Annotated in this window: 440 protein-coding genes, 4 tRNA genes, 6 pseudogenes and 3 riboswitches (2 of these 453 running past the window's edge); of the genes and pseudogenes, 246 read left to right on the forward strand and 204 right to left on the reverse strand. The window is 70.4% G+C overall.

Features of this window, described 5'->3' with window-relative positions; translation table 11 throughout:
- Window positions 1-15, forward strand: a pseudogene (locus ORV05_RS03005) (S8 family peptidase); its annotated part reaches 1,164 nt to the left of the window's first position; the annotation flags it as partial.
- 108 nt (window positions 16-123) lie between these two features.
- Here ORV05_RS03005 and ORV05_RS03010 read toward each other — a convergent pair.
- On the reverse strand, window positions 124-3,813 hold the full coding sequence (locus ORV05_RS03010; protein WP_268756921.1) for a multifunctional oxoglutarate decarboxylase/oxoglutarate dehydrogenase thiamine pyrophosphate-binding subunit/dihydrolipoyllysine-residue succinyltransferase subunit: 3,690 nt from the start codon (window positions 3,811-3,813) through the stop codon (window positions 124-126).
- A gap of 334 nt (window positions 3,814-4,147) precedes the next feature.
- On the opposite strand from ORV05_RS03010, the gene ORV05_RS03015 reads away from it, so the two are divergent.
- On the forward strand, window positions 4,148-5,518 hold the full coding sequence (locus ORV05_RS03015; RefSeq protein ID WP_268756922.1) for an FAD-binding oxidoreductase: 1,371 nt from the start codon (window positions 4,148-4,150) through the stop codon (window positions 5,516-5,518).
- Between the two features lie 97 nt (window positions 5,519-5,615).
- Here ORV05_RS03015 and ORV05_RS03020 read toward each other — a convergent pair whose 3' ends face one another.
- From ORV05_RS03020 to ORV05_RS03030, 3 genes are read right to left on the reverse strand one after another with little or no spacing between them, the layout of a single operon-like run.
- On the reverse strand, window positions 5,616-9,359 hold the full coding sequence (locus ORV05_RS03020) for an ABC transporter ATP-binding protein (RefSeq protein WP_268756923.1): 3,744 nt from the start codon (window positions 9,357-9,359) through the stop codon (window positions 5,616-5,618).
- Window positions 9,360-9,382: 23 nt separating this feature from the next.
- Entirely contained in the window at window positions 9,383-10,267 is an 885-nt protein-coding gene (locus ORV05_RS03025) for an ABC transporter permease subunit (RefSeq protein WP_268756924.1), read from the reverse strand.
- Window position 10,268: 1 nt separating this feature from the next.
- Window positions 10,269-11,378 (reverse strand): ABC transporter ATP-binding protein, encoded by a 1,110-nt coding sequence (locus tag ORV05_RS03030; protein ID WP_268756925.1) that lies wholly within the window; start codon window positions 11,376-11,378, stop codon window positions 10,269-10,271.
- A gap of 439 nt (window positions 11,379-11,817) precedes the next feature.
- On the opposite strand from ORV05_RS03030, the gene ORV05_RS03035 reads away from it, so the two are divergent.
- Window positions 11,818-12,780 carry a hypothetical protein gene (locus tag ORV05_RS03035; protein ID WP_268756926.1) on the forward strand — a complete coding sequence of 321 codons (963 nt, stop codon included), beginning with the start codon at window positions 11,818-11,820 and terminating at the stop codon, window positions 12,778-12,780.
- A 28-nt stretch (window positions 12,781-12,808) separates the two neighbouring features.
- Here ORV05_RS03035 and ald read toward each other — a convergent pair whose 3' ends face one another.
- Window positions 12,809-13,924, reverse strand: coding sequence for an alanine dehydrogenase (gene ald, locus ORV05_RS03040; protein WP_268756927.1), 1,116 nt, complete (start codon window positions 13,922-13,924; stop codon window positions 12,809-12,811).
- Window positions 13,925-14,078: 154 nt separating this feature from the next.
- Here ald and ORV05_RS03045 point away from each other — a divergent pair, with 154 nt between their 5' ends.
- Window positions 14,079-15,032, forward strand: a complete 954-nt coding sequence (locus tag ORV05_RS03045) for a zinc-binding dehydrogenase (protein WP_268756928.1) — start codon at window positions 14,079-14,081, stop codon at window positions 15,030-15,032.
- Window positions 15,033-15,090: 58 nt separating this feature from the next.
- Here the strand turns inward: ORV05_RS03045 and ORV05_RS03050 are convergent, their stop codons facing one another.
- The 6 genes from ORV05_RS03050 to rdmE all read right to left on the reverse strand — a co-directional run bounded on the left by ORV05_RS03050 (window position 15,091) and on the right by rdmE (window position 22,555).
- On the reverse strand, window positions 15,091-17,079 hold the full coding sequence (locus tag ORV05_RS03050; protein WP_268756929.1) for a hypothetical protein: 1,989 nt from the start codon (window positions 17,077-17,079) through the stop codon (window positions 15,091-15,093).
- The gene (locus ORV05_RS03055; protein WP_268756930.1) at window positions 17,079-17,798 is read right to left on the reverse strand and encodes a hypothetical protein; all 720 of its coding nucleotides are present in this window, start codon (window positions 17,796-17,798) and stop codon (window positions 17,079-17,081) included. Before ORV05_RS03055 ends, ORV05_RS03050 begins: the two co-directional genes overlap by 1 nt.
- Window positions 17,799-17,881: 83 nt before the next feature.
- Window positions 17,882-18,439 carry a Crp/Fnr family transcriptional regulator gene (locus tag ORV05_RS03060; RefSeq protein WP_268756931.1) on the reverse strand — a complete coding sequence of 186 codons (558 nt, stop codon included), beginning with the start codon at window positions 18,437-18,439 and terminating at the stop codon, window positions 17,882-17,884.
- A 182-nt stretch (window positions 18,440-18,621) separates the two neighbouring features.
- Entirely contained in the window at window positions 18,622-19,347 is a 726-nt protein-coding gene (locus ORV05_RS03065; RefSeq protein ID WP_268756932.1) for an MOSC domain-containing protein, read from the reverse strand.
- A 16-nt stretch (window positions 19,348-19,363) separates the two neighbouring features.
- Window positions 19,364-20,947 (reverse strand): PucR family transcriptional regulator, encoded by a 1,584-nt coding sequence (locus tag ORV05_RS03070; RefSeq protein ID WP_268756933.1) that lies wholly within the window; start codon window positions 20,945-20,947, stop codon window positions 19,364-19,366.
- 24 nt (window positions 20,948-20,971) lie between these two features.
- The gene (gene rdmE, locus ORV05_RS03075; protein WP_268756934.1) at window positions 20,972-22,555 is read right to left on the reverse strand and encodes an aklavinone 12-hydroxylase RdmE; all 1,584 of its coding nucleotides are present in this window, start codon (window positions 22,553-22,555) and stop codon (window positions 20,972-20,974) included.
- Between the two features lie 128 nt (window positions 22,556-22,683).
- Here rdmE and ORV05_RS03080 point away from each other — a divergent pair, with 128 nt between their 5' ends.
- Together ORV05_RS03080 and metX are read left to right on the forward strand one after the other, a co-directional pair.
- On the forward strand, window positions 22,684-23,988 hold the full coding sequence (locus ORV05_RS03080; RefSeq protein ID WP_268756935.1) for a bifunctional o-acetylhomoserine/o-acetylserine sulfhydrylase: 1,305 nt from the start codon (window positions 22,684-22,686) through the stop codon (window positions 23,986-23,988).
- The gene (gene metX, locus ORV05_RS03085; protein WP_268756936.1) at window positions 23,985-25,109 is read left to right on the forward strand and encodes a homoserine O-acetyltransferase MetX; all 1,125 of its coding nucleotides are present in this window, start codon (window positions 23,985-23,987) and stop codon (window positions 25,107-25,109) included. Before ORV05_RS03080 ends, metX begins: the two co-directional genes overlap by 4 nt.
- Window positions 25,110-25,247: 138 nt before the next feature.
- Here the strand turns inward: metX and ORV05_RS03090 are convergent, their stop codons facing one another.
- Both ORV05_RS03090 and ORV05_RS03095 read right to left on the reverse strand, forming a co-directional pair.
- Entirely contained in the window at window positions 25,248-25,739 is a 492-nt protein-coding gene (locus ORV05_RS03090; RefSeq protein WP_407652769.1) for a hypothetical protein, read from the reverse strand.
- Between the two features lie 80 nt (window positions 25,740-25,819).
- Window positions 25,820-26,416, reverse strand: a complete 597-nt coding sequence (locus ORV05_RS03095) for an SACE_7040 family transcriptional regulator (RefSeq protein WP_268756938.1) — start codon at window positions 26,414-26,416, stop codon at window positions 25,820-25,822.
- A 201-nt stretch (window positions 26,417-26,617) separates the two neighbouring features.
- On the opposite strand from ORV05_RS03095, the gene ORV05_RS03100 reads away from it, so the two are divergent.
- The 8 genes from ORV05_RS03100 to ORV05_RS03135 all read left to right on the forward strand — a co-directional run bounded on the left by ORV05_RS03100 (window position 26,618) and on the right by ORV05_RS03135 (window position 35,186).
- Window positions 26,618-27,418: an SGNH/GDSL hydrolase family protein gene (locus ORV05_RS03100; RefSeq protein ID WP_268756939.1), complete on the forward strand. Its 801-nt coding sequence runs from the start codon at window positions 26,618-26,620 to the stop codon at window positions 27,416-27,418.
- 113 nt (window positions 27,419-27,531) lie between these two features.
- Window positions 27,532-29,145: a carboxyl transferase domain-containing protein gene (locus ORV05_RS03105; RefSeq protein ID WP_268756940.1), complete on the forward strand. Its 1,614-nt coding sequence runs from the start codon at window positions 27,532-27,534 to the stop codon at window positions 29,143-29,145.
- A 216-nt stretch (window positions 29,146-29,361) separates the two neighbouring features.
- Window positions 29,362-31,341, forward strand: coding sequence for an acetyl/propionyl/methylcrotonyl-CoA carboxylase subunit alpha (locus tag ORV05_RS03110; RefSeq protein ID WP_268756941.1), 1,980 nt, complete (start codon window positions 29,362-29,364; stop codon window positions 31,339-31,341).
- Window positions 31,338-32,492, forward strand: coding sequence for an acyl-CoA dehydrogenase family protein (locus ORV05_RS03115; protein WP_268756942.1), 1,155 nt, complete (start codon window positions 31,338-31,340; stop codon window positions 32,490-32,492). The genes ORV05_RS03110 and ORV05_RS03115 overlap by 4 nt, the downstream gene beginning before the upstream one ends.
- A 68-nt stretch (window positions 32,493-32,560) precedes the next feature.
- Window positions 32,561-33,328 carry a type I methionyl aminopeptidase gene (gene map / locus ORV05_RS03120; RefSeq protein WP_268756943.1) on the forward strand — a complete coding sequence of 256 codons (768 nt, stop codon included), beginning with the start codon at window positions 32,561-32,563 and terminating at the stop codon, window positions 33,326-33,328.
- Window positions 33,325-33,828, forward strand: coding sequence for a GNAT family N-acetyltransferase (locus tag ORV05_RS03125; RefSeq protein WP_268756944.1), 504 nt, complete (start codon window positions 33,325-33,327; stop codon window positions 33,826-33,828). The genes map and ORV05_RS03125 overlap by 4 nt, the downstream gene beginning before the upstream one ends.
- Window positions 33,829-33,904: 76 nt before the next feature.
- Window positions 33,905-34,963, forward strand: a complete 1,059-nt coding sequence (locus tag ORV05_RS03130; protein ID WP_268759671.1) for an alpha/beta fold hydrolase — start codon at window positions 33,905-33,907, stop codon at window positions 34,961-34,963.
- A gap of 25 nt (window positions 34,964-34,988) precedes the next feature.
- On the forward strand, window positions 34,989-35,186 hold the full coding sequence (locus tag ORV05_RS03135) for a hypothetical protein (RefSeq protein ID WP_268756945.1): 198 nt from the start codon (window positions 34,989-34,991) through the stop codon (window positions 35,184-35,186).
- Between the two features lie 44 nt (window positions 35,187-35,230).
- Here the strand turns inward: ORV05_RS03135 and ORV05_RS03140 are convergent, their stop codons facing one another.
- Window positions 35,231-35,893, reverse strand: a complete 663-nt coding sequence (locus ORV05_RS03140) for a YdcF family protein (RefSeq protein WP_268759672.1) — start codon at window positions 35,891-35,893, stop codon at window positions 35,231-35,233.
- Window positions 35,894-35,997: 104 nt separating this feature from the next.
- Complete coding sequence (locus ORV05_RS03145) at window positions 35,998-36,303, reverse strand: hypothetical protein (protein ID WP_268756946.1); 306 nt, start codon at window positions 36,301-36,303, stop codon at window positions 35,998-36,000.
- A gap of 74 nt (window positions 36,304-36,377) precedes the next feature.
- On the opposite strand from ORV05_RS03145, the gene ORV05_RS03150 reads away from it, so the two are divergent.
- The 3 genes from ORV05_RS03150 to ORV05_RS03160 all read left to right on the forward strand — a co-directional run bounded on the left by ORV05_RS03150 (window position 36,378) and on the right by ORV05_RS03160 (window position 38,223).
- Complete coding sequence (locus tag ORV05_RS03150; protein ID WP_268756947.1) at window positions 36,378-37,247, forward strand: sigma-70 family RNA polymerase sigma factor; 870 nt, start codon at window positions 36,378-36,380, stop codon at window positions 37,245-37,247.
- A gap of 52 nt (window positions 37,248-37,299) precedes the next feature.
- Entirely contained in the window at window positions 37,300-37,650 is a 351-nt protein-coding gene (locus ORV05_RS03155) for a hypothetical protein (RefSeq protein WP_268756948.1), read from the forward strand.
- A gap of 300 nt (window positions 37,651-37,950) precedes the next feature.
- Window positions 37,951-38,223, forward strand: coding sequence for a hypothetical protein (locus ORV05_RS03160; protein ID WP_268756949.1), 273 nt, complete (start codon window positions 37,951-37,953; stop codon window positions 38,221-38,223).
- A gap of 217 nt (window positions 38,224-38,440) precedes the next feature.
- On the opposite strand, the gene ORV05_RS03165 is transcribed toward ORV05_RS03160, so the two are convergent.
- The 5 genes from ORV05_RS03165 to ORV05_RS03185 all read right to left on the reverse strand — a co-directional run bounded on the left by ORV05_RS03165 (window position 38,441) and on the right by ORV05_RS03185 (window position 44,111).
- A complete protein-coding gene (locus ORV05_RS03165; RefSeq protein WP_268756950.1) occupies window positions 38,441-38,977 on the reverse strand; it encodes a hypothetical protein in 537 nt (178 codons plus the stop codon).
- Between the two features lie 105 nt (window positions 38,978-39,082).
- On the reverse strand, window positions 39,083-40,291 hold the full coding sequence (locus ORV05_RS03170; RefSeq protein WP_268756951.1) for an acyl-CoA dehydrogenase family protein: 1,209 nt from the start codon (window positions 40,289-40,291) through the stop codon (window positions 39,083-39,085).
- 14 nt (window positions 40,292-40,305) lie between these two features.
- Window positions 40,306-41,601, reverse strand: coding sequence for an acyl-CoA dehydrogenase family protein (locus ORV05_RS03175; RefSeq protein WP_268759673.1), 1,296 nt, complete (start codon window positions 41,599-41,601; stop codon window positions 40,306-40,308).
- Between the two features lie 91 nt (window positions 41,602-41,692).
- Complete coding sequence (locus ORV05_RS03180) at window positions 41,693-42,901, reverse strand: low temperature requirement protein A (RefSeq protein WP_268756952.1); 1,209 nt, start codon at window positions 42,899-42,901, stop codon at window positions 41,693-41,695.
- A 22-nt stretch (window positions 42,902-42,923) separates the two neighbouring features.
- Window positions 42,924-44,111 (reverse strand): TetR/AcrR family transcriptional regulator, encoded by a 1,188-nt coding sequence (locus ORV05_RS03185; RefSeq protein ID WP_268756953.1) that lies wholly within the window; start codon window positions 44,109-44,111, stop codon window positions 42,924-42,926.
- Between the two features lie 129 nt (window positions 44,112-44,240).
- Here ORV05_RS03185 and ORV05_RS03190 point away from each other — a divergent pair, with 129 nt between their 5' ends.
- The gene (locus tag ORV05_RS03190) at window positions 44,241-45,452 is read left to right on the forward strand and encodes an acetyl-CoA C-acetyltransferase (protein WP_268756954.1); all 1,212 of its coding nucleotides are present in this window, start codon (window positions 44,241-44,243) and stop codon (window positions 45,450-45,452) included.
- 10 nt (window positions 45,453-45,462) lie between these two features.
- Window positions 45,463-47,628, forward strand: a complete 2,166-nt coding sequence (locus ORV05_RS03195; RefSeq protein ID WP_268756955.1) for a 3-hydroxyacyl-CoA dehydrogenase NAD-binding domain-containing protein — start codon at window positions 45,463-45,465, stop codon at window positions 47,626-47,628.
- Window positions 47,629-47,906: 278 nt separating this feature from the next.
- Here the strand turns inward: ORV05_RS03195 and ORV05_RS03200 are convergent, their stop codons facing one another.
- From ORV05_RS03200 to ORV05_RS03215, 4 genes are all read right to left on the reverse strand, one after another.
- On the reverse strand, window positions 47,907-49,460 hold the full coding sequence (locus ORV05_RS03200) for an acetolactate synthase large subunit (protein ID WP_268756956.1): 1,554 nt from the start codon (window positions 49,458-49,460) through the stop codon (window positions 47,907-47,909).
- A 47-nt stretch (window positions 49,461-49,507) separates the two neighbouring features.
- A complete protein-coding gene (locus ORV05_RS03205; protein ID WP_268759674.1) occupies window positions 49,508-50,881 on the reverse strand; it encodes an FAD-binding oxidoreductase in 1,374 nt (457 codons plus the stop codon).
- A 652-nt stretch (window positions 50,882-51,533) separates the two neighbouring features.
- Complete coding sequence (locus tag ORV05_RS03210; RefSeq protein WP_268756957.1) at window positions 51,534-52,034, reverse strand: DUF3830 family protein; 501 nt, start codon at window positions 52,032-52,034, stop codon at window positions 51,534-51,536.
- Window positions 52,035-52,043: 9 nt separating this feature from the next.
- On the reverse strand, window positions 52,044-53,309 hold the full coding sequence (locus tag ORV05_RS03215; RefSeq protein ID WP_268756958.1) for an aspartate aminotransferase family protein: 1,266 nt from the start codon (window positions 53,307-53,309) through the stop codon (window positions 52,044-52,046).
- A gap of 42 nt (window positions 53,310-53,351) precedes the next feature.
- On the opposite strand from ORV05_RS03215, the gene ORV05_RS03220 reads away from it, so the two are divergent.
- A complete protein-coding gene (locus tag ORV05_RS03220) occupies window positions 53,352-54,842 on the forward strand; it encodes an NAD-dependent succinate-semialdehyde dehydrogenase (protein WP_268756959.1) in 1,491 nt (496 codons plus the stop codon).
- On the forward strand, window positions 54,839-55,921 hold the full coding sequence (locus ORV05_RS03225) for a tartrate dehydrogenase (protein ID WP_407652677.1): 1,083 nt from the start codon (window positions 54,839-54,841) through the stop codon (window positions 55,919-55,921). Before ORV05_RS03220 ends, ORV05_RS03225 begins: the two co-directional genes overlap by 4 nt.
- 34 nt (window positions 55,922-55,955) lie before the next feature.
- Here ORV05_RS03225 and ORV05_RS03230 read toward each other — a convergent pair whose 3' ends face one another.
- A complete protein-coding gene (locus ORV05_RS03230; protein ID WP_268756960.1) occupies window positions 55,956-56,384 on the reverse strand; it encodes a nuclear transport factor 2 family protein in 429 nt (142 codons plus the stop codon).
- A 95-nt stretch (window positions 56,385-56,479) separates the two neighbouring features.
- On the opposite strand from ORV05_RS03230, the gene ORV05_RS03235 reads away from it, so the two are divergent.
- The gene (locus ORV05_RS03235) at window positions 56,480-57,376 is read left to right on the forward strand and encodes a LysR family transcriptional regulator (RefSeq protein WP_268756961.1); all 897 of its coding nucleotides are present in this window, start codon (window positions 56,480-56,482) and stop codon (window positions 57,374-57,376) included.
- 30 nt (window positions 57,377-57,406) lie between these two features.
- On the opposite strand, the gene ORV05_RS03240 is transcribed toward ORV05_RS03235, so the two are convergent.
- The 3 genes from ORV05_RS03240 to ORV05_RS03250 are packed head-to-tail and all read right to left on the reverse strand — an operon-like array spanning window position 57,407 to window position 59,570.
- The gene (locus tag ORV05_RS03240) at window positions 57,407-58,093 is read right to left on the reverse strand and encodes a GntR family transcriptional regulator (protein ID WP_268756962.1); all 687 of its coding nucleotides are present in this window, start codon (window positions 58,091-58,093) and stop codon (window positions 57,407-57,409) included.
- A complete protein-coding gene (locus tag ORV05_RS03245) occupies window positions 58,084-58,797 on the reverse strand; it encodes a maleate cis-trans isomerase family protein (RefSeq protein ID WP_268756963.1) in 714 nt (237 codons plus the stop codon). The genes ORV05_RS03240 and ORV05_RS03245 overlap by 10 nt, the downstream gene beginning before the upstream one ends.
- A gap of 32 nt (window positions 58,798-58,829) precedes the next feature.
- Window positions 58,830-59,570, reverse strand: a complete 741-nt coding sequence (locus ORV05_RS03250) for a maleate cis-trans isomerase family protein (RefSeq protein ID WP_144586611.1) — start codon at window positions 59,568-59,570, stop codon at window positions 58,830-58,832.
- Window positions 59,571-59,657: 87 nt separating this feature from the next.
- Here ORV05_RS03250 and ORV05_RS03255 point away from each other — a divergent pair, with 87 nt between their 5' ends.
- Together ORV05_RS03255 and ORV05_RS03260 are read left to right on the forward strand one after the other, a co-directional pair.
- Window positions 59,658-60,644 carry a D-2-hydroxyacid dehydrogenase gene (locus ORV05_RS03255; RefSeq protein ID WP_268756964.1) on the forward strand — a complete coding sequence of 329 codons (987 nt, stop codon included), beginning with the start codon at window positions 59,658-59,660 and terminating at the stop codon, window positions 60,642-60,644.
- 30 nt (window positions 60,645-60,674) lie between these two features.
- Window positions 60,675-62,075 carry an amidase gene (locus ORV05_RS03260; RefSeq protein ID WP_268756965.1) on the forward strand — a complete coding sequence of 467 codons (1,401 nt, stop codon included), beginning with the start codon at window positions 60,675-60,677 and terminating at the stop codon, window positions 62,073-62,075.
- A gap of 33 nt (window positions 62,076-62,108) precedes the next feature.
- Here ORV05_RS03260 and ORV05_RS03265 read toward each other — a convergent pair whose 3' ends face one another.
- Window positions 62,109-63,473, reverse strand: coding sequence for a WS/DGAT/MGAT family O-acyltransferase (locus ORV05_RS03265; RefSeq protein ID WP_268759676.1), 1,365 nt, complete (start codon window positions 63,471-63,473; stop codon window positions 62,109-62,111).
- Window positions 63,474-63,597: 124 nt separating this feature from the next.
- The gene (locus ORV05_RS03270; protein WP_268756966.1) at window positions 63,598-64,326 is read right to left on the reverse strand and encodes an NIPSNAP family protein; all 729 of its coding nucleotides are present in this window, start codon (window positions 64,324-64,326) and stop codon (window positions 63,598-63,600) included.
- A gap of 82 nt (window positions 64,327-64,408) precedes the next feature.
- Here ORV05_RS03270 and ORV05_RS03275 point away from each other — a divergent pair, with 82 nt between their 5' ends.
- From ORV05_RS03275 to ORV05_RS03285, 3 genes are all read left to right on the forward strand, one after another.
- A complete protein-coding gene (locus ORV05_RS03275) occupies window positions 64,409-65,380 on the forward strand; it encodes a helix-turn-helix domain-containing protein (RefSeq protein WP_268756967.1) in 972 nt (323 codons plus the stop codon).
- Between the two features lie 56 nt (window positions 65,381-65,436).
- A complete protein-coding gene (locus tag ORV05_RS03280; protein ID WP_268756968.1) occupies window positions 65,437-66,438 on the forward strand; it encodes a glutathione S-transferase family protein in 1,002 nt (333 codons plus the stop codon).
- 86 nt (window positions 66,439-66,524) lie between these two features.
- Window positions 66,525-68,162, forward strand: a complete 1,638-nt coding sequence (locus ORV05_RS03285) for a thiamine pyrophosphate-binding protein (protein ID WP_268759677.1) — start codon at window positions 66,525-66,527, stop codon at window positions 68,160-68,162.
- On the opposite strand, the gene ORV05_RS03290 is transcribed toward ORV05_RS03285, so the two are convergent.
- The 6 genes from ORV05_RS03290 to ORV05_RS03315 all read right to left on the reverse strand — a co-directional run bounded on the left by ORV05_RS03290 (window position 68,152) and on the right by ORV05_RS03315 (window position 72,691).
- The gene (locus tag ORV05_RS03290) at window positions 68,152-69,132 is read right to left on the reverse strand and encodes a zinc-binding dehydrogenase (RefSeq protein ID WP_268756969.1); all 981 of its coding nucleotides are present in this window, start codon (window positions 69,130-69,132) and stop codon (window positions 68,152-68,154) included. The genes ORV05_RS03285 and ORV05_RS03290 overlap by 11 nt on opposite strands.
- 22 nt (window positions 69,133-69,154) lie before the next feature.
- Window positions 69,155-69,598 (reverse strand): VOC family protein, encoded by a 444-nt coding sequence (locus ORV05_RS03295; protein WP_268756970.1) that lies wholly within the window; start codon window positions 69,596-69,598, stop codon window positions 69,155-69,157.
- A gap of 254 nt (window positions 69,599-69,852) precedes the next feature.
- Window positions 69,853-70,677 carry an alpha/beta fold hydrolase gene (locus ORV05_RS03300; protein WP_268756971.1) on the reverse strand — a complete coding sequence of 275 codons (825 nt, stop codon included), beginning with the start codon at window positions 70,675-70,677 and terminating at the stop codon, window positions 69,853-69,855.
- Window positions 70,678-70,726: 49 nt separating this feature from the next.
- Window positions 70,727-71,620, reverse strand: a complete 894-nt coding sequence (locus ORV05_RS03305) for a styrene monooxygenase/indole monooxygenase family protein (protein WP_268756972.1) — start codon at window positions 71,618-71,620, stop codon at window positions 70,727-70,729.
- A gap of 120 nt (window positions 71,621-71,740) precedes the next feature.
- Window positions 71,741-71,956 carry an NAD(P)-binding protein gene (locus tag ORV05_RS03310; protein ID WP_268756973.1) on the reverse strand — a complete coding sequence of 72 codons (216 nt, stop codon included), beginning with the start codon at window positions 71,954-71,956 and terminating at the stop codon, window positions 71,741-71,743.
- 216 nt (window positions 71,957-72,172) lie between these two features.
- Window positions 72,173-72,691, reverse strand: a complete 519-nt coding sequence (locus ORV05_RS03315; protein ID WP_268756974.1) for a flavin reductase family protein — start codon at window positions 72,689-72,691, stop codon at window positions 72,173-72,175.
- 119 nt (window positions 72,692-72,810) lie between these two features.
- Between ORV05_RS03315 and ORV05_RS03320 the strand changes: the two genes are divergently transcribed.
- Window positions 72,811-73,503, forward strand: a complete 693-nt coding sequence (locus ORV05_RS03320; RefSeq protein WP_268756975.1) for an IclR family transcriptional regulator — start codon at window positions 72,811-72,813, stop codon at window positions 73,501-73,503.
- A gap of 23 nt (window positions 73,504-73,526) precedes the next feature.
- Here the strand turns inward: ORV05_RS03320 and ORV05_RS03325 are convergent, their stop codons facing one another.
- On the reverse strand, window positions 73,527-74,078 hold the full coding sequence (locus ORV05_RS03325; RefSeq protein ID WP_268756976.1) for a hypothetical protein: 552 nt from the start codon (window positions 74,076-74,078) through the stop codon (window positions 73,527-73,529).
- On the reverse strand, window positions 74,059-74,841 hold the full coding sequence (locus tag ORV05_RS03330; protein WP_268759678.1) for a PaaX family transcriptional regulator: 783 nt from the start codon (window positions 74,839-74,841) through the stop codon (window positions 74,059-74,061). The genes ORV05_RS03325 and ORV05_RS03330 overlap by 20 nt, the downstream gene beginning before the upstream one ends.
- A 194-nt stretch (window positions 74,842-75,035) precedes the next feature.
- On the opposite strand from ORV05_RS03330, the gene ORV05_RS03335 reads away from it, so the two are divergent.
- The 3 genes from ORV05_RS03335 to ORV05_RS03345 all read left to right on the forward strand — a co-directional run bounded on the left by ORV05_RS03335 (window position 75,036) and on the right by ORV05_RS03345 (window position 76,891).
- A complete protein-coding gene (locus tag ORV05_RS03335) occupies window positions 75,036-75,878 on the forward strand; it encodes a DUF2127 domain-containing protein (protein WP_268756977.1) in 843 nt (280 codons plus the stop codon).
- 25 nt (window positions 75,879-75,903) lie between these two features.
- Window positions 75,904-76,086, forward strand: a complete 183-nt coding sequence (locus ORV05_RS03340) for a hypothetical protein (protein ID WP_268756979.1) — start codon at window positions 75,904-75,906, stop codon at window positions 76,084-76,086.
- 79 nt (window positions 76,087-76,165) lie between these two features.
- Window positions 76,166-76,891, forward strand: a complete 726-nt coding sequence (locus ORV05_RS03345; RefSeq protein ID WP_268756981.1) for an SDR family NAD(P)-dependent oxidoreductase — start codon at window positions 76,166-76,168, stop codon at window positions 76,889-76,891.
- Window positions 76,892-76,904: 13 nt separating this feature from the next.
- Here the strand turns inward: ORV05_RS03345 and ORV05_RS03350 are convergent, their stop codons facing one another.
- Together ORV05_RS03350 and pepE are read right to left on the reverse strand one after the other, a co-directional pair.
- Window positions 76,905-78,029, reverse strand: coding sequence for a DUF1015 family protein (locus ORV05_RS03350; protein ID WP_268756982.1), 1,125 nt, complete (start codon window positions 78,027-78,029; stop codon window positions 76,905-76,907).
- Window positions 78,030-78,062: 33 nt separating this feature from the next.
- Window positions 78,063-78,779, reverse strand: coding sequence for a dipeptidase PepE (gene pepE / locus ORV05_RS03355; RefSeq protein WP_268756983.1), 717 nt, complete (start codon window positions 78,777-78,779; stop codon window positions 78,063-78,065).
- Between the two features lie 124 nt (window positions 78,780-78,903).
- Here pepE and ORV05_RS03360 point away from each other — a divergent pair, with 124 nt between their 5' ends.
- On the forward strand, window positions 78,904-79,326 hold the full coding sequence (locus ORV05_RS03360) for a TIGR03667 family PPOX class F420-dependent oxidoreductase (RefSeq protein ID WP_268756984.1): 423 nt from the start codon (window positions 78,904-78,906) through the stop codon (window positions 79,324-79,326).
- A 78-nt stretch (window positions 79,327-79,404) separates the two neighbouring features.
- On the opposite strand, the gene ORV05_RS03365 is transcribed toward ORV05_RS03360, so the two are convergent.
- The gene (locus ORV05_RS03365) at window positions 79,405-79,695 is read right to left on the reverse strand and encodes a helix-turn-helix transcriptional regulator (protein ID WP_268756985.1); all 291 of its coding nucleotides are present in this window, start codon (window positions 79,693-79,695) and stop codon (window positions 79,405-79,407) included.
- Window positions 79,696-79,762: 67 nt separating this feature from the next.
- Between ORV05_RS03365 and ORV05_RS03370 the strand changes: the two genes are divergently transcribed.
- Window positions 79,763-80,029, forward strand: coding sequence for a GntR family transcriptional regulator (locus ORV05_RS03370; RefSeq protein WP_268756986.1), 267 nt, complete (start codon window positions 79,763-79,765; stop codon window positions 80,027-80,029).
- Here ORV05_RS03370 and ORV05_RS03375 read toward each other — a convergent pair.
- The gene (locus ORV05_RS03375) at window positions 80,026-81,066 is read right to left on the reverse strand and encodes a J domain-containing protein (RefSeq protein ID WP_268756987.1); all 1,041 of its coding nucleotides are present in this window, start codon (window positions 81,064-81,066) and stop codon (window positions 80,026-80,028) included. The two genes, ORV05_RS03370 and ORV05_RS03375, sit on opposite strands and share 4 nt — an antisense overlap.
- A 43-nt stretch (window positions 81,067-81,109) precedes the next feature.
- Between ORV05_RS03375 and ORV05_RS03380 the strand changes: the two genes are divergently transcribed.
- Window positions 81,110-81,751 carry a hypothetical protein gene (locus ORV05_RS03380; RefSeq protein ID WP_268756988.1) on the forward strand — a complete coding sequence of 214 codons (642 nt, stop codon included), beginning with the start codon at window positions 81,110-81,112 and terminating at the stop codon, window positions 81,749-81,751.
- On the opposite strand, the gene ORV05_RS03385 is transcribed toward ORV05_RS03380, so the two are convergent.
- The 3 genes from ORV05_RS03385 to ORV05_RS03395 are packed head-to-tail and all read right to left on the reverse strand — an operon-like array spanning window position 81,687 to window position 83,081.
- Window positions 81,687-82,079 (reverse strand): DUF2237 family protein, encoded by a 393-nt coding sequence (locus ORV05_RS03385; RefSeq protein WP_268756989.1) that lies wholly within the window; start codon window positions 82,077-82,079, stop codon window positions 81,687-81,689. The two genes, ORV05_RS03380 and ORV05_RS03385, sit on opposite strands and share 65 nt — an antisense overlap.
- Window positions 82,076-82,627, reverse strand: a complete 552-nt coding sequence (locus tag ORV05_RS03390) for a GNAT family N-acetyltransferase (protein ID WP_268756990.1) — start codon at window positions 82,625-82,627, stop codon at window positions 82,076-82,078. The genes ORV05_RS03385 and ORV05_RS03390 overlap by 4 nt, the downstream gene beginning before the upstream one ends.
- Window positions 82,628-82,670: 43 nt before the next feature.
- On the reverse strand, window positions 82,671-83,081 hold the full coding sequence (locus ORV05_RS03395) for a DoxX family protein (protein WP_268756991.1): 411 nt from the start codon (window positions 83,079-83,081) through the stop codon (window positions 82,671-82,673).
- 132 nt (window positions 83,082-83,213) lie between these two features.
- Here ORV05_RS03395 and ORV05_RS03400 point away from each other — a divergent pair, with 132 nt between their 5' ends.
- From ORV05_RS03400 to ORV05_RS03415, 4 genes are all read left to right on the forward strand, one after another.
- Entirely contained in the window at window positions 83,214-84,221 is a 1,008-nt protein-coding gene (locus tag ORV05_RS03400) for a sigma-70 family RNA polymerase sigma factor (protein WP_407652678.1), read from the forward strand.
- Window positions 84,218-84,823, forward strand: coding sequence for a TIGR03086 family metal-binding protein (locus ORV05_RS03405; protein WP_268756993.1), 606 nt, complete (start codon window positions 84,218-84,220; stop codon window positions 84,821-84,823). Before ORV05_RS03400 ends, ORV05_RS03405 begins: the two co-directional genes overlap by 4 nt.
- 239 nt (window positions 84,824-85,062) lie before the next feature.
- Window positions 85,063-86,808, forward strand: a complete 1,746-nt coding sequence (gene ctaD / locus ORV05_RS03410; protein ID WP_268756994.1) for an aa3-type cytochrome oxidase subunit I — start codon at window positions 85,063-85,065, stop codon at window positions 86,806-86,808.
- 102 nt (window positions 86,809-86,910) lie between these two features.
- Window positions 86,911-88,185, forward strand: coding sequence for a cytochrome P450 (locus tag ORV05_RS03415; protein WP_268759679.1), 1,275 nt, complete (start codon window positions 86,911-86,913; stop codon window positions 88,183-88,185).
- 54 nt (window positions 88,186-88,239) lie between these two features.
- Here the strand turns inward: ORV05_RS03415 and ORV05_RS03420 are convergent, their stop codons facing one another.
- From ORV05_RS03420 to ORV05_RS03445, 6 genes are all read right to left on the reverse strand, one after another.
- Window positions 88,240-88,518, reverse strand: coding sequence for a DUF3040 domain-containing protein (locus ORV05_RS03420; protein ID WP_268756995.1), 279 nt, complete (start codon window positions 88,516-88,518; stop codon window positions 88,240-88,242).
- 6 nt (window positions 88,519-88,524) lie between these two features.
- On the reverse strand, window positions 88,525-89,274 hold the full coding sequence (locus tag ORV05_RS03425; protein ID WP_268756996.1) for a sigma 54 modulation/S30EA ribosomal C-terminal domain-containing protein: 750 nt from the start codon (window positions 89,272-89,274) through the stop codon (window positions 88,525-88,527).
- A gap of 235 nt (window positions 89,275-89,509) precedes the next feature.
- Complete coding sequence (locus ORV05_RS03430) at window positions 89,510-90,718, reverse strand: ABC transporter permease (RefSeq protein WP_268756997.1); 1,209 nt, start codon at window positions 90,716-90,718, stop codon at window positions 89,510-89,512.
- A complete protein-coding gene (locus tag ORV05_RS03435) occupies window positions 90,715-91,377 on the reverse strand; it encodes an ABC transporter ATP-binding protein (RefSeq protein WP_268756998.1) in 663 nt (220 codons plus the stop codon). Before ORV05_RS03435 ends, ORV05_RS03430 begins: the two co-directional genes overlap by 4 nt.
- Entirely contained in the window at window positions 91,374-92,486 is a 1,113-nt protein-coding gene (locus ORV05_RS03440) for a peptidoglycan-binding domain-containing protein (protein ID WP_268756999.1), read from the reverse strand. Before ORV05_RS03440 ends, ORV05_RS03435 begins: the two co-directional genes overlap by 4 nt.
- Window positions 92,483-93,040, reverse strand: coding sequence for a hypothetical protein (locus tag ORV05_RS03445; RefSeq protein ID WP_268757000.1), 558 nt, complete (start codon window positions 93,038-93,040; stop codon window positions 92,483-92,485). Before ORV05_RS03445 ends, ORV05_RS03440 begins: the two co-directional genes overlap by 4 nt.
- A 127-nt stretch (window positions 93,041-93,167) precedes the next feature.
- Between ORV05_RS03445 and ORV05_RS03450 the strand changes: the two genes are divergently transcribed.
- Both ORV05_RS03450 and ORV05_RS03455 read left to right on the forward strand, forming a co-directional pair.
- On the forward strand, window positions 93,168-93,824 hold the full coding sequence (locus ORV05_RS03450; protein ID WP_268757001.1) for a response regulator transcription factor: 657 nt from the start codon (window positions 93,168-93,170) through the stop codon (window positions 93,822-93,824).
- Complete coding sequence (locus ORV05_RS03455) at window positions 93,821-95,017, forward strand: sensor histidine kinase (protein ID WP_268757002.1); 1,197 nt, start codon at window positions 93,821-93,823, stop codon at window positions 95,015-95,017. Before ORV05_RS03450 ends, ORV05_RS03455 begins: the two co-directional genes overlap by 4 nt.
- Before the next feature lie 9 nt (window positions 95,018-95,026).
- Here the strand turns inward: ORV05_RS03455 and ORV05_RS03460 are convergent, their stop codons facing one another.
- The 5 genes from ORV05_RS03460 to ORV05_RS03480 all read right to left on the reverse strand — a co-directional run bounded on the left by ORV05_RS03460 (window position 95,027) and on the right by ORV05_RS03480 (window position 99,269).
- The gene (locus ORV05_RS03460) at window positions 95,027-95,935 is read right to left on the reverse strand and encodes a prenyltransferase/squalene oxidase repeat-containing protein (RefSeq protein ID WP_268757003.1); all 909 of its coding nucleotides are present in this window, start codon (window positions 95,933-95,935) and stop codon (window positions 95,027-95,029) included.
- Window positions 95,936-96,294: 359 nt separating this feature from the next.
- Window positions 96,295-97,758: an ADP-ribosylglycohydrolase family protein gene (locus ORV05_RS03465; RefSeq protein ID WP_268757004.1), complete on the reverse strand. Its 1,464-nt coding sequence runs from the start codon at window positions 97,756-97,758 to the stop codon at window positions 96,295-96,297.
- 49 nt (window positions 97,759-97,807) lie between these two features.
- Window positions 97,808-98,236, reverse strand: a complete 429-nt coding sequence (locus ORV05_RS03470; RefSeq protein ID WP_268757005.1) for a YrhB domain-containing protein — start codon at window positions 98,234-98,236, stop codon at window positions 97,808-97,810.
- 12 nt (window positions 98,237-98,248) lie between these two features.
- Window positions 98,249-98,737 carry a hypothetical protein gene (locus tag ORV05_RS03475; protein ID WP_268757006.1) on the reverse strand — a complete coding sequence of 163 codons (489 nt, stop codon included), beginning with the start codon at window positions 98,735-98,737 and terminating at the stop codon, window positions 98,249-98,251.
- Window positions 98,738-99,195: 458 nt separating this feature from the next.
- A tRNA-Leu gene (locus ORV05_RS03480) sits at window positions 99,196-99,269 on the reverse strand.
- Between the two features lie 107 nt (window positions 99,270-99,376).
- On the opposite strand from ORV05_RS03480, the gene ORV05_RS03485 reads away from it, so the two are divergent.
- Window positions 99,377-99,598: a DUF3618 domain-containing protein gene (locus ORV05_RS03485; RefSeq protein WP_268757007.1), complete on the forward strand. Its 222-nt coding sequence runs from the start codon at window positions 99,377-99,379 to the stop codon at window positions 99,596-99,598.
- A 69-nt stretch (window positions 99,599-99,667) separates the two neighbouring features.
- Here ORV05_RS03485 and ORV05_RS03490 read toward each other — a convergent pair whose 3' ends face one another.
- On the reverse strand, window positions 99,668-100,084 hold the full coding sequence (locus tag ORV05_RS03490) for a hypothetical protein (RefSeq protein ID WP_268757008.1): 417 nt from the start codon (window positions 100,082-100,084) through the stop codon (window positions 99,668-99,670).
- Between the two features lie 239 nt (window positions 100,085-100,323).
- Window positions 100,324-100,902, reverse strand: a complete 579-nt coding sequence (locus ORV05_RS03495; protein WP_268759680.1) for a TetR/AcrR family transcriptional regulator — start codon at window positions 100,900-100,902, stop codon at window positions 100,324-100,326.
- A 130-nt stretch (window positions 100,903-101,032) separates the two neighbouring features.
- Between ORV05_RS03495 and ORV05_RS03500 the strand changes: the two genes are divergently transcribed.
- The gene (locus ORV05_RS03500; RefSeq protein WP_268757009.1) at window positions 101,033-102,514 is read left to right on the forward strand and encodes a flavin-containing monooxygenase; all 1,482 of its coding nucleotides are present in this window, start codon (window positions 101,033-101,035) and stop codon (window positions 102,512-102,514) included.
- 7 nt (window positions 102,515-102,521) lie between these two features.
- Here the strand turns inward: ORV05_RS03500 and ORV05_RS03505 are convergent, their stop codons facing one another.
- From ORV05_RS03505 to ORV05_RS03525, 5 genes are all read right to left on the reverse strand, one after another.
- Window positions 102,522-102,998: a helix-turn-helix domain-containing protein gene (locus ORV05_RS03505; RefSeq protein ID WP_268757010.1), complete on the reverse strand. Its 477-nt coding sequence runs from the start codon at window positions 102,996-102,998 to the stop codon at window positions 102,522-102,524.
- Window positions 102,999-103,187: 189 nt separating this feature from the next.
- Window positions 103,188-104,810, reverse strand: a complete 1,623-nt coding sequence (locus ORV05_RS03510; RefSeq protein WP_407652679.1) for an LCP family protein — start codon at window positions 104,808-104,810, stop codon at window positions 103,188-103,190.
- Between the two features lie 121 nt (window positions 104,811-104,931).
- Window positions 104,932-107,076 (reverse strand): DUF4383 domain-containing protein, encoded by a 2,145-nt coding sequence (locus ORV05_RS03515; protein ID WP_268757011.1) that lies wholly within the window; start codon window positions 107,074-107,076, stop codon window positions 104,932-104,934.
- A 176-nt stretch (window positions 107,077-107,252) separates the two neighbouring features.
- Complete coding sequence (locus tag ORV05_RS03520; protein ID WP_407652680.1) at window positions 107,253-108,503, reverse strand: GGDEF domain-containing protein; 1,251 nt, start codon at window positions 108,501-108,503, stop codon at window positions 107,253-107,255.
- Between the two features lie 777 nt (window positions 108,504-109,280).
- Entirely contained in the window at window positions 109,281-110,474 is a 1,194-nt protein-coding gene (locus tag ORV05_RS03525; RefSeq protein WP_268759683.1) for an MFS transporter, read from the reverse strand.
- A gap of 415 nt (window positions 110,475-110,889) precedes the next feature.
- On the opposite strand from ORV05_RS03525, the gene ORV05_RS03530 reads away from it, so the two are divergent.
- Window positions 110,890-111,795 carry an SDR family NAD(P)-dependent oxidoreductase gene (locus ORV05_RS03530; protein WP_268757012.1) on the forward strand — a complete coding sequence of 302 codons (906 nt, stop codon included), beginning with the start codon at window positions 110,890-110,892 and terminating at the stop codon, window positions 111,793-111,795.
- A gap of 72 nt (window positions 111,796-111,867) precedes the next feature.
- Here the strand turns inward: ORV05_RS03530 and ORV05_RS03535 are convergent, their stop codons facing one another.
- Entirely contained in the window at window positions 111,868-113,703 is a 1,836-nt protein-coding gene (locus tag ORV05_RS03535; protein ID WP_268757013.1) for an AMP-dependent synthetase/ligase, read from the reverse strand.
- 94 nt (window positions 113,704-113,797) lie between these two features.
- On the opposite strand from ORV05_RS03535, the gene kynU reads away from it, so the two are divergent.
- On the forward strand, window positions 113,798-114,964 hold the full coding sequence (kynU, locus tag ORV05_RS03540) for a kynureninase (protein WP_268757014.1): 1,167 nt from the start codon (window positions 113,798-113,800) through the stop codon (window positions 114,962-114,964).
- A 349-nt stretch (window positions 114,965-115,313) separates the two neighbouring features.
- Here the strand turns inward: kynU and ORV05_RS03545 are convergent, their stop codons facing one another.
- The gene (locus ORV05_RS03545; RefSeq protein WP_268759684.1) at window positions 115,314-117,860 is read right to left on the reverse strand and encodes a bifunctional FO biosynthesis protein CofGH; all 2,547 of its coding nucleotides are present in this window, start codon (window positions 117,858-117,860) and stop codon (window positions 115,314-115,316) included.
- A gap of 187 nt (window positions 117,861-118,047) precedes the next feature.
- Here ORV05_RS03545 and ORV05_RS03550 point away from each other — a divergent pair, with 187 nt between their 5' ends.
- A complete protein-coding gene (locus tag ORV05_RS03550) occupies window positions 118,048-119,664 on the forward strand; it encodes an IS1634 family transposase (protein ID WP_268757015.1) in 1,617 nt (538 codons plus the stop codon).
- 75 nt (window positions 119,665-119,739) lie between these two features.
- On the opposite strand, the gene ORV05_RS03555 is transcribed toward ORV05_RS03550, so the two are convergent.
- The 4 genes from ORV05_RS03555 to ORV05_RS03570 all read right to left on the reverse strand — a co-directional run bounded on the left by ORV05_RS03555 (window position 119,740) and on the right by ORV05_RS03570 (window position 124,241).
- Window positions 119,740-121,320 (reverse strand): RecQ family ATP-dependent DNA helicase, encoded by a 1,581-nt coding sequence (locus tag ORV05_RS03555; protein ID WP_268757016.1) that lies wholly within the window; start codon window positions 121,318-121,320, stop codon window positions 119,740-119,742.
- Between the two features lie 46 nt (window positions 121,321-121,366).
- Window positions 121,367-122,986, reverse strand: coding sequence for a glycoside hydrolase family 13 protein (locus ORV05_RS03560; protein ID WP_268757017.1), 1,620 nt, complete (start codon window positions 122,984-122,986; stop codon window positions 121,367-121,369).
- A gap of 62 nt (window positions 122,987-123,048) precedes the next feature.
- A complete protein-coding gene (locus tag ORV05_RS03565) occupies window positions 123,049-123,747 on the reverse strand; it encodes a GAF and ANTAR domain-containing protein (RefSeq protein ID WP_268757018.1) in 699 nt (232 codons plus the stop codon).
- A gap of 56 nt (window positions 123,748-123,803) precedes the next feature.
- Window positions 123,804-124,241, reverse strand: a complete 438-nt coding sequence (locus tag ORV05_RS03570) for a hypothetical protein (RefSeq protein ID WP_268757019.1) — start codon at window positions 124,239-124,241, stop codon at window positions 123,804-123,806.
- A 145-nt stretch (window positions 124,242-124,386) separates the two neighbouring features.
- Here ORV05_RS03570 and ORV05_RS03575 point away from each other — a divergent pair, with 145 nt between their 5' ends.
- The gene (locus tag ORV05_RS03575) at window positions 124,387-124,761 is read left to right on the forward strand and encodes a hypothetical protein (protein WP_268757020.1); all 375 of its coding nucleotides are present in this window, start codon (window positions 124,387-124,389) and stop codon (window positions 124,759-124,761) included.
- A gap of 168 nt (window positions 124,762-124,929) precedes the next feature.
- Here ORV05_RS03575 and ORV05_RS03580 read toward each other — a convergent pair whose 3' ends face one another.
- From ORV05_RS03580 to rfaE2, 3 genes are all read right to left on the reverse strand, one after another.
- Complete coding sequence (locus ORV05_RS03580) at window positions 124,930-125,097, reverse strand: hypothetical protein (protein WP_268757021.1); 168 nt, start codon at window positions 125,095-125,097, stop codon at window positions 124,930-124,932.
- A gap of 166 nt (window positions 125,098-125,263) precedes the next feature.
- Window positions 125,264-126,076 carry a glycosyltransferase gene (locus ORV05_RS03585; RefSeq protein ID WP_268757022.1) on the reverse strand — a complete coding sequence of 271 codons (813 nt, stop codon included), beginning with the start codon at window positions 126,074-126,076 and terminating at the stop codon, window positions 125,264-125,266.
- Window positions 126,073-127,551 (reverse strand): D-glycero-beta-D-manno-heptose 1-phosphate adenylyltransferase, encoded by a 1,479-nt coding sequence (gene rfaE2, locus ORV05_RS03590; protein WP_268757023.1) that lies wholly within the window; start codon window positions 127,549-127,551, stop codon window positions 126,073-126,075. Before rfaE2 ends, ORV05_RS03585 begins: the two co-directional genes overlap by 4 nt.
- A 113-nt stretch (window positions 127,552-127,664) precedes the next feature.
- On the opposite strand from rfaE2, the gene ORV05_RS03595 reads away from it, so the two are divergent.
- The gene (locus tag ORV05_RS03595) at window positions 127,665-128,816 is read left to right on the forward strand and encodes a glycosyltransferase family 9 protein (RefSeq protein ID WP_268757024.1); all 1,152 of its coding nucleotides are present in this window, start codon (window positions 127,665-127,667) and stop codon (window positions 128,814-128,816) included.
- On the opposite strand, the gene ORV05_RS03600 is transcribed toward ORV05_RS03595, so the two are convergent.
- Window positions 128,800-129,852: an AraC family transcriptional regulator gene (locus ORV05_RS03600; RefSeq protein ID WP_268757025.1), complete on the reverse strand. Its 1,053-nt coding sequence runs from the start codon at window positions 129,850-129,852 to the stop codon at window positions 128,800-128,802. The genes ORV05_RS03595 and ORV05_RS03600 overlap by 17 nt on opposite strands.
- A 143-nt stretch (window positions 129,853-129,995) precedes the next feature.
- Between ORV05_RS03600 and ORV05_RS03605 the strand changes: the two genes are divergently transcribed.
- Genes ORV05_RS03605 through ORV05_RS03615 form a run of 3 tightly spaced genes read left to right on the forward strand, consistent with a single transcriptional unit; the run spans window position 129,996 to window position 133,751 of the window.
- Window positions 129,996-131,420: a flavin-containing monooxygenase gene (locus tag ORV05_RS03605; protein ID WP_268759685.1), complete on the forward strand. Its 1,425-nt coding sequence runs from the start codon at window positions 129,996-129,998 to the stop codon at window positions 131,418-131,420.
- 1 nt (window position 131,421) lies between these two features.
- Window positions 131,422-133,104, forward strand: coding sequence for an FAD-dependent oxidoreductase (locus tag ORV05_RS03610; protein WP_268757026.1), 1,683 nt, complete (start codon window positions 131,422-131,424; stop codon window positions 133,102-133,104).
- Between the two features lie 20 nt (window positions 133,105-133,124).
- The gene (locus tag ORV05_RS03615) at window positions 133,125-133,751 is read left to right on the forward strand and encodes an acetoacetate decarboxylase family protein (RefSeq protein ID WP_268757027.1); all 627 of its coding nucleotides are present in this window, start codon (window positions 133,125-133,127) and stop codon (window positions 133,749-133,751) included.
- A gap of 226 nt (window positions 133,752-133,977) precedes the next feature.
- On the opposite strand, the gene ORV05_RS03620 is transcribed toward ORV05_RS03615, so the two are convergent.
- Window positions 133,978-134,412: a winged helix-turn-helix transcriptional regulator gene (locus ORV05_RS03620; RefSeq protein ID WP_268757028.1), complete on the reverse strand. Its 435-nt coding sequence runs from the start codon at window positions 134,410-134,412 to the stop codon at window positions 133,978-133,980.
- A gap of 363 nt (window positions 134,413-134,775) precedes the next feature.
- Here ORV05_RS03620 and ORV05_RS03625 point away from each other — a divergent pair, with 363 nt between their 5' ends.
- The 3 genes from ORV05_RS03625 to ORV05_RS03635 all read left to right on the forward strand — a co-directional run bounded on the left by ORV05_RS03625 (window position 134,776) and on the right by ORV05_RS03635 (window position 136,099).
- On the forward strand, window positions 134,776-135,033 hold the full coding sequence (locus ORV05_RS03625; RefSeq protein ID WP_144591612.1) for a WhiB family transcriptional regulator: 258 nt from the start codon (window positions 134,776-134,778) through the stop codon (window positions 135,031-135,033).
- A gap of 301 nt (window positions 135,034-135,334) precedes the next feature.
- Entirely contained in the window at window positions 135,335-135,697 is a 363-nt protein-coding gene (locus tag ORV05_RS03630; protein ID WP_268757029.1) for an STAS domain-containing protein, read from the forward strand.
- A gap of 36 nt (window positions 135,698-135,733) precedes the next feature.
- Entirely contained in the window at window positions 135,734-136,099 is a 366-nt protein-coding gene (locus ORV05_RS03635; protein ID WP_268757030.1) for an STAS domain-containing protein, read from the forward strand.
- 75 nt (window positions 136,100-136,174) lie between these two features.
- On the opposite strand, the gene ORV05_RS03640 is transcribed toward ORV05_RS03635, so the two are convergent.
- Window positions 136,175-137,350 carry an MFS transporter gene (locus tag ORV05_RS03640; protein WP_268757031.1) on the reverse strand — a complete coding sequence of 392 codons (1,176 nt, stop codon included), beginning with the start codon at window positions 137,348-137,350 and terminating at the stop codon, window positions 136,175-136,177.
- Between the two features lie 144 nt (window positions 137,351-137,494).
- Here ORV05_RS03640 and ORV05_RS03645 point away from each other — a divergent pair, with 144 nt between their 5' ends.
- Together ORV05_RS03645 and ORV05_RS03650 are read left to right on the forward strand one after the other, a co-directional pair.
- A complete protein-coding gene (locus tag ORV05_RS03645) occupies window positions 137,495-137,986 on the forward strand; it encodes a MarR family winged helix-turn-helix transcriptional regulator (RefSeq protein WP_268757032.1) in 492 nt (163 codons plus the stop codon).
- Window positions 137,987-138,060: 74 nt separating this feature from the next.
- Complete coding sequence (locus tag ORV05_RS03650; RefSeq protein WP_268757033.1) at window positions 138,061-138,495, forward strand: pyridoxamine 5'-phosphate oxidase family protein; 435 nt, start codon at window positions 138,061-138,063, stop codon at window positions 138,493-138,495.
- 141 nt (window positions 138,496-138,636) lie between these two features.
- Here ORV05_RS03650 and ORV05_RS03655 read toward each other — a convergent pair whose 3' ends face one another.
- Both ORV05_RS03655 and ORV05_RS03660 read right to left on the reverse strand, forming a co-directional pair.
- On the reverse strand, window positions 138,637-139,656 hold the full coding sequence (locus ORV05_RS03655; RefSeq protein ID WP_268757034.1) for an NAD(P)/FAD-dependent oxidoreductase: 1,020 nt from the start codon (window positions 139,654-139,656) through the stop codon (window positions 138,637-138,639).
- A gap of 59 nt (window positions 139,657-139,715) precedes the next feature.
- Entirely contained in the window at window positions 139,716-140,246 is a 531-nt protein-coding gene (locus ORV05_RS03660; RefSeq protein WP_268757035.1) for a lipoyl(octanoyl) transferase LipB, read from the reverse strand.
- Between the two features lie 107 nt (window positions 140,247-140,353).
- On the opposite strand from ORV05_RS03660, the gene ORV05_RS03665 reads away from it, so the two are divergent.
- Window positions 140,354-140,860 carry a SigE family RNA polymerase sigma factor gene (locus ORV05_RS03665; RefSeq protein ID WP_268757036.1) on the forward strand — a complete coding sequence of 169 codons (507 nt, stop codon included), beginning with the start codon at window positions 140,354-140,356 and terminating at the stop codon, window positions 140,858-140,860.
- A gap of 5 nt (window positions 140,861-140,865) precedes the next feature.
- The gene (locus tag ORV05_RS03670; protein WP_268757037.1) at window positions 140,866-141,705 is read left to right on the forward strand and encodes a hypothetical protein; all 840 of its coding nucleotides are present in this window, start codon (window positions 140,866-140,868) and stop codon (window positions 141,703-141,705) included.
- Here the strand turns inward: ORV05_RS03670 and ORV05_RS03675 are convergent.
- A complete protein-coding gene (locus tag ORV05_RS03675; protein WP_268757038.1) occupies window positions 141,672-142,451 on the reverse strand; it encodes a glycosyltransferase in 780 nt (259 codons plus the stop codon). The two genes, ORV05_RS03670 and ORV05_RS03675, sit on opposite strands and share 34 nt — an antisense overlap.
- 138 nt (window positions 142,452-142,589) lie before the next feature.
- On the opposite strand from ORV05_RS03675, the gene ORV05_RS03680 reads away from it, so the two are divergent.
- The 5 genes from ORV05_RS03680 to ORV05_RS03700 all read left to right on the forward strand — a co-directional run bounded on the left by ORV05_RS03680 (window position 142,590) and on the right by ORV05_RS03700 (window position 144,871).
- A complete protein-coding gene (locus tag ORV05_RS03680; protein ID WP_407652682.1) occupies window positions 142,590-142,958 on the forward strand; it encodes a nitroreductase/quinone reductase family protein in 369 nt (122 codons plus the stop codon).
- A gap of 98 nt (window positions 142,959-143,056) precedes the next feature.
- On the forward strand, window positions 143,057-143,491 hold the full coding sequence (locus ORV05_RS03685) for a hypothetical protein (protein ID WP_268757039.1): 435 nt from the start codon (window positions 143,057-143,059) through the stop codon (window positions 143,489-143,491).
- 104 nt (window positions 143,492-143,595) lie between these two features.
- On the forward strand, window positions 143,596-144,057 hold the full coding sequence (locus ORV05_RS03690) for a GNAT family N-acetyltransferase (protein ID WP_268757040.1): 462 nt from the start codon (window positions 143,596-143,598) through the stop codon (window positions 144,055-144,057).
- Between the two features lie 201 nt (window positions 144,058-144,258).
- Window positions 144,259-144,591 carry an SMI1/KNR4 family protein gene (locus ORV05_RS03695; protein WP_268757041.1) on the forward strand — a complete coding sequence of 111 codons (333 nt, stop codon included), beginning with the start codon at window positions 144,259-144,261 and terminating at the stop codon, window positions 144,589-144,591.
- Between the two features lie 97 nt (window positions 144,592-144,688).
- The gene (locus ORV05_RS03700) at window positions 144,689-144,871 is read left to right on the forward strand and encodes a site-specific integrase (protein ID WP_407652683.1); all 183 of its coding nucleotides are present in this window, start codon (window positions 144,689-144,691) and stop codon (window positions 144,869-144,871) included.
- Window positions 144,872-144,947: 76 nt separating this feature from the next.
- Here ORV05_RS03700 and ORV05_RS03705 read toward each other — a convergent pair.
- The 3 genes from ORV05_RS03705 to ORV05_RS03715 form a co-directional block, all read right to left on the reverse strand.
- Window positions 144,948-145,023, reverse strand: a tRNA-Lys gene (locus tag ORV05_RS03705).
- Window positions 145,024-145,243: 220 nt separating this feature from the next.
- A complete protein-coding gene (locus ORV05_RS03710) occupies window positions 145,244-145,795 on the reverse strand; it encodes a hypothetical protein (RefSeq protein ID WP_268757042.1) in 552 nt (183 codons plus the stop codon).
- Window positions 145,796-146,098: 303 nt separating this feature from the next.
- A complete protein-coding gene (locus ORV05_RS03715; RefSeq protein WP_268757043.1) occupies window positions 146,099-146,875 on the reverse strand; it encodes a hypothetical protein in 777 nt (258 codons plus the stop codon).
- A 79-nt stretch (window positions 146,876-146,954) separates the two neighbouring features.
- Between ORV05_RS03715 and ORV05_RS03720 the strand changes: the two genes are divergently transcribed.
- Window positions 146,955-148,142: a TerD family protein gene (locus tag ORV05_RS03720; RefSeq protein WP_268757044.1), complete on the forward strand. Its 1,188-nt coding sequence runs from the start codon at window positions 146,955-146,957 to the stop codon at window positions 148,140-148,142.
- Window positions 148,143-148,460: 318 nt separating this feature from the next.
- Here ORV05_RS03720 and ORV05_RS03725 read toward each other — a convergent pair whose 3' ends face one another.
- The 4 genes from ORV05_RS03725 to ORV05_RS03740 all read right to left on the reverse strand — a co-directional run bounded on the left by ORV05_RS03725 (window position 148,461) and on the right by ORV05_RS03740 (window position 151,000).
- On the reverse strand, window positions 148,461-148,631 hold the full coding sequence (locus tag ORV05_RS03725; RefSeq protein WP_268757045.1) for a hypothetical protein: 171 nt from the start codon (window positions 148,629-148,631) through the stop codon (window positions 148,461-148,463).
- A gap of 591 nt (window positions 148,632-149,222) precedes the next feature.
- Window positions 149,223-149,298 (reverse strand) — tRNA-His (locus ORV05_RS03730).
- A gap of 74 nt (window positions 149,299-149,372) precedes the next feature.
- Window positions 149,373-149,981 (reverse strand): oligoribonuclease, encoded by a 609-nt coding sequence (orn, locus tag ORV05_RS03735; protein WP_268757046.1) that lies wholly within the window; start codon window positions 149,979-149,981, stop codon window positions 149,373-149,375.
- A gap of 116 nt (window positions 149,982-150,097) precedes the next feature.
- On the reverse strand, window positions 150,098-151,000 hold the full coding sequence (locus ORV05_RS03740; protein WP_268757047.1) for a S1C family serine protease: 903 nt from the start codon (window positions 150,998-151,000) through the stop codon (window positions 150,098-150,100).
- 203 nt (window positions 151,001-151,203) lie between these two features.
- Here ORV05_RS03740 and ORV05_RS03745 point away from each other — a divergent pair, with 203 nt between their 5' ends.
- The 3 genes from ORV05_RS03745 to ORV05_RS03755 all read left to right on the forward strand — a co-directional run bounded on the left by ORV05_RS03745 (window position 151,204) and on the right by ORV05_RS03755 (window position 154,304).
- Complete coding sequence (locus ORV05_RS03745) at window positions 151,204-152,109, forward strand: DNA-3-methyladenine glycosylase family protein (RefSeq protein ID WP_268757048.1); 906 nt, start codon at window positions 151,204-151,206, stop codon at window positions 152,107-152,109.
- Between the two features lie 172 nt (window positions 152,110-152,281).
- Window positions 152,282-152,977, forward strand: a complete 696-nt coding sequence (locus tag ORV05_RS03750) for a M50 family metallopeptidase (protein WP_268757049.1) — start codon at window positions 152,282-152,284, stop codon at window positions 152,975-152,977.
- Between the two features lie 85 nt (window positions 152,978-153,062).
- Window positions 153,063-154,304, forward strand: coding sequence for an aldehyde dehydrogenase family protein (locus ORV05_RS03755; protein ID WP_268757050.1), 1,242 nt, complete (start codon window positions 153,063-153,065; stop codon window positions 154,302-154,304).
- A 51-nt stretch (window positions 154,305-154,355) separates the two neighbouring features.
- Here the strand turns inward: ORV05_RS03755 and ORV05_RS03760 are convergent, their stop codons facing one another.
- From ORV05_RS03760 to ccrA, 4 genes are all read right to left on the reverse strand, one after another.
- Window positions 154,356-155,309, reverse strand: a complete 954-nt coding sequence (locus ORV05_RS03760; protein ID WP_268757051.1) for an adenylate/guanylate cyclase domain-containing protein — start codon at window positions 155,307-155,309, stop codon at window positions 154,356-154,358.
- A 65-nt stretch (window positions 155,310-155,374) separates the two neighbouring features.
- Window positions 155,375-155,824, reverse strand: coding sequence for a universal stress protein (locus ORV05_RS03765; protein ID WP_268757052.1), 450 nt, complete (start codon window positions 155,822-155,824; stop codon window positions 155,375-155,377).
- A gap of 44 nt (window positions 155,825-155,868) precedes the next feature.
- Entirely contained in the window at window positions 155,869-156,978 is a 1,110-nt protein-coding gene (locus ORV05_RS03770) for a coiled-coil domain-containing protein (RefSeq protein ID WP_268757053.1), read from the reverse strand.
- 13 nt (window positions 156,979-156,991) lie between these two features.
- Window positions 156,992-158,338 (reverse strand): crotonyl-CoA carboxylase/reductase, encoded by a 1,347-nt coding sequence (ccrA, locus tag ORV05_RS03775; RefSeq protein WP_268757054.1) that lies wholly within the window; start codon window positions 158,336-158,338, stop codon window positions 156,992-156,994.
- Between the two features lie 204 nt (window positions 158,339-158,542).
- Here ccrA and ORV05_RS03780 point away from each other — a divergent pair, with 204 nt between their 5' ends.
- On the forward strand, window positions 158,543-158,923 hold the full coding sequence (locus ORV05_RS03780) for an SPW repeat domain-containing protein (RefSeq protein ID WP_268757055.1): 381 nt from the start codon (window positions 158,543-158,545) through the stop codon (window positions 158,921-158,923).
- Between the two features lie 304 nt (window positions 158,924-159,227).
- On the opposite strand, the gene mce is transcribed toward ORV05_RS03780, so the two are convergent.
- On the reverse strand, window positions 159,228-159,677 hold the full coding sequence (gene mce, locus ORV05_RS03785; protein ID WP_144592962.1) for a methylmalonyl-CoA epimerase: 450 nt from the start codon (window positions 159,675-159,677) through the stop codon (window positions 159,228-159,230).
- Between the two features lie 116 nt (window positions 159,678-159,793).
- Here mce and ORV05_RS03790 point away from each other — a divergent pair, with 116 nt between their 5' ends.
- Genes ORV05_RS03790 through ORV05_RS03800 form a run of 3 tightly spaced genes read left to right on the forward strand, consistent with a single transcriptional unit; the run spans window position 159,794 to window position 163,068 of the window.
- Entirely contained in the window at window positions 159,794-160,975 is a 1,182-nt protein-coding gene (locus tag ORV05_RS03790; RefSeq protein WP_268757056.1) for an acetyl-CoA C-acetyltransferase, read from the forward strand.
- A gap of 58 nt (window positions 160,976-161,033) precedes the next feature.
- The gene (gene meaB / locus ORV05_RS03795; protein WP_268757057.1) at window positions 161,034-162,002 is read left to right on the forward strand and encodes a methylmalonyl Co-A mutase-associated GTPase MeaB; all 969 of its coding nucleotides are present in this window, start codon (window positions 161,034-161,036) and stop codon (window positions 162,000-162,002) included.
- A gap of 4 nt (window positions 162,003-162,006) precedes the next feature.
- Complete coding sequence (locus tag ORV05_RS03800; protein WP_268757058.1) at window positions 162,007-163,068, forward strand: NAD(+)/NADH kinase; 1,062 nt, start codon at window positions 162,007-162,009, stop codon at window positions 163,066-163,068.
- A gap of 459 nt (window positions 163,069-163,527) precedes the next feature.
- On the opposite strand, the pseudogene ORV05_RS36340 reads toward ORV05_RS03800, so the two are convergent.
- Window positions 163,528-163,890: pseudogene (locus ORV05_RS36340) on the reverse strand (RNA polymerase subunit sigma-70); the annotation flags it as partial.
- Between ORV05_RS36340 and ORV05_RS03805 the strand changes: the two are divergent.
- Entirely contained in the window at window positions 163,834-164,133 is a 300-nt protein-coding gene (locus ORV05_RS03805) for a carboxymuconolactone decarboxylase family protein (protein ID WP_268759687.1), read from the forward strand. The pseudogene ORV05_RS36340 and the gene ORV05_RS03805 sit on opposite strands and share 57 nt — an antisense overlap.
- A gap of 99 nt (window positions 164,134-164,232) precedes the next feature.
- Here ORV05_RS03805 and ORV05_RS03810 read toward each other — a convergent pair whose 3' ends face one another.
- Together ORV05_RS03810 and pdxR are read right to left on the reverse strand one after the other, a co-directional pair.
- Window positions 164,233-164,931 carry an MBL fold metallo-hydrolase gene (locus ORV05_RS03810; protein WP_268757059.1) on the reverse strand — a complete coding sequence of 233 codons (699 nt, stop codon included), beginning with the start codon at window positions 164,929-164,931 and terminating at the stop codon, window positions 164,233-164,235.
- 46 nt (window positions 164,932-164,977) lie between these two features.
- Window positions 164,978-166,366 carry a MocR-like pyridoxine biosynthesis transcription factor PdxR gene (gene pdxR / locus ORV05_RS03815; RefSeq protein WP_268757060.1) on the reverse strand — a complete coding sequence of 463 codons (1,389 nt, stop codon included), beginning with the start codon at window positions 166,364-166,366 and terminating at the stop codon, window positions 164,978-164,980.
- A gap of 46 nt (window positions 166,367-166,412) precedes the next feature.
- Here pdxR and ORV05_RS03820 point away from each other — a divergent pair, with 46 nt between their 5' ends.
- Window positions 166,413-166,868: a carboxymuconolactone decarboxylase family protein gene (locus ORV05_RS03820; protein ID WP_268757061.1), complete on the forward strand. Its 456-nt coding sequence runs from the start codon at window positions 166,413-166,415 to the stop codon at window positions 166,866-166,868.
- A complete protein-coding gene (locus ORV05_RS03825; RefSeq protein WP_268757062.1) occupies window positions 166,865-167,578 on the forward strand; it encodes an isocitrate lyase/PEP mutase family protein in 714 nt (237 codons plus the stop codon). Before ORV05_RS03820 ends, ORV05_RS03825 begins: the two co-directional genes overlap by 4 nt.
- A gap of 63 nt (window positions 167,579-167,641) precedes the next feature.
- On the opposite strand, the gene ORV05_RS03830 is transcribed toward ORV05_RS03825, so the two are convergent.
- Genes ORV05_RS03830 through ORV05_RS03850 form a run of 5 tightly spaced genes read right to left on the reverse strand, consistent with a single transcriptional unit; the run spans window position 167,642 to window position 172,458 of the window.
- The gene (locus tag ORV05_RS03830; protein ID WP_268757063.1) at window positions 167,642-168,619 is read right to left on the reverse strand and encodes an ABC transporter substrate-binding protein; all 978 of its coding nucleotides are present in this window, start codon (window positions 168,617-168,619) and stop codon (window positions 167,642-167,644) included.
- Between the two features lie 28 nt (window positions 168,620-168,647).
- The gene (locus ORV05_RS03835; protein WP_268757064.1) at window positions 168,648-169,691 is read right to left on the reverse strand and encodes an ABC transporter permease; all 1,044 of its coding nucleotides are present in this window, start codon (window positions 169,689-169,691) and stop codon (window positions 168,648-168,650) included.
- A 6-nt stretch (window positions 169,692-169,697) separates the two neighbouring features.
- A complete protein-coding gene (locus ORV05_RS03840; RefSeq protein ID WP_268757065.1) occupies window positions 169,698-170,462 on the reverse strand; it encodes an ATP-binding cassette domain-containing protein in 765 nt (254 codons plus the stop codon).
- Entirely contained in the window at window positions 170,459-171,478 is a 1,020-nt protein-coding gene (locus ORV05_RS03845; RefSeq protein WP_268757066.1) for a class I mannose-6-phosphate isomerase, read from the reverse strand. Before ORV05_RS03845 ends, ORV05_RS03840 begins: the two co-directional genes overlap by 4 nt.
- Window positions 171,475-172,458 (reverse strand): LacI family DNA-binding transcriptional regulator, encoded by a 984-nt coding sequence (locus ORV05_RS03850; protein WP_268757067.1) that lies wholly within the window; start codon window positions 172,456-172,458, stop codon window positions 171,475-171,477. Before ORV05_RS03850 ends, ORV05_RS03845 begins: the two co-directional genes overlap by 4 nt.
- A 347-nt stretch (window positions 172,459-172,805) precedes the next feature.
- Here ORV05_RS03850 and ORV05_RS03855 point away from each other — a divergent pair, with 347 nt between their 5' ends.
- The 3 genes from ORV05_RS03855 (at window position 172,806) to ORV05_RS03865 (ending at window position 179,011) form a co-directional block, all read left to right on the forward strand.
- Entirely contained in the window at window positions 172,806-175,967 is a 3,162-nt protein-coding gene (locus ORV05_RS03855) for a GH92 family glycosyl hydrolase (protein WP_268757068.1), read from the forward strand.
- Between the two features lie 106 nt (window positions 175,968-176,073).
- Window positions 176,074-178,464, forward strand: a complete 2,391-nt coding sequence (locus tag ORV05_RS03860; RefSeq protein WP_268757069.1) for a GH92 family glycosyl hydrolase — start codon at window positions 176,074-176,076, stop codon at window positions 178,462-178,464.
- Window positions 178,465-178,648: 184 nt separating this feature from the next.
- Window positions 178,649-179,011, forward strand: coding sequence for a DUF3817 domain-containing protein (locus ORV05_RS03865; RefSeq protein ID WP_268757070.1), 363 nt, complete (start codon window positions 178,649-178,651; stop codon window positions 179,009-179,011).
- Window positions 179,012-179,099: 88 nt separating this feature from the next.
- On the opposite strand, the pseudogene ORV05_RS03870 reads toward ORV05_RS03865, so the two are convergent.
- Together ORV05_RS03870 and ORV05_RS03875 are read right to left on the reverse strand one after the other, a co-directional pair.
- Window positions 179,100-180,322 (reverse strand): annotated as a pseudogene (locus ORV05_RS03870) (IS110 family RNA-guided transposase).
- 287 nt (window positions 180,323-180,609) lie between these two features.
- A complete protein-coding gene (locus ORV05_RS03875) occupies window positions 180,610-181,110 on the reverse strand; it encodes a MarR family winged helix-turn-helix transcriptional regulator (protein WP_268757071.1) in 501 nt (166 codons plus the stop codon).
- Between the two features lie 83 nt (window positions 181,111-181,193).
- On the opposite strand from ORV05_RS03875, the gene ORV05_RS03880 reads away from it, so the two are divergent.
- Together ORV05_RS03880 and ORV05_RS03885 are read left to right on the forward strand one after the other, a co-directional pair.
- Entirely contained in the window at window positions 181,194-181,520 is a 327-nt protein-coding gene (locus ORV05_RS03880; protein WP_268757072.1) for a thiamine-binding protein, read from the forward strand.
- A gap of 31 nt (window positions 181,521-181,551) precedes the next feature.
- Window positions 181,552-182,523 carry a tetratricopeptide repeat protein gene (locus ORV05_RS03885; protein ID WP_268757074.1) on the forward strand — a complete coding sequence of 324 codons (972 nt, stop codon included), beginning with the start codon at window positions 181,552-181,554 and terminating at the stop codon, window positions 182,521-182,523.
- A gap of 87 nt (window positions 182,524-182,610) precedes the next feature.
- Here ORV05_RS03885 and ORV05_RS03890 read toward each other — a convergent pair whose 3' ends face one another.
- On the reverse strand, window positions 182,611-184,074 hold the full coding sequence (locus ORV05_RS03890; protein ID WP_268757075.1) for a neutral zinc metallopeptidase: 1,464 nt from the start codon (window positions 184,072-184,074) through the stop codon (window positions 182,611-182,613).
- 58 nt (window positions 184,075-184,132) lie between these two features.
- On the opposite strand from ORV05_RS03890, the gene glgP reads away from it, so the two are divergent.
- The gene (gene glgP, locus ORV05_RS03895) at window positions 184,133-186,712 is read left to right on the forward strand and encodes an alpha-glucan family phosphorylase (protein ID WP_268757076.1); all 2,580 of its coding nucleotides are present in this window, start codon (window positions 184,133-184,135) and stop codon (window positions 186,710-186,712) included.
- Window positions 186,713-186,785: 73 nt separating this feature from the next.
- Here glgP and ORV05_RS03900 read toward each other — a convergent pair whose 3' ends face one another.
- Window positions 186,786-187,178 carry a rhodanese-like domain-containing protein gene (locus ORV05_RS03900; protein ID WP_268757077.1) on the reverse strand — a complete coding sequence of 131 codons (393 nt, stop codon included), beginning with the start codon at window positions 187,176-187,178 and terminating at the stop codon, window positions 186,786-186,788.
- Window positions 187,175-187,711: a cysteine dioxygenase gene (locus ORV05_RS03905; protein WP_268757078.1), complete on the reverse strand. Its 537-nt coding sequence runs from the start codon at window positions 187,709-187,711 to the stop codon at window positions 187,175-187,177. Before ORV05_RS03905 ends, ORV05_RS03900 begins: the two co-directional genes overlap by 4 nt.
- 257 nt (window positions 187,712-187,968) lie before the next feature.
- On the opposite strand from ORV05_RS03905, the gene ORV05_RS03910 reads away from it, so the two are divergent.
- From ORV05_RS03910 to ORV05_RS03925, 4 genes are read left to right on the forward strand one after another with little or no spacing between them, the layout of a single operon-like run.
- On the forward strand, window positions 187,969-188,781 hold the full coding sequence (locus ORV05_RS03910; protein WP_268759688.1) for an ABC transporter ATP-binding protein: 813 nt from the start codon (window positions 187,969-187,971) through the stop codon (window positions 188,779-188,781).
- A gap of 44 nt (window positions 188,782-188,825) precedes the next feature.
- On the forward strand, window positions 188,826-189,605 hold the full coding sequence (locus ORV05_RS03915; protein ID WP_268757079.1) for an enoyl-CoA hydratase/isomerase family protein: 780 nt from the start codon (window positions 188,826-188,828) through the stop codon (window positions 189,603-189,605).
- Between the two features lie 2 nt (window positions 189,606-189,607).
- Window positions 189,608-190,585 carry a class I SAM-dependent methyltransferase gene (locus ORV05_RS03920; RefSeq protein ID WP_268757080.1) on the forward strand — a complete coding sequence of 326 codons (978 nt, stop codon included), beginning with the start codon at window positions 189,608-189,610 and terminating at the stop codon, window positions 190,583-190,585.
- Entirely contained in the window at window positions 190,586-191,752 is a 1,167-nt protein-coding gene (locus tag ORV05_RS03925) for a class I SAM-dependent methyltransferase (RefSeq protein WP_268757081.1), read from the forward strand.
- A 33-nt stretch (window positions 191,753-191,785) separates the two neighbouring features.
- Here ORV05_RS03925 and ORV05_RS03930 read toward each other — a convergent pair whose 3' ends face one another.
- Window positions 191,786-192,532 carry a dienelactone hydrolase family protein gene (locus ORV05_RS03930; protein ID WP_268757082.1) on the reverse strand — a complete coding sequence of 249 codons (747 nt, stop codon included), beginning with the start codon at window positions 192,530-192,532 and terminating at the stop codon, window positions 191,786-191,788.
- Between the two features lie 111 nt (window positions 192,533-192,643).
- On the opposite strand from ORV05_RS03930, the gene ORV05_RS03935 reads away from it, so the two are divergent.
- Window positions 192,644-193,522 (forward strand): LysR family transcriptional regulator, encoded by an 879-nt coding sequence (locus tag ORV05_RS03935; RefSeq protein WP_268757083.1) that lies wholly within the window; start codon window positions 192,644-192,646, stop codon window positions 193,520-193,522.
- A 19-nt stretch (window positions 193,523-193,541) separates the two neighbouring features.
- Here ORV05_RS03935 and ORV05_RS03940 read toward each other — a convergent pair whose 3' ends face one another.
- Window positions 193,542-194,990, reverse strand: coding sequence for a serine/threonine-protein kinase (locus tag ORV05_RS03940; protein WP_268757084.1), 1,449 nt, complete (start codon window positions 194,988-194,990; stop codon window positions 193,542-193,544).
- A 400-nt stretch (window positions 194,991-195,390) separates the two neighbouring features.
- Between ORV05_RS03940 and ORV05_RS03945 the strand changes: the two genes are divergently transcribed.
- Window positions 195,391-196,467: a DivIVA domain-containing protein gene (locus ORV05_RS03945; protein WP_268757085.1), complete on the forward strand. Its 1,077-nt coding sequence runs from the start codon at window positions 195,391-195,393 to the stop codon at window positions 196,465-196,467.
- An 89-nt stretch (window positions 196,468-196,556) separates the two neighbouring features.
- On the opposite strand, the gene ORV05_RS03950 is transcribed toward ORV05_RS03945, so the two are convergent.
- Window positions 196,557-197,159: a hypothetical protein gene (locus tag ORV05_RS03950; RefSeq protein ID WP_268757086.1), complete on the reverse strand. Its 603-nt coding sequence runs from the start codon at window positions 197,157-197,159 to the stop codon at window positions 196,557-196,559.
- A 110-nt stretch (window positions 197,160-197,269) separates the two neighbouring features.
- Between ORV05_RS03950 and ORV05_RS03955 the strand changes: the two genes are divergently transcribed.
- The 3 genes from ORV05_RS03955 to ORV05_RS03965 all read left to right on the forward strand — a co-directional run bounded on the left by ORV05_RS03955 (window position 197,270) and on the right by ORV05_RS03965 (window position 200,472).
- Complete coding sequence (locus ORV05_RS03955) at window positions 197,270-197,701, forward strand: Hsp20/alpha crystallin family protein (RefSeq protein ID WP_268757087.1); 432 nt, start codon at window positions 197,270-197,272, stop codon at window positions 197,699-197,701.
- Between the two features lie 111 nt (window positions 197,702-197,812).
- Window positions 197,813-199,174, forward strand: a complete 1,362-nt coding sequence (locus ORV05_RS03960; RefSeq protein ID WP_268757088.1) for an FAD-binding oxidoreductase — start codon at window positions 197,813-197,815, stop codon at window positions 199,172-199,174.
- Window positions 199,175-199,212: 38 nt separating this feature from the next.
- On the forward strand, window positions 199,213-200,472 hold the full coding sequence (locus ORV05_RS03965; RefSeq protein WP_268757089.1) for an aminotransferase family protein: 1,260 nt from the start codon (window positions 199,213-199,215) through the stop codon (window positions 200,470-200,472).
- 5 nt (window positions 200,473-200,477) lie between these two features.
- On the opposite strand, the gene ORV05_RS03970 is transcribed toward ORV05_RS03965, so the two are convergent.
- Together ORV05_RS03970 and ORV05_RS03975 are read right to left on the reverse strand one after the other, a co-directional pair.
- Window positions 200,478-201,053 (reverse strand): NADPH-dependent FMN reductase, encoded by a 576-nt coding sequence (locus ORV05_RS03970; protein ID WP_268757090.1) that lies wholly within the window; start codon window positions 201,051-201,053, stop codon window positions 200,478-200,480.
- A gap of 47 nt (window positions 201,054-201,100) precedes the next feature.
- Window positions 201,101-201,718: an NAD(P)-dependent oxidoreductase gene (locus ORV05_RS03975; protein ID WP_268757091.1), complete on the reverse strand. Its 618-nt coding sequence runs from the start codon at window positions 201,716-201,718 to the stop codon at window positions 201,101-201,103.
- A gap of 57 nt (window positions 201,719-201,775) precedes the next feature.
- On the opposite strand from ORV05_RS03975, the gene ORV05_RS03980 reads away from it, so the two are divergent.
- Together ORV05_RS03980 and ORV05_RS03985 are read left to right on the forward strand one after the other, a co-directional pair.
- Window positions 201,776-202,162: a winged helix-turn-helix transcriptional regulator gene (locus ORV05_RS03980; protein ID WP_268757092.1), complete on the forward strand. Its 387-nt coding sequence runs from the start codon at window positions 201,776-201,778 to the stop codon at window positions 202,160-202,162.
- Between the two features lie 4 nt (window positions 202,163-202,166).
- Window positions 202,167-202,934 (forward strand): SGNH/GDSL hydrolase family protein, encoded by a 768-nt coding sequence (locus tag ORV05_RS03985; RefSeq protein ID WP_268757093.1) that lies wholly within the window; start codon window positions 202,167-202,169, stop codon window positions 202,932-202,934.
- Here the strand turns inward: ORV05_RS03985 and ORV05_RS03990 are convergent.
- Entirely contained in the window at window positions 202,915-203,928 is a 1,014-nt protein-coding gene (locus tag ORV05_RS03990; protein ID WP_268757094.1) for a Glu/Leu/Phe/Val dehydrogenase dimerization domain-containing protein, read from the reverse strand. The genes ORV05_RS03985 and ORV05_RS03990 overlap by 20 nt on opposite strands.
- Window positions 203,929-204,007: 79 nt before the next feature.
- Here ORV05_RS03990 and ORV05_RS03995 point away from each other — a divergent pair, with 79 nt between their 5' ends.
- Entirely contained in the window at window positions 204,008-204,487 is a 480-nt protein-coding gene (locus tag ORV05_RS03995) for an Lrp/AsnC family transcriptional regulator (protein WP_268759689.1), read from the forward strand.
- A gap of 69 nt (window positions 204,488-204,556) precedes the next feature.
- Complete coding sequence (locus ORV05_RS04000) at window positions 204,557-205,096, forward strand: DUF3558 family protein (RefSeq protein WP_268757095.1); 540 nt, start codon at window positions 204,557-204,559, stop codon at window positions 205,094-205,096.
- Window positions 205,097-205,404: 308 nt separating this feature from the next.
- Here ORV05_RS04000 and ORV05_RS04005 read toward each other — a convergent pair whose 3' ends face one another.
- The 4 genes and pseudogenes from ORV05_RS04005 to ORV05_RS04020 all read right to left on the reverse strand — a co-directional run.
- Window positions 205,405-206,055, reverse strand: a complete 651-nt coding sequence (locus ORV05_RS04005; RefSeq protein WP_268757096.1) for an NAD(P)H-binding protein — start codon at window positions 206,053-206,055, stop codon at window positions 205,405-205,407.
- Window positions 206,056-206,280: 225 nt separating this feature from the next.
- Window positions 206,281-209,208, reverse strand: a complete 2,928-nt coding sequence (locus ORV05_RS04010) for an AfsR/SARP family transcriptional regulator (RefSeq protein WP_268757097.1) — start codon at window positions 209,206-209,208, stop codon at window positions 206,281-206,283.
- A 282-nt stretch (window positions 209,209-209,490) separates the two neighbouring features.
- Window positions 209,491-211,902, reverse strand: coding sequence for a Tex family protein (locus ORV05_RS04015; protein ID WP_268757098.1), 2,412 nt, complete (start codon window positions 211,900-211,902; stop codon window positions 209,491-209,493).
- 194 nt (window positions 211,903-212,096) lie between these two features.
- Window positions 212,097-212,213, reverse strand: a pseudogene (locus ORV05_RS04020) (UTRA domain-containing protein); the annotation flags it as partial.
- Between the two features lie 131 nt (window positions 212,214-212,344).
- On the opposite strand from ORV05_RS04020, the gene ORV05_RS04025 reads away from it, so the two are divergent.
- The 3 genes from ORV05_RS04025 (at window position 212,345) to ORV05_RS04035 (ending at window position 214,808) form a co-directional block, all read left to right on the forward strand.
- Entirely contained in the window at window positions 212,345-212,506 is a 162-nt protein-coding gene (locus ORV05_RS04025; protein ID WP_268757099.1) for a hypothetical protein, read from the forward strand.
- Between the two features lie 253 nt (window positions 212,507-212,759).
- Window positions 212,760-213,539, forward strand: coding sequence for an alpha/beta fold hydrolase (locus ORV05_RS04030; RefSeq protein ID WP_268757100.1), 780 nt, complete (start codon window positions 212,760-212,762; stop codon window positions 213,537-213,539).
- Window positions 213,540-214,808, forward strand: coding sequence for a cytochrome P450 (locus tag ORV05_RS04035; protein ID WP_268757101.1), 1,269 nt, complete (start codon window positions 213,540-213,542; stop codon window positions 214,806-214,808).
- Here ORV05_RS04035 and ORV05_RS04040 read toward each other — a convergent pair.
- Window positions 214,768-215,535, reverse strand: coding sequence for a LamB/YcsF family protein (locus ORV05_RS04040; protein ID WP_268759690.1), 768 nt, complete (start codon window positions 215,533-215,535; stop codon window positions 214,768-214,770). The two genes, ORV05_RS04035 and ORV05_RS04040, sit on opposite strands and share 41 nt — an antisense overlap.
- Window positions 215,536-215,695: 160 nt before the next feature.
- On the opposite strand from ORV05_RS04040, the gene ORV05_RS04045 reads away from it, so the two are divergent.
- The 4 genes from ORV05_RS04045 to ORV05_RS04060 all read left to right on the forward strand — a co-directional run bounded on the left by ORV05_RS04045 (window position 215,696) and on the right by ORV05_RS04060 (window position 218,760).
- Window positions 215,696-216,109 (forward strand): hypothetical protein, encoded by a 414-nt coding sequence (locus ORV05_RS04045; RefSeq protein WP_268757102.1) that lies wholly within the window; start codon window positions 215,696-215,698, stop codon window positions 216,107-216,109.
- Entirely contained in the window at window positions 216,106-216,297 is a 192-nt protein-coding gene (locus tag ORV05_RS04050; protein WP_144590962.1) for a hypothetical protein, read from the forward strand. Before ORV05_RS04045 ends, ORV05_RS04050 begins: the two co-directional genes overlap by 4 nt.
- Before the next feature lie 388 nt (window positions 216,298-216,685).
- A complete protein-coding gene (locus ORV05_RS04055) occupies window positions 216,686-217,369 on the forward strand; it encodes a response regulator transcription factor (protein ID WP_268757103.1) in 684 nt (227 codons plus the stop codon).
- Window positions 217,366-218,760: a HAMP domain-containing sensor histidine kinase gene (locus tag ORV05_RS04060; protein ID WP_268757104.1), complete on the forward strand. Its 1,395-nt coding sequence runs from the start codon at window positions 217,366-217,368 to the stop codon at window positions 218,758-218,760. Before ORV05_RS04055 ends, ORV05_RS04060 begins: the two co-directional genes overlap by 4 nt.
- Window positions 218,761-218,826: 66 nt before the next feature.
- Here the strand turns inward: ORV05_RS04060 and cobN are convergent, their stop codons facing one another.
- From cobN to ORV05_RS04080, 4 genes are all read right to left on the reverse strand, one after another.
- On the reverse strand, window positions 218,827-222,411 hold the full coding sequence (gene cobN / locus ORV05_RS04065; RefSeq protein ID WP_268757105.1) for a cobaltochelatase subunit CobN: 3,585 nt from the start codon (window positions 222,409-222,411) through the stop codon (window positions 218,827-218,829).
- Window positions 222,412-222,560: 149 nt separating this feature from the next.
- On the reverse strand, window positions 222,561-222,794 hold the full coding sequence (locus ORV05_RS04070; protein ID WP_268757106.1) for a helix-turn-helix transcriptional regulator: 234 nt from the start codon (window positions 222,792-222,794) through the stop codon (window positions 222,561-222,563).
- Complete coding sequence (locus tag ORV05_RS04075) at window positions 222,791-223,675, reverse strand: ABC transporter permease (protein ID WP_268757107.1); 885 nt, start codon at window positions 223,673-223,675, stop codon at window positions 222,791-222,793. Before ORV05_RS04075 ends, ORV05_RS04070 begins: the two co-directional genes overlap by 4 nt.
- Entirely contained in the window at window positions 223,675-224,526 is an 852-nt protein-coding gene (locus tag ORV05_RS04080) for an ABC transporter ATP-binding protein (protein WP_268759691.1), read from the reverse strand. The genes ORV05_RS04075 and ORV05_RS04080 overlap by 1 nt, the downstream gene beginning before the upstream one ends.
- A gap of 197 nt (window positions 224,527-224,723) precedes the next feature.
- Between ORV05_RS04080 and ORV05_RS04085 the strand changes: the two genes are divergently transcribed.
- From ORV05_RS04085 to ORV05_RS04095, 3 genes are read left to right on the forward strand one after another with little or no spacing between them, the layout of a single operon-like run.
- The gene (locus ORV05_RS04085; RefSeq protein ID WP_268757108.1) at window positions 224,724-225,827 is read left to right on the forward strand and encodes a precorrin-3B synthase; all 1,104 of its coding nucleotides are present in this window, start codon (window positions 224,724-224,726) and stop codon (window positions 225,825-225,827) included.
- Entirely contained in the window at window positions 225,824-226,447 is a 624-nt protein-coding gene (locus ORV05_RS04090; RefSeq protein WP_268757109.1) for a precorrin-8X methylmutase, read from the forward strand. The genes ORV05_RS04085 and ORV05_RS04090 overlap by 4 nt, the downstream gene beginning before the upstream one ends.
- On the forward strand, window positions 226,444-227,946 hold the full coding sequence (locus ORV05_RS04095; RefSeq protein ID WP_268757110.1) for a precorrin-2 C(20)-methyltransferase: 1,503 nt from the start codon (window positions 226,444-226,446) through the stop codon (window positions 227,944-227,946). Before ORV05_RS04090 ends, ORV05_RS04095 begins: the two co-directional genes overlap by 4 nt.
- Before the next feature lie 147 nt (window positions 227,947-228,093).
- Here the strand turns inward: ORV05_RS04095 and ORV05_RS04100 are convergent, their stop codons facing one another.
- The 3 genes from ORV05_RS04100 to ORV05_RS04110 all read right to left on the reverse strand — a co-directional run bounded on the left by ORV05_RS04100 (window position 228,094) and on the right by ORV05_RS04110 (window position 232,846).
- On the reverse strand, window positions 228,094-231,303 hold the full coding sequence (locus tag ORV05_RS04100; RefSeq protein WP_268757111.1) for an arabinosyltransferase domain-containing protein: 3,210 nt from the start codon (window positions 231,301-231,303) through the stop codon (window positions 228,094-228,096).
- Window positions 231,304-231,455: 152 nt separating this feature from the next.
- Entirely contained in the window at window positions 231,456-232,100 is a 645-nt protein-coding gene (gene bluB / locus ORV05_RS04105) for a 5,6-dimethylbenzimidazole synthase (RefSeq protein WP_268757112.1), read from the reverse strand.
- Window positions 232,097-232,846 (reverse strand): cobalt-precorrin-6A reductase, encoded by a 750-nt coding sequence (locus tag ORV05_RS04110; protein ID WP_268757113.1) that lies wholly within the window; start codon window positions 232,844-232,846, stop codon window positions 232,097-232,099. Before ORV05_RS04110 ends, bluB begins: the two co-directional genes overlap by 4 nt.
- Window positions 232,847-232,857: 11 nt before the next feature.
- On the opposite strand from ORV05_RS04110, the gene ORV05_RS04115 reads away from it, so the two are divergent.
- Window positions 232,858-233,904 carry a cobalt-precorrin-5B (C(1))-methyltransferase gene (locus tag ORV05_RS04115; RefSeq protein ID WP_268757115.1) on the forward strand — a complete coding sequence of 349 codons (1,047 nt, stop codon included), beginning with the start codon at window positions 232,858-232,860 and terminating at the stop codon, window positions 233,902-233,904.
- Between the two features lie 104 nt (window positions 233,905-234,008).
- Here ORV05_RS04115 and cobM read toward each other — a convergent pair whose 3' ends face one another.
- Both cobM and cbiE read right to left on the reverse strand, forming a co-directional pair.
- On the reverse strand, window positions 234,009-234,755 hold the full coding sequence (cobM, locus tag ORV05_RS04120; RefSeq protein ID WP_268759692.1) for a precorrin-4 C(11)-methyltransferase: 747 nt from the start codon (window positions 234,753-234,755) through the stop codon (window positions 234,009-234,011).
- Window positions 234,752-235,924, reverse strand: a complete 1,173-nt coding sequence (gene cbiE, locus ORV05_RS04125; protein ID WP_268757116.1) for a precorrin-6y C5,15-methyltransferase (decarboxylating) subunit CbiE — start codon at window positions 235,922-235,924, stop codon at window positions 234,752-234,754. The genes cobM and cbiE overlap by 4 nt, the downstream gene beginning before the upstream one ends.
- A gap of 42 nt (window positions 235,925-235,966) precedes the next feature.
- A riboswitch (cobalamin riboswitch) is annotated at window positions 235,967-236,034 on the forward strand.
- Between the two features lie 84 nt (window positions 236,035-236,118).
- Between cbiE and ORV05_RS04130 the strand changes: the two genes are divergently transcribed.
- Genes ORV05_RS04130 through cobC form a run of 4 tightly spaced genes read left to right on the forward strand, consistent with a single transcriptional unit; the run spans window position 236,119 to window position 241,073 of the window.
- A complete protein-coding gene (locus ORV05_RS04130; protein WP_268757117.1) occupies window positions 236,119-238,089 on the forward strand; it encodes a putative cobaltochelatase in 1,971 nt (656 codons plus the stop codon).
- Between the two features lie 17 nt (window positions 238,090-238,106).
- Window positions 238,107-238,721 carry a cob(I)yrinic acid a,c-diamide adenosyltransferase gene (gene cobO, locus ORV05_RS04135; protein ID WP_268757118.1) on the forward strand — a complete coding sequence of 205 codons (615 nt, stop codon included), beginning with the start codon at window positions 238,107-238,109 and terminating at the stop codon, window positions 238,719-238,721.
- Window positions 238,715-240,052: a cobyrinate a,c-diamide synthase gene (locus ORV05_RS04140; RefSeq protein WP_268757119.1), complete on the forward strand. Its 1,338-nt coding sequence runs from the start codon at window positions 238,715-238,717 to the stop codon at window positions 240,050-240,052. Before cobO ends, ORV05_RS04140 begins: the two co-directional genes overlap by 7 nt.
- Entirely contained in the window at window positions 240,042-241,073 is a 1,032-nt protein-coding gene (gene cobC / locus ORV05_RS04145; protein WP_268757120.1) for an Rv2231c family pyridoxal phosphate-dependent protein CobC, read from the forward strand. The genes ORV05_RS04140 and cobC overlap by 11 nt, the downstream gene beginning before the upstream one ends.
- 49 nt (window positions 241,074-241,122) lie before the next feature.
- Here the strand turns inward: cobC and ORV05_RS04150 are convergent, their stop codons facing one another.
- Genes ORV05_RS04150 through cobU form a run of 3 tightly spaced genes read right to left on the reverse strand, consistent with a single transcriptional unit; the run spans window position 241,123 to window position 243,502 of the window.
- Window positions 241,123-241,836: an adenosylcobinamide-GDP ribazoletransferase gene (locus ORV05_RS04150; RefSeq protein ID WP_268759693.1), complete on the reverse strand. Its 714-nt coding sequence runs from the start codon at window positions 241,834-241,836 to the stop codon at window positions 241,123-241,125.
- Between the two features lie 20 nt (window positions 241,837-241,856).
- A complete protein-coding gene (gene cobT / locus ORV05_RS04155; protein ID WP_407652770.1) occupies window positions 241,857-242,882 on the reverse strand; it encodes a nicotinate-nucleotide--dimethylbenzimidazole phosphoribosyltransferase in 1,026 nt (341 codons plus the stop codon).
- A complete protein-coding gene (gene cobU, locus ORV05_RS04160; RefSeq protein ID WP_268757122.1) occupies window positions 242,882-243,502 on the reverse strand; it encodes a bifunctional adenosylcobinamide kinase/adenosylcobinamide-phosphate guanylyltransferase in 621 nt (206 codons plus the stop codon). The genes cobT and cobU overlap by 1 nt, the downstream gene beginning before the upstream one ends.
- Window positions 243,503-243,556: 54 nt before the next feature.
- Here cobU and ORV05_RS04165 point away from each other — a divergent pair, with 54 nt between their 5' ends.
- Window positions 243,557-244,468, forward strand: coding sequence for a cobalamin biosynthesis protein (locus ORV05_RS04165; protein WP_407652684.1), 912 nt, complete (start codon window positions 243,557-243,559; stop codon window positions 244,466-244,468).
- On the forward strand, window positions 244,465-245,931 hold the full coding sequence (locus ORV05_RS04170; RefSeq protein ID WP_268757124.1) for a cobyric acid synthase: 1,467 nt from the start codon (window positions 244,465-244,467) through the stop codon (window positions 245,929-245,931). Before ORV05_RS04165 ends, ORV05_RS04170 begins: the two co-directional genes overlap by 4 nt.
- A gap of 165 nt (window positions 245,932-246,096) precedes the next feature.
- Here ORV05_RS04170 and ORV05_RS04175 read toward each other — a convergent pair whose 3' ends face one another.
- The 5 genes from ORV05_RS04175 to mtnA all read right to left on the reverse strand — a co-directional run bounded on the left by ORV05_RS04175 (window position 246,097) and on the right by mtnA (window position 256,886).
- Complete coding sequence (locus ORV05_RS04175; RefSeq protein WP_268757125.1) at window positions 246,097-247,548, reverse strand: glutamate synthase subunit beta; 1,452 nt, start codon at window positions 247,546-247,548, stop codon at window positions 246,097-246,099.
- Window positions 247,541-252,088 (reverse strand): glutamate synthase large subunit, encoded by a 4,548-nt coding sequence (gene gltB / locus ORV05_RS04180; RefSeq protein ID WP_268757126.1) that lies wholly within the window; start codon window positions 252,086-252,088, stop codon window positions 247,541-247,543. The genes ORV05_RS04175 and gltB overlap by 8 nt, the downstream gene beginning before the upstream one ends.
- A 720-nt stretch (window positions 252,089-252,808) precedes the next feature.
- Window positions 252,809-253,594, reverse strand: a complete 786-nt coding sequence (locus ORV05_RS04185; RefSeq protein WP_268757127.1) for a 2-keto-4-pentenoate hydratase — start codon at window positions 253,592-253,594, stop codon at window positions 252,809-252,811.
- A gap of 227 nt (window positions 253,595-253,821) precedes the next feature.
- On the reverse strand, window positions 253,822-255,756 hold the full coding sequence (locus ORV05_RS04190; protein WP_268757128.1) for a S53 family peptidase: 1,935 nt from the start codon (window positions 255,754-255,756) through the stop codon (window positions 253,822-253,824).
- A 149-nt stretch (window positions 255,757-255,905) separates the two neighbouring features.
- The gene (mtnA, locus tag ORV05_RS04195) at window positions 255,906-256,886 is read right to left on the reverse strand and encodes an S-methyl-5-thioribose-1-phosphate isomerase (protein WP_268757129.1); all 981 of its coding nucleotides are present in this window, start codon (window positions 256,884-256,886) and stop codon (window positions 255,906-255,908) included.
- Window positions 256,887-256,925: 39 nt separating this feature from the next.
- Between mtnA and ORV05_RS04200 the strand changes: the two genes are divergently transcribed.
- The 5 genes from ORV05_RS04200 to ORV05_RS04220 all read left to right on the forward strand — a co-directional run bounded on the left by ORV05_RS04200 (window position 256,926) and on the right by ORV05_RS04220 (window position 261,660).
- Window positions 256,926-257,318: a RidA family protein gene (locus ORV05_RS04200; RefSeq protein ID WP_268757130.1), complete on the forward strand. Its 393-nt coding sequence runs from the start codon at window positions 256,926-256,928 to the stop codon at window positions 257,316-257,318.
- Window positions 257,319-257,350: 32 nt separating this feature from the next.
- Window positions 257,351-258,709: a TrpB-like pyridoxal phosphate-dependent enzyme gene (locus ORV05_RS04205; protein ID WP_268757131.1), complete on the forward strand. Its 1,359-nt coding sequence runs from the start codon at window positions 257,351-257,353 to the stop codon at window positions 258,707-258,709.
- 10 nt (window positions 258,710-258,719) lie between these two features.
- Window positions 258,720-259,466, forward strand: coding sequence for a tryptophan 2,3-dioxygenase (locus tag ORV05_RS04210; RefSeq protein ID WP_268757132.1), 747 nt, complete (start codon window positions 258,720-258,722; stop codon window positions 259,464-259,466).
- A 254-nt stretch (window positions 259,467-259,720) separates the two neighbouring features.
- Window positions 259,721-260,794 (forward strand): Glu/Leu/Phe/Val dehydrogenase dimerization domain-containing protein, encoded by a 1,074-nt coding sequence (locus ORV05_RS04215; RefSeq protein WP_268757133.1) that lies wholly within the window; start codon window positions 259,721-259,723, stop codon window positions 260,792-260,794.
- On the forward strand, window positions 260,791-261,660 hold the full coding sequence (locus ORV05_RS04220) for a serine hydrolase (protein ID WP_268757134.1): 870 nt from the start codon (window positions 260,791-260,793) through the stop codon (window positions 261,658-261,660). Before ORV05_RS04215 ends, ORV05_RS04220 begins: the two co-directional genes overlap by 4 nt.
- On the opposite strand, the gene ORV05_RS04225 is transcribed toward ORV05_RS04220, so the two are convergent.
- Window positions 261,645-262,595 (reverse strand): LysR family transcriptional regulator, encoded by a 951-nt coding sequence (locus ORV05_RS04225; RefSeq protein WP_268757135.1) that lies wholly within the window; start codon window positions 262,593-262,595, stop codon window positions 261,645-261,647. The genes ORV05_RS04220 and ORV05_RS04225 overlap by 16 nt on opposite strands.
- Before the next feature lie 83 nt (window positions 262,596-262,678).
- On the opposite strand from ORV05_RS04225, the gene ORV05_RS04230 reads away from it, so the two are divergent.
- Window positions 262,679-263,647: an MBL fold metallo-hydrolase gene (locus ORV05_RS04230; protein WP_268757136.1), complete on the forward strand. Its 969-nt coding sequence runs from the start codon at window positions 262,679-262,681 to the stop codon at window positions 263,645-263,647.
- A 101-nt stretch (window positions 263,648-263,748) separates the two neighbouring features.
- Here ORV05_RS04230 and ORV05_RS04235 read toward each other — a convergent pair whose 3' ends face one another.
- Window positions 263,749-263,934, reverse strand: coding sequence for a DUF5302 domain-containing protein (locus tag ORV05_RS04235; RefSeq protein WP_268757137.1), 186 nt, complete (start codon window positions 263,932-263,934; stop codon window positions 263,749-263,751).
- A 217-nt stretch (window positions 263,935-264,151) separates the two neighbouring features.
- On the opposite strand from ORV05_RS04235, the gene ORV05_RS04240 reads away from it, so the two are divergent.
- A complete protein-coding gene (locus ORV05_RS04240) occupies window positions 264,152-264,868 on the forward strand; it encodes a TetR/AcrR family transcriptional regulator (protein ID WP_268757138.1) in 717 nt (238 codons plus the stop codon).
- On the opposite strand, the gene ORV05_RS04245 is transcribed toward ORV05_RS04240, so the two are convergent.
- A complete protein-coding gene (locus ORV05_RS04245) occupies window positions 264,855-266,639 on the reverse strand; it encodes a VanW family protein (RefSeq protein WP_268757139.1) in 1,785 nt (594 codons plus the stop codon). The two genes, ORV05_RS04240 and ORV05_RS04245, sit on opposite strands and share 14 nt — an antisense overlap.
- Before the next feature lie 101 nt (window positions 266,640-266,740).
- On the opposite strand from ORV05_RS04245, the gene ORV05_RS04250 reads away from it, so the two are divergent.
- Complete coding sequence (locus ORV05_RS04250) at window positions 266,741-267,241, forward strand: metallophosphoesterase family protein (RefSeq protein ID WP_268757140.1); 501 nt, start codon at window positions 266,741-266,743, stop codon at window positions 267,239-267,241.
- 84 nt (window positions 267,242-267,325) lie between these two features.
- Here ORV05_RS04250 and ORV05_RS04255 read toward each other — a convergent pair whose 3' ends face one another.
- Window positions 267,326-268,501 carry a saccharopine dehydrogenase family protein gene (locus tag ORV05_RS04255; protein ID WP_268757141.1) on the reverse strand — a complete coding sequence of 392 codons (1,176 nt, stop codon included), beginning with the start codon at window positions 268,499-268,501 and terminating at the stop codon, window positions 267,326-267,328.
- A 55-nt stretch (window positions 268,502-268,556) separates the two neighbouring features.
- Here ORV05_RS04255 and ORV05_RS04260 point away from each other — a divergent pair, with 55 nt between their 5' ends.
- Genes ORV05_RS04260 through ORV05_RS04275 form a run of 4 tightly spaced genes read left to right on the forward strand, consistent with a single transcriptional unit; the run spans window position 268,557 to window position 270,917 of the window.
- Window positions 268,557-269,039: a MaoC family dehydratase gene (locus ORV05_RS04260; RefSeq protein ID WP_326938115.1), complete on the forward strand. Its 483-nt coding sequence runs from the start codon at window positions 268,557-268,559 to the stop codon at window positions 269,037-269,039.
- Window positions 269,040-269,070: 31 nt separating this feature from the next.
- Window positions 269,071-269,571 carry a GNAT family N-acetyltransferase gene (locus ORV05_RS04265; RefSeq protein WP_268757142.1) on the forward strand — a complete coding sequence of 167 codons (501 nt, stop codon included), beginning with the start codon at window positions 269,071-269,073 and terminating at the stop codon, window positions 269,569-269,571.
- 57 nt (window positions 269,572-269,628) lie between these two features.
- Window positions 269,629-269,958 carry a WhiB family transcriptional regulator gene (locus tag ORV05_RS04270; RefSeq protein ID WP_144590498.1) on the forward strand — a complete coding sequence of 110 codons (330 nt, stop codon included), beginning with the start codon at window positions 269,629-269,631 and terminating at the stop codon, window positions 269,956-269,958.
- Complete coding sequence (locus ORV05_RS04275; RefSeq protein ID WP_268757143.1) at window positions 269,937-270,917, forward strand: TIGR03557 family F420-dependent LLM class oxidoreductase; 981 nt, start codon at window positions 269,937-269,939, stop codon at window positions 270,915-270,917. The genes ORV05_RS04270 and ORV05_RS04275 overlap by 22 nt, the downstream gene beginning before the upstream one ends.
- Before the next feature lie 3 nt (window positions 270,918-270,920).
- On the opposite strand, the gene shbA is transcribed toward ORV05_RS04275, so the two are convergent.
- Window positions 270,921-271,550, reverse strand: a complete 630-nt coding sequence (shbA, locus tag ORV05_RS04280; RefSeq protein WP_268759695.1) for an RNA polymerase sigma factor ShbA — start codon at window positions 271,548-271,550, stop codon at window positions 270,921-270,923.
- 332 nt (window positions 271,551-271,882) lie between these two features.
- Complete coding sequence (locus tag ORV05_RS04285; RefSeq protein WP_268757144.1) at window positions 271,883-272,338, reverse strand: GtrA domain-containing protein; 456 nt, start codon at window positions 272,336-272,338, stop codon at window positions 271,883-271,885.
- Window positions 272,339-272,632: 294 nt separating this feature from the next.
- On the opposite strand from ORV05_RS04285, the gene ORV05_RS36420 reads away from it, so the two are divergent.
- Both ORV05_RS36420 and ORV05_RS04295 read left to right on the forward strand, forming a co-directional pair.
- Window positions 272,633-272,893 carry a hypothetical protein gene (locus tag ORV05_RS36420; RefSeq protein ID WP_407652685.1) on the forward strand — a complete coding sequence of 87 codons (261 nt, stop codon included), beginning with the start codon at window positions 272,633-272,635 and terminating at the stop codon, window positions 272,891-272,893.
- Window positions 272,894-273,015: 122 nt separating this feature from the next.
- A complete protein-coding gene (locus ORV05_RS04295) occupies window positions 273,016-273,318 on the forward strand; it encodes a HesB/IscA family protein (protein ID WP_268759696.1) in 303 nt (100 codons plus the stop codon).
- Between the two features lie 114 nt (window positions 273,319-273,432).
- Here ORV05_RS04295 and ORV05_RS04300 read toward each other — a convergent pair whose 3' ends face one another.
- Entirely contained in the window at window positions 273,433-274,287 is an 855-nt protein-coding gene (locus ORV05_RS04300) for an SCO6745 family protein (RefSeq protein ID WP_268757145.1), read from the reverse strand.
- Between the two features lie 124 nt (window positions 274,288-274,411).
- Here ORV05_RS04300 and ORV05_RS04305 point away from each other — a divergent pair, with 124 nt between their 5' ends.
- Window positions 274,412-275,047, forward strand: a complete 636-nt coding sequence (locus tag ORV05_RS04305) for a GntR family transcriptional regulator (protein WP_268759697.1) — start codon at window positions 274,412-274,414, stop codon at window positions 275,045-275,047.
- 38 nt (window positions 275,048-275,085) lie between these two features.
- Here ORV05_RS04305 and ORV05_RS04310 read toward each other — a convergent pair whose 3' ends face one another.
- Together ORV05_RS04310 and ORV05_RS04315 are read right to left on the reverse strand one after the other, a co-directional pair.
- Window positions 275,086-275,778, reverse strand: coding sequence for an HAD-IA family hydrolase (locus ORV05_RS04310; protein ID WP_268757146.1), 693 nt, complete (start codon window positions 275,776-275,778; stop codon window positions 275,086-275,088).
- A 24-nt stretch (window positions 275,779-275,802) separates the two neighbouring features.
- On the reverse strand, window positions 275,803-276,759 hold the full coding sequence (locus ORV05_RS04315) for a 2-hydroxyacid dehydrogenase (protein WP_268757147.1): 957 nt from the start codon (window positions 276,757-276,759) through the stop codon (window positions 275,803-275,805).
- Between the two features lie 86 nt (window positions 276,760-276,845).
- On the opposite strand from ORV05_RS04315, the gene ORV05_RS04320 reads away from it, so the two are divergent.
- From ORV05_RS04320 to ORV05_RS04370, 11 genes are all read left to right on the forward strand, one after another.
- Window positions 276,846-277,670 (forward strand): CoA transferase subunit A, encoded by an 825-nt coding sequence (locus tag ORV05_RS04320; RefSeq protein ID WP_268757148.1) that lies wholly within the window; start codon window positions 276,846-276,848, stop codon window positions 277,668-277,670.
- A gap of 17 nt (window positions 277,671-277,687) precedes the next feature.
- The gene (locus ORV05_RS04325) at window positions 277,688-278,416 is read left to right on the forward strand and encodes a CoA-transferase subunit beta (RefSeq protein ID WP_268759698.1); all 729 of its coding nucleotides are present in this window, start codon (window positions 277,688-277,690) and stop codon (window positions 278,414-278,416) included.
- Complete coding sequence (locus ORV05_RS04330) at window positions 278,413-279,588, forward strand: thiolase family protein (RefSeq protein WP_268757149.1); 1,176 nt, start codon at window positions 278,413-278,415, stop codon at window positions 279,586-279,588. The genes ORV05_RS04325 and ORV05_RS04330 overlap by 4 nt, the downstream gene beginning before the upstream one ends.
- Window positions 279,589-279,606: 18 nt before the next feature.
- Window positions 279,607-280,350 carry a protocatechuate 3,4-dioxygenase subunit beta gene (pcaH, locus tag ORV05_RS04335; protein ID WP_268757150.1) on the forward strand — a complete coding sequence of 248 codons (744 nt, stop codon included), beginning with the start codon at window positions 279,607-279,609 and terminating at the stop codon, window positions 280,348-280,350.
- Window positions 280,351-280,417: 67 nt separating this feature from the next.
- Window positions 280,418-280,963 (forward strand): protocatechuate 3,4-dioxygenase subunit alpha, encoded by a 546-nt coding sequence (gene pcaG / locus ORV05_RS04340; RefSeq protein ID WP_268757151.1) that lies wholly within the window; start codon window positions 280,418-280,420, stop codon window positions 280,961-280,963.
- A gap of 11 nt (window positions 280,964-280,974) precedes the next feature.
- Entirely contained in the window at window positions 280,975-282,312 is a 1,338-nt protein-coding gene (locus ORV05_RS04345) for a class-II fumarase/aspartase family protein (protein WP_268757152.1), read from the forward strand.
- Between the two features lie 2 nt (window positions 282,313-282,314).
- Window positions 282,315-283,091 carry a 3-oxoadipate enol-lactonase gene (gene pcaD / locus ORV05_RS04350; RefSeq protein ID WP_268759699.1) on the forward strand — a complete coding sequence of 259 codons (777 nt, stop codon included), beginning with the start codon at window positions 282,315-282,317 and terminating at the stop codon, window positions 283,089-283,091.
- Entirely contained in the window at window positions 283,088-283,483 is a 396-nt protein-coding gene (gene pcaC / locus ORV05_RS04355) for a 4-carboxymuconolactone decarboxylase (protein ID WP_268757153.1), read from the forward strand. Before pcaD ends, pcaC begins: the two co-directional genes overlap by 4 nt.
- A 65-nt stretch (window positions 283,484-283,548) precedes the next feature.
- Window positions 283,549-284,337, forward strand: a complete 789-nt coding sequence (locus tag ORV05_RS04360) for an IclR family transcriptional regulator (RefSeq protein WP_268757154.1) — start codon at window positions 283,549-283,551, stop codon at window positions 284,335-284,337.
- Window positions 284,330-284,893, forward strand: a complete 564-nt coding sequence (locus tag ORV05_RS04365) for a nucleotidyltransferase family protein (protein ID WP_268757155.1) — start codon at window positions 284,330-284,332, stop codon at window positions 284,891-284,893. Before ORV05_RS04360 ends, ORV05_RS04365 begins: the two co-directional genes overlap by 8 nt.
- An 11-nt stretch (window positions 284,894-284,904) precedes the next feature.
- Window positions 284,905-285,774, forward strand: coding sequence for an AAA family ATPase (locus ORV05_RS04370; RefSeq protein ID WP_144592890.1), 870 nt, complete (start codon window positions 284,905-284,907; stop codon window positions 285,772-285,774).
- A gap of 64 nt (window positions 285,775-285,838) precedes the next feature.
- Here the strand turns inward: ORV05_RS04370 and ORV05_RS04375 are convergent, their stop codons facing one another.
- Genes ORV05_RS04375 through ORV05_RS04390 form a run of 4 tightly spaced genes read right to left on the reverse strand, consistent with a single transcriptional unit; the run spans window position 285,839 to window position 288,945 of the window.
- Window positions 285,839-286,585: an ESX secretion-associated protein EspG gene (locus ORV05_RS04375; protein WP_268757156.1), complete on the reverse strand. Its 747-nt coding sequence runs from the start codon at window positions 286,583-286,585 to the stop codon at window positions 285,839-285,841.
- Between the two features lie 14 nt (window positions 286,586-286,599).
- Entirely contained in the window at window positions 286,600-287,868 is a 1,269-nt protein-coding gene (locus tag ORV05_RS04380; protein ID WP_268757157.1) for a WXG100 family type VII secretion target, read from the reverse strand.
- Between the two features lies 1 nt (window position 287,869).
- Window positions 287,870-288,490 carry a DUF3558 domain-containing protein gene (locus tag ORV05_RS04385; protein WP_268757158.1) on the reverse strand — a complete coding sequence of 207 codons (621 nt, stop codon included), beginning with the start codon at window positions 288,488-288,490 and terminating at the stop codon, window positions 287,870-287,872.
- The gene (locus tag ORV05_RS04390; RefSeq protein ID WP_268757159.1) at window positions 288,487-288,945 is read right to left on the reverse strand and encodes a hypothetical protein; all 459 of its coding nucleotides are present in this window, start codon (window positions 288,943-288,945) and stop codon (window positions 288,487-288,489) included. The genes ORV05_RS04385 and ORV05_RS04390 overlap by 4 nt, the downstream gene beginning before the upstream one ends.
- Window positions 288,946-289,069: 124 nt before the next feature.
- On the opposite strand from ORV05_RS04390, the gene ORV05_RS04395 reads away from it, so the two are divergent.
- The gene (locus ORV05_RS04395; RefSeq protein WP_268757160.1) at window positions 289,070-290,179 is read left to right on the forward strand and encodes a vWA domain-containing protein; all 1,110 of its coding nucleotides are present in this window, start codon (window positions 289,070-289,072) and stop codon (window positions 290,177-290,179) included.
- Entirely contained in the window at window positions 290,172-291,284 is a 1,113-nt protein-coding gene (locus tag ORV05_RS04400; RefSeq protein ID WP_268757161.1) for an XdhC family protein, read from the forward strand. The genes ORV05_RS04395 and ORV05_RS04400 overlap by 8 nt, the downstream gene beginning before the upstream one ends.
- Here ORV05_RS04400 and ORV05_RS04405 read toward each other — a convergent pair.
- Window positions 291,217-291,711: a hypothetical protein gene (locus tag ORV05_RS04405; RefSeq protein WP_268757162.1), complete on the reverse strand. Its 495-nt coding sequence runs from the start codon at window positions 291,709-291,711 to the stop codon at window positions 291,217-291,219. The genes ORV05_RS04400 and ORV05_RS04405 overlap by 68 nt on opposite strands.
- 199 nt (window positions 291,712-291,910) lie before the next feature.
- Between ORV05_RS04405 and ORV05_RS04410 the strand changes: the two genes are divergently transcribed.
- The 5 genes from ORV05_RS04410 (at window position 291,911) to ORV05_RS04430 (ending at window position 297,667) form a co-directional block, all read left to right on the forward strand.
- Window positions 291,911-292,438: a (2Fe-2S)-binding protein gene (locus ORV05_RS04410; protein ID WP_268757163.1), complete on the forward strand. Its 528-nt coding sequence runs from the start codon at window positions 291,911-291,913 to the stop codon at window positions 292,436-292,438.
- Between the two features lies 1 nt (window position 292,439).
- The gene (locus ORV05_RS04415; protein ID WP_268757164.1) at window positions 292,440-294,875 is read left to right on the forward strand and encodes a xanthine dehydrogenase family protein molybdopterin-binding subunit; all 2,436 of its coding nucleotides are present in this window, start codon (window positions 292,440-292,442) and stop codon (window positions 294,873-294,875) included.
- Complete coding sequence (locus ORV05_RS04420) at window positions 294,872-295,726, forward strand: FAD binding domain-containing protein (protein WP_268757165.1); 855 nt, start codon at window positions 294,872-294,874, stop codon at window positions 295,724-295,726. Before ORV05_RS04415 ends, ORV05_RS04420 begins: the two co-directional genes overlap by 4 nt.
- Window positions 295,727-295,803: 77 nt before the next feature.
- Window positions 295,804-296,478, forward strand: a complete 675-nt coding sequence (locus ORV05_RS04425; protein ID WP_268757166.1) for an SRPBCC family protein — start codon at window positions 295,804-295,806, stop codon at window positions 296,476-296,478.
- Window positions 296,479-296,596: 118 nt separating this feature from the next.
- Entirely contained in the window at window positions 296,597-297,667 is a 1,071-nt protein-coding gene (locus ORV05_RS04430; protein WP_268757167.1) for an NAD(P)-binding domain-containing protein, read from the forward strand.
- A gap of 16 nt (window positions 297,668-297,683) precedes the next feature.
- Here ORV05_RS04430 and ORV05_RS04435 read toward each other — a convergent pair whose 3' ends face one another.
- From ORV05_RS04435 to ORV05_RS04455, 5 genes are all read right to left on the reverse strand, one after another.
- Window positions 297,684-299,093, reverse strand: coding sequence for an amidase (locus ORV05_RS04435; RefSeq protein WP_268757168.1), 1,410 nt, complete (start codon window positions 299,091-299,093; stop codon window positions 297,684-297,686).
- A gap of 323 nt (window positions 299,094-299,416) precedes the next feature.
- Entirely contained in the window at window positions 299,417-300,307 is an 891-nt protein-coding gene (locus ORV05_RS04440) for an NmrA family NAD(P)-binding protein (protein ID WP_268757170.1), read from the reverse strand.
- Window positions 300,308-300,390: 83 nt separating this feature from the next.
- Window positions 300,391-300,831, reverse strand: a complete 441-nt coding sequence (locus ORV05_RS04445) for a MarR family winged helix-turn-helix transcriptional regulator (RefSeq protein ID WP_268757171.1) — start codon at window positions 300,829-300,831, stop codon at window positions 300,391-300,393.
- Between the two features lie 185 nt (window positions 300,832-301,016).
- Window positions 301,017-301,406, reverse strand: a complete 390-nt coding sequence (locus ORV05_RS36345) for a hypothetical protein (RefSeq protein WP_326938116.1) — start codon at window positions 301,404-301,406, stop codon at window positions 301,017-301,019.
- A gap of 189 nt (window positions 301,407-301,595) precedes the next feature.
- Window positions 301,596-302,414 carry an amidohydrolase family protein gene (locus ORV05_RS04455; protein WP_268757172.1) on the reverse strand — a complete coding sequence of 273 codons (819 nt, stop codon included), beginning with the start codon at window positions 302,412-302,414 and terminating at the stop codon, window positions 301,596-301,598.
- Between the two features lie 152 nt (window positions 302,415-302,566).
- Here ORV05_RS04455 and ORV05_RS04460 point away from each other — a divergent pair, with 152 nt between their 5' ends.
- The 8 genes from ORV05_RS04460 to ORV05_RS04495 all read left to right on the forward strand — a co-directional run bounded on the left by ORV05_RS04460 (window position 302,567) and on the right by ORV05_RS04495 (window position 313,148).
- Entirely contained in the window at window positions 302,567-303,913 is a 1,347-nt protein-coding gene (locus tag ORV05_RS04460; RefSeq protein WP_268759700.1) for a glutamine synthetase family protein, read from the forward strand.
- On the forward strand, window positions 303,894-304,613 hold the full coding sequence (locus ORV05_RS04465; protein ID WP_268757173.1) for a gamma-glutamyl-gamma-aminobutyrate hydrolase family protein: 720 nt from the start codon (window positions 303,894-303,896) through the stop codon (window positions 304,611-304,613). The genes ORV05_RS04460 and ORV05_RS04465 overlap by 20 nt, the downstream gene beginning before the upstream one ends.
- 147 nt (window positions 304,614-304,760) lie before the next feature.
- A complete protein-coding gene (locus tag ORV05_RS04470; protein ID WP_268759701.1) occupies window positions 304,761-306,125 on the forward strand; it encodes an aldehyde dehydrogenase family protein in 1,365 nt (454 codons plus the stop codon).
- Window positions 306,126-306,130: 5 nt separating this feature from the next.
- Window positions 306,131-306,895: a 3-oxoacyl-ACP reductase gene (locus tag ORV05_RS04475; RefSeq protein ID WP_268757174.1), complete on the forward strand. Its 765-nt coding sequence runs from the start codon at window positions 306,131-306,133 to the stop codon at window positions 306,893-306,895.
- 42 nt (window positions 306,896-306,937) lie between these two features.
- A riboswitch (glycine riboswitch) is annotated at window positions 306,938-307,031 on the forward strand.
- A gap of 1 nt (window position 307,032) precedes the next feature.
- A riboswitch (glycine riboswitch) is annotated at window positions 307,033-307,124 on the forward strand.
- Between the two features lie 100 nt (window positions 307,125-307,224).
- Complete coding sequence (gene gcvP, locus ORV05_RS04480) at window positions 307,225-309,999, forward strand: aminomethyl-transferring glycine dehydrogenase (protein ID WP_268759702.1); 2,775 nt, start codon at window positions 307,225-307,227, stop codon at window positions 309,997-309,999.
- 3 nt (window positions 310,000-310,002) lie between these two features.
- Window positions 310,003-311,082, forward strand: a complete 1,080-nt coding sequence (gene gcvT, locus ORV05_RS04485; RefSeq protein WP_268757175.1) for a glycine cleavage system aminomethyltransferase GcvT — start codon at window positions 310,003-310,005, stop codon at window positions 311,080-311,082.
- A 1-nt stretch (window position 311,083) separates the two neighbouring features.
- Window positions 311,084-312,436, forward strand: coding sequence for an L-serine ammonia-lyase (locus tag ORV05_RS04490; RefSeq protein ID WP_268757176.1), 1,353 nt, complete (start codon window positions 311,084-311,086; stop codon window positions 312,434-312,436).
- Window position 312,437: 1 nt separating this feature from the next.
- Window positions 312,438-313,148: a FadR/GntR family transcriptional regulator gene (locus ORV05_RS04495; RefSeq protein WP_268757177.1), complete on the forward strand. Its 711-nt coding sequence runs from the start codon at window positions 312,438-312,440 to the stop codon at window positions 313,146-313,148.
- Window positions 313,149-313,178: 30 nt separating this feature from the next.
- Here ORV05_RS04495 and ORV05_RS04500 read toward each other — a convergent pair whose 3' ends face one another.
- Entirely contained in the window at window positions 313,179-313,391 is a 213-nt protein-coding gene (locus ORV05_RS04500) for a hypothetical protein (protein WP_268757178.1), read from the reverse strand.
- Window positions 313,392-313,521: 130 nt separating this feature from the next.
- Here ORV05_RS04500 and ORV05_RS04505 point away from each other — a divergent pair, with 130 nt between their 5' ends.
- Window positions 313,522-314,745, forward strand: coding sequence for an NAD(P)/FAD-dependent oxidoreductase (locus ORV05_RS04505; protein WP_268757179.1), 1,224 nt, complete (start codon window positions 313,522-313,524; stop codon window positions 314,743-314,745).
- A 110-nt stretch (window positions 314,746-314,855) separates the two neighbouring features.
- On the opposite strand, the gene ORV05_RS04510 is transcribed toward ORV05_RS04505, so the two are convergent.
- From ORV05_RS04510 to ORV05_RS04550, 9 genes are all read right to left on the reverse strand, one after another.
- Window positions 314,856-316,091, reverse strand: coding sequence for a Bcr/CflA family multidrug efflux MFS transporter (locus ORV05_RS04510; protein ID WP_268757180.1), 1,236 nt, complete (start codon window positions 316,089-316,091; stop codon window positions 314,856-314,858).
- 128 nt (window positions 316,092-316,219) lie between these two features.
- Complete coding sequence (locus tag ORV05_RS04515) at window positions 316,220-317,329, reverse strand: serine hydrolase domain-containing protein (RefSeq protein WP_268759703.1); 1,110 nt, start codon at window positions 317,327-317,329, stop codon at window positions 316,220-316,222.
- Complete coding sequence (locus tag ORV05_RS04520; protein WP_268757181.1) at window positions 317,244-317,867, reverse strand: hypothetical protein; 624 nt, start codon at window positions 317,865-317,867, stop codon at window positions 317,244-317,246. Before ORV05_RS04520 ends, ORV05_RS04515 begins: the two co-directional genes overlap by 86 nt.
- A 68-nt stretch (window positions 317,868-317,935) precedes the next feature.
- Window positions 317,936-318,568: a tetratricopeptide repeat protein gene (locus tag ORV05_RS04525; protein WP_268757182.1), complete on the reverse strand. Its 633-nt coding sequence runs from the start codon at window positions 318,566-318,568 to the stop codon at window positions 317,936-317,938.
- Complete coding sequence (locus ORV05_RS04530; RefSeq protein WP_268757183.1) at window positions 318,565-319,581, reverse strand: DNA polymerase III subunit beta family protein; 1,017 nt, start codon at window positions 319,579-319,581, stop codon at window positions 318,565-318,567. Before ORV05_RS04530 ends, ORV05_RS04525 begins: the two co-directional genes overlap by 4 nt.
- A gap of 54 nt (window positions 319,582-319,635) precedes the next feature.
- On the reverse strand, window positions 319,636-320,922 hold the full coding sequence (locus ORV05_RS04535) for a hypothetical protein (RefSeq protein ID WP_268757184.1): 1,287 nt from the start codon (window positions 320,920-320,922) through the stop codon (window positions 319,636-319,638).
- 159 nt (window positions 320,923-321,081) lie between these two features.
- Window positions 321,082-321,615, reverse strand: a complete 534-nt coding sequence (locus ORV05_RS04540; RefSeq protein WP_268757185.1) for a DUF3558 domain-containing protein — start codon at window positions 321,613-321,615, stop codon at window positions 321,082-321,084.
- A gap of 8 nt (window positions 321,616-321,623) precedes the next feature.
- Complete coding sequence (locus ORV05_RS04545) at window positions 321,624-322,064, reverse strand: hypothetical protein (RefSeq protein WP_268757186.1); 441 nt, start codon at window positions 322,062-322,064, stop codon at window positions 321,624-321,626.
- Between the two features lie 113 nt (window positions 322,065-322,177).
- Window positions 322,178-322,957 carry an ESX secretion-associated protein EspG gene (locus tag ORV05_RS04550; protein ID WP_268757187.1) on the reverse strand — a complete coding sequence of 260 codons (780 nt, stop codon included), beginning with the start codon at window positions 322,955-322,957 and terminating at the stop codon, window positions 322,178-322,180.
- Window positions 322,958-323,124: 167 nt separating this feature from the next.
- Between ORV05_RS04550 and ORV05_RS04555 the strand changes: the two genes are divergently transcribed.
- Window positions 323,125-324,288: a lactate 2-monooxygenase gene (locus ORV05_RS04555; protein WP_268757188.1), complete on the forward strand. Its 1,164-nt coding sequence runs from the start codon at window positions 323,125-323,127 to the stop codon at window positions 324,286-324,288.
- A gap of 13 nt (window positions 324,289-324,301) precedes the next feature.
- Here the strand turns inward: ORV05_RS04555 and ORV05_RS04560 are convergent, their stop codons facing one another.
- Together ORV05_RS04560 and ORV05_RS04565 are read right to left on the reverse strand one after the other, a co-directional pair.
- Window positions 324,302-326,638 (reverse strand): FtsX-like permease family protein, encoded by a 2,337-nt coding sequence (locus ORV05_RS04560; RefSeq protein WP_268757189.1) that lies wholly within the window; start codon window positions 326,636-326,638, stop codon window positions 324,302-324,304.
- Window positions 326,635-327,342 carry an ABC transporter ATP-binding protein gene (locus ORV05_RS04565; protein ID WP_268757190.1) on the reverse strand — a complete coding sequence of 236 codons (708 nt, stop codon included), beginning with the start codon at window positions 327,340-327,342 and terminating at the stop codon, window positions 326,635-326,637. Before ORV05_RS04565 ends, ORV05_RS04560 begins: the two co-directional genes overlap by 4 nt.
- A 136-nt stretch (window positions 327,343-327,478) precedes the next feature.
- On the opposite strand from ORV05_RS04565, the gene ORV05_RS04570 reads away from it, so the two are divergent.
- From ORV05_RS04570 to hrpA, 4 genes are all read left to right on the forward strand, one after another.
- Window positions 327,479-328,297, forward strand: a complete 819-nt coding sequence (locus ORV05_RS04570; RefSeq protein WP_268757191.1) for a sensor histidine kinase — start codon at window positions 327,479-327,481, stop codon at window positions 328,295-328,297.
- Window positions 328,298-328,359: 62 nt separating this feature from the next.
- Entirely contained in the window at window positions 328,360-328,989 is a 630-nt protein-coding gene (locus ORV05_RS04575) for a response regulator (RefSeq protein ID WP_268759704.1), read from the forward strand.
- A 93-nt stretch (window positions 328,990-329,082) separates the two neighbouring features.
- Complete coding sequence (locus ORV05_RS04580) at window positions 329,083-329,928, forward strand: SDR family oxidoreductase (protein WP_268757192.1); 846 nt, start codon at window positions 329,083-329,085, stop codon at window positions 329,926-329,928.
- Window positions 329,929-330,076: 148 nt separating this feature from the next.
- Window positions 330,077-333,970, forward strand: coding sequence for an ATP-dependent RNA helicase HrpA (gene hrpA / locus ORV05_RS04585; protein ID WP_268757193.1), 3,894 nt, complete (start codon window positions 330,077-330,079; stop codon window positions 333,968-333,970).
- Window positions 333,971-334,086: 116 nt separating this feature from the next.
- Here the strand turns inward: hrpA and ORV05_RS04590 are convergent, their stop codons facing one another.
- Window positions 334,087-335,736 carry a bifunctional 3'-5' exonuclease/DNA polymerase gene (locus ORV05_RS04590; RefSeq protein WP_268757194.1) on the reverse strand — a complete coding sequence of 550 codons (1,650 nt, stop codon included), beginning with the start codon at window positions 335,734-335,736 and terminating at the stop codon, window positions 334,087-334,089.
- 128 nt (window positions 335,737-335,864) lie between these two features.
- Between ORV05_RS04590 and ORV05_RS04595 the strand changes: the two genes are divergently transcribed.
- Together ORV05_RS04595 and ORV05_RS04600 are read left to right on the forward strand one after the other, a co-directional pair.
- The gene (locus ORV05_RS04595; protein ID WP_268757195.1) at window positions 335,865-337,475 is read left to right on the forward strand and encodes an acyl-CoA synthetase; all 1,611 of its coding nucleotides are present in this window, start codon (window positions 335,865-335,867) and stop codon (window positions 337,473-337,475) included.
- Window positions 337,476-337,537: 62 nt separating this feature from the next.
- Window positions 337,538-338,200 carry a histidine phosphatase family protein gene (locus ORV05_RS04600; RefSeq protein WP_268757196.1) on the forward strand — a complete coding sequence of 221 codons (663 nt, stop codon included), beginning with the start codon at window positions 337,538-337,540 and terminating at the stop codon, window positions 338,198-338,200.
- Window positions 338,201-338,354: 154 nt separating this feature from the next.
- Here the strand turns inward: ORV05_RS04600 and ORV05_RS04605 are convergent, their stop codons facing one another.
- Genes ORV05_RS04605 through ORV05_RS04615 form a run of 3 tightly spaced genes read right to left on the reverse strand, consistent with a single transcriptional unit; the run spans window position 338,355 to window position 347,319 of the window.
- Window positions 338,355-339,212, reverse strand: coding sequence for an alpha/beta hydrolase (locus ORV05_RS04605; protein WP_268757197.1), 858 nt, complete (start codon window positions 339,210-339,212; stop codon window positions 338,355-338,357).
- Window positions 339,209-345,598, reverse strand: a complete 6,390-nt coding sequence (locus ORV05_RS04610) for a type I polyketide synthase (protein ID WP_268757198.1) — start codon at window positions 345,596-345,598, stop codon at window positions 339,209-339,211. The genes ORV05_RS04605 and ORV05_RS04610 overlap by 4 nt, the downstream gene beginning before the upstream one ends.
- A complete protein-coding gene (locus tag ORV05_RS04615; protein WP_268757199.1) occupies window positions 345,595-347,319 on the reverse strand; it encodes a fatty acyl-AMP ligase in 1,725 nt (574 codons plus the stop codon). Before ORV05_RS04615 ends, ORV05_RS04610 begins: the two co-directional genes overlap by 4 nt.
- Before the next feature lie 401 nt (window positions 347,320-347,720).
- On the opposite strand from ORV05_RS04615, the pseudogene ORV05_RS04620 reads away from it, so the two are divergent.
- Window positions 347,721-348,650 (forward strand): annotated as a pseudogene (locus tag ORV05_RS04620) (MFS transporter); the annotation flags it as partial.
- A gap of 253 nt (window positions 348,651-348,903) precedes the next feature.
- On the opposite strand, the gene ORV05_RS04625 reads toward ORV05_RS04620, so the two are convergent.
- The 4 genes from ORV05_RS04625 to ORV05_RS04640 all read right to left on the reverse strand — a co-directional run bounded on the left by ORV05_RS04625 (window position 348,904) and on the right by ORV05_RS04640 (window position 354,070).
- Complete coding sequence (locus ORV05_RS04625; protein WP_268757200.1) at window positions 348,904-351,093, reverse strand: MMPL family transporter; 2,190 nt, start codon at window positions 351,091-351,093, stop codon at window positions 348,904-348,906.
- A 67-nt stretch (window positions 351,094-351,160) separates the two neighbouring features.
- Complete coding sequence (locus ORV05_RS04630) at window positions 351,161-351,790, reverse strand: TetR/AcrR family transcriptional regulator (RefSeq protein ID WP_268757201.1); 630 nt, start codon at window positions 351,788-351,790, stop codon at window positions 351,161-351,163.
- Between the two features lie 193 nt (window positions 351,791-351,983).
- On the reverse strand, window positions 351,984-352,550 hold the full coding sequence (locus tag ORV05_RS04635; protein WP_268757202.1) for an ArsR/SmtB family transcription factor: 567 nt from the start codon (window positions 352,548-352,550) through the stop codon (window positions 351,984-351,986).
- A 476-nt stretch (window positions 352,551-353,026) separates the two neighbouring features.
- Window positions 353,027-354,070 carry a LacI family DNA-binding transcriptional regulator gene (locus tag ORV05_RS04640; protein ID WP_268757203.1) on the reverse strand — a complete coding sequence of 348 codons (1,044 nt, stop codon included), beginning with the start codon at window positions 354,068-354,070 and terminating at the stop codon, window positions 353,027-353,029.
- Between the two features lie 381 nt (window positions 354,071-354,451).
- Between ORV05_RS04640 and ORV05_RS04645 the strand changes: the two genes are divergently transcribed.
- The 5 genes from ORV05_RS04645 (at window position 354,452) to ORV05_RS04665 (ending at window position 358,329) form a co-directional block, all read left to right on the forward strand.
- Window positions 354,452-354,856: a nitroreductase family deazaflavin-dependent oxidoreductase gene (locus tag ORV05_RS04645; protein ID WP_268757204.1), complete on the forward strand. Its 405-nt coding sequence runs from the start codon at window positions 354,452-354,454 to the stop codon at window positions 354,854-354,856.
- A gap of 87 nt (window positions 354,857-354,943) precedes the next feature.
- Window positions 354,944-356,341: a dihydrolipoyl dehydrogenase gene (gene lpdA / locus ORV05_RS04650; protein ID WP_268757205.1), complete on the forward strand. Its 1,398-nt coding sequence runs from the start codon at window positions 354,944-354,946 to the stop codon at window positions 356,339-356,341.
- Window positions 356,342-356,418: 77 nt separating this feature from the next.
- Window positions 356,419-357,150, forward strand: a complete 732-nt coding sequence (locus tag ORV05_RS04655) for an SDR family oxidoreductase (protein ID WP_268757206.1) — start codon at window positions 356,419-356,421, stop codon at window positions 357,148-357,150.
- A gap of 87 nt (window positions 357,151-357,237) precedes the next feature.
- Window positions 357,238-357,314 (forward strand) — tRNA-Arg (locus tag ORV05_RS04660).
- A gap of 85 nt (window positions 357,315-357,399) precedes the next feature.
- Window positions 357,400-358,329, forward strand: a complete 930-nt coding sequence (locus ORV05_RS04665; protein ID WP_268757207.1) for a tyrosine-type recombinase/integrase — start codon at window positions 357,400-357,402, stop codon at window positions 358,327-358,329.
- A gap of 11 nt (window positions 358,330-358,340) precedes the next feature.
- Here ORV05_RS04665 and ORV05_RS04670 read toward each other — a convergent pair whose 3' ends face one another.
- Together ORV05_RS04670 and ORV05_RS04675 are read right to left on the reverse strand one after the other, a co-directional pair.
- Window positions 358,341-358,685, reverse strand: a complete 345-nt coding sequence (locus tag ORV05_RS04670; RefSeq protein ID WP_268757208.1) for a hypothetical protein — start codon at window positions 358,683-358,685, stop codon at window positions 358,341-358,343.
- A 111-nt stretch (window positions 358,686-358,796) separates the two neighbouring features.
- On the reverse strand, window positions 358,797-359,267 hold the full coding sequence (locus ORV05_RS04675) for a hypothetical protein (RefSeq protein WP_268757209.1): 471 nt from the start codon (window positions 359,265-359,267) through the stop codon (window positions 358,797-358,799).
- 224 nt (window positions 359,268-359,491) lie between these two features.
- Between ORV05_RS04675 and ORV05_RS04680 the strand changes: the two genes are divergently transcribed.
- The 32 genes and pseudogenes from ORV05_RS04680 to ORV05_RS04830 all read left to right on the forward strand — a co-directional run bounded on the left by ORV05_RS04680 (window position 359,492) and on the right by ORV05_RS04830 (window position 380,003).
- Complete coding sequence (locus ORV05_RS04680) at window positions 359,492-359,854, forward strand: helix-turn-helix domain-containing protein (RefSeq protein WP_268757210.1); 363 nt, start codon at window positions 359,492-359,494, stop codon at window positions 359,852-359,854.
- The gene (locus tag ORV05_RS04685; protein ID WP_268757211.1) at window positions 359,851-360,123 is read left to right on the forward strand and encodes a hypothetical protein; all 273 of its coding nucleotides are present in this window, start codon (window positions 359,851-359,853) and stop codon (window positions 360,121-360,123) included. Before ORV05_RS04680 ends, ORV05_RS04685 begins: the two co-directional genes overlap by 4 nt.
- A gap of 79 nt (window positions 360,124-360,202) precedes the next feature.
- Window positions 360,203-360,532, forward strand: coding sequence for a hypothetical protein (locus ORV05_RS04690; protein WP_268757212.1), 330 nt, complete (start codon window positions 360,203-360,205; stop codon window positions 360,530-360,532).
- The gene (locus tag ORV05_RS04695) at window positions 360,532-360,825 is read left to right on the forward strand and encodes a hypothetical protein (protein ID WP_268757213.1); all 294 of its coding nucleotides are present in this window, start codon (window positions 360,532-360,534) and stop codon (window positions 360,823-360,825) included. Before ORV05_RS04690 ends, ORV05_RS04695 begins: the two co-directional genes overlap by 1 nt.
- Window positions 360,822-361,181: a hypothetical protein gene (locus tag ORV05_RS04700; RefSeq protein ID WP_268757214.1), complete on the forward strand. Its 360-nt coding sequence runs from the start codon at window positions 360,822-360,824 to the stop codon at window positions 361,179-361,181. The genes ORV05_RS04695 and ORV05_RS04700 overlap by 4 nt, the downstream gene beginning before the upstream one ends.
- Entirely contained in the window at window positions 361,178-361,525 is a 348-nt protein-coding gene (locus ORV05_RS04705) for a hypothetical protein (protein ID WP_268757215.1), read from the forward strand. The genes ORV05_RS04700 and ORV05_RS04705 overlap by 4 nt, the downstream gene beginning before the upstream one ends.
- Window positions 361,522-361,911, forward strand: coding sequence for a response regulator transcription factor (locus ORV05_RS04710; RefSeq protein ID WP_268757216.1), 390 nt, complete (start codon window positions 361,522-361,524; stop codon window positions 361,909-361,911). The genes ORV05_RS04705 and ORV05_RS04710 overlap by 4 nt, the downstream gene beginning before the upstream one ends.
- Window positions 361,908-362,123 carry a hypothetical protein gene (locus tag ORV05_RS04715; protein WP_268757217.1) on the forward strand — a complete coding sequence of 72 codons (216 nt, stop codon included), beginning with the start codon at window positions 361,908-361,910 and terminating at the stop codon, window positions 362,121-362,123. Before ORV05_RS04710 ends, ORV05_RS04715 begins: the two co-directional genes overlap by 4 nt.
- Complete coding sequence (locus ORV05_RS04720) at window positions 362,114-362,470, forward strand: hypothetical protein (RefSeq protein ID WP_268757218.1); 357 nt, start codon at window positions 362,114-362,116, stop codon at window positions 362,468-362,470. The genes ORV05_RS04715 and ORV05_RS04720 overlap by 10 nt, the downstream gene beginning before the upstream one ends.
- Window positions 362,467-362,724 (forward strand): hypothetical protein, encoded by a 258-nt coding sequence (locus ORV05_RS04725; protein ID WP_268757219.1) that lies wholly within the window; start codon window positions 362,467-362,469, stop codon window positions 362,722-362,724. Before ORV05_RS04720 ends, ORV05_RS04725 begins: the two co-directional genes overlap by 4 nt.
- Entirely contained in the window at window positions 362,724-363,047 is a 324-nt protein-coding gene (locus tag ORV05_RS04730) for a hypothetical protein (RefSeq protein WP_268757220.1), read from the forward strand. The genes ORV05_RS04725 and ORV05_RS04730 overlap by 1 nt, the downstream gene beginning before the upstream one ends.
- A pseudogene (locus ORV05_RS36425) lies at window positions 363,047-363,544 on the forward strand (DNA cytosine methyltransferase); the annotation flags it as partial. The gene ORV05_RS04730 and the pseudogene ORV05_RS36425, both read left to right, overlap by 1 nt.
- Window positions 363,545-363,572: 28 nt before the next feature.
- A complete protein-coding gene (locus ORV05_RS04735; protein WP_268757222.1) occupies window positions 363,573-363,719 on the forward strand; it encodes a hypothetical protein in 147 nt (48 codons plus the stop codon).
- Between the two features lie 95 nt (window positions 363,720-363,814).
- Window positions 363,815-364,207, forward strand: a complete 393-nt coding sequence (locus ORV05_RS04740) for a hypothetical protein (protein WP_268757223.1) — start codon at window positions 363,815-363,817, stop codon at window positions 364,205-364,207.
- Window positions 364,204-365,016, forward strand: coding sequence for a hypothetical protein (locus ORV05_RS04745; RefSeq protein ID WP_268757225.1), 813 nt, complete (start codon window positions 364,204-364,206; stop codon window positions 365,014-365,016). Before ORV05_RS04740 ends, ORV05_RS04745 begins: the two co-directional genes overlap by 4 nt.
- An 11-nt stretch (window positions 365,017-365,027) precedes the next feature.
- Window positions 365,028-366,077: a hypothetical protein gene (locus ORV05_RS04750; RefSeq protein ID WP_268757226.1), complete on the forward strand. Its 1,050-nt coding sequence runs from the start codon at window positions 365,028-365,030 to the stop codon at window positions 366,075-366,077.
- 82 nt (window positions 366,078-366,159) lie between these two features.
- A complete protein-coding gene (locus tag ORV05_RS04755) occupies window positions 366,160-367,164 on the forward strand; it encodes a phosphoadenosine phosphosulfate reductase domain-containing protein (protein WP_268757227.1) in 1,005 nt (334 codons plus the stop codon).
- Window positions 367,161-368,987, forward strand: a complete 1,827-nt coding sequence (locus ORV05_RS04760; protein WP_268757228.1) for a DEAD/DEAH box helicase — start codon at window positions 367,161-367,163, stop codon at window positions 368,985-368,987. The genes ORV05_RS04755 and ORV05_RS04760 overlap by 4 nt, the downstream gene beginning before the upstream one ends.
- A complete protein-coding gene (locus ORV05_RS04765; protein ID WP_268757229.1) occupies window positions 368,984-369,898 on the forward strand; it encodes an SPFH domain-containing protein in 915 nt (304 codons plus the stop codon). Before ORV05_RS04760 ends, ORV05_RS04765 begins: the two co-directional genes overlap by 4 nt.
- Window positions 369,899-369,900: 2 nt before the next feature.
- Complete coding sequence (locus ORV05_RS04770) at window positions 369,901-370,113, forward strand: hypothetical protein (protein ID WP_268757230.1); 213 nt, start codon at window positions 369,901-369,903, stop codon at window positions 370,111-370,113.
- A 28-nt stretch (window positions 370,114-370,141) separates the two neighbouring features.
- Window positions 370,142-370,717, forward strand: coding sequence for a hypothetical protein (locus ORV05_RS04775; protein WP_268757231.1), 576 nt, complete (start codon window positions 370,142-370,144; stop codon window positions 370,715-370,717).
- Window positions 370,707-370,910 (forward strand): hypothetical protein, encoded by a 204-nt coding sequence (locus ORV05_RS04780; protein ID WP_268757232.1) that lies wholly within the window; start codon window positions 370,707-370,709, stop codon window positions 370,908-370,910. Before ORV05_RS04775 ends, ORV05_RS04780 begins: the two co-directional genes overlap by 11 nt.
- Entirely contained in the window at window positions 370,907-371,722 is an 816-nt protein-coding gene (locus tag ORV05_RS04785; protein ID WP_268757233.1) for a deoxycytidylate deaminase, read from the forward strand. The genes ORV05_RS04780 and ORV05_RS04785 overlap by 4 nt, the downstream gene beginning before the upstream one ends.
- On the forward strand, window positions 371,719-372,210 hold the full coding sequence (locus ORV05_RS04790) for a hypothetical protein (RefSeq protein WP_268757234.1): 492 nt from the start codon (window positions 371,719-371,721) through the stop codon (window positions 372,208-372,210). The genes ORV05_RS04785 and ORV05_RS04790 overlap by 4 nt, the downstream gene beginning before the upstream one ends.
- Window positions 372,207-372,461, forward strand: coding sequence for a hypothetical protein (locus ORV05_RS04795; protein WP_268757235.1), 255 nt, complete (start codon window positions 372,207-372,209; stop codon window positions 372,459-372,461). The genes ORV05_RS04790 and ORV05_RS04795 overlap by 4 nt, the downstream gene beginning before the upstream one ends.
- Window positions 372,458-372,790 (forward strand): DUF6221 family protein, encoded by a 333-nt coding sequence (locus tag ORV05_RS04800; protein ID WP_268757236.1) that lies wholly within the window; start codon window positions 372,458-372,460, stop codon window positions 372,788-372,790. The genes ORV05_RS04795 and ORV05_RS04800 overlap by 4 nt, the downstream gene beginning before the upstream one ends.
- On the forward strand, window positions 372,787-373,269 hold the full coding sequence (locus ORV05_RS04805; RefSeq protein ID WP_268757237.1) for a 3'-5' exoribonuclease: 483 nt from the start codon (window positions 372,787-372,789) through the stop codon (window positions 373,267-373,269). Before ORV05_RS04800 ends, ORV05_RS04805 begins: the two co-directional genes overlap by 4 nt.
- Window positions 373,266-373,784 carry a hypothetical protein gene (locus ORV05_RS04810; protein WP_268757238.1) on the forward strand — a complete coding sequence of 173 codons (519 nt, stop codon included), beginning with the start codon at window positions 373,266-373,268 and terminating at the stop codon, window positions 373,782-373,784. Before ORV05_RS04805 ends, ORV05_RS04810 begins: the two co-directional genes overlap by 4 nt.
- A complete protein-coding gene (locus tag ORV05_RS04815; protein ID WP_268757239.1) occupies window positions 373,777-374,148 on the forward strand; it encodes a hypothetical protein in 372 nt (123 codons plus the stop codon). The genes ORV05_RS04810 and ORV05_RS04815 overlap by 8 nt, the downstream gene beginning before the upstream one ends.
- Entirely contained in the window at window positions 374,145-374,495 is a 351-nt protein-coding gene (locus tag ORV05_RS04820) for a hypothetical protein (RefSeq protein WP_268757240.1), read from the forward strand. Before ORV05_RS04815 ends, ORV05_RS04820 begins: the two co-directional genes overlap by 4 nt.
- 38 nt (window positions 374,496-374,533) lie before the next feature.
- Complete coding sequence (locus tag ORV05_RS04825) at window positions 374,534-379,090, forward strand: DNA polymerase (RefSeq protein ID WP_268757241.1); 4,557 nt, start codon at window positions 374,534-374,536, stop codon at window positions 379,088-379,090.
- A gap of 52 nt (window positions 379,091-379,142) precedes the next feature.
- Entirely contained in the window at window positions 379,143-380,003 is an 861-nt protein-coding gene (locus tag ORV05_RS04830) for a hypothetical protein (RefSeq protein WP_268757242.1), read from the forward strand.
- Between the two features lie 133 nt (window positions 380,004-380,136).
- Here the strand turns inward: ORV05_RS04830 and ORV05_RS04835 are convergent, their stop codons facing one another.
- From ORV05_RS04835 to ORV05_RS04890, 12 genes are all read right to left on the reverse strand, one after another.
- Complete coding sequence (locus ORV05_RS04835; protein ID WP_268757243.1) at window positions 380,137-380,367, reverse strand: hypothetical protein; 231 nt, start codon at window positions 380,365-380,367, stop codon at window positions 380,137-380,139.
- Complete coding sequence (locus tag ORV05_RS04840) at window positions 380,364-380,612, reverse strand: hypothetical protein (RefSeq protein WP_268757244.1); 249 nt, start codon at window positions 380,610-380,612, stop codon at window positions 380,364-380,366. Before ORV05_RS04840 ends, ORV05_RS04835 begins: the two co-directional genes overlap by 4 nt.
- Window positions 380,609-381,727 carry a DNA translocase FtsK gene (locus ORV05_RS04845; protein WP_268757245.1) on the reverse strand — a complete coding sequence of 373 codons (1,119 nt, stop codon included), beginning with the start codon at window positions 381,725-381,727 and terminating at the stop codon, window positions 380,609-380,611. Before ORV05_RS04845 ends, ORV05_RS04840 begins: the two co-directional genes overlap by 4 nt.
- Window positions 381,728-381,832: 105 nt before the next feature.
- Entirely contained in the window at window positions 381,833-382,294 is a 462-nt protein-coding gene (locus tag ORV05_RS04850) for a hypothetical protein (RefSeq protein WP_268757246.1), read from the reverse strand.
- A gap of 82 nt (window positions 382,295-382,376) precedes the next feature.
- Window positions 382,377-383,078: a hypothetical protein gene (locus tag ORV05_RS04855; RefSeq protein ID WP_268757247.1), complete on the reverse strand. Its 702-nt coding sequence runs from the start codon at window positions 383,076-383,078 to the stop codon at window positions 382,377-382,379.
- Between the two features lie 82 nt (window positions 383,079-383,160).
- Window positions 383,161-383,658 (reverse strand): hypothetical protein, encoded by a 498-nt coding sequence (locus tag ORV05_RS04860; RefSeq protein WP_268757249.1) that lies wholly within the window; start codon window positions 383,656-383,658, stop codon window positions 383,161-383,163.
- Window positions 383,659-383,850: 192 nt separating this feature from the next.
- A complete protein-coding gene (locus ORV05_RS04865; RefSeq protein ID WP_268757250.1) occupies window positions 383,851-384,393 on the reverse strand; it encodes an antirestriction protein ArdA in 543 nt (180 codons plus the stop codon).
- Between the two features lie 88 nt (window positions 384,394-384,481).
- Window positions 384,482-384,736: a hypothetical protein gene (locus ORV05_RS04870; RefSeq protein WP_268757251.1), complete on the reverse strand. Its 255-nt coding sequence runs from the start codon at window positions 384,734-384,736 to the stop codon at window positions 384,482-384,484.
- Window positions 384,737-384,823: 87 nt separating this feature from the next.
- Entirely contained in the window at window positions 384,824-385,084 is a 261-nt protein-coding gene (locus ORV05_RS04875) for a hypothetical protein (protein ID WP_268757252.1), read from the reverse strand.
- A gap of 85 nt (window positions 385,085-385,169) precedes the next feature.
- Window positions 385,170-385,403 carry a hypothetical protein gene (locus ORV05_RS04880; protein ID WP_268757253.1) on the reverse strand — a complete coding sequence of 78 codons (234 nt, stop codon included), beginning with the start codon at window positions 385,401-385,403 and terminating at the stop codon, window positions 385,170-385,172.
- Window positions 385,404-385,762: 359 nt separating this feature from the next.
- Window positions 385,763-386,146 carry a hypothetical protein gene (locus ORV05_RS04885; RefSeq protein WP_268757254.1) on the reverse strand — a complete coding sequence of 128 codons (384 nt, stop codon included), beginning with the start codon at window positions 386,144-386,146 and terminating at the stop codon, window positions 385,763-385,765.
- A 93-nt stretch (window positions 386,147-386,239) separates the two neighbouring features.
- Window positions 386,240-386,536, reverse strand: coding sequence for a hypothetical protein (locus tag ORV05_RS04890; protein WP_268757255.1), 297 nt, complete (start codon window positions 386,534-386,536; stop codon window positions 386,240-386,242).
- A gap of 1,673 nt (window positions 386,537-388,209) precedes the next feature.
- On the opposite strand from ORV05_RS04890, the gene ORV05_RS04895 reads away from it, so the two are divergent.
- The 20 genes from ORV05_RS04895 (at window position 388,210) to ORV05_RS04990 (ending at window position 405,083) form a co-directional block, all read left to right on the forward strand.
- On the forward strand, window positions 388,210-388,905 hold the full coding sequence (locus ORV05_RS04895) for a hypothetical protein (protein WP_268757256.1): 696 nt from the start codon (window positions 388,210-388,212) through the stop codon (window positions 388,903-388,905).
- Complete coding sequence (locus ORV05_RS04900) at window positions 388,883-390,358, forward strand: terminase large subunit domain-containing protein (RefSeq protein WP_268757257.1); 1,476 nt, start codon at window positions 388,883-388,885, stop codon at window positions 390,356-390,358. The genes ORV05_RS04895 and ORV05_RS04900 overlap by 23 nt, the downstream gene beginning before the upstream one ends.
- Complete coding sequence (locus ORV05_RS04905; RefSeq protein ID WP_268757258.1) at window positions 390,355-390,645, forward strand: hypothetical protein; 291 nt, start codon at window positions 390,355-390,357, stop codon at window positions 390,643-390,645. The genes ORV05_RS04900 and ORV05_RS04905 overlap by 4 nt, the downstream gene beginning before the upstream one ends.
- 232 nt (window positions 390,646-390,877) lie before the next feature.
- A complete protein-coding gene (locus ORV05_RS04910; protein ID WP_268757259.1) occupies window positions 390,878-391,132 on the forward strand; it encodes a hypothetical protein in 255 nt (84 codons plus the stop codon).
- Entirely contained in the window at window positions 391,122-394,694 is a 3,573-nt protein-coding gene (locus tag ORV05_RS04915) for a ParB N-terminal domain-containing protein (RefSeq protein ID WP_268757260.1), read from the forward strand. The genes ORV05_RS04910 and ORV05_RS04915 overlap by 11 nt, the downstream gene beginning before the upstream one ends.
- Before the next feature lie 3 nt (window positions 394,695-394,697).
- The gene (locus ORV05_RS04920; RefSeq protein WP_268757261.1) at window positions 394,698-394,997 is read left to right on the forward strand and encodes a hypothetical protein; all 300 of its coding nucleotides are present in this window, start codon (window positions 394,698-394,700) and stop codon (window positions 394,995-394,997) included.
- Window positions 394,994-395,209, forward strand: a complete 216-nt coding sequence (locus tag ORV05_RS04925) for a hypothetical protein (protein WP_268757262.1) — start codon at window positions 394,994-394,996, stop codon at window positions 395,207-395,209. The genes ORV05_RS04920 and ORV05_RS04925 overlap by 4 nt, the downstream gene beginning before the upstream one ends.
- On the forward strand, window positions 395,206-395,691 hold the full coding sequence (locus ORV05_RS04930; RefSeq protein WP_268757263.1) for a hypothetical protein: 486 nt from the start codon (window positions 395,206-395,208) through the stop codon (window positions 395,689-395,691). The genes ORV05_RS04925 and ORV05_RS04930 overlap by 4 nt, the downstream gene beginning before the upstream one ends.
- On the forward strand, window positions 395,688-396,341 hold the full coding sequence (locus tag ORV05_RS04935; RefSeq protein WP_268757264.1) for an HAD family hydrolase: 654 nt from the start codon (window positions 395,688-395,690) through the stop codon (window positions 396,339-396,341). The genes ORV05_RS04930 and ORV05_RS04935 overlap by 4 nt, the downstream gene beginning before the upstream one ends.
- Window positions 396,322-398,571, forward strand: a complete 2,250-nt coding sequence (locus ORV05_RS04940; RefSeq protein WP_268757265.1) for a hypothetical protein — start codon at window positions 396,322-396,324, stop codon at window positions 398,569-398,571. The genes ORV05_RS04935 and ORV05_RS04940 overlap by 20 nt, the downstream gene beginning before the upstream one ends.
- A gap of 37 nt (window positions 398,572-398,608) precedes the next feature.
- Window positions 398,609-400,486, forward strand: a complete 1,878-nt coding sequence (locus ORV05_RS04945; protein WP_268757266.1) for a hypothetical protein — start codon at window positions 398,609-398,611, stop codon at window positions 400,484-400,486.
- A 76-nt stretch (window positions 400,487-400,562) separates the two neighbouring features.
- Window positions 400,563-400,829: a hypothetical protein gene (locus tag ORV05_RS04950; protein WP_268757267.1), complete on the forward strand. Its 267-nt coding sequence runs from the start codon at window positions 400,563-400,565 to the stop codon at window positions 400,827-400,829.
- 1 nt (window position 400,830) lies between these two features.
- Entirely contained in the window at window positions 400,831-401,280 is a 450-nt protein-coding gene (locus ORV05_RS04955; RefSeq protein ID WP_268757268.1) for an Lsr2 family DNA-binding protein, read from the forward strand.
- Window positions 401,281-401,283: 3 nt separating this feature from the next.
- Entirely contained in the window at window positions 401,284-401,478 is a 195-nt protein-coding gene (locus tag ORV05_RS04960; RefSeq protein WP_268757269.1) for a hypothetical protein, read from the forward strand.
- A gap of 31 nt (window positions 401,479-401,509) precedes the next feature.
- A complete protein-coding gene (locus ORV05_RS04965) occupies window positions 401,510-402,415 on the forward strand; it encodes a hypothetical protein (RefSeq protein ID WP_268757270.1) in 906 nt (301 codons plus the stop codon).
- Window positions 402,415-402,903, forward strand: a complete 489-nt coding sequence (locus ORV05_RS04970; RefSeq protein WP_268757271.1) for a hypothetical protein — start codon at window positions 402,415-402,417, stop codon at window positions 402,901-402,903. Before ORV05_RS04965 ends, ORV05_RS04970 begins: the two co-directional genes overlap by 1 nt.
- Entirely contained in the window at window positions 402,900-403,373 is a 474-nt protein-coding gene (locus ORV05_RS04975; protein ID WP_268757273.1) for an HK97 gp10 family phage protein, read from the forward strand. Before ORV05_RS04970 ends, ORV05_RS04975 begins: the two co-directional genes overlap by 4 nt.
- Before the next feature lie 4 nt (window positions 403,374-403,377).
- The gene (locus tag ORV05_RS04980) at window positions 403,378-403,620 is read left to right on the forward strand and encodes a hypothetical protein (protein WP_268757274.1); all 243 of its coding nucleotides are present in this window, start codon (window positions 403,378-403,380) and stop codon (window positions 403,618-403,620) included.
- 7 nt (window positions 403,621-403,627) lie between these two features.
- On the forward strand, window positions 403,628-404,605 hold the full coding sequence (locus ORV05_RS04985; RefSeq protein WP_268757275.1) for a phage tail tube protein: 978 nt from the start codon (window positions 403,628-403,630) through the stop codon (window positions 404,603-404,605).
- 28 nt (window positions 404,606-404,633) lie between these two features.
- On the forward strand, window positions 404,634-405,083 hold the full coding sequence (locus tag ORV05_RS04990) for a hypothetical protein (protein ID WP_268757276.1): 450 nt from the start codon (window positions 404,634-404,636) through the stop codon (window positions 405,081-405,083).
- A gap of 86 nt (window positions 405,084-405,169) precedes the next feature.
- Here the strand turns inward: ORV05_RS04990 and ORV05_RS04995 are convergent, their stop codons facing one another.
- Entirely contained in the window at window positions 405,170-405,388 is a 219-nt protein-coding gene (locus ORV05_RS04995) for a hypothetical protein (protein WP_268757277.1), read from the reverse strand.
- 147 nt (window positions 405,389-405,535) lie between these two features.
- Between ORV05_RS04995 and ORV05_RS05000 the strand changes: the two genes are divergently transcribed.
- The 7 genes from ORV05_RS05000 to ORV05_RS05030 are packed head-to-tail and all read left to right on the forward strand — an operon-like array spanning window position 405,536 to window position 414,153.
- Window positions 405,536-408,550: a phage tail protein gene (locus ORV05_RS05000; protein ID WP_268757278.1), complete on the forward strand. Its 3,015-nt coding sequence runs from the start codon at window positions 405,536-405,538 to the stop codon at window positions 408,548-408,550.
- Between the two features lie 3 nt (window positions 408,551-408,553).
- Window positions 408,554-409,948 carry a hypothetical protein gene (locus ORV05_RS05005; protein WP_268757279.1) on the forward strand — a complete coding sequence of 465 codons (1,395 nt, stop codon included), beginning with the start codon at window positions 408,554-408,556 and terminating at the stop codon, window positions 409,946-409,948.
- Window positions 409,948-410,166 (forward strand): hypothetical protein, encoded by a 219-nt coding sequence (locus tag ORV05_RS05010; protein WP_268757280.1) that lies wholly within the window; start codon window positions 409,948-409,950, stop codon window positions 410,164-410,166. The genes ORV05_RS05005 and ORV05_RS05010 overlap by 1 nt, the downstream gene beginning before the upstream one ends.
- On the forward strand, window positions 410,157-410,678 hold the full coding sequence (locus tag ORV05_RS05015) for a hypothetical protein (protein WP_268757281.1): 522 nt from the start codon (window positions 410,157-410,159) through the stop codon (window positions 410,676-410,678). The genes ORV05_RS05010 and ORV05_RS05015 overlap by 10 nt, the downstream gene beginning before the upstream one ends.
- A gap of 7 nt (window positions 410,679-410,685) precedes the next feature.
- Complete coding sequence (locus ORV05_RS05020) at window positions 410,686-411,414, forward strand: choice-of-anchor R domain-containing protein (RefSeq protein ID WP_268757282.1); 729 nt, start codon at window positions 410,686-410,688, stop codon at window positions 411,412-411,414.
- A 7-nt stretch (window positions 411,415-411,421) separates the two neighbouring features.
- Window positions 411,422-411,889, forward strand: coding sequence for a hypothetical protein (locus ORV05_RS05025; protein WP_268757283.1), 468 nt, complete (start codon window positions 411,422-411,424; stop codon window positions 411,887-411,889).
- Window positions 411,886-414,153: a Kelch repeat-containing protein gene (locus ORV05_RS05030; protein WP_268757284.1), complete on the forward strand. Its 2,268-nt coding sequence runs from the start codon at window positions 411,886-411,888 to the stop codon at window positions 414,151-414,153. The genes ORV05_RS05025 and ORV05_RS05030 overlap by 4 nt, the downstream gene beginning before the upstream one ends.
- Here ORV05_RS05030 and ORV05_RS05035 read toward each other — a convergent pair.
- Window positions 414,131-414,532: a hypothetical protein gene (locus tag ORV05_RS05035; protein WP_268757285.1), complete on the reverse strand. Its 402-nt coding sequence runs from the start codon at window positions 414,530-414,532 to the stop codon at window positions 414,131-414,133. The genes ORV05_RS05030 and ORV05_RS05035 overlap by 23 nt on opposite strands.
- Window positions 414,533-414,616: 84 nt before the next feature.
- On the opposite strand from ORV05_RS05035, the gene ORV05_RS05040 reads away from it, so the two are divergent.
- Genes ORV05_RS05040 through ORV05_RS05060 form a run of 5 tightly spaced genes read left to right on the forward strand, consistent with a single transcriptional unit; the run spans window position 414,617 to window position 417,032 of the window.
- The gene (locus tag ORV05_RS05040) at window positions 414,617-414,934 is read left to right on the forward strand and encodes a hypothetical protein (RefSeq protein ID WP_268757286.1); all 318 of its coding nucleotides are present in this window, start codon (window positions 414,617-414,619) and stop codon (window positions 414,932-414,934) included.
- The gene (locus ORV05_RS05045; protein WP_268757287.1) at window positions 414,931-415,266 is read left to right on the forward strand and encodes a hypothetical protein; all 336 of its coding nucleotides are present in this window, start codon (window positions 414,931-414,933) and stop codon (window positions 415,264-415,266) included. The genes ORV05_RS05040 and ORV05_RS05045 overlap by 4 nt, the downstream gene beginning before the upstream one ends.
- Complete coding sequence (locus ORV05_RS05050) at window positions 415,263-415,964, forward strand: C1 family peptidase (protein ID WP_268757288.1); 702 nt, start codon at window positions 415,263-415,265, stop codon at window positions 415,962-415,964. The genes ORV05_RS05045 and ORV05_RS05050 overlap by 4 nt, the downstream gene beginning before the upstream one ends.
- 1 nt (window position 415,965) lies before the next feature.
- Entirely contained in the window at window positions 415,966-416,799 is an 834-nt protein-coding gene (locus ORV05_RS05055; RefSeq protein WP_268757289.1) for a hypothetical protein, read from the forward strand.
- Between the two features lie 2 nt (window positions 416,800-416,801).
- Window positions 416,802-417,032, forward strand: a complete 231-nt coding sequence (locus ORV05_RS05060; RefSeq protein WP_268757290.1) for a hypothetical protein — start codon at window positions 416,802-416,804, stop codon at window positions 417,030-417,032.
- 456 nt (window positions 417,033-417,488) lie between these two features.
- Here the strand turns inward: ORV05_RS05060 and ORV05_RS05065 are convergent, their stop codons facing one another.
- The 5 genes from ORV05_RS05065 to ORV05_RS05085 form a co-directional block, all read right to left on the reverse strand.
- A complete protein-coding gene (locus tag ORV05_RS05065; protein WP_268757291.1) occupies window positions 417,489-417,743 on the reverse strand; it encodes a hypothetical protein in 255 nt (84 codons plus the stop codon).
- A 12-nt stretch (window positions 417,744-417,755) separates the two neighbouring features.
- Entirely contained in the window at window positions 417,756-417,896 is a 141-nt protein-coding gene (locus ORV05_RS05070; protein WP_268757292.1) for a hypothetical protein, read from the reverse strand.
- A gap of 223 nt (window positions 417,897-418,119) precedes the next feature.
- Window positions 418,120-419,262, reverse strand: a complete 1,143-nt coding sequence (locus ORV05_RS05075; RefSeq protein WP_268757293.1) for a methyltransferase domain-containing protein — start codon at window positions 419,260-419,262, stop codon at window positions 418,120-418,122.
- A gap of 252 nt (window positions 419,263-419,514) precedes the next feature.
- Window positions 419,515-419,769: a hypothetical protein gene (locus ORV05_RS05080; protein ID WP_268757294.1), complete on the reverse strand. Its 255-nt coding sequence runs from the start codon at window positions 419,767-419,769 to the stop codon at window positions 419,515-419,517.
- Window positions 419,766-420,269 carry a hypothetical protein gene (locus ORV05_RS05085; protein WP_268757295.1) on the reverse strand — a complete coding sequence of 168 codons (504 nt, stop codon included), beginning with the start codon at window positions 420,267-420,269 and terminating at the stop codon, window positions 419,766-419,768. Before ORV05_RS05085 ends, ORV05_RS05080 begins: the two co-directional genes overlap by 4 nt.
- Window positions 420,270-420,491: 222 nt before the next feature.
- On the opposite strand from ORV05_RS05085, the gene ORV05_RS05090 reads away from it, so the two are divergent.
- The 3 genes from ORV05_RS05090 to ORV05_RS05100 are packed head-to-tail and all read left to right on the forward strand — an operon-like array spanning window position 420,492 to window position 422,070.
- Complete coding sequence (locus ORV05_RS05090; protein ID WP_268757296.1) at window positions 420,492-420,704, forward strand: hypothetical protein; 213 nt, start codon at window positions 420,492-420,494, stop codon at window positions 420,702-420,704.
- Window positions 420,704-421,228, forward strand: coding sequence for a DUF6879 family protein (locus ORV05_RS05095; RefSeq protein ID WP_268757297.1), 525 nt, complete (start codon window positions 420,704-420,706; stop codon window positions 421,226-421,228). The genes ORV05_RS05090 and ORV05_RS05095 overlap by 1 nt, the downstream gene beginning before the upstream one ends.
- Window positions 421,225-422,070 carry a helix-turn-helix domain-containing protein gene (locus tag ORV05_RS05100; RefSeq protein WP_268757298.1) on the forward strand — a complete coding sequence of 282 codons (846 nt, stop codon included), beginning with the start codon at window positions 421,225-421,227 and terminating at the stop codon, window positions 422,068-422,070. Before ORV05_RS05095 ends, ORV05_RS05100 begins: the two co-directional genes overlap by 4 nt.
- 57 nt (window positions 422,071-422,127) lie before the next feature.
- On the opposite strand, the gene ORV05_RS05105 is transcribed toward ORV05_RS05100, so the two are convergent.
- The gene (locus tag ORV05_RS05105) at window positions 422,128-422,673 is read right to left on the reverse strand and encodes an MmpS family transport accessory protein (protein ID WP_268757299.1); all 546 of its coding nucleotides are present in this window, start codon (window positions 422,671-422,673) and stop codon (window positions 422,128-422,130) included.
- Window positions 422,674-422,753: 80 nt separating this feature from the next.
- On the reverse strand, window positions 422,754-422,957 hold the full coding sequence (locus tag ORV05_RS05110; protein ID WP_268757300.1) for a hypothetical protein: 204 nt from the start codon (window positions 422,955-422,957) through the stop codon (window positions 422,754-422,756).
- A 623-nt stretch (window positions 422,958-423,580) separates the two neighbouring features.
- Between ORV05_RS05110 and ORV05_RS05115 the strand changes: the two genes are divergently transcribed.
- Window positions 423,581-424,576 carry a glycoside hydrolase family 25 protein gene (locus ORV05_RS05115; RefSeq protein ID WP_268757301.1) on the forward strand — a complete coding sequence of 332 codons (996 nt, stop codon included), beginning with the start codon at window positions 423,581-423,583 and terminating at the stop codon, window positions 424,574-424,576.
- Window positions 424,577-424,579: 3 nt separating this feature from the next.
- Here ORV05_RS05115 and ORV05_RS05120 read toward each other — a convergent pair whose 3' ends face one another.
- Complete coding sequence (locus tag ORV05_RS05120) at window positions 424,580-425,305, reverse strand: ComEA family DNA-binding protein (protein ID WP_268757302.1); 726 nt, start codon at window positions 425,303-425,305, stop codon at window positions 424,580-424,582.
- A gap of 190 nt (window positions 425,306-425,495) precedes the next feature.
- On the opposite strand from ORV05_RS05120, the gene ORV05_RS05125 reads away from it, so the two are divergent.
- The 4 genes from ORV05_RS05125 to ORV05_RS05140 all read left to right on the forward strand — a co-directional run bounded on the left by ORV05_RS05125 (window position 425,496) and on the right by ORV05_RS05140 (window position 429,950).
- Window positions 425,496-426,392, forward strand: coding sequence for an SRPBCC family protein (locus ORV05_RS05125; protein ID WP_268757303.1), 897 nt, complete (start codon window positions 425,496-425,498; stop codon window positions 426,390-426,392).
- A 16-nt stretch (window positions 426,393-426,408) separates the two neighbouring features.
- Window positions 426,409-427,584: a zinc-dependent alcohol dehydrogenase gene (locus ORV05_RS05130; RefSeq protein WP_268757304.1), complete on the forward strand. Its 1,176-nt coding sequence runs from the start codon at window positions 426,409-426,411 to the stop codon at window positions 427,582-427,584.
- A 108-nt stretch (window positions 427,585-427,692) separates the two neighbouring features.
- Window positions 427,693-428,580: an AAA family ATPase gene (locus tag ORV05_RS05135; RefSeq protein ID WP_268757305.1), complete on the forward strand. Its 888-nt coding sequence runs from the start codon at window positions 427,693-427,695 to the stop codon at window positions 428,578-428,580.
- Complete coding sequence (locus tag ORV05_RS05140; protein ID WP_268757306.1) at window positions 428,577-429,950, forward strand: vWA domain-containing protein; 1,374 nt, start codon at window positions 428,577-428,579, stop codon at window positions 429,948-429,950. Before ORV05_RS05135 ends, ORV05_RS05140 begins: the two co-directional genes overlap by 4 nt.
- Window positions 429,951-430,066: 116 nt before the next feature.
- Here the strand turns inward: ORV05_RS05140 and ORV05_RS05145 are convergent, their stop codons facing one another.
- A complete protein-coding gene (locus tag ORV05_RS05145; protein ID WP_407652771.1) occupies window positions 430,067-430,516 on the reverse strand; it encodes a methylated-DNA--[protein]-cysteine S-methyltransferase in 450 nt (149 codons plus the stop codon).
- Between the two features lie 165 nt (window positions 430,517-430,681).
- Here ORV05_RS05145 and ORV05_RS05150 point away from each other — a divergent pair, with 165 nt between their 5' ends.
- The 5 genes from ORV05_RS05150 to ORV05_RS05170 all read left to right on the forward strand — a co-directional run bounded on the left by ORV05_RS05150 (window position 430,682) and on the right by ORV05_RS05170 (window position 434,760).
- A complete protein-coding gene (locus ORV05_RS05150) occupies window positions 430,682-431,638 on the forward strand; it encodes an oxidoreductase (protein WP_326938118.1) in 957 nt (318 codons plus the stop codon).
- 40 nt (window positions 431,639-431,678) lie between these two features.
- Window positions 431,679-432,245, forward strand: coding sequence for a TetR/AcrR family transcriptional regulator (locus tag ORV05_RS05155; RefSeq protein ID WP_268757308.1), 567 nt, complete (start codon window positions 431,679-431,681; stop codon window positions 432,243-432,245).
- Between the two features lie 117 nt (window positions 432,246-432,362).
- Window positions 432,363-433,208, forward strand: coding sequence for a non-homologous end joining protein Ku (gene ku / locus ORV05_RS05160; protein ID WP_268757309.1), 846 nt, complete (start codon window positions 432,363-432,365; stop codon window positions 433,206-433,208).
- A gap of 93 nt (window positions 433,209-433,301) precedes the next feature.
- Window positions 433,302-433,502: a hypothetical protein gene (locus ORV05_RS05165; RefSeq protein ID WP_268757310.1), complete on the forward strand. Its 201-nt coding sequence runs from the start codon at window positions 433,302-433,304 to the stop codon at window positions 433,500-433,502.
- Between the two features lie 85 nt (window positions 433,503-433,587).
- On the forward strand, window positions 433,588-434,760 hold the full coding sequence (locus ORV05_RS05170; RefSeq protein WP_407652694.1) for an FAD-dependent monooxygenase: 1,173 nt from the start codon (window positions 433,588-433,590) through the stop codon (window positions 434,758-434,760).
- A gap of 198 nt (window positions 434,761-434,958) precedes the next feature.
- Here the strand turns inward: ORV05_RS05170 and ORV05_RS05175 are convergent, their stop codons facing one another.
- Entirely contained in the window at window positions 434,959-438,000 is a 3,042-nt protein-coding gene (locus ORV05_RS05175) for a BTAD domain-containing putative transcriptional regulator (RefSeq protein ID WP_268757311.1), read from the reverse strand.
- Between the two features lie 147 nt (window positions 438,001-438,147).
- On the opposite strand from ORV05_RS05175, the gene ORV05_RS05180 reads away from it, so the two are divergent.
- On the forward strand, window positions 438,148-439,899 hold the full coding sequence (locus ORV05_RS05180) for a proline--tRNA ligase (RefSeq protein WP_268757312.1): 1,752 nt from the start codon (window positions 438,148-438,150) through the stop codon (window positions 439,897-439,899).
- Window positions 439,900-440,025: 126 nt separating this feature from the next.
- On the opposite strand, the gene ORV05_RS05185 is transcribed toward ORV05_RS05180, so the two are convergent.
- The 7 genes from ORV05_RS05185 to ORV05_RS05215 form a co-directional block, all read right to left on the reverse strand.
- Window positions 440,026-440,718 carry an HAD family hydrolase gene (locus ORV05_RS05185; protein ID WP_268757313.1) on the reverse strand — a complete coding sequence of 231 codons (693 nt, stop codon included), beginning with the start codon at window positions 440,716-440,718 and terminating at the stop codon, window positions 440,026-440,028.
- 74 nt (window positions 440,719-440,792) lie between these two features.
- Window positions 440,793-441,203, reverse strand: coding sequence for a YjbQ family protein (locus ORV05_RS05190; RefSeq protein WP_268757314.1), 411 nt, complete (start codon window positions 441,201-441,203; stop codon window positions 440,793-440,795).
- Window positions 441,204-441,219: 16 nt separating this feature from the next.
- Entirely contained in the window at window positions 441,220-441,864 is a 645-nt protein-coding gene (locus ORV05_RS05195; RefSeq protein ID WP_268757315.1) for a response regulator transcription factor, read from the reverse strand.
- 1 nt (window position 441,865) lies between these two features.
- Window positions 441,866-443,125 (reverse strand): sensor histidine kinase, encoded by a 1,260-nt coding sequence (locus ORV05_RS05200; RefSeq protein WP_268757316.1) that lies wholly within the window; start codon window positions 443,123-443,125, stop codon window positions 441,866-441,868.
- A 93-nt stretch (window positions 443,126-443,218) separates the two neighbouring features.
- Window positions 443,219-444,049, reverse strand: a complete 831-nt coding sequence (locus tag ORV05_RS05205) for an IS3 family transposase (RefSeq protein WP_268756100.1) — start codon at window positions 444,047-444,049, stop codon at window positions 443,219-443,221.
- A gap of 83 nt (window positions 444,050-444,132) precedes the next feature.
- A complete protein-coding gene (locus tag ORV05_RS05210; RefSeq protein WP_268757317.1) occupies window positions 444,133-444,456 on the reverse strand; it encodes a transposase in 324 nt (107 codons plus the stop codon).
- Between the two features lie 71 nt (window positions 444,457-444,527).
- Window positions 444,528-444,722, reverse strand: a complete 195-nt coding sequence (locus tag ORV05_RS05215; protein ID WP_268757318.1) for a hypothetical protein — start codon at window positions 444,720-444,722, stop codon at window positions 444,528-444,530.
- Between the two features lie 114 nt (window positions 444,723-444,836).
- On the opposite strand from ORV05_RS05215, the gene ORV05_RS05220 reads away from it, so the two are divergent.
- The 4 genes from ORV05_RS05220 to ORV05_RS05235 all read left to right on the forward strand — a co-directional run bounded on the left by ORV05_RS05220 (window position 444,837) and on the right by ORV05_RS05235 (window position 448,355).
- Window positions 444,837-445,460, forward strand: coding sequence for a TetR family transcriptional regulator (locus ORV05_RS05220; RefSeq protein WP_268757319.1), 624 nt, complete (start codon window positions 444,837-444,839; stop codon window positions 445,458-445,460).
- Window positions 445,461-445,552: 92 nt separating this feature from the next.
- Complete coding sequence (locus ORV05_RS05225; RefSeq protein WP_268757320.1) at window positions 445,553-446,656, forward strand: Re/Si-specific NAD(P)(+) transhydrogenase subunit alpha; 1,104 nt, start codon at window positions 445,553-445,555, stop codon at window positions 446,654-446,656.
- Complete coding sequence (locus ORV05_RS05230; RefSeq protein ID WP_268757321.1) at window positions 446,656-446,976, forward strand: NAD(P) transhydrogenase subunit alpha; 321 nt, start codon at window positions 446,656-446,658, stop codon at window positions 446,974-446,976. The genes ORV05_RS05225 and ORV05_RS05230 overlap by 1 nt, the downstream gene beginning before the upstream one ends.
- The gene (locus ORV05_RS05235) at window positions 446,973-448,355 is read left to right on the forward strand and encodes an NAD(P)(+) transhydrogenase (Re/Si-specific) subunit beta (RefSeq protein WP_268757322.1); all 1,383 of its coding nucleotides are present in this window, start codon (window positions 446,973-446,975) and stop codon (window positions 448,353-448,355) included. Before ORV05_RS05230 ends, ORV05_RS05235 begins: the two co-directional genes overlap by 4 nt.
- Before the next feature lie 76 nt (window positions 448,356-448,431).
- On the opposite strand, the gene ORV05_RS36430 is transcribed toward ORV05_RS05235, so the two are convergent.
- Window positions 448,432-448,663, reverse strand: the 3' end of a protein-coding gene (locus tag ORV05_RS36430; RefSeq protein ID WP_268757323.1) for a histone-like nucleoid-structuring protein Lsr2. The gene runs 716 nt beyond the window's last position; the window shows 232 of its 948 coding nt (coding positions 717-948); its start codon lies off the right edge, out of view — the gene reads right to left on this strand; it ends in the stop codon at window positions 448,432-448,434.

Consider the following 448,663-nt stretch of genomic DNA (forward strand, 5'->3'; position numbering starts at 1 on the left):
GTCCTGCTCTACACGGTGTTCTAAGAACTGGTTCGGGCCGGATTTCCCGGCCCGCCAAAGGAAAGGTGCCCCCTCCCGGCGAACCGGGAGGGGGCACCTTTCACGGACGGGAGCCGAGCGCGATCAGCTGAACGCCTTGGCGATCAGCGCCTTCTGCTCGACGTCGTGCACCTTGGACGAACCGGCGGACGGGGCCGCCATCGGGCGGCGTGCCACCACGTCCAGACCGGACAGCAGCTCCGGGAACTTCCGCGGCAGGTGCAGGCCGAAGAACGGCCAGCCGCCCTGGTTCTCCGGCTCTTCCTGCACCCAGGCCACCTGCGGCGAAGCGGTGTAGCGCTCGAGCGCGGCCCGCAGCTTCTTCATCGGCAGCGGGTAGTACTGCTCGATCCGCACGATCGCCACGTCGTCGGCGCCCCGCTTGGCCCGCTCGGCCACCAGCTCCCAGTACAGCTTGCCGGAGGTCAGCAGCACCTTGCGGACCTTCGCCGGGTCCACCTCGACGTCGTCGATCACGGACATGAACTTCGTCTGGCCGATGAAGTCCTCGACCATGGAGGTGGCCGCCTTGTTCCGCAGCATCGACTTCGGGGTGAAGACGATCAGCGGGCGCTGGATGCCGTCCAGCGCGTGCCGGCGCAGCAGGTGGAAGTAGTTCGCCGGGGTGGAGGGCACCGCGACCGTCATCGAGCTCTCCGCGCACAGCTGCAGGAACCGCTCGATCCGGCCCGAGGTGTGGTCCGGGCCCTGACCCTCGTGACCGTGCGGCAGCAGCAGCACCAGGTCGGAGCGCTGCCCCCACTTGGCCTCACCGGAGGAGATGTACTCGTCGATGACGGTCTGCGCGCCGTTGACGAAGTCGCCGAACTGCGCCTCCCACAGGACCAGCGCGTCCGAGTTGGCCACCGAGTAGCCGTACTCGAAGCCGACCGCCGCGTACTCCGACAGCGCCGAGTCGTAGATCATCACCCGGCCCTGGTCCTCGCCGAGGTTCTGCAGCGGGGCGTACTCACGGCCGTTCTTGCGGTCGATGAGCACCGAGTGCCGCTGGGTGAAGGTGCCGCGGCGGGAGTCCTGACCGGACAGCCGGACCAGCCTGCCCTCCATCGCCAGCGAACCGAACGCGAGCAGCTCGCCGAACGCCCAGTCGATGCCGCCTTCGCGCGCCATCTTCGCGCGGCGCTCCAGCACCGGCTTGACGCGCGGGTGCGGGTTGAAGCCGTCGGGCACGTTGAGGAAGGAGTCGCCGATGTGCTCGATGGTCTCGCGCGGCACCGCGGTCGGCACCTTGGCCGGGACCTGCTGCTCCTCCTCGACGGACGGGCTCGGCGTGATCGGGTGCTTCTCCAGTTCCCGGACCTCGTTGAAGACGTGCTCCAACTGGCTGGAGAAGTCCCGCAGCGCGGCCTCGGCCTCTTCCACCGAGATGTCGCCGCGGCCGATCAGCGATTCGGTGTAGGTCTTCCGCACCGAACGCTTCGTGTCGATGATGTCGTACATCGCCGGCTGGGTCATCGACGGGTCGTCGCCCTCGTTGTGCCCGCGCCGCCGGTAGCAGATCATGTCGATCACGACGTCCTTGTTGAACGCCTGGCGGTATTCCACGGCCAGCTTGGCCACCCAGTGCGCGGCCTCCGGGTCGTCGCCGTTGACGTGGAAGATCGGCGCGCCGATCATCTTCGCCACGTCGGTGGCGTACTGCGAGGAGCGCGAGTTCTCCGGCGCGGTGGTGAAACCGACCTGGTTGTTGATGATGATGTGCACGGTGCCACCGGTGCGGTAGCCGCGCAGCAGCGCCAGGTTCAGCGTCTCCGCCACGACACCCTGGCCCGCGAAGGCCGCGTCGCCGTGCAGCAGCACCGGCAGCACCGTGAAGCCGCCGGAGTCGCCGCCCTTGTCGAGGATGTCCTGCTTGGCGCGGACGATGCCCTCCAGCACCGGGTCCACCGTCTCCAGGTGGGACGGGTTCGCGGTCAGCGACACCTTCGTCTCGCCGTCGCCGAACATCCGGAAGTACTTGCCCTCGGCGCCCAGGTGGTACTTGACGTCACCGGAGCCGTGGGCCTGGCCCGGGTCGAGGTTGCCCTCGAACTCCTGGAAGATCTGCGAGATCGGCTTGCCGACGATGTTGGCCAGCACGTTGAGCCTGCCGCGGTGCGGCATGCCGATGACGACCTCGTCGAGCTCGTGTTCGGCGGCCTTGTCCAGCACGGTGTCCAGCAGCGGGATCACCGTCTCGCCGCCCTCCAGCGAGAACCGCTTCTGGCCGACGTACTTGGTCTGCAGGAAGGTTTCGAACGCCTCGGCCGCGTTGAGCTTCGACAGGATGTACTTCTGCACGGCCTGGTCGGGCTTGGCGTGCGGCACCTCGACGCGCTCCTGGATCCACCGGCGCTCGTCCGGGTCCAGGATGTGGGTGTACTCGACGCCCACCGTGCGGCAGTAGGAGTCCCGCAGCACGCCCAGCACGTCGCGCAGCTTCATCCGCTCCTTGCCGGCGAAGCCGCCGACGGCGAACTCGCGGTCGAGGTCCCACAGGGTCAGGCCGTGGGAGAGGACGTCGAGGTCCTCGTGGCGGCGCTGGCGGTAGTTCAGCGGGTCGGTGTCGGCCATCAGGTGGCCGCGCATCCGGTAGGCGTCGATCAGCTCGAGCACCCGGGCGGTCTTGTCGATCCCGCCCTCGGGAATGTCCTCCACCCAGCGGATCGGCTCGTAGGGCAGCCGCAGGGAGGTGAAGATGTCGTCGTAGAAGCCGTCGCCGCCGAGCAGCAGCTCGTGGATGCGCTTGAGGAACTCTCCGGACTCCGCCCCCTGGATGATCCGGTGGTCATAGGTCGAGGTCAGCGTCATGATCTTGCTGACGCCCAGGTCGACCAGCGTCTTCTCACTGGTGCCCTCGAAATGCGCGGGGTACTGCATGGCACCCACACCGATGATCGCGCCCTGGCCCGCCTGCAGCCGCGGCACCGAGTGGTTGGTGCCGATGCCGCCCGGGTTGGTCAGCGAGATGGTGGTGCCGGAGAAGTCGTCCGCGGTGAGCTTGTTGTTGCGGGCCTTCTTGACGATCTCCTCGTAGGCCTGCCAGAACTGGAGGAACGACATGTTCTCCGTGTTCTTGATGGAGGCGACGACGAGGGTGCGGCTGCCGTCCTTGCCCTTCATGTCGATGGCGAGGCCGAGGTTGACGTGTTCCGGCGTGACCGCGAAGGGCTTGCCTTCGATCAGCTCGTAGTGCCGGTTCATGTTCGGGAAGTCGCGCAGCGCACGGACCATCGCGTACCCGATGAGGTGCGTGAAGGAGATCTTCCCGCCGCGGGTGCGCTTGAGGTGGTTGTTGATGACGATGCGGTTGTCGGCCATCAGCTTGGCGGGCACCGCGCGGACGCTGGTCGCGGTCGGCACGCTCAGCGAGGCGTCCATGTTCTTGGCGATCGCGGCGGCCGCGCCGCGCAGCTGCTTGGTCTCCGGCTCGCCTGCCTTGGCGGCCGCGGTGGCGGCGGGCTTGGCGCTGGCCGGCCGGGGCTTCGCGGCAGCCGGTGGAGCCGGGGTCGCGGCGGCCTGCTTGGCCGGCGGCGAGGTGGTCGCGAGGGCCTGCCCGTTGCTCGGTCGCGGGGCCGGGGCCGTGGTGGTGGCCTGGCCTGCGGTGCCTGCGCCTTCCGGCTTCGCCGCCGGAGCCTGGGTCGGCTTGAAGTCGGAGAAGAAGTCATGCCAAGCGGCATCTACTGAAGAAGGGTCGGCGAGGAACTGGTCGTACATCTCCTCGACGAGCCATTCGTTGGGGCCGAACTGTGACGCAGGGCTGCTGCTGGACACGGCAGGGACTCGCCTCTATCCATCTCGATCTTGTTGTCCGCTAGTGCGCCTCCCAGGCTAACCCCCTCGCCATTCCGGATGTGATCGAAGTGGTGCATCTGCGTTGCAACTGAGTTTGGGATTGCTCACTTGATCGGTACAGGCGGCGTGTGGGGTGCTACGCGCGCGTGAGGCGGTGCGATGTACCGCGCCGGGCGGCGACGCCGACCAGCGGCGCTTCACGCGGAGGCCGCCGGAAACGGTACATGGGTTTCGCTGGCTGAGTCACATCGGCGGCGTTCGCCGTCGGGCCCGATCCGGCGGCAGGGGTAATCTGGCCGGTCGGAGGTGGCCCATGGACCTGGTGGCCGAACTGAGAGCGGTCGTCCCCGGCGACCGGGTGGTGGACGACCCCGGCATCGTCGAAAGCTACCTGCAGGACCACGCCGAATGGGCCCCCTACGGGCGGGCCGCCGCGGTCGTCCGGCCGCGCACCACCGAAGAGGTCCAGGCCGTGGTGCGGCTCGCCGCCCGGCTCCGCGTCCCGGTCGTTCCCCGTGGGGCGGGCACCGGGCTCTCGGGCGGCGCCAACGCGATCGACGGCTGCGTCATCCTGTCCTTCGAGTCGATGAACCGGGTCCTCGAGATCAACCGGCTGGAGCGGCTCGCGGTCGTCCAGCCCGGCGTCGTCAACGACGATCTGCGCGCCGCCTGCGCGGTGCACGGCCTGTGGTACCCGCCGGACCCGGCGAGCGCACCCTGGTCGACCATCGGCGGGAACGTGGCGACCAACGCCGGCGGCGTGTGCTGCGTGAAGTACGGCGTCACCCGCGACTACGTGCTCGGGCTGGAGGTGGTCACCGGGCGCGGCGACGTGGTGCGGCTCGGCCGCCGGACCGCCAAGGGCGTCGCCGGGTACGACCTGTGCGGGCTGATGGTCGGCTCCGAGGGCACCCTGGGCGTCATCACCGAGATCACCGTGCGGCTGCGGCCTTCCCGCGCGCCGGAACGCACCGTCGCGGGCTACTTCGACTCCATCGTGGCGGCGGGCGAGGCGGTCAGCGCGGTGTCCGCCTCCGGCGTCGTCCCGTCGGCACTGGAACTGGTCGACCGGCACTGCCTCGAGGCGGTGGACGCGTGGAAGAACATGGGCCTTTCGGCCGACGCGAACGTCGTACTGCTCGGCCGCTGCGACACCCCGGGCCTCGCGGGCGAAGAGGAGGCCCAGGTCCTGCTGCGGTGCTTCGAGCAGGCCGGTGCCTCCTGGGCCGCGGTGTCCTCGGACGAGCAGGAGGCCGAGGCCCTGTTCGACGCGCGGCGCCTGGCGTATCCGGCGCTGGAGCGGCTCGGACCGGTGCTCACCGAGGACGTGTGCGTGCCGAAGGCCCAGGTGCCCGAGATGCTCGCCCGCATCGAGAAAACCGCCGTCGCGCACGACACGCTCATCGCGAATATCGCGCATGCCGGGGACGGCAACCTGCATCCGTTGCTGATCACTCCGATCGGCGACGAGGACGCGAAACGGCGTGCCCAGGCCGCCTTCGAGGACATCATCGCCGACGCCGTCGAACTCGGCGGTACCGTCACCGGCGAGCACGGGGTCGGGCTGCTCAAGCGCGGCGGGCTGCGGCGGGAGGTCAGCCCCGGCGTGCTCGACCTGCACCGGGCCGTCAAGACCGCGCTCGATCCGCTCGGCATCCTCAACCCCGGCAAGGTTTTCGACTGAGGCGGGTCCCTTCACGGCCCTTATTTGCCGCATGGTGCCGTGAAGGGTCGCCCCAGCCCCGGTCAGCGGAGCGGGTGGGCTCCCGGCGACCGGACTGTCAGTGGCCGGAGCCGGTGTACCAGAGCCGGGCGTAGTGTCCGCCGGCGGCGAGCAGTTCTTCGTGCGTGCCCTGCTCGACGACCCGGCCGCGGTCCAGCACCACGATCCGGTCGGCCTTGGCCGCGGTCGCCAGCCGGTGCGCGACCACGAACGTCGTGCGCCGACGGGCCAGGTTCTCCGTGGCCCGCAGCACGGCGGCCTCCGTCGCCGGGTCGAGTGCGGCGGTCGCCTCGTCCAGCAGCAGCACGTCCGGGTCGACCAGTTCGGCGCGCGCCAGCGCGATCAGCTGCCGCTGTCCCGCCGACAGCGAGCGCCCCCGTTCCCCGACCGGCTGCCGGAACCCGGCGGGCAGCGCGGCCACCCCGTCCAGCGCGCCCACCGCGCGCACCGCGGCCTCCACTTCCACGTCCGTCGCCGAGGGACGGCCGTAGCGCACGTTGTCCGCGACGGTGCCGGTGAACAGGTGCGCCTCCTGCGGCACGACCCCCATCCGGTGCCGCAGCGCGGGCAGGTCGTAGTCCCGCACGTCCACCCCGTCGATGCTGACCTTGCCGCCGGTCGCGTCGTAGAACCGGGCGAGGAGCTTGACCACGGTCGACTTGCCCGCGCCCGTGGCGCCCACCAGCGCCACCGTCTCACCCGGGGTCACCTTGAGGAAGACATCCGCCAGGGCAAGGGAATCCGACCCGGCGTAGGCGAACTCGACGGCGTCGAAGGTGACCTCGCCCGTCAGGTGTTCCGGCACCGGAACGGGGTTCGCGGGCGGCGGCACCGACGACGGCGTGCGCAGCAGGTCGCCGATCCGGCGCAACCCCACCTTCGCCTGCTGGTAGCCGTCGAACACCGAGGAAAGCTGCTGGATCGGCGAGAAGAACAGGTTGAGGTAGAGCAGGAAGGCCAGCAGCACACCGACCGGCAGGCTCCCCGCCGCCACGCGGTTGGCCCCCGCGACCAGCACGATCGCCTCGGCCACGCCGGAGAGCATGGTGACGAACGGGAAGTACGTGGCGACGTAGCGCTGGGCCCGCAGCCGCGAGCGCCGGTACGCGTCGCTGCGCGAGGCGAACACTTCGGCCGAGCGTTCCTCACGGCTGTACGCCTGCGCGACCCGCAGGCCGCTGACGTTTTCCTGCATGTCGGCGTTGACCACGCTGACCCGTTCCCTGGCCTCGGTGTAGGCCGCGGTGGCGAGCCTGCGGAAGACCACCGTCGCGATGATCAGGATCGGCAGCACGCTCAGCGCGTACGCGGCCAAGGAGGCGTCGGTGATCAGCAGAGCGGCGGAGATCCCGGTCAGCGTCAGCGCGCTGATCACCGCCTGGGCCAGTCCGGTCTGCAGGAACGTGGACAGGGCGTCCACGTCCGTCGTCATCCGCGTCATGATCTTGCCCGACAGTTCGCGCTCGTAGTAGTCGAGCCCGAGCCGCTGCAGGTGCGCGTAGCTGCGTACCCGCAGCGAGTACAGCACCGTTTCCCCGGCGCGCGCGGTGAGACGGGTCTGCACCGCGATCACCAGCCAGTCGAGAGTGATCACCGCGGCGCCGATGGCGGCCATGAGCCAGATCACCGACTCGACCCCGGGCCGGACCCCGTGGTCGACGCCCTGCTGGTACAGCGAGGGCAGCGCGATCGACGCCAGCGCGTCCAGCCCCACCAGCACGATCACCGCGGTGAGCAGGCCGCGCACCGGCCGGAGCAGCCGCCCGAGCCGGAAACCCGGGTCGGGCGCGGTCACGTCGGTGTCCCGCAGCGCGGGGGTGTCCGTGGCCGGGGGGAGCTTCCGCACGCCTTCGAGGAGCTCTTCGGTGGGCGGCACGTCGATCGTGCCGGGTCTGCCCATCCCGGCGCCCGCGGCGGGCGCCGGGGTGCTGCTGCGCAGCTGTGCCGAGCCGGCCAATTCGGCCGCGTCGTCCTGCTCGGCCGGTTCGGGCCACAGTTGCGGCGTGATCCCCGAGGACGGCTGAACCGCGCAGTCGCGCCGATGGACCTCTTCGACGCCCTCGCCGGGACCGGAGACCAGCTCGCGGAACAGCTCACAGCGTTCCTCCAGCTCGGCCGCCGTGCCCACGTCGACAACGCGGCCCGCGTCGAGCACGGCGATGCGGTCGGCGAGCGCGAGTGTCGAGCGGCGATGCGCGACGAGCAGGGTGGTCCGGGTCGCGGTGACGGCCCGCAAGGTCTCGTGGATCGCGGCTTCGGTGACGGTGTCCACCGCGGAGGTGGCGTCGTCGAGGATGAGGATCCGCGGATCGGTGATCAGGGCCCTGGCCAGGCCGAGCCGCTGCCGCTGCCCGCCGGACAGGGTCAGTCCCCGCTCACCGACCTCGGTGTCGTAGCCGTCCGGCAGGCGCAGGATGAAGTCGTGGGCCTCGGCCGCCTTGGCCGCGGCGACGATTTCCTCCTCGCTCGCGTCGGGCCTGCCGTAGGCGATGTTGTCCCGGATCGAGGCGGAGAACAGGAACGCCTCCTCGAACACCACCCCGATCGCCTGGCGCAGTTCGGCGAGTTTCACCCCGCGTACGTCCTGGCCGCCGACTTCGACGGACCCGTCGTGCACGTCGTAGAAGCGGGGCAGCAGCAGGGAAATCGTCGACTTTCCCGAACCCGCCGTCCCGACCAGTGCCAGCGTTTCACCCGGTTTCGCCTCCAGGGACAGGCCGTTCAGCACCGGTTCGGACCGGGTGTAGCCGAACCGCACATCGGTCAGTCGGATGCCGAGCGGCCCTTCGGGAAGCGCACTGGCGTCCGGCGCGTCCCGCACCTCGGGCTGCGCGTCGATCAGCTCGTACACGCGGTCGGCCCCCGCGCGGGTCAGCTGGGCCTGCACCACCATCGAGGAGAGCATGCGCGCCGGGCCGACCAGGCCGGACACGTAGCTGGCGAACGCCAGGAAGGTGCCAAGGCTGACCTCACCGCGCAGGGCGAGGATGCCACCGAACGCCAGCACCGCGACCTGCCCCGCCGCCGGGAGTGCCGAGGTGGTCGCGGCCGGCACGGCCGACAGCCGGGCGGCCCGCAGCCGCTCGGCGAACAGCCGCTTCGCCGCCGACTCCAGGCGCGCCACCTCGCGCGCCTCCTGACCGAAGCCCTTGACCACCCGCACCCCGGTCACGGTTTCCTCGACGTGCTGGGCGAGGTCCGCGGCCCGCTGCTGGGCCGACCAGGTGGCCGGGAACAGCCGTTTGCGGGACGCGCCCGCGACGATCGCCACCGCGGGCACCACGATCAGGGCGATCAGCGTCAGCAGCGGCGACATCCACAGCATCGCCGCGAGCGAGAACACCGCGAAGATCACCGAACCGGCCGAGACCGGCACCATCATCAGCAGCGACACGACCAGCTGCAGATCGGTGATGGCGCGGGAGACCACCTGGCCGGTACGCAGCGAGTCCTGCTTCCCACCGTCCAAACGGGACACCGCGCCGAACACGGCCCGGCGGAGGTCGTGCTGCACGTCCAGTGCGAGCCGCCCGCCGACGTAGCGGCGCACGAACGCGGTCCCGAACATCAGCACCTGGACGCCGACCAGACCACCGGCCAGCAGGCCCAGCCGGGCGGTGCTCCCGGTGACCGCGTCGTCCACGGCCGCCCGCACCAGCAGCGGGCTCCCCGCCTGGAAGCCCACGCTGATCACCGCCGCGGCCAGCGAAAGCACCACGAGAACGGGATGCCGCCATGCCGCGGCGGAGAGTCTGCGGATCCAACCGGTCGGGGCTTCGGGGGCAGGCGCGGCAGTCGTCACCCAGCCAGGCTATGCGCCTTCGGTCAGGTGATGTCGCGTCGCTGGTTGGAAGCCCAGCCGGTGAGGAAGAACAGCATGGTCCAGGCGAAGAAGATCAGCGCCGAGGCCCACCAGGAGAAGGCACCCGGCGCCCCCGCGAAGTACTGCAGGGTCCACTGGGCCTCTTCGTTGATACGGGGCAGCTTCACCCCGGCGGCCCCGAACGCCTCCGCGCCGATCGCGCCCACGATGCCGTTCATCGTGCCGTTGGGCAGCACGCCACCGAGCCAGGAGACCTTCCACACCCCGTAGCTCACCAGCACCAGGACGTTCTCGAAGACCAGGAGGTAGATCGACAGCGTGATCACGCTGCCGACCACGCTCTTCCAGACCGCGCCGACGCCGATCCCGAACAGGGTGGCCAGCACCCCGGCCAGGACCGACGCGCCGATCACGCCCAGCCACTGCCCCGAGCTCGGCTGCCGCGCCTGGTCCACGCTCAGCGCGATACCGAGGCTCGCCACGGCCGCGATGAGCAGGCCGTACAGCATCCCCCAGACGACGTAGGTGATCATCTTCGCGGTGAGCACCGAGCCGCGGTTCGGGGCGGTGAGGAAGGTCGTGGTGATCGTCTTCTTGCTGTACTCGCCCGCCAGGGCGTACACGCCGAAGATGACCGGGAAGACCAGGCCGATGTTGATGCCGTGCCCGATCGCGAGCAGGCCCATCGGGAGATGGCCGATCTCGATGCCCATGGCGTGGGCGATGTCCTGGGTCTCTTCACTGTCGAGCACGTTGCCGACCTTGTTGGCGAAGGCGCCCCAGCCCAGTGCGAACCCGAAGGCGAAGACGACCGCCGGGATCATCAGTCCCCACCAGCTCTTCGTGGTGAGCGTCTTGCGGAATTCCGCGATGATCAGCCTGCCCATGTCAGCGCTGGCCTCCCCAACCCTGCTGCGGCCCTGGCTGGCCTTGCGGCGGATAGCCGGGCGGGACCTGGTACTGCTGCGGTGTCTGAGGCGGGTAGCCGGGCGGCGGCGGCCCCCAGCCACCCTGCTGCGGCGCCTGCTGCTGCGGCGGCTGCTGCTGGTACTGCGCCTGCTGGGGCGCGCCCCCGAACTGCGGGGCGCCCGAGTACTGGCCCTGGGTGAGCTGGAAGAAGAGCCGCTCCAGATCGGCGCGCTCCTCTTCCATCCCGTAGACCGCCAGGCCCGACTTCGCGACCAGGTCACCCACCTGCTGCCGGCTCGCGCCGTAGACCGCCACCCGGCCGTCCGGAGTGGCTTCGAGCTGGGCCACGCCGGCCCCCTGCAGTGCCTTCACCAGCGCCGCCGCGTCGGCCGCCTGCACCAGCACCCGCGACTGCTGGCTGCTGCGGAGCTGTTCGAGCGAGCCGAAGTAGCGCGTCATGCCCTGGCTGATGATCACCACGTTGTCGATGGTCTGCTCGACCTCGGACAGCAGGTGGCTGGACACCAGCACTGTCCGGCCTTCACGCGCGTAGGCGCGCAGAAAGTTGCGCAGCCACAGGATGCCTTCGGGGTCCAGACCGTTCGCCGGCTCGTCGAGCACGAGGACCTGCGGGTTGCCGAGAAGTGCGGTCGCCAGCGCGAGACGCTGGCGCATACCGAGCGAGAACCCGCCCGGCTTGCGGTTCGCCGCCGAGGACAGACCGACCAGGGCGAGCACCTCGTCCGCCCGCTGATCCGGCACCCCGAGCGCCGCGGCGTACACGCGCAGGTGGTTCCGCGCGGTCCGCTTCGGGTGGAACCCTTCGTTCTCCAGCACCGTGCCCACCACGCGGGCGGGGTTGCCCAGCTGGTGATAGGGCAGGCCGTTGATCGTCGCGGTACCCGCGGTCGGGGTGACCAGGCCGAGAATCATCCGGAGCGTGGTCGTCTTGCCCGCGCCGTTCGGCCCGAGGAAGCCGGTGACCGAACCCGGTTCCACCATGAAACTCAGGTTCTGCACAGCGGGAACGGGGCCGAACGTCTTGCTGAGGTTCTGCACCACAATGCGGCCGCTGCCGTCGTTCTGCATCGGTCCCCCCTGGTTCCGGCGAATGGGTGAAGATCAGCGCAGCCGACATCCTGCCTTATCGCCTCCCAGGGGGGGACCACCGGGCCGAAGGTCACTATGGGTGACTGAATCACCAGGTTGACGCACTAACCGTGAAGAAGTATTTCGGGCAAAACACGGGCCCCGATGCAGCGAACTCCGCCGCGAGCACCTAAGCTGATACATGGCGGCCCGCTCCCAGTGACCCCCAGGCTGGTTGAGCGGGCCGCCCCTTGTTCGCCGGGGCATTGCCCGGCTTCCCGTTTTCGCTCACCCGCCCCAGCCCCTCGGCCCCCCGGGGTTGGAGCGGGGCCTGTTTGCTGCGAATGATTCGCAGCAAACAGGCCCCGCTGCACGGCATGCAGGCGGGGTCGCACCGGCGAAGGCCGGAAATGTCCGACCTGGGGAGCATGCTCGGCGGGTGCCGAGAAAAGCAGCGATCGACCTCGATCAGATCAGCCGTGTCTTCCCAGATGGCGTCGCCTCGCGCGCACGCCTGCTCGAGCTGGGCCTTTCCAGCTCAAGCATCGCTCACCGCTGCCGTCCGGGCGGTCCTTGGCAGACCGCGATCCCCGGCGTCGTCCTTCTGCACAGTGGAAGCCCCACCCGTCGGCAGCTCGGTCGTGTCGCGTTGGTCCATGCCGGGCCCCGCGCGATGTTGACCGGCATCGAAGCGGCGCGGCTGTACGGCGTCCGCCGCTTGCCCCATGGGCAACTCGTGCATGTCCTCGTGCCGCACGAGCGCAAGGTGAGCAGCCGGGTGTGGGTGACGGTAGAGCGAACGCGAAGACTGCCGAACCCCGTGAACCTTCGAGGTCTGGCGGTCGCTCCCACGGCGAGAGCGATCATCGATGCGACTCACCGCATGCAGGACCTCGACGCCATCAGGGCGATGGTCGCCGACGTCGTGCAACGGGGCCTGTGCACGCCCTCTGCCCTGGGCATAGAACTGGCCAAGGGCCCCGCCATCGGCTCTGCGCCTCCTCGTCGTGTTCTCTCCGAGATAGGGGACGGCGTGCGATCGGCGGCGGAAGCCTGGGGACGTTCCTTGGTTCGCCGGAGCCCCCTCCCCGAACCCGGGTGGAACGTGCCGGTCCGCGATCGCGCCGGCCGGCTGCTCGGTGTGGTGGACGGGTGGTGGCGGGTGGGACTGGCTTGGGAAACCGATTCGAAGGAGTTCCACCTGACACCCGATGGATATGCCCGCACCCTTGAGAAGCACGCTGCCTTGACCGCGGCCGGTGTGGTGGTGATACACACGGTCCCGTCCCGGCTCCGAACCGATCCGCACGGCGTTCTTCGCGAGCTGATGGCGGCCCATGAGGTGGCGAAGTCCTGTCCGGCTCCCCAAGTCATGGTGCCGCCATCGGCGCGTATCGCCTGAGCATCGGCGACCGGCCCGCCGGCGGCGGTCAGCCGAGGAGGGGGGTGGAGGTCGTGTGGGGGAGGTCGTGTGCGAGGGCGACGGCTTCGTTGGTCAGTGCGCCTGCGTGCGTGTTCAGGCCCTTGGCCAGCGATTCGTCCGCGCGCAGCGCCGCCTGCCAGCCGTGGTCGGCCAGCCGCACCGCATAGGGAAGCGTGACGTTGGTCAGGCCGTAGGTGGAGGTCCGGGGCACCGCGCCCGGCATGTTCGCGACGCAGTAGAACACCGACTCGTGCACGCGGTAGGTCGGGTCGTCGTGGGTGGTGGGGCGCGAGTCCGCGAAGCAGCCGCCCTGGTCGATCGCGATGTCGACGAGCACGCTGCCCGGGCGCATCCGCGCGACCAGGTCGTTCGACACCAGTTTCGGTGCCCGCGCGCCCGGCACCAGCACCGCACCCACCACCAGATCCGCCTCCAGCACCGCCTGCTCCACGGCGAAGGCGTTCGACGCGACGGTGCGGATGCGGCCGCCGAAATCGTGGTCGATCTGGCGCAACCGGTCCACATTGGTGTCCAGGATCTCCACGTCGGCCCCCAGCCCCAGCGCCACCCGCGCCGCGTTCAGCCCGGCCACGCCGCCGCCGATCACCACGACCCGCGCCGGATGCACCCCCGGGATGCCACCCGGCAGCACTCCGCGCCCGCCGCTGGGCTTCATCAGCGCGTAGGCGCCCACCTGCGGGGCGAGCCGGCCCGCCACCTCGGACATCGGCGCCAGCAGCGGCAGCGAGCCGTTCGGCAGCTGCACGGTTTCGTAGGCGATCGCCGTCGTTCCGGCGTCCAGCAGGGCCTGGGTGAGCGGGCGGTCGGCGGCCAGGTGCAGGTAGGTGAACAGCACCTGCCCCGCCCGCAGCCGCGGGTACTCCTCGGCGACCGGTTCCTTGACCTTGAGCACCAGTTCGCCCTCGGCCCAGGTGGCCTCCGCGCTGCCCAGGATCTTCGCGCCCGCGGCCACGTACTCGTCGTCGCTGATCGCCGAACCCGCGCCCGCCTCGGTTTCGACGAACACCTCGTGCCCGCGCTGGGTCAGTTCGTGCGCTCCGGCCGGGGTCAGGGCCACCCGGTACTCGTGCTTCTTGATCTCACGGGGGACGGCGATGCGCACTGCTTCCTCCTGACTCACTTCGGGCGTGACGTGACCACGGTGGAGCACCCGGATGGCGGTGTCATCGTTCGCCCGTGACAATCCTCCCGCGGTGACCTGGTTCTCGCACGACAGGTGTTGACCTCCACCAAGGTCGAAGTTGGATGCTGGCTCCATGAGAGCCGTGTGGTTGAAGGAGTTCGGTGGGCCGGAGGTGCTGCTGGCCGGGGAAGCCCCCGAACCGGTCGCCGGGCCCGGGCAGGTGCTGATCGAGACGAGGTTCGCGAACATCACCTTCGTCGAGACGCAACTGCGCGCCGGGACCGGTCCGTTTACGCTGACCCCGCCGGTGATCCCGGGCAACGGGGTCGGCGGCGTGGTGGTCGCCGCCGGAGAGGGAGCGGACGGGGACCTGGTCGGCAGGCGGGTGGTGACCAGCCTCAACGGCTCCGGCGGGTACGCCGGGCGGGTGGCGGTCTCCTCGGCCGCGCCGTTCGTCGTGCCCGACGGGGTGGCTCTCGACGACGCGGTCGCCCTGCTCGCGGACGGCCGGACGGCGAGCGCCCTGGTGCACGCCGCCGGGCTCCGCGCGGGCGATCGCGTCCTGGTGGAGGCTGCCGCGGGCGGGGTCGGCAGCCTCCTCGTGCAGCTCGCGCGCGCCGCCGGGGCGACCGTGATCGCGCTCGCGGGCGGTGCGCGGAAGGTCGCACTCGCCGCGGAACTCGGCGCCGACCACGCGATCGACTACACGGCCGAGAACTGGCCGGACCGCGTGCGGGAAGCAGCCTCAGCGGTGGACGTCGTCTTCGACGGGGTGGGCGGCGAGACGGGCGCCCGTGCGTTCGACCTGGTGGACCGGGGCGGCCGGTTCCTCAGTTTCGGCCTGGCCAGCGGTTCCTGGGCGGAGGTTTCCGAGGCCGATGCGGCCGCGCGGGAGGTGACCCTGATCCGTGGCTCGCTCGGCACCCCGGAGGAAATGCGGGGCTTCACCGCGAAAATCCTGGCCGCGGCGGCCGAGGGGAAGGTGAAACCCGTGATAGGGCAACGCTTTCCCCTCGAAGAAGCGGCGAATGCGCACCGCGCCATCGAATCCCGCGCCACCGTGGGGAAAACGCTGCTCGTCCTCTGAAATTCGCTGCCGCTGGGGCACTTCGGTATCGGAAGTGCCCCACCGCGAGGACCAGTGCTCACCGCAGGGATCGCTCCACAGCCCGGGCGGCACGGAAAATGCGGCGAATCATGGCGCGTCTGCCCGGATGCCGATGGGAGAGCAGTAGTTCGTCCGGCAGCCTTCGCCACCATCGGAGATCGGACTGGAGCAAGCTGACAACTCGAAGCAGTTCGGAGCCATTGTTGCGTAGCTTGCTTCGTTTGTCCTCGAACCTCGCCTTCAGTGACCACTCCTCGAGCCGCCGCAACATGGTGACGCCATGCTTTCGGTGCAAGGCGATGGTCCATGCCAAGTCGCGGAGCTCGTCAGGATACCGATCTCCCAGAATCTTGGTGTCGACCACCAAGATGTTCTCCTTGTCGGTCTGGATACCCAAGATCCAGAGGGCGATCTCCAGTGCGACAGCGCGCAGGCCATCGCGATCTCGCAGCGACTGAGGGTCGTTCATCCAGTGATTCACCGTGGTCAGTACCAGGTCGCGGTACTTCTCCCGGGCCAGAAGTGCCAGCATGATCGCGACCACGGCGTTGCGCGGTCCCCGCCATTCCGATCGTGCGATCCTGGTCAGCTGAGCGAGCGCCCGCTTCGTGTGCTGCTCGAACCGTGACCCGTAGTACAACGCGGCAGTGAACTTGTAGTTCGAAGAGCGGGATTCGACCCAGCGGTCGAGCGTTTCTTCGACGAGTCCGGAGTGCCTGTGCTCGTCGGCCAGTTTGACCAGCGTTTGCGCGGCGAGATACCGGTGGGACAACCGGTTGTTCGCGGCGAGCGTCTCCAGGGGGCGCAAGGGATCGTGTGCGGGGACGCCGACGATGACGGTGCACAACGCCTTGACGGCGGCTTCCGGCTCGTTCGAGTCGCACATCCACTTCAGCAGGGTCTGGTGATCCAGGTGGTACTGCTGCCAGAACCGGCGGAGTACAGCGTCCGCCCAGTCCGGTTGCTCGAACCGGACGGTCTGTTCTTGTAAGCCAGGGTGGCGGGGGTGGGTACGACGCGCGGTTGCCGCCCGGATCGTGCGCAACAGCTTGTCCTTCGGTTTGGTGAAGATACGCCGAGGCCGCAGGGTTTTGTCGGAGGGGAGTTCGGCCTTGCGAACGAGCGTATCCAGAGCGACTGCCTGGGCGGCTACCCGGTCGAAAGGCTTGTTTTCGAGAAACGCGACCGCGAGGAACATCGTGAACTCCTCGGTTGACCACCAGTCTTCGATGAGTGCGGCGACGGCCCTGTCCGCATCCTCGTCCAGCAGTCTCAGCGCGTCGGATTCCTCGATCTTCCCGGAAGCCAGTTCGATCGCCAATTCCGCCGCGCGGACCGCCTTGTGCGGGGGATCGGCGACCGACAGCTTGAGAGCCAAACCCGCGTGGAACAAGGGCAGGATGTCGCCCGCCTCGTCGTGCTTGCGATCCCGGATCACCGACTCGGCCACTTCCACCGGCGCAGGTGCTTCCAGTTTGACCGCTGTGCTCACCGCGTAACCCGGGATTTCCTCGGGGCGGTCGAAGAGAATCACCAGGGCGCACTGCTTGGTTCGGCACAGGCTGACCGCCCTGGCGAAGTCCATGTTGTCCATGGGAGTGCGGCCCGGTCCGACCCTTTGCCATATGTAGCCGACCCGGCCGTCCAGTTCCTGCTCGTCGATACTGCCAAGGCGCCGGGCGCTGTTGAGATGCACGATGCGGCTGTAGCCGAGTTCGTCGAGTAACCGCGTGGCGGCGAATCGACCTGAGCCGAGACCGTGGAGCACGACGATGGGTGCCGTTTTCAGGGCTTCCCGGGCCATCGTGAATCCTTCTGGCTCGATGAATTGCCGTCTGACCTGGGTCAGGTCTTCGTCGTTGGCTTCCCAGGCGAGCAGGTCCGGCTCATCCGACTGAATGGTCTTGTAGATATTCCATATCTTGACTTCTTCGATCGTCTCTGCCTGTGCACCGTTCATCTTACCGTTAACGGTGTTGTCGACCTGTTTCTGAGGTTGTTGCTGTTGTTGCGTATTTTCGGTCATCAATGGTCCCCCCAGACGCTGACCGCTCCGTTGATCGTGCCCGCCTGTACCCCGTTCACCGTGCCATTGACCTGGTTGTTCACCTGAGGAGCGGCCGGTTCCGATTTGTTCGGCTCCGCCGCGAGTTCGCGGAGAGACCTTGCATCGAAGCCTGGCACATGAAGCCACGCTTGTTCACGGAAGGATTTGTTCGTCACTGTGACCTCGGCGAATTCGGATTCGCGGACCGCGTGTGTGTAGTCTCCGCCGAAGACTTGCCGGAAGGCGGCCATCGAAAGGATAAGGCCACTGTTGACGTCCGGCCTCTCCGCAAGGCAGCGCGTAAGTATCGATTTGAAGGCTGGCGCGTCCAGCAAGCGACCGCGCGAGATCTTCGCCGAGTAGTAGCTCGGGACATCGCCGACCGCGCCGAGATCGACGGCGATACGGAGACGCACATCAGGTTTACGTTCCCGGTTGTGTTCGGCGGCAAGTTCGTCGAGTCGTTTGCTGAAGTCCATGAGGGTGCCGAGACGCCTGCTGGAAAGAGTGTACAGCGCTCCGTCACCTGTGGGTTCGCTTTCAATGACCTCTTCGGCATCGATGCCGGTGTCGGCGAAGGCCTGGTTCAGCATGCCGGCCAAGGCTCGCCACAATGCGCCGAGGTGATATCCAGGGTTGTCGGCTGATGCGATTACGTCAATCCCAAGCAGTGCGCGGGTTTCGGGGAGCAGTTCCATTACGCCTCCACAGCGGTGGTTCATTCTGTCGAGGGAGTCTCAGCCGCTTACCGGCGCAGTTCCACCTGATTTCCGGGAGATGTTCAGGTCGTTTTCCGCCACCCGCGATCATTCAGCAGGTCGCGGAGGAGGGTGGGGTCTGGCAGTAGGAACCAGAGGCGTCGCGTTCGGACCAGCCCCGCAGCCCGAAGCACCTTCAATGCCGCGTCGACCGATTTTGCCGAGGCGACCACGGCTTTGGCGAGGTCACCCTGAGGTATGCCGCGCACGACCACTCCGTCGGAACTCGCTTCGCCGAAAGTGTCAGCCCAAGTGAGAAGTTGGGCAGCGACCCGGGTCGTCACGTCCTGCGAAGCGATCGCCAACTGTCTGCGGTCGGCTCTGTGCAGACGGTCACGAAGGGTCGCGTTGACGAGGACAAGCACGTCGTGGTCCTGCTCCACGAGCCGTCGGAAGATGCTGGCGACCACGCGCACTCCGGTGCCGTCGCGGTGGGCGATAACGGTGGCACTGCGCGGTCGCTGGTCGAGCACGCCGAGTTCACCGATCAGCTCACCCGGACCGTACGGCCCGGCGATCACCTGGGCCCCGTTGTGCTCCGACAGGACGACCTTGACCGAGCCCGACTCGACCAGCACCACGTCCTCACTGTGGGTGCCGGCCGACATCAGTATTTCGCCCCGCCGGAATGCCGTCGGTCGCCCCGCAGCGCGGAGCCGTGCACGGGCACGATCGAGGGCGGGGTCCACCACGGAACCATGCTGTCAACTGGCCACCATCGACAGATCGGATTGATTCCGTCTTCACTCGATTGGCCTAGGCCCTACGCCGGTTCGGCGGTCGCCGGGTTGCCGGTGCCGATGGTTCCGGGCGTGGTGACGCGCATGATCAGGCCGAACTTGTTCTCGTGCTGTTCGATCAGCCAGGTCTGCAGTTTCGGCCACCGCTCGCGCCCGGCCGGATCCCAGCTGGGGACGGCGCAGCGGATGCAGGGTCCGGCGTTCTTGCCGGTGACCTCCAGCACGACCTCGCCGACGGTGATCTTCGTACCGGCACCCCAGTCCTCTTCGGCGAACGCGGGCGCGTCCAGCGTGAGGTGCAGGTTGGGACGGAACCGGTCGAGCTCGACCGGGGCGGCGAGCTCCGTTTCGAGCGCGGCGCGTGAGGCTTCGAGGGTGACCAGCACGGTGGGGCCCCGGTCCTGCTGGCCGTCCTGGGCACGCAGGGAAAGCGGCAGGTCGAGGGAGTCGGCCAGCGCGGCGGCCAGTCCCGGATCGTCCCAGGCCCATTCCTTGCCGTCCGGGCCGTGCAGTACGGGCGCCTGCGCGGGGTCGGGGCCGGGGTCGCGGTAGGTGCTCTGCCACGACAGCAGAGCCGGGTTCTGGCGGACGGTGAGGATTTTGCCCGCCCGCCGTTCCCGCCGGTCGACCAGGGCGTGCGCGCGGTCTCCGGCCATGCCTCGCTCGTCGAAGCGCGCGGCCCCGACCCGTTCGCCGCGCAGTGATTTCACCGGCCAGCGGTGCAGTCCGGCCACGTTTCCCTGAAACACCAGGCAATCCTACGGGCTACGACCAGCGGAGGGCGACGAGCTGGGTGATCAGCGCCAGTCGCACGTCCGGATCGTCGAGGTCCAGCCGGGCCAGGTCGAGCAGGCGGCGCATCCGGTACCGGAAGGTGTTGGGGTGGATCCGCAGCGCCCGCGCGGCCGCACGGGGATCGCCGGGGAAGCGCAGCCATTCGTACAGCGTCGCCACGTATTCCGTCCGGTTCTCCCGATCGTGGGCGCGCAGCCGCTCCAGCGGCCCGAGTTCGGTGACGTGGGCCGCGCCCGCGGCCGTCGCGGCCCGGTGCAGCACGAGCGCGGTCCACACTTCGTCGTAGCTGCCGACGTGCCCGGGCAGCAGTCCGGCTCGCAACAGGCCCAGCGCTTCCTCCGCCTCCTTGCGCGAGCGGGCCAGTTCGACGAGCGGGACCGCCGAACCCGCTGCGAGGTTCGGCGAACCGGCCCGGTCCGGTTCCGGCCCCTGAGCGAGCGCCGCGCGCAGTTCGGCCCACGAGCCGGGCCCGGGGCCTTCCGGCACGATCGCGTAGAGCAGGCCGCTGAGTTCGGTCACCACGGGCCGTCGCCCGATGCCCTGGGAAATGCGTTCCAGCAACGCCAGGCGCAGCCCTTCGGCGTCCGGGCCATCCCCGCCGGGCGTGCCGATCACCACCACGCGATGCGGCTCATCGGTGAGTTCGAGTTCCGCGATCGCCTTGCGGGGGCCGACCTTTCCTTCCAGCAGCGCCCGCAGGAGCTCCGCCGAGGCGCGGCGGCGCGCGTCCGCGTGTGCCCGCCTCCTGAGCAGGTGCAGCGCGACGACCGGGGCGGTGTCGGCGAAGGCGGCCGCCCGCTCGTCCGGCACCGGACCGGCGACCACCGCCCACATCGAGCCGAGCAGTTCGCCGCCCATGCGGATCGGCACGATCAGCCGGGGCAGTGTGCCGTCCCGTTGCGCGGGCACGAAAATCGTCTGACGGCCGCGGGAAAGTTCCCGGAACACCCCGCGGGAGCGGAACTTGGCGAGCACGTCGTCCGGGATGCGCCTGCCCATGATCGTGGACACCCTGGCCGGATCGGTCAGGTCCTGCCGCGACGAATAGGCCAGTACCCGCGAGTTGGTGTCCTCGATGGTCACCGGGGCGTCGACCACCGAGGCCACCGCGTCGGCCAGCCGGAACAGGTCGCCGGAGCCGCGCTCGCCCGTGTCATCCCGGTCTTCGCCGTCTTTGTCGTCCGTGCTGTCGATGGCCGCGTCGAGCACGGTGCGCAGCAGCCAGACGAGCTGGGCCCACGCGGTGGCCCCGCGGACCTCGATCAGCCCGATCCCGGCGGTCACCGCGCACCGCCGTACCGCCGGACGGGCGGTGAACGGCGGTTTCAGCAGGACGGCGGCCGCCCGCCGCTCGGCGCTGTGCCGGATCAGGGTGGCCGCCCCGTCCACGTCGGCCACGGCCACCCCCAGCACCAGATCCCCGGCGGCGACCTGGGTGCCCGCGCCCGGTTCGGCGATCACCACGTCGGCCACCGCCGGGCTGGATTCCGGGATCGACACCGCGTGCAGCAGGGTGGGGCCGACCCGGTCGACGATGCTGCGGACGGACACCATTTCCGCAGCATACGGGGTAGATGACTACCGATTCACCAGCTCGGCCAGCGCGGCGGAAAGTGTGCCCGCCGGATCCTCCACGGCGGTACGGGCGCGCCACGCCACGATGCCGTCCGGGCGGATGAGGCTCGCGCCGCCCCGGCCGAGTCCGTAGCGTGCGGCGAACAGGTTCTCCGGATCGCCGAAGTCGGTCCCACGTTCGGCGCAGACGACGGTCAGGCCGAGCCGTTCGGACACCTCGCGGGCGGCGGTGGACCAGCCGGGCCCGTCGGCCAGCAGTACCCAGCCCTGCCCGATGATGTCCACTGTGGACAGTGGCACCCCGTCCAGCGTCACCGGCACGTGCGGGGCGCGGAAACCCGGACGCCCGCTGGGCCGGTTCGGATCCTCGGTCGGGCGTGCGTCGGGATCGTCCTCGGTGTCGAGCACCGCTCCGGACCGGTAGCGGAAACCGAGCGCCAACTCGTTCATGTCGACCGGGTCGCCCACTTCGCTGGTGTCCAGCTCCGGCAGCAGCCGCTCCTTCGCGTTGTGCAGCGAGGTGTCGACCACCATCTGCGCGATCGGCTTGCGCTCGGCTTCGTAGGAGTCCAGCAGCCCCGGGCCCGCCTCGCCCCGCAGGACCGCGGCGAGCCGCCAGGCCAGCGCGTGCCCGTCGCCGACCGCGGTGTTGCCGCCCATCCCGCCCGTCGGCGGGGTGACCTTCGCCGCGTCGCCCGCCAGGAAGACGCGCCCCTCCCGGAACCGCCGCGCGATGCGGGCGGCCATCTCCCACGCCCCGACCCAGCGGATTTCCGGTTCCAGTCCGGGTAGGCCGGTGGCCAGCCGGATCAGTTCGGCGAGCCGGTCGTGGGTGTAGTCCTCCGGCGTCTCGCCCCGGTCGGGGTGGTAGTCGGTGCCGAAGACGAACCGGCCCGGCACGTCGGTGTTCACCAGCGCACCGGTGAACTGGGGATGCTGCAGGTAGTAGAGGTCGGTGACATCGGGCTGCATCCGGTCCCCGAGGTCGGCTTCGAAGACCACCCCGATGGAATGCCCGATGACGCCGATGCCCTCGGTCTCGATGCCGAGCGCGGTGCGGATCCGGCTGCGGCCCCCGTCCGCACCGACGAGGTAACGCGCCCGCACCCGGTACGGCTCCCCGTCGCGGGGCCGCAGTAGCGCGGTCACCCCGTCCTCGTCCTGCTCGAAGGACACGAGTTCGGTGGAGTAGCGCAACTGGGCGCCGAGCTCGCGGGCCCTGCCCAGCAGGATCGGTTCGACGACGTCCTGCCCGGCCATTCCCCAGGGAGTGGCGGCCGCAGCGCTGTTGTCGATCTCGGACAGGTCCTCGAGCACCTGGTGGAACACCGGGCCGCCGAGGTGGGTGGCGACGGTGATGCGCAGCCCTTGCGAGGCCCGCTTGCTGACCCCCAGCACGTCGCGCTCGATCCCCGCCCAGCGGTACAGCTCCATGGTCCGTGGGGTCTGACCCGCGGCACGGGGGTGCAGGCCAGTGCCCTGGCGCCGCTCCACGGTCACCACGCGGACCCCTTCGCGGGCGAGGAACAGCGATGCCGTCAGGCCGCTCAAGCCGGCGCCGACGACGAGAACGTCCACTTCTTCCATGATCTTCTCCCTGCCTGTGAATCTCCCTGTGCAAGGAATCTTAGAAGCTAAGATACTTTTTTTGCAAGGGGTACCACTGGATGGGAGCGATTTGGGCCAAACGGCCGAACTGGCTAGCGTCGAAGGCCATGACGAGCAACGAGGCGTGGTCCTTCGAGACCAAACAGATCCACTCCGGCGCCAGCCCCGACGCCGCCACCGGTGCCCGCGCGACGCCGATCTACCAGACCACTTCCTACGTCTTCCGTGACAGCCAGCACGGCGCGGACCTGTTCAGCCTCGCCGAGCCCGGCAACATCTACACCCGCATCATGAACCCGACGCAGGACGTGCTGGAGCAGCGCGTCGCCGCGCTCGAAGGCGGTGTGGCCGCGCTCGCCTTCGCGTCCGGGTCCGCCGCGATCACCGCGGCCGTGCTCAACCTCGCCGGTGCCGGCGACCACCTCGTCTCCAGCACCAAGCTCTACGGCGGCACCTACAACCTGTTCCGCTACACGCTGGCCAAGCTCGGCATCGAGGTCACCTTCATCGAGGACCAGAGCGACCTCGAACAGTGGCGCGCCGCCGCCCGGCCGAACACCAAGCTGTTCTTCGGGGAGACGCTGGCCAACCCCGGCGGCAACGTCCTCGACATCCGTGGCATCGCCGACGTCGCCCACGAGGCCGGCGTCCCGCTCGTCGTCGACAACACGGTGCCCACCCCGTACCTGCTGCGCCCGATCGAGCACGGCGCCGACGTGGTCGTCCACTCCGCGACGAAGTACCTCGGCGGTCACGGCACCACCGTCGCCGGTGTCCTCGTCGACGGCGGCACCTTCGACTTCGGTGCCCAGCCGGAACGGTTCCCCGGCTTCAACGAACCCGACCCCAGCTACAACGGCCTCAAGTACTGGGAGGCGCTCGGCCCGGGTGCCTACGCCGCCAAGGCCCGCGTGCAGATCCTGCGCGACACCGGCGCCGCGATCTCGCCGCTCAACAGCTTCCTGATCCTGCAGGGCATCGAAACGCTGTCCCTGCGGCTGGAGCGCCACGTGTCCAACGCCACCGCGCTGGCCGAATGGCTCGAGCAGCGTGACGAGGTCGAACGGGTCTACTACGCGGGGCTGCCCTCCAGCCCGGACTATGCCGCCGCGCAGAAGTACCTGCCGCGCGGTGCCGGTGCCGTGCTGTCCTTCGACCTGCACGGCGGGGTCGAAGCAGGCCGTAAGTTCGTGGACGGCACGGAGCTCCACAGCCAGCTGGTTAACATCGGGGACGTGCGCAGTCTGATTGTCCACCCCGCCAGCACCACCCACAGCCAGCTTTCGCCCGAGGAGCAGCTGGCCAGCGGGGTGACCCCGGGGCTGGTCCGCCTCGCCGTCGGCCTGGAAGGCATCGAGGACCTGAAGGCCGACCTCGAGGCCGGGTTCCGGGCCGCCAAGGCCGCCCTGTGACGTCGTCACCGGTTCCCCCGCCCGCCACCGGCGCGTGGCGGGCGGGGGATCCGCCGGGGCGGCGCCGCTGGGTGTCGCACGACCGGCAGGTGAAATTGGAGGCCGGCGGCACGCTGCCCGGCTTCCGGCTCGCCTACGAAACCTGGGGGATACTCGCTTCCGACGGCTCGAACGCGGTGCTCGTCGAACACGCCCTCACCGGCGACAGCCACGCCGCAGGGGAAGCCGGGCCCGGTCATCCCACGGCGGGCTGGTGGGACGCGCTGATCGGCCCCGGGCGCCCGCTGGACACCGACGAGCTGTTCGTGGTGGTGCCGAACGTGCTGGGCGGCTGTCAGGGCTCCACCGGGCCGTCGTCGCCGGACCCGGACGGCAGGCCGTGGGGCAGCCGGTTCCCCCGGCTGACCGTGCGCGACCAGGTTCTGGCCGAACAGACGCTCGCCGACGAGCTCGGTATCGAGCGCTGGGCCATGGTGCTCGGCGGGTCCATGGGCGGGATGCGGGCGCTCGAATGGGGCGTGACCCTGCCCGGCCGGGTCGAATCGCTGCTCGTGGTGGCCGCGCCCGCGGCCAGCACCGCGGAACAGATCGCCTGGGCCTCGCCGCAGCTGCACGCCATCCGCGCGGACCGGGGCTGGCGCGGCGGTGACTACTACGACGCGGCGCCCGGTGAGGGCCCGCACCTGGGGCTGGGGGTCGCCCGCCGGATCGCGCACGTGACCTACCGCACCGAGGCCGAGCTGAACCAGCGGTTCGGCAGGCGGCACCAGGCCCCGGACGATCCGCGGTTCGCCGTCGAGTCCTATTTGGACCATCACGCGGAGAAGCTGGTCCGCCGCTTCGACGCCAACAGCTACCTGGTGCTCACCGAGTCGATGAACACCCACGACGTCGGCCGGGACCGGGGCGGCGTGGGCGCTGCCCTGTCGCGGGTGACGGCCCGCACGCTCGTCGCCGGGGTGGACAGCGACCGGCTGTACCCGCTGTACCAGTCGCAGGAGCTGGCGGCGGGCATCCCGGGCGCGGGGGAGGCGGCGGTGATCTCCTCGCCCTACGGCCACGACTCGTTCCTGATCGAGACCGGCCAGATCGCCACCTTGATCAAGGCCCTACTCGGCTAGAGCTGTGTTGAACGCTGTCGGAGCTGGCAGTGTCGTTTCTGCGAGGAACCACGTCAGAACCCGCGGTGCAAGCTGACGGCCCACAGCAAGCGGCTCCGCCGCTCAGGAAACACGCCCTAAGACGCCCCTTCCGGTACTTCAGGTAAAGGTGCGACGCACCCAGTCGGCGACCGGGAGGTCCCGGTCGACGCATTCGGCGGACAGCCGGATGGTCCAGCGCAGCGCCTGCAGCACCAGGCTGTCGACCTCGTCCGGCGCGGCGCTGGCCAGCGCGATCTCGACCTGTTCCTCGGCCGCTTCGGTGTTGCCGTGCACCTCGGCCAGCAGGGTGCGGACCGCGGTGCGCACCGGCGGGTCCGCCTCGTCGATCGGCACCTCTTCGCCCGCCTCGTCGAACACTTGCACCTTGACCGGGGCGCTGCCCCCGTCACCGAGCCGGGAGACCATCGAGCTGCATTCGCCGAAGAGCAGCAGCATCAGTTCCCGCATCTCGGCGGTGCGGGCGGGCTCGTCGGCCGCGGAGGGCGCCACCTCGTCCAGTGCGTCCTCGTCCCGGCCCAGGCGCAGCGCGACGAGGGCGCGTTGCGCCTTCTCCACGAGGTCCCGCTGCTCGCCGCTCACCCGTCCTATCAAACACCAGTGACCGCTGTTCCGGGCTAGGAGCTGTATCGGAAGTGGCTGGTGTGGCGGTGCGGCGGCGGAAGCAGTGATCAGCCCAGGGAGTGAAGGGCGCCGAGCGCGAGCCGCCGCAGCAGAGCCGCCAGTTCGGTGTCGTCGAGGTAGCGGCTGTACGGGGTGGAGTTGATCAGTCCGAAGACGGCGTGCGCGGCCGAGCGGGCCTGCCGTTCCCCCACGCCGGGCACCGCGTCCCGGATCGCCCGCACCCACACCTCGACGTAGCGCCGCTGCAACGCCCGGACCTGCTTGCGGTCGGTGTCGGTGAGGTTGGCGAGGTTGCGCTCCTGGACGGTGATCAGCGACGGCTGGGTGAGCGCGAAGTTCACGTGGAAGTCGACCAGCTCGGCCAGCACCCGCTCCGGATCCTCGGCCGCCTCCGCCCGCGCGGTGCCGCCGTCGAGCAGGAAGTGGCTGATCGAGTTCAGCATCTCCCCGAGCATGGCGTCCTTGCTGCGGAAATGCCGGTAGAGCGCGGGTCCCGAGATGCCGACGGCGGCCCCGATGTCGTCGATGCCGACCCCGTGGAAGCCGTGGCGGGCGAACAACTCGGCGGCGGCGGCCAGGATCTGCTCGCGGCGGCCGGTCTTCTCGCCACCCGCCTGCGACCGCGCGAACGTCTTCGCGTCCACCGGACCTGCCTTCGGGGCCATCTCCGCCTTTCGTCGTCGGCCGGAGCTGGGGGCACCGGCTGGGGGACATCCTATCGGGTCAAGTTAGCGACCGCTAACGTTCGTCCGCCCGTTGCTCACTTGCCTACTAAATAGGGGTCCCAGTAAGGGAAAACCCTGGTATTTCTTCATCTGGTTTTCCACTTACAGAAGGGCTCTCCCATGGCTGTCCCCTCGGTGTTGAAAGCGCTTACCAGATCCTTCACGGTCGCTGTCGTCGCCTCGCTCGCGGCACTGGGGCTGAGCGGCGTGGCGGACGCGGCCACGACCGACTATGTCGCGCTCGGCGATTCCTACTCTTCCGGCGTGGGTGCCGGTTCGTACCTCGACTCCAGCAGCTGCAAGCGCAGCGCCAACGCCTACCCGGAGCTCTACGCGAACGCTTCGGGTGCGTCGCTGAGCTTCCAGGCCTGTTCGGGGGCGAAGACCTCGGACGTGCTGAACAACCAGGTAGGTGCGCTCAACTCGGGGACCGACCTGGTGTCGATCAGCATCGGCGGGAACGACGCCGGGTTCAGCGGCGTGATGCAGGACTGCATCCTCGGCGGTGACTCCGGCTGCCAGACCGCGGTGACCAACGCGGAGAACTACGTCGCCACCACCCTGCCGGGCCTGCTCGACAAGGTCTACTCCACCATCAAGGCCAAGGCTCCGAACGCCAAGGTCGTGGTGCTGGGCTACCCGCACTTCTACAAGATCGGCGGTTCCTGCATCGTCGGCCTGTCCGACACCTCGCGCAGCTACATCAACGGGGGTGCCGACGCGCTCGACACGGTCATCAAGAAGGAGGCCACGAACGCCGGGTTCACCTTCGCCGACGTCCGGGGCGCGTTCACCGGGCACGAGATCTGCTCGGGTTCGTCCTGGCTGCACAGCCTGACCTACCCGGTCGACGAGTCCTACCACCCGACCGCGACCGGCCAGTCCTCCGGCTACTACGCCACCTTCCGGTCGGTCCTGTAAGCGACCGCCCGCTTCACCGGCCTCCCTGTCCGGGTCCGCGCCCGGGCCTGGACAGGGAGGTTAGTCGTCGTTAACATCGCTTCCGTAGTTAACGACGACTAACCTGGGCTGGTATGGACACACCGACGCTCACCACCTCCGCGGACCCGCGCAGCGAGGCGTACGCGCGCAACGCGACCGCGCACGCCGAGCTCGTCGAAGACCTCCGCAAGCGCCTCGCCGCCGCCCGCCTCGGCGGGCCGGAGAAGGCGCGAGTCCGGCATGTGGAACGCGGGAAGCTCCTGCCGCGCGACCGGGTGGACGCGCTGCTGGACGAGGGCTCGCCGTTCCTCGAACTGTCCCCGCTCGCCGCGAACGGCCTCTACGACGACGAGGCCCCCGCCGCCGGCATCATCACCGGCATCGGCCGGGTCTCCGGCCGGGAATGCGTCATCGTCGCCAACGACGCCACGGTCAAGGGCGGCACGTACTACCCGATGACCGTCAAGAAGCATCTGCGCGCGCAGGAAGTCGCCCTGCACAACAACCTGCCGTGCCTCTACCTGGTGGACTCCGGCGGTGCGTTCCTGCCGCGCCAGGACGACGTGTTCCCCGACCGCGAGCACTTCGGCCGGATCTTCTACAACCAGGCCACCATGTCCGCGCGGGGCATCCCGCAGCTCGCGGCCGTGCTCGGTTCGTGCACCGCAGGCGGCGCCTACGTGCCCGCGATGAGTGACGAAGCGGTGATCGTCCGCAACCAGGGCACGATCTTCCTCGGCGGCCCGCCCCTGGTCAAGGCCGCCACCGGGGAGATCGTCACCGCGGAGGAACTGGGCGGCGGCGACGTGCACGCCCGCTCCTCCGGCGTCACCGACCACCTGGCCAACGACGACGCGCACGCCCTGCGCATCGTGCGCTCGATCGTGTCCACACTCGGGCCGCGCGGCCCCCGTCCGTGGGACGTCGAGCCCGTCGAGGAACCGGCCGTCGACCCGCGCCAGCTCTACGGCGTCGTGCCCACCGACTCGCGCACGCCCTACGACGTGCGCGAGGTGATCGCGCGGATCGTGGACGGCAGCCGGTTCGCCGAGTTCAAGAAGGAGTACGGCGCCACCCTGGTCACCGGGTTCGCCCGGATCCACGGCCACCCGGTCGGGATCGTCGCCAACAACGGTGTGCTCTTCGCCGAATCGGCGATGAAGGGCGCGCACTTCATCGAACTGTGCGACCGGCGCTCCATCCCGCTGGTCTTCCTGCAGAACATCAGCGGGTTCATGGTGGGCAAGACCTACGAGGCCGGCGGAATCGCCAAGCACGGCGCGAAGATGGTCACCGCGGTCGCCTGCGCCCGGGTGCCCAAGCTGACCGTGGTCATCGGCGGTTCCTTCGGTGCGGGCAACTACTCCATGTGCGGGCGCGCGTATTCGCCGCGGTTCCTGTGGATGTGGCCCAACGCCCGGATCTCGGTGATGGGCGGTGAGCAGGCGGCCTCCGTGCTGTCCACCGTCCGCCGTGACGCGATCGAGTCGCGTGGCGGGGAATGGAGCGCCGAGGAAGAGGAAGCCTTCAAGGAGCCGATCCGCCGCCAGTACGAGGAGCAGGGCAGCCCCTACTACTCGACGGCCCGGCTGTGGGACGACGGCGTGATCGACCCGGCGGACACCCGCACCGTGCTCGGGCTCGCCCTCTCCGTCGCGGCCAACGCGCCGCTCGAAGCGGTCAACTACGGCGTCTTCCGGATGTAGGGAGTGTTTGAAGTGGTTTGCGTGGCGGCGCGGGTAGCGGAACCTCAGGCGGTCCCTGACTGCGGGATCGCCTCCTCATGAATGCCAATTCAGGAGTCGCTGGCAGTGCTGTTCTTGCCCAGGAACCGCCTGAGAACCCGCGGCGGTGCCGGTTGGCGGCCCACAGCAAGCGGCTCCGCCGCTTCGAAGACATAACGCAGGGGGCTGTTCCACATCATGTTTGACACAGTGTTGGTGGCGAACCGGGGCGAGATCGCCGTCCGCGTGATCGGCACCCTGCGCCGGATGGGCATCCGCTCCGTGGCGGTCTACAGCGACGCCGACGCGGGCGCGCGGCACGTCCGCGAGGCCGACGACGCCGTCCGCATCGGGCCTGCCGAGGCGGCCAAGAGCTATCTGTCGATCCCGGACGTGGTGCGCGCCGCCGTCTCCTCGGGCGCGCAGGCCGTGCACCCGGGGTACGGGTTCCTGGCCGAAAACCCGCGGTTCGCCCGAGCCTGCGCCGAGGCGGGGCTGGTGTTCATCGGGCCGGCGCCCGAGGCGATCGAGGCGATGGGCGACAAGATCCGCGCCAAGGAGACGGTTTCGGCCGCCGGGGTGCCGGTGGTGCCCGGAGCCGCCGAGGTCGCGGATTTCGCGGCGGCCGCGGAGTCCGTCGGCTACCCGCTGCTGCTCAAACCGTCCGCGGGCGGCGGCGGCAAGGGCATGCGGCTGGTGACCGGCCCCGCCGAGCTGGAGGCCGCCGTGGAGTCGGCCCGGCGCGAGGCGAAGGCCGCCTTTGGCGACGACCGGCTGCTGCTGGAGCGGTTCGTCACCACCCCGCGTCACATCGAGCTCCAGGTCCTCGCCGATGGGCGAGGCAATGTCATCCACCTGGGCGAGCGCGAGTGCAGCCTGCAGCGCCGCCACCAGAAGATCATCGAAGAGGCGCCGTCGGTCCTGCTGGACGAGGCGACCCGCGAGCGGATGGGCGCGGCGGCGGTGGAGGCGGCCCGCTCGGTCGGGTACACCGGGGCCGGCACCGTCGAGTTCATCGTCTCGTCCGCCGCGCCCGACGAGTTCTTCTTCATGGAGATGAACACCCGGCTGCAGGTCGAGCACCCGGTCACCGAACTGGTCACCGGACTCGACCTGGTCGAGTGGCAGGTCCGCATCGCGGCCGGTGAACCGCTGACCGTGCGCCAGGAGGACGTCCGTCTCGACGGGCACGCGGTCGAGGCCCGCGTCTACGCCGAGGATCCTGCGCGCGGTTTCGTCCCCACCGGGGGCACCGTGCTGGCACTGGGCGAACCCCGCGACCTCGCCGGTGTCCGGGTGGACTCGTGGATGAGCCCCGGCACCACCGTCGGTTCGAACTACGACCCGATGCTGGCGAAGGTGATCGCCTGGGGGCCGGACCGGGCGTCCGCGCTGCACCGGCTGGACCGGGCGCTGGCCGGGACGGCCATGCCCGGGGTGACCACGAACGTGGCCTTCCTGCGCGCGCTGATCGCCGATCCGGACGTCCGGGCCGGGCGGCTGGACACCGGGCTGGTCGAGCGACGGCTCGAAACGCTGGTTTCTTCCCGTGTGCCGGAGGAGTTCTTCGTCGCCGCCGCGCTGGACCGGCTGCTCGGCCTGACGCCGACGGGACCGGTCGTGGACCCGTGGGACGTGCCGAGCGGCTGGCGCCTCGGCGCCCGCGGCGGGGTGACCCTGCGGCTGAAGTCCGGGGAGACCGAGGCGCTGGTGCGCGTCGAGGGCCTGCCGGACGCGGCGGTCGTCAGCGTGAACGGCGCCGATCCCGTTCCGGTTTCCGCGCGGCGGGACGGCGACCGGCTCGAGGTGCACTACGACGGCGAGTTCCGCCGGTACCTCCGGGCGGAGCGGGACGATCTGTGGCTCGCCCGCGACGGGCACTGCGTGGCCGTCGGCGAGCGCCCGAACCTGCTCGCCTCGCACGGTGACGTCACCGAGGCGGGCCCGGTGAAGAGTCCGATGCCGGGCACCGTACTGGTCGTGAAGGTCTCGCCGGGCGAGACGGTCACGGCCGGGACGCCGCTGCTCGTGGTCGAGGCGATGAAGATGGAGCACACCCTGGTCGCGCCGGTGGACGGTGTGGTCGGCGAACTGAACGTCCAGGTGGGGCAGCAGGTCGCACTGGACGAAATCCTGGCCGTGGTGACCCCGGCAGGCGACGCGGAGGCGGAAAGATGATCGACTTCAGGCTGGGCGAGGAGTACGAGGCGCTGCGGAAGACCGTTCAGGACTTCGCCCAGAACGAGGTGGCGCCGGTCATCGGCGGCTTCTACGAGCGCGAGGAATTCCCCTACGAACTGGTGGCGCAGATGGGCCGGATGGGCCTGTTCGGCCTGCCGTTCCCGGAGGAGTACGGCGGGATGGGCGGCGACTACTTCGCGCTCTGCCTCGCTCTCGAAGAGCTCGCCCGCGTCGACTCCTCGGTCGCGATCACGCTGGAGGCCGGGGTGTCCCTGGGCGCCATGCCGATCTACCGGTTCGGTGACGCCGCCCAGCGGGAACGGTGGCTGCCCGCGCTGTGCTCCGGTGAGGCGCTGGGCGCGTTCGGCCTCACCGAGCCCGGCGGCGGCTCGGACGCCGGGGCCACCAGGACCACCGCGCGCCTGGACAACGACGAGTGGGTGATCAACGGCAGCAAGTCCTTCATCACCAACTCCGGCACCGACATCACCCGCCTGGTCACCGTCACCGCGGTCACCGGGGAGAAACCGGGCGGGGGCAAGGAGATCTCCGCGATCATCCTGCCTTCCGGCACGCCGGGCTTCGCCGTCGCCCCGAAGTACTCGAAGGTCGGCTGGAACGCCTCCGACACCCACGAGCTGTCCTTTTCGGACTGCCGGGTGCCCGCGGAGAACCTGCTCGGCGAGCGTGGGCGCGGGTACGCCCAGTTCCTGTCCATTCTGGACGAGGGACGGGTGGCGATCGCCGCGCTGAGCGTCGGTCTGGCGCAGGGCTGTGTGGACGAATGCCTGCGCTATGTCCGGGAGCGGGAGGCGTTCGGCCGCCAGATCGGCACCTACCAGGCGATCCAGTTCAAGATCGCCGACATGGAGGCCCGCGCGCACACGGCCAGGCTGTCCTACTACGCGGCGGCGTCGAAGATGCTGCGCGGCGAGTCGTTCAAGAAGGAGGCTTCGATCGCGAAGCTGGTGTCGTCGAACGCCGCGATGGACAACGCGCGGGACGCGACGCAGATCTTCGGCGGCTACGGGTTCATGAACGAGTTCGCGGTCGGCCGGTTCTACCGGGACGCGAAGATCCTCGAAGTCGGGGAGGGGACCAGCGAGATCCAGCGCATGCTCATCGCCAGGGAACTCGGCCTGCGCTGACCCCTGGTTGCCACCTCACGGCGACCGTGATAGGAAAACCGGTATAAAAATACCGTGGGGTGACTGCGTTGATCGAACTGAAGACCGAGAACGAACTGGCCGTGCTGCGCGAGGCGGGCCGCGTCGTGGCGAGGGTACTGCGTGCCGTCCGTGAGGAGGCGAAGATCGGCATCAGCCTGCTCGACCTCGACCGGCTGGCCGCCGACCTGCTCGCCGATGCCGGGGCGAAATCCTCGTTCCTGCACTACCACCCGCATTTCGCCCCCAGCCCGTACCCGGCCGTGCTGTGCACGAGCGTCAACGACGCGGTGGTCCACGGCGTCCCGGCCGGATACCGGCTGGCCGACGGCGACCTGCTCAGCGTCGACTTCGGCGCGTCCGTCGACGGCTGGCACGGCGACGCCGCGATCTCGTTCGTGGTGGGCGAGGCCGATCCGGCCGATCTCGACCTGATCGCCACCACCGAACGGGCGCTCCGGGCCGGGATCGCGCAGGCCCGGCCCGGCAACCGGCTCGGCGACATCGGGCACGCGATCGGCGCAATCGGCCGCGGCGCGGGATACGGGCTGCTCGCCGACCACGGCGGGCACGGCGTGGGCCGGGCCATGCACGAGGCGCCGCACGTGCCCAACGAAGGACGCCCGGGCGAGGGCCTCCGGCTGCGGCCCGGGATGGTCCTCGCGATCGAACCCATGTTCCTCCGCGGCGGCAACGACGACTACCGGCACGGCGAAGACGGCTGGACACTGTACACAGTGGACGGAACGAGGGCGGCCCATTTCGAGCACACGATCGCGGTGACGGCCGACGGTCCCCGTATCCTCACCGAACTATGAGCATAGAAATCCGGCCCGGCAGCGAAAGCGATTACCCCACCGTCCTGAGTTGGTTCGACGAAGCGGTCGAATGGCTCGTCGCCCGCGGTAGCGACGGTCAGTGGGGAACCGAACCGTGGACGGGCAATCCCGAACGGGAGAAGCGGGTGCGCGAGTTCGTCGGCGGTGGCGGGCTCTACATCGGCGAGGCCGACGGCATTCCGGTCGGTGCCCTGGTGCTGGGTGAGCGGCTGCCGTACACGCCGCCCGTGGACGAACCGGAGCTGTACGTCGTGCTCCTGCTGACCTCCCGGCGCCGGAAGGGGCACGGGGTCGGATCGGAGCTGCTGGCCTTCGCCAAGGAGGAGGCCGGCAGGCGGGGCATCGGCCTGCTGCGGGTTGACTGCTGGTCCGGAGGCGACGGGAAACTCGTCGAGTACTACCGGAGCCAGGGTTTCACCCCCACGGTCGAAGTACCCGTGCGGGACACCACCGTCCAGGTGTTCGAGTACCGCCTCTGACCCGGTTAAGCTGGAGCCGCGGGCGCGAATCAGCGCGCCCGCGGAGTACTTCGGCGAGGGGGCGGCAACCGTGAACGTGACGTCCCCGGTCAGCCTGGCCGCGGCCGCGGCCAACGTCGTGGGCAAACTGCGCGGCGGGCTGGCGGATCTGCGTCCCGTCCCCCGGCTCCTGATCGACCAGGGCCCCCACCGGTCGGTCTACCGGATGCTCTCCGACGACGAGCCCGACGGTCCGCCGATCCTGCTGGTACCGCCGCTCGCCGCACCCGCGCTGTGCTTCGACCTGCGCCGCGGGTGCAGTCTCGCCGAGCACCTCGTCGCGGGCGGGCGGCGCACCTACCTGGTCGACTACGGCACCGTCGCGTTCTCCGACCGCAGGCTCGGCATCGAGCACTGGATCGACGAAGTGCTGCCGCGGACGATCGAGAAGGTCAGCGAGGACGCGGGCGGGCAACCGGTGCACCTCGTCGCCTGGTGCCTCGGCGGGCTGTTCTCGCTGCTCACCACCGCGGGGTGGCCGGGACTGCCGATCGCTTCGCTGGTCACCGTGGCCTCGCCCGTCGACTTCACCGCGATCCCGCTGGTCGCCCCGTTCCGGCCGCTGATCGAGGCCACGCGCGGGCATCTGCTCACCCCGTTCTACCGGCTGCTCGGCGGGGCGCCGTCGGTCGTCGTCGGGCGGGTGTTCTGGGCGACCGGGATCGACAAGGAGATCACCAAACCGCTGGCCATCCTGCGCAATCTCGACGACCGCGACTACCTCGCGCAGATCGAGGCCGTCGACCATTTCATGGACAACATGATCGCCTACCCCGGGCGGACCTTCGGGCAGATCTACCACCGGTTCTTCCGCGCCAACGATCTCGCCGAAGGCGCGGTCGCGGTCGACGGGCGGGTCGTTTCCCTGGCCGACGTGCGGGTGCCGACCCTGGTCATCGCCGGGGAGAACGACACCATCGCCCCGCGGCGCGCGGTGGAACGGCTGACCAGCCTGCTGGTGAACGCCCCGTCGGTCGGCTTCGAGACGGCCCCCGGCGGTCACCTCGGTGTGCTCACCGGCCGTCGCGCCCGCAGCACCACCTGGCACCACATCGACACCTTCCTCGACGGGCAAACCGGACTACACTCGCGGTAAATGCTCGGATCCTGGGGGAGGCTCCATGGGGCTGTGGATCGCGTTGGGCGTCGTCGTCGTGCTGGCTCTGCTCGCCGCTCTCGTCACCGATCTGCGGGATCGCAGCCGGGGCGGGGTGCGCAAGGTGCGGATGCCGTCGTGGACGGAGCGGCGCAGCAGGGGCCTGCTGATGGAGCAGCCGATCGCCTGGGACACCTCCGACGATCGCCTGAAAGCCGCGTGAACGCGAAGAAAGCGAGCACGCCAGGCGAAACCGGTGACGCCGTTTCAGATCAGGCGGCGGGTGAAACCCGCCGCCACCAGCCGCTCGTAGGAGGCCGCCACCTCGCCGGGCAACTCCTGCGGAATGGCGAATCCGCGCCGCGCGTATTCGGTGATCCGCTGGGTGTCGCCGACGAGCATCGAGATGACCCGGTCGCAGTCGCCGATGCTGTCGATGTAGTCGTCGATCGGCAGGGCGGCGGACGCGCAGGAGATTTCGAGGTCCGGCCAGAGCTTGCGGCAGGTCGCATAGGCGCGGCGCTGGTGGTACGGCCGGCACACCAGGATCGCCGAGCTCACCGCGATCCCGCGGGCCGCCAGCAGGCTCCTGGTCAGCGTGATGTTCTCCCCGGTGTTGCGTGCCCGGGATTCGACGAGGATCGCCTCGTCCGGCACCCCGAGCGAGAGCGCGTGCTCGCGGTAGTGAACGGCTTCACCACGGGGAAACCGGGCCAGGGTGGTGGGCGCGTTGGCCCCGGTGAACACGATCAGCGGAAACCGTCCTTCGCGGAACAGTTCCGCGGTGTGGGTGGCCACGCCCAGATCGTGCCCGCCCAGACCGATCCCGATGTCCGCGCGCCGCGGCGGATGCCCCAGATTGTGGTAGTGCCACAGGGTTTCCACGTCGGCGCGCAGATGCTCGGGGAGTGCGGTCGAGCGTTCGGCCATCGGGATGTCTCCGCTGCTGTCGGGGATGCCGGTTCCGGCCACCGTAACTCCGGAAGCGGGGCGGGGTGGGCCGGAAACCCCGAATCCGGCCCAGCCGGCGCTGGTTACTGCCCGAACAACCGGTAGGAACCGATCACCCGCATCGGCTCGGGAGACGGCGGCCCGGCCAGCCAACCCCTGAGGTCTTCCTGGAACTCACGGAAGGCGGGCAGGGCCGGGAGGGGGTTCTCGATCCCTTCCTCCACTTCGAGGAGCGCCACGAACGTCACGCCGTCGGGGAGCAGGCAGGACGCGTAGCGCACGCCTTCCACCCGTGCCTCCTCGATCGCCGAAAACATCTTCTGCGCACCTGCGATCACTTCGGCGACCTTGTCGGCCCGCACGGTGGATCGGACCATCAGCACGCTCATCGTTCTTCTCCTTCTATGCTCTTCCTCAGTGCTTCGTCACTGCACTGACGGAGCGGAGTGGGGGAAGGTAACAAGTGGCCGGGCAGGAATTTCTCGCCGAGCGTTTCGAGGAGCAGCGCGCCCGGTCGCGGGCGGTCGCCTACCGGATGCTCGGCTCGTTCGCGGAGGCCGACGACGCGGTGCAGGAGGCGTGGATCAAGCTCAGCCGTGCCGATGTCGGCGGCGTCGAGAACCTGGATGCCTGGTTGACCACGGTCGTCTCGCGGGTGTGCCTGGACTTCCTGCGGAGCCGGAAGTCGCGGCAGGAGGAGTCGCTGGAGGCGCGGCTGCCGGACCCGATCGTCGTCGAAGACGGTGATTCCTCGCTCGACCCCGAACACCAGGTGCTCGCCAACGATGCCGTCGGTCTCGCCCTGATGGTCGTGCTCGACACGCTGAACCCGGCCGAACGACTCACCTTCGTCCTGCACGACCTGTTCGCCGTCCCGTTCGACGCGATCGCGTCGATCCTGGACCGCTCCCTGGCCGCCACGAAGATGATGGCGAGCCGCGCCCGGCGGCGCGTCCAGTCCTCGGCCAAGCCGCCACAGGAAGACCTGCCGCGGCAACGCGAGGTCGTCAGCGCGTTCAGGGTGGCTTCCCGGGGCGGCGGCTTCGAGGCGCTCCTCGCGCTTCTCGATCCCGATGTCGTGCTGCGGGCCGATACGAGCGAGGGCCTGCGGACCCTGCGTGGGGCGGCGAACGTGGCTTCCCAGGCGCAGTTGTTCGGCCGGTCCGCGCCGGTGGCCCGTCCGGTGCTCGTCAACGGCTCGCCCGGCTTGGTGTCGATTGTGGACGGAAAGGTGCTGTCGGTGCTCGCGTTCACCGTCTCCGGTGGGCGGATCACCGAGATCCACGTGTTCGCCGACCCGGCCCGCCTTGCCGCGCTCGGGTTGGCCGCCTGACCCTGGGCACACCCGTTGATCACGCTCAGGCTGGTCCCAGTAGGTTGCCCGCATGTCTTCGGTACTTGTTGTCGGTTACGATCCGCGGGCGATACCGGGCGTTGACGGGGAGGCACTTCGCGCGGCTCTCGACCTGGAGTTGGGCCGGTTCGGCGAGCACGGCATCGACGCGGCCATGACACTGGTCGTGTTTGACGAGTCGGCCGAGTCCGCCCTCATCACGTCGTTGGCCGAGCGTCCGTGGGACGTGGTCGTCGTCGGTGGCGGCATTCGCAAGGCGGAGCAGTTGCTCCCGCTGTTCGAGCAGATCGTGAACCTGGTTCGCCGTCACGCCCCGCAGGCCGCCATCGCGTTCAACACCAGCGGTGGGGACAGCGTCGAAGCGGCACAGCGCTGGCTCTGAGGCGGCAAGTGGGTGGCCACCTTGAAGTCGAGCTGCTGCAGCCGCCGTTCGACACCTGACCCCGCAACCGCCGCCGGCGGCTGAACCGAAGGGGCCTGCCCTGAGCATCTGGCACCGATGGGAGATGAGCGAAAATGGTGGGGTGACGGGCTGGGTCAGGTGCGTGGCACGCCTGATCCATCTGAACGGGGGTGTGTGGTGTCGTGGAAGCCGCCCAGTGCGCTGCCGATGGAGAACCCTCGGCTTGAGCGGTATCGGCGCCGGGTCGGACGGGTCCGTGACGAACCGGGGCGTGAGGGCATGATCCTCGTGGAGCCCGAGGTTCGCTGGACGCAGGTGGGCGGTGCCCTGTGGTGGCGGCGCTGGTCGGCACCGCGCTACGCGGCTCACGTTTGGATGGTGCTGCCCTGGTTGGCGATTCCCCTCACCGACTTGATCATCGACGACGGCCTGGTGGACACCTTGGACGACTGGGACGCGGGCCGATTCACCTGGGCCGGGGAAGCCCTCGATGTGGAGTGGCTGAGTCCGCGGGAATCGAGAGAGCTGGTCGCCACCGAGTTCGGCCGGTGACGGCGCTGGCGGATCGCGGCGCGGAGGTCGTTCGTGCCACAGCGGCCCCCGACGGCCCCGGTACCACGTCTGTCGAGGTCGGCTCGTGGCACTCCCCGGGCACCTGGATCATCGAAGTGACGAAGTCGGGCGAGTCCACAAGTATCAAGGTGCGGGCCGGGCCTGGGTCGCGGTGGATGGCGCTTACACGGAAAACATGACAGAGCCGGCAGGAGTGCTACTCGTCCCACTCCACGTGGTAGCGAGCCCCGAGCGCATCCACCGCTCGGCGTCCCTTGACGGTGCCGATGTCCCACCAACTGAGTACGTCGGACTTCTCGCCGAACATCTGCCTGGGGGCGCTGATGAGCATGAGTTCAAGGTCGGTCTCTTGTACGATCCACCAATTGCGGGACTCGTCCCAGACGAGGAGGCGCCCGAGCGCACCGTGTACGTGCCACACCCAATCGGAGAAGTCTCTTCCGTCCGCGAGCGCTTCTGAAGGGACAACGACAGGAGCGAGCGGAATCCCGAAGACTCGCCGCGTCTCGGTTCCGTCCGAATGCGTGGTCATCCAGCCGTCTGTGGCTGGATGCTCGTCGACCCGGAGCGAGAAAACCCGCTGTGACTGCAGCATCCGCCATTCCGCATCATCAAGCGGCAACGTGCCGAGCACAATCCCTGTCTCGCGTAAGGTCACCACGGAACCAGGAACGGCGTCGGGCCATCCGCCCGACAGCACAAATGGGAGCTTGTCTTCGGCCGGTCTCGGCATGACCCAAGTGTCAACGCCTCACGTATTGCGCGGCAACCGAATTACGGGTCGAACCGCCCGGCTCTCCGCAGCAGGAGAGCCGGGCGGTTTCCCTTACACCACAACCTACTTCAGCTCGGCACTCGTCTTCCCGAGCACCCGGCGGGCCACGATCAACTGCTGGATCTGTTGTGTCCCTTCGAAGATGTCCAGGATCTTCGAGTCGCGGGCCCACTTCTCCAGCAGGGATTCCTCGCTGTAGCCGAAGGCACCGGCGAGTTCGACGCATTTCAGGGTGATGTCGACGACGGAGCGGCCCGCCTTTGCCTTGGCCATGGAGGCCTGCAGCGAGTTCGGCTTGCGGTTGTCGGCCATCCAGGCGGATTCCAGGGTGAGCAGGTAGGCGGCCTCGTAGTCCGCCTCCAGTTCCAGGTAGGCCGCGGCGGCCGCGTGCTGGTTGTTGGCGGGCTGGTCGTAGTCGACGGTGACACCGGCTTCGGCCAGGATGCGGCCGATCTCCTCCAAGGCGGCCCGCGCCAGGCCGACGGCCATCGCGGCGACGAGCGGCCGGGTGTTGTCGAAGGTCTGCATGACCCCGGCGAAACCCTTTTTGGTGTCGATGTCGGGGCTGCCGAGCAGGTTTTCCTTCGGCACCCGGCAGTTGTCGAAGCGCAGCACGGCGGTGTCGGAGGCGCGGATGCCGAGCTTGTGTTCCAGGCGTACCACCTCGAAGCCCGGCGTGCCCTTCTCCACCACGAACGATTTGATCGCGGCGCGGCCCTTGGACTTGTCCAGGGTGGCCCAGACGACCACGGCGTCGGCGCGCTGGCCGGAGGTGACGAAGATCTTCTCGCCGTTGAGGAGGTAGGAGTCGCCGTCCTCCACGGCGGTGGTGGTGATGGCGGCCGAGTCGGATCCGCAATCCGGTTCGGTGATCGCCATGGCGGCCCACAGCCTGCCGAACCGGGCGAGCTGCTCGTCGTTGGCGACGGAGGCGATGGCCGCGTTCCCGAGGCCCTGTCGCGGCATGGACAGCAGCAGCGCGACGTCGCCCCAGCACATCTCGATGGTGCCGAGCACGGTGCTCAGGTTGCCGCCGTTGCGGTTGCCCTTCGCCGGTTCCTTCTCGTTGCGCCGCACACCGGCCGCACCGGCACCGCCCTCACCCGAGGAGTTCAGGCCGTCGAGCACCGCGGCGAACATGTCCAATTCGGACGGATAGGCGTGCTCGGCGCGGTCGTACTTGCGCGAGATCGGGCGCAGCACCTGGGAGGCCGCCTGGTACGCCTGGTTGATCAGGGCGCCGGCCTTCTTCGGGGGCTCAAGATTGATCATGATGACCTTCCGGCTCAGAGGAGGACGACGCCTTCGGCGATGCCGATGGCGCGCAGGTCGCGGTACCAGCGTTCGACGGGGTGCTCCTTGGTGAAGCCGTGCCCGCCGAGCAACTGCACCCCGGCGCTGCCGATCCGCATTCCCTTGTCGGTGGCCAGTTTCCGGGCGAGCGCGACCTCGCGGGCGTACGGCTTGCCCTGCTCGGCACGCGAGGCCGCGCGCAGCATCACCAGGCGCAGGCCCTCCAGCTCGATCGCGATGTCCGCCACCGAGAACGCGACGGCCTGCCGGTGGCTGATCGGTTCGCCGAACGCGGTGCGGTCGTTGACGTAGGGCACCACGTAGTCCAGTACGGCCTTCGCGGTGCCCGCGGCCAGCGCCGCCCAACCCAGCCGCGACAGCCGCACGGCTTCGGTGAACACCTCCGGCGAGCCGCCGCCGAGCAGCGCGCCCGCGGGCAGCTTCACCTTCTCCAGGTGCAGCTTGCCGGTGGCCGCGCCGCGCAGTCCCATCGCGGGTTCGGCCTCGACGGTCACTCCCGTCGTGGCGGATTCGATGAGGAACAGCGCCGGGCCGCGTCCTTCCAGGTCCGCCGACACGACGAACAGTTCCGCCTGCGCCGCGCGCGGGACCAGGGACTTCACGCCGTCGAGCTGGTAGCCCGACGGGGTGCGGCGGGCCTTGGTCGCGGGCTTGAACGGGTCGAACAGCGGCCTGGCCTCCTGCAGGGCGAAGGCCGCGGCGGGCACGTCGTCGCCCACGAAGGCCGGCAGGTAGTCGGCCTGCTGCTGCGCGTCGCCCCACAGCACGAGCGCGGTGCTGACCGCGGAGGGCGCGAGGACGGCGACGGCGAGTCCGAGATCGCCGTGCGCGAGCGCTTCGGCGATGAGCGCGTTGGTGACCACGGACCGTTCCGAGCCTGCGCCGCCCAGTTCCTCGGGGATGCCGATGAGGCCGACGCCGAGTTCGGCGACCCGGGTGAGCAGCCCGTCGGGCGGAGCCAGCTTCGCGTCGGCCTCCGCGGCGGCGGGACGCAGTTGCTCGGCCGCGAACTCGCTCACCGTCTCCACGATCAGCTGCTGGTCTTCGCCCGGGGTGACGTCGAACAGGCCCGAGTCGCCGGGTGGGGCGAGGCGGGCGGGCTTCCCGAGCCGCCGCGCCGAGGCGAAGGTCCGGCTCGCCGCGCCCGCGGCGCGGAAGCCGGTCCTGGTCGCCGACGACAGCAGGTTCTGCACGGGCTGGCGCAGCCCCGCGCGGTCCAGCGTCCTACTGCCCGCGAGACGGGTGAGCGCGGCCAGGCCGACGCCCATGACGTCGCGTTTCCGCCGCGGTGTTCCGTTGAGCGCTGCCACGTCGCACTCCCCTCAAACCGTTACCTACTCGCGAGTAGGTTAGCACGGGTCAGGAGGTGGTGCCGAGGAGCTTCGCGCGCAGGGGGCCGAACCGGAGACGTTCGAAGGTCACCACACCCAGGCAGGCGGCCAGTATCACGGCCAGTGCCGCCGCGGCGGGCATCAGGCCCAGCAGCGGGGTCGCCGCCAGCAGGAGCGCCGCGGAGACCAGCCGTTGGACGTTCCAGCGACCCAGGTTCCGCCTGCGGATGGCGGACAGCGTCCCGAGATACAGCGCGGTTCCGCCGGTCAACGCCCACAACGGCATTCCGTGCAGCGGATCCCGCAACAGGTGGTGCGCGGTGTCGGCCACGTGAAACAGCACCTTCTTGAGGCCCAGCGCGACCAGCATGACGCCCGCGATCAGCGGCAGGTGGAGATAGGTGTAGGTGTCGGTGGCCAGCTTGGCCCGCTCCGCGCCCTGTGCCGCGGCGAGACGGTGCTCCGACGAATGCGCCACCACATCGAAGTACAGCCACCACAGGCTCACTGCGACGCCGAGCCCGCAGAGGGCGGTGACCACGATGGGCCAGGTCATCGGGAGGTGGGAGATGCCGATTCCGATCGAGACGATCGACTCGCCCAGCGCGATCATCACGATCAGCCCGAAGCGCTCCGCGAAGTGGCCGGGCGCGCTGATCCGCCAGCCCTTGGAGCCGCTGAGGTAGACGCCGGTGTAATCGACCGCGAGGCCGAGTACCCACAGCCCCAGCTGCACGGCTCCCGAAGTGAACGCGCCCACCGCGAGCACCGCCGTGCCGGCCAGCATCGACGGGGCCACCTGGACGAGTACGCGCCGCAGGGCCGGGTCGGCACGGGCGGCCTCGTAGTAGGCGAGCAGGTGAAGCACGCGTACCAGCAGATAGCAGCCGAGGAACAGCAGTGGCGTGAACAGCCCGCCCGGCGCGTCGGTGAACGCTTCGGGAATGGCCAGTGACACCACGAACATCGCGGCCATCGCGGCCAGCATCGCGAACCGTGCGACACCGCGGTCGGCGTGCACGGTGTTGCCCAGCCAGGTGTAGCTGCACCAGCACCACCACAGCACGGCCAGCATGGCCAGGCCCTGGCCCAGACCGAGCAGGGTGGGATTGTCGGACATGAGCTGGGTCGTCTGGGTGATCGCGTAGACGAAGACGAGGTCGAAGAACAGTTCCAGGGTGGTGACCCGGTGCTGCTCGTCTTCGGTCACCAGATGCAGGAGTCGCTCGGCGGGCATGTGTGCATCTTGCCCCGAAAGATCATCGGTGGAGGTCGAGAACCGCCTTGAGCAGGATGACGAGTTCGCGCGGCAGGTTCGGCCGCGCGTTCACGCGCCGCGTGCGGGCGAGGTCGTTGGCGATGGTGAGCGCCGCGTGCACGGTGATCCTGGCTTCGCGCGCGTTGAGTCCGGGATGGGCGGCCATCAGCAGGTTCACCCACTGCGCCACGTAGTCCCGCTGGATCCGCACCAGCTCCGCGCGATCGGCCTCGGCGAGGTTGACCCCGTCGATCGAGAACGACACCACCAGCTCCACGGAGCCGGTGAGGACGTGCACGTACGACTCCACCAGCCGCCCGAGCGCCTCCGCCTCGTCGCTGCTGGTGCGCAGCACCCGCTCGACGTCCAGCGCCAGCCGGTCGGCGGCGCGGCGGCCGATCGCGTAGATCAGACTCGCCTTGCTGGGGAAGTGCCGGTAGACGCTGGGACCGGCGATCCCGGCCGCGGCACCGATGTCCTCCATGCTCACCGCGTGGAAGCCGCGGCTGCGGAACAGTTCGGCGGCGGCGGACAGCAGCTGCTCGCGGCGGCTCGGGGAGCCGATCCCGGTCTCGGCGGGAGCGGGCCCCGTCCCGGTCTCCTGGGGCAGGTCCGCGTGCAGCACGCGCTTGGCCAGCTCGACCAGGAGCGGGACGAACCGGCGTTTCGCCACCGCCGTCCGGTGCACGGAGACGCTGCCGAACACGCTCAGCGCGGCCCAGCACAGCAGTTCGGCGTCGGCGGCGGTCAGCCCGGGCCGCACTTCCAGCAGCACCTTCGCCCACGCGGCCAGGATGGTGCCCGATCGCTTCCCGATCTCGCGCTGGTCCTCGGGCGACAGGTGCCTGCCTTCCCAGCGCCACAGCGCGGCGACGTCGCGGCGCTCCACCGAGGCCGAGGCGATCCGGCTGAGCAGCTCGTCGACCTGCTCACCGCTCGGGCTCCCGAGCGTGGACAGCGCGGCGGTGGTCTCGGCTTCCATGTCGCGCACCGAGGACAGCAGCACGTAGGAAAGCACGGCCTGCTTGTCGGCGAAATGCCGGTACAGGGCGGGCCCGGTGATGCCGGCGGCGGCCGCGATGTCGTTGATGCCCACCCCGTGGTAGCCGCGGGCGCGGAACAGCTCGGCCGCCACGGCGGCCAGCTGGTGGCGGCGCTCGCCGGGTCGGCGACTTCGGGAGGGCTGCATAGTGAGCCTACTCTAGCGCTGGTGAATCGACATGCAACCGGTTGACACCAGGGCAGATACCGGGATTATGTTAGTGAGGATTAGCTTCACCCAGAGTCATCTGAGCGCAACTGAGGAAGGGCCGTCGGTGTGAGCAACGAGGCATACATCTACGAGGCGATCCGCACGCCTCGTGGCAAGAACAAGGGCGGGTCCCTGCACGGGACCAAGCCGATCGACCTGGTGGTCGGTCTGATCAACGAGCTCAAGGCGCGTCACCCGGGCCTGGACCCGGCGCTGGTCCACGACATCATCCTGGGCGTGGTGTCCCCGGTCGGGGACCAGGGCGCGGACATCGCGCGCGGCGCGGCCATCGCGGCGGGCCTGCCCGACACGGTCGCCGGGGTGCAGCTCAACCGCTTCTGCTCGTCCGGGCTTGAGGCGGTCAACCAGGCGGCGGCGCGGGTTCGCTCCGGCTGGGAGAACCTGATCATCGCCGGTGGTGTCGAGTCGATGTCGCGCGTGCCGATGGGGGCCGACGGCGGGGCGATGTTCACCGACCCGGCCACCAACTACGACTCCTACTTCGTGCCGCAGGGCATCGGTGCCGACCTGATCGCCACCATCGAGGGCTTCTCCCGCGAGGACGTGGACCGCTTCGCGGTGCGCTCGCAGGAACGGGCCGAGGCGGCCTGGTCCGGCGGCTACTTCGCCAAGTCCGTGGTGCCGGTGAAGGACATCAACGGCGTCACGATCCTCGACCACGACGAGCACCGCCGCCCCGGCACCACCGTGGAGGACCTGGCGAAGCTGAAGCCCGCCTTCGAGGGCATCGGCGAGTTCGGCGGTTTCGACGCCGTCGCGCTGCAGAAGTACCACTCGGTCGAGAAGATCAACCACGTGCACACCGGCGGCAACTCGTCCGGCATCGTGGACGGTGCCGCGCTGGTGCTGATCGGCAACGAGCAGGTCGGCAAGGACCTCGGACTGACCCCGCGGGCCCGCATCGTCGCGGCCGCGATCACCGGTGCCGACCCGACGATCATGCTGACCGGCCCGACGCCGGCCACCCAGAAGGTGCTCGACATCGCCGGGCTGACCACCGACGACATCGACCTGTTCGAGCTCAACGAGGCCTTCGCCTCGGTGGTGCTGAAGTGGATGAAGGACCTCAAGCTGCCGGACGAGAAGGTCAACGTCAACGGTGGCGCGATCGCCATGGGCCACCCGCTCGGTGCCACCGGCGCGATGATCCTCGGCACCATGGTGGACGAGCTGGAGCGCCGGCAGGCCCGGCGCGCGCTGCTGTCGCTGTGCATCGGTGGCGGCATGGGTATCGGCACGATCATCGAGCGGGTGTGAGGAAAGACCAATGACCGAGACCAAGACCATCCGCTGGGAGTCCGACGCCGACGGCATCGTCGTGCTCACGCTGGACGACCCGAAGCAGTCGGCCAACACCATGAACGCCGACTTCCGCGAGTCCTTCGGGCAGATCGTGGACCGGCTGGAGTCCGAAAAGGACTCGATCACCGGTGTCGTGCTCACCTCCGCCAAGAAGACCTTCTTCGCGGGCGGTGACCTCAACGACCTGATCCAGGCGACGCCGGAGCACGCCGAGGAGATCACCAAGAGCACCAACGAGATGAAGTCGCAGCTTCGCCGTCTGGAGAAGCTGGGCAAGCCGGTGGTGTCGGCGATCAACGGCGCCGCGCTGGGCGGCGGCCTGGAGATCGCGCTGGCCACGCACCACCGCATCGTCGCCGACGTCCCGGGCACCGTGATCGGCCTGCCCGAGGTGACCCTGGGCCTGCTGCCCGGTGGTGGCGGCGTCGCCAGGACCGTGCGCCTGCTCGGCATCCAGAGCGCGGTGCTGAACGTGCTCGTGCAGGGCCAGCGGCACAAGCCCGCCAAGGCGCTGGAGCTGGGCCTCGTGCACGAGGTGGTGTCCAGTGTGGACGAGCTGCTGCCGAAGGCCAAGGAGTGGATCAAGGCCAACCCCGAGGCCGCGCAGCCGTGGGACGTCAAGGGCTACAAGATCCCCGGTGGCACCCCGTCCAGCCCGGCGTTCGCGGCGAACCTGCCCGCGTTCCCGGCGAACCTGCGCAAGCAGCTCAAGGGTGCCCCGATGCCCGCGCCGCGGGCCATCCTGGCCGCCGCGGTCGAGGGCGCGCAGGTCGACATCGACACCGCGACGCTGATCGAGACGCGGTACTTCGTCAGCCTGGTCACCGGCCAGGTCGCGAAGAACATGACGAAGGCGTTCTTCTTCGACCTGCAGCACATCAACTCGGGCGGCTCGCGTCCCACCGGCTACGAGAAGTTCAAGGCCACCAAGGTCGGTGTGCTCGGTGCGGGCATGATGGGCGCGGCGATCGCGTACGTCAGCGCCAAGGCCGGCATCGACGTGGTGCTCAAGGACGTCTCGCAGGAGAACGCCGAAAGGGGCAAGGGCTACGCGGTCAAGATCGAGGAGAAGGCCCTCTCCCGCGGCAAGACCACGAAGGAGAAGTCGGACGCGCTGCTCGCGCGGATCAAGCCGACCGCCGACCCCGAGGACTTCAAGGGCGTCGACTTCGTGATCGAAGCGGTGTTCGAGAGCCAGGAACTCAAGCACAAGGTGTTCAGCGAGATCGAGCACATCGTCAACCCGGACGCGGTGCTGGGCTCCAACACCTCGACCCTGCCGATCACCGGCCTGGCCGAGGGCGTCAAGCGGCAGGAAGACTTCATCGGCATCCACTTCTTCTCGCCGGTGGACAAGATGCCGCTGGTGGAGATCATCCGCGGGGAGAAGACCTCCGACGCCACGCTGGCGAAGGTCTTCGACTACACCCTGCAGATCCGCAAGACGCCGATCGTCGTCAACGACAGCCGCGGCTTCTTCACCTCGCGCGTCATCGGGACCTTCATCAACGAGGCCATCGCCGCCGTCGGTGAGGGTGTCGAGCCCGCCTCGATCGAGCAGGCCGGTGCGCAGGCCGGGTACCCGGCCCCGCCGCTGCAGCTGATGGACGAGCTGACCCTGACCCTGCCGCGCAAGATCCGGCAGGAGACCCGGGCGGCGGTCGAGGCCGCCGGTGGCGAGTGGAAGACGCACGCCTCCGAGGCGGTCATCGACCGGATGATCGACGAGTTCGACCGCAAGGGCCGTTCCTCGGGTGCGGGCTTCTACGAGTACGTCGACGGCAAGCGGTCCCGGATCTGGCCGGGCCTGCGGGAGGCGTTCAACTCGGGCAGCGCTTCGGTTCCGTTCAAGGACCTGCAGGAGCGGATGCTGTTCGCCGAGGCGCTGGAAACCGTGAAGTGCTTCGACGAGGGCGTGCTCACCTCGGTGCAGGACGCCAACATCGGGTCGATCTTCGGCATCGGTTTCCCGGCGTGGACCGGCGGTGTCATCCAGTACATCAACCAGTACGAGGGTGGCCTGGCCGGGTTCGTGGCCCGTGCCCGCGAGCTGGCGGAGCGCTACGGTGACCACTTCACCCCGCCCGCTTCGCTGGTCGCGAAGGCCGAAGCCGGCGAAATCTACGAATAACCCCCGGCGCCGATAGGGCCGCGATAGGGCCGTGAGGGATCCCCTCACGGCCCTATTTGCCGTGAGGGTCTCCGGCAAAGTCCGGTCCGCTCGCCGGTGCTTGAGTCCCAGGCTGGGGCCGGGGCGGGATGCCCTGAAGGTCGCCTTCAGGGCCATCAACGCCCTCAAGGCCACCTTGAGGGCACGCCCCTGGTCCCGGAAGTGCCGTTCCCCGGTCGAAGGACTGCCGTGAGGGGTCCCCTCACAGTCGTATGCGCTGTGAGGGGGCCCTCACAGCGTTACAGCAGCGGCGGCACGATCGCGTCGATCAGGTGCGGGCCGGGCTCGGCCAGGGCCCGCGAGAACTGCTCTGCCAGTTCTTCGGCCGTGGTCGCGCGGCTCGCCGGAACGCCCATGCCTTCGGCGATCTTCACGAAGTCGAGGTCCGGCCGGGACAGGTCGAGCAGGGCGTTCGCCTTCGGCCCCGAACCTTCCGCGCCGACCCGCTGCAGTTCCATCCGCAGGATCGCGTAGGCCCGGTTGTTCAGCAGGACCGTGGTGACGTCGAGGTTCTCCCGCGCCTGGGTCCACAGTGCCGAGATCGTGTACAGCGCGCTGCCGTCGGCCTGCAGTGCGATCACCGGCCGGTCCGGGGCGGCGACGGCGGCACCGGTGGCGACCGGCAGGCCCTGCCCGATCGCGCCCCCGGTCAGTGTCAGCACGTCGTGCCGGGGCGCCCCCACGGTCGCCGCGGGCAGCAGCAGACCGGAGGTGTTGGCCTCGTCGGAGATGATCGCGTTCTCCGGCAGCAGGGCGCCGATCACCTCCACCCAGTTCTGCGCGGTCAGCGGGCCGGTGGGCAGTGCGGGCCGCTGCGGCTGCTGGAGCACCGGCTCGGTGTCCGCCGCGACCTCCGCGGCGAGCGCTTCGAGCGCGCCCGTGACGTCCTCTCCGAGTTCGGCGAGCACGTGCACCTGCGCACCCTCGGGCACCAGTTCGCTCGCCTTGCCCGGATAGGCGAAGAAGGACACCGGTGCCTTGGCCCCGGCCAGTACCAGGTGCCTGATCCCGTTCAACTGGTAGGTGGCCTGCTCGGCCAGGTACCCGAGCCGCTCGAAGGCGGGCAGACCAGCGCCGCGTTCCAACCGGGCGGGGAAGGTCTCGATCAGCGTCTTGGCGCCGGTGGCGGTCACGATCCGGCTGAGCGCGAGCAGTCCGGCCTCGCGGCAGGCGGGGCCTCCGGCCAGCACCGCCACCGGTTCGCCGGTGCGCAGGATCTCGGCGACGGCCTTCACCGTCGTCGCCGCGACCGGGCGGGGGGCGCGTGGCGGGATCGGCGCGACCGGCACGCCTCCGTCGTTCCACGACAGGTCCGCGGGCAGGATCAGCGTCGCCACCCGGCCCGGGGCGTCCTGCGCCGCCGCGACCGCCGCCGCCGCGTCCGCGCCGAGGTCCGCGGTGCTGTCGCAGCGGCGCACCCAGCCGGTCAGGGAACCGGCCACGGCCTCGATATCGGATTCCAGCGGGGCGTCGTACTGCTTGTGGTAGGTCGCGTGGTCGCCCACCACGTTGACGATCGGCGTGTGCGCGCGGCGCGCGTTGTGCAGGTTCGCCAGGCCGTTGCCGAGGCCGGGGCCCAGGTGCAGGAGGGTGGCCGCCGGTTTTCCGGCGATCCGCGCGTACCCGTCGGCCGCGCCCGTCACCACGCCTTCGAACAGGCCCAGCACGCCCCGCATCTCGGGCACCGAGTCGAGCGCGGCGACGAAATGCATCTCGGAGGTGCCGGGATTGCCGAAGCACACTTCGACCCCGGCTTCGGCCAGGGTGCGGATCAGCGACTGCGCGCCGTTCATTTCGCTCCTAGAGATTGATCTGGTGGTGGCCGGCCTGACCGGTCTCCTCAGTCGAACAGGACGCCCGGGTTGAGGATGCCGGCCGGATCGAAGGCCTGCTTGAGGCGGCGCAGGAGGGCGAGCTTCGCCGGGTCCTCCAGTGCGAGGAAATGGTCCTTTTTGGCCTGTCCGATGCCGTGTTCGCCGGAGATCGCGCCTCCGGCCGCCATGCCGGCGGCGAAGATTTCGTGCAGCAGACGGTGCCGCTTGTCCGGATCGGGGCAGAAGACGCCCAGATGCACGTTGCCGTCCCCGGCGTGCCCGCAGCCGACCACGCCGGCTCCGGCGGCGGTGGCCAGTTCCCTGGCCCTGGCGAGGAAACCGGGCATCTCGGACCGTGGCACCACCACGTCGATGACGTCGTCGGCGCCCGCGGCCTTCGCGGTCCAGAACGCCTTCTCCCGCGCTTCGATGAGCTTGCGGGCCGAGCCGCCGTCGAGCACGTAGACGTCGGTCGCGCCGAGTTCGCCGAGGAGCTCACCGGCCCGCTCGACGTCCCCGTCGAGACGTTCACCGTCCCGGTTTTCCAGTCCCACCACCAGATAGGCCTGCGTGCGGTCGCGGATCTCGTCGGGCACGCCGAGGGAGAGCTGCTCGGTGTAGGTGATCGCGGCCATGGTCAGGTTGTCGATGTACTCGAGGATGTTCGGCGTGAGCCCGGCGGCGAGGATGCGCGGCACCGCCCGCATCACCTCGTCGAGGTCGGTGAACGGGGCGAGCAGGGTGGCGGCGTGGGCCAGCCTCGGGTGGAGTTTGACGGTCACCTCGGTCACCAGCGCGAGGGTGCCCTCCGAGCCGATGATCAGCTGGGTGAGGTCGTAGCCGCTGGAGATCTTGGCGTTCTTCCCGCCGGTGCGGATGATTTCGCCGCTGGGGAGCACCGCTTCGAGGCCGAGGACGTTGTTGCGGGTGACGCCGTACTTCACCGCGCGCATCCCGCCCGCGTTGGTGCCGACGTTGCCGCCGACGCTGGCGCTGAGCTCTCCGGGATAGACGGTGTAGGCGAGGCCGGTCTCGGCGGTGCGCTCGTCCAGTTCGGCCAGGGTGACCCCGGGCTGCACCACGGCGACCTGGTTCGCGGTGTCGATTTCGAGGACGGCGTTCATCCGCTCGAAGGAGATCAGCAAGCCGTCTTCGCGCGGGCGGGCCGCCCCGGACAGGCCGCTGCCCGAGCCGCGCGCGGTGACCGGAACGCCGAGTTCGGTCGCGGTGGACAGGAGTGCGGCGACTTCGGCCGTGGTGCCGGGTTTGGCCACCGAGGCCGGTTTGCGCGGCGGACAGGTGAGGCATTCGTCGTGACCGTAGTCCTCGTTCACCTCGGTGCCGCTGAGCAGGTTCGCGGTGCCGACGATCTCGGCGAACCGTGCCGTGACCTCCGGCATGACCTCGGCCATGACGTGCCACCCGCCTCTCTGGTGCCTGCGCTTGCCCTCGTCGGCAGCGTAGTACGGCACCTTACCTGGCGGATTATGAAGATGTTTCACGTATCGGGGAAGGTCCCCGCACGGCGAGCGGGGCCGGTCCGCGCCAACGTACCGGCCCCGCCCTACCGCTTCAGGCTGTGCGCACCGATCAGACCAGCCAGCCCACGAAGTGGGCGAGCGACGCCAGGACGTTCGTCAGAATGTCGTGGCAGTAGTGGAAGTGCGTGGCAAACGCCTGCATGTGAGGGGCTCCTTAACGGATGGGAATATCATGCCTTGCTTTCGAAAGCGAGGCGAAGATTTTCATCCGCCGACCCTGGTTGTCAACGCGCCCAAGGAAGTATTGGCACACGGCCAAGCCAAAGCTGAAATCCCTTCAGTCTAAACACGTGACCCTTTCGGGTTTTTCCGAGGGGTATCCCTCGATCCGGTGTGGACACGGAGTAGTGCCCCTCGGCGACCGCGAAGTGCGACGATGGTGATCTTGATGCGGCATCCGGGCCGCACAGCCTCCCGAAAGAGTGAAGATCGCGCCACGATTGGTTACTCCGCAGAGATCACGCGATTGGGTGACGGAAGGGGCTGTCTGGTGCCCTTCCGGGGAACGGTCTCACTCGGCGCGGGCGAAGGAGAGGGTCTCGCCCTCGACCCCGCGGAGCCAGAGGTCCTGGGCGGCGGCCGCCATTTCCGGCAGGCCCTCCACGATCGTGGCGAAAACATTTCCGGGAACCCAGCCCGCGTCGCCGTTGATGAGCAGATTGTTCCGGCCGTAGAAAATGGCGAGATCGGTCGCGCCGCCGGTGTCGTGCGCGGCACTCGTTTCCTCGTATCCGTACGCCGGATTTCCGATTTCCCACGCTTCGAATCCGAAGTAGACCACGTCACCGGGGATGGGGGTGACGGTCGGGTTCTCCCGGCCGGGCGCCGGGTCGGCGAACGGGGGCACGAGCGTGTACACCTCGTTGCGGGCGTACTTCGCGTGATACGCCGAGCCGCTCTGCGGCAGCGCGTCCCAGACCGCCTGGCAGGTGCGGGGCGCGTCCCGGTCCAGCAGGACCGCCCGGCAGGACACCCCGCGCTTGTCGAGGCTGATGGTGAGGTAGCGGGCCATGGCCTTCCTTCAGGCCGTCGGGTTACTCGTCACGGCGGCGACGGTCTCGCTCCACAGGCCCAGCGCCTCGTCCACCTGTTCGGCGGTGACCACCAGCGGCGGGATCATCCGGACGACGTTGGAGTACGCGCCGCAGGTCAGCATCAGCAGGCCGCGCCGGGCCGCCTCCTGCTGCGCGGCCTGCGCCAGTGCGGTGGCAGGCTCGCCGTCCGCGGTGGTGAACTCGGAGCCGACCATCAGGCCCAGCCCGCGGACGTCGCCGATCTCCGGGGTCTTGTCGCCGATCAGGCGGGCGCCTTCGAGCAGTTGCGCGCCTCGTGCGGCCGCGTTGGCGACGAGGCCCTCCTCCTCGATCACGTCGAGCGTGGCCAGGGCCGCCGCGCAGGAAACCGCGTTGCCGCCGTAGGTCCCGCCCTGCGAGCCGGGGAAGGCCTTCGCCATCAGTTCGGCCGAGGCGGCGATGCCGGACAGCGGGAAGCCGCTGGCCAGGCCCTTCGCGATCAGCACGACGTCGGGGTGGGTGCCGAAGTGCTGGTGCCCCCAGTACTTCCCGGTGCGGCCGAAGCCGGTCTGGATCTCGTCCACCACGAGCAGGATCCCGTGCCGGTCGGCCCGTTCCCGCAGCCCGGTCAGGAACTCGGTGTTCGCGGGGACGTAGCCGCCCTCGCCGAGGACGGGCTCGACGAAGAAGGCGGCGGTCTCGCCGGGCGCGCTGACCGTCGCGAAGAGGTAGTCGAGTTCCCGCAGTGCGAAGCGTGTCGCGGTCTGCTCGTCCCAGCCGTAGTGGTAGGCGTACGGGAACGGGGCCACGTGGACGCCGCCCATCAGCGGCGAGATGCCCGCGCTGAACCGGGTGCCCGAGGTGGTCATGGTCGCGGCGGCGACCGTGCGGCCGTGGAAACCGCCCTGGAAGACGATCACGTTGGGGCGCCGGGTGGCCTGGCGGGACAGCCGGAGGGCGGCTTCGACCGCCTCGCTGCCGGAGTTGGCGAAGAACAGCGAATCCAGCCCGGCGGGCAGTACCTCCCCGAGTCGTTCCACGAGTTCGAGGAGCGGCCGGTGCATCACCGTCGTGTACTGGCCGTGGACCAGCTTGCCGATCTGCTCCCGTGCCGCCGCGACCACCTTCGGGTGGCAGTGGCCCGTGCTGGTCACGCCGATACCCGCGGTGAAGTCGAGATGACGGCGGCCCTCGACGTCGTAGAGACAGGCACCTTCTCCGTGGTCGACGACGACGGGGGTGGCTTGCTTGAGTAGAGGGGAGAGCTGGGCCATCGAAGCGGCTCCTCGTTGTAGATTGTTGACAATATGCATAGCATGGCCCGGGAAACGGCGCAAACAGCGGGAGGAAGCGTGACCGAGACCAGCGTGGTCGAAGGCGTGGACAAGGAGTTGTTCATCGGGGGCAAGTGGGTCGCCGCGACCGGCGGGCGCACCTTCCCGGTCACCGACCCCGCCACCGGGCGGGTGCTGTGTGAAGTCGCCGACGCGAGCCCCGCCGACGGGATGGCCGCGCTCGACGCGGCCGCCGCGGCACAGGCCGAGTGGGCGGCCACCGCGCCCCGCGAGCGCAGCGAAATCCTGCGCCGCGCCTACGAACTGCTCAACGCGCGCACCGAAGAACTCGCGCTGCTGATGACCCTGGAGATGGGCAAGCCGCTGCCCGAGGCGCGGGGCGAAATCGCCTATGCCGCCGAGTTCTTCCGCTGGTTTTCCGAAGAGGCGGTCCGCATCGACGGCGGCTACCAGGTCGCGCCCAACGGCCAGGGCCGGTTCCTGGTCACCAGGCAGCCGGTCGGGGTGACCCTGCTGATCACACCGTGGAACTTCCCGATGGCCATGGGCGGCCGCAAGATCGGCCCGGCGATCGCGGCGGGCTGCACCATGGTGATCAAGCCCGCCGAGCAGACCCCGCTGTCCATGCTCGCGCTGGCGGCGATCCTCGCCGAGGCCGGACTGCCCGCCGGTGTGCTCAACGTCGTGACCACCACCGACCCGGGCGGCGTGATGGAGCCGCTCATCCGCGACGGCCGGGCCCGCAAGCTGTCCTTCACCGGGTCCACCGCCGTCGGGCGCAAACTGCTGGAACAGTGCGCGGACAAGGTGCTGCGCACCTCGATGGAACTCGGCGGGAACGCGCCGTTCCTGGTGTTCGACGACGCCGACCTCGACGTCGCGGTGGAAGGGGCGATGCTGGCCAAGATGCGCAACATCGGCGAGGCCTGCACCGCCGCGAACCGGTTCTACGTGCAGCGCGGGGTGGCCGGCGAGTTCGCGCGGCGGCTCACCGAGCGGATGGCCGCGCTGCCGATGGGCCGGGGGACGGAACCCGGTGTCGTGGTGGGCCCGCTGATCGACGCCGATGCCGTGGCGAAGGTGTCGGCACTGGTTCAGGACGCGGCCAACCGCGGCGCGAAGGTCCTGACCGGAGGGTCCACAGTGGACGGCCCGGGGCATTTCTACCGCGCCACCGTGCTCACCGACGTCCCTCGCGACGCCCGCATGGCCACCGAGGAGATCTTCGGCCCGGTCGCGCCGATCACCGTGTTCGACACCGAGGACGAGGCCGTCGAGGCCGCCAACGACACCGAATTCGGGCTGGTGAGCTACGTGTTCACCAATGATCTCAAGCGCGCGCTGCGCGTGTCGGAACGCCTGGAGTCCGGGATGGTCGGGCTGAACCAGGGCATCGTGTCGAACCCGGCCGCGCCCTTCGGCGGGGTCAAGCAGTCGGGGCTGGGCCGCGAGGGCGGCAGCGTGGGCATCGACGAGTTTCTCGAGATCAAGTACATCGCGGTGGCACTGTGACCGCCGCGGTGGACGTGCCCCAGCGGGACTACCGCATCGCGAGCATCCCCGGTGACGGCATCGGTGTCGACGTCGTCGCCGAGGCTCGCAAGGTGCTCGACCGGGCCGCGGCGCGGTACGGATTCGGTCTGGAGTGGACGGAGTTCGACTGGAGCTGTGAGCGCTACTCCCGGACCGGCACGATGATGCCCGAGGACGGCATCGAGCGGCTTTCGGTGTTCGACGCGATCTTCCTCGGCGCGGTGGGCTTTCCCGGCGTACCCGACCATGTTTCCCTGTGGGGCCTGCTGATCCCGGTCCGCCGGGCCTTCGCGCAGTACGTGAACCTTCGCCCGGTGCGGCTGCTGCCCGGGACGTCTTCGGTGCTCAAGGACCGGACCGCCGAAGAACTGGACATGGTCATCGTCCGGGAAAACTCCGAAGGGGAGTACTCCGAGCTGGGTGGCAGGCACGGTTCCGGGCATCCGGGGGAGTTCGCGCTGCAGGAATCGGTGTTCACCAGGGTCGGGGTGGAGCGGATCATCCGCTACGCCTTCGAACTGGCCGGAACCCGCTCGGGCAGGCTGGTGTCGGCGACGAAGTCCAACGGCATCATCCACACGATGCCGTTCTGGGACGAGATCTTCGCCGAGGTCGCCGCGGACTACCCGGAGGTCGGCGCCGAACAGTGCCATATCGACGCGCTCGCGGCGCGCATGGTGCAGCACCCCGACCGGATCGACGTCGTGGTGGGCTCGAACCTGTTCGGCGACATCCTCAGCGACCTCGCCGCGGCGATCACCGGCGGCCTGGGCATGGCGCCGTCGGGCAACATCAACCCGCCGGGCGAGTACCCGTCGATGTTCGAGGCGGTGCACGGCAGCGCACCGGACATCGCGGGGAAGGGCATCGCCAACCCGGTCGCGCAGATCCTGGCCGGGGCGATGATGCTGGAGCACCTCGGGGAGCACGCCGCGGCGCGGGCCGTGTCCGGTGCGGTGGAGACGGCCCTCGCCGCCGGGGAGGCCGCCACCCCCGACTTCGGCGGCCACGCCACCACCACCGAGTCGGGCACGGCCATCGCCGAGGCCGTCGGCTGACTCCGGGCCGGTTCCGCCGCCGCGGGCGACCGGCTCAGGCCAGGCGGTCGGGGAGCGGGGCGAGGGTGTAGTTGTTCCAGACGTAGCTGTCCATCTGGTGCTGGTCGGCGGAAAGGTTGACCACCCGGTCGATCTTGCCCTCCGCGTTGAAGTGCCACACCAGCGCCCACAGGGTGTCGACCTTGCCGACGCCTTCGGTGGTCCAGCCGCGGTGGATGTCGACCACGTACTCGTCGTTGGCCTCCAGGAACAGCGGATCGGCCTGGAAGCCGGCCTTGCCCAGCTCGGTGAAGAAGGCCGCGACCTCCTCCACGCCTCTCTTCGTGCCGGACAGCGGGTGGTGGCCCGGGATGGTCCACTCGACGTCGTCGGTCAGCACGGCCCGCATGGCCGGGAGGTCGTAGGTCGCGTAGGCGGCGAAGAACCGGGTGATGCTGTCGATCTTCGCGGTCTTGTCGCTCATGGGTCTCGTCCTCGGGTCGTCGTTCCTGCTTGCCAAACCAATACTGGGTGACCTCCGCGGTAAGCGTCCAATACCTGCATCCATAACCTGGCGGCATGGACGTCGACACCCGGTTGCTGCGCTGTTTCACCGTCGTCGCCGAGGAAGGCCACCTGACCAGGGCGGCAGGGCGGTTGTTCGTCTCCCAGCCGGCACTGACCAAGCAGATCAAGCAGCTGGAGAGCCAGCTGGGAGTCGCGCTGTTCACCCGCTCCCGGTCCGGCATGACGCTCACCGAGGCCGGACGCAGCCTGGCGGAGCGGGCACCGGCAGTGCTGGAGGCGTGGGATGTGGCGCTTCGCGAGGCCCGCAGTGCGTCCAGCCGGAGCGCGCATGTGCTGCGGGTCGGGTTCGTGGCCAGCGCCGCCAACGAGAACACGCAGGCGATCGTGGGAACGTTTGCCCGCGGTCGTCCTGGCTGGCGGGTGGAGATGCGCCAGACCGACTGGGCCGATCCCACCGCGGGGCTGGCCGACGGGCTGGTGGACGTCGCGCTGCTGAGACTGCCGTTTCCCGGACAGGACCGGCTGCGGGTGGAGGTTTTGCTCACCGAGCCGCGTTGGGTCGGTCTGCCCAGCTCGCACCCACTGGCCGAACTCGCCGAGATCCCGTTCCGGCGGTTGTGGGACGAGCCGTTCATCGCCACCCCGCCGGAGTCGGGCTGGTGGCGCGACTACTGGCTGGCCACCGAAGAACGAGAGGGCCACGAGGTCCGCATCGGCGCCGTGGCCCGCAATCCGGACGAGTGGCTGGCGGCCATCGCCAACGGGTATGGCGTCAGCCTCACCCCGGAGGCCACCGCCCGCTTCTACCAGCGTCCCGGAGTGACCTACCGGCCCGTCACCGACGTCAGCCCCAGCCAGGTCGGGGTCGCGTGGGCGGCCGCCGACGACGACAACCAGGTCGTCGGAGATTTCGTCCGCGCCTGTCTTCTGCACCGCTCGTCGCCCTGAACCGAGCATCGGGCACCGGCAGACGCGGCTCTATCCCTGGGGAAGGAGGGTGGTGCCGGGGGCGAGGCGATGGAGCGCGTCCTCCATGTGGGCGGCGAGCAGCGAGACGGCGGTCTCCTGGTCGCCGGAGCGGATGGCCTCGGCGATCCGCTTGTGTTCGGTGACGCGCTCCTCGTCGCTGCTGTAGGTCGAGCGCAGCGCGGACAGGCACATGCGGGTCTCGATCAGCAGCGTGCGCGACATGCGGGCGAGGCGCTTGCTGCCGGACTCGGCCACCAGCACCTCGTGGAACCGCAGATCGGCCTCGGTCACCGCCGCGGGATCCTCGCCGCCGGCGGCGTCCGCCATCTCGCGCACCGCTTCGGCCAGCCGGTCGGCCGCCGCCTCGCGGTCGCCTTGCAGGACGCGGATCAGCGCGGCCCGTTCGACGGCGAGGCGCGCCGAGTAGATGTCGTGGATGTCGTCCGGTTCGAGTTCGATCACGAACAGCCCGCGGTGGCGGATGCTGCGCAGCAGACCCTCCGAGACCAGCCGCTGCATCGCCTCCCGCAGCGGGCCGCGCGACACCTGGAACTGCGCGGCCAGATCGGTCTCGCCGAGCTGCGCGCCCGGCGGGAGCGAGCCGTTCATGATCGCCTCGCGCAGCTGGCGCGCGATGATCGCGGCCGTGGATTCCCGGCTCACCGGCTCGATTTCGGCTAACGGCGTCAGCGGCATCGGAACAGCGCCCCCAGTTCGTCGGACTCGGGGGTTTCGCCCACGAGTCGCAGTCCTTCCCAGATGGTGACCTGATTGGCGGTGAGCACCGGCTTGCCGAGAAGTTCCTCGATGGTGTTCACCACGCCCAGTGTGCGCATCGCGGTGTCGGGGATGAGCACCGCCTCCGCTTCCGGGTGGTCGTTGCCCACCGCGAGTGCGACGACGGCCTCCGGGGAGAGCCTGCCAACCTCGGCCGCGGTGTCGATGTCCTCGCTGGCCATCGCGACGATCTCGATCCCCGCGGCGGCGAGGAAGGCCACGAACAGTTCCGCGACGTCGGCGGGGTAGCTCGCCGCGACGGCGACGCGCGTCAGCCCGAGGTGGGCCGCCGCGTTGGTGAAGGCGAACGACGTGCTCGACGCGGGCCTGCCCGCGGCGGCGGCCAGCTTGTCGACCTGGTCGCGGGCCCCGTCCCAGCGGTAGACGAAGCTGCCGCTGGTGCACGCCCACACCACCGCGTCCGGTTCGTGCCGGGCGTGCCGCGCGGCGCCCTCGGCCAGCCGCCGCTCGCTGCCGAGGTCGAGCAGCTCGGGTACCGCGTGCAGGTCGGTGCCGTAGATGTGTTCCACGGGCAGCGAATACCGCCCGCCGAAGAGCGCTTCGGCGAACGGGTAGTCGTCTTCGGCCGCGTGGTCCGGGTAGATGAATCCGACGGTCGGCATGGCGCACCTCTTCACGGTCGGTTGGGGCACGGTCATGACACCTCGCGGAGCCACCTGCCGGGCCCGACGACCGGGAGCGCCATCCGGCGCAGGCAGGCCCACATGGTGAGCTGGTTGGCGGTCAGTACCGGTTTCCCGAGAGCCCTTTCGAGCGGCTCGATCAGGTCGTAGGTCGCCAGGTTGGTGCAGCTGACGAAGATCGCTTCGGCGTCGGGGTGGTCGGCGCTGATGATCCGTTCGGCGATGGTGCGGTAGCTGACCTTCCAGATCCCGTTGCCCAGCCCGAGGAACTCGCTCGAAAGCGTCTCCACGTCGAGTTCCGCCAGGAAGTCCCGGAGCCTGCCGGTGAGGTCCGCGTCGTAGGGCGTGATCACCGAAACCCGGTGCACGTCGAGCTGCTGCAGCACCTCGGCGAGTGCGCCGGAGGTGGTGACCGCCTCCGGCGCGCCCGCGTCGCAGATGGTCTTACGCAGCGAACGCTCGTAGTCGACGCCCTTGACGAAACTGCCGGAGGTGCACAGGTAGGCGACGACCTCGGGTTCGATGTGGAGCACGTCGCGGGTGGCGGCGGCGAGGTGGGCGCTGTTGCTCACCAGGCAGGCCATCTCCATGCTCACCGGAACCGGTTCGTACGGCGTGCGGGCGAGGTGCAGCGAGACCTCCGCCGGAACCCAGCGCCAGACCTCCCGGTCCAGCGCCATGTCGAACGGGGCGATCACCCCGATGCCCCGCTGCGCGAGCGGGCCGTCGAACGCAGAAAGATCCAAATCCAAGGCTTGGCTCCGAAGGTATGAAGGAAAGCCTCCGGGGTGAGTCCTCGGATTGTTGACAATCATACGACCGCCTCCTACCGTGTCAATGTGATCGGCACGGAAAGGCCGGTGCTGGCGGTGCTGTGTGGTGATCGGCAGCCCGCGTCGCTCCCAGCCATGCGGACCATCGAAACGACCGCCCTCGTCCGTTACACCGACGAAAAGGGGCTGGCGGACGCGCTGCGCGGAGCCGATGCGCTGTTCCTCTACGACTTCCTTTCCACCGCTCTCCGGCGCGCCTGGCCCGCGGCGGACCGGTTGCGCTGGGTGCATATCGCCAGTGCCGGGGTGGACCCGGTGATGTTTCCGGAACTGCGCGAAAGCGACGTCGTGCTCACCAATTCCCGGGGTGTCTTCGACGACTCGATCGCCGAATACGTCCTCGGCGTGATCATCGCCTTCGCCAAGGACCTGCCGCGCTCCCTCGAACTGCAACGGCGGCGAAGCTGGCAGCACCGGGAAACCGAGCGCGTGGCCGGTCGCCGCGCGCTGGTGGTGGGGACCGGGCCGATCGGCCGCGCGGTCGCGCGGATGCTGCGGGCCGTCGGCATGGCGGTCTCGGGCGCGGGACGGCGGGCCGCCAGTGGTGATCCGGACTTCGGCGAGGTCCACGCCTCGGCCGAACTCACGGCACACCTGCCCGGATACGACTACGTCATCGCGGTGGCGCCGCTGACCGAGCAGACCAAGGGGATGTTCGACGCGGCCGCGTTCGCGGCGATGGCCCCCGGCGCCCGGTTCGTCAACGTCGGGCGCGGGGAACTGGTGGTGACCGCCGACCTGGTGGCGGGACTGCGGGCGGGCAGGCCCGCCGCGGCGGCCCTCGACGTCTTCGAAACCGAACCGCTGCCCTCGGACAGTCCGTTGTGGACCATGCCGAACGTGCTGATCTCCCCGCACATGTCGGGTGATTTCGCCGGCTGGCGCGACACGCTGGTCGAGGTGTTCGCGGAGAACTTCCGGCGCTGGCACAGTGGCGGGCCACTGCTCAACGTGGTGGACAAACAGCTGGGATACGTGCCGTCGGGGCAGTGAGCAGGGCTACCGAGCCGGGCATTGAGGAGCATGATGACGAGCCTGTTGACGGCGAGCGAACTGGTCGCGGGTTACGCCAGCGGCGAGATCTCGCCGGTGGAAGCGACCGAGGCGGCCCTGCGGGCCATCGAAGAACGCGACGGCCGGTGCAACGCCTTCTGCCTGGTCGACCCGGAAGTAGCACTGGCGGGCGCGAAGGCCTCGGAAACCCGCTGGCGGGAAGGCCATCCCATCGGCTGGCTGGACGGCGTGCCCACCTCGATCAAGGACATGTTCCTGACCCAGGGCTGGCCGACCCTGCGGGGCTCCACCTGCATCGACCCCGACCAGCCGTGGGAGGTGGACAGCCCGGTCACCGCGCGGCTCCGCGAAAACGGCCTGGTGATGCTCGGCAAGACCACCACCCCCGAACTGGCCTGGAAGGGCGTCACGGACAGCCTGCTCACCGGCATCACGCGCAACCCGTGGAACCCGTCGCTGACCCCCGGCGGCTCCAGCGGCGGCAGCGCCGCGGCCGTCGCCGCCGCCATGGGTGAGCTGTCGGTGGGCACCGACGGTGGCGGTTCGGTCCGCATCCCCGCCGCCTTCTGCGGCATCGTCGGGCTCAAGCCGACGCACGGGCGCATCCCGCTGTACCCGGCGAGCCCGTTCGGCGCGCTGTCGCACGCCGGGCCGATGGCCCGTTCGGTGGACGACGTCGCGCTGCTGCTCGACGTGCTGGCGCTGCCCGACTACCGGGACCCGGCCGCGCTGCCCCCGCCCGCCGCCTCCTACCGCGAGGCCGTCCGCCGCGACGTGCAGGGCCTGATCGCCGCGTTCTCCCCGGACCTCGGCTACGCACGGGTCGATCCGGAGGTCGCCCAGGTAGTGCGCTCGGCCGTGAACGCGCTCGGTGAAGCGGGCCTGCGCATCGAGGAGACCGACCCCGGGTTCGGCGACCCCAAGGAAGCCTTCGACGTGCTGTGGTCCGCCGGGGCCGCGCAATGGCTCGACACCTTCCCTCCCGGCTGCGAGGAGAAGATCGACCCGGGCCTGCGGCGGGTCTGGGAACAGGGCAGGCGCCACTCCGCCGCGGACTACCTGCGGGCCACCGGGGAGCGGGCCGCGCTGGGCATCCTGATGGGTGAGTTCCACACGCGCTACGACGTGCTGATCACCCCGACCGTCGGCGTCAAGCCCTTCGAGGCGGGCCACGAGGTGCCGCCGGGCAGCGACCTGGCCGGCTGGCCGGAGTGGACCCCGTTCACCTACCCGTTCAACATGACCCAGCAGCCCGCGATCAGCGTGCCCGCCGGGCTCACCGCGGACGGACTCCCGGTCGGGCTGCAGATCGTCGGGCCCCGGCACTCCGACGACCTGGTCCTCGCGGTGGCGCGCCTGCTGGAGGAGGTCCGGCCCTGGCCCGCCTGCCCCATGGCGTCAGTGGCCTGAAAACGGTAGCGCGACTGTCCCGTTTGGACATTCTCAGGCGACGGCGTGCTCCAGTTCGACGAGGGCGGTGTCGAGGTGCAGCAGGAGCCGCTGCAGATGGGGGACGCTGCGGCGGCAGCCGGTGATGCCGAAGTCGAGGTGCTCGCCGTTGCTGGTGAGCGTGATGTTGAGCGCCTGCCCGTCCAGCAGCACCGAAGCCGGGTAGACGCCGTCGAGTTTCGCGCCGTTCCAGTACATCTGCTCGCGCGGGCCCGGCACGTTGGAGATCACCAGGTTGAACGGCGGGCGGGTGTGCGTGACCACCCCGGGCACGGTGGAGATGCCCAGTTGCGCGACGTTGATCCCGGACAGCAGCAGCGCCTGGACCGGCGTCAGTTCCCGGAAGATCCGCTTCGCCTCGCGCATCGACCGGTGGATGACGGCCAGCCGTTCCGCGGGGCTCGCCTTGTCGGTGCCCAGGTTCGCCAGCAGCGCACCGATCTGGTTGCCCGTCGAGGCCGACTCGGACTGCTGCTTCCGCATCGACACCGGCACCATCGCGATCAGCGGCGCGTCCGGCAGCGCCCGCTGTTCGATCAGGTAGTCCCGCAGGGCACCGGCGCACATCGCGAGCACCACATCGTTGCGCGAGGTACCGGACCGGGTCGCGATGTCCCGCACCCTCGCCAGGGGCCACGACTGGGCGGCGAAGCGGCGGGCGCCGCCGATCGGCACGTTGAACATCGTCTTCGGCGCCTGCGCGGGCAGTGTCAGCGTGTTCTCCCGGAACGCCTCCCTGGCCACCTTCAACGCGGCCGGTGCCAGCCCGGCGACCTGCCCGATCGCACTCCGCGCGGTGCCCAGCAGATCCAGCGGGCGGCGCGGGGACCGTTCGCGCGGCGGGCGCGGAGTACCCCATGGTGGTATGCAGTCGACCTTGTCCGGATCGGTGGTCAGCGTGCTCTGCAGATGCCGCAGCGCCGCCACGCCGTCCAGCAGCGCGTGGTGGATCTTGCTGTACATCGCGAACCGGTTGTCCGGCAGGCCCTCCACCAGGTGGATCTCCCACAGCGGGCGATGCCGGTCCAGCAGGGTGCTGTGCCAGCGGGAGGTCAACTCGAGCAGTTCGCGGATCCGGCCGGGCTGGGGCAGCGCCGAATGCCGGAAGTGGTAGTCGAGGTCGACGTGCTCGTCGTGCGTCCACGCCACGTACCCGGCGGTGTTGACCGGAGAGGCCGGGCGGCGCCGGAACAGTTCGGGGACGTCGTCCTGTTTCAACAGGTCCTCGCGCAGCGTGCGCAGGTAGTGCTCGTCCGCGCCTTCGGGCTTGCGGAAGAGTTGGAGCCCGCCGACGTGCATCGGGTGCTCACGGCTTTCGACCAGCAGGAACATCGAGTCGGTGAAGGGCATCAGTGCCATCGGTGACGCCATTGGTGACCACCTCTCGTGCCAGCCGCCGGGGCCCGAGTAAGTCTAGTGGTAGTCGTACCCCGTGGGTGCCCTTTCATGCGAACGTATCCCGTGAGCTCCACAGTGGATGGTGTCAGCGCAGGCGGGAGCGGGCGGTGGGCGCCAGCCGAAGGTGACGCGGCGGTGCGCTCAGCCGCCCGCGCAGTTCGGGCAGGATGCCTGCCCGCCATCCCGGCGATTCGGCGAGCCGCCGCCGGTGTTCCTCGCGATGGTCTTCATTGGCGAACACGGTGAGCCAGAGGAACACGTTCTCCCCGGTCCTCACCGGTAGGGCGGGGAAGGTGTTCGCCGCCCGTTCGGTCCGCAGGCAGACGATCGGCGAGGCGCCGGTCGCCGCCAGTGCCGGGTGGACCTTCTCCTCGAAGAAGCGGACGAAATCCTCGTCCACCGCGGTGCCGAGGTGGCACAGTGTGATCGTCACGCGGGAACCGGGCGGCGTGGTCACCCCGATGGGCGGACGCCCGGCCCCGGGCGGTACCAGTGGACCGGGTCGCGAGGGCCGTAGCAGCAGGACGTCGCTCGAGTCCTTCATCGTGGCGTTGGCGGCCGAGCGGTTGGCCCTCCAGGCGTCGCCGTGCAGGTAGAAGGCCGTGAGGGACTCCCGGCGTGCGGCCATGCTCGGGAAGCCGCGCAACCACACGAACCGGTCAGGGTCGTCTTCGTCGCGGAACTGGCCGAGCACCGCCATCCCGGCACTTTCCTGCGGTTCGACCAGCTCACGGTCGAAGAGTTCGATGAGCTCGTCCCGTTCGCCCGGATGGAGGGTGTACTGCCGGAGTTCGATGACGTTCACGATGGTCACCCGTCGAGGATGCCGACCGGCGTCACCGGGGACGAGTGTCAGAGTTGCCGCTGTGCGCAAAATTCGTGACATAGTCTGCGATATGCGTACCGGCCCGGTGGCCTTGGCCCTGATCGACGACATGCCGCTGTTCGAACTGGCCATCGCGTTCGAAGTGTTCGGATCGGCCAGGCCCGACCTCGCCGATCCCTGGTACGAACTGTGGTCGTGCGCGGCGAACCCGGCAGGCATCCGGGGTGAGTTCGGCTGCAGGCACCCGGCCGATCGGGACCTCGGCGCACTGGCCGAGGCCCGCACCGTGGTCGTGCCCGCGTTGCCCTATGCCTGCGTTCAGTCGGACGAGCCGATCCCGGCGGAACTCGTCGAAGCGGTACGAGCGGCGAGTGAGGCCGGCGCTCGCATCGTTTCACTGTGCACCGGGGCCTTCGTCCTTGCCGCCGCCGGTCTCCTGGACGGCAGGCGGGCGGCGACCCACTGGATGTACGCCGAGACTCTCACCGTCCGCCACCCACGAGTGCGTGTGGACTCCTCGGTGCTCTACTGCGACGACGGCGATGTCCTCACCAGCGCCGGGCGCAGCGCGGGCATCGACCTGTGCCTGCACGTGATACGCGGCGATCTCGGCGCCCGGGTCGCCAATGAGGTGGCCCGCCGCATGGTGCTGCCCGCCCACCGCACCGGAGGGCAGGCGCAGTACGTCGTGCGGACCGTCCCGGAACCGGGAAACGACGGACTGGGCCCCCTGCTGCAGTGGGCGATCGAGCATCTGGACCAGCCGCTGACCGTCGACGACCTGGCCTGCCGCGGCGCGATGGGGACCCGCACGCTGAACCGCCGGTTCCACGCGGCCACGGGCACCACCCCGTTGCAATGGCTGCGCACCCAGCGCCTGCTGCGCGCCCGGGACCTGCTGGAAACCACCGACCTGCCGGTTGATGCGGTCGGCAGGCGAAGCGGACTGGGTTCCGCGGCGAACCTGCGGCGCCACTTCGCCCTCCACTTCGGGGTGAGTCCGAGCGAATACCGGCGTGCCTTCCGGGCCACCGGCGCCTGACACCCGCGGCCTGTTCCTCCCGCCTAGCGGCACGCGGCGTGGCTAGGGTGGCGGGTATGGCTGTTCCGACGGACCCGGAAACGGGCGAGTTCGTACGCTCGCCCAACCATTTCGCCGCCCGCATCACGGCCGACGGGCGGGACGGCTGGCCGGTGGAATCCGGCCGGTACCGGCTGGTGGTGAGCCGCGCCTGCCCGTGGGCCAGCCGGGGCCTGGTCGTGCGCCGCCTGCTCGGGCTGGAGCGGCACCTTTCGGTCGCCGTCGCCGATCCCATCCAGGACGAGCGGAGCTGGCGGTTCACCCTTGATCCGGGCGGCCGGGATCCCGTGCTGGGCATCGAATTCCTCGCCGAGGCCTATCACGCCGCGGAACCCGGTTACGACGGCGGGATCAGCGTCCCGGCGGTGGTCGACATCCCCACCGGCAGGCTCGTCACCAACGATTTTCCGCAGATCACCCTCGACCTCAACACCGAGTGGACCGCCTACCACCGCGCCGGGGCGCCCGATTTGTACCCCGAAGAACACCGGGACGAGATCGACGAGATCAACCGGCTGGTCTATCGCGACGTGAACGCCGCCGTGTACGAGGCAGGGTTCGCCACCAAACAGGCCGCGTACGAGGCCGCTTACTCACGCCTCTTCGCCCGGCTCGACGAGTTGGGCGACCGGCTGTCGCGACAGCGTTATCTCGTCGGCGACACCATCACCGAGGCCGACATCCGCCTGTTCACCACGCTGGTCCGCTTCGACGCGGTCTACCACGGGCATTTCAAGTGCAACCGGCAGAAGCTCAGCGAGATGCCGGTGCTGTGGGCCTACGCGCGCGACCTGTTCCAGACCCCTGGTTTCGGTGACACCGTCGACTTCGACCACATCAAGCGGCACTACTACCAGGTGCACGAGCAGATCAACCCCAGCGGAATCGTGCCGAAGGGACCCCGGCTGCGGGACTGGGCCACCCCGCACGGCCGTGCGGAACTCGGCGGCCGTCCCTTCGGCGACGGCACCGCGCCGCCGCCTCCGCCGCCCGAGGAGACCCTGCCGCCGCAGTGGTGAGCGGCCCGCCCGCCGGCGGCGCCCCGCGGCGGGGTCCCACCCACCCGGGCCCACCCCCGAAAGTGGGGGCCTAACCTGGACGGGTGATGAAGACCGGCGCGGAACACCTGGTGGATGTGCTCACCGAGCTCGGTGCCGAAGTCGTGTTCGGCCTGCCAGGGGTGCACAACCTGCCGATCTGGGAGGCGCTCGCCGACAGCGGGATCCGGCTGGTCGGGGTCCGGCACGAGCAGACCGCCGGGTACGCCGCCGACGGCTACGCACGGGCCACGGGAAAGCTCGGCGTCGCGATCGTCACCACCGGTCCGGGGGCGGCGAACACCATCGCCGCGGTGGGAGAGGCGATGGCCTCGGCCTCGCCGGTACTGGTGCTCGCCACCGACATCCCCTCGACCCTGCGCAGGCCCGGCATCGTGCGGGGGGTGCTGCACGAAACCGGTGATCAGGCGGCGCTGTTCGCGCCGGTCACCAAGGCGGCGACCACCGTCGAAGCGGCCGAGGACATCGCGCCCGCCGTCCAGCGGGCCGCGCGACTGGCTCGGCGCCCGCAGAGCGGACCGGTGTACGTCGGCATCCCCACCGACTTCCTCCGCGAGAAGACCGCACGGCGCTCCGACGACGAATCGCGCACCGAGCGGATCCCCGCGCTGCACCTCAAGGACCTCGACTACGCCCGCCGCCTGCTGACCACCGCGCGCCGTCCCCTGATCTGGGCCGGGGGCGGCGCGGTCCGCGCCGAAGCCGGAACCGTGATCGGGGAACTGGCCACCCTGCTCGCGGCGCCCGTGATCACCACCTTCGCCGGGCGCGGCCTGCTGCCGCCGACCCACCCGTGCGCCGCGCCGAACCCGGTGCACGCACCGGAGGTGGGCGCCCTGTGGGACGAGGCCGACGTGGTGCTGGGCATCGGTACCGACTTCGACGGCCTGATGACGCAGAACTGGCTGATGCCCCAGCCGCCCAAGCTGATCGCGATCAACGTGGACGCCGAGGACGCGGCCAAGAACTACCCGCCGGACGTGACCCTGGTCGGCGATGCCCGCGAGGTGGTGGACCGTCTCCTCGCCGGCATCGGCCCGCGCGAGGGCCTGGCCGAGCTCACCACCCGCCTGCGCGGCATCGAGAACACCGTGCGGCGGCGGATGCGGGCCGAGGAACCGCAGGCCGCCGATTTCCTCGGCACGCTCGAAGAAACCCTGCCCGAGGGTGCGGTGGTCGTGGCGGACATGTGCGTGGCCGGGTACTGGGCCGGCGGGTACCACCGGGTCAGCGCACCCCGCCGGTTCGCCTACCCGATGGGCTGGGGGACCCTCGGGTTCGGCTTCCCGGCGGCGCTCGGCGCGGCGGCCGCGGGCCACGGGCGCGTGGTGTGCGTCAGCGGCGACGGAGGTTTCCTGTACGGCTGCGGCGATCTGGCCACGCTCGCCCAGGAGTCCCTGCCCGTCACCGTGATCATCGTGGATGACGGCGGTTACGGCATGCTGCGGTTCGACCAGGACCGCGCCGGGCTGCCGCAGCGCGGGGTCAACCTGCACACGCCGAACTTCGTCGGCCTGGCCCGCTCGTTCGGTATCAACGCCGACCAGGTCAAGGGCTTCGGCCGCGCGTTCCGGCGCCTGCTCGGTGAGTTCGTGCGCGCCGACGAACCCAACGTGCTGGTGGTCCGCGCGAGCCTCACCCCGCCGCTCAACACCTCGCCCCGCTGGTACCGGGTCAGCTCGTGAGGACCACCACCTTCCCGGCCGCGCGGTTGTCCTCCATGTAGCGGTGTGCCTCGGCGATCTCCTCGAGCCGGAACGTCCGGTCGAGGTGGGACTTGTACTCGCCGGCCGCCACCCCGTCGACGATCTCCTGCAGGGCCTCCGCCCCGGCCGCCCCCTTCAGATCGTCGCTGTGGAACGAGGTCAGCTTGGTGCCGGAGGGGATCATCGCCACCGGTTCGAACTGCGGGATCACCCAGACGCCGCTGAGCATTCCCGCCACGCAGACCGTGCCGCCCGGCGCCACCAGGTGCAAGGAGTCCACCGTGGTGTTCGCGCCCACCAGTTCGAGCACGTAGTCCGGGCCCTCGGGGCGGATCTTCCGCACCGCGGTGGCCAGGTCCCCGTCGTCGAGCACCACGTGCGTGGCACCGGCCTGCCGCAAGGCGTCCACTTTGTCCGGATTGCGCGTGCTCGCGATGGTCTCCAGGCCCCGCTTGCCCGCCAGCGAGAGCATGGCCATGCCCACCGACGAGGTGCCACCCCGGATCAGCAGGCTGCGCCCGGTGCCCTGCACGTCCAGCGCCTGCAGAGCCCCGTACGCCGTCAGGTACGTCTCCGGCAGGGCCGCGAGGATCTCCCACGGCAGGTCCGTGGTCAGCGGGATGAGCAACTTGTTGGGCAGCAACGCGTATTCCGCGTAGCCGCCGTCGAACTCGCGGCCCATTTCGCCCATCACCGCGGCCACGGTGGTGCCCAGGGCCAGCCGGGGATCGGTGGACTCGGCGATCACCCCGACGCATTCGATCCCGAGCACGCGCGGGAACCGCACGTTGGGCGAAAGCCCCTGCCGGGTCATCAGTTCCGACCGGTTGAGCCCGAAGCCCTGCACCCGCACCAGGCTCCAGCCGTCACGCACTTCGGGGCGCGGTACCTCGCGGACCCGCAACACCTCCTCCGGTGGTCCGGGCCGCTCGCACACGGCGGCCCTCATGGTGCTCCCCCCGGTCGTCCGCTCACTCACCCTGCGTCCCCTTTCCCGTCAAACAGAGTTCGTTGCCCTCGGGGTCGGCGACGGTCACCCAGGTGAAGGGCCCCTGCTGCCCCCGGTGCAGCAGGGTCGCGCCGGCCGCCGTCAGGCGGTCCAGTTCGGATTCGAGCTTTTCCTTGCCTACGAAGACATCCAGATGCACCCGGTTCTTCCCGGACTTGGCCTCCGGCACGCGCTGGAAGAGGATGCGGCGGCCGGAATCCGGATGCCGGATCGCCGCGCCGTCCTTCCAGACGAGGACGTCGCGATACGTCGTGGTGTCTTCGTCCCGTGCCTGACCGGTCTCCACCATCCGGCGGATGAACGCCTCGTCACTGGGTTCGACCGACCAGCCCAGCGCCTCCGCCCACCAGTCGGCGAGCGGATGCGGATCGGCACAGTCCACGGTGACCTGGAAGTCGTATGCCATGGTCGCGACGCTAGCGCGCCCCACCGACATTTTCGGGCGAGGTAGAGCTTGTTTGGCGTGGTTTGCGTGACGGTGCGGGTGGCGGAACCTGACGTGGTCCCTCGCTGTGGGATCTCCTCCTCATGAATGCCAATTCACTGTGTTGAACGCTGTCGGAGCTGGCAGCGTCGTTTCTGCGAGGAACCACGTCAGAACCCGCGGCGGTGCAAGCTGACAGCCCACCGCAGGCGGCTCCGCCGCTTAGGAAATACGAGCTAGGCGAGGTGCTCCAGGAGCAGGGCGGTGAGCACCTCGGGGGTCTGCTCGGGAATCCAGTGGGTGATGTCTTCGAGCATCTGGAAGGTGTACGGGGCGGTGACCCAGTTCTCGGTGTCCAGTGCGGCGGTGGAGCCGAAGGCGACGTCCTCGGTGCTCCACACGTACAGCGTCGGCACCTCGATCTTGTCGATCTGCCCGCTCGGCCGTCCGGCGCGGTACCAGTTCAGCGCCGCGGTGAGTGCGCCCGGCTCGGATAGCCTGCGCACGTACTCGTCGACCCGGCTGGAGGGCACCTTCCACTCGAACATGCGGCGCAGGGCCTGGGCGTTGTCGGCGAGCATGCGCCGCTCGGTGCCGGAATCGTGCCAGTCCCGCATGTACTGCGAGCGCAACCGCTGGTCCTCGTCGGTGCGCAGGGCCTTGGCCAGCGCACCCGGATGCGGGGTCGAGACGACGGCGAGCCTGCGCAGCCGGCCGGGGTGTGCCGAGGCCGTCCACCAGGCCACCGCACCGCCCCAGTCGTGCCCCACCAGATCGAAGCGGTCCCAGCCGAGCTCGCCCGCCATCGCCAGGACGTCGCCGACGAGCTCGTCCATCCCGTAGTCGGCCACCTGGCCCGGCCGCACCCCGGGCGAGTAGCCGCGCTGGTCCGGCGCCACCGCGCGGAAGCCGCGGGCGCCGAGGACCGCCACCTGGTGTTCCCAGGCGATGGCGGCCTCGGGGAAGCCGTGCAGCAGCAGAACCGGCCTGCCGTCCTCGGGTCCGGCCGCGATCGCGTCGAAGGATCCGGCGGGGGTGGGGATGCTCAGCTGCTCGGTCACAGCCGCACTGTACTTGCCCCGGCCGGTCCGTCCGGTGGCGCCGCGCGGGTCAGCTCATGCCGTGGCGGGCCAGGAAGGAGGTGACCCGCTCCGGGGTGGCGAGGATGTCCCACTGCCGGTCCGGGTGGCTGAAGTTCTCGGTGAACTCGTCCGCCACCGCCTGGTTCTCCGACATCGCGCCGAACAGCCGCAGCAGGTGCGGCGGTGGCGGGGTGCGGATCATCAGGTTGGTCCAGTCCGCGGTGGCGTGCACGTGGTTGCGGCGCCGGTCGGCGACCTTCCGGCAGAACCGCTCGTCGAAGTTCGGGTCCTCGAGGATGACCTGTCCCAGTGCCCACGCCGAATAGGAGGCGCAGTTCGCCCCCTGCCCGATGACCGGGTCGACCACGGTGTGCGCGTCCCCGAGTGCGATGACGTAGCGCCCGTTGGGAAGGCGCGCGTAATCCTCGCGCACCGCGGGCAGGACCGCGCCCTGCAGCAGGTCCAGTGGTCCGGTCAGGTGGAACCGGGCGGGATCGATGCGTTCGAAGGTGGCCGGGTGGTGCTCGCGCGTCTTCTCCAGTACCAGCTTTTCGAAACCGGCCGGATCGTCCTCGTAGGCGATCTCCGCGAGCATCTCCAGCTCGCCCCCCGGCACGTTCTCGAACAGCAAGGCCGTGACGTGCCCGGCCGTGGCGTACATCGGGATTTCCAGCAGCTCGCCCTGACCGGGCGCCACGCTCATCGTCACGCCTCGCGGTTCCGAAGGGGCGACCCCCTCGTACAGGCCGACGCAGAGCTTCCGTTGCGGGGTGTCGTAAGGAGATTTGTCGGCACGCCGCGGGAACATCGCGCTCATGCTGCCGCGGCCGGAGGCGATCACGACCAGGTCGTGCCGTTCGGACAGCCGGACGACGTCGGCCGCCTGCACCGGCCGCACCACGAACTCCCCGCCGCGCGCCACGAACTCTTCGAGCAGCCTGGGCAGGTAGATCCGGTAGTCGACGGCCCGGGACGGGGCGCTGAAGAACCCGGGGAACCGCAGGGGCTGCGGTCCTCCGCCGAGGTAGTGGTGGTGACCGTATTAGAGGTATTCCTCGTCGTTCCAGTCGTCGATGCCGAGTGCCCGTTCCCGGGTGATGGTCGCGTGGTGGTGGGCGACGGAGTTGAGCATGCGCCCGCCGGCGAGTTGTTCCGCGGTCCGGTCGCTGTAGATCGTGACGGGGACGTCGTGCTGTCGCAGCAGGAGGCCGAGATGCAGGCCCGCGATGCCGGCCCCGACGATGCCGATTCCTTCCATGGACCGTTCCTTTCCTGTTGGGTTGTGTTTTGAAGCGGCGGAGCCGCTTGCGGTGGGCCATCAACCGGCACCGGCGCGGGTTCTGACGTGGTTCCTCGCAAGAACAGCACTGCCGGCGACTCCTCTGATTGGCATTCATGAGGAGGAGATCCCACAGCGAGGGACCACGTCAGGTTCCGCTACCCGCACCGCCACGCAAACCACTGCCAAAACGTCCTAGTGGGTGAACAGTTGATCGCCGGTTTCGGCGTACAGGGCGCGGTAGGCGCCGGTGAAGAACACCAGGGGTTCCCCGTCCTCGTGGGCGAGGTCCGTGACGCGGCCGAGGAAGAGGAGATGATCGCCCGCGGGGTGGATTTCCACCACGTCGCAACCGATCCGGCTCAGGCAGCCGCGCAGGTAGGGCAGGCCGTCCACGTGGTCGAACTCGGGAGTGAACCCGGGTACCGGCGGTCCGGCGAAGTGGCGGGAATGCACTTGCTGGTCGTCGGCCAGGACGCTCACGCCGTAGCGGCGGGTGCGGGTCAGCAGGGCGGCCATCCGCGACTGCCTGCCCAGGGAGACCAGGACCAGCGGCGGGTCGAGGGACACCGACAGGAAGCCGTTGGCCGTCATGCCGTGGACGTGGTCGCCGTCGGCCGTGGTGACCACCGTGACCCCGCTGGTGAACCGGCCGAGGGTGCGCCGGAAGTCCAGTGGATCGATGGGCCGGTTTCGCGACGGCGACGGCAGCATCTCGGTTCCGGAATCCTCTCGCTGCAGCTCATTTAACGAGCGCAGACAGCGATGTCAGCTCAATAATCGAGCACCTTAGCGTGTTAGAGTAACGGAGGCAATACTGAGGGGAGTCGCACGTGGAGGCCAAACCGGGGGTGCGGGCACAGACCCTGGACCGGGCGCTCGACGTGCTGGACATCCTGGCCGACGGCCAGGCCCGCTCGAGTCACGACCTCGCCGCCGCCACGGGGCTGCACCGGTCCATCGTCTACCGCATTCTGCGCACCCTCGAAGACCGCGAACTCGTCCGTCGCACCGCGAGCGGCCGCTACACCCTGGGGCTGGGCCTGCTGGTCCTGAGCCGTCCCGTGCTCGGCGGCGCCCAGGTGCACCTGCACGAGGTGCTCGGCGAACTCGCGAACAGGGTCTCCGCGACCGCTTTCTTCGCCGTGCCCCGCGGCGACGAGGTGGTCACGCTCGTCGCCGTCGAACCCGGGCGCGAACACTCGCCGATCGCCTACCGGCCCTGGGACCGGGCCCCGATAGACCGCGGCTCATGCGGGCCCGCCATCCGGTCGGCGTCCCCCGCCCAGGGGCAGGAACGGCCCGAAATCGCCTGGGCGCGCGAAACGGGCTACGTCCGCACGGTGGGCGAACTGCACGCCGGCCTCACCGAAATCGCCGCGCCGGTGCGGCTCGCGCACGGCGCGATCGGTTGCGTGGCCGTGGTTTTCGTCTCCGGTGAACTCGACGAGGAGAAGGCCGCCCAGGCCGTCCGCCGCACCGCGACACGCCTGTCCCAGCCCTCCAGCGAGGTCTGGGAGTTGTAGGATTCGGTGAAAGCGATGCAGGGCTATTTCTTGTGCACCTTCATCGGGTTGATCCAAGGCAGCGGTGCGGCCGAAAGGCTCCAAAGCGACCCGTATGGCGGGTCCTCGGGATCACGCGGTCCGGGTGCCGCGTCCACCAGCATCACTGCCTTCCCCGGAGGAACGTAGTAGCGCCGGTAGCCGTTCGGGACTTCATCCTCGACCAGCACAAGCTCGTTGCCGGACCGCCCGAGTTCATCGCGCAACTCCACGAAACGGACGGCTTTCGGGAAATCTCCGTGTTTCTCGCGAAGTCCGGCCGGACCGATCGTTTCCCGGTCGTGCCACAGCCGATGGACCTGGACCGATATCAGGCCGCACGTCCAGTTTCCTTCCTCGCGCCAGAAGCCGAGTTCGACGAGCCCGTAGTCGCGGCGGAACTGCTTCCTGTCGTGATCGTCGACGAAATCGGAGCCGAGTTGCCGTTCCCATTCGTCAGGGGTGGAATCCAGCCCCACACCTTCGATCCGGCCGGTCATGGCGAAACCGGCGAGGAATTCAGGAACGCTCATCCCGTCAGGCGGCTTCTTCTTCACCGGTGAGGAATTCCCAGTGCCGCTGTGCCGCGGGGCGCCATTCGACGTGCTTGCGGTGGAACAACTCCGCGGCCTTCACCCCGCTCCAGTTCGGCGGCAGCAACCGCACCGGCAGCCGTGGATCCAGGAACGGGAAGCGGCGCCATTCGTGCACCAGCCGGGTCTGCGCGTGCAGTACCTCGCCGCCGCTGACCGGCTCCAGCGCACCGAATTCGTCGATGAAGCCTCCGTAGCGTTCATCCAGCGCGGTCAGGTCCCAGGCCTGCGCGACCATCGCGTCCTCGTCCCCGATCCGCCCGTAGGAGGCGACGAACGACATCGCTTCGCGATCGAGGCCGAGCGTCCGCACGATCTCGTCCGCCTCGTCCTGCCTGCCGGTGTCGGCGCTGATCCACACTCCTGGCGTCGGCGAGCCGAAACCGGCCCAGGTCAGCCGCGTGCGCAGGGTGTGCCGCAGATCCCGCTTGGTTTCGGGCACCGACACCAGCAGCATCAGCCAGCGTCCGTCCCAGTTTTCGGCGTCCCGCCCGAAGCCGTAGATCCGTTCCGCGCCCTCGGTGAGCAGGCGGCGTCCCGGCGGGGTGAGCGACCAGCGCACCCGGCGGCCGACGCGCTCGGACACCAGCCAGCCCTCGGCGGCGGTGCGGGCCAGTGCCTGCCGGGCCGACTTCTCCTCCACCCCGAACGTGCCGAGCACTTCGACCAAGGTCGAGGTCCAGACCGCGCGGCCGCGCGGCAGCACGAACTCGCCGAGCACGGTCATCAACAGGGAACGGGCGCTGGTGTGGCTGACTTCGCGCCGCCTGCTCATCGTGGGGCGGACCGCAGACTCCGAAAGCTTCACAGACTTCACGGAATCCCCCATTCTCCGCACCTCCCTCTCGGCGGCGTCACCGGTCCGACCAAGCTAGCCCATCGTGTTCCGCGCTGTCACCGCGCCCGGGTTACCCTGCCCTGATGACGGACGGGTTGCGCACCCCGCCGGGGGCCGGTGGAAAGCGCGGATGGCTGAGCTACGAACTGTTCGGCTGCGCGCGGCGGGGCCACGAACTTGTGGGGCGGGACGCGGCCCGGATCCGTCCCGAGGACGGGCTCGTGGTGCGGGAATCCGCCGGTCTGCGCTGGCACCGCTGCCTGAGGTGCGACACCTGGCTGCCGCTGCCCCCGCCCGAACACCCGGAACGGGAATTCTGTCCGGAACGGGACGAAATAGCGCTGCCGTTGCGGGGGAAACTCCTGCGGGACCGCTACGTGCTCCGGCTGATCGCGCTCGACCGCCTGCTGCATTTCGTGGTGCTGGCCGTGCTCGGCATCGCGATCCTGGTCTTCGCGCGGGAACGGCAGGTCCTCAGCGGACCGTTCTACCGGTTCCTCGACGCGCTGCAGGCGGGGGTCGGCGGACGCAGCGGCGGCTCGGGCGAGGGCATGCTCGGCGAGCTGTCGAAGGCCTTCGAGGCCCGCAGCTCGACCCTGTGGCTCATCGGGGCCGTGGTGGTCGCCTACGCGGCGCTGGAAGGGGTCGAGGCGATCGGGTTGTGGCTGGCCCGGCGGTGGGCCGAGTACCTGACGTTCCTGGCGACCACGGTGCTGCTGGTCCCCGAGGTCTACGAACTGAGCCATCGCGTCACCGCGCTCAAGGTGCTGACCCTGATCATCAACATCGCCGTGGTGGTCTACCTGCTGTTCGCCAAACGCCTGTTCGGCGTGCGGGGCGGGGGCCGGGCCGAAGCCGAGGAGCGGGTCGCCGACAGCGGCTGGCCCGCACTCGAACGCGTGCTGCCGGGACCACACGCGCGGTGATCACGTCTGTGCCATCCTCGGTGGCATGACGACGACGCACGCGCTGACCCAGATCCTGCTCACCGCGCAGGAGTTCGAGGCCAAGGGCTTTCTCGGTACCGTGGGAAAGATCGCCGCGGCCACGGTCATCTTCTTCATCGCGATCGGGTTCATCGCCGGGCTGATCCTGGGCATCTTCATCGGCCGCGTCACCGCGCGCCGCCGCTGAGCGGTCCATTTCGGACACCGGGCGTCTCGAGGTCCGTTTTCCGCCGGAAGGACGGGGCCGGCTCCTTCAAGATCGTCTCATGGACAAGACAGTTCTGGTGACGGGTGGCAGCCGGGGGATCGGCGCGGCGGTGGCGCTGCGGCTGGCCGCGGACGGTGCGGACGTGGCGTTCACGTACCGGCAAGACGAGGAGAGTGCGGCCGCGACGGTCGAGCGGATCAAGGCGGCGGGGCGGCGGGCACTGGCCATGAAGGCCGACAACGCCGACCCCGGCGCGGTGGTGGCCGCGGTGGAGCGGACGGCGGAGGAGTTCGGCCGTCTGGACGTGCTGGTGAACAATGCGGCCGCGTTCGTGGTGGCACCGCTGGAGGAATGCGGACCCGACGAGTTCGACGGGGTCGTCGCCGCCAACGTGCGGGCGCCGTTCCTCGCGTCGCGGGCGGCGGCACGCGTGATGGGCGAGGGCGGACGGATCATCACCATCGGCAGCAACATGGCCGAACGGGTGGTGTTCCCCGGCTTCACGCTCTACTCGCTGAGCAAGACCGCGCTCATCGGGATGACGAAGGGACTGGCCCGCGAACTCGGGCCGCGGGGGATCACGGTGAACCTGGTCCACCCCGGGCCGACGGACACCGACGCGAACCCGGCGGACAGCGCGAACGCGGCCACCATCGCCGGGTTCACCGCGCTCGGCCGCTACGCGCGGCCGGAAGAGATCGCCTCGATGGTGGCCCATCTCGCCGGAGAGGGCGGGTACGTCACCGGCGCCGCCATCACCGTGGACGGCGGGTTCTCCGTCTGATCACCCGCCTCGCTCAACGCAGTGCGGCGATGAGCAGGCCCGCCCGGGGTTTCGGGGTGAAGTAGGTGCTCTTGCGCGGCATCGTCCGCCCCTGCTCGTGCACGGCCAGCACGTCGGCGAGGGGAACGGGCGCCAGGCGCAGCACGGCATCCACCCCCGGGCCCGGATCGTGCCCGTCGGGTACGGCCCGCACGTGCGGGCCTTCCGGGTCGATACCGAGCGCCTCGCGGATCAGTAGTTCTTCGACCACCGCGTGGTCGATCCGCGGGCGTTCGGCGGTGGCGGGCAGGTCGACTTCCAGCCCGCCCGCCACGGTCACCGTGCCGGGCCCGGCGGGCGGGGCCGGATCGTCCACCTCGCGGACGGTCAGGCCACGCTGCCGCCACGCCGCCGCCAGATCGCCGAGGCCGAGCCCGGTCCCGGCGAGCGCGCGGTGGATCGCGCCGACGCGGAGCTCCGGTCCGGCGGTGACCAGGGCGAGCAGCCCGGTGCCCGCCGCCGTCGCGGCGGCGACCCGGTGGTTGCCGTCCGCCACCAGCAGGGGCTGCCGCCGGACCGCCGCGAGCAGTTCCCCGTACTCGCTGAGCAGCCACAGCCGGTGCACCCGGCCACCGCGATCCCGGTGCCGGACGTCCGGCTCCCGCCCGGCCACCGCCTCGGCGGTGGCCCGCGTCAGCTCGTCCCCGCCACCGGCCGGGATGAGCATCGCCGCGCTGGTCGCCCGGCCCAGGCCGGCGAGCATCGCCGCCCGTTCCGCCACGATCTCCGGGTAGACCTGCTCGGTGTGCCGCACCTTGGCGTCCACCGCGGCCGGGTCGACAAGGCACAGCACCCCCAGGGCGGTGCCGTCGGGGCCGGTGGCCGAGTAGGCGGCCACCACGTCGCGCACGGGCCGGTAGTCCAGTGCGAGCAGGCGGTCGAGCGTGCGCCGGGCTTCGGGCAGTGCCTCGGTGAGGGTGCGGCCCGCGGCGCGCGCCCGGGGAGTGCGGTGCGGATGCTGGACCGCCAGCAGGCTGTCCCGGCCGTTCGCCAGCGCCGCGACCACCTCGGCGGGATCGGCGAACTCGTCGACGTCCGGACCGGGTACCGCGCCGGTGACCACCCAGCCCCGCGAGATCGCACGCGCCCACCCGGTCATGACCCGATCTTGCCGTATCCGGGCGGCGCGTGGTCAGTGGAAACGGGCGGTGATGGTGAGCAGCCAGCTCAGATCGGTGCCGGTGGCCACCTCGGAAGGATGCGAGCCGCGGCGGAACAGCCGTGCACCGGCGTCGCTCCCGCCCAGCGTCAGCGAGGAACCCCGCCGTCGCAGCCAGGTGCCTTCGCGCAGGGCGAGCACCGGCACGTCGTTCTCCTCCAGGAACTGCCCGATCCGCTCCTCCCGCGTCTCGCCCATGTGCGGGTCACCCGGGACCGGGTCGAGGTAGTGCGGGTTGATCTGGAACGGCACGAGCCCGCTCGCGTCGAACGCGGGCGGCTGCACGATCGGCATGTCGTTGGTGGTCCGGATGGTCGGGCAGGCGAGGTTCGTCCCCGCGCTCGATCCGATGTAGACGGTCCCGTTGGCCACCCGGCCGCGGATCAGCGCGAGCAGTTCGCGGGTGTAGAGCGCCCGCAGCAGGCGGAACGTGTTGCCGCCGCCGACGAACACCGCCTGTGCCGAGCGGAGCAGCCGGACCGGGTCCCCGGTGTGCAGTCCGACGACCTCGATGCCGAGCGGTGCCAGCGCCTCGGCCGCCTTCGCGGTGTAGGCGTCGTGGTCGGCCAGCGCGAACGGCACGAAGACCAGGCGGCGGACCCCGGCGAGCGTCTCCGTGAGGGTGTCCATGGCGTGCTCGAGGTAGCCCTGGCCCGGTGCGGTCGAGTTGGACAGCAACAGCAGGCGCATCACGGGAACCTTCCGGGTGACGGACGGCGGGGACGTCCGCCAATCCGGCATACCTACCACGAGGCCCGGTGACGGTGGCGAACGAAGTGAGCGTAACCACAGTGCTGCTGGCATGCTGGGCCCCATGTCGCTTCCCGATCTGCAGACCCCCTTCGGTGCGAAGGTGCTCGACCGCCTTCGCACCGAGACCGTCATCTGGTTCACCACGGTCGGCGCCGACGGCACCCCGCAGCCGAATCCGGTCTGGTTCCTGTGGGACGACGAGGGCTTCCTCGTGTTCAACCGGTCCGAGGCCAACCGCCTGACGCACCTGAGGCACCGGCCGCGCGTCTCGCTGAACTTCGACGGCAACGGCCGCGGCGGGGACATCGTGGTGTTCACCGGGACGGCCCGCCTGCTCCCGGACCACCCCCGGCCGCACGAGGTGCCCGCGTACCTGGAGAAGTACCGCGAAGACATGAACAGGATCAGCGGCAGCCCGGAGCGCTTCGGCGAGGCCTACCCCGTCGCCCTGCGCATCGACGTCACCCGCGTCCGCGGCTTCTAGCGGCACTTCCGGCCGGGCGTTCTTTCCTGTGCGGGGACCCCTCACGGCAGCGTCCGACGGGCAACCGCCCGAGGCGGTTCAGGGGGTGCGGTCGTCGAGGAGGTCGGCGGGGTGGGTGCCCAGGGCGTCGGCCATCCGGAAGAGCGTGTCGAGGGTGATGTTGCGGGGCGGGCGTTTGCGCGGATCCTGCCGTCGCGGGGGCTGGTCGAGCCGGGAGCGTTCGAGTTCGGCGACGACGGAACGGGACACGCCTGCCCGGTCGGCCAGCTCCTCCTGGCTGAGGTCCCGGTCGCGGCGGGTCCTGCGCACCCTCGTGGCGAGCGCGCGCAGCCGTGCGTCGAGCACCTCGTCCTGATCCTGTCCGGCCATCAACGGCGCAGCCTACCCCTTCCGGATATGCACGACAATTTGTCGCTTCTATGCTACTTTCGGTCGCATGAATGAAGAGTTCACCAAGCCCGGTTACCTGTACGAAGAGCTGGCCAAGCGACTCGCGGAGCGCATCGAGCGCGGCGAACTGGCGCCCCACAGCCCGCTGCCCTCGGAGGGCAGGCTCGCCCACGAGTACGGCGTATCGCTGGGCACGGCGAGACACGCCACGCGGCTGCTGCGCGACTGGGGCCTCGTGGTGACGATCCGGTCGAAGGGCACCTACGTGGCGCGGCGGGAACCCGCGCCACCACTGTGCCTGTGGAGTCCCTAGACGACCTGGCGGCAGAGGGTGCGCAGCACCTCGGCGTCCACAGTGGACGGCTCGGCGGCCAGCCAGCCGCCGATCTCGTGGACGAACTGGTCCGGGGTCATCGGCGCGACCGGGAGATCGAAGTCCTCCTCGGTGGTGATCTCGCCCGCCCGGCTGGGGTAGATGATCAACGCGCCGCGGATCTCCACCCCGGGCAGCAGGTCCCGGTAGGCCGCCATCGCGGCGGGCAGTCCGGTCGCGCCGCCCCGGAACAGGCGGTCGTCGCGCCACAACGTGCCGTCCTCGTCGGCGCCGTAACAGCCCGGCAGCCAGGTCTTCGACTCGATCAGCACGAGCCGGTGGCCGGCGAGCACCGCGTGGTCGATGTCGGCGAACACCGAACCGGGCAGCGCGAGCCCGTGGAAGATCCGCACGTTCGGCAGCCGGCCGAGGTACCGGGTGAGCAACTCGGCCGTCAGCCGCTCACCCCAGTGATCGGCCTCGGCGCCGGGACGGCCGTAGACCGCGACCTGCCCGAACTCCGCCACCAACTGCCGCCGGGCCTCGCGCACTCGCAGATGCCGCCGCACCAGCCATACCGCCACGGCCGTGGCGAACAGGAACCAGACGGTCACCAGCAGCCAGCCCGCCATCAGCGGCAGCACGACCAGCAGCAGCCAGGCGAGCAGGATGGCCGCCGGGGCGTGTCCCGGGGGCCTCGGCGAGGTGGGGCAGGCGGGTTCCCCGGCGCGGTGCCACCACGGGAGGGTGGCCGGATCGAGGCTGGGCACGTCCGCGACGAAAGCCGGGTCCTCGCCGAACTCCCGGGGCCGCCGCCGGGTCCGCACCGGGGAGCGCTGGAACCCCCGGTCGTAGGCCGCCCGGCGCCGCGGGTCGCTCAGCGTCTCGTAGGCCTCCCGAAGCCGGTGGAAGGCCAGGGGGGAACCACCCGCGTCCGGATGCATGGCGCGCGCCATGGCCCGGTACGCCGACTTGATCTCAGCCGCGGAGGCATCCTTGTCCACCCCGAGCAGCTCGTAGTAGCCGGCATCGTGCACGCGGTCACAATACAAGGGCGCGTTCACTGGCTAGAGTGACGCGATGGCAGGCACTCCCGCGGGCGAGCTCGCCCGGAAGCTCGGCGTCCGGACCGGCCGAATCGTGCTTCCCAGCGGGCTGTTGCTGATCTTCGCCGGGGCGGTGCTCTTCGTGTATCCGCCGCACAGCGGCCTGCTGGCGTTCCTGTTCGCCGTGCTCGGCGTGGCCGGGTTCGCGCTCGGCACGGCACGCCTCGCGGCCGCCCCGTGGTGGGCGCTGGGGGCCGCGGTGGCACTCGGCTTCCTGCTGTTCGCCGTGCTGACGGTGCCCGGCCGGGGGCTTGCGCTGCGGATGTTCGGCCACTCCGAAACCTGTCGGGTGGCGAGCCGCCGGGAGGTGGACACGACCTCGCGCTATCCCCGGTACGGCTTCGTGCACACCATCGACTGCCCCGGGGCGGGCACCCTGGTCATCCGCACGGATTCCGCCGACCGGCAACCGCTGGGCCCGGTCGAGGTTCTCGACGATCCCGGCGGCCCGCTGCAACCGGATTTCGCCGAACGCCACAACGCCGTCGTGGACTCGCTCCTCGTCGCCGCGGCGTTCGCGCTGACCGGTGCGGCGGTGCGCGTCGCCTGGCTCAGGTCAGCGAACCAGGGTCGGCGGGCACGTCGGCCGCGTGTTCCCGAAGCGCCGGAAGACTGACCACTTCCAGCGCCTTGGCGTGGGTCGAAGCCAGCACGACCGGCGGGGCCACGCCCGCCTCGTACGCCTCCAGCCAGCGGGCCGCGCACAGGCACCACCGGTCGCCCGGTCGAAGGCCGGGGAAGTCGAACTCGGCGCGCGGGGTCACCAGGTCGTTGCCGACCTGCTGCTGGTGCGCCAGGAACTCCCGGGTCACCACGGCGCACACCGTGTGGTTGCCGAGGTCGTCAGGACCGCTGTGGCAGCAGCCGTCGCGGTAGAACCCGGTGACGGGATCGGCACCGCACGGTTCCAGTTCGCCGCCCAGCACGTTGCGATCGTTCGTCATGCCTCCAGCCTGACAGCTTCGACCTGCCGTCGCTGCCAATCCCGCCGGTCCAGCGCGTATTCGACCTCGCCGTGTTCCGAGCCGTCGATCGCCTCGGGCCAGTACTGGTGAAAGGTCCGCACGAAATCGAGCCCCGCCTTCTCCATGACCCGGCGGGAAGCGGTGTTGACGGCCATCGTGTACGCGACCACGCGCTCCACGCCGAGTTCGGCGAAGCCCTTGTCGATCAGGGCGCGCGCTCCTTCGGTCGCATACCCCTGCCCCCAGGCGGCACGGCGGAGCCGGTAGCCGAGTTCGGTTCCGGCCGGGCAGGGCCGGAACTCGAACCAGCCGAGGAACTCGCCGGTCGCTCTGAGCTGCGCCGCCCAGTAGCCACCCGCGCACAGCTTCGGCAGGACCTCCCGCACGACGACCTCCCGGGGCGTCGGCTTCCCGCCGCTGAGGTAGCGCATCACCTCGGGGTCGCTGTCGAGTTCGGTGACGCGGTCGGCGTCGGCCCCGGTGAACGCCCGCAGCACGAGTCGTCCGGTCTCCAGGAAGATCTCCACGCATCGATTCTTCCCGGCGGCGGAAGTGATTTCCCGATGCGGCTCAGCGGTCGAGAACGCGATTCACCAGTGCACGCACGCTTGGCCAACGTCCCCAGGCCAGCAGGGCGCAGACCACCGCCAGCAGCGCCGGAGTGACCGCGTACGCCGGATCCGGCAGGACGAACAACTGGAAGTAGGTGGCCCCGAGGAGCAGGCCGACCAGCCCGAGCGCGGCCGCGCCGGTGAGCGCGGGGATCACCAGTCCGATCGCCCCGGCGAGTTCGAGCGCGCCGACGAGGTAGCGGAACCACTGGCCAGCACCGATCTCGTCGAAGATCTGCACGGCGTAGCTCTGCCCGGCCAGCTTCGGCAGCGCCGAGGCGATTCCGAGGAACAGTGCCAGCAGCACCTGGGTCACCCACAGGGTGATCGTCCGGGCGCGGGCGGTGGCGGTGCGGGACATCGTGGTCATCGCGGTTCTTCCTTCCAGGAGGGAAAACGCTGCTCATGGGTGGAGACTCCGCCCGCCGCGAAAATTCGCCGGTGATCCGCCGATGACTTTCCGCCGTCCGCCGGGTCTGTACAGGCGCAGTCGGACGAGGAGATGCTTATGACCATGACGGCGACCGAGCGGCCCGCGGGGGCGGACTTCCTCCGCCAGGCCGACCCTTACCGGCGCGAACTGCTCGCGCACTGCTACCGCATGCTCGGCTCGGTGCACGACGCCGAGGATCTGGTGCAGGAGACCTATCTGCGGGCCTGGCGCGCGTACGACCGCTTCGAGGGCCGGTCCTCGTTGCGCACCTGGCTCTACCGCATCGCGACGCGGGTTTGCCTGACCGCGCTGGAGGGCCGGGAGAAACGCCCGCTGCCCACCGGTCTCGGCGCGCCCGGGTCCCAGGCGGGCGATCCGCTGGTCGAGCGGGACGAGGTGCCGTGGCTGGAGCCGGTACCGGACGCGATGACGGGCGTGGAGAGCGGCGACCCGGCGGCGATCGTCACCTCCCGCGAGAGCATCCGGCTGGCCCTGATCGCCGCGCTGCAGTACCTGCCGCCGCGGCAGCGGGCCGTGCTGATCCTGCGGGACGTCCTGCAGTGGCGGGCCGCGGAGGTGGCGCAGGTGCTCGACACCACGACCACCGCGGTCAACAGCATCCTCCAGCGTGCGCGGGCCCAGCTCGACCAGACGGCCCCGCACGAGAACGAGGTCGTCGAACCGTCCGCCGCGGACCAGCGCGAGCTGCTGGAGAAGTTCGTGACCGCCTTCGAACGCAAGGACATCGCGGCGATGGTCGAGTTGTTCACCAAGGACGCGATCTGGGAGATGCCGCCGTTCACCGGCTGGTACCAGGGCGCGGAGAACATCGCCCGGCTCATCGACACGCAGTGCCCGGCGCAGGGGCCCGGTGACATGCGACTGGTGCCCCTCCGGGCGAACGGGCAGCCCGGGTTCGGGCTCTACCTGCGTGACGGGGAGGTGTACCGGCCGTTCAACATGCCGGTGCTCACGCTGTCGGCATCGGGGGTCGAGCACGTCACCTGCTTCTTCGACACGGGTTTGTTCACCCTGTTCGGCCTTCCCGAGACGCTGCCGGTCGCGGCGGCGCGATGACTCCCGGAGGCGCGGCGCTGGCCGGTGGGGCCGGCCTGCTCGAACGCGCGGTCACGTACTGCCTCGGCGCGGTGGCGCCGGCCACCCCCGAACTGCTGTCCCGGCCCACCCCCTGCGGCGACTGGGATCTGCGCGCACTGCTGACCCATCTGCACGACTCGCTGTCGGCGCTGGCCGAGGCGGCCGAGGGCGGGCGGATCGCCGGAGAGCCGGTGCCCGGTCCGGCCGGTGGCGATCCGGTGCGGGCGGTGCGGGCGGCGGCACGGAGAGTGCTAGGGGCCTGGGCCGCGGACGCCCGCGAGTCCGTCTCGGTGGGCGGGCTCTCGCTCACCGGTGTCCTGCTGACCGCGACCGGTGCGGTGGAGGTCGCGGTGCACGGCTGGGACGTGGCCAGGGCCTGTGGCCGTGACGACCCGATCCCGGAGCCGCTCGCGGAGGAACTCCTCGAACTGGTGTCGCTCGTACTGGACGACGCGGACCGGCCGGGCCGGTTCGGTGCACCGCTCGCGGTCCGGGGTGGAGCGGATGCGGGAGAGCGCCTGCTCGCCTTCCTCGGCCGGAGAGTCCGATGTGGACGGGAGTACGAAGAGGACGTTGCGTGATCCTGCCGACCGCGTGAGTTCCCTTGGAGTCTTTCCAAAGTACGGGTGCTGTGGGTAGGCTGACCTTGCCTGAGGGGAAGTTGAGGCCCATATCACGAGCCGCCGAACAGGGCCGGGACCTGGGATTTTGGCCCTGTAGGGGACTTTGGTCCCTTTTCGCGGGGACTTTGGCCCCTTCGTCCGCACCCGTGGGGCTGAAAACCTGTCGCTGACGTTTGATCAGCAAGACAGGAGACACCGTGACGGCGACCTCCCTGCCCCCGGTTGTTGTGCCTTCCCCGCGCAAGCGGGTACGGGGGGCGGCGTTAGTTCAACTGTTCCGCACCACCGATCACAAGCAGATCGGCGTGATGTACCTCATCGCGACGTTCGCCTTCTTCATGATCGGCGGCGCGATGGCCATGCTCATCCGCACCGAACTGGCCCGGCCGGGCCTGCAGTTCATGTCGAACGAGCAGTACAACCAGATGTTCACCATGCACGGCACGGTGATGCTGCTGCTGTACGCGACGCCGAGTGTGTTCGGGTTCGCCAACTTCGTGCTGCCGCTGCAGATCGGCGCGCCGGACGTGGCGTTCCCGCGGCTCAACGCCTTCTCGTTCTGGCTGTTCCTGTTCGGCGGGCTCACCATGCTGGCCGGCTTCCTCACGCCGGGCGGTGCCGCGGACTTCGGCTGGTTCGCCTACACGCCGCTGTCGGACGCCGTGCACACGCCGGGCGCGGGTGCGAACCTGTGGATCGTCGGCCTCGCCGTCGGTGGTCTCGGCACGATCCTGGGCGCGGTCAACATGATCACCACGATCGTCTGCCTGCGCGCCCCCGGGATGACGATGTGGCGGATGCCGGTGTTCACCTGGAACATCCTGATCACCAGCCTGCTGATCCTGGTCGTGTTCCCGATCCTGACCGCGGCCGGTGTCGGCCTGCTGGCGGACCGTCTGATCGGCGCGCACGTGTTCGACCCGGCCAACGGCGGGGTGACGCTGTGGCAGCACCTGTTCTGGTTCTTCGGCCACCCCGAGGTCTACATCCTGGCGCTGCCGTTCTTCGGGGTCGCCTCGGAGATCATCCCGGTGTTCGCCCGCAAGCCGATCTTCGGTTACAAGGGGCTGGTCTGGGCGACGCTGAGCATCGCGGGCCTGTCGGTTTCGGTGTGGGCGCACCACATGTACGCCACGGGCGCGGTGCTGCTGCCGTTCTTCTCCTTCATGACCTTCCTGATCGCGGTGCCGACCGGCGTCAAGTTCTTCAACTGGATCGGCACCATGTGGAAGGGCACGATGACCTTCGAGTCGCCGATGCTGTTCGTGATCGGCTTCCTGGTCACCTTCCTCTTCGGTGGCCTGACCGGTGTCATGCTGGCCGCGCCCGCGTTGGACTTCCACCTGTCGGACAGCTACTTCGTGGTGGCGCACTTCCACTACGTGCTCTACGGCACGATCGCCTTCGCGACGTTCGCCGGTGTCTACTTCTGGTTCCCCAAGATCACCGGCCGGATGATGGACGAAACGCTGGCCAAGGTCCACTTCTGGACCACGTTCATCGGGTTCCACATGACGTTCCTGGTGCAGCACTGGCTGGGCAACGAGGGCATGCCGCGCCGCTACGCCGACTACCTCGAGTCCGACGGTTTCACCACGCTGAACACGATTTCGACGATCGGTGCCTACATCCTGGGCGTGTCGACCCTGCCGTTCATCTACAACGTGTTCAAGAGCTACCGCTACGGCGAAGTCGTGACGGTGGACGACCCGTGGGGCTACGGCAACTCGCTGGAGTGGGCCACCTCGTGCCCGCCGCCGCGGCACAACTTCACCGAGCTGCCCCGCATCCGGTCCGAGCGGCCCGCCTTCGAACTGCACTACCCGCACATGATCGAACGGATGCGGTCCGAAGCCGACATCACCTTCACCGGTAAGCCGAAGGCGCACAACGTCGCCGCCGATGCCGGGAAACCGGCGGTGGAAGCCGGCAAGGACAACTGAAAGCCACCTGGCGAAGGGGTCCCTCGTGTCCGAAAAGGACTACGGGGGACTCCGTCGCATGGGGGGCGGCGCAGATCATCGAACGGGGAGACAACGATGGAGATGCGGGAACTGCGGTCGAAGCTGATCGCCTGGGCGGGGCGGCGCTACCTCGAGGTGAAGCAGCGGCGGGGCGGTGACACGTCGACCCTGTCCCTGCTGCCGGAAGAAAGCCTGATGCCGTTGCGGCGTAACGGTCTCGACCCGGTGACCGACCTCGCGAGGGTGCGCGAGAGCGAACCCGTCAGCCGGGTGAAGCTACCCCTGGGGCTGCGCGCCTGGCTGGTCACCGGCTACGAGGAGGCCAGGACCGTACTGTCCTCGTCGGACAGGTTCAGCAACGACTACACGAACCTGGTCGGCAAGGCGGGGCTGGGGGCGAACCAGAACCCCGGCGGTCTCGGCTTCGCCGACCCGCCGGACCACACCCGCCTGCGGAAGCTGCTGACCCCGGAGTTCACCATGCGCCGGTTGCGCAGGCTCGGCCCGCGCATCGACGAGATCATCGCCGACCAGCTGGACGCCATGGCGGCCGCGGACGGTCCGGTGGATCTGGTGAAGGACTTCGCGCTGCCCATCCCGTCCCTGGTGGTGGCCGAACTGCTCGGCGTGACCTATGAGGACCGGGACCTGTTCCAGCGGCTGAGCACCGTCCGCTTCGACCTGTTCGCCGGGGCTGGCGCCTCCTTCGGCGCGGTGTCGGAATCACTGTCCTATGTGCTCGAGCTCGTGCGGAGACAGCGCGAGGCGCCGGGTGAAGGACTGCTCGGCTCGATCATCACCGAGCACGGCGACGAAGTCACCGACACCGAACTCGCCGGCCTGGTGGACGGTGTGCTGGTCGGTGGGCTGGAAACCACGGTGAGCATGCTGGCGCTGGGCGCCATCGTGCTGCTGGAGAACCGCGAACACTTCGAGCTGGTGCGTGAGCGCGACGACGCGATCGAGGACTTCGTCGAAGAACTGCTGCGCTATCTCACCGTGGTGCAGGTCGCCTTCCCGCGCTTCGCCCGCGAAGACGTGACCGTGGGGGAGGTGCGGATTCGCAAGGGCGACATCGTTTTCGTGTCGTTGAGCGGGGCGAATCGTGACGGGGTGCTCGGCGCGGACGCCGAGCGGTTCGACCCGGCCAGGGGCGCGACCCAGCACCTCGCCTTCGGCTGGGGCGTGCACCGGTGCGTCGGTGCGGAGCTGGGGAGAATGGAACTGCGGGCCGCCTATCCGGCGCTGGTGCGCCGGTTCCCGAAGCTGCGGCTCGCGGTTCCGGCCGGAGAACTGCCCTACCGCCAGACCTCGGTGGTGTTCGGGATCGACTTCCTGCCGGTCCACACGAACTGAGCCGTGCTGGACTGGCGCCAACAAGCGGCCCTCACGGCCGTTGTGGTCCGAGCTTCAGCGGTACCAGCGGAAGCGCCAGGTGGCGAGTACCGCCGGTACCACGGCGACGAGGACGACGCCGCTCACCAGCATCACCGCCGACGAGACCAGTGCGCCGAGCAGCAGGGACAGCAGGCCACCCGCGAACGAGGCGAGCATGGCGCCGAGGACGATGACGAAGTCCGCCGAGGCGGCGGGCCTGCCGGTGGACAGCAGGCGCGCGAGCGCGGGGTCCTCTTTGGTCAGTTGTCGTTGGATTTCGGCCAGCTGGCGGGTTTCTTCGCGGAAGTCCATGTCTCTCTATCCGGCGGCGGTGAGGAGGCCGTAGTGGCCGTCGTAGCGGAGATACAGGACACTGCCGCGTCCGGTGGCGGTGTCCTGGAAGAAACGGTGGGGCATTTCGGTGTCGTCCAGCCGTTCGGCGGCCTGTTCCGGGGTGAGTTCCGGCACGCCGTGCACGTTGATGGTCCACGGTAGAGCCGCGCCCTGCGGGGGTTGGAGACCGGAAAGCCGGGCCAGCCGGTAGCCGGTGGGACCGATCCGGTAGACGAGGCTGTCCTGACCGGTTTCGGCGTCGACGAACAGGTGGAAGTCGTAGTCCCGCACGTCCATGGCGAGCGCGGCCTCGTCGGGAGTCGCGGTCTGGAGGGGAAACTGCTTGCGCCGCACGATTTTCCGGCGTGCCGGTGACACGGTGCACAGCGGCGCGGGATGGCTCTGGCGGTAGGCGTCGGGCCACGGCCGCGGCGTCGAGGGATCGTCCAAACGAGCCTGGTGCTGGCACAGGCGGGCGCGAAGAAGTGTTGCCGCTTCAGGGAAGAACGGCGCGGCCACCTGAGCGCGCAGCGCGCGCCCGTCCAGCGTCAGGTTGATCTGGGCGAGCGCGGGCCGCGGTGTGCTGTTCTGGCGGAAGGTGGTGAGCCGCACCCGGAGCCCTTCGACCGTTCCGGGTAGGCGCCGGACGAAGGCTTCGATCTGCCGCTCGACCTGGTCACGCGCCCTGGCGAGGATCTCGCCCGAAGTTTCCACCGCGATGTCCGTACCCGACATCCACCGTCCCTTTCACCGCTTCCCGCGCGGAAATTCTCGCGATCCGAAGTGGAGGGCGGAAGGGCACAAAGTCCCTTCGGGAACGTGGCCTGGACCTCAGGTCACGCAGTGTCTCCGGGCACTGACGACGCGGGACTGTCCCGGCCGGCCATGGCTGTGAGGGGCCCCTCACAGCCATTTCGACTGTGAGGGGCCCCTCACGGCTTGCCCTAACCACCTTGGCGTGGCTTCACTGTCACGGAGCGGCGAGCGCCTCGGTCGGCGCCAGCCGCGCGGCCCGGACGGCCGGGTAGAGCCCGGCGAGCGCGCCGATGACCAGGGTGGCGCCGAGCCCGCCCGCCATCACCCACGGCGGCAGATCGATCAGCCAGGACCGGCTCATCGCGTATCCGATGGTGACGAGAGCGCCCAGTGCCACCCCGCCGAGCCCGCCGAGGGCGGACAGCAGGAGGGATTCGGCCAGGAACTGCACCAGGATCTGGCCCCGGGTCGCCCCGAGGGAGCGGCGCAGCCCGATCTCGGTCCGGCGTTCGAGCACGGAGATCACCATCGTGTTGGCGACGCCGACCCCGCCGACGAGCAGGGCGACCGCGCCCAGGCCGACGAGCAGTCCGGTGAACGCCTTGCCGGTGGCCTCGCGTGCGGCGAGCGCGTCGGACGGGCGGGACACCGCCACCTCCGTCGGCGACTTCGGGTTCGCCGTCGCGCCCAGCACGGCGCGGACCGCTTCGACGGCCGAATCCAGCGATCGCGTGTAGATGGCGGTGGGGTGACCGTCGAAGGCGAGGTAGTCCTTCGCGGCGGTCCACCCGACCAGTGCGGAGGAGTCCAGTTCCGGCACCAGCGCGACCGGTGCGAGGATGCCGCCGACGGTGAACCACCGTCCGCCGAGGTAGACCTGGGTGCCGGAGGTGCCGATGCCCAGCCGCCGGGCCGTGGCGGAACCGAGCACCACGACGGGGTAGCGCTCGGTGGCGGCGTTGAGCCAGGCACCGTCGGCGAGGGTCGCGCCCACCGTGTTCAGCAGGCCGAGTTGTGCGGCCCGCACGGTGATCCCGTTGCTTTGCACCGCGGGGATCCTGTCCGTGCGGTACACCTTGGGGTTGGCGAGCCTTCCCTCCGCGGCGACCTTCTCGATCGGTTTGATCCGGGAGATCATCCCGACCGATTCGTCCGGCAGCGTGGCGTCGGTACCGCCCAGGGTCTGGCCGGGCCGCACGGTGAGCAGGTTGGTGCCGAGCGCGGCGAGCGTGCGGTCCAGATCCGCCCGGCTCGACGCGGAAATACCCACCACGGCGGTCATCGCGGCGATTCCGATCGCGATCCCGAGCGCGGACAGGAAGGCCCGCAGAGGGCGGGTGCGCAGCCCGCTGCCGCCCACGCGCAGCAGATCGCCCGGCCGCAGGCGGGCCGGGGACAGGGAACCTCCGTCTGGGTTCGTCACGACCGCACCTCTCCGTCCCGCACGGCGACCTGTCGCGGCAGGGACGCCGCCATCTCGCGGTCATGCGTGATGATCACGACGGTGGTGCCCGCGTAGTGCAACTCCCACAACAGCTCCAGCACACCGGCCCCGGACGCCGAGTCCAGGTTTCCCGTGGGCTCGTCGGCCAGCAGAAGCGCCGGATCACCGGCCACCGCGCGGGCGATCGCGACGCGCTGGCGTTCCCCGCCGGACAGTTCGTGCGGCCGGTGGTCCAGCCGGTGCCCGAGACCGACGCGGGTCAGCGTGTCCTTCGCGCGCTTCCGCCGTTGAGGTCTCGGCGTGCCCCCGTAGAGCAGTCCCTCGGCAACGTTGTCCACAGCGGACAGTCCGGGCGAAAGGTGGAACTGCTGGAAGACGAACCCGATGCGGCGCGCCCGCAACGCGGAGAGCTGCCGGTCCGACAGCCGCGCCACGTCGTGCCCGTCGATCAGGACGGTGCCGGTCGAGGGCCGGTCCAGGGTACCGATCACGTGCAGCAGGGTGGACTTCCCGGAGCCCGAAGGTCCCACGATGGCCACGAGTTCGCCGTAGGAGACCGACAGGCCGACCCCGCGCAGGGCGGCCACGCCCCCCGGATACTCCTTGGTGACCTGGTTCAGTTCGATCACCGCGTTCATGACGGGGTCCCCACCGTCATGCCCTCGGCCAGGCCCGCCCCCGACACCTCGACCCGCCCGCCGCCGAACAGCCCGGTCCGCACCGCGATCATCCGGGTGGTTCCCCCTTCGACGACCTGCACGCCGTACCCGCCTTCGGCGAGCGCGAGCAGCGCCGTGACCGGCACGGTCAGCACGTTCTCCCGCTGGGAGGCGGTGAAGTCGACGTCGATCGAGGCCGCGTCGAGCCCGTCCAGTGCCTTCGGGTCGTCGGGCGTCACCGTGATGCGGATCTTCGTGCTGGCCGAGGAGGAATCCCCGCCCTGTCCGCTCCCGCCGGAACCGCCGCTGCCGCTGCCACTGCCGCTCGTGTCGACCACGGTCTCGGTCCTGGTGATCCGGGCCGGGCAGGTCCTGCCGTCCGGTCGTTTCACCGTCACCGCCGCGTCCTTCACCGCGAGCTGCTGCTGGGCCGTGGAAACCTCCACTGTGACCACGGGAGTGGTGCCGGTGTAGGTGTAGAGCGCACCGTTGGGCTGGGCCGCGTCACCGACTTCGGTCTTCAGCGTGTCCACCCGCACCGGCCCGGCCGCGTAAACCACGCGCCCCAGGTCCACGGTGCCGGTCTGCGGCAGTCCCAGCGATTTCTGCCAGCTCTTCACCGCGGCCGCGGTCGAATCGGTGTACTCGTCGTCCACGGTGAAACCGGTGTAGCCCAGCGCACGGAGGTTCTCTTCGAACTCCTTCACGTCCGAACCCTCGGTGCCGACCGACAGCGCGCGGTACGACGGCAGGGTGCCGTACAGCAGCACCACCGGCAGATCGTCTACTTTGTATGCCGTCTTGCCACGAGTGACGGTGGAACCGGCCAGGGGAAGCGCGGTGATCGTCCCGTTGAGACGGTTGTTCAGCGTAACCGTGTCGCCATGGCTCAGCTCTCCGCTTTCCGTCTGCGTGTCCACCAGCGTCTGCCGGGTCACCTTCGCGGTGCCCGGGGGAAGGGCGGTGCGGGCTCCTCCGGCGTCCCTGCCGCCACCCGGTACGAGGGCGGTGACGGTGACCGCGGCCCCGGCGAGGAGGACCGCCGCCGTCGCGGCCACGAGCAGGGCCCGTTTCCGGCGCCGGGTCATCCGTTGCCGCCCGGCTGCGCGCCCACCGTGCCCGTGCCGTGTTGCGGTGCGTACTGGTCGCATTTCTGCTGGGCCGCGACGAACTTGGGATCCTGCGGGTTGATCCCGGACTTCTCGTCGAAGGCCAGGCCCTTGTCGGTGGGGTCGGGGAAGTTCGGGAACCCGTTCTCCCGCATGCACTGCGCGACCTTGCGGAGCTGTTCCTGGGTTTCGGGGTCGACGGTCTTGCCGTTCCCGGTGATGGTCGGCGCGTACTGCTTGCACTTCTCCTGCGCCGTCCGCATCTGCTCCTTGGTGGCCATGCCCTCCGTGATCACCGGCGGCTGCCCGTCCACCGGATCCGCCACGTTCACGCCGTTCTCCCGCATACAGCGGACGAACTTCAGCATCTTGTCCTGGTCGCTGCCCGTGCTGGTGCCGCTGGGGGTGGCGGTGGCGGTTCCGCCTGCCGTCGCGATGCCCGAACCGTCACCGGAACCACCGCACGCGGCGACGGTCAGTGTCAACAGCAGAGCCGGGAGCAATGCCGTCCTGAGGCGCGTCCTGGGGCGCATGTCGTTCTCCTCCTCCGGTGCCGGAACGGTTCCGGCGCCGGAGCCGAGTACAGCCGGGACGACCTATCCCGGCCGTCACCGGAAATGGTGACGCTGGTTTGACGTCACCGTGGGTGATCATGGCGGTATGCGGATTCTGGTGGTCGAGGACGAGGTGCTGCTGGCGGAGGCCGTGGCGGAGGGGCTGCGGCAGGCCGCGCACGCCGTGGACGTCGTGCACGACGGGGCTGCGGCGCTGGAGCGCGTCGGGGTCAACGACTACGACGTGGTGGTCCTCGATCGCGATCTGCCGGTCGTGCACGGCGACGAGGTGTGCCGCCGGATGACCGGACAGGGCGGCTCGACGCGGGTGCTGATGCTCACCGCGGCCGCCGGGATCGACGATCGCGTCGCCGGGCTCGCGCTGGGCGCGGACGACTACCTGCCGAAGCCGTTCGCCCTCCGCGAGCTGGTCGCGCGGGTGGCCGCGCTGGGGCGGCGGGCGCGGCCCGCGGTGCCGCCGGTGCTGGAGCGCTCCGGCATCCGCCTGGACCCCCATCGCCGTGAGGTGTACCGCGACGGCCGTTACGTTCCTTTGTCCCGCAAGGAGTTCGCCGTTCTCGCGGAACTGCTGCGGGCCGAGGGCACCGCGGTCTCGGCCGAACAACTTTTGGAGAAGGCGTGGGACGAGCACATCGACCCGTTCACCCACGTGGTCCGGATGGCCATTCTCAAGCTTCGGCGCAAGCTCGGCGATCCGCCCGTGGTGCTGACCGAGCCGGGAGTGGGGTACCGGATCCCATGACGCGCCGATGGCCGAGACAGACCCTGCGCACCCGCCTGACGCTGATCTACGGCGGGCTCTTCCTGCTCGCCGGAGTGGTGCTGCTGGCGGTCACGTATTTCCTGGTCGCCCGCCAGCTCCCGGGCACGGGAGGCACCAGTGCCGGACACGTCCGGCTCTATCAGGAGGATCCGGCGAGCCCTGCCCTGGGTCCGCCGCCGCTGTCGGCGAACCCGGCCTTCGTTCAGGACCTGATCCAGCAAACGCGGGACAGCGCGTTGCGCAGTCTGCTGACCCAGGGCGGGATCGCGCTGGCCGTGGTGGGCGCCGCGGCGGTACTGGCGGGCTGGGTGGTCGCGGGCCGGGCGCTGCGACCGCTGCACCGGGTCACCGAGACGGCACGGCGGATCGCCGAAGCCCCGGCGGCCGACCGCGGTCTGCACGAGCGCATCGGCCTGGACGGCCCACGGGACGAGATCAAGGAACTGGCCGACACCTTCGACGTGATGCTGACCCGCCTCGACCAGTCCTTCGACGGGCAGCAGCGGTTCATCGCCAACGCCTCCCACGAGCTGCGTACTCCGCTGACGCTCAACCGGACCCTCTTGGAGGTGGCGCTCGCCGCGGAGTCGGTGACGCCGGAACTCGACCAGCTCGGGACCACCCTGCTCGCTGTCAACGCACGCCACGAACAGCTGATCGAGGGCCTGCTGCTGCTCGCGAGGTCCGAACGCGAGGTGCTCGACCGGTCCTATGTGGACCTCGCGGACGTCGTCGAGCACGTCGTGGACCAGACTCCCACCGGCGAGGTCTCCCTCCGGGTGGAGGCCGCCGAGGCACCCACCACCGGTGATCCCGTACTGCTGGAACGGCTGGTGCAGAACCTGGTGGAAAACGGGGTCCGGCACAACCTCGCCGAACGCGGCTGGGTGCGGGTGACGAGCGGCGTCCGGGACGAGCTGGCCGTCGTGACCGTGACCAACAGCGGGTCCGTCGTGCCCCGCTACGAGATCCCGGGCCTGTTCGAGCCGTTCCGCCGGTTCGGCGCCGACCGGGTCGCCCCCCGGCCCGGGGTGGGTCTTGGCCTGTCGATCGTCCGGGCGGTCGCCCGCGCCCACGGCGGCGACGTGCGGGCGGAGCCGCGGGACGAGGGCGGTCTCGTTGTCACGGTCACGCTCCCGTTGGCCGTCACCGACGGAGTCGCCGAGGCCTGATCGGCACCTTCACGTCAGAGGACCGATCAGGCCGTTGCGGCGGAGGATCCAGATCGCCCGCACGGTCTGGTAGCCGCGCCATTCCAGAGTGGACGCCGGGGAGTAGCTGTCGAAGTCGACGGGCCAGCCGCCGTCGTCCTGTTGCAGCCCGGCGATCCGCCGCAGGTCGGCCTGGACGACTTCGGGCGCGAACAACTCCCGCGCCGGGCCCGGCAGCGGGGAAAAGTCGAGGGGACGCATCAGCTCTTCTTCGCGGCCTCCTTCGACGTGCAGGTGCCCGTCCGCCGGAACGTGCTGCCGCAGCCGGTCCAGTGCCTCGGCCGCCTCCGGATACCGGTCGTGAGCGAGGTCGAGGAACCGCACGGCGAAGGCCAGCACGAGCGCGTGCGGCCGGGAATCGAGGGCGCGGATCGCGGACAGGCAGTATTCGCCGATCCGGTCCAGCCATGGGTGCGCCGCCACGGCGGGGTCGTGCGCCGCGACCCGCAGCGCGTTCTCCGCGACGATCGCGGAGATCTGCAGGGAGGACACTTGCGGATCGGCGCCGGTCCAGAACGGCGCACAGCCCACCGGACTGATCACCGGCAGCGCGAACGGCAACCCGCCGTCGGGCAGCGTCACCGAGGCGAGCCAGTCGCACAACTGCACCGCGCGCGGGCTGGTCACCGGCGCGACGTCGGCGAGCGCCTCGAACGCGTGGAGTGCGGGGCCGGGCTGGCTCTCCGGGGATCGCAGATCGGGCTCCAGGCCCCAGCCGAACCCGCCGTCCGGGTTGCGGTACGCCTCCAGTGCGGCGAGCGTGGCCTCCGGGTCGCCCCGGCCCACCACGTGCCGGAACCGGTGGCGGTCGAGGAGGCGGGCGTGCCGGGTGAGGAACGCCTCGGCCGCGGCAAGGTCGACAGCAGTTTCTACGGACATGCCCTCAGCATGCTGCCTGCCCGCACCCCCGTCTTGTACAAATCGGACCCCCACCGCGCCGGGGCACGACCGTGAAGGGTCCCTTCACAGCACTATTGACCAGGGTCCCGGCAAAGTCCGGTCGGCTCGGGTCCGCCGGCGAGTCCCACGCTGGAGCCGGGGCGGGATGCCCTGAAGGTCGCCTTCAGGGTCATCAACGCCCTCAAGGTCACCTTGAGGGCACCCTCTGGTCCCGGAAGTGCCGTTCCCCTGTCGAAAGAACGCCAAGATCCCGGCGCAAGCCCGGTGCCCTGCTCATCCAGACCGAAGGTGGGACACAAGCGCCAGAGGGTGGGACTCGCGCGGCGGAGCGACACGAGCTAGCGGGGGATGGCGTAGCGCTGGAGCCACTGGTCGTCGGAACGGGGGGAGGGGCCGAACTCGGTGAGCGCGTCGTCGGCCATCGTGCTGATCACTTCGCGGAGTTCGAGCCGGTCGAGCCAGGCGCGGTGGAGAGCCTGCTCGCCGTAGATCGCGCCCGCGATGTTGCCCGCGATCGAACCCGTGGAGTCGCTGTCGCCGTTGTGGTTGATCGCCACCAGCTGCGCACTGCTGAGATCCTGGGTGCTCAGCACGGAGTAGACGCCGATGGCGAGCGCGGTCTCGCCGACGTTGCCGCCGCCGAGTGAGGCGACCTTTTCCGGGGTGGGCGGCCCCTGCTCGGCGAGCCGGAGCGCCTGTTCCAGACACGCCACGGTCTCCTCGTGCCCGTCCCAGCCCCGCAGCAGGTGCCGGGCCAGATCGATCGCCGCGCCCAGTTCGCCCCCGCGGACGAGCTGGCCGACGATCACCGCGAACGCCCCGGCGGGCAGGTAGCCGCTCGGGTGGCTGTGGGTCAGTGCGGCGCTCGCGGCGCCCACCGCGAACACCTCCGCCGGGGCCTCCGACCACAGCGCGACCGGCGCGGCGCGCATGACGCCGCCGCAGCCCTTGGAGTTGTTGACGGTATGGGTGAACGTGGCGCGCTCGCCCGTGCGTGCGTACTCCTTGAGCGCGAAGAAGCAGGTCGCGCCCGGCGCCCTGCGGTGGAACAGCTCGCGGTGGTCCAGCAGCCAGCCGCCGGGCCGTTCACTGGTCTCGTGCGGTCCGCGGGCCCGCTCCCACGGCGTGCCCTGGGTGTGCAGCCAACGCTGGTAGGAGAGCTGGAGTTCCTGGTGCACGTCGGACGGTCTGCCGGTGCGGCGGGCGATGTTCGCCCGGATCATCGCGTCGCAGGTGAACAGCGTCATCTGCGTGTCGTCGGTGATCGTGCCGATGCCGTCGTAGGCGGGAATGAAGTCGACCAGACCGGCCGGGGTGGTCCGCTCGCGGATGCGTTCGATGGTGTCGTTCTCGATCGGCGCGCCGAGCGCGTCCGCGACCGCGCCCGCGAGCATGCTGCCGCGCCAGCGATGCGGCTGGATCGGCCCGGTCGCCACCGGCCCACTGGGCGCAGCAGTCACAGCAGTCACAGCAGTCACAGCAGGAACAGCGGGCGCTTCCGCGAGCGGCGGTACGGCGGGAGGCTGCGCGGGCCCGGGGGCATCGAGAAAGTTCCCCGGCGAGCGCACGGTGGTCGAGGCGGCGCCCACCGAGGGCGCGAACAACGAGTCCTCGGGCGGCTCCACCGGATTCCGCGTGAGGAACCGCTTGCCGTCGGAGTCGAGTCCGATGAACAGCTCCACCCGGTGCACCGAAACCGGTGGCGTCAGCGGCCAGGGGCCGCTGTCGACCTTCTTCTGCCCCTCCAGCAGCCGTTTGAGCGTGGCGAGATCGTTGTCGCTGATCCAATGGTCGCCGGCCATGCGTGCGGGCGCTCCTCCCCGTCGTTTTCCGTCACATTCGTTCCCGTACTCAGCCCGCGGGATAGCGCTTTCGCCATTCCTTGCGTTCGGACCCGCTTTCCCGCCAGATGCCGTGCCGGGCGAAGCTGAGGTAGATGTCCTCGGCCATGTTCTCCACCAGGCCGAGTTTGCCGAGTTGCCGGACCCATGGACCCGGCAGGCCCGCCACTCCGTGCCGCGCGCCGACCAGCGCGCCGGTCAGCGCCCCGGTGAGCGGCCGGTTCCCCGAGTGGTTCACCGCCACGGTCAGCGCGGGCGGCGGGAAGATCTGCTTCCAGGTGTCCCCCTGGTCGAGAAAGGCCACCGAGTTGTACGGCACGAACCAGCCTTCGGGTACGCGCCGCACCGCGTTCCGGTCGATCCGGACGGGGTTCGGGCTCTGTGCGTGGACCTCGCGCAGCCACTGGTCGACCTTGGCTACCGCTTCAGCCGCTTCCACTACTTGATCCTTTCACGGCCGTGCGCGGCACCGGCCGGTGCGGCGGGCACGGTGAGATGTCTGATGTGGACGGACGAGGTGGCCGGGTGGCGGAGGGTCGTTCGCGTGCTCGGCGGCATCGTGCGCGGCTTCGGCCTGCCAGCTTTCCGGCGTATGGTAGTCGAGCTCGAAGATCACCCCGGTCTCCGGTTCCCGCCATCGCGCGGTGATGCCCTGCCCATCGCCGCCGTCGAGCCAGCCGTTCCGGAGCTCCACCGGTTCGTAGCCCGCCGCGGCGAGCCGGGACTGGAGTTCCCGCACCTCGGCGGTGTAGTCCTCGGTGGGCAGGGAGAGGCTGTACCGGATGGCGCCGGGAATCTCGCGCAGCGCCTTCAGCGGGTCGAGTCCGTCCTCGGCCGCCAGCCTTTCCGCGAGCTCCTGCTTGATCCGGTCGGCGGGCCCGAGTTCGTGTTCCGGATCTTCGAACCGGGCCCCCGGGATGTCCCGGGCCAGTTCGTGCAACCGGCACCGGATACCGCCCGTGCCGTCGGTGTCGGTCTTTGCCGTGCGCGGCCTCCTCGACGAGCGGCAGGAAGGCGTCCACCAGCCGGTTGACCTCGGGGGAGAGCTGGTCACCGTCACGCAGATCGCGGCCGTCCGGCGGGAAAAGGCGCGGAGTGTCCGCGATGACGAATACCGCAGGGTGGCGGAGGAATCCCGCGCTGACCGCGGTCTTCACCATCTTCGTCATGCTCGACGCGATCGAGTACAAGATGATGGGCCTGAGCATGGCCGTCGCGGTACTCGTCGACGCCACGGTCGTCCGCGGAGTCCTGCTCCCCGCCGCATTGACGCTGGTGGCGCCGGGCACCGCGGCGGCCGGAGCATCACGCCACCGTCTGAGGGTGGCTCGCCGCGAGTCGTCGACCCCCACGGTGAAACGGGACACCGCGAAGAGGGCCAACGGCCATCGAACAGTGTGGGCCCGGTGGGACTCGAACCCACACTGGCACGGACCTAAACCGTGTGCCTCTGCCAATTGGGCTACGGGCCCGACCTGTGCAGCCTAGCGTCTCGCTCCCGGCGGGCTTGGGGCGTGGCTGCTACGGGCGGGTAGGCGCGGTGATTTACGGTGGTGCCCTGCCAAGGTGAGGAGGACTGGTGGCCCGCGACCCCGACACCATCGAGCGCGAGATCGAGCAGGCCCGCAAGGCGCTCGCGTCGACGTTGGATCAGTTGAGCGAGAAGGCCGACCCGAAACGGCTGGCCGAGTCGGCGAAGACCAGCGTGCTGGCCAAGCTCGAGGAGCCGAAGGTGAAGTACCCGCTCATCGGTGCCGGCGTGCTCATCGCCGCACTGCTGGTGCGCAAGCTCTTCCGCTGAAAGCCGTGAAGGGTCCCTTCACAGCCGATATGGCCGTGAAGGGACCCTCCACGGCTCATCTCGGCCCGGTCAACGCCCGGCAGCGGCGGTGCGCCTCGGCTTGGGCTTGGTGAGGGCGTCGCCGATGTCGGTGGTCAGCTTGGCCTTCGCGGCCCTCGTGACCTTCGGCTTTTCCTGGTCGTCCTGCGGCTGGGCGGGAACCTGCGCCGCCGGGGCGGACTCGGGGATCTCGAGCGGGGCGGTCTCCGGGAGGGTCAGCCGCGCGCTCATGTAGGCCGCGGTGAACTCCAGAGCGCTGCCGTTGAGCAGGTGCACGACCGTCGCCCCCTTGGCCTCGGCACCCAGTTCCTCGACGAGTTGATCGACGCTGTCCCGCGCCGCGATGATGCCTGGTGCGCGCCCCGTCAGGGTCCTGCCCCCGCCCGCGACCGTGACCGTCCAGTCGTCGTCTTCCTGGACGTAGATCGCCGTGATCGGTTCCGCCATCTCTTCCACCCCTGCCACTGGCCTCGTTGCTCCGCTGGGGGAGCGCGTGCGACACGTACCCGCACAACACCGATCAGGTTAACCCGATAGGGCGTATCCGCAGGGCCGTTCGCCGACTTTCGTCGCCCTCTATCGATACCCCATTACGACTCTAGGTGACAAGCCACGGGCAGAAATGTGCTCTGCGTGACGGTGCGCGGTGCAAATGCACGTGCATCCGGCAAGTTACCGCCCGGTGTTCACCGCGCGCGGTCGCGAAGACTGGCCCAGAGCAGGTCCATCGCCGCGTCGGTAGCCCATTCGGGTGTGACGTCCTCATGCCGTTCGCACCAGATGGCCAGGCGTTCGCACGCCCCGACGACGAATTCGGCCGCCGCTTCCACCCGAAGGGGGGATCCGAGGTCGAAATAGCCGTCCATCAGCTTCGCGATCAGATCCGTCTGCTGCTGACGAGTGGCCTCGATCTCATCCGAGGCGGTGGTGGTGCCGATCAACATCATTTCGTTCCGCAGCAGGGACCACGCCTGCCGGTGTTCGCGGATGTAGCGGAAGAACGCGAGGAGTCCACTGTGCAGGGCCTCCTGGGCCGAGGCGGCCCCGATCACCGCCCGCTCGGTCACCTCGCGCAGTTCCGTCCTCGACTGGGCGATGCAGGCGGCGAGGAGCCCCTCCTTGGAGCGGAAATACTCGTAGAGCATCGGCTTCGACACACCGACCCGTTCGGCGATCTCGTCCATCGATGCCGCCAGGTAGCCGTGTTCGGCGAACACGGCCTCGGCGACCTGGATCATCTGCCGTTCCCGCTCCGCGCGCGGCATGCGTTTCCGGGGACTCGAGGTGCTCACTCGATTCAGTCTACCCAAGGTAACCTACTTAAAGTAAGGTGGACTCACGGTAACACCCATGTTCGGGTGCTCACCGGAATCGGCCGATCACGGAGGACAGACAATGGGCGAGCGGACTGAGGCGGGCGTGGTCATCGTCGGCACCGGGTTCTCGGGGCTCGGCATGGCCATCCAGCTGCGCAAACAGGGGCGTGACGACTTCGTCATCCTGGAGAAGGCCCAGGACGTCGGCGGCACCTGGCGGGACAACACCTATCCCGGCTGCGCCTGCGACATCCAGTCGCACATGTATTCGTTCTCCTTCGAACAGAACCCGCACTGGACGCGGTCCTTCTCACCCCAGCCCGAGATCTGGGAGTACCTGCGGGGCGTTGCCCGCAAGTACGACCTGTACCGCTTCATCCGGTTCGGCCAGGAGATGACCGGTGCCCGCTGGGACACCGACGAGCACCGCTGGCACGTCGCCACGAGGGGCGGCGACGAGTTCGTGGGGCGCTTCCTGGTCAACGGGGTGGGTGCGCTGCACCTGCCCCAGATCCCGGAGCTGACCGGGATCGAGGACTTCCAGGGTGAGAAGTTCCATTCGGCCGAGTGGAACCACGACTTCGACCTGCGCGGCAAGCGGGTCGCGGTCGTGGGCACCGGGGCCAGTGCGATCCAGTTCGTCCCGCAGATCGCCCGCGAGGTCGAACAGTTGACGCTGTTCCAGCGCACGCCGCCGTGGGTGCTGCCCAAGCCCGACCACGCCATGCCGGAGTGGGCGCGGAGCCTGTTCGAGAAGGTCCCTGGCGTGCAACGGATCTACCGGGACGCGCTGTACTGGATGCTGGAGGCCCGCGCGATCGGTTTCAACGGCCAGCCGTGGGTGATGCGCCTGGCGCAGAAGCTGGCCAAGGCCAACATCGACCGCAACATCCCCGATCCCGTGCTGCGCCGCAAACTCACCCCGGACTACACCATGGGCTGTAAGCGCGTCCTGATCTCCAACGACTACTACCCGGCTCTGGCCAGGGACAACGTGGACGTGAACACCTCCGGGGTGGCGCAGGTGCGCGCGCACGGCGTGGTCGACGGGGCCGGTGTGGAGCATCGGGTGGACGCGATCATCTTCGGCACCGGCTTCCACGTCACCGACGCCTTCGACAACCTCGACATCATCGGCGAGGGTGGACGCAACCTGTCGAAGGAATGGGCGGCCGAAGGGATGCGGACCCACCTCGGCATCACCGTGTCCGGCTTCCCCAACCTGTTCTTCCTGCTCGGCCCGAACACCGGACTGGGGCACAACTCGGTGGTCTTCATGATCGAGTCGCAGATCCGCTACATAGCGGAAGCCATCGGACTGGTGGAGGGGTCCCGCGCGGGCGGTCTCGTGCCGCGCCCGGACGTGCAGGAACGGTTCAACGACGAGATCCAGCGCAAGCTGAACCGGGGTGTGTGGACCCAGGGCGGCTGCAAGAGCTGGTACCTCGACGCCAAGGGCGTGAACCGCACCGTCTGGCCCGGATTCACCTGGCGCTACTGGATGGCGACCCGCAAGCTCCGCCCGGCCGACTTCGAACTCGTCGGCACGAAGGCTGGTTGAGTCGGCTCTACTCGCCGGGGCCCGCCTCTTCCGGCCGCTGGAGGCGGGCCAGGAGTTCGGGGGCGGGGAGACCGCACAGTTCGGCCATGCGCTCGATCGCGGGCCGGTCGAGCTGGACCTCCCGCGGGGTGCCCGGCTGGCGCAGCCGGTCTTCGGCCCATCGGCGCAACGGCAGCAGTTCGGGCCGGGAGTCGGCGACGACCTCCGCCAGGTCGAGCCGCACCCGGCCGGGCTCGTCGGAGAACACCCGCCGGTGCACCCGCGCCAGCAGGTCCTGGGGCAGCTCGTCCATCGCGAGGCACAGTTCTACCAGCCGCACCACCGAGCACTGCCGCGTGCCCAGTTCGTAGGTCGCCAGCGTCTGGAGCGAGATGTCGCTTTGCAGGTGCTGGTTCAGTTCCTTGCGCGTCCACCCTCGCCGCCGGCGGAGCTTGCGGAGTTCCTCCCCCAGAACCCGCTGGTAGCGGTCGCTGTCGATGTGCACTCCTCGTCCCCTGCCTTGACCCTGCGCGGTGCCGTTGCCCGGCGCCGGCAGGTCCGGTCGAACTTCAGCGATTCCCACAGGTATGTAAGTCGCTGAGCGGCCTGCTCTTACGCGACTTCGGCGGACTCGTTGAAGTTGTTCTGGAGGATTAGGTCGTTCGGCCTAACGGGACGAGGTTAATCGGAGTAGCTAGTTCACGCAGGTGATGCCGTCGGCGGTGATCGGTTTGTCGTCCCCGGAGGGGGCCGGTGCGGCGTTCGACGTGGGGGCACCGGCGACCTGCTGGGCCGGTGCGGTGGGGCCGGAGTAGTCGCTGCCGACGACCACGACCACACGCCCGGCGGGGATCGAGGTGTCCAGTTGCAGCGTGGCCGGCGAGCCCAGCGCGTCGGCCACGCTCTGTGCCGCGTCCTTGGCGCCGGAGGGATAACGGATGGTGGTGCGGGTGACACGGCCCGTGGCGTTGCCGGTCTCGCCGCCGGTGAAGCCCTTCCCAGTCAGCACCTGGGACACGGTGTTCGCCAAACCCTGCTTGGCCGTTCCGTTGTGGACGTCCACAGTGGTGCCCGCGTTCGGGTTGGGCGCGGCGGAGGCGGGCTGGCCCGCCACCGCGGTCTGGCCCTGCACGAACTGCCGCACCTGCGCCGGGTCCACCTTGATGGCCGAGCCGTCCTCGGGCGTGTTGTAGTCCACGTCCTGCACCGGAATGGTCTCGAACTCCAGTTTCCCGCCGGTGAGGCCCTTCATCTGCTGGGCGAAGCCCAGGATGTCCCAGCCCTGGTTGAGCACCACGGACTTCTTGATCGCGTCGATGAGGTCGCTCAGTTTGGACGGATCGGCCAGTGTGCCCGCGGACAGCACCTTCTGCGCCATCCCGGCCATGAACACCTGCTGGCGCACCACGCGGTCGAGGTCGCCGCGCGGCAGCCCGTGGCGCTGACGCACGAACTCGAGCGCCTCGATCCCGGAGATGGTGTGCCTGCCCTTGGTGAAATTCGCCCCCGAGTACGAGTCGTTGACGTTGTCCTTCAGGCAGACGTCGACGCCGCCGATGGCCTTCGTGATCTCGGAGAAGCCGAGCAGGTTGATCGACGCGTAGTTGTCGATGGACGAGCCGGTGAGCTGCTCTACCGTGGCGATGAGGGTTTGGGCCCCGGCCTGCGCGCTTTTGACCTCGACGTCCCGTGAATCCTTGTCGCCGGAGTTCAGCAGCCGCTTGCGTTCGGCCGCCTTTCCGCGCGCGTAGGCGGAATTGATCTTGTGCTTGCCGAAGCCGGGGATGGTCACGTAGGAGTCGCGGGGCAGCGAGATCGCGACGGCTTTGCTGCCGTCGTTGGGGATGTGCACCATGATCAGCGTGTCGGTGTTCTCCTCGCCGTCGGAGACCCCGGCCCGCAGGTCATCGAGAAGCTGCTGGGGCAGCGGGTTGCCCTGCGCGTCGGTCCGGCTGTCCATGCCGACCAGCAGGATGTCGCGGGCCCCGTCCGCGGGCCGGTCCCCGCTGATCACGTCGGCCGTGGTGAGGCCGCTGACCAGGCCCTGCATCGCGGCCCAGGCGTAGCCGGTCAGGCTGATCACCAGCAGCGAGACCAGACCCAGCACGATCTTGATACCGCGGCGGCGGTGGCGCGGCGGGGGCGGCGGAGCCGGGCGGCGGGAGGCCGGGATGGGGCGCCGCTCGGTGCGGGTCACGGCGGGCTTGGCGGGTCCTGCCCGCCGGGCCGCACCCGCGCGTTGCGCATCCGTGGGGCGTCCCTGCCGCGGGGGCGCGGGACGGCGAGGCCCACGCTCGTTCCGTGGCGGATACTCCACGCCGACGTCTCCCTTCCCCGATTACAGGCCCACCGGGTGCTCACAGGTAAGACGTCCGTCCCGTGGCACCGGTTGCCGTAGCGTCGCATACCGGCGGGTAAAGGTGGTTCACAACACCCGGTTAACGGTTTTCGATCACCGTTCTGGCTGGTAGGAGGGCACCGGCCGCGCAGAGGAGCGCGAAGACCGCGGTCGCCCCGTTGACGGCGACGGTGACCACTTCCCCGTGGTACCCGTCGGCCGCCTCCAGTAGCGGCGGGACGCAGGCCATCGCGGTGACCACCCAGGTGCTCGCCGCGGCGCTCGCCCCGGTTCGCACCGCGTGCAGCAGGAACACCCCGAGCAGCAGCTGGATCAGGTTCTGGATTGGGTCCAGCGGCAGGCCGAGCAGGGTCTGCCCGCCGTCACCACCGAACCGGGTGAGCGCGAAGCCGAACAGCCCGATGGTGGCGAACCCGGTGCCCAGCGCCGTCGCGGCGTGGGCGAGCCAGCCACTCGGCCGGTGGTGGTGCCAGGGGACGTGCCCGTCCCCGTGGCGCTCGAACCACCAGAACACCAGCAGCGCGGGTACCGCCAGCAGGCCCAGCGCCACCAGGGTGCGCGGGCCGAGGAGCCAGGCCAGCGTGGCGGCGGGCCGGGACACGATGGTCACCAGCAGCAGCATCGCGGCGAGGAACGCGAGGTAGAGGCTCATGGGCGCGCGCAGCGCGAACCGGACGGGCACGGCGAGCGCCCTGCGGCGGGTCAGCCGGGCCAGTGGCCGGGCGAACAGGCCCAGCAGGCCCAGTTGGACCATGCCGAGCAGCAGCACGGGCAGGGCCGGAGCGGCCAGCGCGGGCAGGGCGCCGGGGGTGTCGATCAGTGTGGGGGAGAACCCGCCCGCGGTGGTGAGCAGGACCAGCCCGGCCAGGCCCGCCACCACCCCGGTGGCCAGGCGGGCGGGACGGCGGAGGGGCAGGCCGCCGAAGGCGACCTGCTGGGCGAGCAGTGCCAGCGCGAACACGGCCAGGTAACGCGGGACCGGCGAGCTCACCCAGCTCGCGGTGAGCTCCGCCGACAGCAGGAAGACCAGCAGGCCCAGCCGGGTGAGCACGGCCGCCCGCCGGTGCAGGGCCAGCATGACCGGGGTCGCCACGACGGTCAGCAGGTAGACGCCGAGCAGCCACAGCGGGTGCAGGGCGAGGCGGACGACGGCGGCATTGGTGCCATCGGGGATGCCGAGGAGCTCCAGTGCCAGCGGGACCGCCGAGGCGACCACCACGAAGATCAGCGCGGGCCGCAGCACCCTGCTGGCCCGGTGCGCCAGGTACTGGCGGTAGCCGCCGCCCGCGCCGGTGACCGCCTGCCAGCCCGCGGCGTTGGCCCGGCCGCCGGCGAAGAAGAACAGCGGCGCGAGCTGGACCAGCCAGGTGAACGGCGCCAGCGCCCCCTCGCTCGCCCCGGCCCAGCGTGCGAGTGCGATCAGGGACTCGCCCAGCGTCAGCAGGATCAGGCAGGCCGCGCAGAGCGTCATCCACAGCGAGGTGAAGGCCGGTCGGGTCCCGGGCGCCGGTGCCGGTTCGGGTGCCTTGTCCGAGGCCGGACGCGTCCGGCGACGGGTGTGCCAGCCCCGCAGCCGCAGTACGAGCAGGCAGCCGATCACCGCGATCCCGGCCAGCATCGGCCCGATCGGGTCGCCGACCGGCGGCCCCCACCGCTGGTGCCAGGAGTTGACCACGAGGCCGGCGGTGTAGAGCGACGCGACGAGTTGGCAGGTGTGCGGTGAGCCGTTCGGGTTGATCCGGCACATCGCGTGCATGTCGGCGGACAGCCGGGCGTCGAGCGAGGCGCGTGCCGACGAGGGCAGCGGTTGGCCCACCTTGTCCGCGTACCGGAGCAGGTCGTAACCGAGATCGTGTGCCTTGCACGGCACGCTGTAGTCCCACTCGGTGTTGTCGTCGCCCCAGGGCGCGGAACACCCGCCGTCGACGTGCACCGCCCGTACCGTTCCGTCACGGCCGGGGATCGCGCCGGGAACGATGCCGGTGACCTGGGTGAAGTCGGCGGGCAGGAGGCTCAGCGCGGTCGCCTGGGGGCCGGGGTGGACGAGCGCGTCGATGGCCCGCTGGGCCGCCGCGGCGCCGCCGGTCAGCGCGCCCTGGTCCGGCGGGGCGGTGGGGCGTGAGGCGACGAACCCGAAACCGAGCAGGGCCAGGGTCAGGGCGAGCAGCCAGGCGGAGGTCGACAGCGGCCGTCGTGAGCTCGGGGACTCGGCGCGGGTGATCATGGGCTCCAGGGTGTCAGGGGCGGCGGCGGTCTCCTAGGGGGAAATCCCCCGGGTCGGGTGGCACCCTAATGCCCCCACGGTCGGTAACCTGACCCCCTTTGCCGACACGGTGGTGGCAGCGGGGGCTCTTTGCTCCGAATGATTCGAAGCAAAGAGCCCCCGCTGCGAACACTTCCTCAGGCGAGGGGAAGCGGGCTGGGCCTGACCTCGGCCAGCCGGACCTGGTTGCGGCCGCCCTCCTTGGCCTCGTAGACGGCGGCGTCGGCGGCCTGCATGAGGGTCTGGAGCGTGTCGCCGTGGTCGGGGTACACCGCCACCCCGATCGAGGCCGTGCGATCGAACACGGTGATCTTGTCGCCCCGCTTGTTGGTGGTGGCGATCCGGAGCTGGGCCACGGCGGCGCGGATCCGCTCGGCGGCCCCGGTCGCCGCCGCCTGGTCGGCGTCCGGCAGCAGCACCAGGAACTCCTCCCCGCCGAAGCGGCCGACCACGTCGCTGGGCCGCGTGACCTCGTTGAGCAGCTGGGCCAGGTTCCGCAGTACGTCGTCCCCCGCCGGGTGCCCGAAGGTGTCGTTGATCCACTTGAAGTGGTCGAGGTCGATCATCAGCACCCCCAGCCGGTCGTCGGACTTCGTCGCCCTGGCCAGTGCCCGCTCCGCGGACTCGGTCCAGCCCCGCATGTTGAACACCTGGGTCTTCGGGTCGGTGCGCACGTCGTCCTGCAGTTGCTCGAGCTCGGCCAGCCGGTTGAACACCACGGTGACCACGGCCATGATCGCCACCGTCGGGGGCAGGACCACGAGCAGGATCGCGGTGACCGCGCCGAGGCCGATCGTGATCGCCTCCAGCAGGTTGTCGGCCCTGCTGCCGAGCACGCTCCGCACGGTCGGTTTCGTCTGCGACGCCAGGCTCAGAATGCTGCTGACGTAGAGGATCTGGACCGTCTCGAAGACCAGGCCGGCCACCACGAGTTTGCCGAACTCGGTCAGTGAGGAGACCGCGGACAAAGCCTCCCAGTGCCGTCCGCCGAGGGCGAGGAACACCGAATGGGCCACCGTCGCGGCCAGCATATGGGTTATTGACGAAAACACGAAGTTGTGCGCGGGGCGCCGGGCGACGAACCAGTGCTGGATCCGAATAAGCAGTACCAGCAGTACCGTCAGCGGGGCCGGCAGAATAATCGCGGCCGGGAAGACCCAAACCGCGGTGAGGTCGATGAGTACCGTCCGCACCCGATTTCGGCGGCGCTCTTCCTGGCGCCGGGTCAACTGGATGTGGACCGTCGCGCCGGCCGTGAGAATCGCGAACCGCAGCCAATCGGGAACGCCCGGCACGGGCGTGGTCGAGAATGCCACGGCGAACCAGGCAAACGCCAGCAACTCGGCGCAGACCAGGAATGCGATGAATCGCTTGGGCCGCCGCCACAATGCCCAATTGCGCGGGCGAAATGAGCGAAGCGTGCCCGGAGAATCACTCGTCGTGTCCGTCTCCGGGGGCAGGTCTCCGGCGGGTTTTGTCGTCACGCGGACCGTGCCGCCGGTGCCCTGGTCGTCCGTGCCGGCCGTTTGGCCGGGGAGCGTCGGCGATCCCCGCCTGGAGGGGAGCGGTGGCAATGGTTCACCTTCTCTCGACGAGCCCTGCCGCGGCGGGGTAACTTTGCTGTGCCCGGAACGACGCCGGGTGCTTTCCTTCAACAGGTATCATCCCACCGCATGTGAAGTGTCTGTAGCCGAGGACCTCGGTGTGCCGGCACTTCACCACTGAGTACGAGCACCGATCGGAGGTGTTCTCCTTGTCGAACCGTGACTTCTGACCCCGACGCATGCGCCCTTGTTTGTTTGTCGCAGAATGGAGGTGGCTCGCCGTGGCGAACCGCGACTTCTGATCCCGCGTCCCTGGAATGTGTTGCTTTTACCGCCGGTAAGGAGGAGTTCTTCATGTCGAACCGTGACTTCTGAGACCGTCCCGCAGCTGGTGCTTTGTTTGCCCGTCCGCCCGGAGGTGACCGCCATGTCGAACCGTGACTTCTGATGCCGCTGTTGCCAGTGGTGTTCGTGTCGCTACCGATGGAGGTGTTGTTCGTGACCAACCGCGACTTCTGATCGGCCGTGTTGTCCGTTTGTTTCCCGCGAAAAAACAGGGGGTGACTGGTTGTGGCCAACCGTGACTTCTGAACCGATCGGCCGTTCGGCCGAGAAGACTGCTCATACCGCCGTAGCCGTTTCGGCGGCCGCTCGTTGCAGCCGCGCCCACGACACCGCGAGGGGGATGCCGAGCAGGACCCCCGCCGCGCCCGCGATGGTGATGGCCGTCGTGGCCGAACCCAGCCACTGCGCGACCACACCGCCCAGCGCCACGCCCAGCCCCTGGGCCACGCGCAGCCCCGTCCGGTAGACACCGCCGGCGCCGCCTCGTAGCTCGTTGGGGACCCAGGTGATGAACGAGGCGCCCACGGTGACGATGTACGCCCCGGCGGCTCCCGCCGCCGCGAGGGCGACCAACGCCAGCAGCAGGTCCGGTCGCACGGAGAAGACGAGCAGGATCGCGGCCGGGACGAGGGCGAGCACGCCCAGCGCCCGCCGCCGCGCCTCCGCCGACACGTAGCGGGACATCAGGAACACCCCGATCACGAAACCCAGAGGGTCCGCGGCCAGCAGCCAGCCCACGGCCTGGTCCGGCGCGCCGATCTCCCGCGCCAGCGGAGCCACCAGGCCCTCCGGGATCACCGCGAGTCCCACCAGCCAGGACAGCCCGAGCAGCACGCGCAGCCGCGGCTGCCCCGCCACCCACCGGATCGCGCCGAACCAGCTGCCGCTCCCGTCGCCGGGCGCGGGCCGCGACCGCACCCACTGGTGCAGCGCCGTCGCGCTGATCGCGAAGGTGGCCGCGTCGATCGCCAGCGCCCACGACGGCCCGGCCGCGGTGACCAGGAAGCCGCCGCCCGCCAGCCCCAGCAGCATCGCCGTGTTGGTGGTGATGCCGCGAATGTCCTGGCTGCGAAGGTAGAGCTCGTCGTCGGTGAAGATCTCCCTGGTCAGGGCGTTCTGTGCGGCGTTGGCCGGTGCGCCGGCGAGCCGTGCCAGCACGACCAGGCCACACAGCGGCGCCAGCGGCATGCCCGGTATGGCCATGACCGCCACGAACACCGCCTGGGCCGCGGCCGTCGCGACCAGCACACCGCGGCGGGGGAAACGGTCGGCCAGCTGCGCCAGGCCGAGTCCGCCCGCGAGCGCGGGCAGGAAGGTCAGTGCGTAGGCGATCGCCGACAGCAGCGCCGAGCCCGTTCGGTGGTAGACGACGAGGGAGAGCGCGACCGTGGTGAGCTGGTCGCCGAAGGTCGACTGTGCTTCGGCGAGCCAGACGGCGCGGAACTCGCTGTTCGCCAGTGCCGACCGCATCGATGGCCGGGGTTGTGTCTTGACCAACTCGCTACCTCCCCCCTCCTCGCGTGACGCGGGGCGCCACGCATTCTGTCGTCTGCCGCGGGGTACCGGGTACGGGCACTCACCCAGACGGCAGGAAAGACAACAGACAGTATGCCGCTTACAGCGCGGAAGCGGACCGTTACACGATGGTTTGGCACCATCCGGTCGTAGCACCCTCACCTCCCGCTACGACGAACGGCGGATAGCGGCGAGTCCCGCTGACCCGCCCGCGGGTATGTCCCGCTGATCAAGCCTCACTCGTTCGGCGCAGCGAGCTGACCATTCGTCGCGTTCGCCCGGGGGCGGTCCCCGCCGGGGCGAACACTGGTGCCAGGGCCAGCGGGAGCCGTCGAGTGACCGCGTCGGAGCTGGCCGGTGGGGAGACGGGATGAGCAGTCAGCCTGCGGGTCTGAAGGACCGCGCGGTGGTGGTGACCGGGGCCGGGCGCGGCCTCGGGGAGGCGTTCGCGGTGCACCTGGCCCAGGCCGGGGCCAGGGTGGTGGTCAACGACATCGACGCCGGCCTGGCCGGGCGCACCGCGGAGAACATCCGGCGGTACGGCGGTCAGGCGGTGGCCAGCGGGCACGACGTGGCCGATCCGGAGCAGGCGCAGGCGATCGTCGACCTGTGCGTCGGCGAGTTCGGCGGGATCGACGGGCTGGTCAACAACGCGGGACTGAACTACGAGGCCCTGCCCTGGCAGGAGGAGCCGGGGCGGATCCGCGAACTGGTCGGGGTGAACGTGCTGGGCCCCATCTACACCGGCGTCGCCGCGGTGAAGGCGATGAAGGCGCAGGGCCGCGGCGGCGCCCTCGTCAACGTCTCCTCCGGCGCTTCGCTCGGGCAGCGCAAGCTGGGGGTGTACTCGGCGAGCAAGGGGGCAGTCGCCTCACTGACCTACTCCTGGGCACTCGACCTCGAAGAGGAGGGCATCCGGGTCAACGCGATCTGCCCGCTCGCGCACACCCGGATGGTGTGGAAGTCGGAGCGGTCCCTGCGCAACTGCCCGCCCGACCGCACGCCTTCGAGAATCGCGCCGCTGGTGCTGTTCCTGCTCTCCGACGACGCCGAGGGCATCACCGGCCAGGTCGTGCGCTGCAACGGGCCGCAGTTGCACATCGTCGGGCAGCCGTATCTGAAGGCGCCCATCCTGGAGCGCGACAACTGGGACACCGAAACCGTCCGCCGTGCCTTCGACGAGGTGTTCGGCGCGCACCTGGAGCCCTACGGCCTGGAAAAGCGCGTCCCGCCGAGGCTGCGGAAGTGGACCCAGACCCCCCTCCGCTCGGCCTGACCACTGGCCTGGGCGTGCCCGTGAAGGGCCCCTTCACAGTCGATTCGACCGTGAAGGGGCCTTTCACGGCCCTCACGAGGTGGGGTACAGGGCGGAGATCTCGGCGTCGTAGCGGCTGTGGATGACGCGACGCTTGAGTTTCAGCGTAGGGGTGACCTCGCCGGACTCCGGGGTCCACGGCCGCGTGATCACCTGGTAGCGCTTGACCTGCTCGACCCGCGCCAGGCGGCTGTTCGCGGCTTCGACGGCGGCTTCGATCTCCGCCCGTACCGCCGGATGGGACGCGAGCACCGCCACGTCGCCGCCTTCGATGCCCCGCGCTGCCGCCCAGCCGGGCAGGATCTCGTCGTCCAGCACGATCAGCGCGCTCACGTACGGGCGGTCGTTGCCGATCGCGATCGCCTGGCCGATCAGCGGGTGCTCCTTGAGCAGGCCTTCGATCCGGGTCGGCGCGATGTTCTTGCCGCCCGAGGTGATGATCAGCTCCTTCTTCCGGTCGGTGATCCGGACGAACCCGTCGGCGTCGATCGCGCCGATGTCGCCGGTGGCGTACCAGCCCTCGTCGTCGGTCGCCGGTTCGATCGAGCCGTCCTCCTGCAGGTAGCCGAGGAAGAGCAACGGACCCCGGACCAGCAGTTCCCCGTCCTCGGCGACCTTGACCTCCGTGTCGGCGACCGGCCGCCCGACGGTGCCGGCGCGGAACGCCGCGGCGCTGTTCGTGGTCACCGCCCCCGTGGTCTCCGACAGACCCCACACCTCGTGGATTTCGACGCCGAGCCCGGCCATGAAATACAGCACTTCCACCGGCAGCGCGGCGGCCCCACTGGAGCAGAAGGACAGCCGGTCCAGGCCGAGCAGCGCCCGGATCGGCGCGAGGACGGTGCGGTCGGTCTCGGTGATCCGCTCGGCCAGTTCGGTGGGCACCTCCTCGCCCGCGTCGCGCAACTTGTAGCCCTGCTGCAGCAGTTCGTTGGCTTCGAGCAGTGTGGTGCGCCGTTCTTCCGGCACGGTCGCCAGCATGGTCTTCAGCCCGGCGACCATCTTCTCCCACACGCGGGGCACCCCGAAGAAGCCCTGGGGATGGACCCGGCCGAGCGCGCCGGCGATCCCGGCCGGGTCGGCGAGCGTGTGCACGTGCCCGGCGTAGACGATCGGCATGTAGATCGAGATCTCGCGCTCGGCGATGTGGGCCAGCGGCAGGTAGGCGATGTTGCTCGGGTGCAGCGGCGCGTCGTGCTCGGTGAGCACCGCGTACGCCTCGTGGATGACGTTGTGGTGCGACAGCACCACGCCCTTGGGCTCGCCGGTGGTGCCCGAGGTGTAGATCATCGACAGCGGGTCGTCCGGCCGGACGGCTTCCACCGCGCGCTCGAAGACGGTGGGGTCGGACTCGTGCAGTTCGGCCCCGCGGCGGCGCAGGTCCGCCAGGCTGACGAACCGGTCGTCGCCCTCGGGCATCGCGTCGGCGTCGATCACCACGATGCGGCGCAGCGCGGGCAGGTCGTCGAGGACCTGCTCCCAGCGCTTCAGTTCGCTCGCGCCGTGCAGCACCACCACCGGCGCCGCGCTGTGCCGCGCGACGTAGCGGATCTGGTCGGGGCTGAGCGTCGCGTAGGCGGTGCAGGAGATGGCGGCGAGGTGTGCCGCGGCGAGGTCCGCGATGAGGTGCTCGGGACAACTGGGCGCCATGATCAGCATCCGGTCGTGGGCGCCGAGGCCGAGGTCCGCGAGCCCGCGCGCGACGGCCGCGATCTCGTTCCGCAGTTCGGCCCAGGTCAGGGTGGGCTCGCCCGCCGCGTCCAGCGAGGTCAGCGCGGGCAGGTCCCCGTATTCGGTGGCGTTGCGCCGCAGTAGCTTGACGACGGTCTGGCCTTCGGCCAGGGCTGCGACGGACTGCTGGTGGGTCATCATTGGCCTCCTGGAGCGACTGTCCCGCCCGACCGGGCCTACTCTATGTGACTGGCGACACAGGGCGGTAGTCCGGTCGAGGAAGGGGAGTGCGATGTCGTTCGCGACGGAGGCGGCCGAGCTCGACGCCCGGGACCCGTTGAGCGGCAAGCGAGCCGAGTTCGACCTGGAGCCCGGACTGTCCTATCTGGACGGCAACTCGCTCGGCGCTCCGCCACGCACGGTAGCGACCCGCCTCGAGGAGGTCATCCGGAAGCAGTGGGGCGGCCGGCTGATCCGCTCCTGGAACGAAGGCTGGTGGAGCGCACCGGAACGCGTCGGCGACCGGATCGCGCCGCTGATCGGCGCGGCGCCCGGCCAGGTCGTGGTCGGCGACGCGACGAGCGTGAACGTGTTCAAGGCCGTGGTGGCGGCGGTGCGCCTGAACCCCGGCCGCCCCGAAATCCTGCTCGACGCCGGGACCTTCCCCAGCGACGGATACATCGTCGACAGCGCGGCGCGGCTCACCGGCCACGCGGTACGGCGCGTGGCGCCGTCGGAAATGGCCGGGGCGGTGACCGAGCGGACCGCGGTCGCGGTGGTCAACCACGTCGACTACCGGACGGGGCGGCTGCACGACCTGCCGGGCATCACGGCCGCGCTGCACGCGGCCGGCGCACTCGCCGTATGGGATCTGTGTCACAGCGTCGGCGCCGTGCCCGTGGGGCTCGACGCGGCCGGGGTGGACCTGGCCGTCGGCTGCACCTACAAATTCCTCAACGGCGGCCCCGGTGCCCCGTCCTTCTTCTACGTTCCGGCCCGGTACCACGACCGGTTGGACCAGCCGCTGACCGGCTGGGCAGGCCATGCCGACCCGTTCGGGATGGCCGAGGAGTACGCGGTGGCGCCCGGTGTCAGCCGGGCCCGCACCGGCACCCCGGACATCCTGTCCATGCTGGCCCTGGACGCGGCGCTGGACGTCTGGGAGGACGTGACGATCGAGCAGGTGTGCGAGAAGGGCCTCGCGCTGGGCGACTTCTTCCTGCGCTGCCTCGACGGGCTGGTGCCCGGCGCCGAGATCGTGACGCCTCGTGATCACGAGCGCGGGAACCAGATCTCGGTGCGGTGGCCGGATGCCGGGCGCGTGATGGGCCTGCTGACCGAGCGTGGCGTCATCGGCGACTTCCGGCCGCCGGACGTGCTCCGGTTCGGCCTGGCCGCCCTGTACGTCCGCTACCGCGACGTCCTGCGGGCCGCCGAAGAGCTGGCCGCGCAGGCGTAGGCCCTGCCTCCGCCGGGCGAGTCCCACGCTCGTGCGCCCGTTCCCCTGTCGAACAACTGCCGTGAGGGGTCCCCTCACGGTCGTATCGGCTGTGAACGGACCCCTCACGGCACGACATTCATCCAGGCGGCCGGGGTAGCGGGGAGGTGTGGGAGTCGCCGCCCCGGCCTTTCCCCCGGCCGTAGCGACCGTGGCGACCGGGGAACCTGGATGCCTGCGTGCAGGCTTTTCCACCATCGCCCGTGGCGGCCGTCCGGACCAGGGTCCAACGGCCCTGTTCGGCCCGGCCTTCGGTAACCGTTCGGACCGCGACCACCCTGCCGCAACCGGCAAGCCTGACGGGTGCGGGCTAAGAAACGATGGGCAGGGGGTTGCGCACGGCCTGCGCGACTCCGTCGCTCGTCCGTGCGGCCGCGACCCGATCCGGGCTCGGGGTGCCGTAGAGGGTGGTGCGCTGCCGCAGTGGCCTCCCGAGCGGGGCCACCATCGACTCCAGTTCGCTGATGGTCTTGTACGAGCCGTTGGCGGCGCCCGCCATGCGGCTGATCGTCTCCTCCATCAGCGTGCCGCCGAGGTCGTTCACCCCGCCCCGCAGCACCGCGCGGCAGGTCTCTTCGCCGAGTTTGACCCACGAGCACTGGATGTTGTCGATCAGGCCGTGCAGCAGCAGCCGGGCCAGCGCGTGGACCGCGCGGTTCTCCCGCACCGTCGTGCCGGGGCGGGCGAGCCCCGCCAGGTAGATCGGCGCGTTCTGGTGGATGAACGGCAGCAGCACGAACTCGGTGAATCCGCGGCGGCCGTCGCGTTCCAGTGCCCGGCGCTGCAGGTTCGCGATCAGCTTGAGGTGCCCCACCCAGTGGGCCGGGGTGTCGACGTGCCCGTACATCATCGTCGAGGTCGTCGGGATGCCCAGTTCGTGCGCGGTGGTGATCACCTCGACCCAGCTGGAGGTGGGCAGTTTGCCCTTGGTGAGCACCCAGCGCACGTCGTCGTCGAGGATCTCGGCGGCCGTGCCGGGCAGGGAGTCCACTCCGGACTCCTTGGCCCGCGCCAGCCAGTCCCGAATGGACAGATTGGTCCGTGAGGCGCCGTTGACGACCTCCATCGGGCTGTAGGAGTGCAGGTGGATGTCCGGCTGTCGTCGTTTGACCTCGCGAGCCAGGTCGAAGTACGCGGTGCCGGGCAGATCCGGGTGGATGCCGCCCTGCATGCAGATCTCCGTCGCGCCCGCCTCCCATGCCTGGTCCACGCGGTCGCCGACCTGGGACAGGGACAGGGTGTAGGCGTCGGCGTCGGTGCGGCGCTGCGCGAAGGCGCAGAACCGGCAGCCGGTGTAGCAGACGTTGGTGAAATTGATGTTCCGGGTGACCACGAAGGTCACGTCGTCGCCGACCGCGTCCCGGCGCAGCCCGTCGGCGATCTCCGCCAGCGCGTCGAGTTCGGCGCCGTCGGCGTGCAGCAGTGCGAGAGCGTCCTCATCGGACAGACCGGCGGGGTCGGCCTCCGCACGGCGCAGCGCGGCCGCGATGTCCGCGTCCATCCGGCGCGGCGCCGTCGGCACGTTCGCGGCGACCTCGTTCCAGTCGCCGTACACCGAGTCGAAGTCGCTGCGCCGGTCGCCCGTGCGGCCCACCGTGTCCACTTCGACGTGCAACTGGGTGCGGCCCTGCTCCTGCCACCCGCCGTCGGGCTCCTGCCACGGCCTGCCCACCGGCAGCACGTCGCGGGCGAGCCCGGTCTCCGGGTCGGCCAGCGCCGCCACGTGGCCCGTCACGCGCGGGTCGAGCCACGGCTCCCCGGCGAGGATGTACTCGGGGTAGATGGTGAGCCGCTCCCGCAGCTCGAATCCGGCGGCGGCGGTCTGCCGGGCCAGTTCGTCGATCTGCGGCCAGGCGCGTTCCGGGTTCACGTGGTCCGGCGTGAGCGGCGAAACCCCGCCCCAGTCGTCGATCCCGGCCTTGAGCATCAACTCGTACTGGCTGCCGATCAGGTTCGGCGGTGCCTGGATGCGCGTCTTCGGCCCCAGCACGAGCCGCGCGACGGCGATCGTGGCCGCCAGTTCCTGCAGGTCAGCGTCGGGTGTGGCGCGCATCTTCGTGTCCGGCTTCGCGCGGAAGTTCTGCACGATGACTTCCTGGATCCCGCCGTAGGCGCGGGCCGCCTTGCGGATCGCGAACAGCGCGTCCGCGCGCTCGGTGTGCGTTTCGCCGATGCCGATCAGGATCCCGGTGGTGAACGGCACGGCGCTGCGCCCGGCGTCTTCGAGGACCCGCAACCGGACCGCCGGGTCCTTGTCGGGCGAGCCGTAGTGCGGGCCGCCGCGCTCGGCGAACAGACGGGTCGCGGTGGTCTCCAGCATCATGCCCATGGACGGCGCGACGGGCTTGAGCCGCTGGAAGTCCTGCCAGCCGAGCACACCGGGATTCAGGTGCGGGAGCAGGCCGGTCTCCTCCAGCACCAGGATCGCCATCGCCCGCACGTAGGAGAGCGTGTCGTCGTAGCCGTGCGCGTCGAGCCATTCGCGCGCGGCCTTCCACCGGTCCTCGGGACGGTCGCCGAGGGTGAACAGGGCCTCCTTGCAGCCCATCGCCGCACCCTCGCGGGCGATCGCGAGCACCTCGTCGGGGGACAGGAACGGAGCGTCCACTTTGCCCGGAACGGTGGCGAAGGTGCAGTAGCCGCAACGGTCCCGGCACAGCCTGGTCAGCGGGATGAACACCTTGCGGCTGTAGGTGATCACGCCTTCGCGGCCGGCGGCGGCGAGCCCGGCGTCGCGGATGCGGGAGGCGTGCACGGAGAGGGCTTCGAGGTCTTCGTCGCGGGCGTGCAGCAGCACGGTCGCCTCGGCGATGTCGAGGGTCTTGCCGTCGCGGGCGCGGGCGAGTGCGCGCCGCATCGCCGACGGGGTCGGACGGTCCTGCTCAGCAGCGGATGCCATGAGCAAAACGGTAGGTGCGCTCCGGTCCGGTTCTCCACGACCGAGCCGGTGATCCCTTCCGCCGGTGCGGTGGCGAGGAGGTTTCCGCAGCTCAGTGGCGCTGATCGCGTTGCCGTGACGCTCGCGCGCGGGTATTACCTAAAGCGTGGCATCGGTGGTCGGCAAGCGGATCAACGGGCGGACCTACTACTACCTGGTGGAGCCGGCCCGGGTGGAGGGCAAGCCCAGGATCGCCGCTCAGCGCTACCTCGGTTCGGCCGACGACATCGCGGCCGCGTTCGACGGGGGAGGCGGCGCGCCCGCTGTCCCCACCGACAGCAGGCATCTCGCCTACGGTGCTGTCGCGGCGGTGTGGGCGACCCTGGAGCGGCTCCAGCTGACGGGCCTGATCGACGAGGTAGCGGGGCGGGGGAAGGCCAAGGTGTCCGCGGGCCAGTACCTCGCGCTCGCCGTGCTGCACCGCGCGACCGCGCCCTGCACCACGCTGGCCGAGTGGTGGGAGGGAACCGCCGCCGCCCGATTCGTCCGGCCGAAGGTCGCGGCCGCCGCCGTGCGGGAAGAAGCATTCTGGCGGGCGACCCGCCGGCTGACCACCACCCAGCTCGAACGGATCGAGCAGGCCGTGTCGGCGAAGGTGCGGCAGGAGTTCCCGGAACCGGTGCTGCTCGCGGTGGACGTGCCGAACTTCGCCATCTACACGCGATCCGGCACCGACAGCAGTGCCTCGGCGGAGCTGGCCGGGCTCAGCGCCGTCGTCACCTCCGACGGGGCGATTCCGCTGGTGTCCCAGGTGTACCGGCGGGGCGGGCGGGACGTGCTGCCGTTCGGCGTGGCCGCGGACCGGCTTGCCGCGCGTCACCGCGAGGAACTCACCGTCCTCTTCGACACCGGTCAGCACGCTCAGCTCGATCTGGATGCCGGAATGCACTTCGTCGGGGCACTACCGCCGGGGGACTTCCCCGACCTGCTCGCCCGCCCCGCGGCGAGCCGCCGTGCGGTCGATCCCGTGCGGTTTCCCGGGCTGACCGCGCTCGACACGCGGGCCAGCGTGTTCGGCGCGCACCGGCGGGTGGTGCTGACCCATTCGGCCCGGTTGCACGCCGCACAGGCGCGAAGCTTCGCCCAGGCGCTGTCCGGGGCGACCCGCCAGCTCGACGGGCTGGCGCTCGGGCTCGCCGCGGGCCGGAACCGGCGGCCCCGCGAGGAACTGCTCACCGACATCGCGCGCATCACCCGGGTGCGCTGGGTCGACCGTGTGCTGACCGCGCGCCTGACCGGAACGCGGCCCGGGGAGCTGCGGCTGTCGTTCCGGATCGACGAGGCCGCACGGGCCCGCCTTGACGAGGAGTTCTTCGGCAAGCAGTTGCTGGTGACCGACCACGAGGACTGGCCGGTGCTCGACGTGATCACCGCCTACCGGGCGCGCTACCACCTCGATTCGACGGTGCGCATGCTCAACGGCGCCTTCGTGGCGGCCCCCGTGTCCCGATGGACCTGGACCGAGCACCGGATCGCGGTGCATTCGCTGGTGACGGTGCTGGCCACCGCGGTGACCCACCTCATGCGGCACGAAGCCGACCGCGCCGGTCTCGACTTCTCCGTGCGGGAACTGCTGGACCAGTTGTCGGGCATCGGCGAGACCGTGCTGCGCTACCCGTCCACCGGCGGGCGCCCGCGCACCCGCCGACTCCTCACCGCCAGAACCGAGGTCCAGCAACGGCTTTACGACCTCTTCGGCCTCAGCGCCTACGCCCCGCGCTAGGAGCTGTATCGAAGTGGTTTGCGTGGCGGTGCGGGTGGCGGAACCTGACGTGGTCCCTCGCTGCGGGATCGCCTCCTACGACCGTAGGTGGTCGGGTTTCACTGTGCGGTATCCGGCTTCCCCGAACAGCACGGTCACCCGGTCCGGTTCGCCGTGCACCACCCGGCCCGTTCCCCACCGTTCGTGGCGGACTTCGCTGCCCGGTGAGAACTTCCCGCCGACGGTGTGCCCCCTCGCCGTCCCGGCCTCGCAGGTGTCGCAGAACCCGCACGGCTCGTCCAGCGTCTCGCCGAAGTAGCCGAGCAGGAACTGCCTGCGGCAGGACCGGGTTTCCGCGTACTCGCGCAGCATTTCGACCCGGGACCGGTCGAGCCGCCTGCGCTGCTCGGCGATCTCGGCGACGCGGGGCGCGACGTCCTCCGCTTCGTCACCGCGGTAGTCGACCCCGTGCGGGGAGAAACTGACCAGGTGGGCCTGTTCGAGCAGGTTCAGGTTGTTCATGGCACGCCGGCGCGACTGGTCCACGGCGTCGCCGATTTCGCGCGGGTTCGCGGCTCCTTCGTGTTCCCGCACCGCTTCCGCGACCTGCCGCACCCCGTCGGTGTCCTGCCGGTGGGAGGTGAGAAACCGTTGCAGCCCGAGATCTTCCGCGCGGTAGAACAGCATCGCGTCGGCACGCTCGCCGTCCCGGCCCGCCCGCCCGATCTGCTGGTAGTAGGAATCGAGGGATTCGGGGGCGGAGGCGTGCGCCACGAACCGCACGTCCGGTTTGTCGATGCCCATGCCGAACGCGGAGGTCGCCACGACCACGTCGAGTTCACCGGCCATGAACCGATCGTGCACCCGCCTGCGTTCGGACGCCTTCAGCCCCGCGTGGTAGGCCGCGGTCCGGTCGCCAAGCGCCTCGGCGTACCGCTCGGTGTCCTTGCGGGTCGCGGCGTAGACCAATCCCGGTTTCGGCGCCGCCGTGACCCAGTCCACCACGCCTTCCCGCTTTCCCTTGTCGTCGACGGCATGCCGGACGGCGAGGTGGAGGTTCGGCCGGTCGAACCCGGCGACCACGCGGACCGGGTCCCGCATGCCGAGATGGCGCACGATGTCGTCGCGCACCGGCCCGTCGGCGGTCGCGGTCAGCGCCAGCACCCTGGGATGCCCGAGCCGTTCGATCACTTCGGACAGACGGAGGTAGTCGGGACGGAAGTCGTGGCCCCACACCGAAACGCAGTGCGCCTCGTCGACCACGAACAGGCTCGGTGCGACCTCGTCGAGTTGCCGCAGCACCTCCTCCTTGGCCAACTGCTCGGGTGCGAGGAACAGGTACTCGGCCTCCCCGGTGTCGACCGCGTCCCAGGCCCGCTCGCTGACCTTGGCGGCCTGGGCGGAATTGACTGCCACCGCCCGGGGGGCGTGGCTTTCGGCGATGGCGGCGACCTGGTCCCGCTGGAGTGCGGTCAGGGGCGACACCACGAGCGTCGGCCCCGGCAGCAGCAGGCCCGGCACCTGGTAGATGGCGGACTTCCCGGCCCCGGTCGGGAGCACGACGAGGACGTCGCGCCCTTCGACGAGATGCTCCATCGCGGTTCGCTGCTCGGGGCGGAGCCGGGACCAACCGAAGGTGTTCGCTGCCGCGCTCTGCAGCTTTTCGCGTGTGGACACGTCAGGGGAGATTCCCGCCCCCGCAATGGCGGAAACCTCCAAACCGTCAGGTCTGGAGCCAGACCGCGGTGTCCGTGGGGAGTTTGCCGTCCTCCAGAGGTTCGCTCGCCAGCACGACCTGTTCGTGCGAGGGCAGCGGGCAGGGCACCGGTGAGAGGTTCACCACGCACACCAGGCCCGGTTCGCGCCGGAAGCACAGCACCCCGGCCGGACTGTCCAACCAGGACAGTTCGCCGTCGCCCAGCGCGGGGTGCTCGTGGCGCAGCCGCAGCGCGGCGCGGTACAGGTTGAGCATCGAGCCCGGATCCCGCTCCTGTGCGGCCACGGTGAGCGAACGCCAGCGTTCGGGTTGCGGAAGCCAGGGCGTGCTGCCGTCGGGACCGAACCCGAACGGCGGTCGCGTCCCGCGCCACGGCAGCGGAACCCGGCAGCCGTCACGCCCCCGCCGCGTGTGCCCGGACCGTTCCCACGTCGGGTCCTGCAACACCGATTCCGGCAGGTCGGTCACCTCGTCCAGACCGAGTTCCTCGCCCTGGTAGCAGTAGATCCCGCCGGGGAGCGCGTACATCAACAGCAGCGCGGCCCGCGCTCGCCGCCGCCCGACCGCGAGATCGACCGGGCCGCCGTGATCACGCTGCGGCCCCCTGCCCCGCGTGGTCGGCCTGCCGTACCGGGTCACGTGGCGCACCACGTCGTGATTGGACAGCACCCAGGTGGCCGGTGCGCCGACCGCGTGCAGGGACTGCAGGCTCGAATCGATCACCGAGCGCAGCGCGGCCGGATCCCAGGAACAGCGCAGGAAGTCGAAGTTGAACGCGGTGTGCAACTCGTCCGGCCGGACGTAGCGGGCGAGCCGGTCGGGCCGGGCGACCCAGGCCTCCGCCACGAAGATCCGGTCCGGGCCGTAGCTTTCGCTGATCCGGCGCCAGGAGCGGTAGATCTCGTGCACCTCGTCGCGATCCCAGTACGGGTGCCGGTGCCGGGCGGGCGGTTCGATCAGGCCCGCCTGCCTGCTGCCGAGGTGGGGCAGCCCGGCCTGCTTGATCAGTCCGTGGGCCACGTCGATGCGGAACCCGTCCACCCCGCGGTCGAACCAGAACCGCAGGATGTCCTCGAACGCCGTGCGGACCTCCGGGTTTTCCCAGTTCAGATCGGGCTGGGAGGGGTCGAACAGGTGCAGGTACCACTGACCGTCCGGTACCCGGGTCCAGGCGGAGCCCCCGAACACGCTCTGCCAGTCGTTGGGCGGCAGGCCCCTCGGACTGCCGTCCCGGAACAGGTAGCGGTCACGGGCGCGGGAGCCGGGTGCCGCCGCCAGCGCCTCCTGGAACCAGCGATGCCGGACCGAGGTGTGGTTGGGTACCAGATCGATGATCAGGCGCAGGCCGTGCTCGTGCGTGGCGCGGATCAGCGCCTCGGCCTCGGTGAGGGTGCCGAACAGCGGGTCGATGTCGCGGTAGTCGGCGACGTCGTAGCCGCCGTCGGCCATCGGCGACGGGTACCACGGGGTGAGCCACAGCGCGTCCACCCCGAGATCGCGCAGATAGGGCAGCCGGGAACGCACCCCGGCGAGATCGCCGACGCCGTCGCCGTCGGAATCGGCCAGGCTGCGGAGGTAGACCTGGTAGATCGCCGCGTCCCGCCACCATCCGGTGTCCGCCCCCACCTGATGCCCCTTCCGCTCTCCTCCCGCGGTCTTCCCCAGGGTAACCACCCCGGGAGGGGACTTCACCGGTCTCGGGCGGGGCTTCCGCTGACCTTGGCGACGAACCTTTCGGCCACAGTGCGCAGTTTGAGGTTTTCCCGCTGGGACTGGCGCACGAGCACCGTGAAGGCTTCGTCCGCGGTCAACCCGCGCGCCGCCATCAGGATTCCCTTCGCCTGCTCGATCACGGCACGCGAATCCAGTGCCGAGCGCAGTCCTTCGGCCAGCGCGCGCGCCTCCAGATAGCGCAGATGACTGCGGCAGGCCGCCGAAACCGTGACCGTGTACAGGTTGAGCAGGCGCGCGTCCAGGTCGGCGAAGCCGCCGGGGCGGGTGCTGTAGCAGTTGATCGCGCCCGAGTTCCCGGCGTTCACGCGGAGCGGGGCCGACAGGAAGCTCATCACGCCGGCGTCCTCCGCGACCCGGGCGAAGGCAGGCCAGCGGTCGCGGGCCTCACCGACCGCGACCCGTACGATCTCCCCCGTCTTCGCCGCCTCCAGGCAGGGCCCGTCGCCGGTCCGGTACTGCTCGTTGTCCACGTCGAGCAGCGCCTTCCGGGTGGCCGCCGCGGTCTGCGGCACCCCGTCGGCCAGCAGCGTCACCGTGGCTTCCTCCACCCCCGGCACCGCGCGGGTCACCTGGGCGCACACCTGCCGCAGCAGGAGGTGGAAATCGTCCTCCTGCTGAAGGAGATCGGTCAGGGAGTCCAACGCTCCGGTCACCTCGTCGAGCACAAGTGGCCAGGGGGCGGAAGGGGTTCGCCCTTCTCCGGCACCGCTCACGGGCGGCCGGGCCGGAGTTCGCGCACCCAGCGGGCCAGGTGCAGCAGGGCGTCGACGCGTCCCGCGACGTCCGGATCGGACGCGGCGAACTCGAGTTGGATGCGGGCGTCTTCGGCGTCTCCGTTGAGTTCCGCGAGCACGGCACGCAGCATCGCCCGAAGCGGTGGCTGCAACTCGTCGATGTCGAGCGCCCTGTTCCCCTCGTCGAACAGGCCGACGGTGAACGTCTCGTGCACCTCGCTCGTGCCGGTGCGCAACCGGATCAGCTCGGCCACCGCCACCACCAGTTCCGCCAGCAACGGCCGGAACAGGTGGCTCTCCGGTGCCCGGCTGCCCACGACCTGGGGCACCAGCCCGGCGAGACCGTCGAAATCCCGGTTCTCCACCACGTCGATCAACTGGTCGGCGAGCCGCCGTGCGTTCGGTTGACTCATACACGATCGGTTTCCCTGCCGGCCGGGGAACAAACCTGTTTAGGCAGGTCGGGGCCGGGGAAGCTCCAGTGCGACAGCTCACTGATCCCCCGGCACCGACCCCCGGCGACTACTCCCGCCCCCCAGTGACGAAGGACCCTTGACCATGGACGTATCCCGCAATGGCGTCGACACGCCCGCCACCGTCCTCGCCGCGCGAGCCCGGGACGCGACCTACGGTCTGTACCGGTGTGCGCTGCGGGCCGAGGAGCGCGGTGGTCTCGGTGGCGCAGCCGAAGTTTCGGAGGTCCTCGCCTCACTCAAACAGACCGGGGACAACATCGCACGATGCCTGCCCGAGCTCACACTTTGGCTTGAACAACGGATGTGCTCGGGTGGGTTGTCCGGCCCCGGCTACGACGCCGTCACCAGGTCGGTGTTCGAAACCGCGTCCGCGCTGGCCCGGGCCCAGGACCTGACCCTCCAACTGGGGGTGGAACTCGGGACGGCCGAGGCGGCGAGCCGGGAACTGACCGGGTGACGGACTCACCCGGGTGTGCGTTTCCCTCAGTGGGACAGGTGTTTTACGCACTTCGCGGCGGGTAGCTCAAGGGCGCACGAGACCTCGGCCGGGGTGCTGCCGCCCCTGCCCTGCGGCGGCGTGACCGTTGTGCCCCCTCCGGTCACGCCGCACCAAAACTTCGGCGCCTCACCGCGGCGGCGGCACACCCTCGTCGCCGTCACCATCGCCGTCCCCGTTGACCGGGGCGTGCGCGGCATCGTGACGATGCGGGCCCTGCCGCGCCGCGTCCCGCTCGGCCAGTGCGGGTCCGCCCCACTGTCCGTCCTTGTCGTCGTCGAACCGGTGCCTGCCCATCCGATTTCCTCCGCTCGGCGTGTGGGCGGGGTAATGCCCGGAACGGGCGGTCTTGAAACGCCTCTGTGAGCTGCCTCCCGCACCGCTTGACGTGCAGCGGGGCCTGTTTGCTGCGAATGATTCGCAGCAAACAGGCCCCGCTCCAGCAACCTGAGCGGAGCCGGGCTCAGGGGGAGAGGGCGTCGTAGGCCTCGAGGGAGCGGTCGGGGACGGTGGTGGGGGATTCCAGGTGCACCGCACCGGTGGGCAGGATGCCCGCGCCGCCGTACTTCGCCATCACCCGCAACTGCGCGAGCACGTCCTCGCCGCAGTGCGTCTCGGGCAACTCGCGCCAGAAGTCGAAACCCCCGGTGGACAGCAGCATCTCCCGGTCGAACAACACGCAACCACCGATCCAGGCCACCTTGTACGCGGTCCACTTCGGACGGCGGGCGACCGCGTCCGACAGATGCGTGGGATTGGCCGCGTTGTGCAGAGTCCACCGCTGCCACTGCGCGCTGCCGGGAAGGACCTGCTCGGGTTCCGGCCTGCCCGGCCACTCCTCGAACCGGGCCAGCTCGTCCGGCCGGTAGTCGTCCAGATAGGACAGTCCCTGCACCGCGTTGCCGACGAACCCGCACCCCAGTTCGACGATCGCCGAATGCAGGCGCTCGAGCGTCCCCGGTTCGAGCCACACGTCGTCGTCGAGATACAGCACGTACCGGGCCGAGGACAGCTCCAGCAGACGCGCGCGCTGCTGGGCCAGGCCGCGCCGCGGCAGATTGCGGGTCACCCGCACCGGGTGACCCGCGCGTTCCAGCACCCGGGTCATCGCGCGCGCCGCCGGGGCCTCGTAGGCCGGTTCGCCCTCGCTCTGGTCCGAGAGGATCACCGCGAACCCGGGTGCGGCCTGCGCCGCCAGGCCGGACAGCGTGACGGCCAATTCCGCGGGCCGGTCGCAGGTCGGCACCAGCACTTCCAGCTCACGGGTGTCGCTCACTCGCCCTCCTGCGCGGGCACCGAACCGGCCCGGATCTTCGCGATCACCGAGGACGTCGACTTCTCCGGCACGTAGCCCAGCGCCCGCACCTCGCCGCCGTAGGAGCGCACCACCGGGGCCTCCTTCAGCATGGTCTCGGTGTAGTCGCCGCCCTTGACGTAGAGCTCGGGCCGCAACCGCCTCAGCAGGCCGATCGGGGTGTCCTCGTCGAACACCGTCACGTGGTCCACGCTGCTCAGCGCCGCGAGCACCGCCGCCCGGTCCTGCGCCGTGTTGACCGGGCGGCCCGGTCCCTTGAGCCGCCGGACGCTGTCGTCGGAGTTGAGCGCGACCACGAGCACGTCGCCCTGCCGCTTCGCCTCGTTGAGGTAGCTGATGTGACCGCGGTGCAGGACGTCGAAACAGCCGTTCGTGAACACCACGGTGCGGCCCGATTCCCGGTGCCGCGCCACGACCTCGGCCAGCTCGTCGTGGCCGAGCGCGACCTCGCGGTGGAGCGTGGCCGCGAGCTCCGGCCATGCGCACACCGCCGTCCCGCTCTTGCGCACGACCACCCCGGCCGCCGCCTGTGCCAGCTCCACCGCCGCGGTCAGCGGCAGGCCGGCCGCACCGCCGAGGCACATCGCGGCGACGAAGGTGTCACCGGCGCCGCTGGCGCGGCTTTCCGGCACCGGATCGGCCCAGGTGCGGTAGCCCGGTTCCCCCGGAGACAGCAGCAGCGCGCCCTCGCGGTCCAGCGTGACCACCGCGGCCTTGGCGCCGGAGGCTGTCAGCAGTTCGTCGCGGCGGTTTTCGAACAGCTCCGCCCGGCCTGCCGCGGGCACCGGCACACCGCCGAGCAGTCCGGCCGCCTCCCCGGCGTTGGGGGTCACCAGATCGGGCCCGATCTCACGCCACGGCCGGAAATCGTGCGCGTCGACAACCAGCAGCGGCACGTCCTCGCGCACCTGGGCGAGGACGTCGCGTACGGCGGGGCCGAGCAGGCCGGTGCCGTAGTCGCACACCACCAGCGCATCCGCCCCGGACAGGGCCCGTCGCAGCTCGAACGCCACGCGTTCGTCGAGGCCGGAGCCCCGCGCGGTTCCCGTGCCTTCGTCGAACCGCAGCAGCACCTGGTCGTCGGCCACCACCCGGTGCTTGCTCACGCTCCGCCTGCCGGGCGCGACCACCAGGTGCCCGGCCGGAACCCCTTGCCGCGCAAGCAAGGCCCGCAGGTCACGCCCGGCGTCGTCGTCCCCGGTGAAGCCGACGAAGCGCACCCTCGCGCCCATGGCCGCGAGGTTCACCGCGGTGTTCGCCGCGCCACCCGCCGACAGCGCGCGTTCGCCGACGTCCACCACGGGCGCGGGTGCCTCACGGCAGATCCGGTCGCAGTGCCCGGACAGCCACACGTCCAGGATGGCGTCGCCGACCACGACGACGCGGGGGGTGTTCCGCGAAAGCCGGTCGATGACCTCGGCTGTGACGGCCGTCATGTCCACCTCCACTCGTCCTCGCCGGTGAACTGCCCGATTCCACGGACGTCAAACTCGTTCCCGTTTGCCCCGCCGGGAACCGGGCACCTTGTGCCGGAAAGGAGGCAAACGTCGTGACGAGTCGGACCCGAGTGCCCGTGATCGGCCCGCTGCCGCCGCCGTTTCCCGACGTGCACCGCATCGCGGTGTTGCGGGGAGGGGGGCTGGGGGATCTGCTGTTCGCGGTCCCGGCGATCCAGTCGCTGGAGGCGGCCTATCCCGGGGCCGAGATTCTGTTGCTGGGCACGAGGATGCACGCCGAGTTGTTCGCCTGCCGTCCTTCGCCGATCGACCGGGTCATCCCGCTGCCCCCGGCCAAGGGCGTCCACGAGCCGCCGGGACGCGACTTCGACGACGCCGAGCAGCAGGCGTTCTTCGACCTGGTGGGGCCGGTGGATCTCGGTGTCCAGGTGCACGGCGGCGGCCGCTGGTCGAACCCGTTCCTGCGGCGCCTCGGTCCCCGTTGGACGGTGGGCGCCCGCACCCCGGACGCCGAGGAACTGGACCGGTGGGTGCCGTTTCGCTACTACCAGAACGAAACCGCGCGTGCGCTGGAGGTCGCCGGGCTCGCCGGCGCGCCGGTGGTGGCGTTCGAACCGTCGTTGTCGCTGGTTCCGGAGGACCTCACCGCGGCCGAGAACGCGCTGGCGGGCCTGGGCGGGCCACTGGCCGTCGTCCATCCCGGAGCGAGCGATCCCCGGCGCCGCTGGCCCCCGGAGGAGTTCGCGGAGGTCGTCGTCACGCTCGCCGGGGAGGGGGTTTCGGTGGCCGTGATCGGCACGGCCGAGGAGCGGCAACTGGTCGACAAGGTGGTCTCCCTGGCGCGGGGCCGGTTGAGCGGGCCCGGCGCCGGGGCCGTGCGCCCGCTGACGGAGCTGACCCTGTCCGCGCTGTGCGGGGTGCTGGGCGGCGCGAGCGTGTTCGTGGGCAACGACAGCGGCCCGCGGCACCTGGCGCGGGCGCTGGGGACCCCGGCGGTCGGCGTGTACTGGATGGGGAACGTGATCAACGCCGGGCCGCTGGGCCGCTCGCGGGACCGCGTGCTCATCGCGTGGCGGAGCACCTGCCCGGTGTGCGGGGTGGACGTGACCCGCGAGGACCTGCCCCGCTGCCCGCACGACGTCTCCTTCGTCGCGGACGTGCGTGTGGCGGACGTGCTCGCCGAGACCCGCGACCTGCTGGCCGCCGGCCGCTCCACCGGAAGCGCTTTCAGCTCCGGCGGCTGACCGTGTGGTGCCGGGTGTAGGAGGCCGGGGTGACGCCCTTCCACCGCTTGAAGGCGTGGATGAAACTGGACGCCTCGGCGTAGCCGAGCCGGATCGCCACGTCTTCGACCGACAGGGCGCCGCTGACCAGCAGCTCCTCGGCCAGCGCCTCGCGCACCTCGTCGAGCAGGGCGCGGAAGCTGGTGCCCTCCTCCTCCAGCTTGCGCCGCAGGGTGCGTGCGCTCATGTTGAGTTCCCTGGCCACGCCGGGCATCCCCTGGGTGATGGCGCCGAAACGGGTCAGGTGCTCGCGGACCTCGTGCGCCACCCCGGCCCGGCGCCGCCGCCGCGTCACCAGCTCCCGGCACTGCGCCTCGCAGAAGGCGACGGTCTGCGGATTGGCCTGAGGCAGGGGCCGGTCGAGGTAGGTGGCGTCGAACGTGGCCAGGTTGGCGGGCCTGCCGAAGACCGGCCGCACCCCGAACACCTCGCGGTAGGTGTCCAGCCGGTCCACAGTGGAGGGTTCGGGGAAGCGCAGGTCGAGGCCGGCCAGCGGCACTCCGGTGGGCAGCAGTTCGCCGATCACGGTGTGGATCGCGGACAGGTCGCGCTCGACGAGGAACCGCGCGACGTCGGCGGGCAGCAGGCTGTCGTCGAGCACCAGCCGCACCTGGTCGCCGGCGAGGGTGGCGCGCGGGATGCTGAAGGTGAAGCTGAGGTCCAGGTACCGCAGGGCGAAGTTGACCGCGTCCCGCACGGTCGGGCTACTGAGGAAGGCGAAGCCGAACAGGCCGAAGGTGGTCGCGTGGTAGCCGCGTCCGACCTCCGGTCCGGCGTCGGGGAGGCGGGCGGCCAGGTTGCGCACGACGCTCAGTTCCTGGTGGGCCTCGACCTCGGCCGCCGGGTCGGCGAGCTGCCCGGGGGTGATTCCGCTGCCGTCCAGCATCTCCCGCTCGCCGATGCCGTGTTCGGCGCCGAAGCGCACCAGCAGGCAGACGCTCGCGATCCCGCGGGGGAAGTCCCAGTGCCGGACCACCGGCTCGGCGAGCTGTGTCATGGCCGGAATTATGGATCGGGTGACCGCGCATGTCTTGGGGGAGGGGGTGAACCGGCGCTAACGTCATTCGGGTGAGTGAGCCACAGACGTCCCACCGCAAGCCGACGGTCGCCGTCATCGGCGCCGGATTCGGCGGCCTCGGCATGGCCATCCTGCTCAAACGCGCGGGCTTCGCCGACTTCACGCTCTTCGAGAAGGCCGGCGACCTCGGCGGGGTGTGGCGGGAGAACACCTATCCCGGTGCGGCCTGCGACGTGCCGTCCTCGCTGTACTCGTTCTCCTTCGCCCCGAACCGGACGTGGCCGCGCCGGTACTCCGAGCAGCCCGACATCCTCGGCTACCTGGAACGGACGGCGGACAAGTTCGGCATCCGCGACCACATCCGGTTCAACACCGAGGTGGTCGGCGCCGAGTTCGACGCCGAGAGCCGCCGCTGGCGGATCGAGACCGCGCAGGGCGAGATCTTCGAGGCCGATGTGCTGGTCCCCGCGGTCGGCCAGCTGTCGCGGCCCGCGGTGCCCGACCTCCCCGGCGCGGACACCTTCACCGGCGAGATCTTCCACTCGGCCGAGTGGAACCACGACGTGGACCTGACCGGCAAGCGGGTGGCCGTGATCGGCACCGGTGCCAGCGCGATCCAGTTCGTGCCCCGGATCCAGCCGGAGGCGGGCAGGCTCACCGTGTTCCAGCGGTCCGCGCCCTACGTCATCCCCAAGCCCGACCGCGCCTACCTGCCGCTGCACCACCGCCTGTTCCGTTCGCTGCCGATGACCCAGCGGGCGGGCCGGTTCGCCACCTGGAGCACCGGCGAGCTGCTCACCATGGCGCTGACCAGCGCCAAACCGCTGGGCAAGCTCCTCGAACTGCTGTTCCGCTTCCACCTGCGCCGCCAGGTGCCCGACGCCGCGCTGCGCGCGCGCCTGCGTCCCGACTACCCGATCGGCTGCAAGCGGCTGCTGTTCTCCAACGACTGGTTCCCGGCGCTGGCACAGACCAATGTGGACGTCGTCACCGACCGGATCACCGGGATCACCCCCACCGGCGTGCGGACGGACACGGCCGAGTACCCGGCGGACGTCATCATCTACGGCACCGGCTTCAAGGCCACCGAGTTCCTCGCCCCGATGAGCGTCCGGGGCCTCGGCGGGCGGAAACTCGCCGAGGCCTGGGAGGGCGGGGCGCACGCCTACCTCGGCATCAGCGTGCCCGACTTCCCCAACATGTTCATCCTCTACGGTCCGAACACCAACCTCGGCGGCAACTCCATCGTGTACATGATGGAGCACCAGGCCCGCTACGTTCTTCAGATCCTGCACCGGATCGCGCGCGGAGGGCTGTCCTGTGTGGACGTCCGGCCGGAGGCGGCCGGGCGGTTCGACACCGAGGTGCAGCGGCGGCTGGCCGACAGCGTGTGGAGCGGGTGTTCGAGTTGGTACCGCGAGGAGAACGGCCGGATTTCGACGAACTGGCCGGGTCTGGTCTGGGAGTACCACCGCCGCACCGCGAAGGTCGACTTCTCGGCCTACCGCGAGGTGCCCGCGGGCGAGCACGCGGTGAAGGCGGGCTGAGATGAACCGGTTCGACTACGACGTCCTGGTGATCGGCTCGGGTTTCGGGGGCAGCGTCTCCGCCCTGCGGCTGACCGAAAAGGGCTACCGCGTCGGCGTGCTGGAGGCGGGCCGGCGCTTCGCCGACGAGGAGTTCGCGAAGAACTCCTGGCATCTGCGGGACTACCTCTTCGCGCCGGTCGCCGGGTGCTACGGCATCCAGCGCATCACGCTGCTGAAGGACGTGCTGGTGCTGACCGGCGCGGGCGTGGGCGGCGGTTCGCTGGTCTACGCCAACACGCTCTACGAACCGCCCGAGCGGTTCTACCGTGACTCGCAGTGGGGGCACATCACCGACTGGCAGGACGAACTCGCGCCCCACTACGACCAGGCCAAACGAATGCTCGGCGCGACGGAATACCCGCGGGTGACCCCGTCGGACCGGGTCATGCGCGCGGTCGCCGAGGACATCGGTGCCGGCGGCACCTACCACCCGGCGCAGGTGGGCGTGTTCTTCGGGGCACGGGAAGGCCAGACGGTGCCGGACCCGTTCTTCGGCGGGCTCGGCCCGGCCCGCACCGCGTGCACCCACTGCGGCGAGTGCATGACCGGATGCCGCCACAACGCCAAGAACACCCTGGTCAAGAACTACCTGCACCTCGCGGAACTGGCCGGGGCACGGGTGCACGCGCTGACCACGGTGACCGACGTCCGGCCGCTGCCCGGCGGGGGGTACGCCGTGCACGCCCGCCAGACCGGCGGGCGCGGGCGGCGCACCTACACGGCGGAGCAGGTGGTGTTCTCGGCGGCGGCCCTGGGCACCCAGCGGTTGCTGCACCGCCTGCGCGACCGCGGCAGCCTGCCGGGGATCTCGCCGAGGCTGGGCACGCTCTCGCGCACCAACTCCGAGGCGGTGCTGGCGGCACGGGCACGCGGCGACGCGGTGGACTACTCCGAGGGGGTGGCGATCACCTCGTCGATGCACCCCGACGAGCACACCCACATCGAACCGGTGCGCTACGGCCACGGCAGCAACCTCATGGGGCTGCTGAACACGGTGCTGGTCGACGCGGAACCGGGGCGGCCGCGGTGGCTGCTCGGGCTGCGGGAACTGCTGCGGCACCGGCGCGACCTGCCGCGGCTGCTCAACCCGCGCCACTGGTCGGAGCAGACGATCGCGCTGCTGGTGATGCAGAGCCTCGACAACTCGCTGACCACCTACACCCGGCGCGGGCTGTTCGGCCGCCGCATGACGACGCGGCAGGGTATCGGCGAGCCGAACCCGGTGTGGATCCCGGCCGGGCACGACGCCACCCGCCGGGTGGCCGCGAAGATCGACGGGATCGCCGGGGGCGCGTGGAGCGATCTGGCGAACATCCCGCTGACCGGCCACTTCATCGGCGGCTGCGCGATCGGCGACTCGCCGGAGACCGGTGTGGTCGACCCGTACCAGCGGCTCTACGGCCACGAGGGCCTGCACGTGGTGGACGGCTCGGCGATCTCGGCGAACCTCGGCGTGAACCCGTCGCTGACCATCACGGCACAGGCCGAGCGCGCGATGTCGCTGTGGCCCAACAAGGGCGAACCGGACCGGCGGCCCGCGCTCGGCGCGGCCTACGTCCGGCTGGCGCCGGTCGCACCGAAGAACCCGGTGGTGCCGCAGGCCGCGCCGGGGGCGCTGCGCCTGCCGATCAGTCCGAAGTGAACGAAGCGGGGAAGAGCGCGGTGAGCGGAGAAGTCGGGTACCCGGACGAGCCCTGGGACCTGTGCGGCCACGGCTACGTGTCGTTGTGGCTGGTGCCGGAGTGGGCCCTGCCCGAACTGCCGCCCGGGGTGCGGCCGGTGACCGTGGCGGGCCGGGCCGTGGTCGGCACGGCGTTCGTCGACTACCTGCCGGGCGGCCTGCTGCCGTACCACGAGGTGCTGGCCGCGGTGATGGTGCGGCGGGGCGCGCGGTTCGGACTGTCCATTACGGACATCTGGGTGGACAGCCCGGCCTCGCGGGCCGGGGGCCGGGAGCTCTGGGGGATTCCGAAGGAACTGGCCGCGTTCGGGATGGCGCACGGCCGGGTGGCCAGGGCCCGGGCGAGCGAGGGCGACACCCTCTTGGCGGAGGCCGAAGTGCGCAGCGGGCCGGTCGGTCTGCGCATGCCGTTCCCCGTCGTGGGGACGGCGATGCAGATGCTTCGGGGTGCACTGGCCCGCACGCCGATCCGGGCTCGCGGGCGCCTCTCCCTGGCGAAGTCGGCCTGGCGCTTCGGCGGCAGGCTCGGCTGGCTGAACTTCGGCAGGCCGCTGGGTGGCATCGCGGTCCGCGACTTCGAGATGCGCTTCGGCCCCCGACACCACTGACCCCTTTACCGGCGTGCCCGCAGAAGGGCTGCGCGTGGCCGTGAGGGGACCCCTCACAGTCGATAGGGCCAGTGCTCCGGCAAAGTCCGGTCGGGGCGCGATGCCCTGAAGGTCGCCTTCAGGGTCATAAACGCCCTCAAGGCCACCTTGAGGGCACACCCCGGTCCCGGGAGTTCCCCTGTCGCTGCCGTGAGGGGTCCCCTCACGGCAACGCGCTGCGGCGCCGCTACGGCCGGACGGCGCCGAGGCGGACCAGGCGGCTGTCGCCAGGTTCGAGTGGCTGTCCGCAGTGCGCGCACACCGGCCTGACGTGCAGTTCCGCCCCGCACGAGTGCTCCCAGACGGTGGGGGGCGGGCCGTCGGTGACGAAGCGGTCGCCCCAGTCCATCAGGCTCTGCAGGATCGGTGCCAGCGCGCGGCCGGCCTCGGTGGGCACGTATTCGTAGCGCGGGGGCCGGTCCTCGTACTGCTGCTTCTCGAGCACCCCGGCGTCGACGAGCTTGCGCAAGCGGGCCGCGAGGATGTCGCGGCTGGCGCCGGTGTTGGCGACGATCTGGTCGAACCGCCGGGCGCCGAGCAGCACCTCGCGGAGGGCGAGCAGGCTCCATCGCTCGCCGATCACCCCCAACGCGTTCGCGATCGAGCATTCGCGTCCGGCCACGCTTCCCTCCTCGTCTTGAATTCCAACTTAGCACGTGGGATCGCCAGTTGGAGTCTCCAACTGGCCTGCGCGGGAAGAGGTGGACCTGTCGCCCAAACTCGCCCGGCGCCCTTCGGTGCAGGAACGGATCCGAGTTCACCCCCGATGGATTAGGGCGTGCCGGCGGGGGGTAGGCGTTAAGTGGGCGACACCACAACCGAATTGCGGGATCAAAGCCGGCTGTGTTTGCGTTAATAGCTCGGCTGGTCTGCACGTCGTGCCTCCACTCCCTCCTCGCGGGCGCTGTTCCGCTGGATCCTGGGTTGTTCGCGCGCGGCGGAGCAGCACGCCCTTGACCACACCAAGGAGAGGAGGCGGCAGGAGATGAACCGCGATCACATCGACTGGCGGCAGCGTGCCGCCTGCCGGGACGAGGACCCCGAGCTGTTCTTTCCCGTGTCCGAAATGGGCCCGGGGGCCCGGCAGGTCGCGCAGGCGAAGGCCGTCTGCGCGCGGTGCCCCGTCCGCGCCGAATGTCTGGCGAACGCGCTGGACAGCGGCTTGGACTACGGAATCTTCGGTGGAGCCACGGAGGGCGAGCGGCGCAAGCTGTACCGTCGCGCGCGCACCACGGTTGCCTGAGGGAACCCGAGCGAATCGCCGAAGACGCCCGTCGACCAGCCAGGTCGGCGGGCGTTTTCCCGTTCGGCTTGGCCGTGGAGCATCGGCGGGGGTAGCCTTCACGGCCTCGGCCGGAGGCGAAGGCTTCCCACTCGGATAACGAGTCGGTAAACGAAGGCTAAGCTTGTACAGACAGGTCTGTCTGTGCTAAACAGGAGTCACAAGCGGTTGAGTAAGCAGCCGTGGCTCGTGCCCGCCTGGGGGTCGTTTCCGGCGGGGGTGCGCAATCTACGCCCAGATCGAGCCCATCGGAGGTCATTCCGTGGCTACTGCTCTCAGCTCTTCTTCCGCAAGCCTGAACCTATCGCTGTCCCGTCCGGCGCAGGGGGCGATCGTGGTGCACATCGCCGGTGAGGTCGACGCCGCGACCGCTCCCGACCTCGCTGCCGCGCTCGGCCCGATCTGGTCGTCGCGCCCCGCCCGCGTGGTGCTGGACCTCTCGGGCGTGTCGTTCCTGGGGACCGCCGGGCTGTCGGAACTGCTTTTCGCCGCCGAACGGGCGGAGCTGGAGCAGGTGACGCTGCGACTGGTGGGGCCGCACTGCGTCCGTCGCGCGCTGCGGGCGGCGGGACTCACCGACCGGCTCCCGCTCAGTGCCGACCTGGGCGAGGCGCTGGAGCGCTGAGCGGAGTTTTGCTTCCAGTTGTGAGATATTGACGAGGTGAGTTCAGCGCATACCGAACCCCCGAACGGGCAGGCCGTGCACGTCACCACCGAAATGCAGGGCGCTGCCGTCGTGCTGGTGGTGGCCGGTGACATCGACATGGTGACCGCACCGGAGTTCGAGAAGGCGCTCCTGGCCGCTCTCCGTGACCGGCCGGAAGTCCTTGTCGTGGATCTTTCCGCCGTCGAATTCCTCGGTTCGGCCGGGCTGACCGCCCTGGTCACGGCCCGCCAGGAAGCCGGCTCGGACACCGCCCTGCGGGTGGTGGCGGAAAGCAGCACCACCGCCCGCCCGCTCCAGCTCACCGGGCTGGATCAGGAAATCCCGCTCTACCGCACCCGTGAGGAAGCCCTCACGAGCTGATCACCCAGGTGTCCCTTGTGGACAGCGGTGACCTCCGCCCTGCTCGAGCACTTGGCTCGAGCAGGGCTTTTCTTTTCAGCGCACGAATTCGGGGGCCGGGGCGGTGCTGCGGCGGCGGTCGAGCAGTCCGGAGACCGCGGCGACCGCGAGCCCGGCCGCGGCGAGCAGGGCGCCGATCCAGTTGGGAGCGGTGTAGCCGAGGCCGTGCTCGATGGCCAGGCCGCCCAGCCAGGCGCCGCCCGCGTTGCCGAGGTTGAAGGCGGCGATGTTCGCGGCCGAGGCCAGCGCGGGCGCGCCTTCGGCCTTGTCCATCACCCGGGCCTGCAGCGGCGGCACGGTGGCGAACCCGGCCGCGCCGAAGAGGGCGATGGTGATCGCGGCGGGCAGTTGCGCGTGCGCGGTGAACACGAAGATCACGAGCACGATGGCCAGCGCCGCCAGGATCGCGTACAGGCTGGGCATCAGTGCCCGGTCCGCCGCGCGGCCGCCGAGCAGGTTGCCCGCCACGAGCCCGACGCCGAACAGGACGAGCAGCCAGGTCACGGCGCCTGGGGAGAATCCTGCGACGCCGGTCATCATGGGCGCGATGTAGGTGAAGGACGCGAACACCCCGCCGAAGCCGAGTGCGGTCATGGCGAGCGCGAGCCACACCTGCGGCCGTCGGAACACCGCGAGTTCGCTGCGCAGCCCGTCGCCGGGGGCGGTGGTCTGGCGCGGTACGAGCGCGCCGATCCCGATGAGGCCGAGCACGCCGAGGACGCTGACCGCCCAGAAGGTGGACCGCCAGCCCAGTGCCTGACCCAGCGCCGTGCCCGCGGGCACGCCGAGCACGTTGGCCACGGTCAGGCCGGTGAACATCAGCGCGATGGCACTGGCCTGGCGGGAGGGGGCGACCAGGGAGGCGGCGACGACCGAGCCGACGCCGAAGAACGCCCCGTGGGCGAATGCGGCGACGATCCGGCCGATGAGCAGCACCGCGTAACCGGGCGCGAGCGCGGAGATGAGGTTGCCCACGATGAACAGGCCCATCAGGGCGAGCAGCACGGTCTTGCGGGGTAGCCGGGAGCCGAGCGCGGTCAGCGCGGGCGCGCCGATCACCACCCCCAGTGCGTAACCGGAGATGAGCAGGCCCGCGGTGGGAATCGACACCCCGAAGTCGCCCGCGACCTCGGGCAGCAGGCCCATGATCACGAACTCGGTGGTGCCGATGCCGAACGCGGACAGGGCCAGTGCGAGCAGGGCGACAGGCATGGATCCGTTCCTCGGGCAAAGAGTGGTGCGTGTGCAACTAGGCGCGTCCACAATAGTTGCACACGCTGGTTATTTCGAGCGACGCCTACCGTAGCATGCAATGATGGGGGAGGAACCCTGGAACGCCCCGAGGAGTGGTGAACCGTGTCACTCGACGACGACGCCGTCGAAGCTCGCGCCCAGGGCTGGCGCACGCTGGCCGCGCTGCACGCCCTGATCGAGGACAAACTCGAACGGGCCCTTCAGCAGGCACACGTACTGTCCGTCAGCGAGTACGGCGTGCTCGACGTCCTCGCCCGGCAGGACGGCTTCCACCTGCGCATGAACCAGCTGTCCAACGCCGTGGTGCTCAGCCAGTCGGCCACCACGCGCCTGGTCAGCCGGCTGGAGAACCGGGGACTGCTCCAGCGGTATCTGTGCGCCGACGACCGGCGAGGGATCTACACCGAGGTCACCCCGGCGGGGCAGCGCCTGCTCGCCGACGCCCGTCCCACCCACGACGCGGCGCTCGCCGAGGCACTGGCCGAGGCCGGGGGCTCGCCGACGCTGGCCCCCCTGGTGGACGCGCTGGGCTCGCTCGCGTATCGGTCCACTGTGGAGGGCGGAACGGGACCAAGGGCGGTACCGAATCGGTGACCTTCGCCCCTGCTGGGCACGGGGCCGGGCAGGCAGAGTGGGGCTGTCAGGCGTAACACGAGTCGGAGGCCGCCATGCCGAGCAGCGAAATCAAGATCCTCGGAGTCCGTGAATGTCTGGCTCTGCTGCGATCGGTACCGGTGGGCCGCGTCGTGTTCACCGAGGGGGCGCTGCCCGCCATCCGGCCGGTCAACTTCGCCGTGATCGACGGGGTGGTGGTGATCCGCGGCGCCCGCGGGTCCTGGGCGGACAAGCTCCACAACACGGTGGTCGCGTTCGAAGCCGACGAGATCGACATCGCCACGCACACCGGCTGGAACGTGGTCGTCATCGGCAAGGCCCAGCTGGTGACCGACATCGACGAGATGGTGGAGCTGATCCAGCCGATGAGCCGCCCGTGGGCCACCGGACACCGCGACCGGCTGCTGAAGGTGGAGATGGAGCAGATCAGCGGTCGCAGGCTGGTCCCCGCCCACGCCGCCGTCCTGCACCAGGTCACCCCCTCCTAGTCCACAGAGGACGATTCTCGCCCCTGATGGGGCCTGCTGCGAGCCGTGAAGGGTCCCTTCACAGCCGATTCGACGGTGAAGGGACCCTTCACGGCATAACGCCCGACCGGACTTTGCCGGGGCACTGGCCGAAGGGGCGGTTCAGAGGCCGTGGCGGCGGTCACCGGCCACCCGCGCGGCCAGTTCTCGTTCGGCCTCCGCGGAGAACGGGCCGCTCCGGTGCCGGTCCAGCGCTTGCCGGGTTTCCTCCTCGACGAGGTCGGCGTTGATCGCCGCCCCCGCCGCGAGCCCGGCGGCGGCCGCGCCGATCACCTGAGCCGTCGGATCGGTGACGTTCCCGGCCACCCACACCCCCGGCACCGCGGTCGCGCCCCCGGGATCGGACGGTACGGCCGTCGCGATCACGACTCCGTCGACCACCTTGTCGACGGCCTCCAACCCCAGCCCGGAGAGGAAGCCGGCGCGGGCGGCCGGCCGTGGGGCGACCACGATCGCTTCCCGCGGCACCAGTTCGCCCGAGCGGAGCCGGACACCGGTGAGCGTGTCGCCGGTCACCTCCAGTGCCGCTACCTCGCCCGGCACCACGCGGATCCCCCGGGCCGCCAGCCGGGCGGTATCCGCGGCGGCGGGCTCGGCGAGGTGGCCGAAGAGGACCACGTCCTCGCTCAGTTGGCGGAACAGCAGGGCCTGGTGCACCGCCATCGGCCCAGTGGCCAGGATGCCGATCGCCCGGTCCTGGACCTCCCAGCCGTGGCAGTACGCGCAGTGCAGCACGTCCCGGCCCCACCGCTGGGCCAGCCCGGGAAGATCGGGCAGTTCGTCCACCGCACCGGTGGCGACGAGCAGGCGCCGGGCGGCCACCGTGCGGCCGGTGTCGAGCCGCAGCCGGAATCCGTCGCCTGCCGTCTCGGCCGACAGCACGCGGGCATCGACCATTTCGCCGCCGTACCCGGTGACCTCGGCCCGGCCGAGGGCGCGTAGTTCGGCAGGCGGCGTGTTCTCGCGGCCCAGATAGTTGTGCACGTGCCCGGCCGGGGCGTTGCGCGGCTCGCCCGCGTCGATCACCAGGACCGAGCGCCGGGACCGCGCGAGGGCGAGTGCCCCGCTGAGTCCCGCGCTGCCCGCACCGATGACCACTACGTCGTACTTCTCGCTCTTCATGGTCTCGACTATTCACACGGACCAGCGACGCTGACAAAGTTCTTTGCCGGAACGGCAAATCATCGGTGTGCGCCGAGTGCGGCGGCCAGCGCGTCCCTGACCTCGCCATCGCCCGGGGCGGGCCGGTCCCGTTCGGCGGCGAGCACGGCCAGCGAAGTCATCGGCTCGGACAGTCCACACGAGACAAAACTGTCGAAGACGGCCATGTCCGGGGCGACGTTGACGCAGAAGCCATGGCTGCTGACCCCGCCGCGGATACGCATGCCGATCGAGGCGACCTTGCGGTGGTCCGGGGTCCACACACCGACCAGGCTGGGACCGCCGACGAGCTGCCCCGGGCCGTGATAGGTGGCCTGGCCACCCCGGTCCACCGGCACGGTGGGCAGTCCGGACGCCGCGGACGGCAGGTCCACGGGCGAGGTGCGGGGACCGAAGGTGACGACGGGATGCGACAGCAGGAAGAGCCGGTCACCTTCCCGGCCCTCCTGGCATTCGGCCACCCAGGCCCTCATCCACTCCGATGCCGTGGCGTAGGGGATCTCGCCCAGATCCACCCGGGTGAGATCGGGGAACGCCGAACGCGTGGTCACCGCGCGATGATACGACCGCCGTCTTTCAAGATCGACGATGCAACCCGGCGGGCCAGATCCGCGTAGGAGCGGGTGACCGTGAGCAAACAGCACTCAGGAGGCCACCGGTGCGAAGTCGCGACGACGAGTTCGCCGAGTTCTTCACCGCGCGCTTCGATTTCGCCCGGCGGATCGCGTATTCCCTGTGCCGGGACTGGGACGAGGCGGAGGAGATTGCCCAGGCGGCGTTCGTCCGGATCTACAGCCGCTGGCCCCGTGTCCGGCGGGACGGGGCGGACGCCTACCTGCGGATGGTGGTGACCAGGGGCTTCCTCGACAACCACCGGCGCGGCCGGGCACGTGAGCGGGCCGTCGCCGAGCCGCCGGACCGTCCGGCGCCGACGGAAGCGCCGGGCGGGGAACCACTGGCCGAAGCACTCCGGCGCGTGCCGCCCAAACAACGGGCCGTGCTCGTCCTCCGGTTCGTGCAGGACCTGTCCGTGGAGCAGACCGCCGAGACACTCGGGTGCTCCACGGGAAACGTCAAGAGCCAGACCATGCGCGGCCTCCACACGTTGCGCGCGGCTTACCAGGAGCTGACCGGCGAACCGCTGGCAGCGATGAGGAAGGGGTGAGGTACGTGAACGACGACGAGACCCGGGAGGCGTTGCAAACGCTGCTCGACGAACCGGCGCCACCGGCAAGGACCGGCCTGGAAGACGTGGTGCGGCGGGGACGGCGCCGGGTGCTGGCGCGGCGGCTCGGCTCCGCCGCGGCGGTGCTCGCCGTGGTGGCCGGCGTGGGGATAGCCTCGACGAGCCTGCGTGCGACACCGGAAACCGTGCAGTCCGCTTCGGGTGGCGCTTCACTGCCGGGATGGCAGACCGTCAACGTGCCGGCGATCGTCGTCATACCGAAAGGCGACCTGACGCTGGGAGAAGCCGAGAAGGTCGGACCGGTGTGCAGGAGCAGTGCCCAGACCAGCGTTTCGGTTGAGGGCACGACACTGCCGGAGCAGACGGTCGTGCAGGCGTTCGTCCAGGCGGTGGCCGCGGCCGCACCCGGTGCGAAAGTAGTCCAGACCCACCTGTTCTGGGAGGCGCCGACGAGGGGCATGCTGCGGGCCGACATCACGAGCCAGAAATCCGCCGGCGGGATCGACCTGATGGCCGACCGCTACCGCGGCACCGCACAACAGGCCGCGGACGCGGATGCCCACGCCGACGGGAACTGCTCGTCACCGCAACGGCGGACGCTGCCCAACGGCGTCGTCCTGCAGTTGTACAGTCCGCAACTGCTCAAGGGTGACGTGCAGGTCCAGTCGCTGCGCGTCTACGGCCCGAACGGACGGCTGTACGTGCTGAACATGCGTTCCTCCCTCACGGGAGGCGGCAACGTCGTCCACTCCGGCCCGGGTGCCTTCCCGTTGCTGGAAGCGCAGTTCGCTCAGGTCGGCACGCGACTGGCCGAATTGCCGTAGGGCGCGTAAGGCAGGCGAGCCAGCGCGAGCGCACGCCGCTCGATGACCCGCATCCGGGCCGCCCGTTCGACCGGATCGGCGTGCGCAGGGTCCTGGGTCACCTGGCCGGGCCATTTCCGGTAGAGAAGCCCGCATTCGGCGAGGAAGTAGCCGTCCGACACGGTACTTGCCGCAAGGAGAAGGCCGGTGTCCTCGGAGGCGGGTAGTGCCATCCAGCCACCCAGCGCCACCACCAGATCATGGCGGAGGCACAGGGTGGCTGGATGCACGTGGGTGCGATGGTCGTGGGTGCGCCAGTGTTCGAGCACCGACCCTCGGGGCAGGACGCCCGGCGGCGGATCGCTCGCGAACCCGGCCGTGGTGCCGTCCGGCAGCAGATCCCGGGCCGCCGAGGTGGTCCAGCCCACCTCGGGGCGCACGGACAGCACGCCGATGTCCCGGCTCAGCGCGCCCGGGGCGAGGCGATCGTCCGCATCCAGCACCTTGACCAGTTCGCCCTCCGCGCGGGCGAGCGCCATGGTCCGCGCCACGCCCGGTCCGCCGCGCCTGCCGCCGCCCGTGCTGATCCGGCCGTCTTCGGGGAGCGCTTCCCGCAGGACGCCGTCCTGGCCGTCCTCCTGCACGATCCATTGCCAGGTCCACTCTTCCGGTAGATCCTGCGCACACAGCGACCGGTAGGCCTCAGGGAGGTAGGCGACGCTGGGCGGGTGGACCGCGGTGATCACCGAGACGCAGTGTTTCGTCACACCGGCCATTGAACCGGTGCGCCGGACACGGACGGCGGGTGAGACGCCTCAACGCTCGTCTCTCCCACTTGCGGCCGGGTCCGGACGGACGGTACTACGGTGGCGGCAACGCCGAAAGCGCTCGGACCTGGAGGTCATGTGCGGTACAAGGGACCACTGCCGAAACGAGTGGTCGATCCGGTCAACGCCTGGCTGATGGGACTTCGCTCCTCCCCGCGGTGGGGGCGGCTGGTGAGCGGGCACTTCACCGTCGTCACCTACACCGGCCGTCGCTCGGGACGCACCTTCAGCCTGCCGGTCGCCTTCCGGCGCGACGGCGACCTCGTCACGATCAGCGTCAGCATGCCGGAGAAAAAGATGTGGTGGCGCAATTTCACGGATGAGGGCGGTCCGGTCACGCTGCACCTGGACGGAACCGACCGCCCGGGCCACGCCCTCGCCCGGGTCGGCGACAAGGGCCGCGTCACCGTCACCGTCCGCCTCGGCAACGGCCGGAACTCCGTCTGACGTCCGACTTGGCCCAAGCGGGGTAGAGTTCGCCGGGCTGTCGTCGGAACGGTTCGCCCGGGGCCTGGAGCATTGCGTTGAGTCACCACGACTTGTTCATGCTCGGCGGCCTCGTCGTGAACTACGTTGTTCATGAGGTGGGGCACCTGCTCGGGGCCGGCATCACGGGGCTCCGAGGGCGAGGGGTGGTTCTCTTCGGGGTCCGGTTCGGTCGCGGCTTGAATGGCCTGCGGGGGGTCGGTCACAAGAACGCGGTTGTCGTGAGCCGCGTAGCGCGCCTGTGGCGACTGCGGTTCGGAATACTTGTCCTGTCGGGGTCGTTGGCCAATCTCGCCCTCGGGCTGGTCGCCGCGGGCATGTTCACCGCGCAGACTTCAGTGTGGGCCGGGGATGCCCTGGTCGGGCTCGCCCTGGCCGCGATCTCCTTGGGTCTGGTGAACCTGGCGCCCTGGGTGACGAGAAAGGGCGAGGTACGGGGCGGCGGGACCGGCCCGCTCATTCGTCGAGCGAGCGGTTCGCCTGAACCCCTCTGACGTGATCGTGCAGCTGGCTGAAAGAGCGTCGGGGGCGGCGCCCCGGGAAGGTGCATCGTGTTAACTGCTGGCTGGCACGACCACCGCACTTGTAGGTTTCTGTGGTGGATGTCGACAACACAACCGTGATCCGGTTCGCCGAGGTTGAGGATGCGGAGTCCCTTGCCCGTATCCATGTGGCCTCGCGCGCCGCGACGATGCCGTACTTGCCTGCGCAGCGGTACACACTGGGCGAAGTGATCGACTGGATCCGGGATGTCGTCCTGCGGACGTGTCGGACCACGGTGGCGGTGCGCCGCGACGAAGTTGTCGGCTACGCCGCGGTCGAGGGTGATGTGCTCGAGCAGCTGTACGTGCGTCCGGACCTCTTGCGCCAAGGGATCGGCACGCTGCTCCTGGACGAAGTGCTGCGAGACAACTCGGGTGGTGTATCGCTGCGCGTCTTCCAGCAGAACACCGATGCCCGCGCCTTCTACCAACGTCACGGCTTCGACCTGATCGACACCAGCGACGGCAGTCACAACATGGAGGGGCTGCCGGACATGGTGCTGCGCTGGACACCATGATCGAAAACAACAAAACCCCAGGTCGATGACCTGGGGTGATGGTGCGCCATCAGGGACTCGAACCCCGAACCCGCTGATTATCGGACCGGGTTTGTCGCTACTTGTCCATACCTCTCGACACCGATGACCGACTGGGCGCAGGTTCTGCGAGCTGACCGGTGGGGATTGCGGCTAAGCACGGGTGCGTCAGAGGCTGAGTTGGTGGATGCCGAGCGGGTTCTGGGCATCGGCCTACCGCCGCATCTTCGGGAATTCCTGGCCTTCACGAACGGCTTCGAGGATCCGGACGGTCAGTGGTGGCCTGCGTGGTCATGTGGGGTCATTGCCGCCGACAACCTGCGTGTCTGGCGGTCCGAGATGTTGCCGGAGGATTTACTCGCCTTCGGCGACGATGGTGCGAGCACTTGCTTCTGCGTGCAGGCTGACATCGACAAGCTTGAGATTGTCCGGTGGTTCTGGATCGGACAGAACGTTGAAACGACCCTCCTCGACCTGCCGACCTTTTGGCGTCGTTGGTACGCCGATCCGACTTGAGGTCAACACCCCTGTGTCTGTTCGCGGATCCAGGTGAGGTATTCCGGGTTCCCGTCGCGATCTCCGGACAGTTCGAGGGACTGAAGGCTCTGCCTGGGTGACGTCGCACGTGTTCCGCAAGACATGCGCCACGATCCTGGACGAGGCCCGGTTCACTCCACGTCAGATCGCTGACCAGTTCGGGCACGCGCGGCCGTCGCTCACCCAGGACGTGTACGTCGGTCGGAAGGTCGCGAACCCCGCCGCGGCGGACGCATTGCAGGAGGGGTTGGGTACGTAGTCAGCGGCGAAAGGGGCGGGTTTCGGTTGGCTGTGATCTTGAAACAACAAAACCCCAGGTCGATGACCTGGGGTGATGGTGCGCCATCAGGGACTCGAACCCCGAACCCGCTGATTAAGAGTCAGCTGCTCTGCCAGTTGAGCTAATGGCGCCGGATCTCCGGGCCGCTTCGGTTTCCCTCGGCGACGTGGAAAAGATTAGCACGGTCTTCGTGGCGTTCACGCAGGGGGGTCGCAACGGTGCCCCACCCACCCGAGTGGCGTCATCGCCGCAGGTGAGCGGCCCGACGCTCGCACCATGGCCCCACCCTGGGCGGGTGACCGGCGGGCGGGAGCATCGGGCCGCGATGGTGAGGACCGTCACTGTCGGTAGTCAATCTGCTTCGAGGTTCTCACGAGGGAAGTCGCGCACCTTGAGCTTGGCCATGCGGCCGTCGGGGTGATGCCAGACCACACCCTCGTGGGGGAAGCCGGTGAACGCGGCACGGAGTCCCTCGAAGTCCCGCGGGACGGCGATCACTTCGGCCTGGGCGTGCCCGAGGAGCAGGTGGCGGTCCAAGCCCTCCGGATTCCCGTTGATCTTCGGGCCGCACAGCTCGTACGTGCCGGGTTCGAAGACGCGATCGTCCATGGCGGATGCCAGGTGCTTCCAGAACGCGGACTGCTGTGCGGGTTCCCACCCCATGGTCTTGCCGGTGTTCGCGTCGTGTTCGACTTCGACGAAACCCGTCGGCGGGTTCTTGCCCGCCTTCACCTCACGTCTCGCCCACCAGTGCGCCCCGTCGAACATCACGCAGGTGCCGTCGTACTTCCGGGTCGCCACACCCTCGCCGTCGAGCACCCACCGGCAGTGGGGGTGCACCTCGGGCAGCACGAACCGCATGTCGTCGGGGTTCCGCCTGAACAACGTCGGAATCTTCCTCATCCGCCAGTCCCTCCCAGAGCATCCGTCAACGCGAGACCGGCGGAGTCTAAACAGCGGATTCCCCTCACTGACACGGATTTTCCCGGCACACAGCCGCCAGGTGCGCCGAAAAACCGTTTCGGCCCAAAGCAATGCCCCTGGCACTCTGAACGGCGACCACGAGGGGGAACCATGCTTGCCGTCGAGCTCATCCGCCGTACCAAGCGCGTCCCGGCGCCGGCCGGCCCGTCCGGAGACGGAACCACCGCCGCCCGTCAGCTCGACGCTGCCCTCATGGACGCCGGATTCAAGCTCTCCACCCAACTACTCGAGCACCTTTCGGGCCTGTCGCCCGAGGCAGTGATCGACGCGGGGGCGCAAATGCTCACCGCGGTGCGGGAACTCGTGGGCGACCACGTCGAGCACAACGTGTATTTCAAGGAGTTCCCGCACGGCGTGCCCGACACCCTGACCTTCTGGCTTGCCTGCATCACCGAGGCGTTCGCCGCCGATGCGGCCACCGCCGAGCGGGTGGCGGTGAACCTCGCCAGTTTTGGCGCCGTCAACCTGTTGGACCTGCCGAAGTACGGGCGCTACCAGCACACCTACGCGGAGATGCTGGCCGTGCACGAGGAGTTGATCCATTCCGCGGGGGACCGGGTCACCGTGCTGCACCTCGGCGGCACTCTCGACGACGAGGCCCACCGTGCGTACCTGCAACTCGCGGCAACCGCCGTGCCGCTTCCCCAGCACGACATGAGCCTGCTGGAAGTCCTCGCTGAGCGGTGCGCGAACGGCGCCCAGCCCGAACGCATCCCCGTGCGCGAGGTGCGGGCTTTGATCAACCGGGTTCGGTTCGTCAACGGCAAGACCGTCCTGGTGGACACCGTCACCGACGTGCTCCGGCTCGCCTGCGCGCTCTCCGGCGGTGACACCACGCTCGAAACCTCCACCCGGTTCCGCTCGTTCCCGCGCCGCGACCGGGTCGCCCTGCTCACCGCACTCGACTCCGTGGCCGCCGACCCCGCCAAGCTCGGCGACGTGAACCGGCACGCCCGCGCGTGGGTGCGGCTCGCCGGCGGGCTGCACCCCGAGGACCACGCCCGCACCTGTCCCAGCGCGAATGCGGTGTTCGCGGTCGCCCGCGGCGATCTGACGGCCAGGGTCGTTCCAGCAGCGGGTGGAGGAGGCGTTCGGCTGCCACGACATCACGGGCGCGGCGCGGCTGCTGGGCGCCGCCCCGGGCCTGTTGCTGCGCAACCTCGACCGTCTGCTTCGGGCCGCCGCCCAGGACACGGAGACGGCGATCCTGGAAGCCCTGATCGCGGCGGCGCCGAACGTGGCGGGCCGGGTCCTGCTGTCGGTGCGGGAGCATCTGGTCGACCGCGCCGACCGGGATGGCACCAAGCGCGTGTTCACCAACCGCCGGGGCCGTTCCTGGGTCGCCGACGAAAACCGGCCGCCGCTGTCGCGCGCGCTGGTCGCCGACGTGTGCGCCGTGATCGACGCCGAAATCACCCGCAGGCTCGCCGGGATGGTGGAGGGTACGTTGCTGGTCGACCCGGAGATCCTCGGTGTCGCGCTGCCGTTGTCGGGCAAGACGTCCCCGAGGGGGATGGGCGTGGTGCCGCGCGGCTCGATGCAGCGCGTCAGCGGGGAGGTGCTTTCGTTCTTCGTCCACTGGCGACAGTCGGAGCTGACCACGGACTACGACCTGTCCACCTCGCTGCTCGACGCGAACTTCGGCGAGGTCGGGTACCTGGCCTATACCAGGCTGCGGCACGGCGGCCGCAACGGGGCGGTGCACTCGGGTGACGTGGTCGAGGCCGCCGACGGGGCAAGCGAATTCATCGACGTCCCGCTGGCGCACCTGAAGGCGTGCTTCATCGTGCCGCAGGTACTCCTGTTCTCGGGGGAGCCGTTCCACCGGGCGGAGGAGGTGTTCTTCGGTTACCAGACGCGGGATCGCGCGCAGAAGGGCGAACCCTATGAGGCGCGCACCGTGCGCGCGAAATCCGACCTGGCGGGCGGGGGCCGCGTGGCCTATCCGGTGATCTTCCTCCGCGGGGACGACGGCACCTGGTGGGCGAAGTGGCTCCACCTGTACGCCAAGGGCCGTTCCGGCATGAACACGCTGGAAGGCACCCGGCCCACGACCGGCCTGCTGGCGCGCGGTGTCGTCGAGCGCAGGTACCTGACCTTCGGGTATCTGGTCTCGCTCGCCGGGAAGCACGCCAGGGTGGAGTACTACACCGGACAGGAGACCACGGGCGCGGTCACCTACCTCGGCTGGGACCGGCCCGACGGGCTCCCCGAGGGTGCGCGGGTGATCACGATCGACAATCTGGTGGAAATGATCCCGGAGTGAAGGCCGTTGCGCTACCATGAAATCGCGGAGGCCTTGAGGGGACTTCCTTCTCAACCCTCACAAGGTATGTGACTCCTTAGTCCTCTCCACTCCTCCGTTTCGACGAAGGAAGAGCCCCGGCGAGCACGCCGCCGGGGCTCTTCTTCGTTACTGCCGTTCCTCTCAAGACGAGAGGTGGTTGTTCAGTTGTGGAGGAGAGGAAATCTCTTCGGGTCAGAAACCTGGCGGAGAGTTAACTGAGAAAACACACCTCGTCCGCGAATGGCGGATTCCGTTTCGGGGTCGAGGAATTGTATGTGTGAAGTGTCTGGCGGTGGGTCAGCCGACGATGACGACCTGGGTCGCGCTCGCCGTCGCACCGCCCAGCGCGAGGGCGCCGTTCGCCGCGAACACGTTGTCGATGTGGGAGGGGGTGCTGAGGCCCAGTGCCTCGCGGCTGGGCAGCAGCTCGGCGTCCTGGGTGGCCAGCACCTCGATGATCTCCTTCATGGGATACCTCCTGATGGTTTTTCCTCAGTTATTCGGGATGTTTCCCGAATGAGACCAGTTTCGTGCCCGCTCGTCACTGGCCCGTCACTTGAAAAACAATCCAGGAGCGCCATTCGAGTGGTCGTGCCCCGCGCCTCTTTCCCAACCAACCCCACCAATCCCAATCCCCCCACCACCCACTCCAACACTCACAAAACCCCCGCCCACCCCTCCCGAAACCCCGCCGATCGAATCGCCGCCGGTGCCCTCGTTCTATGGCCCTGTCAGGGGCCATAGGAATCCCGCTGGTCGGTTGCTGTTGTGCTCAGCGCTTGCCAGGGCGGGGGGCTCGCACCGTGGGGGTCTGGGGGCTCGGCCCCCAGGGCGAATGACGAACCCCACCGCAGGAAAGCCGCATCAGCGGGGACTCTGGTCGAATCGCCGCCATGGCCCCGCCAGGGGCCATAGGAACCCCGCTGGTCGGTTGCTGTTGTGCTCAGCGCTTGCCAGGGCGGGGGGCTCGCACCGTGGGGGTCTGGGGGCTCGGCCCCCAGGGCGAATGACGAACCCCACCGCAGGAAAGCCGCATCAGCGGCGACCACGGTGGGGCCATGGGGTGAGTGACGGGACTCGAACCCGCGACATCCTGGACCACAACCAGGTGCTCTACCATCTGAGCTACACCCACCATGTTGAGGAACCGTTACCGGTTGACCTCAGCCGGGATATCGTAGCGTGCCGCCCGGACGGCCTTGAACGGGGTCACCCACTGTGGCGAAGCCGCACGTCAGAGGCGGCGGCGCGGGCCTGTTCGGTGGTGGGGCCGGGCTGCGGCACGAAGGCGGTCTTGCGGTAGTAGTCGAGCTCGCTGATCGATTCCCTGATGTCGGCGAGGGCGCGGTGGGCGAGGCCCTTCTCGGGCTTGGCGTAGTAGACGCGCGGGTACCAGCGCCGGACGAGTTCCTTGACGGAGGAGACGTCGACCATGCGGTAGTGCAGGTGGGCGTCGAGGGCGGGCATGTCGCGGGCGATGAAGCCGCGGTCGGTGGCGATGGAGTTGCCTGCGAGGGGGGCGCTGTTGGGGTCGGGGACGTGTTCGCGGACGTAGTCGAGGACCTGCCGCTCGGCTTGTTCGAGGGTGACCGTGGAGCGTCGTGCTTCTTCGGTGAGCCCGGAGCGGGCGTGCATGTCGCGGACGACGTCGGGCATGTTGGCGAGGGTTTCGTCGTCGGCGTGGATGACGAGGTCGAGGCCTTCGCCGAGGATGTTGAGCTCCGCGTCGGTCACGAGGGCGGCGATTTCGATGAGTGCGTCCTTGGCGAGGTCGAGCCCCGTCATCTCGCAGTCGATCCAGACAAGACGGTCGGTCACCGGAAAACCCTAACGCGCTCGCATCCGGGTGTCCGCCCGACACAGCGGAACGGGCCGCCCCGACCACGGCCCGTTCCGTTTTCCCCGGTCGGCGCCCCGGGTTGCTCTGCCGTTGCTCAGCCGTTCTCGATCTGGTTGATGATGGTCTTCGCGTCGTTGATGGGGATGGCGAATCCGATGCCGACGGACCCGGTCGAGGTGGATGACGGGTTGTACAGCGCGGAGTTGATGCCGATGACCTGGCCCGTCATGGTGACCAGCGGGCCGCCGGAGTTGCCCTGGTTGATGGCCGCGTCGGTCTGGATGGCGGTGTAGCTGGGCGAGTCGGTGGCGCGGTTGGCGGTCTGGTTGTACGGGTTGGGTTCGCCGGTGCCGATGTCGGACAGTTTCCGGTTGAGTGCGCTGACGATGCCGGAGGTGACGGTGTTCTGCAGGCCGCCGGGTGAGCCGATGGCCACGACCTGGTCGCCCACCTTGAGCCGGCTGGAGTCGCCGAGGGTGGCCGCGGTGAGTCCGCTTGCGCCGCTGGCCTGCAGTACGGCGATGTCGGCCTTCGGATCCGCGCCGACCACGCCTGCCTGGTATTTCGTGCCGTCGGACAGGGCGATGGTGACGGCCGTGGCTCCCGAGACCACGTGCGCGTTCGTCAGGATCTTGCCGTCGGGGCTGAGGATGATCCCGGAGCCGATGGCTTTGCCCTGGCGGGTGGTCACGTTGACCTGCACCACGCTGGGGAGCACCTTTTCGGCGACGGAGCTGACGTCGGTGTTCGTCGTCGCGGACACGCTCTGCCCCGAGGCGGTCGAAGCCGTGGTACCGGTGGAATGGCTGCCTTCGAGGCCGACCAGTGCGGCACCGCCGACGCCTCCGACGAGGGCGGCGGCGACGGCGGTCGAGGCGATGAGGGCCGTGAAACGGCCGTTGCGGCGCCGTGGCGCCGGGGTGGGGGTCTGGGTGGCGGGCGCAGGCGGCGGGAAGTACGGATAGCCGTGCTGCGGCCGGTTCTCGTGCTCGCTCATGGTTCCACCTTCGCCGTCCTAGGTGTGAAATCCCGTGGAGCAGCCCAAAAATCGGCTGAGAAGAATTTGCTGAGAACTCGCCACGGCGTGGGCTTGTGCAGGCGTCGCGGCAGGGTGGCCGGCGGGCCGGGTTCCGAAGGCGCGAAAACTGTCGGTGGTGCTCGATACGGTCTCTTCGAGAGCCGAACCAGGGAGGAAAACCGATGACCACCATCCTGCACCGGCCCGCCCGGATCGTCGCCAAGGGCCCGTTCGACCTGGGTGCCTCCGCTCGTTTCCTGGCCGGGTTCACGCCCGCGGCCCGGCCGGACGCCGGGGACGAGGCGGGCACGCTCCGGCTGGCGTTCCCGGTCGAAGGCACCTGGGAGCATGCCGGGGTGCTGGTCCGGCAGCGGGCGCCGGGCAGCGTCGAAGTGTCGGTCGAGGCGGGGCACCGGGTGGCCGGGGAGGCCGTACGGCAGGTCCAGCGGATCCTCTCCCTGGACGTGGACGGTTCCGGCTTCGCCGCCGTGGGTGAGGCGGATCCGGTGGTGGAAAGACTGCTGGAGCGGTATCCCGGGCTCCGACCGGTGCTCTTCCCCTCGCCGTACGAGGCCGCGTGCTGGGCGATCATCGGCAACCAGCTCCGGATGGTGTCGGCCGCGCAGCTCAAGCGACGCCTCGCGGAGCGGCACGGGGTTTCGGTCGAGGTGTCGGGTCACCGGCTGGTCTCGTTCCCGGCCCCGGCCGAACTCCTCGCACTGGACCGGCTCCTGGATCTGCCGGAGGTCAAGGTGCGCCGCCTCCATTCGATCGCCCGCGCAGCCCTGGACGGGGTGCTCGACGCGGCCGCCCTGCGGGCGATGGATCCGGGAGAGGCACTGTACCGATTGCAGAAGCTTCCGGGAATCGGTCCGTTCTCGGCACAGCTCATCCTCATCCGCGGCGCCGGGCATCCGGATGTGTTTCCCACCGCCGAAGAACGGCTGCACACCGAGATGCGGACGCTCTACCGGCGGCCCGAGGCGAAGGTGACCGAGCTCGAACGGATCGCGCGGGGCTGGCGCCCGTACCGCTCGTGGGTGGCACTGCTCCTGCGGACCAACCGAGAGGCGCGATCGGCGAGCTGAAACGACGGGCGAGGTTCCGCGCAAGAACGGCACCGCCACCCGAACCACGTCCCCAACAGACTCCAGGGCGGTCGAGTCTGTGAAACCGGCGGGGGTGGTAACAGGGCACAGACACCCGTTGTGGTGAGCTGCGCGCGTGTTTCTCGCGGAGACGAGTGGAGCCGGATCGTCGATGGGCCTGTTCGGGGCACAGCCGGGCCCCACCGCCTGGGCGCCGGTGGTGACCGGGGCGGTGGCGTTGCTGCTGGTGTTGTCGGGGTCGCCGTGGCGGTGGGCGCGCAACCTCGTGACGATCGTGCACGAGGCCGGGCACGCCCTGATGGCGCTGCTGGCCGGGCGGCGGCTGCAGGGCATCAAACTGCACTCGGACACCTCGGGCGTGACGGTCTCGCGCGGTAAACCGCACGGGCCCGGCATGGTCCTGACCTCGCTGGCGGGCTACCCGGCGCCGGGGCTGCTCGGGCTGGCCTTCGCGGCCCTGCTCGAGGCTGGGCGGATCACCGTGCTGCTCACCATCGCCGCGCTGCTCCTGCTGGGCGTGCTGGTCATGGTCCGCAACGCCTACGGCGTGCTGTCCGTGCTGGTGACCGCGGGCGGACTCGCCCTGCTGGCGCTGGTGGCGGGGCCGGAGGTCCAGGCCTGGTTCGTGTACCTCATCACCTGGTTCCTGCTCTTCGGCGGGCTGCGGCCGGTGTTCGAGCTGCAGCACAAGCGCCGCCGTGGTGCGGCGCGGGACTCCGACGCCGATCAGCTGGCCCGGTTGACCGCGGTGCCCGCCGGGTTGTGGGTGCTCATCCTGGTGGTGCTCGCACTGACCTGCCTCCTCGTCGGCGGCGCCTGGTTGCTCGAGCCCGCGCTGCGGCCCTGACCGGCGCGTGCGGCACACTGGACACACGGCTTCCCGTGCATCACGTGGTGGCGTGCGAGATCGCGAGCAGAAGGAAGGTAGTGCGGTGTCCGACGAGGTGGCCAAGGCAGTCGAGGAGTGCGCACGGGCGGCCAAGCAGGCGGCGCCGTCGCTGGCCACCGCGGCCGACGAGGCGATCGACGCCGCACTGACGGCGATGGCGCGCAGGCTGCTGGAGAACCGGGAAGCGGTGCTGGAGGCCAACGGCGCCGACGTCGCCAAGGCGCGTGAGGAAGGGATGAGCGCCGGTCTGCTCGACCGGCTGACCATCACCGAGCAGCGGCTGACCGGGATGGCCGAGCAGCTCCGGCTGCTCGCCGGGGCGCCGCACCAGGAGCGGTCGATCCCGGTGCGGTCACTGAACGGCGGACTGCGGCTCGTCGAGCGGCGGCGGCCGGTCGGCGTGATCGGGGCGAACTACGAGGCGCGGCCCAACGTGACCGTCGACGTGGCCTCCCAGCTGGTCAAATCGCGCAACGCCGGGGTGCTGCGCACCGGTTCGGCGGCGCTGGGCTCGGCGCAGCGGCTGCTCGACGTGGTCATCGCGCCCGCACTCGCCGAGGCCGGCATCGAGCCCGACGCGATCCAGCTGGTGCCGCGCGTGGAGCGCGAGGCGGCCACGGCACTGGTGCAGCTTCCGACGCTGGTGCCGCTGGTGATCCTGCGCGGGAGCGGGGAGAGCACGCGTGCTTTGGCCACCGAGGCGGCCGTGCACGGCGTACGCACGCTCGCGCACGCGGACGGCGGCGGTGTGCTCTACGTCGACGAGGCGGCCGATTCGGACAAGGTGCGTGCGCTGGTCGTCGGCAGCCTCGACCGGTTGGGCGTGTGCAACCGGCTCAACCTGCTGCTGATCCACTCCGCGGTGCACGACACGATGTGGCCGGTGATCGAGGGGGCACTGGCCGAACGGCGGGTGAGCCCGTCGCTGCCGCCGTACGAGCACGCCATCGGCTACGAATGGGCGCTGGATTCGGACCGGGAGGCCACCGTCACCGTGGCGCAGGTCGCCGGGCTTGGCGAGGCCGTGCGGATCGCCAACGAGCAGACCTCCGGCCTGGCGGCCGGGATCGCCACCGAGGACGAGGCCACCGCCGAGGCCTTCTTCGACGGCTACACCGGCACCGGTGTGTTCTGGAACGCGCCGACCCGGCTGCTCGACGGCTTCAAACTCCTCGCCGTGCCGGAAACGGGGATCAACCTGGACAAGGTGCCCGGTCCGCGCGGCCCGGTCACTTACACCGACCTCTACGTCCGCCAGTTCGCCGTGCTCCCCGAGCGTCCCTGATCTCACCCGGAGGCCCGCGGGCTCTCCGCCGCGGCCGACGTGCGAGCGCGGTCAGGGGCGGCGGAGAGCGAAGGGACGGAGCCGTGCGTACCCGCGAACCGAGGCCGGCCGCCGGAGGCGCAGGACGTAACCGGGGTCGTCCCTGAGTTCGCTCGCCAGCTCCCGGTCCACCAGGATGGTGCCGGGCCTGGCGAGCCCGGTGAGCCTGCTCGCCAGGTTCACCACCGAGCCGTACACGTCGCCGAACCGGTTGAGGATCCGGCCCGCGGCCATCCCGCACCGCACCTCGGGCAGGGTGGGGTCGAGGCTGGTGTGCTCGGCCAGCGTCAGGGCGATCTCCGCCGCGTCGGCCGCCGTGTCCGCCACGAACAGCACCTCGTCGCCGATCATCTTCACGATCCGCCCGTGGTGCTCGGCCACGATCTCGGTGGCCAGCGCCTCGAAACGTTCCAGGATGTCGCTCAACTCGGCATCGTCGATGCGCCTGGTCAGCCGGGTGTAGCCGACCATGTCGGCGAACCCGGCCACCTCGGTCCGCGCTTCGAGGTCCTCGTCGGGCGCGGCCAGTGCCCGCCCGGCGAAGGCCGCGAGATGCCGGCGCCACACGAAGTCCTGGACCCGCTGGAGTTCCGGGACGAGCCGCTCGACGAGCCGCGCCACCTGTTTCTCGTCGCGTCCCAGTTCCTCGTTCTCGGTGATCAGCGCCCACAGCATGTGGACCTGCCACTCGGCCAGCCGCGACAGGTGCTGGCCGAGCGCCCTGGTCACGGGGACCTCGAGCCGGGCGTCGAGCAGGCCGGACGAGATCAGCTGGTCGGCCGTGCGCACTGCCTCGACATCGGCGTCGGTGAACACGACCTCGTCGTCGCCGACGGTGGCGAAACCGAGTGCGCGCCACAGCCTGGTGGCCCGTTCGATCGGCACACCCGTCTTCTCGGCGACCTCCAGCCGCGTGTACCGGCGTTCGCCGCCGAGAAGGATGCTTTCGAGCCGTTCTTCGTTCACGGAATCCCTGCCAGCCCTGGGGAACGAATCAGAGCGGCGGAGCCGCTTCGTGGTCTGGGTCTGGTCTAGGTGGTGTGGACGATCAGGACGTCGACGCCGGACTTGCGGGCGGCCTCCGAGGGCACCGAGCCGAGGATGCGGCCGGCCAGGGTGTTGAGCCCGCGGTTGCCGACCACGAGCAGGTCCGCCGAATGCTCGGAGACGACCTTGCGCAGCGCCTCCACCGGCTCACCGACCACGGCGACCGTCTTGACGTCGGTGGCCCCGGCCTTGATCGCGCGATCCCGTGCGCTCTGCAGCGTGTCCTCGGCGGGCGCCGAGCCGACCACCTGGTAGGCCTCGTCCCGCAGCACGTCCTGGGCCTTTTCGACCTCGCCGCGGCTGCTCGGGTAGTAGGCGCAGACGATCACGAGTTGCGCACCCGAATCCGCTGTCACCGCGGCCGCGCGGTCCACCGCGCGAAACGACGAGTCAGAACCATCCGTACCTACGACAACAGTGTGGTAAGCCGTCATTCGAGTCCCTCCGGCAAGGCGCGTGAACCGCGTGGCCGCTTAGGTTACTCGCCAGTCGGTTTGCCCGCAGCCCCGTTCGGACCCGATTTTCCGGCACCCGCCGCCACCCGCTGCCTACCGCCGGGCTTACCGGTGCTCGCGGCCGGTTTTCCGGTCGAGGAAGCGGTTTCGCCCAGCACCGCGGCGGCGTCGTCGAGCACCGTCCTCGCGGCCTTGACCTGCTCGGCGATGCCCTCCCGCAGCGCCCGCAGCGTCTCGACCCGGTCGGCGGCCGCGTTGATCCGCCGGTTGGCCTCCTCGGTGGCCTCGCGGACGCGCCGCTGCGCCTCGTCGGTCGCCTCGGCCACCCGCGCGTTGGCTTCGGTGATGGAGTCCTGCTTGCGCCGGTTCGCGTCCTCGATCGACTCGCGCCGCCGCCGCTCGATCTCCTCCGCTGCGGCCCGCTGCTCCTCGGCGACCTTGGCGCGGATGGTCGCGGCCTCCTCGGAAGCCTCCCGGACGCGCCGCTCGGCCTCGGCCTTGCTGGCGGCCTCCTGCTCGGCGAGGAGCCGCATCGCCTCGGCGCGCCGCGCCGCCATCGCGACCTCGAAGTCCTCGTCGACCTTCGTGCGCCGCCGGTCGGCCTCCAGGTCGAGCCGGTCGCGCTCCTCCTTGGCCTTGGTCGTGATCGATTCGGCCTCGGCCCGCGCGGTCTCCAGGACCCTGCGGTGCTCGGCCTCCATCTCCTTCCGGCGCGTGTCGAGCTCGGCGAGCAACTGCTCGTACCGGGCCCGCAGCGCGCTCGCGTCGGCTTCGGCCTTGGCCCGGATGTGCCCGGCCTCCGCTTCGGCCCGCGCCCTGGTGTCGGCGGCTTCCTCCTGCGCGAGCCGGAGCATGCGCTGCAGGCGCTCCGACAGGCCCTCCACGGTGGTCGGCGGCTGTCCGAGCCGCTCGACCTGACCGCGGAGGGTGTCGATCTCGCCGCGCGCCTGCTCCAGCTGGCGTGCCAGGTCGCCCGCCTGGGAAATGGCCGCGTCCCGATCGGCGGCGAGCATTTTCAGATCGGCGTCCAGCCGTTCCAGATGCTCGTCCACCTGGTGCTTGTCGTAGCCGCGTTTCGCCAGGTCGAAACCGGCGCCCAGCGGCACCAGTTCCCTCTCGTCGCCTAGGCTCATGAGGCCAGACTACTTACGCTCCGCGGAATGCGTTGATGCGGCCGATGTGCTTGGCACGCATCTCCTCGTCGTGGACGCCCAGTCCTTCCTCCGGAGCCAGGCACAGCACGCCGACTTTGCCCTGGTGGGCGTTGCGGTGCACGTCGAGCGCGGCCTGCCCGGTCTCGGCCAGGGAATACGTTTTCGACAGCGTCGGATGGATCAGACCTTTGGCGATCAGCCGATTGGCTTCCCAGGATTCCCGGTAGTTCGCGAAGTGGGAGCCGATGATCCGCTTGAGATTCATCCAAAGGTAGCGGTTGTCGTACTGGTGCATATACCCGGACGTGGACGCGCAGGTGACGATCGTGCCGCCGCGGCGGGCGGCGTAGACCGAGGCGCCGAAGGTTTCCCGGCCGGGGTGCTCGAACACGATGTCCGGGTCCTCACCGCCGGTGAGCTCGCGGATCTTCGCGCCGAACCGCTGCCACTCCTTCGGGTCCTGGGTGGTCTCGTCCTTCCAGAACTTGTATCCCTCGGCAGTGCGGTCGATGACCAGTTCGGCACCGAGCTTGCGGCACAGTTCGGCCTTCTCGGGGCTGGACACGACGCAGACCGGGATCGCACCGCCGTTGAGCGCGTACTGGGTGGCGTAGGAGCCGAGACCGCCGGAGGCGCCCCAGATCAGCACGACGTCGCCCTGCTTCATGTCGGCGCCGTTGCGGGAGACGAGCTGCCGGTAGGCGGTGGAGTTCACCAGACCGGGGCAGGCGGCCTCCTCCCAGGTGAGGTGCCGCGGCTTGGGCATCAGCTGGTTGGCCTTGACCAGGGCGACCTCGGCGAGCCCGCCGAAGTTGGTCTCGAAGCCCCAGATCCGCTGCTCGGAGTCGAGCATGGTGTCGTTGTGCCCGTCGGGGCCCTCGAGTTCGACGTTGAGGCAGTGCGCGACGACCTCGTCGCCCGGCTTCCAGGTGTGCACACCCGGGCCGGTCCGCAGCACGACGCCGGCGGCGTCGGAACCCACCACGTGGTAGGGCAGGTCGTGGCGCTTGGCCAGCGGCGAGAGCTTGCCGTAGCGCTTGAGGAACTTGAACGTCGGCAGGGGTTCGAAGATCGACGTCCAGACCGTGTTGTAGTTGATGGCGCTGGCCATGACCGCGATGAGCGCCTCGCCAGGCCCGAGTTCGGGCACGGGCACCTCGTCGAGGTGCAGCGACTTGCGCGGATCCTTGTCTCGGCTGGCCAGGCCGTCGAACATCTCGGTCTCGTCGGCGTGCACCGTCACGCCCTGGTAGGACTCGGGGAGGTCGAGCGAGCCGACCGCGGTGAGATCACCCGCGAGGATGGCGTCGCGGATCTCGTTCAGCGTCCCTTGCGTCATTGGGGTGGACCTTCCCTGGCTGGGTTGCGGGAGCATGACATTACTGGCCAGTAACCCGGAATGCCACCGCAGGAGACGTGGCCCACCCCTTGTGCGCGAAATGGCCCCCTTCGCGATGGACCGGCGGCTCCTCCCGTCTCACGATGAGGGCAAGCCGGACGGCCGCGATCCAGCGGTGTCCGACGGTTCTTGGAGGTGGTCCCGGTGACCAGAACCTCGACAGCCTCGACCATCCCGCTGCGGCCCTGGGCGCGCCCGCACGACTGGGTGGAGATCACTCTCGGCCTGCTGGCCGCGCTGTCCTTCCTGTGGGTGACGACCACTCCGCGTGCCCAGTGGACGATGATCGTGTTCGGGACGCTCATCGCGCTGGACGGCCTGCTCTCCGCGGTGATGCCGCGGTTTGCCTACAGCGAGGGCGTGCAGGTCGTGCTGGGCACGCTGCTGTTCGCATCGCCCTGGGTGATGACCTACACCGGCCTGGCCGGGGCGTCCTGGTGGTCGTGGGTCCTCGGGGGGCTCACCATCCTGGTCGCCTCACTGGCCGTGCCGATCGCGAACGCGGCGGCCGAGGCACCGCGGTAGCGCCGATTCCCCTCGGGCGCTGCCGTGAGGGGACCCCGCACGGCACATACGACCAGGGCTCCGGCAAAGTCGTGTCGCTCGGCCGCGCGAGTCCCACCTTCCGGCGCTTGTGTCCCACGCTGGTGCGCGTGAGTTCCACGTTCGTGCGGGGTGGTGTGCCCTGAAGGTCGCCTTGAGGGTCATAAAGGCTCTCAAGGTCGCCTTGAGGGCAAGCGCTCCTCAGCCGAGGAGCGTCTGCCGAAGGCTGCCGTGAGGGGACCCTTCACCGGAAAGAACGGCGGCTGGGGCCGTGGCGTGGGGGAGGTCAGTGGGCCGGGTTCGCGGCGGGTTCGACCAGTTCCACGAGGACGCCGCCGGCGTCCTTCGGGTGCACGAAGTTCACCCGGCTGTTCGCGGTGCCGCGCTTGGCCTTGTCGTAGAGCAGCCGCAGGCCGTTGGCCCGCAGCGCCTCCGCGGCGGCCTCGATGTCGGTGACGCGGTAGGCGACCTGCTGCAGGCCGGGGCCCTTCGTGTCGAGGAACTTGCCGATGGTGGAGTCCGGGCGCAGCGGAGCGAGCAGCTGGACGGCGGGGCCGTTTTCGTCGCCCGGCGCGTGCAGCATCGCCTCGCGGACCCCCTGCTCCTCGTTGACCTCGCTGTGGGTCGCGATCATGCCGAAGTTGGTGGCGTAGAACTCGATCGCGGCGTCCAGGTCCGGTACCGCGATGCCGACGTGGTCGATCGTGGTCACGAACGGCTTCAGCGCGTCATTCATGCCCCGAGCATAGGCCAGGGAAACGACCTCACCTCGTGCCACGGCTCACACCTGTACTGAACGGGCGTGGCGGGTATCGTCGAGGGGACCGCCGTCGTTCGTCTTTGGAGGCTGCCGTGACCGGTTCGGTGATCCTCGGTGCTGCCCGCACCCCCATTGGCCGTCTGCTGGGTTCCCTGAAGGACTTCTCGGGCGCGCAGCTGGGCGGGGTGGCCATCAAGGCCGCGCTCGAGCGCGCCGGTGTCTCGCCGGACCAGGTGCAGTACACGATCATGGGCCAGGTGCTCACGGCTGGCGCTGGCCAGATCCCGGCGCGCCAGGCGGCGGTGGCGGCGGGCATCCCGATGGACGTCCCGGCACTGACCATCAACAAGGTGTGCCTGTCCGGCCTCGACGCGATCGCGCTGGCCGACCAGCTGATCAGGGCAGGCGAGTTCGACCTCGTCGTCGCGGGCGGTCAGGAGTCGATGACCCAGGCCCCGCACCTGCTGCCCAAATCGCGCTCCGGGTTCAAGTACGGCGACACCACGCTCGTCGACCACATGGCCTACGACGGCCTCTTCTGCGCGTTCGACCAGGTCGCGATGGGCTCGTCCACCGAGAAGCACAACACCCGCTACGGCGTGACGCGGGAGCAGCAGGACGAGTTCTCCGCCCGCTCGCACCAGCGCGCCGCGGCCGCGATCGCCGCGGGCCTGTTCGCCGACGAGATCGCCCCGGTGGCGATCCCCCAGCGCAAGGGCGAGCCGATCCTGTTCGACACCGACGAGGGCGTCCGCGCCGACACCACGGCGGAGACGCTGGCCAGGCTGCGGCCCGCCTTCGCCGCGGACGGCACGATCACCGCGGGCTCGTCCTCGCAGATCTCCGACGGTGCCGCCGCCGTCGTGGTGGCCAGCCGTGCCAAGGCCGAGGAACTGGGCATCACCCCGCTCGCCGAGATCGGCGCACACGGCGTGGTGGCGGGCCCGGACGCGAGCCTGCACGAGCAGCCGTCCAACGCCATCAAGGCCGCGCTGGCGAAGGCGAAGCTGGATGCCTCCGCGCTGGACCTGGTGGAGATCAACGAGGCGTTCGCCGCGGTGGGCCTGGTGTCCACGGAGAAGCTGGGCATCGACCCGGAGCGGGTCAACGTCAACGGCGGGGCGATCGCGCTCGGCCACCCCATCGGCGCCTCCGGGGCGCGCCTGGCCGTGCACCTGATCTACGAGCTGCGGCGCCGTGGCGGCGGTCTCGGCGCGGCGGCGCTGTGCGGTGGCGGCGGGCAGGGTGACGCCCTGCTGATCCGCGTTCCCTGATCCGGCCGCGATCAGGCACGGTGCACAGGCCTCTCCGGGCGCCAGGCAGGATGGGGCCATGCCGCCGTTGAACATCCCCGAGCTGGTCGACCGCGCGCGTGACGGGCAGCCGCGCGCGGTCGCCAAGCTGATCTCCCTGGTCGAACACGCCCATCCGCGCCTGCGGGAGGTGGCGGCGGCGCTGACCCCGCACACCGGCCACGCCCGCGTGATCGGGCTGACCGGACCGCCCGGGGTGGGCAAGTCGACCTCCACTTCGATGCTGCTCTCCGCGCTGCGCAAGCAGGGCCAGCGGGTCGGGGTGCTGGCGATCGACCCGTCTTCGCCCTTCTCCGGCGGCGCGCTGCTCGGCGACCGGATCCGGATGGCCGAGCACGCGACCGATCCGGGCGTGTTCATCCGCTCGATGGCCACCCGCGGCCATCTCGGCGGGCTCGCCTGGGCGACCCCGCAGGCGGTGCGCGTGCTGGACGCCGCCGGGTTCGACGTCGTGCTCATCGAGACCGTCGGAGTTGGACAGTCCGAAGTGGACGTCGTCAAGCTCGCCGACACCACCGTGGTGCTGCTCGCACCCGGCCTCGGGGACGGTATCCAGGCCGCCAAGGCGGGGGTGCTGGAGATCGCCGACGTGTTCGTGGTGAACAAGGCCGATCGCGACGGTGCCGACACCGTGGTCCGCGATCTCAAGCAGATGATCTCCTACGGGCGTCGTGAGATCCGTGGCCCGAGCTGGCGGCAGCCCATCGTGCGCACCACGGCCGCACGCGGTGAGGGCGTGGAGGATTTCGTGCGCGCCCTCGACGAGCACCACGACTGGCTCGCCGCGCACGGCGAGCTGGCCCGGCGGCGTGCGCACCGGGCGGCGAGCGAGGTCGAGGCGATCGCACTCAGGCGACTCCGGGCGGAGCTGGAGGACCTGCACGGCGGCGGGCATCTGAGCGGGCTCGCCGAGCGGGTCGTCTCCCGCGAGCTCGACCCGTATGCGGCGGCCGATGCGCTGCTGGACGCGCTGCGCCCGGGACAATAGAGAGATGGCTCCTGTCGAACGGATCGGCCTGGTCGTCCACGGTGGCAAGGAGGCGGCGCTGGCCGCGGCCGAGCGCGTCCGCCGGTGGGCCGCCGGGCACGGGGTGCCCTGCGCCGACATCGATGTGTGGGACCAGCGCGACGGCCACCGGCTCGACGCCAGGGAAGAGGCGGCCAGGGCCGGTGACCCGGATCTGATCGTCACCGTGGGCGGGGACGGCACCTTCCTCCGGGGCGTGCGGGTGGCCGGCGCGATCGACGCGCTGGTGCTGGGCGTGAACGTGGGCCGGGTCGGCTTCCTCACCGAGGTGGCGGCCGCCGACCTGGTGGACGCGCTCGACGCGGTGCATCGCGGGGACATCCACGTGGATGCCAGGATGACGCTGACCATGCGTGCCGCGCGGCGGCTGGAGATCCCGGCGGGCTTCGAGGAGATGCTCCGCTACGGCCGGGGCCCCGCGCTGCCCTCACCCCATGTGCGGCCGGGGTTGAAGAGCCAGGGCGGCTGGGGCGTGCCGCTGGATGTGCTGGCGCTCAACGACATCGTGGTGGAGAAGCTCGCACGGGATCGCCAGGCGAGCCTCGCGGTCTACGTCGGCAGCAAGCTGTTCGCCTCGTACTCGGCGGACGCGCTGATCGTGGCCTCGTCGACCGGATCCACCGCCTACAGTTTCTCCGCGGGCGGGCCGATCGTGTCGCCGGATCTGGACGCGCTGGTGTTCACCCCGGTCGCGCCGCACATGGTGTTCAACCGCAGCGTCGTGCTGGACAAGTCGCAGTGCGTGGGCATCCTCGTGCTGGAGCATTCGGGCGAGGTGGCGGTGAGCGTCGACGGCCAGCTCCGGGGCGTGCTGCACCCGGGCGACTGGATCACGGTCTACGCGGCGCCGAAACGGTCGCGGCTGGCCAGGCTGGCCGAGCCGGACTTCCTCGGCCGGGTCCGCGACCGGTTCGGGCTGGTCGACGCCGCGGCGGCGCTGGCGGACGGGCATCCGCCCGCCTTCGCCCCGGACGAGCCGCTGCCGCCCGACCTCGCCCATCCGGGGCCGCCTCCCGCCGAGGTGTAGGGACCTGCCGTGAGGGGCCCTCACGGCAAGTCCATCAGGGCGAGCCTGGCCGGGGTCGGTCACGAGCGCGATGGTGGTGATCCGCCCGTCGGCGACGGTGAACGCGATGACCGACAGCGGGGTGCCGTCCTCACGCCAGGACACGATCCCGGGACGGCCGTCGACGAGCACCATGCGCCCCCGTCCGGCCGCGCCGCCGGACAGCTGTGCACCGGAGGCGACCTTGGTGGCGCCGAGGACGACGACCGTGCCCCCGGGGGTGTGGGCGGTCAGCTTCACCTCGGGATCGAGCACGCGCAGCAACCCCTCGAAGTCGCCGTGGCGAGCCGCCGCCAAGAAGGCCTGGACCACCTCTCGCTGCTCCCGCCCGACGGCCGTCGGCCGCCGGGTCGCCCGCACCTTCCCGCGGGCGCGGCTGGCGAGCATCTTGGTGGCTGCGGTGGACTTGCCGAGGATCTGGCCGATCTCGCCGAACGGCACCGCGAACAGGTCGTGCAGCACGAACGCCAGCCGTTCGTCCGGCCGGAGCGATTCGAGGACGACGAGGAGGGCGAGCCCGACCGAGTCGGCGAGCACCGCGTCGTCCTCCGGCACCGGGCCGTCGCCGAGCGTCGTCACGACCTCGGGCAGAGGGTCGTCGTAGGACGCCTCGGGACGGGCCCGACGCGATCGCAGGACGTCGAGGCTGATCCGGCCGACCGCCGTGGTCAGCCAACCGGAGAGGTTGTGGTCCGCGCCAGCCAGATCAACGGCTGCAGCCCGTGCGTGTTCGCCGGGGTCGAGTCGGCGAAGAAGGCCGGTGAAACCGACGAGCGGCTGCACAACGTGGTCGCGTGGCGCGAGACCCCCTTCTTCACCGATGAGGAGCGGGCGGCGCTCGCGCTGACCGAGGCCGCCACCCGTATCCAGGACGGCGCGCCGGGCGTGACCGACGAGATCTGGGACGCGGCGGCCGACCACTTCGACGAGAAGCAGCTGTCCGCGATCATCCTGGAGATCGCGATGACCAACTTCTTCAACAGGATCAACCGCACGATTCGCGAGCAGGCGGGCAAGACCTGGTGAGCGGGGGCGGAGCGGTGTCCGCTTGAGGTTCGTGATCGGCGCGAAAGGGGAACTCAGGCGCCCGAGGGTGGGACTCGGAAGGTGAGGCCGACGACCGGGTCAGGCGAGTCCGGCGGCGACCTCGCGGAGCCGGGCGCCCGCGCCGGAGGTGATCGGCTCGCCGTGGCCGAAACAGGCGGTTTCCACGTCGAGTTCGGCCAGGCGCCGGAAGGATTCGGCGGCACGGGACCGGTCGAGGTTGAAGATGCCGAGCATGACCTGGCCCTCCATGTGGGCGGCGGTGTCGCCGGTGAACAGCACGCCGTGCCCGGGCAGGTGGAGGGCGATGCTCCCGTCGGTGTGTCCCGGGATCGACAGGACCCGCGCACCGCCGCCGAACTCCAGCACCTCGCCCCCGGCGAGTTCGCGGTCCACCCGTGCCGGAGGTGCGACCTCCGGCGTCCCGGCCGACACCTGCTCGAAGATCGGCCGCTCCCAGTCCGCGAGGACGGGCGGCGGGGGCGGTACCTCCCCGCGGATGATCGAGGCGTCCCGCGCGTGGGCGAAGACCGGGGCGTCGCTCCACTGCTGGATCTCGGCCAGTGCGCCCGCGTGGTCGACGTGGAAGTGGGTGAGCACGATCCCGGTCAGGGCGGCGGGGGTGAAACCGAGGCTTTCGATCGCCTTGCGGGCGTCGTCACCGCCGCCCGGTGCGCCGGTGTCGATCAGGACCAGCGAATCCTGGTCGTGCCACAGGTACAGCTGCCAGTTGCCGACCCGCAGCCGGTGCAGGTTCGGGAGCACTTCCACGGTTTCCATCCCGCGACGGTAGGACAAGGAGCTCGTCCGGGCAGCCCGGATCAGCTCATCGCGTAATCGCTCTCAGCGAACGGGCCAAAGCCGCCGTTGCCGGTCCGAACGCGTGCTCGGCCGGGGTCGCGAAGCCGACCACCATCCCTTGTGGACGTTCTCCGGGGCGGATCCAGTACCGCCCCAACCGGTCCAGTGCGATGGACTCCCGGGACGCGGCCGCGAATGCGGCTTCTTCCAGCACGCCGTCGGGAAGCAGGAGCACGACGTGCAGCCCGGCGGAAATACCGAGCGGGGTGACGCTTTCGGGGAGCGCGGCGAGCAGCCGGTCGCGCCGCTTGCGGTAGGCGAGCCGCCGCTGCCGCACGTGCCGGTCGTAGGAGCCCGAAGTGAGCATTTCGGCGAGGATCAGGTGGTCCATCGAGGGGGCGCGCCAGCCGGTGGTCGCGAGTGCAGCCCGGACGGGTTCGACCAGGGAACGGGGCGGCACGATCCAGCCGATGCGCAGGGACGGGGCGAGGGTTTTGCTCACCGAACCCACGTAGATCGTGCGTTCCGGGGCGAGTGCCTGCACCGCACCCACCGGGCGCCGGTCGAAGCGGAACTCGCCGTCGTAGTCGTCCTCGATGACGAGTCCCCCGTTCTTGCCCGCCCAGCGGGCCAGCGCGGTGCGGCGCGCGGGGGCGAGCGTGTAGCCCAGCGGGAACTGGTGGGCGGGCGTCACCACCACCGCCGGACTGTCCAGTTCGGACACCACGATTCCCTGCTCGTCGACCGGGACCCCGGTCACCGAGAGGCCGTTGCCCGCCGCCGTGGCGCGAAACTCCGGCAGGGACGGGTCCTCGAAGGCCAGTTCGCCGTCTTCGCGCAGCAGCTTGGCCAGCACGGCCAATGCGTGGTTGAATCCGCCGCACACCACCACCCGCTCGGGATCGGTCACCACTCCGCGGCTCCGGGCGAGGTAGCGGGCCAGCGCTTCGCGCAGGACCGCGGGCCCGCGTGGATCGCCGTAGTCGAACACGCCGGGCGGAGCCTCCAGCAGCACCCGGCGGGCCGCGGAAAGCCAAGCCGCCCGCGGGAAGGAGGACAGGTCGGGACGGCCGGGAGACAGGTTCCAGCGCGCGTCGCGCGACCGGGTCGTGGTGCGCGGGTGCTCACGCGCCGGGACCGCCGGGGCCGTTCCGTCGGCCGCGACCCGGGTCGGCGCGCCCTGGCTGGTCAGGAGATAGCCCTCGGCGGCGAGGTCGGCGTAGACGCGGGTGACGGTGCCGCGCGCGATGCCGAGGTCCTTCGCCAGCGCCCTGGTCGACGGCAGTGCCGTCCCCGGCCTGAGCCGCCGCTCGCGGATGGCGCGGCGCAGCGCGTCGGCCAGCCCCGGGCGTCCGGTGTCCGGATGCCAGTCGAGGTGGACGTCCCAGCTCGAACTGGACCACGATTCCAACACGAAACTGGACCATACTCGTGGGCCAGTTCTCGGTAGCGTGCGTGGCATGAGCAAGCGGATCTCTCTCAACCGGCGGGCACCCGGCCTGCTGAAACAACTCATCGAACTGAACAACTCGATCAAGAAGGCGGCCGCCGAGGCGGGCCTGGACCAGCGCCTGCTGGAACTGCTCAAGATCAGGACTTCGCAGCTGAACGGGTGCGCGTTCTGCCTGGACATGCACGTGCGCGAGGCGCTGGAAGGCGGCGAGACGCACAAGCGGATCTACCTGCTCAGCGCGTGGCGGGACGCCGACGTGTACACCGACCAGGAACGGTCCGCCCTCGCCCTCGCGGATGCGATGACCAGGCTGTCGGAGACCCAGGACGTGGCGGACGAGGTGTACGAGGAGGCGTTGGCCCACCTGACCGAGGACCAGTACACCGCCGTGGGCTGGGCGGTGACGGTGATGAACGCGTTCAACCGCCTCAACGTCACCAGCCACACCCCGGTACCGGCATGAGCGCCGCCGCGCTGCGGGCGCTGCACGTCCCGGGGCACCCGCTCCTGCTGCCGAACGTCTGGGACGCCGACACGGCCCGGCTGGTCGAAGAGGCCGGTTACCCGGTGGTGGCCACCAGTTCGGTCGCGGTGGCCGCCACGCTCGGCTACCCCGACGGAGAACAGGCACCCGCCGGGGAGATGTTCGCCGCGGCGGCGCGGATCGCGCGTGCGGTGTCGGTCCCGGTGACCGTGGACGCGGAGTCGGGATACGGGCTGCCCGCCCCGGAATTCGTGGCGCGACTGCTCGACACCGGCGCGGTCGGCTGCAACCTGGAGGACACCGACCACGCGCTGGGCCGGGTGCGTCCGATCGCCGAGCAGGCGGACCGGCTCGCCGCCGTGCGGGCCGCCGCCGGGGACGCACTGGTGCTCAACGCCCGGATCGACCTCTTCCTGCGGGCGGAGGACCAGCGCGCCGTGCTGCCGGAGGCGATCGAGCGGGCCCGCGCCTACCTCGACGCGGGCGCGGACTGCGTGTACCCGATCCTGGTGCGCTCGGCGGACGTGCTCGCCGAGTTCGTCAAGGCGGTCAGCCCCGGCGCGGTGAACGGCAACCGGCTGCCGGACGGGACGGACCTCGCCGCACTCGGCGTGGCCCGGATCTCCCTCGGCGCCGAACCGTGGCGAGCCGCCCGCGGCCGGTTCGCCGACTACCTCGCGGGGCTGTGACCCGCGGCTTGCGCGGCGCTGCCGACCGGCACCGCCGCGCAAGCCGCTGAAAACAATTGCCGATCAGCACTGCTGCTTGTAGAAGTACTGCTGGTTGCTGTCCATGGTGGCCTTGGTGATGGAGTGCAGGGGGGCGGTCAGGGTCTTGGTGACCGGCTTGCCCTCCAGCGCCGCCACCGCCTGGTCCACACCCTGCTGTCCGATCATCGCCGGGTCCTGGGCGATCAGGGCCTGGTACTCGCCGCTGCGCAGCCCGTCCACTTCGGACGGGCTGGCGTCGAAGCCGACCAGGTTCACCTGGCCGATCTTGCCCGCGTTGCGCAGGCCGGTGGCCGCGCCTTCACCGGTGTTGAGGTTCGTGGCGAAGATGCCGATGAGGTCCGGAGTGGACGCCAGCGCCGCGGTCACCTTCGCGGCCGCCTGCTCCGGTTCGTTCTGGGTGAACTGCACGCCGATCGACTTGAGGTTCGGGTGGTTCTTCAGCTCGTCGGCGAAACCCGCGGCCCGTGCCGCGGTCGTCGAGGTGCCCGCGATGGTGTCCAGCACCAGCACCGAACCCTGCTTCCCGCCTACCAGTTCGGCCAGTGTCTTCGCGGCGAGCTTGCCGCCCTCGGTGTTGTCGGAGGAGATCGAGGAGACCGCGATGCCGCTGTCCTTGAGCGAGGTGTCGACCTGCACGATCTTCGTGCCACGGGAGGCGACCTGCTGGATCGGCGCGAGCATCGCGGTGTCGTCCGTGGGGGCGATCAGCAACGCGGCGGGCGGGTTCGAACCGAGCGCGTTGACCTTCTCCGTCTGCAGCGCGGCGTCGAACTTCTGCGGCGCCGACGTGGTCAGCGTGTACCCCAGTTTCTGTGCCTCGGCCTGTGCGCCGCACTGCATCGAGATGTAGAACGGCTCGGCCTGCACGCCCGGGATCAGCGCCAGCTGCTTGTTGTTCTGCACGCTGTTGCCGCCCGAGCCGCCGACCTGACCGGAACCGCACGCGGCCAGCAGCACCGCCGCCGCGGCCAGCGAACCCGCCGCGAGAACCTTCTTCATCGACTTCTCCCTACTTCGTTGTGGGGGATCAACGGGAATTGCGCTGCCTGCGGCGGCGCTGGTCGAACCAGACGGCCGCGATCAGCACCGCGCCGACCGCGATCATCTGCCAGAAGTCCTGCACCTGCGTGATGTTGAAGCCCTTCTTCAACACCGCCGGGATGAACACCCCGATCACCGTGCCCAGCACCGAACCGACCCCGCCGAACAGGCTCGTGCCGCCCATCACGGTCGCCGCGATCGCGTTGAGGTTGTCCGTGGTGTGCGCGGTGATCGTGGTCGAGGCGTAGTAGGCCAGCGACAGGAAACCCGCGATGCCGGCGAGGAAACCGGTCAGCAGGTACACCTTGAGCAGGTGCGCCGTCACCCCGATACCGGCCCGCCGCGCCGCCTCCGCGTTGGACCCCACCGCGTAGGTGTACCGGCCGAACCGCGTGGTGTGCAGCAGCCACGCGCCGATCAGGGTGATCACCGCGGCCACCAGCACCAGGTTCGGGACACCGCCCAGTGAGGTGCCGTAGCCCAGTGTCCTGTTCAGCGCGGTCGGCACGCTGCGCACGTCCGAGCCGTTGTTGAGCAGGTAGGCCGAGCCGAGCGCCGCCCCCATGGTGCCGAGCGTGACGATCAGCGGCGGGATCTTCGCCACCGCGATCAGGAAACCGTTGATCAGGCCCCAGATCGTGCCCGAGGCCACCGCGGCGGCCAGGCCGATCGCGATGATCCCCCAGCCCGCCGTGCTCGCGTTGCCGCCGGAGAGCGCCTCCATCGTCTTGCCGCAGACCATGCCCGAGAAGATCAGCACGGAGCCGACGGACAGGTCGATACCGGAGGTGATGATCACGAAGGTCATCCCGACCGACAGCACCAACAGTACCGAGGTCTCGATCAGCAGCGTCTGGAAGGTGAACAGGGTCGCGAACTGGGCCGGCGCGAGCACGGTGAACACCGCGATCAGGGCCAGCAGGACGAGGGCGATCCAGAAGGTGTTCGCGCCGACCAGCCGCTGCACCAGCGGGCGCTTGCCGAACCCGCCCTCCACAGTGGACTGGATCTCGGGAGACGTGGTGCTCATGCGGCCCTACTCCTCCTCCTGGGTCAGTGCCCCGGTCATCGCCCCGACGAGGTCTTCCAGCTTCGTGCCCGCACCCTGGAAGCGGGCGACCCGCACGCCGAGGCGCAGCACCTCGATCCGGTCGGAGACCGACAGCACCTCCGGCATGTTGTGGCTGATCAGCACCACCGCGATGCCCTGGTCGCGCACGCGGCGGATGACGTCGAGCACCCGCTCCCGCTGCACCACGCCGAGCGCGGCGGTCGGCTCGTCCATGAACACGACCTTGCTCGCCCACACCACCGAGCGCGCCACGGCCACGCTCTGCCGCTGCCCGCCCGACAGCGCGCCGATCGGCACGTCCGTGCTCTGCAGGGTCACGCCCAGGCGTTTGAACTCCTCGACGGCCTTGCGCCGCATCTCCGCCTTGTCCAGCATCCCGAGGCTGCCCAGGATGCCCCGCCGGCGGATTTCGCGGCCCAGGAACAGGTTCGCGGCGGGGTCCAGTTCGGGCGCCACCGCGAGGTCCTGGTACACCGTCTCGATACCGAGGCGGCGCGCGGTGGTCGGGGAGTCGAGGCGCACTTCTTCGCCGTCGAGCAGGATCTGGCCCGAGGTGGGCTGCTCCGCGCCCGACAGGCACTTGATCAAAGTGGACTTCCCGGCCCCGTTGTCACCGATCAGCGCGGTGACCTCACCGGCCCTGGCCTGGAAGGAGGCGCCGCGCAGCGCCTCCACCGAGCCGTACCGCTTCACGATGTTCCGCGCGTCGAGCAGGACGCTGTCGGTCATGGACGACCTCCCGGTGCTGGTGGTCGGCAGCGGATGGCGGTGAGCCCGCCCGACAGTTCGCTCTGCCCGGCCGCGTACGGCACGACCACCGTGTCTCCCCGGCCGAGGGGAAGGTCGCCGCCGTGTTCGGTGCGCAACCGGCCCTGCCCGTCCAGTACGACGAGAACGGTGAACGACGGGTCCAGCGCGAGCGCGGGATCGGGCCGGAGCCGGTCGGCGCGGAAGAACCCGGCCGCACCGGGAACCAGCAGTTCCACCCGTTGCCCCGGCTCCTGGGCGGTACGCCTGATCAGGGTTTCCGGGTCGTGGCCCGTGGTGTCCAGTGCCTTCAGCGCGGTGTCGAAGCCGATGCCGAGGTGTCCCTTTTCGGGACTGTCCAAGAAGTTCCGCCACTCGATGGTCAGCGAGAAGTCGGTGGGCTGCTGCAGTTCGACCACGAACACGCCCTCGCCGATCGCGTGCGGCAGCCCGGCCGGGATGAACACCGCGTCACCAGGCGAGACCGACACGCTGTTGAGGGCGCCGAGCATCGCGTCGGTGTCCTGGTCGCGGACCCAGGCGCCGACCGTCGCGGGATCGGTGCTCTCCCGGAAACCCGGGTACACGCGCGGATCGTCCCCGCTGGTGCCGACCACGATCCAGGCCTCGGTCTTGCCGAAGTGCGAGTCGAAATGGCGCCGCGCGAAGCCGTCGGACGGGTGGAAGTGCACGGGAAGGCGCTGGCCCGCGTCGAGCAGTTTCACCAGCAGCGCGGTCGAGTCCGCGAACTCGGCGACGTGCGCCTCGCCCAGCCAGGCCGCCGGGTCGGCGTGCACCGCGTCGCGGAGCCACCGGCCGTCGGGCAGCAGGGTGAGCCCGCTTTCGGCCTGGCCGTACCGGGTCGTGGTGGAGGCGACCCAGTCCTCCGGGCCGTACGCGGTGTCCGGGCCGGACGCTCCGCGCAGCGCCGCGATGGCCGCGCCGCCCCGGTAGAACTGTGGCGGCTGGTTGGCCGGGAGCTTGATCGGTGCGGTCACGGGGCCACCTCGCCGGAGCCGCGGGGGAGCAGGTGCACGGGAAGGACTACCTTTCTCGGCGGGGAATCGTCGCCGTGGATCCGGGCGAACAACAGCTCGGCCGCGGCCCGGCCGAGCCTGCCCACGTCGTGGCCGATCACGGTCACGGGCGGGTCGAGCAGATCGGCGAGTTCGAAATCGTCGAAGCTCACCAGTGCGGGGCGCGGCGTGACATGGGCCAGCGCGCGCAGCAGGTGGACGGTGACGCGGTTGTTCCCGGCGATCACCGCGGTGGCCCGGCCGGGCCCGGTGAGCAGCCGGTCCACCGCGTCCGCCACGCTCTCGCGGGTCGGGGTGCGGAGCAGGGCCAGCCGCTCGTCATAGCGCAGGCCCGCCCGCACGAGCCCCTCACGGAAGCCGCGGAGCCGTTCGGAGGCGGTGAAGATCCCGGGGCCGTCCCCGAGGAAGGCGATCCGGCGGTGCCCGTGCTGGGCCAGGTGGGCCACGGCTTCGATGGTGCCGCCGAGGTTGTCCACGAGGACGGTGTCGGCCACCAGGTCACCGGCGGGCCGGTCGAGGAACACCACCGGGGTCCCCGCGCGCATCTCGGGGACCAGGTAACCGTGCTGGGTGCCGGCGGGCACCACGAGCAGGCCGTCCACCCGGCGCGCACAGAACTCGAGGGCGAGTTCGCGTTCACGTTCGGAGTTCTCGTTGGAGGAGCCGGTGAGCACGTGCCGCCCGAACGAGGTGGCCACCTGCTCCACCCCGCGGTTGAGCTCGGAGTAGAACGGGTTTCCGACGTCCTCCACGACCAGGCCGATGGTGCCGGTGGTGGACCCGCGGCGCAGGTTGCGCGCGCCCAGGTTCCGCCGGAACCCCAGTTGCTCGATGGCGGCCAGCACCCGGCCCGCGGTCTCCGGGTGAACCGCCGGTTCGTCGTTCACCACCCGGGAAACCGTCTTGATGCTGACCCCGGCGAGGCGGGCGACGTCGCTCATCGTGGCGCGCCTTCCGGCCGCCTTGTGGGGCCGCTCGGACAGCCCGTCAGACAACCCGTCAGACAACGTTGTCATAGTGCTGGGATTTCACACGAACGGGCGGTCTGTTGTCAATGCCCGGCCAGTGGTCGCCGATTCGCGCCCCGATCGTGTCTGTTTTCTCTGGTGCTTACGGAGTATTTCGGTGTCCAGAACGAGACAGGATCGGACCCGTTCCTTGACCGGTCCGACAATCACTTACCAGAGTTCTCCCCCGGACGACAAGGTTGTCAGGAGGCGAGGCAATGACGCTTTCGCGTTGGAAAGCCGGAGTGGCGCTGGCCGGCGCCCTCATGGTTACCTCGGTCATGCCGACTGTGCAGGCGAGTGCGGCGGGTCCGGGGCAGGGGCAGCAGGATCTGGCGAGATGGGTCAACCCCTTCGTCGGCACCCGGCCGGGCGGCGCCGACCAGGGCACCGGCGGCGGTGCCGGGAACACCTTCCCCGGTGCGGTGGTCCCCTTCGGGATGGTCCAGTGGAGCCCGGACACGGTGAAGGCCCAGCACGGCGGCTACTACTACGACGACAACGCCCTCAAGGGGTTCAGCCTCACGCACCTGTCCGGTGCGGGCTGCTCGACCTACGAGGACATCCCGTTCATCCCGTTCGCCGGTGAGGTCACCACCTCCCCCGCGACCGACCCCGGGCACTACACGCTGCCGTTCTCGCACGCCAACGAGCAGGCGACCGCGGGTCGGTACTCGGTCAAACTTGACAGCGGCGTCGGGGTGGACCTCACCGCGACCCAGCGCACCGGCTCCGGCCGGTTCAGCTACCCGGCGGGCTCCCCGGCCACCCTGCTGATCAACAGTTCGGGTTCGGTGGAGGGCACCGACGACGCGCAGATCAGCATCGGCAGGGACACCGTCAGCGGCTGGGCGGCCAGCGGCCGGTTCTGCGGCACCAATTCGCACTACCGGGTGTACTTCTACGCCAAGTTCGACAAGCCGTTCGCCTCGATCGGCACCTGGCGCAACGGCACGGTCACCCCGGGCAAGTCCGCCGAGAACGGCGGCGCGCAGGCCAAGGTCGCCCCGCAGACACAGGTCGCCAGGACCGAGTCGCAGGCCCCCGTGCCCACCACGGTGAGCGGCCCCGGCAGCGGCGGCTACGTCACCTTCCCCGGCGGGTCCACCGTGAACGTCCAGGTGGGACTGTCCTTTGTGTCCACCGACGGGGCGAAGAACAACCTGAAGGCGGAGAACAACCACCGTTCGTTCGACGAGGTCGCCGCCGGGGCACGGCAGGCCTGGAACGACCGGCTCAACCAGGTCCAGGTCGAGGGCGGGTCGGACGCCGACCGGACCACCTTCTACACGGCTCTCTACCACTCGCTCATCCAGCCGAACGTGTTCTCCGACGCCGACGGCTCCTACACCGGGTTCGACGGCCGGGTCCACACCGCCGACCGCGGGCACGCGATGTACACCAACTTCTCCGGTTGGGACATCTACCGTTCCGAGATCCAGTTGCTGGCGATGCTGGCGCCCAAGGAGACCTCGGACATCGCGCGGTCCATGATCGCCTACGCGGACCAGGGCGGGTCGTGGGACCGGTGGACGGTGGCCAACGACTACACGGGCGTGATGAACGGCGACCCGTACCACATCATCGTGTCCACCGCCTATGCCTTCGGTGCCAAGGACTTCGACGCGAACAAGGCGCTGCTGTCCATGATCAAGGGTGCCACGCAGCCCACCACCCAGGGCTACGAGGAACGACCGGGCCTTGCCGACTACCTGAAGCTGGGCTACGTGCCCGGGGCCGGGGCCGACACCCTCGAGTACACCAGCGCCGACTTCTCCATCGCACAGCTCGCGCGGCGCGTCGGCGACAGCTCCACGTACCAGAACTTCATGAAGCGGGCACAGTACTGGCAGAACCTGTACAACCCGGCGAGCGGTTACCTGCAGCCGCGGCGGGCGGACGGGAGCTTCGCGAGTCCGTACAACCCGGCGAGCTCGTCCGGCTGGGTCGAAGGCAACGGGGCGCAGTACACCTGGATGGTGCCCTACGACGTGGCCGGGCTGATCACCGCGCTCGGCGGGAACCAGGCCGTCCAGTCGCGTTTGGACACCTTCTTCACCGAACTGAACGCCGGGACCAAGCGCCCGTACGCCTTCCTGGGCAACGAGCCGAACTCCAACTCGCCCTGGCTGTACGACTTCGCGGGCGCACCGTACAAGACGCAGGCTTTGGTGCGCCGGGTGATGAGCGAGCTGTACAACCCGAACCCGGAGGGCCTGGTCGGCAACGACGACCTCGGCCAGATGTCGGCCTGGTACGTGTGGTCGGCCCTGGGTATGTACCCGGAGATCCCCGGGCGCTCCGAGCTCGTGCTGGGCTCGCCGCTGTTCCCCAAGGCGAAGGTGACCACCGGCGAGGGCAAGACGATCACTATCACCGGCAACGGCAGCGGCCCGTACGTGACCGGGTTGAAGGTCGACGGGGCCGCGTCCGGCAGGCCGTGGCTGCCGGAGTCGTTCGTCCACACGGGCGGGCGGCTGGACTTCAGCCTGTCGTCCACTCCGGACCAGAGCTGGGGTGCCGCGCCCGCGGACGCGCCGCCGTCGTTCCGTGACGGCGAGACGCCTGCGCTGTCCTTCGTGGATCCCTCGCGGGTGCTCGTGCCGGGCGGGACCCAGGGCAGCGCCTCGATCGGGCTGCAGGACCTGTCGGGCACGACGAGGACCTGGCACTGGACGGTTTCCCCGCCGTCCGGGATCACCGTCAGCCCCGCGTCCGGTGACCTCACGGTCCCGGCCGGGACGAAGGTGAGCAGCCCGGTGACGGTCGGCGTGGCGGCGGGCACCGCCGAGGGCAGCTACCGGGTCCCGGTGACGCTCACCGCCGACGGGCAGCCGTCGCTGCCGGCCACCCTCGGCGTGCTCGTCGCACAGCCCGGTAGCTGGCTCGCGACGGTGAACAACGCCGGGATCTCCACCGACGCGAAACCGTCCGCGGCGAACTTTGACGGGGTCGGGTACAGCTATTCGGCCGACGCGCTCGCCGCCGCGGGCGTTTCACCGGGCGGCACGGTGACTTCGGACGGACTGTCCTACACCTGGCCCAGCTACCCCGCCGGGGAGCCGGACAACGTGCTCGCGCAGGGGCAGACCGTGACCGTCTCGGGCAGCGGGCGGCTCGCCTTCCTCGGTGCCGCCTCGAACGGCAACGCCTCCGGCACGGTGACCGTCACCTACACCGACGGCAGCACGAGTACCGCCCAGCTGGGCTTCTCGGACTGGACGCTCGGCGGGAACAACGCGCAACCCGCCTACGGCAACCGCACGGTGATCACCACCTCGTACCGCAACAGCACGGGCGGGGATCCGCAGCAGATCAAGACCTACGTGTTCGCCAGCGCCCCGGTCACCCTGGACGCGGGCAAGCAGGTGGCGAGCGTGACGCTGCCGGGCACGGTGACGGGCGGAAACCTGCACGTGTTCGGTATCGCGATCGGTTCCTGACCAGCGGCGCAGCGGTACCGGAGCGCCTTACTCCGCGCTCCGGTACCGCGACGTGTGGTGCCCCTACGCCGTCACGACGGCGCTCAGAAGCACGGAAAGGGCAGGTATGACAGGGAAAACGCGGGCGCTCGTCGCCGCGCTGGCCGTCCCGGCGGCGTTGCTGACACCGGTGACCGCCGCCGCACAGGGCGGGGACGCGCTGGACGCGGTCAACACCTTCATCGGTACCCAGGACGAGGGCAACACCTTCCCCGGCGCGTCGGCGCCGTTCGGCATGACGCAGGTGAGCCCGATCGGCTCGCACTACGCGGGCTACCAGTACACCGACACCGCCATCCGCGGCTTCGGGCACTTCTTCCTTTCCGGGGCGGGCTGCTGGGAGCAGGGCGGCCTGGTGTCCACTTTGCCCACCACGGGCACGGTGGCACCGGGCGGTACCTTCGATACGGCGAATCCCGCTTCCTTCGACCAGAAGCGTTACGCCTCGCCGTACACGCACGACGGCGAGGTCGGCAAACCCGGGTACTACAAGGTCCACCTGACCGGTTACGGCGGTGTCGACGTGGAGACCACGGCGACCACCCGGACCGGGGTCGAGCGGTACACCTTCGACACGGCCGGGCAGGCCAACGTGTTCGTCAACACCGGACAGGCCAACGACAAGGAGCCGGTGAGCGGCAGCAGCGTCCGGATCGTCGACGACCGGACGGTCGAAGGCACCGTCAGCTCGCAGGCGTTCTGCGGCGGCAAGCCCTACACCACCTACTTCGTCACCCGCTTCGACAAGCCGTTCACCTCCTACGGCACCTGGTCGCCTTCCGGCGGCGTGCCGGGCAGCCGGGAGTCCTCCGGCGGTGCGGGCCTGCGGGGCGCGTGGCTCACCTTCGCCGACCCGCACCAGGTGACCGCGACCACCGCGATCTCCTATGTGGACGCCGAAGGGGCGAGGCGCAACCTCGCCGCCGAGGGTGGCGGCGGGTTCGACCAGGTCCGCGCCGCGACGCAGCGCACCTGGCGGAGCGAACTGTCCTCAGTGGACATCACGACGAGTTCGGTGGACGACCGGGCGGTGTTCTACACCTCGCTGTACCACACTCTGCTGCAACCGCTGACCGGCAACGACGTCGACGGCCGCTACCGCGGGTTCGACGACCGCATCCACCGGACCACCGGCTGGACCTACTACCAGTACTTCTCCCTGTGGGACACCTACCGCACCCAGAACCAGCTTCTCGCGCTGCTGCGCCCGGCGCGGGCGCGTGACATCGCCCGCAGCATCCTCGCCATCCACGACCAGGGCGGCTGGCTGCCGCGCTGGGCCTACGCCAACCAGGAGACCAACACGATGACCGGCGACCCGGTCACCCCGTTCCTGGTGGACCTGTGGCGGTTCGGGGCGCTGCGCGGGCTGGAAGGGCAGGCGTACGAGGCACTGACCGAGAACGCGAACGGCGTGCCCCCGGCGAGTTCGCCCTTCGAGGGGCGGGCGGGCAACCAGAATTACACCAGCGCCGGTTTCGTCCAGTACGACCCGGACTTCCCGAAGAAGGGGCAGGACGTCGACCCGCAGCACGGCGCGTCGGCCACTTTGGAGTACGCGCTGGCGGACTGCTCGCTGTCGTTGATGGCCCGTGGGCTCGGCCGGACGCGGGACGCGCAGGCGTTCGAGGCCCGGAGCCGCAACTACCAGGTCCTGTGGGACGCGAGTGTGACCGATCGCGGCTTCACCGGCTTCCCGCGTCCGAAGGTGACCGGCGGCGCCTGGTTCACCCCGGCGAGCGGCCCGTACAACCCCGAGGGCCAGGACGGGTTCCACGAGGGCACGGCCTGGCAGTACCAGTGGCTCACGCAGCAGGACGTGCCGGGCCTGGTCCAGCGGATGGGCGGGCAGCAGGCCGCCGCGGCCCGGCTGGACGACTTCTTCGCCTACTCCGACCTGGTCGCGGACCCGGCGAAGACGGTGCGCGAGGAGTGGGTCAACGGCCCGTACAACTACTACAACCAGTTCCGCTACAACCCCAACAACGAACCGGACCTGCACTCGCCGTGGATGTACACGCTCGTCGGCCAGCCGTGGAAGACCTCCGCGGTGGTCCGGGCGGCGCACACCCTGTTCACCAACGCGCCGAACGGGGTGACGGGCAACGACGACCTCGGCGAGATGTCGGCCTGGTACGTGCTCAGCGCGCTCGGGCTCTACCCGGCCGTGCCGGGCACCGGCCAGTTCCTGCTGAGCGCGCCGCGGTTCGCCAAGTCGGTCGTGCACCTCGACGGCGGGCACGACGTGGTGATCAACGCGGCCGGGGCACGGGGCTCGCGGTTGCAGTACGTGCAGGGGCTGCGGGTCTCGGGCGCGGACAGTGACCGCGCGTGGATCGGGGTCGACCGGCTGACCCGCGGGGTCACGCTGGACTACCGCCTCACCGAGGACGCGTCCGCGGCGGGCTGGGCGACGGGCCCGCAGGGGGCACCGGCGTCCCCGTGCGCGAGCGCGTAACTTTCGAAACGGTAGCCGTCGGGGGTCGTGATGATGATCACGACCCCCGATGTTCCGGTGAGCAGCATCACGGCGCACACTGGGTATCGGCGCGTCCGACAACGTCGTTGTGGCCGGAGAGGGAAAAGCCCGTCCGGCCGTCGTTGTCGGACGGTTTTTGTGTGCATCGTTAGGGAGGAAAGTCGTGTCCAGCAAGGCCGCTCTCGTGTTCCGCGTGGCCGCAGTCGCCGAGGCGTTCTCCTGGGTGGGTTTGCTGATCGGGATGTTTCTCAAGTACGTCGTGCATGCCTCCCACGAGGGCGGCGTCCCCGTGCTCGGCATGGTGCACGGCGTGATCTTCCTCTGCTACGTCGTGGTGACGCTGTCGGTGTTCAAGCCGCTGGCCTGGAAGCCGAAGACACTGGTGATGGCGCTGCTGTCCAGCATCCCGCCGCTGTTCACCTGGTGGTTCGAGACCTGGGCGCTGCGCACCGGCAAGCTGGACGGCCCGGAACGGCTGACCTACGGCGGCACCGGCCTCTTCGTCCGCGAGCCCCTCTCCGCCTGATCTTCCCCGGCGTAGGCCCCTCTCATCCCTGAGAGGGGCCCTCGTCGTGTCCGCGTGGTGCCGTGAAGACATCCCTGGGTTTTGTTTGTCAAGCGGCGGTCTGCTCGTGTTGGTGGTGTGTCCAGGCGGTGGTTTCGTTGTAGGGGGTGTGGGTTTTGAGGCATCCGTGGAGGATGCCCACGAGTCGGTTGGCGAGTTGGCGTAGGGCGGCGTAGTGGGTGAGGCCGCGGGTGCGGAGTTGGTCGTAGTAGGTGCGGGCTCCGGGGGAGGCTTTCAACGCTGACTGGGCTTGGCGCATCAGGGCGTCGATGAGGCGGTCGTTGCGGACGTAGCGGGCCCGTACGGTGGTTTTGCGGCCGGAGGCGATGGTCAGGGGGCTGGTGCCGGCGTAGTTCTTACGGGCCTTGGCGTGGCGGTAGCGGTCGGGGTCGTCGCCGAACTCGGAGAGCACCCTGGCGCCGAGGATCTGTCCGAGACCGGGCTGGGACAGGTAGATCTCGGCGTCAGGGTGCCTCCCAAAATGGGTCTTCACCTCGCCCTCCAGCTCACTGATCTCGCTGGTCAGGGTCGTGATCACCGAGATCAGCGAGCGGGTGACCGCCGCGGAAGCGGCGGTCAGGACCGGGCCACGCCCCAGATGCTGGGCGCGTAGCGCCGCCCGGATCGCCTCGGCCTTGCCCGTGACGTCACGACGGCCCGCCCTGCTCAGCGCACTGGTGATCTGCGCGCGGGACAGCCTGGCCGCCCGCGCGGGATCCGGGGCTTTGGCCAGCAAGGCCAGCGCCTCGGGCGCCCCCAGGTCGGCAAACGCTTCGAGCGCGGCCGGGAAATACTCCCGCAACACCGCCTGCAACCGCAGCAGATGCCGGGTCCTGTCCCAGATCAGGGACTGATGCGCCCGGGCCAGCTGCTGCACCCCTCGGCCAGGTCACTGTCCCCGGCAACCTCACGCAACTGGTGCCCGTCAGTGCGCACCAGATCCGCCAGCACATGCGCATCCCCGGCGTCGCTTTTCGCACCCGACACCCCCAACCGCTCCCGCGAACGCGCCGCCTGCCGCGGATTGACCGCGAACACCCGATACCCCGCCGCGACCAGCGCCGCCACCCACGGCCCCCGATCGGTCTCGATCCCGATCAACACCTGGTCCGGCTCGGCATCGGCGGGCAACCACCGCGCCAGCAACTCATGCAGCCGCGCTACCCCCTGCACTCCTTCCGGCAACCGGGCCCTGACCAGCCGCCGCCCGGACGCATCCTGGATCTCCACATCATGGTGATCACACGCCCAGTCATCACCCACGAACAACACCACGCCCTCAACCCTCCAACCACCAGTCCGTATCGAACGAGTCACCGGCAGCCACGTGGAAGAAGATCAACGGCCTAATGGTCAAGTGCTCACACCACACAGGTCGGCACGACATCCCTTCAGTGATCAACCTCTTCCACCACCAGCAGGGGCACGGTCTTCACGAAGATCTCAACAAACCCGGGACCCACAAGTGCTCACCCACCAGCAGCCACCACATCCGAGCCTGCCAAACCAGCCCGAACACACCCCATTAGGGACCCTTCACGGTCACCCGACGCGACTGGTTATTCGACGAAGTCGCCGGTGGCCTTGCGGATCCTGGTGAGCAGGTCGGTCAGCTGAACGGTCTGGTTCGGGGTGAGGCCCACCAGTCCGAAATCGATCGTGGTGACCGCCTTCGTCGCCTCGGCGTGCCGCGCGCGCCCCTCCTCGGTGATCTCGACGAGCGTGGTGCGCCGGTCCGTCGGATGCGGCACACGTTTCACCAGGCCGTCGCGCTCGAGCCGGTCCACGATGTTGGTGACGCTGGTCGGGTGCAGCTGCAGGCGCTCGCCCATCACCCGCATCGGCAGGCTGGCGCGCCGCGAGAACGACAGCAGCACCAGCGCCTCGTAGCGGGCGAAGGTCAGCCCGTGCGGTTTCAGCGCGGTGTCCACCGCGGACTGGATGATCTGCTGGACACGCATCAGCCCTGTCACCGCGGCCATCGTGCCCGAAGGGCCGATCCGTTCCTCCCACAGCTGGGCGGCGCGGGCGATCGGATCGAACGGTAAGGGGCGGTTCATGTCCTGGGAAGCTACCAGCGGGTTTTCGGCAGACTGGGCAGGGTAGTGCCGAAACTCGTGGCTCAACTCGAAAGGGAGCGGCGATGCTTGTCGCATTCAGTGTCAGCCCGGCCGGTGGCGATCCGGACGGCGGGGTGAGCGAGGCGGTCGCCCGTGCCGTCAGGGTGGTGCGGGATTCCGGGCTGCCGAACTCGACCAATGCGATGTTCACCAACGTCGAGGGCGAGTGGGACGAGGTGATGGACGTCGTCAAGCGTGCCGTGGAGGCCGCGGGGGAGGGCGCGGCGCGGGTGTCGCTGGTGCTCAAGGCCGACATCCGCCCTGGTTACCAGGGTCAGCTGACCGCGAAGGTGGAGCGGGTCGAGCAGGCATTGGCCCGCACGGGCGAGCAGCCGCGGGACGGGCAGTGAAACACCGCGGCGCCCGTGCCAGGATGGTGCCGTGACATATCCACGCGGATCAGCAGCGAACTCAGCAGCCCTGTCGGCCGCGCTGTCGGGCGCGGTCGACCTGTCGGCGCTGAAGGCACGCGCGGAAGCGGCCGCGCGTCAGCAGCAGCGGCCCTCCTCCCAGGGCGCCGAGCCGGGTCCGGCCGCCGGGGGCGGCGCGGACGGCGCCGTGCTCGACGTCACCGAGGCCACCTTCCAGACCGACGTCGTCGAACGGTCCCTGCACCAGCTCGTCGTGGTGGACCTGTGGGCCGAATGGTGCGGGCCATGCAAGCAGCTCAGCCCGGTGCTGGAGCGCCTCGCGGCGCAGTCCGGTGGCGCCTGGGTGCTGGCCAAGGTGGACGTCGACGCCAACCCGCGCCTCGCGCAGCTGTTCGGAGCCCAGTCCATCCCCACCGTGGTCGCGATCGCGGGCGGCCAGCCGGTCGACGCCTTCGCCGGCGCGCTGCCCGAGCCGGAGATCAAGCGGTGGCTCGGTGCGCTGCTCGACGCGCTGAAGGACAGGTTGCCCGGGATCAGGGACGCGCAGGCCGGTGCGCCGGTCGAGGAGCCGGAGGACCCGCGGTTCACCGAGGCCGAGGATGCCTTCGAGCGGGGTGACTTCGCCGCGGCGGAGGCGGCCTACGAGCGCATCCTGGCCGCCGAGCCCGGCAACGAGCTGGCCAAGGCCGCGCTGGTGCAGGTGCGCTTCGCGGCCAGGGCCACCAAGGCCGACCCCACCGCCGTGCAGCGGGCCGAGGCGGCTCCGGACGATCTGGACGCGCAGCTCGCCGCCGCCGACTACGAGATGGCCCAGAACCGCGTCGAGGACGCGTTCGGCAGGCTCATCGGTGCGGTGCGCCGCACGGCGGGCGAGGATCGCAACCGCGTCCGTGAACACCTGGTGAGTCTGTTCGAGCTGTTCGACCCGGCCGACGAGCGGGTCGCGAAGGCCCGGCGAAACCTCGCCAGCGCCCTGTTCTGAGAGCCACGGCCACCGGTTGTGGCCGGTGGCCGTGAAGGGCCCCTTCACGGTCGAATCGACCGTGAAGGGGCCCTTCACGGCTCCGCCTCAGCCGTACTGCTTGCTGCAGGGCGACGAGCCCTGCAGGTAGCCCACACGCATGGCTTCGACCCGGCTGAACCCGGCGTCCACGCGCTTGCCGTTGACGTCGGAGGCGACCAGGCTGTCCGGTCGGAGCAGGTCGGAGATCGCCTCGTCGAGGTCGCCCGCCGACAACCGCATCGCCCCCTGCTCCGTGGTCGTGGCGGTCACCGCGGCCCAGGCGCCCACGAGGCAGGCGGTGCGCAGGCCCGCGTTGGGGTTGTCGATCGAGGCGCCCTTGCCCTTCTGGATGCCCAGGGCGTAGCGGGACGCGATTTCGGAGAAGGCGGCGAAGTCACCGTGCCCGCCCTTGGACTGCCCGCTGAACTCACCCTGCTGGTCCACCGGCCTGCCGAGGGCGGCCAGCGCCGACAGGTCCACGGTGACCGTGTTGGAGCTCGGGCAGTAGGAAGCAGGCGGGGTGGCGGGACCGCCCTGGCAGCTGCCGCCCTGTGCCACGATCTTCGGCCCGGCCACCCCGGCGGGCTGGAACGCCGAGTCCAGGCTCTTCTGCAGGTAGCCGATGGCGTCCTTGTCGATCGTCATGTCGCCCGCGTTGGCGTTCTTCTTCTTGTCGTCCTTGTCGAAGGGGCGCTCGGTCAGGCGGGGCTTGATGTTCTCCAGCCGGAAGCCCGCGCACTCCTTCGGGCCCTTCTCGAAACCGGCCTGGAAGGCGAAGAGCCGGTCGAACGCGGTGCCGTGCGACTGCTCGCCCAGCGCCGAGTCACCCGCGGTGTCGCGCACCAGGAACAGCGACGACAGCGCCGCGTTGAGACCCTCCGAAGTGGAGACGTTGAAGTACTTGCTCTTGCCTTCGGCCACCCAGCGGAAGTAGCCGCCCGCGAAGCAGTCGGCCTGCTGCTCGGTCACGATCGTCGGGGTGTCGCGGGTGATGCCCGCCTTGTCCATGAGCCGGAACTGCACGGCGTGCCCGAACTCGTGCGCCAGCACGGTGACCACGGACAGCTGGCCGAACTGGTCGATCATCGCGGGCAGCAGCACCCCGCGGTCCCAGGAGACGGAGTCGTCCTTGCCGCAGTAGAAGGCGTTGACGAGTTTTTTGGTGTCCCCGCAGCCGCTGTGCTGGTTCGGGCCGTTGGAGTCGTAGGACAGCAGCGTCTTCACCGGCTGGAACTGCATCCCGAAGTCGGCGGGCAGCTGCTGCGACCAGTAGGCCTCGACGTCGGCGATGGTGGCCGTGGCCACGCGGTCGGCGTCGTCGTCGGCGACGTTGCGCACCTGGAGCTGTGGTTTCGGTGCGTCGGTCTTGAGCCCGCTGCTGAAATGGGTCACCGGCAGCCCGTCCACCGAGCCTGGCGAGGTGCTCCCTCCGGTGCCGCCCGGACTCTTGCCGCCGCAGGCCACCAGGCCGAGTGCCAGCACTCCCGCGATGACGGCGGCCACTGGCCGCCGCGATCCCCCTGTACGCATGTTCACCGTTCCCTGATCACCTACAGACACGCGCACCATACCGATATCGTCAGTAGCTATGAGAGCAATTCGCCGGTTCACCGTTCGCGCGAGCCTTCCGCCGTCGCTCGCCGGCCTTCGTGAGCTGGCGACGAACCTGCGGTGGACGTGGCATCCGCCCACGCGGGACCTGTTCGCTTCGATGGACGACGAACTGTTCCGCCGGGTGCGCGATCCGCTGCGGATGCTGCTCGCGGTGCCGCAGGCCCGGCTCGCCGAACTGGCCGCGGACGAGGACTTCCTGTCACGGGCGCGCGCGGCCACCGACGACCTCCGGCACTACCTCACCGAGGATCGCTGGTACCAGCGGCAGCGCGGGCCCGGCGCGCCGAGTGCGGTGGCCTACTTCTGCATGGAGTTCGGGGTGCACGAGGCGCTGCCGAACTACTCGGGCGGGCTCGGCGTGCTGGCGGGCGACCACCTCAAGGCCGCCTCCGACCTCGGCGTGCCGATGATCGGCGTGGGGCCGCTCTACCGGTCGGGCTACTTCCGGCAGGCGCTGTCCCTGGACGGCTGGCAGATCGAGCACTACCCGGTGATCGACCCGAGCGCGCTGCCGCTGCGACTGCTCACCGACGCCGGGGAGCCGGTGCTGGTGCACGTGGCGATGCCCGGTGGGCGGGACCTCTACGCGCAGGTGTGGCAGGCCAAGGTGGGCCGGGTGCCGCTGCTGCTGCTCGACACCGACGTGGAGGTCAACGACGAGGACCTGCGCCGGGTCACCGACCGGCTCTACGGCGGCGATGCCGACCACCGCATCCGCCAGGAGATCCTGGCCGGGATCGGCGGCATGCGGGCGGTGCGGCGCTACTGCGAGCTGACCGGGCACCCGCAGCCCGAGGTGTTCCACACCAACGAGGGGCACGCGGGCTTCCTCGGCCTGGAACGGGCTCGCGAGATCATCGAAGAGCGCGCGCTCGAATTCGACGAGGCGCTGTCCGCGGTGCGGGCCGGCACGGTCTTCACCACGCACACGCCCGTCGCGGCCGGGATCGACCGGTTCCCGGTGGACCTGGTGCAGCACTACTTCGGCGACGGCCGTCTGGTGCCGGGGCTGCCGACGCGGCGCATCCTCGCGCTCGGCGCGGAGGACAACCCGGGCATGTTCAACATGGCCCACATGGGACTGCGGCTCGCGCAGCGCGCGAACGGGGTGTCCGCGCTGCACGGGCGCGTCACGCGACGCATGTTCGGGCGCCTGTGGCCCGGTTTCGACTCCGACGAGGTGCCGATCACCTCGGTGACCAACGGGGTGCACGGCCCGACCTGGGTGGCGCGGGAACTCACCGCGCTCCTGGGCGGCAAGCAGCGGGAGGAGGACGGGTGGGGCCCGGACTTCGACCCGGCCCACCTGCCCAGCCGCCAGGGGGTCAGCGACGAGGAGCTGTGGGCGCTGCGGCGGGACCTGCGGCAGAAGCTGGTCGCCGAGGTGCGGCGCCGGGTGCGGGACTCGTGGCTGCAGCGCGGCGCCTCGGCGCTGGAACTGGGGTGGGTCAACAGCGTGTTCGACCCCGACGTGCTGACCGTCGGGTTCGCCCGCCGGGTGCCCACCTACAAGCGCCTCACACTGATGCTGCGCGATCCCGAGCGGTTGCGCGAGCTGCTGCTGGACGAGGAACGGCCGATCCAGGTGGTGGTGGCGGGCAAGTCCCACCCCGCCGACGAGGGCGGAAAGCAGCTGATCCAGCAGATCGTCCGGTTCGCCGACGATCCCGAGATCCGGCGGCGCCTGGTCTTCCTGCCCGACTACGACATGTCGATGGCGCGCTACCTCTACCGCGGCTGCGACGTGTGGCTGAACAACCCGACGCGGCCGCTGGAGGCGTGCGGCACTTCGGGCATGAAGTCGGCGCTCAACGGCGGACTCAACCTGTCCATCCGGGACGGTTGGTGGGACGAGTGCTACGACGGCAGCAACGGCTGGGCCATCCCGACCGCCGACGGCATCCGGGATCCCCTGCGGCGCGACGAACTGGAGGCCGCGGCGCTGTACGACCTGCTCGGGCAGCAGGTGGCGCCGCTGTTCTACAAGCGTGACGGCAACGGGGTGCCGAAGGGCTGGATGTCGATGGTGTGGCACACGCTCGACACGCTCGGCCCCCGGGTGCAGGCCTCGCGGATGGTCCGTGAGTACGTGGAGTCGTGCTACCAGCCCGCCGCCGTCGCGGTGGCCGCCGCCGCCCGCGACGGCTACGAGGGCGCGAAGTCGCTGAACCGGTACCGGACCCGGATCGACACGGTGTGGAACCGGGTGAAGGTGGTCGACACCGAGCTGACCGTCGAGCCGAACGAGACGCTGGAGGTCGGCAGCGAGGTCCGCGTCAGGGCCAGGGTGGACCTCGCCGGGCTCGCTCCGTCCGAAGTGGAGGTCCAGGCGGTGGTCGGCCGGGTCGGCGACACCGACGACCTGCACGAGCCGGTCGCGGTGCCGATGGCCGTCCGTAGCGTCCCGGAGCCGGACGGCCCTGGCGTGTTCACCGAGTTTTCCGCCCTGTTGCGCCTGCCGCACGCGGGTTCGCTCGGCTACACCGTGCGCGTGCTCCCGCACCACCCGATGCTGGCCTCCCCGGCCGAACTGGCCCGGGTCGTGCACGCCTGAACCCGGCGGTTTTCGGAGAGCGGGGGACGTTTGCTGCGAATCATTCGCAGCAAACGTCCCCCGCTCCGACCGGCTACGGGATCGCGGGGGTGGGGCCGGGGCGGACCGGCAGGCCGGCGGCCCGCCAGGCCCGGAACCCGCCGGCCAGGTCGGTCGCCAGTGGCAGGCCCAGCCGTTTCAGGTCGGCGGCGGCGAGGCTGGAGGCATAGCCCTCGTTGCAGACCACGATCACCGGCCGGTCGGCCCGCACCTGGGGGATGCGGTGCGCACCGGCCGGGTCGAGCCGCCATTCGAGGTGGATGCGCTCGATCGGCAGAGACCCGGGGATCTCGCCCTCCTCGGCGCGAAAGCGCTCGGGACGGATGTCCACCACCAGTGCCCCCGCCGCCTGCATCGCCTGTGCTTCGGCGGGGCCGACGCGGTCCAAGCTGGACCGGGCCGCTGCGAGCAGCTCTTCGACCGTCATCGCACCAGCTCTGGCGGTGCCGCCGGTGGTTCGGCGGGCGCGTCCGCGAACGACGGGTACTCGCGCATGGGCAGCAGCGGCGGCGAGTAGGCGTGCACGCTGGCCGAGGGTGCCCGACCCGCGGTCAACTGGTGCGTTCGCGCGAGCCCGAAGCCGATGCCCGCTCCGGCCTCGTGCACCCGGGTGCGCAGAGGACGGCCGGGGGAGCGGTAGGTCTCGGTCAGCCTGCCCTGAAGCACGGTGAACGCGCCGGCCGCGCCGCCGTGGTCGTGGGGCGGGGTGTGCTGGCCGGGCAGCCACGAAAGCAGCCACAGCTCGACGCCGTCGGTGAGGGCGAGCCGCGCCCACCACCGCCGCTCGGCGTCGAACCGCAGGATGCCCTCCAGCGGGCCGGGCAACTCCTCGGCCACCCGGCGGGTCAGCTCGGCGAGCTGGCCGGGCGTCCAGCGCAGCCGTTCCGGGTGCAGCAGGTCGGCGGTCAGCCCTCCGGCGAGACGCGGATGGCTTTCGAAATCCAGGATGCAACGGGTCAACGCGGGCTCCGTGAGGTCGCGACTAGTGGGCCGGGTGCGTGACGGGTGTGTGCCGCGTCACGCCCCGATACTGCCCGCCGAGGCGACCAGGAGCAGATCCACGGTGCGGTCGCGCCAGAACCGGCCCGCGCTCGCGGGTCGCGGGAACGCCGAGGTGACCACGGGATGGATGCTGCCACGATCCGGGGGTGAGGTGGGCGATGTCTCAGCCACTGGTACCGGGGGCGGCTCCCCGTGCCCGGCCGCCGATGGGAACAATGGGGGCCGTGAGCGAGCCGAACAACCTTGACGACCTCGTGGTGCGCCTGTCCGGTGTGGGAGTCCGCCGCGGGCGCAGCGATCTTCTCGCCGGCGTCGACTGGACCGTCGAGCTGGACGAGCGCTGGGTGGTGCTCGGCCCCAACGGCGCGGGCAAGACGACCCTGCTGAGGCTGGCCGCCGCGGAGTTGTTCCCCACGGTGGGCACGGTGGACCTGCTGGGCGAGCGCATGGGCAAGGTCAGCATCTTCGACCTGCGCCCCCGCATCGGCTTCACCTCCGCCGCGCTGGCCGCGCGCGTGCCCGGTGACGAGCTGGTGCGTGACGTGGTGGTCAGCGCCGGGTACGCCGTGGTCGGCCGCTGGCGGGAGGCCTACGACCGGCTCGACACCGACCGCGCGATGGAGCTGCTCGGTGCGATGGGCATCGCGCACCTGGCCGAGCGCACCTTCGGCACGCTGTCCGAGGGGGAGCGCAAGCGGGCGCTGATCGCCCGCGCGCTGATGACGGACCCGGAGATGCTGCTGCTCGACGAGCCCGCCGCGGGGCTCGACCTGGGGGGCCGCGAGGACCTGGTGGCCCGGCTGTCCACGCTCGCGCTGGATCCCGACGCACCGGCGATGGTGCTGGTGACCCATCATGTCGAAGAGATCCCGCCCGGTTTCACGCACGCGTTGCTCGTGCGGGAGGGGCGTGTCGTGGTGTCCGGTCTGCTGGACGACGTGCTGACCGCGGAGAACCTGTCGAAGACCTTCGACCAGGACCTGGTGCTCGAACGCTCGGGCGACCGGTTCTTCGCCCGTCGCCGGTAGAGTCGGCTACCAGCCAGTAGCGTGACAGTTAAGGAGGACTGAGCGTGGGCGAGTTCGTACGGCTCGAGGTGGACGGCGGGGTCGGCACGATCCGGCTGGACCGGCCGCCGGTGAACGCCATCAACAACCAGGTGCAGGCCGAGCTGGGCGAGGCCGCCCGCGAGGCCACCGAGCGGGCCGACGTGCGCGCCGTGATCCTCTACGGTGGCGAGAAGACCTTCTGCGGGGGCGCCGACGTCAAGGAGATGGCCGCCCGCTCCTACGCCGAGATGCGCTCCTTCGGCACCGCGCTGCAGAACACCGTGGCCGCGGTGGCCGCGATCCCCAAGCCCACCGTCGCCGCGATCACTGGCTACGCCCTGGGCGGCGGCCTCGAACTGGCGATGGCCGCGGACCGGCGCATCGCCGGGGACAACGTCAAGGTGGGCCAGCCGGAGATCCTGCTCGGCATCATCCCCGGCGCGGGCGGCACCCAGCGGCTGGCCCGGCTGGTCGGCCCGAGCAAGGCCAAGGACCTCGTGTTCACCGGCCGGTTCGCCAAGGCCGAGGAGGCGCTGAGCCTGGGCATCGTCGACGAACTGGTCGCGCCCGACGACGTCTACACCGTCGCGCTCAAGTGGGCCTCGCAGTTCGTCAACGGCCCGGCGGTGGCGCTGGCCAACGCGAAGGCCGCCATCGACGGCGGGCTCGACGGCGACCTCGCCAGCGGGCTCAAGCTCGAGACGTACCTGTTCACCGCGCTGTGGGCCACCGAAGACCAGAAGAACGGCATGCGGTCCTTCGTCGAGAACGGGCCGGGCAAGGCCACCTTCGAAGGGAAGTAACGGTGAATTCCTCCCCGGACCCCGCGCCCAATCCCCACGCCACCGCCGAGCAGGTCAAGGCCGCCTTCGACGACCCGAAGCTGGCCAACGTGCTCTACCACGACTGGGAGGCGGGCACCTACGACGAGAAGTGGTCCATCTCCTACGACGAGCGCTGCATCTCCTACGCCACCGGCGTGTTCAACGCGGTCGCGGGCGAGGCGGGCCAGCCCTACCCGACGGCGATGGAACTGGGCAGCGGCACCGGTTTCTTCCTGCTGAACCTGATGCAGGGCGGGGTGATCAAGAAGGGCTCGGTCACCGACCTTTCGCCGGGCATGGTGCAGGTGGCGCTGCGCAACGCGGAGAAGCTGGGCCTGGACGTCGACGGCCGGGTCGCCGACGCCGAGCGCATCCCGTACCCGGACAACAGCTTCGACCTGGTGGTCGGGCACGCGGTGCTGCACCACATCCCGGACGTGCAGGCGGCGTTCCGGGAGGTGCTGCGGGTGCTCAAGCCCGGCGGACGGTTCGTGTTCGCGGGCGAACCCACCAAGATCGGTGACTTCTACGCCCGCAAGCTCGGCCAGTTCACCTGGTGGCTGACCACCAACGTGACGAAGTTCGGGCCGCTCAACGGGTGGCGCCGTCCGCAGGAGGAGCTGGACGAGTCCTCCCGCGCCGCCGCGCTGGAGGCCGTGGTCGACATCCACACCTTCGACCCCAGCGAGCTGGAGCGGATGGCGGCGGGCGCGGGCGCGGTTGGCGTCAAGGCTGCCACCGAGGAGTTCGCCGCGGCGCTGGCGGGCTGGCCGATCCGGACGTTCGAGGCGGCCGTGCCACAGGAGAAGCTGACCGTGCGCTGGCGCCTGTTCGCCTACCACCTGTGGCTGCGACTGTCCGCTTTGGACAAGAAGGTGCTGTCGAAGGTGCTGCCGCGGGAGCTCTTCTACAACGTGATGATCACCGGCCGCAAGCCGGACGCCCCGGCCGGGCCGTAGTTGGCGTACGCGTTCTCCCACGCCGACGTCGGGTTCCTGTGCTCGGCGGAGGGCGAACGGGTGCTGGCCGAATGCGCCGGACTGCCGCTGACCGACCGCAGCCGCATCGCCGACGTCGCGGCCGCCCGCCGGATCGCCGGCGAGCGGTTCGCGGCGGCGGTGCTGGAAACGGTGCTGCTGCGGCGGAAGTCGGAGTCCAAACTGGACGACGGGCGGAACTGGCTGTACACCGCCGATGCCCTCCAGCAGGCCAGCGCGACGGCGGTGGCCCGGCACCGGGCCGCCCGGCTGGCCGGCCGGGACGTGCACGACGTGACCTGTTCGATCGGCGCGGACACCGCGGAACTGGCCAAGGTGGCCCGGCGCTGCCTCGGGTCCGACCTGGACGACGTCCGGCTGGCCATGGCGCGCCACAACTGCCCGGGAGTGGCGCTGGCCCGCGCGGACGCGCTGCACCCGGTCAGCCGCGGCATGGTGATCGTCGCAGACCCCGCGCGCCGGGACTCGACGGGCAGGCGGACCTGGCGGCCGGAGGATTTCGTGCCGCCGCTGGACGAGCTCGCCCGCGTCTACGCGGGGCGCGATCTGGCGGTGAAATGCGCCCCCGGACTGGATTTCGCCGTCGCGCCCTGGGCGGCGGAGGTGGAGCTCGTGTCGCTGGACGGGCAGGTGCGGGAGGCGTGCCTGTACTCGCCGGGCCTGGCCACCGCCACCCGCCGGGCGACGGTGCTCGGCGGCGACGGTACGGAATGGACGATCACCGACGCCGATCCCGGTGATGTCGGCGCCGCCGAGCCGGGGGAATGGATCGTCGACCCGGATGGCGCCGTGGTGCGCGCCGGGCTGGTCAAGCAGTACGGCGCCCGGCACGGCCTGTGGCAGCTGGACGAACGCATCGCCTATCTGACCGGCCCCGAGCCGCCGCCCGGTGTGCGTGCCTTCCGCGTGCTGGAGCACGGGCCGTACCAGGAGAAGGCGTTGCGGGCGCTGGTGAAGCGGCGGGCGATCGGGCGGCTGGAGATCCTCGTGCGCGGCCTCGACGTGGATCCGGACGCCCTGCGCCGGCGTCTCAAGCCGCGCGGCCCGGTGGAGGCCACGCTGGTGCTCACCCGGATCGGGCGCGCCCCGGTGGCCTTCGTCTGCGAAGCCGCCCGGATCCCCGCCTGACCCGGCCGATGCCGGGTGCCCCGAAGCGAAGACTCAGCGCAGTTCGGTGGCGAACAGTTCCCGCGTGCGTCGCCACGCGTCCTCGGCCGGGCCCTCCCGGTAGGTGTCCCGGACATGGCAGAAGAACCCGTGTGGCGTGTCCGGGTAGACCACCACCTCGTGGCGCACCCCGGCTTCGGCCAGGTGCGACTCGATCTCGCTGTAGTGCTCGGCGGGCACCGCGTGGTCGGTGTCCCCGACGAGGTAGAGCACCCGGCCGGTGATGTCCCCGGTCAGCGTCACGGTCGGCTCCGGGCGGCTGAGCGGGATGTCGGTGGTGGTCAGCCAGCCGCCGTAGAACACCGCCACCGCGGCCAGGTCGAGCCGGGTGGCCGCGAAGTACGCCAGATGCCCGCCGAAGCTGAGCCCGATCATCCCGGCCTTTCCCGTGGCCCCGTGGTCGGTCAGTGCCTTCCGTGCGGCCTCGAGATCCGCCAGCGCGCCCTCGCGCGTGACCGTGTCGAGCAGGGTGAACCCGCGTTGCCGTCCCTCCTCCGTGCTGTCCAGTTCCACACCGGGGGCGGTCCGGTGATAGAAGTCCGGCGCGATGGCGACGTACCCCTCGGCCGCCACCCGGTCGGCGATGTCGCGCACGTAGGAGGTCAGCCCGAACAGCTCGAAGCCGACGAGTACGCCGGGATGGCCGCCCGGCTCGGCCGGGCGCGCCAGGTAGGCGCCCATCGTGGGGGAGGCGGCGTCCGCCACCGCGATCTCGATCTTTTCGCGAACGATCTCTGTCACGCCTTCACAGCTACCCTCGCGAACCCGCCACGACCAATAGATTCCTCGACTATCTTCGATCAGCGCGCCGATGGCGGGCGGCAAACGGGGCGAGAAGGACGGAAGCGGCACGTGGAACTGTCCGTTATGCGCACCTTTCTCGCGGTGGTCCGATGTGGATCGTTCACCGCGGCCGCGCAGACGCTCGGTCTGTCCCAGCCGACCGTGACCGCCCACGTCGGGGCGATGGAGGCGGAACTGGGGCAGCAGCTGTTCGAACGCGGGCCGAGGGGGGTGGCCGCGACCTCCGTGGCCGAGGAGCTGGCGCGCGAGATGGCCGAGCACGTCGACGCGCTCGCCGCGATTTCCCGCCGGGGCCGGGAGCCGCTGGCCACGCCCGTGCACCTGGCGGGGCCCGCCGAGCTCACCAGCCTCCGGGTGGTGCCCGCGCTGGCCGGGCTGTGCGGCCGGGGCCTGAAGCTGCGGGTGAGCTTCGGGCTGGCCGACGACCTGCTGGCCGGGTTGGCCGCGGGCCGGTTCGACCTGGTGGTGTCCACTGTCCGGCCGAGGCTGCGCGGCGTCACCGCAACCCCGCCGGCCGACGAGGAGTTCGTGCTCGTCGGGGCGCCTTCCTGGGCCGAGGGCCTCGACCTCTCCGTCGATCCGGTCGCGGCACTGGCGGGTGTGCCGCTGGTGGCGTACGCGGAGGAACTGCCGATCATCCGGCGCTACTGGCGCTCGGTGCTGGGGGTGCCGCCGCCCGGCCGGGCCGCCGCCGTGGTGCCGGACCTGCGGGGCGTGCTCGCCGCGACGGCGGCCGGGATCGGGATCACGGTGCTGCCCCGGTACCTGTGCGCACGGGCACTGGCCGAGGGTGAGCTCGTCGCGCTGCTGGAGCCCGAGGTGCCGCCGATCAACACGATCTTCCTCGCCGCCCGCACCGGCACCACGGGCCTGCCGCACCTCGCGGCCGTCCGGTCGGTCCTGCTGGCGGCCGCCAGGACCTGGTGACCGCCGGAGCGGCCGAGGATCAGCTGATTTGGCGGCTGCCGACGTTCTTGTCGGTGTTGATCAGGTACCGCCCGCCTTGGTTGATCATGCCGAGGTCGTGGATTTCCCTGAACCGCCCGCCGCTGTAGGTGTACTCGAAGACGATTTCGACGAGGTTCTGGCCGATCTCGTGTGCCGGAGTAACCACCTTCAGGTCGCTCGCCTTGCTCCACCAATTCGCGTACTCGGCCTTGCCCTGTGCCTGGAGGGCTGGTCCGAGCATGGTCCAGCCCAGGTCCGGATTGCCGGGCATGATCGAGTAGTAGGTGGTCACGGTCTGGACCGCCGAGGAGGTGTCCCCGCCCACCACGCCGGTGGCCGATGTGCCGCCGGTCGGCTGCGGCGCGGACGGCGACGACTGGGGCGGTGACGACGGGCCGGAATTCGGGCTGCCGCTCTTGCCGCCGCTCTCCGCCGGAGCGGGACCTGGCTGCGCGGAAGAGGCCGTCGCGGACGTGCTGGCGCCGTTCGCCGCGTTGTCGTTCACCTTGCCACCCCAGGGCTTCAGCACCAGGACGGTCGTCACCACGGCCGCGACGAGCAGTACGACGGCGATCCCGGCGTAGAGCAGGACCGGTCTGCTCCGCTCACGGGCGGAACGTGAGATCTCTTCGAGTTCGGCGGCCACTTCGGCCATGGTGGGCCGCTCCGCCGGATCGAGCCGCATCATCCGGTTCAGCGGTTCGGTGAGCGGCCCCGCCTTCTGCGGCGGGTTGAACCGCCCGGCCGCCGCCGCGTACAGCATGGCCATCTGGTTTTCGGTTTCGCCGTAGGGAAACCGGCCCTCGACGATGGTGTAGAGCGTGGCGCCGAGGGAGAACACGTCGGAGGCCGGACTCGGCTTCTCGCCTCGCGCGGCCTCCGGGGACAGGTAGGCGGGGGTGCCGGCGAAACTGCCGCTGCCGGTGAGGGTGCCGTCGTCGGTGGCCTTGGAAATGCCGAAGTCGGTGATCTTGGTGATGCCGTCGTCGCCGAGCAGGATGTTTCCGGGCTTGACGTCACGGTGCACGATCCCCGCGTCGTGCGCGGCCGCCAGGGCGTGCGCGGCCTGCGCGCCGATCCGCGCCACCTCGGCGGGCGGCAGCGCACCGCGGTCGGACTGTACCTCCGACAGGCTCCGCGAGGGCAGGTACTCCATGATCAGCACGGGGAGGCCGTCGTCGTCGGCCACGTCGAACACGGTGATGGCGTGCCGGTGCTGCAGGCGCGCGGCGATCCGGGCCTCCCGTGACGAGCGCTTACGCGCGTGCTCGGCGTCCTCCTTACTGAGATTGGGTGAAAGGAGAAGCTGTTTCACGGCAACGGTCCGGTCCAGCAACTCGTCCTTCGCCAGCCACACCACGCCCATCGCGCCCCCGCCGATCCGGCGCTGGAGTCGATAGCGGCCGGCGATCAGGCGTCCTTCGTCGTCTTTTTCCGTCCCGGTCACCCGGCTAGGCTACGGTGTCCCCGTCGGGCCCTTACGACGCTCCCGGTGATCTCTGCCGAACGGTTGAGCGAGACGGCCGCGGGGCCGCCCCGAGTGACAGCCCGCAGGCCCTCGTCACAGTATTTTTCGATGTCCGCGCGGTGCCCCACGGGGTATGGGGAAACCGTGGTCACGGAGCAATCAACTCACCGGGGTGATGCCCGCCGGGGCTCGGTGGCCCGATGCTTCTGCGGAGGGTTGGGCGGGGTTCACACTGCGAAACCGCGCGATTGGCACAATGCTGGTGGACGGAACGCGGCGAGAAGAGGATGCTTGTCGTAACAGGTTTCCCCCTTTGTCCATAAAGGACTGTCGGATGGGGATTCGTCCGCGAGCAGGCCGGTGAGCTACAGGAGGTGCTATGACGGGCGTGGATACTCGCGACGATCTGGTTCCGCTGCGCACGGACTTCGACCGGACCTGGCGCGGGTACGACACGCGTCAGGTCCAGGAGTACGTCCGCCGGGTGGAGGCGGATCTGCGGATGGTGATCGCCGACCGTGACGCGGCCGCCGCCGGGGCCGAGGATCTCGCGCGCCAACTGGAGGAACTCCGCAGCGAGAACGACCGGCTGCGGGAGAAGATCGACCGGATCAGCCGCACGCCCATCGAGGCGGACGGGCTGAGCGAGCGGCTGCTGCGCATGGTGGAGCTGGCCGAGGACGAGGCCAGGGAGATCACCGAGCGGGCCCATGCCGCCGCCGAGCGGAGCTGGGCCGCCGCCGAGCATTCGGCCCAGAAGCTGCGTGAACGCCACGAACGGCTCGTCGCCGAGGTGGACGCGCGGCGCAAGCAGTCCGCCGCCGAGCACCAGGAGCTCATGCGGCGCACCCGCGCCGAGGTCGAGGCCATGACCAGCCAGGCCACCCTGCTGCGGCGCAAACTCGACGAGCAGGCCGCGCGCCGCCGCCAGCAGGTGGAGAAGGACTTCGAGGAGGCGATGGCGATCCGGCGCCAGGACGCCGTGAACGCCATCGAGCAGCAGGAACGCGAGGCCCGCGAGAAGGTCGAAAAGATGGTCACCGAGGCGACCGGGAAGGCCCACCGGATGGTCACCGAGGCGACCGAGAAGGCGGACAGGCTGGTCAGCGAGGCCACGGAGAAGGCGGACAAGCTGGTCAGCGAGGCCACGGAGAAGGCGAACAGGCTGGTCACCGAGGCCACGGAGAAGGCGAACAAGCTGGTCACCGAGGCCACCGGGAAGGCGGACGCACTCGACGCCATCCGCACGCGCACCATCGAAGAGCTCCGGGTCACGCAGCAACTGCTGTCCCAGGCCACTCCACTGCTGCTCGGAGACGACGGACCTTCCTCGGACGAGTTGCGCGAGGTACCCAAACCGCGCGCCCAGGAGCCGGCCAAGGCCGCGGACGACCCTGACACCGCCGACACCGCCGACCCCGCCGACACCGCCGTGGAGGCGGCGAAGGCGAGCTGAGCCCCGGGGTGGGTGCTTCTGGGGAAGGAGCACCCGCCCCGGCACCATCGCCGCGCATGCGCGTGGCCCGGCCCAAAGGCCAGCTCAGGTCAGGGGTGCGGGGAGCGGGAGGACTGGCGGCGTTCGTGGGTTTCGCGGCGCAGGCGGTCGGCGTGCTCGGTGACCGTGCCGATCTCGGCCGCCAGCGCCGGATGCGTGGGGGTCAGGTGGAGCCGGACGGCCGCCAGGGCCTGGATCAGGACGGTGGCGTCGTCCTCGCCGAGTGCCCGCCGGAGTGACTCGGCCTTCGGCAGGTCCGGCACCGCGCTCACCTGGCCGGCCAGCCTGCGCAGATCGGCCGAGTTCTCCCGTGCCCACCGGGTCACCGCGCGCTCGCCCGCGCGCCGGTCGCGGGTGGCCTGCACGCGCTCGTCGGCGGTCACCTCGCTGGCCGCCGCGCCCCGGAGGCGCAGGTAGCGGCGTTCGGCGGCCTGCCTGCTCGCCACGCCCAGCGCCGAGGCGAGCTCCGCCCAGCTGATGCCCTCCCGGCGCGCGGACGCGATGAGGTCCGGTTCCCACCCGGAGAGTTCCTCGCGCAATCCGCGCAGCACGGTCAGCGCCGCGAGCACGCGGCGGGGGTCCGTTTCGCCTTCCCGGGTGGCCTCGGTGAGCACCGAGTGCACCAGTTCCAGCGCTGCACGCACATCCTCCACGGCGTCATTCTTCCGACGACATTCGGACTTGTCAACGGAACGATGACGCGCTATAACGGTGGTGCAGCGCGTCGACAACCAGACAAGTGAGCGACGAGGAGGTGTCTTCGATGTTGATGCGCACCGATCCATTCCGTGAATTCGACCGGCTGACCCAGCAGGTTTTCGGCCAGGCGGGTACCTGGTCCCGGCCGAACCCGATGCCGATGGACGCCTACCGCTCCGGTGACGAGTTCGTCGTGGCCTTCGACCTGCCCGGCGTGGACCCGGAGGCGATCGAACTCGACGTCGAGCGCAACGTGCTGACCGTGAAGGCGGAGCGCCGTCCGATCGCCGGCGATGAGGTCGAGATGCAGGTCTCGGAGCGGCCGCTGGGCGTGTTCTCCCGCCAGCTGTTCCTCGGCGACACCCTCGACGCCGACCACATCCACGCCGCCTACGACGCCGGAGTGCTGACCGTGCGGATCCCGATCGCCGAGCGCGCCAAGCCGCGCAAGATCGCCATCGAGAGCGAGCCCGCACGTAAGGAGATCAACGCCTGACGGGCGGCCCTCACCGGACCACTCTCCTCGCGCTGTGCGCGGTGCCCCTGGAAGGCCCGCGCGCAGCGCTGCTTTTTCCGGTCCAGGTTTGTCACTGAGTACGGTGAACGGGTGGAGCTGCTCGACGCCGACTTCGTGACCACCGATCCCGCGATCCTCGAGACCTACCGCTACGACCAGGCCGGGTTCTGCACGGCCGGGACGCCGCTCGCGCTGGCCAGGCCAAGGGAGACCGCCGAGGTGGCGCGGGTGCTGCGCTTCGCGCACGAGAACCGCATTCCGGTGGTGCCTCAGGGCGCCCGCACCGGCCTGTCCGGCGGCGCGAACGCGGTTGACGGCGCCATCCTGTTGTCCCTCGAACGGATGGACCGCATCCTCGAGGTCGACCTCGACAACCACACCGCCACCGTGCAACCCGGCGTGATCAACTCGGTGCTCTCCCGCGCGGTCGCGGAGCACGGTCTCTTCTATCCGCCGGACCCCGGTTCGTGGGAGATGTCCACCATCGGCGGCAACGTCGCCACGAACGCCGGCGGTCTCTGCTGCGTGAAGTACGGGGTGACCAGTGATTTCGTGCGGGAGCTCGAGGTGGTGCTGGCCGACGGGCGGGTGCTGCGCACCGGCCGCCGCACGGCCAAGGGGGTGGCGGGCTACGACCTCGTCCGGCTGATGGTGGGTTCGGAGGGCACGCTCGGCGTGGTCACCGAGGTGACCGTGGCGCTGCGGCCCTCGGCCGAGAAACCGTTGACCGCCTTGGCCTTCTTCGCCGCCTCCCGTGACGCGTGCACGACGGTGAGCGAATTCCTGGGCACCGGGCGCCGCCCGTCGATCCTCGAGTTCATGGACCGGCCCACCGTCGAAGCGGTGTCGGCCTACCGTGATCTCGGGTTCCCGCCCGGGGTCGAGGCGGTGCTCGTGGTGCAGTCGGATCGCGGGGCGGCCGCGGCGGACGACCTCGAAGCGTTCGCGAAGGTGGCGCGCTCGTGCGGTGCGACCGAGGTGCTGGTGGCGAGCGATCCGGCGGAGGGCGAACTGCTGATCGAGGCCCGGCGCCTGGTCGGGATCGCACTGGAGAAACTCGGCGACCGGCTGATCGACGACGTGTGCGTGCCCCGGTCCCGGCTGGCCGAGTTCGTCGACGGGGTCGCCGCGATCGCCGCCGAGTACGGCGTCGACATCCCGTGCTGCGGGCACGCCGGGGACGGGAACATGCACCCCAACGTCGTGTTCGACGGCTCCGACCCCGATTCCGTCCTCCGGGGTCAGTCGGCCTTCGACGCGATCATGGCGCTGGGCCTGCGCCTGGGCGGCACGATCACCGGAGAGCATGGGGTCGGCATGCTCAAGCGCGCCTGGCTGGAGACCGAACTGGGCGAGGTGGGCCTTTCCGTGCACCGCGCGGTCAAGCGGGCGCTCGACCCGCTCGGGATCCTCAACCCGGGCAAGGTCGTGCGCCTGCCCGGCGTCGATTGACCGGTGCGGGGGCGCGGGGAAAGCGCCATGCTGGTGGCATGGATACAGCTCTGTGGCATCCGTTCGCCGACATGGCGACCGTGCGCTCCGGCGAGTTCGTCATCGACCGGGGCGAGGACGTGTGGGTCTACGACAGCGACGGCAACCGCTATCTCGACGCCACCGCCGGGCTCTGGTATGCCAACGCGGGGCACGGCCGCCAGGAGATCGCCGACGCGGCGGCCGCCCAGTTGCGCAGGCTCGCCGGGTACTCGATCTTCGGCGACTTCGCCAACGAACCCGCCCGCGAACTCGCGGCGCGGCTGTCGGCGCTCGCGCCGATACCCGATGCGAAGGTCTTCCTCACCACCGGCGGCGGCGAGGCGATCGACAGCGCCGTGAAGATCGCCCGCCGCTACCACGTGGCGCAGGGCGAACCCGGCCGCGTCCACGTGATCAGCCGGTCCTCCTCCTACCACGGCACCAACGGCATCGGCACCGGCGTCGCGGGCATCGAGGCGAACCGGACCGGGTTCGGCGAGTTGCTGCCGTCCTCCTCGCGGGTGCCGTTCGACTCGGTGGAGGCGCTGCGCCAGGAGATCCTGCGCGTCGGCCCGGAGACCGTGGCGGCCTTCCTGGTCGAGCCGGTGATCGGCGCGGGCGGTGTGCTGCCCCCGCCCGAGGGCTACCTGACCGGGGTGGCGCAGGTGTGCCGCGAGTTCGGGGTGCTGCTCATCGCCGACGCGGTGATCTGCGGGTTCGGCAGGCTCGGCACCTGGTTCGGGGTCGAGCGCTGGGGCCTGGAACCCGATCTGATCACCTTCGCCAAGGGGGTGACCAGCGGATACCTGCCGCTCGGTGGCGTGGTGGTACACGGCCGGGTGGCCGAGCCGTTCTGGACGAAGCCCGGTACGTACCTGCGTCACGGGGCCACTTACGCCGGCCACCCCACCTGTTGCGCGGCGGCTCTGGCCAATCTCGACCTGCTCGAACGCGACGGGCTGCTGGAGCGTGGACGGGAGCTGGAGGGCGAGCTCACCGGCGCACTGGCACCGCTGGTGGAGCATCCGCTGGTCGCCGAGGTGCGCTCCGGGACGGGGCTGCTCGCCGCCGTCGAACTCGCTCCCGAAGTGCTCCGGCGGCTTCCCTCGGCGGTCGGGGACCTGCAACTGCTGGCCCGGCAGCGGGGTGTGCTGCTGCGCCCGCTGGCCACCGCACTCGCCGTGTCACCGCCGCTGACCATCCACATCGAACAGTTGCGGGAGATCGCGGCGGTCTTCGCCGCCTCGCTCGACGAGCTCGCCCTCAAGGTGTCCTGAGCCGGTCAGGCCCGGTAGGGGCGCGCTTGGCGCGCATCGCGCAGTGCGCGCCCCCACCAGGCCAACTGGTCGAGCAACACCTTCGCGGCCCCCGCGCAGCCCTCCGGTTCGAGCGGCTCGCCCCGGTCGTCGAACCGGCCGTGGGCGAGGTGGAAGCTCACCGTTTCCCGCACGGTGACCGCATGCAGTTCGGCGAAGACCGGCCGGAGGTGTTCCACGGCACGCAGGCCCCCGGCGAGGCCGCCGTAGGACACGAATCCGACCGGTTTCGCCTGCCACTGCGTGTAATGCCAGTCGATGAGGGTTTTCAGCGAGGCCGGGTAGCTGTGGTTGTACTCCGGGGTGACCACCACGAAGGCGTCGGCGGTGTCGAGACGTTTCGTCACCGCCGCCACTTCCGGTGGCGCCTGGCCGCCGAGCACCTCGGGCAACCGGTTCTCCGCCAGGTCGAGCACGTCGACGGCGAAGTCGGCGCGCGGCCGGGCCTGCCGGGCGAACCAGTCGGCCACCACCGGGCCGAACCGTCCGGTGCGGACACTGCCCACGATGACGGCGAGGTTGAGGGGGCGTTCGTCGTTCATGTGACCAGGATGAAACCTCTACTTAAGTAGAGGTCAACACCACGTGATCAACCCGCTTCCACGGCCAGGTGTTCACGGTGGTGCTTCGGGGTCTCGACCTCGTCCAGGATCGCCTCGGCGAGGTCGGCGTAGGTGATTCGGCTGTCCATCGCGCCGTGTGCCACCACGCGGTACCGGCCCACCGGCTCGCCTTCGTGGTCGAAGTCGCCCGCGGGGCTGAGGTAGAGCCAGTCGGTGCCGTCGCTCGCCCGCAGCACCTCCAGACCCGCGCGATGTGCGTCGCAGAACGGCCGGAACTCCGGGGGGAAACCGGGCGCGTCCACCGGCAACCGGCCCGACTCGTCGGGCAGGAGCGTCGAAAGCCCGACCACGATGAGTCGTTTGTGGACGGCGGTGAGCGCGCGGGCGGAGTCGGTGAAGAACGCGGCCGGGTCGGTGCCTTCGCCGTACACCGCCGCCGCCGAGATCACCGCGTCGTGCGCCTCGGCCAGCTCGGCCACCTGCGCGGCGTCGGTCACGTCCCCGGCCACCACGGTGGCGCCGGAAAGTTCGTACTTCGCCGGGTCCCGCACCACCGCCGTCACCCGGTGCCCCCGGCGCAGCGCCACCAGTACCGCCTGCCTGCCTGCCCGGCCCCCGGCTCCGAAAATCACGATGTTCGTCATGCGGCGAAGGTAGCGCGGACCCCGGTTACCTCCAGGAAACCGATTATCGTGGTAAAGGTGAGGAAACCGCTGCCAGCCGACATGTTCGACGAGCTCTGCCCGTCGTCACTGCTTCCGATGCGCTTCGGCGACAAATGGGCGCCCCTGGTCATCGCATGCCTCGAAGACGGGCCGCGCCGGTTCTCCGAACTCCGCGTTCCGCTGTGGCGCGTGACGCCCAAGGTGCTGACCCAGTCGTTGCGCTCGCTCGAGCGCTCCGGTTTCGTGATCCGCCACGCCGGGCAGGCAATGGTGGAGTACGAGCTGACCCCGCTGGGACGCAGCCTGCTCGGGCCCATCGCGATCGTCTACCGCTGGGTGCAGGAGCACTGGGACGAACTGCTCGAAGCCCGCGAGGCCTACGATGCGGGGCTGACCGGCGCCGTCGCCGGGCGGAAGGAGTGAACCGGTGAGCTACCGCCGTTACGTCGCCCTCGGCGACAGCCAGACCGAGGGCCTCGGCGACGGGGACGAGACCCGCGGCTACCGCGGCTGGGCCGACCGGTTCGCCGAACTGCTCGCCGAGACGAGCCCGGCCCTCGAATACGCCAACCTCGCCGTGCGCGGACGGCGGGCGGCCGAGGTGCTGGCGGAACAACTCTCACCGGCACTGGCGCTCCGGCCCGACCTGGCCACCGTGATGGCCGGGATGAACGACCTCATCCGCCCCGGTTTCGACGCCGCCGCGGTGGCCGCCTGCCTGGACGAGATGTTCGCCGCGCTGACCGGCGCCGGTGCACACGTGATCACCGTGACCTTCCCCGACGTGGGCCGGATGATGCCGATCGCGCGCCCGCTCGGCGCCCGCGTGCGGGAACTCAACGCCCGCATCCTCGCCGCGTCCGCGCGGCACGGCGTGACCGTGGTGGACGCCTCCTCGGCCGACGTCCTCACCGATTCCCGCCTGTGGAGCGAAGACCGGCTGCACGCGAGCCCGCTGGGGCACGAGCGGATCGCGGCGGCGATGGCCGCCGCGATCGGGCTGCCCGGTTCGGACGACGGCTGGACCAGGCCGCTGCCCGCGCTGCCGCCACGCCCGGTGTGGCAGGCGGTGACGGCCGAACTGCGCTGGCTGGGTGCCTTCGCCGGGCCCTGGGTGGCGCGGCGGGTGCGGGGCCGGTCCTCGGGAGACGGCCGGACGGCCAAACGCCCCGAACTCAGCCCCGTCCGTGCTTGAGCCGTTCCCGGGCCAGCGCCCGTGCGGCGGCCAGCGGAGTTCCCGGCGCGCTCAGCACCGTGTCCACCGTGGCGCCAATGGCCTCGACCCGTGCGATCGCCTCCTCGTGGCCGAGTTTCTCTATCTCCCGGCCCAGCGTGTAGACGACCCCACCGGCACTGGCCACGAAATCGGGGATCCACAGGATGCCCTTGGCGGCGAGCAGCTCCGCCACGGACTCGTCGGTGAGCTGGTTGTTCGCCGGGCCGACGACGAGGGAAGCCTCCAGCCGGGCCACGGTTTCCGGGCTCAGCACCCCGCCGACCGCGGCCGGGACCAGGATGTCGCACGGGGTGTTCAGTACCTCGTCCGGCTCGATCCAGCCGAAGCCGTGCCGCCGGGCCGGCTCCCGTTTCGAACTGTCCACATCGGACACGATGACCTCGGCGCCGGTCAGGCCCTCGGCCACCAGCGACCCGACCGAACCGAGCCCGCTCAGCACGACGCGGCGTCCCTCGACCGACTCGGTACCGAAGACGTGGCGGGCCGCGGCCCGGAGCGCGGCCAGCACGCCGACGGCGGTGGGACCGCTCGACGAGCCCGTCCCGCCCTGCTCCTCGGGAAGGCAGAACACATGCGGTGAATGCCTGCGCAGCACCACCATGTCGGCGGGCCCGGTGCCCACGTCCGGCCCGGCGAGATAGGACCCGTCGAGCGAGGCGATGAGCTCCCCGAGGTCTTCGAGCGCGGCCTCGCGCAACTCCGGGGTCAGCTCGGTGCCGCCGTCCAGCGCGACCACGCTCTTTCCGCCACCGAACGGAAGTCCGGCCACCGCGCACTTGTCGGTCATCGCCGAGGAGAGGCGCAACGCGTCTTCGAGACCGTCACGCCAGTCGGGGTAACGGCGCAGGCGGACCCCGCCGACCGCCGGGCCGAGTACCCGGGAGTGCGCCGCGATCACCAGGGTCACTCCGGAACGGCGGCCGCGCCGGATCACCACATCTTCATGCTCCATGGGAAAAAAGCTATGCTCGACGGCGCGGCAGTGGGGTGGAGCCCGAACGAAGTTCGGGATGAGCGCGATCGGAGCCAGGGTGGACGAACTTGATTCGGCCATCGTCCGCCATCTGCAGGAGGATGCGCGGCAGTCGAACCGGGACATCGCGCGCAAGCTCGGGATCGCGCCGTCCACCTGCCTCGAACGCACCCGGCTGCTCCGGCAGCGCGGCGTGATCCGCGGCTACCACGCCGAAATCGACCTGGGTGCCCTCAACCGCTCGGTACAGGCGATCGTGGCGGTGCAGGTGCGGCCGCTGAGCCGGGACGTGGTCGCCGCGTTCGAACGATCGGTGATCGAGCTGCCGGAAGTGCGCTCGGTCTACACCATGGCGGGCAGCGACGACTTCCTGGTGCACGTCACCGCCCCGGACATCGAGCACCTGCACGCGTTCCTGCTCGACCGGTTCACCAGCCGCCGCGAGATCGTCGGCTTCCGCACTTCGATCATCTACCAGCATCTCGACAAGCAGGTGCTGGAACCGTTGCCTCGGCCGCAGGCGGCTCCGCCGCTTTGACACCCCATGCTCGTGCGCTTGGGTCCCACCTTCGGTGGCCTTCCGGGGCCAGGGCCGTGCCCTCGAAACATGACGAACAAAAAACGTGGGGCAGTCGCGGCTGTCGTCCTTGTCATCGCAGGAATGCAGGCAATCGCCGGCTGTTCGAGCACGGTGCCCGGCAGGGCATTACCCACTCCCCTGGTGAGTACCGCATCGAGCCGCACCGGCGCGACCGAACCGAACGTGTTCGGCGGACTGGACGCATGCCAGGTCCTTGATCAACTGCTCGCGGGAAAAGGGTTTGACCCGGGAGCGAAACAAAGCGCATCCAACGCGTGCGCCGCGAACAAGTCCTCGTACAGGTATCAGGTGGAATTCGATCCGGAGTGGGGTCTCGCCGATTTCGCCAACACCTACCGGAACACCGTGAAGACGGTGATCAACGGTCGAAACTCACTGCAATCGAATTATCCTTATCCGTATATATGCAGGTATGCGCTTGAGGTCGCTCGGCATTCGCGAGCAGTCGTAGAGGTGTTGACATCTCCGCACGAGTCCGCGGAAGCATGCCCGGACGCGAAGCAGTTTGCCGAAGTACTGGAACCGCTACTACCGAAGGCGCAGTAGGGGCCGTGGGCGAGGAATACCCCGGGCCAGTCCGGGCCCTGAGCCGGACGGCTTCCGCGCGGTCCAGCGGCCGTATCTTCGGCCACCGGGAGAACAGACCAGGCGCGGCGACGTGGGCCAGTCCGGTCGCGCTGAGGTGGCACAGCATGGACAACAGCGCGTCGTCCAGGTTCTCGACACCACGGGGGGAGTTGCGCCTCACCCTGGCGGCCAGTCGCCGCGCCTCGACAAGGTCACGGCCGACCTGCACAGCGATGTCTTCGAAGATCATGAGCCCAACGTGTTCCTTTGAGGGACAGTGGTCAAAGCTAGAGACCCGCGTGCTCGGGATCCTCGGTGAGCGCGGCGAAAACCGTGGACCAGTCCGGCGTGGGGGACTCGGGGTCGTCGTACAGCTCGAAGGTCTTGCCGGAAGCGGACGGGTCGAACAGCGCCGCCACCACGGCGTCGGCGACCGCCGCGCGGCTGATGCGCCCGTCGCCGGTGTCGCCCTGCTCGACGCGGACGCCGTCGGCGGGCAGGTCGTGCAGCCAGCTCGGCCGCACGATGGTGTACTGCGCGCCGCTGGCCCGCAGGGCCGCTTCGCCCCGGGCGCGCGCTTCGATCCGCTCGGCCATTTCGGGATGCTCGGCCGGGCGGGTCAGGTAGATCTGCGAGACCAGCACGAGCGGGATGTCTTCACGGGCGGCCACGTTCGCGACGGCCGCGACACCGTGGTGCATTACGGCTTCCGCCTGCACCGGATCCTTGGGCGGCTCGACGGAGATCACCACGCCGTCCGCGCCGGCGAACACGCTCGCGTCCGGAGCGGCGAGGTCCACTGTGGCCGGTCGCGCGCCCGCGGGCGCCTCGGCCGCGCCGCGGCTCGCGACCACCACTTCGTGCCCCTCCGCGGCCAGCCGGTCCACGACCAGGCGGCCCGTGCGACCGGTCCCGCCGACCACGACGAAGGTGCTCATGTCCTGCCTCCCGACTCGGTGTCCGGGACCAGGATGGCCCCGTTCTTGATCATGGTCAATGCCACGATCACGCTCCGTCCGTGGTCCTCCCCCGTCCGGTCCGCCCCCCATTTTCGCCCTTCTACCCTGAGTGTGCCGCCCAGGGCCGTGAAGGGTCCCTTCACAGCCGTATCGACCGTGAAGGGGTCCTTCACGGCTCCGCCGGGAAAGCACTCGATCGGGTGGTCAGGCGCTGGGCAGGGGGAGCAGGTGCGGGGAGGACGGTGAGCGCAGCCGGGCGAGGAGAGCGCTCTCCTGCGCGGTGGCGGACAGGGCACGCCAGATCCGTAGCGCCCGCTCGAAGTGATCCCGGGCGCGGTCCGGCTGGCCGAGCCGCAGGTGCAGATCGCCGAGCAGCTCACTCACCTCCGCCTCCGACCGCCGGTCCCCGCTGCGCTGGTGCACCGACAGCGAGTTCGCCAGCAGCAGCCTGGCGTGCGCGAAGTCCTCGCTGTGCAGATAAAGGCTGCCGAGGCTTTGATGCGCGTACCCGACGCAGTGGTCGTCGCCCAGCTCGCCGAAGATCGCGATCGCGCGGTCGAGTTCCTCGCGGGCCCCGCCGAGGTTGCCCCGGACCTGGTGCAGCAGCGCGAGTCGTTGCCGCGCATGGGCTTCGCGGTGCCGGTCGCCGATCTCGGCCGACAGCTCGTAGGCGTCGGTGAACCAGCGCTCCGCCGTGGTGTGGCAGCCGCGGACGAGCCACAGGATGCCGATGGAGATCCGCACCACCGCCTCACCGTGCCGGTCACCGGCGCGCAGGAAGGCCTCCAGCGCTTCGTGGCACAGCGCGAGTGATTCCTCGTTCTCCCCGGACACGCGCCGAACGGTGCTCAGGCCGGACAGCGTGATCCCCACCCCGCGGTCGTCCCCGATTTCCCGGAACAGGCGCAGGGACCGCTCGAACGCGTCGAGCGCCGACGGGTAGTCGTCGAGGTACAGCTCGACCTGCCCCAGGTTGCGGAGCACGATGGCCTGACCCCGCCGATCGCCCGCCCTGGTGGCCGCGTCCAGCGCGATCAGGTGCGTGCGATGCCAGTCCTCGTGGTGGTTGCGCAGATCGAAGTACGGGGTGAGCGCCGCGGTGAGGCGCCACGCGAGATCGTCCAACTGCCAGGCGGCGGCCAGTTCCACCATCGCGACCGCGGTGTCCAGTTCGGCCGCGAACCAGGCGGCCGGATCGGCCCGCGGGCGGTGGCCGGGCCGCCACGGTTCGGTTTCGCCCGGCACCGAAACGATGCCGAAGAAGTGGATCGGCATCTTCGCGGCCGCCTCCGTGGCCAGGCAGAGATAGCCCTCGACGACCCGCCGGATGCGGTTCTGCCGCTCGCCGAACGGTTCCGGCTCCGCCTGTTCCACCGCGTAGCAGCGCAGCAGATCGTGCAGGCGATAGCGCGGCCCGCCGTCCGCGCCCGCCGAGACCAGCTCCACCAGGTGCGCGTCCACGAGCACGTCCAGCACCTCGTCGGCGTCCGGGCGGCCCAGCACCGCACCCACCACCCACCCGGGGAACTGCACCGGGCCGAGCGAACCGAGCCCGCGAAACGCCCGTGCCGCACTGGAGGGCAACTGGTCGTAGCTCAGGGTCGCGCTGGCTCGCACGGCCAGATCCCCGGCGCGCAGCTCGTCCAGCCGCCGGCGCTCGTCGCCGAGCCGGTTCGCCAGCTCCCGCAACGGCCAGTTCGGACGCTGGGACAGCTTCGCCCCGGCGACCCGGATCGCCAGCGGCAGCCCGCCGCAGCAGTCCAGGATCGCTTGCGCACCTTCGGGTTCGGCCGCCACGCGTTCGGGGCCGATGATCCTGGACAGCAGCGCACCGGCTTCGGCGCCGCGCAGCACGTCGACGTCCACGGTGCGGGCGCCGGGGAGGTCGGGTATCCGGGTGCGGCTGGTGATCAGGACGGCGCACGCGCCCGCACCGGGCAGCAGCGGACGGACCTGCGCGGCGCCCGCCGCGTCCTCGAGCACGATGCACAGGCGGCGGTCGGCCAGCAGGGACCGCAGCAGCGCCGCACGTTCGCCGAGCGCGGCGGGCATGGCGGCGTCGGGCACGCCGAGCGCGCGCAGCAACTCCGGCAGCACGTCGAGCGGACGGCGGGGCGAATCGGCGGTCCCGCGGAGATCGAGGTGCAACTGGCCGTCGGGGAAATCGTCGCGCACGGCGTGCGCGACACGGATCGCGAGGGACGATTTGCCCACACCGGGGGCACCGGAGAGCACCACCACGGCCGGGCGGCCCGCCGCGCGGCCGTCACGCAGCAGGCGGACCAGCTCGTCGACGAGCTCGTCGCGGCCGGTGAAGTCGGGCAGGTCGAGCGGGAGCTGGCAGACGGGAAGCGGATTCGGCGGGGCGGGGCGGGGTTGTTCGGGTTCGGGTTCGGGTTCGGCGAGGAGACCGGCGCGCACTTGGCGCAACTGCGGCCCAGGCTCGGCGTCGAGCTCCTCCCGCAGCACGCGCTCGGCCTGGGTGTAGGCGGTGAGCGCCTCGGCTCTTCGCCCGGCGGCGTCGAGCGCGAGGATCAGCTGCTGCCACAGCTGTTCGCGCAACGGATGTTCCGCGAGAAGCCCTCGCAGCTCGGCCACCGCGTCGGCGTGTTCACCCAGCTCGACGCGCAGCCGCAACCGTTGCTGCTGCACCGAAAGCCGCATTTCGGCCAGTCGCGCGATCGACGAGGACCAGGTGTGGTTGTGGGGGAGGTCTTCCAGGACGTCCCCACGCCATTGCGTGGCGGCAAGGTCGAGCGCCGCGAGCGCCTCCTCGTGCGTGGCCGCGGTTTCCGCTGCCGACACGTGCGTTTCGAACAGCATCGTGTCCAGCTCTCCCGGCCGGACCGTCACGACGTAACCCCCGCCGCGGCCGCGAAGCCGATCGGCGAAATCGGGCGAAGCCTCGGCCAGCCGCCGTCGCAGAGAATGCACGTAGGTGCGGATATTCGCGGCCGCGGAACGCGGGGCGGAACCGGGCCACAGCACTTCCGTCAGCGCGTCGGTGGACATCACCGTGTTCGGTTGTAACAGCAACGCGGCGAGCAGCAGGCGCGGTTTGGGGCCGCCCAGTGGCAGGGTCTGACCGGCCACGGCGACTTCGAGCGGTCCGAGAATGCGAAAAGAAATCACCAATTCGGATCGTATGGGCGATCCGGTTGGCCCCGCTAGCCCCGAAGGTATGGCCAAACGGTGAACAATTTTCGGCAAATGGTGCAATGTCGCGGCACTGTTAGGACATTCGGCCGATCACATTCGACGCCTCGGCCCAGTCGATTGCAAAGTCGCATGAGCGTTGGCCGTGAAGGGTCCCTTCACAGTCGATTCGACCGAGAAGGGACCCTTCACGGCTCGCCTTAGCCTCTCCGACGGGGCCGTGAGGGGGGTCCCTCACGGCCCTGGGGCACCAGCGAGCTACTTACCGTATCCGGCGCGGCGCAGGGCGTCGGCGAGAGCGCCGCCGGGTGCGGCGCCCGAGTCACGCCGGTTGCCGCCCCGGCGCTGTCCTTGTCCCTGCCGCTGGCCCTGGCCCTGGCCCTGGCCCTGGCCCTGACGCTGCCCCTGGCCCTGGCGCGGGCCGCCCTGGCGCTCGCCGGGCTGGCGCGCCGGCTTCGCCTCGCCGCCGACCTCGTCGTCCAGCCGCAGGGTCAGCGAGATGCGCTTGCGCGGGATGTCCACGTCGAGCACCTTCACCTTGACGATGTCGCCCGGCTTGACCACGTCACGCGGGTCCTTGACGAAGTTCTTCGACATGGCCGAAACGTGCACGAGGCCGTCCTGGTGCACGCCGATGTCGACGAAGGCCCCGAACGCGGCCACGTTCGTCACGACCCCCTCCAGCCGCATGCCCGGCTTGAGATCGCCGAGCTTCTCCACCCCTTCGGCGAAGGTGGCCGTCTTGAACGCGGGTCGCGGGTCGCGGCCCGGCTTCTCGAGTTCGGCCAGGATGTCGGTGACGGTCGGCAGCCCGAAGGTCTCGTCGACGAACTCCTCCGGCCGCAGCGCCTTGAGCACCCGCTCGTTGCCGATCAGGCCGCGCACGTCCGTGCCGCTCTTCTCCAGGATCCGCCGCACCACCGGATACGCCTCGGGGTGCACGCTGGAGGTGTCCAACGGGTCGTCCCCGCCCCGGATGCGCAGGAAGCCCGCGCACTGTTCGAACGCCTTCGGGCCCAGCCGCGGCACCTGCTTGAGCAGTTCCCGCGACCGGAACGGCCCGTGCTCGTCCCGGTGACTCACGATGTTCTCGGCGAGGCTCGCCGTGATTCCCGAAACCCGGGTCAGCAGGGGCGCGGAGGCGGTGTTGACGTCCACGCCGACCGCGTTCACGCAGTCCTCGACCACCGCGTCGAGCGAGCGTGACAGCGACACCTCGGAGACGTCGTGCTGGTACTGCCCGACCCCGATGGACTTCGGGTCGATCTTCACCAGTTCGGCCAGCGGGTCCTGCAGCCGCCGCGCGATCGACACCGCACCACGCAGCGAGACGTCCATGCCGGGCAGTTCCTGTGACGCGAACGCCGACGCCGAGTACACCGACGCGCCCGCCTCCGACACCACGGCCTTGGTGAGGTTGAGGTCCGGATGCCGCTTGATCAGGTCGATGGCCAGCTTGTCCGTCTCGCGCGAGGCGGTGCCGTTGCCGATGGCGATCAGCTCGACCCGGTGCTCGGCGGCGAGCTTGGCGAGCTTGGCGATCGACTCGTCCCAGCGGTTGGCGGGCTGGTGCGGGTAGATGGTGTCGGTGGCGACCACCTTGCCGGTCGCGTCCACCACCGCGACCTTCACCCCGGTGCGGAAGCCCGGGTCGAGGCCCATGGTGGCGCGGGTGCCCGCCGGGGCGGCGAGCAGCAGGTCCCGCAGGTTCGCCGCGAACACGCGCACGGCGTCGTCCTCGGCCGCCTGGCGCAGCCGCAGCCGCAGGTCGATGCCCAAGTGCAGCAGGATCTTCGTGCGCCAGGCCCAGCGCACGGTGTCCAGCAGCCACTTGTCCGCCGGGCGCCCCTTCTCGGCGATGCCGAACCGCTGCGCGATGCGCTGCTCGTACTCGCTCGGGCCCACCCGCGGTTCGTCGCTCGGTTCCTCGGGTTCGATGGTGAGGTCGAGGACCTCTTCCTTTTCTCCGCGGAACATCGCGAGCACGCGGTGCGAGGGCATCTTCGTGAACGGCTCGGAAAAGTCGAAGTAGTCGGAGAACTTCGCGCCCTCGGTCTCCTTGCCCTCCCGGACCTTCGACGCCAGACGGCCCTGCGCCCACATCTTCTCGCGCAGCTCGCCGATCAGGTCGGCGTCCTCGCCGAACCGCTCGACGAGGATCGCCCGTGCCCCGTCCAGTGCGGCCTGCGCGTCGGCGATCCCCTTTTCCGCGTCCACGAACACCGCCGCGGCGGCCTGCGGATCGGTGCCGGGGTCGTTGAGCAGCCCGTCGGCGAGCGGCTCGAGCCCGGCCTCGCGGGCGATCTGCGCCTTGGTGCGCCGCTTCGGCTTGTACGGCAGGTAGATGTCCTCCAGGCGGGCCTTCGTCTCGGCCTGGAGGATCTGGGCTTCCAGCTCGCCGGTCAGCTTGCCCTGGCTCCGGATCGAGTCGAGGATGGCGTCCTTGCGCTCGTCCAGCTCGCGCAGGTAGCGGAGGCGGTCCTCCAGGGTCCGCAGCTGGGCGTCATCGAGCATGCCCGTGGCTTCCTTGCGGTACCGCGCGATGAACGGCACGGTCGACCCGCCGTCGAGGAGCTCGACGGCAGCCTTGACCTGCCCCTCGCGTACGCCGAGTTCCGCGGCGATCCTCTGCTCGATCGACTGCGCTGCGCCAGTCACGGTGCCTGTCACGGTCCTGATCCACTCCCCTTGGTCGAAGTCGTGGCTGCAATTCTGCCTTCGGGGCCGAGGGTGGTCCGGACAGGGTGGCCGCCGTCCTGCTGCCGCCGCAGGTCCGGGTGGCCACCCGGCGCCGATCGCAGCGCGACGTGGCGATCGAACGCGAAGGCCCCGGGTGCTCACCTGGCGCCTTCGTCGTGCCGCGTTTACTCGGCGGCCCACTCGTAGCCGAGCCGGTACCGATCAGCGGGCAACGTCATGTCGTTCATCTCGAGCGGCGTCCCGTCCTCGCGGTAGGCGATGCGCGTGATGGTGAGCACCGGACACGTGGCTGCCGCTGGCCTGGCAGCGGTTGGCACCGGGTGGACGGCTCGCGTTCTCTCACCGGCCGCCGTTTCACGGCTGCTACGGCTGCCAGGCCGGATTCATCCGTCACGGCAACCAGGAGCCGTTCGTGATCCGCCGCTGGGACTACACGCCCGAGATGTGGCACGACCAACTGACCCAGCACGGGTTCACGGACGTCGAGACAACCGTGATCCCAGGACCGGAGGGCGCGGCCAAACCCACTGACACGATGCTGGTCCACGGCCGCAGGCCGGCATCCTTCCGGTAGGCACAGTGCAAGCGGCCCCCGCCCCGCGGCCGAAGCGTGGCGACGACACGAGAGTACGTGCAGCAAACTCCGGCGGCGCGCGAACGCCTGCTGGCAGCAAGCCGGGGCAGATCTGGGGCAGAAGACCAGGATCAGCCACGATCAGGCAAGACGAAAGATCGCGAGGGGGATGCCGGATAACCTGCGGAAACGCCGCGATTCACCACCATCGACGTCGATCAGCCATCAAACAGAAAACCACAGGTCAGAACCTATGGACTACTCTCGTCACGTGGTCAACGATGATTACGTACGCGTGGGAACGGGTGGGCACGTGGTGCTCGCGCTGCACGGCTGGTTCGGCTCGGCGAACGCCTGGGAAGCGCTGACACCGCATCTCGACGGCGACCGGTTCACCTACGTTTTCCCGAACTACCGCGGTTACGGCGCCCGGCGCGACGTGGCCGGGGAGCACACCATCGCCGAGGCGGCGGCCGACGTGCTGGCACTGGCGGACGAACTGGGCGCCGGGCGGTTCTCGCTCGTCGGCCACTCCATGGGCGGCAGCGTCATGCAATGGGTGTACGCGGAGGCACCCGAGCGGGTCCGTGCGCTGGTCGGGGTCTCGCCCGTGCCCGCCGCGGGCGTCCCGTTCGACGAACAGAGCTGGCAGCTGTTCTCCAGCGCCGCGGACAGCCAGGACAGCCGCAAGGCGATCATCGATTTCACCACCGGGAACCGGCATCCCGGCCACTGGCTCGACCGGCTCGTCCGGCACTCGCTGGACAACTCCGATCCCGCCGCCTTCGCCGACTACCTCGTCGCGTGGGCGCGCACCGACTTCCACGACCGCGTCGCGGGCAGCGACGTCCCGATCAAGGTGATCGTGGGCGAGCACGACCCGGCACTGGGCGAGCAGACCATGCTCGCCACCTTCGCGCAGTGGTACCCGAGGCTTGAACTGGAGGTCATGCCGGACGCCGGGCACTACGCGCCGGACGAAGTGCCGGTCACCCTGGCGAACTCGATCGAAGTCTTCCTCGACGAGCACTAGATGGGAATCGGGACAGACGGCCCACCGGACGTGTTCGATCCGAGGGTGTTCGCGCGCGGCCTGCCGCACGAGGCGTTCCGGCGGCTCCGGGACACCGATCCGGTGTCGTGGCAGGAGGAGCACGAGGTGCTCGGCTGGCCCGCCGGCCCCGGCTACTGGGCCGTGACCCGATACGCCGACGTCCGGCACGTGCTGCGCACCCCCGAGGTGTTCTCGTCCTGGCTGGGCGCCACCCAGATCCGCGATCCCGAACCGGCGGATCTGGGGTTCATCCGCCGGATGATCCTCAACATGGACCCCCCGGAGCACAACCGGTTGCGCCGCATCGTCTCGGGGGTGTTCACGCGGCGCAGGCTGGAGACCTTCGCCGGGCAGATCGGGCAGCGGGCGCGGGAGCTGCTCGGCGCGGTGGCCCCGCGCGGCCGCTGCGACCTGCCGGTCGAGGTGACCGACGACTTCCCGCTGCTGAACCTGTCCGACCTGCTCGGCGTGCCCGCGCAGGACCGGGGCCTGCTGCTGAACTGGACCAACCGGGTCATCGGCTACCAGGATCCCGAGCACGCCGGCGAGGTGGTGCGCGACGAGCGGGGAAGGCCGGTCAACCCGCGCTCGCCCGCGATGCTCGCCGACATGTTCGCCTATGCCCAACAGCTCGCCGAGGAGAAGCGCAGGCACCCCGCCGACGATCTCATGACCGCGCTCGTGCAGGCGTCCGTCGACGGACGCGCGCTCGACGACGCCGAGCTGGAGATGTTCTTCTTCCTGCTGGTGATCGCCGGGAACGACACCGTGCGCAGCGCGCTGCCCGGCGGCGTCCTCGCGCTCGTCGAGCACCCGGCCGAGTACCGGCGGCTGAGGGCCGAGCCCGAGCTACTGCCCACCGCGGTGGAGGAGATGCTGCGCTGGCACCCGCCGGTGCTGACCTTCCGCCGCACCGCCACCCGCGACACCGAACTGTCCGGCCGCCGGATCAGGGCGGGGGACAAGGTGGTGGTGTACTTCGCGTCGGCCCACTTCGACGAACGCGCCTTCGAAGACCCGTTCCGCCTCGACCTCACCCGCGAACCCAACGACCACCTCGCCTTCGGCCAGGGGCCGCACCTGTGCCTCGGCGCCCACTTCGGGCGGCTGCAGCTGCGGATCTTCTTTCGCGAGTTCCTGCGCCTGCTGCCCGAGGCCGAGCTCGACGGCGAGGTGCGTCACCTCACCTCGAACTTCATCAACGGGATCACGCACCTGCCGTTGCGCTGGCGAACGGGCGCAGCCTGACCCCGGCCCGCAGCAGCGCGTCCCGCACCCGGAGGGCGATCTCCACCGCGCCCGGGGTGTCCCCGTGCACGCACACCGACTGCGGTTCGACCTTCACCACCGAGCCGTCGATCGCGGTGACCGTGCCCTCGATGGCCATCCGCACCACCCGTTCGACCACCTCGTCGGGGTCCTCCACCACGGCGCCGGGCAGCCGCCGCGACACGAGGGTGCCCTCGGCGGTGTAGGCGCGGTCGGCGAAGGCCTCGCGCACCGTGGTCAGCCCGGCGGCCTCGGCCTGCCGCAGCCACTCCGAACCGGGCAGCCCGAGCACCGGCAGGCTCCGGTCGTAGCGTTTCACCGCCTCCACCACCGCGGCGGCCTGTTCGGCGTGCGTGACGATCGCGTTGTACAGGGCGCCGTGCGGCTTCACGTAGCTCACCCGCGTCCCCGCCACGCGGGCGAACCCGTCGAGCGCGGCGATCTGGTAGATCACGTCGTTGACCAGTTCGGCCGGGTCGACGTCGATGAACCGGCGGCCGAAGCCGGCCAGGTCCCGGTAGGCCACCTGCGCGCCGATCGCCACCCCGCGCCGGGCCGCCCGTTCGGTGACCTTGCGCAGCACGCTCGGATCCCCCGCGTGGAAGCCGCACGCCACGTTCGCGCTGGTCACGATGCGCAGCAGGGCCTCGTCGTGCGTGAGCGGCCACACCCCGAAACCCTCGCCGAGGTCACTGTTGAGGTCGATCACGTCCGCCCGCTCCCTTCGTGGTGCCGCTTTCAGCCTGCCAGACGCGCCGACGATCTTTACCGAACCCGAACAGTTCGTCCACGCTCCCCGAACCCCGGACCGGCAAGGTCGTTCCTGCCCGGCACGGTGCCGGGCCGAAACCACCGAGGAGTGAGCCATGCGCAGGTCGACCAGCCGCCGGGCCGCCGTCGTCGGATGCGGGGTCGCGGCCCTGCTGGCCGTCGGCGTTCCCACCGCCTTCGCCGACACGTCCACCCCGGCGACCCCCACCCCCAGCTACGGCGCGATCACCTTGAGCCCGGAGGAAGCACAGCAACTGTGCGGCACCATGCTGCCGAACCTGCTCTCGCGCACGGACAAGATGCTGACCCGCATCAACGGCGGCGCCGACGTGAAGGGCTCGGTGGCCTGGCTGAAGGCGCAGGCCGAGAGCCAGCGGGCGAAGGGACACGGCGATCGTGCCGACCGGCTGGAGCAGCGTGCCACGCGCCGGGCGAGCCGGACCGCCGACCTGCAGTCGGTGCAGCAGCGGCTGAACGCCTTCAAGACCGCGCACTGCGAGGGGAAGTGAGGGCCCGGTCGGCGGTGGCCGCGGGCCTGGTGCTGCTGGCGGTCGTCGCGGGCACCACCGGCTGCCGCGGCCAGTCCGCCTCCGGCGGCGGGGGTGCTTCCCCGGCCCCCGCCGCTTCGGAACTGGACGGCATCCGGACTACCCTGGACGCGATCGATTCGGAGATGGCGGGCGACGGTTCGCCGTGAATGCGGGTGTCCCGCAAGACACCGGAGGGCCCGATGAGTCACAATCGCTTGCCGGTCGTCGGGCCCGACCGGGTGTGGGTGTCCCGCAAGACACGGAGGGCCCGATGAGTCACAATCGCTCGCCGGTCGTCGGGCCCGACCGGGTGTGGGTGTCCCGCAAGACACGGAGGGCCCGATGAGTCACAATCGCTCGCCGGTCGTCGGGCCCGACCGGGTGCGGGTGTCCCGCAAGACACGGAGGGCCCGATGAGTCACAATCGCTCGCCGGTCGTCGGGCCCGACCGGGTGCGGGTGTCCCGCAAGACACGGAGGGCCCGATGAGTCACAATCGCTCGCCGGTCGTCGGGCCCGACCGGGTGCGGGTGTCCCGCAAGACACGGAGGGCCCGATGACCGCATCCGCCGGCCGCGGTCTCGTTCTGGTGGTCGAAGACGAGGACGCGATCGCCGAGCTCATCACGCTCTACCTGCGACGGGACGGGTTCACCGTGCACCGGGAATCCGACGGGGACGCCGCACTGGCCGCGGTGCGGCGGCTCCGGCCGGTCGCCGTCGTCCTCGACATCGGACTGTCCGGTAAGGACGGTGTGGAGGTCTGCCGGACGCTGCGCGCGTCCGGCGACTGGACTCCGGTGCTCTTCGTGACCGCGCGTGACGACGAGGTGGACCGCCTGCTCGGACTGGAACTCGGGGCCGACGACTACGTCACCAAGCCGTTCAGCCCCCGGGAGTTGGCGGCCCGCGTCCGCACCGTACTGCGCCGCGGCGCGGGAACGCCCGCGGAGGTCCTCTCCGCGGGCACGGTGCGGCTCGACGTCACCCGGCGCAAGACCTGGGCGGGGGAGCGCGAGGTCACCCTGACCCCCACGGAGTTCGACCTGCTGGCCCAGTTGCTGCGGCAGCCGGGCCGGGTGTTCGAGCGAGAGCAACTGCTGAGCGCGGTGTGGGGCTACCACGCCGTCGCGGGTACCCGCACCGTCGACGTCCACATCGCACAGTTGCGCGCGAAACTCGGCGAGGACAGTCCGATCAGGACGGTCCGGGGGGTCGGTTACGCGGCGGAAAACCGATGACGCGGCGGCGTGTTTCGCTGGCGGTGCGGATCACCGTGCTGTGCCTCGCGGTTGCCGGGGTCGCGGTGCTGGTGGCCGGGGTGGTCGCGGCGAGCCTCGTGCGGCGCACCGGCGAGCAGGTGCTGCGCACCTCGATGTCCGCACAGGCGGACGTGCTCGCGAGCCAGCTCGACGAAACCGGTTTCGGCTCCAGGGTCGGCCTGGCGAAGGTGACGGATGTGGTGCGCGGGCAAGGGATTTCGGTGGTGCTCGTGCGTCCGCGCACCGGGCCGACCGGAGGTGATCCGGCCGCGGTGCGCGCGGCGGTCGAGGCCGGGGTCGCCCGGATCGACGCCGGGCGGGTCATCTCCGCGAAGCCGACCGTGGCCGGTCAGGAGTACCTCGTCGAGGCCAGGGGAGAGGCCACCGGAACCGGGTTCGCGCTCGTCGCGCCCGTGCAGGTCGCGCGATCCACCCAGCGTCTGCTGGTCCGCGACATACTCTTCGCGCTCGGCGCGGGCCTCCTGGTCGCCGCGGTCGCCGGTCTGGTGCTCGGCAGGCTGCTCGCCCGGCCGCTGCGCCGGACCGCGGGCGTGGCCGCCACCATGCGGCAGGGCCGCCGGGACCTGCGTGCCCCGGTCGAAGGGCCTTCGGAGGTGGCGGAGGTCGCGAGCGCGGTCAACGAGCTCGCCGCCGCCCTGCAGCAGAGCGAGTCCCGCCAGCGCGAGTTCCTGCTGTCCGTGTCGCACGAACTGCGCACGCCGCTGACCGCCGTGCACGGGTTCGCCGAATCCGTCGCCGACGGCGTGGTCACCGGGGAGGACGCGCGGCACGCGGGGGAGACCATCCTGCGTGAGTCCCAGCGGCTGGAACGGCTCGTCAGCGATTTGCTGGACCTGGCCCGGCTGGGGGCCGACGAGTTCCGGCTCGACCTGGCCGAAATCGACGTCTCCGACACCGCGCGCCGCTGCGCCGACGTGTGGCAGGTGCGGTGCGAGCGCGCGGGCGTGCGGTTCCACGCCGAGATACCGGACGGGCCGGTGCCGGTGGTGGCCGACGCGCGGCGGCTGCGACAGGTTCTCGACGGGCTCGCGGAGAACGCCCTGCGCGTCACCGCGGCCGGCGCCCCTATCACGCTGTCCCTCACGGTGCCCGCCGGGGGCGGTGCCGTGCTGCAGGTACGGGACGGCGGGCCGGGGCTCGCCCCGGAGGATTACGCGATCGCGTTCGAAAGGGGCGCGCTCAACGCCAAGTACCGGGGCAGCCGCCCGGTCGGCTCCGGCATCGGGCTCGCGCTCACGCACGGACTGGTCACCCGCATGGGCGGCATGATCTCGGCGGGCCCTGCCCCCGAAGGCGGCGCCGCCTTCACCCTCACCCTTCCCCTTGTCGAGGCACGCACTTCGCCGTAGAAGTAGCACCCGACTTTGCCGTGAAGGGACCCTTCACGGCTCGCCCCAGCCCCGTTCCGGGGCCGGTCAGTCGCCTTCCAGGTCGCCTTCGGTCTGGAGGTAGACCTCGCGCAGCCGAGCGAGCAGGTCGGGGTCCGGTTCGGCCCAGAGGCCGCGGTCCGCGGCCTCTGTCAGGCGCTCGATGATGCCGCGCAGGGCCCAGGGATTGGCCTGGGACAGGAACTCCTGGTTCTGCTGATCGAGCACATAGGACTCCGACAGTTTCTCGTACATCCAGTCGTCCACCACCCCGGCCGTGGCGTCGAAGCCGAACAGGTAGTCCACGGTGGCGGCGAGTTCGAAGGCACCCTTGTAGCCGTGCCTGCGCATCGCGGCGAGCCAGCGCGGATTGATCACCCGGGCGCGGAAGACCCGGGCGGTCTCCTCGGCCAGACTGCGCGTGCGCACCGCGTCGGGACTGGTGGAGTCGCCCACGTAGGACGCGGGCGCCTTGCCGGTCAGCGCGCGGGTGAACGCGATCATGCCGCCGTGGTACTGGAAGTAGTCGTCGGAGTCGGCGATGTCGTGTTCGCGCGTGTCGGTGTTCTTCGCCGCCACCACGATCCGGCGGTACGAGCTTTCCATGTCCTCGCGGGCGGGCCTGCCGTCGAGCCCGCGGCCGTAGGCGTACCCGCCCCAGGTGGCGTACACCTCGGCGAGGTCGGCGTCGTCGCGCCAGTTGCCGGAATCCATCAGCGGCAGCAGCCCCGCCCCGTAGGCGCCGGGCTTCGAACCGAAGATCCGGGTGGTGGCACGGCGCTCGTCACCGTGCTCGCGAAGATCCGCCCGCGCGTGAGCGCGGACGAAGTTCTCCGACTCGGGCTCGTCGAGGGCGGCGACCAGGCGCACGGCGTCGTCGAGCAGGTCGATCACGTGCGGGAAGGCGTCCCGGAAGAAGCCGCTGATGCGCACGGTCACGTCGATGCGAGGGCGGCCGAGCTCGGCGAGCGGGATGGGTTCCAGCCCCGTCACGCGCCGCGATGCCTCGTCCCAGACCGGTTGCACGCCCAGCAGCGCCAGCACCTCCGCGGCATCGTCGCCGGAGGTGCGCATCGCGGAGGTGCCCCACACCGAGAGCCCCACGGAGCGCGGCCAGTCCCCGGTGTCCTCGCGGTACCGGCGAAGCAGCGAATCCGCCAGTGCCTGACCGGTTTCCCAGGCGAGCCTGCTGGGGATCGCCTTCGGGTCCACCGTGTAGAAGTTGCGGCCGGTGGGCAGCACGTTCACCAGGCCGCGCAGCGGTGAACCGCTCGGCCCGGCGGGCACGTAGCCGCCGTCGAGGGCGTGCAGCACGACGTCCAGTTCCGCGCCGGTGCCCGCCAGCCGGGGCACGATCTCCGTCGCGGCGAAGGACAGCACCCGGGCGACCTCGGGCTCCTCGGCTCCGAGAACCTCGGCGCACACGGCGGATACCGCGCCCTGAGCCCAGTCCCGTTCCTCCATCGCGAGCACCAGCGAGCGGGCGGTCCGCTCCACGGCGTCTACTTCGGACAGTTCGGCGCCTTCCTTGAGGCCCAGTGCCGAGCGCAGGCCCGGTACCGCTCCGGCCTGCCCGCCCCACATCTGCTGCGCGCGCAGCATGGCCAGCACCAGGTTCACCCTGGCCTCACCGGTGGGTGCCTCGCCGAGCACGTGCAGGCCGTCGCGGATCTGGGCGTCCTTGACCTCGCACAACCAGCCGTCGATGTGCAGCAGGAAGTCGTCGAACTCCGCGTCGTGCGGGCGCTGGCTGATCCCGAGGTCGTGGTCGAGCTTCGCGGCCTGGATCAGCGTCCAGATCTGCGCGCGGATCGCGGGCAGTTTGGCCGGGTCCATCGCGGCGATGTTCGCGTGTTCGTCGAGCAACTGCTCCAGCCGCGCCAGATCGCCGTAGCTCTCGGCGCGGGCCATCGGCGGGATCAGATGGTCCACAATGGTCGCATGCGCCCGGCGCTTGGCCTGCGCGCCCTCGCCGGGATCGTTGATGAGGAACGGGTAGATCAGCGGCAGGTTGCCCAGCACCGCGTCCGGGGCGCATGAGGCGGACAGTCCGGCCGTCTTGCCCGGCAGCCATTCCAGCGAGCCGTGTTTGCCCAGGTGGACCACCGCGTGCGCGCCGAACTCCCGCTCCAGCCAGCGGTACGCGGCGAGGTAGTGGTGGCTCGGCGGGAGGTCCGGGTTGTGGTAGATGGCCACCGGGTTCTCGCCGAACCCGCGGGGCGGCTGGATCATCAGCACCAGGTTGCCCGCTTGAAGGGAGGCGAGCACGATTTCACCCTCGGAATCGGAAGACCGGTCGACGTAGAGCTCGCCGGGCGGCGGGCCCCAGTGCCGTTCCACCTCCTCCCGCAGCTCCTCCGGCAACTCCGCGAACCACTCGCGGTACCGGGCGGCCGGAACGCGGATCGGGTTGCCCGCGAGCTGCTCCTCCGTGAGCCACTCCGGGTCCTGGCCGCCCGCCGCGATCAACGCGTGGATCAGCTCGTCACCGTCGCCCGATTCGACGCCGGGGAACGGCTCCGGGCCCAGGTCGTACCCCTGCTCGGCCATCCGGCGCAGCAGCCGCACCGCGGACGCCGGGGTGTCCAGACCGACCGCGTTGCCGACGCGGGAGTGCTTGGTGGGGTACGCGGAGAGCATCAGCGCGATCCTGCGCTCGGCGGGCGGCGTGTGCCGGAGCCGGGCGTGCGCGAGCGCGATTCCGGCGACCCGTGCGGCCCGCTCCGGATCGGGGACGTAGTGCGGCAGCCCGTCGGCGTCGATCTCCTTGAAGGAGAACGGAACGGTGATGAGCCTGCCGTCGAACTCGGGCACCGCCATCTGGTTCCCGGCGTCCAAAGGGGACAGTCCGTCGTCGTTGGCGTCCCAGGTCTCCCGGTCGCTGGTCAGGCAGAGCGCCTGCAGGATCGGCACGTCGAGCGCGGCGAGTTCGGCCACGTCCCAGGCCTCGTCGTCCCCGCCCGCCCCGGCTTCGGCGGGGCGGGTGCCCCCGGCCGCGAGCACGGTGACCAGCAGGGCGTCCGCCTTGCGCAACTCCGCCATCAGTTCCGGCTCGCGCGAACGCAGTGAAGCGCAGTAGATGGGCAGGGCGCGGCCGCCCGCGTCCTCGACGGCGGTGGCGAGGGCGTCGACGAACGCCGTGTTGCCGGAGAGGTGATGCGCGCGGTAGTAGAGAATCGCCACCACGGGGCCGTCTCCCGGCCGCGATTCCCGCTCGAGCACCCCCCAGGAGGGTTGCGGCGCCGGGGGCTCGAAGCCGTGGCCGGTGAGCAGCAGCGTGTCGGAGAGGAAGCGGTGCAACTGGACGAGGTTCGCCGGACCGCCCTGCGCGAGGTAGGCGTGGGCCTCGGTGGCGATGCCCGCGGGCACCGTGGACAGCTCCATCAGCTCGGCGTCCGGGGTCTGCTCGCCGCCGAGCACCACGACGTGCGCGCCGGTGGCCCGGACCATGTCCAGGCCCTCCTGCCAGGTCCGGGCCGAGCCGAGGATCCGCACCACGATGATCTCGGCGCCGTCGAGCAGCGCGGGCAGCTCGGCGAGGTCGAGCCGGGCGGGGTTGGCCAGCCGGTAGCCGGCCCCACCCGCGCGGGCGCTCAGCAGGTCGGTGTCCGAAGTGGACAGCAGCAGGATCACGGGCCCTCCTCTTTCTCGCCCCACACTCTCCGGGGCCGGGCGCACCCGCGTCAAGGTGACCTGCGCCCGGCACGGCGAGTCCCACCCTCGTGCGCGTGAGTCCCACGCTCCGTCCCCTGAGTTCCACGCTCGCGGCGGGAGCGTGGAACTCAGGCGGGGCGTTCGCCCAGGCGCGGGAAGGGGTCGGTGGAGAAGATCACCTCGACGCTGACCTCGAAGTACCGGGCGATCCTCAGCGCAAGGTGGAGGCTCGGGCTGTACTCGCCGCGCTCCAGGTACCCGATCGTCTGGTAGTGCACGCCCAGCGCCTCGGCGAGCTGCCGCCGCGAAATCCCGCGCTCCGCCCGCAACATGGCGATGCGGTTGTAGATCGTCTCGCTCATCCTGGCATCCGCCGCAAAGCCCTCTCCCGGCGAGCGGCCACACTCGAGCCGGACTCGCGACGCGCCATCCTACGCAACACGACCGGCGCCACCGCGAGGCCGAGCACCGCCCACAACCCGAGCACCCCCACCATCTCCAGGTGCCGCCAGCTGTGCCCGATTTCGACCGCCGCCATCGCGTCGGGCAGCAGCGCCGAACGGGTGCCGAGGCCGAGCCAGTAGACCGGGAACAGCTGGCCGATCGAGGCCAGCCACGACGGCAGCGCGGTGATCGGGTAGAAGATGCCGGAGATCGCGATGAGCCCCATCATCGGCAGCATCACCACGCCCATCGAGCGCGGACTGGACACCAGTGACCCGATGATCGCGCCCAGCGGCATGGTCGCGACCAGCCCGAGCGCCAGCACTCCGAGCAGCGACAGCCACGAACCCGGGCTCACGTCCAACCCGCCGAACAGGAACATCCCCGGGAGGAGCACCAGCGCGCAGCCGATCAGCAGCATGCCGGAGACCTGCACGATCTTGCCGACCAGATAGCCGGTCATACCGTTCGGGATGGCCTTGGCGCGCAGCAGCGTGCCGTCTTCGCGCTCGACGGCCAGTTGCTGGGCCAGGTTGACCAGCCCGCCGAACCCGATGTTCATCCCCAGCACGCTGGGGAGGGTCAGCGAGCTGAGCGAGAAGTTCATCCCGGGCACGGTCGAACCGCGCATGAAGCTCATGACCACCGTCAGCGCGACCGCCGGGAACAGGTAGGACCACAGGTCCTGGGTGTTGGTGAAGGTGTGCCGCAGCTCGATGCGGCCGCGGGCCAGCCCGGACCGCACGGCGTCGAAGGGGGCGGGAAGGCCAGGGCGGAACGCCCTGCTCGAGTCCGTCATCACGCGCCCCTTCCGTTCTCGTGTTCGCGCACCAGCGCCATGTAGGTGTCCTCCAAGGTCCCCCGCCGCACTTCGAGGTCTTCGACGGCCTCGCCGTACTGCCGGAACAGGCCGTGCACGAATTTCGTCGCCTCACGGGTGGAGTGCACGTACCGCGTGCCGTCGCGGGTCCACTTCACCTCGGTCTCGGTGGCCATGCGCCGGGACAGCTCGTCGGCCGAGCCGTCGGCGATGATCGACCCGCCCGCCAGGATGAGGATGCGGTCGGCCAGTTTCTCGGCCTCGTCCAGGTCGTGGGTGGTGAGCAGGATGGTGGTGTTCTCGTCGTCGGAGAGCCGGTGCACGAGATCATGGAACTCGCGGCGGGCCTCGGGGTCGAAGCCGACCGTGGGTTCGTCCAGGAACAGCAGTTCGGGGCGGCCGACGATGCCGATGGCGACGTCCAGCCGTCGCCGCTGCCCGCCCGAAAGCCGGGCGACGCGCTTGTGCGCGTGCTCGGTCAGCCCCACGGCGGCGATCAGCTCGTCCACCGGCCAGGGCCGGGTGATCCGCTCCGTGGAGTACCGGGCGTAGAACGAGCCGAGGTGGGCGAGCAGGTCGCGGATCCGCCATTTCGAATGGTCGCGCCACGACTGCAGCACCACGCCCAGGCGTGCCCGCCAGGACTCGTCGCCGCGCGCCGGGTCCGTCCCCAGCACGCTGACCTGGCCCGACGAGCGCAGGCGGAAGCCTTCGAGGATCTCGATCGTGGTGGTCTTGCCCGCCCCGTTCGGGCCGAGCAGGGCGAGGACCTCGCCCCGGCGCGCGCTGAAGTTCAGCCCGGTGAGCACGTCTTGGCTGCCGTAGCGCATGCGCAGATCGCGGACGTCGAGGACGAGATCGCGATCGGCGGAGCCGGCCGGGGCGACCGCCGAAGCGGGCCCGGTCACGCTTGTCATACCTGTTCCCCCAATCAACGGATGATCGCGATGGAATGTAGCAGCACTACTACATTCGTGCCAAGGACTGCTGCGAGCTGTTCCGAGGGCCGCCCCTTACAGTGAGGACCATGGCCATCCCCGCACGCGCTCGCCCGGACGCGTGCCCGGGCGTTTTCGCCACCCACGAGGCGGCCGACGGCTTTCTGGCGCGGGTGCGCCTGCCCGGCGGCTGCGTCTCCGCCGTGCAACTGGGCGTCCTCGCCGCCTGCGCCGAGGACCTCGGCGACGGCTCGGTGCACCTGACCTCGCGCGCCAACATCCAGTTCCGCGGTCTCTCCCGGGACACCGGCGACCTGGCCGGACGGCTGGCCGCCGCCGGGCTGCTGCCCGCGCCCGCCCACGAACGCGTCCGCAACTACCTCGCCTCGCCGCTGAGCGGACTGGCGGGCGGACTGCTCGACGTGCGGCCGCTGGTTCGCGAGCTGGACACGGCGGTGTGCGCCCGGCCCGAACTCGCCGGACTGCCGGGCCGGTTCCTGTTCGCCCTCGACGACGGCCGCGGGGACATGGCCGCGGAGGAACCGGACCTGTGCTGGCAGGCCGTGGACGGCGACGCCGGGATCCTGCTGCGGGCGGGCGAACCCGGGGAACGGGTGCCGGTGACGGGGGCGGTCGACGCGCTGGTGCGGGAAGCCCTGCGGTTTCTCGAGATCCGGGGTACGGCCTGGCGCATGCGAGAGCTGTCGGGTTTCAGCGGTGGGAAAGCGCTCCCAGTAGGGAAAGCGTTGCCCGCGGGCCCGTTCGCGCGGGACGACGGGGGCCAGGGCCTGTGCCTGGTGCCGCTGTTCGGCGAACTGTCCGCGGCGCGGTTGCGCACGCTTGCCGAAGCCGCGCCGGAGGTCGTGGTGACCCCGTGGCGCAGTGTCGTCGTGCCCGGATACGACCCCGCGCTCGGTCCGGCGCTGCTCGCCCTGTCCACCGACCGGGGCGTCAGCGCGTGCATCGGGCTGCCCGGCTGCGCGAAGTCACGGGCCGACGTCCGGGCCGACGCGCGCCGTACGACCAGCGCCGTCCCGGCGCACTTCTCGGGCTGCGAGCGCCGGTGCGGGAAGCCCCGCGGCGCGGCCGACGTGGTCGCCGCCGACGGCGGTTACCTCATCGACGGCGCCTTCGTGCCGGTCGAAGGGCTTGCGGACTTTTTCGCGGCAACAGCACAGAAGGGACAACGGTGATCGACTACATCCGCGACGGGGCGGAGATCTACCGCCACTCGTTCGCCACGATCCGGGAAGAAGCCGATCTCGCGATCCTTCCCGAGGACCTGGAACCGGTCGCGGTCCGCATGATCCACGCCTGCGGCATGGTCGATCTCGTCGACGATCTGGCCTACTCGCTCGACGTGGTGGAGTCGGCGCGCGCCGCGCTGGCCGCGGGGGCGCCCGTGCTGTGCGACGCCCAGATGATCGCCAGCGGGGTCACGCGCCGCCGACTGCCCGCCGGGAACGAGGTGCTGTGCACGCTGTCGGACGAGCGGGTGCCCGCGCTGGCCGAGCGGCTGGGCACCACCCGTTCCGCGGCCGCGCTGGAGCTGTGGCGCGACCGGCTCGCCGGTTCCGTGGTGGCGATCGGCAACGCGCCCACCGCGCTGTTCCACCTGCTGGAGATGCTGCAGGCGGGCGCGGGGGTGCCCGCCGCGATCATCGGGGTCCCGGTCGGTTTCGTCGGCGCCGCGGAGTCCAAAGAGGAACTCGCGAAGCGGGCGCCCGCACCGTACCTCGTGGTGCGCGGCAGGCGGGGCGGCAGCGCCATGGCGGTCGCCGCGGTCAACGCGCTGGCGAGTGAGGCCGAATGAGCACGGGCAAGCTCTGGGGAGTGGGTCTCGGTCCCGGTGACCCGGAGTTGATGACGGTCAAGGCGGCACGCCTGATCGGCGAGGCCGAGGTGATCGCCTACCACAGCGCGCGCCACGGGCGCAGCATCGCGCGTTCGGTGGCGGAGCCGTACCTGCGCGAGGGGCAGATCGAGGAGGCGCTGGTCTACCCGGTCACCACCGAGACCACCGACCATCCCGGCGGGTACGAAGGTGCGCTCGCCGAGTTCTACGAGGTGAGTGCGAAGCGGCTCGCCGAGCACCTCGACGCGGGACGGGACGTCGTGCTGCTGTGCGAGGGCGATCCGTTCTTCTTCGGTTCCTACATGTACATGCACGAGCGGCTCACCGACCGGTACGAGGCCGAGGCGGTGCCGGGCGTGACCTCGGTGAGCGCGGCGTCGGCGGTGCTCGGCAGGCCGCTGGTGCAGCGCGACGAGGTGCTGACCCTGCTGCCGGGCACGCTGCCCGCGCCCGAACTGGCCCGCCGCCTTGCCGACACGGACGCGGCCGCCGTGCTGAAACTGGGCCGCACCTTCGATTCGGTGCGGGAGGCGCTGGCCGAGGCGGGCAAACTCGACGACGCGTACTACGTCGAGCGCGCGACCTGGCAGAACCAGCGGGTGGCGCCGTTCGCGGAGGTCGATCCGGAGACGGTGCCGTATTTCTCCCTCGCCGTGGTGCCCAGTCCGGCCTACACGGCGAGGAAGTCCGGGCTCGCGGAGGAACGGCCCGCGCCGCGCGGCGAGGCGGTGGACGGCGGGCAGGTGGTCGTCGTCGGGCTCGGCCCGGCGGGACCGCAGTGGCTCACCCCGGAGGCGGCGGAGGCGCTCGCCGAGGCCGAACATCTGGTCGGGTACGGGCCGTACCTGGCGAAGGTGCCGCAGCGGGCGGGGCAGCGGCGGCATGCCTCCGGAAACCGGGTGGAGGCGGACCGGGCGCGGGAAGCGCTGAGCCTGGCGCAGGGCGGGGCGAAGGTCGCCGTCGTGTCCTCCGGGGACCCGGGGGTGTTCGCGATGGCTTCGGCGGTGCTGGAACAGGCTTCGCTGCTGGAGGAGCCGGTGCCCGTGCGCGTGCTGCCCGGGGTGACCGCGGCACAGGCGGCCGCCTCCCGAGTGGGGGCACCGCTGGGGCACGACTACTGCGTGGTGTCGCTGTCCGACCGGCTCAAGCCGTGGGAGGTGGTCGAGCGCCGCCTGGACGCGGCCGGGGCGGCGGATCTGGTGCTCGCGCTGTACAACCCCGCGTCCCGTACGCGCACGACACAGCTCGCCAAGGCGCGGGAAGTGCTGCTGCGCCACCGGCAAGCGGGCACCCCGGTGGTGGTCGCGCGGGATGTCGGCGGCCCGGAGGAGGACGTGCGGGTGACCACGCTCGGCGAGCTGGATCCGTCCACCGTGGACATGCGGTGCCTGCTGATCATCGGCTCGTCCCGCACCCGCGTCACCCATGGCCGGGTCTGGACCCCCCGGACCTACTGACCGCAGCGGAGGGCCGTGAGGACACCCCTCACGGCCCTCTTTACCAGTGCCCTGACAAAGTCCGTTCGGGCGTTTCGGGCGTTGCCGTGAAGGGTCCCTTCACAGCCGATTCGACTGTGAAGGGACCCTTCACGGCTTCGGCCCGGGTCAGCGGGTGGGGGTGGAGCCGTTGGGCTGCTGCGGGCCGGGGCCCGGGGACCACCAGCCCCACACGGTCTTCTCCCCGTGCACGACGTGCGGTTCGGCGCCTTCGGTGTACGGCTCGATCTGCAACAGCTTGCCCCAGGAGGTGTTCGGCGAGCCCTGCAGGTAGCTCGGCACCTCCGGCTCGCTCGCGACCTCTTCGAGCCAGCCGTTCGGCCCGCCGCCGACGCTGTTGGCCCAGTCGGCCTCCGTCGCCAGGTCGCCCGCGGTGATCCGGTACTGGGGCACCTTCGAGATCCCGTCGTGGGAGGCGACCGGGTTCATGCACGGGTAGACGAACGCCGCGGGCCAGTCCATGTACACCGGCGCGTTGCCGACGCGTTCGGTGAGCGTGGTGAAGGTCGGCACGCGGGGGGCGCTCACCGCGACCCAGCCGTCCTCGGTGACGTCGTTGTCCTCCGCCACCACCCGGACGAAGCCGACGGACTGCGGCAGATCCCCGATCTGGATGCGCTCGTCGGTCCACTTGCCGTTGTCGCCCGGGTTGATCATCTTGCTCGTGTCGGTGCCGACGGTGGACGAGACCACCTGGTCGGTCCTGACGATCTGCACGCCGTCCGGGCCCTGGATGCCGAACTGCAGCGACACCGTCGTCGCCTTGCCGACCTTCGTCGCGACCGCGACCGCGACCTGGGCGCCGGTGTGCTCGGCGGGCAGGCGGTACCAGTCCGTGTGCAGCCGTCCGATCGGCGAAGAGGGATTGTCGTGGTAGCTGCTCCACATCGGCACGGTGCTGGTGGTGAATCCGTGCGGCGGCGCGTTCAGCGGGTCGTTGCCTCCCGCCGGGGAGGAGTGGAACCCGACGTTGTCACCGTTGGTGTCCCCGGCGGGCGACATGCCACCGAGGTTCGCCGGCCCCCCCTGCACCGGCGCGGTGGGCAGCGTGACCGGCTTCAGCACGCTGGACACCGGGTCCTGTTCGACCATCACGTGGTCGGACAGGTTGCAGCTCTTGCCGAACAGGTGCGCCACGTTCGCGGCGCCGAGGCTGTAGCTGTGCCACTGCTTCTGGAGGGCCTTGCCCATGCTGGCGAACTCGAACGCCACGACCAGACCGCAGACCACGACCAGCGAGGTCGCGCCGAGGCGCAGCGCGCGGCCCTGACGTTCCGGCAGCGGCGGCGGCAGGCCGGGCCGCTGGGCGCGGATGTTCTCCACGAACGCGAACACCGCCGCCACCGCCGCGGCGAACAGCAGCACGGTGGACAGGGTGAAACCGTGGACCGACGGGGCCTTGTCGAACCACGGCACGCCGAGGCCGGACACGAACCAGTAGGCGTTGGGCCCGGTCGCGGCGAGCGCGGCCACCACCAGCAGGCCCGCGGTGAACGCGGCCCGGTTGCGGCGGGACCGCAGCACGGTGGAACTGGTCGCCAGCGCGGTGAGCGCGGCCATGGCCGAGCCGACCGCGGCGAAGGCGCCGAAGTGGTGCGTCCACTTGGTCGGGGTCAGCGCCAGCAGCAGGAAGAACAGCGCGACCGTGCCGATGAGACGACGGGCGGGGCCGAGCGCCGCGCCCTGGATGCGGCCGCGGCGCAGCAGCACCACCAGTGAGGTGCCGGTGCACAGGATGAGCAGCAGCACCGGGAAGCGGCGCGTCATGGATCCGTCGGCGCTGTTGGCGAACAGCAACTCGTAGCGGGAAAGCTCGTCGTACCACGGTTCGTTCGGGCCAACCTGGCCGCGAAGGCGGGTCGCCTCCAGCACGGTGGCGAAGGTCTGGTCCGCGAACATGACCACGAGCACGATGAAGCCGGCGGCGGCGATCGGCGCCAGCACCGGGAGCCAGCCGCCCTGCCGGGCACGGCTGCGCAGCAGCTGGAACAGCGGCCGCGCGGCCACCAGGAACGGCGCGACCGCGATCAGCGCGGTCGGGGTGGCGGCGAGCGCGAACGCCGCGGCCAGCAGGCCGAGGCACAGCGGCAGCAGGCGCCGCGTCACCAGCGACCGCTCCACCGCGGCGATCGCCAGCAGCGAGCCCAGCGCGGCCCACGGTTCGGGACGGACACCGTTGTTGAACGGCAGCCACCACACCAGGAACACCATCGCCGCGGCCCAGCCCGCCGCGGGGCTCTGCCGCACCTGGGTGCCCAGGCGGGGCAGCACCTCACGGGTGATCAGCAGCCAGCTGATGACCGCCAGCAGGAACGAGGGCAGCCGGATCCACGGCGGCACCGTGGACACCTGGGCCATCAGCTCGTAGATGTGGTCGTTCCAGCCGAACGGCGCCTCCGCCACACCGAACCAGCGGTGGTAGTTGGTCAGGTAGCCGACCTGGTCGGCGACTCTGGCCATGGTGAAGATGTAGCCGTCGTCGGAGGTGCCCGGCCCGATGAACACCCACAGGCCCAGCACGCCGAACACGGTCAGGTCCCGGCCGGACAGCTTCCACCAGCCCACCGGTGCCCAGCGCGGGGCGCGGCGCGCGCCCCCGGCGTCGAGCCGGTTCACCGCGATGAGGCAGCCGAGCAGCGACAGCACGCCGAACACGCCGATGGCGACCTTGAGGCCGGTCGGCGAGGACTGGTACCGGGTGTCCGGGGTGATCGACACGGCCAGCCGGGCGATGGGGTCCTTGGCCGAGGTGATGTCGGTGTAGATGCCGACGACGCGGGGCCGCACGTCGCCGCCGGTGTCGTACACCGGGGTGTTCCCCACCTTCAGCGTGGTGTGCTTGCCGGTGGAGGAGAACTGCACGTCGCACCCCGCCGCGGGAAGCGGCTGCCGGGCGACCTGCTGACCCCGGTTGAAAGCGCTCAGCACGCCCTGTTCGATCCGCAGCTGCACGCCCGCGCCGTCGCCGGTGCGGGCGGAGGGAATGCTCGAGAACAGCAGCGCGCCGCCCGGCTGCCGGGCGGCGAGCGCCTGGATCGTGCCGCACGGCAGCGTGATCTCGAGGTCCTGCGCCCAGTACCCGGTGAGGGGGGCGTTCACCGGCCGGGTGTCACTGCCCACCGGCCAGGTGATCTCGGCCGTGTCCTGCACCACCGGCAGGAACGGGTAGGCGAGTGCGCATCCCGCCGCGACCAGCCCCAGCACGATGGCGAGCCATCGCCAGAGCAGGGTGGGGGGGCTGACCGACGGGTCATGCCCGGCGCGGTGCTCCGGGTCCGTCGCCTCGTCGGTGGCGACAGTCGACGTCCTGCTGGCCATCCACATTGAACGCACGCTATCCCGTAGGTGAGTCGGGGCTGGGTGGGGTTCTTCGGTCACGGATTATGCACGGCTGCTAGTTCGCGCGCCCAAGCGGCGGAGCCGCTTGCGGTGAGCCGCCGCACAGCACCGTTACCGCACTGCCGTGCGGGTCACTGCGAAGCGGTGTTCAGTTCGCCGAAGCGTTCGAGATGGGTCGCCGCGGACAGGGGACGGCGGCGGCGCCAGCCGTGGCGCTCCAGATCCGGGGTTTCCTGCAGCCGGGTCACCGGGCCGACGCACAGCCAGGCAACCGGGCGGACACCTTCGGGCAGGCCGACGAGCCGGGCCAGGAATTCCTCGCGGTAGAAGCTCACCCACCCCACGCCCAGTTCCTCCGCGGTCGCCGCCAGCCACAGGTTCTGGATCGCCAGGCAGACCGAGTACAGCCCGGCGTCGGCGATGGCGTGTCTGCCGAGCACGGCGGGTGAGCCGCGTTCCGGGTCGTAGGTGACGACGATGCCGAGGCTCGACTCGAGAATGCCTTCGATCTTGATGCGGGCGAAGGTCTCGTTCTTCTCGTCCGGCAGCGACTGGGCGAACACCTCTCGCTCGGCCAGCACGTGCTCACGGAAGGCGGAGCGGGTGTCGTGGTCCGAGACCAGCACGAAGTCCCACGGCTGGGTCAGGCCGACGCTCGGCGCGGCGTGCGCGGCGGTCAGCACGCGGTTCAGGACGTCGCCGGGGATGGGGGCGCCGGTGAACTCGGCGCGCACGTCCCGGCGCCGCATGAGGACGTCGTAGAAGGCATCGGTCATGCGCCCAGCATCGCCGATACCCATTCCAGAGCCGAAGGCACGTCCTCCACCTTGGGCGTGTCGGGCCTTCGGGGCCTGCGAACCACCACCACCGGTATGCCGCATTCGCGCGCCGCGACCAGTTTCGCGGTGGTCATCGTGCCGCCGCTGTCCTTGGTGACCAGCACGTCGATCCGGTGATCGCGGATCAGTGCGGTCTCCCCGGCCACGTGATAAGGGCCACGGTCGAGCAGGATCTCGATCTTCGGGGGCAGCGGAGGGGCGGGTGGGTCGACGCAGCGCGCGAGGAACCACGGCCGGGTGCAGCGGGCGAAGGCGGACAGGCCCTGCCGTCCGCTGGTGAGGAACACGCGCTCGCCCAGCCCTTCGACCAGGGTCGCGGCCTCGTCCAGCGAATCCACCCAGTGCCAGTCGTCGCCCGGTCCCTGCCGCCACCCGGGGCGCTGGAGCCGCAGCAGCGGCACGCCCGCCGTCCGTGTGGCGGCGGCCGCCGAGGCGCCGATCCGCTCGGCGAAGGGGTGGGTGGCGTCGACCACGGCCGCGACGTCGTGGCCGGTGAGCCACGCGGCGAGCCCGTCCGGCCCGCCGAAGCCGCCGATCCGGACCTCACCTGCCGGCAGTTTCGGGTTCGCCACGCGTCCGGCCAGCGAAGACACCACGGAAACGCCACGCTCGAGCAGCCCGGCGGCCAGCGCGCGGGCCTCCGCGGTACCTCCGAGCACGAGAACGGTTCGCACACCGGCCATACTCGCTCGTTGTGCGGTACGGGTGGACGACGGGGGCATGTGCGACGGCGGCGACGACGGCCGCGTACACGGCGCTGCTCACCGGGGAGTTCCCCGATCCCGTCGAGGTGCTGCTCCCCAAGGACCGCCGCCCGGCCTTCGCGCTGGCGACGGAACGCCTCGAACCGGGCAGGGCGACCGCCGGGGTGATCAAGGACGCCGGGGACGATCCCGACGTCACGCACGGCGCGCTCGTCCTCGCCACCGTGTCGCCGGGCGAACCCGGCAGCGGGGTCACCTTCCGGGCCGGTGAGGGCGTGGGCACGGTGACGTTGCCGGGCCTGCCACTGGCCGTCGGGGAGCCCGCGATCAACCCGGTGCCGCGGCGGCTGATGACCGAGGCGGTGCGGCGGGTCGCCGCTGAGCACGGCGGCACCGGTGACGTCGTGGTGGAGATCTCCATCCCCGACGGCGAGGAGATCGCCCGGCAGACCTGGAACCCGCGGCTCGGGATCGTCGGCGGACTGTCCATCCTGGGCACCACGGGCGTGGTCGTGCCGTATTCGTGTTCGGCGTGGATCGACAGCATCCGGCGCGGGGTGGACGTGGCGCGGGCGCTGGGGCACCGGCACGTCGCGGGCGCGACCGGCAGCACCTCGGAACACGTCGTCGCCGAGTTGTACGGACTGCCGGAAACCGCCCTGCTCGACATGGGCGACTTCGCCGGGGCGGTGCTGAAGTACCTGAAGCGGCATCCGGTGCCCCGGCTGACCCTCGGCGGCGGGTTCGCGAAGTTCTCGAAGCTCGCGGCGGGGCATCTCGACCTGCATTCGAAGCGGTCGCAGGTGGACCTTCGCCTGCTCGCCTCGCTCGTCCCGGAACCGCTCGCCTCCTCGATCGCGTCGGCGAACACGGCCCTGCACGCCCTGGAACTGGCCCAGGCCGCCGGGGTGCCCCTCGGCGACCTGGTCGCCGAGCGCGCCCGCGCGGTGGCGGCCGAGGTACTCGCCGGCGCCCCGATCGAGGTGGACGTCGTGGTCGTCGACCGCGCCGGCACCATCGTCGGCCGCGCCGGGTGAGCCCCCTCCGTCTTAAGTTGGGCAGCGGGGCCTGTTTGCTGCGAATGATTCGAAGCAAAGAGGCCCCGCTCAAACACCCCGGGGCGTCACGGCACGGTCGCGGGTCAGGGGTGCCGGGGGCGGGAGGCCGAGTAGAGGAAGCTGTCCGGGAAGGTTTCCGCGGCCAGCACGGGGCCCACGAAGATCACCGCGGCGCGGGTGATCCCGGCGGTCCGGACCTGCTCGGCGAGGCCGCCGAGGGTGCCGCGCAGCACCTGCTGTTCCGGCTGGCTGGCGCGGGCGACGACGGCGGCGGGGCAGTCGGCGCCGTAGTGCGGGACGAGTTCGGAGACGACCTGCTCGATCCGGTTGATCGCCAGGTGCACGGCGAGCGTGGTGCCGCTGGCGGCGAAGGTCGCCAGGGTCTCGCCGGGCGGCATCGCGGTGGAACGCGCCTGCACGCGCGTGATGACCAGGCTCTGCCCGACGGTCGGCACGGTCAGTTCGCGGCCGAGCGTGGCGGCCGCCGCCGCGAAGGCCGGGACACCGGGCACCACGTCGTAGGGCACGCCCGCCGCGTCGAGGCGGCGCATCTGCTCGGCGACGGCACTGTAGATCGACGGGTCGCCCGAGCACAGCCGCGCCACCTCGTGCCCAGCCTGGTGCGCCGCGACCAGTTCGGCGGTGATCTCCTCCAGGGTGAGGTCCGCGGTGTCGACCAGCCGGGCCCCTGGCGGGCAGTGCGCCAGCAGGTCGGGCGGGGTGAGGCTGCCCGGGTACAGGCACACCGGGCAGCGGGCGAGCAGATCCCGCCCGCGCACGGTGATCAGGTCGGCGGCACCGGGGCCGGCGCCGATGAAGTGCACGGTCATTTCGTGTTGCTCCATTGGGTGAGGGTGCGGGCGGGGGTCCAGCCGGTGAAGCCGCCGAGCGGGGCCGCGTGCTCCACCGCGACGCGGATCAGCTCGCCGCCCGTCGCGGCGTAGGCCTGGGCCAGGGTCTGTTCCGATTCGAGCGTCACCGCGTGCGCGACGAGGCGCCCGCCCGGGGCGAGCGCCTCCCAGCAGGGCCGCCAGGCCCGCAGGCCACCGCCGACGAACACCGCGTCGGGCCGGGGCAGGTCCGCCAGCGCCTCGGGAGCCGCACCGGTGACGACCCGGAGTTCGGGCACGCCGAGCCGTTCGGCGTTGCGCGTGATCCGCGCCGCCCGCCCGGGGTCGCGTTCGACGGCGATGGCGCGGTTGGCCGGGTGCGCCCTCGACCACTCGATCGCCACGCTGCCCGCTCCCGCACCGACGTCCCACAGCAGCTGGCCCGGCAGCGGGGCCAGCCGCGCCAGTGCCAGCGCGCGCAGGTCCCGCTTGGTGAGCTGGCCGTCGTGCTCGAAGGCGTCGTCCGGCAGGCCGGGGAGCACCGGAAGCGCCGGGCCGCCCGCGCATTCGACGGCCACGATGTTCAGCGGATCGCTGACCTGGTCCCAGGTCCGGGCGAGACCTTCGACCCGGCGTTCCGCCACGGCACCGAGCTGTTCGAGCACGATCAGCCTGCTGTCGCCGAAACCGAGTTCGGTCAGCAGACCGGCGATGCGGGCCGGGCTGTTCGCGTCGGAGCTGAGCACGAGCAGCCGCGCCCCCGGCGCGAGCGTCCGCGCGACGCGATGGACGTCACGGCCCACCACGCTGATCACTTCGGTCTCCTCGGCGGACCAGCCGAGCCGGGCCCGGGCCAGCGTGACCGAAGACACCGCCGGGATGATCGTCACGTCCTGGCCGAACCGCTTCACCAGCGTGGTGCCGATCCCCGACAGCAGCGGGTCCCCGCTGGCGAGTACCCCGATCCGCCGTCCGCCGTGCCCGGCGAGCAGTTCGCCGAGCGCGGGAAGCAGCGGGCTCGGCCACGGATGTTTGGGCAGGTCAAGGGGGATCAGGTCGAGCTGGCGCGCACTGCCGAACAGCACTTCGCAGTCCGCGAGTTCGTTCCTCGCCCGCTCGCCCAGCCCGGTCCAGCCCTCCGCCGGGACGCCCACCACGACAATCGTCACGAGCCCAGACGGTATGCGATGATGCCCCGGACGGTCGTCGCGGAACCCGGTGCGAACCCGGGGCGGTCCCGCCACTGTGACCGGTCGGCACGCCGACCGGGAGCCAGAGCTCCGGCGCCCGTCGCGCACCCCGTCCGGGGATGCGCTGGCCAGGATTAGCGGGCGCGGAAACCCGCTTGAGCCGGAGGAGTCGCATGCGGCCGTATCCGTTCACCGCAGTGGTCGGGATGGCCGATCTCCGGTTGGCACTGGTGCTTTCGGCGATCTCGCCCGCGATCGGCGGGGTGCTCGTCCGCGGCGAGAAGGGCACCGCGAAGTCCACCATGGTCCGCGCGCTGGCCGGCTTGCTGCCGCCGGTCGAGGTGCTCGAGGGCTGCCGGTTCTCCTGCGCGCCCGGATCGCCCGACCCCGCCTGCCCAGACGGTCCGCATGCCGTGGACGCCCCGCGCACCCGTCGTCCCGCCCGGCTGGTCGAACTGCCGGTCGGCGCCGCCGAGGACCGCGTCGTCGGCTCGCTGGACCTGGAGCGAGCGCTGGCCGAGGGCGTCACCGACTACCAGCCCGGCCTGCTGGCCGCGGCGCATCGCGGCCTGCTCTACGTCGACGAGGTCAACCTCCTGCACGACCACCTGGTCGACACGCTGCTGGACGCGGCGGCGATGGGCCGCGCGACGGTGGAGCGGGAAGGGGTTTCGGTCTCCCACGCGGCCCGGTTCGTGCTGATCGGCACGATGAACCCGGAGGAGGGCGAGCTGCGACCGCAGCTGCTCGACCGGTTCGGCCTCACCGTGGAGGTGGCCTCCAGTCGCGACCCGGAACAGCGCGCCGAGGTGGTGCGGCGGCGGCTGGCCTACGACGCGGACCCCGAGGAGTTCGCGGCGCGCTACGCCGCTTCGGATGCCGAGCTGGCGCGGGAAATCCAGTCGGCACAGGAACTGCTGCCCTCGGTCGCGCTCCCCGACGACGCGCTGCGGCAGATCGCCGAGGTGTGCGCTTCCTTCGACGTGGACGGTATGCGGGCCGACATCGTCACCGCGCGCACCGCGGTGGCGCACGCCGCATGGTCCGGCCGCACCGAGGTGTCCACAGAGGACATCCGGGTGGCGGCGCGGCTCGCGCTGCCGCACCGGCGCCGCCGCAACCCGTTCGACGCGCCCGGAATCGACGAGGAGCAGCTCGAACAGGCCCTGCGCGACGCCGAGCCACCGGAGGACCCCGGCCCGGACGACGACGGAGGAGGACCGGGCTCGCCCGCACCGTCCGAAAACGACGGTCCGGCACCTTCGGGCAGCGGCGAGACCGACGCGAGCGGTGGCCAGGGTGCCCCCGGTAACGGTTCCGGCGAGCGGCAGACCACCGGGGCCGGGAAGCCCTACCGTGCGAGGCTGTTCCAGGTCGCCGGGGTCGGCACGGGCGAGCGCGGCCGCCGGTCCCGTGCGGTCACCGAGTCCGGGCGGACGGTGGGAGTGCGGCCCCCCGGTTCACGAGAGGGCGGGCCGCATCTGGTCGCGACGGTCCGGGCGGCCGCCCCGCACCAGCACACGCGCGGCCGCCGCGGGGCGGGACTGGTGCTGCGCAAGCAGGATCTCCGGTACGCGCTGCGGGAGGGCAACGAGGGAAACCTCGTCCTGTTCTGTGTGGACGCTTCCGGCTCGATGGGAGCCCGCGCGCGCATGCGCGAGGTGAAGGCCGCCGTGTTGTCCCTGCTGCTCGACGCCTACCAGCGCCGGGACAAGGTCGGCCTGATCACGTTCCGGGCCGCCGCGGCCGAACTGGCCCTGCCACCCACGATCAGCGTGGAGGCGGCGGCCGCCCGGCTGGAGACGCTGCCGACGGGCGGACGGACCCCGCTCGCCGAGGGCCTGCTCGAAGCGGCCAGGGTGCTGCGGGTGGAGGCGCTGCGCGATCCGCGCCGCCGTCCGCTGCTGGTGGTGGTCACCGACGGCCGGGCCACCAGCGGGCCGGAGGCGGTGCGCCGGGCGCACGCCGCGGCGGGACTGCTCGCCGGGACCACCGCCGTGGTGATGGACTGCGAAACCGGGCGGATGCGCCTTGGCCTGGCCGCCGAACTCGCCACGCACCTGGGCGCCGAGCACGTGCCGCTCGGCGAGGTCGCGGCCGATTCGCTGACCACCTCCGTGAAAACCCGCCTGCGCGCGGCCTGAATCGAGGAGAGTTCCTGATGCCGCAGGGGAAACCCGAAGTGGTTCCGTCGGACGGGCTCACCACCCGCCAGCGCCGCAACCGGCCGGTGTTCGCGGTGCACACCGGCGTGATGAAGGGAAAGTCGACCGCCGCCTTCGGGATGGCGCTACGCGCCTGGAACCAGGGCTGGTCGATCGGGGTGTTCCAGTTCGTCAAGTCCGCGAAATGGCGCGTGGGCGAGGAGTCGGCCTTCCGCGCGCTCGGGGAGCTGCACGCCTCGACCGGGCAGGGCGGGCCCGTCGAGTGGCACAAGATGGGCGAGGGCTGGAGCTGGGCCCGCAAGGCGGGTACCGAGGAGGACCACGCCGCGGCGGCCCGCGAGGGCTGGGCGGAGATCAAGCGCAGGCTCGCCGCCGAACGGCACGACTTCTACGTCCTCGACGAGTTCACCTACCCGCTCAAATGGGGCTGGATCGACGTGGACGACGTGGTCACCGCGATCGGTGAGCGCCCGGGGCGCCAGCACGTGGTGATCACCGGCCGCGACGCGCCGCCCGCGCTGATCGACGCCGCGGACCTGGTCGTGGAGATGACCAAGGTCAAGCATCCGATGGACGCGGGGCAGAAGGGGCAGCGAGGGATCGAATGGTAGCCCGGCTGGTCGTCGCCGCCCCCGGCTCCGGACACGGCAAGACCACGGTCGCGGCCGGGCTGATGGCGGCGCTGCGGGCGCGCGGACTGGTGGTTTCGGGACACAAGGTGGGCCCCGATTTCATCGACCCGAGCTACCACGCGCTGGCCACCGGGCGCCCGCCGCGCAACCTGGATCCCTTTCTGCAGAGCGAAGATCTGCTCGTGCCGCTGTTGCTGCACGGGGCCGACGGCGCCGGGATCGCGGTGATCGAGGGCGTGATGGGGCTGTTCGACGGGGCGCTCGGTACCGAGGGTTTCGCCTCCACGGCGCACGTGGCCCGGTTGCTGGAGGCGCCCGTCGTGCTCGTGGTGGACGCGAGTGCCGCCAGCCGCAGCGTCGCCGCCACCGTGCTCGGTTTCGCCCGCTACGACCCGCGCGTCACGCTCGCCGGGGTGATCCTCAACAAGCTCGGTTCGCAGCGGCACGAGGACGAGATCCGGGCCGCACTGGTATCGACCGGGATTCCGGTGCTCGGCGCGTTGCGCCGCAGCGAAGACATCCACGCACCGAGCCGGCATCTGGGTCTCGTTCCCGCCGCGGAGCGCGGCGCGGAGTCCCGGCAGCTGCTGCCGAGACTCGCGGAGTGGATCGCCGGCGGGGTCGACCTGGAGGCGGTGGTCCGGGTGGCGCGCACCGCGCCCCGGCTCTCCGGCACGGCCTGGCGGCCGGACGGGACCTGGACCGGGCCGCGCCGCGTGGTCGTCGCGGCCGCCGGGGAGGCCTTCACCTTCCGCTACACCGAAACGGTGGAGCTGCTCGACTCCCACGGCATCGACGTGGTCGACCTGGATCCCTTGCACGACAAGGAGTTGCCCGAGGACTGCGCCGGGCTCTACTTCGGCGGGGGGTTCCCCGAGGTGCACGCCGGAGCCCTGTCGGACAACACCTCGCTGCGCGAAGGGGTGGCCGCGGCGATCCGGGCCGGCATGCCCGTGGTGGCCGAATGCGCCGGGCTGCTGTACCTGTGCCGCGAGCTCGACGGGCTGCCGATGGTGGGCGCGGTGGACGCGGTCGCGCGGATGACCAAGCGGGGCGCGCTCGGCTACCGCCGGGCCACCGCCCCACGGGACACGGTGCTCGCCCGGGCCGGTGAGCAGGTCACCGGGCACGAGTTCCACCGCACGGAAGTCCTTCCGCGGCAAGGGGAAACCCCGGCCTGGGAGTGGGATGGCACCGGCGAGGGATTCGCCTCGGCCACCCTGCACGCGTCCTATCTGCACGTCCACTGGGCCGGTCATCCCGGGCTCGCCCGTTCCTTCGCCGCCGCGGTGCACGCCCGTGGACACTGAATACGATCTGCACCACCACGGCGACCGCGAGGTCGGGGCCGGGCTGGTGGATCTGGCGGTCAACGTGCGGCTGCCCAGGCCGCCGGACTGGCTGGTCGCCGAACTCACCGCCAGCCTGACCGAACTGGCCGCCTACCCGGATCCGGGCGAGGCGGCCGCCGCCGTCGCCCGGCGGCACGGACGCACGGCGGCGGAGGTGCTGGTCACCTCCGGTGCCGCCGAGGCGTTCACCCTGCTGGCCAGGGTTTTCGGCGATCGCCGCGCGGTCGTGGTGCATCCGCAGTTCACCGAACCCGAGGCGGCCCTGCGGGCCGCGGGGCACGAGGTGCGCCGCGTGGTGCTGCCCGGCCCGGCGTACCGGCTCGACCCGGCGCTCGTGCCCTCCGACGCCGGACTGGTGTTCGTCGGCAACCCGACGAATCCCACCTCCGTCCTGCACCCGGCCTCGACGCTGAGGGCGCTGGCGCGGCCGGGCAGGCTGCTGGTGATCGACGAAGCCTTCCTCGACGCCGTGCCGGGGGAACCGGAATCCCTTGCCGGACAGTCACTTCCGGGGCTCGTGGTGATCCGCAGCCTGACCAAGACCTGGGGCATCGCCGGTCTGCGCGCGGGCTACCTGCTGGCCGAGCCCGCCGTGGTGCGGCGGCTGGCGGCGGTGCAGCCGCCATGGTCGGTGTCGACCCCGGCCGCACGGGCCGTGGTCGCGTGCTGCCGTACCGCCGCGCTCGACGAGGCGCACGGACTCGCCATCCAGGCGGAACGGGAGCGCGAGCACCTCGTCGCCGGGCTCCGTGCGCTGGACGTGGAGGTGGCGGGACAGCCGCGCGGGCCGTTCGTGCTGGTGCGCGTGCCCGGCGCCGACCGCCTTCGCCTCGCGCTGCGGGAGGCGGGGTACGCGGTGCGCCGCGGCGACACCTTCCCGGGCCTGGACCGCGACCACCTCCGCCTCGCCGTGCGCCCCGAACCCGTCACCACCGCTTTCCTGCACACCCTGGCCACCCTGCTGCCCCGGGTGCCGTGAAGGGACCCTTCACGGCTCGCCCCAGCCCCTCCGACGGGGGCGCGGCACTTCAGGCGAGGGCGAGGAGGGCGGCGGCGGTGCCCGCTTCGACGCAGGCGCCCAGCACGTCGCCGGTGATGCCGCCGAGGCGCCGCACGCAACGCCACAGCAGCACGCCCGCGGCCGCGTAAGCCGCTAGGACCGCCACCGGGCCGCGCCACCACGGCAGCCCGGGCGCGAGCGCCGAAAGCCCCGCGGCGAGCACGAAGACCAGCGCCGCCCACCGGATCCGGACCGAACCCGCGACGGTGGCGCCGAGCCCTTCCGGCCGTGCGGAGGGCACCCCGCGGGCACAACTCATCGACAGCGTGCAGCGCCCCGCGATCACCCCGAGCGCTCCGGCGACCGCGCCACCCCCGGTCAAAGCTCCACATTGGACGATCAGGACGAGCACCAGCGCGGCGACCCCGGTGGGGCCGGAATCCCCGCGGCGCATGATCTCCAGCGCCCGTTCCCGGTGGTAGGACGCGCCGAGGCCGTCGGCGGTGTCGGCGAGGCCGTCGAGGTGCAGGCCCCGGCTGCCCAGTGCGACCAGCCCGATCGCCAGCCCGGCGGACGCGAGGCCGGGCCAGCCGAGCAGGTGCCCGCCCGCCAGTACGAGCCACGCCGCGGCCGCGAGGGGCAGCGCGGCGAGCGGGGCGAGCAGCATCGCCCCGCCCGCGACCGCGCGATCGATCGCCCGGGGCGGCGGCACCGGCACCGTGGTGAGGGTGCCGAACGCCATCCGCAGCGAATCCGCCGCCCTCACGCGAGATCGGCCAGCAGGCCCATTTCGGCGATGATCGCCCGCGCCGCACGCAGGGTGCTCACCGCCTGCACCGCGCCGCTGCCCTCACCCAGCCGCAGGCCGAGGTCGAGGATCGGGGCAAGGCCCAGCGCCTTGAGCGCAAACGCTTGCGAGGGTTCGGTGGAGCGGTGCCCCGCCAGCCACCAGCGCGCCGCGTCCGGCGCGATCTCCCGGGCCACCAGCGCCGCCGCCCCCGAGTACACGCCGTCCAGCAGCACCGGCACGCCCCGCGCCGCGCCCTGCACCAGGAAACCCGCGGTCGCCGCGGCACACGCGCTGCCCAGCGCCGTCAGCAGCGAGAACGGTTCGGCCGTGCGGTCCGCGGCCCGCGCGAGCGCCGCCTCGACCACCGCCACCTTCCGCGCGCGCCCCGCCTCGTCGACCCCGGTGCCGGTGCCGACCACGTCCTCGGCGGGAACTCCGAGCACGGCCGCGACCAGCGCCGAAGCCACCGTCGTGTTGCCGATGCCCATGTCACCGGGGATCAGCAGGTCGGCACCGGCGTCGATCTCCGCGTCCGCGATCGCCCGCCCCGCTTCGAAAGCGCGTTCCGCCTCACCGGGTTCGAGCGCGTCCTCCACGTCTATGGCGCCGGAACCGCGCCGGATCTTGTACGCCCGCACCTCGTCCGGAACCCCGTCGAGATCGTCGTCCACCGCGATGTCGACCACCCGGACCCTGGCCCCCACCTGGCCGGCGAGCACGTTCACCCCGCTCTTGCCCGCGAGGAACACCCGCACCATCGCCGCGGTGATCTCCCTCGGGTACGCCGAAACGGCGGAGGCTCCCGCCACGCCGTGGTCCCCGGCGAACACCACCACCCGCACGTCGTCCAGCGGGCGCGGCGGCACCGTGCCGTGGGCCGCGCACAGCCAGGCGGCGAGCTCCTCCAGCCTGCCGAGCGCGCCCAGAGGCTTGACGAGCGCGTCCAGCCGGGCCAGCGCGTCCGCGTGCGCTCCGGAGTCGGGCAGCGGGATTTCGATCACAACAAGGACCTTTCGCCGAGGTGCAGGAGGTGCCCGGCCACCACGAGCTGGACGCTGTCCGACTCGGCGGCGACCCGGTTGTTGAGTGCGCCCAGCACATCACGAAAAACGCGCCCGGACACCGTTGCGGGCACCACACCCATGCCGACCTCGTTGCTGACCGCCACGATCGGCACGTGCGCGGCCGCCCACGCGGCGAGGAACTCCTCCATCCGCTCGTCGAGCCGCAGTTCCCAGCCCTCGGTCTGGTCCCAGGCGCCGACCTCGCCCAGCACGCGGCTGACCCAGGTGCCCAGGCAGTCGATCAGCAGCGGGCGGGACGCCTTCCGCACGGTGGAAGCGAGATCGGCGGTCTCCTCCGTACGCCAGTTCGGCGGGCGCCGCGCCCGGTGCCGCTCGATCCGCGCCGCCCACTCGGGATCGTCCGCGCTCGCCGGATAGCCGGGCGCCACGTAGACGACCTCGGGATGATGGCTCATCAGGCGCTCGGCGTGGCGCGATTTCCCCGAGCGCACCCCACCGAGGATGAGCACCTTGGCGTCATCTTGCCCGTACCGGCGGAGCCGCCGGGCGGCCCCTTCGAGAGCGGCGGCGAGGCGCAGGGTCAGCTTGGTCATACCCGGCATTGTCGTGCAAGCGCTACCGTCCCGTGCGTGGTGTATGCAAGATCGTTGACAGCGCGGGGTCTCGCCGCCGGTTATCTGCTGGACCGCCTGTTCGGCGATCCGCGCCGCGGGCACCCGGTCGCGCTGTTCGGCCGGGCCGCCGAAGCGCTCCAGCGCCGCCTGTGGGCCGATTCGCGGCCCAGTGGCGCCGTGTACGCGGTCGTCTGCGCCGGTGCCGCCACCGGGCTCGGGGTGGCCGCGCGGGCCGCCACAGCCCGGCGTCCGAGGGCCCGGATCGCGGTGACCGCACTGGCCACCTGGGCGGTGCTCGGCGGCCGCGGCCTGGCCGGGGAGGGCGCGGCGATGGCGCGCCTGCTGGAATCCGGTGACCTTCCCGGCGCGCGGCACCGCCTGTCCCATCTGTGCGGCCGGGACGCGGCGAACCTGGGCACCGGCGAACTCGCCCGCGCCGCCACCGAATCGATCGCCGAGAACACGTCGGACGCCGTGGTCGCCCCGCTGTTCTGGGGTGCGGTGGCCGGCATCCCCGGCCTGCTCGGCTACCGGGCGCTCAACACGCTCGACGCGATGGTCGGGCATCGTTCACCCCGGTACGAGCGGTTCGGCTGGGCCTCGGCGCGCGCGGACGACCTCGCGAACCTGCTGCCCGCACGGCTCGGCGCGCTCGCCGCCGTCTGCTGCGCACCGCTGGTGGGGGGACGGCCCGGGCGCGCTTGGCGCGTGTGGCGGCGCGATGCCTCCCGGCATCCCAGCCCCAACGCGGGCCAGGTCGAGGCCGCCTTCGCCGGAGCGATGGACATCCGGCTCGGCGGCGTCAACCGGTACGGCGACCGGATCGAGGACCGGGGCACGCTCGGGGACGGCCCGGCACCGGGGCCCGCTGACCTGCGCCGCTCGGTGACCCTGTCGCGGGCGGTCGGTGCGGTCGCGCTCGCCGTGGCGGTGCTGGCCCGATGACCGGACTGCTGATCGCCGGTACCACCTCCGACGCCGGCAAGAGCCTCGTCACCGCCGGGATCTGCCGCTGGCTGGCCCGGCAGGGCCTGCGCGTCGCCCCGTTCAAGGCGCAGAACATGTCGAACAACTCCATGGTCTGCGCCGATGGTGCCGAAATCGGGCGTGCGCAATGGTTGCAGGCCCGTGCGGCGGGCGTGGAGCCCGAAGCGGCGATGAATCCCGTCCTGCTCAAACCGGGCAGTGACCACCGCAGTCACGTGATCGCCCTCGGCAAGCCCGCCGGGGTGCTCCAGGCGGGCGAGTACGCCACCGGGCGGGCCGGACTGGCGCAACTCGCGTTCGACACCTACACCGAGCTGAGCGGCCGGTTCGACCTGGTCGTGTGCGAGGGGGCGGGCAGTCCCGCGGAGATCAACCTGCGGGCGGGCGACTACGTCAACATGGGCCTGGCGCGGCGGTTCGGCCTGCCGGTGCTGGTGGTCGGCGACATCGACCGCGGCGGGGTGCTGGCCGCGATGTACGGGACGCAGGCCCTCCTCGAACCCGAGGACCAGGCGCTGCTGGCCGGCTGGATCGTCAACAAGTTCCGGGGGGATGCCGGTCTGCTGCGCCCCGGCCTCGACCGGCTGAGCGAGCTGACCGGCCGTCCGGTGCTCGGGGTACTGCCGTGGCTGGACCGGGTGTGGATCGACTCCGAGGACGCGCTGGCGATGGCGGGCTGGGCCGGTGAGCAGCAGGGCGGGACGCTGCGCGTCGCCGTGGTGCGCTTCCCGCGCGCGTCGAACGCCACCGACCTCGACGCACTGGCCGCCGAACCCGGTGTCTCGGTGAGCCTCACCGCCGACCCCGACGTGGTGCGCTCGAGCGACCTCGTGGTCCTGCCCGGCAGCCGGGCCACGGTGGACGATCTGCGCTGGCTGCGGGAGCGCGGGCTCGACGGCGCGCTCGCCCGCCGGGTCGGGGCGGGACGGCCGGTGCTGGGCATCTGCGGCGGCTACCAGATGCTGGCCGGGGAAATCCACGACGACATCGAATCCGGTGCCGGGGTGGTGCGCGGCCTCGGGCTGCTGCCGACCGTGGTGACCTTCGCCGAGGAGAAGGTGCTCGGCCGCCCGGTGGGGCGCTGGCGGGACCACGAGGTCGCCGCGTACGAAATCCACCACGGGTCGGCGACGCTGCGGGGCGAGGCGGAACCGTTCCTCGACGGCTGGCGGCGCGGCCCGGTGTGGGGCACGACCTGGCACGGCACCCTCGACAACGACGGGTTCCGGCGTGCCTGGCTGGCGGAGGCGGCGGCACAGGCCGGGGTGGCCTGGGCGCCCGTGCCCGGCGCGCCCGGTTTCGCCGCGCTCCGGGAGTCGATGCTCGACCGCCTCGCCGACGCCGTGGCCGAACACCTCGACACCCGGGCCCTCCTGCACCTCGCCACCCACGGCGCCCCCACCACCCTGCCCACCCTCTGACCCCGCGCTCTCCTGGTCCCCGTCAAAGGCCGTGAAGGGTCCCTTCACAGTCGTATCGACCCCATTAGGGGCCCTTCACGGCAACCCGCACCCCCTCACGGTCGGGCCTGAATGCAGGGAGCCCCTGGCCGCGAGACGGCCAGGGGCTCCGTGGTGAGGCGATCGTCAGGCGATCGGGCGGTCGGTGGGGGCGATGGGGGCGGGCAGCAGCTCACGCGAGGTGAGGTGCTTGTCCACCGCGGCGGCCGCGGAGCGGCCCTCCGCGATCGCCCACACGATCAGCGACTGCCCGCGGCCCATGTCCCCGGCCACGAACACGCCGTCCACGCTGGTGTGGAACCGGCCGTCGCGGGCGACGTTGCCCCTCGCGTCGAGTTCCACGCCCAGCTCCTCCAGCAGGCCTTCCCGCTGCGGGCCGACGAAGCCCATCGCGAGCAGCACCAGCTGGGCGGGCAGTTCCCGTTCGGTGCCCTCCACCGGGACGAACCGGCCGCCCTCGTTGCGCACCTCGACGAGGTTCAGCGCCCGCACGTTCCCCTCGCCGTCGGCGAGGAACTCCTGCGTGTTCACCGAGTACAGGCGTTCGCCGCCCTCCTCGTGCGCCGAGGACACCCGGTAGATCATCGGGTAGGTCGGCCACGGGTGTGCGTCCGAACGCGACTGCGGCGGCCGCGGCATGATCTCCAGCTGCGTCACCGAAGCGGCGCCCTGCCGGTGCGCGGTGCCGACGCAGTCGGCACCGGTGTCACCGCCACCGATGACCACCACATGCTTGCCCGCCGCGGTGACCGGCGGCTCGGCCAGCGCCCCCGAGGCGACCCGGTTCGCACCGGGCAGGTACTCCATCGCCTGGTAGATGCCGGACAGCTCGCGGCCGGGCACGGGCAGGTCCCGCCACGCCGTCGCGCCACCGGCGAGGACGACCGCGTCGTGCTCCGCCCGCAACTGCTCGACGGTGATGTCGACGCCGACGTTCACGCCCGTCCGGAACTGCGTCCCCTCGGCGCGCATCTGGTCCAGCCGACGGTCCAGCCGCCGCTTCTCCATCTTGAACTCGGGGATGCCGTAGCGCAGCAGGCCGCCGATCGCGTCCGCCCGTTCGAACACGACGACGTCGTGCCCGGCCCGGGTCAACTGCTGTGCGGCGGCAAGGCCCGCCGGGCCGGACCCGACCACGGCGACCTTCTTGCCGGTGCGCACCTCGGGCGGCTGCGGCGTGATCCAGCCCTCGTCCCAGGCCCGGTCCACGATCGAGATCTCCACCCGCTTGATCGTCACCGGGTCGTCGTTGATCCCGAGCACGCAAGCGGTTTCACACGGCGCCGGGCACAACGTCCCGGTGAACTCCGGGAAGTTGTTGGTCGCGTGCAGCCGTTCGATCGCGTCCCGCCAGTCCTGGCTCCACACCAGGGTGTTCCACTCGGGGATCAGGTTCCCCAGCGGACAGCCCTGGTGGCAGAACGGGACGCCGCAGTCCATGCAGCGACCGGCCTGCTTTTCCAGCCTGTTCGACGGGAAGTCCTGGTAGACCTCGCGCCAGTCCAGGAGGCGCAGGTCGACCGGCCGGCTCGTCGGGGTCTCCCGCTTGGTGGTCAGAAAACCCTTGGGGTCAGCCATGTGCGGCCTCCATGATTGCCTCGTTCACATCACGTCCATCGCGCTCAGCGGCGGCTTGAGCCTGCAGCACGCGCTTGTAGTCCTTGGGCATGACCTTCCCGAACCGGGTCACGGCCACGTCCCAGTCCGCCAGCAGCGCGCGCGCCACCGCGGAATCGGTTTCGGCGTAGTGCCGTTCCACCGCGTCCCGCAGGAACTCGGTGTCCTCGTCGTCCAGCGGGTCGATGTCCACCATCTCGCGGTTGACCCGCAGCGCGGGCAGGTCGAGGACATAGGCGACGCCGCCGGACATCCCGGCCGCGAAGTTCCGCCCGATGCCGCCGAGCACCACCACGCGCCCGCCCGTCATGTACTCGCACGCGTGGTCGCCGACGCCTTCCACCACGGCCAGCGCGCCGGAGTTGCGCACACAGAACCGCTCGCCCACCTTGCCGCGCAGGAAGATCTCGCCCGAGGTGGCGCCATAGCCGATCACGTTGCCCGCGATGATGTGCTCCTCGGCGGCGAACCGCGCGTCCCGGCTCGGCCGGACGACGATCCGTCCACCGGACAGGCCCTTGCCAACGTAGTCGTTGGCGTCACCGAACAGGCGCAGCGTGATGCCGCGCGGCACGAAGGCGCCGAAGGACTGGCCCGCGGTGCCGGTGAACGTCACCTCGATCGTGTCGTCCGGCAGACCCTCGCCGCCCCAGCGCTTGGTCAGCTCCGAGCCGAGCATGGTTCCCACGGTCCGGTTCACGTTGCGGACCGGCAGTTCCAGCCGCACCTTGTCGCCGGAGGACAGCGCGCCCTCGGCGAGCTGGATGAGCGTGTTGTCCAGCGCCTTCTCCAGCCCGTGGTCCTGGGCCACCACCTGGTGCCGCGCCGCACGCGGCTCCAGGTCGGGCACGTGGAAGATCGGCGTCAGGTCCAGGCCCGCGGCCTTCCAGTGCTCGACCGCGCGCCGCTTGTCCAGCAGTTCGGCGTGCCCGACGGCCTCCTCGATGGACCGGAAGCCCAGCTTCGCCAGGTACTCGCGCACCTCCTGCGCGATGAACTCGAAGAAGTTCACCACGTAGTCGGCCTTGCCGCTGAACTTCTCGCGCAGCTTCGGGTTCTGCGTGGCCACGCCCACCGGACAGGTGTCGAGGTGGCAGACGCGCATCATGATGCAGCCCGACACCACCAGCGGGGCGGTCGCGAAGCCGAACTCCTCCGCGCCGAGCAGCGCGGCGATCACCACGTCCCGGCCGGTCTTGAGCTGGCCGTCGGTCTGCACGACGATGCGGTCGCGCAGGCGGTTGCGCAGCAGGGTCTGCTGCGTCTCGGCCAGGCCGAGCTCCCACGGCCCGCCCGCGTGCTTGATCGACGACAGCGGCGAGGCGCCGGTGCCGCCGTCGTGCCCGGAGATGAGCACCACGTCCGCATGCGCCTTGGACACGCCAGCCGCGACCGTGCCGACACCGACCTCGGACACCAGCTTCACGTGGATGCGGGCGGCCGGGTTGGCGTTCTTCAGGTCGTGGATGAGCTGCGCCAGGTCCTCGATGGAGTAGATGTCGTGGTGCGGCGGCGGCGAGATCAGCCCCACCCCCGGCGTGGAGTACCGGGTCTTGGCGATCCACGGGTACACCTTCGCGCCGGGCAGCTGGCCACCCTCACCGGGCTTGGCGCCCTGCGCCATCTTGATCTGGATGTCGTCGGCGTTGACCAGGTACTCGCTGGTCACCCCGAACCGTCCACTCGCGACCTGCTTGACCGCGCTGCGGCGCTCCGGGTCGTAAAGCCGTTCCGGGTCTTCGCCGCCCTCACCGGTGTTGGACTTGCCGCCCAGCCGGTTCATCGCGATCGCCAGCGTCTGGTGCATCTCCTGGGAGATCGACCCGTAGGAGATCGCGCCGGTGGCGAACCGCTTCACGATCTCGGAGACCGGCTCGACCTCCTCGATGGGCACCGGCGGCCGCACACCCTCGCGGAACTCGAACAGACCGCGCAGCGTCATCAGCTTCTCGGCCTGGTCGTCGACGGCGCGGGTGTACTCCTTGAAGATCTCGTACTTCCCGGAGCGCGTCGAGTGCTGCAGCTTGAAGATGGTGTGCGGGTTGAACAGGTGCGGTTCGCCCTCGCGCCGCCACTGGTAGTCCGCGCCGGTCTCCAGCTCGCGGTGGCTCGGCCGCATGCCGTCGCGCGGGAACGCCTTGGCGTGCCGCTGCCGCACCTCCTCGGCCAGCGTGTCGAACCCGACGCCGCCCAGCCGTGAGGTGGTGCCCGCGAAGCAGGTGTCGATGACCTCCTTGCCGAGCCCGATGGCCTCGAAGATCTGGGCGCCGGTGTAGGAGGCCACAGTGGACACACCCATCTTCGACATGGTCTTGCGCACACCCTTGCCCAGCGCCTTGATCAGGTTCCGGGTGGCCTGCTTCGGGGTGACGTCACCGATCCTGCCCTGGGCGGCCAGTTCCTCGACGGTGGCCATCGCCAGGTACGGGTTGACCGCGGCCACGCCGTAGCCGATGAGCAGCGCGATGTGGTGCACCTCGCGGGCGTCGGCGGCCTCGACCACGAGACCGACCTGGGTGCGGGTCTTCTCCCGGACCAGGTGGTGGTGCACGGCGCCGGTGAGCAGCAGCGACGGGATCGCCGCACGCCTTTCGTCCACGCCGCGGTCGGACAGCACGATCAGGCGCGCGCCGTCGGCGATCGCCTCGGACACCTCCGCCCGGATCTCGTCCAGCCGGTGCAGCAGCGCCTCGCCGCCACCGTCCACTTCGTACAGGCCGGACACGGTGACCGCCTGGAACTCGGGCAGCTCGCCGTCGTCGTTGATGTGCACGAGCTTGGCCAGCTCGTCGTTGTCCAGCACGGGGAAGGGCAGCACGATCTTGCGGGCGTGCTCCGGCCCGGCCTCCAGCAGGTTCGGCTCGGCGCCGAGCTGGGTGCCCAGCGAGGTGACCAGCTCCTCGCGGATGGCGTCCAGCGGCGGGTTGGTCACCTGGGCGAACAGCTGGCTGAAGTAGTCGAAGATCTGCCGCGGGCGGCTCGACAACGGGGCCAGCGGCGAGTCGTTGCCCATCGAGCCGATCGGCTCCGCGGCGGTGCGGGCCATCGGTTCGAGCAGGGTTTCGAGCTCCTCCTCGGTGTAGCCGAAGGCCTGCTGCCGCCGTACCAGCGACGCGTGCGTGGGCACCTCGCGCTCACGCTCGGGCAGTTCCTCCAGGTGCACCAGCCCGGCGGTGATCCATTCGCCGTAGGGGTGTTCGGCGGCCAGCGCGCCCTTGATCTCCTGGTCGTCGATGATGCGGCCCTGGGCGGTGTCCACCAGGAACATCCGGCCCGGCTCCAGCCGGCCCTTGCGCACGATCGCGGACGGGTCGATGTCGAGCACGCCGACCTCGCTGGCCAGCACGACCAGCCCGTCCTCGGTCACCCAGTACCGCGCGGGGCGCAGGCCGTTGCGGTCCAGCACCGCGCCGATCTGGGTGCCGTCGGTGAACGACACCAGCGCGGGCCCGTCCCACGGTTCCATCAGGCAGGAGTGGAACTCGTAGAAGGCGCGGCGCGCCGGATCCATCTCCTCGTGGTTCTCCCACGCCTCGGGGATCATCATCAGCACCGCGTGCGGCAGGCTGCGGCCACCGAGGTGCAGCAGTTCCAGCACCTCGTCGAAGCTCGCCGAGTCGCTCGCGCCCCGCGTGATGATCGGGAAGACGCGCTTGAGGTCCCCGTGGATCAGATCGGTGGACAGCATCGACTCGCGAGCGTCCATCCAGTTCCGGTTGCCGCGCAGGGTGTTGATCTCACCGTTGTGCGCGACGTAGCGGTACGGGTGGGCCAGCGGCCACGACGGGAAGGTGTTCGTGGAGAACCGCGAGTGCACCAGGCCGATCGCGCTCGTCACACGCTCGTCGGTCAGGTCGGGGAAGAACCGCTCGACCTGGGGCTCGGTGAGCATTCCTTTGTAGACGATGGTGCGCGAGGACAGGCTCGGGAAGTACACGTCCTCGTCGGCCAGCGCGTGTTCGGCCCGCTTGCGTACGCAGAAGGCGGCGCGCTCCAGGGCCAGACCGGTGACGCGTTCGTCACGGGGAGCGAGGAAGAGTTGCGTGAAGTGCGGCATGGTGGACAGCGCGGTCGCCCCGACGCCGTCGGGCTCGACCGGGAGTTCGCGCCAGCCGAGCACACGCATGCCCTCTTCGGCGGCGATGCCTTCGATGGCGCTCATGGCGCGGCCGCGGGCCTGGGCGTCGGTCGGCAGGAAGGCCGTGCCGACCGCGTAGCCGCCGGCCTCGGGCAGGCGGAAATCCACCACTTCCCGGTAGAAGGCGTCGGGGACCTGGATCAGGATGCCCGCGCCGTCACCGGTTTCCTGCTCGGCCCCCCGCGCGCCGCGATGCTCGAGATTGCGCAGCGCGACCAGAGCCTTGCGCACGATTCTGTGATCTCGCCGTCCGGCGAGGTCGGCGACGAAGGCAACGCCGCACGCGTCGTGCTCGTGTTGCGCCGAATACAGGCCTTGCTCGTCGGCCGGGTTGTTCGGCTTGGTCGGGCTGTGGCGGGTCACGGCTGGCCGCCTCCTTGGGCGTCGGCGGTCCGGCTCACCCGATCGCGTGGTCTTGGCGACCTGGCTAACGGAGTGGGCTTGGACCGCGATGGTCAGTCGAGAGGAAAAGAAGGCGAGCGCCTGAATCTGGGCAGACGTCATCGCCAGGCCACACAGCGGCGGGTGGCCGGTCAGGGGGTGCACATCGTCGGGCAGTGGCGCGCGTGGTGGGGCCGAAGTGGTGGGTGCCGTTCCCACGGCGCGCTTGTTACTCCCGGGTTCGCCGGTCTTATGACAGTAGTGTGAATTGGCCGTTATCGATATACGTCGAACGCCGCAGGTGGGAAATGCCACGTGCCCGTTGACGGAGTACCTCTGAGTGTACTTCACTCCACGGACCGCCTCTGACCTGGGAAGACTCCGGATCGCGCGGACCCATGGCCGCTTCGGGGCCCGGGAGAACGGTAACCGGCTTGTTACGTTCGGCGTCATCGAACGGAGTAACGGCCACCGGCAAAAGGCGGAAAAGTTTTCACGGGTGCCGAGCGGCTCGTGCGCGTGTGTCCCACCCTCGGTGGCCTGAGTTCCACGTTCGGTCTGGATGAGCAGGGCAGCCGGGCTTGTGCCGGAGTTTGGCGTTCTTTCCCGTGAGGGGTCCCCTCACAGCACATACGACCGTGAGGGGACCCCTCACGGCAGCGTGACGTGCACCGCAGAGGGGACCGGACTTGGGCCGGGGGGTCAGGCGGCGAAAACGGCGGTGACGGTGCCCAGGGCGCCCATGTCGGCGGTGACGGTGTCGCCGGCGCGGACCGGGTAGGCGCGGGTCATCGAGCCGGGCAGCACGACGTGGCCCGGTTCGAGGTCGATGCCGAGCGGGCCGATCGTGTTCGCCAGCCACACCAGGGCGTTGACCGGCGAACCGAGCACCGCCCCGCCCGCCCCGGTCGCCACCATCTCGCCACCCAGTTGCAGGGTGCACCCCACGAGCCTCAGGTCGACGTCGGTCAGCAGGGTCGGCTTGCTGCCGAGCACGACCCCGCCGGAGGAAGCGTTGTCGGCGACGGTGTCCACGATGGAGATGTTCCAGTCCTTGATGCGCGAGTCCACGATCTCCAGCGCGGGCAGTACGAACTCGACCGCGCGGATCGCGTCGGCGACCGTGACACCGGGGCCGGACAGGCGCCGCCCGAGCACGAACGCGATCTCCGGTTCGATGCGGGGCTGGAGGTACTTCTCGGCCGCGATGGGCTCGTGTTCGAGGTGGAACATCCCCGCGAGCAGATGCCCGTAGTCGGGTTGGTCCACGCCCATCTGCTGTTGCATGGCTCTCGACGCCAGGCCGACCTTGTGTCCCTTGATCACATCGCCCGCCGCGACCCAGGACCGGACCTGTTCCTGCTGGATCCGGTAGGCATCGGTGATCGTCGCCTCCGGGAACGACTGGATCACCGGGACGGTCGGTTCGCCCTTTTCGTAGGCGAGCAGCAACTGGGCGGCCGCTTCCCGCACCGCTGTGGGTTCCATGGTCCGCACTCTGGCCGCCCCGCGCGACGGCCGCAACTCCCGCGTTCCGCTGTCCGGCACGACCTGGCCGCCCCCCGAATCGCAACAGGAATGCCTGAGACCCCCCTCACGGCGCTGCGGCGAGCCGTGAAGGGCCCCTTCACGGCCAACGACCGAGCGGGCCGGAGGGCCGACAGAAAAAGGCCGCCCTCACCGCGAGGCGGTGAGGGCGGCCGGTGTGGCAACGGTCAGGGGAGCAGCAGGAACGCCAGGCCGTTGGGCGAGCCAAGGCCGGTGACGTTGTCGTAGCCCCCGGTGGTGTGGATGGTCAGGTTCGGGTAGTCGAGCACCCGGGCCGACGTGCGCAGCCCGGCCGAAGCGTCCACGCCGTTGGCGTAGTCGACGCGTTCCACCGCACCGTCGACGTGGGCCACGTCACCGATGGCCCCGGTCGCGGTCCCGGCGAAGTACGCGACCGGGTTGATGAAGCCGTGGTGGAATCCGACCAGGCTGTCCGACACCGCCATGACGCCCGCCAGCAGCGGCGAGGACAGGCTCGTGCCGCCCAGGCGGTACTGGTCGTAGTACACGCCGTCGGGGAAGGTCTGCGTCTGGCCGACCAGGAAGCCGGTGTTGGGGTCGCCGACCATCGCGATGTCCGGCACCACGCGGCCCTTGGCCTTGCCGTGCTGGTTCTGCGTGGACAGCTGGTCCGGCACCACGCCCCGCTGGTAGAACGGCTGGTCGAAGATGGTGCTGGTGCCACCGCCGGAACCGGAGGTGTACGCGCCGGGCCACGCCGGAACGTAGCTGCCGCCGGTCAGCGAACTCTTGCCGGTTTCCCAGCCGGTTTCGAACAGCTTCCGGCCGTCCTTGCCGACCGCCAGGCTGGTGCCGCCCACCGCGGTCACCCACGGGGAGCTGGCGGGGAAGTCCGCCGACGGGCTGCCCAGGCGGGCCGCCTCGTCACCGTTGTCGCCGGAGGAGAAGTACACGCCGATGCCTTCCAGCACGGCCTGGATCTCGATCTGGGTCCAGGTGCGCACCTCGGAGGCCGGGATGTCCTCGCCCGCGTCGCCGTAGGAGTTGGAGACGATGTCGGCGGAGTGGTTGGCGACGATCCAGTTCAGCGCCGAGTCCAGCGAAGCGTCCTGGCAGTCGGAGGCGCCGACGTAGAGGATCTTCGCCCCGGGCGCCATCGCGTGCACGGCCTCGACGTCGAGCGTCTGCTCGCCGTACCAGCCCGCCGCGTCGCACTGGTCCGGGCCTTCCTGGGCCGGGTTGGTCGGGAAGACGTGCTCGGAGAACTGCGACCGCAGCAGCGGGTGCGCCGGGTCGTTGCGGCGCGCGTACTCCGCCGCGTCGGCGTACAGGGTGGGCGAGGCGAAGGCGTCCACAATGGCCACGGTGGTACCGCTGCCGTCCGCGCCGACCCGGTCGACGCCGTAGGCCGAACGCAGCTGGGCCGGGGTGTAGCCGCACGGCGCGTAGGGCAGGTTCTTGCCGTTGTACGCCGGGTCGGTGGTGTCGGTCTTCTCGCCGTAGTACGTGCTGCACGGCGGGGCGTTGCGGAAACCGTTCGCCGGGGGCACGTCGCTCGGGCTGCCGTCGGTGTGCGCGGGCTTGAGCAGCGCGGTGGCCTGGTCCACCCCGATGACGCCGAGGACCTGGCCGGCCAGCGTCGCGGGCACGGAAAGTTCGCGGTCGGCGGCGCGCAGCACCTGCCCTTCCACCCGGTACTGGCCGAGCTGGACACCGAAGGCCCGCTCCACCTGGTCGGCCGTTCCGGTGGCCTCGACGTACGCCTTGTTCGAGGGGACCGCGCCGATGGAGAAACCGCTTCCGGACAGCCAGTCCCGCACCGACTTCACGGTGCCGTCGGTGGCGGCGTACCGGTCGCGGACCTCGCCGGGGGACAGGTACTGCCGGAAGTTCCGGCTCGACGGGTCGCTCACCGACTGGGCCGCGGCCTCGGCACCGGCCTGGTCGCGCATCCCGAGGTAGACACGGAAGTTCAGTTTCGACGACGACGCCGAATCGGCGACCTTGGTGGCCGGCGTGGCCCAGCGCGGATGGGACTGCGGGATCACCGCGCGCCCTTCCGCAGAGGCCAGGCTCGGCACCGCGGCGGTGACACCACCGGCGACGGCGAGCGAAACGAACAGGGTCAGAGCTCTTCGCACAGGGACTTCCCCTCAGAGGTAGAAGCGGAACTGCGCAGAGATTAGAGGCGAAAACCGCTCAGGGGAAGGAAAAAGATGCGGCGCGGCGGGAAAACGTCAGGCCGGGACAGAAAAGTCTGGTTTCCCCGGTAAGTAGGAAAACGGACAATTCAGGCGGGCGGGAAGATTCCGTGCTCGGTGACCACCGCGGTGATCAGTTCGGCCGGGGTCACGTCGAACGCCGGGTTGTAAGCGGTTGCCCCGGGCGGCGCCACCGGCTGCCCCGCGACGTGGGTCACTTCCCCGGGGTCCCGCTCCTCGATCACGATGCCGCCGCCGTCCGGCAGCTCTTTGTCCACTGTGGACATCGGGGCGACCACGACGAAGGGCAGGCCGTGGCGGGCCGCGGCCAGCGCCAGTCCGTAGGTGCCGATCTTGTTGGCCACGTCCCCGTTGGCCGCGATCCGGTCCGCGCCGACCACCACGCAGTCGACCAGGCCGCGCGCCATCGCCGAGGCGGCCGCCGAGTCCGGCAGCAGGCGGTAGGGCACCCCGGCTTCGGCCAGTTCCCATGCGGTCAGCCGCGCGCCCTGCAGCAGCGGCCGGGTCTCGTCGGCGAACACGTACTCGAGCCGATCCGCCTCGTGCAGGTGCCAGACCACGCCCAGCGCGGTGCCCCAGCCGACGGTGGCCAGGCGGCCCGCGTTGCAGTGCGTGAGCAGCCGCAGCGGCCGCGGCGGGCACCGGTCGAGGAGCAGTTCGGCCGCCCGGCGGGAGGCCTCCCGGTTGACCCGTTCGTCCTCGTCCATGAGCGCCTTCGCCTCGGCGAGCACGGCCTCGGGCCCCTCGGCCAGCCGGGTCAGCGCGCGGCCCACGCCCCAGCTCAGGTTGACCGCCGTCGGCCGCGCGTCCGCGAGCCTGCGGGCGTCGGCACGGACCGCCTCGCCGTCGCCGGGGTGCCGGAACGCGGACAGCGCCGTGCCGAGCGCGCCCGCGGCGCCCAGGGCCGGTGCGCCCCGCACCGCGAGCCGCCGGATCGCGCCGATCAGCTCGTCCACCGTGGTCAGCCGCAGGGTCCGGCAGGACTCGGGCAGGGCGCACTGGTCGATGATCACCACGGCGCCGCCGTCCCAGTCGATGGTCCTGCGCACGGTGCCTCCTCGCCGATGTCTGCCTGCCATGATGCCGCCATGACCATTCACCGTGACAACGTGCCCGGCTTGGCGCCGCCCGAGCACTACCACCACCTGACCACCGTGGAAGCCCGGCGGCTGGTCTTCCTGGCCGGTCAGTGCCCGGTCGCCGAGGACGACTCGGTGCCCGAGGGCCTTGCGGCGCAGGTGGAGCTGATGGTGGCGAACACGCTGCGCGTGCTCCAGGCCGCGGGCGCCACGCCCGAGGACGTCGTCCGCACCGTCGTCTACGTGGCCGGGACGCAGCCGGAGCTGGTCGCGGTGTGGCGGCAGCTGACCGGCTCCGCGCTCGCGGGCGCGTTCACCACCGCGAGCACCCTCGTCGGCGTCACCTGCCTCGGCTACCCCGGTCAGCTGGTCGAACTCGACGTGACGGCAGCGCTGGCCTAGCGTGGATTTCTCCGTCGACGGGAGGTGCCGCGATGACCGGCCGAACCAAGTACGTCCTCGACGAGACCGAGTTGCCGGCCCGCTGGTACAACCTGGTCGCCGACCTGCCCGCGCCGCCTCCGCCGCCGCTGCACCCGGCCACCCGGCAGCCGGTGGGGCCGGAGGATCTCGCCCCGCTGTTCCCGGCCGGGCTGATCGAGCAGGAGGTCAGCGGTGAGCGCTATGTCGACATTCCGGAGGAGGTGCTCGAGGTCTACCGGCTGTGGCGCCCGACTCCGCTGTACCGGGCCCACCGGCTGGAACGCGCGCTCGGCACCCCGGCCCACATCTACTACAAGTACGAAGGCGTGAGCCCGGTCGGCTCGCACAAGCCGAACACCGCCGTGCCGCAGGCGTACTACAACGCCCGGGAGGGCGTGCGGAAGCTGACCACCGAGACCGGCGCTGGGCAGTGGGGCAGCGCGCTCGCCTTCGCCTGCGCCACCTTCGGACTGGAGTGCGAGGTGTGGCAGGTGCGCGCCTCCTACGACCAGAAGCCCTACCGCAAGATCATGATGGAGACCTTCGGGGCCACCGTGCACCCGAGCCCGTCGGAGGAGACCGCGGCGGGCCGGGCCGTGCTCGCGGCGGACCCCGCCTCGCCGGGCAGCCTCGGCATCGCGATCAGCGAGGCGGTGGAGAAGGCGGCCGCCGATCCGGACACCCGGTACGCGCTCGGCAGCGTGCTCAACCATGTGCTGCTGCACCAGACCGTGATCGGCGAGGAGGCGCTCAAGCAGTGCGCGCTCGCCGGTGAAACACCCGACGTGCTGATCGGCTGCACCGGGGGCGGCTCCAATTTCGGCGGACTGGCCTTCCCGTTCCTGCGGGAAAAACTCGCCGGGCGGATGTCGCCGGAAATCCGGGCCGTGGAACCGGCGGCCTGCCCGACGCTGACCCGCGGCCGTTACGCCTACGATTTCGGCGACACCGCCGGGCTGACCCCGCTGCTGAAAATGCACACCCTCGGCCACGATTTCGTGCCCGACCCGATCCACGCGGGTGGTCTTCGTTATCACGGAATGGCGCCGCTGATTTCCCATGTCCATGAACTCGGGCTGATGGACGCGGTGGCCATCGGGCAGCGGGAGTGTTTCGCCGCCGGAGTCGCCTTCGCCCGGTCCGAGGGCATCATCCCCGCTCCCGAACCGACGCACGCGGTCGCCGAATGCATCCGGGAAGCGTTGCGCTGCAAGGAAACCGGGGAGGAGAAGGTGATACTCACCGCGCTCTGCGGGCACGCGCACCTCGACCTGCCCGCCTATGCGGCGTACCTTTCCGGCGCGATGGAAGACCACGAGCTCCCCGAGGCCGCGCTGACCGAGGCGCTGGCCGGGGTGCCGCGACCGTGATGGGAAGCCGATGCCGGAGCAGGACGCCGCCCTGACCTACACCTCCTACCTCGCGCTGGACGAGGTGCTCGCCGCGCAGCGGCCCCGATCGGCCGAGCACGACGAGATGCTGTTCGTCATCATCCACCAGGTGTACGAGCTGTGGTTCAAACAGCTGCTGCATGAACTGCGCTACCTGCAGCAACGCCTCGCCGACGGCGACACCGCGCGCGCGATCCGGACGCTGCGGCGCGTGCTCACCATCCTCAAGGTGGCGGTGGCGCAGATCGACGTGCTGGAGACCATGACGCCGAGCCAGTTCGCCGGGTTCCGTGCCCGGCTGGAGGCGGCGAGCGGCTTCCAGTCGGCGCAGTTCCGGGAGCTGGAGGCGGTGCTGGGGCGGCGGGACGACGGCGCCGTCGAGCACTACCCGGCGGGCAGCGAGGCGCGGGAGCGGATCGCGGCGGCCATGGCGGGCCCGTCGCTGTTCGAGTCGTTCGTGGCGTACCTGGGCGGTCAGGGCTACGACGTGGCGGGCGGGATCCGGGAGGCGCTGCTGCGCGTGTACCGCGACGACGCCGGCCCCGCGCTGGTCTCCGAGCACCTGGTGGATCTGGACGAGGGCCTGCAGGAATGGCGCTACCGGCACGTCAAGATGGTCGAGCGGACCATCGGCGACAAGGCGGGCACCGGCGGCTCGTCCGGCGCGGGCTACCTGCGCTCCACCCTCTTCCAGCCGCTGTTCCCCGAGCTCTGGTCCCTCCGCCGCACCCTGTAGCCCGCGCGGTTTCCCGTGAGGGGTCCCTCACGGCAGCTCACGGCACCGCGCGGTCACCGCGCACCCGAGCTGCTACCGGCGGGAGGAGGAGTGGCGCTTTCGGGGTGTAGTGCCGGGCGGGGCGAGGCGTTAGGTTCTCTTCAGGGCAGCCACCGGGAAGGACCTTCCCGCCGTGCCTCGCCCGCCCACAACCGAAGCCCGGCCGGGGCGCCACAAGCGACCGGGGCCGGCCAGCAGACGAGGAGTCACCAATCGTGACCGATGGTGTATTCGACCGCGACAGCGGCCATGAACAGGTCGTGTTCTGCCACGATCAGGCCACCGGCCTCAAGGCGATCATCGCGATCCACTCGACCGCGCTGGGCCCCGCGCTCGGCGGTACCCGGTGCTACCCCTACCGCTCGGAAAGCGACGCGCTGGACGACGTGCTCGCCCTGTCCAAGGGGATGTCCTACAAGAACGCGCTCGCCGGGCTGGAGCTCGGCGGCGGCAAGGCCGTGATCATCGGCGACCCCGCGGCGATCAAGACCGAGGCGCTCCTGCGCGCCTACGGCCGGTTCGTGCAGTCCCTCGGCGGGCGCTACTACACGGCCTGCGACGTGGGCACGTACGTGGCGGACATGGACGTGGTGGCGAAGGAGACCCGGTTCGTCACGGGGCGGTCCACCGACGACGGCGGCGCCGGTGACTCCTCGGTGCTCACCGCTTTCGGTGTCTTCCAAGGGATGCGAGCCGCGGCGGAGCACCGCTGGGGCTCACCGGACCTGACCGGGCGCCGCGTCGGCGTGCTGGGGGCCGGGAAGGTCGGTCACCTGCTGGTCGGGCATCTGGTGGAGGCCGGGGCCCGGGTGGTGGTCAGCGACGTGTCGCCCGCCGCGATCGAGCGGGTCCGCGCGGAGCACCCCGAGGCCGAGGTGGCGGACGGCGCCGAGGCGCTGCTCGCCCAGCCGCTGGACGTGTTCGCGCCGTGCGCGCTCGGCGGTGTGCTCAACGACGCCACCGTTCCCGCGCTGCGCGCGGAGATCGTCTGCGGCGCGGCGAACAACCAGCTCGCCCACGCCGGGATCGACAAGATGCTCCAGGATCGCGGCATCCTCTACGCCCCGGACTACCTGGTCAACGCCGGGGGCGTGATCCAGGTCAGCGACGAACTGCACGGTTTCGACTTCGCGCGGGCCCGGCGCAAGGCTGGTGCGATCTTCGACACCACCAAGGCGGTGTTCGCGCTGGCCGAGGCCGAGGGCGTGCCCCCGGGCACGGCGGCCGACCGGCTCGCCGAGCGCCGCATGGCCGAGGTCGGCAGGCTGAGGTCCATCCTTGTCCCGTGAGGGAACTGTTCGCGGCGGCGGGCGTGCGCGGTTGGGTGCACGCCCGCTGTCTCGCCTGTGACGGGGAAGCGGGCCTGGCCCCGGACGAGCCGGTGGTGCTCGCCTCGGTGGTGAAGGTGCCGCTCGTGCTGGAGTTCGCGCGGCAGGTCGCCGCGGGCCAGCTCGATCCGGCCGACCGCGTGCGGGCCACCGCGGCGGACCGGCTCGGCGGGACGGGCAGCGCCGGTTGTCTGGACGACGTCGAGTACAGCCTGCGGGACGCGGCGTTCCTGGCACTGACGGTCAGTGACAACACCGCGGCGGACCTGCTGTTCGAGCGGGTGGGTGTGGACAACGTGCGCTTGCTGCTGCACGAGCTGGGCCTGACCGCGACCCGGATCACCGGGCCGCCCCGGCACATCGTCCAGACCATGGCCGAGGACATCGGGGCGCGGGAAGCGGCGGAGTTCGCCCGCCGCTTCCCGGGCCTCACCGCGGCGCAGGTCCTCGCCACCAGGGCGCTGGATCCCTTGCGCACCACGGCGAGCACCGCGCGCGACATGACCGCGTTGCTCGCGCTCGTCGCGCGCGGCCTCGCCGGCCCGCCCGAGGCGTGCCGGTGGTTGCGGGAGCTGATGGGCCAGCAGGTCAACTGGCACCGGCTCGCCGCCGCCTTCCCGCCCGAGGTCGCGGTCTGGGGCAAAACCGGCTCGCTTCCCGCCATCCGCAACGAGATCGGGGTCGTCGAACACCCGGCGGGCACGTGCTATGCGGTCGCGGTGTTCACCCGCGCGGAGGTGCTGGCGTCCCGGCAGCCCGCACTGGATCACGTGATCGGTGAGGCCGCCCGCGAGGCGATCGGCCGGATCCCTCACGAGTGCCCGTAGACCACGTTCCACGGCCGTTGCGCCGTGTCCTGGGCGGGAGCGGGGCCGGAAACGCCGTCGCCCCGCACCACCCGCACGACCAGCTCCGCCAGTTCCCGGACGGCGGGATGCGGCGCGGTCGCGGGCCAGGCCAGCGACATGCGGCGGTTCAGCGTGCCTTCCGGCAGCGGCCGCCAGACCACCCGGGGTTCCTTCTGCGCCACCATGCCCTGGTCGAAGGCGACGCCGTGCCCGGACAGCACCATGCCGAGCACGAACTCCGGGTTGCGCGCGTGGTACACCGAGGACGGTCGGAAACCGTGTTCCCAGCAGGTACGCAGGGTGGCGTCGTAGTGACCCGGCGCGGCGGCACGCGGGAAGATCACCAGCCCGAGCCCGGCGAGGTCGGCCAGCGTCAGCCCGGACCGCCTGGCCAGCGGTGAATCGCGGGGCAGCACGACCCCGAGCGGGGTGTCCACCGCGGGGCCGAGTTCAAGGCCGATCACGTCGACGGGGTGCTGCAGCAGTCCGGCGTCGAGTTGCCGGTCCGCGAGCAGCCGGACCTGTTCGGCGGTGCTGAGTTCCTGGAGATCGAGCCGCACGTCGGTGCGGTCGAAGGCGGTGAGGATCGCGGCGAGCACACGCCCGGCCAGTTCGGGCGGGACGCCGACGCGCAGGGCGTCGACCTCGCCGCGGTGCGTCTTGGCGACCAGGGTCTTCGTCCGGTCCCAGCGGGCCAGCAGATCGCGGGATTCGGCGAGCAGGATCTGCCCGGCCTCGGTCAGCTCGACGTGGCGGCTGTCGCGCTCGAACAGCTTCGCGCCGAGGTCGTCTTCGAGTTTGCGGATGCGCTGGCTCAGCGGAGGCTGGGCGATGCCGAGGCGGATCGCGGCGTGCCCGAAGTGAAGTTCTTCGGCCACCGCGACGAAGTACCGCAACTGCCGCAGGGGGTCCACGCTGCGACGATATCGGTTCCGATATGGCCGGGACGGACCGCCGGTCTTGGACAGGCGCGGCGCTGTTGTGATGTCTTGCCCGCATGACACAGTTCAAGAGGCGGGGATTGTTCGGTGTGGGCGCGGGTGCTGCGGCGCTGCTGGCCGCCGGGGGCGCTGTCGCGGCCGGTGCCACCGCGGCGGGGGAGCCGGCGCCCGCGGGCACTTCGGGGATGACGCTGCGGTGGTGGGGCAACAACAGCTGGGAAATCCGGCTGCCCGGCGGCAAGACCGTGCTGATCGACCCCTGGCTGACCCGGTACCACACCGGCACCTACGGCAAGGCAGGCGCCGATCCCGAAACCCCGATTTCGGTGGACACCGCGCTGATCGACCACTACGTGGACAGTGGCGAGCTGCGCGCCGATCACATCCTGGTGACCCACGGGCACTACGACCATCTCTCCGATGTCCCTTACCTGGCAAGGAAAACGGGCGCGACCGTACTGGGCACGGAAACGCATCTGAACCTGCTGGCCGCGCTCGGCGCGCCGGAGGGCCAGCTGGCGCTGGCCACGGGCGGCGAGTACCTCACCTTCGACGGCTACACGATCCGGGTGCTGCGCTCGCTGCACTCGGCCACCGGTGCCCGCGCCCAGGTCCCGTTCCCGGGCACCCGCCCCGGTTTCGGCGGGGCGAAGCTGCCGAAGCCGACGGTGATCCGTGAACTGGTGGAGGGCGGCACGCTGGCGTACCTGGTCAGCGGCGGCGGGGCGAGCGTGCTCGACTTCGGCGGCTCCAACTACGTCGAGTCGGAGCTGGCCGGGCTGCGGCCGGACGTGGTGCTGCTCCCCGCCGGGGGCGGCAAGATCCACGACTACGTGGCCCGGCTGCTGGGCGCGGTCGGCGGTCCCCGGTTCGTGCTCCCCACGCACTGGGACGACTTCGACTATCCGCTGACCGAACCGGCGCGGGACTGGGGCGGGCTGGAGACTCTGCGGGCGGCGGTGGCGAAGGCCAGCCCGGCCAGCGAGTTCGTGGTGGTCGACCACCTCGGCACCTTCCGCCCCTGACCCTGAGGCGAGAGCCGGGCGGTGCCGTGAGGGGCACAGTTCGCCCCTCACAGCCGATACGACCGTGAGGGGACCCCTCACGGCCCTAGGAGAGGTGCCACTCAGCCGGACTTGCGGCGGAAGGTGCGCTTGCCTGCCGCCGGCCCGTGTGCGTGCTGGTTCTTGCCGCCCAGGTTCTCGTGAGCGGAACCGGAACGGGCGTGGGTCTGCTTGCGTTCGAGGGCCTCGCGGAACTTCCGCTTGAGGTCGTCCTCGGGCTCGTCGCCCGTGGGCGGGGTGTCGGACATCGATGCCTCCATGGTGAGGACGTGCTCTTGGTTGCTCTCGGTTGCTGTCGGCCGCTTCCAGCCTTGCACGCCGTCCGCCCCTTGGCGAGCCGATTTCGGTCACTGGACGGCGGGCCGGACACGCAGCGTTCCGGGACGAAAGGGGCGTGGCGACACTTCGGGTGAAGTAACTGGCAGTCTGCCAGTTACTCAGGGTCGGGAGACTAGGGTTACCCCCATGGTCGACTCTGCTGCCGTACCGGGCCGCCCACGCTCACGGGACGCGGCCGGACTGCCTGCCGTCACCCCCGAGCGGATCGTCTCCGCGGCACTGGAACTGACCGCCCAGCACGGCCTCGGCAGCTGGACACTGCGGCAACTGGCCGCCGCCGTCCAGGCCTACCCCGCCGTCATCTACCACCACGTGGGGGATCGCGAAGCGGTGGTGTCCGCCGTCGTCGACCGGGTGCTCGGGATGTACCCGCTGCCACCGGAGGACCTGCACTGGCGCGACTGGTTCCAGCGCCTGTTCCACGAACTGCGGGCGGTGCTCATCCGCTACCCGGGGGTGGCCCGCAGGCTCGCCGTGTGCGGGCCGACCGTGTCCGCGGCGGCCCCCACCGTCGACCGAGGGATGCGCGTTCTGCAGGTCGCGGGATTCGGCGACGAAAGCGCGCCGGTGTACCGCTTCCTGTCCAACGTCGCCTGCCTGCTGGTGTCCATAGAGGACGAACAGCGCCCGCACGCGGACGCGGTGGCCCGCATCAGCGAGGCGTGGAGCGAGTACCGCGATCAGTCGGAACGGCCCGGTCTCGCCGCCATGGGAGCCTCGGTGTACGAGCTGACCGCCGACCCGGTGCGGCGCGCGAGCTACTTCGCCGGCTTCTTCGACTACTCGATGCAGCGCTGTCTCGACGGCGTCGCCGCCCGGCTCGGGGCGATCAGCCGCAGGTGATCTTCGGCTGCGGGTTGTAGCGCACGGTCCGGGTTTCGCGCCGGACCTCGCGGCCGGTGGCGGCGTCGCGGAGGATGCGGGTGTCCGTCGTGGTGAAGCCCTGGGCGCCGTTGGAGGCGTGACAGTTCACGGCGGGGCCGGGTTTGGGCGCCGGATCGACGAAGCCGGACCGTTCGCCGGGCACCGATTCCACCGTGTACCGCTTGGTGCCCCACAGCTTCACGGTGATCGACGAAGGCGTCCAGATCGTCTGGATGGCGACGCCCGCCGGTGAGTCGTTGGTGAACTTCAGGTCGATCACGCTGGCGCCGTTGGGGTTCTGGAAGACGGTGGCTTCGCGAGCCGCCGGGTACCGGCTGATGTAGTAGCTGTGCTCCTTGTGCCCGGCGTCCTTCAAACCGGCGAAGTACGCCGCGTTGTACAGCGTGGTGGCGAACTGGGAGATGCCGCCGCCGACCTCGCGCGCGGGCGCCCCGTTCTCGATCACCCCGGCCTCGACGTAGCCCTGCGCCGTCCCGCGCGGACCGGTGAAACCGTTGAGGCTGAACGTTTCCCCCGGCTTCACGATCGCGCCGTCGACCTTCGCCGCGACGGTCCGGATGTTGATCCCGGAGTCCGTGGCGAACCCGCCGGTGGTGAACTCGCCGATGACTTCCCTGATGCCGAGCTGGTTCGCCTGTTCCGTGGTGACCTTCGCCGGGGTGTCCACGTACTTCGCGGCGAGCTCGCGCCGTCCCGTCTGCCTGAGCAGTTCCGCCAGCGGCTGGAGGGTCGGCTCCCAGTCCACGCCCCGGCCGTCCACCGACTCCGCGACCGCGGGCTTGCCACCCGAGAACACGATCTGGGCGTCCTTGCCCTGCCTCTCCGTGGATTTCAGCTGCGGCCCGGCGGCCTCCACGATCTTCGCGTTGTCCACCTTCATGTCGAGCGCGCCGTTCTCGCCGGGCTCGAAGCGCAGCGCGGCGGCGATGGCCGCCGGGGAGACGGTCGCGTTCGCGCCCTCGCCGCGGATGACGACCGGCCCGGCGACGGCCGGTTTCGCCAACTGGTCCAAGGCGTTCCGCACCGCCTCGGCCGTGACGCGCACCGGTGTCTGCCGCACCGGCAGCGCCACCGGCTGTCCCGAGGCCCACTCCCGCAGCATCGCCGCGGTGGCGCCCTCGATGTCCAGTGCCTGCCCGGTGCGCGGCGCGACCGCGGCCGGGCTGGCACCGTCGAACCGGATCGTGCCTTCCACCGGATCGCGGTCCACCTGCGGGCGCAGGTTCTGCAGCGCGTTCACCAGCTGGGCCCGGTCGCCCTGGGTCACCACCCCCACTTCGCGGGTGGTGAAGAAGGAGGACAGGCGCGTGAACGGGTTCAGCGGCTGCGCCCCCGCCTGGTCCAAAGTGGACGGCCAGTCGAGGCTGAGCCCGGCGCGGGACGGGGTGAGGGTGGCCTGGACGTCACCGGCGCGCACCGCGATCGGCCTGACCACGCGCGGCTCGATCTCGGCCCGCAGCTTCTCCTCGGCCTCGGAACGCTTGAGGCCGCCGACATCCACTCCGGCCACGGTCACGCCGCGGGGGACGTCACCCTGGCTGACCAGCAGATCCACCGCGTACAGCGCGACGAACACGCCCAGCACCGCACCGGCGGCCAGCCCCGCCCTGCGCAATGTCGCGCGGGACCGGCTGGTGGGGGGAGTGGTGCCGGTGACCACGGGCAGGACGTCGGTCCGCTCGGGATCGACCGTGGGCCACTGCGGGCCGTGGGGCGGCTTCTGCGGCAAGGCTCGACCCTCCCTGCTCTGGGCGGTGGAATCCGGACAACAGGGATGAAGGTTACGGGCGGCGGGTGGCGGTGGACACGCCGGGTGGGTAGACCTGGCGCATGCGGTTGCTCATCCTCGCCGACACGCATGTACCCAAGCGCGCCCGGACGCTGCCGGAGGAGGTGTGGCAGGCGGCGGAGGCCGCCGACGCGGTGATCCACGCCGGAGACTGGGTCGAGGTGGGCCTGCTGGACGAGCTGGAATCCCGCAGCCGCAGGCTGATCGGCGTTCACGGCAACAACGACGGTCCCGGCCTGCGTGCCCGCCTTCCCGAGGTGGCGCGCGCCGAGCTGGGCGGGCTCCGGTTCGCGGTGGTGCACGAGACCGGGGCCGCGCGGGGCCGGGAGGAACGGTGTGCGGCGGCTTTCCCGGACACCGACGTCCTGGTCTTCGGGCACAGCCACATCCCGTGGGACAGCGTCGCCGCCAACGGGCTGCGCCTGCTCAACCCCGGCTCGCCGACCGACCGGCGGCGGCAACCGGCCTGCACCTATCTCACCGCGCGGGCCGAGGCGGGCGAGCTGACCGAAGTCACCCTCCACCCCCTCCCGCCCCGCTGACCTGTCTCGGCATCCCCCGGCGTCGGCCCGGGAACGGCGCGGCACGGGAACGGTCAGGCCCGGGAACGGCCGGGCGGCAGAACCTCAGGCGGTGGCGACGCGGAAGACAAGGCCGGCGTCGATCAGGCGGGCCAGCAGGGCGTCGCCCATCGCCGCGGCCGGGGTGACCGAACCGGCCAGTGACGGCAGTTCGTCGAACGCCAGGCACAGGGCGGACTCGGCGAGCATCTTGGCGGTCTCGTCGTACCCCGGGTCGCCCCCGGACACCTCGGTGATCACCCGCTTCCCGCCGCCGTCGCCGACGAACCGCACCTTGAACCACGACTTCGCCCGCCGCTCGGGACTGGGTCCCTCGCCCGGTTTCCGCAGGCTGGACAGCAGTTTCCGGGCGGGCGGCACCTGCGCGAGCCCGAGCACGGCGACGCCGGAGACCAGGGTGGCGAGGATGGTGGGCAGCCGTTTGAACGAGGCGTAGTGGCTGTACCGGAAGTCCGGCCCGTAGCCGTCGATCAGGCGCGCGGAGTGGGCCACGACGAGCGGGTCGATCGTGGGCATCGGGACCAGCCAGCGCCCGGTGTCCGGATCGCGGTGAATCCTGCCGGGCACCGCCCGCACCCGGCGTCCGGCGGGGCGTTCCTGTGCCCGCTTGCGGGCCTTGGCGGCCTGCTGCGACTCGCCGAGCCGGGACGCGGCGGCCAGCAGGGAGGCGAAGGTGCCGCCGGAGAACATCGCCCCGGCCCGCACCTGACCGGAGATCCGCAGCGGCACGTTCTTCGGAAGCTGTTTCACCGTGTAGAACACGCCGAGGTCATGGGGGATCGAGTCGAACCCGCAGGCGTGGACGATCCTGGCGCCGGTCCGCCGCGCCGTTTCGTGGTAGCGCACGAACATCCGGTCCACGAAACCCGGCTCGCCGCAGAGGTCCACGTAGTCGGTGCCGGCTTCGGCGCACGCGGCGACCAGCGGCTCGCCGTACTCGCTGTAAGGGCCGACCGTGGTGATCACCACCCGGCTCGCCCCGGCGATCTCGGCCAGTGAAGCCGCATCCGAGACGTCGGCGTGCAGCAGCGGAAGATCCGCGCACGCGGGGTTGATCGCGGCGAGCCGGGTGCGCACGGCTTCCAGTTTGCCGCGGTTGCGGCCGGCGAGCGCCCAGCGGCAGTCCGCCGGGGCGTGCCGGGCCAGGTACTCGGCGGTCAGCCCGCCGGTGAAACCGGTCGCGCCGAACAGGACCAGGTCATAGCCGCGCTGCTCTGCCATGCCGCCACCATACCGGCAGTATGTGCCGCAGGGCGGCGCCACGCGGGAAGTTTCGGTGGCCATCGAACGACGCTCGTGGAAGGCTGCCCTCATGGAAGACCGCTACTTCGAGGACTACGCGCCCGGCACGACCCACGACTGCGGCAGCGTCAAGTTCACCGAGGCCGAGATCGTCGAGTTCGCCGCCAAGTACGACCCGCAGCCCTTCCACGTGGACGCCGAGGCCGCCGCGGCCGGGCCGTTCGGCGGGCTGATCGCGAGCGGCTGGCACACGGCGAGCCTGATGATGCGGCTGCTCACGGAGAACTACCTGTCCCCCGTGTCGAGCCTGGGCAGCCCCGGGATCGACGAGTTGCGGTGGGTCAAGCCGGTCCGGCCGGGAGACGTGCTGCGCGCGAGGGTGACCGTGCTCGAAGCCCGCCCGTCGAAGTCCAAGCCGGACCGCGGGCTGCTGACCAGCCTCATCGAAATGCTCGACGCCGACGACGAGGTCGTCTTTTCCGCGAAGGCACTGAACTTCGTCCTGCGGCGGCCGTAAACCGCTCGACGTGGTGGCGAGAATGACCGGTATGTGGATCATTTCGCCGACCCCCGTAGACCATCCGGACGCCGTCGCGGTGCTCCGTGACTACATCGACGACGTGGCCAGCCGGTACTACGGACGGCAGGCCACGGACGCCGAAATCGACAACGCGCTCGCCGAGGACCCCAGCGACGACCTCGTCCCGCCCACCGGCCTGTTCTTCGTCGCACGGGACGGCGGCACCATCACCGGTTGTGTCGGCGTGCGCCGGTTCGACGACGACGTCATGGAACTGACCCGCATGTTCGTCAAGCCCGCCGCGCGAGGCCAGGGCGGCGGCGCGCGGCTGCTGCGCACCGCCGAGGAGGCGGCGCTCGGACTGGGCGCCTCCTGGATGCGGCTGGACACCCGTCACGACCTCGTAGAAGCGCGCGCCCTCTACGCGCGGCACGGCTACCGCGAGATCGAGCCCTACGCCGAGCGGCTCTACGCCGACCACTGGTTCGAGAAGCGTCTAGAGCCATTTCCCGCCGATCCGCAGGTGTAGCGGGGGGCCGCCTGGGTACTCCCTGCCCGCAAGCACGTCGCGCGGAGGAGTCTCAAGATGGCGGACACGTCCCGACTGCCCACCCCGGTTGCCGAAACCTGGGAGTGGCAGCGCAACGGCAACTGCCGGAATCTCGACAGTTCGGTCTTCTTCCATCCTGACGGGGAACGGGGCTTCGCGCGAGCCGACCGGGTCGCCAGGGCGAAGCGCATCTGCATGTCCTGTCCCGTGATCGTCGAATGCCGCCATCACGCCCTCACCGCCGAAGAGCCGTTCGGCGTGTGGGGCGGGCTCGACGAGTCCGAGCGGCGGGCCGCCATCGTGCGCCGCAAGCAAATGCTCGAGAACGGGGGGAAGGAGAAGGAGTGCGTTTCGGCTACACGTTGATGACCGAGCAGGCCGGGCCGAAGGATCTGGTCCGGTACGCGTCGGCCGCCGAACGGGCCGGATTCGAATTCGAGGTTTCGAGCGACCACTACTTTCCCTGGCTGGACGAACAGGGACACGCGCCCTACGCGTGGAGCGTCCTTGGCGCGGTCACGCAGGTCACCGAGCGGGTCGAACTGCTCAGTTTCGTGACCTGCCCGCTGATGCGGTACCACCCTGCGGTGGTGGCGCAGAAGGCCGCCACGATGTCCCTGCTGTCCGACGACAGGTTCATCCTGGGTCTCGGCGCGGGCGAGAACCTCAACGAGCATGTCGTGGGACGGGGCTGGCCGTCGGCCAACATCCGGCACGAGATGCTCAGCGAGGCCGTGGAGATCATCGGGGAGCTGTTCGACGGCGGGTACGTCAACTTCAGCGGACAGCACTACCGGGTCGATTCGGCGAAGCTGTGGGATCTTCCCGAGCGGCGGACCCCGGTCGCCGTGGCGGTGTCCGGGGCGCAGTCGGTGTCGCGGTTCGCGCCGGTCGCGGACGCGATGATCACGACGGAGCCGGACGGCGCACTGGTGCGCGACTGGGACCGCGAGCGGGCACAGGTGCGCGAGGACGCCACTCGCAAGTTCGCCCAGCTGCCGGTCTGCTGGGACCGGGATCCGGCCGAGGCGCGGCGCCGGGCCCACGAGCAGTTCCGCTGGTTCGGCGGCGGCTGGAAGGTCAACGCCGAACTACCGGGGACCGCGGCCTTCGCCGGTGCCACCCGGTACGTCACCGAAGAGGACGTCGCCGCCTCGATCCCGTGCGGCCCGGAGGCCGAACCGATCGTCAAGGCGGTCGCCCCGTTCGCCGAGGCCGGGTTCACCGATCTCGCGCTGGTGCAGATCGGCGGGGAGCATCAGGACGGCTTCTTCGAGTTCGCCGCGTCGGAGCTGCTACCCGCGCTCACCAAGACCTACGGCTGATCGCTACTGGACGAGGTCGCCGTCGCGCGTGATCAGGGCGCGCAGTTTGGTCAGCGCGCGGTGCTGGGTCACGCGGACGTTGCCGGGCGAGATGCCGAGGGCCTCGGCGGTTTCGCCCGCGGTGAGCCCGACCGCGATGCGCAGGGTGAGGATCTCCTGCTGCAGCGGGGGCAGCGTGGCGACCAGTTTCGTCAGCCTGGCCCCGAGATCGAGGGTGAGGACGCGCTGCTCGGGGCCCTGGTCCGGCAGGGGCCGCTCCGGAAGTTCGGGCACCGGTTCGGAACGGTCGCGCGAGACGAGGCGGTAGGCGTCGGCGACCTTGTTCGAAGCGATGGCGTGCACCAGGTAGAGGAACGAACCGCCCCGGTCCTCGTACTGGGGCAGCGCGTTGAGCACTGCCAGGCAGACCTCCTGGGCGACGTCGTCGGCCGACAGGTAGGACAGGTCGCGCCCGCCGAGGCGGGCGCGGCAGTACCGGACGGCGACCGGGGTGATCAGGGCGATCAGCCGGTCGATCGCGGCCGGGTCACCGGTCGCGGCCTGACGGACCGCGGGATCCAGTTCTTCCTTCGTCAGCCGCTGTCCGCCGCCGCGCGGGAATTCCCGGGGGGTGAAACCGGGGTCCGAAGGCATGGCCGGAAGCACGGCGTTTCGCGCCGTGTCGTCCGCGCTGTTCCGCGCGGTGTCCGCCGACGGTGACGGGACTGTTCTCATGGGGCTCCCCAACGACAGCGGCGAACCCGTCCGGCCTGGTCGCCGTCGGGGTCAACGCCTGGTCGCCGTGGGTAGGTGCCCGCTCCCGCTGGTACCCCGCCCGGTCCCTACCCATGCGACTGAGCGTAAGCGTAAGCGGTGATCTTCTGGCAGTCCAGAATTCAACTACAGATACCCCGTTCGTCCCAACGTGAGGTTCGCCGCCGGATCCGCTCACCCTGTGCAGTGCCTTTCGCCAGGACGGACTCCGTTCAGGTGACGGAACGCGGCGCTCTCTCCTGGGTGGTGAAGACCCACCAGCGAAGGAGCGCGAAGCGGAGGATTCCGCCGAGTGCGCTGGTGGCGGCGAGGACGACGGCCTCGAGGGTCGCCGACGGAGCGGGCACGACGGCCCTCAGGGACATGAGGACGACCGAACCGTAGCCCGCGTAGAACGCGAATGTGCCCGCCGACTGGAGGTGCAGCCGCCAGGCGGAGGCACGCATCCCCGCGAAGGTCACGCGCCGCTGGAACTCGGTGTTGGCGAGGGTGGTGAGCGCGATCGCCAGTATGTTCGCCGCGACGGACTGGATCAGCGGGCGGGCGGCGAGAAAGATCAGTTCCTGCAGGCCGGTGGTCACCACCCCGGCCGCGATGTACCAGGCCAGCGGATGCGCGGAGACCGCGGGGCGCTCGACCCGGTGCTCCGTCCACTGCGCGGTGGCCATGGCGAAAACTTACCTGTCCTCTGCAAGCTTTTGCCCTATACAACTACGTGACGTTGATCTCGGGCGGCGTTTGTGCCGTGGTGGCCCCGGGTATGGCCCGACCATGAGTGAGCCCCACGGACACCCCGTTCCCGATGCCGCCGAGACCGATCCGGCCGGTCTTTTCAGCGCCGAGGACCTGGACGAAGACCGGCTGCGGCTGGACCCGCTCGAGGAGGGTGTCGAACCGCCGGAACGGTACGCGCACTCGGATCGCTACGGGACCACTCCGAACGAGGTGTACGGGGGGAGCCGTTGGACGAGCGGCTCCGGCAGGAGCAGCCCGACGTGCAGCCCGATCCGGTTCCGGACCGTCCGGTGGCCATCACTCCCGCCGAGGAGCTCGACGAGACGATCGACGACCGGCCAGGGGAGGCCGAGACGCTCGTGCCGGAGGAGCCCGCCGTCGAAGGCCGGGTCCCCACCGTGGAGGAGGACCAGAACGCGGACAAGCCCGGCGGGTCGGTCGCGGAGGGGCTGCGGACCCCGCCCGGCGAACCGCACGACCTGGCCTGACCCCGGCGTGAACTGGTGAAACCGTCGTTCTGGCGCCGCATCGGGCGGCGTTCGGCCAGCGGGCCGCGCGCCACGCCCCTACGGTCGGGGTACGAGCGCATGAAACCGAAGGGATGACGATCATGCTCGCGATGACCGACGCCGCGGCCGAGGCGATCAACGCCCTGACCGCCCAGGAAGGCAAGGAAGAAACCGGTGGCCTGCGGTTCGCCGTGCAACGGCAGGAGGAGGCCGGGGCACAACTGGCGCTGTCGGTGGCCCGACGGCCCGAAGACGGTGACCAGGTGGTGGACGAGCACGGCGCCCGGGTGTTCCTCGAACCGCAGGCCGCCCAGTTCCTCGACGACAAGGTCCTCGACGTCCAGCAGGACGATCAGGGTCAGCTGAGCTTCGCGGTGATGCCGCAGCCCGGTGGCCCCGTCTGAGCCGTACCGTGAGGGACCCCCTCATCGGCAGCCGTGAAGGGTCCCTTCACAGCCGATACGACCGTGAAGGGTCCCTTCACGGCATGGCCACGTGCCCGGTCGGCCCGGCCGCGGTCAGCCCAACTGGTTGAAGGTGCCGGCCGCGGTGAACGCCTCGGTGATCGGTGCGATGAGTGAGGCGAGGCGGCGGGCACCGGCGTCGCCGACGGGTGCCCAGAGCGGGGCGCAGTGCTCGTCGGTCTCGACCTCGATCTGCTCGCGAGCCGCGATGCCGGCTTCGGTGACGGTGCCGTCGGCGTTGAGCCAGCCGCGCGCGACGAGACCTGCCGTCGCCGCGGCCCATTCCTCGTCGTTCCACTGGCGCGTCGCGCGCATGACCGACGCGGGCACGCCTCCGGTCGCGGTATGCAGGACGACGCATTCGCAAGGCCCGAGCCGATGGTCGGCGAGCACGACGAGATGGGCGTCGCCACGCCATTCGCGGAGCACCGTGATTTGTTGCCACAGCGCGAGAAGCGGGTCGGACGGCAGGGGCACCGACGCGTTGGCGGCCGCCAGCGGTTTACCGGCGTACTCGGCCACGGTCACGACCCGATCCAGCAGCGACCGTGCTTCCGCGATTCGGTCGTCGGTCAGGGTCGCGCCGACGCGCCGCATCGCGCGATCGGCCGCCACGAAGCGGGCGGCCTGCCACTGCTCGGGTGGCGCGGTGTCCCACACGCCTCCCATCGTTCGCACCGCCCGCGGGCTGAAGTTGTAGAAGGTGGCGAGTGCCACCTGCCACGGAACGGCACCCATCGCGGCCGCCCGGAACGCGAAGTACCTGGGTGCGCGGTCGGTCACGCCGAGCTTGGCGGCCTCCTCCCCGGCCTCCGGGACGAAGTAGATGAACAGGTGTGCCGACGCGATGGCCTGACCGGCCGTCCGAACGGCGGCGAGGTCTATCGGTGGGCGATCGGCGAGGGACATGGTTCTCCTTGCTCAGGCAGGGACGCATCATCGATGATAGCAAAATAAATCGATTATTTACCCGATCATCTATGATGAGGTGGTGACACGAACGGCCCACGATCCGTCCTCGCCGCGGAAGCAGATGCTCTCCGAGCAGGTCTACGCGCATCTTCGGCACGCGATCATGCATGGCGACCACGCCCCCGGTGCTGCCCTGAAACCCCAGGAACTCGCCAAGGAGCAGGGCGTGAGCCTGGCCGTGGTGCGCGAGGCGCTGGTACGGCTGGTGGGCGATGGCCTCGCCGACCGGCTGCCCAACCGTGGTTTCGCCGTGCCGGGGTTCTCCGACCGGCGCTGGCAGGAGATCGCCGAAGCTCGCCGGACCGTCGAACCGGTCGTGCTCCGCCTGTCCATCGAGCACGGGGATCTCGACTGGGAATCCCGCGTGCAGGCCGCGCACCACCGGCTGGCCCGCACCCCGCCGTCCGAGCCGGAGGAGGGTGGGTACTACACCGACGCCTGGGCCGAAGCCCACCGGGTCTTCCACCGCACGCTGCTCGACGGGTGCGGCAATCCTGTTCTGCTGGAAACCTTCGACCGGATGTGGTCCGCGAGCGAACTGGCTCGACGCTGGGCTTCGCGCCGCGCGCCCGAGCGTGATCACGTCGGCGAGCACCGCCAGTTGGCGGAGCTGACGCTCACCCGCGACGCCGACGCCGCGATGGAGGCACTGGCAAGGCATCTCACCCTGACCGCGGCCGGGCTGCGGTCAGGGTGAGAAAGCACCCTGTGGTGCCAGGCCCATCGATAAAGGCCCTAGAAGTGTGAGAGGAGGTCCGGGAAGCGGGTGAGGTGGAGGACGCGGTCGTCGGCCGGGTCAACCTCCTCGTGTTCCAGGGCCCACGTGTTGTCGTTGGGGATGAACACCGCGTTGAGCCCCGCCTGCCGGGCCGGGAGGATGTCCGACTTCGGGGAGTTCCCGATCATCCAGGCCCGGTCCGGCGCCATCCCGTGCTCCTCGACGAGCTGCAGGTAGCAGCCCGCGTGCTTCTCCCGCACGATGTGCACGCCGCGGAAGTGGTGGTCGAGCCCGGAGGCCTCGATCTTGCGGCGCTGCTCGTCGTGGTCGCCCTTGGTCAGCAGGAACAGTTCGTGCCGTCCGGCGAGCTCGTCGAGGGTTTCGGCGACCCCGGGGATCAGCTCGACCTGGTGGTGGATCAGCGCGTCGGCCAGCCGGAGGATCTCGCGGCGCTCGTCCTCGGTGGCGGGCCGTTGCCGCAGCCGTTCCAGGCAGTCGTGCAGGCTGCGCAGGAACACCTTGCTTCCGTAGCCGTGCGCGGCGGAGTTCGCGCGTTCGATGTCGTCGAGGATGCGGCGTAGCGCGTCGCGGTCGAGGGTGGGATGCGCCAGCCAGTCGAGGAATTCGTCGATGACGCGCTCGAAGACGACGTTGTTCTCCCAGAGCGTGTCGTCCGCGTCGAAGATCAGGATCTGTTCGGTGAGTCGCACGCGAAAACTGTACTGGCGTACCAATCAGCCGCGCACCGGATTTGGCGGTTCCTGCCCGGAGAGCACCGCCGCGACGTTGCGGGCGGCGAGTACGGCCATCTCGGTGCGGGTCTCCACGGTGGCCGAGCCGAGGTGCGGCGTCAGCACCACGTTGTCCAGCTCCAGCAGCCGGGGTTCCACCTCGGGTTCGTGCTCGAACACGTCCAGCGCGGCCCCGGCGATCTCGCCGCGCTCCAGCGCGTCCGCCAGTGCCGCCTCGTGCACGACCGGGCCGCGCGTGGTGTTCACCAGGTAGGCGCTCGGTTTCATCGCGGCGAGCGCCGCCGCGTCGATCAGGTGGCGGGTCTCCGGGGTCAGCGGGCAGTGCAGCGACACCACGTCCGCCGTCGCCAGCAGTTCGTCCCGAGGCACGAAGCGCGCGTCCAGCGCGGCCTCGGCGGCGGGCACCCGCGACCGTCCGCTGTAGACGATGTCGAGGCCGAAGGCCCTGGCCCGCCTGGCGACGGCCTGCCCGATCTGGCCGAGGCCGATGATGCCGAGGGTCTTGCCCGCCAGCCCGGAACCCAGCATGAATCCGAGGTGGAACGACCACGGGGTGCGCGCCCGCAGGAGCCGGTCGCCCTCGGCGATGCGGCGGGTCAGGGTGAGCAGCAGGCCCACGGTGAGATCCGCGGTGGCATCGGTCAGCACGCCGGGCGTGTTCGTCACGGCCACGCCTCGCGCCGCCAGCGCGGCGACGTCGATGTTGTCGTAGCCCACGGCCACGTTCGCGACCACCCGTAGCCCGGGGCCCGCCGCATCGGCGACCGCGCCGTCGATGGTGTCGTGCAGCATGCAGACCACCGCCGAGGCGCCGCCCACCGCCTTGCGCAGTTCCTCCGGGCTGAGCGCGCGGTCTTCGTCGGGCAGCCACACCTCGCCCGCGGCACGCAGTATCTCCAGGGCTGGTCCGGGTATCCGCCGGGTGACGACGATGCGCATGCGCCCACCCTTCCTTGCCGACGGCGGGGCGGGCAAGTACGTTCTTATGGAGAACTTGTGTGCGCAATACGAACGGAATGAGGTTCATGGCCGAGATACTGCCGCTTCACGACGCCGTCGCCCGCCTCGTGCACGACGGTGACACCGTCGCTCTGGAAGGCTTCACCCACCTGATCCCGCACGCGGCCGGGCAGGAGATCATCCGCCAGCGGCGCCGGGACCTCACGCTGGTCCGGATGACGCCCGACATCGTGTACGACCAGCTCATCGGGGCCGGTTGCGCGCGCAAGCTGATCTTCTCGTGGGGTGGCAACCCCGGTGTCGGCTCGCTGCACCGCTTCCGCGACGCCGTGCAGAACGCGTGGCCGGTGCCGCTCGAGATCGAGGAACACAGCCACGCCGGCATGGCCAACCGCTACGTCGCGGGCGCGTCCGGTCTTCCGTTCGCCGTGCTGCGCGGCTACACGGGCACGGATCTGCCCCGGCACACCGACACGATCAAGCAGATCACCTGCCCGTTCACCGGTGAGCGGCTCGCGGCGGTGCCCGCGATCAACCCGGATGTCTCGATCATCCACGCCCAGCGGGCGGACCGGGCGGGCAACGTCCAGCTGTGGGGCCTGGTCGGCGTGCAGAAGGAGGCCGTGCTGTCGGCGCGGCGCAGCCTCGTCACAGTCGAAGAGATCGTCGACGAGCTGACCCCTGTGCCCGGCCAGGTCGTGCTGCCGTCCTGGGCCGTCACCGCGGTCGCCGAGGTGCCCCGCGGTGCGCACCCTTCGTACGCGCAGGGCTACTACGAGCGCGACAACGAGTATTACGAGTATTGGGATTCCATTGGGCGGAATAGGGACTCGTTCGAACAGTGGCTGGACGAGAAGGTGTTCGGCGTGACGGAGGAGGTGGCCCGGTGAACTACACGTCCGACGAGATGATGTCGATCGCCGCGGCCCGCGCGCTCACCGGCGGCCAGCGGTGCTTCGTCGGCATCGGCCTGCCCTCCACCGCGGCCAACCTCGCCCGCCGCACCCACGCGCCGGACCTCGTGCTCATCTACGAATCCGGCACGCTCGGCTCCAAGCCGACCCGCCTGCCCGCCTCGATCGGGGACGGCATCCTCGCCGAAACCGCGGACGCCGTGATCAGCGTGCCCGAGGTCTTCAACTACTGGCTGCAGCCCGGGCGGATCGACGTCGGGTTCCTCGGTGCCGCGCAGCTCGACAAGTTCGGCAACATCAACACCACCGTCATCGGGGAGGACTACGCCCACCCCAAGGTGCGCCTTCCCGGCGCCGGTGGCGCGCCGGAGATCGCCGCCTCCTGCCGCGAGGTGTACGTGGTGGTGCGGCAGAGCAAGCGCAGTTTCGTCGACCGCGTCGACTTCGTCACCTCGTTCGGGCACGGCCGGGGCCGGGGCGAGCGCCAGCGGCTGGGCCTGCCCGGGGCGGGGCCCACCCTGGTGATCACCGACCTCGGCGTGTTCCGCCCCGATCCGGAAACCGCCGAGCTGGTACTGACCGGGATCCACGAAGGGGTCGAGGTGGCGCAGGTGCGCGAGGCCACCGGCTGGGACCTCAAGGTGTCGCCCGAGTTGTCCCGCACCCCCGCCCCCACCGAGGCCGAACTCGAGGCCCTGCGCGAACTGAAGGCCGCGAAATGACCGACGCATACGTTCTCGACGCCATCCGTACCCCGTTCGGCCGCTACGGCGGCGCACTGGCGGGTGTGCGCCCCGACGATCTGGCCGCGCACGTCCTGCGCGAGCTGGCCGGCCGCACCGGTCTCGATCCCTCCACTGTGGACGAAGTGGTGCTCGGCGATGCCAACCAGGCCGGTGAGGACAACCGGAACGTCGCCCGCATGGCGGCGCTGCTGGCCGGCTGGCCGACCAGCGTGCCGGGCAGCACGGTCAACCGGCTCTGCGGTTCGGGCCTGGACGCGGCGATGCAGGCGAGCCGGTCGATCGAGGTGGGGGACGCCTCGCTCGTGGTCGCCGGTGGCGTGGAGTCGATGAGCCGCGCGCCGTTGATCCTGCTCAAGCCCGAGAAGGCGTTCGCCGCGGGGAACCAGACGCTGCACTCCAGCACCCTGGGCTGGCGCATGGTGAACCCGGAGATGCCCGGACAGTGGACGGTTTCGCTGGGCGAGGCCACCGAGCGGCTGGCACAGCGGTACGGCATCACGCGCGAGCAGCAGGACGAGTTCGCGCTGCGCAGCCACCTCAACGCGGCCAGGGCCTGGGACGAGGGCTTCTACGACACGCACGTGGTGCCGGTGCCCGGGACCGGGCTGACCCGGGACGAAGGCATCCGAGCCGACTCCACTTTGGACAAGCTCGCCCGGCTCAAGCCCGCTTTCCGCAAGGAGGGCACGGTCACCGCGGGCAACTCCTCACCGCTCAACGACGGCGCCTCGGCCGTGCTGCTGGGCGACGCCAAGGCCGCCGACCGCCTCGGCCGCGCACCCCTCGCGCGGATCGCCGGGCGGGGCGCGGCGGGCGTGGATCCCGACATGTTCGGCATCGGGCCGGTGCACGCCGCGGAGATCGCGCTGGAGCGGGCGGGTATCGGCTGGGAAGACCTGACGGCGGTCGAACTCAACGAGGCCTTCGCCGCGCAGTCGCTGGCCTGCCTGGCCGACTGGCCCAAGCTGGACCCGGCGATCGTCAACGTCAACGGCGGCGCGATCGCGCTCGGCCATCCCCTCGGCGCCTCCGGCGGCCGCATCCTCGGCGCGCTCGCGCACCAGTTGCGGCAGCGCGGCGGCGGGTGGGGGCTGGCCGCCATCTGCATCGGCGTCGGCCAGGGGCTGGCCGTCGTGCTGGAAGGCTGAAAAGGGAAGGAGCGTGCTATGGCAGCACCCGCCAGTGACAAGCTGATCCTGCCGCGGTACCGGCGGGATCCCGAGGGCACCCATCCACCGCTGGATTCGCCCGGGTACCGCTCGACCGCGTTGCGGCACCCGAAGCAGCCGCTGGCGGTGCTGCCGCACCTGCTGACCGAGGTGACCGGACCGCTGCTCGGCCCGGGGCGCCTCGGCGAGCACGACAACGACCTCACCCGGCAGCACGACGGGGAACCGATCGGGCAGCGGATCATCGTGCACGGCAGGCTGCTCGACGGCGACGGCCGCCCGATCCCGGACTCGCTCATCGAGATCTGGCAGGCGAACGCCGCCGGGCGCTACCGGCACACCGGCGACAACTGGCCGGGCCCGCTCGACCCGAACTTCACCGGGGCGGGCCGCACGCTGACCGACGCGCAGGGCCGGTACGAGTTCACCACGATCCAGCCGGGCGCGTACCCGTGGAAGAACCACGACAACGCGTGGCGTCCCGCGCACATCCACTTCTCCGTGTTCGGCATGGCCTTCACCCAGCGGCTGGTCACCCAGATGTACTTCCCGGGCGACCCGCTGTTCTTCCAGGACCCGATCTTCAACTCGGTGCCGGACGAGAAGGCACGGCAGCGGATGATCTCGAAGTTCGACCTCGACCGGACCGTGGACCACTGGGCGCTGGCCTTCCGGTTCGACATCGTGGTGCGGGGGCGGGAACAGACGGTTTTCGAGAACGACGAGGAGGAGGGCGAATGAGCCACGCTGTTCTTCCGGCTTGTTCGTCCGACCGGGTGCGGGTGTCCCGCAAGACACAGGAGGACGAATGACGACCCCTTCGCAGACCGTCGGGCCCTACCTGGCGATCGGCCTGCCGTGGGAGGACGGTCCGTTCGTGGTGCCGGAGGGCACGCCGGGCGCGGTCTGGATCCGCGGGGCGGTCACCGACGGGGCGGGCGAGCCGATTCCCGACGCGCTGGTCGAGACCTGGCAGGCCGATCCCGACGGCCGCTTCGACCACCCCGACGACCCCCGCGGCCGGGTGCCGGGCTTCCGCGGGTTCGGCCGGTGCCCCACCGGACCGGACGGCTCCTACCGCATCCTGACCCGGCTTCCCGGCGCGGTGCCGGGCCGGGAAGGACGGATGCAGGCGCCGCACATCGACGTCTCGGTGTTCGGCCGCGGCATGCTGCACCGCGTGGTCACCCGGATCTACTTCCCGGAGAACGAGGACGCGAACGCGGCGGACGAGGTGCTGAACCTGGTGCCCGAGGTGCGCCGGGGCACCCTCGTCGCCGCCCGGATCGAGGACGGCTATCGGTTCGACGTGCGTGTCCAAGGCGAAGGCGAGACAGTGTTCTTCGATGTCTGAGCGGTCTTTCGATGTCTGAGCTCTTCGACCCGGTGCTGGCCGCCGGTGCCGTGCGCGACGAGGTGAGCGACACGGCCTGGCTGCGTGCCCTGCTCGACGTCGAGGCGGCACTCGCCGCGGCCGGGGCGGACGCCGGGGTGGTTCCGCGCGAACACGCCGACCGCATCGCCGAAGTCTGCCGTGAGGGCTACTTCGACACCGCGGAACTGGGCATGAAGTCCGTGGGCGTGGGCAACCCGGCGGCACCGCTGGTCCGCGAACTGACCGCGAAGGTTGGTGGCGAGGCGGCACGCTTCGTCCACTTCGGAGCGACGAGCCAGGACGTCATGGACAGCGCCGCGATGCTGCTGGCGGCACGGGCGCGGGAGCCGCTGCTCGAAGACCTCGACGCGGCGGCCGACCGGATCGCCGGTCTCGCCCGGGAACACATCGGCACCGTCCAGGCCGGCCGGACCCTGCTCCAGCAGGCGCTTCCGGTCACGTTCGGTCTCACCGCGGCGAATTGGCTGTCCGGTGTGGACGGTGCCGTGACCGCCCTGCGGAGGCTCGCTTTCGCGGCACAACTGGGTGGGGCCACCGGAACGCTCGCCTCGCTCGGCGAGGCGGGCCCGGCCGTGCTCGCCGCGTTCAGCGCGCGGCTCGGCCTGGCCGAGCCCGTGCTGCCGTGGCACACCGAGCGCGGCCGCATCGCCGAAATCGCCGGTGTGCTGGGCCGGATCTGCGGGGTGATCGGGGGAACGGCCCGGACGATCACGCTGCTCGCGCAGACGGAGGTGGCCGAGCTGAGCGAGCGCGGCCCGGAGGGGGCCGGCGGTTCGTCCACCATGCCGCACAAACGGAATCCGGTGGCCGCCGTCGCCGCGCAGGCCGCCGCCGCGCAGGCTCCGGGGCTCGTCGCCACCCTGCTCGCGGCGATGCCCCAGGAGTACCAGCGTGCCGCGGGGGCCTGGCACGCCGAATGGCGGCCGTTCACCGAACTGCTCCGGTGTGCGGGATCGGCGGCGTACTGGTTGCGGACCAGCCTGGAGCGGCTCGAGGTGGATGAGGCGCGCATGCGCGCCAACCTCGACGCGACCGGCGGGGCCGTGCTCTCGGAGCGCGTCACCACGGAACTGGCCGAGGACACCGGAAGGCTGGCCGCGCACGACGCGGTCACCGCCTGCACCGCACGGGCCCTCGCCGGGGAAGGGGAGCTGGCCGAGTTGCTCGCCGGGGATCCGCTGGTGGGCGGGCGGCTGAGCCGCGAGGAGATCGAGAGGCTGCTGGACCCGGCGGACTACCTCGGCAGCGCGCGTGAGTTCGTGGAACGCGCGCTCGCCGCACACGACGAGCGAAGGGCAGATCTTTGAGCATCGAACTCAACCACGTCGCCGATGGTCCTGACGACGCGCCGGTCGTGGTGCTGAGCAACTCGCTCGGCAGCGATCTGCGGATGTGGGAGCCGCAGGTGAAACCGTTGGTGGAACACGGTTTCCGGGTGATCCGCTACGACACGCGCGGGCACGGCGGCTCGCCGGTGCCGCCGGGCCCGTACCGGGTCGACGACCTGGGCGGCGACGTGCTGGCGCTGCTCGACGGGCTGGGCGTGGCCTCGGCCCATTTCGCGGGCTTGTCGCTGGGCGGCATGACCGGCCTGTGGCTGGCGGCGAACGCGCCCGAGCGGGTGCGCGGACTCGTCCTGTGCTGCACCTCGGCCCGGCCGGGCAACCGGCAGATGTGGCTCGACCGGGCCGCGAAGGTGCGGGCGGACGGCATGGCCGAGATCGCCGACGGCAGCCTGGGCCGCTGGTTCACCCCCGCCTGGGTCGAAGCGCACCCCGCGGAGGCGGTGCGCCTGCGGGACATGACCGCCGCGACCCCGGCCGAGGGCTACGCCTCCTGCTGCGAGGTCCTGGCGGACCTCGACCTGGTGCCGGAGTCGGCGGGGATCACCGCGCCGACGCTGGTGATCTCCGGAGCCGACGACCACGCCCTCCCGCCCGGGCACGGCGAACTGATCGCCCGCACCATTCCCGGCGCGCGGTTCGAGGTCGTCGCCCAGGCTGCGCACCTGGGCAGCTACGAGCAGGCGGAGACGTTCACCGAGTTGATCATCGGACATCTCAAAACACAGGAGGCCGTTGCGTGAGTGACGAGGTGTACGAGGCGGGGATGACGATCCGGCGGGAGGTGCTGGGGGACGCGCACGTCGACCGTGCCATCGCCGGAACCACCGAATTCACCCGGAAGTTCCAGGACTACATCACCCGCGCCGCGTGGGGGTCGATCTGGACCAGGGAGGGACTCGACCGCCGGACCCGCAGCTGCATCACCCTCGCGGTGCTCACCGCACTGCACTGCGAGAACGAGATCGCGATGCACGTCAAGGCCGCGATCACCAACGGCCTGACCCCGGACGAAATCGGCGAAGTGCTGCTGCACACCGCGGTGTACGCCGGGGTGCCCGCCGCCAACGCGGCCTTCGCCATCGCCCAGCGGACCCTCGCCGAGCTCGGCGAGCCGACCGCACAATCGCAGTGACGGCACCGTCCAGCCGGGCGAGCCACTTCCCGGCATTCTTCCGGCGCTGAACTAGGGTGAGCGGTATGGACGAGCGCGCGGCACATCACGTGCAGTCGCTGGATCGCGGGCTGGCGGTGATCAGGGCCTTCGGTAAGGGCACTCCCGAGCTGACACTGTCCGATGTGGCCCGTCTGACGGGACTGACCAGGGCCGCCGCCCGCCGGTTCCTGCTCACCCTGGTGGACCTCGGCTACGTCCGCACCGACGGCAAGTACTTCTCGCTCACCGCTCGCGTACTGGAACTGGGTTACGCGTTCCTGGCCGGCATGACCCTGCCGGACGTCGCGCAGCCCCACCTGGAGCGGCTCTCCGCCGAGGTGCACGAGTCGAGTTCGGTGTCGGTGCTGGAAGGGACCGACATCGTCTACGTGGCGCGCGTGGCGGTGTCCCGCATCATGACGGTCAGCATCAACGTCGGCACCCGCTTCCCCGCGTACGCGACTTCGATGGGGCACGTGCTGCTCGCCGGGCTCGACAGCGACGGCCTCGCGGCCTATTTCGAGAACGCCCAGCTCGACCGGCTCACCTCGCACACCCTCACCTCACCGGCGGCGCTGCGGGCCGAACTGGCGAAGGTGCGCGAACAGGGCTGGGCGATGGTCGACCAGGAACTGGAGGAGGGGCTGCGCTCGGTCGCCGCGCCGATCCGCGACCGGCGGGGCACGGTGATCGCCGCGGTGAACCTGTCCACCCACGCCAGCCGGAACACCCGCGAATCGGTGGAGGCGGACCTGGTTCCGCCGCTCCTGGCCGCTGCCCGGCACATCGAGGACGATCTTGCGGTAGCCCCCGCCCAGGCCTGCCGTGGCTAGCTGTGCGGGGCTGCTGCTGGCGGCCGGAGCCGGACGCCGGTTCGGGCGGCCGAAGGCACTGGTCGAACTGGACGGCGAACCGCTCGTGCGCCGCGCGGTGCGGGCGCTGACCGACGGCGGCTGCTCGCCGATCCGCGTGGTCCTCGGCGCCCGCGCCGACGAGGTGCGGGTGCTGCTGCCGGACCCGGCGGTCTCGGTCCACGCCCCCGACTGGGCGGACGGGATGGGCGCCTCACTGCGGGTGGGCCTGCGTTCGCTGCCGGAGGCCGACGCCGTGCTCGTGCATCTGGTCGACCTGCCCGGTGTGGACGCCCGGGTGGTCGCGCGGCTGGCCGCGCTCGCCTCGCCCGAGATCGTCGCGCGGGCCTCCTACCAGGGCGTACCTGGACATCCCGTGCTGATCGGCCGCCGCTGGTGGGACGAGATTGCGGACGGCGCGCGGGGTGACCGCGGGGCCCGGGACTGGCTGGCCGGGCGGGAGGACCTGCGTCTGGTGGACTGTTCGGATCTCGGCACCGGCGGCGACGTGGACACGCCGGCCGACCTCAACCCGTAGGCTGGGTGCTTGTGACGGTCAACTCTCCTGAAGACCTGGCGAAAACGCTCGAAACCACCGGCTACCTCGCCGACGAGGGCGTGGCCACGGCGGCGTTCCTCGCCCTGCGGATGCAGCGGCCGCTGTTCTGCGAGGGCGAGCCCGGTACCGGTAAGACCTCGCTGGCGGTGGCGCTGTCCCAGTCGCTGGAGTTGCCCCTGATCCGCCTCCAGTGCCACGAGGGCATCGACGCGTCGCAGGCGCTCTACGAATGGGATTTCCCGCGTCAGTTGCTTCACCTGCGCGCGCTGGAGGCCGCCGGGCACACCGTCGACGTCGACGTGGCCGAGCAGTCCCTCTACACCGAGCGTTTCCTGCTGGCCCGGCCGTTGCTGCGGGCGCTGACCACGGCGCCGTGCGTGCTGCTGGTGGACGAGATCGACCGCGCCGACGACGAGTTCGAGGCGTTCCTGCTGCAACTGCTCGACGAGAACGTGGTGACCATCCCCGAGTTCGGTGAGGTGCGGGCCGCCCAGCCGCCACTGGTGATCCTGACCTCCAACCGCACCCGCGAGGTGCACGACGCGCTCAAGCGGCGCTGCCTCTACCACTGGCTCGAACACCCGGACCTGCCGCGGGAGATCGCGATCCTGCGGCGGCGCCTGCCCGGGATCGGCGAGCGGCTGGCCACCCAGGTGGCCACCGCGGTGCGCCGGCTGCGGGAGCTGGAGCTGCTCAAGCCGCCCGGTGTCGCCGAATCCCTGGACTGGGCACAGGCACTGACCGCACTCGGCCGCGACGAACTGGACGCCGAAACCGCCGCCCGCACCCTCGGCGCCGTGCTCAAGTACACAGAGGACATGGACCGCGTCCGCGCCAAACTCGACGCCCTGCTGTCCTGATCGCGATTTGCGGGGGGGGGGGGTGCTGTTCTGGCGAGGGACCAGGTCAGAACCCGCCGACTTCCTAGCTGGGCAGGGTTTGCTCCAGGCGGAGGAGATGCTCGATCAGGGCGGCGGGGTGGCCGGGAGCCAGGTGGATCTCGGCGTCCCGGCCGGTGCCGAGGGTGTAGTTGAGGTAACGGCCCCAGTCGGTGTCGGCGTAGTGCAACGGCTGTTCCAGCCGGGTGTACCGGTTGAGCTCGTCGCGGCGGCCCACATACAGCTCGCCGGTGCCGGTGACCGGACGGCGGAGCACGTCGACCAGGTCGCGCACGTCCCGGCTGGGGATGCGGTCCTCGCGGGCGGCGTCTTCGAGGTCGGCGACGCGGACCGTTAGGGGACGGCCGCCACCGGCGTGCCTCTCGGGCAGTTCGGCGATGAGGGCCTCGGGCAGGCGGTCGCGGGGGACCGGCCGCAGCGCGATCCCGTCGCCGACGCGGACCGCGACGATGCCCTGCAGGCCCCGTGCCGCGGCGAGCACCCCGTAGGTGCGCTCGCCGTCGTGCACCCAGCCGTAGTACTCCAGCGACGGGCGGGTCAGCAGGGGGAGCCAGTCGAGGAAGTCGGTGTCGAGGCGTCCCCGCCGGTCGAGCAGTCCCGCTTCCGCGAGCGTGTCCAGCATCTGTTGCCGTGCCGCGGCTTTCTCCGTGTCGCTCAGCCACATCGGTTCCGGGCTCAGCACCAGGTGCAACGTTCCGACGTTCTCCCGCTCGACGGCCCCGGCGAGCGCCGCGAGCGGCAACGAGAGGTAGTGGCCGGTCGCCGACCCCATCGCGCCCTCGCCGCCTACTCGCCGATGACGGGTGGGGTGGCGCGGACGTCGCTACCGAAGACCGAATCGGGGTCGGCCTCCAGCAGGTAGTCGGGACGCTGGTGTTCCTTGTCCTCCTCGCCCTTGCCACGTTGCCCGGCGGCACCCATCGGGGAGCCGCCCGCGGTCCTGGCCGCGCCGCGGCTCGCCGCGGCTTCCTCCGCCGCCAGCGCGCGGCCCACTGAACCGGCGCCGCTGCCGCGACCGGCGCCGAGCCCGCGGCCGCCGCCTTCCCCGGCCGTCGCGCCGCCGCGGCCTCCTGCGCTGCTACGGCCGCCGCTCTCGGCGTCGCCGCCCAGCAACCGGCCCGCGGCGCTGTTGCGCCCGAGCCCGCCGCCGGCCGAGGGTGTCCCGCCGGGGCCGGTACCGGTGCGGTATGAGGACCCGCCGCGTTCGGAGTCGGCGGTGGGACCATAGCCGTTGGCCGGGCCGGGGAGGAACGAATTGCTGGTGGTGGGGCCGGTGCCGGGGTTGCCGGGCGGGAGGTTCGGCCCCGGGCGCACGGTGCCGACGGGCCCGTCGCCGGTGGGCCTGGAGGTGGTCACCTGGTTCGATTCGCTCAGCGCGGGCGGGGCGCTGACCGGGCCGTCCGCCAGTGAGCCACTCACCGTCTGCTGTCCGGTGGAGGAGGAGGCGCGCGTCCGGTCGGTGTAGGTGTCGATGACCGAACCGATGGTGCCGACCTGCTTCGCTTTCAGGCCGACGCTCGCCCCGTCCGGGGACAGCGGCTGGTAGTCCATCGGGATCTGGGTCTTCGTGCTGCCGGTGACCGAGCTGTACTGGTCCATTACGCGCACGTTGTTGGCGTTCGCGGCGTTGGTCTTCGCCACGCCTTCCTGATACGAGTTGACGTCGCTCACGGCCATCGACGGCCCGACGATCGGGATCGCGGCCTTCAGCCCCAGCGACCACCCGCTGGGCTTCTCCGGCGCGGGCGGGACCGGCACCACACTGCTCTTGGACCGCTGGAAGACGTCCGACTGGGTGCGCAGGGAATCGGTGGTCTGGTCCAGCGGGGTGGCCGAGGCCTGGAACGTCTGCGCCAGCGGGTTCGCCCCGGCGTTCGCCGCGTCACCGGAACTGCCCGTCCAGTAGGACGCCATCTTGTCCTGCAGCGCCTTGATCTGCTGGGCCTCGTCCTGGTATTCGGCCTGCAGTTGCGCGATCGCATCCGCCGCCGACTGAAGGGGGCTGGAATCGCCGTTGGTGAAGTTCTGGTAGATCTGGGTGCCGTTCAATCCCATGTCACGAGCCCCCTTGCAAAGTGTCGAGAACTGCGCCTGCGACTTGCCTGGCGACGCCGCAGGAATCCTGTTCGGTGCCGTAACGATTGGTGCTGGCCGAAATGGTCAGCTTGTCGGTGATACCGACCCAAAGAGTGCAGGAACCGCTGGCGCGACGGTCACCGGTGTCGGCGAAGGCGGCGGGGTAGCCCTTCACATTCGTCATGTCGACGTAGGAAAAGAGGCTGCCCTTCAAACTGGCGATCTTGGCGATTCCCCCGTTGTCCTGGCCGCTGCGGGTTCGCTGGACACCGACCCCGAAGTTCTTGGAAGAGCCCGCCATGTACCAGTTGCAGGCAGGCCCCGCCGTCGAATTGGTCATGTTCGGGGTTCCTGGCGCGGTATAGCCGAGTTGGCTCAGCAGTTGCCTCGGCACCAGGTCACAGGGCTTGTCCAGATAAGCCGAAGGGTCGAGCGCCCGAGGAACCTTGGGTATGGAAGAGTCATCAGTTCCGGCGCTGTTTGCTGCCGGGGTCGTGCTGGCGGAACTGGGTGTTCCCGGTGTTTGTTCCGAGCATCCGGCGAGGAGCGTGAGCGCCGTCAGTACGGCTGCGGTATGGAACAGGCGGCTTCGCTTCGTCATGCGCTGAGTCCTCCTGTTTTTCCGCTGAGAGAAGAAATGTTGTTTTCTTCCCCGGTTTGCTTCGCGTTCGTGGCGTCGGCGAGCTTTTGAATGTAGTTCTCGACGTAGTTGAGCATCGAGTCGTGTTGGCCGTTGAGCAGGTTGAGCGAATCGCGGGCCTGCTGCAGGTAGCTTTGGCTTTCCTGGTCGCCCGCAAGCTGGGTGAGGCTGGAGAGAGCGGCCTGGATGATGCTTTGTTTCTGCGCGAGGCTGGCCTGGCGGTCCTTCCACATGCCCAGTACCGTGTTCATCTCTTCCGCGCTGGGGAATTCGAAACCGCCGGAGGCGCCGGGGGCGGCCGCCTTGGCGGCTTCGGTCACGGCGAGGCCTGCCACGGCCCCGGCGACGGGACTGCCCCAGACGGCGGCCGCGGCCGCCGCGGCGGCGCCGACGGCCGCGCTGTCTGCCTCGTTCAAAGCTGCCTCCCCAGTGGCCGACGATGACGGTGACCCTCTGACGTTGCAGCTTAGCGGACAGTTCCGACAAACAGGGGCGGCAGGAAGATCCCCCATCCTCGCCGCTACCGGAGACAATGGGGGAATGGACGAGCGAGATCCCCTGGCCGGGTTCGTCGGGTTCGCGACGGCTTTGCGGGAGGCCGGGGTGGCGGCGGGGCCGCAGCGGGTGCAGGCGTATCTGGACGCCCTCCAACGGGTCGACCTCGCCGACGCCGGGCAGCTGTACTGGGCCGGGCGGGTGACATTGTGCGGGGAGCCGGACGACCTTTCCCGGTATGACGACGCTTTCGCGCAGTGGTTCGCGGCGGAGCCCCCGGCGCCGAAGCCGGTGACGGTGGCCCGGCCGAAGCAGGCGCGGATGGCCGCGCTGTCGGAGGAGCGGCCCGAGGGGGGCGAGGGCGAGGCGAAGGCGGACGAGTTGCGCGTCGCCGCGACGGACACGGAAGTGTTGCGGCACCGGGATCTCGCGGAGCTGACCGCCGCCGAGCGGCGGCATCTGCGCGAGTTGTTCGCGGTGTTGCGCCCGCTCCCGCCGACCCGCGCCTCGTTGCGGCGCCGCCCCGCCACACGCGGGTCGCTCGACGCTTCGCGGACGTTGCGCCGGATGCTCGCCGGCGGGGGGGAGCCGGTCGACCTCGCCTATCAGCGGCGTTCCACGAGGCCGCGTCGCGTGGTGTTCCTGATCGACGTGTCCGGATCGATGAGCCCGTACGCCGATTCCCTCCTCCGCTTCGCGCACGTGGTCGTGCGCAGCGCGCCCGCCGATGTCGAGGTGTTCACCCTGGGTACCCGCCTGACGCGGGTGTCGCGGCAGCTGCGGCAGCGCGATCCGGAGCGCGCGATGCTCTCCGCCGGGCAGGCGGTGGCGGACTACGCGGGGGGCACCCGGCTCGGCGAGACGCTGCGCGTCTTCCTGGATCGGTGGGGGCAACGGGGAATCGCACGGCGTGCCGTGGTCGTTGTCTTCTCCGACGGCTGGGAGCGGGGTGATCCTTCGCTCCTGGGCGAGCAGTTGGCCAGAATGCGCCGCCTGGCGCACGCTGTGCTGTGGATCAACCCCCACGCGGGACGCGAGGGCTACGCCCCGGTGCAATCCGGGATCGCCGCCGCGCTCCCGCACCTCGACCGCCTGCTGGCCGGGCACAGCCTGGCCACCCTGGAACGACTGCTGGTGGAGATACGCGATGCATGACGTAATGGACGAACTCTCCAAGCGCTGGGCCGAGGGCGAGGTGATCGGCCTGGCGACGGTGGTCTCCACGTTCTCGTCGGCACCCCGGTCGCCCGGGGCCTCGATGCTGGTGACGCAGGGCGGTGAGGCCATCGGCAGCGTGTCCGGCGGCTGCGTGGAAGGCGCCGTCTACGAACTCGCGCAGGAGGTGATCGCCGACGGCAAGCCGGTACTGCAGCGTTACGGCGTGAGCGACGACGACGCCTTCGCCGTCGGGCTGACCTGCGGCGGGATCATCGACATCTACGTGGAGCGGGTGGACAAGGAAAGCCTGCCCGAACTCGGTGAGGTGGTCGAGTCGGTGCATCGCGGCGAGCCGGTCGCGGTGGTGACGGTGATCGAGCACGCCGACCCGGATCGCGCGGGCCGCCACATGATCATCTGGTCGGACCGGGTGCGGGGCAGCCTCGGTTCGGAGCGGATCGACGACGCCGTCGTGGACGACGCCAGGGGCCTGCTGGCCACCGGCCGCACCGCGACCCTGCACTACGGCCTCGAAGGCGAGCGGCGCGGCGAGGGCATGAGCGTGTTCGTCAACTCCTTCGAGCCGCCGCCCCGGATGCTCGTGTTCGGCGCGATCGACTTCGCCGCCGCGATGGCGCGCATGGGTTCCTTCCTGGGCTTCCAGGTGACGGTGTGCGACGCGCGCCCGGTGTTCGCCACCGCGAGCCGGTTCCCGTTCGCCGACGAGGTGGTGGTCGACTGGCCGCACCGCTACCTCAAGGCCGAGGCGGAGGCGGGCCGCATCGACCGCCGCACCGCCATCGCGGTGCTCACGCACGACCCGAAGTTCGACGTGCCGCTGCTGGAGGTCGCGTTGCGGCTCGACGTCGGCTACATCGGTGCGATGGGTTCGCGCCGGACCCACGAGGACCGGCTGGCGCGCCTGCGCGAGGCGGGCATGACCGAGGAGGAACTCGCGCGGCTGTCCTCGCCGATCGGGCTGGATCTCGGCGCGCGGACACCGGAGGAGACCGCGGTGTCGATCGCGGCCGAGATCATCGCGCTGCGCTGGGGTGGTGGTGGCCGTCGCCTGGCGGAGCTGTCGGGCCGGATCCACGGCTGAGCACGCCGATGCGCACGACGGAGGGCGCGAGCCGTTCCGCCTGGTAGGCCACGATCTTGTGGTGGCCGTCGAGCACGAGGTCGCGCGCGCGGCCGCCGGGCCGCAACAGCACCGCGACCGGGCGCAGCCCGGACCGGATCGCCCGCCGGTAGTAGGCGACCCGGCCGTCTTCGGCCCGCGGCCAGTCGCCGCCGGTGGCCACCAGGCGCCGGTCGTCGAACAGCGGTTCCGGTCCGGCGAGTTCGTAGTGCCCGCTGGAGAGCAGGCGGAGCAGCGGCCCCAGCGTTTCGCCCAGCGGACGGCGCAGCTGCCCGGTGGCCAGCGCGATCCTCAGGCTCTCGGTCAGCGCCGGGATCCGCAGGGTTTTTCCTTGCGTTTCACCGGTCTCGATGAGCCCGGTGCCGTCGCTGACGGTGACTCGTTCCACATGCCTGTGACGGCCGCAAAAATCGTGTGGTTCCCTTTTTCACGGCGGACTCCGCATTCGCGGAGTATTTTACTGGAATAAACCGCATCTGCGGATCGGCCGCGCGAGTTTCACCCGGGCAGGACTTGTCCGATCGCGACAGAAGTAGCACGCTCCCTTGTGAAGCCGATCACCCAGCTCCCACCACACTGGAGGGCTCATGCGAATCACCGTCACCGTTGACGGAGCCCAGTACACCGACGAGGTCGAACCCCGCACACTGCTCGTGCACTACCTGAGGGAGACGCTCGGGAAAGTCGGTACCGTAATCGGCTGCGACACCAGCAACTGCGGTGCGTGCACGGTCCACCTGAACGGGCGCAGCGTCAAATCCTGTTCGGTGCTCGCGGTGCAGGCCGACGGAGGTGAGGTCACCACCGTCGAAGGGCTCGCGCGCGAGGGCCAGTTGCACCCGGTGCAACAGGCCTTTCACGACAACCACGCCCTGCAGTGCGGCTACTGCACGCCGGGCATGATCATGCAGTCGATCGACCTGCTGGCCGACAATCCCGACCCGGACGAGAAGGCCGTGCGCGAGGGCCTGGAGGGCAACCTCTGCCGTTGCACCGGTTACCAGAACATCGTGCGGGCCGTGCAGGACGCCGCCCGGCACATGAGCCCCGGCGCGGGCCCGGAGGCCGAGCGGATCAGCGACGTCCCCAGCGCGATCGCGGGCGGGGGCGAGTGACGTGACCGCGACCATCGAACCGGAGGTCGGCAAGGCGCGCACCCGCAAGGAGGATGCGCGGCTGATCACCGGCCGCACCCGCTGGACCGACAACACCGTCCTGCCCGGTCTGCTGCACCTCGCCGTGCTGCGCAGCCCGTTCGCGCACGCCAGGATCAACGGCATCGACACCTCGGAGGCGAAGACCAGGCCCGGGGTGATCGCCGTCTACACCGCCGCCGACCTCGACCCCGAGGGCGCGATCGGCATGCCCTGCGCCTGGCCGGTCACCCCCGACATGAAGCACCCGCGCCGTCCGGTGCTGGCCGCCGACCGGGTCAACTTCGCCGGGGAGGGTGTCGCCGTGGTGGTGGCGCGCACCGCCGCGCAGGCCCGGGACGCGCTCGAAGCGATCGACGTCGACTACGAGGAACTGCCCGTCGTCCTCGGCCTGGAGAACGCGCTCGCCGAGGGCGCGCCCCTGGTCCACGAGGAACTCGGCACCAACCGCAACGCGCTGTGGGTGTTCGACTCCGGCGAGGCGGGCACCGGAGGCAGCGTCGAGCAGGCCATTTCCGACGCCGAAGTGGTCGTCAAGCGGCGCTTCCGCCAGCAGCGGCTCATCCCGGCGTTCATGGAGCCCCGCTCCTGCGTCGTGGACCCGACGGGCCAGCAGATCGTGATGTGGTCGGCCACCCAGGTGCCGCACATCCTCAAGACGATGGCGGCGCTGACGCTGGGCATCCCCGAGCACAAGCTGCGCGTGATCGCCCCCGACGTCGGGGGCGGCTTCGGCGGCAAGATCGCGGTGCTGCCGGAAGAGGCGATGACCCTGCTCATCGCGCAGAAGCTCGGCAAGCCGGTGAAGTGGACCGAGACCCGTTCGGAGACCATGCTCACCGCGCACCACGGGCGTGACCAGATCCAGGACATCACCATCACGGCCAAACGGGACGGCACGGTCACCGGCCTCAAGGTCGAACTGCTCGCCGACATGGGCGCCTACCTCGGCCTGGTCGGGCCCGGGGTGCCGATCCTGGGCGCGTTCATGTTCAACGCGATCTACAAGTTCCCGGCCTACCACTTCGCCTGCACCAACGTGTTCACCAACACCACCCTGACCGACGCCTACCGGGGCGCCGGGCGGCCGGAGGCCACCTTCGGCATCGAGCGGATCATGGACGAGCTCGCCGCCGAACTCGGCATGGACCCGTTGGAGCTGCGCGAAAAGAACTGGATCAAGCACGAGGAGTTCCCGTACACCACGGTCGCGGGCCTGACCTACGACTCGGGGAACTACGAGGCCGCGACCCAGAAGGCACTCGAACTCTTCGACTACGAGGGCCTGCGCCGGGAACAGCGGGAACGCCGCGAACGCAAGGACCCGATCCAGCTGGGCATCGGCATCTCGACGTTCACCGAGATGTGCGGTCTCGCGCCGTCGCGGGTCCTCGGCTCCCTCGACTACGGCGCGGGCGGCTGGGAAGCGGCCTCGGTGCGCATGCTGCCCACCGGCAAGGTCGAGGTGATCACCGGAGCCTCCGCGCACGGCCAGGGCCACGAGACGGCGTGGAGCCAGATCGTGGCCGACCAGCTGGGCGTGGCCTTCGAGGACGTGGAGGTGATCCACGGCGACACGCAGTCCTCGCCGAAGGGCCTGGACACCTACGGTTCGCGTTCGCTCGCGGTGGGCGGGATCGCCGTGGTCAAGGCGGCGGAGAAGGTGGTCGCCAAGGCCCGCACGATCGCCGCGCACCTGATGGAGTGCTCGCCGGACGACCTGGAGTTCGCGCACGGCAAGTTCACGGTGCGGGGCACCGACAAGGCCACCACCATCCAGGACGTCGTGTTCGCGACCTTCATGGCGCACAACCTGCCGGACGGCGTGGAGCCCTCGCTCGACTCCGACGCGGTCTACGACCCGGAGAACTTCTCGTTCCCGCACGGGACGCACCTGTGCGCGGCCGAGGTGGACACCGAGACGGGCCGGGTCACGCTGCGGAAGTACGTCTGCGTGGACGACGTCGGCGCGGTGGTCAACCCGCTCATCGTCGAAGGCCAGATCCACGGCGGGCTCGCCCAGGGCATCGCACAGGCGCTGTACGAGGAGGCGGTGTTCGACGAGAGCGGCACCCTGACCACGGGCACCTTCGCCGACTACCTGCTCCCCTCGGCGATGGACCTGCCCAGCTTCGTCACCGATCGCACGGAAACCCCGGCCACCAGCAACCCGCTGGGCGTCAAGGGGGTCGGCGAGGCCGGCACGATCGCCTCCACCCCGGCGGTGGTCAACGCCGTGGTCGACGCGGTGCGGCCGTTCGGGGTGAACGACATCGAGATGCCCTGCTCGCCGATGCGGGTGTGGGCGGCGATCCACCGCGGTCAGCGCGCCGCCGGTGACGTCACCGGTCCCGGTGGCGGTTTGGGTTCGATCGACGCTTCTGGAGGTGCCCAGTGATTCCCGCGGCCTTCGACTACGCCGCGCCCACCACCGTGGACGAGGCCGTGCGGGCGCTGTCCGAAGCCGGTGAGGACGCGAAGGTGCTGGCGGGCGGGCAGAGCCTGCTGCCGGTGCTGAGGATGCGCCTCGCGGCGCCGTCCGTGGTGATCGACCTCGGCCGGATTCCCGAGCTGCGCGGGATCCGCGACGACGGCGACGCCCTCGTCATCGGGGCCATGACCACGCACTACGACGTGCAGCGCGACCAGTTGGTCGCCGAGCACGCCGCGCTGCTGGCCAGGGCCACCGACACGGTGGCCGACCCGCAGGTCCGCCACCGCGGCACCTTCGGCGGTTCGCTGGCGCACGCCGATCCGGCGGGCGACCTGCTGGCCCCGGCGCTGGCGCTCGACGCGGAAATGGTGATCGCCGGGCCGGGCGGCAGGCGCACGGTGCCCGCGGCCGAGTTCTTCCAGGACTTCTTCACCACCTCGCTGGAGGCGAACGAAATCCTGGTCGAGGTCCGGGTGCCCAAGCACACCGGCTGGCGGGCGCACTACGAGAAGTTCAACCGGGTCGCCCAGGCCTGGTCCATGGTGGCGGTGGCGGTCACCGTCCGGACCGAGGGCGACACCATCGCCGACGCCCGCATCGCGCTGACGAACATGGCCGCCACCCCGGTGCGCGCCACCGCCGTGGAACAGGCCCTGATCGGGCGGAAGGCCGAGGCGGAGACGATTCGCGCGGCCGCCGCGCACGCTGCGGAGGGCACGAGCCCGACCCCTGACGGCAACGCGGACGTCGAATATCGGCAAGAATTGGCACGGGTACTGACGGGCCGGGCCGTCTCGGCCGTGGTAAGCGCCTAGCCAAGGGGCGCGGGAGGCCACCGCCGCCACAGGAAGCGGTGGCCTCCGGCGCCAAAGCGACAGAAGGGAGTCGGGCCGTGCGGCTTGACCATGAATTCACTGTTCCGGCGCCGCCCGCGCAGGTGTGGAAGGCCGTCACCGATCCGGAAAGCGTCGCGCCGTGCATGCCGGGGGCCACGTTGACGAAGGTCGATGGCGAGACCTTCACCGGCACGGTGAAGGTCAAGCTGGGGCCGATCTCCCTGCTGTACAAGGGTTCCGGCGAGTTCCTGGAGACCGACGAGCAGGCACGCAAGATCGTCATCAAGGCCTCGGGCAAGGACACTCGCGGCGCGGGCACCGCGGCCGCGACGGTCACCGTGACGCTGACCGAGGAGGGCGGCGCCACCAAGGGCACGGTCGCCACCGACCTCAACGTGACCGGGCGCCCGGCGCAGTTCGGCCGGGGCATGATCTCCGAGGTCGGCGGCAAGATCCTCGACCAGTTCGCGGCGAACCTGGCGGAGAAGCTGACGGCTCCCGCTCCCGCGGCGGCGGAGGCCGCGGCGGCGCCGGAAGCCGCCGCCAAGCCGGGCGAGGAGGCCAAGCCGAAGCTGGAGGCCGTCCCGCCCGCGCCGCAGAAGGAAGCCGAGGCGATCGACCTGCTCGAATACGCCGGCTCTTCGGTGGCGAAGCGGCTGGGCCCGGTGCTCGCCGGGGTGGCCGTGCTGCTGGCGATCATCGCGATCGTCCGCGCCATCCGCCGTCGCTGACCCCTGGGCGTTGTGCCGTGAAGGGTCCCTTCACAGTCGAATCGACCGTGAAGGGGCCCTTCACGGCTCGTCCCAGCGCCCTGGGAAGGGGTGAGGGGTCGCGGGGGTTGTAGGGGGTGTGCGCAGCGAGACGGATGTGGTGGTGATCGGTGCGGGGCAGGCCGGGTTGTCGGCCGCGTATCACCTGCGCCGGGCCGGTTTCTCCTCTTTTCCCGACGGCGGCGGTTTCGTCGTGCTCGACCACGCGAAGCGCCCCGGCGGGGCCTGGCAGTACCGCTGGCCGTCACTGCGGATGAACAAGGTGCACCGGCTGCACGACCTTCCCGGACTGGAGCTGGGCACGGCCGATCCGGACCGGCCCGCCGCCGAGGTCGTGCCGGAGTACTTCGGGCGGTTCGAACGTGCCTACCGGTTGCCGGTGCTGCGTCCGGTCGACGTGCTGTCCGTGCGGCGCGAAGCGGACCGCCTGCTGGTGGAGAGCGCGACGGACGCGTGGGCGGCCCGCGCGGTGATCAACGCGACCGGCACCTGGGACCGGCCGTTCTGGCCGCACTACCCGGGGCAGGAGACGTTCGCCGGGCGGCAGCTGCACACGGCGGACTACCAGGGGGCGGAGGAGTTCCGCGGCCTGCACGTGATCGTGGTCGGGGGCGGCTCCTCGGCCGTGCAGCAGTTGATGGAGATCGCCGAGGTCGCCGCGGGCACGACCTGGGTCACGCGCAGGCCCCCCGAGTTCTTCGACCACGACTTCACGCCCGAGTACGGACGCGAGGTGGTCGCCGAGGTGGACCGCCGGGTGCGGGCGGGCCTGCCGCCGCGAAGCGTGGTGAGCGTGACCGGACTGGCGCTGACTCCCGAGGTCCGGGCGGCCCGCGAGCGGGGAATCCTCGACCGCAGGCCGATGTTCGCGCGGATCACGCCCACCGGCGTGACCTGGCCCGACGGCACCGCGCAGCGGGCGGACGTGATCCTGTGGGCCACCGGTTTCCGGGCGGCCCTCGACCACCTCGCGCCGCTGCACCTGCGTGCCCCGGGCGGCGGGATCCGGATGGACGGCACCCGCGTCGTCGCCGAACCGCGGCTGCACCTCGTCGGCTACGGCCCTTCGGCGAGCACGGTCGGCGCCAACCGCGCGGGCCGGGACGCCGTGCGGGAGATCCAGCGGCTGCTGGCCGCGGAGGAGGCGTGACGGATGCGCCCTGGCGTCAAGCCAGGTCGGGGTGGCGGTCGCGGACGGGGCTGACGGTTTCCAGCGCCGCCCCCAGCCGAAGGATGGCGTCCTCGTCGTACCAGCGGGAAACGAGCTGGACGCCGATGGGCAGGTTGTCGCCGCTGACGCCGAACGGCAACGACAGGGCGGGCAGGCCGGTGAGGTTGAACGGGACGGTCGCCCGCATGATGCCGCGGGCCGGGACGGTCACGTCGCCGACGCGGAACTTCGACCGGGCATGCGGTGGCGCGGGAATGGGGCAGACCGGACACAGCAGGACGTCGTAGTGCTCGAAGTACCCGGCGAACAGGGAGCCGAGCGCGTCCACCTGGTGCTGCGCCGCGACGTAGTCGGCGAGGGCCACCTCGGGCGCGTCGATCGTCCGCTGGATGACCGGGTGCAGTGCGGACTCGCAGCCCGCGGCGACCTGCCGGAAGTACGGCACCACTTCGGCGGTGAACAGCACCGCGCTCAACGTGGTGGCGTCGACCGCCTCCAGACCGGCGAGCGGGGCGGGCTCGACCGTGCAGCCCAGCTCCCGGAGCGCGTCGGCCGCGGCGACGACGGTGGCGGTCACCTCGGGATCAACCGGGCCGAACGCGGGTTCGCACGCCCAGCCCACCCGCAACCCCGCCGGGTCCCGCGGTCCGTCGCCGGACGGCGGCGAGTGCCGCACGTGGCCGTCGACGCCGTCGGGCCCGGCGAGGATCCCCAGCGAGGTCGCGAGGTCCCGCACGCTGCGCGCCATCGGGCCGACATGCCAGTAGCGGCCGGGAACCTCGGGCCAATGGCCGGTGATCGGTATCCGTCCCCGGGTCGCCTTCAGCGCGACGATGCCCGTGTCGTGGGCGGGGCCGCGCACCGAGATGGCCACGTCGCTGCCCAACCCCAGCGGAGACATCCCCGCGGCGATCGCGGCCGATTCGCCACCGCTGGAACCACCCGGGGTGCGCTCGCCGTCCCACGGATTGAGCGAGCGGCCGACGATCAGGTTGTCGGTTTCGGTCCAGTAGGAGAATTCCGGCAGATTCGTCTTGGCGAGCGGGATCGCGCCCGCCGCCCGCAGCCGGGCCACCGCGGTCGCGTCCGAGGCGGCGACACGATCCCGGAACAGGGCGGAGCCGCGAGTGCTCACCGCCCCCGCCACGTCCAGCGAATCCTTGACGGTGAACGGCACACCGTGTAGCGGGCCCAGCGCGTGACCGGCGGCCACGGCCTCGTCCGCCGCGCGGGCCGCCGCGAGCCCCTGCTCGGCGAGCACCGTGACCACGGCGTTCACCCGCGGATTGACCGTTTCGATGCGGTCAAGGCACGCCCGCATCACCTCCGTCGCGGACAGCTGTCGCGCGCGGATCAGCCCCGCCAGCGCGGTCGCATCCAGCCGGTGGATCTCGTCCTCGCCCATCGTGCGCCTCTCTCGTGAACCCTCGTCAAGATCACGCTACGCGGTCGGGCCCCTGGTCAGCGCGTCCATGAGGAGGTCGATGAGCCGCCGGGCCTGCGCTCTGCTGGTGCGCTGCGCGGAACCGGCGATGCCACCGGTGAGGAGGAGCACGTCTTCGGAGGTGACGTCGGTCCGCAGGCTGCCGTCCCGGGCACCGGCGTCGTGTCGGCCTCGGGCACGCCCCGGGAGCTTCGTGACTACTTCAACCGTTGGCGGATGCGTTGCCGTGCCCAGAGCGCCGAGACCGTGGGCACGATCGCGGGGCGTTCATCGCGGCCGGAGGCTCAGGAACCAGCCACGTTTGTGGGCGCGGTCCAGCCGGTAGCTCGGATCCACTCGACCAGGTCCAGGGTGGCCGGCTCGATCGAGCGCACCACCGCGAGGTCCGAAGGGTACTCCGCCGCCTCCGCGAACTGGCGGAACATCGCCTTGTCGAGGTCGTTGGGAAGCACGCTCAACGGGAGGGCCTCGTACCGTGCCGGGAGCCCGGCGCGCGCGCCGAACGCCGCGGCGATCTGGGGGCCCGTCAGCTCGTCGCCGACGAGCTCGACGGCTCCGCCGGGCGCCTCCGCGGTGTCGAGCAGGAGCGCGGCGGCGACCCGGCCGATGTCCCTGACCGAGATCATCTTCAGGGCGACGTCCTCCGGCAGCGGCAGCCTCAGCACGATCTCCCCATGCTCCAGGCTCGGTGCCATCACGCTCGCGAAGTTCTCCATGAAGGCGGTCGCGCGAACCATCGCGGCCCTGAGGCCCGACTTCCTCAGGTGCTCCTCGATCGAGTGCTTCGAATCGTGGTGCGGCACACCCGACTCCCGGTCCGCTCCGAAGACCGAGTTGAACACGACGTGCGGGACGCCCGCCTCGACCGCTGCGTCGACGAGCGCGGTACCGATGCGGATCTCCGCCTCGACCTCTTCGAGGCTGTTCGCCTCCGGGGTCATGAAGTAGAACCCCTCGACCGTCGCCAGCGCGGCGGCCAGCGACGCCGGGTCGTCCGCCCGGATGGCCGCCAGCTCGACGCCGCGGGCGGCCAGCGCCTGAGCCCGGTCGGACTGCGGGTTGCGGACCAAAGCCCGCACCCGCGCCTTGTGGTCCAGCAGTGCGTCGACCACCGCCCCGCCCTGTTGCCCCGTCGCGCCGAAGACCGCGATCGTGCCGGTCGTCTGTGTGGTCATCGCTGCCACCCTTCATTAGTTCATGGCATGAACTAAACTAGTTCATGCCATGAACGTCGTCAAGGTGCGGGTGTAGCGAGACCTCACGGTGTGATGGGTTGGTTCGAGGTGGGCGAAGAGAGGTCCGAGGTGTCCACGATGGCGGTGGCCACGCGCTCGAAGTCGCGCTGGTCGTCGGCGTCGAGGTTCCTCGCGATCTCGGGCAGGCGCTTGGCGACCTCCGCGTAAACGGCCTCGGCGAGCACCTTCCCCGTGGGCGTCGCACTGAGCATGACGACCCGTCGGTCCTGCGCCGAGCTTGCCCGGCCGACCAACTCGCGCCGCGCGGTGCGATCGACCAGCTGGCTCAATGCGTTCTTGGTCATACCCAACGACGCGGCGAGGTCAGCCATCTGCCGCGGCTCGTTCCTGACTGCGCAGAGCAGCGTGGCCTGCGAGGGGGTCAGGTCGAACTCGGCGCAGATCTGCGCGTACTTGCGTTGAATCACAACCGAGAGCCAGAAGAGCTTGTCGCCATAGTCCACGCCGACCTCCCCGGTCCGATGACGAACGATCAGCCTACTCGTCGCGGGCCGGCAGACCACGCCACTCATCAGTAGATGCACGCCTCTGCGAGACCGGCCTGGCACTCCTACCCCAACCACTTTGATCGACTTACCCTGTCCCTTCACCCTCAGGTGGCGCCTCCACCGGCGCGCGACGAGCCATGTCACTTCTGTGCCGCGTCGAGGGTGGGGTAGTCGGTGTATCCGGTGTGGTCGCCGCCGTAGAAGGTGGCCGGGTCGGCCGCGTTCAGCGGGGCGTTCGCCTGGAGGCGGGCCGGCAGGTCCGGGTTGGCCAGAGCGGCCGCGGCGACGGTGACGACCTCGGCCAGCCCGGCGTCGAGGTCGGCGATCCGGGCATCGAGGGGAGCGCCGACGCGGTTGAGGAGCAGGGCCGTAGGCCATTCGCGGCGCAGCCTCGCGACGAGGTCTTCGTCTCCGGCGTGGATCACGTGCAGGTAGGCCGGGTTCAATGGGGCCAGGGCGGCGAGCAGGGCCGGGTATACCTGGTGCGTGTCGTGAGGGTCAGCCGCGAGGTCTCCGACTTCGGCGTCCACCTCACCCTGGTCGAGCCCGGCGGCCCGCACCGGCTTCGCGTCGGCCCTGCGCTACACCGACCCGCCCGTCCGGCTCAGCCTCGGCGCCGACACCTACGAAGCCGTCCGCGCCGCGCTCACCGAACGTCTACTCGCACTCGAAAACCAGAAAGACCTCGCGGCCTCTGTCGCCTTCTCCCAGTGAGGCCCTCAGAGCGGCAGGGAGAACACGCGACGGGCGTTGCCGCCGAGGAAGCACTCCTTCGCTTCGGGGCCGAGCCGGAGTTCATCGAGTTTTTTCAGGCACTGCGCGGGCGTGAGCATCGGGTAGTTGCTGCCGAACAACACCCGGGTGCGCCCGCGCCCCCGCAGGAACTCGACGAGTTCGGCGGGCAGCCGGTGCACGGCGTAGGCGGAGGTGTCCACGTAGAAGTTCGGGTATTTCGTCGCCAGGGACAGCACTTCCGGCAACCACGGGTACCCCACGTGCCCGCCGACCACCACCAGTTGGGGGAAGTCGAGCAGCACCTCGTCCAGGTAGGGGATCGGCCGTCCCGGTTCGGACGGGCAGAGCGGGCCGGTGTGCCCGATCTGCGTGCAGAACGGCACGTCCTCCTCGACGCAGGCGACGTAGACCGGGTAGTAGCGCCGGTCGTTCGGGGGCAGGTTCCACAGCCAGGGGACCACGCGCACGCCGACGAAGCCGAGGTCCCGCACGCACCGGCGGATCTCCCGTACCGCGCCGACCGGATCGGTCAGGTCCACGGTGGCGATCCCGGCGAACCGGTCCGGGTGCCGTTCGACGAGCGCGGCGACCTCGTCGTTGGAGATCAGCACGCCGTGGGGGGAGTGCCAGGCCGACAGCAGCCCCAGGCGCACGCCCGCGGCGTCCATCGCGTCGAGGGTCTCGGCGGTGGTGGGTGCGAGCCGGGACATTCCGGTCCAGCGCACCAGCGTCTCCAGCCACGGTTGCGCCATGAACCGCGCGTTGGGCTGCTGCATCCACACGTCGATGATCTCGTCAGGCATCGGTTTCCCCTTCGCGCCGCGGCGGAGTCCGCGGGAAAAGCGTGGCCCGGCTTGACAGGGACGGTCAATGGATCAATAGTGAGCCTTTGAGGGGGTCGAGCGGCGCGCGGAAGGGTAACCGGATGACCGACCGGATCAGCACTGCCAGGGGCATGCTCACCGTCGACCGGCTGCGGGAACTGGCTGATTCCGGCGCGATCGACACCGTTCTCGTCGCGATGACCGACATGCAGGGCCGCCTCCAGGGCAAGAGGTGCGCGGCGCGGTACTTCCTCGAGGAGGTCGTGCCGCACGCGACCGAGGCCTGCAACTACCTGCTCGCCGTGGACGTGGACATGAACACCGTCGACGGTTTCGCGATGTCCTCCTGGGAGAAGGGCTACGGCGACTTCGTGCTCCGCCCCGACCTGGGCACCCTGCGCCTGCTGCCCTGGCATCCGGGGACCGCGCTGGTGCTCGCGGACGTGGAGTGGGTCGAGGGCGGGGCAGTGCCCGCGTCGCCGCGGCAGGTGCTGCGAGGCCAGGTCGACCGGCTCGCCGAGCGCGGCCTGACCGCGTACGTGGGCACCGAACTGGAGTTCATCGTCTTCGACGACAGCTACGAGCAGGCCTGGCGGCGCGGGTACCGCGAGCTCGCCCCGGCCAACCAGTACAACGTGGACTACTCGCTGCTGGGCACCGGTCGCCTCGAGCCGCTGCTGCGCCGGATCCGCAACGAGATGGCTGGTGCCGGGATGTACGTCGAGTCCGCCAAGGGCGAGTGCAACCCCGGGCAGCACGAGATCGCCTTCCGCTACACCGACGCGCTGTCCACTTGCGACAACCACAGCATCTACAAGACCGGGGCCAAGGAGATCGCCGCCCAGGAGGGCCGGAGCCTGACCTTCATGGCCAAGTACAACGAGCGCGAGGGCAACTCCTGCCACATCCACCTCAGCCTGCGCTCGGCCGAGGGCGAACCGGTGCTCGCCGGGGACGGCCCGCGCGGGTTCTCCCCGGTGATGGAGCACTTCCTGGCCGGGCAGCTGGCCTGCCTGCGCGAGCTGACCTACTTCTTCGCGCCGAACATCAACTCCTACAAGCGTTTCGCGGCGGGCAGCTTCGCGCCCACGGCGGTGGCCTGGGGCACGGACAACCGCACCTGCGCGCTGCGGGTGGTCGGGCACGGACCGTCGTTGCGGGTCGAAAACCGTGTTCCCGGCGGTGACGTGAACCCCTACCTCGCGGTGGCGGCGCTGGTGGCCGCCGGCCTGCACGGGATCGAGCACGAACTGCCGCTCGAACCCGAGTTCACCGGCAACGCCTACGCTTCGGGCAAACCGGCCGTGCCGTCGAACCTGCGGGACGCGGCCGCACTGCTGGCGAAGAGCGAGGTCGCCCGCACGGCCTTCGGCGACGAGGTCGTCGAGCACTATCTGAACTCCGCCCGCGTCGAACTCGCCGCGTTCGACGCGGCCGTCACCGATTGGGAGCGGATCCGTGGTTTCGAACGGCTCTGAGCCCACCCGGCGCGCCTCGCGGCCGGTGGTCGGTATCTCGACCTATGTGGAGCAGGCGCGCTGGGGTGTGTGGGACACCGGCGCCGCACTGGTGCCACGGTCCTATGTGGACTGCGTGGTGCGCGCGGGCGGCGTTCCGGTGCTGCTGCCCTCGGTCGGCACGGACACCTCGGCGCTGGCCGCCGTCGACGCGGTGGTGATCGCCGGGGGCGCCGACGTCGATCCCGCACGCTACGGCGAGACACCGCACGAGAAAACCGTCAGCCGCCCCGAACGGGATGCGTTCGAGTTCGCGCTGACGGCCGATGCCGTGGCGCGAGGACTGCCGGTGCTGGGCGTGTGCCGGGGCCTGCAGGTGCTCAACGTCGCGCTGGGCGGTTCGCTGACCCAGCACCTGCCCGAGAAGCTCGGGCACGCCGAGCACCAGCCGGGGCCCGGCGTCTACGGGCACAACCGGATCATGCTGGCCGCCGGCAGCCGGGCGGCCGCGATCCTCGGCACCCAGGCGAAGGGGCACTGCTACCACCATCAGGCCGTGGCGCGGCTCGGCACGGGGCTGCGGGCGGTGGGCTGGGCGGCGGACGGCACCATCGAGGCGGTGGAGCTGCCCGGCGAGCGGTTCGTGCTCGGGGTGCAGTGGCATCCGGAACAGGACGTGGAAGACGTACGGCTGTTCGCGGCGCTCCTGGAGGCCGCATGAGCGAGACTGGCGAAGCCCCCGCTCATGCGGGCCGACCGGGTGCGGGTGTCCCGCAAAACACTGGAGGCGGCATGAGCGAGGTCGCGACCAGAGCCGTGAGGGGTCGCCTCACGGCACCAACACACTGGAGGCGGTGTGAGTGAGCTTGTGACCACTGTGGACGTGGTCAACCCGGCGACCGAGGAGGTCCTCACCTCGGTGCCGCTGGCTTCGCTGGAGGAGACCGACGAGGCGATCGCGCGGGCGCAGGCGGCCCTGCCCGCATGGCGCGCCGTCGCCCCCGGCGACCGCGCGCGGTTGCTGCGGGCCTTCGCCGAGGCGGTGGACGCGGACCGGGAGCACCTGGCCCGGCTGGAGGTGCGCAACTCCGGGCACACGATCTCCAACGCCCGCTGGGAGGCGGGCAACGTCCGTGACGTGCTGCACTACTACGCGGCGGCGCCCGAACGGCTGCTCGGCAGCCAGATCCCGGTACCGGGCGGGGTGAACGTCACGTTCCACGAACCGCTCGGCGTGGTGGGGATCATCGTGCCGTGGAACTTCCCGCTGCCGATCGCGGCCTGGGGGTTCGCCCCCGCGCTGGCCGCCGGGAACACCGTGGTGCTGAAACCGGCCGAGTCGACCCCGCTGACCGCGCTTCGGCTGGCGGAACTGGCGCGGCAGGCCGGCCTGCCCGAGGACGTGTTCCAGGTGCTGCCGGGGGCGGGGCCCGTGGTGGGGCAGCGGTTCGTGACCCATCCCGCGGTGCGCAAGGTCGTGTTCACCGGCTCCACCGCGGTGGGCAAGCGGATCATGGCGGGCTGCGCGGAGCAGGTGAAGCGGGTCACCCTCGAACTCGGCGGCAAGAGCGCGAACATCGTCTTCGCCGACGCGGACCTGGAGAGGGCCGCGGCGACCGCGCCCTACGGCGTGTTCGACAACGCGGGCCAGGACTGCTGCGCCCGGTCCCGCATCCTGGTGGAACGGCCGGTTTACGACCGGTTCCTGGAGCTGCTGGAACCGGCGGTGCGCGGGGTGGTGGTCGGCGACCCGGCCGACGAGCGCACCGAGATGGGCCCGCTGATCTCCGCGGCGCACCGGGCGAAGGTGGCCTCCTACGTCACGGACGGCACGAGGGTCGCCTTCCGGGGGAGCGCCCCGGACGGTCCCGGTTTCTGGTTCCCGCCCACCGTGGTGCTGCCGGAGTCCCCGACCGATCCGCTGGTCACCGACGAGATCTTCGGCCCGGTGGTGGCGGTGGTGCCGTTCGACGGCGAGGCGGACGCGATCCGGCTGGCCAACGACACCGCCTACGGGCTGTCCGGGTCGATCTGGACCTCGGACGTGGGCCGGGCGTTGCGGGTCTCGCGGGGGGTCGAGGCGGGCAACCTGTCGGTCAACTCGCATTCTTCGGTGCGGTACTGGACGCCGTTCGGCGGGTTCAAGCAGTCCGGCCTCGGCCGGGAGCTCGGCCCGGCGGCGGCCGAGTCCTTCACCGAGACCAAGAACGTCTTCCTGAGCACGGAGGTATGAGGTCCATGCAGCGTTTCGACGGCCGCGTCGCGGTGATCACCGGCGGGGGCAGCGGCATCGGCCTGGCCACGGCCCGGCGGCTGGCGGGCGAGGGCGCCAAGGTGGTGATCGCCGACGTCGACGCGGTCGCGGGCAAGGCCGCCGCCGACGAGGTGGACGGCGAGTTCATCGCCACGGACGTGACGAGCGAGGCGCAGGTCCAGGCGCTGTTCGACACCACCGTGGCGCGGTTCGGCTCGCTGGACGTGGCGTTCAACAACGCCGGGATCTCCCCGCCCGAGGACGACTCGATCCTCACCACCGGCATCGAGGCCTGGCAGAAGGTGCAGCAGGTCAACCTCACCTCGGTCTACCTGTGCTGCCGGTACGCGATCCCCCACATGCAGCGCCAGGGCAAGGGTTCCATCGTCAACACCGCTTCCTTCGTGGCGGTGATGGGCGCGGCGACCTCGCAGATCTCCTACACCGCGTCGAAGGGCGGGGTGCTGGCCATGACCCGTGAACTGGGCGTGCAGTTCGCGCGGGAGGGCATCCGGGTGAACGCGCTGTGCCCGGGACCGGTCAACACGCCGCTGCTGCGGGAGCTGTTCGCCAAGGACCCGGAACGGGCCGCCCGCAGGCTGGTGCACGTGCCGCTGGGCCGGTTCGCCGAGCCGGAGGAGATCGCCGCCGCGGTGGCCTTCCTCGCCAGCGATGATGCGTCGTTCATCACGGCGTCGCAGTTCCTGGTGGACGGTGGGATCAGCGGCGCGTACGTTACCCCGCTGTAAGGGCGCTGTAGAGTGAAACCAGACAACTGAACACGGCCGACATGAGCCTGAGCGGGAGAGCCCCCGTCGCCACACGGGGCACCGAAGGAGCAACTTCCCCGCCAATCTCTCAGGTACCAGTTACCGCTCGGGCCAGGCCACTCTGGAAAGCAGGCGCAGCCGGTGCGCCTCACCCAAGGTGAAAGCCGCGCGAGCGGTGAAACTCTCAGGTGCCGATGACAGAGGGGGAGTTCCCAGCCGCGGGCGAGCGAGTCCGCGTCCGGTAGTGAGGAGCTCCCGTGTTGTTCGCCGACCGCCATATCGGACCGTCCGGGCACGAGCAGGCCAAGATGCTCGCCGAGTGCGGGTACTCGAGCCTCGACGCGCTCGTGGAGGCGGCCGTGCCCACGGCCATCCGCAACCCCCGCGAACTCGACCTGCCCGTGGCGGCCTCCGAGCAGGACGCACTCGCCGAGCTGCGGGCGCTCGCGGCCAAGAACCGGCCGATGACGCAGATGATCGGGCTGGGTTTCCACGACACGGTCACCCCCGCGGTGATCCGCCGCAACGTGCTGGAAAGCCCCGCCTGGTACACCGCCTACACGCCCTACCAGCCCGAGATCTCGCAGGGCAGGCTCGAAGCACTGCTCAACTTCCAGACCATGGTGTCCGACCTGACCGGCCTGGACACCGCGAACGCGTCGCTGCTGGACGAGTCCACCGCGGTGGCCGAGGCCGTGATGCTGATGCGGCGCGCCTCCAAGGCCAAGTCGCAGCGGGTGGTGCTGGACGCCGAATGCCTGCCGCAGACCATCGCGGTGGTGCGCACCCGTGCCGAGGCGGTCGGCATCGAGGTGGTGGTACGCGATCTGGCCACCGGCCTGCCCGAGGAGTTCTTCGGCGTGGTCGTGCAGTACCCCGGGGCCTCCGGTGTCCTGCGCGGCAAGGGTTTCTACGAGGCGATCGGGACCGTGGCCAGGGAGGCGGGCGCGCTCTACACCGTCGCCGCAGACCTGCTGGCCCTCACCCTGATCGAGGCGCCGGGCGAGTTCGGCGCCGACATCGCGGCCGGGACCACGCAGCGCTTCGGGGTGCCGCTCGGCTACGGCGGCCCGCACGCCGGGTACCTGGCCGTGCGGTCCGGCCTTCAGCGGTCGATGCCCGGCCGTCTCGTCGGGGTCTCGGTGGACGCCGACGGCGCCCCGGCCTACCGCCTGGCGCTGCAGACCCGGGAGCAGCACATCCGCCGCGAGAAGGCCACCTCCAACATCTGCACCGCCCAGGTGCTGCCCGCGGTGCTGGCCGCGATGTACGCGGTCTACCACGGCCCGGACGGACTGCGGGACATCGCCGCCCGCGTGCACTCCCTCGCCTCCGGGCTGGCGGCCGCGCTGCGGGACGGCGGGGTCGAGGTCGTCCACGAGAGCTTCTTCGACACGGTGCTGGTGCGGGTGCCCGGCCGTGCCGCCCGGCTGGTCGGCGACGCACGCCGCTTCGGCATCAACCTCGGCCTGGCCGACGAGGACCACATCCGCATCGCCTGCGACGAGGTCACCACGCTGGACGCACTGCGCCGGGTGCTGCTCGCCTTCGACCTGGAGGCCCACGCGGAGCCGGGCGCCCCGGCGCTGCCCGCCGGGCTGGCCCGCCGGTCGGAGTTCCTGACTCACGAGGTCTTCCACTCGCACCGCTCCGAGACCGCAATGCTGCGCTACCTGCGGCGACTGTCCGATCAGGACTACGCACTGGACCGCGGCATGATCCCCCTCGGCTCGTGCACCATGAAGCTCAACGCGACCGCGGAGATGGAGCCGATCACCTGGCCCGCCTTCGCCGGACTGCACCCGTTCGCCCCGGCCGAGGACGCCGCGGGCTACCGCGAGCTGATCGGCCAGCTGTGCGACTGGCTGGCCGAGGTCACCGGCTACCACAGCGTTTCGCTGCAGCCGAACGCCGGAAGCCAGGGCGAACTGGCCGGGCTGCTGGCGATCCGCGCCTACCACCGGGCCAACGGGCAGGCCGGGCGCACCGTCTGCCTGATCCCGTCCTCGGCGCACGGCACGAACGCCGCCTCCGCGGCGCTGGCCGGGATGCGCGTGGTGGTGGTCGCCTGCAACGACGACGGCGATGTCGACCTGGCCGATCTGCAGGCCAAAGTGGACGCCCACCGCGACAGCCTGGCCGCGATCATGGTCACCTACCCGTCCACCCACGGCGTGTACGAGAACGGCATCAACGAGATCGCCCGGATCGTGCACGAGGGCGGCGGCCAGGTCTATGTGGACGGTGCCAACCTCAACGCGCTGCTCGGGCTGGCGAAGCCGGGCGAGTTCGGCGGCGACGTGTCGCACCTGAACCTGCACAAGACGTTCTGCATCCCGCACGGCGGTGGCGGGCCGGGCGTGGGGCCGGTCGCGGTGCGCGAGCACCTCGCGCCGTACCTGCCGAACCACCCGCTGGACGAGGCGGCGGGCCCGGCCACCGGGGTCGGCCCGATCTCGGCCGCACCGTACGGTTCCGCGTCGATCCTGCCGATCTCGTGGGCCTACGTGCGGATGATGGGTGCCCCCGGGCTGACTTCGGCCACCAAGGTCGCGGTGCTGGCCGCGAACTACGTGGCCGCACGCCTGGCCCCGCACTACCCGGTGCTCTACACCGGGCGCAACGGCCTGGTCGCCCACGAGTGCATCCTGGACCTGCGCGCGCTCACCAAGCGCACCGGCGTGACCGTGGACGACGTCGCGAAGCGCCTTGTGGACTACGGGTTCCACGCGCCGACGATGTCCTTCCCGGTGGCGGGCACGCTGATGGTCGAGCCGACCGAGAGCGAGGACGTGGCCGAGATCGACCGGTTCTGCGACGCGATGATCGCCATCCGCCGCGAGATCGAGGAGATCGCCGAGGGCCGCTGGCCGGTGGAGCGCAGTCCGCTGCGCAACGCCCCGCACACCGCGGAAACGCTGACCTCGGACTGGGATCTGCCCTACGACCGGAAGCTGGCGGTGTACCCGCAGGGAGTCTCGCCCAAGGCGAAGTACTGGCCGCCGGTCCGCCGCATCGACGGCGCCTACGGCGACCGCAACCTCGTCTGCTCGTGCCCGCCGATCGAAGCCTACGGGAGCTGACCGATGCACACCGCACTCCATGGCGTCCACAAAGGACTCGGCGCGCTGTTCACCGACTTCGCGGGCTGGGAGATGCCGGTCCGGTACTCGAGCGAGCTCGCCGAGCACCGGGCCGTGCGTGAAGCCGCGGGCCTGTTCGACCTCTCGCACATGGGCGAGATCGAGCTGACCGGCCCGCAGGCGGCGCAGGCGCTGGACTACGCGCTGGTCGGCGCGCTGTCCGCGGTCAAGCCCGGCCGCGCCCGCTACACGATGATCTGCGCGCCCGACGGCGGCGTGCTGGACGACCTCGTGGTGTACCGGCTGGCCGAGGAGAGGTTCCTCGTCGTCGCCAACGCCGGCAACGCGCCCGCCGTCGCCGCCGAGCTCACCGCCCGTGCCTCCGGCTTCGATGCCGAGGTCACCGACCGTTCGGCCGAAACCGCGCTGGTCGCGGTGCAGGGCCCGCACTCCGCGGCGATCGTGGGCGCGGTGACCGGAGCCGATCTGGCGGAGCTGAAGTACTACGCGAGCATGCCCGCCCGGGTGCGGGAACACGAGGTGCTGCTGGCGCGCACCGGTTACACCGGCGAGGACGGCTTCGAACTGTACGTGCCCGCGGCCGAAGCCGCGGACCTGTGGCGGATCCTCAGCGAGGCCGGAGCGGCGCACGGGCTGCTGCCCGCCGGGCTGGCCTGCCGGGACACGCTGCGGCTGGAAGCCGGAATGCCCTTGTACGGCAACGAACTGAACCGCGAGCTGTCGCCGTTCGACGCCGGTCTCGGCCGCGTGGTGAAGTTCGACAAGCCCGGTGACTTCGTCGGCAGGGACGCGCTGGCGGGCCGGACCGAACCGGAGAAGATCCTGGTGGGCCTGCGCGGCAGCGGGCGGCGGGCGCCCCGGCACGGCTACCGCGTGCTGGACGGGGACCGCGAGATCGGGGAGATCACCAGCGGTGCGCTGTCCCCGACGCTGGGCCATCCGATCGCCATGGCCTACGTGCCCGCCGGTTACGGCGAGCCGGGGACGGGCCTGTCGGTGGACATCCGGGGCCGCATCGAACCGGTCGAGGTGGTTTCGATGCCGTTCTACCGCCGCGGCTGAAATGGCCATCAGCGTCTTCGACCTGTTCTCGATCGGGATCGGGCCGTCGAGTTCGCACACCGTCGGCCCGATGCGGGCGGCCTGCCTGTTCGTCGCGGCGCTGGCCGAAGAGGGACTGCTCGGGCGCACCACCCGCGTCCGGGTCGAACTGTTCGGCTCGCTGGGGGCGACCGGGCACGGCCACGGCAGCGACCGGGCCGTCCTTTTGGGACTGTCCGGTGAGCGGCCCGAGGACGTGGACACCGCTTCGGTGCCGGAAAAGGTCTCGCGGATAAGGGAAACCGGCCTGCTGCCCCTTCCCGGCGGCCCCGAGATCGCCTTCGACGAGCGGACCGATCTGGTGCTGCACCGGCGCCGGTCCCTGCCGGAGCACCCGAACGGCATGGTCTTCCGCGCGTTCGGGCCGGACCTGCTGGCCGAACGCACGTACTACTCGGTCGGCGGCGGTTTCGTCCGCGGCGAGCACGGGATCGCCGAGGACGACACGAAGCTGCCCCACCCCTTCTCCACCGGCGCCGAACTGCTCACGCTGTGCCGCGAAACCGGGCTGCCGATCAGCGAGATCATGCTGCGCAACGAGCTTTCCTGGCGCAGCCGCGACGAAATCAGGCAGGGCCTGCTGCACATCTGGGAGGTCATGGCCGGCTGCGTGCGCGAGGGCTGCGCGCGCGACGGCGTGCTGCCCGGCGGGCTGAAGGTACCCCGGCGGGCGAAGGCCCTGCACGCCAAGTTGCTCGCCGAGGAGGGCACCGAGGACTCGCTGTCCGCAATGGACTGGGTCAGCCTGTACGCGCTCGCGGTCAACGAGGAGAACGCCTCCGGGGGCCGCGTGGTGACGGCGCCGACGAACGGGGCCGCCGGGATCATCCCGGCGGTGCTGCACTACTACCGCCGTTTCGTCCGGGAGTCGAACGACGACGGGGTGGTCACCTTCCTGCTCACCGCCGGGGCGATCGGGTCGATCCTCAAGCAGACCGGCTCCATCTCGGGCGCGGAGGTGGGCTGCCAGGGAGAAGTGGGCTCCGCGTGCGCGATGGCCGCGGCGGGGCTGACCGAGGTGCTGGGCGGCACCCCCGCGCAGGTGGAGAACGCGGCGGAGATCGGGGTCGAGCACCATCTGGGGCTCACCTGCGATCCGGTCGGCGGGCTGGTGCAGATCCCGTGCATCGAACGCAACGCGGTCGGCGCGGCGAAGGCGATCCACGCGGCGCGCATGGCGCTGCGCGGCGACGGCGTCCACGTGGTGACCCTGGACAAGGCGATCAAGACCATGCGCGAGACCGGCGCGGACATGAAGGTCAAGTACAAGGAGACCGCGCGCGGCGGACTCGCCGTCAACGTGATCGAATGCTGACATGGAAAGCGGCGCGGGGGAGGCGTTGTTCCGGCCGGTGAGGGCCGGGAACGCGTTCGAGGAGACGGTCGAGCGCCTGCTGCAGGCCATCCGGCTCGGGGTCGTCGGTGCGGGTGAGCGGCTTCCCGCCGAACGGGAACTGGCCGAGAGGCTCGGCGTCAGCCGGGTCACGCTGCGGGAAGCGATCAGGGCGCTCGCCGACGCGGGGTACGTCGAATCGCGGCGGGGCCGCTACGGCGGCACCTTCGTCAACGAGACGCTGCCGGAGCCGCCGGAGGAGGAGAGCCTGCGGCTCACCGTGGCCGAACTCGAGGACACCCTGAGCCTGCGGCACGTGCTGGAGACCGGCGCCGCGGAACTGGCCGCGAGCCGCCCGCTCGATGCGGCCGGGCGCGAACACCTGACCGCGACGCTGGCCGAGGCCTCCGCCGCCGATCTCGCCGACTACCGGCGCCGGGACTCGCGCCTGCACCTGGCGATCGCCGAGGTGACCGGATCCGGCTCGCTCACCTCCGCGGTGGCGGACGTGCGGATGCGGGTGAACCGGCTGCTCGACCGGATCCCGCTGCTGGAGCCGAACCTCGAGCACTCCAACGTCCAGCACGACGCGATCGTCCGGGCGATCCTCGCCGGTGAGGCGGCGACCGCCCGCCAGGCCATGGCCGAACACCTGGAGGGCACGGAGTCCCTGCTCCGCGCCTTCCTCGCCTGAGCAGTCCCGGCCGGCCCGGGCCGTCCGGGCTCAGCGGCGGTGCCGGTGGCGCGGGAGGTCCAGGCTGAGCAACGCGTCGCGCAGCGCCGCGCGCAGGCGGCCCGCGTCCAGCGGGGCGAGTACCGTCGCCTCGCCCGGCGGCGGGACGAGCACCACCTGCCCGCCCTCGATGAACACGGTCAGCACCTGCCGTCTGCCGATCACGTCCCGGCAGGTGATGGACCACTCGTCCCGGATCGCCACCCTGAGCCGCCTCCCTCTCGCGTCGAGCGGACGACGATGCGACGGGCGGCGCTTGTTGTCGTGACGCCAGCGGCGGAAATCGCCGCGTGGCGGTACCGTGAGCCACGTCACTGGCGGAGGGAGACAGGGCATGCCGCAACCCCAGCGGATCGTGATCATCGGCGCCGGTCTCGGCGGTGCCTCGGCAGCGGCTGCGCTACGGGAAGGCGGTTACCCGGGTGAGGTCGTGGTGCTCGGCGGCGAGTCGCACCGGCCGTACGAGCTGCCCGCGCTGTCGAAGGGGCTTCTGCTCGGCGAAACCGACGAGCCCGACTGGGTGCGGGACGAGGACTTCTACCGGCAGCACGACATCGACCTGCGCCTCGGCACCGTCGCCACGCGCGTCGAACTGGGCGCCCGCCTGGTCCTCGACGGGCACGGCGGTGAGCATCGTTTCGACAAACTCCTGCTGGCCACCGGTTCCCGGCCCCGGATGCTCCCGGTGCCCGGGGCCGACCTGACCGGGGTGCACACGCTCCGCACCCTCGACGACGCCCTCACCCTGCGGTCCGAGTTCGCGCGAGTGAACCAGGTGGTGATCATCGGTGCGGGCTGGATCGGCACGGAAGTGGCGGCCGCGGCGCGCAAGCACGAGGTGGACGTGACCGTGGTCGACCGCCTGCCCGCGCCCCTGCTGCCGGTGCTCGGCCCGGAGATCGCGTCGGTGTTCCAGGACCTGCACACCCTGCACGGGGTGCGATGGCGCCTCGACAGCGGGATCACCGAGCTGACCGGCGGCCCGGACGGGGTGCACGGGGTGCGGCTGGCGGACGGCACCGAACTGCCCGCCGAACTGGTGCTGGTCGCGGTGGGCGTGAAACCCCGCGCCGACCTGGCGCACGCGGCCGGGCTCGAACTGTCCGACGACGGCGGCGTCGCCGTGGACGCGGCCCTGCGCACGTCCGGGCCGGACATCTACGCCGTCGGCGACATCGCCGCCCAGTTCCACCCGCGCTACGACCGGCGGGTGCGCGTCGAGCACTGGGCCAACGCGAAGAACCAGGGCACTCACGTCGCCCAGAACCTCGTCGGGGCGCACGAGCCGTACCTCAACTCACCGTACTTCTTCTCCGACCAGTACGACCTGGGATGCGAGTACCGGGGACTGGCGAACCTCGACACCGACCGGCTCGTGGTGCGCGGCGACCTGGCCGGGCGCCGGTTCATCGCGTTCTGGGTGCGCGACGGGCGCGTCCAGGCGGCGATGAACGTCAACGACTGGGACCACGGGGACGCACTGAAGCGCATCGTGGACGGACAACTCACGGTGGACGACGACACACTGACCAACGGCGACCTGTCCAGCCTCGGTTAGGCCAGGGCGTTGCCGTGAAGGGCCCCTTCACGGTCGATAGGCGTTCTTTCCCGTGAGGGGACCCCTCACGGCAGTCGTTCGACAGGGGAACGGCACTCCGGGGACCAGGTTTAGGCGGGGAGAGGGGTGGGCTTCCGGGTGGTCAGGGTCGCGAAGGCGATCAGGGCGGCGACGGCGAAGCCGGCCATGATCGAGGCCATCGGGATCGCGGTGGTGGTGCCGCCCAGGCTGACCAGCGGGGTGGCGAGCCCGCCGATCACGAACTGGAGCACGCCCAGCAATGCCGAGGCCGCGCCCGCGTGGTGCGGGTGTTCGGCGAGCGCGAGCGAGGACGAGTTCGGCATGACCAGGCCGATGCTGGCGACCAGGATGACCAGCGGGACGAGCAGCGCGGGCAGCGGAAGCGCGAACACGGCCGCGAGCAGGACGCCGGTGCCGCCCAGCGCCGAGGCGACGAGGCCGGCCGCCAGCAGCCGGCGTTCGGGGAACCGGCCGACCAGGCGGCCGTTGAGCTGACCGGCGAGCACGATGCCCACACCGTTGCCGCCGAAGACCAGGCTGAACTGCTGCGCGCTCAGCCCGTAGACACCCTGGAGCACGAACGAAGACGCGGACACGTACGCGAACAGGCCCGCGAACATCAGACCGCCGGCGAGCGCGTAGCCGGTGAAGGTCCGATCGGCCAGCAGCCCGGCGTAGGTGCGCAGCGTGGCGCCGAGGCGGGCGGGGCGGCGGCCTTCGGCGGGCAGCGATTCGGGCAGGCCCAGCGCCACGGACACCAGCAGCAGGACACCGAACAGGGTCAGCACGACGAACACGCCGCGCCACGAGGTCACCCGCAGCAACTGGCCGCCGATGACCGGGGCGAGGATCGGGCCGAGCCCGCTGACCAGCATCAGCATCGAGAAGAACTTGGTCATCGCGGTGCCGGAGTACAGATCGCGGACGGTCGCGCGGGCGATCACGATCCCGGCCGCGGCCCCGAGCGCCTGTAGCGCACGGAAGGCGATCAGCAACTCGGCGGAAGAGCTCAGCGCGCACAACACCGAAGAAAACGCATACAACACGAGGCCGGTGAGCAGCGGCTTGCGACGGCCCACGGCGTCGGACATCGGTCCCGCGACCAACTGCCCGACCGCGAGGCCGATGATGAACGCGGTGAGTGTCAACTGCAGGACCGCGTCCGGGCTGTGCAGGTCGCCCGCCATCCGGGGCAGCGCGGGCAGGTACATGTCGATCGACAAGGGGGCGAAGGCCGACAGGCCCCCGAGGATCAGGGTGTAGCGGAGGGTGCTGGGTCTGGGGCGTGCCACGGGGGCCGTCAACGAGGTCTCGATCGCACTCATCTGTCTCCTGTCTCCGACAGACGGCCAACCCCCGCCATGGCGGGGGTATTCCTGAGTGTGGGCTGTGCCACTTGGCCCACGGGCAGGCGCTTTCACGAGGGAAGGCGCCTGCCCGTCCGGACGGCCGCCTACGGTGCGGTGGCCGCGTTGGCGATCTTCCAGATGATCTCGGGCTGGCCGGATTCGTCCTTGCTGGTGGTGTTGACCGAGTACACGATCCGCCGCTGCAGGTCCCGGGTGGCGAAAACACCGCTGGTGTAGCCGTAACGGGTGCCGGTCTTGCCCCACACGGTCACGCCGTTGATCTTGGTCGCCAAGAGCCCCTCGCTGTAGAAGGCGGGCTGGCCGGTGCCGAAGACCTTCACCGGCGGCAGGGTGAACATCAGTCCCAGTTCCCTGGCGGGCAGCAGTTCCCCGCGGAACAGGGCGGTGAAGAACCGGTCGAGGTCGGCGGCGGTGGAGATCATTCCTCCGGCGGCCCACGGAATGGACTGGTTCATGCTGGTGACATCGACCAGCGTCCCGTTGGCCCGGATGTAGCCGTGGACATACGGCTCAGGCAGGTCCGGGTCGTTGCCCGGCACGGAGGTTTCGCGCAGATCGAGCCTGCGCAGGATCCGGTCGCGCACCTCGTCGCCGTACGCGCGCCCCGTCACCTTCTCCACCAGCATTCCGGCGACGATGTAGTTGGTGTTGGTGTACTGCTGCGCAGTGCCGGGCGCGAAGTTCATCGGGTGCCGCGTGGCGGTGGCCAGCACCTGGTCCGGGGTGAAGACGGTGTACCGGTTGTCGACCATCCACTGTGGATCTTCGGGGAAGTCGATGTGGGGCAGACCGCTGGTGTGGTCGAGCAGCTGCGCGACGGTGATGTCGGGGTAGCCGGCCGGGAGCACGCCGGGCAGGTAGTGCTGGACGGGCCGGTCGAGGTCGATGCGGTGTTCGGCGGCGAGCTGGAGCACGACCACGGCGGTGAAGATCTTGGTGATGCTGCCGATCCGGAAGTGCGCGTCGGCGGGCACCGGCGCGTTGGTGCTCAGGTCGGCCACGCCGGAGGTGCCGGTCCAGCAGCCCGCACGGCCGCGGATCTGCAGCAGGGCGCCGGTGGCTTCGTCGGAAGGGAGGCCGGAGATCGCCTCGGTCAGTGCCGCGGCGTCAACCGGCGGCAGCGTGGAAGCGCTGCTGCCCGCGGCAAGGGCGGAGGGGGTGGTCACGGTGGTCAACAACGCGGCGCCGGTCATGACCGCGGCGATTCCCCGGAGAAGGGGGTTCCTTTTCATGATCGACAGCCTGTCGGCGGACGGGGCTCGCGCCATCCGGGGGAAGCCCCCAAACGCCGGTTCCGGGTTCCCTAGGGGAATTCCCGGAGGGCGCCGCGGCACGGAAGACGGGCGAGTCGAGGGCGACCACCGCGCACAACGCCACCAGCGACAGCTCCGGCACCGCGCAGACCAGCGCCTGGGCCAGATCGGCGCCGGACTGCGCGGTGAGCACGTCGAACCAGGCGTCGAGCAGCGCGATCGCCCCCACCGCGGCCGCGGTCACTCCCGACCTGCCGTCCCCGCGCCGGTACAGCCACCCGGTGGCCGCACAGCCCAGCGCCATCATCAGGTCGAGGCCGATCCAGGCGGTGGCCCAGTGCCGGACCTCGGTGGCCTGCGGGGAGAGCGGCAGGGTCTCGGCCAGCACGATCACCCACGGCACCAGCAGCACCGCGGCCCCCAGGAAGAGCTTCGACACCCAGCGCCGGGCGCCGGTGGAGAGGGTGAAGTTGCGCATGCCCCAAGCCTCGCACCGGGTGAAGCCGCTGCCTTCCGGGAGAAACCCCGGTTTTGATCATGTGCGGGTCAGGGGAGCGCCGCGATGGCGCGCTGAATCTCTTCCTGCTCCGGCAACCGCTTTCCGGCGTGCAGCATGCGCAGTGCCGTGCCCAGCCGTTCCCGGTCGGCGGCCGTGCCGAGGTCGCTCAGGTAGGGGTCGAGCAGGAGGGCCAGCGCCCGCAGATCCTGGCGCGCGCAGAAGGCGTTCAGCAACGCGCGGACCCGTTCCGACAGCTCGTCGTGCCCCCGGAATTCACGGAGCGCACCGGCGATCCAGTGCCGCACCCAGTCGCCGTACTGGCCCGGCGGAAGGTCCCCGAGCCGCTGGGCGGCCTGTTCGTAGTGGCGGCGGGCCCGTTCGGGATCGCCGAGTTCGGCGTAGGCGCGCCCCATGTTGCCGTGCAGCGACGGGTAGAAGGCGCGGACCCGTTCGTCGCCGATCCGGTCGGCCGCCTGAAGTGAGATCCGGTTCCAGCGCAGGGTCTCCTCCGGGCTGTCCTGCTGGCGCGCCAGATAGTGGGCGGCGACGCAGGATTCGTAGTCGTCCGTGGCCGCGTCCCAGGCTCGGCGGAAGAGGTCGCGGGCGAGGGCGGCGTCACCACGCGCCTCGGCGGCCATGCCCTGGGCACACAGGGCTACGACGGGATTGTCCGGATTCACCGCGGTTCTCCTGAGAACTCGATGGGCATGACGAGAGTGGTGAACGCCCCCTGGTCCGCAGACCGGAGGACGACAGGCTGGAGTGCGTCGGTGAGTTCGAGGAGCACGTCGCTGCCCACGCTCGCGTCGAGCGCCGGGCCGAGCACGGCGGGATCGAAACCGACGGTGAGCGGGGCCGGGTCGCACAGTACGGGAAGTGTGCGCCCGCCGACGGCGAGTTCGTTGCGGCCCGGCCGGAGCGCGACGGGTCCGGTGCCGAGCGCGTCGCGCAGGGCACGGCGATCGACGAGGACGCGGTGGCGCGGTGGGGCCAACGCGGCCAGCATCTGCCGGTAATCGGGAAACTCACCGTCCATTGTGGTCATTTCCTGGCCGTCGAGTTCGCGCCGCCCGAGGTCGATCCCCACCTCGGCCCGCCGGGCCACCAGGGCGGCCAGCTCCCGTGCCGAAGCCGCGGGCAGCAGCAGGGAACCGCTGCCGCCCGAGGTCTCCGGCCGCAGGGCGCGCAGCGCGAAGCGGTAGCGGTCGGTGGCGACCAGCCGCAGTTCGTCCTCCGCGAGTTCGACCAGCACACAGCCCAGCACCGGCATCTCGTCCGCAGGGGCGCCGGTGGCGGCCGAGGGCAGCACCTGCCGGATCGCCGCGGCCAGTTCCCAGCCCAGCACCGTCGCCACGGCGCCGTCGAGCCCGTGCAGGACACGGTCGAGCGCCGCCGTCGCGGTCTCGGTGTCCCGGCGGATCCTGCGCCGGTGCGCCTCCAGCACCTCGCGCGCCGCTTCGATGGGACCGTCGAGCACCGTTCCCACCTCGGGCAGCGGAAGGCCCGCGGTGCGCAGGTCCCGCAGCAGGAGTGCGCGCTGCCGCTGATCGGGGCGGTAGTACCGGTAGCCGCTCGCTTCGTCCACGTGGGCGGGTTCGAGCACACCGCAGTCGTCGTAGAACCGCAGCGCGCTCGGGGTGAGGCCGGCCAGGCGCGCGAAGGCGCCGATGGTCAGCGACGGGGATTGGTCCATGACGCCGATTCTGGGCTTTCGAGCGGCTCGAAGGTCAAGGCCGCGGACCGCGGTTCACTCGCCGAGCACGGGCGGCGCGATCTTGTTGCCGTCCTTGTCGGTGTCCACCTCCAGGCCGAGCGCGGCGCCGGGGTCGGCCTCGACGAGGAACGCGGCGCGCTGGTGCTCCTTGTCCTCCTCGCCCTTCCTGCCGCCGCCCGCGACACCGGGCACACCGGGGGAACCGGCCTTGCCGGGCTTGCCCGCCGCGCCGTTCCGGGCCGCTTCCCCCGCGACCTTCGCCCCCGGCCCGGCCGTGCCGGACCTCTTGCCCGCGCCCGGCTCCCGCTCCGCGCCGCCGGGTGACCGGTCGGCGGCCCGTCCCGGCCCGTCGCCGGAACGGCTCGAACCACCGCGCTCGAGGCCGCCACCCGGACCGGTCCCGCCCACGATCGGCAGCAGCCCGGCGCTCACGCCGGGATCGAGCGTCGAACCCGGTAACCGGCTCCAACCACCCACTTCGCGCCCGGCGATCGGCGGGTTCGTGCTCGGGCCGGATCCGGTGCCGATGCCGTCCGAGACCTGGATGACGACCGGTGGCGAACCGGCGGCGCTCGTGGCAGGCCCGGGCGAGAGGACCGGAGGCGAGGGGGTGAACGCGCTTGCCGCGGTGTGATCGAAGTTCGGGACCGCGGCGGGGCGGCCGCCCGGATCGCCGACGGGTGCCGCCGGAGCCGGGGCGGTGAAGCTCTCGAGTTGGGGAGGGGCGGCATAGATGGGCTGGGTGGAGCCGCAGGAGTAGAGCATCCGGTCCCGCTGTGCCACCACCGCCACGGCCTGCTGCTGCGCGCGCATCGCGAGGTTCGCCTGCGCCATCATGTTCCGGTAGGTGCCGACCGCGCCCATGAGGTCCCCGCCGGCAAGTTGCCGCTGCGCCACGTCCAGGGACTGCGTCACGGTGCGCCCGGCGGGTTCGGGCATGCTGTTCCGTGCGTGGGACAAGGCCGCCGCGGTCTGTGAATAGCGGTTCGCCGCCAAGAACGCCGCATCCCCGGACGACTCCGCCCACGCCGAGTAGGCCGCCAGGTAGCCGAACGCCGACCGCGCTCCCTCGCCCTGCCAGCCCGCGGCTTCCTTCGACGCCGCCTGGCGCAGTTCCGCGGCCAACTCCTTGAACGCGTTGCCCAGATCGTTGACGATCATTCCCTGTTCGTCGACGTGCTCCGGACTGACACCGTCATGCACCATCAGGATCAACGTCTCGTGCGGCAGGGCGTGGTAAAACAGGTCCGAGGGGGTCAGGCCGCCCCGGTAACCGCCGCCCTCGGCGGCCACCTTCTGCTCGTACAGTTCGCCGGACACAACGGAGTATTTGCCCGCGATATCGGCCGGGTCCGGTACGGGCTCAAGCCACGGGTTCCTACCGGCTTGGGCCGCCGAGACCTCGGCGTACACCTCGGCCTCGTATGCACGACGCGTATACCCGTCGGTCCCGCCCGGCTGCGTCACGGCGATCCCCTCCTATTGCCCTTTCGGCAACAACGGCTCGACCTGCTGCGCCAACTGCCGCGCATCGGAACAGGCAGCGGCGGTGTCCAGACTGGACAACGTCACGTCGACCACTGCCCGGGCATGTGCACCAACCTCGATTGCGACAAGGCATTGACCTTCGATCTTTGAAGGAGCTTGCATCGCATTGCGCCCATTGATGTCGGTCGGCACAGCACCTGGGTCGGTCTTCTTGAACTCTGCGAGTCCTTGAACAGGATCGAGAGCCAGTCCGTACGAGGCATAACCAGGCTTCGAGGCATCGCATTCGTTGCGCCTCGTGATCCGCTCACCAGGGGCGAAGCCCTGGCCGGTAAGCACCTGGTCGAGGACTTGGCAGGCGGTCAGGTTGCCGAACAGGTTCGTACCGGTGCTGCTGGTGTTCGGCTTACTGGTGACCGTGACAGGAAGCGGCGTGCCGGTCATGGTGGTGGAGCAGCCCGTCAGTGCGATCACCGCACAGGTTGTACCGGCGAGCAGGCGGATGCTGCGGGTGCTGGTGGTCATGAAGGTCCTCAGTCTGTGAACGGGCCGAAGTGCTTGGTAGCGGCCTCATCCGACGCGTCGTAGTGCTTGATGGCCTCGTCGAACGCCCGCTCGAGTGCGACAAGGCTTTCCCTGGTCTTGTTGAACACCGGCAAGAGGGCCTGGCCATCTCCGATCATGGCTTCTTGGAAGTGTTTTGCGACTTTCTGCGCGTAGTCGTCATTTCCCAGCATTGGGGCCTTTTCAAGCCGACTGACCCGTCCCGTGATCTCGTTCAGCCGGTCCTGCATCCGCGTGACGGCGCGCTTCAGGTGGGTGCCGGTTTCTTCGTCTACGGCCCATTTTCCCGCCTTCGCGTCCGCGAGTAGTTTCCCGGCGTCGTCGGCCATCCTGTTGACCTGTTGTTCGCCGCCGAAGATGCCTGCCGTGCTGGAGCCGAATTGCCCGCTCGTGGTGTTGTCGTCGGCCATGATGACCGTTCCCCCCACCCGTCGATGCCGGTGATAACGGTTTACCGCGTTCCGACACGGTACCGTGCGGCGCACATTTTGTCGCAATTTCGCCGCGGCAAGTAGCTGTCGTGTTATCGATTCAGGCGGTCGCGTAGCCATTGGGCGATGCGGGCCCGGTCGGCGGGGGTGAGCGTGTGGCGCTCGGCGCCGTCGGACAGGGTTTCGGTGGTGAGGAAGAACCGGCCCCCCGTGGTGTCGAACCAGGTCAGCGACCCCACCTCGACCTCGCGGCCGCGCCTGGTCCGGGAGCCGGGTTCGCGGACGGAGCAGGTGATGGCTCCGGCGCGGACGACCGGTGCGGCGAAGAACCGCTCGGTGGCGCGGGGGCCACCGGACGGATTCGCTGGCACAGCGTCGATCCCGCCGAAGAAGTCCTCGCCGTGGTCCGTACCACTGGGGCGGGCGTCGCGGCTCTCGACATAGGTCACGGGTGCGCCGTGGACCGGTTCCCAGTCGGGCAGGAAACCCATCAGCTTGTCGACGACCTGTGCGGGACGGAGTTCGTCGAAGGTCAGCACGGTGCCTTTCTGACTGGTCAGCACGCCGGTCCGGCCCCGCCAGCCGCCGCGGTACGACAACCGCCGGTCGGCCTCGACCACGTTCACGACCTGCGTGAGCACCACCTCGGGTTCGGCCCAGACCCGCAGCAGTTCCTCGAAGTCGGCGCGCAGGCCGCCATGCCGGGACAGTCGGCCGTCCCGGTGGAGCCGCCGCCGGAACCGCTCGCGTCGCGCGGCGCGTTCGGCGCCGCTCTCGCCGAAGTACGGGATTTCGTGCGGGGCGATGAACCGCCCCAGGTCGAGGCCTTCGGCCAGGAAGTCCAGCTCGGTCAGATCGGCGTCGAACCTCACGGGTATTCGCCCCCCTGCGGCAACCGCGCACGTTCGTAACGTTCGGTAGTGACGGTATCTCGTGAGAGTAAGAGCCCGCGCCCAGGCGCGGCAAGCGGCCACCCGGCCCATTGATCGGGGAAGATGAGGGCGGACCGGCGCGGTGCACGGACAGGAAGGGCGGCGAAGTGGCCGAACGATTCGGGGGCTACCAGAACGAGATCTACCTGCAGGGGCTCGCCGGGACCACACCCGCGTTCTCCACGGACCCCACCACGCTGGACGGTGCGGCCTCGGGAGTGCTGACCCCCGAGGCGTGCGGATACGTGGCCGGTGGGGCCGGATCCGGTGCGACCATGCGCGCGAACCGCGAGGCCTTCGACCGCTGGAGGATCGTGCCCCGCATGCTCACCGGCGCCACCGAGCGGGACCTGTCCACCGAGCTGTTCGGCGCGACCCTGCCCGCCCCGGTGCTGCTCGCGCCGATCGGCGTGCAGACGATCGTGCACCCGGACGGCGAGCTCGCCACCGCGCGTGCCGCCGCCGCGCTCGGCGTGCCGATGATCCTTTCCACGGCCTCCGCGCACACCATCGAGGAGGTCGCCGAGGCCGGTGGCGACGGGCCGCGCTGGTTCCAGCTGTACTGGCCCTCCGACGACGAGGTCTGCGCCAGTATCCTCGCCCGGGCCCGAGCCGCCGGCTACTCCACGCTGGTCGTCACGCTCGACACCTGGACGCTGGCCTGGCGCCCGCAGGACCTCGACCGGGCCTACCTGCCGTTCCTCAAGGGCGAGGGCACCGCGATCCCGTTGTCCGACCCGGCGTTCCGGGCGCGGCTGCCCCGGCCGCCGGAGGAGGACCTGCCGAGCGCGATCCTGCAGTGGGTGGGCATGTTCACCGGCACCGACCACACCTGGGAACAGCTGCCGCTGATCCGGAAGCTGTGGGACGGCCCGATTCTGCTCAAGGGCATCCAGCACGTCGACGACGCGCGCCGGGCGGTGGCCGCCGGAATGGACGGGATCGTGGTGTCCAACCACGGTGGCAGGCAGGTCGACGGTGCGCTCGGCGCGCTGGACGCGCTGCCCGGGATCGCGCAGGCCGTGGGCGAGAAGATCGAGGTGCTGTTCGACTCCGGCGTCCGCACCGGTGCGGACGTGCTCAAGGCGCTGGCGCTGGGCGCGAAGGCGGTGCTGCTGGGCAGGCCGTTCGTGTACGGGCTCGGGCTGGCCGGTGAGGACGGCGTGCGGCACGTCCTGCGCAGCCTGCTCGCGGACTTCGACCTCACCCTGGGCCTGTCCGGTTACCGCCGCCCGGCCGAGCTCTCCCCGGCCGCTCTGTGCCGGGACTGAGCCGAGGTGCGGCTCACTCGTCGTGCAGGGCCCCGGCGACGGGGGCGGCCGCGGCCGCCCTGGCCGGGAAGAAGGCACCGAGCACGGCGATGACGATTCCGGCCAGGCCCAGCAGCACCAGCGTCGGTGCGGAGTAGACGTCCAGGAACAGGTCCGGCACATCCCGCTGGATCGCGTGCAGCATGTCCAGGACCATCAGGCGGTGTGCCCCGACGCCGAGCGGAAGGCCGAGCACTCCGGCCGCCACGCCGAGCGCCGCCATCGAGCACACCATCATCAGCGTGACCTGGCGCGGAGTCATGCCGATCGATTTGAGCACGGCGAGGTCCCGGCGGCGTTCCCGGGTGTTGAGCACGACCGTGTTGAACACGCCGAGCGCGGTCACCGCGCTCAGGATCAGCGTCAGCAGCGTCACCGAGCCGATGACGAGGAACTCCGTGTTGTGGTCGCCCGACAGTGTGGGCAGAACGCGCAGGCCGGGGTCGCCGGCCCGCAGAGCGCCGACGTACACCTGCGGGTCGGTGCCCCGGGCGAGCTGGACGACGAAGATGTCGGCACGCTCGCCGGGGGCGAGTAGCGCCGCACTCGTCCAGTCGGCGAGCAACTGGTCGTCGTTCCCGGCGATGAGCTCGCCGGTGATCCGGAACTCCGCCCGGTGTGCCGCGGTCACCACGGTGAGCGGGTCCCCGACGGAAAGCCCGTGTTCGGCCAGGAAACGGCCCGACACGGCGACCTGGCCAGGCCCGTCCGGCCAGTGCCCGGCCAGCAGCGAAGGGCTGAGGTCGGCGGAATCGCCGCGGTAGAAGGAGATCTGCAGGTCCTGGCTCAGCCCCGGCACGCTCACCGGCCGGTGCAGCACCGCCGCGAGGCGCCGGGTGCCCGGCAGCCCGCGCAGCATCGCCTCGTCCCCGGAGTCGGTGAGTGCCGCCTCGACCTGTTCCGGCCGGAAGCCCTTGCCGTCCACCGGTACCGGGGCGGGGCCGGCCGCGGCGACGAACAGCCGGTCACCGGTGTCCGGGCGGGCCGTGGACTGGTAGGTGGTGATCGAGGAGGCCAGGCCGATGGCGAGCGTCGTGGTGGTGACGCCGAGCACGACGGCGGCGAGCGTGAGCGCGGTGCGCCCGGGGCGGGCGAAGAGGAGGCCCACGCCGAGGCTGACGGGGCGGGGCAGCCTGGTGCCGCTCAGCCATCGCTGGACCCGCAGGCCCCGTCCGGTACCCCGCCGCGTGCCGGCATTGATCGCCTGGGTGGCCGACAGGCGGCGGGCCCGCAACGCGCCCAGCATCGCCGCGAGCGCGACCAGGGCGGGCATGCCCAGCAGCACCACGGCGTTCACCCACCCGGCGACGTCGATCTCGACCGGTCCGAAGGCCTCGAAGGCGTGCGACAGCACCGGTGCGGCGATCATGTCCCCGAGCACGGTGCCCAGCGCGGTGCCGACGAGCGTCGGCACCGACACCATCACCAGGTAGACCGCCAGAACCTGGTTCGGGGTGAACCCGATCGCCTTGAGCACCCCGATGTGCCGGAACCCGGTGATCACCGCGCCACTGACCACGTTGGCCACGATCAGCGCCGCCACGACGAGCGCGAGGATGCCGAAGAACACCAGGAACGGGGCGAAGGCCTGCGGGGTGGCGCTGATCTTCGCCCGGACCGCCAGATAGGACTGGGAGTCCCGCAGGCTCTCCGCGGGCAGCCCGGCGAGCACTGTGGACTGGTCCGCGGCGAGGTCGGTGGCCGTCGCCGCGGCGGTGAACCGGTAGAGCATCTGCAGCCCGGCAGGCCCGAGCGCATTCAGTTGGTCCGGCGTGACCCACGCGTCCGCCGTGTGGCCGAGGGACAGGGCGAAACCGACGACGGTGAGGGCGGGCCGTCCGGGCAGGGCGATGCGGTCGCCCGCCGACACCAGGTCCGTTCCTCCGGGCGGGCGGTTCAGCACGATCTCCCCGGGGGCGGCGGGCCACCGGCCCTGCCACAGGTTCAGCCGGTCGACGGGGCCGCCGGGATCGGCCCGGCCGGATACGGTGAGCCTGCCGAGGTAGGCGTAGCCGGTGTCCGAAGTGTCGATGGTGACCAGCCCGAACGGGCCCGCCGCCGCCTCGACTCCCGGTTTGGCCGCGGTCCGCGCGAGCTGAGGGGCCGAGACCTTCGCGGCGTCGAAGGTGAGGGACAGGTGCGCGCCGCCCTGTGCGGAGTAGATCCGGTCGAAGGCGCTCGATGCCACGGACAGCAGGCCCAGCGCCACCACGATGGTGGCCGAGGCGGCCAGGATCACGATGCCGATCACGGTGGTCTGCAGCCTGCGCCGCCGCACCATGCCCCTGGAGGCCTGCCAGACGGCCATCATGCCGGTTCCTCCAAAAGGCTTTCACGGGCGATCCGGCCGTCGGACAGTTCGACCAGCCTGCTGGCGCACCGGTGAGCCAGCACCGGGTCGTGCGTCACCAGCAGCAGGGTCTGGCCCAGCTGGTTGAGGTCGATCAGCAGGTCCATCACCTGCTCTCCCGCCCTGCTGTCCAGCGCCCCCGTCGGCTCGTCGGCCAGCAGCAGGGCGGGCCGGTTCATCAGCGCCCTGGCCACCGCGACCCGCTGCCGCTCACCGCCGCTGAGCTGGGCCGGGTATACGTTCTTGCGGCCCTCGATGCCGAGCTCCTCCAGCAGTTCGAGTGCCCGCCCGCGCGCCTGCCAGGTGGGGGTTCCGGCGAGCTGGGCGGCCAGCGCGACGTTGTCCAGCGCGGGCAGATCCTCGAGCAGGTTGAAGAACTGGAAGATCATGCCGATCCGGCGCCGCCGGAACAGCGCCAGGCCCGCTTCGTCCAGCCTGTCCAGGTCCTCGCCGTGGACCTCCACCGAACCCGAGGTCGGCCGGTCCAGACCGGCGATCATGTTGAGCAGGGTGGACTTGCCGCTGCCGGACGGGCCCATCACCGCCACGGCCTCCCCTGGCTGGATCCTCAGTGAAACACCGGCCAGCGCGACGGAGTCGCTGTATTCCTTGCGCACCTTCGACAACCGCACCACCGGCCGCACGGCGTCCTGTTCTTCGGTCACCACGCCAGCGTGCCCAATCGCGCCCGGCGCGTCGTCGGCCTGGGGTGGTAATCCCGCCGCCGGGTCATCCCGGGGATGTAGGCCGCTGCCCCGGGCGGATGATGCGCCCCGGTGCCGGGCTTGGCAGAGTGGGTCCGTGGATTTCACGGCGTGGGTGTGGTCGTTGGCGGCCGTGGCCTGCCTGGCGGTCGTCGCGCTCATCGCCGGGCTGGTGCGGGCCCGGCGGGCCTTCGCCAGTGCGCTCCAGGAGCGGGGCTGGCTGCTGGAACGGGAGCGGGAAACCGCGGCGCGGCAGGCGATCGACTCCGAGCGTGCGAGGATCGCCCGTGAACTGCACGACATCGTCAGCCACAACGTGAGCCTCATGGTGGTCCAGGCCGGTGCGGCCCGCCGGGTGCTCGACCGCGATCCGGGGGAGGCGGCGGAGGTCACCGAGGCGCTGAAAGCGGTCGAAGCGGCCGGGCGCGACACGATGACCGAGCTGAGGCACCTGCTCGGCGTCCTCGCCCCGTCGGCGGAGGGGGAGGACGAGGAGGACCTGACCCCCCAACCCGGTCTCGGCAGGCTCAGTCCCCTGATCGACCGGATCGCGTTCGCCGGGCTGCCGGTCGAGGTGCGCATTTCGGGTAAGCCGCGCCCATTGCCGTCCGGAGTGGACCTCACCGCCTACCGCATCGTCCAGGAGGCGCTGACGAACGCCCTCAAGCACGGCGAAGGGGCACAGGCGGAGGTGATGGTGCGGTACGCGGAACGCTATCTGCGCATCGAGGTGACCAACACCGGGCCGAGCGTGCTGTCCGGCCGGCGGCCGGGCCCGCGGGGCGAGCCGGGGGACGGGCGGGGACTGCTCGGGCTGCGGCAGCGGGTCGCGGTGTTCGGTGGCGACCTCGACGCCCGCCGCCGCCTCGGCGGTGGCTACCGGGTGCGGGCGCGGATCCCCTTGGCGCGTCCGTGACGGGCGACGCGCCGCGCGTGGTCATCGCCGACGATCAGGCCCTCGTCCGACGGGGGTTCCGGATGATATTGGGCGCGGACGGGATCGACGTGGTGGCCGAGGCCGCCGACGGTGTGGAGGCGGTGCGGGCGGCCAGGCAGCTGCGGCCGGACGTGGTCCTGATGGACGTGCGCATGCCCAATCTGGACGGGCTGGAGGCCACCCGCCGCATCCTGGCGGAACTGCCCGGATGCCGCGTGCTCATGCTGACCACCTTCGACCTCGACCGCTACGTCTACGCCGCGCTCGCGGCCGGGGCCAGCGGCTTCCTGCTCAAGGACGTCACGCCCGAGCACCTCGTCGCCGCGGTGCGCCTGGTCGGCACCGGGGACGCGCTGCTCGCGCCGTCGATCACCCGCCGTCTGGTGGAGCGGTTCGCGGCGCCGGCGGCACCCGGTCCGCGGCCCGATCCGCGCGGGCATCCCGCGCTCGCCGCGCTGACCCCGCGCGAACTGGAGGTGCTCGGCCTGCTCGGGCGGGGCCGGTCGAACGCCGAACTGGCGGAGGAGCTCACCCTCAGCGAGGCGACGGTGAAGACGCATGTCGCCCGCATCTTCGCCAAGCTGTCGTTGCGGGACCGGGCACAGGCGGTCGTGCTCGCCTACGAGACCGGGCTGGTCACCCCGGGTTCGGCGGGCCGGGAGCAATCTTGACAGGCCGCTCTTCCTGATTGAGACTACCCACAGTTGACAGGACGTTCTGTCAAAAATGACTCCGCATTTCTGCGACGTGGGAGGAACGGGAGTATGGACGTGACCGGGCAGGTCCGCGGCAAGGTCGTGGTGATCACCGGCGGTGCGCGCGGCATCGGTTTCGCCACCGCGAGGGCGCTGCACCGGCTCGGCGCGTCGGTCGCCATCGGCGACGTCGACGAGATCCGGCTGAAGGAGTCCGCGAAGGAACTCGGCATCGGCGTCCACGGGCCGCTGGACGTCACCAGCCCGGAGTCGTTCGCCGCCTTCCTGGACCGGGTCGAACGCGAGCTCGGTCCGGTCGACGTGCTGGTGAACAACGCGGGCATCATGCCGGTGGGTGTCCTCGCCGACGAACCCGACGAGGTGACCCGGCGCATCCTCGACATCAACGTCTTCGGGGTGATCACCGGCAGCAAGCTCGCCCTGCGCCGGATGGTGCCCCGCGGCCGCGGGCACGTCATCAACATCGCTTCGCTGGCCGGGGAGCTCCTCGTGCCGGGGCTGGCCACCTACGGCGCCAGCAAGGCGGCGGTCCTCGGTTTCACCGAAGCCGCCCGGCTCGAACACCGTGGCACCGGCGTCGTGTTCTCCGCCGTCCTGCCCACCTTCACCAACACGGAACTGTCCTCGGGGACCACGGGGAACAAGGTGGTGCGCAACGCCGAGCCCGAGGAGATCGCCCGAGCGGTGGTCGAGCTGATCGCGGCGCCCAGGCCGCGCGTCCGGGTGACCAGGCTGGCCGGTGCCCTGGTCGCGGGCCAGAAGTTCGTGCCCCGCCGGATCGGCGATTTCCTGGTCCGCGCCACCGGCATGGCCACGGCCTTCACCACCCGGGTCGACAGCGAACAGCGCCGGGCCTACGAAGCCCGCGCCCGGGGCGCCGCCGACGCGGACTGAGCGCGCCGGGGGTGCCGTGAGGGGACCCATCACGGTCGTATTTGCTGTGAGGGGACCCCTCACAGCACGGCTCGGCCCGAGGGGGCAGCGTGGGCCGCGCGATATTCGGGGGCCGGTCGATCACCTCCCGGCTATCCTGGGACGCGGTATGTCTCAATCGACGCTGCGCTCCCCCCTTGCCGACCTGCGGGCCAGGCTGCCCGAGTTGACCCTGCGCGACGAGCACCGGCTCCGTCGCCGGATCGACGGTGCCCGCAAGGCGCGCGACCAGGAGCGGGTGGCCCGCCAGATCGCGGCCGATATCGAGGCCGCCGAGCTGCGTGCGCAGCTGCGCCGCGAGAGCGTGCCGAAGATCGAGTACCCGGAGGAACTGCCGGTCAGCCGCCGCAAGGACGACATCGCGGCGGCCATCGCCGAGCACCAGGTCGTGATCGTGGCGGGGGAGACCGGTTCCGGGAAGACCACCCAGCTGCCGAAGATCTGCCTGGAGCTGGGCCGCGGCGTGCGCGGGCAGATCGGCCACACGCAGCCGCGGCGGCTGGCCGCCCGCACGGTCGCCGAACGGGTCGCCTCCGAACTGAAGACCGAACTCGGCGCCACGGTCGGCTACAAGGTCCGGTTCACCGACACCAGCGGCGACGACACGCTGGTCAAGCTGATGACCGACGGCATCCTGCTCGCCGAGATCCAGAGCGACCGGATGCTGCGCCAGTACGACACGCTGATCATCGACGAGGCCCACGAGCGCAGCCTCAACATCGACTTCCTGCTCGGCTACCTCAAGCAGCTGCTGCCGCGCCGCCCCGACCTCAAGGTGATCATCACCTCGGCGACCATCGACCCCGAGCGCTTCTCGTGCCACTTCGACGACGCGCCGATCGTGGAGGTTTCCGGCCGCACCTATCCGGTCGAGGTCCGCTACCGCCCGATCGTCGATCCCGACCATCCCGAGCTCGATGCCGAGCGCGACCAGGTGCAGGCGATCTGCGACGCGGTGGACGAGCTGTGCGCCGAGGGGCCGGGCGACATCCTGGTCTTCCTGTCCGGGGAGCGGGAGATCCGGGACACCGCCGACGCGCTGTCCAAACAGGACCTGCGGAACACCGAGATCCTGCCGCTGTACGCCCGCCTGTCCGCCGCGGACCAGCATCGCGTGTTCAGCAGGCACACCGGCCGCCGGATCGTGCTGGCCACCAACGTGGCCGAGACCTCGCTGACCGTGCCCGGCATCAAGTACGTGATCGACCCGGGCACCGCCCGCATTTCCCGCTACAGCCACCGCACCAAGGTGCAGCGCCTGCCGATCGAGCCGGTCTCCCAGGCCTCGGCCAACCAGCGCAAGGGCCGCTGCGGCCGGACCTCGGACGGTATCTGCATCCGGCTCTACACCGAAGAGGACTTCCTGTCCCGCCCCGAGTTCACCGATCCGGAGATCCTGCGGACCAACCTCGCCTCGGTGATCCTGCAGATGACCTCGCTCGGGCTGGGCGACATCGCGGCGTTCCCGTTCGTGGAGCCGCCGGACCGGCGCCAGATCGCCGACGGCGTCCAACTGCTCCAGGAGCTCGGCGCACTGGAGCCGGGGGCGAAGGACCGGCTGACGCCGATCGGGCGCCAGCTCGCCCTGCTGCCGGTGGATCCCCGACTCGGCCGCATGGTGCTGGAGGCGGCGAAGAACGGCTGCGTCCGCGAGGTGATGATCATCGCTTCGGCCCTGTCCATTCAGGACCCGCGGGAGCGGCCCGCCGACCAGCAGGAGGCGGCGCGGCAGCAGCACGCCCGGTTCACCGACAAGACCTCGGACTTCCTGGCCTACCTCAACCTGTGGGAATACCTGCGCGAGCAGCAGAAGTCACTGTCCAGCAACCAGTTCCGCAAGCTGTGCCGGGCCGAATTCCTGAACTACCTGCGGGTGCGGGAGTGGCAGGACGTCTACAGCCAGCTCCGGCAGCTGGCCAAGCCGCTGGGCGTCACGCTCAACAGCGAACCGGCGGATCCGCAGAACGTGCACATCTCGCTGATCGCCGGTCTGCTGTCGCACATCGGGCTCAAGGATCCGGAAAGCGGCGACTACCTCGGTGCGCGGGGCGCACGGTTCGGCGTGTTCCCGGGTTCCGCGCTGTTCAAGAAGCAGCCCCGCTGGCTGGTCTCGGCGGAGCTGGTGGAAACCTCGCGGCTGTGGGCGAGGGTCAACGCCCGCGTCGAACCGGAGTGGATCGAGCCGCTCGCCGGGCACCTGGTGAAGCGCACCTACTCCGAACCGCACTGGGAACGCAGGCGCGGCGCGGTGATGGCCAGTGAACGGGTCACCCTCTACGGGGTGCCGCTGGTGGTCGGCCGCAAGGTCAACTACGGGCGCATCGATCCGGAGACCTCGCGTGAGCTGTTCATCCGGCACGCGCTGGTCGAGGGGGACTGGGACACCCAGCACCGGTTCTTCGCCGAAAACCGGGCACTGCTCGACGAGGTCGAGGACCTGGAAAACCGGGCGCGCCGCCGCGATCTGCTGGTCGACGACCAGACCCTGTTCGAGTTCTACGACCAGCGCATCGGCGAGGAAGTGGTCTCCGCCCGGCACTTCGACACCTGGTGGAAGCAGGCGCGGCGGGAGCAGCCGGATCTGCTCAACTTCGAAAAGGCCATGCTGCTCAACGAGGGGGCGGACCAGGTCAGGGAGTCCGACTATCCCGACACCTGGACGCAAGGCCCGCTGAGCCTGGCCCTGACCTACCAGTTCGAGCCGGGCGCCGACGCCGACGGCGTGACCGCGCACATCCCGCTGCCGGTGCTGAACCAGGTCGTGCCCGACGGCTTCGACTGGCAGGTGCCGGGACTGCGCGAGGAACTGGTCACGGCACTGATCAAGTCGCTGCCCAAGCAGTTGCGCCGCAACTTCGTGCCCGCGCCCGACCATGCGAAACTCGTGCTTTCCCAGGCGAAACCGGAGGACGGCCCGCTGCTCGACGTGCTCGCGCGCGTGCTCGAACGGCTGCGCGGGGTGGAAGTGCCTCCCGAGGCGTGGCAGCTTTCCGCGGTGCCGGACCACCTGCGCGTCACCTTCCGCGTGGTGGACGAAAAGGGCCGGAAACTGGGCGAGGGCAAGGATCTCGAAGCACTCAAACACCGGTTGAGCCCCCAGGTGCGGGCGACGATCTCCCGGGCCGCCACCAGCATCGAACGGGAAGGACTGACCCGCCCCGCCTTCGGTGAGCTGCCCACGGTGTTCGAGAGCGCCCGCGGCGGGCACGAGGTGCGAGCCTATCCGGCGCTGGTCGACGAGGGCGAGACGGTGGCCGTGCGCATGCTGGACACACCGGCGCAGCAGCGGCAGCAGATGTGGCTCGGCACCAGGAAACTGCTGCGGCTGAACCTGCCCTCGCCGATGAAGTTCATCAACCGCAACCTGAGCAACACCTCGAAGCTGGTGCTCGGCCGCAATCCGCACGGCAGCGTGGCCGGGCTGCTCGAAGACTGCGTGAACTGCGCGGTGGACAAGCTGATCGCCGACAACGGCGGCCCGGTGTGGGACGAGGCGGGCTTCGCCGTACTGCTGGAAAAAGTCCGGGGCGGGGTCAACCCGCTGGTGCTGGACGTGTTGTCCGAAGTGGAGCGCATCCTGCGCGCCGCACACGATGCCGAGGCCCGGCTCGCCGACACCCGTGGCCCGGCGCCTTCGCTCGCCGACATCCGGCGGCAGCTGGACGAGCTGGTGTTCCCGGGATTCGTCACGGCCACCGGATTCGACCGGTTGCCGAACCTGGTCCGCTACCTGCGGGCGATCGAGCGCAGACTGGACAAGCTCGGCAATGCCGCCGCCCGCGACGGGGAACTGCTCGCCGATCTGGACTGGCTGCGCGAGGAGTACCGGAAGGCGGTGGCCGCGCTGCCGCCGGGTATCGAGCCCGGCCCGGCGCTGACCGGCGTGCGGTGGATGATCGAAGAACTGCGGGTGAGCTATTTCGCCCAGAATCTGGGCACCGCTCATCCCGTTTCGGTCAAACGCATCGTGCGGGCGCTCGACGACGCCGTTTCCGGCGCTTAGGTCGTGTTTCATTCATGAGGAAGAGATCCCACAGCGAGGGACCACGTCAGGTTCCGCCACCCGCACCGCCACGCAAACCACTTCGGTACACGATCTAGTGTCCTCTTGCGCGACGCTCACTTCGCGTCGGCGTAGGTGTCCACGACGGCGGTGTGCATCGGGAAACGGACCGGGCAGGACGCCCCGAAGAGCAGGACGGCCGTTTCGGTCACGCACGTGTCGATGATCGCCGGAATCCGTTCGGCCAGTTCCGCCGGCGCGTGCACGATGACCTCGTCGTGCTGGAAGAACACCAGGTGCGCGGGGGCGGGCAGGCGCTGGCGCAGGAGGGCGAGCAGTACCGCGGTGAAGTCCGCGGCACTGGCCTGCACCACGAAGTTGCGGGTGAACCGGCCCCACTCGCGGGCGGCCTGGCGGGCGCGGCCGTCGCCGGCGTCGGCCGCGCCGGTCAGCGCCCGCCAGGACTCCGACGGCGGCGGTGAGGTGCGGCCGAGCCGTGAGCGCACCCGCTCACCGCGCTCGCCCGCCTGCGCGGCCCGCTCCACATAGGACACCGCGGCCGGGAAACGCTGACGCAGCAGGGCCAGCAGCGAGGCGGCCTCGCCCGCCGTGCCGCCGTACATCGCCGACAGCATGGCGATCTTCGCGCGGCCCCGGGATTCGGCGTCCGCGACCGGGAACATCGCCTCCGCCAGCCTGCTGTAGAGGTCGGTCGAGGCGGCGACCTCGGCCAGCGCCCGATCCCCGGACAGCGCGGTCAGGATGCGGGGTTCGAGTTGCGCGGCGTCGGCGACGACGAGCTTCCAGCCGGGATCGGCCCGCACGCAGACCCGCAGCGTCTTGGGGATCTGCAGCGCGCCGCCGCCCTGACTGGCCCAGCGGCCCGACACCACGCCGCCGACCACCCAGGCCGGCCGGAACCGCCCGTCGCGCACCCATTCGTCGAGCCACGCCCAGCCGTTGGCCGAGTACAGGCGCGCCAGTTCCCGGTACTCGATGAGGACGGGCACCGCGGGATGGTCGATCTTGCGCAGCACGTGCGCCCGGGCCGAGGGGATGGAGATCCCCTCGCGGCCGAAGGCGCGCACGATGGTGGGCGGGCTGTCGGGGTTGACCGGTTTGCCACCGAAGGCCTCGCTGACCTTCGCGGCCAGTTCGACCAGCTTCCTCGGGCGCTGTCCGGCGGGCACCCTGGGGCCGAGCAGTTCGGTGAGCAGCGCGTCGTGCACGTCGGCACGCCAGGGCAGGCCGTCGGCGCTCATCTCGGCGGCGGCCAGTGCGCTCGCCGACTCGGCGGCGAGGAGCAGGCGCAGGCGGCCGGGCGCCTCGGTGGCGCGCAGGCGCCGCTCCTGGGACTCCAGCACCGTCTTCGCCGCGTCCACCACGGAGACCCCGGGCGGGAGCCCGGAGCCGCGCGGCGTGAACAGCGCGGGCTGGCTGTCGGCGGGACCGGTTTCGTCCGGCGGCGGGGTGAGCCCGTTCGACCTGGCCAGCGCGGCGGCCAGGCCGCGCGGTTCCCCACCGGGACCGTCGTGGGCCAGCAGCAGCCCTTCGGCCAGCGCAAGGTCGTGGCACCGGCCCAGCCGCACGCCCGCCGCCAGCAGCGGCGGGTAGATCCGCTCCACGGACGGGACTACCCAGCGCGGCCCCTCCCGCTCCAGTTCTGCGACGTGGGCGGGCAGTTCGCCTGCCTCGAGGGTCCGCCTGCCCGAAGGCGTCAGCACCGTGTAGGTGCCGTCGTCCTCCTGGCCGGCGTAGATGTGCACACTCCGATTGTGCGCCGCACCACCGACATTTTCGGGCTCGCCCGCCATGGGCGTTGAAACCGCTGACTACTCTCCAGTAGCCTGCATACTCCCGGTACGGCGATGGGCCAACGGAGGTGCCTGCCCCAATGCTGGTCGGCAAGGTGGCGGAGACGGTCCGCAGCATCGAGGTGATGTGGAAGGCCGGGTTGATCCCCTTCCCCCGGATCGACGAAGGCCTGCAGGCGCTCGTCGCGATGCGCCGGATCGGCCCGTTCGCCGCGTCCACCCAGGTGGCCGCGCGGCGGGACCCGGCGGTGGTGGGGCTGGTCGACGAGCGCGGGCCGCTCACCTTCAAACAGCTCGACCTGCGTTCCAACGCGCTGGCCCGGGCTTGGTCCAACCGCGGCGTCACGGCGGGCACCGTGATCGCGGTGCTCTGCCGCGATCACCGCGAGCTGGTCACCGCGATGGCGGCGGCGGGCAAACTCGGGGCGCGGTTGCTGCTGATGAACACCGGGTTCGCCAAACCGCAGCTGGCCGACGTGGCGCGGCGCGAGCGGGTCGGCGTGCTCGTTTACGACCAGGAGTTCACCGAACTGCTCTCGGCGGTGGGTGAGGACGTGGACCGGTACCTGGCCTGGGTGGACACCGACGATCCGCTCCAGCGGCACGAGGTCCCGGTGCTCGACGAGCTGATCGCGAGCACCGACGACCGGCCGGTGCCGCTGCCGCCGAGGCTCGGCGGGTTCGTCCTGCTCACCAGCGGCACCACCGGCACCCCCAAGGGCGCCCCCCGCGGCGCGGTGTCGCTGCTCGCCACGGCGCAGTTCCTCGACCGCATCCCGCTGCGCGCCGGGGAGTGCACCTTCCTGGCCGCCCCGATCTTCCACGCGACCGGGGTGTCGCAGTTCATGCTGGCCTTCGCCCTGGGCTGCAAGGTGGTGGTGCGACGGCGGTTCGACCCGGAGGAGACGCTGCGGGCCGTCGAAGAACACCGCTGCACCACGCTGGTGCTGGTGCCGACCATGCTGCAGCGGATCGTCGACCTGGGACCCGAGGTGCTCGCCCGCTATGACACCTCGTCGCTGCGCATCATCTTCGTCGCCGGTTCGGCGCTGTCGCCCGACCTCGGCAACCGCGCCACCGCGGCCTTCGGTGACGTGGTCCACAATCTGTACGGTTCCACCGAGGTCGCGGTGGCGACCGTGGCCACCCCGGAGGACTGGCGCCTCGCCCCCGGCACCGTCGGCCGTCCGCCCGTCGGCTGCCGCGTCGTGCTCTACGACCACGAGGGACGGCGGATCACCGAACCCGGCGTGACCGGTCGGGTGTTCGTCGGCAGCGGCCTGAGCTTCCACGGCTACACCGACGGGCGCACCAAGGAGGTCATCGACGGCCTGCTGTCCACCGGCGACGTCGGCCATTTCGACCGGCACGGACTGCTGTTCATCGACGGCCGCGACGACGAAATGATCGTTTCGGGCGGCGAGAACGTGTTCCCGGTCGAGGTGGAGAACCTGCTCGTCGAGCGTCCCGACGTGGTCGAGGCCGCCGTGATCGGGGTGCCCGACGAGGAGTTCGGCCAGCGGCTCAAGGCCGTCGTGGTGCGGAAACCGGGGTCCGATCTGGACGCGGACACGGTGCGGTCCTTCGTGAAGTCCAACCTGGCGCGCTACAAGGTGCCCCGGGACGTGGAGTTCGTCGAACGGCTGCCGCGCAACGCCACCGGCAAGGTGCTCCGGGACCGCCTGAAGTGACCGGGAGTGAGAACCTTCGCACTCCCGGGCTGAACCATGGGCAGTGCGGTTAGGCTGCTGGAATGGGTGCGATCTACCTGATCCGGCACGGTCAGGCTTCCTACGGGGCCGAGGACTACGACCGCCTGTCCGGCGTCGGCGTCGAACAGGGTGCCGTGGTCGGTGCGGAGCTGTTGCGCCGCAACATGCGGTTCACCGAGGCGAGGACGGGTTCGCTGGCACGGCAGCGGAAGACGGCCGAGACGGTGCTGGACTGGCTGGGGATCAGAACGCCCGCCAAGGAAGACCCGCGGTGGAACGAGTACGACCATGTCGACATAGTGACCCACCACGGCGGCGCGGTGGCCCAGAGCGAACTGGACTCGCGCAGCTATCAGGGGGTGCTCGACGCGTCGCTTTCCGCCTGGATCGGTGCCGGTGACGGCAGCCCGTGCGCGGAGACCTGGCCCGCGTTCCTCGCCCGGGTGCGGGGCGCGCTCGAGGACCTGGTCACCGGGCTGCGCAAGGGCGAGAACGCGGTCGTGTTCACCTCCGGCGGCGTCATCGGCACGCTCACCGGCCTGCTGCTGGGCACCCCGGAAGTGGGGTTGCTCAAGCTCAACCGCGTGACCGTGAACGGCAGCATCACCAAGATCGTGTCCGGGCGCAGCGGGACCACCCTGCTGTCGTTCAACGAACACTCCCACTTCGACGGCCAGTCCTCGCGCCTGCTCACCTACCGCTGAGTCCCACGCTCCTGCTCCCGGCTGGGACTTATGCGCGTGTTTCCCAAGCGGCGGAGCCGCTTGCGGTGGGATTCATGAGGAGGAGATCCCACAGCGAGGGACCGCGTCAGGTTCCGCCACCCGCACCGCCACGCAAACCACTTCCAAACAGGCTCTAGGCGGCGCGGGTGAGACGGGGCCAGAGGGCGGCGAGGTGGGCGCGCCAGGTGCCCCAGAAATGCGTGCCCGCGGTGAAGTGCGTGGTCACGTCCACGCCGGCGGTGCGCAGCCGCTCGGCGAACTCCTCGTTCGCGGCCCGCGCGGTGCGCTCGATCAGGCCCATGCCGGGCACGGTCTCCTCGCCCGGAACGCGCGTTCCATCCCCCGCCGCAAGGAGTACCTCGGTGCCGCGGAACGCCTCGGCATGGCCGCACGGGTCGTTCGCGGCCCAGGTGGCGAACGCCCGGCGCCGCGGCCCCCAGATCCGCCCCGGCGGGATGCCTTCCCGCAGCGACAACAGGCCCAGCAGTGCCCCCATGCCCGGCCGGGTCAGGTGGACCAGCCCGCTCAGCGACGCGACCGCGCGGAACATCCCCGGCCGCCGCATCGCGTACCGCAGCGCACCGTAGCCGCCCATCGAAATGCCCGCCGCCAGGCGGAGTTCGCCCGCCCCGAACCGTTGTTCCAGCAGGGTGCGCACCTCGTCGAGGTGAAAGGTTTCCCAGCGGGGCACGGTTCCGGCGCGATCGGGCACGCGCCAGTCGGTGTAGAAGCCGAGCCTGCCGCCGTCGGGCATCACCACGAGCAGATCCGAATCGGCCGCCAGCCGCAGCAGATCGGTGTGCCTTCGCCAGCAGGTGTGGTCGTCAGACGAGCCGTGCAGGAGGTAGAGCACGGGGTGGCGGCCGTGGTCGCCGGGCCGCCAGCCCGGCGGGGTGCGCACGGCGAGCGAGACCTCGCGGCCCAGCGCGGGCGAATGCGCCCGGAGCTCGCGCAGGCCCTCCCTGGTTTCCCGGTCCGCGAGGACCTTCACCGTCCGGCCGCCAGCCGCGCAGCGGCCAGTACCACGTTCAGCCGCCGCCCGATCTCGTCCACATTGGGCGGATCGAGCAGCGAGAGGTGGTGCCCCGGCACGGTGATGACGTCGAGGTCGCGGCACACCGCGTCCCAGCCGCGGGCCGGGTCCCGCCGGTCGAAGCGGTGGTCCCGCAGGCCGCCCGGCGTGAGGTCCCGTGCGCTGAAGAAGGAGACCGGGCCGTCGTAGGGCCGTGGCAGGTAGCGTTCGAGTGAGCGCGTGTCCAGCAGCGAGGTGCGCTGGTGGTTCAGGATCGCCCCGCTGACCGCGCTGTTCACCAGGCCCTCGGCCCGCATGGTGTCGACCAGCAGCCGCACCTGGCTCTCGTCGTCCAGCCGGGCCAGCTTCTCGTAGTTCAGGCTGATCTTGCGGCCGTAGCTGGATTCGAGGAACTCCCCGAACCGGGCGAAGCGCCGCTCGGTCAGTTCCACATCGGACAGCCCGGTGTCGTTCGGCAGCGGGATGATCGAGTCGATCATCGCGAGCACCTCGACCGCCTCACCGGCGCGGCGCAACTGCTGCGCCGTCTCGAAGGCGAGGAAACCGCCGAACGACCAGCCCGCCAGGCGATACGGTCCGTGTGGCTGCACGGCCCGCAGTTCCGGCAGGTACCGGCGAACCCGGTCCTCCACGGCGGAAACGCCTTCCAGGCGGTCGAAACCGTAGACCGGCACGGCCGGATCGAGCAGCTGGGTCAGCTGCGTGTAGACGGTCGTGTCGCCGCCGCCGGGATGGAAGAAGAACAGCGGGGTCTTGCTGCCCTGGCCGCGCAGCACCCGCAGCGGCCCGTTTCCGTGCTCCTCTTCGCGCAGGTGCGCCGCCATCCGTTCGATCGTGGGATGCTCGAACAGCTCGGAGATGGTGAGTTCGCGCCCGCTGCGTTCGGCCAGCAGCGCGGTGACCCGTTCGGCGTGCTCGCGGTCACCGCCGAGACCGTAGAAGTCCTGGGTCACCCCGGCCTCGCGCCCCAGCACCTCCCGCCACACCCCGGCCACCAGCCGTTCGGCGGCGTCGCGCGGGCCGACGAGCGCGGGCGAGGCGGGCCGCGTCCGGTCGCCGATGCCCAGCTGCTCGAAAAGCCACTGTTCGGTGTCGAGCACGCTGGCTCCTCGCAGCAGCAACGAAACCGGGAGCGACAGGTCGAAATCGTGCTGGACCGCGTTGCGGATGCGCACCGCCAGCAGCGAGTCGACGCCGAGTGCGGACAGCGGGGAGGCGACGTCGAGCCGCTCGGGCGCGAACCCGAGCACGGAAGCGATCCGCGCGCGCAACTGTGCGGAGGCCGTGGCGCGGGCGGTGTCCGGCGGGAGCCCGTTCAGCCCGCTACTACCCGTCCACTCTGGACCTTCCTCGGCCCGCGGTGCGAACTCTCCCAGCAGGGAGGCGAAGAACGGGAGCCCGGTCAGCTGCGGGAACGCGGTGACCAGCCGGGGCACGTCGAGCCGGAGCGCACCGGCGTGCGGCAGGTCCCGGCCGAGCACGGCGGCCAGTACCGCCGTCCCCTCGTCCGGCCGGATCGGGTGCAGCCAGGGGATGTCCAGGTCCGCGGCGGCGCCGATCTCGGCCCAGGTGCCCCACGAGATCGAGGTGGCGGGGAGACCCTGCGCCCGCCGCGTCGCGACCAGAGCGTCCAGGTAGGCGTTCGCGGAGGCATAGGAGGGCTGCCCCGGGGAGCCGTGCAGTGCTGCGGCCGAGGAGAAGCCGACCCACCAGTCCAGGTCGAGGTCGCGGGTCACCTCGTGCAGGCGCCAGGCGCCGTAGGCCTTCGGCCGCCACGACCGGTGCAGCGTCTCGGCGTCCAGCCGGGAGGTGGTGCGGTCGTCGAGGACCGCGGCGGCGTGGATCACGCCGCGCAGCGCGGGCCCCGCCGCGGCGACGAGTCGTTCGGCGACGCCGGGTTCGGCGATGTCGCCGAGCACCACCTCGACCTCGGTGCCCGCGGGGAGAGCGGCGAGCGCGTCGCGCGCCGCCGGGCCCGGCGCGGACCGTCCATTGAGGACCACCTTGCCCGCGCCCTGCTCCGCGAGCCAGGCGGCGAGGTGGCGGCCCAGGCCGCCGAGTCCGCCGCTGAGCACGTACGCGGCACCGGGGCGTACGACCGGAGCGGTGCCGCTGGCGGCTTGGGGAAGCCAGTCCAGGCGGCGGGCGTAGCGCACTCCGGCTCGCCAGGCGACCTCGTCGTCGCCGCCCGCGGCCAGTTCGCCCGCGAGCGCCGCGGCCGCCTCCTCCGGAGTCCACAGGGGATCGAGGTCGGTGATTGCGGGACGCAGTTCGGGATGCTCGCAGGCCAGGACCCGTACCAGCCCGCGCAGGGAGGCGAACGCCGGTTCCGCCACCTCGCCCGGTTCGACCGAGAACGCCCCCGTGGTGACCAGCAGCAGCCGGGGCGGCCGCGCCAGATCGGCAAGGCGGCGGGTCGCGTCCGCGACCGCGAGCACGGCCCGTTCGGCGTCGGCGAGGCTTCCGCGTGGCGGCACCACGACGAGCACCGCCTTCGCCCTGGAGTCGAATCCGGCACCGAAACCGGCTTGGCGGGCGCGAAGCGCGGTGGCCAGCGGGCTGGGCTGCTCGCTGAGCACCACGACGTCACCACCGGTTCCCCCGGCGGAGCGCGGGCTGTCGAGCGGGGCGGGGTGCCAGACCGCTTCGAGGAGCCGTTCGGTCAGCGGCGCGGCGATCTCGGCGCGGGTGGCCTCCCGCAGGGAGACCTCCGAGATTTCCAGCAGCACCTTTCCCGTCGCGTCCACGACGTGCAGTTCGCCGGTCCAGCCGCCCCGGCTGTCTTCGGCCACCGAAACGTGCACCGTTTCGCCGCCGGACACCCGGCCAGTGCCTCGGACGGTGCCGAACCGCACCGGCAGGTGAAGGCGTCCCGGCTCCGGCTCGGGCAGTGCCGCGGCGAACGCCTGCAGGCATGACTCGACCACCGACGGATGCAGGAAGAGCCGCGGATCGCCCGGCGCCGCGCCGGGCAGCGACACCGTCGCGACGACCCGGCCGGACCGCACCGCCGTCCTGGACTCGCGCAGGCCGGTGAAGGCGGGACCGTACACCAGACCGAAACCGGCGAACCGGCGGTGCAGCGCGGACACCGCGATGGTGCCCTGCTCGTCCACAGTGGAGGAAAAGATGTAGGTCGCGGGCGGTTCCGTGAGGGAGAACTCCACGGTCGCGGCACGGCGCCAGGCGCCGCCTTCGTCCTTGCCGTGCACCTCCACCGTGCCGCCACCGGCTCGTGGGGTCAGCGTGGTGGTGACGGTGGTGTGCTCGCTCAGGACCAGCGGCCGGTGCGGAACGATCGCGTCGAGCACGATGCGCTCCGGCGGCGCGTCGAACGCCGTCCGCGCGGCGGTGAGTGCCATCTCCAGGTACGCCGAGATGGGCAGCACCGGGCGGCCGTCCAGACGGAGATCGGCCAGCCATGGCTGCGCTTCCGCGCCGAGATCCGCCTGCCACAGGTGCTTTCCGCCCTCGGGAAGCTCCGCGTGGACACCGAGCAGCGGATGGCCGGTGGTGGCCGGTGGCGTGGCGGGAAGCCAGTGGCGCGTGTGGTGCCATCGCGTGCCCGGCAGGTCGGCGAGCCGTCCGGGGCGGGCGGGGCGGGCGGCCCCGGCGAGTTCCAGTGCGGCCAGCTGCCGGTGGAAGTGCGCGGTCTCGTCCGGGTCTTCGCGGAGGCTGGACAGCACCAGCGCCCCCCGCCCGGCCAGGTTGTCGGTCAGGGCGTGCCGCAGGACCGGATGGGGCGACAGTTCGACGAACAGGTGGTGGCCGTCGTCGGCCGCGGCCGCCACCGCCGCCGAGAAGCGCACGGGACGGCGCAGGTTGGCCGCCCAGTAGGCGGCGTCGAAGGCGGTTACCTGACGCGGATCGTCCAGGGTGGTGCTGTAGAACGGCAGCGCGGGCAGCGCCGGGACGAGCCCGGCGAGTCCCTCGGCCAGGGTGCCGGTGACCCGGTCCACGATGGGGGAGTGCGCGGCGACGTCCAGTTTCACCAGCCTGGCCAGCCTGCCGCGGGCGTCCATTCGCGAAACGATGCGCCGCACCGCGTCGGCCCGGCCCGCGATCACCGTCTGCCGTGGGGCGGACAGCGCCGCCACGTCCACGTCCGGCACGCCGCCGAGGAGTTCGGCGGCCTCCGCCGCGTCGGCCTCCAGCAACGCCATCGCGCCGTCCCCGGCCAGCGACGCCAGCAGTTTCGACCGCAGGGCCACGATCCGCGCGCCGTCCGCCTCGGTGAGGGCACCCGCCACGACCGCGGCGGCGACCTCGCCCACGGAGTGGCCGATCACGGCGGCGGGCCGCACCCCGTAGTGCGCCCACAGTTCGGCGAGGGCGAGCTGCAGCCCGAACAGCATCGGCTGCACGCGGTCCATCGTGGTGGCCTCGGCACCGGCACGGAGGTCCTCGGCGAGTGAACGCCCGGTTTCGGCCGCGAGCAGCGGGTCGAGCCGGTCGACCGCCGCGGCGAACACCGGTTCCTCGGCCAGCAGCCGCCGTCCCATCCCGGCCCACTGCGCGCCGTGCCCGGAGAACACGAACACCGGTCCCTTGCCGGGGGGTGGTCCGGCGGCCGGTTCGAGTGCGGCGAGGCCTTCGAGGAGTTCGTCCCGGGTGCGGGCGACCACGGCGGCGCGACGGCGCCCGTCGAGCCGCCGGGCGAGCGTGCGGGCCACGTCGGCGAGCGGAATCCCCGGTGTCCGGGAAAGCCACCGGGCCAGCAGGCCGGCCGCCTCCCGGAGTCGCTCGTCCGAGGCCGCGCCCAGCAGGAACCGCTCGATCGCGGGCTCCTCGGCCGGTTCGGCGGGCGGCGGCGCCTGTTCGAGCACGACATGCGTGTTGGTGCCCCCGAAACCAAACCCGGAGACGCCGGCGACCGCGGGCCGGCCGGTCTCCGGCCAGGGGCGCGCGCTGTCCACAACGGAGAGTTTCAACTCGTCGAAGGGGATGTGCGGGTTGGCTTCCGTGTAGTGCGCGGTCGCCGGAACGAGTCCGTGCCGGAGCGCGAGCACGGTCTTGATCAGACCGGCGATGCCCGCCGCCGCCTCCAGATGCCCGAGGTTGCCCTTCACCGAGCCGAGAAGCAACGGGCGGGTGCGGCCGCGGCCAAGGACCGCCCCGAGCGCCCTGGCTTCGATCGGGTCGCCCAGCAGCGTTCCGGTGCCGTGCGCCTCGACGTAGTCCACTGTGGCCGGGTCTATGCCCGCGCGCCGGTAGGCCGTGCGCAGAAGTGCCTGCTGTGCCTCGGCGTTGGGCGCGGTCAGCCCGTTGGAGCGCCCGTCGGAGTTGGTCGCCGAGCCGCGGATCACCGCGAGAATCCGGTCCCCGTCGGCCCGGGCCCGCGCCAGCGGTTTGAGCACCACGACCCCGGCGCCTTCCGCCCGGACGATGCCGTCCGCGTCGGCCGAGAACGGCTTGCAACGGCCCTCGGCGGAGCTGATCCCCATCTCGTCGAAACCGGCGGTGATCCCGGGACCCAGCAGCAGGTTCGCGCCACCGACGAGGGCCAGGCCGCATTCTTCCGAGCGCAGGCTCTGCACGGCCAGGTGCACGGCGGTCAGCGACGACGAGCAGGCGGTATCCACGGCCAGGCTCGGGCCGCGGAGGTCCAGCACGTAGGACAGGCGGTTCGCGGCCACGGCCAGCGCCGCCCCGGTGCCCGTCCAGGCGTCCACGGTGGACACCTCGGCCAGCGATCGGGCGCCGTACTCGGTGCCGCTGATGCCGACGAACACGCCGGTCGGACTGCCTCTCAGTGACGAGGGCGCGATGCCCGCGTGTTCGAGCGCCTCCCAGGCGACTTCGAGCACGAGCCGCTGCTGCGGGTCCATTCTGGCCGCTTCCCGGGGCGCGATACCGAAGAATTCGGCGTCGAACCCGGCGATGTCGTCGAGGAAACCGCCTCGCCGGGTGATCTTTTCGGGCACGGTGCCGTAATTCCGCCACCGGTCCTGGGGCACCTCGCCGATCGCGTCGCGCCCCTCCGCCAGCAGCCGCCACAGCTCGTCCGGGCCGTGCACGCCACCGGGCAGCCGGCAGCCCAGCCCGATCACCGCGATCGCGTCGCCGGGGGATTCGGGCGGCGCCGGGACCGTGCCTGGTTCCGGCGCCGCTTCGGCGAGGAGCGCCTCGGTCAGCCGGTCGATGTCCGGGTGGTCCCAGAGCAGGGTGGTGGGCAGCCCGCGGCCGAGCAGTTCTTCCAGTTCGCCAGCCAGTTCCACCGCGTCCCGTGAGGACAGCCCGTACTCGTCGAGCGCGGCCCCCGGGTCGATCTCCGCCTCGTCCAGGTAGCACCGCCGGGCCACCTGCTCGACGAGCCAGGCGCGCAGTTCGGCCGCGCTGGTCATGAGGCGTCCCAGTGCCGCCGCCGGGCCGCGGATCTGGCGATCTTGCCGCTGGAGGTGCGGGGCACGTCACCGGGGGCGACCAGCCGGAATCCGTGCAGCTTGACGTCGTGGATGGCGGACACGGCCCGCCGCACTGCGCGCGCGATTTCGGCCTCGGCCGGTTCCCCGGCGTGCGGGGCGCGCTCGGCCACCACGGCGGCACCCTCGGCCCCGGAGGTGTCCGTGACGGCGAAGGCCGCGACGTGACCGCGGCGGATCGCCGGGTGGGCCCGCTCGACGGTCGCCTCGATGTCCTGCGGGTAGTGGTTCCTGCCGTCGATGATGATCAGGTCCTTGCGGCGGCCGGTCACGTAGAGCAGGCCCTCGTGGATCAGGCCGAGATCGCCGGTGCGCAGCCAGGAACCCGGCTCACCGTCGAGCCGTCCGCCGAAGGTTTCGGCGCTGCGCCCCGGCTGCTGCCAGTACCCGGTGGCGATGTTCGGGCCGTCGACCCAGATCTCGCCGACGCGGCCCTCCGCCAGCACGGTGGATTGTTCGGGGTGGACGATCCGGACGGACTGCCCGACGGGCCGTCCGGCGGCCGCCAGCGCGAGGGCGCCGGGGGTGCCGTCCGCGACCACGACACCGCGGTCCTCGGCGAGCGCGGCGCGGTCGAACGAGGTCACCGTGGGGCCCTCGGTGCCGGTGCTGGTGACGAACACGGTCGCCTCCGCCAGGCCGTAGGACGGCCGGTGCGCGCGCGGGTCGAAACCGGACGGGCCGAAGGCCTCCGCGAACGCGGAGATGGTGGCCGGACGCACCGGCTCGCTGCCGTTGACCAGCACGCGGACGCCGGAGAGGTCGAGCCCTTCCCGTTCGGCGGCCTTCACCTTGCGCACCGCGTAGTCGAAGGCGAAGTTCGGCGCCGCGGAAAGGACGTTGCGGACACCGGAGAGCGCGCGAAGCCAGCGCACCGGGCGCATGACGAAGGCGAACGGCGCCATGAACACCGAGTGGGCGCCGGAGAACACGGGTTCGGCCAGCAGCTGCACCAGGCCCATGTCGTGGAAGAACGGGATCCAGCCCGCCATGGTCCACGATTCGTCGATGCCGAAGGCGGTTTTGGCCTGCCGCGCGTTGCTGAGCAGCGCACGGTGGGTGATGACCGCGCCGGCGGGTTCGCGCGTGGACCCCGAGGTGTACTGCAGGTAAGCGGGATCGTCGAGGCCGACGGGCGGCACGTCGGGGAACGCGCTGCCCGGTTCGAGCGCGTCGACCGCGATGATCTGCTCGGGCATCGGCACCGCGTGGTCCTCGGCCAGTGCCCGGACCTGCGCGAGTGCGCTCCGGGAGGTCAGCCACACCTGCGGTGCGCAGTCGGCGAGCGCGCCGGCAAGGCGGCTCCCGTGCTGGCTCACCTCGGGGGCGAACAGGGGAACCGCAACGGTTCCGGCGTGCAGCGCGCCGAGGAAACCGGTCACATAGGACAGATCCTGCGGCGCGAGGACGGCCACCCGGTCGCCACGCCCGGTGAAGCGGCTGAGTTCCGCCGCCACGCTCCGGACGCCCTCGGCCAGTTCGGACCAGGTCACCGCGCGCGCGATGCCCTCGGGATCGCTTCCGTAATCGAGAAAGGTGAAGGCGGTCCTCTTCGCTCTGGCACCGTCGAAGAGGTAGGAGGTCAGGGGCCGGAATCCGCCCGTTTCCACCGTTTCCGGAGAACGGGTTGCTGCCAACGACATCTGTCTTTCACCCACGCAATGAGTAGTTGAGCCCGCGGTGCCGGAGCGCGCAGTTTTACGGGTTGGAAAGCGCGTTCTGGCAGGCAATCAGACGGTGATTCCCTGGCGGTCGACGGTCCGTGAGGCCGGTGAGCGGCTTTACGGTAGCCACGGTGGAAGCGCAACGCAAGATGGTCTCATCCCTGCCGTAGGAGATCATCGGCGATTCAGCGATAATGCCGGTAACCCCGCCCGATCACGATCAGCGCGGTGACAAATATTTGCCTTGAACCGACTTTCGCCGGAAGTGGACTGGCGGGTTTCCCGCCGTTCTTGTATAAACCCTGGACATGCTTGGCCGGGTGGGCACCACGACGGGACGGCCATGGCCGACGCTGCTGGCCGCGGTGCTCGGCGGTGCGATGGTGGGCCTGGACGGCACGGTGACCACGATCGCCGCGCCGTCGCTCGCGCGCTCGGTCGGCGCCTCGATCGGCGAACTGGAGTTGATCGCCAACGTCTACCTCGTCGCGCTCGCGGCGGGTCTGCTGCCCGCGGGGCGCCTGGCCGACCGGATCGGGCGGCGGCGCGTGTTCGTCCTCGGGGTGGGCCTGTTCGGCCTGGCTTCGCTGGGGATCGCGCTGTCCCACGGCGTCGCCGCGCTGGTGGTTTTCCGGCTCGCGCAGGGGATCGCCGGAGCGCTGCTGCAGCCCGCGGCACTGGCCTTGGTGCGCAATGCCTTCGCCCCCGGCCGCCTTGGCCTGCCGCTCGGAATCTGGGGCGGCGCCAACGCGCTGGCGATCGGGCTCGGCCCGGTGCTGGGCGGGCTCCTCGTGCAACGCCTGTCCTGGCCCTCGGTCTTCGCGCTGAACGTTCCGCTGGCGGTGGTCGTGATCGCGCTGACCTGCTGGGCGGTGGCGGAATCGACCGGACCGCGCGCACGGATGCCCCGCGTGCTCAGGCGGTTGCTCGCCCTGCGGGGGGTTTCGCTGGGGGCGACCCTGGTTTCTGTCAGCTCGTTCGGCGTGTTCGGCCTGCTGTTCCTGCTCACCCTTTACCTGCAGAACGCGCATGGGTTGCGGCCCGTCGCCGCGGGGGTGTGGATGCTCGCCCCGACCTGCGTGGTGGTGCCCGGCGCGCTGGCCGGCGGCGTGCTGGCCCAGCGGTTCGGCCCGCGGTGGCCGGTGTGCGCCGGGTTCGTCCTGGCCGCACTGGGTCTGGCCGGCCTGTCCCGGCTCGGCATCACCGCCGCGTTCCCGGAGCTGCTGGTCCCGGGAGCGCTGGTGGGCGCCGGGACCGGGCTGTGCGCGATCGGCGCCACCGAGGCGATGATGGGCGCCGGGCCCGGCGAAGCCGGTGGCACCCTCTCCGGGCTGCAGCAGGTCGCGTCGCAGGCCGGGGGCGTGCTGGGCGTGGTGACGGCCGGTGCCGTGGTCTCGTGGCGGATCCCGGCCGTACTGCCGGAGCGGATCGCGCAGGCCGCGCTGCCGGAGGCGACCGGTGCCCGGCTGCGGGCCGCCACCGAGTATCTCGCCCAGGGCGTACTACCGCCGGGGTTCGGCGAAGGACCGGACTCCGGGAACGCGGCCGCCGCGGCCGCGCGGCTCACTTTTCTCGACGGGATGCGGGCCGCGTTGCTGGTCGCGGCCGCGGTGAGTCTGCTCGGCGCGGTGCTCGCGCTGCGGCTGCCACGACCGGCGGGACGGCCGGAGGCGAGGGCCGAGACCGCTCCGGCCACCCCGGCCACCAGATGATCCGCCCGGCGTCCACGGCGAGCGCGGGCACCAGCAGCGAGCGGACCACGAAGGTGTCCAGCAGGACCCCGAAGGCCACCAGGAACGCGATCTGCGCCAGGAACAGCACCGGGATCACCGACAGCGCGGCGAAGGTCGCGGCCAGCACCACCCCGGCGGAGGTGATCACCCCGCCGGTGACCTTCAGCGCGGTGAGGGTGCCGTGGACCGTGCCGGACCGCGCGGCCTCCTCGCGGGCCCTGGTCATCAGGAAGATGTTGTAGTCGATCCCGAGCGCGACCAGGAAAACGAAGGCGTACAAGGGAATCGAGGGATCGGCGCCGGGAAACCGGAACACGCGGCCGAACACGAACGCGCCCACCCCCAGCGTGGCACCGAAGGACAGCACCACGGTCGCCATCAGTAGCACCGGCGCCACCAGGGAACGCAGCAGCAGAGCCAGGATCACGAAGATCGCGACCAGAACGACCGGGATGATGGTGTCGCGGTCGTGGGTCGCGGCGGCGAGCAGGTCCGCCTGTTGCGCGGTCTGCCCGCCCACCCTGGCGTCCGCGCCGGGCACGGCGTGCACGGCGGTCCGCAACCGGCCGACGGCCTCCAGCGCGGCGGCGGAATCGGCCGGATCGCGCAGCGTCGCGGAGATTTCCACCATGCCGTCGACGGTTTTCACCGCGCCCGCTTCGGTGGCGGGTACCGCGTCGACGATTCCGCCGGTGGTCTTGACCACGTCCAGGATCCGGGGCAGGGTCTCGGCTTTCGCGGTGATCAGGGCGGGAGAACCGGTCCCGCCGGGGAAGTGCGCGGCGAGCACGTGCCCTCCGGTGACCGCGTCCACCGGGCGGAGGAACAGGGCCTCCTGCGAAGTGCCGGACGCCGACAGCGAACCGATGTTGGCCAGGCCCGCCGCCAGCACCAGGGAAGTGACGAGCCAGCTCGCGCGCGGTCGCTTGTGGACCAGCCGGGCGATCCCGTCGAAGATTCCGTGGGTGGACCGGCGGTGCTTGACGGGAGCCGGGCGTGCGGGCCAAAAAGCGGCGCGGCCCAGCAGCGCCAGCGCGGCGGGCAGAAAGGACAGGGAGGCGGCGAGCGCGCCCGCGATGCCGATCGAAGCGACCGGGCCGAGACTGCGGTTGGAGGTGAGTTCGCTGAACAGCAGGCACAGCATGGCGAGGATGACGGTGCCGCCGGAGGCGCCGACCGGTTCGACGGAGGTGCGCAGTGCCCTTCGCAGCGCGGAGCCGGTGTCGCGGGTGCGCAGGAGTTCCTCGCGGTAGCGGGCGACGACCAGCAGCGCGTAGTCGGTGGCGGCGCCGAAAACGAGGATGAGCAGGATGCCCTGGGTCTGCCCGTTGAGGGTGAGCACGCCGCGGCGGGTCAGCCAGTAGATCAGCGCCGATGCCGTGCCCAGCGCCAGTCCCGCGGAGAGCAGCACCACCACGGGCAGCAGCGGGCTGCGGTAGACCACGACCAGGATGAAGGCGACCACACCCGCGGTCACCAGCAGCAGCATGCCGTCGATCCCGCCGAAGACCTCGGCGAAGTCGGCGTTGTAGCCGCCCGGCCCGGTGGCCAGCGCACGCAGTCCCGGCGGCAGGCCCACCGGGAGCAGCGTGCGAAGGTGCGCGACGTCCTTGCCCGCCTGGAAGGGATCCTGGCCGGAGACCGGCAGGATCACTTCCACGGCCTGGCCGTCCGGCGAGGCCAGCGGCGGGGTGGGTGACCCGGCCAGTCCGGGCATGCGGGCCAGTTCCGCGGTTTTCGCGGCGATCGCGGCGGAATCGTCGCCGGTGAGCCCTCCGGTGCGCTCGAAGACGAGCACCGTGGGCAGGAGCCGGTCCTTCGCGAAGCGCTCGGTCAGTTTCTGCACGGCGGTGGATTCCGCGCGGGAGGGCAGGAAGGACCCCGCGTCGTTGGTGGTGACCTCGCCGAGCTTGCCGAGGTAGGGCAGGGTGAGGAAACCGAGCGCGAGCCAGCCGAGCACGATCAGGACCGGCAGCACGAATCGCCGTGGTGCCGAAGTGGTGTCCCGCGGTCGTTCCATAAGCGGATTCCGCCGTTCCTGGGCCGGTGACGGCAGAAACGATCTCACCTCGGCGGGTCATTCGCCGTCAAGTGGCGATTTTCGCATCCACTACAGCCGGAAAGACTTCCTCAATAAGAGTGAGGAACGACTGGTACAGCAGGGTGTGCACCTGCGGACGCTCGAGTCCCTGGCGCAGCAGCCATTCCCGCCCCGCCGCCTTCACCATTCCGGCGTAGGACCGCACCAGTGCGTTCAAGGTGGGCCGCGCCGGATGCTCCGCCGGGATTTCGAGCACGTCGAGTATCCGGTCCGCGGAGGTGCGTTCCGCCTCCACGATGATCTGCTCGACGTCGCGGTCGCTGCTCATCCCGTCGGAGGTGGCCACCAGCCACACCTTGCCCTGGTTGACCACCATTTCCAGGAACCAGTCGATCAGCCGGTGGGCGCGCTCGGGCATCGGGCCGTCGCCGAGCCCGCCGACCTCGGGCATCGGCATGGTGATGGCGCGCCGGATGACTTCGAGGTAGAGCTCGCGCTTGGTGCCGAAGTAGTGGTTGATCAGCCCCCGGGCCACCCCTGCCGACGCGGCGATGTCCGAAGTGGACACATCGGGGTAGGGACGTTCGCCGAACAGGCGCGCGGCGCAGGCGAAGATCTGTTCCTTGCGTTCGTCCGGTTCGAGTCGCCGCCATCGGGGCTCGGATGCCGTTGCCATGGCGGACATCGTGGCACGGACGGGCGGCCGGTGAGTCCCCGAAAGGGGGGTCCGGCCCACATATCAGTCGATTGGACGCATCCGGTCCCGGCTGGGCCTTCCGCGATTATGACGTGCCGGGCGGTGCTGCGGGGGCCACCCCGGGCGGGTGATGCGGCGAACGCCTCGTCACGGCGCTGTCCGCCGAACGCGCTTATTCCGCGGCTTCCTCGACCGGCAGGTGGAAGAAGCGCAGGTGCATCGGGCGCGCGTCGGGGGGTGCGTCCTCCGCCGAACGCCCGTACTTGTGCAGCAGTGCGATGTAGTCCTCGAACAGCGCTTCGAGGTCTTCGAGGGTGTAGTAGGCCTGGCTGCGGGAGAGGTTGAGCCACTGGCCGTGCTTGTTGTACTCCTCCACCATCCGCTGGACCAGTCGCAGTTCGCCCGGGATGCGCAGTTGTGCCCAGGTGTCGTAGGCCGCCTTGTCCTCCGGGGAGAGGCTGTCGTAGGCGGGGGCCCGGCGGTCGGTGGGCACGGTGCGGTACCAGCGCTCGCGGCCGGTGGCCCGCTCCTTCACCTCCTCGATGATGCCGGCGTCGGCCAGCACTCGCAGGTGGTAGCTGGTGGTACCAGTGTTCTCGTCGAGCGCCTTCGCGATCGCCGTCGAGTTCGCTTCCCCGAGCCTGCCGAGTTCGGCGAGCATCCGCTGCCGGAGCGGATGGGCCAGTGCCTTGAGCGCCTTGCCGTCGCTGACGACCTTGCGGGGCGGGGTCTTCACCATGGGGACAGGCTAGCAGAGAAAGCTCTGCAAAAAATTACTTGCAGAAGTTTCTCTGCAACCCTACCGTGGTCAAGGTGATCAACTGGAGGAGTGCCGAGCCGAGGATCTGGGTGCCGCGGGTGCTGGGGGCGACCGCGCTCGCGCTCGTGCCGTGGGTGTTCGTCCTGGGAGCCGTCCTGCCCCCGGTCTACCGCGCCCGGCACTGGGAGGTGGCGTGGATCGGGCTCGACCTGATGATGGCGGCGGGCTGCGCCGTCACCGCCCGCCTCCACCTGCGCGGCGACCCGCGGGCGGCGCTCACCGCCGCCGCGGTGTCGGCGCTGGCCGTGCTCGACGCCTGGTTCGACGTGCTCACCGCGCAGCCGGAGGAGATGGCCCACTCGCTCGCCTGTGCGGTGCCCGAACTGGGACTGGCCGCCCTCTGCGCGGTGATCGCGCTGGGGCGCTGCGGCGCCCCAGTCGTCCACAGTGGAGAATCAACGGCGGCGCCGGCGCCTGGCCGTGCTCTCCCGCAGGATCACCTCGCCGCCGATCCGGCGCACCCGGTTGCGCTCCCCGGGGTGACCACCCAGCGCCAGCCGCAACGCCTGCTCGCCCAGCTGTTCCAGCGGCAGCGCGACCGTGGTCAGCGGCGGGGCGAGGTCGCGGGCGAGCGGGATGTCGTCGAAACCCGCCAGTGAGACGTCCTCGGGCACCGACCGGCCCTCCTCCCGCAGCGCGGCCAGCGCGCCGATCGCCATCAGGTCGCTCACCGCGAACACGCAGCTCGCGCGGTGCTTCGCGGCGATCATCTCCCGCGCCGCCGCGTAACCGCCTTCCCGGTCGAACTCGCCTTCGAAGATGTCACGATCGGACAGTTCGATCCCGCCCTCGGCGAGGCCCTCCCGGAACCCGGACAGCCGCTCCACCACGCTGGTGAGCGTGTGCGGGCCGGTCAGCACCGCGAACCGCCGGTGCCCGAGGCCGAGCAGGGCGGCCGCCAGCGCCTTCGCACCGCCCTTGTTGTCCGGCTGGACCGTGTCGGCCTTGATGTTGCGGTGCCTGCTCACCACCGCGACCTGCCCGCCGCCCCGCCGGTACGGCTCCAGTTCCGCGTTCAGCGTCCGGCCCCAGGCGCGGTCTTCGAACCCGGACCCGATGAGCAGGATCGCCGTCGCCCGCTGGCTGCGCAGCATCGACACGTAGGCGATTTCCTTGTCCGGTTCCCCGAACGTGCTCGCCAGCATCACCAGCAGCTCGTTTTCGTCCGCCACGCGCAGGACCCCGCGGATCACCTCGGCGGCATACGGATCGCTGACGTCGTGGCAGATCACCCCGACCGAGCGAAGCGCGGCACCGGCCAGGGCCTGCGCGTGCACATTGGGCGTGTAGGCCAGGTTCGCGGCCGCTTCGACCACCCGGCGCCGCAGGTCCTCCCGCACGTTGGTGGTGCCATTGAGCACCCGGGACGCCGTGGCCAGTGAGACACGCGCCTTCTGCGCCACGTCCTCGAGCGTCACGTGGAGCTTGGCGGGCGTCATCGGTTCCTCCGGTGTTTCGCGGGGAACGAACACCCGTCCGGACCCGAGGACGGTGGGCGATGGTGGATCACCGGTTCCTCCTGTGTCTTGCGGGACACCCGCACCCGGTCGGACCCGACGACCAGCAGGCCATCGTCGGTCATCGTGTCCTCCTGTGTCTTGCGGGACACCCGCACCCGGTCGGACCCGGTGATCAGTGGGCGGCGATGGTGGATCACCGTTTCCTCCTGGCGAAAGCGCTGTCGCGTTACCGAGGAAGGGTTCCCCTCTTTCCGCAGGTCAGATGCACACGATCGGGGTGAAAACGGCCCAGGATTACTCCCCGGCCCCGCCGCGTTGACCGAGGGTGAGAGCACATCGACAACCGGCTAAGGAGGCCCCATGCTCTTCGGCGATGAGCACGTCCGGCGTTACGAGGAGACCAACGGTGAAGTGGGTCACGACTGGGAAAAGGGCGCGCCCATCCTGATTCTCACCACCACCGGCCGCAAGACCGGGCAGGAGCGCAAGTTCGCCCTGATCTACCAGGAGCACGAGGGGAGCTACGTGGTGGTGGCGTCCAAGGGTGGCGCGCCCCAGCACCCCGGCTGGTACCTGAACCTGCTCGCCCACCCCGAGGTGAAGGTCCAGGTCAAGGCCGACCGGTTCGCCGCCCGTGCCCGTACCGCCACCGACGCCGAGCGCGAGGTGCTGTTCCCCAAGATGGTGCGGGTCTGGCCGGACTACGAGGACTACCAGCGCAAGACCGATCGCAAGATCCCGGTCGTGGTCCTCGAGCGCGTCTGAACCGCACGGTGAGCGCCGCCGGCACGGCGAATCGGGCCGTGCCGGTGGCTTCACGGCCCGTGGGGAGGCGGGCATAGGCTGAAACCCATGAGTGCACATTTCGACGTTGTGGTGCTGGGCGCCGGGCCCGGCGGGTATGTCGCGGCGATTCGCGCGTCGCAGCTCGGGCTCAAGACGGCGGTGATCGAGGAGCGCTACTGGGGTGGGGTGTGCCTGAACGTCGGGTGCATCCCGTCGAAGGCGCTGCTGCGCAACGCCGAACTCGCGCACCTGGTCACCAAGGAGGCCAAGACCTTCGGGATCTCCTCCGACGGTGAGATCCGCTTCGACTACGGCGCGGCGTTCGACCGCAGCCGGTCGGTCGCGGACGGCCGGGTCAAGGGCGTGCACTTCCTGATGAAGAAGAACGGCATCACGGAGTTCACCGGGCGCGGTTCGTTCGTCGACGCTCACACGATCCAGGTGAAAACCGCCGAGGGCGACGAAACCATCACCTTCGGTCACTGCATCATCGCCGCGGGCGCGACAACGAAACTGCTGCCCGGGACCTCGCTTTCCGAGCGCGTCGTGACCTACGAGGAGCAGATCCTCGACCGGAACCTCCCGGAAAGCATCATCATCGCCGGGGCGGGCGCGATCGGTGTCGAGTTCGCCTACGTGCTGCACAACTACGGCGTCAAGGTCACCATCGTCGAGTTCCTGGACCGGATGGTGCCGCTGGAGGACGCCGAGGTGTCCAAGGAACTGGCCAAGCGGTACAAGCGGCTCGGCATCGAGGTGCTCACCTCCACCAAGGTCGAGGCCATCGACGACAGCGGGGACAAGGTCAAGGTGACCGTCGTGGCCAACGGCACCAAGCAGACCCTGGAAGCCGACAAGGTGTTGCAGGCCATCGGGTTCCAGCCGCGGGTCGAGGGCTACGGCCTGGAGAACACGGGCGTCGCGCTGACCGAGCGCCGCGCGATCGCGGTGGACGGTTTCGGCCGCACCAACGTGCCGCACATCTTCGCGATCGGTGACGTGACGGCGCAGCTCATGCTCGCGCACGCGGCCGAGGCGGCCGGTGTGGTGGCCGCGGAGACCATCGCCGGGGCGGAAACCATGCAGCTGGACTACGCGATGATCCCGCGCGCCACCTACTGCCAGCCGCAGATCGCCAGCTTCGGCTGGACCGAACAGCAGGCGCGGGAGAAGGGCTTCGACGTCCAGGTCGCCAAGTTCCCGTTCACCGCCAACGCGAAGGCGCACGGCCTCGCCGACCCCACCGGCTTCGTGAAGATCATCTCCGACGGCAAGTACGGCGAACTGCTCGGTGCGCACCTGATCGGCCCGGACGTCACCGAACTGCTGCCGGAACTGACGCTGGCGCAGAAGTGGGACCTGACCGTGCACGAGGTGGCACGCAACGTGCACGCCCACCCGACGCTCGGCGAGGCGGTCCAGGAGGCCATCCACGGCCTCGCCGGCCACATGATCAACCTGTAACACCGGCATTCCGGCGGCCCGTGGCGAGGGGTGTCCTCCGCCACGGGCCGCCGTGCCGTCCGACTCGGGAGGTGCACATGGCGGTGGCCGTGGTGACGGGTGCCGGTTCGGGGCTGGGCAGGAAGATCGCCCGTGCCCTGCTGGAGGCGGGATACCAGGTCGCGCTGACCGGCCGGCGCGCCGAACCGCTCGCCGAAACCGCGGACGGGCACGACGCGCTGCTCGTCCCGGCCGACGTTGAGGACCCGGAGCAGGTGAGAGCCCTGTTCGAAGCGGTGCGTGACCGGTGGGGCCGGGTGGATCTGCTGGTCAACAACGCGGGTGTGTTCGGCCCCTCCGGCGATCTGGACGAGATCGACGTCGAGGAGTGGCGGCGTACCGTCGACACCAACCTCACCGGGGCGTTCCTGTGCGCCCGCGAGGCGGTGCGCCTGATGAAGGCACAGCGCCCGCAGGGCGGACGGATCATCAACAACGGGTCCATTTCGGCTCACACGCCCCGTCCCGGCAGTGCCGCCTACACCGCGACGAAGCACGCGATCACGGGGCTGACCAAGTCGATCTCGCTGGACGGGCGGCCCTACGACATCGCCTGCGGGCAGATCGACATCGGCAACGCGGCCACCGAGATGACCGCGGGGATCAGCCGTGGCGCACGCCAGGCCGACGGCCGGATCCTGCCCGAACCGACCTTCGACGCCGGGCACGTCGCCCGCGCCGTGCTGTACATGGCCGGTCTGCCGCTCGACGCGAACGTGCAGTTCATGACCATCACGGCGACGAAGATGCCCTTTGTCGGCCGGGGCTGAAACGCTCGGCCGGTGTTCGGCGATACGAGGAATGACGTTGACTAAACTGCGGGCGTGGTCGTGGCCCGCAGTGGTCGTCGGCGCCGGGCCCTGGTAGCTCAGCTGGATAGAGCAAGAGCCTTCTAATCTCTAGGTCGCAGGTTCGAGTCCTGCCCAGGGCGCCACCAGCGGAAACGTGTCAGAGCGTAGCCGCACACCGGTTGAAGAGCAAGAGATTGCAACCCCCAGTTTTGGGGTACATTGCCCCGCATGGCCCCTACCATTGACGATCTTCGCGACCTCTCCGGCGACTGGAAGCGTGCGCTCAAGGCCTCCAACAAGGCCGACGGCACCGTCGCCCTGTACCTGCGGCACGTGCGCTACCTGATCGAGTGGCTGGGTGAGCGCAATCACACCGGCGGCGTAGACCAGGCCACGCTAGAGGCCTACTTCGCCGAGCTGCTGGAGCGGGCGACCCACCGCAACGGCATCGAGGGCGACAAGGTCAAGCCCAACTACGTCTCGGCCCAGTACCGCAGCCTGCAGCAGTACTGGAAGTGGCTGGCCAAGGAGGACGAGGTCGAGACCAACCCGTTCGACAAGATGTCGCCGCCCCACGCGCCCGAGCAGCCTGTGCCGGTGCTGCGCGAGCACGACGTGAAGGCGCTGCTCGCGGTCGTGGCCGGCCGCACGTTCGTGCAGCTGCGGGACAACGCCATCATCCGGCTGTTCCTCGACACCGGCGTGCGTGTCTCCGGGCTGGTCGGCATCCGGCTGGAGGACTTCAACTGGGACCACGACACCGTGCGCGTCACGCTCAAGGGCGGCAGCGAGCACATCCTGCCTTTCGGCGCCAAGACCTCCGACGCCCTGCGCCGCTACCGCCGCGCCCGCGCCAAGGTCCCGCTCGCCGGCCGGACGGACGCTTTCTGGCTCGGCGACAAGGGGCCGCTCACGCAGTCCGGGGTCCGCCAGATGCTTGAGCGTCGCGCGGCCGACGCCGGGATCGACAAGCTCTACCCCCACCTGTGGCGGCACCTGTTCGCCCACACCTGGCTGGCCTCGGGCGGCGCCGAGACCGACCTGATGCGGCTGATGGGCTGGCGCTCACGTCAGATGGTCGCGCGCTATGGCGCCTCCGCGGCCGACGAGCGAGCGCGGGAGGCGCACCGCAAGAAGGCACTCGGCGATCGATTCTGAAATTCGGAAAACTAACTGGATTCGGTGAGAAAAAAACCGGTGCCCCCGTCGCCCGTCCACTGGGCATCCGTCGTCACGAGCCGCAAATAGCTCGGACGCCGAACGCTCCGGCGGACCGGAGACGGAGGCGCCGGTTTCGGCAAATTCTTCACCGGAAGCCCGGCATTTTCGAGCAACTGTTGCGCGCGTTCGTGCCCGCACTTTTCCTCTAGCATCTGGCGCAGACACAGCGCCACCGCCATCAGCTCGCGCCGTTCCGCGATCGCGTCGCGCAGTTCCTTCGCCACGAAGCACATCAGGGCGACTCCGACGAGTGCGACCCCCAGAGTCAGCAATTCCACAACATCGTGCACCATGCCGATATATTCGCCGGTACTGACGTTTTTCTTACGCAGCTACACCGTTTTGTTACATGCAACGCGCGACTTACTCGGCGGTATTCGCTCACATGGAGCAACGGGTTGCGGCTAAATCGCGCGTTCTTGCGCAACTCGGGCACGGTGCTGGAATATGTAGGCTTTTCGGGTTTCCTCATCCAATTCCTTGATGGCCCAGAGTTGCACCTCTACACCGTCACGCAATTGGCCTAGTCCGGGTATGTCCGCGACGGACGCCGTCGGGGCTGTCTCCTGCGCGGCCTCTTGAGCGGTCTCTTGGACGGTCGGCGGGATGGGGCCGCCCTCGAGGATGGTCCGCGGCGTGTCCTCGTTCCAGTTGGGCAGGGCGCGGGCGACGGCGAAGAGGATCACCTGGCCCACGTACTCGTCGCCCTGCTCCAGCATCTGCAAGCTGCGCTGACTCTTCACGCCTGCCGCTCTTGCGAAGTCTGTCCGGAATTTGTAGCCGGCGGCGATGCGGGCCTTGGCGACGGCCTGGCCGAGGCGCACACGGGCCTCGGGCGGGTATCCGGTGGTCGAGATCTGCTTGCGGTCCGGCATGGGGGCATGGTTGCGCATATTGACGCATAGCGCCACCTGTCTGGTACGTCGCCTTGCTCTCCTCTGTCTGCTCCTGAACTCTCCCGTGCTCTTCGCCATGCACGCATAGTAAGGCATAGTTCCGCATACTTTCAACACTTTGACGTGCTGATTCGTTTCTTACTATGCGGTAGTATGCGTGATCATGCTTGACCAGACCGGCATGTTTACGCATGATGTGATCTATGCCCTTCCTGAACGGCCCCCTGGTGCGCGATCTCGCCGCCGAGCACGGCTGGGACCTGGCCGCGCTCGCGGACCGGGCCGGGATCCCCCTGCGCACCCTGCAGAACATCACCCGCGAACACGACCCCGACCCCACCACGCGCATCCGCCTGCACAACCTCGCCAAGGCGCTGGCCAAGGGCCGCACCTCTGCGGTCCCCGAGCTGATGAGCCGCATCCGGCGCCCCTCGTCCGCCACGACCAACGACGGCGTGCCGGACGAACCGCCGCAGCAGCCGACCCGCCCCAAGGGACCGGCCCGGCGACAGGACACGGAGACGACCAAGCGCGGCCCCAAGCGCGTCGCGAGCGTCGCCGCATGACCCCCGAGGAACGCAACTCCCGCGCACTGCGCGCCCGCATCGGCGCTCACAGCCGCTGGGCCCGTTGCGACGACCGGCCCGCCGCCACCGCTGCGGCCCGCGCCAGCAGCCCGGCCTCGACCGACCGGTGGGAGCGCGAAGTCGACCCCGAGGGGCGCCTGTCCGTGCATGAGCGCGCCGTCCGCGCCGCCCACGCCAAGAGCGCCTACTACGCCCGCCTGTCCCTGGCGGCGAAGAAAGCCCGCGCCGCCCGGCGCAAAGCCGCCTGACCCCGAACAGCACAACGCCCGCCCCGGGACGGACCAGAACCGGAACGGGCGTCGAGCACACGAGGAGAAAGGACCTCCCGTGGATCCCATCGTAACCGAAGACCCGACCCCGGACGGATACCGCACCATCCCGATGCCCGTCATCTGGAACCGCGAAACCGGCACTCTGCTGCCCGTCGGGGACTTCCCTCGCCACATGCTCGTGCCCGGCAACGACGACGACACCCGCGAGATGACGCCGGTCATCGACGTCTACCAGGCCGGGGGCCAGTGGGTGCAGTGGCCGCCCCACCCGCATGCTGCCCCGTCGCGCTGGCGCCGCCTGTGGTCCTGGTGCGCCCGGACGCTGCGGCGCTCCAGCGAAGCCGACACCGAGGTCATCGCCTCCCTGGCTGGAGGTGCTCTCTGATGGCGCACAAGGACGCGCACGAACTCGCCGGCCAGACGGTCACCGTCACCACGCAGCTCCCGCTCTTCGGTGAAAGCGACACCACCGTGAAGTTCGTCGTCGAGGACTGGTGGGACCGGGTCAGCGGCGGATCGTGGATGGACGCCACCGGCAACCTCGCCGCCATGAACTACGGCGTCCGGTCGGGGCTGTCCGGGCTCCCGCTCGACGACGAGGTGCTCTACGGCCATGTCGGCGCCTTCGGCCACCTCGTGCACGCCACCGAGATCACCGCGCCGGAGCGTGCGGCATGAACATCCTCGATAACCGGTGGCGCAGCCTGCTCAACCACATGCACGCCCGCGGCCTGGGCGACCTGCCCGTGGCGTGCGTGCACCTGCCCGCCGAGTACAGCCCGCACATCGAACTGGCGGACCACGACCTCACCACGCTCCTGCGCTGGGCCGACACCCTGGCCGACGCCCACTTCACCGTCATCGCCGCCCTGACGATGGCCTTCGTCATCGCCGACGGCCGGGTGCCCGCCGGACCCAAGATCTCCGTGCAGACCCTCATCCGCGCCGAGCACCTCACCGACGAGGAGATCCGCACCAACACCATCAGCGCCGACCGGCTGCGCTGGCTGGCCAAGCAGGCGGTGACCGCATGAGCAGGTCCACTGTGGTCAGTGCCGCGTGCCCGAAGAAGTGCCGCCGCTGCAAGAAAGGCCCGCTGGTGGGGCAAGGGGCCGAGGGTGGGCGCAAGCACGTCGGGCGCGGTCTGTGCAGCTATTGCTGGGAACTCGTCGCTGGCACTGACAAGCTCTTCGACTACCCGCGGCTGACCCGTTTCAGCGAGGAGACCTACTTCGACTGGCAGGCGCTGCTGGCGCGCGACCCCGCGCTCAAGAAGCGGGAAGGCGCCGCGCTGCTGGGAATCAGCTACGCCGCCTTGGACCGGGCCCTCACGCGCTACCGCCGTCGGCTTCGCGAAGAGAACGGAGCCGTGGCATGAGCACGCAGGAGCACCGCATCGTCATCCGCGGTGAGCTCTGGCCGGCCTTCATGGCGTGGATCGAAGCGAACCGCTACATCCTGCGGGACACCGGCGGCCCGGTCCAGCGCCTGACCGTCGCGCCCGCCACGTACAAGAAGAAAGTCCCCGGCCTCACCTCCCGGGAGATGCAGATCCTCGCAGGTATGGCCCGCGGTCTGAACAACCCGGAGATCGGCCGCGAACTCTCCATCGACCGGGAAACGGTCAAGACCCACGCCAGCCAGATCTACAAGAAGATCGGCGTCGCCAGCCGCATGGACGCCGTGATCTACGCGATCCGGCAGGGACTGCTGATCGTCACGCCCGGCGCGATCGAGCCCCGCCCCCCGGAGCGTGCGGCATGACCTGGCAGACGTTCGTGCGCGAGCTCACCGAAGGCGCCTGGGTCTTCAACAAGACCACCGGCCCCGACGTCGTGATCGTCCACGCCGTCCACGGCGACGGCCACGTGCTCGACACGGTGTGGACCGAGGACAAGACCCGGCTGATCTCCGCGCAGCTCAACGGCGCCGAGCTTGGCACCCCCCAACTGGAAGAAGTCATGACGTGTCTGTGACCCCCGAAACCCCGGCCGAACCGCCGGTCGCCTTCGTCGCGCCGCCGCCCGGCACGCGGCTGTCCGAACTGCTCGCCCGCTACGACGAGCTCAAGGACCGCCGCGACGCGCTGGAGGCCGAACTCAAGGACCTCACCGAGTCCATCAAGGTCGAGGCCGCGCAGACCAACCCGGGCGCCACCCGGCTGGAGCTGTCGAGCCCGGGCCTGCAGACCCCGCTGCGCATGTCCTATGTGGAGACCTGGCGGTTCGACTCGACCCGGTTCAAGAAGGACGACCCGCACACCTACGTCCGCTACGCCAAGAAGAGCAGCACCTGGAAGCTCGAGCGAGCCAGGCAGCGTTGAGCACGCCCAGCCCCGCCGAGTTCATGGCCACGAAGGAACGCTGCGAGCTGACCGAGCTCCTGGTCATCGAGTGCGCGCACTGCCGCTCACCCCTCGTCGCCCCACCACCCCCGGTCACACACCGCGGGCCCACCATCCGCGCCTCCTACGAGACCGACTGCGTGGAGTGCGGCGACCGGATCTACGAGGGCGACGAGATCACCACGTGCGACGACGGCCCGTGGATCCACGCCGAATGCACCGAGGAGAACTGATGAAGCTCGTGATTCGCCCGCGCCGCAGCGGAAAGACCACTGCGGCCGTCGAGTGGGTCAAGCAGGGCCGGAAGACCAAGAGCTTCCCCGGCTGGTCGCGCGTCATGATCACGCACGACGCACGCACGGCCGGGCTGGTGCGGAGCCAGTACGGACTCGACGAGAACCAGGTCTTCGCCATCGACCAGTGGAGTCGCGGCGCCCGCAACGTCGAGATCGTCATCGACAACCTCGACCTGATCGTCGAGCGGATCCTCGCGTATCGCCTCGGCCCGCTGCCCATCGCTTTCGCGACCTGGGACGAGGGATCGGAGCGCGACTGATGCTCATCGGCTCTCTGTGCACCGGCTACGGCGGCCTGGACGCGGCCGTGCACGCGGTGCTCGGCGGCGAGCTGGCCTGGTGGTCGGACGTGGACCCCGGACCGATCGCCGTCATGCAGCGGCACCGCCCCGGGCTGCTCAACCTCGGCGACATCGCCCGTATCGGCCTGTCGTACTCCGACGCCGAGTGGGCCGAGATGAAGGCCCGGGCGCAAGCGGATCCCGACTACGAGATGCCCGCCCCGAACTTCTCCTCGGTGCCCCGTGTCCACATCCTCACGGCCGGCTACCCATGCCAGCCCTTCTCGAACGCAGGGAAACGCCTTGGCACGAAAGACCCGCGCCACCTCTGGCCCTACATCGCCACAGCTACTCGGGTACTTCGACCCGTCCTCCTCGTCCTGGAAAATGTGGCCGCCCACCTCCGGCGAGGCTTCGACGTTGTCCTCAACGATCTTGCCGAGATCGGGTATGACGCGGTCTGGGCGCTTGTACGCGCTTCCGACGTTGGCGCCCCTCATCGACGTGAGCGCATCTTCATCGTTGCTCAAGACGCCCACCGCGCAGTTGGCCTCCAATGGGGGACCGCAGCATCCCGAGAAGAGGAAAGCGGGCGGCCACGGCCCGACGCTGGAGGACGAGGTGGTGTTCCTGCTGGGCCCCAGCCGTTGACGCTCCTGCCGACGCCGTCCGCCTCGCGCTGCGGCAACAACCAGGGAGGTGCTGCGGGTCGCGTCGGTCCGGTCCGTCCGAGTCTGGATTCTCTGGTGCGTCTCCTGCCGACACCCACAGTGTCGAACGCGGAGGGCGGGAACAAGGTCAACAACCGCGGCCTGCGGCTCCTGCCCGCCATCGCGCGGGACGCGGCCGACGCCACTGACTGGGGTGTCTACGCCGCGGCGGTGCGGCGGTGGGAGGTCCTCTTCGGACGGCCCGCGCCGGAGCCGACGGTCACCGGTGCTCGTGGCGCGCGGGTCCTGAGCCCGTACCTCGTCGAATGGATGATGGGCCTGCCCGAGGGGCTGGTCACCGCGACGCCGGGCCTGACCCGCAACCAGATGCTCAAACTCCTCGGCAACGGGGTGGTGCCCCAGCAGGCCGAGCACGCCCTCCGCGGGTTGCTTCCCCGCCTCTACCTCGATCTGGAGACCGCTGCGTGACCATCTCTCCCGCCGACTTCATGGGCTCGGCACCCGCACCGCTGGGCGGAAACACCGCCTGGGCCAGCCGGTACGCCGGCGAGATCCGCCGCATGATCACCGCCTACTCCGAGCGGCGGCCGCGCAGCCTGCAGTTGCACCTCGGCCCGTCCGAGCTGGGCGTGGCGTGCGACCGGCAGGTGGCCGGGAAGATGGCGGGACTTCCCAAGACCAACCACGTCTCCGACCCGTGGCCCAGCTTCGTGGGCACCGCGATCCACGCGGAGATGGAGAACGTGCTGCACTGGTACAACCGCGTCAACAACGTCATGCGGTTCGTCGCCGAGCAGCGCGTCACACCGCATCCCAATCACCCGGGCACCGCCGACGGCTACGACGCTGTCGAGCAATGTGTCCTGGACTGGAAAGCTCTCGGCGAATCCACGATGAACAAGGTTCGCCGAGCCGAGGGGCCGCCCCGAAAATACGTCGTGCAGCTGCTGCTGTACGGCCACGGCTACCGCCTCATGGGCTTGCCCGTGAAGCGGGTGGTGCTCGCCGCACTGCCGCGTACATCGTCCTCTTTGGATGGTGTGCACGTGTGGGAGCGGCCCCATACGCCGGCTGACGACGAGCTCCTGGCGCTGGTCTTCCAGCAGACGGAGCACCGCCAGCAGCTGGCGATTGCGCTGCACTCCGGGCAGATCTCGCTACTCGATATCGATGCCGCACCGTCCTACGACGAGTGCTACTTCTGCCCGTTCTACCGCCCGGAGTCGGCGCGGGATGGCCTCCAGGGCTGTCCCGGAAACCTCAAAAACGCTCAGTGACAAGGAAAATGATGACGAACCCGTTCCAGCAGCAGGTGTGGGGCCAGGCCCCGGCGGCTCCGGTCGCCCCGCAGTTCCCCGCCCCTGTGGCTCCGCAGTTCCCTCAGCAGGCGTACCCGCAGGCTCCCGCGTACCCCCAGGCTCCGGCATACCCGCAGGCTCCCGCGTACCCGCAGCAGTTCGCCGCTCCCGTTGCGCCGGCCGCGCCGCTGCCCTCCGGCTCCCTGGATGCGTTCTTCTCGCAGCCCACGGTCTCCGGCGGCCCGTCGTGGTCGTTCAAGGACAAGCCCGTCGGTACCAGCTACGTCGGGATCGTGGAACGCGAGGTGGTCGACGGCGACATCCAGCCGCAGACCATCCCCGGCACCAACCAGCCCGCGCTCTACCGCGACGGCCGCCAGAAGTACGTCATGAAGGTGTCTCTGATCGTCCAGCCGACGGCGGAGTTCCCCGAAGGGCGGGCGTCGTGGTTCGTGGCAGGACAGGCTCGTGACGAGCTCGCCCGGGCCATGGCGGAGGCAGGAGCTCCCGCAGGGGCGCCCGAGAAGGGTGCGCTGATCCAGACCACGCTCGTCGGCAAGAAGCAGGCCCGCACGGCAGGCTTCAACGCCAGCAATGTGTTCCAGATCGTGTACCAGCGTCCGCAGACCGCGACGGGGTCCGTCGCAGCCGAGCAGGTAGTCACCGCGGCTCCGGCTGGTGTGGCGCCCGCTCAGGTGGCGGACATGGTGCTGACCAACGGGGGCACCCACGCTGACGCTGCGAGCGCTGCGGCCGCTTACGCCGCCCAGCAGGGGCAGGCTCCGGCTCCGGCTCCGGCTCCGCAGCAGATGGCGTTCCCGCAGCAGCAGTTCGCTCCGCAGGCCCCGGCTCCGATGGCGCCGCAGGCCCCGGCCGCGTTCCCGCAGCAGTTCGCCGCCCCCACCCAGGCCGCTCCGGCGGCGCAGGCGATGGCGGCAGCTGCTCCGGCGGCCCCGGGTGAAGCGGCGCCGCAGGTCCCGGCCGGGCTCGACGCCGGTCAGGCCGCGCTGCTGAGCAAGTTGCTCGGCCAGCAGCAGTAACCCCGAGCAGGGCGCCGGAGGTCGTGTCCCCGATACGCGGCCTCCGGCGCCCGTTCCATCCCTACGACCAGAACGGAGGGCCATGCGTACTGACAAGCGCGGAAAAGGTTACGTGCAACCGGAACCGCCGCGCCACTCGCTGGAGCTTCCCGCAGCAGAAGTGGCGGCCATGTCCCGGGCCGAGCGTGTAGCCCGTGTCGGGCAGCTCGTTGACCGGGCTCAGGAACTTGTGGACTGCGCCGTAACTGAACTCGGACGGGACAAGCAGATCGTCGCTCGTGCCGTCTTGTTCTCCGGTGGGAACGACTCGACGACTCTCCTGCACCTGATGCGAGAGCTGGGGATCGTGACGCACGCAATCCATGCCAACACCGGGATCGGTATCGAGGACACCCGTCGCTTCGTACGTGAGGTGGTCGCGAACTGGGGGATCCCCCTGATCGAGGAGCGCCCTCCGGTGTCCTACGAAGAGCTCGTCCTCACGAACGGTTTCCCAGGACCTGCGCATCACTACAAGATGTACCAGCGGTTGAAAGAACGCTGCCTGGACCAGGCGCGCAAGCCGCTGGGCGTACATCGGTCGCGCACCTTGCGCGCTCTCTACATCGCCGGGCGCCGCCGGGAGGAGTCCGAGCGCCGCAGCGACGTGCCGCTCTATGAGCCGGACGGCTCGGTGATCTGGGTGTCCCCTTTCGCGGAGTGGACCAAACTCGATCTCAACACGTACCGCTCCGAGCACGACGTACCTCACAACCGTGTCGCCGACCTCGTTCACATGAGCGGAGAGTGTGGTTGCGGGTCCTTCGCCAAGGAGGACGAGCTGGAGATGATCGGGGACTGGTTCCCCGAGTTTCGCGCCGAGGTCGAGCGGCTGGAAGCGCTGATCGCGCACCGCACGGACATCCCCGCCGAACGTAGGAAGTGGGGGTGGGGCGCTTACCGCGGACGGGCCCGGCCACCGCGCCGGATGGGGCGCCTGTGCTCGTCGTGCAACGTGCCTCGGAACGTAGGAACGGCCCGGGGCGGGTATGGCTACCCGGCCATTCCCCTGGGCCGTGCAGGCAGCGTATCAGGTGAGGCCGCGTGAGCATCACCTACGACCAGCGCGGCAGCATGTACCCGCCGCGTCAGCAGCGCAGCACCATCTACGGCGAGCTGACCGACGACGGTGCTCGCGTTCTGCTGATCGCCGCCGGCGCGCTCGAGGACATCGCCATGGACGCCCGGCGTTTGCAGTTGCTCACCCCGCTGCTGCAGCCCACCAACCCGGCCGGCGCGATGCAGATGCCGCTGAGCTGGCCCGGCGTCGTGCAGCTGACCGCGACCTACGGCGAGCGCTTCCAGCCCATGCCGAGGCTGCAGGCCTGGATCGCGCAGGAGAGCGAGCGACGGCTGTCGGCCGGGCGGGCGAGCGAACTGGCCGTCGGCGTGCCCGAGGGCCTGACCCCGCGGCCGTACCAGATCGAAGGCGCGCACCTGATCGCCGCGACTGGCCGCGCCCTGATCACCGACGAACCCGGCACCGGCAAGACCATCACCACGATCCTCGGCCTGCTCGAGCGCTACACCGTCGCCGACTCCGCGATCTTCGAGGAAGGCCCCGTCGTCGTGGTGTGCCCCGCCTCGGTCGTTGACCCGTGGGTGGAGGCCTGGCTGCGCTGGGCGCCGCAGCTGGTCACCGTGGCGTGGCGCGGCACCAAGCGACGGGACCTGCTCGGCGCGGCCCAGGTGTACGTGACCTCCTACGACATCGCGCGCATGGATGCCCAGGACGACACCAAATCGCGCTCGCCGCTGATGTGGCTCAAGCCCGCCGCGGTCGTGGCCGACGAGTGCCACCTCATCAAGAACCCGAAGGCCTCCCGCACGCAGGCGGTACAGCGCCTCGCCCGACGCACCCGCGCGTTCGTCGCGCTGTCCGGCACCCCGATCACCCACCACCCGGCCGACCTGTGGCCCACCCTGACCTGCGTCGCGCCCGGTGCGTGGCCCGCGGGGGAGCGGTGGGTCGCCCGCTACTGCGAGACCGTGCCGGGCGACTACGACGAGGAGATCTTGGGGCTGGCCCCGGCCGCCGAGTCCGAGTTTCGGCTGGCGCTGCTCGGTCAGTTCCGGCGCGTGGCCAAGGCCGACGTGCTCACCCAGCTGCCGCCGAAGGTCTACTCCGTCCGGATGGTGGAGCTGCCGAAGGAGTGGCGGCGGGCCTACGACGAGATGGAAAGCCAGATGCTCGCCGAGCTGCCGGACGGGCAGGAGCTGGCCGTGATGGACATCCTCACCCAGCTGGCCCGGCTCTCCCAGCTTGCCAGTGCACCCGCCGACGTCGAGATCGAGTTCCGCGACGACCCGCAGACCGGCCAGCCGAAAGCGCACTACCACGTCACGCTCAAGGGGCCGAGCTGGAAGGTCGACGCACTGCTGGAAGAGATGGAGCAGCGGCCCGGCCAGCAGGTGATCGCCTTCGCTCCCAGCAGGCAGCTCGTCATGCTCGCCGGCGAAGCCGCCACCAAGGCGGGGCGTCGGGTCGGCTACGTCGTCGGCGGCCAGACGGCCCGGCAGCGAACGGAAACCGTGGACGCCTTCCAGCGGGGCGAGCTGGACCTCATCTGCGCCACCACGGGGGCGGGCGGCGTCGGCCTGACCCTCACCGCCGCGAAGTGCGTCGTGTTCCTACAGCGGCCGTGGGCGCTGGAAGCGTCCATCCAGGCCGAGGACCGCGCGCACCGCATCGGCTCCGAGCACCACGACTCCATCGACATCGTCGACATCGTCGCCGCCAACACCATCGACTCCCGCGTCCGCGCGGTGCTCAAGGCGAAGGCGGGGCAGCTCTCCGACCTCGTGCAAGACCCCCGCATCGTCGCCGAACTCCTCGGCGGCGTGTCCCTCCGAGACCAGAAGGCAGCATGACCTCCCTCATCTTCATCACGATCCTCGTGGTCCTCGCGGTGGTGGCTTTCGTGGCCGCCGCCCGGCACCTCAAGCTCAACGACCCGGGCCGGCACACCGACGACATCCCGCGCGGCGCGTTCCTCACCGCCGGTGGTGCGTTCCTGGCCGGTGCCCTGCTGTGGCTGTTCCTGGCCACCTTCACCACCGTGTCGGCCAACGCTGTCGGCATTGTCACCGCCTTCGGCAAGCCCGTCGGCACCGTCTCCTCCGGCGCGCACTTCCTGGCGCCGTGGGACTCCGTCGAGGAGTTCACCACCCGGATCCAGGTCACCCAGCGGCTCTACGACCAGAACAAGGGCGACCAGCCGGGCCAGGACTGCGTGGAGGTCAACCTCGCCGGCGGGGCGAAGGCCTGCGCCGACATGACCATCCGCTACGTCATCAACGCCAACGACGCGGTGGACCTGTGGAAGCGCTACGGCAGCTTCGACTCGGTGCGCGACTCGTTCCTACGCAGCGCCACCGACAACGCGGCCAAGATCGTCTACGGCCAGTACCAGCCGCAGGAAGCGATCTCCGGTGACGCACTGCCCGCCATCACGCAGAAGATGACCGCGGAGCTGACCAAGCAGCTGTCCTCGTCCGGCCTCACCCTCGTCGCGGTGGCGCCCGGCCAGCTGCACCTCGACCCCGGCGTGCAGAACCGGCTCAACGGCATCCTCGACGCCCAGACCCAGACCACCATCGCGCAGCAGAACCTCGCCAAGAACCAGGCACAGGCCGCGGCGAACCAGGCGCTCACCAACTCGCTGTCCGAGCCGATCCTGGTGCAGGAGTGCCTCGACGCGGCCAAGGAGATCAAGCCGACCTACTTCAACTGCTTCCCCGGCGGCTCCAGCGGCACGCCCCTGATCAACATCGGGAAGTAGCCATGGCGCAGCGCTCCCGCCAGTACGAAGGCGACGTCCTCTACCGCGCGAAGATCGTCAACCCCCGCGGCCACACCCACTACCGCGGCCCCTACGACACCCCGGCCAAAGCCAAGCGCCAGGTCACCTTGGCCGCGGGCAAACCGCCCCGCGAGGGCTGGGAGGAAAGCCGCGTCGAGGTCGCCCGCCCCGAGTGGCAGCCGATCGAGGACTGAACCACCCCACGACCAGAAGGACGGACCCATGATCCCCACCCCCGAAGAGAAGGACGAGGCCTTGCGCGAACAGCTCGCCGAGGACGCCGCCGCCCTGGCCGCCGAGGAACCGGCCCGGGTCGACGTCGTCGAGCTCGCGGCGCGTGCCTTCCACGCCACCGCCCACGCCCACGACCCCCGGCCCTGGGCCGAGCTGGGCAGGCCGTTCAAGGAGGTCTACCTGCGGCGGATGCAGAAGCTGCAGGAGCAGGGCCTGCTCGCCACCGACGGCCAGTACACCGCCTTCATGCACGTGGCCCGGCAGCTCGACCGCCTCGCCACGTTCATGGCCGCGCAGACCCCCGCCGCCGTCGACCGCAGTGACGCCGCCGTGGACGCCGCGATCCAGCTCATCACCGACCAGCGCGCCGCCCTCTCCCTGCTCGGCGATGCCGTCGCCCAGAGCGTCGAGCTCTGCAAGGCAATGCTGGCCGGAGCGGCACCGGTCGACGTCGCACGCATCCTCCACACGCTCGTCCCGATGCCGCTCCTCGCAGCAGCTGCCGCGCCCGCACCGTCGGCCGAGACCACCCCGATCTACCGCGAGGTCGTCGGTGCTGAGTAACCCGCTGCCCGAAGGCGCCGCCCGCGCGTTGTCGGTGAGCGGGCTGGCGCTCGGCGACCTGGCCGCCGGGCTGTTCAACGACCTATGGTTCCTGGCGGCCGCGCTGATCGCCTACGCCGCGCTGCGGCTGCAGCCCTGGGACCCGGCCGACGACGCGGAAAATCGCGCCGCCCGCGCGCTGGAGGCGGAATGACTTCGAAACCCGCCACGTGGGCCGAGTTCTTCGCCTGGTTCACCGAGGCCACCACGCACCTGCCACGCCCCACCTGGGACGAGTACGGCCTCATCCTGGCCCACGCCGCCGCGACCCGGTCGGACTGCGAACGCTCCCAGGTCGGTGCCGTCGTGATGCAGGACCACCGCACCCGCGCCAGCGGCTACAACGGCTCCCCGGCGGGCGCCCCCGGCTGCGAAAGCTGCCCGCGGCGGCTGTCCGGCGTGGATCCCTGCTCCAGCTACGACAGCGGCCCCGGCGCGTGCGTGGCCGTGCACGCCGAAGCCAACGCGCTGCTGCACAGCGACCGGGCCGACCTGCCCGGCGCGACCCTCTTCGTCACCCGCGAGCCCTGCCCCGGCTGCGGCCGCCTCATCGCCGGCTCCGGCGTCGCCCGCGTGGTGACCCCAGCCGACCTTCCCGAAAGGACAGACGTGACCACCCCGCTGACGTTCGCCCGTTTCATCGAAACCAACGAGTGGGAGGGCGAGACCTGGAACTTCTGGCTGCAGACCACCGGCAACGAGGAAGAGTTGGCCCGGCTGCGCGACTACCTCGCCCGCCACGGCGAGCAGACCGAGGACGCCGAGTTCCAGCTGGCCGACGACGTGCTGACCGAATCCGAGGTCGACCTGCTGGTGCGCTACTCCGACGGCGGCTACACGTCCAGCCACAGCAAGGTGACCGGCCCGATGCGGTTCCCGGAGGGCTTCGACCACAACGCGGCGCCCGACGCCCAGATCTACAAGGGCAGGATCCGGCATTTCTTCCCTGCAACGGAGGAAGCGTGAACCGCCTGCTCGTCGTCGGCGTGGACCCCGGCGTGACCACCGGGATCTGCGCCCTGCCCTACCTCGACGGGCGCCTGCAGATCGAGCAGGTCGCCGTCATCCAGGCCAACCCCGCCGCCGTGCCCCGGATCGTGGCGGCGTTCCTCGCCGAGGCCGAAGGCTTCACGCTGATGCCGATCCTCGCGGTCGAGGAGTTCGTCACCAACCTGCGCGCCGCGCGCTCGGCCACACCGGAAGCGGGACGCATCACCCGCCAGCTGATCGCCCAGCTGCAGGACGTCCACCTCGACCACGCCGCCCGCTGGTACCGCCGGCCCGCCGGGATCGTCAAGCCCTGGGCCACCGACGCCCGGATCGAGGCGGCCGGGCTGGACGGACCCACCCACGCCATGCGCAACCACGCCCGCGACGCCGCCCGCCACGCGCTCTACGCCGCAGTGCGCGACGGCGGGATCCCCGACCCCCTGTCCCGGAAGGCCCAGCCGTGATCAAGTACCTCGCCCTCCTGCGCGACACGCTGCTCCTGCACACGCTGATGCGCACCATCATCAAGAGCTCGCGGTTCCGCCACCTCGGCCTGACCTACACCCTCATCCGCGGCGGCAGCGACTTCCTGCTCTTGATGTACCTGCCCGTCCCCGGCGCGGGCTACACGACCGCCGAGATCCGCGGGTGCGCGCCCTGCGTCGGCCGCGCCGCGATCCTGCTCGCCGAGAAGATGGCCGGAGCGCAGTCGTGACGGGGGACCTGATCACCTTCCTGCGGGCACAGATCATCGAGTCGCGGCAGCACATCCTCGAACTGCGCAAGCTGACCGCCGAGGACCAGGGGCTGACCGAGCCGTGGACGCCCGAAGGCTTCGACCCGGTAATGGTCGACCTCGACGCCAAGCAGCAGATCATCGACCTGCATGAACCCATCGAGGGCGAATGGGGGCCGGTCTGCGCGGTGTGCCACACGACCGGCGCTGATGGCGATCGCAAAGGCGAATACCCGTGCACCACCCTGCGCCTGCTCGCCCTGCCCTACGCCGACCACCCCGCCTACCGGCAGGAGTGGAAGCCGTGAGCACCACCGCCGTCCACCGCGACGCCGTGCCCCACCTGCCCCTCACCGAGCCCACCGAGGTCAACCGGCGCATCCGCATCGCCATCAACGACGACCACCAGTGGCTCGGCATCCCGGGCCGACGCGCCAAGATCGACTTCACCATCGACACCACCGACCCGCGGGTGAAGCCGAAATGGGTCATCGCCAACGAGGTGCGGGAGTTCCTGCTCGCCCAGGGCACGCCGGAGCTGTGGGCGTACTACGGCGCCTACGACCACGTGGCCCTCATGCAGCTGTGGGGATCGATGGTCAAGCGGCCCTCGGGGGTTCCGATGTGGACGCACGACCTGAAACAGCTCCACGAACAGGCCGGTCACCCCAAGCTCCCCGGACAGGGCAACGACACCCACGACGCGCTCGCAGACGCGCGCTGGAACCGCCTGGCCTACGCCAACTGCGAAGCCGCCCTCCACTTCGAACAGGAGCGCCCGCAGTGATCACCTTCCACCCGTCGCCCACCGGTGGCGAGGACTACCTTGACCTCCACACCCCGGACGGCGCCCGTTTCTACCTGCGACGCGACGAAGCGCGGACACTCGCTCACGCCATGCTCGCCGCGACGGCCAAGGACGTGGTGTGCGACGACTGCGGGCGGCGGAACGGCGTACACGCGGTCACCTGCGCTACCCCCTGCGGCGCCGTGCGCCTGGTGCCGGAGACCGAGCTGGAGAAGCTACGCGCTCTGCTCGACGCCTACGCGGAGGAGTACCTCGACCCCGAAGGCGATTGCGCCCACGACCACGACGACAACCGCAGCAAAGCGGCCCCGAAAGCGTTCGCCGCGCTGAACGAGGTGCTCCGGTACCTCACGAGCATGACCGGCGCCTCGCACGTCGTGGAGGGCCTCCCGAGCCAGGCCGACAACCCGATCCCCGCCTACGCCCGCAGGGTGGCCGACGAGCTCCGGGCGCGCATCGCCCACGAACTGAAGCAGGAGGTGCCCCGTGCCTGAACTGTGGTGGAGCCACGACTACGGCATCGTCACGCGCACCCAGGACGCCGGTGAAGAGGTCTGGGTGCGCTACGAATCGCACCGCATTTCGCTGCGCCACGACGGGTTCCCGAACGAGCTTCCGGCCGACGCCGTGCGCCTGGTGCCCGCGGACGGGAAGACGATCACCGTCCCACGCCCGCACGTCCCCTACGGTCCCGCCGGCATGGACACCGACACCGCGGATGCCGACTTCCTGCGCGATGCCGCCGATCGTCTCGCCGACTTCTACCGGCCGTTCGGTAGCAACCTGCGCGCGACCGTCGTCCAGCTCCTGCGCGATGCCGCCGACGCGATCGAGGCCCCTACCGGCGGGGTTTCGTGAGCGACATCGTCTCCGACATCGAACGGGCCATCGGCTGCCAGCACTGCGGTGGCCCGCTCGGTGACTCCCCGAGCCGGGACTTCTGCCGGCAGGAATGCCAGGAGGACTGGCGCGCCGAGCGCGCCGAGCCGCTGCCGTTCCCGTCCTACCTGGCCGGGCTGGACTGGACACCCCGCATGCCGGAGCCGCCCGCCGTCGACACCGCGCAGTTCGCCGACGGCACCACGATCACGCGGATCCGCACCGTGGGCGCCCTCGTGGCCACCGAGTTCTTCGCCGTGAGCGACCCCCGCGGTAACGAGGTCGCCCACCTCGCCCGCGTGCTGCCGCACTACCGAACCACCTGAACCACCGAGAGGGGACCGATTTAGTGACCAACGCCGTCGTGACCACCCCCGATGCAGCCATCGCCGAAGCGCTGCAGATCGCCCGGGGGCTGGCCGCCGCCGGGATCCCGATCTTCCTCGCCGGGCCCGACCCGAGCACCCCCATCGGTTTCGCCCTGCCTCCGGGCTGGCAGCAGACCCGGCCCGAACCCCGCGTGCTCGACGCCTGGCGGCCCGGCATGGCGGTGTGTGCGGTCATGGGCCACGGCCTGGACCTCATCGACGTCGACCCCCGCAACGGCGGCGCCCTGGAGGAGATCGGGGCGCCGCTGCCGGTCTCCTACGGCGCCGCGCTGACCCCGTCGGGCGGGGTGCACAGCTTCGTGCGCTCCCTGGGCGTGCGGTCGAAGAACAACCTCGTGCCCGGGGTGGACGTCAAGGCCGGCGACGTCGAGGGCAAGGGCCGGGGCTTCGCGTTCATCGCCCCCACCGTGCGCATGTCCAAGGCGACCGGGATGCCCGCCACCTACACCTGGGCCGTGGCCCCGCAACTCGAGCGGCTGCTGCGCGAAGGCCCCGCCGATGCCTCCGGCGCCGCGCTGGCCGAAGCCGTGCGGCGCAGCCACGGCAGCAGCGGCTCGACCGCGGGCGGCAACGCCGAGGACTTCATGAAGGTCGGGCCCTGGGCCGATGTCGCGGCCACCCTCGCCGCCGGGCGCAACGACGGGGTGATGAAACTCGCCGCCGCGCTGCGGGGCCGGGGCGGGTGGCGGCTGGAGGACGCCGTCGCGTTCATGGACGCCCGGGTCTGGCCGATCATCGACCAGGACCAGGGCGGCCATGAGTTCACCCGCGACGAGTACGAGGCCGCCATCCGCTCGGTGTGGGAGCGCTACCCCGACGGCGCCGTGGCGCGGCTGGAGGAGGCCCACGACACCGCCGCCGAACGGCCCGCGCCCCTCAACCGGCTCGGCATCAAACACGCCTGGCTGGTCGAGCGGCTGGCCGCGCACCGGCTCACCGGCCGATTCTGCTGGTCGGCCGGACTCGGGTGGATGGCGTGGGATGGCCGCCGCTGGGCCCCGGTCGACGCCGCGGTCATCATCGAGGACCTGCGGCAGTTCATCATCTGGCTGCACGCCTCCTGTGTGGCCGCCGGCGCCGATCAGGACCTGGTCAAGGCCATCGAAGCGCTCGGCACCTACACCACCATCCGCAATTTGGCCCAGTTCTGCCAGGGCATGGAGGGGGTGCTCGCCGACGCGGCCGAGTTCGACCAGTGGCCCGACCTGCTCAACTGCCGCAACGGCATCGTCGACCTGCGCACCGGCGAGCTCATGCCGCACAACCCCAGCCTGCACATGACCAAGATCTCAGGCTGCGACTACGTACCCGGCGCCGGTCACCCCGACTGGACCGCGGCGCTGGGGGCGGTGCCCGAGGACGTGCAGGCCTGGTGGCAGGTGCGGATGGGGCAGGCCGCCACCGGCTACATGACCCCCGACGACATGCTCCTGGTCCAGGTCGGCGGCGGGGAGAACGGCAAGACGACCATCATGACCGGCATCCGCGGGGCGCTGGGCCAGTACTACCTCGACGTCTCCCACAGGGCCTTGCTGTCCAGCCCCGACGCCGTACCGACGGAGGCGATGGACTTCCAGGGCGCCCGCCTGGCGCTGCTGGAGGAGACGCCCGAGGCCCGGCGGCTGGAGGTGACCAAGCTCAAGCTCCTGGTCGGCACGCCGCAGATCACCGCGCGGCGGATGCGTAAGGACCCGGTGACCTTCGAGGCCACCCACTCGCTGTTCCTGTCCACCAACTACCTGCCGGTCGTGCAGGAGACCGATCACGGCACCTGGCGGCGGCTGGCGGTGATCCGCTTCCCCTACCGCTTCCGCAAGCCCGGCGAGGCCCTGGAGGACGAGCACGACAAGACCGGCGACCCGGGTCTTCGAGAGCGGCTGCGCGCCGGGGAGGACGGCCGCCGGGAGGCGGTGCTGGCCTGGCTCGTGGCCGGGGCGATGGCGTGGTACCAGGCCGGGCGGGTGATGCCGCCGCTGCCGCCGAGGGCGATCGAGGACACCCGGGCCTGGCGGGTGGAGACCGACGTGGTGCTGGGCTACCTCGACGAGCGGATCGACTTCGACCCCGCCGCCCACGTCATGTCCTCGGAGCTGCTCGACGACCTCAACGAGTGGCTGGTGGCCCGCGGGCAGAAACCGTGGTCGGCGCAGCTGATGGCGAACCGGTTCGCGGGCCACTCCGAGCTCGCCGCGCACAAGTCGACCAAGATCAAGATCGCCCGTCAGGCCGGACTGTCCCGACGCCCGATTCGTCCCGGTTCCATGATTACCGTCAGTGATGTTCCGGCCGCCTACAACGCCTGGACCGGCATGAGGTTCCGAGTCGACGAACCCGGGGGCGAACCCGGGGGCGGGGTACCCCAGATGGGGGATGGCCCGGACCTGGACCCCCCCTCGTCGTCGGCAAAAGCCCAGGACCGCCGAACATTCCAGAGCGCTCCTATCCCCCAAAAATTGGAAAATCAGCTCACTAGGGCGTCATCGGATCCCTCTGGAATGTCTGGAATACAAGATCAACTTCCTCCGACTTCGGAGAGTGATAATTCAAGCGATGGTAAAGCCGACGGTCAGCTGACGCTGGCACTGGAAACGCCCGTTGTCACTGCTCCGGAGCCCCCTGCGGCGGCCCCTCCCAAGGCCACCGACGCCGCGAAGGTCACGGCCGCGCAGAAGCGGGAGCAGAAGCGGCACGACGCGCTGGAGGCCGCCGCCGGCGACGTGATCGGCCTGCCCGCCCTCGTGCGCCGCGACGACACGGTCACCGCGCTGACCCTCGCCGAGGCCGCCCGGATCGTCATGACCGCCACCAACCGCGCTGGCGCGCTCACCGTGGACATCGAGAACACCGGCTACCCGGTCGGCCACCGGCACTACGGCCTGCGCACGATCCAGCTCGGCGACGAACAGGACGCCGTGGTCTTCGACGCCGAGGACCCCGCCCAGGCCGAACTCGCAGGGCAGCTGCTGGCGATGGCGCCGCGGCTGCACGCCCACTCCGCGACCGCCGACCTCGTGCCGCTGGTCGAGGCGGGCCTGGTGGGCATGGACATCTGGGCCCGGATGGAGGACACCGTCATCCCGGCCAAGCTCGCCGACCCCGCCTCCACCGGCTCCGACCCGGGCTTGAAGAAGCTCTCGGCGGTGATGCTCGGCGAGGACGCGGCGGCCCCCTCCGCCGACGCCGCCCGCGCCACGCTGTTCAAGGCGGGCAAGTGGCTCACCGAGACCAAGACCGACACCCCCGTGGAGCGCTCCGGCTGGGCCCAGGCCGACAAGTTCAGCGCCACGATGATCCGCTACGCCGGGTCCGACGTACTCGACACCGCGGCGCTCGCCACGCGGCTCCCGGCACTGGCCGAGGACCTGCACACCCGCGAGCGCATCGCCCAGCGCATGGTGGCCCGCATCAGCCACACCGGGGTCCCCATCGATGGCGAGCACGTCCGGACGCTGCACGCCACCCACACCGAGCAGCTGACCGAGATCGGCGGGCGCCTGGCGGGCCTGGGCATCGACACCCCTGGCAGCAACAAGCAGGTCGCCGAGCGGTTCGCCGCGCTGGGGGTGCAGTTGCCTCGCACCGCGCCCAGCAAGAAGTTCCCCGCTGGGCAGCCCTCGGTCGACGCCGCCGCGCTCAAGAAGGTCCGGACGCTTGGCGGGGCGGCCGGGGAGCTCGCCGCGGTGATGCTGGACTACCGCGGCCACGAGACCGCGCTGTCCACCTTCCTGGAGCCCTACCGGCAGCTGGTGGAGTACGGCGACGGACGGGCCCGGCCCACGGTCTACACCCTCGGTGCCGACACCGGCCGGATGAGCTGTGTCCGGCCGAACTTCCAGAACATCCCGCGCGAGGGCGGCTTCCGCCGCATGGTCACCGCCGACCCCGGCCACCTGCTGATCTCGGCCGACTTCTCCAGCGTGGAGTTCCGGGTCATGGCCGCGCTCTCCGGTGACCCGAACCTGCGGCGGATGCTGCTGGAAGGCGCCGACATCCACGCCATGATCGCCGAACAGGTCTTCGGATCCGGCTGGACCAAGGCCCACCGCTACACCGTCAAGCGCGGGGTGTTCGGCTGGGCCTACGGCGGCTCCATCCCGACCCTGGCCGCCCAGCTGGAGGTCAGCGAGGACGTCATGGCCGGCGTGGTCGACGTGCTCGCCGGACTCGCCCCGGTCTACGTGCAGTGGTCCGCCGGGATCCAGGCCGCGGTGAAGGCGGGCAAGACCCGCTTCCCGTCCTACTCGGGCCGGGTCATCCACCTGCCCCGCCGCGCGCCGCACGCCGGGCCGAACTACTGCATCCAGGGCACCGCGCGGGAACTGCTGATCGACGCGCTGATCCGGTGGAGCCAGACCCGCTGGAGCGAGGCCGTGCTGTGGCCGGTGCACGACGAGGTGGACGTCATGGTGGCAGCCGAGGACGCCGAGGAAGCCACCGCCGCGCTCGTGGGGTGCATGGAGACCGACCTGTTCGGCATCCCCATCGTGGCCGAGGCCGCCAAGCCCTCGCCGTACTGGGCGGATGCCGCATGACCAGGGAGAATGACAACTGGTACGCACGTACCACTCACCGGAGGGACCCGCGATGAGCCACACCTGCGCCTGCCGGAGCTGCGACCGGCTCACCCATGACGAGATCTGCCCCGGCTGCACCGGCGAGCTGGTCGACGCCCTGCGCGCCCTGGCCTACACCGAGGTCGACGACCGCCGCCCCGACGCCGCCGCCGAGGCCGAGGGGATCGAGCAGTACCGGCCCGGTCTGGTCGCCGACCTGCTCGACGTGGTCACCCGCCAGACCCGGTTCAGCACCGGCATCGGGGTGATCGTGCGCGCCGCGGAGACCCCCATCCCGCCGGATCTCAAGGCCGCCGCCCTCCTGCACACCCTCACCACCGACGTGGGCGCCTACGCGACGGCCTTCGCCCGCCACCACCCGCACCTGCGGCCCCGGCTGGGCAGCGTGGCCGACGCCGCGGCGTGGATGGCCGACTTCCCCGGCCTGCTCGCCGCCTGGCCCGGGGTGGAGCAGGTGCACGCCGCGATCACCTCGCTGGTGGCCCGGGTGCGGCGGGTGGTGGACCGGCCCGCCGAGCTGCACTGCCTCGGCCGGTGCACCGGCTGCAAGGCCCCGCTCTACGCCCGCGCGGACAAGCCGGTGATCCGTTGCCGCTGCGGCCGCGCGCACGATGTGGCCTTCCGCCGGCAGTGGCTGCTCGCCGAGGCCGCCGACCAGCTCGGTACCGCGATCGAGATCGCCCGCGCGCTGTCCTCGCTGCTCGCCCGGCCGGTCAGCGTGGACACGATCCGGGGCTGGGCGGCCCGGGGCAGGCTCGCCGCCCGGCCACCGCACCCGCACGACCCCCGCGGTCACCCCACCTACCGGGTCGGAGACGTCACGGACCTGGTCCTGGCCGCCGCCCAGCGAGGCAAGGGCAGCGCCGCATGATCCACCCGACAGGCGACTTGTCCCCGCCGCCGCGAACTGGTGAAATGCTCAGCAGGGACTAGGACCACTGTCCCTTCTGACGACCGAAGGCCCCACGGGTTACACCCCCCGCGGGGCCTTCGTGTTTCACAGCTCAGGTGGGTGGGGGCATGGGCGGCTTCGTCCTGTCCAGTTCGCCGCGGAGCAGTCTCAGCAACACGAGCCCGTGGTGATCCGGGCAGGTGAACCATTGCCACTGCTCGATGTCGAGGACGTAGAGCACGGCCTGCCGACCGCACTCGACGCACTGCGCGCTGTCGTCCGCTTGCAGATCGACCAGGCCGGTCAGCAACTCGCGCGTGTAAGGCGCGGTGGGGCTGGTCACGGCTGGCTCGTCCTCGGCCGGCCCTTGGGCCGCTCCAGCTTGTTCTCGACGAAATCCACGATCTCGGCGCGGAACCACACCCGCCCGATGCCGAGCACCTGCGCCGGCTCCGGAAACTCCGGGTAGCGGGTGACCTTGTCGATGTACTGGCGGGTCACCGTCTTACCGCGCTTCTCCTCGACCAGTGCTTTGATCTCGTGGATGCCGGCCAGTTGGCCCGCGATCATCGTGCGGGTGAGTATCACGACTGCACCTTCCTGGTCTTGTTGTCGTGGTCTTCCTGGGGCCAGGCCGGCGCCCAGCGCGCCCGTGCCCGGTCGACGGTGGCGGCGATCATCGCGTCACCGACGAGGGGAGCCTGGAACCGCAGCGCCTCGGTGGTGTCCACCGCCCGGTAGAGCCCGTCACCGGCGCCGAGCAGCAGTTGCGCCCCGCCCGTGTCCAGCGCCACCCGCGAGTCCACCGCGGACGCGGTTTTGAACGCGATGCGGGACGGCACGTTGGCCTTGATCAGCCCCGTGACGACGTCCGCGGACGGCCGCTGCGTGGCGAGCACCAGGTGGATCCCGGCCGCCCGCGCCTTCTGCCCGAGCCGCACGATGGCGTCCTCGACCGCGCCCTTGGCCAGCATCACCAGGTCGGCGAGCTCGTCCACCACGCACACGATGTAGGGCATCATCACCGCGCCGGGCCCGAGCCGCCCGGATGCCGCCGCCGCGTTGTAGGCGTCAGCGGTGCGCACCCCGGCTTGCCGCATGCGGCGGTAACGGGAATCCATCAGGTCGGCGAGCCGGGCCAGCGCCGCCGCGGCCGCCGGGACCTCGGTCACCACCGAGTCCACGTGTGGCGCGTGCTCGTACGGCGCGAGCTCGACCATCTTCGGGTCGACCAGCACCAGCCGCACGACATCCGGCCGGGTCCGGGCGATCAGGGTGGTCAGCATCGCGTTGAGAAAGCTCGACTTGCCCGAGCCCGTAGCGCCGGCCACCAGCACGTGAGGGAAGCGCGCCAGGTTCTCGGCCATCGGCTGCCCGTCCACGCTCAGCCCGAGCGGCACGGTCAGCGGGTGCGCGGCTGCGGGGATCGGCACCTCGGACGGGCCGACGATCCGCCGCGGCGTGGTGGGCGCCTCGATCCCGATCAGCGACTTGCCCGGGATCGGCGCGAGCATCCGCACCGACTCCGTGGCCAGCGCCAGGCCGATGGTCTTGTGCAGCCGGAGGATCTTCTCCACGGTCACGCCCGGGGCCAGCTCGACCTCGTACCGTGTCACGGTCGGGCCGGCGGTCTCGCCGACGACGTGCGCCTTCGCGTTGTGCACCACGAACAGCTCGTTGAGTTTGGTGGCGGCCGCGGACACGGCAGGCCTCGCTTTCGGGTGGATGGTTGTAAACCACTTTAGGGGTGGATGTGGCCTGGCGGCCAGCACAGCGCCCAGGCCGAAGCCCGGGCACCACGCAAGCGGTCAGGCGACACGAGGGGCGATGCGGCGGGCGTTAGGGTCGGCCCAGCGCTGCGCGGCCCGCACTGCCTGCCGGACTTCCGGCCCGGCCTCGACTTTGATCAGCCACTGGTACGCGGCATCGAGCGCTTCGCACACCACCCCCGACAGCGGCGAGCCCATCTGTACGACGTTGGGCTCCGGGTAGGTGGCGGGGGTGAGCTCCCACGCATCGGCCTTGGTGTCCTCGCTCACGGCACCGTGTGCGATGGCCCACAGGGACTCTTCGGCCACCTGGGCGCCGTCCACCATCACGCGGACTGCCATGCCGACGTAGTCCCATTCGCAGCTCTCGAATCGCGCGATCTCGTCGGCGTCGTGGCAGTCGTAATCGGTGGGGCGAGTGTCCTCGTCGGGGTGCATGGCTGCGATGACGGAGACCCGTTCGGACTCGAACAAGGTGCGCGCTTCGATGACGTAGTGCATGCTGCCTCGCTTTCGGGTGGATTGGTTCAGGCCTGGCGGCCAACGCGGCACCCGGACCAGAGCCCGGGCACCACGCAAGCGGTCAGTCCCGCCTGGCGGTGACGGGCAACCACTGCCCGATGGTGTCCGGCAGGGTGAGCACGAACTCCCCGCCCGGATCCAGCGACCCCGTGAGGGTCAAGGCGTAGGCAGCCACGAACGCGCGCAACTCCTCCTCGGTGTCGAAGGCAGTCCAGGCCATCGCCGGATTGCCGGGCGACTTGACGATGAACCGGTGAACGCCCCACGCGCGCTCCACCCATTCGTCGACGGTCGCCGGCCGGACGTAGCCGCGTGCCTGCTGCCCGGGCGCCTTCGCGACCGTCTCGCCGTCGAGGTCCCGACGGAGCACCTGGCTCATGTAGACCAACTTGGACTTCCCGCGGTAGAGCTCGCCCCGTCCGAGGTACTGCAAATTGATCATCGATACCGAGTGGTCGTGAAGCGGGATCGGCAGGTGGTGACCGAAGACCTTCTCCCAGTCCTCGTAACAGCTGTCCTGCCTGAGGTAGGCGCCGCTGGCCGCGTAGCCCCCGCCCTGCTCCGGCCGCGCCACGACGTAGCCCGGGGTGGTCTCACGGAGAACGACCACGGGCGCGCCTTCGGGCACGGGGTGAAGCGGCGGGATGCCCTCGCCGACGATGTAGACGACGTGGATGTCGGGGCCGTCACTGTAGCCGCCGCGTCCAATGGTGGTGTTGTCACGGAGGATGCGGGCGCGAAGTCCTCGCCGTTCGTAGTGCATGCTGCCTCGCTTTCGGGTGGATTGGTGTAGGCCTGGCGGCCAACGCGGAGGCCGGACCGGGGCCCGGCCGCCACGCAAGCGGTCAGTCGTTCAGGTAGCGCACGGTCTCCCCGCCCGATCGGACCCTCTCGGCGAACTTGTCCGGGTCGGTGAAGAACAGCTGACCGCGGATGCCGTCCTCATTCATCCCCGGCCGGGAGTCGCCGATCCAGTAGGCGAAGAATTCTCGACGTCCCCAGTCGTCCGCCTTGTCGTCGCAGAACTTGATCACCGTTTCGTTCTCGGCGACTTCCGGCATGGCGCGTTGACTGGCCGCCTCCCGGACGAGTTGCTGAGCCTTGCGAACCCGCGCCGACGGCCGCGAAAACTCCGGGATGTGCCACTCACCGCCGATAGCGCGCCACGCGACGATCGTTCGCCCGTGTGGCCCCTCCGGAACGTAGACGTAATAGGTCGGGTCTCCCGGGCGGTCCCTGACGCCGTTCTCCATGTAGGCCTTGGTGCGCCGTGACTGAGCTGCGCGCAGTTCCGCGGCGGCCTCGGCCGGCATGTCGCCGGTTTCGGGGATCGCGGAGAGCACCCAGAGACTGTCACTGCCGATCCCGCCGGATTGGAACGGGAGACGGACCCGGATTCGCCGCACCGTGTCTTCGGCGACGGTGCTTTTCGTGCTGACTGTGGGCATGGAGCTGCCTCGCTTTCGGGTGGATTGCTCGCCGAGACTGGCGACCAACGCGGGAGCCGGACCGAGGCCCGGCCGCCACGCAAGCGGTCAGTGATTGGGCTTGAATACGGCCACGGTTCCGTCCGAGAGGTCGAACAGCTCGTACCCGCGCGCCTTGAACGCGGTCACGTACGCCTCCCAGTCAAACGACAGGTATTCGCACGCTTCGTACACCTTGAACGTCTCTTCGTTCTGTTCCCCGAACTCCCCCAGGGCCCACGACTTCGCGTCGTCCCATTCGCCCTGATAGCAGTCCGCGAACGTCCGTACTGCCGTGCCCACATCGGCGCAGTGCATCGCCCAATGGGCAAACGCTTCGCCCCACAGGAAGATCTCGCCACCGACAAGCACCACTTCGTCCAGCGGGGTGGATACGCCCACCTTGTACGGTCCGAAGTATTCGGCGCTGTGGATCGCGTACTCTTCCGCCGATTCGACTTCACCGGACAACAGCGAGGGCGATTCAGACAGCATCGCCTGTATCTTTTCCCTCACCTCCTCCACCTGGGTGGAGTCGTCGATGTCGATCCGTACACCGTGCAACCGGCCACGGTTGTGGTCAGCCACCGAAGCCACGTAGATACGGGGCATGAAACCTCGCTTTCGGGTGGAATTGGCGCCGAGACTGGCGACCAACGCGGGAGCCGGACCGAGGCCCGGCCGCCACGCAAGCGGTCAGTCACACGCTAGAGAACTTGTCCGTGGTTTCAGGGTCAAGGATTAACCGCTCGCCCTTGGACAGGATGTAGGCCGTACCCGAATTGCTCCAGATCATTACGTATACGCGGTGCCAGCGGGTGCCATAGCGAACCATCCCGCTGGTGGGGATCTTTCCCCCATAACCGCTCGCCGTTTGGCCGCTACGCGGGACGTCGGCAGTTCGGCGAACGTCCGCCACCAATGCCGGATCGGTGTATTTCAGAGTCACGGCCATCCTGAAACCTCGCTTTCGGGTGGAATTGGTGCCGACTGGCGACCAACGCGGAGGCCGGGGAGATGAGCCCGGACGCCACGCAAGCGGTCAGTTAGCGGCGGAGATGAAGGCCTCGGCGATGGCGCGGAACTCCGCGAACGTCTTCGGCGGCCGCGTGAGACCGAAGCGCCCCGGGTTGACTACGGGCGTAGTGGACCAGGTGCCGCGGACTTTGATCCCGAAGAGCAGGGACGACGTACCGCGGATGTTGACCATTTGGCAGTGGCTCTCGCTCTCGCCGGTCACCCATTCGACGCCGAATGACGCGGGGTTGCTGACGTTGGTGAGTTTGGGCAGGGTCACGGGCATGGTGCCTCGCTTTCGGGTGGAGTAGTTCGCCGAGACTGGCGACCAACGCGGTAGCCGGACCAAGGCCCGGCCGCCACGCAAGCGGTCAGTCTTTTTGTGCGTTGATCCTGCTCGCCCAGTGATCCATGAGCCACCGTTGGCGGGAGCAGCACAGCCGGTCGCCGCGCTGCTCGGTACCGGGGCGGACGGCGCCGAAACCGGTTCGGTACCAAACCACCTCGGTCGTTTCCGTGTCGACGATGACGAAATACGGGCCGTCAACGTCTGCGCGTTCTTCGACGACGTAGCGCGGTTGCGCGTCCGTGTCCGTAGTAGGCATGGTGGTGCCTCGCTTTCGGGTGGAGTGATCCGCCGAGACTGGCGGCCAACGCGGTGGCCGGACCGAGGCCCGGCCGCCACGCAAGCGGTCAGTTAGCGGTTTCTTCCCACTCCGCGTGTCGCCGGTGGAAGACGAGGTCCGCCCAACCGTCACACTGTGGGCACGGTGCGGTTGCTGCGCTTTCCCACTGTTCGCGGGTGATCTCAATCTCTGCCGAACACGCCCCGCATTCCACGGTGCCGGTTTCGGGTGGCTCGCTTTCGGTGGGCATAGAGCTGCCTCGCTTTCGGGTGGAGTAGTTCGCCGAGACTGGCGACCAACGCGGTAGCCGGACCGAGGCCCGGCCGCCACGCAAGCGGTCAGTCTTCGAAGTCAGCGCGTGCGGCGGAGATCTCCTCGGAGTTCAGGTAGGCCCATTCCTGGACTGCCGCAGAGAATGAGCTCTCTTCGGTATTCGCGCACATACCGGCCCGGTACACGTCCGCCGCGTGTTCCAAGAAACTGAGTAGGGTGCCCATTGCGGCGGAGTAGTCGACGTCCGCGCCCACGCCGGACCGGAGGTCAAAACCGGTTTCGAGTTCCGTCCCCTCGGAGTTTTCGACGACGTAGGCGTACACCACACGGCCGTCACTGTCGCGGTTCTCCGCGTTGACGTGTAGCGTGCCCACGCCATCGATACGCAACGCGGCCATGAGCCGTGACGAGATGAACAAGGGCGCCCGCACTTCGGACATGGTGGACATAGATGTCCCTCGCTTTCGGGTGGATTGCTCGCCGAGACTGGCGACCAACGCGGTAGCCGGACCGAGGCCCGGCCGCCACGCAAGCGGTCAGTCTTAAGCGGTTTGCGGGATTAGAGCGGCCGCGTGGAACCGGTCACCGCCCAACGTTTCGCCGCAGCCATCGCATGACGACCACGAGAACCATGGTTCGGTGCAGCCGCAGGGTTCCGAGCCGTCGCAGTCTTCGACGTGGCCGCCCGCGACAAGGTGAATAGCGTTCTCGCCCCAGATCTTCGCCTGCCCCTCAGCGCACTTTTCAGCGGCATCGGTCCCGTCGTCGAATTCACCGTTGGCGATGAGGTGAATGCACACTGTGCACACGGACAGTTCGGTGATGTCGAATTCGGACATAGTGGTCTCGCTTTCGGGTGGAGTAGCCCGCCGACTGGCGGCCAGCGCGGTAGCCGGACCCGGGCCCGGCCGTCGCGCAAGCGGTCAGTCATGCGTCATCATGCGTGTCTATGCGTGTTGCTGTCAACTACTTGCACGCATGATCCGGCTAGCTCGCGTAGTGGAACCCGCCAGGGGTGCCCTGCCGGCGCCTCACTCATTTTTCACCTATTGATCCCTTCGTTCGGACACGGAAAAGGCGCGACCAATAAATGCGCCGCGCCTCAACCGTGTCTAAGCGAAAAGGGTTGCCTGCCTAGGTGTGCTGTCACTACACCTAACGGCAACGTGCCCAGATTGGCGTATTACGGGTATGGGTACCCGCGCGCCGTTACGTTCCCTCTACCGACCCGGTCACAGTTTCCGGGGTATGCGTGGTCTACACGTTGTCCCACGTGTAGCACGGTTCTAGGTAGGTTGTCCCACACGCGGCATAGGACAGTGCTCCGCGTGTGTACCGGTATCTTCCGGCGACTCTATATGTCACGACTGCCGCACCCTATGCACGACTCCGGGGAGCTGGCCACGCGCGCTACCTCACGGTGTCTTACCCGTGCGTATCTCGCGACGTGCGTCCGTATCCGGCCCGCTGGCGTTCTCGGCTTACCGCTTGTGTCTCGCGTTCTCTGCGATGACATAACTGTAGGGGAAGTGGTTGACAGGAGAAACCCTTTTTGTCCGAATTTCCAAACTTTTTTTCGCGGCACTGTTTGCGCTGGTGGGACCGGGCGCGGCGCGGTCGGCGAGGCACGTAGGGCAGGGGTAGGGCACGCGGCGAGGTCGGTCGGCGAGGTCGGTCCACTGCGGCGAGGTCGGTCGGCGAGGTCGGTCCGCACGGTGTCTGTAGGGCAGGGGTAGGGCACGCCGCACGGTGTCTGTGGGCCTCGCCGCACGGTGTCTGTAGGGCGGGGGTAGGGAAGACCAGCGGCCGCGCCTACTGCGGTAGTGCAGTGCGGATATCGCCTCTCCATACCGCCCGGTATGTACGCCGCTAGCTATAGCAAGCACACTACTAGCAAGTAACCTTACATAATGATAGTTATCGGACACTGTCTACCCACTGTGAGCAGGGGAAACACAAGATCACTACTCAGCGTGCAAGTGCAAGCAAGGTAGGTAGGGCACGCTGGGTAAGCTGAGGGAAGGCTAGCCTCAGTGGGAGCCTGGCTGACTGACAGGCAGGGGGGGTGCTTTTTCACTGCCGGCCCGCCGCGGGAACGGACTAGCGGTCAGGGTTGTGCGCACCGTGCGCGGGCGCGCGGGAGGGCCGCCGACTCGTCGCCGGGGCCGCCGCCCGGGGGCCGGGTAGCCTGCACAGCGGCGTGGGCGGGGGCAGCCGCGTAACGTCCGGGAGGAGTGCACCGGGCTGATCGGGTGCGCATTGTCAGCCCTCTTCCCGGAGGCCCGCGCCGTCGGCCGGCATGTCCGGCATGTGCGAATGCCTGGGGCGTCGTGTCACACAACGGTCGGATCACTGATGGGGGAGAGGGGCCACCGGGGGCGAGGCCGTCGCCGGGGCCAGAGACGAAAGGGCCCGGCGGGGGTTCAACTTTACGTTTCCACCCGAAAGCCAGTCCCCGCCGGGCGGCACCATCGTAGCGCGCCTAACGCGCGCGGGCAGCGAGAGGAGGTTGGTGTACGGAGCTGACTGGTATGCGCCGTCTGCGTACGTGGCGCCCGAGCCGTTTCCGCGGGCGACTCCGGAGCAGCTCGAGGCGGCGCCCGAGGAGCGGCCGAGCGGTGCGGCGGGTGTGTCCTCCGGCATCGATCCGGAGACGGGGGAGTGGAATCCGGTGTGGAAGGGGCAGCTCGCCCCGTTCCGGCCGGGCAACACCGTGTCGCTGACGCACGGGGCGACGAGCCCGCGGCGGTTCGGTCCCCTGTCGGAGGAGCTGGAGCGGCGGGCGCGGCAGAGTCCGGATTGGCCGACGCACCTGAACTCCGCGATGTACGACCAGGCCGTGGGGGCGCTGTTCCGCACGGAGGCCAAGGTCATGCTGCTGATGCAGTACCTGAGCCGGTTCGAACCCGAGCAGGCGATGACCGATCTGGTCGAGACCGAGGAGACCGAGGAGAGCGAGGGCGACCAGACCTCGGGGCGCAAGCGGCGGATGTCGACCACGAAGCGGTTGAACAACGCGCTGGAGATGTTGCGTCGGGAGGAGACGCTGGCGATGAACCTGCGCTCCAAGCTCGGCCTGGACCCGCTGAGTTTCTCCCGGATCCAGGCCGACGTTGCCTCGGCGAAGCTGGACTTGACCAGGATCTGGGCGCAGGGCGCCGACGAGTCGAGCACCCGGGAGGTTGGTGGCTCCAGCCCTCAGTCGTGAGGACATCATCCGGGCCCGGGACGACTTCGGCCTGTTCTGCCGCCTGCTGGGCCAGCCGCGTACTCCGTGGCAGCTGGACACGATGGAGCTCACCGCCCGGCAGACGCTGATCGTCAGCCCGCGGCAGTGCGGGAAGTCGCAGACTCTGAGCCTCAAGGCGACGCACTTCGCGTTCCGGCAGCCCAAGCAGATGGTGCTGCTGGTCTCGGCCGGTGAGACTGCGGCGACGCGGCTGCTGCGCCTGGTGCGCGACATCTGTCAGGATCCGCTGCTGGCCGGGTCGGTGGTCGACGACACGATGACCCGCGTCGTGCTGGCCAACGGCAGCGAGATCCACAGCGTGCCCGCGTCGGAGCGCTCGATCCGGGGTAACAGCGTGGATCTGCTGATCGTGGATGAGTGCGCGTTCGTGCCGGAGGACATCCTCATGAGCGCCGCGCTGCCGACCACCGCCGCCCGGCCGAAGGCCAAGATCATCCTGGCGTCGAGCCCGTGGGGCGATGCGGGCCCGTTCTTCCAGCTGGCCATGCAAGGCCTGGACCACGCCAACCCGCACATCAAGACGTTCCGGTGGAAGCTGGCCGATGCGCACTGGATTGCGCCGGAGGTGGTGGAGGCCGCCCGGGCGGCCATGTCGCCGCTGCGGTTTCGCGCGGAGTACGAGGGCGAGTTCATCACCTCGGGCGACGCCTATTTCTCGCAGGAGGACCTGCTGGCGTGCGTGGCGGACTTCCCGCTGCGGCGCACGGGCGAGCGGATGCCGGCGGCGTGCGGGCTGGACTGGGGCCGCCGGCAGGACGCGCACGCGGTGGCGCTGGCCGGGCTGCTCGACGACTTCGGCGTCAACGGGATGCCGGTGGTGATCCTGCCGTGGGTGGAGACCTCGCGGCGGCGTTACGGCCAGCAGGTCGCCGAGGTGGAGTCGCTGTCAAAAAGCTGGTCGCTGTCGGTGCGCACGGAGACGAACGGCGTCGGTGCTTTCCCCTCGGAGGAGCTGGGCCGGCGGCTGGGCGGGCTGGTGCGGGTCAAGCACGCGAGCTCGACGCAGGTGTCCAAAGAGGACGCCTACGGCCGGGTGCAGATCCTGCTCGCCGAGCGGCAGCTGGTCCTGCCCAACCACATGGAACTGCTCAAGCAGCTCGGGGGCATCACCGCCTCACCGACCGCCTCGGGCGGTTTGAAGATCGGCGCCCGGGTGGAGAGCCTGCACGACGACCTGCCCGACGCGATGAGCCTGGCCGTGGCCGGTCTGCCGCGGGAGCTGGCGCGGCCGGTGCGCCGCGAGCCGCCCGACGATCTGGAGTGGGCGGAGACGACCGCCGGGATCCGGATCCCGCTGCCGGTGCGCACCATCACGGCCGAGCTGGACTGGGGCGAGGTCTACCAGGGTGGCGAGGGCCCTGACCTGCTCAGTGACGAGACGTACAACCCCTGGCTGGAGGTCTACAGGTGATCAGCGCGGACGCGCGGTCGATGCTGAGTTTCTTGGAGTGCACGACCGGGCACCACTTCGAACAGATGCCGCTGGCGCAGCGCGACCAGTGGATGGCGGCGATCCGCGATGCCTTCGGCGAGGAAGGTGTGGACATCAGCGACCCGGCGCAGGCTCAGGCCGCGTTCGCCGGGGCGATGGCGGTCGCGCAGACCCTCATCCCGCGCGGGCAGCTGGCGCTGGTGGCGGTGCAGGACGCCGTGGCGACGATGCGCACGCTCGCGGACCGGGCCGAGGCGATCGCGTGAAGGCGGCTGCCGGGTGGGGGCGCGATTCACCCTGTCCCGCGTGCGGTCGCGCCACGGCGGTCAACCCGCGTACCGGCCGGCGTTCCCGGCACAAGGTCCCCGCGGTGCCGCCGGTGCCGCCGGGCTTCCCGTCGATCCCGACCCGTAACGGCGCCTGGTGCGCGGGTTCGCGAGGGACGGCATGACGGAATCCCGGGGTCGCCGAGCCGGTCCGCCGCGCACGACCCAAAGGTTGTCCGAAGCCGACAGAAAGGCGCTCCTGGAGCGCAGCGAAGGCGGCGTCACCGAGTTCGAGCGGCGCCAGTGCGAGCACTGCGGTGGCGTCCACAGCAGGGCGTGTTACCGCGTCAAGCGGCGCGTGGAGCGCACAACACCGGACGGCGGCCGGACCGTCGAGGTCGAGTACTGGGACACCTGGCAGCAGCCATACGTGATCTGGCCGGAATCACTTGGGGTGCTGGCCGAAGAGGAGGTTGGTGGCGAGTAACGGCGGTTTGTCCGCGGTCGCACGGGGCATTGGGTCCTCGGCGGCCGCGCCTCGGGGCGGTTCGTACGGACAGCTGTCCCCGTTGGCGATGCAGTACCAGGAGTGGCAGTTCGGGCGTCCCTACGACACCGCGCTGCCGCGTGACCCGAGCAAGTTCCTCTCGGGGGCGTTCGGACCGCTCGAACCGATCGTGCCGGTCGGGATCGACGAGGCGGCCGCCGACGGGCGTCCCATGCCGCGGCGGCAGCAGTACAACGTCGGCTGGAACATGCCTTCCGGACCGCCCGGTTCCGAGGGCCTCAAGATCGCCACTTTCGCCACCCTGCGCTCCTTCGCCGACCTCTACAGCGTGGTGCGGGCGACGATTCAGCTGTGCATCGGCGACATCATCGGCACGGACTGGGACATCGTCCCGACCAAGTCCGCCGAGCTCGCGATGCACGGCGACGACGCCAAGCAGGAGGACTTCGCCAAGCGGCGCGAGGAGGCGCTGCGGTTCTGGGCCCGCCCGGATCCGAACTACCGCGACTTCCAGACGTGGTTCAAGGCGTTGCTGGAGGACCACTACGTGCTGGACGCGATGAGTGTCTACATGCACCCCACCCGCATGAAGGGGCACGGGCCGTTCGGGTCGAGCCTGGCGAGCCTGGACATCATCGACGGTTCGACGATCCGGCCGCTGCTCGACATCCGGGGCGGGTCGCCAGCGGCGCCGAACGCGGCGTACCAGCAGTACCTGTGGGGCGTGCCGCGGGTGGACCTGTCGCTGCCGATGCTCGGCGACGAGGAGGACGTCACCACGACGATGGTCGACGAGTTCCGCGGCGACCAGCTTCTCTACTTGCCGTTCACCACCCGCTCCTGGACCCCGTATGGGTTCAGCAACCTGGAGCGCGCCCTGATCCCGGTGGCGACCGGTCTGAGGCGGCAGATCTACGCGATGCAGTTCTACTCTGAGGGCTCCATCCCGGCCGTCTACGTCACGCCCGGGCCGGAGATCTCCACGCCGCAGCAGATCGCGCAGCTGCAGCGGGCGCTGAACAACATCGCCGGTGACCAGGCCTACAAGCACAAGATCATCGTGCTGCCGCCGGGGTCCAAGACGGATCCGCAGAAGGTGATCAACCTTGCCGACCAGTTCGATCAGGTCCTGGCCGCCGAGGTGACGATGGCGTTCGAGAAGACGCCGATGGACATCGGCATCACGCCCCGGATCTCGGCCGTGCAGTCTCCGTCGGAGACCAAGGAGTTCTCCCAGATCAACTCGGAGAACGCGCAGAAGCGCGGGGTGAAGCCGCGGCTGGAATACCTCAAGGCCGCGCTGTTCGACTACGTCATGCAGAAGGTCTGGGGCCAGACCGACATGGAATGGCACTGGACCGGCATGGAGACCCCGGAGGACCAGCAGGTCAAGGTCGACGTGTGGACGGCCCTGGTCAAGGCCGGGATCGCCTCGATCGACCAGGCCGCGCAGGAGTTCGGCCTGGACCCGTGGAAGCTGCCGCAGACCAGCGTGCCGATGGTGCAGACCGCCTCCGGGCCGGTGCCGCTGACCAGCAACGTGCCGGTCGGCTCGCCCGACGCCCAGGGCGTGGTCCAGGAGGCCTCGGCGCGCGGGGAGGACGCTCCCGACGACGCGGTGACCGGCCACGGCACGCACGCCGCCGCGCACGCGGCCGAGACGCGCTACCGCGGTAAGCCCACCCCGGCGCACGCCGCCGCCAGCGCGGTGACCGCGGGCAGTACGAGCGCCCCGCCGCCCGCGCCCCGCAAACCGGCCTCGGCAGCGACGTCGACCAAGGCGGCGCACGCCGAGCTGGACGCGCTGGTGCGGCACCTGCGCAAGGGCCGGGAGGTGAGCGACTGGGCCCCAAAAGCCCTGACGCCGGACGTGCTGGCCGCGGTCGCGGCTGAACCGGACCTGGAGAAGGCCCTGCACGCCGGCCGCGCCGTCATTCGGGCCGCTGCCTACATCGAACGCCGCACCGGCGCGCTGGCCGAGGCGATGCGCACGGTCGCCGCGAAGCTCGGCCAGATCGTCTACCGCTACCGCACGGGGGTGATCTCGCTGCCGGAGGCGATCGACCTCGCCGTGGCCACGATCCGGCAGGGCTACCGCGACGCGCTGCGCGCCGGTGGGGCTCACGCGGCACTGGACCACCCGGCCACGACGGCGCTCGACTTCGACGACGAGGCCGATGAGGACGCCGAGCAGCAGCGCGGCTACGTCACGAACCTGCTGATGGATGTGCACAGCGAGACCGCGAGCACCGCGGAGCTGGGCAGACGGCTGGAGCTCTACGGCGACACGCTGACCCGCGCCTACAGCCGCGGCTACGGGGCGGCCGTCGTGCAGTCGCACCCGCAGGTCGAGATCGTCTGGCACCTCGGCGACACCGAGCACTGCGCGCTGTGCCGGGCCCGCGACGGCAAGGTCTACACCCCCGAGACGCTGCCGGGCTTCCCGGGCGAGGGCGGTTTCGGGGGCCCGATCTGCGAGGGTGGTCCCCGCTGCGGCTGCTGGCTGGAGTACCGGGAGGCCACCCGCCGCGAGGTCGTGACCAACCCGCAGCGCGAGCACTCGCTGGTCCACCACACCGAGCAGAACCGGCGGATGCGGCAGATGCGCGCCCAGGCCGACCAGGCGCGCGAGCAGTGGCTGGCCGCGCTCCCGCCGGCGGCGCAGATGCGGGCACGAAGCAGGGAGGCGCTCAAGCGGGAGCTGGCGCGGCTGGCCAACGAGCGGATCCGGCAGTCGGGCGGCTACCAGGGCGTCACGGTGTCCCCGAACGACATCCCCGCCAAGGTCATTGCCGACATCCTCGGTCCGGGCACGCAGCGGCGGATCGAGGATGTACGCCCGGCTGAGATCCAGGCCGCCGCCGAGCGGTTGTTCAAGCTCGCCCGCAGCGCCCAGGCCGACGTTGTCCACGACTACCTGGCCGAGGTCTACCCCGCCGACACCCTGCAGTGGGTGAAGCAGGCCGAGTGGCGCAAAGCCGAGGTCCCGCTGGCCGACATCGACATGGACCGCCGCCCGGGCGGCCGGGACCCGAAGAAGGTGCGCGGCATCGCGCAGGCGATCAAGGACGGCAAGCCCATGGATCCGGTGGTGCTGGTCGATACCGGTGACGAGCACGGCCTGCAGGTCGCCGACGGCTACCACCGCACGTTGGCGTTCCGGCACGCCGGGCGCAAGACCATCACCGCCTACGTCGCCTCCGGGGTCGGCGAACACGGCCCGTGGGAGCGGGAGATGCACGACCGCAAGCTCAACAAGAGTGAGAAGACCCCGATGTACTCGGTGACCCACAACCCGCTCGGCGTCCATGGGCTCTGGCACCACGCGGGCCTGCAGCTGCCCGCCTACATCCAGAACGTTGCCCACGGCCTGATGGAAAGCGGCCACGAACGGCAGGAGGCCATCCAGATGGCCATCGGGGTGGTCCGCAACTGGGCCGAGGGCAAAGGTCACGTCCACCCGGAGGTCCGGGCCGCCTCGGCGAAGGCCATCGCCGAGTGGGAGCGGCTCAAGGCCACGCACAACAAGAGCAAGAGGTGAAGCATGTCCAACTACACCGACAAGCCGGATCTCTGGTCGGAAGTGCAGATGACAGCGAGCACGACGGCCGCCGCGATCGTCGCGGTCCTCGGTACCGGCGCGACGGTGGTCTCCTACGACACCACTGACCCGACCACCTGGCACCTGGTCGCCTACTACGGCTACAACAACCAGACCTACAGCGGGGCCTACAACACCTACCTGCAGGCCGTGCGCTCACCGAGCGGGGAGCAGCGCCCGTTCTCCGCGGTGGTGTCGGCCACGTCGCTCGCCAACGACACCGACAAGCAGGTCTCCCCGTGAGCGATCCTGTGGTGCGGATCGTGCCCAATCGGAGGGAGCGGCGGGCCCGTGAGGCGAAGCCCCCGCGTGGCGCGAAGTGCCCGGTGTGCGGCTACCGGGTCAAGCCCAGCAACAACGCCACGAGCTACCGGGGCGTGCCGCACCATCAGTCCTGTCTGGACACTCTGCTCCTGCGGGCGGCCGAGCGCCGCGGTCTGGCGGAACCGGCGTGAGGATCATCGTCCCTTGCATCACCACGATGCTGCACCCGCAGACCGCGGCCTGGGCCACTGCCAACGGCGCCGAGCTGTGGCCGCTGCTCCCAGGGCGCGACTACGCCTATTTCGAGCTGCTGCGCGAGATCTGGGAGCGCGACCCTGGCGACACGATGATCGTTGAGCACGACATGGTGCCCGCGCCCGGTATGACGCAGGAGATGGCCGACTGCCCCTATCTGTGGTGCTCTTCGCCCTACACCGTCGGCACCGGTGTGGAGATCACCGACGGCCTCGGCTGCGTGAAGTTCGCCGGTCTGCTCAAGCAGGCGTCCCCCGACCTCATGCGGAGGGTGGGCGAGATCGACGACGACGGGCTACCCGCCAGGGACTGGCGTCGACTGGACACCCGCATCTCCCGCATGCTGCGGCATCTCGGCTACCGCCCGCACCTGCACGCCTCAGCGACCCACCTGCACGACTACCGGGAGCGCCCGTGACCGAACCCGCCGCGATGTTCACGGCCATGGCGAGCCGGCCGACGATCATCACCGACATCGACAACGTGCTGGCGTTCTTCGTCGAGGCCGCCGTCACCGCGCTCAACGTCCACTTCGGAACATCGCTGACTGCGGGCGAAGTGCACGTGTGGCCGATGGGGAAGATGCTGATGCCCGCGCTGAGCGTCTGGCTCGAGGAGCAGCTACGCCGTGGCGTCTTCTACAGCAACCTCGCGCCGGACTTCACCGCCATCTCCGCGATCAACACCCTGCACGGTCAGGGCTACCGCGTCCTGGCCACATCGGACCGCCCCCAGGCCGTGGCCGAACCAACTCGACGCTGGCTCGAACAGTGGGGCGTCGAGGTCGACGAAGTGCTCCTCTACGGCCCCGGCAGCAAGCAGCGGGTGATCCGGGATGAGGGCTTCGACGCCCGCAACCCGGCCATCCTCATCGACGACGACCCCGCCAAGGCGCTGCTGGCCCGGCCCGGCGTCGCGGTGTGGTCCCCGCTGCGCCCCTGGTCACTGCCTGGTGACGTCCCGATCCACGACTACTGGATCTTCCCCAGCTGGGACGCCGCGCTCGATCGACTCAGTACCATGGAAACCAGCCACGTACAGGAGGTTTGTGGCACGAATTTTCACTGACCCATCCGAGGACTTCACCCGGGTCTCTCTGCCGATCACGAAGTTCGAACGCCAGGACGACGGGTCGGTGCTGGTGTGGGGAAAGGCCACCGATGGCGGCCTGGACCGTGACCTGCAGATCATCGACCCCGCTTTCGCGCGCAAGAGCCTGCAGGCGTGGTTTCAGACCGGCGCGAACATCCGCGTGATGCACTCGCCGTCGCTCTACCCGGCCGGTGTGGGCGTGGAGCTCGTCTCCCAGGAGGACGGCGAGTGGCTCAAGGCCCGCATCGTGGAGCCCACCGCGGTCAAGCTGGTCGAGGCCGGTGTGCTGCAGGCCTACTCGGTCGGCATCGCGCGCCCCCGCATCATCCGCGACCAGGTCGCCAAAGGCGGCAGGGTGGTCGACGGCGAAACGGTCGAGGTGTCGCTTGTGGACCGCCCGGCCAACCCCTCGTGCGGGCTGGTGATCGCCAAGATGGCCGGCGGCGAGACCCCGACCGTGGAGTACCTCAGTGAGCTGCTCGGCGAGCCGGACCTGCAGAAGCAGGACAACAGCGAAGAGATCGATACCACCCGGAAGGGGTCGTCGTTTGTGGAGCAGCTGCCCGAGGACGTGAAGAAGTCCGCACCCGAAGCCGAGCTGACCGGCCAGGAGCAGGCCGACGTGGAGAAGGCGGACGGCGCGACACCGCCGGTGGGGGAGAAGGTCACCAAGGCCGACGCGCCCGACGCCGACGAGCCCGACGGTGACGAGCCGGAGGACAAGAAGACCGTCGAGAAGGGCGTGCACACCGCGGACCTCGAAGTCGAGGCAGGCCTGGAGCACCTCAAGGACGCCCTGCGGCAGGTCGTGGCAGACCAGATGACCGACCCCGACCGGCTCACCCACGACGCCGACCGGCAGGTGGATGCCGCGCTCGCGCGCACTGGCGAGGACATCGACGCCGCGATCGCCGCGCAGGCCGCTGACGAACGCACCGACAAGGCCGCCGCGCCCGACCTGGCCAAGGCCGACCAGCTCGACCTCACCGGCTCCCTCGAGTCGCCGACGCTGACCCCGGCCGACGGCGTGCCCTATGGCCTGCGCCGCCTGCACGACGCCACCTGCGCCGCCTACTCCTGGCCCGTGGTGAAGGAGGCGCACCCGGCGCTGGCGAAGATGAGCCTGGGCGAGCTGCTCGGCGGCGCGTCGCAGCTGATCAACGCCAACCTCGCCCGCGCCCTGGCCACCGACGGCGGCACCGGACAGGCCGCCGACGAGGTCGCCGCGCTCGCCAAGGCCTACCAGGCGGCGATCGCCCTGGGCACCCCGGACGAACAGCTGATGGCCCAGGCCCGGGTGGAGCTCGCCAAGGCGTTCCGTGCCGCCAACCCGGACGCGCCCGCGATGACCCCGCTGCAGACCGGTGCGGGCGGCCACCAGCCCACGCCGGGCCAGTGGGTGCGGCCGTATCTGTCGGCTGGTCACGCCCCCTTGTCGGCCTCGGCCGGGCAGCACCCGCGGCTGCCGTCGGCGAAGCCGGTCGACGCCGCGCAGTTCGGCCGGGGTCCGCTCACCGACGGCCACCAGTCGCCCAGCCCGCAGAACAGGGGACCCAACCCGAGCGGCGCGCACGCCACGGCCGCGCCGAGCCGGGCGCCGGGGGAGAAGGGGGTCGACGCCGAGCTGACCAAGAACGACCCGCTCACCATCGCCGGGTCGATGGCGGCTGTGCACGACCACCTCGCCGACCTCTACCCGCACGTGTGTCCGATGGACCACCGCTACGCCACGCGGCAGAGCGACATCAACACCCAGCCGCTGGCACAGACCACCGTGCTGGACACCAACCCCGCAGGAGGACCCATGGCCGCGGCCGCTCCGGCGGTGACCAAGGCCGCCACGGTGGCCACCGGCGACGAGCTGCTCAAGGCCGCGAGCCCGGAACTGCTCAAGGCCGCGATCACCGAGCTCGTGCAGGAACAGGTCGCCTCGCAGCTTGCCCTGCAGGCCGAGAAGCACGAAACTGAACTGGCGAAGATGCGCCGCCAGCTCGATGAGTTGGCCGCTCAGCCCGACCCGCGCCAGGCCGCCTACCGCGGAATGGCCGGGATCGAGCAGATCTTGCCGGCGCTGACCAAGCGCGCAGAGGAGCCCCCGGCGGGGGCCAATGCCGAACAGGTCAGCCGGATCGCCGCCTGGCTGGACTCGCCGGACCCGGCGCAGCGTGAGGCTGCCCGCGCGTCCCTGCTGGCCAAGCTCCGCTGACACGAAATTCCTGATCAACCCCGCCTACGGGAGGTTTTTGGCAACCGTCATCGCGCCGGGTATCGACGCCGGCACCACCGACATCAAGCAGGCTGCCGAGCGTGACGCCGCCGGCTACACCTCGGTCAAGAAGGCCCTCGACAGCGCGTTCCGCAAGCCCGATCTGGTCAAGGGCGCCGGGTACGTCACCGGGCAGAAGCCGCTGGAGGACTACACCGAGATCATCGACCGTCTCGGCTCCGCCCAGGACTCCATGGCCCGGGCCACCTACGAGGGCTTCCACAACGGCCCCGAGGTCAAGAAGTCCATCGCGCCCGAGTTCCAGAACATGCTGCAGGCCGCGTTCACCGGTGGCCCGAACGGCGCGGCGCCGTGGATGAGCCAGGTCACCGAGGCGATCCAGTCGCTGGGTGCCGACCTGGGCAAGAACTTCACGCTCACCAGCCCGCTGTCGACCGGTTTCGTGCCGTTCAACCTGCTCGCCCCGAGCCGGCTGATCTACCCGTTCTACAGCCCGATGCGCAACAAGCTGCAGCGCACCCAGGGGCAGGGCACGGCGCTGCGCACCAAGCTGGTCGTGGGCATCCAGGGCTCCAAGACCGGCGGCGCCACCGGCAACCCGAAGAACATGTTCATCTCGGAGCTGTCGGGCGCCTCGATCGCCTCGCCCGGCGGCACCTGGCCCAACCAGCTGCCCCCGTCGGGCGCGCAGAACGCCGCCGACCTGACCCTGAACTACTCGTTCCAGGGCATCAGCGAGGCGCTCACCTGGCCCGCCCAGTTCGCCAGCCAGGGCTTCGAGGACCTCTCGGGTCTGGCCAACCTGATCCTGCTGCAGGAGGCGATGCTCGCCGAGGAGTACCAGATCCTGGGCTCCACGGCGACAGCGATCGGCGCCCCCTCGGCCGCTCCGACCCTGACCGCGCGCACCGCGGGCTCGGGTGAAACCGCCCTCTCGGGCGTGACCACCAACGTCTACGTGCGCATCACGGCCACCAACTTCACCGGTGAGACCGTCTCCAGCGCGGTGGCGAACACCGCCGTGTCGGCCGGTCAGGTCGTGGACGTGCACATCAAGGGCCAGCCGCTGGCCGCGCTGGCGTTCAACATCTACGTCGGCACCGGCACCACGGACCCGGGTGTTTCCGGCTCGCACCTGATGGCCTCGGGCGTCGGTGGCGTGTCCTACACCCTGATGGGTGCGCTGCCCACGGCCACGGCGACCCCGCCCACCGCCGACACCGGCACCGCCTCGGCCAACGGCTACGAGGGCATGTTCTCGGTGACCTCCGGCTGGGCCGCGCAGAACAGCGTCTACCCGTCGGGCTTCCTCGGCGGCTACGTGAACAAGTCCGTTGGCGACACCCTCAACCTCAACGTGCTGCAGAACGCGCTCGTGGGCCTGTGGGACGGCGGCACCACCAACACCGGCTACGCGGGCTCCTCCTGGACCTCCGCCGGTGGCTTCCGGGTCAACCCGGCCGAGCTGATCGCCGAGGGCTCCGACGTCGGCAACCTCTCCGACTCGATCGTCCTCAACGGCTCGGGCAACAACTACCTGCTCACCGTGGACCAGAACCAGGTCTCCGGCGTCACCGGCGGCGTGGCCGTCTCGCAGGTGGTCAACCCGGTCACCCGCGACATCGTCAAAGTCCTGGTCCACCCGTGGCTTCCGCAGGGCAACGCGCTGCTCAACAGCTACAGCCTGTCCCAGCCGTGGTCCAACGTGGCCAACGTGTGGGAGGTCAACAACGTCCAGGACTACCTGTCGATCTCCTGGCCGGTGATCGACATGTCGTTCCGCTACTCGATCGCGCTCTACGGCACGCTCGTCTGTTTCGCGCCGCAGTACAACGCGGTGCTGGGCGGCCTGCAGCGCAACGACGGCAACGGCACCTCGACGCCCTGGAGCTGACCGACTCGGGACGCGCGCCGCTGGAGGGGCCGGCGCGCGTCCCGTCCCTTTTGGACACACCACTGGAGATGCCCACATGGCAACGCAATTCACGCTCCCCCCGGGGTGCGGCGGTCTGACGATGAAGGGCGACGGTGCCAAGTACACGCCGGACACCACTGGTCACATCACCGTCGACAACCCCGTGCACGAAGCCCAGATCCGGGACAACGCCGCGCGCTACGTCCACACCCGCCTGACGGGTTTCACGAACCTGCCCGGCCGCCGCTGCGAATGCGGCTTCGCCGCCCACGCCTTCTCATCCACCTGCTCCCGCTGCGGAGCCCCTCTCAAGGAGAACTGAGATGCCCCTTCGCGCAGCCAGCTCGATCATGGCCTTCACCGGGCCCGACGGCTGTTCCCACGTCCGTGAGGTGACCTCGGCACCGGCGGCGGCCGAGCCGGAACCCAAGGACGTTCGGGAGTGGGCCGGTGCCGCAGGCATGGAGGTTCCGGCTCGCGGCAAGATCCCCGCCGAGGTCGTCGAGGCCTACAAGCAGGCCCACCCCGCCGAGGATGGTGAGGTCACCTACGGCGCGTTCGTCATCGCGTGCGAGCGCTGCGAGGCGTCGCTGGCCGGTGTGCCCGGCTGGGGCCCGGCCGACAAGCCCGCCCCGCTGACCGGCGACGAGCAAGCCGACCTGGAGGCCAAGCAGAAGTCGGCGAACATGAACCTGCTCGAGGGCCTGGCGTCGCTGCCCGCGATCGCGGAGATCCTGCAGAACCTCGTGCAGGCCTCCCAGAAGCAGAGCTGACGCTTGGGCATCGGCAACCTCGGCTGCCCACTGTGCGGGGGCCAGCGAGCACGCAAGACACGCCCCATCGGCATCGCCGACTGCGCCGAGTGCAACAGCCGGGTCTGCCAGAAACACGTCGTGTGGGACGGCGACCGGTGGATCTGCAAGCGGTGCCAGCGGGCCAAGCAGAAGACCAAGACCGTGAAGGGACGGTGATGTTGCGGCCACGCCGTATGTGACGCCAGAGATGATCCAGAACGCGCCGACCGGCGTCCCGTGGTCGATCATCCCCTTCCCGAAGGCGACCAGCACGCAGAAGCTCGCCGAGCAGACGAACATCTGCTGGCGGGCCACCTCCGCGGTCGACGCCATCTGCAACCAGCCCCTGCGCGCCACCCTGGACATCGAAGAGGATGTCGGCCCGGACGCGCGCATCACCGTCCGCAATGGCTTCGCAGCCATGCAGGCGTCGCGGTGGCCGGTCGTGCAGCTGCTCGGCGGCCAGGTCTCGCCCTCCACGCTGCCGCCGCTGTGGAGGGCCATCCCCGCCACGGCGATGCGCACCCGTACCCAGCTCCTCGGTGTCTACGGCACGACCGCACCCAGCGCGGCCGGCACGGGCCCGTCGGAGATCGACATCGCCAGCAACTATGTCAACTGGGGCAACGGGCGCGAGGGGATGCGGCTGCAGGTCGCCTACCTCAACGGCTGGGCGCACGCCGGTCTGACCACCGCCGTCACGGCCGGCGCCACCACCGTGCAGGTCGACGACGTCACCGCGTTCGCCGGCGCCTCGGCGATGATCTACGACGGCGCCAACACCGAGGTCGTGAAGGTCACCAGCGTCACGGCGAGCGCCCCGCAGACCATCTTCTCCGAGACGACCCCGGTCACCGTCCAAACCGGCCCGGGGACCCTCACGCTGTCCGCGCCCGCGGCTTTCGCCCACGCCGCCGGGGTGGTGGTCTCGGCGATGCCGCAGGACATCTCCTGGGCGACCATCCTGCTCGCGGCCGCGCAAGTTCTGGACTCCGGCGCCTCGGCGATCACCATGCAGCACGTCACGGGCACCCTGACCTCCAGCACCGGCGGCGCCCGGGACCTTCGCGAGCAGGCCAAGGAGATCCTGGCCGTCTACCGGCGGGTGATCTGATGCCGCTCAACACCGTGCAGCAGTACGTCCGCGGGGTCCTCGACGGCATCGCCATCCCCGGCCAGACCCAGACGCTGCCGGCCTACGTCCAGGCCCCGCCGCTGGTCCCGCTGGACGGCCCGGTCGCGATCGTGTGGGGCGGGCGCATGCGGCAGAAGCGGCAGAGTATGCCCCGCGGCGCCGGTTTCCAGCAGCTGGAGTGGCAGGTCGACGTCTACCTCTCCTACGAGACCAGCACGGACACCGACCTCGAGCCCACTGTGGACCAGGAGTTTCCGCTCATCGTGGACGCGGCCATGCAGGCGCTGCGCACCACGACGATGCCGGTCACGATCACCGACCCGACAACCCACCAGGCCTCCCAGATCCTCAGCGTCGGCGAGAACATGTCGCTGGAGTACCCGCCCGAGCGGGCGCCCGCGACGCTGCGCCTGGCCTACTACACCTGCCAGCTCACCACGACGATCATGGAGGTGATCCAGGCATGAGCGGGATCCGTATCGTCAAGATCGGCCCGGAGTGGGACGGCGACCTGGCCCTGCATCGCTGGCACTGGGCGCGCACCGCCAGCCGCTGGACCGGCGAGGTCGGCCCGAAGCTGCGAGACAAGCTCGTCGAGGCCGCCCCCGCCAAGCCCGAGTGGGACCACCCCGAGCGGGGAGCCCCGGGCCGGCTCAAGGCCTCCATCACCCAGCAGCGCGCCGGCGAGGCCGTGCTGGAGTTCCACGCCCACACCCCGTACGCGCGTTTCGTCGTCTCCGGCACCACCGCGCACGGCATCCGCCCGGTCGCCGCCCGCTGGCTGCACTGGGTGGACCCGCGCGGCGTGCACTTCCGCAAGCGCGTGCGGCACCCCGGCGCCACGGCAAACCCATTCCCCGAGCGGGTACTCACCGAGCAGCGGGGCATGGTGGTCGACGAGATGCGCACCGCCGTCGAAGACACATTCAGGAGGTAGGTAGATGCGCGGCCGATACACCGGAACGCTGCCCGTAGCGTTCGAGGCGCCCGTGGGGGCGCAGGGCTTGGGCGACGAGTTCGACCTCCCGCCCGGGCGCGAGACCGCGTTCCTGCAACACGGTCACGTCGAGCCCGCCGACGAGGAGGCGCAGGCCTTCTACGCGGCCATGACCGAACCGGAGCCCGAACCGGAGCCCGAACCCGCCAAGAAGAACCCGCCCCGCAAGGGCACCCAGGCCAAATAGGAGGTTTTTGCCGTTCCCCACGATCACTGAGCGTCCCGGGTCCCTCTCCGCTGTCGGGTGGGCCAAGGAAACGACTTTCGGTACCATCGCCGCCGCCACCGCGTTCGTCCCCAACACCAGCTGCAGCCTCGAGGCCGAGCCCGGTTGGTTCAGCCCGCAGACGATGCAGGGCACGCGCGACGCACAGGTGTTCAACCTCTACGGCGAGCAGAAGTTCAGCGGTTCGATCGAGGGCCCGCTCTTCCCCACCATGGGGATCCCGCTGCTCGTGGGGTCGATCGGCACGGACGCCGTCACCGGTACCGCGGCGCCCTACACCCACACCATCAGCCAGGCGAACACGCTGCCGTCGTTCACCATCGAGAAGAACATCGGTGGTGCGCAGTCCCTGCAGTTCGCTGGGTGCCGGCTGGGTAAGTACACGCTCAAGTGCCCCGCCGGCAACGAGGCGGTCTCTTTCACGGCGGAGGTGTCCGCGCAGAAGGCCTCCGTGCTGGCCATCCCGACGGCCGTCACGACGACCAACGAAGCGCCGTTCGTGTTCGCCGAGGCCACGCTCAGCCTCTTCGGTAACGCCCGTGCCGAGGCGAAGAACGTTCAGATCGACATCGACAACGGTCTCAAGGAGACCTACACCTATTCGGGTAACCACGGGCCCAGCTTCATCACCCCGGCCAGCCTCAAGGTCTCCGGTTCGTTCGACGTGGTGTTCTCCTCGCTCAACGACCCGATCTACGGCGACTGGACCACGATGATGAACGGCACGCTCGGCGCGCTCAGCCTCACCATCGCGCACCCCACCGCCGGTACCGGCAGCGTCGCGATCAGCCTGCCGCAGATCACGCTGTCCAAGTACAAGAACGACATCAAGATGGGCGACGTGATCGTGTCCTCGGTCAACTTCGAGGCGAGCAAGCCGCTCACCGGCGCCAACCAGTACACCATCCAGGCAGTGGTCATCAACTCCCAGACCGCCGCCTACTGAGAAACCCAGCCCCTCCAAGGAGAAACACATGGCATTCGAGGACCACTACAACGGCGTCGAGCGCATCGACATCGGCTACGGCTACTGGATCGACGTCAAGGCCTGCATGTCCTACGACGACCAGAACGCCGCCGAGAAGCTGCTCCACCGCGTCAAGGGCACCATGGGCGAGGACGGCAAGATGAAGACCGTCGTCGATCCGGACGTCGAAAGCGCGCGGTTCGAACGAGTCGTGCGGTCCATCGTGGACTGGAACCTCGACGAGAAGGACGGCAGCATCTGGGTGCTGGCACCGGATCACGCCAAGCGCAAGAACATCAAGCGCCTGCCCGCCACGGTGTTCAACAAGGTCTACGACCGGATCGAGGTGCTCAACCGCACCGATCAGGAGGAGCGCGCCAACTTTCGCGGTCAGCTTGTCAGCGGCACTGAGGATGGGGACGGCGGGGCCACCGAGCCTGCAGAAGTTCCTGCGTGAGCACCTCTTCTGGGAGAAGCTCGGCATCCCCGCCCAGCCTCTGGGGGAGCGGCCGTGGAAGGAAGTCCGTGACTACGAAGTGATCATCAGCGCGGTGAACGCCGAGGAAAGCGCCCGCCTGCAGCGGTAAGGAGTTTGTGGCTTTCGAGGATGTCGCGACGCTGTTGATCCGGCTGGAAGCCGAGGACAACGCCACAGGCAAGATCGACCGCGAGAAGCGCGCGATCGAGGAACTGTCCAACGCCATCGACCGGCACAACGCCGAAACCGCTGCCGCGTCGGAGGCCGCCTACCAGTTCGTCCACGACCTGGACAACCTCGACCAGGCCGCCAAGACCTCGGCGGAGGACTGGTGGAACTACAACGGCGGCCTGCGACAGACCGACACCGCGACGAAAGAAGCGGCGCAAGCGGTCCGCACGACCACCACGGAGCTGGACAAGCTCAACCGCATGATGCGGGAGGTCGACCCCACCACCGGGCAGTTCCGGGGTGGGCTCGGCCTCGCGCGCACCGAGGCGGACCGCATCGCCCGCTCGATGCAGTCCTTCGAGGAGGAGATGCGCCGCGCCGACCCCGCGGTGGGCTCCTTCACCGGCTCGCTCGGGCTGTCGGCCAGCCAGGTCGAGCGCCTGTCGCAACGGCTGGAGTCCGCCAACTCCGAGGTCAACAAGCTCAGCCGGCTGATGCGCGAGGTCGATCCCTCGGCGGGGCAGTTCCGGGGCAGCCTCGCCCTCACGCGCACCGAGGCCGACAAGCTCGCCACCGAGATGGTCAAGCTCGAGGAGGACATGCGCCATGCCGACTCGGCTGCGGGCTCCTTCACTGGCTCGCTGGGGCTGTCGGCGTCGGCGGTGGACCGTCTCGTCAAGGGCTTCCGCGCCGCCGACAACGCCACCGGCTCCTTCAAGGGCACGCTGGGCCTGACGAAGAGGGAGGTCGACGACCTCACCGGCGCGAGCATGCGCACCGGTGCGGCCGCGGAGAACTTCGCCCGCATGATGCGGGAGGTCGATCCCACCGTGGGAGCCTTCAAGGGCACGCTGAACCTGACGCGCTCCGAGGCCGACCGTCTCGGCAAGGCAATTGCGGCCACCGGCGAGGAAACCAAGAAGTACAGCGCCTGGACCGACGAGGCGACGAAGAAGACGAACGTTCTGGGCGGGGCCGCGCACTTCCTCGCCAACATGATCATCGGTCTGCACCGCGGTTACCTGGATCTGCATTTCGGCGGATCGAGCGTCCTGCAGCTGTTCGACGGCCTGCACAAGACCACGCGCCTGCTGGCCGAGGACGGGTTCCAGCCACTGAAAAACCTGGCTCAGGCTTCGGTGCACAGCTGGTCGGAGTTCTCCTCAGCGCTGGCCGATGTCGGGAAGCGGTTCGGCCCGCTGATCTCCGGCATCCAGGCCGTCGGCGAGTCGCTGATGGGCTTCCTGCAGATGGTCGGGCAGATCGTGGTCGGGGTCGGCGTGCTCGGGTCCGCCATGAGCTACGCGGCGGGCCTCGTCGCGGTCGGATCTCTTGGGCTGCTGCAGTTTGGCGCGGCTGGCATCTTCGTCATGGGCATCTTGACGATGATGCACAAGCAGCTGTCCAAGGCTTTTCAGCCCGTGGTCAACGAGCTGCAGAACGCCTTGATGCCCACTTTCGACAAGGCGATCAACCAGGTCATCCTGCCGCTGCTCAACACCCTGCTGCCCGCCTTGAAGAGCGGTTTCATCGACATCGCCGACGCCGTGTTCTCCGGTGCCGCGGGCTTCCAGGAATGGATCAAGACCGGTGGCGGGCTCGGTGTCATCTCCGACTTCATCCACGGCATCGCCACCATGATCCGCGAGGCCACGCCCGGCATCGGCGCGATGGTCGAGGGCTTCCTGCGGATGACGGCCAACGTCAACACCTGGCGGCAGCTCGGCGACATCGTCACCGTCGTCGGGCAGGGCCTGGGGCAGCTGTTCGACGAGCTCAACAACACCGGCCTCTACACGCAAGGACTCAGCGCGCTGCGGGCGTTGCTCTACTCGCTGATGCCCGCGTTCAACCAGCTGGTCGAGGGCGTGACGAAGGCTTTCATCGCCGGAACGCCCGGGGTGCAGGCATTTTTCGATTCGCTGTCGACGGCGTTTTCCGAAATCGACTGGACGCTGGTGGGGCGCACGTTCGGCGATGTCGCGGCGTTCTTCGGAAAACTGCTGGAAGTCGGGGCGCCGGTGATCAATTTGATCATGCAGTTCACGCAGCAGCTGGCGCAGGCGCTGACGCCCGTGCTCGCGGCGCTGCAGCCCTACATTCAGACGATCGCGACGGAGATCGGTCAAGCGTTGACGCAAGCGTTGCAGATCTTGGCGCCGATGTTGCCCGGGCTGGCGCAGGCCTTCGGCGCCTTCTTGCAGGCGATCATCCCGGTCGCGCTGTCGATGCTACCCGCCTTGACCAGCGCGTTCGCCTTCCTGATCCCGACGCTCATCCGCCTGATGCCGGTCATCCTGATGCTGGTCGCGGAGTTCCAGATGTCCTCGGGCGCGTTCGAGGGCCTGGCGATCATGATCATCGGCTCCATCGCCGCCATCGTCCAGGCACTCACCGGCGACCTCTCCGGCGCGGTGAAGACCGGGGCACAAGCCATGGTGGTCGGGGCACGGACCATGGGCACTTCGTGGCAGGAGGGCATGCAGACCATGAAGCTCGCCACGGAGACGAACTGGAACGCCATCGCCGACCAGGTACAGCAGGCCGGGCTGGCGGCGCAGCGCAGCGTCAACCAGACGATGAACGGGATGTCGGGCGCGGTCGACTCCGGTACAGGCCGGATTCGTGAGCGTGCCTCAAGCGTCCTCGGCAGGGATGTCCCCGCCTTCGCCCGCGCCGGGTTCGACGACGCGAACCGCAACGCCAGCGACGGCATGGACGGGATGTTGTGGTCGGTCATCGACGGCACCGGCACGATCCAGGGTGTGTTCAGTGGCCTGCCGAAAAAGATGCAGGATGCGTTGGGCGACCCCAACTTCCTCGAGGGCGTCGGCGAAAGCATCATCGACGGCCTCGTCACCGGCATCAAGGTGAAGGCCATGAGCGCGCTCACCAGCACGCTGCAGTGGGTGACCGATCTCATCCCCATCTGGAAGGGACCCGCCGAGAAGGACCGCGTGCTGCTGCACGGAACCGGCCAGCTGATCATGCAGGGGCTCACCAACGGCCTCGCCGAAGGGGCGCAAGGCGTGCGGTCGTTCCTGCAGAGCTTCACCACGGAGGTGTCCGGGAGCATGAACGGCACCCTGACCGCCACCGGCTCGTTCGTGGCGACCCCGGTGATCCGCGGCAACGCCGGGACCGCGGTGACCGTCGCTCCGGTGTTTCAGGGCAACCACCTGATGTCGGAGCGCGACATGGACATTTTCCTGCAGAAGATGGGCCCGGCGCTGGTGCGGATGCTCCAGCAGGGCGGCGTCTACGTGAGGGCGTGAGCGATGACCGTACCGATCCCGAGCCTGTCGCTCACCATCACACCGCCTGGCGGGTCCACTGTGGACTACACGCAGTACCTGGCGTACAACGGTGCCTTCCAACAGATGACGATCAACCAGAACTTCGGCCGCCAGGGCGACACGGCCGTAATCCCGCTGGTCGACGAGTACACCACCACCCCGCACGTGATGGTGCCGGTGATGAGCCGGATCACGCTGCGGGACAACCACCTCGGCCTGACCCTGTTCGCCGGGGTGGTCAACGACCCGAAGCTGACCCCGAGCGCGCCCAACCGCAACGAGTGGCTGCTGGGCTGCACCGACTACACCTACTACGCCGACAACTCCCGGCCGGTCTACGGCCCCTATTTCAACGGCTACACCGCCGACCAGGTGGTCATCGCGCTGACGCAGCAAGCCAACTGCGGCATCACCGCGGCCCCGGTCTCCGCCGGCGGTTTCGTCGCCCCCGCCATCCAGCTGCCCTCCGTCGCGATCAACTACCAGTCGCTGTCCTCGGCGTGGCGGCTGCTCGCCCGGCAGGCCAGCCAGGTCACCCCGTACGGCTGGTACGTGGACGAGAACCTGCAGCTGCACTTCTACGACTCCACCACCGCACAGAACAGCGGCGCCACCTTCACCACCAGCCCGACCGTCGGCGGGTCGACCACCGAAGGCCACATCGTGATGGACAACATGTTCAACTACGAGTGGGACGGCACCAGCGTGCACAACCTGATCCTGGTGCAGGGCGCCGCGGAGACCATCCACGCTGTGTCCAACCTGGCGCCGACCGACACCTGGCGCGGCGACGGCGTGACCTCGGCGTGGCCGCTGCGCTACGTCTTCGCCGGTGTGCAGCGCTTCACCGTCAACGGCGCCCAGACACTGGTTACCCAACTGCACCCCGGCGAGCCGCCCAACGGCCAGTCCAACTGGTACGTCGCGCAGAACGCCAACGGCGCCTGGTTCCTCACCGCGACGACGCCGCCGCCGGCCGGGAGCACGATCAAGTTCTGGTACAACTACCAGGTCCCGGTGATCGCGCAGGCCCAGGACACGCAGAGCCAGGCGCTCTACAACGGACCCAACGGCGGCGTGTTCGGTAAGTACATCTCCGACCAGAGCCTCTCAACCGCAAGCATGGCGCTGGAGCGGGCGCAGCGCGAGCGCATCGAGTTCGCCTTCGCCGCGGAAAGGGTCACGTTCACCACGTCACCGGACTGGGTCGGCTGGGTCCGTAGTGGACAGGTCTTCCACATGAACAACCAGTTCGTCCCGGACTCGCAGAACAACTACAGCTGGGGACTCAATGCCGCGTTCCTGGCCACCCAGAACCGCATCACCTTCACTCAAGGCGGATACCGCACCATGCAGCTCACAGGAATCAGGATCTGATGGCACTGACATCCGGCGTCGGCCGCGCCCAGTCTCTGGTCGACGTGCTGCGCAGCATGAACGACCAGTCGCAGGCGCCGATCGACCAGACCGTGCAGGGCCTCGGCCAGCTCGCCCAGGCCGACGAGCAGATCACCGTCGCCGACCAGGTCACCACCACCGTGCTGGCCACGCCGGGCTGGGACAACGGGACGTGGGGAGCCACGACATGGAGCTGACCGACACGCTGCGGTTGCGCGGCCGCCTGCGCCTGCTGGTCCTCGACGAGGACAACCGCGTGGTGGACGAGCGCGAAGGCGACAACGTCATCTGCACCACCGGCTACACCGCGCTCGCCGCGGCCCTGGTGTGGTCCGGCGTCCAGGACCAGGCCACCAACCTCGGCGTGACCAACCCGACCTACCTGGCCCCGCTCTACGGCGCGGTCGGCTCCGGAGCCGGGACCCCCGCCAAGGCCGACACCGCGCTGTTCAGCGAGCTGGGCCGCCAGGTGGTCGGCGCCGGCGCCGCGTCCCCGGCCACCGCGTCCATCGCCGCGCAGGCGACCTGGCTGTTCTACTTCCCGTCCCCGACGACTACGTGGACGGTGACCGAGGCCGGGCTCTTCGCGGGCGCCACCGCCACGGCCGGTTCCGGCTCGATGATCGACCACTGGGCCTTCACACCCTCGGTGACGATCTCGACGACCAACGCACTCATCCTGCAGGTCTCCCTGCTGCTGGGCCCCTAGGAGGTTCATGGCCACACCGACATGGCTCGCCGCCACAGCCGGGCAGCCCACCAAGGCCGGGCAGATCAACCAGTTCCTCGGCACCCACTCGGTCCAATTCCTCTACAGCGCCACGCAGACGGTCGCGCAGGCCACCGCGGGCACCGGCGGCGTGAACACCAACGGCCTCTACATCGCGCAGTCCTTCACCACGCCGTCGAACCAGACTCAGATCGGCTGGATCGGGATCAACGCGACGGTGACCGGCACGCCCGCCCCGCTGACCGTGACCGTGCAGACCAACAACGCCGGCGCCCCGTCGGGCACGGTCCTGGCCACCACGCTGATACCGGCGGAGTTCCTCACCGGCACCCCGGGCAACATCCCCATCCCGCTGCCCTGCACCGTCACGGCGTCCACCACGTACTGGGTTGTCGCCCAGGCCGTCGGCGACGCCAGCAACTATTTCACCTGGTACAAGTCCAACCAGACCTCGGGCGCGAGCACGTCGGCCAACGGCACCACCTGGTCCGCGCAAACCTACGGGCTGCTCTACAACGTCCACGACCAGTCCAGCGTGCCGCCACTGCTGTTCACCTACGAGGACAACGGCGCGCGGTGGACCGAGTGGGTCTTCCACACCAACGGCCAGTTCTACATCCTCGCCGAGTTCACCCAGGGACAGACACCGACCGGGTACACGACCTCGCTGCGGACTCTCAACTACACCAACGGTCTGCTGACCTCGATCACCTAGGAGGTTTTTGGCCTCGACCTATGAAGCGATGATGCTGGCGCTGACGCTCAACCCGAAGCCGTACGCCCGCTACGCGCTCTTGGGGGCAAGCACCGTCGCGCTGACCGCGAACGGCGACACGCTGATGCAGTTCCCCTCGGCCATCCAGACCGACCCCAACGTCACGCCGGGCGGGAGCGGGAACACGTACTTCACGCTCACGCCGGGCACGTGGTGGATCTCCTCGAGCGTGCGGGTGTCCGCCAACACCTCGATGATCCAGTACATCGCCACCGGAAACACCCCCAACGAGAGCAACAGCCTGGCGTCGGGATCCTGCAGCAACTTCGTCGCCGTCGGCGCGTCGGAGCTCGTCGAGTTCTCCACCGCCACCCAGGTCTGCTCCATGATCTGGTCCAACACCGCCGTCAACGCCGTGGCCTACGGCTCGCCCACCCTCGGCCTGACCCACATCTCCTTCTTGAAGGTCTCATGACCTGGCAGGCAGCGCACAACGGATTCCCCGGCGACTACTCCGCGGCCGACGCCAGCGCGCAGATCAACCAGTTCCTCGGCACGCACCCGTCCAGCGAGGTGTGGCACGGCACCCGGATCGTCGACTGTGCCGCATGGAACGAACTGCAGCAGTGGGGATCGTTGTCCGCGCAGGACATCTCACAGCCGTTCGTCCTCCCGGCAGGGTCGACGTCGATCGGGCGCATCATGTTGCCCGTCACACCGATCGGTAAGGGCGACGACCTGCTGGTCTCCCTGTGGACCGACAACGCCGGAGTACCGGGGACGCAGCTCGCGAGCACCGTCGTACCCGCCAAATGGTTCACCGCCCAAGCCGCCATCGCGGCCAACGGCGGTTTGGTCGGCGCCACGTCCCCGCTACAGACCTCCCTGGTCAACTGCCTGCGCCCCGGCTACCTGGTCTACCAGAACTGGAGGCCGCCGGCGACGAGTCCGAACGGGTACGCGATCAGCGGTGCCGCACTGTCCGTCGGCAATTTCGGTGTCGTGATCGGAGGATTCGACTCCTCCACCAACAACAACGTGTCCACGGTCTACAGCATCCAGTATCTGGGAAACGGTGCGCTCGGTGCGCCCATCCCGCAGACGAGCCTGCCGCAAGCCCTCTCGAACCTCTGCGCCGCCGCCACGGCCGACGGGACGATCATCGTCGCCGGCGGCCGGGCGACATCCGCCGTCAGCTCCATGACGGCGACGGTCTTCGCTTCGCAGTTGAACGCCAACGCGGGGTCGGTAGGGTCCTGGTCGACACAGACGTCTCTGCCCGCACCGCGCGACAGCGGCGCCCTCGTGTCCTGGGGGCAGTTCGTCTACTACATCGGTGGCCTCGACACGACAGGCACCAGCCAGGCCACCGTCTACTGGGCTCAGGTCCAGAATGGACAGGTCGGCGCCTGGAAGACCGGTCCGTCGCTCCCCGGTCCTCTCGACTCCATGGCGGCCGGTGTCGTCGATGGGCAGATCATCGTCACGGCGGGCAACAACAGCGTGGCCGGTGTCAAGAACACCACCACCTACATCGCCCCTCTCAACTCCGACGGCAGCGTCGTCGGCTGGTTCAACGCCTCGGCCCCGCTGCCCGCTGCCGTGTCCAGCGTGTCCGGCGTCGCACTGCCGGGAGTGGGCCTGGTGTTCTCCGGCGGTCTGAACTCCGCCGCCGGGTTTGACACGACGCTGCACAGCTTGACGGTCTCGCCGACCACTGGCGTCAGCGTCGTCAAGACGAGCGTTGCCACCGGCTCCGGGCAGTACGGGTACCCGCTGGTCGCGTTTCAGCGGGGTGACGGAAACTGGGACACCTTCACGCTGTTCTCCAACGCCGTGTGGTGGGTGACCTACTTCCACACGCCCGACATCCCTATTCCGTTGCCTGTCACGGGTTTGACGGGGGGCGCGACGTATCACGTCATGCTCCAGCAACGCGGCCAGGACCCCAACAACTATCTGACGTTCGACCTGTCGTACTCGTCGCTGTCGACGATCCTGACCTCCAACCGCTGGGCCTACTCGTGGGCAAACGCGGGCAACGGGTTCTCCCTGCCGATCGAGGTGTGGGACAACTCGGTGCCCGGCGACGTGCCGAGGCTTCACGGTCTCTGGGAGGACAGCGACAGCCGCGCGACCGCACTCCAGATCGCCAACGGCGGCAACGGCCGGCTCATCGGCGCGGTCGACGCCGTGCAGATCGGGCCGACGCTGATGAACGCCAACTCCACGTTCGAAACCGGGATCGCGAACTGGGGACCCATCACCGGCGGTACGGCCGCGTGGTCGAGCACCGTCGCGCACAGCGGCACTCACTCCATGCAGCTCACACCCGACGGGGTGTCGATCTACACCGCGGCGGAGTGCGAGCCCGAGCCCGTCACCCCGGGGGAGTTCATCACCGCGAAGGCGTGGGCCTACTTCACCAACGCGGTCACCAACCACTACGTGATCGTGCTCTACTGGTGGGGTGCCACCGGGTCGCATTTGTACGGCAGCGTCGGGCCCTACTTCTCCGCGTCGGCGGCGACGTGGACCCAGGCATCGTTCAGCGCGGTGGTCCCGCAGGGCGCGGCCTACGCCAGCATGCACATCAAGCTCGACGGCACACCCGCGGCCTCGCAGATCTGGTACATCGACGACGCCACGCTGACACGCGCGGTACCGAAAGTCCAAGGCGGAGCCTGGTCCTACACCTACGACTCTCTCGGTAACGTCACTGGGGTAAACCAATTTTAGGAGGTTTCTGGACACCGGCAACATCCCCGCCCACGACCAGAAGGTCAGCCACAGCTACACCATCCACTACCCCGAGCACGAGCCACGGGCGCACGACCCGCACAAGCACGACTTCGACGAGTACAAGAAGCGGCGCCGCGAGAATGGTACGTACCACTGCGACTTCGCCGCCGAGCACCGCGGTGGGGACACCTCCGAGTGCGACCTGACCAAGCCGCTGGAGTGCCACCACGCGCACGTCGAGTTCGCCCTCAAGAACGGCGTCGACCTCGCCCTGCTGGAGGCCGACTTCCCCGGCATCTCCACCCAGGACATCGGCGCCTGGATCAACAGTGACGCCAACCTCACGCTTTTGTGCGTGGCTCACCACCGCGGCCACGGCGGCGTGCACACCGCCACAGCGGCGGATTTCGAGGGCGCGAAGTACGTCCGCGGACTGATCCGCTGACGCGAGGGGAGGTTGGTGTCCGAACACGACGACGGGACGAGCAACACCGTGATCACGCTGATCAACAGCTGGCTCGCCCGCATAGAGTCCAAATTGGATAATCTGGCCAGCACGAAGGCCGACAAGAGCGAAGTCGACGCACTGCGCAAGGACCTCAACGACCACGGCGAGCGGCTCAACGCCCTGCACCGCCAGGTCGACCACCAGACCCTCTCGGAGCAGGAGAAGGCCGACGAGCGCCGCTACAAGCTGCCGGTGAAGCTCAACCTCTGGCTCATCGGGCTCACGATCGTGCTCGTCGTCGCCACGGTGGTCCTGGTGGTGAAAGGATGAACATCAACGACCGCATCGCCATGTGGCTGACCAAGGTCTTCGGCACCATGTGGATGACCTACGCCTTCGCGGTGTACGGCACCCTCGGCGCGATCTTCACCGACGCGCAGCCGGTCCTGCTCTACTGGTCCAACTGGGTGCAGCTCTGGAGCCTGCCGCTGCTGCTGGTGGGCACGACGGTCATCAACCGCGCCGCCGAGCAACGGGCTGAGCAGCGCGCCCAGGAGACACACGACGCCGTCATGGAAGAGCTGCGCCTTGTGCGTGAGGAAAACGAGGGACTCAAGACGCTGATGCAGCTGCTCAGCCCCGACCACACCGGAGGTCTGTGACCACGTTTCGCTACCTGAAAGAACTCTCCACCAACCCCTACCGGCTCGGCCGCCACCAGGTGCACGACGCCCTGGTCCCCGAGCGCGACGCCCACCGGCACCTGCGGCACTGGTTCGACGACATCCGCTCGGTGACCCACCGCGAGATCGCCCCCGTCTTCGACCAGGGCCGGACCGGCTCCTGCACCGCCAACGCCGCCTTGGGCTGCCTGGTCACCGAGCCTTTCGCCACGGGCGTGATCTACACCGAGGCCGACGCCGTGGCGCTGTACGAGCTGGAGACCAAGCTCGACGACTCCCAGATCCCCGGCGAGTACCCGCCCGACGACACCGGCTCGACCGGGCCGTGGTCGATGCAGGCGCTCGAGCAGCAGGGCAAGATCAAGAGCTTCGTGCACACCCGCTCGTCGCACCTGGCGCTGCGGCTGCTCAACCACGGCCCCCTCTCGCTGGGCGTGCCGTGGTTGACCAGCATGTTCACGGTCGACGACACCAACACCATCGTCGTCAACCCCACGTCCGGGCTCGCCGGCGGCCACCAGGTCTGCGTCGTGGGCAACGACGTGGACGGCCAGCGCGTCCTGATCCGCAACTCCTGGGGCGCCGGGTGGGGCGAGGACGGCCACGCCTGGCTCACCTGGTCGGCCCTGGACTACCTCCTGCACGAGGGCGGCGACGTCGTCCAGCCGGTGGTGTGACGTGCGCACCGCCTACGACGCGATCAACTCCCTCGTCCCGAACATCCCCACCGATGCCCAGATCGTCTGCGGCTACGTGAGCCCGTCCTCGTTCGCGTGGTCGGACGCGGACTGGGCCCGCTTCCCGCGCTCGGTGAAGGTGCGCATCACGCCGTCGGCCGCGCGCACCGGGCTCGGCATCCACGTCCTCGACGTCGAGCAGTACGACGCCACCCCCGGCGAGGCTCCCGGCTGGGCGGCCGCGCAACGCGCGCTGGGACAGACCCCGACCATCTACTGCTCGCAGTCAGCGTGGCAGAGCGTCCAGGACGCCTTCACCGCAGCGCACGTCGCCCAGCCCGAGTACTGGATCGCCGCCTACCCCGGCGGTGGCCAGGTGCTGCCGACCCTCAACGGCATCACCGCCGTCGCGCATCAGTGGTCCAGCGACGGCATCTACGACCGCTCGATCGTCGCCGACCACTGGCCCGGCGTCGACACCCAAGGAGGAGCAGATATGCAGCTGACCGACACGTTCGTCGACTGGGCGGGCAATGCGCAGACCGTCCAGTCGTGGATGGACCACGTCGACCAGAGGATCGCCGAGCTCCACGCCGCGCTGCTCGCCCTGCAGCCCTCGCGCATCCCCGGCGACACCAACTCCACGACCCCCGTCGACGCGATCATGGACACCGTCGCCACCGTTCGCGACGGAGCCAAGGGGCTGCCCGCCGTCGCGAACGCCGTCAAGGCCATCACCGCCCCGACGGTCGACGTCGCCACCCTCGCCACCGCACTCAAGGACACCCTCGCGCCCGACATCGTCAAGGCGCTCGGACAGAAACTGGTGAACTGATCATGAACCTCAAGGCCTTCCTCAGCTCGTTCAAGACCCCGGCCGGCATCGTGTCGGTGCTCTCGACCCTGGTCGCCGTCCTCGGCACCGCCGGCATCCTGTCCACGGGACTGTCCGGCGCGCTGCAGGCCGCGCTCACCGCGGTCCTCGGTGTGATCACCGCCACCGGCCACACCGTCGCCGTCACCGCGCTCGCCCGTCGCGCTGCTGCCAAGCACCTGCCGGTCGAGTAACCTTTCCCTGACTGGCCGCCGTACTCGCATTCCGGCGGCTGTCCGGCCCCCGCGCTCCCTGGTCCTGGTCGTCCAGGTTGAGCGCGGGGGCCTTTTTTGCGTCTCCACCTGCGGATCTACCGGAAAGTGTCGGTGCCTGGGTTAGTGTTGTCCACGTACGACCCGAAGCGAAGCCCCACGGTTACTTCACCTGTTTTGGAACTGGTTACAACACCGTAGGGCGTACGGATCTCGGGTCGCACCTAAGAATGCGAATGCGGATAAATCAATATCGATAGCTTCGACAACCCGAAGCGAATGGCTACGGATACTTCAATTGGCAGACTGTCCGACGCCGCGTTCCGCATGATCCCGCTCATCGAAGCGGGCGTGGACGCCAACTGGCCATTCTGAGACAGGGGAAAGCACCGACGCCCCGGCTCTGCACGAGAGAGCCGGGGCGTCGGTGTGTCCGCGTCAGAGAACTTCGATGGTGTTGTCGACCGCTTCTTCCATCATCGACGCCAGGGCGATGATCCCCGACCCGATGTTTGCTGCCTCCTGAAACGTGTGCTGCGCCGCAATCACGGCCGGGTGCGTCATGCCCTGAGTGAGCGAGCAGAAGCTGGCCGATCCCTGCATGAAGCCATCGCCCACCACGATGGTCGGTAGCGCTTGCACCTGGTCGTTGATCTGCTGTAGCGCTGCCTTCAACTGTGCGACGTTGTCCATTCTCCCGGCGTGCTACTTACTCTTCTTGGAGTCGTCGGGCTTCACATGGCTGGGCGCGTTGAGGAACACATTGCCCTTATCCTCGATGCGCCGCTTGATCTCCTCGACCTCCTGCGGCGTCGGCTTCCCCGCCTGCTTGTCGTCCTCGGCCATCTCTCTTCTCCCCTTGGTTGTTCCTACAGCTCGAGCAATGCCGCGCGCACCCTGTGCAGCAGGGCCAAAGGCGGCCGCCGCGGTTCGGGCACACGTGGCTGTTCCACGGCGGCTATCACTTCGGTGGGCTGTTCCACGACGGCTATCAGTTCGGTGAGCTGTTGCTCGGCCATCCACTGGTGCAGGGGCCGGCGTCGCACGTCCTCGGTCGCGTCCCACTCACTTACGACGACAGGAGGATGGACTGCCGCTGTGGCGTGACCGTGAATCGGTAGTCGAGAACCGAGGGCCGGTCCTGGTCCAGGAACCAGCGGTAGGCGCGCTCTGCGTCGTCCCACAGGGAACGCGGCCCGTATTGCCGCACCACGCGGGTTTCTCCGTGCCGCGCGATGCACGCCCACGAGTCGGAAATCGTGTCCCTCAGCCACACCAGACCTTCTTCTTCCCCCGGCTCGGGGTCTTCGAGCCCGTACTGACAGCCCGGCATCGCCACGCCGACCGCAAACCGCGAGTGCGGCGAGTCGAAGATGCGTCGCGGGTTGAGCGCGGTCCTGCTGACCGAGGCGCGCGGGTCGTCCCACTGGATGTCGTCCTCGGCCTCCGTCATGGGCACCCGGTGCGACCGCAGCTCCATGAAGCCCACGCCCATCGGGCACGCGCGCCCCTCGGCGGTGCCGTCCTTACCGACCTCCCACCGCACCAGCGGACCCGAGGCGAAGTCGGTGCGCATCGGCACGACCATCACCGCCCCCGGCCGGGACTGCTGGATCCACGGGCGAGGAAGCCGCCCCAGCTGCACCGCCGCCGTGGCAATCACGCGGTCGAACTGGGCCTCCGGCAGGGCGTAGGGATCGCCCAGGGTGCCGTCAGCCCACACCACCGTCACGTTCGGATCGCCGTAGCCCACACGGCTGAGCCTGCTACGCGCGGTGGCAGCCAGCACCTGGTCGATCTCCACACTGATCACCCGGCCGCGGGGACCGACCAGCTCGGCGAGCAGCGCGGCGTTGAAACCGGTACCCGTGCCGATCTCCAGCACGATGTCGCCAGGCTGCACGTCGAGTTCGGCGAGCATCCCCACCACCACCGACGGCTGCGAGGCCGAGCAAGTGGGGCGCTTCCCGATAGCGGGCCACAGGGTGGCGCCGTCGTCGAACTGCGTGGCAATCACGACATCGTCGTAGACGTACCCCTCCCACAGCTCTGGGTCGGTGGACCGGTCGATCGCGCGCCACTCGCCGTCGACCGACACCCACATCTGGTCGGGTATGAACCGTGCCCGCGGCACACGCCGCAAGAACACGTCGAGCCCCGGCGGCAGGTCACCGGCCGCGCGCAGCTTCTCCACCAGATCTTTCGGGGTCACTTGTCGCTGCCGCTCTTCGTCTCGTGCCCGCCCGAACCTTTGCCGAGGTGGTCGGTCTTCTTGTCGCTCTCGCCGGTGTGTGCGCCGGAGCTCTGCTTGTCCGCCACGTTCTTTCCTTTCGTACGCCTCACCCAGGGCCAGAGGTTTGGTCCTCCCGGCCGGGCACGGCCCTGGGCGATGGGATGGGTGTCTTCGTGCCCGGCCAGGAGAGATCGGATAATCAGACGAGTGGCCACGGACCTGGCCTGTGCGTCACGGCTCGGATACCTCGCCGTCGATCACGACCGCGTCCGTGCCACGGGCGATCCAGTCGGCGTGCCGGATCAGCTCGCTGGCGAGCTCGCTCAGCAACGTGCCCATCTCGCGCAGTTCGTCCGGCGGCAGGTGCCCGTGCTCGATCTCGTATTCGAGGACCCGCACGACCACATTGCCCAGGTTCTCGTTGACGTCGGCGACCATCTTCATGAGCTGGTAGCCCGCCAGGATCTGCTCCGACGACTCGTTCACGCGCGCACCCGGCTTTCGCTGGCTTTCACGCCGAGCCGGGCACGCCACTTCTTGATGGTTCCGCTGACCACGCCCAGCAGCGCAGCCGTCTGCTCGATGCTGAGCGTGCGGGTTTCGCGAATCGCGTCGTCCCATGAGGTGTAGCCCGCCGCCCGCGCCCGCTCATCCCGCAGTCGCCGTGCCTTCGCCGCATTGGCTCGCCCTCCGGCCCGCGCGCTCTCCAGGTACCGCAATGCCACCTCGTGCGGACTCGGCTGCGAAGGGATGGTGGGCGCTTCCACGGCGCTGGGCCGCTGCACGGGTGGTGGCTCCGGTGCGGGGCCGGCCTCGAGGGGGGTAGCGACGATCTTGCAGGACATGCACCGCGGCGCGGTGTGTCGGGTCGCGTCGCTGCGGCTGCGCGGGATCAGCCACCCGCAACTGGTCAGGACTACGGCGCCTTCGTGCCGCTCCTCTTGAATCAGATGCTCCTGCTGCCCAGCGATCTTCCACGACCTCATGGCTGCTCCTCACCGAAGCTCGTGCCCCCGCCGGGGTGCAGCTGGTCCTGCATCGCCGGCCACTTCCTCGGAGGCACGTAGGCATCATGGCCGTGATCCGCGAATCACGCAAGAATCACTGGAGAAATTTCGCGAGACGGCCACTCCAATGGGCTAAGCAGGGCAAGGTACGGCTGGGTCAAGATCGCCGGGGAGCGATCTTCGAGCCAAGAGGAGAGACACATGCGCGTTCAGTTCCTGGGTAGCGAGTCCGGCCAGACCGGCTGCCCCACCGTCTACAAGACCGACCGGGACACCTACCTCGTGCAGGGGTGGGTCGTCACCGACGAGGAAGCCCTGGCCGAACTTCACAAGCACGGCAACGGAATCCCCGCACACGAGACCGTCGTAGAGATCCCGGAGGCGCTGGTGCGGTTCTTCCAGGAGCAGAGCTGATGGCCGCCACCGGCCTGCCCGAGTTCCAGCGGCTGTTCCGGACATTCGAGCGCTCGGCATGGCGCTGGGAGTGTCAAGGGGTCTACCACGAACCTGAGGAGCGCGAGCCCCTGCGCAGGTTCCTGGCCGGTGAGCCGCCGGAGGACAGCTGGCAGAGCGAGTTCCTGGCGCTTGTCAGGTCGACCACGGCCGCGGGCAAGACCTGGGCGCGCGTCAGGCAGATGACCGTGCCGCTGACCGACTACCTACGCTTCGAGATGGACCTGGCACTGCGCGGAAACATCCCCGCCGGTGAGGACATCCGCGTCATCTGGCCAGAGGAGGCGGCGACGCTCGGTTTGCCGGGCCACGACTTCTGGCTGTTTGACGACGAAACGGTGGCACGGATGTACTTCGGCACCGGCGGCCTCGACAGGGTGGAGGTCGTCACCGGTTCGTCTGTGGAGCAGTATCGGCGGTGGCAGCGGCTGGCGTGGGATCATGCCCATCCAGCAGAGGAATATTCGTCGTTGAGGAGAACGTGACCGAGTTCGAAGCCGCCAGGGAAGCCTTCGGCGCCCGGCTGCGAGCGCTGCGGGAAGCGCGCGGTGTCCTGTCGGGTCGTGCAATGGCCAAGCTCGTCGGCTGGCCACAGTCCCGCGTCTCCAAGATCGAGACCGGTCGGCAGACACCCGACGACACCGACGTGATCGCCTGGTGCGACGCGCTGGGCATACCGGAGGCGGCGGCCGAGCTGCTCACCACTCTGCAGGGGATCCGGCTGCAGCAGCTGGAGTGGCGGCGTCAACTCCGTACGGGGATGCGGCACGGCCAGACCGCGCGGGGACAGCGGGAGCAGAGCGCGAAGCTCATCCGTGCGGTCGACATCGCCGCGGTGCCCGGGTTGATACAGACGGCGCCCTACGCCCGGCGCGTGCTGACCAAGGTGTCGGACCTGCTGGATCTCCCCAAGGACGTCGATCAGGCCGTCGCCGCGCGCATGAGCCGGCAGCAGGTCCTCTACCAGGACTCGCCCCGCATCGAGCTGCTGATGGCCGAGGCCGCGCTGGCGCACCCCATCGCGACGCCGAGCGAGATGGTCGCGCAGATCGAACGGCTGATCGTGGTGACCGGGATGCCCACCGTCCGCTTCGGGATCCTGCCGCTGTACCGGACGCTGCCCTACCTGGTGATGAACGGCTTCTGGATCGTCGACGACCGGGTTGCGGTCGAGACCACGACGACGGAGCTGATGATCGACGACCCGGAGCAGGTGGCGACCTACCACCGGTTGGCCGATCGCCTCTGGAAGGCGGCCGCCGAGGGCGACGAAGCCCGCGAGATCCTGCTCCGGCTGGCCGAGGAGTACCGGCAGCGCGCCGAATAGCAGCGCCCCCGCCGACTCCACGCAGCCGACGGGGGCGCTGTCCTAGGCGGTGGGGGATCAGCCGCCCAAGGTCCCGATGTTGCCGTTGGCCGAGGCGATGCCGTAGCCGTCGGCGTGGGCCTCCTTCACCATCTTGCCGTCCACGTCGATCTCGACGTCGATCTTCGAACTCTCGCCGGAGCCCTGGGCCATGATCGAGACCATCTGCAGCGCCTGGTCCGCGGGCAGGGTGAGCGTCTTGGTCCAAGGGAGCTTGACGTTGCTCTCCTGGTTGGTCGAGGTCATACCGTCGGTGGTGTAGGTGATGCTGCTGGCCGGGCCCTTGCCGCTGACCTTGTAGACCACGGTGTGGGTCGAGGGCTGCTGCACGGCGGGCTGCTGGGTCGGCTGCTGGGTGGCGGGCTGGGCAGCGGCGACGGTGCTCTTGTCGCTACCCGCCGGGGCGCCCGTCGCCTGCTGGCTCGGCGTGTTGCCGCCACCGTTGGCCACAGCGATGATGACGACCAGGAGGAAGACGCCACCGAGGACCCACGGCCACTTCCGCCGCTTCTTGGCAGGTGCGGGCGGGGCCGGCGGGACGTACGGATTCGGCTGTTCGGACATGGGAGGAGCTCCTTCGTTGTCAGCGCGCATGTAGTCGCGCGAGTCGGGGTGACTGTTACTGCGGGTAATTGGGAAATCTCTCACCGCCAACCGCCGTTGGCCGCCACGATGGCGAGCATGCCGCTGCTCCCGACGAGGTAGCCGACGAGCAGCGCGGTCACCGACACCTCGGCCGCGACCCGCCGCACCCTCCGCGCGAGGCGCTGGATCCGGGTGCGGGGACTGGGCCGTGAAGGCTGGAGGCGGTGGCGGCCGCGAGTGCGGTAGGCGGCGATCGTTACCATTTCGTGACTCCTCAGATCGGGTGGATGCTCTGGGGGTTGTGGCGTCGTCCACAAAGGACCGGGCGGGGGTGGCTACAGCAAGATATTTAGCCCGCACGGTTCGCCGTGAACTGCGTTTTTCGCTGGTCAGCACACCGATCGGAGCCCAGAATCTTCTAATCTCTAGGTCGCAGGTTCGAGTCCTGCCCAGGGCGCCACCATCAGCAAGCGCTGGACCTGCGGAAACGGTCCGAAACAGCAGTCTGGCGGTCTTCGTGCTCGGGTCGGGCCCCGAAACGAACCGAAGCGGTTGTTCCAGACCAGGCACCGGATCAGCCGGTCGGGCGGTTTCAGCCGGAGACCTCGAAAGCGCGTCGCAGTGCTCAGCCCGCGGGGGTGAGTCACGCTGTGTGGTCTGAATGTCCTTGCCGACGGGCAGGAGGGCGTTCCGCAGCGGCACCGAGGTGTGGCGAAGGTCATGCGGGCAGCGCCGGGGATTCGGGGGCGACCCCGGCAGCGCTGAACTCACCCGCGTGGGCGGTTTCGGCCGTGGTCAGGCGGAATTCGGCGCTGCCGCCGCAGGCCGCCGCACCCGTACCATGAGTCCGCTCGGCGTCGATGACTGTCCGGTGTGGAGCGTGGCGATGGCGATCACTTTCGGGCTGGACATCAGCAATCATCAGGATGCCACACTGGACCTGGCCGCCTGCCGCCGCGCGGGCTGCGAGTTCGCGATCATCAAGGCCGGTGAAGGCGCCTCCTACCGCGACCCCGTCTTCCCGGCCCACCTCGCCGCGGCCCGCGCGGCCGGGATGGTGGTCGCCGCCTACTGGTACCAGCGCTCGGGCAGCACCGCGCAGGCGCAGGCCGCCACGATCGGCGCCGTGGTGCCCCGGGATCTGCCGCTGTGCCTCGACGTCGAGACCGGTTCCGGCGACGTCGCGCTGACCAGGGCGCTCGTGGACCTACTCCGGAGCCAGGGATACCGCATGCCCCTGCTGTACCTGCCCCGTTGGTACTGGCAGCAACTGGGATCACCGAGCCTGTCCGGGCTGCCGCCGCTGTGGTCGAGCCGTTACCCGGACACCGTGGTCGGGCCGCTGCCCGCGAAATGGGCGCAGGTGCCCGCGTCGTACTGGGCCGGGTACGGCGGCCTGGACGTGGCCGTGCTCCAGTTCACCGCCTCCGCCGAGGTCGCCGGTTACTCCCCGCTGGACGCGAACGCCTTCCGGGGCACCCGGGAAGAGTTCGCCGCCCTGCTCGGCTACCCCGCGCCGGGCGCCGATTTCTCCCACGACGAGGAGACCACCATGGAATGGCCTGCCGGAGACAACGTGTCCCGTGCGCTGCCGTGCGCGGGGCGTCCCCAGTTCTGGTACCTCTACGCGATCTACGGCGAGCGGATCCACGTGCACCAGGTCGACTACGTGATGCCCACCGACCACCCGGACCGGTTCGTGCCGGGCGCCGGGTTCAGCTCCGGGGACGACGGCACTGGCCGGATCACGCCGCAGACCTGGACGTTCGACACCGACAAACCCGGACCGGTGACCATCCCGCGGCATCCGGACGGCAGCCAGCCGGTCGGCGTCATCGTGCGCTACTCGGCGGAACAACCGTTCACCGCCTACTGCGGTTAGGTGTCAGCGGGCGAGCACGATTCCTCGGTCGCGGATCAGGTCCCAGCAACCGAGCGGCAGCTCGGTGAGCGTGAAAACGTCTTCGACGGCAAGGAAACCGCCGCGTTCGGTGCGGGCGGTGACGATGGCCTCGGCCAGTGACGGGTCCAGTTCGAGCCGTTCGGCGAGCACAGCGGCCGGGGCGTTGTTGAGGTCGACGAGGCCACCGTCGTCGTAGTCGCGCGGCAGATCGGGCCGCCCGATGCGGAGTTCGCGGGCCATCAACGGGTCCCGTTCGGCGAGCCGCCGGGCCTCGGCGCGGCGGGCGCGGGCGGCCAGCACCGCGGTCACGGCCGGATCGGCGCCGGTCGCCGGGACCGGTCCGGGGACGGGCCGCCCGGTTTCCGGCCGCGGGTAGACCTGCCGCCGGAGTGCGGCCTGTTGCAGGCAGGCCAGGGACACGAGCGTGAGGATCAGCAGCGTCCCGATGGGCGCGATGATGTGCCCCGCGGTACTGGTGGTGTGCCCCTGGGCGTCGGTGGGGGTCAGCGACATCAGCACCACCACGAGCACGGCACCCGCGCCGAAGAGCGCCGCGCGCCGGTACAGCTCGCGCCGGGCAAGGCACCCGGCGGCATGCACGAACGGGACCCAGGCCAGCAGCCCGGCCGAGGCGATCGTGATCACGAAGTACCAGACGCCCTGGGTGGACCGCTTCCGCGGTGGCCGGGCGGGAACAGGGGCGGTCATCGGCATCTTTCCTCTCTGCCGGATTGAGTCGGGCCCGGCGAGGGTCCCGTTACGCAGCGCGCACACCATGTCCTGCAACTCACCCTCGGGCTGCCATTGCGGCGGGGCCGGTTTCCCGGCGGCGAGGCCGGGTATCAAGCCGCACTGGCGGGCATTGCCCGTGCGATCGGGCGACTCGAGGGACGGTGAGATGGACAAGCGATGGCTGACCAAGGGCCTGGGAGCGTTCAGCATCGGGCTGGGGGCCACCCAGCTGGTGGCGCCGCGGACGGTCCTCGGCACGATCGGGGCCGAAGACGGTGACTCCACACGCCGGCTCGTGCGGCTGATCGGTACGCGCGAACTGGTGCTCGGCACCGCGCTGGGAGCGCGCCGCAACGGCGCGCCGTGGCTGTGGCTGCGCCTCGCGGGCGACATCGTGGATCTGCGCCTGGCCGATGCCGTCCGCCGCGGCGTGAAGAGCCCGGACGGCAGGCGGCGCGCGTCGATCACGATGGCGGCACTGGCCGGGGTGGCGATCGCCGACCTCGCCGCCGCCGTCGTCACCACCCGTGCCAGGCGCGGCCGCCCGATTCACGCCAACGGGCGGATCACGGTGAACCGCCCCGTGGGCGAGGTCTACGGGGCCTGGCGCAACCTGGAGAACCTGCCGCAGTTCATGGCCCACCTCGAATCGGTGCGTCATCTCGGCGACGGCCGCAGCCGCTGGCGCGCCGCGGGACCGGCGGGCATCGAGGTCGAGTGGGACGCCGAGATCGACAGCGAACACATCGACGAGCACATTTCGTGGCGCTCGATCGGGGAAACCCAGGTGCGGCACTCCGGCCGGGTCGACTTCCGGCCCGCCCCGGGCGGGCGCGGCACCGAGGTCCGCGTCCACCTGATCTACGAGCCGCCCGGCGGCAGGCTGGGCGCCCGGATCGCCAAGCTGTTCGGCGAGGCACCGGACCAGCAGTTGCGCGACGATCTGCGGCGCTTCAAGCAGGTACTGGAGACCGGCGAGGTCGTGCGCTCGGAAAGCGGCCCGGACGGCGCCAAGACCCGCACGCACCTCACCGAGCGGCCCGCCCAACCCCTGCCCAGCTGACGACGATCGGAGTCCCATGCGAGCCAACACCTGGATGGGCAAGGGCCACGTCAAGGTCCAGAACGTGCCCGACCCGAAGATCCTCAATTCCGGCGACGCGATCGTGAAGATCACCTCGACCGCGATCTGCGGTTCGGACCTGCACCTCTACGACGGGTTCATCCCCACCATGCGGCGCGGGGACATCCTCGGCCACGAGTTCATGGGCGAGGTGGTCGAGACCGGCCGGTCGGTGACCCGGCTCAAGCCCGGTGACCGCGTGGTCGTGCCGTTCCCCATCGCCTGCGGGCACTGCACGGCCTGTCAGCAGGGCCTGACGTCGGTGTGCGAAAACTCGAACCCCAACGCGGCGATGGCCGAGAAACTGATGGGGCACTCGCCCTGCGGGATCTTCGGCTACTCGCACATGCTCGGCGGTTATCCCGGCGGGCAGGCCGAATACGCGCGGGTGCCGTTCGCCGACTTCGGCCCCATCAAGATCGAGGACGGTATTCCGGACGAGAAGGTACTGTTCCTGTCCGACATCCTGCCGACCGGGTACATGGGCGCCGAAATGTGCGACATCACTCCCGGTGACGTGGTCGCGGTGTGGGGCGCGGGCCCGGTCGGCCAGTTCGCCATCGCGAGCGCACGCCTGCTCGGCGCGGAACGGGTCATCGCGATCGACCGGTACCCGTACCGGCTGGACATGGCGCGGGAGAAGGCCGGCGCCACCGACGTGATCAATTACGAGGAAACCGCGGTGCTCGACGCGCTCGACGAACTGACCGCCGGGCGCGGACCCAACGCGTGCATCGACTCGGTCGGCATGGAGGCGCACATCGACATCGGGCCGCTGCACGCCTACGACCGCACCAAACAGGCCATGGCCACCGAAACCGACCGCCCGCACGCGCTGCGCGAGGCGATCATGGCCTGCGGCAACGGCGGGGTGGTGTCGGTGATCGGCGTCTACGGCGGCATGGTGGACAAGTTCCCGATGGGCTCGTTCATGAACCGTTCCCTGCGGATGCGCGCCGGGCAGTGCCACGTGCACCGTTATCTCGAACCGCTGCTGCGCTGGATCCGCGCGGGTGAGATCGACCCGAGTTTCGTGATCACCCACCGGATGAAGCTCGACCAGGCGCCCAAGGCCTACAAGATGTTCCGCGACAAGAAGGACAACTGCGAAAAGATCGTGCTCACCCCCTGAGCCGTCCCTGCGGCCGCGTTCCCGCGGGGAGTGATGTTGCGCACGCCTTGGCCAGTTCGCGCACCGGCCGTCGACAATGGGACGGTTGCGGACCCCAGGGAGGCGTGGATGCAGGAACCGCTGTTCGGTTCGGTGGACGAGGTTGTGGAGCGCCTCGCCGGGGCCGGCTACCTCGCCTCCACACCGGTGGCGACCACGGTGTTCCTCGCGGACCGCCTTGGCAAGCCGCTGCTGGTCGAGGGACCCGCCGGGGTCGGCAAGACCGAGCTGGCCAGGGCGCTGGCGGAGGTGACCGGCAGCGAGCTGATCCGCCTCCAGTGCTATGAGGGCATCGACGAGGCGCGGGCGCTGTACGAGTGGAACCACGCCAAGCAGTTGCTGCGCATCACCGCCGGGCGCGACGAGGCCTGGGAGGAAGCGCGGGATCAGGTGTTCAGCGAGGAGTTCCTGCTGGCCCGCCCGCTGCTCAAGGCGATCCGCAATCCGGATCCCACGGTGCTGCTGATCGACGAGGCGGACAAGGCCGACGTGGAGGTGGAGGGCCTGTTGCTGGAGGTCCTCGGCGACTTCCAGGTCACGGTGCCCGAACTCGGTACGATCACCGCCACCCGCCGCCCGTTCGTGCTGCTCACCTCGAACGCGACGCGGGAGCTGTCGGAGGCGCTGAAGCGGCGGTGTCTGTTCCTGCACCTGGATTTCCCGTCTCCCGAGCTGGAACGCGACATCGTCACGCTCAAGGTGCCCGCCCTGGACGCGAAGCTCGCGGATTCGCTGGTGCGGGTGGTGGGCGCGCTGCGTGCGATGGAGCTGCGCAAGGCGCCGTCGATCGCGGAATCGGTCGACTGGGCGCGCACGCTGCTGGCGCTGGGCGCGGACACGCTCGACGAGAGCGTGGTCGAGGCCAGCCTCGGCGTGATCCTCAAGTACCAGGCCGATCACCGCAAGGCCGCCGCCGAGTTGCGGCTGGACCGGCTGCTGGACCGGGCCTCGTCGTGACCGGGCTGCCGCACCGGCTGGTGGAGTTCGTGGGCGCGCTGCGCGAGCACGGGATCGCGGTGGGCCCGGGGGAGACGGTGGACGCCGCGGCCGCGGTCGCGGTGCTGGGCCTGGCCGACCGGGAACAGCTGCGCTCGGCGCTGGCCGCGACCCTGCTGCGCCGGTCCGGGCAGCGGACCACCTTCGACGCGCTGTTCGATCTGTTCTTCCCTGTCGCGGTGGGCAGTGCCGAGACCCGCGAGGAGCACGGGGAACTGGCCGGGCTGCGAGAGCGCCTGGTCGTCGCACTCGCCGAGGGCGACACGCACCGCCTGCGGGCGCTCGCCGCGTCCGGGGTCGAGGTGTTCGGGCAGTACGGCCAGGGCGGGCAGGGCGGCGCGGGCGCCGGGGGGATGAGCGGCTGGTCGGCTTACCAGACGTTGCAACAGGTCCGGCCCGACGCGCTGCTGGACCGCGTGCTCGCCGCGATCCGCGGGGAGCCGGGGACCGGGCTGGGCGAGGGGATCGCGCGGCAGGAGGCGCAGTCGCGGATCGCCACGTTCCGCGAGTTCGTCCAGGCCGAGGCCCGCCGCCGGACCGCGGAACTGCGGGGGCGGGACCGCATCGCCAAGCACGCGGTCGCGCCGCAGACCGACCTGGTGAGCTTCAGCAACGCCAACCGCGAGCAGCTGGCCGAACTGCGGCGCACCATCCAGCCGTTGTCCCGCAAGCTCGCCACCCGGCTCGCCGCGCGCCGCCGCAGGGCCCGGCGCGGGCAGATCGATCTGCGCCGCACCCTGCGCCGCTCGCTGGCCACCGGCGGGGTGCCGATGCGCCCGGCGCTGCGGGCCCGGCGGCCGGGCAGGCCGGAACTGGTGCTGCTGTGCGACGTGTCCGGGTCGGTGGCCGGGTTCGCGCAGTTCACGCTGCTGCTCGTGCAGGCGCTGGCCGACCAGTTCAGCAAGGTCCGCTCGTTCGCCTTCGTCGAGCTGACCGACGAGATCACGCGGCTGGTGGCGGCCGGATCCGACGATCCGGAAGGGCTGGCGCGCCGCATCCTGACCGAGGCCCGGCTGACCCGGTGGGGGATGAGCAGCGACTACGGCGATTCGCTCGCCAGTTTCGTGGAAGGGTTCTCCGACGCGATCGGGCCGCGCACCTCGGTGCTGATCCTCGGGGACGCCAGGACCAACGGCGGCGATCCGAACCTCGCGGCGGTGCGGGAGATCGCGGACCGGGCGCGGCACGTGCACTGGCTCAACCCCGAACCCCGTTCCACCTGGGGAACCGGGGATTCCGCCGCGCTCGAGTACGGGCGCGTGGTGCCGATGCACGAATGCCGGAACCTGCGGCAGCTGGCCCGGCTCGTCACCGATCTGCTCCCCACTTGAGAAGATCGCCGAGTTCCCCGTTCGGGCCGAGCAGGCGTGCCCTGAAGGTGGCCTTCAGGGTCATAAGCGCCCTCAAAGCGACCTTGAGGGAACCCGCCAGGCGCCGGATCGCACTTTTACGTCAAAGTGCGATCCGGCGCGGAGAACAGCGTGAGTTCCGGTGCGCGCTCGAAAGCGAGCAGGGATCGTTTCACCGCGATCCCCCCGCCGTAGCCGGTGAGCGCGCCGGAGGAGCCGATGACGCGGTGGCAGGGCACGATGATGCCGACCGGGTTCTTGCCGTTGGCGAGACCCACTGCCCGTGCCGCCCCCGGCCGTCCGATCCGCTCGGCGAGTTCGCCGTAGGACGTCGTCTCCCCGTAAGGGATTTCCCGCAACGCCTCCCACACCACGCGCTGGAACGGGGTGCCGTGCAGGCGCAGGGGCAGGTCGAAGGCCGTGCGTTCCCCAGTGAAGTATTCGGCGAGCTGCTCCTTCACCGCACCGAATCCGGCCGGATCCTCCTCGCCGAAACGCTCCTGCGGCGGGCGGTGCCGTTGTTCGTGCATATACAGGCCGGACAGCATGCCGTCTTCGCCGACGAGCGTGAGCGGCCCCACGGGACTGTCCACAACGGTGTACTTCACGGTGCCAGTCTTTCGCCTGCGCAGCCGTTTGGCTGGCGGAAAAACGACATCGCCGTCACCGAAGACGGGTACCGGCCAGTCCGCGCCGCGCTTACGCTGCTGCTCGTGCTGATCACTTCCCGACCGTGGACGGCAGATGCCGTACCCGCGCAACACGGCAGGACGGCGGTGGTGACCGGCGCCAACACCGGGCTCGGGTTCGAGACCGCGCGGATGCTCGCCGAGCGCGGTGCGACGGTCGTACTGGCCTGCCGGGACGCGGCCAAGGCCGCCGCGGCCGCGCAGCGGATCCGGGCCGTGGCACCGGGGGGCCGGGTCGCCACGCTGGCCCTGGATCTCGCTTCCCAGGCCTCGGTGCACCGGGCCGCGGACCGGCTGCGGGCCGAGCACGAACGGATCGACCTCCTGGTCAACAACGCGGGTGGGATGCGGCCGGTCCTGCGGGTCACCGAGGACGGTTTCGAGTGCACCCTCGCCACCAACCATCTGGGTCCGTTCGCCTTCACCGGCCTGGTGCTGGACCGGCTGCTGGCGGCGCCGGGCTCCCGCGTGGTGACGGTGAGCAGCATCGGTCATCTCGCGGGCCGCATCCGCTTCGGCGATCCGCACTTCACGTCCGGTTACCGGCGCTGGCCCGCCTATTTCCAGTCCAAACTGGCGAATCTGATGTTCACCTTCGAGCTGAACCGCCGCCTTGCCGCCGCCGGGGCGCCGACCGTGGCGCCGACCGTGGCGCTGGCCGCGCATCCCGGCAACGCCCGCACCGAGTTCGGCCGCGACATGAACCGCCTGCTGCGCGCGCTGCTGCTCGGCAAGCGGACCAGGCCGGTGACCTCGTGGTTCATCCAGGACCCCGAGATCGGGGCGCTGGCGACGGTGCGGGCCGCGGCCGATCCGGCCGCGCGGGGCGGCGACTACTACGGGCCGGGTGGGTTCGGGCAGTTCACCGGATACCCGGTGCGGGTGCGGCCCGGCGTGCGGGCACGGGACGCGGCGGCGGGGGCCCGGCTCTGGCGGGAATCCGAACGGCTCACCGGGGTGCGGTACCCGTTCGGGCGGTAGCGCTACAGTCGAGAACGACGGTTCTCGACAGTGAGGTGTGATGGATCGCGACATCGCGCGGACCCGGCTGCTCGACGCGGCCGAGGATCTGTTTTACGCCCGGGGCATCCAGACGGTCGGCATGGACGACATCCGCGCCGCTTCCGGAGTCTCGCTGAAACGGCTGTACCAGGTGTTTCCCGCCAAGGAACAGCTCGTCGAGGCCTACCTGGAGCGGCGGGACACCCGATGGCGGCAGCGCCTCGGCGGGCACGTCGAGACGGTGGAAGACCCGCGTGAGCGGGTTCTCGCGGTGTTCGACTGGCTGGAACGCTGGTTCGCCGAGCCGGGGTTCCGGGGCTGCGCGTGGATCAACTCCCATGGCGAGCTGGGCGCGGTCTCGGCCGGAGTGGCCCGGCAGGCCCGGCGCCACAAGGAGGCGTTCCGTGGATACCTGCGCGGGCTGGTCGGCGCCGCCGGGCTGCCGGAGGCGCTCACCGAGCAACTGTTCCTGCTGGCCGAGGGCGCGATGGTCACCGCGGGCATCTTCGGCACCACCGAACCCGCCCGCCACGCCCGCGCCGCCGCCGTCACCCTCCTCCACGCGGCTGCCCCGGCGCTGCCGTGAGGGGTCCCCTCGCGGCTCCCGGGCGAGCGCCCCGCCTCGCCGACTAGTCCCATCGCGTTACCCGGCGTACGGTCAATGACCTGGGGTTATGTCGCCACGAGCGGGAGGCAGCTTGCGATGCGATCGATGTGGAAGGGATCCGTTTCGTTCGGACTGGTCACCATCCCGATCCACCTGTACGCGGCCACGGAGAACAAGAACGTCTCGCTGCGGCAGGTCCACGAGTCCGACGGCGGCCGGATCCAGTACAAGCGGTTCTGCTCGGTCGAAAACGTCGAGGTGCCCTACAGCGAGATAGCCAAGGGCTACGAGCTGGACGACGGCGAGATGGTGGTGCTGACCGACGCCGACCTCGACAGCCTGCCCCTGTCCAGCTCCAACGTGATCGACGTGCTGGAGTTCGTGCCCCTGGAGGCGGTCGACCCGCTCCACTACGACCGGCACTACTACCTCGAACCCCAGAAACCCGCGGTCAAGCCGTACGTGTTGCTGCGGGACGCGTTGCAGAAGTCCGGTCAGGTGGCGATCGCCAAGGTCGCGCTGCGCCAGCGTGAGACGCTCGCGCTCCTGCGGGTGCACGCCGACGTCCTGGTGATGACGACCATGCTGTGGCCGGACGAGGTGCGCAGGCCCGACTTCGGCTTCCTCGACGACGAGCCGCCACAGGTGCGGCCGCAGGAGCTGAGCATGGCCGGTTCCCTGATCGACTCGCTGTCGGAACCGGTGTTCGACCCGGACAAGTACTCCGACCAGTACCGCGAGGCGCTGGAGGCGGTGATCGAGGCGAAGGTCGAGGGCAAGGCCACCACGAAACCCCGCGCGAAGGCCGCGAAGACCGAGGTGGTGGACCTCATGGCGGCACTCGAGGCGAGCGTGTCGGAGGCGAAGAAGGCGCGCAAGCCCGCGGCCCGCAAACCGGCGGCCAAGAAGACCGGCACCCGGAGAACTCCCAAAAGCGCCTGAGCACCGGCGACACGCCGGGCACCCCCTCCCCGCGGCGCGGCGGACCGGATGATACGAAGGACCGTCAAGTGAACCGGGTGAAGGGTGTCGATCATGGAGTGTGCCGGCTGTTCGAGTGACCTCGACCACTGCCACGGCACGGTGATCCTGCACGAGGACGGTTCGGTCGAGTGCACCGAGCCGGACTGCCGTGACCTGGACGAAGCCCGCCACACCCTGCGCATCACCTGCACGGAGATCGAGGGCGGCTGCGCCTGCACCGCCGCCGTCGAGGAGTTCGCCCGGGCGTCCTGACAGGGCGGTCAGCGCACGGTCAGGAAACGGTCAGCGCCTTCGGTGACTCTCGGACACACACCGAGAGCGACGAAGGAGAAAGATCGTGCGCAAGCTGAACATCCTGATTTCCGGTGCCGGGGTCGCCGGCCCGATGCTGGCCCTGTGGCTGCACCGCCGGGGTTTCGCCGCCACCGTCGTGGAGCGGGCGCCCGCCCTGCGGGAAGGCGGGCAGGCGGTGGACTTCCGGGGCAACCAGATGGACATCCTGCGGCGGTCCGGTCTGCTGGAGGACGTGCGGCGCCACCAGACGCCCACCGGGCCGCAGCGCGTCGTGGACGACGAGGGCGCGACGAGGGCCACCCTGCCCCCCGAGTTCTTCAGCGGCGAGGTGGAGATCCTGCGCGGCGACCTCAGCCGCCTGATGTACGAAAGGACCAAGGACCACACCGACTACCGGTTCGGCGACTGGATCACGTCGCTGCGCGAGGTGGGCGACGGGGTGGAGGTGGGCTTCGCGCACGCCGCGCCCGCGAAGTTCGACCTCGTGGTCGGCGCGGACGGGATGCACTCGGGAGTGCGGCACCTGGCCTTCGGCCCCGAATCCCGGTTCCGCACCGATTCCGGCTATCACATCGCCGGGTTCAGTGCACCCAACCACCTGGGAGTCACCAGCGACGGGCTGATCTACAACGCTCCCGGACGCGGCGTGATGGTGGCCCCGAAACCCGGCGGCGCCGAGATCTCGGTGGGCTTCTACTTCGCCGCCGAAGGGCTGGACTACGACCGCCACGACGCCGAGCAGCAGAAGAAGATCGTGCACGACCGGTTCCGCGGGCTCGGCTGGCAGGTGCCCACGCTGCTCGAAGGCCTGGACAAGGCCGACGACCTGTACTTCGACTCGCTGTGCCAGATGCGGCTGGAGCACTACAGCCACGGCCGGGTGGTGCTGCTGGGGGACGCGGCGTGGGGCGCGGGGCCGGGTGGCGGCGGGACCGGGCTCGCGATGATGGCGGCCTACGTACTGGCCGGGGAACTAGCCGCGGCGGGCGGGGATCACCGCATCGCGTTCGCCCGCTACGAGCAGGAGGTCCGGGCGGCGGCGGAGGCCGGGTTGAAGCAGGCGAAGGGCGCGGGGCCGTTCCTCGCCCCGGCGACCGAGGCGAAGATCCGGAGCCGCAACCGCGCCTACCGCTTCCTGGGCAGGCAGCCGCTGCTGGGCCTGTTCCGGCGGATGGCCCTCAAGGCCGCGAACACCCTCTCCCTCAAGGACTACTGAGCAAGGCATGCCCTGAAGGTCGCCTTCAGGGTCATAAACGCCCTCAAGGCCACCTTGAGGGCACGCCCCTGGCCCTGGGACACGCGCGGCGGAGCGACACGACTTCGCCGGGGCCCTGGCCGTATCGACCGTGAGGGGAACCCTCACGGCAGTGTCGCGGGAGCGTGGGACACAGGCGCGTGAGCGCAATCCGTCGCCTCAGGGGAAGAGGTGGTGGAGGTGGGCGGTGGCGGCCTCCCGGTCCATCGCCAGGCCCTCGGCGAACTCACGCTCGTGAGAGGTGCCGAGTCGCTCCTTCAGGGAGCGGAGATCCGGTTCGTCCGGCAGCGGGGCACCGCGCAGGGCCACGGAGATGCCGAGCAGCCGGGCCGCCGCGGCCGGGTTCCCTTCCAGCAGGAGCAGTCCGGCCGCTCCTTCGGTGGCTTCGACCAGATCCGTGTGGATCTGGTTTTCCGCGGCGATCTCGATCGCCGCGCGGTGGTGGTCGCGGGCCGGGGCCCGCCTGCCCTCCGCCTGTTCGAGGCGGCCGAGCGCGGTCAGGATCCGTGAGCGGGCGCCCCTGCTCTGCCAGTCCGTCCCGCATTCGCCCAGTGCCTGCTCGTACCGGCGGCGGGCTTCGGCGAGCCTGCCGCCCCACCGCTCCAGGTCACCCAGTCCCAGGTGGGCCAGTGCGAGGACCGCGCGGATACCGGCACGGTGGGCGAGTTCGGCGGAGCGTTCGAAGTCGGCGCGCGCGGCCTCGGGGTCGGTGCACCGCAGCCGCAGGGCCCGCCGCCCCCACAGTTCGGCCAGTTCCTCGATCGCGCCGAGCTGCCCGACCAGTGCGATGGCTTCGTCCGTGAGCGCCACGGCGTGTTCCCGGTTACCGCCGAGCTCGGTGAGGGTGGCCAGCCCGTCGAGGACCTGGGCCATGCCCCAGCGGTCGCCCACCGAGCGGAACAGCTCGAGCGCGGCCTCGAACTGCGGTTCCGCGGCGGCCGGATTCCCGTTGAACACCTGCAGGTAGCTCAGCGAGAAGTGGGCCAGTGCCTGGAACCAGGGGTCGTCGGTGGTGGCGAACTGCTGGTTCAGCGGGCTCAGCGGTTCTCCCGGTTCCGGCGGGCCCGCGAACAGGGCCCAGGCCACGAGCAGGTGCGGCAGCCGCACCGGTCCCCGCAGCGTGCGCATGACCTGGTCCGCCCGCCGCCGATGTCCGTCCACTTCGGAGGGACCGGTGGCGAGCACGGTGAGCACGTACTCCTCTTCCAGCCCCTCGGGCACACGTGGGCCGAGCCGTTCCAGCAGGCGCGCGGCCAGTGGGGTGACCTCGCTGATGACGCCGCGCAGGCGCCAGTACGAGGACAGCACCCCGAGCAGCCGGAGCGCCAGCCCGGGGTCGGCGTCCACCGCCCAGTGCAGGGCGGCGTGCAGGTTGGCGTGTTCGGCGGTCAGCCGGGCCAGCCAGACGAGCTGCTCGGCGCGGCGCAGGAAGGGCTCGGCGGTGCGGGCGAGGTCGAGGAAGTACTCGGCGTGCGCCCGGGCCAGGACGTCCCGCTCCCCGGCCTCGCCGAGCCGCTCGGCGGCATAGGCCCGGATGGTCTCCAGCAGCCGGTACCGCTCGTTCGCGGGTTCGACCAGCGATTTCTCCGCCAGTCCGGCGAGCAGGTCCTCGGCGTCCACTTCGGACACCCCGCACACCCGGGCCGCCGCTTCGGCCGTGGTGCCGCCCGCGAACACGGCCAGCCGCCGCAGCAGCCGTTGTTCGTCTTCGCCGAGCAGGTCCCAGCTCCACCCGACCACGGCGCGCAGCGTCTGCTGGCGGGGCGCGGCCGTCCGGCTGCCCCGGGACAGCAGGCGGAACCGGTCGTCGAGACGGTCTTCCAGACGCGGCAACGGGATCGTGCGCAGCCGGGCGGCGGCGAGCTCGATCGCCAGCGGCAGCCCGTCGAGGGCGGCGCAGATCCTCGCCACCGTATCGGTCCCGGCCTCCGTGACCGGCTCCGAAACCGTGGCGGCGCGGTCCAGGAACAGGCGGGTCGCCGAGGACGCGGGCAGCGGCGGCACCGGGCACAGGGCCTCGCCGGTGATGCCGAGCGGCTCGCGGCTGGTGGCGATCACCCGCAGACCGGGACAGCCGGTGAGCAGCCGGTGCACGAGTGCGGCGGCTTCGGCGATGACGTGCTCGCAGTTGTCGAACACCAGCAGCAGGCGGCGGTCGGCCAACGCGGCGGTGATCCGTTCGGCGGCCCCGGCCTGGCCCGGCGCGCCGAACAACGCGCTCTCGCGCAGCCCGAGCGCGTCCAGCACGGCCTGGGGAAGGGCGCTGCCGTCCCGCAGCGGCGCGAGGTCCACGAAACAGGCTTCGCCGGTCTGCCGCCCGCTCGCTTCGATCGCGAGCCGCGTCTTGCCCGCCCCGCCGGGACCGGTCAGGGTGACCAGGCGCCTGCCCGCGAGCAGTTCGCCGATCCTCGCCAACTCCTCTTCCCGGCCGACGAAACTGGTCAGCTGGGCGGGAAGCCCCTGCACCCGGACCGGCTCCGACCGCAATACGGCGAGATGGGCCGCGGCCAGTTCCGGGGACGGGTCGCTGCCGAGTTCGTCGGCCAGCCGCCGCCGTATCCGCTCGAACACCGTCAGGGCCTCGGCCTGCCGTCCCGACGCGCTCAGCGCCCGGACGAGCAGGGCGTGCAGCCGTTCCCGGATCGGGTGGTCTTCTGCGAGCCTCTCGAGCTCCGCGACGACCTCCTTGGCCCGCGCCAGCGACAGCTCGGCCTCGGCCAGGTCCTCGACCGCGGCCACCCTCGACTCGGCCAGCTTCGCCGCCTGCGGCTCGGCGAACGGCGCGGTCACGTCGGCGAGCGCCGGGCCGCGCCACAGCGCGAGCGCCTCCCGCAGCAGCCCGGCGGCCCGCTCCCGTTCCCCGGCCGTTAGCGCCCGCCGCCCTTCGCCGGTCAGGGCCAGGAACCGGTGCAGGTCGACGTCGGCGGGGTCCACGACGAGCCGGTACCCGGCGGGATGACGCTCGAGAAGTCCGCCGCCGAGCACGCGGCGCAGGCGGGAAACCTGGGCCTGCAGCGCGTTGGCCGCCTCACGCGGCAGGTCTTCCCCGTACAGCGCGTCGAGCAGGCTGTCCGTGCCGACCACGCGGCCGGCGTCGAGCAGCAGCCGGGCGAGCAGGGCACGAGGACGCGGGCCGCCAAGCGGGAGTTCGCTCCCGTCCTCGGCCAGTGCCCGCGTCGCCCCCAGGATGCCGAACCACACGCGGACCACGGTAGCGGCGGGCGGTACACCGGAGGACGTCCGGCCGCTCCGGCTCCAGGAGGCCCCGGAAGGGCGGGGGTCGCGGGGGGTTGACTACGCTGGGCTGAACGTCTATCAGCGCCCGTGCGCACCCCGAGGAGTACCCCAGTGATCACCAGGATGTCGTCGTTGTTCCTTCGCACCCTGCGTGAGGACCCGGCGGACGCCGAAGTGCCCAGCCACAAGCTGCTGGTGCGCGCAGGCTACGTCCGCCGCGTGGCCCCGGGCGGGTATTCGTGGCTGCCGCTGGGCCTGCGGGTGCTGCGCAACATCGAAACGGTGGTGCGCGAGGAGATGGACGCGATCGGCGCGCAGGAGATCCAGTTCCCCGCCCTGCTGCCCCGCGAACCGTACGAGAAGACCGGCCGCTGGACCGAGTACGGCGAGGGCCTGTTCCGCCTCAAGGACCGCAAGGGCGCCGACTACCTGCTCGGCCCGACGCACGAGGAACTGTTCGCGCTCACCGTGAAGGGCGAGTACAGCTCGTACAAGGACTACCCCGTGGTCCTGTACCAGATCCAGACCAAGTACCGCGACGAAGCGCGCCCCCGTGCGGGCATCCTGCGGGGCCGCGAGTTCGTCATGAAGGACTCCTACTCCTTCGACCTGGACGACGAGGGTCTGTCCCGGTCCTACCAGCTGCACCGCGACGCCTACATCAGGATCTTCGACCGGCTCGGCCTCGATTACGTGATCGTGGCCGCGACCTCGGGCGCGATGGGCGGCTCCGCGTCCGAGGAGTTCCTCGCGGTCGCCGAAACGGGTGAGGACACCTACGTCCGCAGCACCGGTTCGGACTACGCGGCCAACGTGGAAGCCGTGGTCACCCCCGCCCCGGCGGCCCAGTCCGTGGAGGACAGGCCCGAGGCCCAGGTGCACCACACGCCGAACACTCCCACCATCGCCACCCTGGTCGACTACCTCAACACCAAGACCGACCTCGGCCGCACGTTCACCGCCGCGGACACGCTGAAGAACGTCATGGTGAAGATCCGCCGTCCCGGCGACTCCGAGTGGGAGATCCTCGGCATCGGCATCCCCGGTGACCGCGAGGTCGACCAGAAGCGGCTCGAAGCCTCGCTGGAGCCGGCGGAGGTGGCGCTGCTCGAGGAGTCCGACTTCGCCGCGAACCCGTTCCTGGTGAAGGGCTACATCGGGCCGAAGGCGTTGCAGGACAACGGGATTCGCTACCTGGTCGACCCGCGCGTCGTCACCGGCACGGCCTGGGTGACCGGGGCGGACAAGGTCGACCACCACGTGGTGGACCTGGTGGCAGGCCGCGACTTCCAGCCGGACGGCACCATCGAGGCCGCGGAGGTCCGCGAAGGCGACGCTTCACCCGACGGCAAGGGCACGCTGGTCGCCGCCCGCGGCATCGAGATCGGGCACATCTTCCAGCTCGGCCGCAAGTACACCGACGCGTTCGAGGTGGACGCGCTCGGCGCCGACTCGAAGCCGGTCCGGATCACCATGGGTTCCTACGGGATCGGGGTTTCCCGCCTCGTCGCGGCGATCGCCGAACAGCACTACGACGAGCTCGGCCTGGTGTGGCCGCGGTCCGTGGCGCCGTTCGACGTGCACGTGGTGATCGCGGGCAAGGACGAGTCGATCGCGGCGGGCGCCCAGGAACTGGCCGCCGAGCTGGACGCGGCCGGGATCCGCGTGCTGCTCGACGACCGCAAGGCCACGCCGGGCGTGAAGTTCGCCGACGCCGAGCTGGTCGGCGTGCCGACCATCCTGGTGGTGGGTCGCGGGCTGGCCAAGGGCCTGGTCGAGATCAAGGACCGCGCCTCGGGTGACCGCGAGGAGGTCCCGGTCGGCGAGGCCGTGGCGCACCTGGTGAAGCTCGTCCGCGGCTGACCCCACCGCGACCAGGCCGGACTCTTGCCGGGACCCTGGCGTTCTTTCCTGTAAGGGGTCCCCTCACGGCCTTTACGACCGTGAGGGGGCCCTCACGGCAGCGCCGGAGGGTGGGACACAAGCGGGTCAGCGGAGGACGGCCGCCAGTAGCGCGTCGGTGTCCGTGAGGTCGGGCAGGACGAGGTGGGCGCCCGCTCCGGTCAGCTCCTCGGCCGTGAACCGGCCGGTGGCCACCCCGATCGCGGTCGCGTCGTGTGCGAGTGCGGCGTCGATGTCGTGCGGCGTGTCCCCGATGACGATCACGGACTCGGCCGGGTACGGGCTGTGCCGGGCACCGGCGAGTTCGACGGCGTAGGCGACGAGGTCCGCCCGCACGGCGGACAGGGAGCCGTACCCGCCGATCTCGAAGTCGATGTGGTGGTGCAGGCCGAACGCGGCGAGTTTGTGCCACGCGATCTCCCGCAGGTTGCCGGTGACCAGTGACTGCACGATCCCCTCGTGCGGGGCCAGCGCGCCCAGCGCGGCTTCGGCACCGGGCAGCACGAGTCCCTGTTCGGCCATGGTCGGCATGGCCGCCTCGGCGACGGCCACCAGTCCCGCCCACACCTTCCGGATCACTTCCTCCGCGGGCTCGATGCCGTAGGAGGCGAGCACCTCGGAGGTGATGGCCAGTTCGGTGCGGCCGAAGAACGAGGGCATCCCGGTCATCGTGATGCCCAGAACTTCGGTGAGGACCTGGGCATACCAGTCGCGTCCGCTGCCGTGCAGGTCGATGAGGGTCTGGTCGATGTCCCAGAGCACCAGTCTTCGTTCGGTCACGCTCCCGACGGTACCTGGCGTCCCCGGCGGCTTGCGCCCTCCGCGGCGCCGCGAGAACCACTTCGAAACATCCTTTAACCGGCCAGAAAACTGAACCGGACGCGCCGCAGCGGATTGTCGACGTTCGTGTCCACCAGGCAGAGCGACTGCCAGGTGCCCAGCACCGTCCTCCCGCCCAGTACCGGGACGCTGGCATAGGGCGGCAGGAACGCGGGGAGCACGTGGTCGCGGCCGTGGCCGGCGCTGCCGTGCCGGTGGCGCCAGCGGTTGTCGCGGGGGAGCAGTTCGTCGAGTGCGGCGAGGAGGTCCTCGTCGCTGCCCGCACCGGTCTCCAGGATCGCCAGCCCGGCGGTGGCGTGCGGCACCCACACGTGCAGCAGGCCGTCCTGGGCGCCCGCCTGCCGGAGGAAGGACTCGGCGTCGGCGGTCAGGTCGTGCACCACGGCTTCGCCGCCGGTGCGGACTTCGATCTCGGTGGAGTACATACCCCCACCGTAACGACTACGTCTGAAGGTAGCGCAGGACGGCGAGCACCCGCCGGTTGTCCTCTTCGGACGGTGGGAGGCCGAGCTTGTCGAACAGCCGGGTGACGTACTTCTCCACCGAACCGGCCGACAGGTGGAGGTGGGCGGCGATCGCGGCGTTGGACCGGCCCTGGGCCATCAGCCCGAGCACGTCGCGTTCCCGCCCGGTCAGCGAGGCCAGCACGTCGGTCTTCCTGGTCGCGCCGAACAGCTGGCTGACCACCTCGGGGTCCAGCACCGTCTCCCCGGCGGCGACGCGGCGGAGCGCGTCGAGGAAGTCCGACACGTCGGCGACGCGGTCCTTGAGGAGGTAGCCGACGCCACCGGCTCGGTCGGCGAGCAGTTCGGCCGCGTATGAGGTCTCGATGTACTGGGAGAACAGCAGAAGCGGCGTCGCCTGGTTCTCGCGGCGCAGGTCCAGTGCCGCGCGCAGGCCCTCGTCGGTGAACGTCGGCGGCATCCTGATATCCACAATGGACACGTCGGGCCGGTGCTCCCGGACGGCGGGACGCAGCGCGTGTCCGTCCTTGACCTCGGCCACCACCTCGTGACCCCGCAGGGTGAGCAGCTCCACCAGACCGGCCCGCAGGACCGCCGAATCCTCCGCCACCACGATCCGCACATCAACCCCCGTTCGGCACCAGCGCGGTGATCACGGTCGGGCCACCGGCCGGGCTTTCGATCTCCAGCGTGCCGTCCACGGTACGCACCCGCTCGGCGATCCCGGCGAGCCCGCCCCCCGGCGTCAGGAGCGCGCCGCCGGTCCCCTCGTCGGAGACGGTCAGGCGCAGGAAGTCCCCGGCCGCGCGCAGTTCGAGGTGGACGACGGCGGCGCCGCCGTGCTTCGCCGCGTTGGTCACCAACTCGGCCGCACTGAAGTACAGCAGGGTCTCGATCGCCGGGCTCGGCCGGTCCGGCAGGTCGACGTGCGGGCGCACCTCGACGGCGCTGCGCGCGGCCAGCGTCGCCAGCGCCACCTCGAGCCCCGCGTCGAGTGCCGGTGGCCGGATACCGCGGGCGAGGTCCCGCAATTCCGTGATGGCCTGCTTCGCGTTGCCGTGGGCGGTGGTGAGCAGCCCCCGCAGTGTGTCCAGGTCGACCGGATCACTGGTCAGTTCGTCCCGTGCGATGCCGAGTTTCATCGCCAGCGCCACCAGTTGCGCCTGTGCCCCGTCGTGCAGATCCCGTTCGATGCGACGCAGACGGGTGGTGGCGTCGTCGATCGCGTCGGTCCGGCGCTGTTCCAGGTCGAGGACGCGTTCGGTCAGCGTGGTGGGGCCGAGCAGGCTCCGCGCGAGCGTGCGCTCCGGCGCGGTGACGGCGTGCAGCACCCACGGGGTGGCCAGCACGAGCGCCGCGCCGAGCACGCCGATCGGGACGGTGCCTGCCCAGTGCGCGGAATGGATGTCGAACAGGGCCAGCGTTCCGTCCGTCGTGAGGAACCACGTGAGGGGGAAGGACAGCGCGCCGAGGCCGTAGAGCAGCATCGCGCCGCCCACGGCGAGGCCGAGCGCCGCCAGGGGCAGCCGGAGCAGCAGGTAGGCCTGGGTGCGCCAGGCGATCCGGTCACCCACCCGGGCTTTGACCCAGTTCCACAGGCCCGGCTCGAGCCGGGGCGCGGCGGGTTCGGCGATGCGCAGGCCGAGCAGCGACCGGGCAAGCCGCCGGTGTGCCGCGCCGAGGCGGCGCGCGCCCATCAGGACGCCTGCCAGCAGGGGCAGCCCGAGGAACAGGGGGGACAGCGCGGCACCCAGCGTGAGCCCGAGAAGCAGCGGGATCACGCAGACCAGCGTCAGCGGCAGGCCCAGCAGCACCCAGCCCAGCTCGCCCAGGAACCTCCGCCGGACGAGCGCGCCCCGCGCGCGGGAGAGGAAGACGATCACCGGGACAGCTTGCCCCGGGCGTACCGCCCCTGCCCATCCGGTTTTCCCCACTCTGAGGTTCACCCCGAGTGGTGGACAGGGGCTTACAAGGGTTCAGGCAGCCGTTCGGAGTGATTGCTCGAAGTTGTCGGGGCTGATCATCCCGATCGCGGAGTGCCGCCGTGTACTGTTGTAGAAACTGATCCATTTGTCAATCGCGGCAACGAGTTCTGTCTTCGTGGCGTACGTGTGCCGGTAGTAGTGCTCGTGTTTGAACGTCGACCAGAACGATTCCGCCGGGCTGTTGTCCCAGCAGATCCCGGTCGCGCCCATCGACCGGCGCAGCCCGTGCCGGAAACACGCTGCGGCTGTCAGGTGCGCCGTGTATTCCCCGCCGCGGTCGGAATGCAGGATGGTGCCACGACATCTGGCGCCACGGGCGGCCACTGCGGCATCGATGGCATCGGTGACCATCGCGGCACCGATGTGTTCGGACACGCTGTAGCCCAACACTTTCCGGGAATGTCCGTCCCGGATCGCGCACAGGAACATCTCGCCCTCACCACACGTCAGATACGTGATGTCGGTGAGCCAGACCGCGTCGGGCCGGTCCCGGTCGAAGTGCCGGTCGACCAGATCCGGCGGGAACGACGCGGTCGGATCGACCACCGTCGTCTTCACCTTGAACGTGCGCGGGCTGATGCCCTCGAGCCCGATCGAGGCCATGATCTTGGCGACGGTCTTCGCGGTGACCACCTCGCCTTGGTCACGCAGTTCGGCAGTGATCCGCGGCGACCCGTAGGTTCCACGCGACTCTGTGTGCGCCTGGGTGATCTTCACCTCCAGGTCGGCTCGGCGTTGCTGCCGCGGTGTAAGCACCGTTGCCGCAACACGCTTGACGTGGGCGTAGTAGCCCGACGTCGACACGCCCAGCAGTCGCGCCATGCGGCGGACCGAGAACCGGGCGTTCGGCGGCGAAGCGGTGGTGGCGGCGGCGGCGAACTCGTCGGGGCCGGCGTACTTGGCCATCAGAGCGAACCGGGCCGGTTCTTCTGCATCGCGGCAAAGTACGCCGAGGCTTTTACCAGGAACGCGTTGTCCTTCTCCAGCTCGGCCACCTGCCCGCGCAGGCGCAGCAACTCGGCCCGCTCGGCGGCCTCCAGGGGTTTGTCCCCGTGGACCTCGGCCGCGGTGATCCGGCGTCGTTCGTCTTTGACCCAGACACTCAACATGCCCGCGTCGATTCCCAGCTCGCGAGCGACCTCGGAGATCGTACGGCCGGAATCGATCACACGGTGAGCAGCCTCGACCTTGTACTCGGCCGTGTACGAACGGCGCTTGTGAGGAGGCATGAGGACATCCTTTCAACAGGACCACTGGTCCTGCTAACTCGGTGTCCACTACCCGGGGTGAACCTCACTCGTCAGTCGGTGTGGTCGGCCCGCGCGCGTTGGGCGGCCTCGCGCATTTCGATGACCTCCGTCAACCAGTCGCCGGTCTCGCGGGCGATCTCGCGGACCGCACCGGTGATGACGGCGGCGATCCTGCCGATATGGGTCGCCGCGGATTCGGTGAGCACCTGCACGGTGTCCTTCTCGCCTTCGAACCGACTCACCATGACGCCTCCCTGCCAGTCAATTGAGTGAACAACCGTGCACTCAATAGTGGGGTCCTTCCTTGGCGTTGGCAATGTGAACTGGCCTACATTGTGCACATACGTACACTGACTTGCGTGACAGTGGAACCGGAGACGCGCCACGAGCGCAAGGAACGGACCAGGCGCGCCCTGCTCGACGCCGCACTGAGCCTGCTGGCCGACCGTGGTTTCGCCACCCTCAGCCTGCGGGAGGTGACCAAGCGGGCGGGCATCGTGCCGACCGCGTTCTACCGGCATTTCGCCTCGATGGACGAACTCGGCGTCGCGCTGGTGGAGGAATCCACGAGCACGCTGCGGGCGATGCTCCGCTCCGCCCGCAGTGAACCGGGGAACTCCACCGACGCGATCCGGGCCTCGGTGCGCACCCTGCGTGAGCATGTCCGCGCGCACGAGGACCACTTCCGTTTCGTCACCCGGGAGCGTTACGCGGGCAGCGGAACGATCGGCCGGGCCATCGCTTTCGAGCTGAAACTGTTTTCCACCGAACTCGCGGTGGATCTCGCGCGATTCGACTGTCTGCGGGAATGGTCGGCCGAGGATCTGCACATGATCGCGGGCCTGATCGTGACCGCGATGCTGGCCACCGTGACCGAGCTGCTGGAGGCGCGCCGGCGCGACGAGGAAGCCGACGAGCTCGTCCTGCGCATCGCCGAAAAACGGCTCCGCCTCATCACACTGGCGGTGCCGAATTGGCGCTGAATCGGCGCAGTATGACTTGACGGGAGCGCCGCGGCGATCTTTGCTGGTAACGCCGGAGCTCCGGCTGTCCCCGCCGACGAGGAGGTTGCGCCGTGGTCGATAGCGAGCCGTTGTCGGTCGGCGTCGTGCGGGAATCGGCACCGGGGGAGCGCCGGGTCGCCCTGGTGCCGAAGGCGGTCGAGCGGCTGGTCAAGCGCGGCCTGCGGGTGGTGGTGGAACCCGGTGCGGGCGAGGGGGCGCTGATCGCGGACGCGGCCTTCGAAGCGGCGGGGGCGAGCCTCGGCAACGCCTGGTCCGCTCGCATCCTGCTCAAGGTCGCGCCGCCGAGCGCGGCCGAGACGGCGCGGCTTTCGCCGGGCACGATCCTGATCGGCTTCCTGAAGCCACTGTCCGATGTGGACGGGATAGCGGCGCTGGCCGGGGCCGGGGTGACCGCCTTCGCGATGGAGTCGATCCCGCGCATCACCCGAGCCCAGGCGATGGACGCGCTGTCCTCGCAGAGCAGCGTTGCCGGGTACCGCGCGGTGTTGCGCGCCGCCGAGACCCTGCCCCGGTTCTTCCCGATGCTCACCACGGCCGCGGGCACCGTCCCCCCGGCGAAGGTGCTGGTGCTCGGCGCGGGCGTGGCCGGACTGCAGGCGCTGGCCACGGCGAAACGCCTCGGTGCGCAGACCACCGGGTACGACGTGCGGCCCGAGGTCGCCGAGCAGGTCCGGTCGGTCGGCGCTCACTGGCTCGACCTCGGCATCGAGGCCGTGGGCGAAGGCGGCTATGCGCGCGAGCTCACCGAGGAGGAGCGGGCCGAGCAGCAGCGAAGGCTCACCGAGGCGATCACGAAGTTCGACGTGGTGATCACCACTGCCCTGGTGCCCGGCCGCAGGGCGCCGACCCTGGTGACGGCCGACGCGGTGCGCGGGATGCCCGCGGGGGGTGTGGTGGTCGACCTCGCGGGGGAGTCGGGTGGCAACTGTGAGCTGACCGAACCGGGCCGCGACATCGTCGCGCACGAGGTCACCATCTGCTCGCCGCTGAACCTGCCCGCGGAGATGCCGTGGCACGCCAGCGAACTCTACGCGCGCAACCTGACCGAACTGATCGAGTTGATGGTCGACTCCGAAGGCAGGCTCGCGCTCGATTTCTCCGACGAGGTCCTCGCCGCCGCCTGTGTCGCCGGCCAGGAGAAGGGAGAGGGCTGATGCTGGTGGCCAGCCTCGCGATCCTGGTACTGGCCGGGTTCGTGGGTTTCGCGGTGATTTCGAAGGTGCCCAACACGCTGCACACCCCGCTGATGTCGGGTACCAACGCCATTCACGGCATCGTGCTGCTCGGCGGGCTGATCGTGCTGGGCCTCGGCGCCGAGGGCGTGCTGAACAAGATCCTGCTGGTGATCGCGATCGCGTTCGGCACGATCAACATCGTCGGCGGGTTCCTGGTCACCGACCGGATGCTCGCGATGTTCAAGGGCAAGCAGAAGGATCGCGGGCGGGCCGCCGCCGGGCAGAAGGAATCCGAATGACTCCCCTCGTCGGCGTCCTCTACATCGTCGCCTTCTCCCTGTTCATCTACGGCCTGATGGGCCTGACCGGTCCGCGGACGGCGGTGCGGGGCAACGCGATCGCCGCCGTGGGCATGGTGATCGCCGTGGTGGCCACGCTGCTCATCCCCGGCATGGGCAACTGGCCGCTGATCGCGCTGGGTGTCGTGCTGGGCGCGCTGGTCGGTGTGCCCGCGGTGCGCAAGGTGAAGATGACCGCGATGCCCCAGATGGTGGCGCTGTTCAACGGGGTCGGTGGCGGCGCGGTGGCGTTGATCGCCTGGGTCGAATTCCGCACCACCGGCGGCTATCTCGTCGAGCCCGTCTACGTCGCGGTCGCTTCGCTGTTCGCGGCGCTCATCGGGTCCATTTCGTTCTGGGGTTCGCTGATCGCCTTCGGCAAGCTGCAGGAGATCCTGCCCGGGCGCCCGGTCACCCTGCGCGGCCTGCAGCAGCCGTTGAACATCGTTCTGCTGCTGGGTGCGGTCGGTTGTGGCGCCGCGGTCCTTTCCGGTGTCCGCATGGAAATCCTGATGATCGTGCTGCTGCTGGCCGCGGCCGCGCTCGGGGTGATGGTGGTGCTGCCCATCGGCGGGGCCGACATGCCGGTGGTGATCTCGCTGCTCAACGCGTTCACCGGGTTGTCCGCGGCGGCGATGGGCCTGGCGCTGGGCAACACGGCGCTGATCGTGGCCGGGATGATCGTCGGTGCCTCGGGTTCGATCCTGACGAATCTGATGGCCAAGGCGATGAACCGGTCGATCCCGGCGATCGTGGCCGGCGGTTTCGGCGGGGCCAAGGCGGTGATCGCCACGGCGAAGGAGACCCGCCCGGTGCGCAGCACCAGTTCGGCCGACACCGCGATCCAGCTGGCCTACGCGAGCAAGGTCGTGGTGGTGCCCGGTTACGGCATGGCGGTGGCACAGGCGCAGCACGCGGTGCGGGAGATGGCGCAGTTGCTGGAGGGCAAGGGGATCTCGGTGTCCTACGCGATTCACCCGGTGGCCGGGCGCATGCCGGGCCATATGAACGTGCTGCTGGCGGAGGCCGATGTGCCCTACGAACAGCTCAAGGAAATGGACGAGATCAATTCGGAGTTTCCGCAGACCGACGTGGCCCTGGTGATCGGGGCGAACGACGTGACCAATCCGGCGGCCCGCAGCGACCCCGGTTCACCGATCTACGGCATGCCGATCCTGGACGTCACGGCGAGTCGTTCGGTGATCGTGCTGAAACGTTCGATGAGTTCGGGATTCGCCGGTATCGACAACGAACTCTTCTACGATCCGAAGACCAGCATGCTCTTCGGCGACGCGAAGGCTTCGGTGCGCGAGATCGTGGAGGAACTCAAGGCCCTGTGAAGGTGCCGTGAGGGAATCCTCACGGCCACCGGGCCGGGGGCACTTCGGAGCCGAAGTGCCTTTCCGGGACTTGTCCTTACTGCTCTGCCGTGGTCGGTTCCTCCGCCGCGGAGAAGATGACGGGCGGCGCCTTGCGGGTGCGGCGCGGAGCCTTCTCCGTGGTTTCGGCCTTCGGCGCGGCCTTCGCCGGTTCGGCCTTGGCGACCGTCTTCGGCTCTGTCGTCGCAGCGGTCTTCGGAGCCGCCTTCGGAGCGGTCTTCACAGCGGTCTTCGGAGCCGCCTTCGTCGCCGCCTTCGTTGCCGTTTTC

Origin of the sequence: Amycolatopsis cynarae (assembly GCF_026802195.1) — a bacterium.
GTDB classification, from domain to species: Bacteria; Actinomycetota; Actinomycetes; order Mycobacteriales; family Pseudonocardiaceae; genus Amycolatopsis_E; species Amycolatopsis_E rhizosphaerae.

What these genes read in the sequence shown, in the direction of transcription:
- ORV05_RS03240 (WP_268756962.1), bottom strand. Translation starts at nt 58,093, where the DNA reads ATGCCGCTGACGCCGTTAGCCGAAATCGAGCCGGTGAGCCGGGAATCC.
- ORV05_RS03045 (WP_268756928.1), top strand. Translation starts at nt 14,079, where the DNA reads ATGAGAGCCGTGTGGTTGAAGGAGTTCGGTGGGCCGGAGGTGCTGCTG.
- ORV05_RS05110 (WP_268757300.1), bottom strand. Translation starts at nt 422,957, where the DNA reads ATGGTAACGATCGCCGCCTACCGCACTCGCGGCCGCCACCGCCTCCAG.
- ORV05_RS04680 (WP_268757210.1), top strand. Translation starts at nt 359,492, where the DNA reads ATGCCCTTCCTGAACGGCCCCCTGGTGCGCGATCTCGCCGCCGAGCAC.
- ORV05_RS04990 (WP_268757276.1), top strand. Translation starts at nt 404,634, where the DNA reads ATGGCATTCGAGGACCACTACAACGGCGTCGAGCGCATCGACATCGGC.
- ORV05_RS04045 (WP_268757102.1), top strand. Translation starts at nt 215,696, where the DNA reads ATGCGCAGGTCGACCAGCCGCCGGGCCGCCGTCGTCGGATGCGGGGTC.
- ORV05_RS03160 (WP_268756949.1), top strand. Translation starts at nt 37,951, where the DNA reads ATGATCCTCGTGGAGCCCGAGGTTCGCTGGACGCAGGTGGGCGGTGCC.
- ORV05_RS03340 (WP_268756979.1), top strand. Translation starts at nt 75,904, where the DNA reads ATGACGACGACGCACGCGCTGACCCAGATCCTGCTCACCGCGCAGGAG.
- ORV05_RS04730 (WP_268757220.1), top strand. Translation starts at nt 362,724, where the DNA reads ATGAAGCTCGTGATTCGCCCGCGCCGCAGCGGAAAGACCACTGCGGCC.
- ORV05_RS03370 (WP_268756986.1), top strand. Translation starts at nt 79,763, where the DNA reads ATGAATGAAGAGTTCACCAAGCCCGGTTACCTGTACGAAGAGCTGGCC.
- ORV05_RS04030 (WP_268757100.1), top strand. Translation starts at nt 212,760, where the DNA reads ATGGACTACTCTCGTCACGTGGTCAACGATGATTACGTACGCGTGGGA.
- ORV05_RS04695 (WP_268757213.1), top strand. Translation starts at nt 360,532, where the DNA reads ATGGCGCACAAGGACGCGCACGAACTCGCCGGCCAGACGGTCACCGTC.
- ORV05_RS03975 (WP_268757091.1), bottom strand. Translation starts at nt 201,718, where the DNA reads ATGACGAACATCGTGATTTTCGGAGCCGGGGGCCGGGCAGGCAGGCAG.
- ORV05_RS03990 (WP_268757094.1), bottom strand. Translation starts at nt 203,928, where the DNA reads ATGGAGCATGAAGATGTGGTGATCCGGCGCGGCCGCCGTTCCGGAGTG.
- ORV05_RS04710 (WP_268757216.1), top strand. Translation starts at nt 361,522, where the DNA reads ATGAGCACGCAGGAGCACCGCATCGTCATCCGCGGTGAGCTCTGGCCG.
- cobM (WP_268759692.1), bottom strand. Translation starts at nt 234,755, where the DNA reads ATGACCGTGCACTTCATCGGCGCCGGCCCCGGTGCCGCCGACCTGATC.
- ORV05_RS03055 (WP_268756930.1), bottom strand. Translation starts at nt 17,798, where the DNA reads ATGGAACTGCTCCCCGAAACCCGCGCACTGCTTGGGATTGACGTAATC.
- ORV05_RS03405 (WP_268756993.1), top strand. Translation starts at nt 84,218, where the DNA reads ATGACTCCCGGAGGCGCGGCGCTGGCCGGTGGGGCCGGCCTGCTCGAA.
- ORV05_RS03855 (WP_268757068.1), top strand. Translation starts at nt 172,806, where the DNA reads ATGCCGACTGTGCAGGCGAGTGCGGCGGGTCCGGGGCAGGGGCAGCAG.
- ORV05_RS04520 (WP_268757181.1), bottom strand. Translation starts at nt 317,867, where the DNA reads ATGCGCAACTTCACCCTCTCCACCGGCGCCCGGCGCTGGGTGTCGAAG.
- gcvP (WP_268759702.1), top strand. Translation starts at nt 307,225, where the DNA reads ATGCTCGCCGAGTGCGGGTACTCGAGCCTCGACGCGCTCGTGGAGGCG.
- ORV05_RS04785 (WP_268757233.1), top strand. Translation starts at nt 370,907, where the DNA reads ATGACTTCGAAACCCGCCACGTGGGCCGAGTTCTTCGCCTGGTTCACC.
- ORV05_RS03070 (WP_268756933.1), bottom strand. Translation starts at nt 20,947, where the DNA reads ATGGTGTCCGTCCGCAGCATCGTCGACCGGGTCGGCCCCACCCTGCTG.
- mce (WP_144592962.1), bottom strand. Translation starts at nt 159,677, where the DNA reads ATGAATGACGCGCTGAAGCCGTTCGTGACCACGATCGACCACGTCGGC.
- ORV05_RS04830 (WP_268757242.1), top strand. Translation starts at nt 379,143, where the DNA reads ATGAGCCACACCTGCGCCTGCCGGAGCTGCGACCGGCTCACCCATGAC.
- meaB (WP_268757057.1), top strand. Translation starts at nt 161,034, where the DNA reads ATGCCGCCGTTGAACATCCCCGAGCTGGTCGACCGCGCGCGTGACGGG.
- ORV05_RS03180 (WP_268756952.1), bottom strand. Translation starts at nt 42,901, where the DNA reads ATGCCCGCCGAGCGACTCCTGCATCTGGTGACCGAAGACGAGCAGCAC.
- ORV05_RS03080 (WP_268756935.1), top strand. Translation starts at nt 22,684, where the DNA reads ATGACGAGCAACGAGGCGTGGTCCTTCGAGACCAAACAGATCCACTCC.
- ORV05_RS04750 (WP_268757226.1), top strand. Translation starts at nt 365,028, where the DNA reads ATGACGAACCCGTTCCAGCAGCAGGTGTGGGGCCAGGCCCCGGCGGCT.
- ORV05_RS03105 (WP_268756940.1), top strand. Translation starts at nt 27,532, where the DNA reads ATGGACACACCGACGCTCACCACCTCCGCGGACCCGCGCAGCGAGGCG.
- ORV05_RS04490 (WP_268757176.1), top strand. Translation starts at nt 311,084, where the DNA reads ATGGCCATCAGCGTCTTCGACCTGTTCTCGATCGGGATCGGGCCGTCG.
- ORV05_RS03235 (WP_268756961.1), top strand. Translation starts at nt 56,480, where the DNA reads ATGGACGTCGACACCCGGTTGCTGCGCTGTTTCACCGTCGTCGCCGAG.
- ORV05_RS04625 (WP_268757200.1), bottom strand. Translation starts at nt 351,093, where the DNA reads ATGGAACGACCGCGGGACACCACTTCGGCACCACGGCGATTCGTGCTG.
- ORV05_RS04000 (WP_268757095.1), top strand. Translation starts at nt 204,557, where the DNA reads ATGACGAACAAAAAACGTGGGGCAGTCGCGGCTGTCGTCCTTGTCATC.
- ORV05_RS04080 (WP_268759691.1), bottom strand. Translation starts at nt 224,526, where the DNA reads ATGCGCTACGGCAGCCAAGACGTGCTCACCGGGCTGAACTTCAGCGCG.
- ORV05_RS04295 (WP_268759696.1), top strand. Translation starts at nt 273,016, where the DNA reads ATGCTCGCGATGACCGACGCCGCGGCCGAGGCGATCAACGCCCTGACC.
- ORV05_RS03415 (WP_268759679.1), top strand. Translation starts at nt 86,911, where the DNA reads ATGCGGGAACTGCGGTCGAAGCTGATCGCCTGGGCGGGGCGGCGCTAC.
- ORV05_RS04685 (WP_268757211.1), top strand. Translation starts at nt 359,851, where the DNA reads ATGACCCCCGAGGAACGCAACTCCCGCGCACTGCGCGCCCGCATCGGC.
- ORV05_RS03835 (WP_268757064.1), bottom strand. Translation starts at nt 169,691, where the DNA reads ATGAGCACCACGTCTCCCGAGATCCAGTCCACTGTGGAGGGCGGGTTC.
- ORV05_RS03230 (WP_268756960.1), bottom strand. Translation starts at nt 56,384, where the DNA reads ATGAGCGACAAGACCGCGAAGATCGACAGCATCACCCGGTTCTTCGCC.
- ORV05_RS05120 (WP_268757302.1), bottom strand. Translation starts at nt 425,305, where the DNA reads ATGACCGCCCCTGTTCCCGCCCGGCCACCGCGGAAGCGGTCCACCCAG.
- ORV05_RS04965 (WP_268757270.1), top strand. Translation starts at nt 401,510, where the DNA reads ATGATCCAGAACGCGCCGACCGGCGTCCCGTGGTCGATCATCCCCTTC.
- ORV05_RS05085 (WP_268757295.1), bottom strand. Translation starts at nt 420,269, where the DNA reads ATGAGGTCGTGGAAGATCGCTGGGCAGCAGGAGCATCTGATTCAAGAG.
- ORV05_RS05165 (WP_268757310.1), top strand. Translation starts at nt 433,302, where the DNA reads ATGGAGTGTGCCGGCTGTTCGAGTGACCTCGACCACTGCCACGGCACG.
- ORV05_RS03365 (WP_268756985.1), bottom strand. Translation starts at nt 79,695, where the DNA reads ATGGCCGGACAGGATCAGGACGAGGTGCTCGACGCACGGCTGCGCGCG.
- ORV05_RS04630 (WP_268757201.1), bottom strand. Translation starts at nt 351,790, where the DNA reads ATGGCAACGGCATCCGAGCCCCGATGGCGGCGACTCGAACCGGACGAA.
- ORV05_RS03445 (WP_268757000.1), bottom strand. Translation starts at nt 93,040, where the DNA reads ATGCGCCCCAGGACGCGCCTCAGGACGGCATTGCTCCCGGCTCTGCTG.
- ORV05_RS04230 (WP_268757136.1), top strand. Translation starts at nt 262,679, where the DNA reads ATGACACAGTTCAAGAGGCGGGGATTGTTCGGTGTGGGCGCGGGTGCT.
- ORV05_RS03155 (WP_268756948.1), top strand. Translation starts at nt 37,300, where the DNA reads ATGTCTTCGGTACTTGTTGTCGGTTACGATCCGCGGGCGATACCGGGC.
- ORV05_RS04400 (WP_268757161.1), top strand. Translation starts at nt 290,172, where the DNA reads ATGCATGACGTAATGGACGAACTCTCCAAGCGCTGGGCCGAGGGCGAG.
- ORV05_RS05115 (WP_268757301.1), top strand. Translation starts at nt 423,581, where the DNA reads ATGGCGATCACTTTCGGGCTGGACATCAGCAATCATCAGGATGCCACA.
- ORV05_RS04530 (WP_268757183.1), bottom strand. Translation starts at nt 319,581, where the DNA reads ATGGACCAATCCCCGTCGCTGACCATCGGCGCCTTCGCGCGCCTGGCC.
- ORV05_RS03890 (WP_268757075.1), bottom strand. Translation starts at nt 184,074, where the DNA reads ATGCGTACAGGGGGATCGCGGCGGCCAGTGGCCGCCGTCATCGCGGGA.
- ORV05_RS03740 (WP_268757047.1), bottom strand. Translation starts at nt 151,000, where the DNA reads ATGAGCGAGCACGAGAACCGGCCGCAGCACGGCTATCCGTACTTCCCG.
- ORV05_RS05235 (WP_268757322.1), top strand. Translation starts at nt 446,973, where the DNA reads ATGACTCCCCTCGTCGGCGTCCTCTACATCGTCGCCTTCTCCCTGTTC.
- ORV05_RS03280 (WP_268756968.1), top strand. Translation starts at nt 65,437, where the DNA reads ATGGCTGTTCCGACGGACCCGGAAACGGGCGAGTTCGTACGCTCGCCC.
- ORV05_RS03125 (WP_268756944.1), top strand. Translation starts at nt 33,325, where the DNA reads ATGAGCATAGAAATCCGGCCCGGCAGCGAAAGCGATTACCCCACCGTC.
- ORV05_RS03050 (WP_268756929.1), bottom strand. Translation starts at nt 17,079, where the DNA reads ATGACCGAAAATACGCAACAACAGCAACAACCTCAGAAACAGGTCGAC.
- ORV05_RS04285 (WP_268757144.1), bottom strand. Translation starts at nt 272,338, where the DNA reads ATGGCCACCGCGCAGTGGACGGAGCACCGGGTCGAGCGCCCCGCGGTC.
- ORV05_RS03800 (WP_268757058.1), top strand. Translation starts at nt 162,007, where the DNA reads ATGGCTCCTGTCGAACGGATCGGCCTGGTCGTCCACGGTGGCAAGGAG.
- ORV05_RS05060 (WP_268757290.1), top strand. Translation starts at nt 416,802, where the DNA reads ATGAACCTCAAGGCCTTCCTCAGCTCGTTCAAGACCCCGGCCGGCATC.
- ORV05_RS04765 (WP_268757229.1), top strand. Translation starts at nt 368,984, where the DNA reads ATGACCTCCCTCATCTTCATCACGATCCTCGTGGTCCTCGCGGTGGTG.
- ORV05_RS03685 (WP_268757039.1), top strand. Translation starts at nt 143,057, where the DNA reads ATGCTCGGCGGCCTCGTCGTGAACTACGTTGTTCATGAGGTGGGGCAC.
- ORV05_RS03015 (WP_268756922.1), top strand. Translation starts at nt 4,148, where the DNA reads ATGGACCTGGTGGCCGAACTGAGAGCGGTCGTCCCCGGCGACCGGGTG.
- ORV05_RS03360 (WP_268756984.1), top strand. Translation starts at nt 78,904, where the DNA reads ATGTCGCTTCCCGATCTGCAGACCCCCTTCGGTGCGAAGGTGCTCGAC.
- ORV05_RS04645 (WP_268757204.1), top strand. Translation starts at nt 354,452, where the DNA reads ATGCTCTTCGGCGATGAGCACGTCCGGCGTTACGAGGAGACCAACGGT.
- ORV05_RS04265 (WP_268757142.1), top strand. Translation starts at nt 269,071, where the DNA reads ATGTGGATCATTTCGCCGACCCCCGTAGACCATCCGGACGCCGTCGCG.
- ORV05_RS04700 (WP_268757214.1), top strand. Translation starts at nt 360,822, where the DNA reads ATGAACATCCTCGATAACCGGTGGCGCAGCCTGCTCAACCACATGCAC.
- ORV05_RS05205 (WP_268756100.1), bottom strand. Translation starts at nt 444,049, where the DNA reads ATGGCGCGACTGCTGGGCGTGTCGACGTCGGGCTACTACGCCCACGTC.
- ORV05_RS03900 (WP_268757077.1), bottom strand. Translation starts at nt 187,178, where the DNA reads ATGACGGTCGAAGAGCTGCTCGCAGCGGCCCGGTCCAGCTTGGACCGC.
- ORV05_RS03345 (WP_268756981.1), top strand. Translation starts at nt 76,166, where the DNA reads ATGGACAAGACAGTTCTGGTGACGGGTGGCAGCCGGGGGATCGGCGCG.
- ORV05_RS04320 (WP_268757148.1), top strand. Translation starts at nt 276,846, where the DNA reads ATGGCCGAGATACTGCCGCTTCACGACGCCGTCGCCCGCCTCGTGCAC.
- ORV05_RS04635 (WP_268757202.1), bottom strand. Translation starts at nt 352,550, where the DNA reads ATGGTGAAGACCCCGCCCCGCAAGGTCGTCAGCGACGGCAAGGCGCTC.
- ORV05_RS04210 (WP_268757132.1), top strand. Translation starts at nt 258,720, where the DNA reads ATGCCGGAGCAGGACGCCGCCCTGACCTACACCTCCTACCTCGCGCTG.
- ORV05_RS03210 (WP_268756957.1), bottom strand. Translation starts at nt 52,034, where the DNA reads ATGGCCCGCTACCTCACCATCAGCCTCGACAAGCGCGGGGTGTCCTGC.
- ORV05_RS04455 (WP_268757172.1), bottom strand. Translation starts at nt 302,414, where the DNA reads ATGCCTGACGAGATCATCGACGTGTGGATGCAGCAGCCCAACGCGCGG.
- ORV05_RS05070 (WP_268757292.1), bottom strand. Translation starts at nt 417,896, where the DNA reads ATGGCCGAGGACGACAAGCAGGCGGGGAAGCCGACGCCGCAGGAGGTC.
- ORV05_RS04315 (WP_268757147.1), bottom strand. Translation starts at nt 276,759, where the DNA reads ATGCGCATCGTCGTCACCCGGCGGATACCCGGACCAGCCCTGGAGATA.
- ORV05_RS04360 (WP_268757154.1), top strand. Translation starts at nt 283,549, where the DNA reads ATGGACGAGCGCGCGGCACATCACGTGCAGTCGCTGGATCGCGGGCTG.
- ORV05_RS04675 (WP_268757209.1), bottom strand. Translation starts at nt 359,267, where the DNA reads ATGCCGGACCGCAAGCAGATCTCGACCACCGGATACCCGCCCGAGGCC.
- rdmE (WP_268756934.1), bottom strand. Translation starts at nt 22,555, where the DNA reads ATGGAAGAAGTGGACGTTCTCGTCGTCGGCGCCGGCTTGAGCGGCCTG.
- ORV05_RS04035 (WP_268757101.1), top strand. Translation starts at nt 213,540, where the DNA reads ATGGGAATCGGGACAGACGGCCCACCGGACGTGTTCGATCCGAGGGTG.
- ORV05_RS03110 (WP_268756941.1), top strand. Translation starts at nt 29,362, where the DNA reads ATGTTTGACACAGTGTTGGTGGCGAACCGGGGCGAGATCGCCGTCCGC.
- ORV05_RS03825 (WP_268757062.1), top strand. Translation starts at nt 166,865, where the DNA reads ATGAGCGCCGCCGCGCTGCGGGCGCTGCACGTCCCGGGGCACCCGCTC.
- ORV05_RS03745 (WP_268757048.1), top strand. Translation starts at nt 151,204, where the DNA reads ATGACCACCATCCTGCACCGGCCCGCCCGGATCGTCGCCAAGGGCCCG.
- ORV05_RS04505 (WP_268757179.1), top strand. Translation starts at nt 313,522, where the DNA reads ATGCCGCAACCCCAGCGGATCGTGATCATCGGCGCCGGTCTCGGCGGT.
- ORV05_RS04055 (WP_268757103.1), top strand. Translation starts at nt 216,686, where the DNA reads ATGACCGCATCCGCCGGCCGCGGTCTCGTTCTGGTGGTCGAAGACGAG.
- ORV05_RS03440 (WP_268756999.1), bottom strand. Translation starts at nt 92,486, where the DNA reads ATGACCCGGCGCCGGAAACGGGCCCTGCTCGTGGCCGCGACGGCGGCG.
- rfaE2 (WP_268757023.1), bottom strand. Translation starts at nt 127,551, where the DNA reads ATGACGGCCGTCACAGCCGAGGTCATCGACCGGCTTTCGCGGAACACC.
- shbA (WP_268759695.1), bottom strand. Translation starts at nt 271,550, where the DNA reads ATGCCTTCGGACCCCGGTTTCACCCCCCGGGAATTCCCGCGCGGCGGC.
- ORV05_RS03290 (WP_268756969.1), bottom strand. Translation starts at nt 69,132, where the DNA reads ATGAGGGCCGCCGTGTGCGAGCGGCCCGGACCACCGGAGGAGGTGTTG.
- ORV05_RS04655 (WP_268757206.1), top strand. Translation starts at nt 356,419, where the DNA reads ATGGCGGTGGCCGTGGTGACGGGTGCCGGTTCGGGGCTGGGCAGGAAG.
- ORV05_RS03185 (WP_268756953.1), bottom strand. Translation starts at nt 44,111, where the DNA reads ATGCAGCCCTCCCGAAGTCGCCGACCCGGCGAGCGCCGCCACCAGCTG.
- ORV05_RS03460 (WP_268757003.1), bottom strand. Translation starts at nt 95,935, where the DNA reads ATGTCCGTAGAAACTGCTGTCGACCTTGCCGCGGCCGAGGCGTTCCTC.
- ccrA (WP_268757054.1), bottom strand. Translation starts at nt 158,338, where the DNA reads ATGACGCAAGGGACGCTGAACGAGATCCGCGACGCCATCCTCGCGGGT.
- ORV05_RS04615 (WP_268757199.1), bottom strand. Translation starts at nt 347,319, where the DNA reads ATGTCGTTGGCAGCAACCCGTTCTCCGGAAACGGTGGAAACGGGCGGA.
- ORV05_RS03765 (WP_268757052.1), bottom strand. Translation starts at nt 155,824, where the DNA reads ATGACGGCTTACCACACTGTTGTCGTAGGTACGGATGGTTCTGACTCG.
- ORV05_RS03830 (WP_268757063.1), bottom strand. Translation starts at nt 168,619, where the DNA reads ATGAAGAAGGTTCTCGCGGCGGGTTCGCTGGCCGCGGCGGCGGTGCTG.
- ORV05_RS04580 (WP_268757192.1), top strand. Translation starts at nt 329,083, where the DNA reads ATGGACGTGACCGGGCAGGTCCGCGGCAAGGTCGTGGTGATCACCGGC.
- ORV05_RS03195 (WP_268756955.1), top strand. Translation starts at nt 45,463, where the DNA reads ATGACCGAGACCAAGACCATCCGCTGGGAGTCCGACGCCGACGGCATC.
- ORV05_RS04300 (WP_268757145.1), bottom strand. Translation starts at nt 274,287, where the DNA reads ATGTCCCTCGCCGATCGCCCACCGATAGACCTCGCCGCCGTTCGGACG.
- ORV05_RS03860 (WP_268757069.1), top strand. Translation starts at nt 176,074, where the DNA reads ATGACAGGGAAAACGCGGGCGCTCGTCGCCGCGCTGGCCGTCCCGGCG.
- ORV05_RS05125 (WP_268757303.1), top strand. Translation starts at nt 425,496, where the DNA reads ATGGACAAGCGATGGCTGACCAAGGGCCTGGGAGCGTTCAGCATCGGG.
- ORV05_RS03610 (WP_268757026.1), top strand. Translation starts at nt 131,422, where the DNA reads ATGAACCGGTTCGACTACGACGTCCTGGTGATCGGCTCGGGTTTCGGG.
- ORV05_RS04150 (WP_268759693.1), bottom strand. Translation starts at nt 241,836, where the DNA reads ATGGCGTTCGGCACCCTCACCACGGTGCCGGTGCCGCCGCCCCGGGCG.
- ORV05_RS03400 (WP_407652678.1), top strand. Translation starts at nt 83,214, where the DNA reads ATGCTTATGACCATGACGGCGACCGAGCGGCCCGCGGGGGCGGACTTC.
- ORV05_RS05065 (WP_268757291.1), bottom strand. Translation starts at nt 417,743, where the DNA reads ATGGACAACGTCGCACAGTTGAAGGCAGCGCTACAGCAGATCAACGAC.
- ORV05_RS04250 (WP_268757140.1), top strand. Translation starts at nt 266,741, where the DNA reads ATGCGGTTGCTCATCCTCGCCGACACGCATGTACCCAAGCGCGCCCGG.
- ORV05_RS03465 (WP_268757004.1), bottom strand. Translation starts at nt 97,758, where the DNA reads ATGGCCGGCGACCATTGGATCAGCGACAACGATCTCGCCACGCTCAAA.
- ORV05_RS04410 (WP_268757163.1), top strand. Translation starts at nt 291,911, where the DNA reads ATGCGAATCACCGTCACCGTTGACGGAGCCCAGTACACCGACGAGGTC.
- ORV05_RS04345 (WP_268757152.1), top strand. Translation starts at nt 280,975, where the DNA reads ATGTCTGAGCTCTTCGACCCGGTGCTGGCCGCCGGTGCCGTGCGCGAC.
- ORV05_RS03880 (WP_268757072.1), top strand. Translation starts at nt 181,194, where the DNA reads ATGCTTGTCGCATTCAGTGTCAGCCCGGCCGGTGGCGATCCGGACGGC.
- ORV05_RS03435 (WP_268756998.1), bottom strand. Translation starts at nt 91,377, where the DNA reads ATGAACGCGGTGATCGAACTGAACCAGGTCACCAAGGAGTATCCGGGG.
- ORV05_RS04385 (WP_268757158.1), bottom strand. Translation starts at nt 288,490, where the DNA reads ATGACGAAGCGAAGCCGCCTGTTCCATACCGCAGCCGTACTGACGGCG.
- ORV05_RS03140 (WP_268759672.1), bottom strand. Translation starts at nt 35,893, where the DNA reads ATGGCCGAACGCTCGACCGCACTCCCCGAGCATCTGCGCGCCGACGTG.
- ORV05_RS03170 (WP_268756951.1), bottom strand. Translation starts at nt 40,291, where the DNA reads ATGATCAATCTTGAGCCCCCGAAGAAGGCCGGCGCCCTGATCAACCAG.
- ORV05_RS03215 (WP_268756958.1), bottom strand. Translation starts at nt 53,309, where the DNA reads ATGGCCCAGCTCTCCCCTCTACTCAAGCAAGCCACCCCCGTCGTCGTC.
- pcaH (WP_268757150.1), top strand. Translation starts at nt 279,607, where the DNA reads ATGGCAGCACCCGCCAGTGACAAGCTGATCCTGCCGCGGTACCGGCGG.
- ORV05_RS05215 (WP_268757318.1), bottom strand. Translation starts at nt 444,722, where the DNA reads ATGGTGAGTCGGTTCGAAGGCGAGAAGGACACCGTGCAGGTGCTCACC.
- ORV05_RS04075 (WP_268757107.1), bottom strand. Translation starts at nt 223,675, where the DNA reads ATGACGGACTCGAGCAGGGCGTTCCGCCCTGGCCTTCCCGCCCCCTTC.
- ORV05_RS04070 (WP_268757106.1), bottom strand. Translation starts at nt 222,794, where the DNA reads ATGAGCGAGACGATCTACAACCGCATCGCCATGTTGCGGGCGGAGCGC.
- ORV05_RS04460 (WP_268759700.1), top strand. Translation starts at nt 302,567, where the DNA reads ATGCTCACCGTCGACCGGCTGCGGGAACTGGCTGATTCCGGCGCGATC.
- ORV05_RS03285 (WP_268759677.1), top strand. Translation starts at nt 66,525, where the DNA reads ATGAAGACCGGCGCGGAACACCTGGTGGATGTGCTCACCGAGCTCGGT.
- ORV05_RS05015 (WP_268757281.1), top strand. Translation starts at nt 410,157, where the DNA reads ATGGAGCTGACCGACACGCTGCGGTTGCGCGGCCGCCTGCGCCTGCTG.
- ORV05_RS03115 (WP_268756942.1), top strand. Translation starts at nt 31,338, where the DNA reads ATGATCGACTTCAGGCTGGGCGAGGAGTACGAGGCGCTGCGGAAGACC.
- ORV05_RS04200 (WP_268757130.1), top strand. Translation starts at nt 256,926, where the DNA reads ATGACCATTCACCGTGACAACGTGCCCGGCTTGGCGCCGCCCGAGCAC.
- ORV05_RS03970 (WP_268757090.1), bottom strand. Translation starts at nt 201,053, where the DNA reads ATGAACGACGAACGCCCCCTCAACCTCGCCGTCATCGTGGGCAGTGTC.
- ORV05_RS04380 (WP_268757157.1), bottom strand. Translation starts at nt 287,868, where the DNA reads ATGGGATTGAACGGCACCCAGATCTACCAGAACTTCACCAACGGCGAT.
- ORV05_RS04495 (WP_268757177.1), top strand. Translation starts at nt 312,438, where the DNA reads ATGGAAAGCGGCGCGGGGGAGGCGTTGTTCCGGCCGGTGAGGGCCGGG.
- bluB (WP_268757112.1), bottom strand. Translation starts at nt 232,100, where the DNA reads ATGACCGATGCCTTCTACGACGTCCTCATGCGGCGCCGGGACGTGCGC.
- ORV05_RS04665 (WP_268757207.1), top strand. Translation starts at nt 357,400, where the DNA reads ATGGCCCCTACCATTGACGATCTTCGCGACCTCTCCGGCGACTGGAAG.
- ORV05_RS05095 (WP_268757297.1), top strand. Translation starts at nt 420,704, where the DNA reads ATGGCCGCCACCGGCCTGCCCGAGTTCCAGCGGCTGTTCCGGACATTC.
- ORV05_RS03840 (WP_268757065.1), bottom strand. Translation starts at nt 170,462, where the DNA reads ATGACCGACAGCGTCCTGCTCGACGCGCGGAACATCGTGAAGCGGTAC.
- ORV05_RS03500 (WP_268757009.1), top strand. Translation starts at nt 101,033, where the DNA reads ATGGGCGAGCGGACTGAGGCGGGCGTGGTCATCGTCGGCACCGGGTTC.
- ORV05_RS03030 (WP_268756925.1), bottom strand. Translation starts at nt 11,378, where the DNA reads ATGCAGAACGACGGCAGCGGCCGCATTGTGGTGCAGAACCTCAGCAAG.
- ORV05_RS03725 (WP_268757045.1), bottom strand. Translation starts at nt 148,631, where the DNA reads ATGAAGGAGATCATCGAGGTGCTGGCCACCCAGGACGCCGAGCTGCTG.
- cobU (WP_268757122.1), bottom strand. Translation starts at nt 243,502, where the DNA reads ATGACCAAGCTGACCCTGCGCCTCGCCGCCGCTCTCGAAGGGGCCGCC.
- ORV05_RS03245 (WP_268756963.1), bottom strand. Translation starts at nt 58,797, where the DNA reads ATGCCGACCGTCGGATTCATCTACCCGGACCACGCGGCCGAAGACGAC.
- ORV05_RS04970 (WP_268757271.1), top strand. Translation starts at nt 402,415, where the DNA reads ATGCCGCTCAACACCGTGCAGCAGTACGTCCGCGGGGTCCTCGACGGC.
- ORV05_RS04060 (WP_268757104.1), top strand. Translation starts at nt 217,366, where the DNA reads ATGACGCGGCGGCGTGTTTCGCTGGCGGTGCGGATCACCGTGCTGTGC.
- ORV05_RS05130 (WP_268757304.1), top strand. Translation starts at nt 426,409, where the DNA reads ATGCGAGCCAACACCTGGATGGGCAAGGGCCACGTCAAGGTCCAGAAC.
- ORV05_RS04110 (WP_268757113.1), bottom strand. Translation starts at nt 232,846, where the DNA reads ATGGCCGGTGTGCGAACCGTTCTCGTGCTCGGAGGTACCGCGGAGGCC.
- ORV05_RS04595 (WP_268757195.1), top strand. Translation starts at nt 335,865, where the DNA reads ATGCTGGTCGGCAAGGTGGCGGAGACGGTCCGCAGCATCGAGGTGATG.
- ORV05_RS03820 (WP_268757061.1), top strand. Translation starts at nt 166,413, where the DNA reads ATGAGCAAGCGGATCTCTCTCAACCGGCGGGCACCCGGCCTGCTGAAA.
- ORV05_RS03570 (WP_268757019.1), bottom strand. Translation starts at nt 124,241, where the DNA reads ATGAGTCAACCGAACGCACGGCGGCTCGCCGACCAGTTGATCGACGTG.
- ORV05_RS04610 (WP_268757198.1), bottom strand. Translation starts at nt 345,598, where the DNA reads ATGACCAGCGCGGCCGAACTGCGCGCCTGGCTCGTCGAGCAGGTGGCC.
- ORV05_RS04170 (WP_268757124.1), top strand. Translation starts at nt 244,465, where the DNA reads ATGACCGGACTGCTGATCGCCGGTACCACCTCCGACGCCGGCAAGAGC.
- ORV05_RS04185 (WP_268757127.1), bottom strand. Translation starts at nt 253,594, where the DNA reads ATGGAACCCACAGCGGTGCGGGAAGCGGCCGCCCAGTTGCTGCTCGCC.
- ORV05_RS03025 (WP_268756924.1), bottom strand. Translation starts at nt 10,267, where the DNA reads ATGGGCAGGCTGATCATCGCGGAATTCCGCAAGACGCTCACCACGAAG.
- ORV05_RS03850 (WP_268757067.1), bottom strand. Translation starts at nt 172,458, where the DNA reads ATGAGCGACGTCGCCCGCCTCGCCGGGGTCAGCATCAAGACGGTTTCC.
- glgP (WP_268757076.1), top strand. Translation starts at nt 184,133, where the DNA reads ATGAGAGCAATTCGCCGGTTCACCGTTCGCGCGAGCCTTCCGCCGTCG.
- ORV05_RS05145 (WP_407652771.1), bottom strand. Translation starts at nt 430,516, where the DNA reads ATGCTGTCCGGCCTGTATATGCACGAACAACGGCACCGCCCGCCGCAG.
- ORV05_RS03575 (WP_268757020.1), top strand. Translation starts at nt 124,387, where the DNA reads ATGGACGTATCCCGCAATGGCGTCGACACGCCCGCCACCGTCCTCGCC.
- ORV05_RS04640 (WP_268757203.1), bottom strand. Translation starts at nt 354,070, where the DNA reads ATGACGCCCGCCAAGCTCCACGTGACGCTCGAGGACGTGGCGCAGAAG.
- ORV05_RS03495 (WP_268759680.1), bottom strand. Translation starts at nt 100,902, where the DNA reads ATGCCGCGCGCGGAGCGGGAACGGCAGATGATCCAGGTCGCCGAGGCC.
- ORV05_RS03640 (WP_268757031.1), bottom strand. Translation starts at nt 137,350, where the DNA reads ATGCCTGTCGCCCTGCTCGCACTGGCCCTGTCCGCGTTCGGCATCGGC.
- ORV05_RS03200 (WP_268756956.1), bottom strand. Translation starts at nt 49,460, where the DNA reads ATGAACGGCGCGCAGTCGCTGATCCGCACCCTGGCCGAAGCCGGGGTC.
- ORV05_RS04770 (WP_268757230.1), top strand. Translation starts at nt 369,901, where the DNA reads ATGGCGCAGCGCTCCCGCCAGTACGAAGGCGACGTCCTCTACCGCGCG.
- ORV05_RS04330 (WP_268757149.1), top strand. Translation starts at nt 278,413, where the DNA reads ATGACCGACGCATACGTTCTCGACGCCATCCGTACCCCGTTCGGCCGC.
- ORV05_RS03425 (WP_268756996.1), bottom strand. Translation starts at nt 89,274, where the DNA reads ATGTCGGGTACGGACATCGCGGTGGAAACTTCGGGCGAGATCCTCGCC.
- hrpA (WP_268757193.1), top strand. Translation starts at nt 330,077, where the DNA reads ATGTCTCAATCGACGCTGCGCTCCCCCCTTGCCGACCTGCGGGCCAGG.
- ORV05_RS04980 (WP_268757274.1), top strand. Translation starts at nt 403,378, where the DNA reads ATGCGCGGCCGATACACCGGAACGCTGCCCGTAGCGTTCGAGGCGCCC.
- ORV05_RS04670 (WP_268757208.1), bottom strand. Translation starts at nt 358,685, where the DNA reads ATGGTGCACGATGTTGTGGAATTGCTGACTCTGGGGGTCGCACTCGTC.
- ORV05_RS03295 (WP_268756970.1), bottom strand. Translation starts at nt 69,598, where the DNA reads ATGGCATACGACTTCCAGGTCACCGTGGACTGTGCCGATCCGCATCCG.
- ORV05_RS03710 (WP_268757042.1), bottom strand. Translation starts at nt 145,795, where the DNA reads ATGAGGAAGATTCCGACGTTGTTCAGGCGGAACCCCGACGACATGCGG.
- ORV05_RS04885 (WP_268757254.1), bottom strand. Translation starts at nt 386,146, where the DNA reads ATGTCCACCATGTCCGAAGTGCGGGCGCCCTTGTTCATCTCGTCACGG.
- ORV05_RS04205 (WP_268757131.1), top strand. Translation starts at nt 257,351, where the DNA reads ATGACCGGCCGAACCAAGTACGTCCTCGACGAGACCGAGTTGCCGGCC.
- ORV05_RS03455 (WP_268757002.1), top strand. Translation starts at nt 93,821, where the DNA reads ATGACGCGCCGATGGCCGAGACAGACCCTGCGCACCCGCCTGACGCTG.
- ORV05_RS04100 (WP_268757111.1), bottom strand. Translation starts at nt 231,303, where the DNA reads ATGGCCAGCAGGACGTCGACTGTCGCCACCGACGAGGCGACGGACCCG.
- ORV05_RS04875 (WP_268757252.1), bottom strand. Translation starts at nt 385,084, where the DNA reads ATGCCCGTGACCCTGCCCAAACTCACCAACGTCAGCAACCCCGCGTCA.
- ORV05_RS04920 (WP_268757261.1), top strand. Translation starts at nt 394,698, where the DNA reads ATGTCCAACTACACCGACAAGCCGGATCTCTGGTCGGAAGTGCAGATG.
- ORV05_RS04240 (WP_268757138.1), top strand. Translation starts at nt 264,152, where the DNA reads ATGGTCGACTCTGCTGCCGTACCGGGCCGCCCACGCTCACGGGACGCG.
- lpdA (WP_268757205.1), top strand. Translation starts at nt 354,944, where the DNA reads ATGAGTGCACATTTCGACGTTGTGGTGCTGGGCGCCGGGCCCGGCGGG.
- ORV05_RS03600 (WP_268757025.1), bottom strand. Translation starts at nt 129,852, where the DNA reads ATGACACAGCTCGCCGAGCCGGTGGTCCGGCACTGGGACTTCCCCCGC.
- ORV05_RS03175 (WP_268759673.1), bottom strand. Translation starts at nt 41,601, where the DNA reads ATGGGCGTCGGCCTGGCCGCGCTCACCCGTCTCGCGGGCAGTAGGACG.
- ORV05_RS04715 (WP_268757217.1), top strand. Translation starts at nt 361,908, where the DNA reads ATGACCTGGCAGACGTTCGTGCGCGAGCTCACCGAAGGCGCCTGGGTC.
- ORV05_RS05230 (WP_268757321.1), top strand. Translation starts at nt 446,656, where the DNA reads ATGCTGGTGGCCAGCCTCGCGATCCTGGTACTGGCCGGGTTCGTGGGT.
- ORV05_RS05210 (WP_268757317.1), bottom strand. Translation starts at nt 444,456, where the DNA reads ATGCCTCCTCACAAGCGCCGTTCGTACACGGCCGAGTACAAGGTCGAG.
- ORV05_RS03420 (WP_268756995.1), bottom strand. Translation starts at nt 88,518, where the DNA reads ATGGACTTCCGCGAAGAAACCCGCCAGCTGGCCGAAATCCAACGACAA.
- ORV05_RS04600 (WP_268757196.1), top strand. Translation starts at nt 337,538, where the DNA reads ATGGGTGCGATCTACCTGATCCGGCACGGTCAGGCTTCCTACGGGGCC.
- ORV05_RS05010 (WP_268757280.1), top strand. Translation starts at nt 409,948, where the DNA reads ATGGCACTGACATCCGGCGTCGGCCGCGCCCAGTCTCTGGTCGACGTG.
- ORV05_RS04255 (WP_268757141.1), bottom strand. Translation starts at nt 268,501, where the DNA reads ATGGCAGAGCAGCGCGGCTATGACCTGGTCCTGTTCGGCGCGACCGGT.
- ORV05_RS04755 (WP_268757227.1), top strand. Translation starts at nt 366,160, where the DNA reads ATGCGTACTGACAAGCGCGGAAAAGGTTACGTGCAACCGGAACCGCCG.
- ORV05_RS03750 (WP_268757049.1), top strand. Translation starts at nt 152,282, where the DNA reads ATGGGCCTGTTCGGGGCACAGCCGGGCCCCACCGCCTGGGCGCCGGTG.
- ORV05_RS03580 (WP_268757021.1), bottom strand. Translation starts at nt 125,097, where the DNA reads ATGGGCAGGCACCGGTTCGACGACGACAAGGACGGACAGTGGGGCGGA.
- ORV05_RS04560 (WP_268757189.1), bottom strand. Translation starts at nt 326,638, where the DNA reads ATGATGGCCGTCTGGCAGGCCTCCAGGGGCATGGTGCGGCGGCGCAGG.
- ORV05_RS04375 (WP_268757156.1), bottom strand. Translation starts at nt 286,585, where the DNA reads ATGGGGTCGGCGACCGGCCACTACCTCTCGTTGCCGCTCGCGGCGCTC.
- pcaG (WP_268757151.1), top strand. Translation starts at nt 280,418, where the DNA reads ATGACGACCCCTTCGCAGACCGTCGGGCCCTACCTGGCGATCGGCCTG.
- ORV05_RS04235 (WP_268757137.1), bottom strand. Translation starts at nt 263,934, where the DNA reads ATGTCCGACACCCCGCCCACGGGCGACGAGCCCGAGGACGACCTCAAG.
- ORV05_RS04130 (WP_268757117.1), top strand. Translation starts at nt 236,119, where the DNA reads ATGCGGCCGTATCCGTTCACCGCAGTGGTCGGGATGGCCGATCTCCGG.
- ORV05_RS05135 (WP_268757305.1), top strand. Translation starts at nt 427,693, where the DNA reads ATGCAGGAACCGCTGTTCGGTTCGGTGGACGAGGTTGTGGAGCGCCTC.
- ORV05_RS04515 (WP_268759703.1), bottom strand. Translation starts at nt 317,329, where the DNA reads ATGACCGGCGCCGCGTTGTTGACCACCGTGACCACCCCCTCCGCCCTT.
- ORV05_RS03165 (WP_268756950.1), bottom strand. Translation starts at nt 38,977, where the DNA reads ATGCCGAGACCGGCCGAAGACAAGCTCCCATTTGTGCTGTCGGGCGGA.
- ORV05_RS04880 (WP_268757253.1), bottom strand. Translation starts at nt 385,403, where the DNA reads ATGCCTACTACGGACACGGACGCGCAACCGCGCTACGTCGTCGAAGAA.
- kynU (WP_268757014.1), top strand. Translation starts at nt 113,798, where the DNA reads ATGTCGTTCGCGACGGAGGCGGCCGAGCTCGACGCCCGGGACCCGTTG.
- ORV05_RS03525 (WP_268759683.1), bottom strand. Translation starts at nt 110,474, where the DNA reads ATGCGGTCGGCACTGGCGAACAGCGAGTTCCGCGCCGTCTGGCTCGCC.
- ORV05_RS03275 (WP_268756967.1), top strand. Translation starts at nt 64,409, where the DNA reads ATGCGTACCGGCCCGGTGGCCTTGGCCCTGATCGACGACATGCCGCTG.
- ORV05_RS04865 (WP_268757250.1), bottom strand. Translation starts at nt 384,393, where the DNA reads ATGCCCCGTATCTACGTGGCTTCGGTGGCTGACCACAACCGTGGCCGG.
- ORV05_RS04325 (WP_268759698.1), top strand. Translation starts at nt 277,688, where the DNA reads ATGATGTCGATCGCCGCGGCCCGCGCGCTCACCGGCGGCCAGCGGTGC.
- ORV05_RS04510 (WP_268757180.1), bottom strand. Translation starts at nt 316,091, where the DNA reads ATGAGTGCGATCGAGACCTCGTTGACGGCCCCCGTGGCACGCCCCAGA.
- ORV05_RS04475 (WP_268757174.1), top strand. Translation starts at nt 306,131, where the DNA reads ATGCAGCGTTTCGACGGCCGCGTCGCGGTGATCACCGGCGGGGGCAGC.
- ORV05_RS03395 (WP_268756991.1), bottom strand. Translation starts at nt 83,081, where the DNA reads ATGACCACGATGTCCCGCACCGCCACCGCCCGCGCCCGGACGATCACC.
- ORV05_RS03625 (WP_144591612.1), top strand. Translation starts at nt 134,776, where the DNA reads ATGAACCGCGATCACATCGACTGGCGGCAGCGTGCCGCCTGCCGGGAC.
- ORV05_RS03315 (WP_268756974.1), bottom strand. Translation starts at nt 72,691, where the DNA reads ATGCTGCCGTCGCCGTCGCGAAACCGGCCCATCGATCCACTGGACTTC.
- ORV05_RS03810 (WP_268757059.1), bottom strand. Translation starts at nt 164,931, where the DNA reads ATGGAAACCGTGGAAGTGCTCCCGAACCTGCACCGGCTGCGGGTCGGC.
- ORV05_RS04005 (WP_268757096.1), bottom strand. Translation starts at nt 206,055, where the DNA reads ATGAGCACCTTCGTCGTGGTCGGCGGGACCGGTCGCACGGGCCGCCTG.
- ORV05_RS03385 (WP_268756989.1), bottom strand. Translation starts at nt 82,079, where the DNA reads ATGACGAACGATCGCAACGTGCTGGGCGGCGAACTGGAACCGTGCGGT.
- ORV05_RS03205 (WP_268759674.1), bottom strand. Translation starts at nt 50,881, where the DNA reads ATGCCGGAGGTCACGGCACGGTTCGCCGAGATCGTCGGCACCGCGAAC.
- cobO (WP_268757118.1), top strand. Translation starts at nt 238,107, where the DNA reads ATGCCGCAGGGGAAACCCGAAGTGGTTCCGTCGGACGGGCTCACCACC.
- ORV05_RS03135 (WP_268756945.1), top strand. Translation starts at nt 34,989, where the DNA reads ATGGGGCTGTGGATCGCGTTGGGCGTCGTCGTCGTGCTGGCTCTGCTC.
- ORV05_RS04950 (WP_268757267.1), top strand. Translation starts at nt 400,563, where the DNA reads ATGGCAACGCAATTCACGCTCCCCCCGGGGTGCGGCGGTCTGACGATG.
- ORV05_RS03335 (WP_268756977.1), top strand. Translation starts at nt 75,036, where the DNA reads ATGACGGACGGGTTGCGCACCCCGCCGGGGGCCGGTGGAAAGCGCGGA.
- ORV05_RS05155 (WP_268757308.1), top strand. Translation starts at nt 431,679, where the DNA reads ATGGATCGCGACATCGCGCGGACCCGGCTGCTCGACGCGGCCGAGGAT.
- ORV05_RS03100 (WP_268756939.1), top strand. Translation starts at nt 26,618, where the DNA reads ATGGCTGTCCCCTCGGTGTTGAAAGCGCTTACCAGATCCTTCACGGTC.
- ORV05_RS03515 (WP_268757011.1), bottom strand. Translation starts at nt 107,076, where the DNA reads ATGATCACCCGCGCCGAGTCCCCGAGCTCACGACGGCCGCTGTCGACC.
- ORV05_RS03260 (WP_268756965.1), top strand. Translation starts at nt 60,675, where the DNA reads ATGATGACGAGCCTGTTGACGGCGAGCGAACTGGTCGCGGGTTACGCC.
- ORV05_RS04435 (WP_268757168.1), bottom strand. Translation starts at nt 299,093, where the DNA reads ATGGGCGAGGACGAGATCCACCGGCTGGATGCGACCGCGCTGGCGGGG.
- ORV05_RS03530 (WP_268757012.1), top strand. Translation starts at nt 110,890, where the DNA reads ATGAGCAGTCAGCCTGCGGGTCTGAAGGACCGCGCGGTGGTGGTGACC.
- pepE (WP_268756983.1), bottom strand. Translation starts at nt 78,779, where the DNA reads ATGCGCCTGCTGTTGCTGTCCAACTCGACCGCACCGGGCCAGGGCTAC.
- ORV05_RS04955 (WP_268757268.1), top strand. Translation starts at nt 400,831, where the DNA reads ATGCCCCTTCGCGCAGCCAGCTCGATCATGGCCTTCACCGGGCCCGAC.
- ORV05_RS03265 (WP_268759676.1), bottom strand. Translation starts at nt 63,473, where the DNA reads ATGGCACTGATGCCCTTCACCGACTCGATGTTCCTGCTGGTCGAAAGC.
- ORV05_RS03945 (WP_268757085.1), top strand. Translation starts at nt 195,391, where the DNA reads ATGACGGGCGTGGATACTCGCGACGATCTGGTTCCGCTGCGCACGGAC.
- ORV05_RS04575 (WP_268759704.1), top strand. Translation starts at nt 328,360, where the DNA reads ATGATATTGGGCGCGGACGGGATCGACGTGGTGGCCGAGGCCGCCGAC.
- ORV05_RS03955 (WP_268757087.1), top strand. Translation starts at nt 197,270, where the DNA reads ATGTTGATGCGCACCGATCCATTCCGTGAATTCGACCGGCTGACCCAG.
- ORV05_RS03330 (WP_268759678.1), bottom strand. Translation starts at nt 74,841, where the DNA reads ATGACCGTGCTCGGCGAGTTCGTGCTGCCGCGCGGCCGCGCGGTCTGG.
- ORV05_RS04270 (WP_144590498.1), top strand. Translation starts at nt 269,629, where the DNA reads ATGGCGGACACGTCCCGACTGCCCACCCCGGTTGCCGAAACCTGGGAG.
- ORV05_RS05000 (WP_268757278.1), top strand. Translation starts at nt 405,536, where the DNA reads ATGATGCGGGAGGTCGACCCCACCACCGGGCAGTTCCGGGGTGGGCTC.
- ORV05_RS04850 (WP_268757246.1), bottom strand. Translation starts at nt 382,294, where the DNA reads ATGCACTACGTCATCGAAGCGCGCACCTTGTTCGAGTCCGAACGGGTC.
- ORV05_RS04085 (WP_268757108.1), top strand. Translation starts at nt 224,724, where the DNA reads ATGGCCATCCCCGCACGCGCTCGCCCGGACGCGTGCCCGGGCGTTTTC.
- ORV05_RS04095 (WP_268757110.1), top strand. Translation starts at nt 226,444, where the DNA reads ATGAGCACGGGCAAGCTCTGGGGAGTGGGTCTCGGTCCCGGTGACCCG.
- ORV05_RS03350 (WP_268756982.1), bottom strand. Translation starts at nt 78,029, where the DNA reads ATGACCGGGTGGGCGCGTGCGATCTCGCGGGGCTGGGTGGTCACCGGC.
- ORV05_RS03770 (WP_268757053.1), bottom strand. Translation starts at nt 156,978, where the DNA reads ATGAGCCTAGGCGACGAGAGGGAACTGGTGCCGCTGGGCGCCGGTTTC.
- ku (WP_268757309.1), top strand. Translation starts at nt 432,363, where the DNA reads ATGCGATCGATGTGGAAGGGATCCGTTTCGTTCGGACTGGTCACCATC.
- ORV05_RS03450 (WP_268757001.1), top strand. Translation starts at nt 93,168, where the DNA reads ATGCGGATTCTGGTGGTCGAGGACGAGGTGCTGCTGGCGGAGGCCGTG.
- ORV05_RS04775 (WP_268757231.1), top strand. Translation starts at nt 370,142, where the DNA reads ATGATCCCCACCCCCGAAGAGAAGGACGAGGCCTTGCGCGAACAGCTC.
- ORV05_RS03650 (WP_268757033.1), top strand. Translation starts at nt 138,061, where the DNA reads ATGCCGAGCAGCGAAATCAAGATCCTCGGAGTCCGTGAATGTCTGGCT.
- ORV05_RS03965 (WP_268757089.1), top strand. Translation starts at nt 199,213, where the DNA reads ATGGATACAGCTCTGTGGCATCCGTTCGCCGACATGGCGACCGTGCGC.
- ORV05_RS05190 (WP_268757314.1), bottom strand. Translation starts at nt 441,203, where the DNA reads ATGTACTCCACCGAGATCGAAGTCCGCACCGGCGGCGAAGCCGTGGTG.
- ORV05_RS03490 (WP_268757008.1), bottom strand. Translation starts at nt 100,084, where the DNA reads ATGGCGGAACCGATCACGGCGATCTACGTCCAGGAAGACGACGACTGG.
- ORV05_RS05005 (WP_268757279.1), top strand. Translation starts at nt 408,554, where the DNA reads ATGACCGTACCGATCCCGAGCCTGTCGCTCACCATCACACCGCCTGGC.
- ORV05_RS03145 (WP_268756946.1), bottom strand. Translation starts at nt 36,303, where the DNA reads ATGAGCGTGCTGATGGTCCGATCCACCGTGCGGGCCGACAAGGTCGCC.
- ORV05_RS04545 (WP_268757186.1), bottom strand. Translation starts at nt 322,064, where the DNA reads ATGGCCGACGACAACACCACGAGCGGGCAATTCGGCTCCAGCACGGCA.
- ORV05_RS04305 (WP_268759697.1), top strand. Translation starts at nt 274,412, where the DNA reads ATGCTCTCCGAGCAGGTCTACGCGCATCTTCGGCACGCGATCATGCAT.
- ORV05_RS04395 (WP_268757160.1), top strand. Translation starts at nt 289,070, where the DNA reads ATGGACGAGCGAGATCCCCTGGCCGGGTTCGTCGGGTTCGCGACGGCT.
- ORV05_RS04855 (WP_268757247.1), bottom strand. Translation starts at nt 383,078, where the DNA reads ATGCACTACGAACGGCGAGGACTTCGCGCCCGCATCCTCCGTGACAAC.
- ORV05_RS05090 (WP_268757296.1), top strand. Translation starts at nt 420,492, where the DNA reads ATGCGCGTTCAGTTCCTGGGTAGCGAGTCCGGCCAGACCGGCTGCCCC.
- ORV05_RS04890 (WP_268757255.1), bottom strand. Translation starts at nt 386,536, where the DNA reads ATGTCCGAATTCGACATCACCGAACTGTCCGTGTGCACAGTGTGCATT.
- ORV05_RS04440 (WP_268757170.1), bottom strand. Translation starts at nt 300,307, where the DNA reads ATGACCACACAGACGACCGGCACGATCGCGGTCTTCGGCGCGACGGGG.
- ORV05_RS04540 (WP_268757185.1), bottom strand. Translation starts at nt 321,615, where the DNA reads ATGACCACCAGCACCCGCAGCATCCGCCTGCTCGCCGGTACAACCTGT.
- ORV05_RS04175 (WP_268757125.1), bottom strand. Translation starts at nt 247,548, where the DNA reads ATGGCTGACCCCAAGGGTTTTCTGACCACCAAGCGGGAGACCCCGACG.
- ORV05_RS03220 (WP_268756959.1), top strand. Translation starts at nt 53,352, where the DNA reads ATGGCCCGGGAAACGGCGCAAACAGCGGGAGGAAGCGTGACCGAGACC.
- ORV05_RS03535 (WP_268757013.1), bottom strand. Translation starts at nt 113,703, where the DNA reads ATGACCCACCAGCAGTCCGTCGCAGCCCTGGCCGAAGGCCAGACCGTC.
- ORV05_RS03875 (WP_268757071.1), bottom strand. Translation starts at nt 181,110, where the DNA reads ATGAACCGCCCCTTACCGTTCGATCCGATCGCCCGCGCCGCCCAGCTG.
- ORV05_RS03380 (WP_268756988.1), top strand. Translation starts at nt 81,110, where the DNA reads ATGGCAGGCACTCCCGCGGGCGAGCTCGCCCGGAAGCTCGGCGTCCGG.
- ORV05_RS05020 (WP_268757282.1), top strand. Translation starts at nt 410,686, where the DNA reads ATGGCCACACCGACATGGCTCGCCGCCACAGCCGGGCAGCCCACCAAG.
- ORV05_RS04140 (WP_268757119.1), top strand. Translation starts at nt 238,715, where the DNA reads ATGGTAGCCCGGCTGGTCGTCGCCGCCCCCGGCTCCGGACACGGCAAG.
- ORV05_RS03910 (WP_268759688.1), top strand. Translation starts at nt 187,969, where the DNA reads ATGGGGGCCGTGAGCGAGCCGAACAACCTTGACGACCTCGTGGTGCGC.
- ORV05_RS04705 (WP_268757215.1), top strand. Translation starts at nt 361,178, where the DNA reads ATGAGCAGGTCCACTGTGGTCAGTGCCGCGTGCCCGAAGAAGTGCCGC.
- ORV05_RS03605 (WP_268759685.1), top strand. Translation starts at nt 129,996, where the DNA reads ATGGCCATCCTGCTCAAACGCGCGGGCTTCGCCGACTTCACGCTCTTC.
- ORV05_RS04870 (WP_268757251.1), bottom strand. Translation starts at nt 384,736, where the DNA reads ATGGCCGTGACTCTGAAATACACCGATCCGGCATTGGTGGCGGACGTT.
- ORV05_RS05030 (WP_268757284.1), top strand. Translation starts at nt 411,886, where the DNA reads ATGACCTGGCAGGCAGCGCACAACGGATTCCCCGGCGACTACTCCGCG.
- ORV05_RS04975 (WP_268757273.1), top strand. Translation starts at nt 402,900, where the DNA reads ATGAGCGGGATCCGTATCGTCAAGATCGGCCCGGAGTGGGACGGCGAC.
- ORV05_RS05045 (WP_268757287.1), top strand. Translation starts at nt 414,931, where the DNA reads ATGAACATCAACGACCGCATCGCCATGTGGCTGACCAAGGTCTTCGGC.
- ORV05_RS03545 (WP_268759684.1), bottom strand. Translation starts at nt 117,860, where the DNA reads ATGCGGCGCGCACTCGCCCGCGCCCGCGACGGCAAGACCCTCGACATC.
- ORV05_RS03655 (WP_268757034.1), bottom strand. Translation starts at nt 139,656, where the DNA reads ATGAAGAGCGAGAAGTACGACGTAGTGGTCATCGGTGCGGGCAGCGCG.
- ORV05_RS05105 (WP_268757299.1), bottom strand. Translation starts at nt 422,673, where the DNA reads ATGTCCGAACAGCCGAATCCGTACGTCCCGCCGGCCCCGCCCGCACCT.
- ORV05_RS03310 (WP_268756973.1), bottom strand. Translation starts at nt 71,956, where the DNA reads ATGGAAGGAATCGGCATCGTCGGGGCCGGCATCGCGGGCCTGCATCTC.
- gcvT (WP_268757175.1), top strand. Translation starts at nt 310,003, where the DNA reads ATGCACACCGCACTCCATGGCGTCCACAAAGGACTCGGCGCGCTGTTC.